We start from the raw sequence: 461373 nt of genomic DNA, 5'->3' as shown, positions 1-461373 counted from the left end.
GGTAATAGCCGGGCAAACCAGGTTCCCGGTGGCGATATTCCTGCATGGCACCGGCGGCACTAAGGATCAGGGCGACATCAGGGCCATATTTATCAAACTGGCCAAATTGGGCATTATGGGTGTAGCTATTGACGCGCGTTACCATGGCCAGCGCATACCCGGCGGCGCTCACGGCAGTAAAGAATATACCGAGGCCGCTTACCAGGCCTTTAAAACCAACAACCAAACACACCATGCCTATCCTTTTTTGTATGATACCTCTTATGATCTGTGGCGATTGGTGGATTACCTGGTGACCCGCCCTGACGTTAAAGCCGACCGTATAGGTATGGGCGGCATATCCATGGGTGGGATGGAGACCTGGATGGCGGCATCGGTAGATGTAAGGATACACGCGGCGGTGCTGGGTATTGCTGTACAAAGCTTTAAATGGAGCCTGGAGAATAACAAATGGCAAGGCCGTGCCGGCACTATTGGCGACGCCCATAAAAAAGCCGCCCATGACCTGGGCGACAGCACCGTTAACCAGGCCAATGTAAAAGCCGTATGGGACAAGATACTGCCCGGCATAACCGGCGAGTTTGATTGCCCTTCAATGATACGGCTTTTCGCGCCGCGGCCTTTACTGATATTAAATAAGGACAAGGACCCTAACAACCCATACCCCGGTGCACAGATCGGTTTCGGTACGGTAACCGACGCCTACAAGGCCAGGAACGCCACCGACAAACTGGATATAGTTGTACAACCCAACCTGGGCCATGTTTTTAACGCGAAGGATGCTGATCTTACAATAGCGTTCTTTGCAAAATATTTGTTGGAATGACAGCACACTAAACGCAAAAATCAATATAACTTTAACCGCCGCAGAAAATGCTGGCACCATATCTTCAGCAATTAAACCAATTCCTAGCTGATGGAATGAATCAATATCAACAATAACAAACCGCTAAATCATCTTAAATATGCTTTAGCTTTTTAATCGCACAACACGTTTTATTAGGGTAAACTAATATAGTTACAAAAATTTTGCGTCTCATGTTAAATTATAAGCGTTACCAGGCTTTTAAAACTTGGCAGCTCTTTTTATATGGAAACTCAGGCCGTGGTATTGTATATTCAGTAATTACTTATAAATTTAATATACGCATTGATATTAAAAGATCGAATGATCCCGCATTGGCTTAAATGTCGCTGTCGAGTATGAAAAAGAAATCAGCCCAATTAGTTTTTATCATCCTTACCATGCTACATTTAGCATGTAAGGCGGCAGTGCCATTAACAGGTACCGCGGCAGCGAAACATTTAAAGGAGGGTTCAAAGCCGGTTCAAAAAAAGGACGGCTCAACGGTACGCTTACCTGCTGATACCACAACACCCGCCAAAAGTTCAGTAAACCGCGATACTACATTTTTAGTTTTATCAGACAGCCAGGTAGATAAGATACTGAAAGCGGTAAAATCAAACGATACTTTAAGCCCCGAAATAAAAACACTGCTGAGTGCCACTATCGGTGCCTTGCTTACCCTGCTTACTCAGGTATTGATAACATCAATGGGCCGGAAAAAGGAGCGGGATAAATCGCGGCTTAAATTGTTAGCCGAAGAAAGGAGGCTCGCGGTTTTGCTTGTTCAGTTCTATAAAGAACTTGCCTGGCTTAAAGTAAGCCGTTCGTTTTGGTTCAGGTATTATGTTTTGGATAATACGTTGAACAATGAGCATTATGCCCAGTTCCTGTTGTTTCGCGACAGGATCCCTGAATGTAACAGGAGGATAAATGAGGTAACAGCCGAATACTCCAAAACGGTTACCCATTTTATGTATCTCACTAAAAAGAATACGCATCTTATTGGTTTGTTAAAAAGCATGAGTACCCTAAAAGCATTGGAAAGCGAATCTTCGGACTTTGATTCAATAACCAATATAAACTTACTGCAGGACGAATCAGAAATTGAATCGGCCCGGCTAAAAGCGGAGTATATGAAAATTGGCGGTATCCTTGACCAAATTTACAGCGAAATGGAAAAGAGTATCCCCAAATAGCGGAGTCTGTTTATTAATACCGGTGTCTGCCTGGTTTTATCAATTATTTTTCAAGCGCCGGCTCATATTCGCCACGGCGGGCCGCGTTATTAATGCTGGCACGTTTGTACAGCAACTGCTGGGCAATGGCCACATTTTCATCTTTACCTTTCCAGTATTCCATTGCCGGTTGCTGAACGGCCCTTGCAAACGAAAATGTAAGCGCCCAGGGTAATTTGTTCTTGTATTTTACATGCATGGCATTTAAGTGGGCGCTCGCGTCCTGCGCCAACTGGCCGCCCGAAAGGAAGGCCACGCCAGGGAGAGCCGCGGGCACGCAGCGCAGCAGGCATTTAATAGTAGCGTCGGCCACCTGTTCGGCATCGGCCTGTGCGCTTGAACCCAGACCGGGTACTACCATGTTAGGTTTTAATATCATTCCCTCCAGGTAAACGCGCTGCTGTATAAGTACTTCAAATACAATATGTAAAACCCGTTGCGTTACCTCAAAGCAGCGCTCAATAGTATGGTCGCCGTCCATCAGCACCTCGGGTTCCACTATGGGAACAAGGCCGGCTTCCTGGCAAAGGGCGGCATAACGGGCCAGTGCATGAGCGTTGGCGTAAATATTACCATCGGTAGGGGTGTTGGCTGTAATAAGAATCACCGCGCGCCATTTGGCAAATTTTAAACCGGCCGCTGCATAGTTTTTCAATCGCTCCCGCAATCCGTCAAGACCTTCCGTTATTTTTTCACCCGGGAACGCAGGCATGTCTTTAGCTCCTTCATCCAGTTTAATACCCGGGATAATGCCTGCATTCACCAGCAGGTCAATAAACGGCGTTCCATCAGCTGTGGCCTGCTTTACGGTTTCGTCAAATAATATAGCTCCGCTTATGCACTCGCCAAGTTTAGGCGTTGTTACTATCAGTTCCCGGTATTTGCGGCGGTATTCTTCGGTTTGTGGTATGCCTGCTTCTGCAAAGCGTTTATTGCAGGTGGCTATGCTCTCGTCCATGGCTAAAAGGCCCTTATCGCCAGCCATCATTTTTTGAGCAATATTTGAAAGAGCTTGCTTGTCCATTTTGTTTAAGGTATGAATAGCAAACACTAAAAAACGCGGCTTTGTTTGTAATTATAGTAAATGATTCTCGTTGGTTTTTGATGGTTTTTTTGATGGTTTAAAGTTTTTTTAAAAAACGTTATAAAACGGATCAAAAAAGTGTTAAATATTAACTTGTCCTATCTGTTTCTCACACTTTTTTCGATGGTTTTTAGCCTTAACATAACGCTCATACTGGCTAATCAGGCTCAGGACCGGGCCGCGGTTTCCAAACTTTTTCAACCTTTTTTGAGATGAAAATACCTGTCGCCTGAAAGGGAGTTAGCGAGCGCTAAATAGCGATATGTAGTGGATTTGAGGGGGTAAAATTGTTCGATAATGATACACTTTAACGATTTTTTTGACGATAAAGAGCTTTATTAATTAAAATTTCCGTTAAAAACCGTCGGGAAACAACGATATTATAATCAATTGAGTATGATTTTAGTATTATTATTTTGTTAATAATAGGATGTTTTTATATGCTTTTGAATAAAAAAAAGATATTTTAATAGGGTTTTATCAAAAGATCGGTCGTTTTTTGATAAAACGATTTATCCAAGCCTTATATTATAAAAAATCCATGAATTTTTGATGAAAAAGTGGTAAAAATTATCGTTTTTGCCATATATTTTAATATAATCTACATTTATTTTAATATTTATAACATTTTTGACTTTATTTTAATGTTTTTTCATTTTTATTTGGTTGGTAATGCCAAAATTGTAAATTTGAGAATTAACTTTTAACTGATTCTTAACAATGAAAAAACTCTTACTCACAAGTTTGTGTCTTGTCGTGCTATTTATTAGCGGGGTATATGCACAAAACAAAACGGTTACCGGCACGGTAACAGCAAAAGACGACGGATTACCACTACCAGGTGTATCTGTACGAATCACAGGCACAACAATTGGTACACAAACAGGGGCAAATGGCCAGTTTGTGCTAAGTGTACCAGCCTCCGCCAAAACGCTGGTATTTAGTTTTATTGGCTACACCACCACTACTGTCCAAATTGGTGCTGGTCCGGTAAATGTTGCTTTAACGACTAATAATAATCAACTAACTGAAGTAATTATTACTGGTGCTTACGGTACCAGGCAGTCGTCACGTTCGGCTTCTTACGCGGCTCAGGTTGTAAAATCAGAAGCTTTAAACACCATCCGTCAGCCAAACATGAACAATGCGTTAGCTGGTAAGGTTGCAGGTATCCAGGTACGAAGCCAATCGGCAGCGGCTTTGGGACGCAACACAACCATCAGGTTGCGCGGGGCCACAGGTTTCGGAGGGGGTAATAACCCGCTGTACGTGGTTGACGGTACAATTTTGCCAAACTCCGACGATTTGAACACCGACGATATTGAAAGCTCAACTGTTTTACAAGGTCCGGCAGCTTCTGCCCAGTTTGGTTCGCAAGGTGCTTATGGCGCTATTGTTATTACCACTAAAAAAGGTAGAAAAGCCAAAGGGGTTGGCATTGAAGTGAATCTGGGTGCCAACTTTGATAAAGTTTATATTTTACCTAATTACCAAAATACCTATGGCGGTGGTGCGTCTGCCGACTTCATAAAATACACATGGAAAGAGGGAGATCCTGTAGGATGGAAAGCCTTAGATGGCAAATACTATCCTGACTATACCGATGATAGCAGCTGGGGACCTAAAATGGTTGGGCAGGAATATATTCCATGGTATGCCTGGGCTGCCGGAACTCCATACTCTTTTAAAACAGCCAAATGGAGCCCACAGCCTGATAATGCCAAAGATTTTTTTCAAACAGGTGTTTCTTTTAACAACAGCGTTGCATTTACCAAGGCTTCGGATGATTATAACATCAGGATGTCTTATGGCAACCAAAACACTAAAGGTATTTTGCCGGGTAGCAACCTTAATAAAAATACGTTCAGCTTAAATGCCAACTACGATCTGAACAAACATTTTACAGTTGGTGCAAGTGTTAACTTTATTGGCCAGCAAGTTAACGGACAAATAAATGATGCTTATGCGAGCTCAACAAGCGGGTCATTCAATTCATGGTTCCACCGCGACCTGGACATGGGTATCATGAAAGAATTAAAAGATCTTACCTCGCCTGATGGTACACTTGTAAGCTGGAACCACCAGAACCCAACTTCATATGACCCAGCAGATCCTGCTTCTTTTTATGGTGCTAACTACTGGTATAATCCATATAAATGGGCAGAATTGTGGACAAAAACGGAACAACGTGACCGTTTATACGGAAACATTTCATTAACCTATAAGCTTAACAACGATTTAAGCATCAGGGGCAGATATACTAAAAATGCAACCAATGGATGGTACGAGCAAAAAACAAGCTCACAGTTACAAGCCAGCGGTACCCAAACAGGTGTTAAGGGCGGCTACGATTCAGGAACCTCTTACGAAAATAGGGAGAATTACGAAACGCTGATCACTTATGATAAAAAAATAGCTGATTTTCATGTAAACGCTAATGTTGGTAGCGACTTTTATAACTCAACCTATAAAAACAATTACGCTCATACCAATAATGGTTTAAGTGTTGATGATCTTTATACCGTAAACAACTCTGTGGATGCCCCCACAATTACTAACACAAGGACTCAGGAGCAATACCGGGCATTATTTGGTAAAGCCTCCATTGGTTATAAAAACTGGTTGTTTGCTGATGTTACTTTGCGTAATGACTGGTTCTCTACGTTGTCAGCAGCCAAGGGGGCAAACTCAGTATTATCAAAGTCATTCGGAGGTGCATTTGTATTTAGCGAACTATTGCCTTCAGTCAAAAGTTGGTTGAGTTTTGGTAAAATCAGGGCTTCATATGGTGAAATTCCTTTGGCACTGGGTACCAACACAGAAAACTTTGGTGCTTACAGAAACAATACTACATATACTATTAATGCAAATAAATGGGATGGTAACCTGCTACAGGTAGGAAACGGTGTTTACATTGATCCTGCGCTTCACGGAACAACCACAAAACAAACAGAGTTTGGTTTGGATCTGGGATTTTTGAATGACAGGATTACTTTTGCCGGTACTTACTATCAGGGAGATGACAAAGGTATCCCGGTTCAATTATCTGTAAATGGAGCCAGCGGCGTTTCCAGTATCTTAACCAATATTGGATTGATCAAAAAAAGAGGTATAGAGCTAACCGCCGGTGGAACACCATTTAAAACACCAGATTTCACCTGGACTGTTAATACCAACTTTGCAAGGGTACTTGAAAATAAAGTTGTTGAAATCAGTAATAAATACGGGGTTGACCGCGTAACGGTTGCCGGTGTATGGGGCTCAGATATGCCTTATCTGATTCAGCAAAAAGGTAAAGAATGGGGGCAAATATATGGCAATGGCATTAAACGTAATGCAAATGGAATTCCTATCCTTACTTCAGATGGTGCATATATAAATGATCCAAACGTATACTTTGGTAGTGTATTGCCGAAGTTTACAGGTGGTTTACAAAATACGTTCACCATATTTAAAAATTTCCTGTTAAGTGCAAATATTGACTACCAGGTTGGCGGTAAATTTGTTTCCCTGTCAAACAGATGGGGTCAGTATAGCGGCCTTACTGCAAACACCGCGGCTCTTAATGATAAGGGCAAGAATGTACGTGACCCTGTTGCTGACGGCGGTGGCGTTAAAGTTACCGGTGTTGATGCTAATAATAGTCCTGTTACTTATTATGTTGAGGCTAAAGCATATTATCAGGGCTTAACAAACAATAAAACTTACGATCCCTACATTTATGATCTAACGTTTGTGAAACTGCGTGAGGTTGCTGTTGGTTATAATATCCCGGTTGCTAAACTTGGATTAAAATCTATTCAATCAGCAAGGTTTGAACTGACAGGCCGTAACTTATTCCTGTTATATGCCAAAACCAAAGATTTTGACCCATCTGAAATAACCGCATCTGAGGGTGAAACGGCTCAGTGGCCAGGCACCAGGGGCTTTGGTTTTAACCTTAAGGTAACATTCTAAGAATTACAAATCATAAGATTTAAGCAAAATGAAAAAGATATATATATATACATTAGCAAGCGCATTTATTTTATCAAGTGCGGGTTGCAGTAAGCTCAAGGACTTTGGCAATGTCAATAATGACCCGGGCAATACTACAAAACCAATTACGGCTGCCCTGTTAACCAATGTGCAGGCAGACCTTGCTGGTTTCGCTTCTACAAAGCAAGAGGCTATAAACGGTGGGCAGTACGCTCAATATTTTACAGAAACGCAATATTCAGGTACATCCTTATATAATTTGCCGCAAAACTCATTTGCCAATGACTATAGCACTAACACGAATGACAAGCAAAATAGTGGTAGTCTGAATAACCTGCAAATTATTATTAATCTAAATGAAAGTAAAAATACAACAGCTGTCGCCAAGATTTTGCAGCAATATCTTTACTGGGTAATTACAGATTCGTGGGGCGATGTTCCTTATAGTGAAGCTTTAAAAGGCAGTGCTGTTGTTACACCAAAGTATGATACCCAGGAAGATATTTATAAAGGTATAATTGCTACGCTGACGTCGGCTTCCGGTGAATTTGATTCTTCATCAACCTTGGCTGGCGATATAATTTATGGTGGCGATGTGGCTTCATGGAAAAGAATGGCCAATTCGCTTAAATTATTAGCTGCCATTCAATTATCAAACAGGGTACCTTCTGCCACAGGCTACGCGGCTACAGCTGTTAAGGAAGCGATAGCTGCCGGCGTTATTACTGATAACAGCCAGAATTTTGTTTTAAACTATCCGGGTGGTGTTTTCAAGAGTGCCTGGTGGAGTCTTTATAACGGTAGAAAGGATTTTGCAGAAGCAAAAACGTTAACAGATGTAACGGCAGCAACAAATGATCCAAGGCAGGCCGCATTTGGCGGGGCAAGTGAGCAACCCGGTAACATAGCTACATCAAATATAGGTGTTCCGTATGGTTTAGTGCGCTTAAGTGTATTGGATTTTACGGATAAAAACCCTACCTGGGCCCGCGTATTACGTGGTGACCTGCGTACCGAAAGCGGTTCTGTCATGCTGATCAGTGCTGCAGAAGTTTGGCTGGCCCGTGCAGAGGCTGCTAACCTGGGTTGGATTCCTGAATCCATTGTTACCGATTATAATACAGGAATAACCGCTTCATTTGCCCAGTGGGGTGCCGGAACTCCTTCAGCAGCATATTTGGCACAATTTCCGGTAACCAATACTCCTAATGCCGATATTACCGGTACTCAAGTGAAAAATATTTCTACTCAAAGGTGGATATCCAGTTACCCTGATGGCCATGCTGCCTGGGCTATCTGGAGAAAAACAGGTTGGCCTAAGCTTACTCCTGCTCCCGATGCAACAAACGCCTCCAAACAAATTGTACGCAGGTTTACATATGCTACATCTGAATACAATACAAACGGAACCAATGTTAAGGCAGCTGTCGCCAGAATAGCCGGTGGTGATACACAGGATGCGCATGTATGGTGGGATACAAGAACAACTAATTAATTTTAAAAATTAAAAAGACATGAAAAAGAATATATTTTTTAAATATTTGTTTCTGGCCTGTGCGTCTGCTCTCGTTTTGGCAGGGTGCAGAAAAGAACCAGCTGCTGATAAAGCAGCAAGTGATACTCAAGCGGGCACATCATATATCGGTTTTCCGGGAGGGCTTAATCAACCTTTATTTTTTGATCCTTTTACGAGTATTAAAACGGTGGACGTGTTTGCTCTTAAAAAAGATGCGGGAACCTCAGCTGATCTCCAAAAAAACAGCACGGTAATTTTAACATCCATTCCAGCCGCAATTACAGCTTACAATGATGCAAATGACACTGAGTTTGAGTTGCTGCCTGCGTCTTTATATACCATAGGCGGGTCTGGTGTATCAGCAAACGCTAATGGTAATTTAACTTTCAGTTTTACTAATGGCGAGTTTCAGAAATTTTTTACCATTAAGCTTAATGGCAGCAAATGGGATTTAACAAAGAAATATGCCGTTGCATATAAAATAACAAATGCTGATGGTTTAACTGTACATGCAGCAAGCAAAGACACCTTACTTGCATTTTTTAGTGTTAAAAACAAGTATGACGGTGAATACCATTCGACAGGTGTATTCCATCATCCGGTTAATGGTGACCGTACTATTGATCGTGATAAAACATTAACTACGGCTGGGCCAACCTCGGTTACTACAGAAATTGGTGACATTGGCGGTTCAATGACGCTTACTATAAATGAAGCCACTAATGATGTAACTGTAAGTGGAAATGTAAGTGCAACGCAGCCTTTAATACCGGTTGCGGGATTAACAAATACGTATGATCCTGCAACTAAAACTTTTCATTTAAATTATCAGTATCAGGGCAGTGGTGGTAATCGGGTGGTTCAAGAGGATATTGCCCATCAATAAATGTATCACCACAAACTTTGATTTGTATCGTTCTTTATAAATAATTTCAGTTAATACTGTTAGGTCGTGCACACAAATTGCACGGCCTTTTTATTTTTATGTATATTTTTCCATTACTCAACTGATCTTTTCGATGAGTACCCTCTGGCGGGCAATCCGCTTGTTTATGTATCCTCCGCATTGGGTTTTTCTATAAAATTGCTTAAAGATTACCCAAACCAGATTAAAAACGGGTAAATTTAATTTTAGTTTTCAAAAGCCCGATTTAGGTTTCAAACTTATTTATCCGGAACCGGTTCTTTGAATAACAAATTCGCCTTAACCTATCATAGCACTAAGTTTTTGATCAATAATTGTTAATTATGGATAACAATCCTATCATCGATAAATTGGCCAGCCAGGAGTATGAGTTTGGTTTTGTAACCGATATTGCCATGGATATTGCTGCCGCAGGGCTCAATGAGGATACAATAAGGCTGATATCTGCAAAAAAGGACGAACCACAATGGCTGTTGGACTGGCGTATGAAAGGTCTGGAGGCTTTCAGGAAACAGGAGATGCCGCACTGGCAAAACTTTAAAATGCCCGAAATCGACTTTCAGAAAATATCTTATTATGCAGCACCCAAGCAACAGGCAAAATACAGCAGCTTGGAAGAAGCAGATCCGGAGCTTCTGAGAACCTTTGAAAAACTGGGCATACCGGTTTCCGAGCAAAAATTACTGGCAGGCGTTGCCGTCGATATGGTTTTTGACAGCGTATCAGTAGCAACTACCTATAAAGAAAAGTTGAACGAGCTGGGCATTATTTTCTGTTCTATCAGCGAAGCGGTGCAAAAACATCCCGAACTGGTTCAAAAATACCTGGGTACAGTGGTACCTCATTCTGATAATGTTTTTGCCGCTTTGAATACGGCTGTATTTTCTGACGGTTCGTTTGCTTATATTCCTAAAGGTGTGCGTTGCCCTATGGAACTGTCTACTTATTTCAGGATCAACGCCGAAAATACCGGGCAGTTTGAACGCACTTTGATAATTGCCGATGAAGGCAGTTATGTAAGTTACCTGGAAGGCTGCACCGCGCCTATGCGCGACGAGAACCAGCTTCATGCTGCTGTGGTAGAGCTTATCGCTTTAAAAGATGCCGAGATCAAATATTCTACGGTACAAAATTGGTACCCGGGCGATAAAGAAGGGAAAGGCGGCATTTATAATTTTGTGACCAAAAGAGGAGCATGCCGTGGCGACCATGCAAAAATATCATGGACACAGGTAGAAACCGGCTCAGCCATAACCTGGAAATATCCGAGTGTATTGTTACAGGGAAATTACTCAACCGGCGAATTTTATTCGGTAGCGGTAACCAATAACCATCAGATTGCAGACACCGGTACCAAGATGATCCACATAGGTGCCAACACCAAAAGCCGGATCATTTCAAAAGGTATTTCTGCCGGGCAAGGTCAAAATAATTATCGGGGATTGGTAGCAATGGGCAGTAAGGCAGATCACGCGCGCAATTTCACGCAATGTGATTCTTTATTGATCGGTAATAATTGCGGGGCGCATACATTTCCTTATATCGATTCCAGAAACAATACAGCTACAATTGAACATGAAGCTACAACATCCAAGATTGGCGAAGATCAGGTTTTTTACCTCAATCAGCGAGGAATTGATACCGAGCAGGCCATCGCTTTGATCATTAATGGCTATGCCAAAGAAGTATTGAACCAACTACCTATGGAGTTTGCGGTAGAGGCTCAGAAATTATTATCTCTTACACTTGAAGGCAGCGTAGGATAAAAAAATAAATTATTCTTAGCGAGCAATAGAACTATAGCATATGTTAATAATAAAAAACCTGCACGCAGGTATTGAAGATAAAAAAATATTAAAAGGAATTAACCTCCAGGTAAATGCCGGGGAGGTGCATGCAATTATGGGGCCTAATGGTTCGGGTAAAAGTTCCCTGGCATCGGTACTTGCCGGTCGTGAAAGTTATAAGGTAACTGAAGGCGAGGTGTGGCTTGATGGTAAAGACCTGTTGGTCATGTCGCCGGAGGATCGCGCACGCGAGGGCTTGTTTATGGCCTTTCAATATCCCGTAGAAATACCCGGTGTTTCCAACATTAATTTTTTAAAAACGGCATTAAGTGAGCTCCGGAAATACCGGAACCAGCCCGAATTATCTGCTAAAGAATTCCTGAATTTAACGAAGGAAAAACAGCAGCTGGTAGAATTTGAGGCCAAGCTGGCTAATCGTTCACTGAACGAGGGGTTTTCGGGAGGGGAAAAAAAGCGGAACGAAATTTTTCAACTCGCCATGCTGGATCCCAAATTAGCACTTTTGGATGAAACCGACTCCGGTTTGGATATTGATGCACTGCGTGTTGTAGCTGGTGGAATCAATAAACTGCGTTCGGAAAATAATGCCTTTGTGCTGATCACCCATTACCAGCGCTTGCTGGAATATATTGTTCCTGATCATGTGCATGTGTTATATGATGGGCGTATTGTGCGTTCGGGGAATAAAGACCTGGCGCTTGAGTTGGAAGAGAAAGGATATGACTGGCTTAAACGGGAATATCAGTTTAGCGAACCATTGGATTAATCAGATTAATCATGATCTATCAGGAAACCACATCGTTATATGATCGGCTGGTTGAAGAGTTTGAAGCACAGCTTGCGAATGATATCGTTCAATCAGAAAATTTAATACAGCTAAAAACGGAAGCGTTTAAGCGTTTCAAAGAAAAAGGCTTCCCAACTGTAAAGGAGGAGGATTGGCGCTTTACCAGCCTTGTTCCTTTTTTAAAGGAAGATTATAACCTTCAAGCTGCCTCTGTCAATAATAAACAGGTACTTCAGCAACTGATAGCTAAGGCTGCTATCCCTGCTCTTGATACCTATCTTTTAGTTACCGTAAATGGCCGGGTTCATCTCGGTCTATCAAATCTGCCCGATGAAGGTATGGTCAATGTTGATTCCATACACGATATTAGCGATACCCCCGATTTTAAAAGGCATTTAAAAAACAGCAACAATCTTAATAACCCATTGATAGCGTTAAATACGGCGTTTTTTAACGACGGCCTTTATCTGGAGGTTAAAAAGAACGTAATACTGGACAAGCCGGTGCATTTGCTGCATTTGTATACTGCTGAAATCAATACTTTTTTTCAACCCAGGCAAATGATCGTTATTAACGAGGGCGCAAAAGCCGTTGTGCTGGAAACGTCGGTCGTAAATAAAACAGACGCAGTTGTATTGGTGAATAACTTTACCGAGACAGAGGTGGGCCGTAACGCGCAACTGGTGCATTATGAGATCCAGAACCCTGATCATGGGGAACGCTGGTTACACCACTATGAAGTAACGCAACAGCGCGACAGCCGTTATGATCATTTTTCATTTAGCTTGCCCGGGGCTGATCTGTTACGCAACAACCTGAACACAACACTGAATGGGACAGGTTCTGAAACTCATTTATATGGCTTATACCTGGTAGCCGGGCAGCAGTTAACGGATAACCATACCTCTATAAGGCATAAGTATCCAGCCTGTCGCAGTAACGAAATTTACAAGGGTGTATTGATGGGTAAGGCCCGGGGAGTATTTAACGGTAAAGTTTTTGTAGAACAGGAAGCGCAAAAAACCAATGCTTTTCAGCAAAATAATAACTTGCTTTTAAGCAGCGATGCGCAGATACATGCCAAACCGCAACTGGAAATATTTGCTGATGATGTAAAATGCAGCCATGGCTGCACGGTTGGGCAATTTAATCCCGAATCTTTATTCTACCTCCGTTCAAGGGGTATTGGAGAAAACGAGGCAAAAAAATTATTGGTAGAGGCCTTTTTATTTGAGGTTACCGAAAAAATAAGTGACGGGGCCATTAAGGCCTATGTACAGGAACTGGTTTACAATAAAATGGAAAATGCTTTGCATTTATTAATTGAAACCTGATATGACCGCAACATTAGATATTGACAAAATAAGAAAGGACTTTCCTTTACTGGAAACAAATGTTTACGGCAGGGGATTGGTTTACCTTGACAATGCCGCGACAACGCAGAAACCTTTGGCTGTTTTAAATGCAATCAATAGCTATTACCGGGAGTATAACAGCAATGTACATCGGGGTGTGCACTTACTGAGTCAACAGGCAACTTCGGCATATGAGGCGGCAAGAGTTAAGGTGGCACAGTTCATTAATGCTGCCCACAGTCATGAAATCGTTTTTACCAAAGGCACTACCGAAGGTATTAATCTTGTTGCCTCAGGCTTTGGAAAAGAATATCTGCAGCCGGGTGATCATATCCTGATCTCGGCTATGGAGCATCATTCTAATATCGTTCCCTGGCAAATGATAGCCGAAGAAAATGCGGCAGCGCTCAAAGTTATCCCTATGGATGACAATGGTGTTTTGCAGTTGGATGCTTTGCCTGCCCTGTTAACCAAAAATGTAAAGCTTGTTGCTGTAAATTACGTTTCAAATTCGCTGGGTACTATTAACCCGGTAAAAGAGATCATCAGGCAGGCGCATTTAAAAGGTATCCCGGTGTTGATTGATGCAGCGCAGGCGGTAGCGCACCTGCCGGTAGACGTACAAGAACTGGATGCTGATTTTATGGCTTTTTCAGGCCATAAACTTTATGGGCCTACAGGTATTGGCATATTGTACGGGAAATCAAACTGGCTTAATAAGTTGCCACCTTACCAGGGAGGGGGAGATATGATAAAAACGGTGACCTTTGAAAAAACCACTTATAACGATCCTCCTTTTAAATTTGAAGCGGGTACGCCTGATATCTCCGGCGCTATTGGGCTGGCGGCCGCGTTGGATTACTTAAATGAACTGGGCCTCGAACAGATCAGGGAAACGGAACATGATTTAATGCAATATGCACTGAAAATGCTGGCCACCATTGATGGCTTGCGGTTTATTGGGCAGGCGCCTGAGCGCGCCGGTGCTATCTCTTTTTTGATAGATGGTTTGCACCCGTTTGATGTGGGTGAATTACTGGATAAGCAGGGTATAGCCGTGCGTACCGGGCATCATTGCACACAACCGGTTATGGATTTTTTTGGTATCCCGGGTACTGTCAGGGCCTCGTTCGCTTTTTACAATACGAAACAGGAAGTTGACTTACTGATAGCGGGTATCAGAAAAGCAATAACCTTATTAAAATAACAATCAAAATGACCATCAAAGAGCAACAGGACGAGTTGGTAGAGGAATTTGAGCTATTTCCCGATTGGATGGAAAAGTATGAACAGATCATTCAAATAGGAAAAGAACTGCCGTTGATTGATGAAAGATATAAAACGGATGAGAACCTGATTAAAGGCTGCCAGTCAAAAGTATGGCTTCATTCTTTCATGAAAGACGGTAAAGTTTGGTTTACGGCTGATAGCGACGCCATTATTACCCGCGGACTGATCAGTATGATGATCAAAGTACTATCAGGGCACAGCCCAAAAGAGATTGCCGAAGCTGATCTGTATTTTATTGATGCAATAGGTTTGAGTAGTCATTTATCGCCTACCCGGTCAAACGGTTTGCTGGCTATGGTAAGGCAAATGAAACAGTATGCCTTTGCTTTTCATTTACAGGAAATAAAAACCAATCAGCATGAAGAATGAACCTTTGCGTAGAGAGCAGATTGAAGACGCGTTGCGTACCGTGTTTGATCCGGAGATACCCGTTAATATTTTTGACCTGGGCCTAGTGTATCAGATCAATATAAATGAAGATCAGGACGTGCAGGTTTATATGACCCTTACCGCTCCGGCCTGTCCCGCCGCAGGGCAAATACTGCAGGATGCGGAAGATAGGATAAAAGCAGTGCCAGGCGTTAATCGGGCAGAGGTACGGCTAACCTTTGATCCCCCCTGGGACAGGAGTATGATGAGCGATGAAGCCCGGCTTGAATTGGGTTTGTTGTAAGAGTGGCTGTATTCATTATCTTAAGAAAACCCCCGAAAGCAAGCGATAAGTAACACTCGCCCATAAGCCTTGCCATATAAATATAGCGCTCTCAATAGCTAAAATCAATAAAAAACAGCCGTGTCCTTTTTCTGAGGATACTGGAAATCCATACCGTCTTTTTCTTAAGGCTGACCCAAAAATGTGTAGTTAATGTGTAGTAAACCGTGAAGGTAATATGCTGGCTGCTGTTCAAAAACTATATATATTTAACATATTGAATTGTGTTATTGTTAACGGTATAGTTGAGTAATTGCGATTTATGCATTAAAACGGATGTTTTATTGAAAATGGAATTGCTCGAAATCATAAACTTCATTCATGCTTTTTAATTCATTAAACTTTGCATTTTTTTTACCGGTAATATTTATATTATATTGGTTAGTAAACAAACAGAGCCTTAGGGTACAAAACATTCTCCTTTTAATTGCCAGCTATTATTTTTATTCATGCTGGGACTACCGGTTTCTTTTTCTTCTTGTTTTTTCAACATTGCTTGATTACTTCACCGGGATAAAAATGTCGGAAGCAAAAAGTATCAAAAGCAAGAAAGGCTGGTTTTGGTTAAGCGTGATTGTTAATCTGGGGTTTTTAGGCGTATTTAAATATTACAATTTCTTTGCGCAATCATTTGTTGATATGTTTGGTCACTTTGGCGTGCACATGCAGCTTTCAACAATTAATGTGATTTTACCTGTTGGTATTTCTTTTTACACCTTTCACGGCTTGTCATATGTAATTGATATATATAAAGACCGCATTAAACCCGAAAGGAATTTTATTGATTATTCACTGTTTGTGAGCTTTTTTCCGCTTTTGGTGGCGGGGCCAATTGAACGGGCAACCCACTTGTTGCCGCAGATAAAGAAAAAGAGGCATTTTGATTATGTTAAAGCGATTGACGGTTTAAGACAAATTTTATGGGGCCTGTTTAAAAAAGTTGTAATTGCTGATAATTGCGCGGAATATGCCAACCTTATATTTAACCATTCTTCAAATTACTCCGGAAGCTCATTAGTTTTGGGAGCCTTATTATTTACGTTCCAAATTTACTGTGATTTTTCGGGCTACTCAGATATAGCCATTGGTACTGCCCGGCTACTGGGCATCGAGTTGCTAAGAAATTTTGCCTTTCCCTATTTTTCAAGGGATATAGCCGAGTTTTGGAGGCGCTGGCACATCTCATTATCAAGCTGGTTTAAAGATTACCTGTACATACCGTTGGGTGGCAGCAAAGGTGGCTTATGGATGAGGGTTAGAAACACATTTATCATATTTCTTGTGAGCGGATTTTGGCACGGCGCCAACTGGACCTTTATTATATGGGGCGGGTTAAATGCACTCTTTATAATGCCATCCATCATTTTTAAAACCAACAGGAGCAACCTTGATATTGTTGCAAAGGGAAGGCTCTTGCCGTCAGCAAGGGAGCTTTTTGATATTGTATTGACTTTCTCTTTAACGGTATTGGCATGGATATTTTTCCGCTCGGCAAGTGTAGGGCAGGCTTTTCAAATTATAGGCAGTATATTTACAAAAGACTTATTTAAGGCCCCTCAAGCCTCACCCAGACCTGTTATTCTTGCAATCATCATTTTATTCATGATCATTGAATGGATTGGAAGAGAAGGAAAATATGCTATTGAAAACATCGGTATGAAATGGACACCTGTTTTAAGGTGGAGCTTTTATTCGTTTATAATAGTTTGTATAGGTATGTATATGGAAACAACCGGTTCTGATTTTATTTATTTTCAATTTTAAGTTATGAAGCGATTTGCATTAAGACTATGCCTGTTTATAGTATTTGCCAGTGTTTTTTATACCATAACGATATTAATATTTGGGATATTCATGCCGGCCTCACTTGCCAAAAATTTCGATGATTTTGGCGGATTGGGTTTTACCCGCAGGCGGATGAATGACGCGGCCAAAATAAAAGGAGTTGATGTAATAATTGTGGGGTCGTCACACGCTTACAGGGGCTATGATCCAAGAATATTCAAAAAAGAAGGTTTGTCGATCTTTAACCTGGGCTCAAGCTCTCAGTCGCCTCTGCAGACAAAGTACCTGGTTGACAAATACGTTAAGAACTTAAAGCCCAAATTTGTTATCATTGATATATACCCTATTTTATTCGGTGTTGATGGCTTGGAATCGCAGATAGATTTAATATCCAGCGGGTTAATGGACAAGGATATCGTAAAAATGTCATTCGAAATGAATAACATCCGGCTTTACAACAGCTTGATATTTGGAGCGTTCAACAACACTTTTCATTTAAAAAAACAAAAGAAAACAGAAATCAAAGGAGATACTTATATTCCAGGGGGGTATGTGCAATCATATGAAAGGTTTAAATTTAAGAAAGTAAGATTTACACAAAAAATTAATATATCTGCTTTGCAATTGGGGGCGTTTAAGAAAACCCTGGCCGAGCTAAAGTCCCAAAACATTAAATATATCATAGTACAGGCGCCGTTTTCAAAGGCTAACTATAATTCTTATACAAATAATGATGAAATTGACAAGATGTTTGCAGGTTTAGGCGAGTATTATAACTTTAACAAGGTGTTGAACTTACCCGACAGTATGTATTATGACGATAGCCATTTAAATCAGTTTGGCGTTAATGTTTACAACGCGAAACTGATAGATACACTTAAAAAAAGTGGTGTACTTAATAACGTTGCGCGCCTTAAACCCGCAGGCAATATGAAAAACTTCCAGGCTTCCAATAATAAATAGTGTTGTAATTGTAGATGAAAATAAAAAGCCCGAAACAGTATTAACTTGCTGTTTCGGGTTTTCTTTTAACTAATTGTTGTTTAATTTTTGCTGTTTAATTTTGTAATATCCGGCTGCTCTCTGAGTGCTGCTGTTTGTTACAATATGAAAAATCCTTGTGGTTTATTTCCTTTTCGGGCAGTGATTTAAAATAATCAAGAGTGATCTTTAGTCCCTCGCTTCTGGAAACTTTTGGCTCCCATCCTAAAATAGATTTGGCTTTGGTAATATCTGGGCGGCGTTGTTTAGGGTCATCAACCGGCAGCGGCAGGCTGATGAGTTTTTGGTTGGTGCCGGTAAGTTTAATGATCTCTTCGCCAAACTGCCTGATGGTGATCTCATCGGGGTTGCCAATGTTCACGGGTTGAGCATAATCACTGTGCAGCAGGCGGTAAATGCCTTCCACCAGGTCGTCCACATAACAAAAAGAGCGGGTTTGTGAACCATCGCCAAACATGGTCAATGGCTCGCCCCTCAAGGCCTGGCCAATAAAAGCGGGGAGTACGCGTCCGTCATTTAGCCGCATGCGCGGTCCATAGGTATTAAAGATCCGAACAATACGGGTTTCCAGCCCGTGAAAGGTATGATAAGCCATGGTGATGGCTTCCTGAAAGCGTTTGGCCTCGTCATAAACGCCGCGTGGCCCCACCGGGTTCACATTGCCCCAGTACTCTTCGGGTTGCGGGTTAACGTTCGGGTCGCCGTAAACTTCGGAGGTGGAGGCGATGAGCATCCGGGCTCCTTTGGAAAGGGCAAGGCCCAACAGGTTATGCGTGCCCAGTGAACCCACCTTTAAGGTTTGTATAGGAATTTTTAAATAATCAATAGGGCTTGCCGGCGAAGCAAAGTGCAGGATATAATGAAGCTGCCCCGGTACATGCACAAAAGTGGATACATCATGGTTGTAAAACTCAAAGTTCTCCAGCTTAAACAGGTGATCAATATTACGCAGATCGCCGGTGATCAGGTTATCCATGCCAATTACATAGTAACCTTCTTTGATGAACCTGTCGCATAAATGCGACCCCAGGAAGCCTGCTGCTCCGGTTATTAATATCCGCTTACGGTTTGCCATTTTTAAATTATTAGGGGTTTAAGTAATAAATTTTAATTAATTGGGAAAAGTTCTGCTGCTGGTTATGCTTCTTGTACTTTTTAAGTCAAGCTCATGCTTTTTCTTATGAACCGCACTGATCTTATCTCCAAAAAAGAGCACGGAGAATACTTTATTTGAACCACACAATAACCTGAGCAATACCGGAAAGCTTATCCCCGCGGTTAGTCCTATCAATATCTGAAGCGGAATATTATGTACCGATAATTTGGCTAATAGTACCCTTGCTGTTACGGCTCCAAAGATATGGAACAGGTAAATGCCGTAAGAAAAATCGCCAAGCCAAATTAGTTTTTTGTTTTGATAACCCAAACTTATCATTAATATGCAAGCGGTTGAGCCAACGCAAAATGTTAAAAGATTAGCAATTCTAACATCTGTATCCACATCAAACAAATACAGCTGATAACTTATTGAAATAACAAATATTAACCCTGCCATTTTAACCAAATTCTTTTTAAATATGGCCTCGTAAAATCTTTTAAGCGATAGGCCCAGGATAAAGAATGTTAGCAAAAAGGGCACTCTGTTTAAGCTAAAGTAATTGAATTTGTAAGGCAATGCTATAAAGATCAGCGCCGCGATTAGCAGGCATATTATTGCAGATTTTAATGTATCAAGTGCTTTGAAGTTTTCGAGCACGGTAATGATCAGGAATACGATCATCATGCCCTGTAAAAACCAAAAGTGCGCATACGGATACACATAAATGCGCCAGATATCATTCAGGTCGTTTTTGGAATTGGTTCCGGGGGTAATGTATTGCAACAGATAAAAAAGCGTTGCCACAACAACTAAAGGGATCAATAAGCGATTGATCTTTCCTACTATAAACTTGGAATTGGATGTAAACCGGGAAACGGGCTTATACGCGTAAACAAAGCCAGAGATGACGGTGAATAATGGCATTCGGATATACTGAAAAGCATAGTAGGAGAACCTCCAAACGGAATCATCAGCCACCTTTAATCCATTATCTGATGCGGAACCTATAACATGACCCAATACCATTAAAATTATAGCAAGGCCTCTGAGCGTTTCTATGCTTAGATTTTTATTAGTCTGGCTTATTTTCATAGTAAAAATATTTTGACACAGAATATCCGGTCACGATAGTTTAAAAAACGGAACAAATTATTAAAAATCGGGAGGAACACATTATCAAATACCTGTTTTGATACTTAATTGTGTACAAGTGAGAAATGTAAGAAGCAGGATATTGAGGCCCAGAGGTGAGCTAATCTATTTATCAGTTAGGTAAATTAATAAATAAATTAAAAAGGCCGAAACCTGGAGAGAGAATAAACTGAACAGGTAATAGTGCCTGTTATGTAAACAGAACTCATTATATAAAGCAGATTAAGCCTGCTTTATATAATGAGTTAAATTGAATTTTATAATGTAAGATTTTTTGAAACAAGTTTTTTTGCCCAGGAAGTATAAGGATCGGTCCATTTTACAATGCCGTAGTTACCTTCTAACATGCTTTTGTCAGGCTCATTGAAAAGCTCATAAATAATGGCAACTTTTACTTTAGGGTTATTTTTGCATTTAGTAATGAAATTTGATATAAATGCATTTTGATCTATTTCGTGAGTGCTTACATCTTTATATCTTAAATTGAATTCAGTAAACCAAATTGGCTTATCAGGAAATAAAGAGCTTAGCTTTTTAGTAATATCCGGAATATAGTAAGGGGCTTTAGGGGCAATCGCTTCCATTTCAGAATACCAGTGATACGCTACCACATCAAAATTAACGCCATACCAATCTAACATTCTGATAAATCCATAATGTAACCAGCCTGCAGATACCATTGTTTTTGCATCAGGGTCTTTTGATTTTATGCCCTCGTCCATTCCTTTTAAATAGGCGGCAACTACATTAAACTTAGTTCGGTCATAATCGGCCTGGCTTTGGCCTGTTGTTTTAGGCAATAGCAATTTAAGTTCAAGATCATTACCAAGATCGTAATAAGTAAAGTACTGTCCGTACTTGGCTGCAAAGTTACTTCCCAAAGTTCTTCCTGCCTTGTAAGAGGCCGACTGACTTGCCGTTAGGTCAAGTGTACGGGTGTACAACATAGGTAACAGTCTTACATTACCGGCTTGCGCGGCCAACCTTAATGGCTCAAATAAGTAGGGTACGCTTATAGTACCATCAGACAGCGTTTGAAAACCTACCCTGTACCATTTCATTCCCATACCTTTGATTAACTGAATTTGTGTAGTAGCCGGGGTTTTAACATAAGGAGCATCGCCCATTGGGTGGCCAACTACGCCTAATTGTAAAGTAGAACCAGCAATCGAAATTTTAGCTGTGCTTGATACAGCAGCTAAAGCTTGTACTTCTGGGGAGGTTTCTGGAATTGTTGTTGCTACGGGTTCTACGCTTTCTTTTCGTGAGCAGGATGCTAAAATTAGACAGGCAAGGCCCGTCAAGCTTGCCATTTTAAGTTGATTTTTTTTTAACATAAGCGGGTTATTTTAATTAATAGTATCAGCTAAACGTTAATTTCGTTAAAAATGTTGCATTAAATGTCATAATAATTAATAATTTAATAAAAATACTTTTCATTGAAACATTTTTTAGTTGTACTATAACACCCGGTTTCCTTTCTTTTTCAGGACTTTACGAAATGCTTAGTGTATTGAGTTTGTTACAAAAAAAATCAAGAAAATTTTTTATAAAGAAGGGGTAATCTTTACTATAAGGCAACAGGAGTTGACCGGAAGAAAGAAAAAATTGATTAAAGAAATTGATATTTAACTATTAGTTAATCAATTAAACACGAGAAAGCGAAGAAATTTAACTGAGATAATGATGGAACCGAGTTCTGAATTGCCATTGTGGGAATTGGCAGCTTATGCCAGGCAAAATCGTGTTCCGAACTTTCGGATAACCAAGCTATTTTGGCGATTCTAAAGTGGATGCAAATGCAGTGTAATCAGAAACCGACGTTTCGTCTGTTTTCTGCAAAAGCATTTCATTATATTTTTCCAATAGCAATAGGTATTTGTTTTTCCAACATTCTTGTTCGGTATAGTCAAAATTTGAACCATACCGCAGCGGTAGTTCTGGTACCTGATAAATAACTTTAAAATCGTCTGATTCAAAAAGTTCAGGAAACTCCTGGGTGAAATCATGCCTGATGATACAACCGATGCGGAATATAACATCCCTTTTTAGTTGTTTTTGATTGAACCAATTATAAATGGATCTTCTGTTTACATTCATGCACCGCCCCAGATCGCTGATACAGTAGCCATTTTTTCTGACTCTGTATTCGACAATTTGACCATAATGTTTATCCATAATCTACTTAGTAAAATGATTTTCAAATAATAAATTTCAGTTTGAAGCTTTATATCAAGACAGATCGGCAAGTATTCAATTATAAAATTAGCACTATAAACTAATTTTTATGCAAGTATAAATACGTAAAAAATTAGGGATAATTACGTAATGTTCAACTTCTAATCAAAAAGCTTTAACAATATACATATATTATTGCAGTTTGTTTTAGAAAATATTAAAAAAATTAAAATTGTTATAATAAAATGGACGGAATTAGGAAGAATGCAGTACTACCATGCCGCTATTGTAGTGATTGTTCATATTAAATTAACCTCCTGTAAATATTGGAGTGGGTTACAGGAACATATGTTTAAAACTAATTGATGTTTTGTACAATTGATTCTATAACTTCTTTGGTTAATGGCTTAATCAGATATGATTTTACGAAAGGGTAGTTGTCAGATCGCTTAATGTCACGGGGATCTATAGAGGAAGTTATTATATATACACGAATAGCTTTCCGTAATTCAGGATAAAGCGATTTTAACCTGTCTAAAAAATGCCAGCCACTTAATTTTGGCATATCAAGGTCAATAAAGATGAGTTCAGGCAAGCTGTTTTTTTTGGATTTATTTACTTCTAAAAATTTAAGGATATTCTTTCCATCAGAGCTATATAAGGTATCCTCAAATACTTTATACTTCATTAACATTTTTTTGATAATGAATAGCTCAATCTGGTTGTCATCCAATACAATTAGTCTACTCACATTTTAATAATTTATAGTTTGATTGAGAGATGGAATGAACACCCTTTTAATGGTTAATTCATTCTTTTATTTGATCTATTGTAAACCCATACCATAATATTTGCTAAAAACAATATTATAATCAATACTTCTATATTGTTTTGACTAAACATTTAGCTTATGGGTTTTAATTTGAAACAAATAATCTTCACTCAAATCTATCGTTTAAAACATTCATTTCTAATAAACAGACTACCCGTTATCAGCACAATTTAGTTCACACAATTTCACGTAACTGAGCATAATTGACCGGGAATTCCATCAAAAATAGTCTAAGAAAGTAGCGGGGTTCTACTGTGTAAAAAATGAGCACATGTCTATTTATTTAGCGCCTTATTGTGATAGATTTTAGCTCATTTCTCAAACCTATACACTTTTTCACATTATGTTATACACTTTCCCTTAAACCGAATTTCTACTATATGGATGCTTTACTTTTACTTTATTAAATGATATGATTATGAAAAATTTTAACAAAAAATTGAGCTGGATTGAACCAGCGTGTATGAGTATGGCACCCTTTTTATCAATGTTGAATAAAGGAAAAAGGGCGGGGGTGATTTTATCAATGTTAATCCTGGTGTTTACATCTGGCTGTAAAAAAATGAAAGATGAGGCTCCCACTGAAAGCTACTACGGTTACGGCAAACTAATCGTTGACTGCGAAAGCAAGTGTCATATCTCATTTGGTACAGCCGATAAAATGAACGTTTATGACATTGACTCAAACAAAGCAACCTATTATTTCAGGTATCAAACAAAATATAACCTTGATATAACTATAACCCCTACAGATAAGGATCAAAGGGTGGGTATGAGTGTATACAGCAGGGAAGAAAAACAGATATTTGAGAATTCGGCTTTAAGAAAAGTTAATGTAGCATGGGAATCTAAAATATTGGTCCCTTAAGTTAGTTTCATAGCCTCAGATAAAATAAGGATTAACTTGATCCCATTTTACTTAATATAATTAGCAGATTTTTCATGCAGTTGCATCATTTTTCAAATCTTAAATAAGTTTATACCAATTTCTGCTATAATACCGGTAAAAATGATTAGTGCTGTTAATACCTTTAGTATTATAGTGGTTTTTTCAAATAAAAAAAGAACCGGATCCTAATTTAGGATCCGGTTTCTTTTTAACTGATAACATAACACTTATTAAATAAAAGCTTCTTTACGTATTGCTTTCAATCCTGTTTATCAACAAGGAATTGTACTTTTCTAATAGTTCAATGTATTTGTCTTTCCACAGCGACGGATTGGGGGCTTCCCAAAATGTAAGGTCATTTAAATTTGCTGAGTTTTGATTTTTAAAATCATCTTTTCTAAATAGCTCAGGAAACTCCACAGAAAAATCATGATTAATGATTATCCCTATCTGATAAATGATTTCCTGTTTTAAGTATTTTTGATTGAACCAATTATAAACAGATCTCCTGTTCATATGTGTTAAGCGCGCCAGTTCACTAATACTGAAGCCGTTTTTTCTGACAATCAACTCAACTATTTGGCCGTAATGCTTATCCATAAGTGATTATTCTATAATTTGAAATCAGCTCAAATGATTAATAAAAAGGGTATTAAAAAATGGTATTGCTTTTAAAATTATATTCATTTAAACTTGTTGTTCCGGGTTGTTAAAATTCATATCACCTTTTATGAAAGGAATAAATTATTTGCATTTGAAAGTTCCCGGTGGTTTATTTTAACAGTAAGGGCACAATTGATATTATCGATAACCATAATAACCGATTTACCCTGTATCTGAGCTATTTCGCCTTTATGATTTAAGAGCGGGCCATTAATAACTTTAACAGCATCGCCAATGTTAATGTCTTCCAGTGATATGGCTTCAATGTCCGTATAGTTTTTTACAATGGTTCTTATACGTTCAATCTCTGCATTATCAAGCGTAGCGGGCTTACCGCAATGGGATATAAAATTTACTACTCCAGAGGTTTGCATTATTCTGGATCGTTCAAGCTGATCGGCCTGTACAAAAAGATATGACCTGAAAAGTGGAACCTCAATTACTTTATTTCTGTCAACCCACTGCCTGCTTGTTTTCACAAGCGGGCAAAAAGAATTAAAGTTCTGATCCTTTAATAATTGATCTACTTTTTTTTCCCATCGCGATCGCGTATAAAGCACCATCCAGTTTTTCTCACTTTTTTTCATAAGTAATAAGTTAAAATCAATATTGTATTTGACTGACTTTTAATGTGATAGATTCCTTTTATTCTGCTTTTAATTGTTAAAAAATCCGTTGTAAATTTTTTATTTTAAAATTAAATTAAAAGGTGGCTTGATTTCAGGCTGGTGTCGGGTTGTGTATCAATTTGTGAAAAGTTGAGAAAAGCAGCGTTTATTTTATACAGTTAAGACGCTTTTATGTTAAATATGCCTTGCAGAAGCCTGTTTTACGCTGGCGCGACGCTCAAAGTCCCTATCTTATTTCTTTTCTCACTAATACACAATTACTGAACAAGTACCATAATAAGACAGCTTTTCAGCCATATAATAATTAAACTTGTTACAACGATAAGCAATAATTTATTTGCCATAAAAACTCGCTGTGTAAGTGAGAGAGCGAAGCTTACTTCAAGATTTAAGCCGTAACACATCCGGATGAGCAGAACCGGTTTATTTATGGTAAATACTTTAAAATGGTGTTATTTTTTAAGGTCATTTATCAAGGTGGTTTCACGCAATTAATTAAATCATAATTGTTATGGCGAAAATTTTGACTCTTAAAATTTTATTATTGGGTTTAAATGTATTAAGCATTTGTAGTATGGCCCATGCCCGTTACTATAAACGTATAGGGTATTTACAATCAGATACTTGTGACCATGTGAGCACGCTGCCTTGTAGTGCAATAAAAGTTAGCTTACCATATAATTTGTCATTTACATCCGGAGTAAGTAATAGTATAGTAGATAAAAACGGGGTAGGTACTGGTTTTAAAACAATAAATAACTATTCGGGTGTCAGGTTAGCAGTCGATGGACAGCCAACCAATCCACAGGTGCCCGGTTATGAGCCATCAAAAATCACGGTAACAGGTGGCCGTCTTCAGCTATTGAGTAACAAAGGAATTGATTTTTTGACCAATAACAACCAGCTGAATGTACTTGGTGTAAAAATTGGAGCGGTTAAAAAACTGCAGCTGGAGGTTAAATTGATAAACCCCTACAATGGTACTCAATCACAGCAAGCCGGTTTGTGGTACGGGCTAAACGATAAAACTTATGTTAAATTAAATATAAGTGGCAATAAGGTTGAGTTAAGAAAAGAACTTAACGATATATCCAGCAATGCGACCGGAAATGCCAATCCAGATCAGCGGATAACCGGAGTTATAAACGGGCTCAATACCAAAACAGTAACGTTACGTTTGGTGATTGATTCTGTAGCTAAAACTGCGGAGGGTTTTTATTCAACCGATGGTTTAAATTTTATAAGCACAGGAGCTACCGGTTATACATTGCCCAGCGTTAATATTACCGGGATGGGTTTAATTGACAGTGTGGCATATGCAGGTATATATGCAAGTTATCGAAACGGAACCACGCCTGTTACTTATAATTTTGATGACTTCTCGATAGCCAATATTCAACCAAGTATTAAGGTACTTACCTTTTCGCAAAGCTCATTGAACTTTACCTTAATAAAAGATGGCCACGTAATACCGCAACCGGTGTACATCAAGGCAAACCAGGGGCACCCGGCATTTACATTATCAAAAACGAATGCCGATTGGCTGAATTTACCTCAAAACCCTACTGATACCATAATATTTAACTCCAGTATTATTGATTCCACCACTGCGGCGGGTAATTATCAGGCTTTAGTTACCTGCGCTGCAGCTGGATATCAATCCGCCACTTTGTTGATCAACCTGCGTATTGTGGATGGGGTACAACAGCGAACTATTAAAGTTAATTTTCAGGACATTGCAACTATACCGCCATTAAATTATATCAGAGATTATGGGCAGCCGTACGGCGTACGAACGGGTTTGTACCAGGCAAGCGGGCTTGAGTTTGGCTGGAAAAAAAGATCGGACGGTACTTTACTCAATTTAACCCCAAACACCCGTAACCGCAACACTCCCGAGGATGTATTACTGGCCACTTTAATACATATGCAGGCCAACACCATTACAGGCACATTTAATGGTGTAAAAACCGAAGGTTATTGGGAGCTAAAAGTGCCTAACGGAACCTATGATGCAACAGTTTCGGTTGGCGATGGTTTAGTTAATTCTGCGCCCGAAAGCCATACTATTAATATTGAAGGGATAAATGCCATAAATCATTTTGTGCCCAGCGGTAAGCAAGGTAGTATAGGCCGCTTTAAATCAGCCACTACAAGATTAACAGTAACAGATGAACAATTAACAATAAATGCCGATGGAGGTACTAATACTAAACTCAATTTTGCGAATATCGTTCCGGTTTCCCTGAACCCTTATTTATACTGGGCTGCAAATAATCAAAATTTACTCATCAAAGCAGGGTCGCCTGCAACCAGCTCATTTACTGTTCCTTTAGGCAGTTCAAACAATTCGGCCACGGCATATAATATTGCGGTAACTTATGCAAGCGGAGCCACAGGGTGGCTAAACTTCAATGCCACGCCAACGGGGGTACAACCCAACATAAGTTTTAATTACACTGCAGCTAAAAATTTACCTTTAGGCATTTATAAAGCCACGGTAAAAGCAACATCGGGCCAATTCACAAGCGCGGTATTTCCCATACAAATAAGTGTTGTTGATAGTTTAAAACCGTATGTTATTTCTTCAACCCCACCAAATGGAGCTGTAAATGTCAGCCTGAACACAGTAAGTATTGCAGCTAATAATTTACATGTACCGGTTGTTGCCGGTTACCCTGGGGGTGTTAATAACAGCACTATTACAAACAACACTGTAAAATTATACAGACAGGAAGATACTTCTTTCACACTTGTACCTGGCGTGGTGCAGGGGACGGGCGGCGGAGATGCTATAAGTTTTTCCCCGTCGTCGAGCTTGCTGCCTAACACTAACTATAAATTTGTTATTACATCAGGTGTAATGTCATATGCTGGTGCCGCTTTTGCACCTTATGAGGCTAATTTTACCACCGAAGCAGCCCAAATTGATTCATCAGCCCTCCTTAACGCCCAATTCACAAAACTTGCTATTCCGGGTACTCAAAACAAAAAATATTGCTCTTTAAAAATCGGGCCCGATGATAAGCTATATGCTTTAAGGCTCGACGGAACCATTGAAAGATACATAATAAATCACGCTGATGGTTCGCTTGTTTTAGATAAAACAATAAAAACCCTTATTAACAAATATGGCGCACGCTCGGCAATTGGCTTAGCTTTTGATCCACGGTCAACCAGCTCCAATTTAATTGTGTGGGTTTCGCATTCATCGGCAGGCCTTACCACTGCACCGGCATTTGACGGTAATATTTCACGTTTGATGGGCGACAGTCTGCAGAATGAGCAATTAATAATAACTAAACTTCCTCGTTCCACCCGTGATCATATGGTTAATGGATTAGCTTTTGGTCCGGATAACGCGCTTTATATTTGCCAGGGAAGCAACAGTTCGGCAGGTTCATATGATAACGATTGGCAAAGGGCCGAAAGTTTGCTTTCGGGCACTATTTTACGCCTTGATACCAGTAAGCTAAGCGCATTTGTTTTACCTCTGAACGTTCAAACAACTACAATTCAAAGTGTTATAAATAGTGCTCCCGCGGTTGCTGCAACCATGAGCGATGGTACTTATAATCCTTATGGCAGCAGTTCGCCTTTAACTATTTACGCTTCAGGTGTTCGTAATGCCTATGATCTGGTTTGGCATACCAACGGCCAGTTATATCTTCCAACCAATGGCTCTGGCGGAGGAGGGAATTCGCCGGCATCTGTAAATGGCACACGCCGGCCCGATGGTACCTTTTATAATGGTCCGGTTATACCGGCAACTACAGGCGTACAGGTTCAGAATGATTGGCTGTTTAGGGTTAACCCTGATAAACCGGTAGGTTATTACGGACATCCTAACCCGCTACGGGGTGAATATGTAATAAACCGCGGATTTGCTGACAATCCTCTGTATTCGCCATCAATTGTGGCCGATATCCGTTATCGTCCAGCATATAGTTTTGGATTAAATAACTCTCCCGACGGGGCATTAGAATATAAAAGCAACACTTTCAACGGCGCATTAAAAGGAAAACTGCTGGTTTGCCGATTTAGCGGCGGGGGCGATATTGTTGTGATGGAACCAGGTTCAATGGTGAAAACTACCTATCAGAACGGTGACGACCATATTTATGATATTGTGAAAGTCACCACAGGTTCTTCAAACAGCGGCCTGGTGGGCATGTCGGGCTTTGCCAATCCGTTGGATATTACGGAGGATGTTACTAACGGCAATTTATATGTAGTTGAATACAATTGGAATGACAACCCAAATCTTATGGCTCAAATTACGCTTTTAAGAGTTTCAGCTTCTTCGGCTGCCGCTCCTGCAATACTCTCTGTAACAGCCGTACCGCAGGTACGTGCCAATGAATACCAGGATAATGAATATGAGGTAACATTAAGCAACAAGGGCGATGGTGTATTAAAAGTAAAAGATATCGGCATTTATGGGTCAGACGCTGCAAAAGCTAAAATAGCCAACATACCGCTGCCCAATAAAAAAGCTCCATTATTAATTAAAAAGAATAGCTCACTAACTTTTAAAGTGCTTTTACCACCGTCATTGAGCGATGGTTTAAACGCAAAGCTAAAGGTGACAAGTATAGAAGATACAGTTAAAGAAGTAGAACTTAGTTCACGGTTAATTGACTCGGCAATAAATGATAACGGTAAAAAGAAGGAGACAAGCGAACCGAAAAATGACGATCATATTTTACTGGCTTATCCCAACCCAAATGGCGGAGGGCCGCTATATGTGAAAGTGAGAAATTGTAAAATACATGAAACCGTTTCCATTTCTATGTACAATATGGATGGTAAAAAACTTAAAACAATAAAAGTAACAGCGAATGAGCAGGGGCAAATAGATACACAATTTGATATTAAGCCGGATAAAAATAAATACTATATCATAAGGATTGTTTATTTAACCGGCTCAAAATATGCAAAGATCATTGTGAATACCCCTTGATTAAAGGCAGTGTTATGCTGCATGTTTAATAAAATTTTAATACAAAATGAGTAAAAGTGTCTTGAAAAATGTTGGTATAAGGGTTTATTTATATGTTGTTCTGTTTTGCGCCCTGGCATTTTTTGTTTGCAATAATTACAAATCAATTATCAAAGCATCTGCCCCTAAACTAACAGAAAGTTCAGCGGCTTTCCTTTGCCTGGCCGAGGCTCCGGTAATAGAACCTGTTAAGATAAATTTTCAAGACGATAAAACAAGTCCGCCACCGGGATGGCGGAAAGATATAGGGGAGCCATTTGGGTTTCGGCCTGATATTTATGAAGGTTCACAACTTCAGTATGGATGGAAAAGAAGGGCCGATAGCAAACCCGTTGACCTGAGGGGGAATGCGCGAGCCAGAACAGAGCCTGAAGATGTATTGCTTTCAACCTTTGTTCATATGCAGGCCAATAATATCAGCTCATTTTTGTATGGTGTATTTCAGGGAGAAAAAACCGAAGCATACTGGGAAATAAAGTTGCTTAATGGTGTATATAAAGTTACCGTTGCCGTAGGCGATGGCGAGGTTGGCAAAGCTTATGAAAATAATTGTATCAATGTTGAAGGGGTTAAAGCAATATCAAACTTTCAGCCATTGGGGAGAATCAGAAGCCCGGGCAGATTCAAAACAGCAACAGTGAATGTAACTGTAAGTGATGGCTTTTTAACACTTGATGCAGATGGTGGTACAAATACAAAAATTTGCTATGTTGAAATAGAGCCGGTTAACTTGGTTCCCTATGTATACTTATCAGCAAACAGCCAAAATTTACTGATCGAGAATACCAATAACGTTGCCAAGGTATGTTCATTACAACTTAAAAACTCATTGAAATCTGATATCGCCTATTCGGTATCAACATCATACACGGGTAATGCCAAAAGCTGGCTGAAGATTTTGCCCCGAAAATCGGCTAATGATACATTATTGTATTTAGATTATTCATCGGCCCGAAAACTACCTGTCGGGAATTATGCAGCAACCGTTAATGTATCGGCTGATGGATTTAGCAGTGCAGCTATTGCCCTTGAATTAAGGGTGGTTGATCACAACCGGCCGTACGTAATTTCATCAAACCCGGTAAATGGCGCCCAGATTGTTAATAACTTATCTATAGCGGCTAACAACCTGTTTGTCCCCGCTGTTAATGGCTTTAAAGGTGGTGTTGATAACGCCACCATAAATAATAAAACGGTAAAATTATTAAAGATCAGCGATGGGGAAATTTCAGCGATACCAGGGACCGTTCAGGGAACAGGTGGGGGAGATGCGATAAGCTTTTCGCCATTACGCCCGCTTGATGCCAACGCTGTGTATAAATTTATTATAACCAGCGGCGTAAAGTCATACAATGGCGCGTCATTTTTGCCATTTGAAACAACTTTTTCTACCGAAACGGCATCTGTAGATTCAAGTAACCTGATAAAAGCCAGCTTCACGAAAATATCTATCCCCGGCACGCAAAATAAAAAATATACCTCGTTAACTTTTGGCCCCGATGGCAGATTTTACGCTTTAAAAATAGATGGCAGTATTGAGCGATTTGATGTTGACCATAACCGCGGGATGCTTAAAAACATGCAGGTTATTAATACACTCGTAAAAAAACATGGCGAAACAACAGCAATCGGTTTAACATTTGATATTAAATCAACTGCTCATGATCTTATTGCGTGGGTGTCATTTTCATCATCAGGTTTGGTATCGGCACCCATGTTTGATGGTAATATCTCCAGGCTAAGCGGGATAAATTTGCAGAATGAGCAGCTGGTTGTAACCAAATTACCCAGATCTACAAGAGATCATATGGTTAACAGCATGGCATTTGGGCCCGACAGCGCTTTATATATTTCAGTTGGAAGTAACAGTTCCGCAGGTGAATATGACAAGGGCTGGCAGCGCGACGAAACATTATTGGCAGGCACCATACTAAGGCTTGATACTAAAAAACTTAAAGGAGTAAAGTTGCCCCTTAATGTAGAGACAACCGCTAATCAAAATTTAATCAATCACGCTTCGGCCACTTCATTAAAACTGCCCGATGGTACATATAATCCGTACAGTATAAATGCCCCGCTTACTATCTATGCATCAGGTATACGCAACGCCTATGATATGGTTTGGCATAGCAACGGACAGTTGTATGTGCCTGCGAACGGCTCAGGTGGCGGGGGGAACTCGCCTGCATCTGTAAAAGGCACACGCAGGCCCGATGGTACCTTTTATAACGGACCAAATGTTATTGCCACAATGAATGTGCCGGTACAGCATGACTGGTTGTTCAGGATAGATCCTGATAAACCGGTGGGCTTTTTCGGGCACCCCAATCCACTCCGGGGCGAATATGTTATAAACAGGGGATATAGCGATAATCCTGTTTATCCGCCAGCCACCAAAGCCGATGCAAATTATCGCGGTGCAGCTTTTGACTTTGGTTTTAATAAATCGCCCAATGGCGTTATTGAATATAAAAACAATGCTTTTAACGGCGCCTTAAAGGGAAAGTTATTGGTTTGCAGATTTAGCGGGGGCGGTGATATCATGGTTTTAGAACCTGGTTCAATGGTTAAAGATAACAACCGCGCCCATTCGCGGGACGGACATCTTTACGATATCATACACGCGGCTACTGGCGCAAGTAATTATGGATTGGAAGGAATGACCGGCTTTGCAAATCCGCTTGATATTGCGGAAGATGTTATAAACGGAAATTTATATATAAGTGAATTTAATTGGAATGACAATCCAAATCTGATATCGCAAATCACACTTTTAAGAGTAAATAAAAAAACGGATGACCAAAGTATTGCCAGGGCATTGGTTTCAAGGCGCAATTAAACGCAAATGGTCATATGAATTTTCTCAAGTGGTTTTCTTTGGAGCTTTGTTTTTCCCGGTTGATAGTTTCCTGATTTAACGCCTCATAAAATCCTTCCCTAACAATTTAAGAATATTGCAATGAAAACACTCAATTATCGACGGTTTCGTTTTGTAAAGCGGTTCAAAACAAATTTGATTCCGGCATTTTTATATCTGATTTGTAACCCTCTTTACGCTCAGGCCGATGGCTGCAGCCCAATAAGTACACTACCATGTACATCGTTGCAGGTAACCTTGCCGTACAGCCTGTCTTTCAACGCCGCGGTAAGTAATACTATAACAGATAAAAATGGGCAAGGTACGGGCTTTACTACAGTTAATAATTATTCGGGCACCAGATTGGCCGTTGATGGCCAGCCCTCCAATGCTCTTGTGCCTGGTTATGAACCATCTAAAATAACACTAACAGGTGGCCAGCTGCAGCTTGTAACCAATAAGGGAATTGATTTTTTGACCAATAATAACCAATTGAACGTACTGGGTGTACAGATACCCACAGATAAAAAGCTGCAGATAGAATTAAAGGTGATCAATCCTATAAATGGTACGCTATCACAACAAGGAGGTATATGGTTTGGTTTAAATGATAAAACATATATCAAATTAAGCATCAGCGGAAACAAAGTAGAGTTAAGAAAAGAACTGAATGATGTTTCCAGCTCAGTAGCCGGGTTATCGAACCCTGATCAGCGTATCACTGCTGTGATAAGCGGACTTAATACCCAAACTGTTAGCTTACGTCTGATCATCGATCCAGCAACTACTACTGCCGAAGGCTTTTATTCAACAGATGGGATAAATTATACCAGTACCGGTGCGGGGTATGCTTCATCGTCGGTTAGTATAACTGGCATGGGTTTAACAGCAGATACAGCCTACGCAGGTTTATACGCTACTCATCGCAATGCTTCAACTGCGGTTACTTATAATTTTGACGATTTTGCTATTACGGCTACTGATATCCCGGTATCGCAAAGTGTAAATATTGATTTTTTACCCAGCGGTTCTGCCGTACCATCCGGTTATACGGGGGATATTGGTTTGCCATTTGATGCAACCCGCAAATATGGGTGGATAGATCCAATTACCAAACAACCTATAGATCTTCAGGCGAATATGCGTATCAGGAGCGGCACCGGCGATGCAAAACTGCGTTCATTGGTACAGATGCAGGCTACTGCCAATAATCAAAAGCCAGGTACGTGGGAATACGCCGTAGCAAACGGAAAATATACGGTAACAGTAAGCGCCGGTGACGACGGATATTATGACAGCGATCACCAGATAAACGTAGAGGGCTTACCAACTATAAGTGATTTTATACCTTCATCGCAACTAAAATATAAATCGGCTACATCCACTGTACAGGTGAGCGACGGAAAATTAACCATTGACGCTACCGGAGGTGTTAATACCAAGATGAACTACTTAACTTTTAGTCCGGCGGTCACAGTTACAGATGCCACGGCGCCTACGGCAAGCGCCAGGTTGTCGGGTACATTAAAATCAGCCGGCGTGTATGACGAGCAGGTACAGGTATTTATTACCGCGAATGATGTTGGCGGCTCTGGTCTTACTTCGCTGCAATATTCTATAAATAACGCGAGCTATGTTAATTATACCGCACCATTTATTATTAATACACCCGGTAATTACACCCTGAAGGTAAAAGCTGTTGATGCCAACAATAATCAAAAGATAACCACCGATTACACTTTTAGTGTAGTAGCATCACAAACAAGCGGAGCATACATGGTTTTAAAGAATCCCGATGCCTTTCCTTCTGACGACCGGCTGGTTTTTTCACTGATCCAAACACCCTGGCGAAGAACAAGCCCTGATACCACTCCTTATAATGCCAATCATGATAAAATAAAACTAAGGATAAACAATAAAGGGACAGGAAAGCTGAACATAAGTAAATTAACCTTGTCAAACCCAGTGGCGTGGAAGATAGTTTCAGTTAATAGTGATACAACCGCGGCCGTGCCGATAAGTATAAGCCCGGCAGCGTTTGTGGACGTAACCATCCAATTCAGGGCTAAAGATGCTGCCACGAGAGTCAAAGTATTTAATGATACCCTAACCATTGCCAGTACGGATAGCATAGCCCCAGTGAAAAAGGTTGTACTTAGCGGAATTTGGCAGATTGCAGGCGAAAGCACGAATGAACCTTATGCGAGTCAAATAATTGCCGCGTTTGGTTTTAGTACAACCACTGGTTACGGGCATGATGACGGTACTATTGACGGTACTACCCGGGTACCTAACTCGAGTGAAGTAAATGCGGCTTATTTTGTAAGGGCCGATCCAAGCAAGCCTGTTACCGTTCACCAAATGGCCGCTTATCATGGATGCTGCTCGGCAGTTGAAATTTTTAAATATTATGCCAAAGGTTCGTCTACGCTTACAACATTGTTTACCCATGAAAATTTAGACGGGCAGTCGGTATTGCCGCGACTTTCAAATACAGCCAGTTCGCCTGCTCAGGGAACGTTTAACCCCACAGGTGCCTTTGGAATGAAAATAGGATCGTCATACTCAGACAGGACAAAAAATTTTAACGGGCTTATCGGTATCAGATTTTTAAAAGTAATGAACGCCGAGGGAAACATTGTACCCAATGCCTATATTATGGATTGTGATTACCTGGGAACCTCCGCAACTAATTATGACTACCAGGATAATATATATTATGTTGACAATATAAAGCCAGATTCTGGTTCTGTTCATTACTCAGACCTGGCAGCAACCCCTACATCAGCTATAAGCTTTAGTCCGGTCCTCACCGGCTCATCTGCGTCCGTCACAATCTCAGTAAAGAATACCGGGATAAGTTACCCTGATGGCACCAATGATTCGCCCATAACGCTAAAGGGTGTAAGCATTACGGGGCCAGATGCCGGTGAATTTAGCGTAAGCGCGTTAAAAACTTCGAGCCTTGCTGTACAAGCTACAACACCGTTAACTGTAAAATTTACTCCGGTTTCGGTAGGAATAAAAAATGCGGCTCTGCTTGTAAATTATAATAGCGCATCGGCTCCGCTTCGTATTCCTCTTTACGGCATTGCCAATAGCAGCACCAGTACGGTTAATATTGTTAAACGGATAAAAGGAGGGGCCGACGCCAATGTCACTATTGGTAATAAATTATATGAAGCAGATAAAAATTATCGTAAAGGATCTATCAAGCTGGATCAACAGCAGGTGATAACCAATGTTGCAGGTACGGATATAGACTCACTATATGTTCCTTATTTATCTGCTGCTGCAGATCTGGCTGAAACCCGATATGAAATTCCGGTTGTAAATGGCGATTATTTGGTTAGAATGCATTATGTCGAAAATTATTGGACGGCACCCGGATCAAGAATTTTCAGTGTATTTATTGAAAATCAGGAAGTGCTGACCAATTTTGATATTTTTAAGGAGGTAGGCTACCGTGCGGCTTTAGTAAAAGATTTTAGCACTACGGTAAATGACGGCGTGCTAACTATAAAATTTGATCCGACCGCCAACAGGGTTGGGATTGCTGGTCTGGAGCTGTTTCAAATTTTAAACACTGCATCCGTTTCACAACTTACCTTGAATGCAAATAAGCTTAATACCTCGGCCAGTAAGAAAATAACCGTTTTCCCAAATCCCAATGCCGGAAATAATTTTTATTTAAATGCTAGCAATTTTGCACGGGGCGAAAATGTAGTTTTATCTATCAGCAACATGTCTGGAAAACTGCTGAAAACTGAACGATTTGTGGTTGATGATTTAGGGTCTGCGAATATATTTATTACACTGCCAAACAAGTTAAGTCAGGGCGTTTACATTATTAATACCACTGCAGCATCAGGAAACTTATCATCAAAACTAATGGTCCAATAATGGGTGGCTGACACAGTTTTCACACCTCTATCACACATTTTTACATTTATGTATCAACACTTAAATTTAGGGTGTATTCATTCATATTTTAGTAATATTTGTTAAAGTTTAGTATTAAAAATGTTGCTAAAAGGCAATAATTTTCAATTGCTGATAATTATAGAAAAAAAATAATTGCCATGTAAGCGAAAGGGCGAAGCTTTATAGCGAGGCCAACAAATGTCGCTGTAAGCCATCATCAAAACGGGCTACACTTTCCAATGCTTACTCCTGATGATTGTCAACATGGTAATGTTTTTAAGGATCGGAATTGATATTAATTATTAAAGCCACATCATAATTCACCTTAATTTATATGAAAAAATCATGTTTTCCGATGGCTCACATACTTGTAGCCATTGTATTGTTCCTGATGTGTTCTTGTGGTAGCACCAAGAAACTCCGGTACTTTCAGGATATGTCTGAAGCAAATACAGCTGCACCGCTTGCCTTGGCCCCCTACACTGAGCCTGTTATTCAACCTGATGATATTTTGGCGATAAATGTAAATACAACTGATCCGGCTGCCACTTTAAGTATCAATAGCAGGAACGGTGTTTATGTAAATAGCAGCAGCCCGCAATCAGGCTCTGCAAATCCTTTATCGGGATACCTGGTTAGCAAAGAGGGTGATGTGGAGATACCGGTGTTGGGAAAAATAAAGTTGGCGGGCTTAACCACGGTACAGGCCAGGAGCGCGGTACGGCAAAGAGCAGTATCATCATTTAATGACCCGGTGGTTGATGTAAGGTTTACCAATTTTAAGGTCACAGTACTTGGCGAAGTGAATCATCCGGCATCTTACATTCTTCCCAATGAGCAGGTAACGTTGTTAGATGCCATAGGATACGCCGGTGACATGACAATTTACGGGCGCCGTACAAACGTGTTACTTATACGCAAAAGCCCTGACGGTAGAAATTTTTCGGTGAAATTAGATATGACCAAAAAGGATTTGCTTAATTCTCCTTACTACTACCTGAAGCAAAACGATGTGGTATATGTTGAACCGCTAAAAACCAAAGTGTTAAATAACGATAATAACCTCATTAAATATCTTTCACTTGCAGCAACAGTGTTTACAGCAGTGATCTTAGCTAAGCGGTATTGGTAGCTCAACTTAAAATAACATTATGTTATGAGCCCTGCCGGCTTAATTTTTAGTAAATACTATATCAAAACCAGTTATCAAAAGGAAAACAATATGAATTTTAAAAGCATTCTGTTACAAATTAAAAGCCACTGGTATTTATTTGTAATAAGCCTTGTGGTATGCATTGGTCTGGCTTACGTTTATAATACCTATGCCACAAAGCAATATCTTATCAGCAGTTCGTTGCTTTTGCAACAGGAACCCAACAACCCTGATGCCTCATCAACTTACGCAAACGGCGGGGTTTCATCTGTGTTAAATGTTAATGAGCTTATAAAAAATGAAGGTGATGTTTTAAAATCCCGTAACCTTATAAAAGAGGTGGTGCAAAATATGCACCTGAATATCAAACTGTTTTTAAATGATGGTTTTTTATCCACAGAAATATATGATGAAGCCCCATTTGAAATTAAAATACTCAATACCAAGGTTGATTCATTAAAAAGACGCGAATACACAATAAATGTAATTAATAACAACACCATTCACATTGTTAATGAAGATGAAAACATTGATCGTAATGTTAAATTTGATCAACAGATAAGTCTTCCTCAGTATAATATCAAGCTGGCCAGGCGGCGGGGTGTGCCAGTTTATCAGCAAGAATACTCTACCCAAATCGTATCTGAAGATGACGCTATATCAGATATAATCAAAAATTACGATGCGGAATTTACAGATAAAGGTACTACTACCATAGCCTTAACCTTATATTATCCTGATTCAAAAAAAGGCGAAGCGATACTTCAAAATTTAATGAACCAGTATTTGAAGGATAATATAGAGCATAAGAAAAGCGTGATAGACAGCACGATCAATTTTATTAACAGCAGGTTAGCGGTAGTTGGTGATGAATTGACAAACGTTGAGAAAAAATATCAGAATTACCGGAGCAATAATAATATTACAGATATTGATGAACAGGCAAAAGTGCTGGTAGGTAATGCCAGTGATTACTCTAACAGGTATCAGCAACAGCAAATTCAGCTTTCTATTATCAATGATCTTAAAAACCGGTTAAATGATCCTCAAAACACACAAACAATACCAAGCTCGCTAAACATCCAAAACGCTTCTTTTGCGGCCAGTTTGAGTCAATATAATGGATTGTTAAATGAAAGAGCCAAACAGCGCCTTTCATATACAGAAACCAATCCTGTAATAGTTAATATTGATCAGCAGCTACAAATAGCAAGACATAATTTACTGCAAAGCATAGATAGCTACAAGAATGAAATGGAGCTGAGCAGCAGTGGAATAAATAAGCAAAACAATGTTTTGAATGGTTATATCAGAAGCGTACCCAGCAAACAGCGTACAATTATGGATTATTCAAGACAGCAGGAGCTTAAACAACAATTATATGTGTACCTGTTGCAAAAAAGGGAAGAAACATCAATGGCGAAAGCCGCCGATATGCCTTATTCCAGGATAATTGACAGTGCCAAGAGCAGCAAGGAACCAGCTAAGCCGATAAAGCCTATTATATACATCATGTCGTTCTTTTTAGGACTGATTATGCCTTTCGGTATAGTAAGTTCCAGGAAAATGATGGAATCAAAAATAAGCTCGGAAGAAGATATTGAAAAGCAAACCGACGTAACCATTATTGGGAAAATTGGTCACCAATCAATTGCTGAGCGATCAAAAGCGGATATTTTTTCAAGATCGCAGGTAACAGAAAGTTTGCGCACATTAAGAACAAAACTCAGAAACATACTTGACGACCGCAAGTCGAACGTGATCATGATCACGTCAAGTATTAATGGGGAGGGCAAAACTTTTTTAACCCGTAATTTAGGAAATACCCTGGCTATGGCCGGCAAAAAAGTAGTGCTGATTGAGCTTGACCTGCGCAAACCTAAGTTATCATACATGCTGGGTGTTAATAATGATAGTTTTGGTTTCTCGAATTATGTTTTAGATGACCTGGAGATTGATAGCCTTATTAAGCCAAGCTTGTTTCATGAAAACTGTTATGTAATCACTTCGGGTCCGGTTGTGGCCAATGCGAGTGAGTTATTACTTAATGATAAGCTTGGTAATTTGATTGATGATCTGCGGACAGAATTTGATTATATCATCATAGATAGTTCGCCGGTAGGCCTGGTTTCTGACGCGTTGATCATTCAGAAGCATGTAGATATGACAATCTATGTTTGCAGGCATAATTACACTGATAAGTCACAGATTGAGATTATCAATGAAATTAAAACAAAGGATAATGTCGATAACCTATACCTGGTTATCAACGATGTTAATTTTTCGAACTCAGGTTACTTTGGGTACGGGTATGGCATTGGATACGGTTTAGAAAAATAAGTTTTTAGCTGAAAATACCATGTGAACTCTAAAGCCTTTAAATAACATTTACCATCTGTTAAGCATGATACATAGCCAGGCGTTATATGCCACTAAGAACGACACAGGGGCATTTGTGAAAAAATACGTCAACATCCTGATGCTATTTTTTCCAATTACGTCATTTGTTCTTGTACCTTCAATACCGGGCACTACAGTTATTACGGTGCTGTCAGGCCTGTTATTTTTTATTATTCCCCTGTCGCCTTTAAAAGAGGAAAAAAGGCAATTCTATTTAGAGCTCACTTACTTTTTTTGCCTGATAATGTTTTTAAGCATGGGGTCACAGTTCATCAACCTGGTAAGCCATGTAAAGCTAACGAGCGATTTGAAACTAATCAATAGAAATGATTTTACAAATACTTTCTATCGACCTTCGCATATAACCCAGTCTCTGTCACTTATAGCAGGCTTTGTGATATATGGCTACGTTAAGTATTTTTCTGATGAAACCGTTATCAAATATATTTACTGGGGATTGCGTTTGTTATGTTTTTACGGTTTGTATGAGTTTTTGCTATACGTGTTAACCGGCATAAACGGCGATTTTATGGTTAACCGCACAGTAGGGTATGGTAATAAATCGGCCTCATTATTTCAAACATTCAATTTAGGCGGAATTGGCTTAATGCGCCTGAAAGGATATACCGGCGAGCCTTCAATGTTTGTTTTTACGGTGTTTCCGTTTTGGGTTTTAACATTTGCATTAAAAAGGCGTTTTGATACGTACCTGCTGCTTTGTTGCCTGTTGCTTACGTTTTCAACCACCGCCTATTTTTTCATATTACTATTCATGGGATATTGGTTCATTTATAAAAGGCATTTTCAAATTTTCTTTTATCTGTGTATCTCTATTATAGTAATATGTTTTGTGCTGCAGTTAGACATGTTTCAGCACTTGCTTAATAATTTATATGATTTCATTTTCGCGGGAAAGATGGAGGGTGATAGTACTTCCTCGCGCGAAAGAGGAAAGAGTTTAATAAACCATATTCAATACTGGGCAAGCCTTAATGGCTTTAGCCAAGCGTTCGGAATTGGATTTGGCTATGTACGTTCAACAGATTTTTTTTCGACCCTGTTACCCAATAACGGGGTTATCGGGTTCCTTATTTTTACCTGGTTTGTGTTAAAGAATATGTGGCTTAAAATATCTGTACCTATACTGTCAACCTGTTACAGCCTGGGTTTGTTAATAGTTTATTTAATAATGATGGCATCTGTCCCCGAATTTGCCTACCCCTCATTATGGATATTCATCGCTTTGGGTTTTGTGCTCAAAAAAGCGACCGACGAGGTGCCTGAATTTAAACAGGCTTTAATAGACTAACAGTCTCCTTTAGCCTCCTTTCCCTTTTGTTTAAATTAATGATAATGTTAAAAGGTTTAAGCGTTACCTGTCTTGTTATTCTGTTAAGTTTCACAAGCACCATTGTAAAGGCCCAAAAGAAAACTAAGCCTTTTGTATGGGGGATAAACGGACATCCGCTAACACAGCGGGATTATAGCAATAACCTGGATGAACAAATAAACGCCATAAATGATCTCGGACTAACCAGCTACAGGTTTGATGTATTATTGGATAAGGACGGATACGCTAAAAAAGAACCATCCTTTATTGAAATTTTAAACCAGTTAAAAAAAAATAATATCTCAGCATTACCCGCCCTTATGCAAAGTGGACTAAAAAGCGAAAGTGTTGACTCAATATATCAAGCGGCTTACGGACAAGGGAAAAACTTTGGCATACGCTACGGTGATTATTTAACGGTAGTTGAAGTTAACAATGAGGGCGATAATAAAATAAGGTTACGTGACAATCCCGGTAAAGCAAAACAAGGAGCGTACGATACAGAAAAGGCAAAAAGGTTCATAGCGGGTATAAAGGGTTTTATTGACGGGTTAAAGTCGGTAAGGGCTGATATAAAAGTCACTTTGTCAGTTAGTTATATACACTACTATTATCTGCAGTTATTAAAAGACAATAATGTTAATTATGACATAATTGGTTGCCACTGGTATTCCAATATGGGTGATATTACCAGGGTTAAGCCAATGAACAGTAATGTATTATCATTTATAAGCCAAAGCTTTAATAAGCCAATTTGGATCACAGAATTTAATCAGTTCAAAGGTACTACAACAGTGAATTTCGCCAGACAGAACGAATATATTAACCAGAGTATACAAAAGATCATAGATCAGGGCATTATTGGCGGGTTTTTCATTTATGAATTGTTCGACCAGCCAAGTTTGAAAAAAAGGTATCCTTTAGAGGCTTGTTATGGGCTTATTTATAAAGATGATCTTGGTCAGTATACTAAAAAAGATGCTTATCAGGGTTATAAGCAAATAGTACAATACAACTCTTCTGCAGTTCATTAATAGTAAAATGGGATTTTATTTATTTGCATTTAATCTGATTGGGCAGAGAAGCTTTTTTAGAAATCCTTTGAATAGCTGTCAATGGTTATACCAGGTAGTTACCCAATACCTGCAAACAACAGGTTCTGGAATAAGCGAACTCGGAAAACGAAGGAGAGTTGGTTCATCGGGCATGTCAGTATCATACATTGCCCCCAGGAACAAAATAGATAATAACCGGATAGAAACAACCGAAAAAAAAGAAGACTTTTTTTTGCTGATAAGCACGATCGATCAGCAGGAGAATTTGAAAATATTGTTAAAAGCATTCTCATCAAAAAAGCTGAAGGCTTATAAATTGATCGTTGTAGCAAAGGAAAAAAGTAAGTCATTTAATTTAAGTGAATGGATAATATCTACCAATGTTACCCTAATCAATAGTTTTGACGAGGAGTTGGTTAATTATCTGTTTAAAAAAGCAAATGTGTTTATTAATTGCTCATTCAGTGATGTTTATAAGTCAGGTATCATTGAAGCCATAAACAATGATTGTTATCTATTGCTTTCGGACATCCCGGTTTTTAAAATGATCGCTAATGAAAAGGTAACATATTTTGATCCGCTTTCTGAAAGCTCAATTATCAATGCCGTTATATCAACATCAAAAAGATAGCATCCATTCATCGCTAACGGATTGTAATCAAAGTTTAAACTAATCTAACCATATATGAAAATAGCAATTGTGCATGATGACCTTGTACGCAAAGGTGGTGCAGAACAAGTAGCGTTAAGTTTTCACAATGCTTTTCCTGATGCACCTATTTATACCCTGGCATACGATGCAAATCACACTTATCCCGAGTTTAAAGACTGTGATATTAGAACAAGCTGGTTTGGCCAATTTATTAAGAGCGAAAAATACATGAAGCTCCTTTTTTATCCTATGGGAGTTTTAGCCATGCAGCAGTTAGATTTAACGGGTTATGATGTAATACTACAATCAACAACCCATTGCGCCAAGTATGTAAAAACGGCGCCCAACGCACTGGTAATAACTTATTGTCATAACCCTTTCCGTTTGGTATGGGACACAGAATCATATGCAAAAGTTAAGGAAGCCGGTAAAATTACCAGGGGTGTTTATGGCAAGGTTATTTCTATATTAAAAGAAATTGACAAAACCTCAGCAAAAAGGACAGATTGGTTTATTACTAATGCCCAGGAGGTGGTTCACCGTATTAAGCAGGCTTACGCTCCGAGTAATGAAATTGCTGTTATTAATCCGCCGGTAAAATGTCAGAATTTTTATGTGTCTAATTCGGTAGGTGATTATTATTTGGTTGTTTCGCGATTTGAATCTTATAAGAAGGTTGATCTGGTTATTGAAGCCTTTAATCAAATGCCCGATAAAAAATTAGTCATTGTTGGAAAAGGTTCCAGGGAAAAAGAAATAAAGGAAAACGCCGGGAATAATATCACCTTTTTAACTGGTTTGGATGCTGGTGACCTGGCAAAACTTTATGCTAACTGCAAAGCTTTTATTTTTCCGCAGCTGGAAGATTACGGAATTACTCCGCTTGAAGCCAACGCGTCGGGAAGGCCTGTTATAGCCTATGGCAAAGGCGGGGTTTTAGATACCATGATCCCCTTTAAAAGTGATTCGTTAAAATCCACCGCTGTATTTTTTGACGAACAAACTGTCCATGCGTTAAAAAACGCCATTGAACAATTTGAAAAATTAGAATTTGACCCCAATTTCCTTCGTGCACATGCCCAATCTTTTGATGAAAGCTGTTTTGTGGAAAAAATAAGATCATATGTATTGAATAAATATATGGCCAGAAAAAAGAGCGAGCCTATTATTATTAACATGGATGGGTCGTATAACAAAATTGCATGAAAATTTTACTTATAAACAGCTTTTATTATCCCTCATTTGTTGGTGGGGCCGAAATATCCGTTCAGCTGCTGGCCGAAGGTTTGGCAAAAGCTGGCAACCGGGTATATGTGCTCACCACTGGTCCTGCTAATAAAGTTTACCGTGTTAACAGGGTTACCGTAATAAGCTTAAAACAAAGAAATATATATTCTACCTATAACGGCGCCAGCAATGTGCCCGGGGTTTTTAAATCGTTATGGCATTTTATTGATAGCTGTAATATGTTTTATCATTTCAGCATTTCATCAATCCTTAAAAAAATAAGTCCTGACCTTGTTCATACCAATACTATACAAGGCCTTTCGCCTTTTATCTGGAAAACTATAAAAGACAATAAGATACCCCTGGTACATACCATGCGCGATTATTACCTGCTTTGTCATAAATGCAGCTTATTCAATAACTGTAAAAATTGTGAAACCTTATGTTTACCCTGTAAGATAACTAATAATATAAAAAGAAATTTTATGCCATATCCTGATCACTTTATTGGGATAAGTCAATATATATTGAACAAGCACAAAGCGTTTTTGCAGATACCAGACCAATTTAGCAATGTGGTATATAATGCAACCAAAAGTTTGGCCGGTGTACAAGGGAAGCCGGTTACTGAAAAAATACATTTCGGATATATAGGCAGAGTAGCAGAAGACAAGGGAGTTTCCTATTTGGTAAACGAATTGGTTAAACTGGATAGTAAACAAAAATCAACAGTGAAAATTCTATTTGCCGGTAAGGGCGATACCAAATTTATATCACAGCTTAGCGAGAAATTACAAGGCATTGAATATGAATTTATAGGTGTATCAAAACCCGCCGATTTTTATAAACAGATTGATATTTTGATAGTTCCGGCTTTATGGAATGAGCCTTTTGGACGAACGGTAATTGAATCGTTATCATATTCGGTGCCGGTTTGCCAATCAGACAGGGGCGGACTCAAAGAAATTTATGATCCTGAAAGCTCGTGGATCTATTCGCCCGACGAAGGGAGGCTTTCAGCACTGATAAGCTACATTTTAAGCAACAGAAGCGAGATAGCCAATAAAAAGAAAAATTGCGTTAAGCACGTCGAAAAATTTTCTGTGGATAGTTATATTAATAACCATCTGCAATTATATCAGCAGGTTACCTCTGTTAAATCAGCGCATCATAAACCGCGAACATATCCTGTTCTGTACAATCAATTGGATTGAATTTTAAAAATCAGCATAAGCCGGAATAAACAACATGATTATTTATCTAAAAACATATTTTAAATCAAATGGGTAGTGTACTTACTGAAACCGGTTCTGGTACGGATAAAAAGTTAGTCGCTTCTGGAATATTTTGGAATTTTATCCAGCTGATTATAAATCAATCCTTTAATTTCATTTTAAAGTTAGTACTGGCTAAGCTGCTGTTCCCAAGCGAATTTGGATTAGTAGGCATGGCAACGGTGTTCACCGGATTTGTACAGATACTTAATGATTTAGGAGTTGGTTCGGCACTTGTTCAGCGAAAGGATGAACACCTGCGTAACGAACATTATCACACGGCTTTCTGGACGGGAGTAGTTTGGTCAGTTTTATTATTCCTGATCATGAGTTTTGGTGTGGGGCCTTTAGCAGCGTTGTTTTATGACAAACCTATTTTAAAGACTATAGTTCCGGTACTCAGTATCGGTATTTTGGTGAGCCCGGTAAATCTTGTGCACAAAGCGCAACTTACCAAGCAAATGAATTTTAAAAAGCTGGCATTTATTGATAATACTTCAAATATAATTGTGGGCATTATAGCGCTTATCATGGCATTGAAAGGCGCTGGAGTATGGGCTTTGGTTTTTAACTCTGTTGGCAATGTGTTTTTAGCGATGCCATTGTTCTTTAAAGCCACAGGCTGGAAGCCGGCTTTTATAATGGACAAACAGGCTTTTAAAGAAGTTTTTGGTTTCGGCGTTTATACAACAGGGTCAAACATATTGAACTACCTCTATAATAACATAGACTATTTGCTGATAGGCAAACTTTTAGGGGCGTCGGCGCTGGGTGTATATACATTGGCATTTGTGCTTACAGATACCTTTAGGAGCAGATTAATGGCTGTTATTAATAATGTAATGTATCCCATATATGGCAAAAACCAAAACGATATAGCTTCGCTTAAACGATATTATCTTAAAGTAGTATTATTTAACTGCCTTTTTGTTTTTCCGGTAATGATTTTTTTTGTTGTAGATGGTAAGTACTTTATCATTAATGTGTTTGGTGCTAAATGGCAAGGAACTATTGCGCCCTTGCAAATATTATCTATTTCGGTAATGTTTCATATTTTGGTTAGCGGTAACACGTCTTTACTAAGAGGATTAGGTCGCCCTGGCCTGGAAATGAAACAGCAAATATTTAAAGCACTTGTATTTGTACCTTCATTAGCCTTAGGTATATATTATTATGGAATCACCGGCGCGGCCTGGGCTGTATTACTCAATAAAATTATAGTTGTTTTGGTAGCGCAGTATACCTTCAGCTACCTCATCCCTATAAAAATATCAATAATCGAATTTTGCATAGCTCTCAAAGCTCCCATCATCGCATCAGTGTGTAGCTTTACCATAACATATCTGTTAAACATTGCCGGCGTAAACTATATTATAAGTGGTATAGTGCTTTGTATCTGTTATTTTATAGTGATTTATTTGATGATGGGTAAGGAACTCAAAACCGTATTGGCAGGCTTGAGAAAAAGATAAGCAAAGACATCTTACCTCATTGTGATAATTAATTTATAAATGATCTCCGTAATTATTCCCTGCTATAATTGTGCGGGTTTTATAAACCGAAGTATTGATAGTGTGTTAAATCAAACCTATCAGGATGTTGAAATTATTTTGGTTAATAATAACTCAACTGATGGCTCTCATCAGATTTTACACAAATACAGATCTGAATTTCCTGATAAAATTTTTGTTTTTGATGAAGCAAAAAAAGGCGCTCCTGCTGCCAGGAATCATGGCCTCAACAAAGCCAGAGGTGAATGGATACAGTTTTTGGATGCTGACGACGAACTGCTTCCAGGCAAATTACAACAACAGTTTGAAATTGCTTCTAATACGGGTGCTGATTTAATTGCAGGCGCTTGTTTGCTTAAGTATAAGTTGAAAAATAAAATCAACGAAATAGTCAGACATGCCGATCCAGATATTTGGAGAGGATTGATCACATCCAATTTGGGTATAACAAGCTCAAATTTATGGCGTAAACGCGTGTTGCTTGATGTGAACGGATGGGATGAAACATTGAGCTCTTCACAGGAATATGATCTGCTTTTTCGCCTTTTAAAAAACAATGCAAAAGTGGCGGTTGATGATGCAGTGAATACAATAATTCATTTTTCTGATAACTCAATCTCCAAAAGCCGTGATAAGGAAAAACTGAAGCGAATATTAGAAAATCGCGTTAATTTAAGATTGAGAATAAAAAATGAACTGCGGGCATCAGGCATATTAACTCATCAGTTAGCACAAGCTGTTGATACTTACATTTATACCGAACTCACAAACAATTACTTTGCTATACCTGAATATGCAGATGATTTCATGAGAAAGCATCGCTTGGACGTTAAATACTCCAGGGTTATAAGCCTTAACACAAAGATGTTTTTAAAACATCTTTACGCGCAAATAGTCGCGTCATAAGCTATTTACCGCCTCAATACAACTGCCTTAAAAAAAACTTTAATTTATTATGAACAATAAAGAAGTGTCCATAATTATTCCCACTTATAAAGATTGGGATAGATTGTCATTATGTCTTAATTCGCTTAAGGAGCAAAGTTATAATCCCGAGCTTTTTGAGATTATAGTAGTAAATAACTATGCGGAAGACAAAATTCCTGCGGGTTACGATATTCCGCAAAACTGTAAAGTAATTACAGAGAAAACCCCGGGATCATATGCCGCCCGAAATACAGGCATTTCGTTGTCTACCGGTTCAATTATAGGTTTTACCGACTCAGACTGCATTGCTGATAAAGACTGGATTACAAATGCAGTGAAATTTTTGGAGAGTAATGACTGCGACAGGATAGCCGGCAGGATCAATCTGTATTATCATTCCAAAAAGCTTACTGAAGCTGAATTGTATGAAAAAATATATGCTTTTAATCAGGACATATATGTAAACCAGGACGGCACCGGTGTTACCGGAAACATGTTCAGTTACAGGCATGTTTTTGATAAAGTAGGATTATTTAGAGAGGACCTTTTATCAGGAGGCGACTATGAATGGTCAATAAGGGCGCGTGATGCCGGGTTTAAAATTGAATATGTAGATAATGCTGTAATTAATCATCCGGCCAGGCATAACTTAAGCGAATTAATAAGCAAAGCGAAACGTGTGGGCGGAGGGCAGGCAGGTTTTGGCAAACCAGAAGGCAAAAACAAGTTCAAATCAATTATAAATCTTATATATGATCTTAGGCCGCCGGTAAAAAGTATCCGGTTAATCCAAAAAAAAGGAAAAGATCTTCGGTTAGCAGAAAAGATCCTTGTGTTTTATATCAGGTATTATTTATCTGTTATTACTGCCCGCGAAAAATTCATGGTTAATCTGGGTAAGACCGCCCAGCGTAATTAAAAATCCACTGTTTATTCACTATAACTTTAAAAAACTATGAAAATCGCCATTATCGGAACTGGCTATGTAGGCCTTGTAACAGGAACATGTTTAGCAGAAACGGGAAACCAGGTAACCTGTGTTGATATTAATGAACAAAAAGTAACCATGATGCAGCAGGGACAGTTACCTATTTACGAACCCGGGCTTGAGTTACTTTTTCACCGTAACATAATCCAGGAACGATTATTTTTTACCAACAACCTTGCAAGCGCGATTGAAAACGCTCAAATCATATTTTTGGCCTTACCAACCCCTCCCGGTGAAAATGGTTCGGCAGACCTGAGTTACGTTTTAGGTGCAGCAAAGGATATCGCCCTACTAATTACCTCTTATAAAGTTATTGTTACTAAATCAACAGTACCTGTAGGCACTGCAGATAAGGTAAGCGCGGTGTTTGAACAATATACAGATGTGGAAGTTGCAGTTGTATCAAACCCCGAATTTTTAAGAGAAGGGGTTGCAGTAGAAGATTTTATGAAGCCTGACCGTATTGTTGTAGGAACAACAGATGAAAGGGCCCGCAGGTTAATGAGTGAGCTTTATGCCCCTTATGTGCGGCAAGGGAATCCGGTTATTTTTATGGATGAACGATCATCGGAATTAACCAAATATGCCGCGAATTCATTTTTGGCCACCAAGATCTCTTTTATGAATGAGATAGCCAATTTATGCGAGTTAGTAGGTGCCAACGTAGATATGGTGAGGCTTGGCATAGGCTCTGACGATCGTATTGGAAAGCGGTTTTTATTTCCGGGTATTGGCTATGGAGGCAGTTGCTTTCCTAAGGATGTACAGGCGCTTGCAAGGTCTGCCGAAGATAATCAGTATGATTTTAAGATACTGAATTCGGTAATGGAGGTAAATGCTATCCAAAGGAAGGTATTTGTGGAAAAGCTAAAAAAATATTATGGCGGCAATATTGAAGGTAAGGTATTTGCTTTGTGGGGACTTGCATTTAAACCCGAAACTGATGACATACGTGAGGCGCCTGCCTTATATGTAATAGACGAATTGCTTAAAGGCGGTGCAAAAATTGTTGCTTATGATCCTGAGGCTATTAATAACGTTAAATATCTTATTGGCGTCAAAATTTCTTATGCAGATGATCATTATGAAGCGCTACAAGGCGCCGACGCTCTGTTAATCCTTACAGAATGGAGCACATTCCGCACGCCCGACTTTGATTTGATGGAAACGCTGTTAAAGCATAAAGTGATTTTTGATGGGCGTAACCTATATGATCTGGACAAAATGATTGACCGTGGATTTTATTACAATAGTATAGGCAGACAGGTGGTCAATCAGTCAGAAAAGAAGACCGCTTAAATCTGGTTATTAAGTTAAACCATAACTGATTGCACAAAAGCAACACACTATTTCTCAGTTTTATACATTATTTACCCATTGATTTAATTCGGCCTGTTTTAAGCGGTGTAAATTGTATTATTGTTAAGTATTTAAGCTAATGATTAATATAATCATAAACGATGGATAGAGATATTATCAGTTTGTGAATTAATAGTATAGTTATACTACTAATAATAAGTCGTTTTTTTTAAATTATTCAAATCATAACATACATTAAATTAAAATCACTATGAAAACACGCTACTTATACCTGATTTATTTAATTATGTCGGTTACTGATCTGCTGGTCGTCAATTTGTCATTCTTGGCAGTCAATAGTTTCTTTAATTTAAAACCGAACAATGATATGAGTGCACTGATAGTTGCTAACTATCTTTGGATACTTGCCACAATGGTTTTTGGACTATATACCAGTAAGTTCAAACATAAGCTGGATGATATATACAGATTAACCATTAAAAGCTTTATGCTGTACACCGTATTGTTTTTTTCATATGTGCTGTTAGCTAAAGATCTTCATATACCAATTAGCATACTGGTGATCTTTTATGGCTTATTGCTTTTGGGCTTACTATCTAACAGGTTTGTAGGTTCGGCTTTTGAAAAAAGCCTGAAAAAGCACTTTAGGATTACCAGGCCTGTTGCAATTATTGGGTTAAACTCAATGGGGTTACGCCTGGCCGGGTTCTTTCAGGACAGTAATAGCCATTTTGCTTTTGAAGGTTTTTTAAATCAGGAAAATAATTCATATCTGGATAATTCAGGCAAAATTTTGCCGGCCATATTAGAGCAGATGAATTCAGCTGCCAAAAGCGGTATAAAAGATATATATGTTTCACTTGCACCTGAAAGGATCAGAGAGTATGATTTTTTACAAAAAGAGGCCGAAAAGCATTGCCTGCGTTTAAAGCTTGTTCCTGATATATCAAATTCAATGACCAATAGACTAAAGCTTAGCTATATGGGTGAGTTTGCTGTGTTAAGCACAAGGAACGAACCTTTAGAGGAGGTAGAGAACAGGTTTAAGAAAAGAGTGTTCGATATCTTGTTCAGCTCATTGGTTATCATATTTATATTAAGCTGGCTGTATCCAATAATTGGCTTAATTATAAAAATACAGAGCCCGGGCCCTGTATTGTTTAAACAATTAAGGAGCGGAAAGGACAATGGTTCATTTTTATGTTATAAGTTCAGGAGCATGAAAATGAATGATCAGGCTGATAAACAGGCTACAAAAGACGATGACAGGATCACTAAAATCGGTCGCTTTTTGCGAAAAACAAGCCTTGATGAATTACCGCAGTTTTTTAATGTGCTACTGGGAGATATGAGTGTTATTGGTCCGCGCCCGCATCCTTTAAATATGACTAAGGAATACAGCGAAATAATAAATCAATACATGGTTCGGCACTTCTTAAAATCAGGAATAACCGGCTGGGCTCAGGTAAATGGTTACAGGGGCGAAACAAAGGATCCAATTTTGATGCAGAAAAGGGTTGAGTTTGATATTTGGTATCTGGAAAACTGGTCGATGTGGCTTGACCTGAAAATAATTTATATGACAGTTGCCAATATTATAAAAGGCGAAGACAACGCATATTAATCTGATTTCTTAACAAAAACTACCTTGTACAAAATGAACACAGATACGCTGAATTATATTCAATTATCAACAAAAAAGCCAACTATTCTTGTTATAGGCGACCTCATGGTAGATCATTACATATGGGGTAATGCCACCAGGCTTTCTCCCGAAGCGCCGGTACCGGTGGTTAACGTAAATAGTGAATCAGTCACATTAGGAGGTGCGGGTAATGTGGTGCAAAACCTGATCTCGCTTGGCGCGCAGGTAACCGTTGGCGGTGTAATTGGCAATGATGCCACAGGTAACCAGCTTATGAGGTTATTGACAGATGAAGGAACTGAGATTGATGCCGTTATCAAAGAAAACAGCAGAACAACAACAGTGAAAACCCGGGTACTGGTAGGGAATCATCAATTGGTGCGGCTGGACAGGGAAATAACGGATGCACTACCTTCAGACATTGAAAATGAATTGATAGATAAGGTAACCGCTTATATAGATACCGCAGATCTGGTAGTTTTATCTGATTATAATAAAGGATTATTCTCGCCTCAATTAACACAACAAATTATAACAACTGCTGTGCGTATGGGTAAGAGGGTTATAATTGACCCCAAAGGGACTAATTTTGAAAAATACAAAGGCGCATATATTATTAAACCCAACCGAAAGGAATTGGCTGAAGCAGTAAAACTGGATCAGATAAATTCAATGGAGAGTTTAAAACATGCTGCCGATATTATTCTGGAACAAACCGGGGCCGAATATCTTGTAGTCACACTGTCGGAGCAAGGTATGGTGATCCTGGGTAAACATAACCAGGTTGCGTTACCTGTAAAAGCGACTGAAGTTTTTGATGTTACCGGCGCCGGCGATACTGTTTTATCAACCATGGCTTATTTCCTGGCTATGGGGCTTAGTCTGGAAGACGCCTGCGAACTGGCTAATCACGCTGCAGCCATTGTAATACGCCATTTAGGCAGTGCTACTACCACAGTAGCCGAAATTATTAAGGATATTGCTGAAAGTGAAGAGCAAAGATTAAAGGCATCTGTCTAAAATTCGCGGCTTGCAATGCCGCAAACACAACATAATCAACCTGAATCTTAATTACTAATATCAGCCCAATGGTTTTAGAAGAACTTAATGAGCATTCCATTACTATAAAGAAAGTTGTAGAAGTACTTATTGCCGATATTGAGGCGGGTAGTGAACTTATTAGCAGCACCATTAAAAATGGAAATAAAGTACTGCTTGCCGGAAACGGTGGCAGCGCCGGCGATGCCCAGCATATTGCTGCTGAATTAACAGGTCGCTTTGTTAAGGAGCGCAAGCCTTTACCGGGTATAGCGTTAACAACCGATACGTCTGCAATTACAGCAATAGCCAATGATTACGGTTATGAGCATGTTTTTTCAAGGCAATTGGAAGCATTTGCGCAGCCGGGCGATCTCTTCATAGGCATTTCTACCAGCGGAAACAGCATGGGAATTATAAATGCCATTCAATCAGCCAAAAATTTAAATTGCAAAACTATCGGATTGACGGGTAAAGATGGTGGTAAGATGAATGGTATGTGCGATGTGAATATTGTTGTTCCGTCAGACACAACAGCACGTATCCAGGAAATGCATATATTAATTGGTCACATATTTTGTAAAGCCGTTGATGCCTTGTTTTAGCCTTTATGAAAATTGACTTTGAACAAATATTGCTGGATAAGATACGGGATGTTAACTCGCTGAAAATTAGGTTGCAAGGTTGGCAGAGCGAAGGCAAAAAGGTTGTTTTTACTAATGGTGTGTTTGATTTGCTGCATATTGGGCACCTTACTTACCTTTCAAAGGCAGCAAGTTTAGGCGATAAACTTATTATTGGGCTCAATGCTGATGCTTCAGTTAAGCGTATTAAGGGCGAAAGCCGGCCTGTTAATGATCAAAACAGTCGGGCGGTATTACTGGCTTCAATGTTTTTTGTGGATGCTGTAACCATATTTAATGAAGATGACCCGCTTAATTTAATAAATGACCTTATGCCCGATATCCTGGTTAAAGGAGCCGATTATTCAATAGATGGTATAGTTGGTGCCAAAGAAGTTATAGCCAATGGGGGCGAGGTAAAAACAATTGATTTTATTAGCGGCTATTCATCCACATCAATAATTGAAAAAATCCGGAATCAAATTCCTAACCAGTCGGTCAAATAAAATGCCAGGCAGCTTGCTCAAGTTTGCCCCTCTGAATCATATTCTGTTGTTTGCCGCCAAGGCAATTCAAAGGAATATTAAATTCAAGCATTTAAAGTAAATTCTTGGTAATCCAATTGAATTTACCGTCCTCTCTTTACTCCCTGCAAAGAATCACAAAAACGAGCTGATTAGGCTTCGATAATCTTTTGTAATTCATCTCCCTTTACAACTTATCCGCCATTTCAGTTCATGGATAAAAAAATATTATAAAAACACCTTACGATGAAAGATATACAATACAGATTTTATCCTAACATGCCTGTGAGGACATTAAAAAGAATTAAGCTTATTGATAAGGTGTTATACTCCGTATGGAAAAGAAAAGATAAAAAACCGGCCGCTCAAAATTTTGATGAGATAACCATTATCCAGCTTGCCCATATCGGTGATATGATACTTATGCTGCCTGCTTTAAAAACACTCAAATCTGTCACCAATTACCATATCAATTTATTGGTGAGCAGCCAGAATTTTACTATTGCGAGCCGTTTAAAATTCATCGATTCGGTAACAGTTGCGGATGCTCCTTATTTCGCAAGAAATAAAAAGGTATCCTACTTAAGTTACATCAGTCAGTTAAATAAAATATCAACCGGTTTAATATATGACGTGCGGGGCGATCTGCGAAATAACTTTTTCATTAGTTTCTTTACCCGCAAAAAATTATTTGCCGGTTATGATGTTGGGGGCGGTGGCGCTTTATTAGATGTGGTTTTACCATTTGAACCAGAAGGACACGTTTCGGGCTTGTTTAACCCTCTTTTTAATTATTTAAAATTAACGCCGAAGAATTTAGCTGACTATTGGAACGAGGAGGATATGCCATATGATACAATAACAGACCATGTTTTTCCCCCGCGTTTTATGGCGGTTCATCTTGGTACAGGGGCTCAGGCCCGGAAATGGCCGGTTGAGTTTTTCATAGAAACAATTGCCGCGCTATCAAAGGAAATACCTGTTTATGTTTTAGGTATAAATCAGGATCTAACCGTTGAGCAGCATAATATAATTTCGGCAATGCCAAATGTGGTTTCGTGTATTGGTAAATATTCCATTCTCCAGTCTATTTATGTGTTAAAAAACTGTAGTTTGTTTTTGGGCCTGGATTCGGGTTTTTCGCATATAGCCGCCTTGCTGAAAAAAAAGGTTATTGTACTGTTTAGCGGTACTGTAAATAAAAGCGTATGGAAACCTTTTAGCTTTTTTGAAGATCAGGTGGTGCTGCTGAATCATGAGGTTGCATGTAATTTGAGCACAGGCTGCGGCAAGCTGGTGTGTGAAGATAATATCTGTATGAAGCAAATTGCGCCGGCTGTGGTTATTAGCAGGCTTAAAATGGCATTAAATGAATTGGGAGCTTACCCGATAATAACTTAAGGGTATATGAAAGGGCTGTTGGGTGTGCAGATGTAATAGCCAGAATACAGCTGATTGATTTATTTACTGTTTAAATTATTGTTCTATTGTGAACTGATCGCATTGATCTGATTTAGCAATGAATCTAAATGGTGATGGTAATCTTTAAAATTTACCTCTGCCTTTTCAATTGCCATAATAAGAGCTTCAAGTTCAATTTTTACAGCCTGGTGCTTGGTGAAGCCATTGATTACGCAGATATCATCTTTAAAATAACTTATAAAGTTAGGGCTGGGTGTGGCCGAAAGCTCGCTTCTCAGATTGTCAATTTTAATTTTTTCCAATCTGATCAAATTTAAGACTTCCACATTCTTATGGCATCTGATAATATTTTGGGCCCGTTTTTTTTGTCTGTTGATCATTCTTTCAAACTATGCTAACAGTAATACAATTAAATGTTGGTCTTGATAAAAAGATCAAACAAAATATAGTTGATTGATATTAATTATTAATTAACATATTACGTAAAAATCCAATGAATAGTTACGTTAATTTCATATAAAATTTATTTTTTTGTCAATATTCTTTAAAAAAAATAAATCCCTGGTATTTTGCCAATCGCGTTCATCCGTATCATAATTATATAGACTATTCAAATGGGTAATAGCTGCTATTATTAACCTTTTTATTACCAGTTTATTACTTGTACAAATGAATTTAACTTTGTCTAAGATGAGGTTCTTTTATGAAGTAATAGTGAATAAATTTCAAACACGGAACCGAAAAAACAATCCTCGTTTCTAAAAATTGCATACCCCTCGCTTTACATACTCAGCAAATTTGTTGGTATAATCCTTCCTTTAAACTCCTGCTTGCCATATCGGTAAACACCTAACAATTCTGATGTCTTTTTAAGAGGATAAATTAAATAATAGTTAATTTTATAACCTCATATTACGTTTATATCCTGGCCTACAAAATTACAACTTATTTGTGTAATCGTTGTTATTCATTCAAGTGTTAAAAGAACCCCCTGCTTGTAAATTTTATTATAAAAAACGCTTAAAACGGTGGTTTTGAATGGCCTACGAATTTTAACTTAGAAAAACTATTGTCAGATCAACATTTAAAAAATAATGAATGGATTAGTGATCTTTTTATTATGAATGTATGTGATCTCGATTACAAAATAGCTCTTGTTACCAATTGCATCCCAAACTCTACTTCAAATTTCACAGATCAATTTAATAAGCCGGTTTAATAGCTATGATAGCTAAATATATGGCCGGCTGGAAAGATCAAATTCCAGGTATCTTGTAATTGCCTTTATAGTTATTTCAAGTGCTTAAGCATAGCATTAAGGGCTATCAAGATTAAGTTTCATAACTTGCTCATTTTATTTAAAAGAAATGAATAATTGGTTGGTTCCTATTAAATAAATATATGTTAAATTTTAATTCGTTGTTTATCAGGGACAACGGATGTATATCAGGTTGTGAAACTTTGTATAAACATTGAACAAATGGTGTTAAAAAGTGTTATAAAACTCATGTCGAATGTTTAGTGAGCCATTCTGCGGGCTTGTAAATAAATGGTATTATATATTGGACAACAAATTATTTCCATAATCTACCCTCAACGGAAATTTGAATGGATTTAATAATATTTTTCGTCTATTTATGTTATTTTAGTAATATGAAAACAATTGGACAAAAGATCAAATATCTACGTTATCAGCGGGGGATGAGCCAGGGTGATGTCGCAAAGCGTATTGATATTTCTATTTTGGCTTTGTCAAAGATTGAAAATGGAATAACTGATATTAACTTATCAAAACTTGAAAGGATCGCAGCATTATTTGAAATGTCTATAATTCAGCTAATTACATTAGAAGATGTTAAACAAGATCCACCACAGCATATGACTGAATTGGAGACGGCCAATAGGCTTTTAATGGATCATGAGGCTGAAATTATTGATCTCCAAAAAAAAATAATTGAGCTGTTTGAAGCACTGCGGCACTCAAAAACGGCGTAGGACGTCTACATATTTAAGAAAAGCTTTTTTCTAAAAGAACCCCAATTGTCAATAAGTCCAACACCATAATTTAGATAAAAAATAAAGGGAGATAGCACCCCTGCTAATCTCCCAACTATTAATTAAAATAACCCCTTAAGGAATTATTATTTTATAGGAACAATATGTGTGCCTAATTTGCATATTAATATAATTATTATAAATATGTTAAAATTTGATAGTTTTTTTGGATATAATTGATATTTATTGAAATATTATAACGCATTTATTCTTATTAGTTGTTTGTTTTTTTGCAGTGTGTTTTCATATCTGTTTTTGTTAGTTCACAATTTAGTACACGTTATAGTACACATTAATGCCATAACAGACACTACCTCCTAAAACAGCGCGCAACACCCCGACTAATTTTGTAACCAATTGTAAAGAGAGAGTGATTAGCTAACCGGCCAGTTGGGTTAAATTCGCTAAATATAGCCACAGCAATATTTATCCCAATATCTGATCATCAGTTTTTTACCAAAGCTTGTAAAATTCATTCCCATTGATGGGGTAGGGGTAAATTCACCAAAAACGCAGCCCTTTGAGGTTGCATATAAATCAATCCGCACAAACATGTCGTAGCTTTTACTTAAAGTTTTTGCTGTTTCAACCATCTCTTTAAAACAAGCAGGCGCTTTCTGGTTAGCGATGGGCGGATAATTGAATTGTACCTTTTTTAATTGATTCCAGTTTTCGTCATAAAAAGTACCATATCCGCTTTTAGGGCTTAATCTGTTTATGGCATACAAACAAGCTATTTCGCCATTAAAACAATAAAATTTATAATCGGTAGGTATCGTATATAGTCCATCTTCAGTTTTTAAAAACTCTTCAATTAAAAACTCGAGGGATTGGTTTTTAGTTATCTCTCTTTTTAAGATAGCTTTTATTTCGTCATGCTGATAGTGCTTTTTATCAAAAAGGTTTTGCCCATTATCCATAACAAAAACCAAATTGCAGGAATGCCCTACAGTAGGGCGAATAACGTAATAGGGAGGGAGTTTCGAAAAATCGATGGTTTCAATATCGGCACCTTTCCAATACAGATCCGGTACCTGGCAACCGTGCATCTTGGCGAATTCCCGGGCGTTATATTTATTGCTTAACCTTCTTTGCCAGTACGGAGCAGCTTTCCATTTTTCAATGCTGTCATTTTGGCTCATTGGAGTATTTCTGATGTGCTCTGCTTCAGAATCAAGCCAAAATGTTTCGTACCTCTTCTTTATTCTTTTTGAAAATTGACCACTATTTCTCAAATGATGAACAAGACGATTTAACATATTTAGGTTTTTAATCAACATAAAATTACCAATGAGCAATTCAGAAAAAGTTTCCTTATACAAAGTACGATGGTAACAATGTTAAAACAGAAGTTTAGTAATAAATGTATACTAAAATGTGAAATATGTGTATTGCGGAAAATGATAAGAAACGCAGTATATCGAGCTGCAAATCCTGGAAGAGGAAACATGACAAAATTCCAGTACGCAAGTTAATTTACCGGGATTTCAAAAAAGAAAACAGAGCCCTTTCCCGGTGTGCTTTCTACCCATAGCTCACCCTGATGACGGTTAACTATCTCTTTGCAAATATATAAGCCAATGCCTAACCCTGATATATGAGAGGCCAGTTCTTCAACCCGGTAAAACCTGGAGAAAATGTGCTCCCATTGATCTTGTGATATGCCAAGGCCAAAATCCTGTACCATAACACGCACCGAGTTATCGTTTAATACCACTTTTACATTTACCTGGTCAGCCTCAGGCGAATATTTTATAGCGTTTGAGATCAGGTTGATCAATACTTGTTCTATACGCTGTTTATCTGCTGAAATTATCAACGGTCCAATTTCCTGCTGCAAAACAATCCTGTGCGATTTGGTTGAATACTGCATTTGTTCAATTACCTCCTGTATCAGGTGGCGGAACTCAAATGAAGAATAGGTGAGCGGTAGTTGACCTGTTTCAATTTTAGAAACATCCAGCAAATCAGAAAGCAGTCCGGATAGTTTGCCAATTTGAAGCAATGCCTTTTCAATAAAAGACTTGTTCTGGTCGTTGTCTGGTAATCTTTTATTGATAATTTGAAGGTATCCGCTTAAACTGGTGATAGGTGTTTTTAATTCATGGCTGGCCAAACCTATAAATTCATCCTTTTTGGCATTTAGTTTTTGTACCTGTTCATATAATTTAGCATTATCAAGTGTAATGCCTGCATGATTGGCTATACCAGCAACCAAACTCTCATGTGCTTTTGTAAACTTTGCAGGCTTCGGATGGCCATAGAACAAGCCGCCTACTATCTTTCCTGATTTGGAAATTACAGGGATGGCCATATAGCTGGCAACAGGCAAATACCCGGCTGCCATGCTGTGAAAAGGCGTATTTGTGTGATATTCCGGATATTTGGTAACATCATCTACCCTTATGATATGCTCCACATTAAAAGCAGAAGGGAACTCGGTTACATTGTTAGGTATAATAAACTGTTTAAGGGTTTCCTTTTGCTGACCCGACAAGACGTAAAGCATAATGGACTCCTCGTTTTCATTCAACTGATTGTAAAAGAAAGCGCCACAGCTTGCGCCGGTAATTTGAGTAGTGGTGTCAATCACTCTCTGCAATATTTCCTGAACATCAAGGCTGCCAGAGATTGCTTTGCCCACGTCATTTAATGCTTCAAGGTTGTCGGCATAGCGTTGCAAGCTTTCCTCCGCTGTTTTTTGACGAACTATATTACGAACGATTTTAGAGGCACCTATGATGCGCCCTTTTGTATTTTTGATGGGAGATATGGTTAAGGATACCGGGATTTCAGCGCCGTTTTTGGTTACCCTTATTGTTTCATAATGCTCTACCCTTTTACCGCTCCTGATCTTTCCGAGAATCACCTGTTCTTCTTGCTGGCGATCGCCGGGAATCAGCAAGGTAACTGATTTTCCCACAATTTCCCGGTCTTCATAACCAAACATTTGCTTTGCAGCATCATTCCAGCTGGTAATTATCCCGTTTAATGTTTTGCTGACAATGGCATCTTCTGAAGATTCAATAATGGCTGCCAGCATTGCCTGTTTAGCTTCGCCAATTCGTTGTTCGGTCACATCAATCAGGGTATTCACCGCGCCGCTTAGGTGGCCTTGTTCATCAAAAAGCGGAACCGGGCAAGGTTGTACATTTACCCTTGTACCATCAGGTCGTTCAATGATGATTTCTTCGCCCTCTATGGCTACTCCCTCCTTTAAGGTACGGGCCATTGGGCAGTCGTCAAGCAGGAGTGGTTCTCCGTCCGGATTAAATATTTTCCAAGAGCCACACCAAAGGTCTTTGCCTATTTCCGGTGATCTTCCCCAAAGTTTTTCTGCTGCTTTATTAAATGAGGTGATGTACCCGAGCCGGTCGCAGGTATAAATAGCAACGGGTAAATTATTATATAGTTGGTCATTCAATTGATTGTGTTCCTGTGTTTGGGGTAACTTTATTTTTTCCGGTAACGGTTGAAGTATTCCGGAGAGATGTTCATGTGCCATAAGGAGGCAACATCAAATTTAATAAATTGTTGTAAATTAATAAATTAAATGTTAATTAAATTAATTAGGGAATTAGCCGTTAACCACTTCGCCTCCGTTTACGTGGATCACCTGCCCGGTTATGAACGACGAATCATCTGAAGCCAGGAAAACATAAGCCGGGCCCAGCTCTGAGGGCTGTCCTGCGCGTTTCATTGCTGTTTCGCTGCCAAAGCTGTTGATCTTTTCTTCATCAAATGTAGCAACGATCAATGGGGTCCAAACCGGGCCCGGCGCTACCGCATTTACCCTGATCTTCTTTTCTGCAAGATTGGTTGCCAGTGACCGCGTAAAAGTTGTAATTGCTCCTTTGGTTGATGAATAGTCAATGAGTGAGGGCGAAGAACGGTAAGCAGTGACCGAGGTGGTATTGATGATGCAATCACCTTCTTTTAAATACTCCAAAGCGGCTTCGGCGAAATAAAAATAGGCAAAGATATTTGTTCTGAAAGTGATTTCCAGTTGCTCGTCGGTAATGTTCTCTACCTCCTTTTGCGGAAACTGCATGCCCGCGTTATTTACCAGGATATTGAGTTTGCCCAATTCGTCAACCGTGGTTTTTACGGCATTCTTACAAAAAGTACTATCCTTCACATCGCCTTTGATCAGCAAGCATTTTCTTCCCGCGGCTTCTATCACATTTTTTGTTTCCTGAGCATCAGCGTCCTCATCCAGGTAAACTATAGCTATATCGGCACCTTCTTTTGCGAAGTGTACACATGCTGCCCGGCCTATGCCGCTGTCGCCACCGGTTACTAAAGCTACCTTACCGGTCAGTTTTCCGGCCGGCTTATAGTTCTCTTTAATATATTCAGGTCTTGGGGCCATCTCCGCCTCAATGCCTGGCTGCCGGTTTTGAGGCTCTGGTTTTTGAGTTACAGTTTCCATAGGTGTAGTTGTTTAATAAATATTGTTATATCCAAATGTATTTTAACTTAAAGGAAAAAACAGCAAAAATGCAATTCGGTTTTATAAAATAATCCACAGCCGTTATTTATCCACATTTGTCTGAAAATAATCCAGGGAAAGTTGTTTTTTTATAAACAAAGCCTCATATGTGCTGTTAATTTAATTAACTGTTAATATAATAAATAGTGTAAACATTAATAGATTGATCTATGGAAACGCAAATTCAAAACCGGGCAGATTCTAAATTAAAGGAGTTCTTTGTTGATCAGCTGGAAGATCTTTTATGGGCCGAAAAAAAACTGGTTAAAACGCTACCCAAAATGGAAGAGGCAGCTACATCTGTTGAGCTGAAGAATGCTTTTGGAAATCATCTGGCACAAACCAAAAACCATGTAAGCAGGCTGGAACAGGTGTTTGGTATTATTGGTGAAGATGTGGATACAACCAAATGCCCGGCAATGGCAGGGATTGTGGATGAAGGCGAGGATATCATTGACGATACCGATGAAGGTACCGCCCAGCGAGATGTGGGTTTGATATTTGCCGGTCAAAAGGCCGAACATTATGAGATTGCCACTTATGGAGGAATGGTTACCCTGGCTAAAACCTTGGGTTACGATGACGCGGCTGCGCTGTTAAGTCAAACCTTAGCGGAGGAAAAAGAGGCTGATAGCCTGCTTACCGAGATTGCAGAAAACAACATTAACTTCCAGGCCAGCACAGAACCCAAAAACGAGGGCTTCTTTTCCTGATCCGTTATTGTTTTTTAATAAATGATATGAGGCTGCCCTAAAGGCAGCCTTTTTACTGAATGCAAGATAAGAAGCAATGGGATTTTCTGATTAACTGTAACGTGTTATTTAGCAGGAGTGATAGTGATGTTCCTGTAATCAATAGGCCCGTGATCTCCCTGGATAAGTATAGGCCCGGGTTCACCTTCTTTGCTGTTAATTGCGCCGCCGGTAATTCCCGGTATAACTTCCCTGCATATAACAGTTGTTCTGTTTGCTACTATGGTAACTATTCTGCCGACTAATGTAATATCATATGATTGCCACTCGCCCGGATTTTTCGCCATCATTTTATTGGGGGGCAAAAAGCCATAAATTGAACTAAACTGGTTATTAATAGGTTCGGGCTCGCCGCTTTTTGTGTCAATTACCTGTACTTCGTATCTGCCCCGCAAATAAATTCCGCTGTTGCTGCCCTGTTTATAACGAAATTCTATATGAAGCTTAAAATCGTTAAAGATTTTATCACTGATTAGATTTGCCCCGGAATGCAGGCTTCTTAAAACGCCCGACTCAACTATCCACTGATTTTTGCCATCGGTATGCCATCCTTTGATATCTTTTCCATTGAATAAATTAATTGCCTTGCCCCAAACAGGTTCTTTAGTCCTGATAAGCAGTGGAGCGCGGACACCGGTAAAATTGTAAGTTTTTCCATCGGTGTATACCATGGTGCCTTTTAACACCTCACCATTAACTTCAAATTCAAAGTCCATATTCCGGCTTCCTTCTTCCCACTGGGGCGGAATAGAAAAACTGTATTTGCCATCATTGGGTCTAACCTCTGAAATTGGGCGTGCGCTTCCAAAGGCGTAGGTGAAACGACCAATAAGCGTATGTGTACCAGATTTTTGTACTTCCAGCCAGGAAGGTAAACTTTTACCTTCTTTATCAATAGTAATGTCCCATCTCCCGATAACCGCCGGATCTTTTGCAATTTTTGTTTGACCAACTGATGCTTTAGCTGCTAAAAAAAGAAATAACAACATCACAATTTGTACCCGAACAAAACGGGCAGGGCGTTTAGATAAAACTGATAAATTTTTCATGTTATTTAGTAAATTCTAAAGCTACAAACTAACATTCACTTTTTTGTACGATATTGCTTTTTAGACTGCAGCAGGCCCTAATTATTAGGCGCTAAAATAAATGATAAGCAACCTCTTGTTTCTGCAGCTTGTTTAAGCTATAGCTGCAAGCCAGGCATGGGCCAATAAACTAATGCCTGCCATATTTGGATGAACTCCATCACGGGTCCAATACGCACCAGGGACCGATTGCATGGCCTTATCTATAACTGATTGAAATGGAACAAATCCCGTATCGTACTCTTCGGCTATCGCACGGGCTGCTGCCTGAAATTCATAGAATTTAGGGTACCATACATCTGTTACCCTATTAACCTTATTTATAGCATAGGGCTCACATATTATCAGTTTTACATCAGGCAGCGCTTGTTTAGTCCGATCGATCAAGTTTTTGTAGTCTGTGCGATAGGTTTCAATTGTGCCTTTATATCCGGCTGTCATGGTATGCCAAAAATCATTTACCCCAACAAAAATGCTTAGCACGTTCGGTTTTATATCCAGGCAGTCACTATCCCAGCGGGCGGCCAGCTGGTAAACCTTATTACCGCTCACGCCCTTGTTATAAATTTGCAGTTTTTTATCCGGATGATTCATCAGCAAATTTGATCCGGCTACTAACGCGTAGCCATTCCCCATACATCCGATATCATTTGGTATGGTTTTGTCCTTATCGCGTCCGGCGTCGGTAATGGAATCTCCCTGAAAAAGCACAATGTCATTAACATCTAAACTAATTGTTTTTCCTTCGGCTTCTGCAAAAGCTGCTGATGCCAGTTCGGGCAATGCCAAGCTGGCTATTGTGCAAATAGCAGCATTTTTGATAAATGAGCGGCGATCGTTTTTCATATTTAAATTATAGTTCGGGTTTAAAAAATGGTTATGATAAAATCTGTTAGCGAAACCAATTTAGATCATAGCGTTTCAAAACAATTTGGTAGTAATGAGGGGTTACTACTTTAATTGGCGGTAAACCATCTCTGGTTTCATATAAAATATAAACCGTACCGTCGTTCTCGATGGTGAGGTCTGAATAACCGGCCGACCCAGGCTCTATCACCTTATTTACCGGCCAGGTTGCCCCTTCATCAAAGCTTACTTTTGCCATTAAATGCCGGCGGCCTTCCCCGGGAATATTTCTGTAATCGGGATTGATAAAGATGATTGGCCCTGCAAGTTTACGCTTACCTGTGCCAGCCCTGATCATGCTGCCCATGCAAACCGGATCAAATAGATCGTCATTAAATACAGGTTTTGTCCAATGAGAAAATCCATCCCGGCTATATGATATTAAACGGCGTTGTTCTTTTGATTCAGTCCTGGTGTTCATCATTACTCTTCCGTCCTTTAACTGGATAAGGGTGCTTTCACTTGGATTTATAATTTGATCTGAGGTATTTGCAACGATATCGCCTCTGTTCCAGGTTTTACCATGGTCATTACTGTAAATTGTTGAAATGCAGGATGGCCTGTGTGCCCTTTTCTTATCATCAGACATCCACACGGAAACTACCAACCTGCCGTTTTTGAGTTGAATGGCATGACCAGGTCCGGTAGCCAACACCTTCCAGTCATATTCCGGAATATATTTTTCAAACGCATATGTGATGTCAACTGGCTCGCTCCATGTAAGCCCTTCGTCTACAGATTTCATATAAAAGCAGCGCCCATAATCTTTAACAAATAAAAAATGTATTGTATGCCCGTCATTATCCATAATTGGAACGCCATTGCCAGCCGGCTTTGATTCCTCTCTTTTTACAATAACCTTTGGCGTATCCCAGGTTTTTCCGCCGTCTTTACTTCGGCGGGCTAAAATATCTATGCCAGACCAATCGCCATATCCTGTTGCCCGTGCCTCGCAAAATGCAACAAGCGTACCTGATTTAGTTATAACTATAGATGGTATCCTTGTTGTATAATAGCCCATACTGGGATTAAACACAACAACTTTACCAGTGTCTGATTGACTAAACGAGCGGACTGAAATCAACAGAAATAATAAGAGCGATAAATAAGAAATTTTATTTCCATTGAGTTTTAATGGCAGGGTTGTAGTTTTATCGTTATTCATTTTTTAATGTTGATCTATTTATCCAACGAAACCGGCGAATTGCTTTCGCGGTATTGTTTAAGCAAGTGAAAAAAATCAATTGTGTCTAAACTTTCCTTTAATAATATAAACTCAGCATCAGTCAGATCAACTAACGGAAGCCGGCAAGGCCCTAAATTATAACCAAGCATTTTCATAATAGCCCTCTGGGCGGGTATCGGTGAAAATTTAAATAAAATTCTGATCATTTCAACAACCTTTGCCTGAAGGGCCCTTGCTTTTAAAATGTCGCCTTTTTTAAATGAACTAATAATATCATGATAGAATGGCGCTGCAAAGTTATAGGTACTTCCAACAGCACCGTTGGCACCTACCGCCAGCGCGCTTAACAGCATTTCATCAAAGCCCGAAAGCATGTCATATTTACCATGATCGTAACCTAAGCATAACTGGAATTCATGTAAAACAGATGAGGTAAATTTTATGCCGGCCAGATTGGGAATTTTTTTATTACAGGCATCTAAAAAGTCAACTATGTCAATGTTTCCAGTAACTGCGGGCACATGATAATAGTAATAGGGTAAATTGGGGGCAGCTGAGGCTATTTCGGCTATACAGGTTACCAGATTTTGCACCGAACTAGGCTTAAAATAAAATGCCGGAACAGACGAAATAGCATCCGCGCCAATAGCGGCGGCGTGTATGGCAAGCTTTTTTGACTCGGCAATAGAACTGTGGCCAACATGCACAAATACAAGAATGCGCTTGTTTGCACTCGATACAAATTTTTCTGAAACCTGCATCCTTTCTTCAATCGTCATATTCAAACCTTCGCCATTTGTGCCGCATACAAAAATTCCTTTTAACCCATCTGCCACCATTTTTTCAACAATTAACGGTATCATATTTAGGTTAGGGGAACCATCGTTATTAAACGGCGTGAAAACGGCGGCTATAAGTCCTTCAATTTTTCTCATAACTAATTAAGTTTATATGTCATACATATATACAAATATCTAATTTAATTTTTATATTTAGCAACAAATTAATTTAGATAATTACAGCTGATATTGTCTATGCTGTTCGATATAAAACAATTTATATGTACAAAACCGGCACAACCGCATCAGCACTATTTTGTTATTATAATTTTTAATCGGAACGGCCTGTTCGCTCTTTTTAGAAAAAGATAATGGTAGATTCGTAACTTTATATCATACACAAATATTATGACAGATTTCGGCAAGTCTAAGTTGAATGTCGCAAAAAAAGAAAGTGAATTTTCTGGTTTGGAGCCCCTGGTCAATATCAATATGACAGATCTGGTCGAAGACAAATTAAGGAACTATTTCATCCAAAAAAAATTTAAAGCCGGTGATACGATACCAAAGGAGGTTGAGCTGGCTGCATCCTTAAACGTTAGCAGATCAATAGTGCGCGAAGCATTAAGCCGGTTAAAGATGTTAGGAATGATCGAATCACGAAAAAGACGCGGGATGATATTAACAGAGCCCGATATCTGGAGCGGATTTACCAAGATCATTGATTCTAAATTATTAAGTGAGCACTCACTGAAAGAGTTGTTGGAACTACGATTGGTAATTGAAATGGGCGTAAGCGAATTATTATTCATCAGGAGGAATGATGCCGATCTGGAAGCGCTGGAAAAGGTGGTAGTTACAGAGGAGAAGAATGCTAAAACGCCAGCTGACCATGCGAGGTATGATGTTGAGTTTCACAAAATTCTGTATCACATGTCGGGCAACGAAACGCTGTATAGGTTTCAAAAAATGCTGGGGTATGTATTTAACTATATTGTAGGCGCTATGAGTACGGTAAATGAAAAAGACCGCGCCGTTTCTGTATCACACAGAGACTTGCTTAATATTCTTAAAAACGGAGATCCCAGGGCGTTTCAGGAAGCAATGCACAAACATTTAGAGCCCTATTACAGGTTTCTTTTATAATTTGATTTTTTTCAAAATATAAACGGCTCATTCCAACGCTCCGGAACGCATAGGTGGATTTATATTTATCAAGGATGTTAAAGATCACCCTGCTGTTCACCAACGGTTTGCAGCAGGCGTTAAAGCTAAATACAGAGCAAGGTAAACAAGCATTCCTGTTGTTACAGTCAGCCTACACAGCAGCGCGGTACAAGGAAAATTTCAATCCTGATGCAGCCGATGTAAAAACAATAGTGGAAAATGCAGAAAATTTATTAGCGGTAGCAGAAGCTATCTACCGGCAGCTTGTTGGAGAACGGGGCTCTAAATCTAAAAATCCTACATAAGGGAGTGACACCCAGCGGGTCCGGCAGACGGCTTCGTTTTACTACGCCGGCAGCCTCCCCGCCGCAGGTCAGGAATGCAGTTCGTTCCTCACGACATACCTGCCCATAGCCTGAGCATTTACCATTACACCGCAGCCACAAAGATAGCAGCACAGGAAAACCGTCAAGGGCCTGTAAATGGGGTTGTGTTATTTGCTTCTTTGCGAACCCCACCCTTGACAGTTTTCCTGCACACGCTGTTTGTTGTTTAAGCGGGTAATGGTTAATTATACATGGTTAAAATTCATTTAATTGGGCTGAAGATCATTAATGAATGTATTTAATGATGATTTGGATAAAAAAGCCTCTCTTGCACTCGCTGCTTAAGAGGCTTACCTAAACCTTATCACAATTGATAAATCATGGTTGATTTATCATAGTAATTGTAATTATACATAAAACACTGGTGGTATCCAAAAACGTTTAGATGCCCTGATGGCTTAAGGTATTTTCTCACGTTCAGTTTTTTTTTCGGCGAGTTTTTTACTGAGTAGCTGCATATCTTCGCTAACCTTCATATCCAGTATTTTGGCATAATGCTACGTTGTTCGTATGTTTTATGGCCCAACATTTTAGAAACGCTTTCAATATGTATAGAAAATCAGAAGGGAAACGCCTATGATTTCTTTTTATACTGCGCCGTAGCGTTTTCATATCTACCTCATACAATGCAGCGGCGGCGAAGTCCAACATAACTTCTTGCCCTATTATATAGTATATATTACTTAGGACAGTTTCATTGGAAACTACCATATTTTTATTTTTCATAACTCAATTCCTTCCCTTTTTTCCTATTTCCTTTTTCACTTCATCGATCAACTGTTGTTCTGACGGCAGATATAATTTATATTCACTGGCAACAATAGTTTTATTATTTTCCGGCAAGGAGAATTTTACAACAGCATTGTTTTTATCCGCACAAAGCAAAATGCCGATAGTCGGCTTTTCAAAGTCTCTCTTTTCTATCCGGTCATAATAATTAACATACATTTGTAATTGCCCGATATCTTGATGGGTGAGGCGGGCGGTTTTTATCTCAACAATGACGAACGCTTGTAAAAGACGATTGTAAAGAACAAGATCAATAAAGAAATCATCGCCTTCAATATGCAGCCGTTTTTGCCTTGCTATAAATGCAAATCCATTACCTAACTCCAAAAGAAAGTCCTGCAAATGGGTTATGATTGCTTGTTCTAAATCCTTTTCATAATAAGAAGCTTCATGGTGCAGTCCTAAAAATTCGAGATACATAGGGTCTTTATAATATCCTTTGCATCAGAAGGCTGCTGCTCATTCCTTGCAACAGCCAATATGCCATTCCTGTCGTTACTCATTAATAAGCGTTCCCAAAAACTACTATGAATTTGGCGCTCCAGTTGGCGGGATGACCAATTGTTTTTTACAGCTTCAGCAATATAAAAATCTCTTTTGTCCTGGTTATCAATGCTTATGAGCATTTTATAATGTGTCCAACCCAATTGCGTCCGCAGTGCGGACGCAATTGGGAAAGTACGATAAAACTGCCGATAACGCTTCAACTGTCTTATAGATAAACCGCTGCCAAATTCGGGCTGCAATTGTGTTGAAATTGTTTTTAGCAGCTGTGCACCATAATCAGCCCGGTCTTTTTCTTGTTGCTCTTCTACAAAAATACGCTGTCCTATACGCCAGTACATCCGTACACGTTCGATATCAACTGCGCGTATCGCAGTATCCCTGGAATTGCGGATAATAGTTTTAATATCTGTTATGATAGATTGATTTCCATGACTTTCTAGGGTTAAATTGGGTAACTTAATTGCAAGCTTTTGCTTTAATGTGCTCATATCCTCGCTAATCTTTTGAGCGACAATCTTTGCGTAGATCTGTGTTGTTTTGACCGATTTGTGACCAAGTAAGGCACTTACCGTTTCTATCGGTACGCCATTGGCCAATGTAACTGTAGTAGCGAAAGTATGCCTGGCGGTATGGGTGGTCAATGTTTTATTAATGCCACAAATGGTTACTACTTCTTTTAAATAGGCGTTGTATTTCTGATTGCTCAATACCGGTAACAACAAGCCCTGGCTTTTGCGGACGTGATGGTTGTTGTATTTCTCGATGATTTCCTTAGCGATAGGTAACAGCGGTACACTTTCCCGGCAAATCGTACTGGTTACTTTATGCCGGTTTTTTACCACCCATTGTTGACCATCAAAAAAGTCAATAATGTGATCGGTAGTCAGCAGGCTCGTATCCTTATAGGCAAACCCGGTGAAACACATAAACAGGTAAGTATCTTTGATTTCCTCTAATCGCTTGATCTCAAAATGTTTGTGATAAAGGATCATGATTTCCTGTTCAGTCAAAATATCCCGTTCTGGATCGATATACCCGCATTTATAGGTTTGTATTGGATTGGTCGGTATCCAGTTTCGCTCAACCCCGGTTTTGATGGCATGTTTAACGTGTTTAAGATATTTCTTTGCTGTATTGGCGTTGATATCCTCGTCCAGCATCAGGTAATCCACGAAATCCTCGGCAAATGCAAAGCGGATTTTATCCAACCGGATATCTTTTGCTTTGTATTGATGCCGGATAAAATTGACTGTCTTTGCACGGATCGTGCGTAACTTTTTTAGTGACGCCACCGAACGGTGTTGTTTTTCCACCTTTTTTTCAAAACGCTCAATAACGAAGTCTATCGCATTGAGTAAGGTTTTAGGCTGCTCCATTTTACCCTGGTAAGCATCCCAGAGCATTTCTACGGTAACTTCCTCGCCTTGCAATTCAAGCGATTGATAAAGACGGCGCACTTTGACTTTACATTGCTCAATCGCATTGTTGAGCAAACGGGCTTCCTGTGTAGAACCCTTCATTTTGCCTGCTTCCTGATCCCAAAGACTTGCAGGGACTTTTTGGCCTAAAGAAATGACGGCCCTTTTGAGATTGACGGTAATACGGATGTCCAGCGATAAGCTTCCGTCTTTGGACTTCCTGGCGCTTTTTGGTAAAACCAGGAGGGAAAGTTTTTCATTGACTTTCATGAAAATTGGATTTTAAGTGAACGATTTGTTTTCGTTCGCTCTCAAAACCCGGTTTCATTGAATCATTGAAAATGGTTTATTACCAATTTCAGCATCGTAAAGACCATATCAAATACGACCCAACAGACTTTAAAAAGATTGATTAAATCTGATAAAGATTTTTTTTAAAAAATCTAATTAAAGCCTGACCTAAAAAGTATACGAAAAGGCTACCACTTTTTAAATGGGAGTGGTAGCCTTTTTGGTAGCCTTTTATACTTGGAATAATTGTTTGAATTTTGCAAACAATTATTTTCAAAAACCCCTTAAAACCGCTGGAAATGCACTTTTACGAAAAAAGACCTTCGATGCGAAGGTCTTTCAGTGGAGCCGGAGGGATTCGAACCCTCGTCCAAACATGGTATAAGGTAAGCTTTCTACATGCTTAGCTTCTGTTTAATTGTAGGGAAGGGGAAGGTCAGTTGCTTACCTGTACCGTCTTCCTTAGGTGCTTTATCTCGCCCGCTATGCACACCTTAAGCAGGCCAGTTCCGTTTTTCGATGCCCCTGTTGCCGGTTCAACAGAACGGAAAACCGGCGGGACAAAAGCTATTTAATTCTAAATTAAGCAGCTAAGGCGTAGTTATTTTCGCCATTTGTAAGTTTGAGCGTTCAGATTTAAGCGCTAATTCACCCAACGCGCTGCATGCTTACTTACTTATCTCCATCCTGTCAATTCCGGTCGACCCCATTTTTTTGTCTTGAGTTCCCAGTATTGTGTATTGAGTTTGACAAGCAATTACAAAGATACTAAAAATAGCTTAATTAGAACTCAAAACTTCAGCTCTTGAGCTTATAACTTTTCCCGGGTAAACCCTTAAAGCCTCTTCCAGGCAGATCATGGCACTTTTCAGGTCTTCGTTGTTCAATACATAAGCCATCCGTACTTCATTATACCCGGCTCCCGGTGTGCTATAAAAACCGGTCGCGGGCGCCATCATAACTGTTTGATTTTCATAGCTAAATGATTCCAGTATCCACTGGCAAAATTTATCAGCATCATCTATCGGTAATTTAGCTACCACATAGAACGCGCCGCCCGGATTAGGGCAGTACACGCCATCCATTTTATTCAGTGCGCTAACAAGGGTATCCCGCCTGCTGGTATATTCTTTATTTACGGCCTCAAAGTATGCGTCGGGTGTGTCAACAGCGGCAGTTCCGGCAATTTGTTCAACCATACCGGGACTAAGCCGGGCCTGCGCAAATTTTAATGCCGTAGTCAAAACCGCTTTATTTTTTGTGATCAGACAGCCAAGCCTTGCTCCGCAGGCGCTATAACGCTTGCTTACGGTATCAAGCACAATAACGTTTTCATCGAGCCCATCCAGGTGCATAGGCGACATGAATTCGCGGTTGTCATAACAAAACTCGCGGTAGGCCTCGTCTGCAAGCAGGTAAAGATCATGCTTTAGTACCAATTCTTTTAATGCTTCAAGTTCTTCCTTTGAATACAGATAACCCGTAGGGTTATTGGGGCTGCAAATAATAATAGCCTTGGTTTTATTAGTTATCAGCTTTTCAAACTCGCTGATGGGGGGCAATGCAAAACCATTATCAATAAATGAAAGTATAGGTTTAACAACAATATCGCTTTGGCTTGCAAAACCATTGTAATTGGCATAAAAAGGCTCGGGGATAATAACTTCGTCACCCGGGTCAAGGCAGGCCATCATGGCTATTGTAATAGCCTCAGATCCGCCCGTTGTTACAATAATGTTTTCGGGAGTGATGCCGTAGCTTAGTTTGTTATAATATTCTGTAAGCTTTTTACGGTAAGTTAAAGTGCCTTCTGATGGTGTATACGCCCAAACTTTAAAATCAATATTTTTAATGGCATTTAACATACCATCAGGGGTTTCAATGTCAGGCTGGCCAATGTTTAAATGATAAACCTTTTTACCATCCAGCTTGGCTTTATCGGCATAAGGAGTTAATTTACGTATAGGTGAAGCGGGCATTCGCTCACCTTTTTGAGATATTTTTGGCATATGCAAAATTAGTAAAAAAGAAAGTATTGTATTTACACGGTCCCTGTAAATGAAAAAAGACCCTGTGTAAGGGTCTTTTAATATTGTTATTAACGCCCCTTGTTTAGCAAGGGGTTATTTAAACCGTGCTTGCCTTGTTTATTTGCTCGACGCGGGTTTAGCTACAACCTCGCCAATAATATTCAAGTATTTTTCGGGTGTTACCGCGTTTGATTTAACTACGATTGTTTTATTAAATGGCTGTGCGGCAGCGGCATTGTAAGTAATTTTAATAGTGCCTTTAGTCCCGCTTTTTACTGGGGTTTTGGTATAGTCGGCAATTGTACAGCCGCAGGTTGGCCTTACTTCGGTTAAAATAAGGGGCTCTTTACCAATGTTTGTAAATTCAAAAACAGTGGTTACAGGTGTACCCTGAGGTATTTTACCAAAGTCATGTTTTTCTTCGTTAAATTTAAACTCAGGTTTCTGGCTATCCTGTGCTGTTGCAGTAAAGGCAAAACCTAAAACTACTGCACAAATCATTAATATCTTTTTCATACGTTTATTTGATTAATACAAATATATAAGGTTTAATGTAATTTAAAAACTATTAGCAAAACTCTATGTTTTATTGTTAGTTTGCCAATTACAGAATAGAATTTTATAATTTTACCGTCTAAACGAAATTATATATGCCCGGAACTACCATTCGTGCAACCAGTAAATTTAATACCGCTGAGTTGAGTTTTGATGATTTCAAAAAAATTGTGATCGATGATTATCGCATTGGTTATGAGAGCAGGCAGGCCAGTTTAATAGGCAGGCGAGAGGTACTAACGGGCAAGGCTAAGTTTGGGATTTTTGGCGACGGTAAGGAAGTTGCACAACTGGCCATGGCCAAAGCATTTCGTGCCGGCGACTGGCGTGCGGGTTACTATCGTGATCAAACCTTTATGTTTGCTACTGGCATGAGCAACCTTAAAGAGTTTTTTGCGCAGCTATACGCCAACCCCGATATTGAAAAGGACCCCGCCTCGGCCGGTCGTCAAATGAACTGTCATTACGCTACCCGATTTGTAAATGCCGATGGCAGCTGGGTAAACCAGGCCGAAACCATGAATTGTTCGTCTGATATTTCAACTACAGGCGGGCACATGCCGCGCTTGCTGGGATTGGCCTATGCATCAAAACTATACCGTCAAAATAAAGAGCTTGAGTATCTTAACCAGTTTTCGGTAAGCGGTAATGAGGTGGCATTTGGCACTATAGGTAATGGCTCAACATCTGAGGGATTGTTTTTTGAAACCTTTAATGCCGCCGGGGTATTGCAGGTGCCTATGGCCATCTCGGTTTGGGACGATGCTTACGCTATTTCGGTACCGGCAAAGCTGCAAACCACTAAAGAGGATATTTCAGAAATATTAAAAGGTTTTCAGCGCGAAAAAGATACCAACGGTTATGAAATATTTAAGGTAAGGGGATGGGATTACATAGCCCTTTGCGAAACTTATGAACGCGCCATATCTATATGCCGCGAACAGCATGTACCGGTATTGATCCATGTTACCGAGATGACCCAGCCGCAGGGGCATTCTACCTCAGGGTCGCACGAGCGTTATAAAACAAAAGAGCGCCTGGGTTGGGAAGATGAGCATGATTGTTTGCTTAAAATGCGCGAGTGGATGATTGCTTCGGCCATTTCAAACGAGGCCGAACTGGATGAACTGGAATCCGAAGCCAAAAAATATGTACGCGAGTGCCAGCGTGAGGCTGCTGCCGAACTGGCCGGCGTAATAAAAACCGAATTAGATGAAGCTGCCAGCCTTATTGACAAGCTGGCATATAATGTTACTATAAAAGATGAATTATTGGAGATATCATCAGCTCTCCGCTCCAGCTATGATGCCGGCCGCAGGGAAGTGATATCAGCGGTGCGTAAGGTTTTAAGGCTTACCACACGCGAAAGCCTTGCAGAGCGCCAGTCATTATTAAACTGGCACAATAAGGAAATTGAAAAGAACAATGAGCGTTTTAATTCAAAATTATTTACAGAAACACCGCAATCTCCTTTAAATGTGCCGGTTATACCAGCCGTTTATAATGATGACGCACGTCTTATTGATGGCCGCGAAGTGTTGAACGCTTGTTTTGACGCCAATTTTGATCGCGATAAAAGTATTGTTGCTTTTGGCGAAGACGTTGGAGCCATTGGTGATGTAAACCAGGGTTTTGCCGGACTGCAAAATAAATATGGCGACCTGCGTATTACCGATACCGGTATACGTGAAACAACTATTATTGGGCAGGGTATGGGGCTTGCTATGCGTGGCTTAAGACCAATAGCCGAGATACAATACCTTGATTACCTCATTTACGCCATGACCGTTTTATGTGACGATTTGGCAAGTTTAAGCTATCGTACACGTGGCGGGCAAAAAGCACCTCTCATTATTCGTACCCGCGGGCACCGGCTCGAAGGGATATGGCACTCAGGCTCGCCAATGGGCTTAATTATAAACTCCATGCGCGGTTTTCATATTTGTGTGCCGCGTAATATGACTCAGGCCGCAGGCATGTATAACACTTTATTAAGGGGAGATGAACCTGCCATTGTTATTGAAAGCCTTAACGGATACCGCTTAAAAGAAAAGCTGCCTGCAAATGTGGGCGAATTTACGGTTCCGCTTGGTAAGGCGGAGATATTAAAAGACGGCAGCGATATTACCGTTGTTTCATACGGCTCAACACTGCGCATTGTGCTAGAGGCCGCCGAAGAGCTCGAAAAAATGGATATTCATATTGAAGTTGTTGATCCGCAAACTTTATATCCTTTTGATACAGAGAATGTTTGCGGCGATTCTTTAAAGAAAACCAGCAAGCTGCTGGTTGTTGATGAGGATGTGCCGGGAGCTGCTTCGGCATATATTACCCAAAAGATCATAGAAAATGAAAATGGATACTATGCGCTTGATGCACAGCCAAGAACACTAACCGCTAAAGAACATCGTCCGCCTTATGGCTCTGATGGTGATTATTTTAGCAAGCCTTCTGTTGACGATATTATCGAAACTGTTTATGCTATTATGAACGAGGCAAACCCGGCCAAATACCCCGCAATTTTTTAATTGGAGGGATATCAATATTTTTCGTCAAATTGATAAAAAATTAGGTCAGTAACTTGTTAAAAATGTCATTATTATGTTCATTTTTTAGCTTGTTTCTTTAAGTTTGCGTCCTTTTGAACCCACATTTTAACATGAATTCTACAACTTTTGCAACCATATCCAATATTATCAAAACCCGCCGCTCTACTAAACCGGCAATGATGAGCGGCCATAAAATTCCAAACGGGCACATAGCTGCGTTACTGGAACTTGCGGATTGGGCGCCAACGCATGGATACACCGAACCCTGGCGCTTTATCGTTTATGAAAACCCGGCTGAATTTTGCTTGCAACATGCTGAAATTTACAAGCAAAGTGTTGATAATGAAAATTTTAACGAGGTAACGTATAGTAACCTGCAACACCAGGGCGACAAAGTATCACATATTGTTCTTGCTGTAATGAAGCGTGGGGACTTGCCAAAAATACCTCCATTTGAAGAGCTTGCTGCGGTTTCAAGCGCTATACAGAATATTTTGCTGGGTGCCACAGCCTTAAATATGGCTTCATTCTGGAGTACTGGTGGCGCCATCCTAAAACCGGGCATGAAGGAGTTTTTACAACTGCGCGAAGAGGACAATATATTGGGCGCACTATACCTGGGATATGCCGATCTACTGCCTGAAGGAAAGAGAAATACGCCGCTCGAAGAAAAAATCAAATGGATTAAATAACTTCACTAACCTTTTATTGTTTCGCTCGTATAAGGGTCTGTAATTGCTTTATTTTAAATTTATTTTCATTTAAGTAAAAAAATACACTTAAATTATTTTGATTTAATATAAAAATTATACATTTGTAATTGATCGGTTTCCTAATCCCGGTCATTTATCAAACTAAAACCTGTTACTGATTTAACTTATTGATTTAAAATTAAACTCAAAACAAGTATGAGGAAACATTTTTGGTATGTTACATTTGCGGTATTTTTTTTATCAGCAACAATTATTAGCTGGAGATCCGCAGGAGCAAACAAATCAGATGGAAAGGTAAATTCAACACTAAATGCAAAGGAATTATTTAATCAATATATAAGTAATTTATACCAGGCTGCAAGTTTGCAGCAAACTGGTTTGGCATTTGATGTATTTGAAAAAGCGGTTACAGGTTATACTAATTTAAAACTTGAACACAAGTTGCCGCAGGGCAGCGCAATACTTACAGTTGTTGATTTCTCAAAGTCCAGCCGCGAAAAACGTATGTGGATCATTGATCTGTTTAGCAAGCAATTATTGTTAAATACCTGGGTGGCACACGGACAGGGGAGCGGCGACGAAATGGCAAACCAGTTTTCGGACAGGAATGACTCACACCAAAGCAGCCTGGGCTTTTACCTGGCCGATGATGTTTATATAGGTAAACATGGCCGTTCGTTACGCCTGGATGGTATGGATCCTGGTTTTAACACCAATGCCCGTATGCGCAGTATTGTAGTGCACGCGGCAAAATATGTTAGCCAGAATACAATTGACCGTACCGGGAAAATAGGCCGCAGCTTTGGTTGCCCCGCGGTATCACCAAAAGTTGCCGACCAGGTAATAAATACCATTATGGGTAAAACAGTCTTTTTTATCAATGGCAATGACGACAGCTATACTTCAAAGTATCTTGATGAAACCGGGCCATTAAATTTTATTGCAGCAGATACTACGGCTTTTGATTTGGCCAAACTTTAACATTATCCCAGTTATAAAAGAAATGCCCGGCTAAAACCGGGCATTTCTTTTTATAAGTTGCTCATCAGCATTTTTAAATGAGCATAAAGCACAATATCCAACCCATAAACGTCTCGCCTGTATTGTAATGAACCGTTATCATCGGCCCAGCAGGTAACATAGGTAATGTATATAGGCGCTTTTTTGGGCAATCCTATATTGGTAGGATCGGGATTGTCTTCATTCATATCTTTTGATATGGTGTCAAAATCTTCGCCTTCACCAAAAAGATTTTTTGCCAGCCCCAGCGGGTCGCCCAGCCGTACACAGCCATGGCTTACGGCTCGCATGGCATGCCCGAAGGCCTCTTTTGCAGGTGTGTCATGCAAATAAACGCTGCTTCTGTTTTTAAAAAGAAATTTTATTTTCCCCAATGAATTATCAGCACCCGGGCGTTGTTTAAAGTCATATTCCAGATTGTCTTTGGTAACTGTTGACCAATCAATTGTTTCCGGATCTTCAATTTTTACACCGTCCTTATAAACATCAATATTTTTATTTGATAGATAATAGGGGTCATTAGCAGCTTCGGTAATAATTTCTTTTGTAGCAATACTGCGTGGTATATTCCACATTGGATTTACCTGCACGCTATGTATCATACTGCTAAGCTGGGGTGTTTCCCGCGGAAACGGCTTATCGTATTTTTCGCTGTCGGCATAGGCTATCAGACTGCTGTGGTAATCCTTATTCCGGCCTTCGCCTACGCACACCTTCATGTTTAAAACAGATTTGCCATTTTCTATCACATCAAGCCTAAAATCAGGGATGTTTACGATAACATATTTATCTTCTGAGGGTTTGTTTTTCCACCGCAGGCGTTCAAGGTTGACCAATAAATAACGCTTGCTTTCTTCCGGCGATAATCCATCTATCACAGCGTTGCTTAAAAAAGCTTTTTGCAATGCTTTGTATTGCGGGTCGGCTGGTTGAATGCTATCCAGATAACTTTTAATGTCATTTGCCTTAAGGGCGTGTTTCATGAATGTAGTATCGGGCCTTTTGGTTGCGGTAAAATACCTGGAATATATTTTTTTAGGGTTGATAACTCCATACTGCAGGGCATTTGCATACTTTATTAAAGAGCTTGTGCTTAACAGCTCAAGTTCAGCAAGGTCATGATAAGCTTCGGCTGTTGTTTTAATGGCGGTTTTGTTATGTAACTTGGCTATCAAGGCCTTTATAGCTTCGGAATGATAAGGCGTCTTGTCAAGGCCATGTTCACTGATCTTGTCATAGTATTCTGGCAAAATGTCAAGGTCGCCGTTAAATAAATGGTTTATTACAAAAATTGGCTGATAATCATTTTCCCGGAAATAAGATTCGATTACTGACGCGTTCGCTATTTTTAATTTTCTTTCAGAGATTTCTTTTTTAAGCGTTTCTGCAAGTGTATCCGGATCAATGTCTTTAAAAACCTCATTTTGAGTTGCTTCAAAGAGACGGTCGGCTATTTCAGAGTGCTTTTTTTTACAACTTTGAAAAACAAGCAGGATAGTAAAAAGAGCACATAACCAAACTAAAACTGTGGTCTTTTTTAAGAAAGCAAATATCATGATGAAAGTATAGTTAATTTTACCTTCCAATAGCAATACCTATACCACAAAGTTCAATAGTGTTAAAAAAAATCAAAAACGGACACTTTATCTTCTTTTAATCTATATAAATGGCAACAAATAATAAGCCCGAGGTTTGGCTTCGTGGACCTTTAGATGAAATACCGGCCCTGCTGCAGCCTGTGGCACACGCTCTTTTACAAGCCCGGGAAGAACTGACCACTTTAATGATCGACTTTCCTGAGAATTTATTATGGCATAAAGTTGCCGGTATGGCATCGCCGGGTTTTCATTTGCAACATTTAACAGGTGTGCTTAACAGGCTTTTTTCTTATGCGAAGGGAGTGGGGCTAACTGAGGATCAGTTGAGTTATTTAGCTGCCGAAGGTAAAGCAGCTGAAAATATAAAAACGGTCCATCTGGTCACGCAGTTTAATATCCAGGTTGATAATGCTATAAATCAATTAGCAGGTACAGACGAGCAGTCTTTAACACAAACAAGGGGAGTAGGCAGAGCCCAATTGCCTTCAACCGTAATTGGTTTGTATGTACATGCGGCAGAGCATACCATGCGGCATCTTGGCCAGCTTTTAGTCACGGTTAAGGTTTTGCAACATCAGAACGGCGGTTAAACAATTTTTTCAACAACCGCTGTTCGCTTAGAAGTATGCGTGAATTTTTTTAAAACGAAATATCCGCTTGATGAAAAAAGGCATACCGCGCCTAATACTCACCATAACAAGTTAAACCCTCCGTACGCAATTATCTGGCTGCCAACTGCCGGGGCAACTATTTGCGCTGCCGACCATGACATGCTGTATAATGCTGCATACTCGCCCCGGTTATTATTTGTTGTACGGCTTATCCAGTATGAATTCATGAAAGGCATGCTTAAAATTTCGCCCAAAGTGATCATAGTTACGATCAATATGGCTACCCACGCGTTGTGTGGCAGTAAGTTTAACAATACAAAGCTTGAACCGGCCACCAAAATGCCCACGCTGATATAAGTTAGCGGGTTTCTTTTTCCTTCTAATCTATGAATAAGCACCATCTCGATCAATACGATCAAAATACCGTTTAAAGCCAACAGGAAGCCAATAAAACGCTCACTAAAATGCCATTGTATTTTATAAAACACCGGCTGCATAATAAAGAACTGAAAAAAACAGGTAGCGAAGAGCGTGCTTAATAAAATAAATATCAGGTATGTGCCATCTTTATAGGCCGATGCAGAAGTTGCCACATCGGTTACTGTTTTAACCGTTTTTTTGATCTTTGAACGCGGCATGAGCTTCAACAGTAAAAGAGCCGCAAAAATATTGGTGCAACCATCAACCCAAAAAAGTAAGTGATAATTGAACGACGCCAAAAAGCCGCCTAAACCGCCGCCAAATGCCCAACCCAGGTTTGTGGCCAGTCTGTTTAAAGAGTATGAACGCGTTTTATTGTCGTTGTCGCTATAGTGGGCTATGGCCGTTGAGTTAGCCGGGCGAAACGATTCATTGCAAATACTTAAAATAAATGTGCCTAAGCTCACGCTTAAAAAAGTATGCTGATAACCTAACAGAAGAAACAATATACCGCCAGTAAGCAAAGCGCCAACCTGAATGTCATAAAAGCCAACCTTATCAGTCAGTTTGCCGCCAATAAACGCTCCGGTTATTGCCCCTATACCAAAAAATGCCATAACCCAGCCGGATTGTACAATAGTAAAATGCAGCTGTTGTATGGTATATATGCTCATGAATGGCACTACCATGGTACCGCTCCGGTTAATGAACATGACCAGGCTTAAATACCAGCTGTTTTTAGATAGTCCGCTATAGGCTTTTTTGTATAATTGGATTACGGAGGTTAGCATTGCTTTACAAAGATAGGCAGGAAGAGGAAGGGGAGAAGATAAAAGGTGAAAGGTTTTTAATTTTTAAAGATGTGTATCTTTTTTGCCTTTCACCTTCAATCTTTTATCTTAATATCGCGTTTCTGTTTCTTAGCCAATGATCGGCTAAAACGAGTGCTGCCATGGCCTCTACTATAACTACAGCACGTGGCACCACACAGGGGTCATGACGGCCCTTGCCTGATATTTCTGCGGCATTTCCCTGACTGTCAATAGTAGCCTGGTTTTTCATGATGGTGGCTACCGGCTTAAAAGCTACCTTAAATTCAATAGGCATACCATTGCTGATACCGCCCTGTATGCCGCCCGAAAAATTGGTAATGGTACTTATATCGCCCAAATGTGATTTTACAAAAATATCGTTATGCTCAGATCCACGCATTTCGCTGCCGGCAAAGCCCGAACCAAATTCAAATCCGTGAACCGCGTTAATGCTTAGCATGGCTTTACCCAAATCGGCATGTAGCTTGTCAAATACCGGTTCGCCAAGGCCAACCGGGCAGTTTTTGATATGACAGCTAATTTTACCGCCTACGGTATCGCCATCTTTACGAACACTATCAATAAAAGCGATCATTTCTTCGGCAGTTGCCGGATCGGCACAGCGTACGATGTTCTTTTCGCGTTCATCAATAAACTCCTGTACATTTTCAATGCTTACATTAGGAGCGTTAATAGTACCTACACTGCTTACGTGAGCAGCTATTTCAATCCCCTGGCTTTTAAGCAATAATTTGGCTAATGCGCCGGCTGCCACGCGGGCGGCTGTTTCGCGGGCTGATGAGCGACCGCCACCACGATGATCACGGATACCATATTTAGTTTGATAGGTATAGTCGGCGTGAGACGGACGAAAAACATCCACATTGTGGCTGTAATCTTTTGAACGCTGATCCTCATTAGGTATTAGCATAGCAATGGGAGTACCTGTGGTTTTACCATCAAACACGCCCGATAATATCTTTACCGTATCACTCTCTTTACGCTGGGTAGTTATTTTTGACTGGCCAGGTTTGCGTTTATCAAGTTCGCCCTGTATGTAGTCCAGATCGACCGTTAACTGTGAAGGGCAGCCATCGATAATTACCCCGATAGCTTCGCCATGTGACTCACCAAAGGTGGTTATCCTGAATATTTGTCCGAATGAATTGCCTGCCATTTTTATTAGATATAAGATGTTAGATATGAGATTTGAGATAACTCATTGCAAATATCAATAATTGGTTTTATTATTTATCTCGGTTGAGTGAACCCTCTCTAAAAGAGAGGGTTTTAAAATGCTTTAAAGCTCCTTTTAACATGTAAATGTTAAACTTAACCTTTTGCCTTCAGCTTTAACCTTTTGCCTTACTTTTCTATTTCCTCAACTCCAAATCCAAGTTTTGCCAGATCGGTCCAGAATGCAGGGTAAGACTTATCAACTACCGGCCCGTTCTCAAATTCCAGTTGTGGGATGATGAGGGCCAGCGGTGCAAATGCCATAGCCATCCGGTGGTCATGATAGGTGTTGATAAACATACGCTCAGGGATAAACTTTTCGCTGCAGTCCAGTTTATATACCTGGCCTTTTTCAATTAGTTTTACGCCCATTTTTGCAAGTTCGGTCTGCAAGGCTAAAATACGGTCGGTCTCTTTTATTTTTAAAGTTTCCAAACCGGTAAAGGTAGCTTCATGATCCAATGCTGCACATACCACAATGATAGTTTGCGCCAGGTCGGGGCATTCCTTCAGATCAAATATTTTACGGTTAATAGGTTTAGCTTCTTTTGTTAAATGCACGCCGCCATCTTTAAATTGCGAAGTGATGCCAAAATTGGCCATGATCTCGGTTATTACGCTATCGCCCTGTAAACTGTACTGGGTTAAACCGGTTAAAAACAGATCAGCCTTATCTGCCAGAGCCGCAATGGCATACCAGTATGATGCCGCGCTCCAATCAGGTTCAACGTGTAATGATGTTGTTGCAAACTCCTGATTTGATATTGTTATGATATTATCCTCCCAGGTATGCTTTATATTTGCCGCTTCCAACATTGCAAGTGTCATTTGAACGTAGGGCCGGGAGGTTAGCTCACCCTCAATATGTAATTCCAAACCAAAAGGCAGTCGGGCAGCGATGAGTAACAAAGCGGTAATGTACTGACTGCTAATGTTACCTTTAATACTGATCTTACTAGTTTGCTGCCCGAAACTGCCTTTTAGTTTTATAGGAGGGAAACCCTCTTTTTCTTCATAGTCAATATGGGCACCCAACTTTCTCAACGCCTCAACCAATATGCCTATTGGCCTTTCCTTCATTCTTTGGCTGCCTGTTAGTATTACTTCATTATCCTGTATGGCAAAATAAGCGGTTAAAAAACGCATAGCGGTACCTGCAGGGCCGATGTCAACGATTTCGGATTTCGAATTTTCGATTTCGGAATTACCTTCTCCCGCAAGAACCTTTTGACTGCCGATGCCATTTTTTCTTAAAATACCAGCCAGCAACACCGCGTCTGCAGCATCTGACACGTTTTCAACTTTTACCTTACCATTGCTTAACGCCTCGATGATCAGGGCACGGTTGCACTCGCTTTTTGACCCGGTGAGGTGAACAGTACCGTTTATCTGTTTATTACTTTTTGTCAGGATGATGTTTTGCACCATAATATGATTACGCGTGGGTTAGTTTTTCTGCTGCCTGTCCGGCTTCGCTTTTATTCATGATCTCGGTTTGTTTACGGATCGATTCGCTGTGCATTAACTCAAGCAATTTTTCGGTAAACTCCGGGCTTAATTTAAGCGCTTTGGCATAATTAGTACGTTTTTGTAAAATTTCGTCCCAGCGGTTAACCTGTAAAATAGTGATGTTATTGTCTTTTTTGTATTGGCCAATTTTTTCAGCTATTTGCATACGCTCAGCTATTTTCTGAATAACCAGGTCATCTATCTTGTCTATCTGGCTGCGTAATTCAGCAAGTTTATCATTAAGTTCTGCATTGCGTATCTCAGGTTTGCGCAGGGCTAAATGATCAATTATATCAGCTAAAGCTGCTGGTGTAACCTGTTGTTTAGCATCGGTCCAGGCAACGCTTGGGTCAATATGCGACTCAATCATTAATCCTTGCATATCAAGATCTAAAGCTTTTTGCGAAATGTAGCCGATCAGGTCGCGGTTGCCCGAAATATGGCTTGGATCATTAATTAAAGGCAATTCGGGTGCTAATGTTTTTAAATTGATCGCGATGTCCCACATCGGTTCGTTGCGGAAAGCTGATTTTTCGTAAGATGAAAAACCGCGGTGTATAGCTGCCAGTTTAGTGATACCTGCATTGTTAATGCGTTCCAAAGCGCCAATCCATAAAGAAAGATCGGGGTTTACGGGATTTTTAACCATTACAGGAATATCAACACCTTTTAAAGCATCGGCAATTTCCTGTACAGTGAATGGGTTAACAGTTGAGCGTGCGCCTACCCACAGAATATCAACGCCGGCTTTTAATGCTTCTTCAACGTGTTTACCTGTAGCAACTTCAACAGTTGTAGGCAGCCCGGTTTCGGCTTTAGCACGCTTTAACCATTCCAGGCCAATGCTGCCAATACCTTCAAATTCACCCGGGCGTGTACGTGGTTTCCAGATACCGGCACGTAAAGCAGATATGCGGCCAGTTTGAGCTAATAAATGGGCTGTAGCCACTAACTGATCTTCGGTTTCGGCACTGCATGGGCCGGCTATTACCAAAGGTTCTTTTCCAGTTTTGATCCATGTATGGAGTGGCTGTATGTTTAAATTTAATTTCATCGTTTTTTTTATTGGGCCGGCAGCTATACCGGTATGTTTGTATGTTTTGTTTAATTATTAATTTTTTTGGGGAAAGGGATAGTTTAAATGTTCCTTCTGATATTGATATATTTTCTTACCCTGTCATTTCTTTGTGGTTTGGAGGTTGGGTCGTCATCATGTCTTTCATATTCGCCAAGTATGTTAAAGTTATGTGTGTACTTCAGTATTTGCCGTATTGAGGTGTCATATTGCTTTTGCTCGTCCCATTCAATGTCAACATAAAAATTATACTCATTACGTTTACCTAAAATGGGCATTGATTGTATTTTGCTCATGTTAACACTTTCTTCGGCAAAAATATTAAGCACTTTGGCTAACGCGCCAACCTTGTTACTCACCTGGAAACAAAGCGAAGCTTTATTGGCGCTTTTTTTCTCTACATTATCATGGTTGGTAAGGATCAAAAAGCGGGTGAAGTTTTTCTTATTTGATTCTATCCGGCGTTCCAGAACATCAAGCCCATAAAGTTTTGCAGCCAGTGTATTTGCTATAGCAACCGTATCGGTTAACTGTTCATCGCGTATACGTTTGGCGCAAGCCGCGGTATCATTGCTTTCAACAATCTTAAGATGCGGGTATTCATCAAAAAAATCAACACACTGGCGTAAAGCGATGGGATGGGAGGTTACAAATTTTGCATCCTCGAACTTTACACCCGGTAAAGCCATTAGGTGTAATTGAATAGGCAGATAAATTTCACCTACCACGGGAAAACCATAATCAAGCAGCAAAGTATAGTTTGGCAATATGCTGCCGGCAATGCTGTTTTCAATAGCCATTACCACATAATCGGCCTCTTTATTTTTTAAAGCCTCAAATGTTTGTTTAAAAGAGTTACACTCAATAGTTTGCGTGTTTTCACCAAAATATCTTAAGGCCGCCTCCTCATGAAAAGAAGCACGTATACCTTGTATTGCAACCCTTGGTTTTTCTGTTTTCATAACCTGTTAAAAAAAAAAGTCCCGGCATTTTGTGCCGGGACTTTTTTAGTTTCTTTATGTGTGTTTAAAGTACATATTAGTCCCGGCTCTCACTGTTAAAGTAAAAGTAGTAACCGAAGTAATATGCGCTTGTGAATTTCATTTGTTCTTTATTACGTTGTAAATGTACGGCTAAAAATGGATTTGTCAATAGAAAATTTTATTTTTTGTAAAATAACTTTGGCTAACCAAATTTTATTTGCTTAAAAGCTGTTTTTTGTACTCACGCTGCATGGTCCGGGCCGTTTGTGTACTTCCGTCATGGCTCCATCCCGGTGGATTAAATAGATACCTGATCTTGTTTTTAACGCCCGGGGCATGCTTAACGTCATGCAATAATGCTTTCCATTCATGAAAGACGATGTTTACCGGCCCCATATCCTCGGGTTGCTTTGTAAGACCATATTTAACCGGTTCCGGCAGATCCTCGTCCCTGAAGGTTCCGAACAACCTGTCCCATATAATGAGTACCATTCCCATGTTTTTATCAAGATAAGGAATGTTTGATGCGTGATGTACACGATGATGCGAAGGGGTTACAAACAGCCATCCATACCACCTGGGTAAGGGAATCTTATATTGAGTATGTACAAGGTTGCCATAAAGCTGGGTGATAAGGTAGGCGTAAAGGATATCCAACGCGGTAAACCCCATCAGAGCCAGAGGCAGGTAAAAGAACACCCGATAAAATGGCTCAAACACAGTTGAACGGAAGCCGGTTGTAAAATTAAAAAGCTCGGATGAATGATGGGTTACATGCATAGCCCAAAAGAATCTGCAATAATGCCCGGTATAGTGCAAAACCCAATATAAAAAATCCTGAATTACAACCAACACAAACCAGTACAGGTATACATTATGAATTTGAAAAAGCCTGAATTGGTATGTGAAACTAAGTATAACAAATGTGCTTAATTTAACAGTAAGGTTAGTAAGTATTGCAAGTGAGGTAAGGTAGATATTATTCAGCGTATCGCGCTTTTCATAGTATTTGCGGTTTTCCCAGTAGCTTAGCCCCATTTCTACCAGGGTTAGCACTACCAATAAACCCATCAGCACAAGTGCCGCCTTGTTCCTGGAATCTAAATTAGGCATCTTACAAATTAATGTAATATATTAAACTTTCACGAAGTTCGGCTTCTGTGCAGATATTGTCAATATTGCATTGACCAATGCGCGTCAGTAACGTGCAATTTATTTGTCCGTCCTGATTTTTTTTATCCTTTTGCATAATAGTGAACAAGGTGTCAAAACTTGATTCAGCTATAGTATATCTTTGATACAGATCACTAAATACACTGGTTATCTCCTTTAGCTCGCCGGCACTTAAGCCTGTTTTTTTATGAGCGAGATAAGATTCGCAAATCATGCCGATGGCTATCGCTTCGCCATGCGACAATGGGTCATGGTCATTTATTAATGAATTGGTTTCAATGGCATGACCAATAGTATGACCAAAGTTTAAGGCCTTCCTGATACCTTTTTCTTTAGGATCCTCAATGGTTATAGTATTCTTTATCTCTACAGACCGGTGAACCAACTGAGCCGAAGGGGTTTTTAAATCGCTTGATTTAAGTTGTTCCCAGTAATTGCTGTCGGCAATGAGGCCATGCTTCAACATTTCGGCTAAGCCCGAAAGAATTTGTCTTGGCGGTAAGGTCTTTAAAAAATCGTACTCAATAAATACAGCCTTTGGCTGGGTAAACGTACCTATGATGTTTTTAATGCTATCAATGTCAATACCTGTTTTGCCACCCACTGATGCGTCAACCTGTGACAGCAGGGTAGTGGGTACATGTACAAAATCAATCCCCCTTTTAAAGGTTGATGCGGCAAAACCACCCAGATCTGTTACAACGCCGCCGCCCAGGTTTATAAGTAAGCTTTTACGGTCGGCACCAAAGTCAATAAGCATTTTCCATACGCCGATGCAAAAATCAATATCTTTGCTTTCTTCTCCTGCATTTATTTCAATAAGGTCATAATCACCCAAACCATCTATTTTACTCTTTACGATAGGTAAACAATGGATGCCGGTATTTTCGTCAGTTAAAATAAAGAATCGTGAATAATTGCCTTTTTTAATAAAGTTAACCAGTTCATCAATGCTATTATTGAAATAAATAGGGTAATTATCGCTTTGAATAGTGTCCATAATTTTAAATCACCATGATTTTGTTGCCCCTAAATTCAACCAGGTCACCGCGTTTTACTTTGAGGCGTTTACGGTAATCGATCTGGCCATTATAGGTCACTTCGCCCTCACTTACAACTATTTGAGCCTCGCCACCGGTTGATACCAGGTTGGTAGCTTTTAACAATTGTATCAGCTGTATATAGTCGCCTGTTAATTTAAATTCTATCATGGAGTGGCAAAAATAAACTATTCATGGAATAATGAAATATCATTTTATAATTTTGCAGATGCTTTCTAACGAAACGAACAATAATTCAAAACACGCTAAGCTCTCTTTTGAAAATACAGAAATCGCTTTTCGTCACTCGTCTAACGCTGATCTTAACCGGGCATACTGGTTATTCAGGATCATAAATATAAACTTTTTAGTAAAGATCGGTCCGCCGGTAACCAACTTTGCCATTAAAATAGGTTTACCAATTAAAAGCTTGATAAAGGCAACCATATTTAAACACTTTTGTGGCGGCGAAACAATTAGCGAGTGCAACAACACTATAAAAAATCTGCAGAGCGGAGGGGTGGGCACTATATTAGATTATTCCATAGAGGGAGAAGATGATGAAGCTGTTTTTGACAGCACCCGTGATGAGATCATCCGGACCATAGTACGAGCAGCGAATGATGACGCTGTTCCCATCACCGTTTTTAAAGTAACAGGCGTTGGCCGTTTTGCATTATTAGAAAAACTCGACGCAAAGCTGCCACTTACCGCTGAGGAAGAAAAAGAATGGCAAAGGGTACAAAACAGGGTATTGGCCATTTGTGATAAGGCTTATAACAGTAATGTGCCAGTAATGATTGATGCTGAAGAAAGCTGGATACAGGAAACCATTGATCTTTTAGCTTTGACCATGATGAGCCGGTATAACACAAAGAGAGCAATTGTATATAATACTTACCAAATGTACAGGCATGATAAATTGGCGTCATTATTAAGCGATCATGAAATAGCGATAAGTGAAGGGTTTATCCTGGGAGCAAAGATTGTACGCGGTGCTTATATGGAAAAGGAACGTAAACGCGCTGAGGAAAACGGTTATCCAACACCGATACAGCCGGATAAAAAGGCCACTGACCTGGATTATGATTCTGCACTTGATTATTGTACTACCCATATTGATAAGATAGCTTTTATTGCAGGTACCCATAATGAAGAAAGCTCCCGTTTATTAGCTGAGCTTTTGGATGCCAAGCAAATAGATCATAAACATCCGCATGTTTATTTTTCACAATTATTGGGGATGAGCGATAACCTAAGCTTTAATCTTGCCGATGCCCGGTACAATGTAGCTAAGTATGTTCCGTATGGCCCTATTAAAGCGGTATTGCCTTATTTATTTAGAAGGGCGCAGGAAAATACAGCTATTGCGGGGCAAATGAGCCGGGAGCTGAGTTTAATTGTAAAAGAAAGAAAGAGAAGGTCGAAACAATCCTTTAATTCCAATTAGTTAACTAAAAGCTATAAACCTGCTATAGCTTTTCTCTTTTAAAAAACTGCTGCAAAGTATCGGGGGCTGTCATTAAAAAGGTTTGTATGCCCAATTTCTGAGCGGTAGCCAAATGCTGCGGACTATCATCGATAAATAGTGTTTGGGCTGGCTCAAGGTTATTCTCATTTAATACCAGTTCAAAAATTTCAGGTTCGGGCTTGCGTTTCCCTACCAGGTGCGAGTAATATGTTTTTTCAAAAATATGGTCATTTCCATTATATGCAAATTCCAATTTTAGGTAAGCCATAATATGATCATAATGAATAGCGTTGATATTACTCAGTAGAAAGGTGCGATACTTACCTTTCAGATTGATAAGTAATTCATGATTGCCCGGTTCAATTCCAAGCAGCATACTGTTCCATGCGGTATCAATTTGGGTATTTGTTAACATCGGATTGCCTGTTTTTTGTCGGATATAGGCACGAAATTCGTCGGCGGTAATTTCTCCACGATCAAATTTGTCAAAAATTTTGTCCTGTTGTTTATGCCCAAAAAACTCAGCGGCATTATTGATACCCAGTTGTTTCCAAGCCTGTTCCGTCTTTAAAAAATCGAGACTGAATATGACATTACCGTAGTCGAATATGATATTTTTGATGTTTTCCATAAAAAGCGTTTTGTAATTTGACGGCAAATATGTAAAATTGCACCCGTTAAACAAACACAAATAACCAGCGCCTATAGCTCAGTTGGTTAGAGTAGAAGACTCATAATCTTTTGGTCCCTGGTTCGAGCCCAGGTGGGCGCACAAAACGGCAATTCTGCCAAAATGATAACCCTGTAATCTGCTGATTTACAGGGTTTTTTATTTTTTAGTGATCCTCTTCAATCCTTCTGAATACACCACTTAAACGAGTAAAACGACCAACGGATTTCGCTTTTTATTTTTGTTCGCTTTTGTGAGCTAATAATTTGTTTTTCAGATACTTAATTCAGTAAATTGTGCACTCAAAAGGACTAAAAAATACTGAAAGTAGCGCATAACCGTTGAGTAAAAATTAGCGAATTCAAACTGTAATTATTCATTTATTCATTTAAAACTGTTAAAAATGAGAACAGCGCAGTCATTTGGTGTACACTTCACCGTCAAAAAGGAAAGGGCAAAGGAAGGAATTGCCAGCATTTATGTGGTTATTACCGTCAATAAAGACAAAACCCTCTTTGCACTCAAGAGACAAGTCCGGGTAGAACATTGGAACAAGGGGCATGGCGGCCTTAAACCAAAGGCCCCTGAAGCTCAGGAAACCAACGCTTATCTGGATGAGGTCAAATTTACGATCACTACCTATTATCAGCAATTGCGGCTGGAGGGCAAGGAAATTACGCCCCTGTTGCTTAAAGCCTGCTTCCTGGGAGAAGATACCGGGGAAACCTATAACCTGAGCGCGTTGATGGATTACCATAACGAAACCGCGTCGGCGGCGCTGACCTGGAGTACCCTCAAACATTATGCGGTAACGCGGCGATATCTGGAAAAATTCCTGGTCGCTAAATACAAGACAACGGACATCCGCGTCAAGGATATCGATTACAAGTTCATTATTGACTTTGAAACTTTTTTGCGGAACTATAAACCTGCAGGTCATTACCAGCCGCTCAATAACAATGGTGTGATGAAACACCTGATCCGCTTACGCAAGATGACCACGCTGGCTTTTAAACTGCAATGGATCAGCCGCGACCCCTTTAATGATAAGGCGTTATCTTATTTAACTGCTGCGCTCAAAGATTTCAGAGCCGAAAATAACCGTAACTGGATAATGCGGGTATTGCTCGAATTAGGAAGAACGTACAAGCAAACAGGCCAGACAGACTTAGCAGTAACGACAACCCTGGAGTTAATAAGGCATGCCGGGCAATCGGGAGCAAGACAATACATCAGGGATGCCAATTATTTACTATACCAGCTATATGATAGCTTAGGGAATAACAAAGATGCTTTTGAAAACCTTAAAAAATATACAACACTTAATAACCAGATAGCTATTGACAATTCTGCCAGGAAACTCGCATTTTATAAAACCGCCCATGAACGCGAACAGGACCAACTCAAGATTGATCTTTTAAACAAACAGCAGCAATTGCAACGGAAGAACTGAAACAAACCTCACAGCAGCGTAAGTTCCTTTTTATCGGCATATTGGCGCTCGGAGTAATCGGGATTGTCGTGGTCAGGAACATTTTGCTAAAAAAGAGCAGTGAGAAACAGCTGCGCGAACTCGCTGAAAATGAACTGCATATTCAGCGGCTGAAAACTAAAAAACAATTGACCGACCTGGAGATGATGGTACTCAGGACCCAGATGAACCCCCATTTTATCTTCAATTCGCTGAATTCCATCAATCGTTTTATTCTTCGAAACAACAAATCCCAGGCTTCCGGATATCTCACCAAGTTTTCCAGGCTCGTGCGAATGATCTTGCAAAATTCGCAAAATAAACTGATCACCCTCGAAGAGGAACTGGAATCACTCGAATTATATCTGAGCCTGGAGGCACTTCGCTTTGACGATCATTTTTCTTACAGGATTGTCATTCAGCAGGAACTTGATGTGGCGCTCTTAAAGGTGCCCCCTCTTATTATACAGCCCTACGCTGAAAATTCCGTATGGCATGGGTTAATGCACAGCGAAGAAAAGGGCCGGTTGGATATCGGAGTGTTCAGGGAAGCCAATTTTTTATATATCAGCATAAATGATAATGGTGTTGGACGGGAAAAGCGAATGCCTTGTCTGCCAAAGCTGATTCAAACCACAAACCGATGGGGCTTGGAATCACATCGCAGCGAATTGCCATGCTTCATGAATCCAATCCCACGGAACAACCGGTCACAATAAATGACCTTGTTGACGGACAGGGAGAGCCCTTCGGAACCGAGAACCGCTGCATAACTAAAAAAACTTTCTACATGATTGCAACTATTGATAATGCCTGAAAATTAATCATCTATTAACAATGGAAAAGTATATTTACCGGCAGACAAATATACTTCCATAGTATTATGCAGCCATTTTTTAACTTCTGCAAGCAAAGCCGCTATATTTTGATTTGCCTGATGTCTATATCAATTTTACAAAGTTCCTGTAAAAAAGACAAGCCTGCCCCTAACTATCCGCCCGGAAGTAATGAGAATGTAAACACCTGGACACTTGATAGCTTGAGACGTTATTACTACTGGAGCGATGGCTTGCCAGCCAATCCTGCCCTTGATCGCGCTCCGCAGGATTTTTTTTCTGCCATGCGAAATGCTAGTGATCGTTTTTCCTATATCCTGTTACCGGGTGATCCGTCTACAGTTAGTATCACCAACAGAAGTCAATACGGGTTTGATTATACCACTATCAAAGAAAAAAATACAGGTTTAGTTTTTGGAGTGGTTAAACTGGTTTTAAATGATTCACCCGCATCCCGGTCGGGGTTAAAACGGGGTGACTATATCAGCAAAATTAATGGCAAAGCCATAACCCAGGAAAATGCCGCGGCTTTACAACAGGAACTACTTTCAGGGACCCAGGTTACCATTACGCTGGCAGAGCTGAGCGGAAATGAATTAAAAGATACTGGCTCTGTGGGGTTAACAGCAGGGTTTACTTTTGAACAACCTGCTGTAAGCAGTATTATTGATAACGGCGGCTCCAAAACAGCCTATCTTTACATATATGATTTCAGTCCGGGGTTGGCCGCATCCCTCTACAATATTTTTATGGGGTTTAAAAATGCCGCTGTAACCGAGCTTATTCTTGACCTCCGCTATAACTCAGGGGGACAGGTTGCTGAAGCCGCGGGAGTTTGCGCCATGATAGCATCCGGAATGACCTACAATACCCCGTTTATTACCTATAAGGGGAATAAAAACGGGGGTACAAGGTCCGAGTCTTTAGGAGACGCAGCCTCTTTTGACCATACCTTAAATTTTAATGCACTCTTACAATCCAACCTGAACTTAAAACGAATATTTATTTTAGCAACAGGCGCGACTGCGTCGGCTTCGGAAGTAATGGTCAACAATTTAAAACCTTATATACAGGTAGTACTGATCGGTGAAAGAACGCGGGGTAAAGATGAAGCGTCCTTTAAAATCGCAGATGCCAGGGTTCCTAAACAAGTGGAATGGGAAATGCATCCAATTGTTTACAAGCTCTTTAACGCAGCTGGAAGTGGGGGCTACAGCGGCGGAATAGATCCCGATATTAAGATTGTAGAATTTGATAATCTTCCTCTGCAATCTTTTGGTACATGGGAAGACCCCCTGGTTAAGGCCGCGCTTGATAAAATTTCCGGTAAGAGTATCGTGCAGACAAGGCAACTGAAACCATCAGGCAAAGGAGGTTTTGCCGCCCAGGCAATACTTGCCGACTCGCGTGCAATACTTGCTTCTGCAAGCACTGTGATCACTCACCGGTGAACCAATAAAGCTTCTCTTATCCTTAACATTAACTTCAAATTACCCCCTTAACTTGCAGTGCTTAACATCCTGCAGTATGAAACATTTGGACAACTTATCTATTAAGGAGCTTTTAGGCCTTACCCAAACCGGGGATACCAATGCTTTCGGTGAAATTTACAAACTATACAGAAGAAAAGTATATAGTTTTGCCTACCGTTTCGTACGTTGTTCTGAGGAAGCCAATGAGCTGACCCAGGATGTATTTGTACGTTTATGGGAAAACCGGATGAAAATTGATCCGGACAAAAATTTTGAGGCATACCTGTTCAGTATGGTCCGCAGTAATTTTTTTGATGCATTAAAAAAACAGACCAGAATGTCTGTTTACCGGACGGCAAATGCCGAAGAACCTGCTTTTAATTCAACGGAAAGTTATATGGATTTTACAGAATGCCGCCAGATAGCCATGAATGCAATTGAAACACTTTCTCCGCAAGCAAAAGTGGCCTATTTATTAAGCAGGGAAGATGGTTGTTCGCATGAGGATATCTCCAGGCAGATGGGACTATCAAAAAATACGGTAAGCAATCACATTAAAAAATCCTTAACTCATATCCGGACCAGGATCAGGTACTTATCTCCGGATACAGTTCTGCCTTTTTTGTTATTGATGCTGATATCTTTTCCCGAAATCGGTTGACCGGTGTGGTTTATTTTCCTGATTACTGCTTGTATTTTGCCCGAAAGGGCAATTGTTGTTTTAAGCATTACAACACATCTCCCATGTTGTGGGTAGTTTGAGGCCCCCGGGTCATACTTACCCATTTTTAGTGTCCTTTGATATTTTACCGGAGGCCAGGAACACACCTTATCATCATAACAAATATGAATATCAGTAAATACATATTGGTTTGCTGTATCACTGTGTTCAATCTTTTAAAAATATAAATTATTGTGCTGATTATAAGATATTTAGCCTCAATTCAAAAATATATTACCTCCTTATATAGCTGTTAAGCCCTCCCCGGTCTTATTATACATATATAAGTTATTAAAATATTGAAAATCATAAAGTGAAACATAAAGAGGAAATCAGAAGATTGTTTAAAATGTACCTGGAGGGTAAAACTAATTCCCGTCAGAACGCCATTTTGTTTCACTACCTAAACAATAATAAAAACGCAGAACAGGAACTGTCCGATCTTATGAGCGAAACCTGGGAGCGGGAACCATTGATAAAGGATAATTCTGTTGAAGCAACTGAAGGATTGGAACAGTTATGGACAAAGATTTACCATAAGAAGCAAAAAACGCTTCGGCGATACCAATTGCTTAAATATGCAGCCTCGTTAATTATGGTGTGCTCGGCCGTGTTTGTATATGAAGCCAGCCGGAAAAAACAACCGGAAATTGAGAAAACGATAGCACTTATCAGTAAAACAACAGCACCCGGTGAAAAAGTGAAAATGCTGCTGCCGGACAGCTCTGTTGTTTACCTGGGCAGCCGGAGCAAGATTTCCTGGCCCGAAGGTTTTGAAAAAGGGAAAGTTCGAAACATCACTCTCGAGGGCGAGGCCTTTTTCGAGGTGAAACATGATGCCAACCGTCCTTTTGTTATCCTGTCAGGAAAGATAGAAACACAGGTTTTGGGCACTTCATTTAATATTTACGCATATCCGGAAGATAAAGTATTCACTGTAACGGTACGAACGGGTAAAGTAGGTGTAGCCGAAATAGCCCCCGGGGTACGCAAAACGCTTTCATTTTTAACACCGGGCATGAAGATAGCTTATAACAAGGGTAATGGCAAGTTCAGGATCAACGCCGGGCAGGTTAACGAGGCGGATAGCTGGACAAACAATCGTTTTGTGTTTCACGATGAAAATTTAGGCTCAATCCTTACAAAGCTTGAACGGTATTACAATGTTCATTTCGAAGTGAAATCCTCTGAACTAAGCGCATGCCGGTTCAATGCCACTTTTTCTGACATTAATATCAACGATGTTATGAAACAAATAAGCATTATGAGCAGTGGTCATATCAAGTACAAAATCAATGAAAACAAAACAAAAATAGTCTTATGGGGGGAGGCTTGTGAATAAAAATTTAACTGCGTGCTAAAACAAAGAAGGACACTGCATACCAAAACTTGCAAAAAAGAAATAGTAATTGATAATAAGAAACCGCCCTGCGCCAACAGAACGGTTTCAAAGAAATAGTTTTTTAACTCGTGAAAATTAAAAATCGAAGTAAACTTATGAATATAAGCTTTTACAAAAAAGTAAATAAGCATTTTTCCAGATTTAGCTGCAGGGCAATCCTGTGCATGTTCTTTTTATTTTGCCATGTTTCCGCCAATACTTTTGGCTCATCCTTTAATCAGGTAAGCGCTCCTGATAACATCAGCCTGAAGTTAATGGCGGTAAGTATCCCTGAAGGGCTTTCTGTATTGGAAAACAAGGCCCGTTGCGTTATAAATTATAACAAATCAATTTTTAATGAAAGCCGCCGCATCAATATCGACGTAAAAGATGTAACCCTTACCCAGGTATTAAAACAGATGCTGAGCGGCACTGGTGTGGGGTTCAGATTTGCAAATCAGCATACCGTGCTCTTGTATAAATTGCCTGCACCTGTAAAAACAGGTAAGATCAGTGGCAAAGTATTCGATGAAAAAGGGGAGACGCTTCCCGGGGCATCTGTCAGAATAATTGAAACCGGAAATGGCACGCAAACAAGTGTAGACGGCGAATATACATTAAGTGTACCCCCGGGTACATACACACTGGAAATCACTTATATTTCCTATCAAATAACACGCATCAGTGGGGTGGCGGTAACGGAGAATAAGAATACCCCATTAAACATTGCTTTAAAACCGGCCAGCTCAGCCCTAAAAGAAGTAGTTGTAACAGCCAGCTACCGCAAGGCGTCAGTTGAAGGACTGCTTATCCGGCAGAAAAATGCCTCTGAGATCAGTAACGGTATCAGTGCCGAACAACTTGCCCGTACACCAGATAAAAATATTGGCGAAAGCTTAAAAAGGATCAGCGGGGTAAGTACAATTGACAATAAGTTTGTATTGGTTAGGGGTATTGGTGAACGTTATAATACTGCCATGATGGATGGAACGATACTGCCAAGCACCGAAGCGCAGAGTCGTAACTTTTCTTTTGATATGATCCCCTCAAGTTTGGTGGATAACGTGGTTGTAAGTAAAACGGTTACCCCAGATATGAATGCCAGTTTTGGTGGCGGCCTCATCCAGGTTAATACTAAAGATATCCCGAATGAAAACTTTATGAGTTTTACAGCCGGCGCAGCATATAATGACCAAAGTACCGGTAAAGATTTTCTGAGCCACAAACGCGGAAAATATGATTACCTGGGTTTTGACGATGGCCGGAGAGATTATCCGGATAACCTGGTACATACCGACAGAACTACGGCTCCTAACATTGCGCTTTCTGATGCGGCATATCAAAAAAAGGTAACAGACCAAAGCCGCAGGTTTACAAATGATAACCTAACAATTTATAAATATAAAACAGCCCCTTCCCAAAACTATCAGTTTACCATTGGCCGTTTACTTACACTGGATACTACCAATAATAACAAGCTGGGGTTTACAGGAGCCATAAGCTATCGCAATACGCAAACCATCAATATTATTCATAACCAGAACAGGAGCGACTGGAACCTTAATGCACCTGATAACCAGGGAGCGGCCTATAATTTTAATACAACATGGGGCGCTTTGTTTAACACAGGACTGCAATTGGGGCAAAACCGCTTTAGTTTCCGTAATACTTACACTCACGTTTACGATAATTCATTGGTTAGGATAAGCGGTTTTACCACTGATGTAAGTACTTTTACTACGCCACCCAACCGGATCCAGGAAACTGATGATCCCACCTTTACTGATCTATTGCAAAATAAAATGAGCGGACAGCACCAGTTGGGAAAGGTAAAAATAGAATGGGATGTTGCCAGAACTTCGATAAAACGTAAAGAAAAGGATCTGGTTATTGCCGAAAGCGGTCCTCAATTAATAGGTAATAATTACGAGTATTTTTACAGGGCAACTATTAACAATACGCCTCAAATTTCACCCACATCCCGTCATAGTTATGAAAATAAGGAAAACCATTACTCCTGGAATCTGTCGGGCACCATGCCTTTTACCGTTGCAGGTATTCGCAGTAGTATAAAAACCGGGTATTTCGGCATTCATAAGAAGGCTGGATTTGACTGGCAGATCGCCGCTTTAACAGTGAGTGCTAAGATTCCTGATAGCTTGAAATACATCCCGGTAGGTCAAATGATTGCCCGGCAAAACATCGCTTATGATAAGTATTATTACGGCATATCTCCGTACTTTCTGGATAATTACGAAGGTAAAAGTCAAACACATGCCGGTTATGTCATGTTCGATAACCGGATTTCTGACAAACTCCGTTTAGTTTGGGGATTACGCGGCGAGTATTATAAATATGCCGAGATCAAAAACGGATCAAACATCAATGCTTCTGAATTTAAATTAAAACCCGACCCACGCTGGCAATGGCTGCCCTCGGCAAACCTTACTTATAGCCCGATACAAAGTTTAAATATACGGGCCGCTGTTTCCAGCAGTGTGGTACGGCCGGAGTTACTTGATAACAGTAGGTTTTTCAGGTACAGCCCTTACCTCGGTGGCCAGTTTGGTAATCAGGGGCTTTTCAGTACCCGTATCAACAGCTATGATCTTAAAACAGAATGGTTTCCCGGCCTGGGCGAAATTATTTCTATAGGAGGTTTTTATAAGCGCTTCGATAAACCTACGGAATTAACTATCGTTTTGGTGAACGGTAATTTAAATTATTATCTCAGAAGCGCTGATTGGGCAAAAGTATACGGGCTGGAATTTGAATTGCGTAAAAATTTTGGCTTTATAGCCGGCGAAGGTATTTTAAAGGACCTGACGGCTTATGGTAATTTAACCTTGCAAAAATCCTCAGTACAAAGTACCTATTCGATAACCAATCCCGAAGCCGGCAAACCAAACCTGGAGATCTCTACTAAACAGAAGCGGCCAATGTATGGGCAGTCTCCTTATCTTTTCAATGCCGGCCTGCAATATACCGGTAATCATCTGGGCTTTAACGCGACATATAACCGGTCTGGTTATAAAACCTACATTGTTAGTGATAGTCCGGTAGATATTGAATACGAAAGGCCCCGGGAGCAGTTGGATATACAGATCAGTTATAAGCTGCTGAAAAATAGGGTAGAGATTAAATTTAATGCAGGAAACATTACTAATAATGAATCTACCTTTTATCGTAACACCGGCAGTTATGAACAAAATCCTGATTATCGGGGTCCTGACCGGAGTATTGCGTTCCGCTTGAAATCTGGGTTTACCAATAAATACGAAAAAGGCGATCAGATCATGTTTCGGCAGAAATTTGGCCGGACCTACAGCACCTCACTTACCTATAATTTTTAATAACAGAATACATCATGAATGTAGCTATATAATGGTTAGACAATTAAAAAATGGAGGAAAAAATAAAATCCTGCTGTGCTATAAAAGTAAAACGAAGGGTGCTCAACAACCCTTCGTTTAAAAACCGACTAAGCTTGCTCGCTATCGGCACAACCAGGATAAACCTGAGAGTAATATAAAAAATCCTGAAGGATGCCTGTTACTAAGCCCAGGGCTTAGCCAGAAGATCGATACAGGTGAATTTTGTTCGTTTGTAAAGATAATAAAAAAAGTAGGTCTGAAAATAGCTTCCATCTAATCTTAAAAAGATGAGATGCTATTATCCTGAGTTACAAATAATTCCAAGTAAACCGAATAACCGGGGGTTAAAAAATATATCGCCTCCCTGAAAAACAAAAAAAACAAAATGAAAAAAATATCTTTAGTTACACTATGCCTGGCTGCAGGAATTTTAGTAACATCTTGTAAAAAAGAAGCCAATAATGACACTGCATTTGATAACCGCAGCACTTCAGCTGCTGATTACAGCGCTTCATCATTGCCGGTAACAACCGTTAGTGGCGACATTACAGCAAATACTACCTGGGATGCCAGCCATGTTTGGGAAATCAGTGGTGTGGTTACCGTAAGAAGCGGCGCTACCCTGACCATCAACGCCGGTACTTTCATCAAATCAACAGTAAATACTGCGGGTGTTCAAAATGGTGTGTTAGTAATTGCCAAAGGTGCTAAAATTAATGCTGTTGGTACAGCCACCAGTCCTATCGTATTTACCAGCCGTTATTTGTTAGATGGTAACGCAAGCACAGTCGGAAAACCTGGCGATTTTGGCGGTGTTATCATTTTAGGGAACGCTAAAATCAACGTAGGCGATAAATTAATTGAAGGTTTAGCTGATGATCCTAAATTTCACTATGGCGGTACAAATGACGCTGACAACAGCGGTACTTTAAAATATGCCCGTATTGAATATGCTGGTTATGTGTTAGCTCCAAATGTTGAAGTGAATTCATTAACCCTTGGCGGTGTAGGTAGCGGCACCGTTATCGATCATATACAGGCATCTCGCGGTCTTGATGACGGATTTGAATTTTTTGGTGGTAAAGTAAGCCCTAAATACCTGATTTCATTTGCAAATGACGACGATCAGTTTGATTTTGACAATGGCTTTACCGGTTCTATCCAATATGCCATCGCGGTAGCAGACGCTTATTCAACCCATAGCAGCAGCAGTGGTAGCAGCGATTCAAACGGTATTGAATCTGACAACAATGCACCGGCTGAAGACGCAACATTTAGCTTATTGCCTAAAACTCACCCAACATTAGCTAATTTCAGCGTAGTAGGTACTTCGGCAGCTACTTTAAGCCCGGCTATTACTGCGCCAGGATTTAAATATGGTTTCCGTAACCGTCGTGGTACTGAGGTTGCAATAAGCAATTCTTTATTTACTGGTTATCCTTCAGGTATCGTATTTGATGCTGACGCAAACGCTACGTTGTCAACATTAACTAATGTTTCTGTTCATGGCTTTACCGCTGCAACTGCAGTATTAGGTACAACCGGTTCATTTACATCTGTAGGTTTATTAACCTCAACCGCAGCTGCTGCTCCTACCTGGGGTATGAGCCAGCCTTTCTTTAACTCTGGTACACTAAACTTCCTGGCCAGCGGAACGAGAGGTGCTTTAACCTCAGGCTCTGGTAACTGGGTTGCCAGCTGGACTAAATTTACGTTCTAATATTTAGAATAGAATTCATTATAACCGGGGCATCATTTGATGTCCCGGTATCTTGATTTAATATTATATCTCAACGAAAATTCATGATAAAATTAAAATACTTATTCCTGATCTTCACGCTGTTTTTTTTGGCGTGTAAAAAAGAACAATTACTCAACCCAGATCAGCGTAAAACAATTAACCTTACGATCAAAGGTTATGTGACAACAACAGATACTTTGGAGTTTCTATTGAATAACAAAGTATTAGGGCAGGGCTTTGATACGAAATTTACATTCAATGGTACCCTTTTTAACGCTGGCGATAAGATCCAGATCCGAAAAAAAGCGGATAATAAAATAATTGGCAATATTGAAGTTGCCACAAGCCCTTTTAACCAGGTCAGAAAGGTATTTTATGATGGCACCACCTTGTCGAGCAATTTAGTGCTCACACCCGTTAAAAATCCGGAGAACATGGGTTTTCGATTAAGGTTTAGCACAACCGCTACGGATTTTTACGGCGGACCGGTGGATATTGAAATTTTTGAGCATACATTTGATTGGGATACATTTGGTGATACCTATGTCTCTGTAAAAAAAGTGAAAAACATAACCGGGGCGTTCGGGGAATTCGTCGAACTAAAACCGCTTGAAAGCACGGAAACCATTACTAAGAGCTATGTATTAAAAGTATATAAAGCCGGGACAAAAGAGTTGCCTTATACCAGCATGGATCATGTTTTTCTCGATGATCCGGATAATAATTACAGTAGTGACATAAGTTTTGATAAAGGAGAAAGCAAATTATTCTCTGTTTCGCCTACCAGCTATGCTGATGCTCCTCCCGGGGATGTATTTAGCGGTTATCAAATTGTGGATATCTCATTTGCTTTTAAATAATAAGTATTTCTGAACGCTTTACTGACTTGATCATTTATATACAAGTAGCAGGCTAAGGCTTGCTGCTTAAAAATTATTTTGTCCCGGGCTGCAGTCAATATCGTTAAATATTAACAAAACGGACTATAGGAAAGGATGCATTATTATATGTTAGCGAAAGACAAATTAAAACAAGAACATTCTTTGAAGGATTTTCCCAAGCATTGTTCATCAAACATTAATCCCTATTTGCTGATAACAGGTAGCCTTGCGGCGCTCGGCGGGTTAATTATATGTTTGCTGATTATTTGGTTGGGCTATATATGTATATAATAACGAGAAGTACCGGACTTCCCTCGCATGCAGGGAATTCCGCCGCTTAACGAAACGGCAAAATATCGATAGTGAGGTTCCGGCAGGATAGAACAAGGTATGTTAATTTAAACTTCGATACTCATTTGGGGTATGCCCAACCCGTTGTTTGAACAGACGGACAAAATGCTGCGGATATTTAAATCCGAGTTCATATGCAATCTCGCTGACAGTTTTGTCTTTGTCAAAGATCCTGTCTTTAGCAAAATCGATCAGAGTTCGGAACACCCGCAGTTGGTTATCTGATTACAAGAATTTTAAGTTAACAAAGTAACTCTATATTATTTTTTTATGGGATACCTGATGCCCGTCCCATTCCGGAAATAGTCAACTGCCTACCTGTCAAAGCATGGAAAATTTCCGGTCATATGTTAAATTGCACATATTTTTTACACTGATATTGTATAACAATATTTATTTATAGGATAGTAAATTTATATGATAATAAAACATAACCAATTTATTATATCAAGACTTTTTTTGCATCCCGTATAAAACCTAAAGAGTTCACACCTGATAAGATTAAAAAAGACCCAGTAAAATGAAAGCTAAATTCGCATCATTAATGCTGATCACTCTACTTATTGAAGGCATCAGCTGTAAAAAAAATGACCTTAACTCCGATGTTGAAACATATTCAAATGCCTCGCTGAAAGCGGCTAGCGCATCAGCTACGCGGTATGTTGTCTCGACAATTGCAGGTTCACCTTATCAAAGTGGACCGACACTCGTTGACGGCACGGGAACGAACGTGCGGTTTCTTTTCCCTAATGGTATTCAACTTTCAGATGATGGGAACATCTATATTGCAGATGGCAATGATGGTGTGATCAGAAAACTATTACCGGGAGGCCAGGTAACAACTATCAGATTACCCAAAGCTCCCGATGGAGAGGAAATGCTGGCCCCAGCTTATGTCGGTGTCGCGAAAGATGGAACAATAAATGTAATCACCGGCAATAATCTTAACAGCGACTATCCGGAGGCTTGGATCTTTGAGCCCGGTAAACCGGCATTTGTACATACAGACTTCTATGCTACCTACCGGACCTTAGCCAAGGATCCATATGAAGACGTTTTTTGGTTTACAGAAGGCTTCAGTGCGCTGAAATTCAAAAAGTCCAGCTCGGGTTTCTTAATAGGAACCGACCAGATTAGTTTTAATATCGACTCGATATTTTCCGACCCTAGCCCGCATTCATCATTTAGCGCAATCGCTATTGGAAATAATAAAGTTAAATACTTATCCGACGGACATTATTTATATAAGTATACACCGGGAGGGAAATCAGAACGGATTTTCGAGGAACTGGGTGTCGAAGGGTTTACTACCATAACCTGTATTGTAAGTAATAAAGACTGCCGGACGCTTTATATTGCTGATGCCGGTTATATCAGGCGAATTGACGACGGCAAATTGACAACTATTGCGGGGCCGAGTTCCGTACACGACAACCGGGACGGAACAGGCCGACAGGCAGATGTGCACGCCCGTTATCTAGCACTTTCGAAAGACGAAGGGAGCCTGTATTTTTCTGATAGTCAAGCCAAAGCTATCCGTAAGATACTTTTAAGATAAATTCGATATTCGTCTAGTTGAATGGAGGTTCCGGAGCCGTAAATCATTGTATTCCGGCCGTGATAATCAATAAACTGATTTGTCAACCTTGAAAAGTTGCCGCTATCTGTTTAGACAATCGGTAAGAGTAGTGGCGATAATCATCGTAAAATTTGTTAAAACGGTAAAGTTTGAAAGTGAGAAAGCGACACAAGCTGCCAAAAATAGCTTAAAACAACGGAAAAGTAAAAAGCATCCTTAAAGAAATAAAAATTCATAAATAAAAACTGCCTATGCAAAATAGGCAGCTTTTAAACACATTAATACAAAGATGAAATGATTTCTTCCAACCTAATAAATGAGTCAAGCACGCCAGAATGTCCATATTCATCTATAGCAGTAAATCATAACGTTGTTCCTTTAAGAGTTTTCCAAAGACCGTGGATGTTTTCTCCTCGGTCAGTTTAAAACCATGCCGCTTGTAAAGGGAAGCGGCCGAAACTAATTCATGCATTGTCCATAAGTAAGAAGACCGATAGCCGCGCTCCTTTAAAAAATTAATGTAAAGCTGCAGGAGTTTTTTCCCCCGGCCATTCCCCTGTATGCCGGCTCAAGGTAGAAGTACCGGAGCTGCGCGGCATCATTTTCACGGTGCATTAATAAAACGAAGCCCACTATTTGTCCATTGTGCTCGCCTATCCAAACCCTATCTTTTTCGGGATCATAGTTACTGTAAAATTCGTGCAAGCCCGACCCCACGTAAGTTTCAAAGGCAACTCCATAACTATATTCTTCGCCATACAGTTTACCATGCCTGTGCATGATATAACCCAAATCGCCGGGTCGAATAGTTGTCCTTATCGAAATATCTTCAATTTTCATGTTTATTTTTTGATGAGTAATTGTTTTACTTTAGCCAGTAATTGAATCAATTCTATTTGTTCACCCTTATCGAGGTGACCAATGATTTCGGCGGCAGCCTCCGAAGAACGCTGATCAAGTTGTAAAAAAGTTTTCTCTCCAGTTTCGGTAAGCGACAAAGAAAAAATCCGATTGTTCTCTTCCGATTTTATCCTGTTTATAATATCCTTCTTCACTAATTTGGCGATCAGCCGGCTTAAATAACCTTCATCCACTTTTAAGATCTCTTTGATCTGCCGGGCTGTAATATTGGGCTGATGATAAATTTCGTACATCGCCCGGACTTCAGTAAGAGAATATTCGCTTTCTAAAATGTCCATGTTTTAACAATGGAGCTGGCGAATGCGGAGCTCTTTAACAGACTTTCCCGGTTATCGGAGGTCATGAACGGCTAACGTTATCTTCATTTAAAAACGTACGCTGCCTGTGCGGTTTTATTACATGTGGAGATATAAGATTTTATATAATTTTTTATTTATCAGCCTGTTATTGATTTGGAATGGCGATTGAGCTAATTGAGCACTTGAATTCACATTCCTTTTATATGGCCTTTTATGATCTGGCATCCCTTGGAACCTTGTTTACCGGGCTGACGCTTGCTTTATTGCTGGCGGCCAAAAGCATTGACCGTAGCAGTAACTTATTCTTAGCCTCGGCGTTAGTTGCGGTCGTATTCAAGACAGGCGGACTTACGCCGGTCCTTTTGCCGGCCCTGGGGCCGCTTTTGTATTTTTATGTGCGGCAGCAAACCTGCTCCGGTCAACGGTTCAAACTAATAGATCTGCTGCATTTCTGCCTCGTGCTGCCGGGGGGGTGGATGCCGGCATGGCTGGTATTAATTTCGGCTATCGGCTACTTCTATTTGTCATATCGTTTGATCGGCGTTTTCTATGACCGGATACAGCCGGTACTGATGGACCGGCCCCGGCATGCTTTCCGTTGGCTGAAACAGTGGCTTTTCCTGCTGGCTGTGCTCTGCCTGCTCTGGTCATTTCACCCCATCTTCGGTTTTACCGTAGCCTTGGTATTGTTCGGGATGGCAGCCGGTGCAATACTGAAAACCCTTGGATCGGTCCAGCCGCAACCGGTAACGCCGGACATACCGGATGCCCGAAGTAAAAGCCGGAAACTTAAAGAAGCGGTAGCCGCCGGCCGGCTTTATGAAGATGCCGGCCTGACCCTGGCTACCCTGGCGGTGAAACTGGCGATGCATCCGCACGACTTGTCCCGTATCATCAACCTGGGGATGAAAAAGAATTTTAATGATTTTATCAATGAATTCCGGGTACGGGAAGTCTTCCGGAAAATGCAGGATAGCCACTATGACCACCTGACCCTGCTCGGCATCGCCTTTGAGTCCGGGTTCAATTCCCAAAGAACCTTCAACCGGGTTTTTAAAGAAATGACCGGAAAGACCCCTGTGGAATACAAAAACAACCTGAAAAAAGAATGGCCATTTGATAAATTGGCCACTTTGCCGCATAGGCGGCCGGTAATATTGCGTTCGGGGAGCCCGCCAAACCGGATCCCCGAAAAATTAAAACGCAATCGTATGTTCCGCAATTATTTTAAAATCGCATTCAGAAACCTCCGTCAGCAAAAGTTGTATTCCATCATCAATATCGCCGGTTTAAGTATTGGGCTGGCCTGCGCCATGCTGATCATGCTGTATGTTCAGGATGAAGTAAGCTACGACCGCTTTCATCAAAACGCCAGCCAGATCTACCGGATCGACAAGCAAACGACCAAAGATGATAACAGTGTCTCCAACGGCAGTTATACCGGTTATTTCCCCGGCCCGCGTTTTGCTGCAAAGATCCCGGAGATACAAAGCTTTGTCCGCTTTCAACCGGCGCAGACAGATATTAAAATCGGCACCGATGTCAATTCGCAGGGTGTATGTTTTGTCGATGCTAACTTTTTTTCGGTGTTTGGTTTTCCCTTACTCAGTGGTGACGCGCATTCCGTATTAACCCAGCCCAATTCCGCGGTAATTACCGAAGAAACGGCGAAAAAGTATTTTGGCCGTTCAAACGCCGTCGGCCAGATCATCTCCATCAAGGACGACAGTGTGTTCAGGCCCTGCATAATTACGGGAGTCGCTAAGAATTGTCCGCAAAATTCATCTATCAAATTCCAGGTGCTGCGACCGCTGCATATTTCCGCTGCGGCCGAAAATAATAATGCTAATTGGTTTAACTCTTTTCTCAGCACTTTTGTCGTGCTATCTCCCGGCGCGGATATTAAAGCTGTTCAGGATAAAATGAACCAGGTGTTTGTAGCGGATGCCGGTAAAGCCATTGGGGAAATAAAAAATAAATACCACGTAAAAAATATCGGTATATCCTATATACTGGAGCCGCTTACCGCTATCCATCTGGGCAAGATGGTGCCGGACGAAAACGAAATACTCCGCGATAAAAGTAACCCTGAATTTGCTTATATCCTTTCGGCTATTGCCTTTTTTGTGCTGCTGATCGCCTGCATCAATTTTGTTAACCTGACCATAGCGCGTTCGGTAAAACGGGCAAAGGAGATCGGCATCCGTAAAGTGATAGGCGGCACCGGGCAGCAATTACGGCTGCAATTTCTAAGTGAGTCTTTTCTGCTCTGTCTGATCGCTTTCACCGTCGCGATAGGGATCGTTATAACGATATTGCCGGTATTTGGCGGGTTAGCCAATAAAGTGCTGTCGCTTACTTATTTGCTTAATGCAAAACTGGTAAGCTGTTATATCGCGCTTTTTGTGCTGACCGGTTTACTTGCCGGGTTTTATCCCGCTATCATTTTGTCCGGTTACCAGCCGGTCAAAACGTTGTACAGTCGTTTTAACCCGGCCGGGAAAAGTTATTTACAAAAGGTCTTGGTCGTCTTTCAGTTCGCGCTGGCCTCTTTTTTAATCATCAGCGCGATCACCATTTTTTTACAGTTCAATTATCTGACCACACAAAGCCTGGGCTATGATGATCGTAATTTGATTACGGTTGACCAATTCCCTTTGACCCGAAGTGAAGCGGGTTTGATCAAAAGGAAATTGATGGAGAACCCCAATATTGTGGAAGTTGCTCCCAAAAATGGCGGTTATAATAACAATACGGTAAAAATAAATGGTGACCAGCAGGTTAACATCGCCGTTGAAACGATAGATGCTGATTATTTACCGCTCCTTCGTGTACCCGTCATTGCCGGCAGAAATTTTTCCGCTGCCTATCCGTCAGATCAGGTAAGATCAGCTTTGGTCAATGAGGCGTTTGTCAAAGAAGCCGGCTGGAAGCACCCCGTTGGGCAGCAAATCAATACCTTTGGTAACGAGACGTACACCGTTGTAGGCGTGGTTAAGGACTACCATTATCAGCCTTTGACTGAAAAAATAGGCCCGCAGTTTTTCATCATGAATCCGGCGAACAGCTTCGGTATGATGTACATTAAAATCAAGCCAGGTACGGAGACCGCGAGTATCCGGTTCATCGGCCGGGTATTTAAAGAATTGTTCCCGCTCAGTCCTTTCGTTTACAACTTTAAGCAGGACCAGAATAAGCAAAGTTATGCAGCTGAAGCCAGGTGGAAATCGATTATTTTATTCAGTGCCGTACTAACTATCTTTATTTCCTGTATCGGCTTGTTCGGCTTATCCGTACTGGCCGTTGAGAAACGGGTCAAGGAGATTGGCATACGCAAAGTGCTCGGAGCTTCAGCAGGCAGTGTGGTGACTATCCTGTCGGCGGATTTCTTAAAGCTGATCCTTATCGCACTCGCCATATCCGTTCCGTTTGCCTGGATCGTGGCCAGTCAGTGGCTGCAACATTACCCTTACCGAATTATGCTGAACTGGTGGCTGTTTGTATCCGGTAGTGTGTTGGTTATACTGATCGCTCTGATCACCATCAGTTTCCAATCCGTAAGGGCAGCGATTGCCAACCCGGCCAAAAGTCTGCGAACGGAGTAAGCTATTTCACTCTATCCCATTTTACTTGCCTGCTAAATACCCCGAAGAATTGAACTAAAGCAGCTTAATGATGAAGAAAATGATGTTCCTGATTTTGTTGGTCCCGGTGCTTTGCCGGGCACAGCATGTCTCTCAAACAGACTGGAAGAATTTTTGGATCATGCGGGATAGCGTATCAGTCATTCCTGATACGGCCCGACAACTTGCCGCGGTTAACCGCCTGTATATCGGCAGCGCCAGTGAAGGCCTGAAGGCGTTCATGCGAAATAAAGACGGCCTGGACCGTAAATGGCTGGCGTTGCTTAAGAGCAATCCCGGCTTTTGGGACACCCTGCAAAGAAAGCAATCGCTGATCAATGCTGCCGTACGCAAACTGGAAAGACAGATCGCCCGCTTTCAAAAGCTATATCCCGAACTGAAGCCCGCACAGTCGTATTTTATCGTTGGTTTACGGCAGCAGGGCGGCACGGTCCGCGGCAATCTGTCGCTCATCGGGGTGGAAGTCGTGCTAAACGATCCTGAGATGACGGGCGATCAGTTGGTAAGAATGGGGATTCACGAGTATACCCATACGCAGCAAAAGCGTCCGGATTTTCAGCGTATCAATGTACTGACTTCGGCTATCCGGGAGGGGGCCTGCGATTTTGTGGCCAAACGGGTAACCGGCATCCCAATGAAAACACCTTATATGGCCTACGGTCCCCTGCATGAAAAGGAAGTGTGGCGCTCTTTCCAACGGGAAATGTATATGCAAAACAATGATAACTGGGTGAGCACCGGCCAAAACCCGGCACTGCCCGCGCCCGACCTGGGCTACTTTATCGGTTACCGGATATGCCTGGCGTATTATGACCAGGCAAAAGATAAAAAAGCGGCACTAAAGGAAATCATCGAATTAGATTACGCGGATCCGGTCGCAGTGGACGATTTTTTCAAACGTTCGGGTTACCAGGGCGGCCGGTCAGGTAAATGAACCAGGATTTAAACCAGACCGTAACAACGGAGATAACCAAAATAGCTTTGATACCGACAAACCGGCTAATTTCAGCGAGGTTTTACTATAATCCCGGTTTTTTAAGCGCTGAGCTTAAATGCCAGCTCTATTGTATCAGATAAAAAACAGCAGCATACCTGGAGACGGTACCGGAATCCTTTACGGCTTCCTCATTGCCGATCATCACTTTTTCTACCTCATATTTTCCTTGATTGAGTTGTAAACGTAATTCCCGGACTTCCTTTTCTCCCAGCTTCAGATAGATAACATCGGCAGGTGTTTTTTGCAGAAAAGTAAGATTACCAAGGAATAAGGAATTGAAATTGAACTTCTCATTGCCATAAGAAAACCCTGGTCGTATCGCAAAGTCCATTGGGATGACATTGCTATTTCCATCTTTCCGGTATACAGCGATCCTGTCTTTTGTATATGATCCTGTTGTCTTATCATTTAAAAGATCGTCTCCGTTAGTGTTTTTTATGACTAAATTAACTTCGGGCCTACGTACCGGGGAGCATGCACAAAGTCCGCCGCCACCAACATTTTCTTTCTTACAGCCGACACTTACGATAAATAACAGGGTAGAGATGATCAGGAATTTTTTCATAGTAATTCAGGTTATGAGTATAAGATGTTACGCAGGAAAATCGTTGAACGATACAATTTTATGGTAAAATTGATCACATGCAAACAGATTGCTAGTTTGGATTATTTCTTTTTTCGCCGGATTTCCTGTGCGATCCTGAGCAAATCTCCATGATAGGAGGCCGAAGTATTGTCAACGCGCCTTATCAGAGCCTGGAAACGGCAATGGTACAAAATGTGGTTGTCTCATCAACGTAAACCGAAAATTCTTTTTTATTTTTTTGACAAACCCCGGCGAATTTAGCATCAACTAATTCTTACGCTGGTTGCGCCCTTTAGCTAATGATTATTTGAAGCGTATATGCTTCGAAATAAGTTTTGTGAACTCTGGACAGATCGAACTCTTCAATATCGCTAAGCTTTCGTAGCGTGCAATGTCCATTCTACAACTTTGGATGGCTGGCAGGGTTTTTCCTTCGTTGAAAAAAGCAAGAGTTGTTTACAATAACTTAAAGATTCCTTATCGCTGGCTCAAAATGCGGTTTAATAATTTTGCCCGTATCCAACAGTGGGTGTATATGACCGGTAATCGCAATTCGATTTTTAACGAGCAGGAAATCCTGGACAGATTGAAAGGTCAGGACCAACGTGCTTTCACGATCATCTATAATACTTACTCCCCTAAAATTTACCGTTACGCCGTCCGCTTCGTAAAATCAAATGACATAGCCGAAGATACCGTACACGATATTTTTGTAAAACTCTGGAACAACGCAGCTGATATCGAAATCCAGGTTTCCATTCAATCTTATTTGTACAAACTGGCGCATAATCATTTACTTAACCTGATCAGGCGCGAAGCTGTAGAAGGCCGTTATATTGATGAAATGATGAATATCGCGGCAGATTTTAGTCAGAATACTGAAGAAACTATTCAATACCGCGAAACCCTTGCCAAAACCCGGCAGGCTATAGACAATTTGCCGCCACAAAGAAAACTGATATTTGAGATGAGGCGTAGCGAAGGCATGAGCCATAAACAAATAGCCCGCGAACTGAATATTGCCGATAGTACCGTTAACAACCAGATAGTAAAAGCGCTGAAATCTATTAAAGAGCACCTGTTGGCTACTGGTGCGATAGGGGCACTGGCGGCTTTTATCCTCCTTTTAAAAAAATAAAAATATTTTTTCATTCGCGATAGTTATGCCGCTTAACCTGGGTGTCTTTATCTAAGTAGGACATGAATATGGACCAGGAAATCATTTTATTATTGCGTAAATACGCCGCTAACAACTGCAGCGCGCATGAACTGGAGCAGGTAAGGCAGATCATCGCCTCCGGAAAATACTATGCCGAGTGGGAAGCTGTATTGCTTGAAGAAAGTTTAACTGAAGACACCGGGCCTTCGGATGCATCAGATTTTAAGCAGGCCGAGGTTTTGAACCGTATCAACCGTAGCATTAAACCGGTTAAGAGGTTAATATTCCCACGCTGGAGCCTTGGTGCAGCCGCCGCGATATTGATTATGCTATCTGCGGGCTACCTGTTTTTCAGCAATCGTAATCCTGTGTTAAATAACCGGACGCTGCTAAGTGTATCTTCATCCGATGGGCAGCAAAAAAAGATCACCCTGGCTGACGGTACTGAGGTTACCCTGAATAGCCTGAGCACAATTCATTATAAAGACATATTTAATGGGGGCAAACGAGAGGTTTATTTAGAGGGGGAAGCGTTTTTTAATGTAGTTCACGATGCTCAGCACCCCTTTATAGTGCACACCCAAAAGTTAAACGTTCATGTATTAGGAACTTCATTTAATGTAAGCGCATACATTCATGACAAGAAAACTACAGTGAGTGTGGCTACCGGAAAAGTGGGGGTTAATGTTTCCAATTCAGCTTATGCAAATATGCTTTTGCCAGGTGATAGGTTAAGCTACAACGGCAACATTCAAACAAGTCATATTAATCCCGATGATATATTGGGCTGGCAAAAAGGTATCCTCATTTTTCATCAGGAAAGCATCCGCGATATCGCACCTGTATTGGAGCGTTATTACGGTGTTCACATTTACTTCGGCAAAAACAATGATCCGGGCAAGCAGATAACTGCCGCCTTTAAGCAGAAAACATTACAACAGGTGATGATGATCTTATCGCAAACCGCCGGATTTACCTACAAATTGACTAATAACGAAATACATATTGATTAAACTCATTAAACAAGGAGGTACCCTAAAAAGATACTTTACAAAAAAGTATGCGCCCCGTTGGAGCAGGGCGCAGAATATCAACTGAATTTGGAGATTCAATTAACAAAAAAAAGCGGGTTTTCGACCACCTGCGATAATCAACACTAAAATAATGAAAAAAATAGTTAGGTATCAATTTTTGATGCTTGTTTTTACGCTGTGCGCCATTGCGCCGCGCGCAGAAGCGCAACATACTGAGCGCTCCGTTACATTTAGCAGGAGCCAGGTAACCCTGCAGCAATTTATAAAACAGGTGAAAGACCAACAGGGTATTGAGTTTACATTCGATCAGGATGTGAATTCCCTGATATCAAAAAAAATCACTATCAGGAAAAAGAAAACAACCGTTGCCGATGCACTAAAATGGCTTACTGCAGATTTGCCGGTTAAATACAAAGCCATAGATAACTACATCATTCTCAGCCTGGCCAATGCCGGCAAAAGCACGAACAGTAACGGCAAAGGCCATATTTCGGGAAAGATAGCCGATGAATCTGGCGAACCTCTGCCCGGCGCTACTGTAAGTGTGGTAGAGGCGGGTGTATCTGCCACTGCCGATAAAGATGGTTTGTTTAACATCCCGGTACCCGCCGGTGCTTACACACTTGAGGTTACATTCATTTCTTTTCAGAAAGAAGTTTTGAAAAATGTTTTGGTGGGAGATGACCGGTCGGCCTCTGTTTCAGTTATCATGAAAGCCCGGCCTAATTCACTTAACGAGGTTGTGGTTACTGCGTTAGGTATCAAAAAACGCGAGCGTTCACTGGGTTACGCCAGCGCGCAGTTAAGCGCAAAGGATATAAGCACCGTTCCGCAGCCTAACGTTTTAAATTCATTATCGGCCCGTGTTGCCGGTGTTAACGTACGTTCCACTGGTTCTGATCCTGGTTCAAGTGTTATGGTTACCATCCGTGGCCAATCGTCACTAACCAAAGATAATCAGCCTTTATATGTAATCGATGGCATCCCGGTAGCACCGGCACTTCAAAACCCTACAGCCGGTATCGACGGAAAACAAACTATTGATTACGGCAGCCCTTTAGGCGATTTAAGTGCAGACGATATTGCCAGCGTTACCGTATTGAAAGGTGCAAGCGCCGCGGCATTATACGGCAGCAGGGCAGGCTATGGCGTTATCCTGATCACCACAAAATCGGGTGCCGAAAAAAAAGGACTGGGGATCAGCTTTAACTCAACTACCATTTTTGATAAAGCCTATCTGTTCCCGCACTTTCAAAATGAATTTGGTTCGGGCGATTCGCCGGTTTCTGATAACACCATCAGTACCAGCGCCTGGGGCCAGCGCCTTGATGCCGGAACCAAACTTGTTCAATGGAACAGCCCGGTAGGCAGCGACGGTAAACAGATAGCTGCCGACTGGGTTTCTTATCCGAACAGGGTAAAAGACTTTTTTAAAACCGGTCATACCGTTACCAATAACCTTGCTGTATCCAAATCGGGCGAGGCTGGTGATTTCAGGCTCTCTTATGCCAACATGCAAAACAAAGGCATTGTACCCAATACCGATATCAAACGTAATAGCCTCAATTTTGCGGGCAACTACAATCTCAAAAAATACATACGGTTGAGCACCAATATCGCTTATACCAATAACCAGAGTGATAACCGTCCCTCTGCTTATAGCGAAAGCGTAACATCTGAAGTGTATAAACTTACGCCCAACATCAATATCGATGATCTGCGTAACTACTGGGTACCGGGTGAAGAAGGGGTAAAGCAATACAATCCATTATCAAGCGATGATAACCCTTTTTTAATAGCTTACGAAGAAACTAACGGTTTTAACCGTAATCGTTTAACCGGCCACGTCCAGCTGGCTATAGATCTGATGCCTAATCTTACACTTACAGCGCGCACGGGGCTTGATTATTACTCGACTGACTTGAACGAGAAACGTCCCTTCAGTGCCAAGCGTAACCCTACAGGTGCCTACCTTATCGAAAATGATTATTTTAAAGAGCAAAACAGTGATTTCCTGTTGACCTATAAATCAAAAATAGGACAAGATTGGAATTACTCCATTTCGGCAGGTGGTAACCAGATGGATCAAAAGGTGCGTACGGTACGCAACTATACCGGTACGCTTACGCTGCCGGGCATCTACAATTTATCTAACGCTGCTGCCGGTTCCATGATCTATGCCGAATCTGCTTCGCAAAAGCGCATTAACAGCGTTTATGGCTTAAGTGAGATCAGCTATAAACAATGGGCGTTTTTAAACCTGACTGCCCGTAACGACTGGAGCAGTACTTTACCCGAAGCCAACAACTCTTATTTCTATCCATCAGCTTCGTTAAGCCTTATCGCTTCTGATCTGCTGGGTATTAAGTGGGATAAACTATCCTACCTGAAACTGCGCGGTAATATTTCACAAGTAGGTTCTGATACCGATCCGTACCAGCTTTATAACGTAATTCCTTTTGACACCGACTGGGGCTCCGTAAAAAGGGCAACGCTTTCATTCGATCAGAAAAACAGCCGGCTAAAGCCTGAAATAGCGACTTCGTACGAAACCGGCGCCGATATCAGCTTTTTTAACGACAGGCTGGGCGCAAGTTTTACCTGGTATAAAACCAACAATAAAAACCAGATTATCCAGGTACCAACTACTATTGCTTCGGGTGCAAGCACCAAGCTGATCAACGCAGGCAATATCCAAAACTCAGGTATCGAGTTGTCTTTAAACGCCGTGCCTTTTAAAGGCAGGTTTACCTGGCGCACCGATCTGAACTTAACGCGTAACCGCAATAAGGTTGTTTCATTAACTCCTGATATAACCAATTATTTGTTGGGTAGTACCGATGGCAGCAACGTTGAATACCTGATTAGTGAAGGCACACAAATGGGCGATTTTTATTCCCACAGCTGGAAAAAAGTACCAGGCGGGCCTTATGCCGGTCAGCCGCTTTTAAACAGTAGCGGCCTATTGCAGCAATCAACCGATTTTGAAAAGATAGGTAACTATAATCCCGATTTTATTTTAGGCATCAATAACAGCTTTACTTATGGTCTGGTTATCATGAATGTGCTTGTAGACTGGCGTAAAGGCGGCAGCTATTATTCATACGTAGCCAAAAGCCTTATTGACGATGGTTTCCTGGAAACCACGTTACCCGGTCGTGATGCTGCCCATGGCGGTTTAGCCTGGACTGATGGTGACGGTGTAAAAAGGAACGACGGTATGATCATGCCGGGCTACGTGGCTAACGCCGATGGATCTTACAGCCCTAACACCACCATTATTGCCGCAAGCGATTATTACGACAGCAAGTATTGGAAATATTACCAGAACGACACTTTTAGCGCCACCTACGTGAAACTAAAGGAGGTGTCATTAACCTACACGTTTGATAAAAAGATCATGCGTCATATCCCGTTCATGAGCAATTTGTCGATATCGGCAGTAGGCTATAACCTTTACACCTGGACAGCCGCCAAAATGGGCTTCGACCCTGAAACAACCATGAGCCTTTCGGGGCTGCGTTACCAGGGCGTCGGGCACTGGACATTGCCAGGTACCCGCTCTTATGGTTTTAAACTGAGTGCCAATTTTTAACAACCAACACATGAAAGCTTATTCCCTTTTATATTTAGCAATTGGTGCAATGTCTTTTACATCGTGCACCAAAGATTTTCAAAAGATCAATACCAATAATAACAGCCCGGCATCAACCCGGCCTGAATATCATTTTACAGAGGCCATTACCCAAACCGCCTATGCGTACCAGGAAAACGCGTTCGACCGCCGCCCGGCAGCGTTGGGCAGGTATATAACCCTGGTGCGTAACAACGATTATGAAACGTTCAGATGGACGGCGGTAGATTGGAACGATATCTACCAGCGGGCCATGATCATCAAAACCATGCAGGATGAAGCGACTACTACCGCACAGCCTGTTTACGTAGCTGCCGGTAATATTTTGATGGCTTTTAATATCTCATATCTTACAGACCTTTATGGTGACGTGCCCTACTCACAGGCGCTCCAGTCGGTGAGTACCGGTAATATAAAGCCTGCTTATGATAAGCAGCAGGATATTTATATGAATTTGCTGAAACTACTGAAAGATGCCAACGAACAGCTACGTACAGCCGGCACTGGCATTGATGCCAGCGCCGATGCTTTATATGGCGGCAAAGCGCTTCAATGGCGGAAACTGGCTAACTCCCTGCGTTTGAGACTATTGCTGCGCTGCTCAAAAGTTTACCCAAATGCTTTTACAGAGATGCAGGAGATCCTTAACAACAGTGATCAGTATCCAATATTCACGGCCAATACCGATAATGCCGAGGTGATTTACCAGGGTGTTAAAAAGGACGATAGCTGGCCAGGCGGCGCTAAAAACATGATCGATGCTGATTTTGCCAAAACCAAAGTCAGTAAAGAACTCGTTGATGCCCTGATGACCCGTAACGATCCTCGTTTGGCGGTATGGGTAGCGCCGGTTGCCTCTACTACAGGTTCAACCGTTGATCACAACCAATATGTGGGCGTACCTCATGCACTCGCTAACCCGGCAGATTATAATGGCGGAGAAACCCACCAATCAGTATTGTCGTCATTTTTCAGGCAGGATAAGGCTGCAGGTTTAAAGGCTAGCTTAATGATTTATCCCGAAGTATGTTTCATTTTGGCCGAAGCTGCACAAACCGGCAAGGTAACGGTTCCTTCTAAAACTGCTGCGTCTTTATATCACGACGGTATTGAAGCATCAATGGATTATTATGGCGTAAAAGCACAGGCGGCAAGCCTGGCGTATTATGATTCACCATTGGTGAGATATGATGGTACCCAAAAGCAGCTGATCATTCAAAAATGGCTGGCCATGCTGTTCCGAGGTTCTGAAGGCTGGTTTGATTTCCGTCGTACAGGTTTCCCGGAATTTGTTGCCGGACCGATGGCATTCCAACCACAGTTCCCGGTTAGGTATTGCTGGCCAACAAGCGAGCCCAACGTAAATAACGATAGTTACCGCGCTGCTACAGCCGTTTTTGGTGCCGATGATATCAACACCAAAATGTGGTACCTGAAATAAGAATTTTTCTACTACCTACACAATAATCAACAAGAATAAGGACAGCAGGGTTATTTGCCTTGCTGTTCTATGTCCTTTTATCAAATTTTATGAACAAAATAGCAAGACGGAGTTTTATTGGCCGCTCCTTAAAAATGGGCGCGCTGCTGCCGGTTATAGGTTCGCCGGTGAAATTGTTAAGTGGGGAGGCAGAAACTGTAAATTACACAGCAACTGAAATTCCCGACCGTATTTTACTAACTGTAACCGAAAATCCTGCCGTTAGTATTACCATCAACTGGCGTACTGCGCTAACATCCGAAGTAAATTCGGTTGAATATACCATTGCCGATGCACACCCGGAATTTGTGTCGAAGGCAAAAATCGTAAATGCTGCTTCCAAACCGTTTAGTTTTGAGGAGATCCGGTTTATTAATCACCGCACGACGCTGACTGATCTTCAGCCCGATACGTTGTATGCTTATCGGGTTGGATACGGCGAGAGCAGGAGCGAATGGTTCCAGTTCCGTACCGCTAAGGCCAATATTGATAAAGCCAAGCTAAGCTTCATTTATTTAGGCGATGCGCAGGTAGGTATCAAGCCTTTATGGAGCAGGGTTATCAGAAAAGCATATGCCACAGCGCCCGACGCGCAACTGATGATCCATGCAGGCGACCTGGTAAACAGGGCTAATAAAGATGATGAATGGGGCGACTGGTTTGCTGCCGGTAATTATATTCACGCCGGAATGCCTGCCCTGATGATCCCCGGCAACCACGAGTACACCCATGATGACGGCAGGCCCCATCTATCTGTTTATTGGAACGAGCAATTTAGCCTGCCCAACAACGGCCCTGATGATGAATTATTAAAAGGAAGCTGCTACTACACAGATATCCAGGGCGTAAGGTTCATCGCGCTCAACACCCAGATGATTGAGGAGGCACCATCTGATGATTGCATAAAGCGACAAGTAGACTGGCTGCATAAGGTATTAAAACAAAATCACCAGCAATGGACATGCGTGGTGATGCACCATCCGCTTTATTCAACCAAAAAAGGACGCGATAATAAAAAGGCACGGGAGCACCTGAAACCGGTATTTGATCAGTACGGTGTAGATATCGTATTACAGGGGCACGATCATGCTTATGCCCGTGGTATGAGTAAAATAGACCCTGCAAATGGTGATCCGCAAGCTACTTTCCGCACTGTTTATGTGGTATCAGTAAGCGGATCAAAAATGTACGAAACCGAGCCGATGGATTGGGCCGATATCATCATTAACCATACCCAGGTTTATCAAACCATCAACATCGACGGAGGCTCTTTGCAGTTTAAAGCATACCTGGCCACAGGTGAAATAGCCGATGCGTTTGACCTGGTTAAAAGAAAAGGCAAAGCCAATCAACTCATCAGCAAAAAATAATAAGGAGATATGAAAAGAAGAGATTTTGTTAAAGGCACAGCGTTAACAGCCTTAGGCGCGTCAATCATTGCCCCGCTCGAAACATTGGCCGGAAGCAGGGAAACACACCTGGAGAGTGATGACCTGTCGGGCGCGGTTATTGCCGATGAAAATTATCCTTTAAATTTTGTTGCCATTGGCGATTGGGGCCGTAACGGCGAATACCGTCAGAAAGAAGTAGCCGACCAGATGGGAAAATGGGCGGCCACGCATGCCAATAAATTCATTGTTTCGGTGGGCGATAATTTTTACCCTAAGGGCGTGGTAAGCGAAAATGATCCTCTTTGGCATTACTCTTTCGAAAATGTTTATACGGCGCATTCCCTTCAATATGACTGGTACCCGGTTTTGGGCAATCATGATTACGGCTCCGATCCGGAAGCCCAGGTACGCTACAGTAAAATAAGCCGTCGCTGGAATATGCCTTCGCTTTATTATAGCAAAGAGGTGGATATTGATAAGCAAAGCGGTAAGGTGCTGCTGGTATTTATTGATACCCAGCCAATAGTTTATGATTTTGAAGAGCGTCAGCCTAAAAAGCAATTACAGTGGCTCGATGATACGCTCACCAAGGCTTCGGCAAATGTAAAGTGGAAGATTGTGATCGGGCATCACCCTTGTTATACCGCTGGTCCGCGTATAAAAAATTATGATACGCTTTCGATAAGAAAATCGCTATCCGGCATTTTTGAAAAACATAAGGTTGATGTTTATCTGTCCGGACACGAGCACTCCTTACAGCATTTAAAAGCTGACGGATATACGCACCAGTTTATATCGGGCGCCGGGTCAGAACTTACGGAGGTTACTGCAGGTGTACCCTACAGTCGTTTCCAGGCCTCTGAGCATGGGTTTATGTATTTTTCCATCAATGCCCATGAGCTGCGGGTAAACGCCATTAATGATAGGGGAAGAGTGCTTTACGAAACCAGCTTAAGCAAATAATTGGCACCCGGGTATTTATTCAGTTTGTTGTACACAAATACGATGATAACTTAATGTTATATTAATATTATGGTTGCCAGCCCTGGTTATTTTTGCCCCGGTTTGTTTGGTTAAGCATGACTAAGGTAATTGAGGATTTATCGGATCGTTTATTATGGGATAAATATCAGGGCGGCAATACGGGTGCTTACGATATTTTATTCAAACGCTATCATGACCCCATTTTTAATTACGCCCTCAAAAATGTGCCCGACAGGGAAATAGCCGAAGAACTTACATTGGATGTAATGCTCAGGCTTTGGCAAAAGAAAAGCGGCCTGATCATAGAGACCGATCTTCGCCCATACCTTTTCCGTTCCATCAAAAATGCTATCTATAATTACTACCGTAAAAAAATTCTGAGTACTATTCCCATCGATCTGTTAACGCTTCAGGATACACCCGTAGGCGGCGCGACTGATGACAAGTTGAAGTATGTTGAGTTAGAAAAGATCTACCAGCAAAAACTAAACGAACTCAGTCCTCAACGCCAGAAAATTTTCAGGATGAGCAGGGAAAGAAACATGACTTATGTGCAAATAGCAGAGGAAACCGGTCTTTCTGTTAATACGATCGAAAATTACATGGTGGTTACCCTACGCATATTACGCAGGGAGTTAAGTGAACATGCCGATGTCGCCGTGATGTTGATTGGCCTCGCATCTTTTTTTTGATTTTTTTTTCAAAAGCATAGGTGGTATGCTCGTAAAATAGTGTTTTCCTATTTGAGAGCCAATTTAAATGCATTCAGAAGAAAAAATAAAATCATTGATCAGGAAATATATTTCCGGCCAATATACCGCTCAGGAACTGGAAGAGATCCGGGATGTTATTGCAAAGCCGGATGTACAGCAGCTTTTTGACGAGGTGCTGGAAGAACAGGGAACAGATCTTATTCCCGATAAGGATATGGATCAACCGCATCTGGATGATAAACTGAAACTTTTCTATCAAAAGCTGGATCAGCAATCGTTGAATGAAGAAGCTGCGCCGGTTTCAACTCCTCAGATTGTGCCTATGTTCAAAAGGCGTTATCTCCGTCATGTTGCCATCTGGACGGTGTTTGTACTTGGCGCTGCCGTATATGGCATAACACGTTTGCGCAAGGCTTCTGTAAAGGAGCAAATCGTCTATCATGAACAAATAAATCCTTTAGGTCGCAGATCAAAAATTGTTCTGCCCGATAGTTCGGAGGTTTATCTTGGGGCAGGAAGCCGTTTATACTATCCTGATACGTTTGCGAGCGACACCCGCGAAATTTCATTAGAAGGGGAAGCTTTTTTCCAGGTAACTAAAAATCCCCGTAAGCCATTTATCATTCATACAGGCACTGTTCAAACCCGTGTGCTGGGTACATCATTCAAAATAGATGCCTTTAAAAATGAGCCAGTGTCCGTTGCTGTGGCCACGGGTAAGGTTAGGGTAGACGATGTCAGGGGTGGTAAAATCAGATCGCTGGCCGTGCTGATGCCCGGCAATATGGTTACCTACACCAATGAACGTGCAGCTACATCTGCAGTATTAGCTACTGAAGTAAGCGGCTGGAAGGATGCCCTACTTTCTTTTCATAACCGTACCCTCCGGGACATCACCTCGGTGCTTGAACGCTCGTACAATGTAAAGGTGCTGTACAGCAAGCCTGCAATCGCTAATAAAAAAATATCTGTTGCACTGCAGGCCGATATGCCATTGAATAAAATTATGAAGGTGCTGGCGGCAACTGCCCATTTTGATTTTATCATATCCGGCCAGCAAGTGAATATCAATTAACTATGACGAAGATATGCTAACGAAAGGATTGGATATGTAACCGTTTGTACAAACAAAAAACGTTCCCGGCCGCAGGCTGGGAACGTGTAATGCTATAAACCGTGTGATTTCGACGTCCCCGCGGTTTAATAAATAACCCGTACCCTGAACAGGTACGGCCATTTAACAGATCATCGCCTCGCGGCGAATAACCCCATTATGTCCAAAAATATGCAAAAAGGATTAAAAGAATATCCTTCAATCCGATTTTTTATGAAATGCTCTTTTGTGCTCATTGTTGTCAGGCTTACATTTATAAGTATGCTGATGGCCAGCAATGTGAAAAGCCAGGACCTTAGCCGGCAGATCAGCTTACAACTGAAAAATGCCACCGTAACTGAGGGTCTGGCAGTTATCGGACAACAAAGCAATATCAGGTTCTCCTTTCAGGAGCAATCGGTAAACGCTGTAAAAAAGAATGTGACGTTGATTGCCGAACATATTTCGGTGAAAGAGGCACTTAATAGCGTGTTAGCGCATACTGGTTTGGAATATAAGCTTGTAGAGGGGTATGTCGTGGTAGACAATAAGCCGGTACCGTTAACCATAACCGGTACTATAAAGGACGAAAAGACCGGCGAACTACTGATAGGCGTTGCGGTTAGGGTTAAAGCTACCGGTGCCGCGGTTGCTACAGATGTAAACGGGAGGTTTAAAATAACTGTACCGGATGGAGGAGCAACCCTGGTAATGAGCTACATCGGTTATCAAACCCGCGAAATAAAGGTTGGCCCACAGGATCGTGAGCTCATGATCACCCTAAAAGCCTCATCAACCCAATTAGGTGAAGTAACCGTACAGGCCAGAAGAAGAACGAATACCGAAATTTCTGTACTTGCGGAAAGGAAAAAGGCTGCCGTTGTGCAGGATGCTATCTCGGCCGCGCAAATTGAACGTACTGCCAGTATCACTACTACGCAGGCCCTGCAAAGGGTATCGGGCGTAACGGTTACCGACGATAAGTATGTAGCTATCCGCGGCTTGGGCGATAGGAGCGTGATCGGTCAGCTGAACGGCATCCGTTTGGCCTCGTCAGATCCTGACCGCAGCGCCATTCCGCTCGATCTGGTACCTGCTTCGCTCTTGGATAACATTACCATTTTTAAAACTGTAACCCCGGATAAACCGGCCGATGCCGCCGCGGGTATTGTGGAGCTGAAAACCAAATCTGTACCTGATAGCATGGTGCTGGAGGTTGTAGCACAAACAGGTTTCAATTCAAATATTGGTATTGGAGGCCAGCATAACAGTTTTTATAACAGCGATATGGGCTTTTTGGGCCAGAAGATCAACAAAAAAGATCTTTCGAAAGATTTCCTTGATCTAAGCACTAAATATAAAGGCGGTCTGCCGCAAATTCAAAAAATGATAGCTAACAGCGGCTACAGCCCAGAGGTACGTCAGGAGGTAAACCGCATTAACGGCATTATGCAGGGTTTTGATCCTGTTTTAACCACCCGTTATAAGCAGTCGCCATTAAACCAGTTGTACTCGGCATCGTTTGGTAACAGCTATACCCTGTTTAAAAAACATAAGCTTGGTGTGGTTGCCGGGGTAAATTATTATAGCCGTACTACTGACATATCGGGCGGTGATGTGCAGCAATATAGTATATACCAGGGTGTAATTACCGGTAACCCGCAGGTTTACAGCCCGCGTAATATTCCCAACTATATCACGCCCAATAACCTTTACATGGGCCGGTATCAAACGTATAAAGAAAATACAGGCACCCAAACCCTTAACTATGGCGGTTTATTGGGATTAACCTATCGCTTTAGCCCAATGCATGAAATCAGCATGCAATATCTTGGCAGTTGGGGAGGTGAAACCCAGGCTTCTAATTTAAACGGTAAATATGATTACACCGCTTTACCGGGCGATGTGAAAAGTACCGTTTATTCGCTAAAACAATCGTACCGCAAACTAAACACGTTTAACTTACAGGGCGAGCATAAGTTTTTAAAAGGAAACTATTCCCCGCGTTTAAGTTATAACGTAGCTACATCAAAAGCCGGCCAAAATGACCCGGATTACCGTTTTGTAAACCTTGCCGATTATACACCAGGGGGAGGGGCTTACATTTCAAATCCAACGGTCGGGTCTGTAAACACATCACCCGGATCGGTATATACCGATCATTTATACGCGCTTTCATCTGGCTATGTAAATGGTTTTGGTGCTTACGGTATTATCCAGGCTGAGCCAAACGGACGCCGTTACCGCAACCTCAGTGAAACAAATTATAACTACAAGGCCGATTTAACTCTTCCGTTTAAACTTTTTGGTAAACGGCAGGAGTTTAAAACTGGTGTAAACTACCTCAACCGAGATCGGGTATTTACAGAGAATGTGCTGTTTTTACCGGGTTCCAATTTCTCATCACTTGGCGCATTGCCATTGTATAAAGTGTCGGGTAACCTCGACCGTTTGGTAAGCTCAGAAATAATTGGCATCCACCCAACAGCCTCCGGAACAGGAGAGGGTGCCGCGCCTGTCGGTGGCTTTTTATACAACAGCCAAAAATCGCCCAATAATTATAAAGGTTTTTTTGAAACTAAGGCAGGCTACGCCATGCTTGATCTGAAGCTTACCGAAGATTTGAGGGTTACAGGCGGTGTAAGGTTCGAATCAACTAATATCCAGTCGGCGGTTGATACCTCTGGCGTTTTTCTTGACCCGGCGTTAACCACAACCAGGCCTGACGGCTCGCACATCCCGCTTTCGTTAACCAATCCAAACTCGGTTTACAAAACAGGTTATAAACCATACTATTCGGCAAATATGACCTATAGCTACAAAGAGAACATGAACTTTAGGTTGGGTTTCAATACCACACTGGCCCGCCCCGAATTAAGGGAGATCACCAACGTATTTGAGTTCGATGCTTTTCAGGGTGGTTTGGTTGTTGGTAACCCTAACCTCATCAATCAATCCACGCAAAATCTTGATTTCAGGTGGGAGTATTTCACAGCCTCAGGTGAAGTATTCTCTTTTTCATTGTTCGGCAAAAGGATAAAAAATCAGTTGTATAAAGTATTTAGCCTGCAAACCAGCGGCTTGGCCGCAACCTATCCCGAGTACCCGACCATCAGGTTTGAGAACGACCCTAACATAGGTAAGGTTTGGGGATTAGAGGTTGAAATTGTGAAGGATCTGGGTAAGTTATGGAGCCCGTTAAACAATTTCCTCATAGGTTCCAACCTGATGCTGGCACAAAGCGATATTAAAAAATCGCCGCAACGTTTGGAAGCCAACCGCTCTATTGATCGTCACTCGCCGGATAATAGCCCGCTGTTTGAACAGGCGCCTTATTCGGTTAACGGCTGGTTAAACTATACCAACAAGCGTTGGGGAACCACATTTACCGGCACTTTCAACATGGTAGGCGAGCGACTTGTTCAAATAAACCTCACCGGCGAACCTGATCTATACACCCGCCCGGTGCCGGTGCTTGACTTTGTGTTCAGCCAGCGTGTAAACCGTAAAATCCTGTTTAAAGGTTACATCAAAAACACGCTTAACCCGGCAGTCAAAACCGTGTACGCCAACCCCGGTACAGGCGGTAAATGGTATGGCGGCGAATACATTAACCGCAGCTACCAGCGTGGCAGCGAAATTATGCTTGGCTTCACCTATAACTTATTGTAACCATGAAAAAACATTATAAATATCTAAACAGTCCGGCAATTGCGGCTTGTTTGGCTTTGGCGCTGATATCCGGTGCATGTAAAAAAGCCAAGCTTGATCCTAATGTGGATAACAGGGCTGTAACCGATGCACGCAAAAACTCAACCCTGCGTGTTGTTAACCTTGGTGGTTACAACCAGGTGCAGGTTAACGGTGATACTTTAACCAACTATGTGGTGAGGGAAAAGGACAGCCCTTTATCCGATAGCTATCCGGCTACAAAATATTTCCCTGATAACGGGAGGCTGGGCACCACCTGGAGCATTCCGCAGGAGTTTTTAACCAACGGGGCCGCAAAATTTTTAGCGGAAACAAGCGGCTTTCAGGAAGTGCCAACCAAAATTGAATTTAACGTACAGGAAGATGCGCAGCAACCGGTTGATTATTACCTGTTGCCAACCAAGGCGTACATGCAGGTTACCGGATTGCCGGTGTATGTAAAAGTACCCCGCTCCATTGCTCCCGCTGCTGATGCCTCGCATTTCAAGATCAGGCTGCTTAATCTTACAGGTACCATTACCGATGATCCGCGTATGGAAAACCTGGTTGGCCCGCTTACGTTGGCCTGGGCCGATGGTACTCCGGTAAGCACCCAAACCAGTAATGTAGCTTCGGGTAAATATTCAGATTATATTGATTTGCCTTATACCACGGCGCAGTTAAAGGTTCTAACCCCAAATGGCACACAGGTGCCCGGTTATGAATCATTGCTGGTGCTAAACCCGGCAAGCTCAACTATCGACGGCACCCCCGGACTTAGCTACGCACCCATAAAAACCTATGCACCGGGCGGTGTTTACACCATGGTAGTTACGCCAAGGCAATATAACGTTCCGTCGCCAGGCACAACTACCGGCGAAACTGTCAAAGCGCATCAAAACAGCATCAGGCTCATAAGCGATATCACTGAGCCTGTAAACGTTACCTATTTCCGGATGCAGGCCGTAAATACCCTGCCGGGCATAAACGGAGTTAAAATATTGGTAAACGGTAAACCCTTGGGCACTGCAATTGACTATACCGCACATTCCGATTATGATACGTTCATTATAGGGCAATACGATGTGCAGGCTGTAAATGCTTCCGGTACCGTTTTGGCAAGCACTAAAGTTAAAGCCGAGGCTAACAGCAATTACACCCTTTGGCTAAACCCAGGTGTTGACGGAAAGCCTGTTATCGCCGCCGTAGCTAACGATTTGAGCGGAACGTTGGTGAAAGATGCTACCGATGATGCTACCTATGCCCGTTATTTCAACGAATTTTCGTTCAGCATCCGCTTTTTAAACTTTTGTGCCGATATGCCTTATCTAACGCTTACAACGGATAACGCCCAGGACTTTAACAGTATGTACGGCTTTAACAGCGCCGCGGTAACCAACCTGCGCCCATGCGTAATCCCGGTTGAGTTTCCTTACATCAGGGCTGCCTATGATGCTAAACCATACCAGATTATGGCATTCCGTTCAACGCCTGCGGTAACACCCGGCACCTGGGCCAGCGATATCCCCGTGCTTAGCGGAAAAGATTTGATTGCCCGGCCTGCATTGTATGTAAAAGGGGTTTTGCCAAACCACGAGGCTGGTTTTTATTCTATAGCCCTCGTTGGTAAAGCCGGCGCGCAAACATCCGCGGCATATAAAGCTAAAATGATCATTGTAAAACACAGCAAATAAAAAATTATGCTACGACCAAGATTACGATATATAATGCTGAGTGCTATTGCCCTGGTGCTTTTAGCGTCGGGCTGTAGTAAGGTAGATTATAAAAAGATAGATAGCCCAGCCTATTTACGTGTATTTAATAACCTGAACTATACCATATCACTGGCCAATAAAGACGAGCCGGTTCCTTTCCTTACCATGCTGATCGATCCGCAAACGGATAAGGATGGCATACCGGTAAGTGCCGCTATTAAAGGTGATTTCCTGGATCAGCGCGATCCTTATGCGCCGCCGTATCCATCGCACGCAGGCACAAGCACCTCCTACAAAAATCCGGAGTATCCCGGCAAGGAAAACGTATTGGTAGGCCCTGTTTTAAATGGTTTTGACCTGAGCAGTTGGGCGCAGATCCCATCGGGCAGGCACCGTGTGTTATTCTTGTTCAGGCCGGTTAACAATACGCCTTTTTTTGATCTTGAGCCCCGGTTAAAGCACAATATACTTATAGATACCACACTTACGCTGGATACAAAGGAAGTTTATACCCTGCACATATTGCAGAAGGATTTTGCTACCAAGAAGAATGGCATTTATCTGCGTAAAGAAAACTTTCATAAACTGCCACTGTCCGATTCAATGGTGTATGTTAACTTTTATAACATGAGCGCCAAGGGTTTTCAGCAAGCCGATAACAGCCTTAAAACAGGCTATAAGAAATCAGGCGCGTTGCAAAACGGAATAAAAGATAACATGAACATCTTTTATACACTGTTTAAAAATGAGCCTTCGGCCATAGCCCCTTTACCTGGTTACACACAAAAGTTTTTAGGCACTATCACCCGAAACTCAGAAGTACTTGAAGTCACCCAATATTACAGCTTCCCGCTGTTTGCTGATGGGGCATCGGATGGCATCCACACCACCATATGGCAGCACCTGGATTTTTTGCAGCCCGGCATGGACCCTGCCAATAATCCTTACTATCCTTTTGAATCCAATACAGACGGTAACTGGGCTCCGGTTGAATGTTTACTGAACGGTAAAACAGCCATAAAGGGGCATGACAACAGCGCCCTGCTGCCTAACATGATCGTGAATATCCCGTCCGGTATTTATAATCCGCGCTCGTTTGCTACGGTAAATACCATTGAAATTGTGAACGGTAATATTTATCTCACAACGGTACAGCGTAAATACGCACCACCAATTTATTAACCAAGGCAATCAGCTATCAAATAAAAATTCTAAATGAAAAATAGAAAACCGATAAGAAACTCATTGCTGATCATTCCTGCGTTGCTGATGCTGTTATTTGGCGCCTGCAAGCACGATGACCTGGAAATTGCCAAGCCGAACGAAAACTTCAGGCTGGCTGCCGATTTTATAAAAAATAATTATGACCTCACCCTGTTTTCCGCCGCGGTAGAAAAATCGGGCATGGCCGAAACGTTAAGGGGCAAGGGGCCGTTTACGCTGCTGGCACCCAGTAACACAGCTTTTAATGAGATAGGCATCAGCAAGGCGTCTGATTTTGATAAAATGAACCCGGATAGCCTTAAGGCACTGGTTCGGTGCCATATACTAAATCAGCAATTGTTGTTTAGCCAGGTACCCGTAAACGGGGTAGATATCCGTTACCGCACCCTGGCCGAAACCCAGGTTTATGCCACATTGGCAAGCTATGCGCCCAATAACAGCGCGTACCCGGCAAATAATCTGTATTTTAATGGCTCATCAGTAACGCGTAAGGATGTTACCATAGCCAACGGTATTATTCATGTACTGAATAAAGTGATGAAGGTTACGCCAAACAGCACCGTGCGGGATTGGCTGGCGAAACGTCCACAGTATAGCATTTTTGTAAGCGGCTTAAAAAAGTTTGGCTTTTGGGAAAGGCTTTCCGGCGCAGGACCGTTTACTGTTTTCGCGCCGCAGAACAGCGTATTCGAAGCTCAAAATATTACTGAAGCATCAATAGCGGCCCTTGATCCGGCCACCCACTCGGGCGAGCGGTTATTTGGTAGCTATATTCTGCATAATAAGCACTTTTTCATCTCTGATTATAATGTGTTTTACATCATTAACAACGAGTCTGCTTACAACGGGCAACTGGATAATGATAGCTGGTATTTTATCATCAGCACCGAAAGGAATTTCTTCACTGCAGCGGTAACATATTCAGCGCATTTACAAACGGCGCTCGATTATCCTTATGATACTTACCCGGCCGCTGGCAGCACTACACCAGCTCTGACCGATAATTTGACCGATAACGGACTTGTTCATGATATGCAGGGCCTGCTGCTTTTGCCCGAACAAGCTTTAAAACACTAACAAAGATTTACAGCTATGAAACTGATAAAAATAATAGCCTTTTGTTTGCTCACGTTAGCTATAGCATCGTGCCGGAAGGCTGAGTTTATGCCCGTGCCCGAGGGAACTGCAATTCCTCATACGGATATTAACATCACGCTAAAAGAAGCATTGACTGCATCGCCCTATACCTTATTCAAAGCCGCCTGGGAACGCAGCGACATGAACAGCATAATAAAAGCCAAAGGGAATAAAGCCCCCTTTACCTTACTTGTGCCTACAGATGCAGCGTTTATTGCCGATGGTTTAACGCTTGATGTGATCAACAAAACCACCCCGGCCTTGCTGGATAGCATCCTGTTATACCATACCATTTCATCGGGTTTAAGTTTGGATGATCTTAAATTAAGGAAGGATAGCTTTAAAGGACTATCCTTATTGCAAAACCCTTACCTGAAAGTTGCGCCCGCCGCCGGCATCAGTGGCCCCAACACATTCGATATCTATTCATACCTGCAATACATTAAGGTTGAAAACGGAACGCTGTTTGTAAACGGAAAGGCCTGCGGTAAGCTAACGCCAACCGAGGCAAAGGATGGCCTGCTATGGCCAATTGACCACATTTTACACAAACCAACCAAAACGTTAATGGAAGCCTTACAGGACGACGGTCGCTTTGGTATGTACATCGAAATGAGTTTGCGTAATGATGCATTATACCTTGAGTTAACTTATGGTATAGTACCACATGATTTTACCTCGGGTTTGGTATTGCTGCCTTACTATGCTAACTATAACGTTACTTTTTCATCAATATATGCTATTCCCGACGAGGTCTTCCATGCGGCAGGATATCAAACGGTTGATGACGTAATGAAATTAAATGACCGCAACCCGCTTCCTACGCTTGATTTGGACACTTACGCGGTAATTGGCGGTTTGGCTACAGATACTTTGGTGGGCTACCATCGCTGGGGTACCATGTTTTCTTATTATGATGTAAACAGAGGGGGAGGACAGGTAAATGCCCTGAATTTTTATTCGCCCGACTTAACCAACGCTGTCCTTGGTGATTACACTGTGGTAAACTCCGGCTCATATGGAGACTATCCCGTTTACCCCATGCCGCTTGATTTCGGTACAAAAGATGGAGCCGTTACCGTAAACGTTAAAGGTTCAAACCACCCGGCAGCAAAGATCACCGAGCCGGATATCAACACGCTCATGGGGCCAATACACGTGGTTGATCATTTTATAGTGCCAAAAGACTTTAAGTTGTAACGCAGGTAATAAACATCTAAACAAGAAATTAATGAAAGCTTATAAATATATGCTATTGCTTTTGCTTGCTCTTAGTATGGGCAACTGCAAAAAGGACAAGCAGGTAAAAGCGAACCAGGACAGTAACAAACTGAGCGATATTATTGCCGATAACTTTAACCTTTCGCTTTTTAACACCGGCTTGACCGCGGTTAGCCTTCGCGAAAAATTAACAGGCACGGGGCCTTTTACTGTTCTCACCCCATCCGACGATGCTTTTGCACAGGGCGGTTACGGAAGTTCGGAAGCTGTTTTAAGTGAAGCCCCGGCAAGGATTGCTTCTATACTCAACTATCATATTCTAAACGGGAAATATGAACTGAACAAGCTGCCCTTTTTGTTTAACCAGGAGTTGCGTTCGTCAAACGGAGGTAAGCTTTTTGTAACACATTGGGTAAACGGTGCCGATACGGTACTCACTATAAACGGTGCCAGGGTACTATCGCAAAATATAACAGCAAGCAATGGGCTTATCCAGGTGATTGACCGTATGCTGGAGCCGTATAAGTATGAACAAATTACCGATGCCATCGCATCCGATAAAAACCTGAGTTTGTTTTACCAGGCGCTTCAGCGTGCCGGGCTGGTTGGTTCATTACAGAGTGGAGGCCCTTATACCATCTTCGCGCCGGGTAACGCGGCCATGATAGCGTATGGTTATCCAACGCTGGCGGCCATCAATCAGGCAGATCCTGCTACGCTGAAAACATTTCTCCGTTATCACATCCTGAACGACCGGCGGTTTATTTACGATTATGTTTTGAGTGCCGGTGCATCCAGTAAAACTGAGCAGACTATGCAGGATGGAAATTCGGTATCGATAAACATAACCTCTATCGCCGGACAGGGGGGCACTATTTACAGTATCAGTTTGAAGGGGAGCGGAAATACATCAACAGTACAACCAACCAAGCAGGATATATTAACCGGGAACGGGGTTTTACACACCATTAATGGTGCGCTTAAAATTACCCAATAAGTATTACTCAAAAAAAGACATTATAGAGATGACGATATATAAAATACTCAAAAGGATAATATTATTCCTGTTGTTACTATCGCCCTTTGTGGCAGGCGCGCAGGAAACAAGCGGCACCATAAGCGGTACAGTTGTTGATGCCGCCGGGCTGCCCCTACCCGGCGCCACAATTACGGCAATTCACCAACCGTCGGGTACCCGTTACGCTTCGGCTGCTAATAAGGATGGTCGGTTTTATCTTACCAACCTGCGTATAGGCGGGCCCTACAGCGTTGAGGCGACCATGATAAGTATGGCTCCTCAAAAAAAAGAAGATATTACCATTAGGTTAGGCGCTGCTTTCGATGTTAATTTTTCGTTGTCCGATGCCTCAAAACAACTTGGCGAGGTTGTAATTAAATCAACCAAAAAAAGTGCGCAGGCCAGTACGTATGGGTCGGGTAAAAATATCAGTGCAACGCAGGTGCGTAATACGCCTACGGTGTCGCGCAGTATTACCGATATAACGAGGCTGGTACCGCAAGGCAGTAAGGATAACAGTTTTGGCGGCAGTAACTTCCGTTACAATAACGTAACTATTGATGGTGCTATCAATAACGATGCTATCGGTTTTAGTCCGTCATTGGGTGGGCAGTCGGGTACTTCGGGTATGGCCGGAAGCTCAACCCGTACAAACCCAATATCGTTGGATGCCATTGAGGATATGCAGGTTTATTTGGCTCCATTTGATGTGAAGATAGGCAATTTTACAGGGGGATCTGTAAATGCTGTAACCCGCAGTGGTACCAATACCATAAGTGGTTCGGTATATGGTTTTGGTCGTAATGCCGCGCTAACCGGTAAGGATAGGGTAGGTACCCTTGGCAAAATGAACAGCGATTTTTATGATTACCAAACAGGTTTCAGGTTTGGTTTTCCTATCATCAAAAACAAATTATTCTTTTTTACCAACGAGGAGGTAGCCCGCAGGCAGGATCCTGCCCAGTTACTGGCAGGTCAGGCCGAAACAAGCCAGATCCTGAGTGTTACCGATGCCAAAGCTATTGCCGATGCCACGCCGTTTAACGCGGGTACTGCGGGTAACTTTAATATCTATGCGCGGTCGACCAAGTTTTTTAACAGGTTGGATTGGAACATCGATGATAAAAATCAATTGGTTGTCCGCAATAATACCATCCTGTCAAAAGCTACTATAATGGACCGTGATCAGCAGGATTTCAGGTTCAGCAGCATGACTTATCTGCAAAAAAATAACCAAAGCTCAACAGTTGCCGAATTGAAGAGCAGGTTGAGCAATACCTTATCGGCTAACGTGTTGGTAGGTTATACCATGGTAAATGATTCAAGGGATCCGACAAGTGATCCGAGCTTGCCGCAGGTACAGATTATGGGGCGCACACCGGGTACCACCATATATCTGGGTACCGACCGCGAAGCCAGCATATTTGATATGAAGCAGCGCACGCTTGAACTTACCGCCAATCTTAACTGGACTGTTGGTAACCACCGCTTTACCGTAGGCACCCATAACGAGTTATACAAAATTACCTACGGATTTGTGAACGCCTGGAACGGTCGTGTGGATTACAACAGCATTGAAGATTACCTGAACAATCACCCTTACCGCGTGCGCGGCTCATACAATTACACGAATAACAGCCGCGATTATATCCTGAATAATCCGGGTGCCAAATTTGATGTGAACATGTACAGCGCCTACGTTCAGGATGAGATTACAGTATCTGATAAATTAAAGGTAATCCCCGGTTTACGTGCAGATATGACCTATTTGCCCGAGATGCCGTTTTTGAGTGATAAAACGCGCACCGCTTTGGATGATCCGGGCTTCGGCACCACTTACACCTATACTCCGCTAAAGAAAATCACCAATAACTTTCTAAATAAAGTACAGGTATCGCCGCGTATCGGTTTTAGGTACGATTGGTTTGGTGATCAAAGCCTGATTTTACGTGGCGGCGCTGGTTTGTTTACGGGCCGCATCCCTATGGCCTGGTTGGCTTATGCTTATTATAATACTGGCAACAGCTACGGTGCGTTTGACCAAAAGGCCGATCAAAAACCTTTTGTAGCAGGCAGTAACCCATTAAAAGGCGGGGCAAATGGCATTGCCGATTTTATCCAGGCCAACGGCGTCGTGATCAATAACCCAAACAGCGGCAAAACACAGGTTGATTTGGTCGACAATAATTTTGTGATGCCGCAGGTATTGCGTACCAGCATAGCCGTCGATTATACAACTGCCGATCAATGGAAGTTTACGGTAGAGGCTATCTACACAAAAAACATTAAGGATGTACTGTTTCAGCAACTGAACGTATTGGATAACCCGACTTATTATCCTTACGATAAAAATCGACAGCAACCTATCTACAGCGGTACTGTTGATCAGCGCTTTTCAAATACTTATTTGCTGAGCAATACAAGCAAAGGTTCCCGTTACAGCTTAAGCGGAACGGTAAGCAAAACAATTGTCAACCAGTTGCAGGCTTCAGTATCATACACGTTTGGTCAATCTAAAGATCTTTCAAACGGTGTGCGTAATTCCATGGAATCAAACTGGCAGCTCAACCAGTCGTTGGTTCCCAATAATCCAACACTTGCCAATAGCAACTTTGATATCAGGCACAGGATAGTAGCCAGTATCAGTTACAATAAAAACTGGGTTAAGGCCGGTCGCACCAATATTTCGTTGTTTTTCAGCGCGCAATCGGGCAGTCCGTTCAGTTACGGTGTAGTTAATAACAGCGTACAGGGTTTACCGCAGCAGGTTAGTTTGGCCTATATCCCAACCAGGGATGAAGCCATCCGCTTTTTCCAGGACAGCCCAACCGCCGGAACCGCAGTGGAGCAGGCATCAGCGTTTAACGCCTATATTGATAAAGACAGCTACCTGAGCAGTAGGAGAGGTGATTTTACCGAGCGTAATAAAGGCCGCACGCCATGGAATGTTCAGGCCGATCTGCACATCGCCCATGATATCTACCTGAATGGCGACAACAAACAGTTTTTTACCATTACGGCAGATGTAATGAACCTCACTAACCTGATCAACAAAAGCTGGGGTGTTCAATACTTTTCACCAAATACGTTCAACTCAACGGCCAGCGTAGGCTTAACCCCGGTTTTATTCCCTCCGCAGCAAAACGCGGGCGGGTACCCGTTATACCAGTTCACTACGCCGGGTAAGCCGTATAGCATAGACTATTACGGTTCAAGAACGCAGATGCAATTAGGCGCACGATATACTTTCTAACTAAACCAGGGATTTAAAAAATAAAAACATGAAAAAACACAGTATCAGGTTTTACAGCATCGTGTGTTGCCTTATGGTGATAATGCTGAGTGCCTGTAAAAAAGATCATGATAAAGGCGCAACGCCACAACCAAAGGTTACCGAGTACTACCCTAACAGTGGCGGCGAAGGTACCTTGGTTACCGTTGCAGGCAGTGGTTTCAGCGGCAGCGTATCCGCTACATTTGCCGGTACAACTGCCGATGTGGTGAGTGTTACATCAACGGCAATGGTATTACGGGCACCTAAAGGCGGCAGCAGTGGAAATATCAGCCTGAAATTGGATAATGCCTCACTTACAGTTGGTAAATACACCTATCAGGATCTGAGCATAAGCAAAATAAGCCCGGCTAATGGGACTGCCGGCGCGCATATCCGGGTATCGGGTTCGGGTTTTAGCAGTACCAGCGGACCGGCTGTAGTTACCATCAACGGAAAAACAACCCAGATAGTGAGCGCTTCAGATACGCTTTTGGTGGTTGAAGTGCCTGCCAACGTGGGTACCGGTCAGGTAAAAGTTAGCGTTAACGGTAAAGATGTTACAGGGCAAAACTTTAAGTATCAGATAATTAATGCTATAAAGCCACTCACGGGTGGTAAAGGCACCATCGTAAGGGTCGACGGCGATGGCTTTGAAAATACCATTGCCGGTAACACCATCGATTTTAACGGTAAACAAGCTGTAGTGAAAGAAGCTGCTGTTGATCATATTATAGTGGTTGCGCCTGATGCCGTTCAAACGGGGCCGTTATCGGTAACTATTAACGGGCAAAAAATAGTTGGTCCGGTATTTACAGTTGTGCCGCTTCCCGTCATTCAAACGGTTACACCATTAAGCGGACCTGCTGGCACCATTATGACTATTGTAGGTACAACATTCAGCAACATAGTTGCCGAAAACAAGGTAACCATTAATGGCGTAGCGATACCTGTTACCTCGGCTACGGCAACCAAACTTACCTTAACTATTCCAGGGGGTACGGGTAACGGCAAAGTGGTCGTAAGTGTAAACGAACAGGCGGTACAAGGCCCTGATTTTAAAGACCAATCATTAGGTGTAACTGCTTTAACCCCGGCAAGCGGCCTGGCGGGTACACACGTAATTATCAGCGGTTTGGGTTTCAATACCGCGGCTGGTCAGAATAAGGTGACGTTTAACGGCGTTGCAGCTATAGTGGTAAGCGCCACGGTTTCCAGCCTTGAAGTAATAGCGCCCCAAGGCTTAACAACGGGGCCTGTAAAAGTGACCAGCAACGGTGTTGATGCTTTTGCGCCATCTGATTTTCAACGTGCCGGTGTAATAACGCTCGCAGGTGGACCGGGTAATAGCTCGTTGGAGTTGGTTTCTTACCGTTCAGGTAGTTTGGCGGTAGACGGTAAAGGCAATGTTTACGTGATTGAGGTTGAGAAGAACCGGATCAAAAAGATCGCTACCAACGGCACAGTAACATTATTTGCCGGTAGCCCTACAGGAGAAAGAGGCTATGCAGAGGGTCAGGGTGATAAAGCTTTGTTTAACTTAGGGGCTAACCCAGGTATGGATATTGATGAACACGATAACCTTTATGTAAGCGATGGTACAAAAGTCCGTAAAATAACGCCGCAGGGCATGGTGAGTACTTTTGTGAGCAACCTTGGTACTATTAATAAAATGGCGTTTGATGAAACCGGAATCCTATACGTTATGGGCAGTTTTAACGGCGCATGGCGCATAGATAAAGAGGGTAACCGCTCGGCTGTGAGTATTCTGGCCTCACAGGACGATTCGCGCCCTGCACCTTACAACGGCTTTATTTATAAGGTTGGTAACGAAGGGTATTATATTGATGCCTTTAATTTAGCTACTTCCGCAATGACTTACCGTTGGGTTGGCGGTAATTTCGGATCTTCTGACGGAATTGGTTCAGGCGCTTCCCTAGGGAGCTTAAATGGTCTTGTTTCAGACCGGGCAGGTACCATTTATATTTCCGAAGCTTATAACAGGGCGATCCGTAAAATAAATATAGCTACCAGGGAGGTTACAACCATAGTACAGTTTGCGCAGGGAGCCAATGTTGACGGTGCCTTTAACCAGGTAAAATCAGGCTCATTGGGAGACATCACGATGGACAGGCAGGGCAATATTTATTTTATAGATATGACCAATAATGCTGTAAGGAAGATTTTCCTAAAGTAGAAAATATACTATAATACATCATATACAGGGCGGCCAAGCCGCCCTGTATTATCATTAACGTACACCTACCGCCTAAGGCGGTAGGTTAGGTGTGAAAGTTACGCCGAAAATCACCATCTTAGTATTTGTGACGAGATACAGGAAATTATCTCATAGCTTTTACCATTATTTTGAGGAATATCCCCTTCCAGGGGTAAGGTAAAGCCCCAACCTAAGGCAGGGGTTGCTTAATAGAGCTGTTTTATGCCATTATATGGCATAGAAGAACTGATCATAAGGTTACAAGTTTTCAATCTGGAAATTGGTATGCTCCAATCATACACAACGTTGTATGAACAGATGACTTATCAAAACAACCCGTGGCATAATCACCGTGCCACTGGATTTGCTTAATTGCCAGTTAAAGATGCCATCAGTAATTACTATTGATGAAATCGAGAATTTGCCCGGGCAGTTATCAAGGCCGGGAGACGGGCTTTAGCAGGAATGGAAAATAGCTTTGTCAATAAACTGTGGCAAAGTCCATTTTTCGCCAGATGCTTATAAGTAACATGGTCTATCAAAATCATATACTTAATTATGGTTGATACCCTGTTTTAATTGAATTCACCTTATAAATTATAATTTCCGTGCGACATTTTGATAACGAAAAATATACTTGTTATAACCCTGATTTGCTTGTGTTAGGAATTATAGCTGCATTCGGCGGCCTTGGAGTTTATGCGATGATAATTTGGCTGACAATCGTCTTGTTTCATTAAACGATGTTTTTTATATAAGTGCTTGCTGGTCAATGCATTGTTATTATGGTAATTGAGCTGAAAAATCCAGAGCATACAGATTTGGTTCATGCCGGTGGCTGCGAACTTATTTACTGGGAATTGCTTTCAGCAGGCCCCTGATCAACCAGGCTTTGGTAAGCTTCGCGTATCTCCGGCCGGAACAGCGCATTCTCCAGATATTTTTCGGGTTTATAGGTGTCCAATTCGGTAGGCATCACATTGTACAATGTCGGGAAAGATATATTTTCACAGAAGAGGATATATCACACCTGTGAAAATAAATTAACCGGTATAAATCGCACAATAATTCATATTGTGCCTATTTTTATTTGGATTTATTCTAAATAATGGCTTATTTCGCTGCTATCAACTTAGCCGTCATGAAAACGAATATTCCCTAAGCGATTATTAAAAAAAGACCCGACGCTCCGTCGCCAAACATCACACCGGGTATTGTCAACAGATCCTTCAACCTATTAATTATTAACAAAACTATGAATTCTTTATTACTATGCGGTAATATCTTTACATCCTGCTCTTTCAAACATGTCTTCAAAGGCGCCTTTACCTTAATTTTTATCTTTTGCTGTCAATTCAGTTTTGCCCAGTCACCAACAGCGACTATCCAGGGAACGATTAAAACGCAGGCGGGCTTACCGGCTACTTCAGCAACTGTCTCTTTAAATGCAACCGGTAAAGGTGCAAGCGCATCTGAAAGCGGCACTTACCGCATCAACAACATCCCGCCCGGTAAATATATGATCGTGGCAAAACTGGTAGGCTACGTCATCTCGTCAAGACAAATCGAACTTCATGCAGGTGAAACTTTGACGGTCGACTTCATCCTTGCCGACGATAAGCGGGAATTAAATGAAGTTACCGTAACCTCCGGCTATAATAAATTCGCTAAAAAAGAAACGCAGTCCGTTGCCAAAATGCCGCTTAAAAACCTGGAGAACCCGCAGGTATACCATGTCGTGCCCAGGGAACTCCTTCAGGACCAGGTGATCGTCAGCTATAACGACGTACTGAAGAACGTAACAGGTGTCAGTCAGTCCCTCGTCAACGGCTCCAATTCTTTTAACCTGAGAGGATTCAGTACTTCCAGTTATCTTCGTAACGGCCTTCAGGACACCAAGCCAAACAGCATCGAAGTCGCTAATATCGAACGTATAGAAGTGCTGAAGGGCCCTTCCGCAACCTTATTTGGCAACGCTTTAACCTCTTTTGGCGGATTACTGAACCGGGTAACCAAAAAACCTTTCGAAACTTTTGATGGTGAGCTTACTTATACCGTTGGCGGTTTCGGGCTGAGCAGGGTGACAGGAGACTTCAATACACCGCTTAACAAAGAAAAAGGTTTATACCTGCGCACCAATGTTGCCTATGACAATGAGGGCAGTTTTCAGGATGCTGGCTTTACCAAACGTTTCTTTCTCGCGCCTTCTTTGTTATACCAGGTCAATGACCGGCTATCCCTTTCCTTTGATGCCGAGGTATATAACCAGAAAGCCAATGATTTTAACCGACTGTTTCCGCAGGCATCTTTTACAAAGACCAATCCCACCACGCTGGGCATCGACTGGACAAAGTCCTACAGCAGCAATGAGTTGTATCAAAACACGCCCTCGGTAAGTATTTATGGTCAGGCCGTATATAAGATTTCCGGTCACTGGAAGTCGCAAACTTCGTTCTCACAAACCAATTCGAGCGTGGAAGGGTACTGGAGCTACAACAACATTTTAGGAGACACTGTGGTATCCCGCAATCCGGCATATCGGAATACGGATTATAATTACACTGAATTTCAGCAAAACCTCAACGGCGACTTTAGTATCGGCGGACTGCGTAACCGCTTAGTGGCCGGACTTGATTATTTCACCAATACGATTAAAAACTCGGGTGTACAGATCTTTGGATTTGATCAGGTTAAGATCAGCGGAAATGATCCGCACTATAACCAACTGACTCCCGCTGCGCTTGATAAAGCATTTGCAACTATTCCTTATACCAAAACGCAAGGCTCGCAAAGCATTTACAGTGCCTATGTCTCCGATGTTTTAAACCTTACTGATCAGCTTTTAGCGATGGCCAGTTTGCGTGTTGATCATTTTGTGAATGCCGGCACCAGGAATATTAATGCCGGGACAACTACAGGCAAATACAATCAAACTGCGCTGTCACCAAAATTAGGCCTGGTTTACCAGCTCATCCCGGAACAGGTTTCGCTCTTCGGCAACTACATGAATGGCTTCAGCAACAACGCCCCGGTAAGCCAGCCGGACGGCTCGCTTTCCGCTTTCAAACCCAGCCAGGCCAACCAATGGGAAAGCGGTGTAAAGCTGGACTTGTTCGATGGCAAATTAAACAGCACGGTAAGCTATTACCATATCAAAGTAAGTGACGTGATTCACAGTGATTTTACGCCCGGGCGTTCTGCCTACCAGGTCCAGGATGGCGGGCAGTTGAGCAAAGGTTACGAAGCCGAGGTGATCGCCAATCCTTTCATGGGCTTTAACCTGATCGCCGGTTATGCGCATAACGATATTTACACGATTAACACTAATCCCAATGTAGACGGTTTGCGCCAATGGACTGGGCCGTCAGAAACGGCAAACCTTTGGTTAAGCTATCATTTTCTCAAAAGTAAGTTTAAAGGCCTGGGTCTGGGTATTGGCGGTAACTATAACGGCAAAGCTTATATCATGCAATCCAGGTCCGCAGGAGAGTTCTACCTACCTGCTTATACTGTATTGAATGCCGCAATCAGCTACGATCAGCCGGTTTACCGGGTAAGTTTAAAGATGGATAACCTGACCGATAAAGTGTATTGGGGCAGTTACGTGAGCCAGATGATGCCACGCAGGTTCAGTGCAACGATCGCTTTTAAATTAAAATAATGAGCGCTTTAAAAAATATCAAAAGATGGTTTTGGGTCCACCGCTGGACCAGCCTGATCTGTACCTTATTCCTGCTGCTGCTATGTCTGACGGGGCTGCCGCTGATATTTCATGAGGAGATAGAACAGCTTTTAAGTACGGATGCGCCGTACGAAGTGTTGCCCAAAAATACGCCAATGGCTGATCTGGATCAAATGGTTAACACTGCGCAGCGGCGCTATCCAAAAGAAGTATTAAGTTTCGCTTTTATAGATGATGATGAGCCGCAGGTTGTCGTTTATATGATGCCGGACCTTAAGGGCAAGCCCGGCACCCGGCATGCCATGCAGTTCGACGCCCGTACGGGAAAATTGTTGAAGGATGAGCCTCCCGCATCCCGGCAGCCGCAAACCTTCCTGGGGCTGATGTTATCCCTCCACACCGATCTGTTCGCAGGCTTGCCGGGCGAATTATTTTTGTGTCTGATGGGGTTGCTTTTTGTATTTTCCATTATTTCGGGGATCGTATTATACGGTCCCTTCATGAAAAAGCTGGACTTTGGTACCGTTCGAAAAGGGCGCTCCGCCCGCCTAAAATGGCTCGACCTGCATAACCTGATCGGGATCGCGACCGCTGTCTGGCTGCTTGTTGTCGGCGTAACTGGCGTGATCAATGAGCTTTCCAAACCACTTTTCGGACTGTGGCAAATGACGGACGTTAAAAAGATGCTGATGCAGTACCAGAACCGGCCGCTGCCGGAGTCTGGTCGTTTGAGTTCGGTACAGGCCGCCTACAACACGGCTAAAAAAGCGTTACCCGGTATGACGATAACCAGTGTCATTTATCCGGGAAATGTATTTGGGACGCCTTATCATTTTTTACTTTATACCAAAGGAAGTTCCAACTTAACTTCCCGGCTATTTACACCGGTACTGATCGATGCCCGAACAGGCAAATTGGATGCGATCGTCAATATGCCGGGATATTTGAAGGGGCTGGAAATTTCGCGTCCGCTTCATTTCGGTGACTATGGCGGTTTGCCCTTGAAGGTTATCTGGGCTTTATTTGATTTACTCGCTATTGTAGTTTTAATCAGCGGAATTTACTTATGGATCGTCCGGCGAAAATTCTATGCCGACTATTTTTTAAATCTTTCAAAAGAGAAGACAAATGAACTATCTCAAATTTAAAAGAGTATGGGGGATGCCGCTGCTGCTGGCCGTCCTGACTTTGTTTGGCCTGCTTGCCGCGTTATTAGGTATCGGGTATTGGAATCTCATCGCCTGGGTTACCATCTCGGTTCCTTTACTCGTGATAGTCCAAAAGATATGGCTGAAGCGAAAGGCTTAATGCAAATTTGGTTACCTCACCCAAATAATCAATTTACATAATGCACAACTATTCGCAGCGATACAAAACAAAAAGGGCCGGAAAACTCCAGCCCTTTCTATTATGATATGTCGTATCGTTTTATCGTTATCTCTTTTTGCTTCCTGGTAATACGAGTTTACTTACCGCGATCTTTGCCCCTTCGTTCTTTTTAAGAACAAAAGGATCATTAGCGTGACTTTGTACATTGCTACTTACAATAGCTCCGGCACCATATCTGATATTACTATCTGCTTTCTTAATTGCTGGCATATTACTCCTTTCTTTTCTACTATCAAGATACAAGTTTACTTCCGCTTCACCAAGAACGCCTCGTAGTTTACATCCTTCTCAAAAGGATATACTTCATCTCCAATAATTCCATATACATCAAACTGCGTGCTAATGTCATCTAATATGCCATTTATTCCCATTTGATAAAGTCTTGTTCTTACAGGTATACTTCCTTTGGCATATATATAGTGATCACCATAATGATCACAAGGCGTGTTTTAATTGTTTTCAGCCGTGGCGAGAAAAAGATGCAAAGATTTAATCCTGCCGTCTTTTATGAATGCAATGTCCATTCCTGACGCAGCAGGCGCTTGATATGCCAAGGGGACCGGAACCGGCCGACCTCACTGTTTTTACTATGCCAGCAAACTTGAGGTGATTGTTTTGTCCGGGGATAATAAACTCCGGAAATATTGCGAATCCCGGGATCTTAAAGTTTTTGGTATCATATGGCTATTCGATCAACTTGTAGAAACGAAATTAATCGATAAACCTTTGGCAACGGCTAAACTTAAAAAGCTCATGGGGTTTGCACATAAGCGACATCATAAAGCGCGTTAATGAGGCGTTTCGGTGGATGTACTTTTGTCCAATAGGCTCCTTTGTCACTAAAGTGCAAATGCAGGCAGTTCAAGAGATCAAGGGTGTAACCAATGTAAGCTTATCATTACTCCCAGCGTATTGATTTTAAAAGAAGGTTAAAGTGGCCATATAGGTGTCGGCTTTTAACTCCTCCAAATTTTTAATAAATTCGATATTGGTCTTTTGGATCCGTCTGATGAATAACAAAGTAATATTGACTAAAGCACAGGTACGAAAGATCGTACTATATGCTGCGGGACTTGCGCGAAAAGCGCAGTTTGGTACGGGGATCGACGCTGTTTATAGTGTAATCGATCATTTGGGTTTTGTGCAACTGGATACGAATTTCGTCGTGGAGCGGGCTCATCACCAGGTCATGTTCGCGCGTATTCCTGATTATGAAACGCAATGGCTGGCAGAACTGGTTGAAGAAGGACTGGTCTTCGAGTATTTCACCTCTGATGGAGGCTATCTCCCCATGCATGATTTTAGATATTCTTTGCCGGTCAAAGAAAGTTTTGCAAATAATGGAAAGCCCCTAACCCCGGCGGAGTCCCGTTTGATGAGGAGCGTGCTGGACCGGGTGGAACGAGAGGGTTCGCTGACCGTGGGCGATTTTGATAATGACCGTGTTGAAGTGAGTACCGGCTGGTGGGACTGGCGCCCGGCTAAGGTAGCGCTCGAAAGACTTTATTTTGAAGGTAAGCTTATGGTTGTGCGCGGCAAGAACTTTAAAAAAAAGTATGACCTGCCGCTAAACCTGGTTCCTGCAGAAACGGATCAGACCGTGCCCTCTGCTGAAGAATTTGCCCGGTATATCATCCGCCGTACACTGGGAGGACTTGGCGTGGCTTATGCGAAAGAGATCGCCTGGCGGGCGCGTCGCGTAAAGGGCAACGTGGTTAAAAAGGTATTGGAGGAAATGGTGGTGACCGGCGAGTTAAGAAACGTCATTGTAGATGGACTGAAGACCGCTCCCCTGTATATGTTGAGCGACCAGCCTACTGACATAGAAATAGCAGGCGATGTTTTCATTCTTTCTCCCTTCGATATTCTGAATGTCTTTCGTCATCGTTTAAAGGACTTTTTTGATTTTGATTACCAGATTGAATGTTTCGTTCCTGCGCCTAAACGCAAATATGGTTATTTCTCCTTACCGGTACTGGCCGGTGACACTTTTATTGCCCGGATGGATGCCAAAGCCGACCGGAAACAAAAAATACTGATCGTTCATAACCTGCATTTTGAAGACGTGAGTCTGAATGACGAGCTCATCGGCAAGTTTGTGGAGGCATTGAAAGCTTTTGTCCTGTTCAACCAGTGCCGGGATATCAGATTCGTTAGAACGAACAACCACGCATGCATGGATGTTATCAGGCAAATGCTTTCGGAATAATGTTTATCCAATGGTGTTTATTCATATGATAGCCTGGAGTGATCCCTTCGTATTCTTGTTGAAGACGTTTTGATTCCATTGGATCGCATTTGAGATCACAAAAATCAAATTCTTCGATATTAACAAAGCAAAACCATTTATCCATTACGCTGAAAGTCAATATGTTTTTATCGCTGCTATCATCGGAAGTTGCTTAGTTAAAGGGCATTTTATCGTGAGCCCCTTTAAGTGACAAAAAGTATGTTCTAAATTCTTCGATATTCATTGTGGTATATTTTCCTTTGAAATTTGTCATAGTTCGACAAAAATGTTTCAATGGCGTTCAATATAAAATTATGTAAAAGTTCCTCCTTCCTTTAAACATAAATAAGGATTAAAGCAGCACTTTTCCGGACAATTGAAGCTGTATCGCTTCGTCAAGAGTTAAGAATTATTTCTAAATGCTTTTGGTGTCATACCGGTATGTTTGCGGAACATACGGACGAAATAAGACGGAGTTTCTATATGTAGTCTATCACTGATTTCGGCAATAGATAAACTGGTGTAGTTGAGTAAATTTTTAGATTCCCGTATTGTTTTATTTAATATGTATTTTTTGGCTGTCGATCCCAGAACCTCTTTTGCTGTTTTATTCAGGTAGTTGGTTGTGATAAATAACTTATCAGCGTAAAATGAAAGATCACGTCTTGTCATAAAATTAGCATCCACCAAACTGGTAAACGATTCAATATACCGGTTTATGATGATGACTTGCTTTTGTTCTGAATTCTTCAGGGCTTTCAATTCGCAATTTTGCAACAGACTTAAAATAAGGTATAACAAGGCCCTTAAAATATCTGTATTGCAGTCAGCCCGTTTTAATATTTCGGATCTCAGGGAATTTAAGTGTTGTAGAAGGATCTCAAATTGATCTTCTTTTGCAGTTAATAATGGCGATGGACGGTGAACTTGCAGATAACTAAGATTTCTCAAAAAATACCTATCCATGAAAAAGGAAAGGAGAAAGTCCTCTTCAAAGACTAATGCATAACCCTCAAGTTTAGTATTTTCTTGCCAACGCCACACTTGCCCCGGAATTGAGCATATTATATCGCCCCGCTTTACTATCATTTTGGAATCGTTAATAACCAATTCCTCATTGCCTTCTACAATAAATGTTAAGTCAAAATAAGATAGGCGGTGGGTTCTGTTTTTTTCAATATACTTCTTAAAATCCTTGATTGCAACCACATCAATAGATAAATCGATACCATATTTTTTTCGATAGAAATTATATTGATGTATTGATTTCACTTGGATTAATTTATATCGTAAAAGTAATGTTATTACTGCAATTGTCCCGAAAAGTGACATTTCTTTCCCTTTAATTCCATAGATCATCGTTGGTTAGGGGGTATTTTTGTTGATCTTAAAGATTGCTGATTATGACAGAAAATGAAATGAAAATATGGCATTATAGTAATGAAGGCGAAAAAAATACGGCCGAGTATATCATAGGACGGGAACTATCTGCTCTTGAAAAGTGGTTTAAGGGAGATGTGTCTGGATATGCTCAACTTTGGTCAAAACGTAGCTTCACGTATTTTGATGCCGTAGAGGCAAAACGTATTGAGCAATTTGCAGATATGGTCCCGCTGTTAAATCGGGTTGAAGGACGTTTAAGCGCCGATAACTTTGAGGTACGTGATCCAAGGGTCCAGCTTGGACAAGATATGGCAGTATTGACTTATCAGCTTTTTGCCAAAACAAACCTTATTGATATAGATTATAATTGTATTGAGGTATTTCAAATAGAGGAAGACGGTGAATGGTATGCCATACATTCTACCTGGTCAGTTTTACGTCCAATGGATGTAGATTTTAGTGTTTTCAAAGAAAGTGGCTTGAGGTAAGCCCTCTTACTGAATTACTTTTTGTAAGATGTTTTTTGTTCATATCATGAACGTAGAAGATTTCAGAGATTTTTGTCTGTCCTTTCAAGGTACACACGAAGGAATGCCCTTTGAAGGTTTTTTTCATAATTCCCGGTCAATACTTGTGATGTATGTTAAAGAGAAGATGTTCTGTTTTTTCGATTTGGATAAATTCGATAGTTGTACTATAAAATGTGATTCAGAAAAGATAGACAGTTTAAAAAATGAATATAGTTCCATAGAAAAACCATTCAATCTAAGCCCCAAATATTGGATCAACGTTGAATTTAATGGTGATGTACCCGATAAGATGCTTAAGTCTCTTGTTGCAGATTCATATCAATTGGTCGTTGAGGGTCTTTCTAAAAAAGAACAAAAAGAATTAGAAAAAAAATAATGTCTGTCATTTGGAACCTGTGGCACGGTTGTATAAAAATCAGTGAAGGCTGCAAAAATTGTTATGTTTTTCGCAGGGACGCACTTTATGGGATAGATAGTAGAAATGTCTATAAAACAAAAAGCTATGACCTGCCCATTATGAAAAAGAGGGATGGAAGTTTTCAGGTGCCTTCAGGGGAGCATCTGTGGACTTGCTTTTCGTCAGATTTTTTTATTGAAAACGCCGATGAATGGAGAGATAACGCGTGGGCAATGATGAGAATAAGAAAAGATCTTTCTTTTTCCATTGCTACCAAGAGGGTTGAACGAATAGAGAAGTGCCTGCCCGAGGATTGGGGATCTGGCTATGAGAATGTTTCCTTGCTTTGTTCAATAGAAAATCAAAAACAGGCTGATTTACGGTTACCTCTATTCAGGAATGCCCTCATTAAAAACAAATCACTTATATGCGAACCCCTGTTAGGGCCTATTGATCTCACAGAATCCCTTGCCGGGGGCTGGATAGATCAAGTTATTGTTGGCGGAGAGTCAGGAGATAAAGCAAGGGTATGCAATTTCGAATGGGTAGAAGGCATTCGGCAAGCCTGCATTAAAAATAATGTGACTTTCATTTTCAAACAGACAGGAGCTCATTTTATGAAAGATGGGAAAAGCTATAATATAGCCCGAAAACTACAGTCGGCGCAAGCCAGAAAGGCAAATCTTAATTTTACTCCACATAAAGATTAACAACAACTTCTCAACAAATGGTATAAACTCTAAATGTTATGAATAGCGAAAAAACAACCACTATCCCGGCGATCCGTTCATGGCTGGGCATCCCGTACGCTACCGCAAAACGTTTCCATAAGCCCGTTTTACTGCCTTTCAACCCGGATCTTCCTTATGACCAAAAAGGGCCTGCACCCCTTCAAGCAGGTGACACCAGTTGGCTTGAGGCCGACAATGGCTTTAGCGAGGACTGCCTGAATCTCAACGTTTGGGCACCTGAGCACGCCGGAGGCCAACCGCTTCCTGTTATCGTCTACATTTTTGGCGGTGGCTTCGAGCTCGGATCAAACACACAAACTACCTCAAATCTTTCCGGGCTTGCTGCTTCCGGCCGCTGCATTGGGGTATCGCTGAATTATAGGCTCGGCCCCTTCGGGTGGCTTTCGCTCTCCCAGTACGGGGGCGAGTTGGCGGAGGCCAGCAACCTCGGACTGCAGGACATCATCACCGCCCTCAGATGGGTTCAGCAGAACATCGCCCGCTTTGGCGGAGACCCTCAGAATGTCACTGTCACCGGCCATAGCGCTGGAGCGTACTGCACAACCGCACTCATCGCCGCTCGGGCGGCAGATGGCCTGTACCACCGCCTTGCCGCATTCTCCGGTGGCGCATCCCGCATCGTTCCGGCCTGGTGGGCCGAAGAACTCGCGATCACATTTTTGACCGAACTAGGCATCGCGGACGACCCCAAACAACTATTCACCTTGGATGCAAAGCTCCTGGCAGAGACACTAATCAGGGTCAGTCCGCGAGATATCGGCGACCGACACGGCATCGATAACACTACTATTGGCATTGTGAACGACCACGCTCAGATTGGGGCTGTTATTGAAGACACGCCGCTGCACATCCTCGAATCCGGACATCGTCACAACGTCGACATTCTCTTTAGCACCGCGACAAATGAGGCGGACTGGTGGGTCATCAATGCGATTGAGAAGTTCGACCCCGGGAGCATTGGCAACCTCGTTGACGAATTGGTAAAGAAGTCGCGGATCCCCCGAAGTCATGCTCAGCGTATCGTCGCCGCCTACGATGTAAACGGACGCACTCCGGTTGAGGTCCGTGGAGCGCTCTTCACCGATTATTTTTTTACCCTACCTGCAGCCCGTGCAGCGCTCGCCCATGCCGCAGCAGGCGGCAATGCTTACCTGCTCAGTGTTGGCCCAGCCGAGGGTGCACAAGCGGTACACGGTACCGAGATGTACGGTATCGTCGGGCAGGTACGCCCCGGACAAAGTAATGAGCAAGCCACCCGTGATACCTTCGTCCGTGATACTCTCCTCGACTTTGCCACGGGTAACTACGACCGGCTTTGGAACGCCGTAACGACGAAACCCATCTCACATGGCATTGGCAACTCACCATACGAACCCACCGCCCACGCAGTCGAGGTATTGCGTACTTTCGAGGGCATTGAACGCACCTGAGAGCAGGTAAGCGTAATATGTTGACTTAATTCCCTCAAGCTACGTGGAAGCGGTTAACACACTCGGCGTAGAATTGAAGTGCACCCAATGGTAATGTTGTGAAAGAATGTTACAAACTTGTTTCAGTAGGTATTTTGAAGAAAAATAAATAATATGATATTTTTATAGCTAATGTTAATTGGAAATTTACGGTCTGGATGTCTAAAGCAGAGTTTAACTATCTTCGGGGGCAGTAAATAAATAGTTAGACAAATTATGAATTACATCAAAAATATCGCTTTAGCTGCAACTCTTTGTTTATCGGCTTTTTTAGCCCAGGCGCAAAAGCCTGGCCAAAACAAAACAAAGGGCAATGCTTATTTTGTCAACCCTATTTTCGCGGGCGACTACCCCGACCCAAGCATTATGCGCGAGGGAGACAATTACTACATTGTACATTCATCTTTTGAGTTTTATCCCGGCCTGTTAATCTGGCAATCAAAAGACCTGGTCAACTGGACTCCGGTTACACATGCACTGAACAAATATGTGGGATCGGTATGGGCGCCAAACCTGGTTAAGTATAAAAACAAGTATTACATCTACTTCCCTGCAAATAACAGCAATTTTGTTGTTACCGCCGATTCTATCAATGGTCCCTGGACTGAGCCCGTTGAACTGAAGGCTAATTTTATTGATCCCGGGCATTTTACCGATAAGGACGGTAAGCGGTATCTTTATTTCAACAACGGCGCTATTTGCCGTTGTCGGATGATGGCTTATCTATAACCGGAGAGTTAAAACCGGCTTATAGCGGCTGGAAGATTCCGCGTGAATGGTCAATAGAATGTTTTTGTTTGGAAGGACCTACAATAGCCAAACGGGGCGATTATTATTACCTAACCGTAGCTCAGGGCGGTACAGCCGGTCCTGCAACAAGCCACATGGTGATCTCGGCACGTTCTAAAACACCATTCGGCCCATGGGAAAATTCGCCTTATGATCCAATAATCCGTACAAAAGACAACTCGGAAAAATGGTGGTCCAAAGGTCACGGCAGTTTAGTGGAAGGCCCGAATGGTAAATGGTGGATGGTGTATCATGCTTACGAAAAAGGCTATTATAATATGGGCCGCCAAACCTTGCTTTCACCTGTGGAATGGACAAAGGACGGTTGGTTCAAAGTACCCGGCAACGTTAAGAGTGATGCGCCGATACTAAAACCCAAACAAAGCGCTTTAACAAGTTCATTTACGCTAAGCGACGATTTCAGCGGTCAAAGCCTAAATCCACAGTGGCAATTTTTGGGGGAATACGACACCACAAGATTCCACCTGAATGATAACGGTTTAACAATAAAGGGCAAGGGCAAATCTGTAGCTGATTGCGCTCCTTTAACTTGTATTCCTTCAACCCACTCTTATACGGCACAGGTGGAATTGTTTATAGAGGGAAATGCTACCGGAGGATTGACACTTTTTTACGATAACAAGTATTATTCGGGAATATTGGCCGATAAGCAAAACATTTTGGCTAACCTTAGGGGATGGCAGTTCCCAACCGAAAAAAATGAGATCAATAAACATGTGTTTCTGAAAATCAGGAACATAAAAAGTACTGTTGATATGTATTACAGCATTGATGGACGAAATTGGATTAAAATAGAAAACTCTGTTGAGGTATCCGGTTACAATCATAATGTACTGGGTGGTTTCCTCAGTTTACGATTAGGATTGTGTGCTGTAGGTGACGGTACAGTTAAATTCAAAAATTTCGTTTATCAATCAATAAATTAACATCAATGATTATTTTAGACAGTATGCGTTCGAAAACCCCATTTTTATTTGCTCAATTAAAAGATTGTTTAAATTTTAATGGCGTTGTAAGCGTTTTCTTTTTGAATAGTTTGCTGAAAGATTGCGGGTATTCAAAACCCAAGTGGTAGGCAATTTCATTTACGGACAAGTTGGTGGTAGTAAGCAGTTCTTTTGCCTGCTCAATCAAATAATTATGCAGGTGTTGCTGTGTAGTCTGCCCTGTGAGGTGTTTGAGCATATCGTTCAGGTAATTGGCAGAAACAAAAAGCTGATCAGCAAAATATTGAACCGTTGGCAGTCCTGATGTTCCGGTTTTTTCTTCTGTGAAATATTCTTTTAAAATAGTTTCGAATTTCAGGAGCATATCACTGGATACTTTTTTTCGGGTAAGAAACTGGCGGGTATAAAACCGGTTACAATAGCTCAATAAAAGATCTATATGTCCAATTAAAACATCTTGAGTATGACTATCGATCCTTTCTACAATTTCCTTTTGCAGATTTTCCATCAAGCCGGCAATAATACTGTCTTCTGCTTCTGAAAGATGTAAAGCTTCATGAGTAGCATAATCAAAGAAACCATACTCTTTTATTTTTTTTGCAAGTGGATACCCGTATAGAAAATCGGGATGGATAACCAGCATCCAGCCATCAACCTTGGCCGGCTGGACGCCTTCTAAATTCACTAACTGTTTGGGGGCATAAAATGACATCGTACCATTATCAAAGTCATAATATTTTTGACCATACTTAACCCGGCCTTCAAAATTTCTTTTCAAAAAAATGGTGTGGAAATTAAACACGATTTGCTCCAAACCCAAGCTGGCTTCCGGCTTTATATCTTCCAATCTCACGACACTTACCAATGGATGCGTTGGTTTTTTAAGCTTCATCACAGCGTGAAAGTCGGATACAGAATTGAAAATATATTGAGCCATTTTTGTCATTATATAAAGTAAAGAAATCGCCGGCGTATAACTGCAGGCGATCGAAGTATTACAAATTTACAGCTTTCATGTTTTCAGCATCGTACCTGGCGCCTGTGTCTTTGCCTAAAGGAATGATCTTCTCGAGACGATCCATATCTTCGTCCGTAAGGGCAACACTTGTAGCAGCAATATTTTGCTCCAGGTATTTTACACGTTTGGTGCCCGGAATGGGTAAAATAAATGTAAATATTTAATTTGCTTTGGAGATTAAACAATTAATAATTAGGTTTATAGCACCTAACTATAAACCCCTTACTTGAAAAAGGCTTTTTCAATAATAATGCTTATTGTGCTCGTGTTTAACATGGGTGGGTATATGTTATTGTTTCAATATTTTATAAACCAATCTGACCAGATTGCCAACAAACAAATAAGTAAGGGTTACTATAAAGCCAGTGAACTGGTAGAGATCAAAATACCCGTATGCATGCCTTATATTCAAGAGCAACGCCAATACAAAAACATATCTGGCCAGATACAGTTAAAGGGAAATTGTTATAATTATGTTGCGCTTAAAATGACAAGGGATACCATGTATGTAAAGTGTATACCTAACTACAATAAGACAAAACTGATAAATGAAAACGTTATTACTGCAAAGGAGATAAGCGACACTCCGCTCTCCAAAAAGAATCATTCGCCTTTAGTAAAAAAAACAGGTCTTGATAACGATTACAATTACACTATTGCTTTATTTGACCTTGCATCCTGTACAAAGGCTATAAATTCACAGCTTGTTTATACAACTCCTAAAATACTGCTTACTTACTTATCATTACCTGCAGAACCACCAGAAGTTCGCGCATAATCCAATTATCATAGTTCACGGGAATGCATAATGTTACGGCTATAAGCTTGTAACTTCTTATATGTGTTTTTTATTGGCTTATTGCCATAGTATAAATTGCTGTATAGGTATTCCCATATCTTTTACTATTTATTAATGTTTTATGCCTTATATAGCACTTGAAGATCATTTGCCTGGCATTACCGGTTTGCTGGAATATAGCAAAGGTACTGCACAGCCTATCCGCAATTTAACACAATTTTTATTACGTGGTCCATCCACGCTTACCGAGGCGGAGCGCGAACTTATTGCTACCGTTGTATCCTACGGCAATGAATGTACTTTTTGCACCACCGCGCATACCGCCGCCGCCGATTTATTAGCTGGTGAAACCCAAACCGCCGAAAAAGTTAAGCAAAATATTGAAACTGCCCCGGTTAGCGAAAAAATGAAAGCACTTTTAACAATAGCAAGATTAACCGGAGAAAGCGGTAAAAATGTAACCACCCATGTTGTAGAACGTGCAAAAGCAGCTGGTGCAACTGATATTGAGATACATGATACCGTTTTGATCGCAGCTCTGTTTTGCCTGTATAATAGATATGTAGATGGCTTGGGTACTGCCTTACCCATCGATCCTGCTTATTACGATGTATTGGCCGACAGGCTTGTAAACCATGGCTACACCCGTTTACCACAGGGCTATGATCACCTTAAAAAAGCATAAAAACCTAAGCAATTTAAACCAACTTACATGAAGAAACTTTTATTTATAATCATGTTACTGTCCTCCTGGCATGTATTTGCTCAGGATGTTAAAATATCAGGCACAGTGAACGATGCGGCCGGCAATCCTGTTGTAAATGCAGGTATTAAGGTTAAAAACAAAACCGTTGGCACAACTACCAATTCACAGGGACATTTTACATTGAACCCAAACGGCATTAAATTGCCTTTTACGGTTGTCGTATCGGCTATTGGGTATGATCAGCTGGAAGTACAAATAACATCCGCAGCGCAAATGATGAGCGTCTCGTTGACTGCAAAAAATATTATGCTTAACGAGGTGGTTACCTCGGCTACCCGTGTAAGTCAAAGCAGCTTGCAGTCGCCGGTGAGTGTTGAGAAAATGGGGCAGAGGGCTATTAAAGAAAACCCGTCGTTTACCTTTTACGATGGACTTCAAAGCCTTAAAGGGATGGAAGCAGTTACCAGTAGTTTAACTTACAAACAGGTAAATACACGTGGGTTCAACAGCACAGGTAATTCCCGCTTTTTGCAATTGGTTGATGGCGTTGATAATCAGACTCCGGGGTTAAATTTTGCCGTAGGTAATCTTTTTGGTGCGTCTGACTTGGATATCGAATCGGCCGAGGTTATTCCCGGGGCAGCATCTGCGCTTTACGGGCCTGTTGCATTTAACGGTTTGTTATCTATTAAAACAAAAGACCCATTTAAATACGAAGGATTGGCCGTACAATTGAAAACCGGCCTGAACCATCTTGGCGAAACCGGGTCGGGCGCCAAGAGTATCAGTGATTTTGCTTTACGTTATGCAAAATCGTTTAATAACCGTTTTGCATTTAAGCTGAATGCATCTTATTTAACCGGTACAGATTGGTATGCTAATGATTATACTGATATAAGTGCAACTACACCGGTTGGCCAGCGCGGCCCTAACAATCCTAATCGCGACGCCTTAAATATTTATGGTGACGAGGTGTCTCAAAACGTACCTGGCGCCGGTGTTGTATCACGTACAGGTTACGAAGAAAAAGACCTGATGAATTATAATGTTTATAGTCTGAAGCTGAATGGTGCGCTCCATTACAAAATAAGCAATGATATTGAAGCTATTTACCAATACAACTATGGCCGGGGCACCGCCAGCTATACAGGCAGCAGCCGTTTTGACCTGAACAACTTTGTATTACAAACCCATCGCATAGAGTTAAAAAGCAGCAACTTTTTTATACGCAGTTATGTAGTTGGCGAAAACTCGCATGACTCATACAACACCCGTTCGCTGGCGCAATTCATAAACCGCGATTGGGTGAAAGACCTGAACGGCAATGTGGTAACTCCTGATAAGGCAGATGCAACCTGGTTTAACCGTTATGGTGCGGCATTTAATGGTACGGTGCCGGGTATTACTGCAAACAACCAGGCAACTGCCCGCGCTTTTGCAGACCAGGGCAGGTTTTTACCGGGCACACCTGAGTTTGCCGCGGCCAAAGATGCATCTATCCATAACTATGGCTTAAGTGGCGCAGGTGTTTTTAGTAATAGCAAATTTTACCACACTGATGCGCAATATGATTTTTCAAAAGCGATAAAAGTATTTGAATTATTGGCCGGTGGCAGTTTTCGTAAATACTCGATGTTCACCAACGGTAGCTTGTTTGATGATAAAACCAACAAAATAAAAATCGATGAATACGGGTCGTTCCTGCAGGCGGGTAAAAAGTTGTTTAATGACGACCTTAAATTGACAGCATCGATACGGTATGATAAAAATGAGAACTTTAAAGGCAGCTTTACGCCGCGTTTTTCGGCAGTTTACACTGTAGCTAAAACCCACAACTTCAGGGCATCGTACCAAACGGGTTTCCGTAACCCAACCCCGGTCGATCAGTTTATCCATCTGAATGTTGGCCCCATTACTATTTTAGGAGGTGCGCCAGGCAATAGCGCGGGCTTAAATGTTTATCAAAATTCATTTACGGCTGCTTCTGTAAACGCATTTGGTGCTGCGGTTGGCGCAGCTATAGGTGGTGGTGCTTCTCCGCAACAAGCAGTAGCACAAAACAAAGATCTGCTTGTAAAATCAAATGTTGCCTACATCAAACCCGAACAGCAAAAAGCCTTTGAAGTTGGCTATAAAAGTTTGATAAACGATAAGCTGCTGGTTGATGTAAACTATTACCATAGCACTTACACCAACTTTATTTTAAACACAGTGGTACTACGGCCAACTGCCCCGGTACTTGGTACTGATGGCAAGGTTAACCCCGCCGCCGCCGGCGAAGTTGCTAACCGCTCGGTAAGCGCATTCCAGCTTTATACCAATGCTTCTGATAAAGTATCAGCTCAAGGCGCAAGTTTAGGCCTTACTTATCTCATTGATAAAGGATACATAGCTGGTGGTAACGCAACGCTATCGTCATTTAACTTAGGTACGGCAAACATCAACAATATTGCGCAGTACAATACCCCAAGGTGGAGCACCAACGTAACCTTCGGTAACTCCAATGTTTCAAAAGGTTTTGGTTTTAACCTGGCCTGGCATTACCAAAGTGCATTTGATTGGTATGGTACCTTCAACGGTGTAAGACCGGGCCGTATCAACGCTTATTCAATGGTTGATGCGCAGATCAATAAAAAGTTACCGCACGCCTATACTACCATTAAACTGGGCGGCAGCAACATATTTAACAAATATATATCACAAGCATACGGTTCGCCTGCAGTTGGGGCTATTTACTACGTAGCGCTTGTATTTGACAGTCCTTTAAAATAACAGAAACCATGAGTACGATTCTAATTGACGAGCCGATGGTTACGGCACAACCCAAAACAAGTTCAACATACCTTGCACTACTGTTTATGCTTTGCTTTGTAAGCAGTGTATTTGGCGGAGCGGTTTCAACACTGATGTCGGTGTACCTGCCGGTAGTGGTAAAAGACCTGCAAGGCGATCTTAGTGCCGACCAGGTTAACTATTTAAGCGGATACATCAATGCCCTGTTCATATTCGGCTGGGCAATTGGTGGTTTTACCTGGGGATATGTAAGCGACAAAATAGGTCGTAAAAAAGCCTTGATATATTCTATTGCGTGTTATGGCATCTTTACCGTTTTAACTGGGGTAATGCGGCAGTGGCCTGGCGTTATGTTATGCCGATTTATGAGCGGCTTTGGTGTAGGCGGTGAGCTGGTAATAGCCTTTACCCTCATCAGCGAAGTTTGGCCGGCAAAAAGCAAAGCCATCGTTACAGGCATCCTTTCTATAGCCTTTCCCGTCGGAATCTTTTCGGCTGGTGCCATCAATTATATCGTGTCGTCATGGCGTGAAGGTTTTTTTGTGGGCGTAATACCTTTAACAATGGTTATAATAGGAATGTTCGTCATTAAAGAATCTGGCGTATGGATCAATCATCGCCAGAATAAAATGGCCGACAAGTCTGACACCTTATTTTCATCCCATAACCGACGTGAGCTTATTGTTGGCTCATTAATGTTTGGCACCATGTTGATAGGCCTTTGGGCAATATTTTCATGGATGCCCACCTGGATCCAAAGCCTTATAGCCATCGATGCCCCAAAACAGCGTGGCTTAAGTATGATGTTTTTGGGTATGGGCGGATTAACAGGCGGCTTTTTTTCGGGCTGGCTGGTAAACCTGATGGGTTTAAGGAAGTCCATGCTGTTATGCTTTGCCGTTTGTACTGTAATGTCGTTCGTGCTTTTTAAAACAAACACCGTGTTTTCTCCGGTTATTTATGTTGAAATAGCCATAATGGCCTTATTCTTTGGTGCAAGCCAGGGCGTATTATCAGCTTATATACCACAGCTTTTCCATACCGGTATCCGGGCTACTGCAACAGGCTTCTGCTTTAACGTGGGCAGATTGTTCACGGCAACAGCGGTGCTGTTCATAGGTTTGCTGGTATCAACATTAGGTGGCTACGGCAATGCCATATTCATTTTCTCGCTGGTGTTTGTAGTGGGATTGATAGTGGTTTTGGTTACAGGCGATAAAAAAGGAAAAGCTGAGGTGAGTGAGGTTAATATATTATCAGATAACAATTAAAAAATAAAAAAATGGCACATATAAACGTTCCCAAAGGCGTACCTGGCATCCGGTCGCTGGTCATGTTCAGACCCGAAACAGGTAAGCATCTTTACGAGCTTGCTGAGGTATTATTACGGGGCGAATCGCCCTTATCACAAGCCAACCGCGAACTGATAGCAGCTTATGTATCCTCGCGTAATAATTGCATGTTTTGCATGAGCAGCCACGCTGCTGCCGCACGCTGTTTGTATGGCGAGGGTGATACTACCGTTGATGATGTATTGAAAGATATGCAGCAAGCAAATATCAGCCCAAAAATGAAAGCGCTGTTAAATATTGCCGGTAAAGTGCAAATATCAGGTAAGGAAGTGAAAACGCAGGATATTGAAGCTGCCCGTGCCGAAGGTGCTACAGATAAGGAACTGCACGATACAGTATTGATAGCGGCATCATTCAGCATGTTCAATCGGTATGTAGATGGGTTGGCCAGCTTTACCCCAACAGATCCGGAGGCTTATAAAGAAATGGGTAAACGCATGGCGCAAGGTTACGTTTTACCACAAACACAATAATAATATGGCACACATCGAACTAAATAACGATTTACCGGGCATACGCGGCCTAATGGCTTACCGACCGGAAACAGAAAAAGCGCTGAACGCATTGGCCGAAGTGCTTTTGCGTAATGACGATAACACCCTTACCCGTGGCGAGCGTGAGTTGATAGGCGCTTATGTATCCTATCTTAACGATTGCTTTTTTTGCCAGAATGTGCACGGCGCTTTAGCCGGTTATTATTTAAACTGTAATATCGACGAGATAGATGCTATCAAAAAAGATTTTTACTCGGCCGATCTTTCGCCTAAAATGAAGGGCTTGCTGGCCATTGCGGCAAGTGTACAAAAAGGTGGTAAAAATGTAACGACCGGGCAAATAGAGGCAGCCAGGAATGCGGGCGCCACGGATAAAGAGATACATGATGCTGTTTTGATAGCCGCCGCTTTTTGCATGTTTAACCGTTATGTGGATGGCCTGGCAACCTGGGCGCCGGAAGACAGGCAGTTTTATGTGAACCGTGCGCCACAACGCGCGCAGGAAGGCTATCAATCAAGCGTGTATAAATAGATCCTCTACTTTATCAAAATCAACATTATTATGAAACTTAAGATCATAGCTGCGCTTATAGTATTTGTGGTGTTGGGGTTTACACTGGTTATAAGTAAACATTCATCGTCTAATAACGACATGGTTGAATTGCTGGAATTTATTAACCGGAAAAACACCAATATCTTAAATCCGTTTAACGCCGAACCTAAAATAGCATATCTTGACTCGTTTGTTAAAGCTAACCCTTCGGCGGCAAACAGAGAACTGCTCTCAATAAAAGGTTCGCTGTTATTGGAGGTAGGTAAAGAACAGGAAGCTGTAAAGCAATACGAGATGATTATGAACCATCTTGATTTTATGACTACTGACGAAGTTTTAAATAATGCCGGCATTGCTTACATGCGCTTAGGCGAACGCAGTAATTGCATGTTAAATCATACCGGTTCATCATGTATTTTTCCAATAAAGGATGATGGTGTTCATGTGATTAAAACCGGTTCAACTAAAGCTATTGAAATTTACAAAACCCTCTTAAAGATCAATCCAAATGATCTGGAATCGAGATGGCTGATCAACATCGCTTACATGACCTTGGGTCAATATCCCCATGACGTACCCGCAGACGTTCTGATACCCGGACTTAATAATACCAGAGCAACAGATATAAAGCCATTTAGAGACGTAGCTAAAAGTTTGGGCCTTAATGTGAATGGCAGGGCTGGCGGCGTAGTTGTTGACGATTTTAATAATGACGGATACCTGGACATTATAACCTCGGCATGGGATCTGGGTGATCCGATGCATTACTTTGAAAACAACAAAAACGGCACATTTAGTGATGTTACTGCGCATGCTAATTTAACGGGGATAACAGGTGGCCTGAATATACAGCAAACAGATTATAATAATGATGGTAATATTGACCTGTTTATATTGCGTGGCGCCTGGCTTGATAAAGGTTTTGGTGATCAGCCGAGTTCTTTGCTGCGTAATAATGGCGACGGGACATTTACGGATGTTACCAAACAAAGTGGCCTTTTGTATTTTCACCCTACACAGGCGGCCACATGGGCTGATTTTAACAACGATGGCTGGCTGGACGTTTTTATAGGAACAGAAAGTTCAAATAATAATAATATCAATACCTCCCGGTCTTTTTGCATGCTGTATATTAATAATCATGATGGTACCTTTACTAACGTTGCAAAGGCTTCGCATTGCGATATAAGCGCTTTTGTAAAAGGTGTTACCTCTGCCGATTATAATAACGATGGCTGGACGGATATATTTATTTCTACCATGAATGGTAAAAAGTATCTCCTTAAAAACAAGGGCAGAGTAAGTGGTGCTATTGATTTTGAAGATGTAACCGCTGCGGCCGGTATAGCTAATAATACCGAAAGAACCTTCACTACCTGGTTTTATGATTACAATAATGATGGTTGGCAGGATATTATTGTATGCGATTATAAATTTGAACACGCGCTATCATATTATACGGCCGCAGAAGCCCTGGGATCCCCTGTACCTAATGCAGGGAATGTGTTTTTATACCGTAACAATCATGATGGTAAATTTACCGATGTGACAAAAGAGGCTGGTCTTGATAAAGTAGTATACAGCATGGGTGCAAATTTTGGTGATATTGATAATGACGGTTACCCCGATATGTATTTTGGAACAGGTAATCCTGATTTCCGATCATTAATACCTAACAAATTCTTTAAGAATATTAACGGTAAAAAATTTGATGATATCACTACAGCATCGCACATGGGTAACCTGCAAAAGGGGCACGGCGTTGCTTTTGCCGACCTGAGGAATAATGGCAGACAAGATGTATTTGCCGAAATGGGTGGGGCGTACATTGGAGATTCATACTCCAGTTCATTGTATTTAAACCCGAACGACAACAATAACAATTGGATAAGCCTGAAGCTGGAGGGTGTAAAAGCAAATAAAGCGGCAATTGGCAGCCATATAAAATTAACATTTACCGAGAACGGGATAAAGAGATCTGTTTATAAAGACGTTAATTCGGGTGGGAGCTTTGGTTCATCGCCTTTAAAACAGGAAATGGGTATTGGTAAAGCAACAGTTATTGACGAAGTTGAAATAAAATGGGCGGGAAGCGGTGCTATACAGCGCTTCAAAAATGTGTTGCCAAACCAGTTCCTGCAAATAACAGAGGGAAATAACCAGTATAAAGTTAACAAATTGGCTAAATTAACTTTCATAGATAAGCAAAGTCCGCTTTGTATGCCAATAAATGCAAAACTTAAATAAAATAAGTATATTTAAATATCTAACAATCAAATAACTAAAACATGAAAAAACTAATGATGTTATGCGGTCTTATCATGGGCCTTGCAACAGCGGTGGGCGCCCAAACAGCAGGCGTTAACTCTTCAGAAAAAGCAAAAGAACTGCAGAAACAATTAAAACTCACCGATAAACAAACAACCAAAATATCGGCAATCTACGAGGAATCATCACAAAAATTTGAGAAGATAAAAAAAGAAGAGCATGGTGATAACGTTAAAATGATGGTAGCAATAAAACCATTGCGTACCGAAACTATTAAAAAAATAAGAGCAGAATTGACCCCTGTACAAAAAGCTAAATACGACAAGCTCTTAACAAATAAAGCTAAACCGGGTGGCCTTGCATGGGGCGAGGGTTGGAGTTCACCTGCATCAGAATAAGTTAAAAATTTTTAACCAGTTTCAGATGTAACATCATAGGATAAACCCAAACATACCGCTTATTATGATCTCTAATTTACTGCATTTGCCAATCTTGCAGTAAATTTTAACTATTTAACCTATATTATGATCTCAATACGTAATGAACCTGCGTTAGCGATAAAAGACCTTCATGTAAAAAATACCGTTACTAAAAGCCTTGCAAAACCCTATCTTTTCTGGATAGGGATTGCATTTTTATTGTTGCCTGGTTTGATTCATGCCTATCTGCTGATGCCTTTTCCGGGAAGCCAGAATTTAAATGCCATCACCATTTCCTATTACCTTGAAAAAGTTGTTACACCTTTGCGCATCTTAGGTGGATTGGTAATTATATGGTATGCAGTTGTTAATTTTAGTTCCAATTCCCGCGGTGGCAAAATAGTAAAGGCCTCTGTTTTGGCACTCGGTCTTATCAGTTTTTATTTTACCGATTTCAAATTTCAGGCGGAGAGGATGTTTGAGGAACCGCAAACTGTTAAATTTGCTAATTTTATTAATAACAACGTACCCGAAAGTACGGTGATCATTGGCGTGGTTAACAACGGGGTTGCCAAAGCCTATCCTTTGAATTATTTAGGCTATCATCATAAAATACAAGATAATGTAGGCAACCAGCCGGTGTTGGTTACCTATTGTACAATGTGCCGTAGCGGCAGAGTTTACAGCCCTATTGTAAACGGTAAAAGGCAAAACTTCAGGTTAGTAGGAGCAAGGCATTACAATGCAATAATTGAGGACGAAACAACAAAAACCTGGTGGTACCAGGCTACCGGTAAGGCGGCTGTGGGCCAGCTAAAAGGTAGTCAATTACAAGAACTTCCATATGAGCAGTCTACTTTGGCTGCATGGATCAGTAAACATCCCGGTTCGTTGATATTACAGCCCGATCACCATTATCTGAATGGTTATAATGAGCTTAGGAATTATGACAGGTTACAAGCAGTAGACAAAGATAGTACGCTAAAAAACAAAGATTCCCTTGTGCGAAAAAGCTGGGTGGTTGGCCTTGTTATAAATGGTCATGCTAAAGCGTATGATTGGAGACAATTATTTAAGAGGCGGTTTGTAAATGATAGTTTTAACCAAATTAACCTGTTGCTTACTTTAGAGAAGGATAGCCTTACGTATCATAGTTTTAACAGATCTGTAAATGGGAAAGTGTTACATTTTAATCTGGACAAATCCGGACAGCTTACCGATCTGGAGACCGCTTCATTATGGGATTGGGACGGCTTGTCAACCTCCGGAATCCTAAAAGGTAGTAGGCTAAGTAAGGTTCAGTCATACCAGGAATATTGGCATTCGTGGAAGTATTTCCACCCGAATACATTGTATTGGAAAGACCTTTGATGGAGCGAGCTGCTATATTTTCGAGATAGATCAGTAACCTGATAATCTTCTACTCGAATTTTTAGGTACCCCCTTCGGTGATTAGAAATGAATACTAAATATTTTCTATTTGGTTCGAAATTAACACCATAAATGTCTTCAAAGCAGGCTATTTTTTTCAAGTCAGCTATGAACTGGTTCGAAATTAGTCCCATGACGACCCATTTCTAAAAAGCCTTTTTACAGCAATAAAAAGGGCTTTTTTATGCCTCAGGGCGGTTTTTTCGACAAAGACACAACGGGTCAGCGGAGCTTTTATGAAAGCTCAGGTTCTCATACCAACAGAAGTAATTTCAAACCATCAATACCTAACAAAAAAACCTCTAACACCTCATTTAAAACAGAGGCATTAGAGATTTTGGCAATTTATGAAATAGCCTAATTGATTTCTTTTATTTTACTTATATTTTAACAAATCCCCATTGCTGATTTTTGCCCCCGAAGTAATCAAGTTGGTCGACTGCGCTACCATTTCTGAATGGAACTGCCGCATCATTCCCTAAATTAACTTCCAGGGCTTTTCCGCTATTTACGTTGATGATTTTATAGAATCCATCGTAGGTTGGCTGAATTAACCAATTTTGATTAGCTCCGCCTGTACCTGTATAATCCCACATATCCACAGCACCGCCGTTAGCGCCAGACCACCCCCATACCTCTAAACACTTCCCGTTAACATGCATAGGCGTTAACAGGTAGCTGCCATTTGCCGCAGCTTGCACTTTAAATTGCTGATTTGGCCCCGCCAGATAATCCCATTGATCTGCCAGCGACCCATTAGCAGTTGCCCAGCCACCGATCTCCAAAGGCTTAAAACTATACCTATTGATAATCTGGTACACGCCACCAACCTGAAATGCAGGGGATGCCCCGGTTTGTGCCCCTTGTACAAGCGCCGCCAAATCCCGTTGATCCTTTACGGTGTAAGTCGATCTATTAATGAGAGACCCGGTGTCCCAAAGAAATGGCAGTATACCGTTCCCCAAAGCCTGGTGCACACAGTAATTATACCAATAAGCCCTGGAAGCAAGGTTGAAGTTTAAAGAGTCTCCCGTAAGGTTTCGGTCCATTACCGCAAATTCTCCCATTATTACCGGGATCCCATGGTCAACAAATTTTGTCTTCATCATTTGAAAATTTTCGCTAATGGTCGATTCCTCGCCCCAGGTCGGATTGTTCGCAACATCGAAGGTGGTGTGATATCCCGAGCCCCAATAAAAAAACCTGTTACCATATGACTGGTCGGCGTCCAACAAACAGAAGTTCCAGGGAGTGTAGTTATGGATTTCCACCATCAAACGATTGGATGCCGGATCTGTTGGCATGGTGTTCATCAGATTGTTCGTGTAAACAATATCACCTCCTTTGGGCCCCTGGATTACCAGCGTCCTGTAACTGTTGTGCCCGCCGGTTGACCTCACCGCGTTGATAAAAGTTTGATGATAAGAAAGCAGAACTCTCATTTCTGTGCTATCCGTTGCGTTAGGTTCATTTGCGCTGGCAAAAAGCAGGTGTTGATCAAAACCACGCATTTGTGTTGCAATTTGTTCCCAAAGTGCTTTTTGTTTGGCGTTAACAGCCGCCTGCGCGGTGGTTGTGCAATTGAGCTCCAACCATCCGTGGTCCCAATGTATATTTAATATCGCATACATCCCGTCGTTAACGCAGTATTGTACAACCTGCTGCACACGGGCAAGCCAGGCCGGGTCTATTTTTGCAGTTGTTGAATCTGGTACATGTGACCAATTCCAATTACAGGGAATCCTTATGGCGTTAAACCCCCTTTGTTTATAGCTGTCAATGAGTGCCTGGGTAATATTGGGGTTTCCCCACCCGTTTTCGTTGTATTGGGCTTCCATAGTGTTGCCAATATTAATACCTAATGTCATATTTGCAGCTATTTGAGTTGCCGTACTCGTCATCCCTGTTTGATCAGGCGGAAGTGGTGAAACGTTGTAACTCGGATAACTGACTGCGGCGAGCACCTTAGTGCTGGTTTTAGCAAGCGGTTTGACATCCGGAGAAGCGATTTGTTGCTTCTTGCACCTTGTCAATGCCGGGATTGCAAGAATGCATAAAAAATAACTTAAAGTTTTCTTCATAAAAAAATGGTTAAACTGGCGGCATTTAAATTTGCCTTTATTAATAAATTGGTTAATTGCGTGTGAAAGTGTTAGGCAACCAGGTAAAGCGAGGATATATTTATTGTTAGCTTTAGGCTTATATAGGTATTGGTGCAGGCAGTTATGTTGATAACTGCCTTAGCCAACGAGGTATTAAAAAGATCAATAATAAGGCAGTTGCCGTTCCGCATAAGGCGGAGTTTAACATTAGTACCATTTTTCGATAGGATAAAACGGGCTTGAATCGCTTTATTTATTTAATTGGTTAAATCTTGTTTTTCGAAGTAGAAGGACAATTAATAAAAGCAATGCAATTAAAGTGAACATACAGCCGTTGGAAACAACCGACATGTTTTAGTTAGCAATAGTTGTATTGGTATCAGGTTTATTAATTGAGTAGTAAAACTACAGAAGAAATAATTTAATGATGGGAGATAAAAGTTAGAAAATAGGGCGGTAAATGTTAACCTTTTTAAAAAAAGCAAGGCACTTGTAAGGATTTGGTATAAACAGTTGTCTTGTCGGAATTAGAATTTATAAATGGCTCAGAGAATCTGTGTTAACTATTTACAAACGTAACGCTTGTCACCGAACATTGCGAAGGCGGCGATATCAACCCTACCAATGTTACCGACGATGAAAAGCAAACTTATATAACATGGGGAGTGCAAGAATTACGGCACGTAAAGTTGAACAAGGATATGATCTCTTATGATCCGGGCATCGGGATCGCGCGGGTCCCGGCTGAAAAAAGAAATTGGTTCGCTGCTGAGATCAGGAACACGGTCAACGGCACGGAAAAACGGTCCACCACTTATGAAGAGGGCCCATTGGTATATAAACGCAAAACCTTTATTACCTGTTTTATCCTGCGGATGGAGTGCCCGAGCATCTCGCCTATTCGACCAGTAAAAACTTACAGGTTCCCCATTGGACGTACGGCGATACGGCTATGTCGGTGATCAGACAAGGAGGGGCTTTCATGAATCATCCTGGGGTCATAGATTATAAGAGCAAAACTTATCTCTTTTATCATAACGGTGCATTGCCGGGCGGAGGGGGCTTTGACAGATCTGTTTGTGTGGACGAATTAAACTTAGATGCGAATGGTGGCGTTTCTCGGGTAACGCTAACGCCGGGATTGTCGCAAGGAGTGGGGACATTAAATCCGTTCGATCATATCCAGGCAGGAAACCATTGCATGGGAGCAGTGCGTACACCTCCAGTCGTTTGTGCCCGTTATGCCGTTGTTTTACATATTTTCGAAGCTGAGTACTTTTTCGTCCTTTCCATCAACCAGTAACCAAAGGCCCGCCCATCCGCCGGTAACATTTTCGGTCTTTATACTCCCGATCAAAGTTAATTTTTTCCCATGAAAAGACTTCTTTATAGGAAAATCGATCGCGCTAAAACTAATTTTACTATTACTCGGAGTAATCGAAATAGCGTATTTTCCTTGTCTTTTACTACGCTGTCCACCTTAATTTCGTAGGTATTTTGGCCGTTAAAAGTAAGGCCCCAGCCAGTGGGATTACCGTTAGCATCAAGGGGTTCGAAATTTCCGTTAAATTTTATTTGTACTTCAACAGCCGTGTATGAAATTACTGATAACGATAGTAAAAACAGTTTAAACATAAGATCAAAAGATAAGCAATTTCCTTTTCCGTATTAACAGAACGTTTTAACTCAGCCCAAGTTAAACATCCTCGGAATACGCCTTAAAACTTTAACATATCTTAACAAAAATGAAAGTGGTTACATAAATTCAAAGGTTTTCATTCCCAACAAACCATTTTTGATCATAGTTTATGAAACTCATGTTAGATTGTAAGTATAAATTTCAGTGAAATATCATAAGGAAAAATATCCCAAGACTGGATATAATTCGAACTCTGAAGGATTATTAAATCATGTTATTCGGTTCTCAGACTTTTAATGGGGCTAACAATGGCTGCTTTGAGTGATTCATAACTAACCGTTATCCAGGCAATCAACAGGGCCGCTACAGATGCTACCAGGAAAACAACCCAGCCTGCATCAATGTGATAAGCGAACCCACTCAACCAACTGTTAACAGCATACCATGAAAGCGGCACGGCAATAACTATGGCTATTACTATTAACCTGGTGATACCTGCCGATAATAAATAAACAAGGTTAAATATCGAGGCCCCTAATACCTTGCGTACACCAATCTCTTTGGTGCGCTGTTCGGCCATAAAGGCCGACAGGCCATATAAGCCAAGGCATGAAATAAAGATGGCCAGGCATGCAAATAAATTAAAGATACTGCCCATTTGCTGCTCTCCTTTGTAAAGATTAGCCAGATCCTGATCAAGAAAATCATATTTAAACGGATAGGCTGGATTGAGTTGCTTACTTATTTTCTCTAATGCCGTAATGGTTTGCTCGGTATTTCCCGGATTTGTGCGTACTATTACAATTCCGCCATATTTGTTAAAGCGTAAAACCAGTGGTTCAATAGATTGCTGTATTGGTTTAAAGTTAAAATCTTTGACCACACCAATTATAGTGCCCTTGTTACCCTGAAATTCCAAAGCCTTTCCTACGGCTGCATTGGCATCCATTCCCATAACGGCAAGCATCTTTTCATTAATCACAAAGTTATTTGAATCTGCTGTGAACAAAGTTGAAAACCCACGTCCTTTCAATACCTTTATTTTAAAAACCTTGATAAAATCTTCATTCACATCTATAGACGGTATCACCACCTGCGAACGCGGATCCTTCCCCTTCCAGTTTATATTTATGGTTCCGCTGATAAGGTTAGTGGGCAGGTCAGAAATAATTGCAAAATTACTGGTAAGAGGGTTTGCTTTCAGTTCGGTTTTCAGGGCTTGCTGTTTACTCCACATATCGCCTGTCATGGGCATATACAGCAGGTTGTCCTTTACAAAACCGGGGTTTCTGTTTTTTATAAACTTAAGCTGGTTGTAAATGGTAACTGTACCAACAAGTAACAGTATGGAAACAATAAATTGCGTAACCACCAGCCCGTTACGGAAAATTAAATTACCACCCATTGATTTCATATTACCCTTAAGCACCTTAACCGGGTTAAAACCCGATAGAAATAATGCTGGATAACTGCCTGAGATGAGACCAGTTAACAATGCAATGCCCAGCAGGCTTAACCAAAGCCTGCCATCTGAAAAGTCGATTGCAAGTTTTTTATTGGCCAGGTCATTAAACAATGGCAAACACAACCACACTACCGCCAACGCCAGCAGTAAAGCGAAAAATGAGATAAGTAACGATTCGCCCAAAAATTGGATAATCAGCTGCCCGCGTATAGCGCCTGCCACCTTACGCAGGCCAATTTCCCTGGCCCTCCGCGCAGAACGTGCGGTAGCCAGGTTCATAAAGTTGATACAGGCTACTATCAATATTAAAACAGCCACTATAAAAAATATGGTAACATACTGCGAATTTCCGTGCCCGGGCAGGTCAACCTGCAAAACAGGATCAAGGTGAATTTTGGTTAACGGCTGCAGTTGAAAAGCTATTTTAAAATCAGGTTGGTGTGGTTTGTATATGTTGTCAATCCGCCGGCCAAGCTTTGACAAGGCGGCCGGGGTTGATATAAAGTTCTTATCTAACAGCAAGTAACTATAAAAGTTAAAATTACCCCAGGCATTTGTCTTTAAATCGCTATTTGTTTTTGCCAGGGCGGCCATCGGTAAAATAAAATCAAACTGAAGGTGGGAGTTTGATGGTATATTGGCCATAACGCCGGTAACCACAACATTGTCGCCATTATCTTTACGCAGCACCTTACCAATCGCATTCTCATCGCCGAAATATTTTTTTGCCATATCCTGCGTAATCAGAATGCCGTCAACACGGTTTAACGCTGTAGAACGGTCGCCACTAATCAGTGGAAACGAGAATACCTGGAGAAATGAGGAATCGGCATAAAACACATTTTTTTCCTCGAATTTCCGGATACCCGCCTCAAGTAAAACGGTAGATTGATGGCTCAGTCTCACTGTGTTTTTTACTTCGGGCATTAATTGCTTTAGAGCGGCAGGCATAGCCGCGGTGTTCACCGCAGCTTTAAAACCACTTGCATCAGCCGTGATACGATAAATCTGACCGGCATTTTTATGAAACTTATCATAACTTAATTCATTCTGCACCCAAAGTAGTATCAGTATGCTGGCAGCCATGCCTATTGCTAAACCCGATATATTAATGATGGAATAAGCCTTATGCTTTATTAAATTCCTGTACGCTATTTTAAAGTAGGTTTTTAACATGCCTTTATAGTTTAATGTTGCCTGATTAAATGAATTAAAGGTATTTAATACTACAACAGCCAAGAAAATGCCACATATTTAAACAATTAAAAATCAAATGCTTATAAACAAATAACCCCAATTAATTGTTCGGTTCCGATACAGGGGATGTTCGTTTTCGGTTTAATGCATGAGTTGCGAATTACAAAAAATATCACCGGAAATTAAGCAGTCCTGAAGAAATGTGTAAATTGTATTCAAAACCAAAAAACTTACCTATGAATTCACGTCGCGACTTTTTACAGAAAATAGGTGTGTCGGCCTTAGCCCTTCACCTGGCACCACTTGTAGGGTGGGCAAACAACACAACCAACAACGAAAAAACTTATGATGGCAAAGTATTGCGCGTAGCTATTATGGGCCTTGGGAGCTACGGAACCCGTGTTGCAGAAGCCATGCAATCATGTACAAAAGCAAAGCTGGTTGGTGTAATAAGCGGTACACCGTCAAAGGTTAAAGCCTGGCAAAGCAAATATGGTATCCCCGAGAAGAACTGCTACAATTATGAAAACTTTGATAACATTAAAAACAACCCTGATATTGACGCGGTATATGTGATAACCCCTAATGGCCTGCATCATGACCAGGTAATACGCATAGCCAAAGCCGGCAAACACGCCATCAGCGAAAAACCAATGTCGGTAAATGCTCAACAGGGGCAGGAAATGGTTGATGCTTGTAAAAAGGCAGGTGTAAAACTGCTGGTTGGCTACCGCATGCACTTTGAACCCAAAACGCTAGAGGTTATCCGGATGAGGCAAGCCGGCGAGTTTGGCAAGATCATGTTTTTTCAGGGGCAATGCGGCTTTACTATTGGCGACCCAACCCAATGGCGGCTAAACAAGCAACTGGCGGGCGGCGGCGCCATAATGGATATTGGCATTTATGCCATAAACGGTTCGCGTTATATGACAGGCGAGGAGCCTATATGGGTTACCGCGCAGGAAACTAAAACCGATCATGAGAAATTTAAAGAAGGCGTTGATGAAACCATTCAGTTCCAGTTTGGTTTCCCGAGTGGCGCGGTGGCATCATGCCTGTCAACCTATAACATGAACAATCTCGACCGTTTTTTCCTTGACGGTGGCAAAGGCTTTGCGGAATTACAGCCTTCTACAGGCTATGGCCCTATACAAGGTCGCACACATAAAGGTGAACTGACCCAACCTATTACTACCCACCAAACTGTACAAATGGACGAGATGGCGGGCATTATTTTTGAAAATAAGAAACCCATTGTACCGGTTGACGGTGAAGAGGCTGTAAAAGATCTGAAGATTATTGACGCGATATACCTTGCAGTTAAAACCGGGAAAAAAGTGGATATCAAACTTTCTTAAAATATTATTACCCTTTTACTCGCTCCTGAGGCTTTTTACCGGGTTTATTAAAGCTGTTTTTATACTCTGATAACTTAATGTAAGCAATGTGATAATGATAGCGCCATGACACGTATTGAAAATAAGACCTATGGCATTTGCCGCTCGACCAGTAAGCTGACACCAAAAGAACGCCTGGGCGCCGTACCGCACACTACCCGGAGCATGGAAGCTAAACTCAAACAGGCATGAGCTCCGCCTTTGTCAAAGAAGGAAAGGTAGGGCATCTTAGGGATGTGGCGCCTAATATTGGTGCATTATTATTTTTCCTGCGTATAGAGAACAATGGAACTGTCATCCGTGACGAGAAAAATTACTTTAGCGAAAAACACGGTCGCGATGTGTATGAAATGAGCGATGGCCTGAGCTATGCGCTGGATGATGAAAACCATTGGTATATTATTCTGGATTAATGAAGAGTGACTTCTATATGGGTACCAGCGGCCTGCAGATCAATCAGCCCAAACGTGGTTTTCCGCCGGAGTACAGCCACTTGTCCCTCTTGAGTTATTACGCGCTTCAGGGAAAATAGCATTGAGATCAACAGTTCATTCTATAAAATCCCGCAAGCAAAGACGGTGTCCCGATGGGCCATGGAAGTGCCTCCTAGCTTTAGATTTACGTTCAAATTATGGAGGCAGATCACACACCAGAAAAACCTGCTATTTCGTACTGAAGATATACTTCGGTTTATGGAAGCTGTTCATTTGTCCGAGGCTCGGCAAGGTTGCATCCTTGTTCAGTTTCCGCCCGGCTTGCAAGCAGGTGCGCTTCCGCAATTAAAGGAACTGCTTGCTATACTTCAAACGTATACATGAGCCGTCGCTGTAGAATTTCGTCATTCTTCATGGTATAATTATTATAAATCTAATGTAGACGTATGTTTTGGCGTCAACATTAATAGGGATGAAATCATGTAGTATATAGTATTGGATGGCTAGACAAGTTGAATTTGAATAAATTATCATACATTACTCGCTCCGCAAACTTTTTACTGGGTTTGCCAATGCGGCTTTGATTGACTGGAAGCTAACGGTTATCAAGGCGATCAAAATAGCGACGAGACCCGCCAGGACGAACATCCACCAACTGATGGCAACCCTATAAGCAAAACTCCGCAGCCATTTGTGCATGGCCCACCAGGCAAAAGGCGACGCTATTAAAATTGCCACTGCAACCAACTTAACAAAATCCAGCGATAACAACGTAGTTATTCCCCGCACACTGGCGCCTAACACCTTACGGATGCCAATTTCTTTGCTGCGCTGCTCAGCCAGAAAAGCCGAAAGAGCAAATAAGCCGAGGCAGGCAATAATAATAGCCAGAACAGCAAAGCTGGTAAATATTTTACCCGTACGGGTCACGTCAGCATACATGTTTGCAAAGTCCTCATCCAGGAAGGTATAACGTATAGGTTGATCGGGCGAATATTTTTTCCATAACGCAGACACGTTTGCAATCGCATTTTGTATGCTGCTGCCGCGAAGCTTTACGGTCATCATGGAGCTGCTCAAGCCATAGTGAAGCGCCACCGCGCCAATCTGGTCACGCATCGACTCATAATTAAAATCTTGCATGACACCAATCACGGTAAATATACCGTTGTCGCTGATACGAGCTCCAACCGGATGTTTCAAGCCAAGCGCTTTGGCCATGCTTTGATTAATTATCATACTCTTTCCCGCCGTATCATCAGCCATCTCAATAGAGAAATCTCTCCCTTCAACCAACTTAATACCTAAGGTCCTGAGGTAAGTATCGTCCACCTGCCAGATCTGGCCCAAAACGGCGGGATCAATTTTTTCACGACCTTCTTTAAAAAAAGCATTTCCGTTACGCGCGGTGCCGTTAATTGGCAGGTAATCGCTGATGGACGCGCTTTTAACATCGGCCAGTTTTGTCAATTCGGTTTTAAAGCTTTTAATAGTCTGGTCCCCCAGCGTATTAGTGCCTTGTAATACCAGCACCTGCTCTTTATCAAAACCAACCTTACGGCTCAGTATAAAATGCATCTGGTTGTAAATAACTATCGTACTGATGATCAAAATAATGGAAGCTGCGAACTGGAACACGACTAAACCGTTGCGTAGCATAGCGCTTTTGCTGCCGGTACTGAGCGTCCCTTTTAATACCTGCCCCGGCTTGAAGCCCGAAAGATAAAAAGCAGGATATAAACCCGCCAGCGTGCCAACAACGAGGGTAGAAAGCAGGATAACCGGAACAAACCACCATTCCAGCCACGGCATGGCCAGCGACCTTGCAGCCATCGTATTGAAATAAGGCAAAAGCAGCCAGGCTACCATAATACCTAGAATGAACGAGATAAAGCTGTAGATGAGGGATTCGGTCAAAAACTGCGCGATCAAACTGCTTCTGTGCGACCCTACCACTTTGCGTAACCCGACCTCTTTAGCACGGTTAGCCGATTTGGCAGTTGAAAGATTGATAAAATTGATACAGGCAATAATAAGGATAAATAGCGCGATCGCACCAAACAGCCAGACAAACCGTATATCGCCGTTGGTCAATCCATCCGGAAAATTGGTTGAGTAGAGGTTAATATCGGGCACAGGCTGCAGGTAAACATGGAACTTCTCCGCTTCTTTTTTAGGGTCTTGCGCGCCTCCTTTGCCAGCTTCAGGCATCCAATAATTTTTTCGCAGGCCGGTATTGAGTTTTTCTTCAAACGCTGCTACATTGGTGCCGGCCTTCAGTTTAATGTATTGGACATAGTTGAACCAGCGCCAGCTGTTTTGTTCACCGGCCCCAAATTCCATACCGGAGAGGGTAATAAAAAAGTGGAACGGGTGTAAATGGGAATTTGCGGGAATATCGGACATCACACCGCCGATGCGATAAGGATGCGACCGGTCATTGTCCAGATACATGACCCGGCCAAGCGGGTTCCGGCCGCGATAATACTTGTCAGCAATAGCTTTACTAATCACCATAGTTCGCGGCTCCTTCAACGCGGTAGCGCCATCCCCGTACACCATGGGCAGCTTAAATGCGCTAAAAAAGGACTGATCAATGTAAATAATACCTTGCTCGTAAGTGTTCTGCAACTCTTCTTCAGGCCGCAATTCGGCATGGCCAAGGTAGGAGTTAACCAGCCGCATGCGGCCGGCATATTCAACTTCTGGAAAGTCTTGTTGTATCGCTTTTGACATGGGTGCAGGCCATGCCAGTCCACGGCTCATTTCGCCGTCGCCTACTACCCGGAAAATCCGGTCGGCACCCGGGTAAAACCGGTCAAAAGTCATTTCGTTATGAATATACAACCCGATGAGAAAACAAGCGGCGATCCCCAGGGCAAGGCCCCCGATCTTTACGGTTGCATACATTTTTTGCCTGAGTAGCTGGCGGTAAGCGATCTTCAAATAATTCCTGAGCATAAATTTGCGTTTTGGTATTTTTTGACGCAATATTGCAGCTTGTGAAGCCGGATGAAGTGCCAACTTATGAATTGGTACGTCTTTTTTATATTCCAAAGGTGTCTTGCCGGTGAGCTCCCTGAAAACACGGTTAAAAGTTGTTTTAGAATTAAAGCCTGATTCATAGGCGATGCCTAATAAGTTAAGGTGATCATAAGCCGGGTCACGCATTTTACCTATGACTTCGCGAACTCGGAACTCATTGATAAAATCACTGAAGTTCTTCTTCAATCCCAAATTCATGATCTTCGAAAGCTCGTGCGGGTGAATCGCCAGTTTCACAGCAAGCGTAGCCAGTGTGAGATCGGGATTGGTATAAAAGCGGCCTGCCGCAACCGCTTCCTTTAACCGTCGCCCTTTTTCCTTGGCATTGATGCTTTCATTGTTTGCACTAATCAGCTGCACATCATGATCCGGTTGAATCAACCGTTCAGACGCCTGCATCATTAATAGAAAAGCGATTGCAAAAAGGAGGCTGTTAATGAAGCAGGATAACAGGCAAAGCAAACCAAGCAACAGCAAAGTGCGGTTAAGCCGCCGAAAGGCAAAACGCGACCTGTCCATCAACACGGGCTGAAGCTTGTCATAAAAGTTCTGAATTAGCCGATGCGCCAGGTATAGATAAATGATGACCGAAATCAAGATTACCCAGACCGGCATCCAGTATGATACCAGTAAGGGGCAAAGAAATAACATATCGTTCAGAACGAACCGGTGTTCTGGCCGGGTAACCTGCCGTACATAGAAAAATAATAACGGGCCCAGTGCTGGTAATAGAAATGAGGTCATACCGGCGGTATGCGATGCCGTTACCACCAGGGCCAAACTCAAATATAAGTTGGCCTTTTTTGCAGGCCTTTCAGCCAACCCTAACAGCAGCGCAACCGCCATACCTGCGAACAGTGTTCCCAATGAGGTCAGGTCATATAAGCTGATATGAAATAGTTGCGTGTTCAACAGGAAACGTTTATCAATGATTGTTCCAATTTAGCATTTATCTGGTAATCAAACTACTGGAAAAGGTAAAGGCCGTCCTTGTAATGAAAGCGGACGGCGCACTGTTCGCTTACAGGCTTCAAAGATGGGTGCCAATTAATAAGTTGGGACTACGTTTACTTCGCTGTGATATAGTTTTGACATCATAAGCGCTGAGTAGCAAACATCTCACTATGAATTGAATTATCATGATCAAGAATTATTTTGTCACCGCCTTCCGGAACCTTTGGCGCAATAAGACCTACAGTATAATCAACATTGCCGGCCTGAGCGTCGGTTTAGCCTCTTGTATGCTGATCTTCCTATTCAACATGGACGAGGTCAGTTATGACAGATTTAACGTACATGCTGCTGAAATTTATCGCCTGACAATAGACGCTAAGAGTCCGGATGGCCAAATCCACAAATTTTCTGGCACAGGCGATGTCCAGGGACCGGCATTCAAAAGCCAGTTACCCGAAGTGCAGGCGTTTATCCGTATCTATGGGACTGATTTTACCGTCAAACGGAATAATGAGGTATTTGACCAGCCGGCACTTTATGTTGACAGCAATTTTTTCTCTGTATTTACTTTTCCTTTAAAATATGGCAAGCAACAATATGCATTGAGTGATCCGCACGCTGTAGTCCTTTCGGAAGAAACGGCAGAAAAATACTTCGGGCCCGGAGATCCGGTGGGAAAGATACTTGAGCTAAAGCTACACAACGTATTTCAGCCATTCACGGTAACTGCCGTGGCAAAAAAATCGCCGCAAAATTCTTCCGTCAAAATCCAGATGCTATTGCCGCAGGCATCCAGGACTGTGAGGGATGGCTGGCTTAACTTTTTTCAAAATACCATCCTGGTCATAAAACCGGGCACGGACATTTACCGGTTAAACGAGAAAATAAACCGGTTGTACCTGAGTGATGCGGAAAGCGAGCTCAGGACAACGGCGAATAAGGATAAGATGACCTACGGCCTGCAACCGTTTTTGAGCTTGCATACCAGCACAGATTATCCGGCCGATAACGGTCTTGCAGGTGCCAGTAATCCGACGTATTCCTTTATTCTGACAGCGATCGCCTTATTTATTCTTGCGATCGCCTGCATTAACTTTGTTAATCTCACGGTTGCACATTCCCTCAGGCGGGCGAAAGAGATTGGCGTCCGCAAGGTATTCGGGGGGCGGCGTATGCATTTGATCATACAGTTTCTTGGCGAATCTTTCGTTCTGAGCTTTATAGCCTTCTTGGTGGCCGTACTTTTGGCTCAACTTGCATTGCCGTTTTTTAATACACTGATCAATAAGGAGCTTGCACTTTCCTACCTGTTTAGCTGGAAACTGGTGGTCGATTATATAAGTATATTTTTCCTGACTGGATTCCTGGCCGGTTTTTACCCTGCATTGGTGTTGTCAGGCTTTAACCCCGTGCAAACACTGTATAACCGGACAGCCTACGCTGGTAAAAGCTATTTATCGAAAGGACTGGTGATCTTCCAATTCACGCTGGCTACCTTCCTGATCATCGCCACATTTACCATTTATGCACAGTTCAATTACCTGATGCATTTCGACTTGGGCTATAATCCCCAAAATGTGATATCTATACGCGTCTTTAATATCAGCAAGGACAAATTTACTTTGTTCAAAACTGAATTGGCAGAAGTCTTCAATGTTCAGGGTGTTACTGCTGATCAGGGCGGGCGTTGGGGAACGGAAGGGTATATCAACGGCTCGCGGGTATTTGGTTTTGATGTGCAAAAGATCGATGAAGATTATTTACCACTTTTCCAGGTGCCGATTATAAAAGGCCGTAATTTTTCGAAAGCGATGCCTGCTGACAGTGCGCATTCGGTGCTGGTCAGCGAGGAATTTGTCAAACAAGCGGGCTGGAAGGATCCGATAGGACAAACGGTCGACTTTTTTCACGATCAAAGAAAGTATACGGTAATCGGCGTGGTCAGGGACTATCATTACTTGTCACTTACGGAAAAACTATCACCGGTTTTGTACAGTATGAAGCCTGATTATCCCTGGGGTAACATATTTGTACGAATTGCACCTCAACATAAGGCTGAGGTATTAGAGCGTATACAAAAAGAATTCAAAGCAGATTTTCCCTTAATTCCTTATCAGTATAAATTCAAAGACGCTGAACTTACCGAACAGTACGACAAAGAAGCAAAATGGAAGCATATCATTGCATTTGCTGCTGCACTCACCATATTTATATCTTGTATAGGCCTCTTTGGGTTGGCGACCTTGTCCACAGAGCGGCGAAAAAAGGAAATCGGTATTCGCAAGGTTTTAGGCGCCAGTGTTGAAGATATAGTACGAAAGCTCGCCGCCGACTTTGCGATTTTGACGTTAGCATCGGCCGCTATAGCGATGCCGGCAGGCTGGTGGGCAACAACGACATGGCTGCAAGGCTATCCCTACCGGATCTCGATCAGCTTCTTTTTATTCTTGCTGCCAACTATAGCAGTGCTTCTTATAGCCCTGGCTACTGTAAGTTTTCGGGCCATCAAAGCGGCAGTAGTAAATCCAGTTGACAGTTTACGAAGTGAATAGGATAGCTTTTATAACCGACAAGCTATTGCTGTAGAAGCGGCATACTCAATACCTCTATACGAGTAGCGCAGATATTAGAGTGTGCCATGCATGAGCAAGGCAAATTGATATGTTAATCCAGTAAAATATTATGAAAAACCTTACCCTGCTATTATTGCTAAGTATAGTCTTTACAGCCCATGCACAAACAGCACGCCGCCTACCACCTGTTGCATAAGAAAGACCCTAAGCAGCATAATCCTTATGCGTTTGCGGATAGTGCAAAAAGCCGGTAAAAAACGAACTAAACTGATTACCAAGCCACCCGAACAGGCGGCTTTTTTTATTTGGCCCAAGGGAAAATTTTTCCGTCAAATAGAAGAACAAACAAGTGCTTATACTAAGGGTTGGGAGCAAGTGCCAGCGAGGGTGGCTTGTATTATGCATTAAATGGAGATGGTGGAAGTCCGCATTAAACTGGAAAGGGCTGGGCAGCTTTTTGACCCGCCTCACGACTGAATTATTTGAAGATCATACAAGATGGTAACACCTACAGCCTGAAAGGCAAATTGGTTGGCGTTAAATGAATATCATTCCAACATCGATAAGTTCAGCCAGGATATAATCATTGCGAACCTGGAAATACTGCTGAACTACGCCGAGCTGGTTTTACCAGCGCCAGTTCATTACCCGTAAAATAACCAATCATAAGATACTGAAAAGGTTGAAGATCATATTGAGCGAATACCTAACAAGGAAACTTTACTTTCCAAAAGCGCGCCGACCGTACAATACCTGGCTGAGACGCTGAATATTTCCTCAAAATATCTGCGCACCTTATTGAAACAATTAACCGGGCAGACAACCAACAGATCATTCACGAAAAACTGATAGAGAAGGCCAAGGAGAAATTGTCGACGACAACGTTATCTGTGAGTGAGATCGCCTACAGTTTAGGGTTTGAGCATTCCCAATCGTTCAGCAAGTTATTTAAAAGCAAAACGAAGCGGTCGCCACTGGAATTCAGGGCTTCATTTAATTGAAAGATGGTCTGTGATTTCTCAAACTCTTCAACTACCTGAACTTTTTTTTAGCACAGGTGTACGACCTTTGAGGGATGGAAGACATCAAATTTCCCGATATCAAAACAGGTCAGGGACCTGTGCTGATGCTGAACCTGGTTAGGTTCAAAGACAAGAAAGTTTATTTTGACGAGTATATACCTGCATTCGGTCAAGTGGTCAAACAGTTGGGCATCGAAGGCGTAAATGTTAAGTTCGTTAGCGAAGTAGTGGCAAACATCATTGCTAATGAGAACGACCAATGGGACGAGGTTGTTTTGGTAGAATATCCCAGTGCAGAAGCGTTCATGACCATTGCACAAAGTGAGATATATCAAACGATCGCCAACCCGCTCCGCATCGCAGGTACGGCGGAACTAAAACTGATCATGACCCGGCAAATTGACTTTTAAAGGTTATACTTGTGCTATGTCTCAACTGATCCTGCGCAATTTCGCTTTGCATGTGGTACTTGCTCCTGACGAAGAGGAGCAGGTACTTGCTTTAATGCAGCGGAAAAATGTTACGAAACGGACCGTGCTTGTACGACCCGGGGAAACGGAACGACACATTTACTTTGTTGACCAGGGTTGTCTGCGTATGTACCATACTGATATGGACAGCAACGAACATAACCTCTGTTTTTATCCGGAGAACTGGTGGGCATGCGATATCGTCAGTTTTTTCAAGGCCAAACCTGCTACACATACCATACAGGCGTTAGAGGATTCGGAACTGCTTTATTTCACTTTACCAGACCTGGAAAACCTCTTTACGCGTATACCAAAGCTTGAACGATTTTTTCGCATACTTACGCAGAACGGGTTCGATATGTTCCAGCGCAGAGTGACATCTAATCTTTCTTTAACGGCTGAACAACGTTATCTGGAATTTCGACGGCATTATCCAGGACTTGAACAGCGTATAAATCAAAAACACATTGCCAGCTACCTTGGTATTACTGCCGTTTTTCTTAGCATGATGCGTAAAGAAAAAAATCTGTAATATGGCCCGATAATTTCAATTCTCACGTAATTGATAGCGCCGGTACTACACCGGTGAGGCCGTGGTGCGTTGCTTGAAAAGTTTATTGGACGATTGCGGATGCACAAGCCTGTTGATCAAGTTTCGAGTATTTCAGTTGCCCGCAAAAATGTATATCAAGGCTGCGCATCTGGTTGATACCCTGAGGGCGGTCACTGGATTTCCGGTGACTTATTATATTCAACAGGAACTGATGCGGCGAGCCCGGCCCTTGCTCTATCAGCGTGACCTTTCTGTAAACGAAATAGTAGCAGCTTTAGGATTTGAAGATGCCCAATAGTTCAATCGCTTATTTAGCAAGGTTGTCGGTGTTGCTCTGAGGATACTCAGAAAAAAACCTCATTTACTTTTCCGGCTGGCGACGATGCGCTGCCGATGATTGATGCCCCAAACCTTCAACTCATGCAATACTTGTTGTAAAGAGCGGCTGTAATCCGTTACCTCATAGGTGACCGTAGGCGGAACTGTCGGGAACACACTCCGCACCACAAATTCATTCAGCTCCAGTTCCTTTAATTCCTTCGACAAGATCTTCGGTGTGATGTCGCCCAGGGCGCGCTGGATATCCTTAAAGCGTGCCGGCCCCTGGGTCAGCGCGAATAATAAGGGCAGTTTCCATTTGCCATTGAGTACATATAAAGCGTCTCTGATCCCGTTGACACCCTCCGTACAGGCATTCGAGGCACAGGGATGGTCTTCCCCAAGCCCATTCGTCAAGTCTTTTTCCATAAAGCCAAAGGTAAGGAGTATCCCAAAGGATACCGGTATCCTTTGGGATAGTACTATCTTTTTGAAAGCCAGTGTATTTACGTTTGTCCGGACTAAAAATACCAGACATGAAAAAGATATTGCACATCATTTCGAGCCCAAAGGGCGAAAACTCCTTCAGCATCAAACTCGGTAACGCAGTCGTTGAGCAGGTTCAAGCTGCGAACCCGGGCAGCACGGTTGAGGTCAGGGACCTGACCAAAAAACCTTTTCCGCATTTGGAAGAAGCGACATTGGCCGCATTTTATACCCCACCGGCAGCGCAAACCCCGGCGACCAAAGCCGCCTTACAACATTCCGACGAAGCCATTGCCGAATTGCTGGCCGCGGACGTGATCGTGATCGGCGCGCCTTTGTGGAACTTTGGTATCCCTTCGGTATTAAAAGCCTGGGTGGACCATATCTCCCGCGCCGGGATAACTTTTAAATATAGTGAAGCCGGAGCCGAAGGACTGGTCAAGGATAAGACCGTTTATGTCGCCATGGCTTCGGGCGGCATTTATTCCAGCGGGCCCTACCAGGCCATGGATTTTGTTTCGACCTACCTGAAAGGTTTACTGGGTTTTTTGGGCATGACCAACCTCCGCGTCTTCCGGGTCGAAGGTTCTGCCTATCCCGGCCAGGCGGAGGCCGCTTTGCAAAAAGGGCTGGAGAGTATCGCGTTATAGCTGCAGAATGGAGAACGGATCATCATATCCGTTCTCTATTCCCCTAAAGCCATCCGAATTCGTCTTTACATTTTCCGGAATTTACTATTTTAGCAGCCTAATCTCTGCCAAGTGTTTGAAATCTTTAAGGCCTATGTCCTGCGTCATGCCGCCGTCAGCGATGATGAGTTCGCCGTGCTGGGATCGGCTGCGCGTGTCAAAAAGCTCCGCAAGCACCAATACCTGCTGCAGGAAGGTGACGTTTGCAAAGACCATTGCTTTATCACCAAGGGATTGATGCGCACCTATTCGGTCGATGATAAAGGCAACGAACATATCATCCGCTTCGCCCGCGAGGAATGGTGGATCAGCGACCGGGAAAGCCTGCTCACCGGTACGCCGAGTAAATTCAACATCGACGCCATTGAAGATTCGGAAGTATTGCTCTGGAGCAAGGCCGATATGGACAGGCTGATGGAAAAGCTGCCGGCCTTCAGCAAAATGATTAACGATATCCTCAACAAGAGTTTTATTACTTCTCAGAACCGCATTCACGAAGCCATCAGCAGTACCGCCGAGGAAAAATACCACAACTTCGTACAACGTTACCCCGACTTCGCCCTGCGCGCGCCGCAATCCATGATCGCCTCTTACCTGGGCATCAAACCTGAAACCCTGAGCCGCCTGCGTAACAAGCGCTGATTACTTGACATTTGTCAATTAATTTCTTGACAAACCTCATCGTCAGGGGGCTGCTTCTCTGCGCAATTTTGTTTCAACAAAAACGAAATATCATGTCACAGAAATTAGCCAATAAAGTCGCCGTGATCACCGGCGCAACCAGCGGCATGGCCTTAGCCACCGCCAAACTATTTGTAGCCGAAGGCGCTTATGTCTACATCACCGGCCGCCGCCAGGAGCAACTCGATGCCGCAGTCAAAGAGATCGGCCATAGCGTAACCGGCGTGCAGGGCGATTCCGGTAACCTGGAAGATTTGGACCGCCTGTTCGAAACCGTAAAAAAAGAAAAAGGCCATATCGATATATTGTACGCCAGCGCCGGCATCGGTCATTGGGGTATCGGCATTGACACTATTACCCCGGAGGAGTACACCCGCGTGTTCGATGTGAATGTGAAGGGCACGATTTTTACCGTGCAGAAAGCCCTGCCTTTATTAAGTGATGGCGCCTCGGTGATCATGACCGGTTCCATTGCTTCAGTTAAAGGCCTGCCAGGGATGGGTATCTATAGCGCCAGTAAAGCCGCTATCCGTTCTTTCGCCCGTACCTGGACGCTGGAACTGCAGCCCCGCAAGATCCGTGTGAACGTGATCAGCCCGGGTTCTATCGACACCGCAACCTTTGACGGCGTACCGCAGGAAACCCGCGACATCTTCATTGAGAAGATTCCGATGGGACGCTTCGGTACCTCCGAAGAGATCGCTTCCACCGCGCTGTTCCTGGCTTCCAGCGATTCCACCTACATTACCGGTGTCGAGTTATTCGTAGACGGCGGGCTGGCCCAGATCTAAGCGTGAAAGCCAAAAAAGAGATCCATATCATCATTACACTGTTCGGCTACCACCCGCTGGGAGATTGGGCCGGACAGCTCTTTGCCGACCGGCAGGTTTTCAGCGAACCCGGTACACGTGTGCTGAAAGCCGCTCCCGGGGTAATGCTGCAATTATGCGGTTGTGGTGCGCAGGCACCCACTTACCTGGCCAGTACCAAACAGCCGATAATCGCTTTTAAGGTCGCTGACCTGGAGCAGGCGATTAAACTGGCCGAAGCCCAGGGGGCAAAAATGATCGAGCGGACCACCGATCCCTGCACGGGTTTTTCCTTTTGTTACCTCCAACTGGCCGATGGCAGCATTACCGGCTGTTTCGCCTCCGTTTAAACCAAACCCAAATTGGAGTGTTATTCCTAAAAAAGGAGGAACGATGCCCTGGTACAACGGCGATTACCCGCCATCCTATAAGAACCAACCCAAATACCTGCGCGACAAGGCGGTCGAGATCGCGAACGAGGTTTTAAAATCGACCGGTAATGAAGGCGAAGCCATCGCCACCGGATTGTCGCACGCGCGTAAACATTTCGAAGAACACCCGGACGAGGTGCCAAAGGACGAAAAGGAATGAGTGACCTGAACCGTTTTCTCCATGCCCAGCAGGGCGATTATGAGATCGCGTTGACCGAGATCAAGGCCGGCCGCAAACGCAGTCACTGGATGTGGTATATTTTCCCGCAGATTGCCGGGCTGGGTTATAGCGATATGGCTAAATGTTATGCCATCAAAGATCTCGCAGAAGCGGCTGATTACCTGGCCCATCCTATACTGGGCAAGCGCCTGAAAGAAATTACCGCCGCACTATTGGACTTGGATACTAACAATGCTACGCAGCTCATGGGCAGCCCCGACGACCTCAAATTACGTTCGAGTATGACCTTGTTTGCCTTGGTTGAAGGTAACGAGTCAGTATTCGATGCCGTATTGAAAAAGTTTTTTGACGGTCATAAAGACCCGGCCACGCTGCAACTGGTGCGTTAGGGTTGCGAAGTTCCTCCTGCCGCGGCAAGCTGAAATAAAAGGTCGAACCTTTTCCCGGCTCACTTTCTGTCCAGGTGTGGGCCATTATGGAGATGGATGATCTCGGCATTCAGGTATAAGCCAATCCCGAAGCCGGAAACTTAACAAATTGTTTCAGCGCATTTGCTCAAGACCGCTGTTTTTAACTGAAGATTGTAAAGAGCGCCCTACCTGGCGGTGCATTTATTGACATTTGTCACACTGCTTTATAGATAAATGTCCTCTTTCTCTTTACCGGGACAAGCCAACTTTGCGTCATATTTAATATAACATGAAGTTAAAAAGCAAAGTGGCCGTGGTTACCGGGGGTAACAGCGGAATAGGCTTCGGCGTCGCCGAAGCATTGAAGAATGAAGGTGCCCAGGGTGCGATCACCGGAAGAAATCAAGTGACGCTTGACAGCGCGGTCAAAGAACTGGGGAAAAATTTCATCGGTATCAAAGGCGACGTAACCAATCTCAGCGACCTGGAAAACATCTACCGGGTAACTGCCGAACGGTTCGGGAAAATTGATACGCTGGTCGTGAATGCCGGCGGCATTGTTGACGGTCAGCCGATGGCGGGCATCGATGAGGTGACCGAAGAAAACTACGACTTGTATATGGACCTGAACCTGAAAAGCGCCTACTTCTCTGTAAAGAAAGCGTTGCCTTACCTGAATGATGGCGCGTCGATCATCCTGATCGGCTCTACCGCTGCACACCGTGCGGCACCTGGCATGACTATTTATGCCGCTGCTAAAGCCGCCGTGATCTCGCTGGCTAAAGGCCTGTCGCTCGACCTGCTGTCAAGAAGGATCAGGGTGAACACGCTCTCACCCGGTTCCATAGATACCCCTGTATTCGGCAAGATCGTACCGGAAGAACGCCTCGCTGGAGTTAAACAAATGTGGGTCGATATCATACCGGTAGGCCGGATGGGATCACCGGTGGATATGGGCAAAGCTGCCGCTTTCCTGGCCTCGGATGATTCCGCATTCATTGTCGGCACGGAACTGATCTCCGATGGTGGTATGACGAACATCAGCCTGATGAAATGATCGGGTTACGGGCGGCAGTCAACAATGCCGCCGCCTGTACTTATTGAAAGCGTTACGGAAATGAAATGATGTCATTTTAACACCATATCCGGTTCCCGGTAGCCTAATCTGACGCCTTTTGAATAGCTTTGTTAAAAAAAGCCGTTCGAATGCTGGAAGCGCTCATAGACTATCTTCATGAAAAAGGACAACTGACGCCGGAAGACCTGGAATTGGTTGCCCAGGCCGCCGTACCGAAAAGGGTCCGGAAACAGCAATACTTACTCGAAGAGGGCGAGGTCAGCGATTTCCTCGGATTCGTTGTTAAAGGCAGTTTCCGTTTATTCCGGATCGGCGCGGACCAGGAGGAACACATCATGCGGTTTGCGATAGAGAACTGGTGGATATCCGACTTTATCAGCTTTATGTCCGGCCAGCCCTCCAATTGCTATATAGAAGCGCTGGAGGACAGCGAACTGATCCGCTTTTCCAAAGAAAAATGGAATGAGCTGCTCGCTGCGTCGCCCAACTTTAAGCAGATCATTGATGCGCTCACCGCCAGGAATTTTGAGGCGCATCAGGACAGGATCTTCAGCAACATCAGCGAGCCGGCGGAAGTCCGGTATGAGAAATTCGTACAACAGTACCCGACCCTTTACAACCGCATTCCTTTATATATGATCGCCTCTTTCCTGGGGCTGACGCGGGAAACCCTGAGCCGCGTCCGCAAACAGGCGGGTAAGAGAAGTCTAAGCAAATAATGGTCATCGCTGCCGTTTCTGAAGGATATCCGGCGGATACAATACCTGCCCATGCGCTTGCGCAATTTCCTGGATTCTTTTCAGCGCCCCGGCATCCATTGACGGAGGCGGTAAAAATTCGCCGGCAGCAACCGGTTCGCCAATCTCTTCGAAAAAGTCTTCCAAACCGGCAGGTACCACCGTACAAAGTAACTGCGCCATTTGATCGCCGACGTTTTTAAAGTAATGTACTACGCCACCTTTTGGGATCAGCACACAGGCGCCTTTTTTGGCTCTATAAGTGCCTGCTTCCGAATGAACTTCCACCTCGCCATCGACAATATAAAACGATTCGAAAAAGTTGGCATGCGAGTGAGGTCCCGGCCCGTTTTGCGGGGGCACCAGCATTTCTATCGTGGCGAAAGCGCCACCGGTTTGCCGGCCGGAAACCAGCACGCGGTAATTTCCACCCATGACGGAGAGTATTTTGCCGCCATCGGGATTTACGGTGGTGGGCATAGGTTTGATGTTTTCCATGTTTGATGTTTTATTAAGCTAAATTACTAAGATTGTCTCTTAAAAATCGGGGCCCGTAATTAATTAAAATTAAACATGTTAACGCGACCAGCAGCAGGATCTCCTGCAGTTCGATCACTTTATCCCAGCACTACTGTAACTCCCTGATATTACCGATCAGCCTGCCGAATTTTACCCCTTCGATCATGATATTAGTCCCTCAATTTTGCTTTAAATAAAAAGATAGTAGTGATCATCATATAAACCGCTGTGCTCCCGTGGATCAAAAGTGCGTTACATCCTGTGCGCCATTGACAGCCAGGACGGTCAGGCCATCAGATACCGGAATAATGATGGCGCCGCCAAAGGCAAAAGCGGTAGCACGCGCATTCCGGGAAATGATTAAAACAAGCACGACGATACCCGCAAAGATATCCCTGATCCCTTTGATCCAGCCGTAGGCCAGCGCTGCTTTGGCAGGCGCCAGCGGGATACCGAACCCTTCAGCGCCTGTAGCAGGTGAGATCATAAGCCTTGCGCCCAGAAAAATAATACCTGCCGCTACCAATGCGGTAAGCCAGTAAGAGGCCGATTGTGGTCCCCAGAAATTGATTTGTTGGTTGATGTATCGTTTATATGCTACTTCCATTCGCTGAGGATAGTGCTGCAGTCGAAACACAATTTTTTCGAGCAAATACCGCTGACTCTCCATATCAGGTAACCAAAGCGGTCATAATTGGTATAAGTAAATTTAAAGAAATCGGCGAAGTGGCGGGCTTTGTCTTGAACCAGGATATCGTCGTTTGTCAGCTGATTATTGAAAATGAAAGCCATAGTGATTTGATCACGCAATGAGCATAAAAACAATAAGAAACGTTGTAAAAGAAAGTGACAGAGACGCAACCTATCTGCGTAGTTGACAGCATTTTTAAAAAAGATCTAAATCTTTTGGATTTTTATGTAAATGTTTAATTGACAATATGATATATATTAATTGAATACTTAAATTGCATTGTTTTTTAACTTAAACCACCATTTGCCATGTCGACCGAAAACACCAAACCAAACCTTGAACTTCGTGAACTGGAGCTGAAAGTACGCGAATTGGAATTGAATGTTAAAGATCTGGAAAAACCTTCCTATAAAAAACTGTCGCACTGGACCTCTATTGTGACTGTAGTTATTGCTGTTTTCGGCTTCGGTCTGCAGAGTTATCTCTCCAACATCAAGAATGCCAGAGCCGATCTTGATATAAAAATAGCAGAAGCCAAAAAGGATACGCTCGATAGGCAAATTCGACTGAATAACGACAGCCTTGTCATGCTGACTCAAAAAAAAGACTCGTTATTAAAAGCATATTCTAAAGTATCCCAGGCATATATCGATGTGAGTAGCACAATCGCGTTTTCGCCTGACAGCCTTAGCCTAAAATCCCAAACCAAGATATTTAATGCCAACGAAAATGTATCCGGCGTCTTATTGAAAAACAATCTCGGAACACTTTTGAAAGCAGCCACAGTCAGAATTTACTGTTTGCCTGCCTTAAAAGAAAAGGCAGAAAGGATAAACCAAATGTTATTAAATAACGGTGTGCGATCTACCATCGACACAGCACCCTATGATATATCGCATTCTTATAATCAAATTGTGTATTATAATGATCCGCAACGAGACTATTGCAGTGCGGTACGTTCGCTTTTGATTAAAAATGGTTGGGCCAACTTCGAAATACGCAAAAGCAGTAAAGCCAATCTCGCTACACAATTTTTTAAGATTTACCTTACAAGTTAGCTCCCAGTTTAAAATTTGCGCTTCGGTAATGATAGAGTTCTTCATTGTTTGACTGATTAAAATTAAGACTTTTCGTCCTTTAAGCAGTCTGATTTTTAGGAGGGGTTACAGCTGATATGAGTAGTATATTTAGTACATCCGCTTGGTTGGGCTCGAACCAAGGACCGTGTTTTTTTGACGTTGGTAAATACCTCATTCTTAACTATTTTTGTATAGTCGGAGAGGTGAAACCCCAAAACCGCCACCAGGCCTTTTTGTGAACCTCGTAAACGATTGAAACTCAGTTCGAAATAGAGATAGGAGTGTAGCCCGGGTGGGCGCACAAAGTGGATAAGTTCTACAATTGAAAACCCTCTAAATAGCTTATTTAGGGGGGGCATTAATTATTTCCTCAACAACCCTTAAGAAAGCCAAACCTTTGGGCACCTCTTTTAAGTTTTTAACTTAGGTGCTCAGTTTTGAGTTAGCGTATTGTAAATCAGTTGATTATAGATATTTTTTTTAGATTTATAGGCCACTTTGCATGCACAAATTATATAGTCTATTGCATCAATTTGAACATCAAAAAGGAGGAAAATAATAAAAACGACACAATCATTCAGAGTTCACTTTGTAATTAGAGCCTACAAAGCGAAAAATGGTAAGGCATCCAGCCATTCGTATTCAATGTGCGATAGAAAATTACCCCTTTGTGTAATATGCGTAAGCTGTACAATTTTTGCTTATTGAGCCTGCTTTTGTTTGATACAATGTTGAGGTAGGTATGGTAATCAACCATGATCTCGTTATAATTTATTTCGATTTTCCAGCAGCCGGTATCTTTTGATAAATGGCAATGACCTATTTTGTCGAGCAGCGATTTGATCAGGAAAATGCAGGGCCAGTTCAGGCAATTTAGGAACGCCTTTGATATTGTTTTATCCGCGCGCTATATTTTTCAAGGACGCTGATCAATGTTGGCAGGTTGATCGGTTTAGATAAATAGTCATCCATCCCCGCACTTACACAGGCTTCCCTGTCTTCGCTCAATACGTTAGCCGTCATAGCGATCACAAAGGGATTGTCGCCATAATATTTCCGCACAAGACGGGTAGTTTCAAGCCCATCGACTTGAGGCATTTGCACATCCATCAATATAAGATCGTAATTATCTTTTTCTAGCATATTCATAACTTCTATGCCATTATTAGCCAGGGCGGGCTGATAGCCAAGTTTATGAAGTGTCCGGACGATTAGCTTTTGGTTTATTAAGTTATCCTCGGCAACCAGCACATTTAGCGGATTATCCGCTGCAAACTGTACCGATAACACCGGCTTCCTTCTTTCGTGTTGACGAGCCTGCTCGTTGCTTAGAGCCATTTTTACCGTCTCGAACAAATGAACTTGCTTGACCGGCTTGACGAGTATTGCCTGAAATAAAAAAGCGTGCTGCTTCACACTTTCGTTACCGACTGAACTAAGCAGAATAATAGGCAAAGAAGGATGATCCTGCTTTATGACTTTACTTAAGGTAACGCCGTCGATGTCCGGCAACTGCATATCTGTAACTACCAGATCAATGTCACCGCTGTTTCGAAAAGCCTGAATGGCAGTATGACCTGTATCTGCAGCTATAACCCTCATTGAGTATTTCTCCATCTGTAACTTCAAAATTCGCAAATTGGTTGCATTATGGTCACAAACCAATACGGTTTTACCCGCGCAGGCAACAGATGTGATGGAAGTTTCGCTGTTTGTTTTTTGGATACCTTTGGTATAAAGAATATCAAAACGGAAGGTACTCCCTTTATTGGGTACACTTATTACCGTGATGTTACCTCCCATCAATTTTACTAAACGCTCGCTGATAACCAGGCCAAGGCCAGTACCACCATATTTGCGTGTTATCGTTGAATCTAATTGGTTAAAAGCCTTAAAAAGATTATCAAACTGTTCTGGAAATATACCAATACCGGTATCATGAACTTCAAAATTAAGATATGCATTCTCATCCCTGATACAAGAATTAACTTTCACGAATACCTCTCCCTGCTGGGTGAATTTAACAGCATTGCCCACCAGGTTGATCAAGATCTGTTTAAGCCTCGAATTATCTGCGTGAATGTAATCGGATACATCATCCGCTATATGATATACAAGATTAATTCCTGATTTGGCTGCTTTTGCAGCGAATAGGTCAAATACATCTTCGATGCATTTCCGCAATTCAAAGTCCTGTGGGTCCAGCTCTAATTTACCTGATTCGATCTTCGAGAAATCCAGAATGTCATTGATCACGGTAAGCAGTGACTCTCCACTTCTTAAAATAGCATCAGTGTACTCCTGCTGTTCGGCAGTCAGGTTGGTATCTGCAAGTAAAGAGGCCATCCCGAGTACGCCATTCATGGGAGTACGGATCTCATGGCTCATCGTTGCAAGAAATGTACTTTTAGCTTTGTTGGCTTCATCCGCTGCTACTTTTGCCTCCTCCGCCTCAAGACGTGCGGCTTCCTCCTGAGCTTTCTGTACCAATAATTGATCAGATTGCGCCTGTAATTCTTCTGACAATGCCTGGAATTCTTCCGCTTGTTGCTGCAGATCGACAGTTTGATTTTGCAGCTGTTCTGTCCTTTCTTTCACCTGTAATTCCAGATAGCTTCTCTGCTGTTTAATATAGCTAAACCGAAACTGGAAAGTGCCATATAGGGCACTGACTGCGAGTACAAATAACAGCGTGCGAAACCACCAGGTCATCCAGTAAGGCGGCGTAATAATGATACTTATTCGCGCCCCGTTTTTATTCCAAACCCCATCGTTATTAGCAGCCTTTACGATAAAAGTATAACGACCAGGAGCAAGATTGGTATAGGTCACGCTTCGTTTATTTCCATTATGCTGCCACTCGGCATCGAAGCCGATAAGCTTATACATATATTCATTTTCCTGTGGAACGGTGAAATCCAATGCGGAAAATTCAATTGAAAAAACAGATTGCCTGTGATTTAATATTATCTGTTTTGTGCTTGATATATTTTGTTTTAAAGGTGAATTGGACGAATGGACATCGATAGCGCGGTTGAATAAGCTAAAGCCGGTGAAAACCACCCGCGGCGGATTTGCATTAAACCGCAGTTTATCGGGATCTATAATAGTATAGCCGTTAATGCTTCCGAAAGCTATTTTTCCATCATGAAGCTTTGTCCCGCTGCCATAATTGTACTCGGCTGTTTTCAACCCGTTGACCTCGTTAAAATCGCGGCTGGCGTCGGTTCGGGGGTCAAAACGGGTAATGCCTTTTAAAGTACTCAGCCATAAAAAGCCGTGATCATCTCCCGTAATGTAGTTGATCGTATTATTCACAAAACCGTTTTCTTCCGTATATGCCCGGATCTTTCCGGTTCGCTTGTCATAGCAATTTAATCCTCCTTCCATAGTTCCAATCCACATATGGCCGGTTTTGTCTTCATAAAAACAACTAATAATATCACTGTTTAAGCCACTATTTCGGGTATTGATATAGGAAAATCTTTTGGTGCCGGGGTGATAAATACTGATGCCGTCGGAATATCCTCCCAACCAAATATTTCCGTGTTCGTCCTCATAAATAGCCTCAATAGAATTATCACTAATGCTGCTGCCTGGTTCACGGCCTTTTTTATATTTGAGGAATTGTCCGGTACGCGGGTCGAAAATGTTTACGCCACCTTTATCGGTGCCTATCCATATATTGCCATTGCGGTCCTCTATCAATGCATAAATGGAATAGCTGCTGATGCTTTCCGATTTGATGCTTGGAAGGAAGTGTTTGAACACGCCTTTCTTTATATCATATCTGTCCAGCCCGCCACTGAACGTGCCAATCCAAACAAAAGCATCTGCTTTATCGGTTAGCACTACTGATGTATAGTCAGAAATAATACTTCGTCTATTGATGGCGGAATGCTGATAACGGGTAAGAGAATTTACTTTCCGGTCATGGAATACCATACCTGCATCGGTGCCCACATATAGATTATCTCTGCTGTCCGCCGAGATCCCCCGAATGATATGTTTTGCAGACGGATGACCGTTAATTGAATATATATAAGTTGGAAAGGTATTTAGGTTTTGGTCGTATTTAAGCAAACCCTGGCTTGACGTTCCTATCCATAGTGTTTTTTGCGCATCATAGAATAAGGAATAAATACCATCATTGGACAAATCGCTGTTTTCTGATGACTTTATGGGCAAAAAAACTTCATGTTTAATATCAAATAATTCTAAATTTTTATTGGTTCCCAGCCAAAGCTTACCCTTTTTATCTGTGGCAATAGCATATACAGGGACATTCTCTCTTATATAATTCTTTTTGCTGTAAGGCTTTGAAAAATCACCTTTCACGGGGTTGAACCGAACAACACCGAAATGTGTTGCCAACCACAGATGCTGCTTATTATCTTCGGCTATCGCACTGACGGGCAGTTTGTCCATGCCTTTTTCACCTGTATTGTAATGTATAAACTTATCAGTTTCATGATTGTAAAGATCAAGCCCTTTAGGCGTGCCGATCCAAATCCGGTGAGACGCATCCTCAAAAATTGTGTTTATAACTGAGCTATTGATGCTTTGTGTGTCTTTCGGATCATTAAAATAGTGTTTAAACCGATGCGTTTTCTTGTTGTAAAAGTTCAGACCATCCTCCGTGGCAACCCAAATGTTATCCATCCTGTCAACCAGGATAAATGTTATATTGTTGTTACTGATAGAGCCAGGTCTTTTTGGATCGTGTGAATAGTTGATAAAACGGTCGTTGACCGGCTCGTACCTGCTCAATCCGCCGATTCTGGTCCCTACCCATATATCACCCTGTTTATCTTCGCTGATGGCCAGAATATTATTTGCCGGCAGGCTATGGGGATCTTTATACTTGTGTTTATAATAGGTGTACTGAATGCCATCGTATTTGTTCAAACCATCTTGTGTGCCAAACCACATAAGCCCCTGTGAACTTTTTAAAATGCACTGCACCGAATTTTGGGACAGGCTGTTTAAACTATATACTTTTGAAATTTCCGTATCTATGTTCTGCGAAACACCCCTGACAGTGGAAAAACAAGCAATGAATATTGACAAAAGGGATATCTTGAAAAAAAACATAAAATAAGATCAACTGATGTTTACGTAATAGATTAAAAATTGTTAAAGATTAGTTAAAATACTTTGCAGCCACGCTGATTTGCAAGGAACCAATAACGCTGGAGAAATGCGGTAATAATAAGCACCAGATTTACAGGCTGGGGAGAACAAAACTTTATGCCGATTTCCCTTAGTCGCAATCCTTGACAGGTTCCACTCACGGCGTTTTATTTGTCCGGTTCTTGCTGCCCATTTACAGCTCACCAAATGACGATAACGGCTATGACGTGAGCAATTACAGTACTATTATGAAAGATTTTGGTAGCATGGCGTATTTTGACGCCCTGCTCAAAGACATGCATGAGCACGGAATTAAGCTGGTGATGGACCTGGTTGTGAATCACAGTAGTGATGAGCCGCCATACCACTACAGCTTATTTGATGTAAACCATGATGTATGGCGATATGACTCATTAACCAATGCTTATTACCTGCATTATTTTTCGCGTAAGCAACGCGATCTAAATTGGTTGACGCGAATAGAAAATGAACTAAATATGCCCTACGCATTTGAGGGGGTAGGATATCACCAAACGTGGAGGATATATCTGCTGCATTTTAAAAATGTGTTCAGCAATGGGGGGCTTTGCCGTAAATTTTTAAGGTTTATAGGAGACTAAATAAAGAAATGCTGAATTTCGGCTTGCTTTATCGTGTCACTGCAATCTGCAGTCGGCAGTTTGAAAAAGATCTTTAGTGGCGTCTTACTATAAACGGCTTATTGCATAAACCAAGTAAATAGCATTTATAACGATGCGAGAGGTTTTATGTGGTTCGGCACTGGGCCCGGCAGGTATGAAGGGCATGCGTTTAAAGTATACAAAAAAATCAAATAAATAATAAACCGGATGCCTGAGCTGCCATCATGTGCGGATAAAAGACTGCCTTATGAGGATTTAGTTTTAAATATTCAATTGTGAATATTTTATTATTATTCGTAGAATATTACATATGTTTTTGATTTTTGATCGTTTTATTAATAATATAAGCACTCATGATATATTTAAATAATTAATTCGCAATTCTAAAAAACGGCTTGTGTAAACAGTACACTATAATTAATTTAGTTCCAAACCAAAGTTCAGTTACACCATTGTTTTTATGATTTATCTGATACTGTTATGACCAATATTAAAGCTATACAATAAGTTAAATTACAACCGTACTTTAAAATAGGCAGTGTTTACAAATATTTATTTACCGGGTTGCCGCCACAAGGCTTATCTCACATTCAATCAGGTATTTTAAAGTAAATAATGCTTTATATAAAGCTTGCTTAACAAACAAGCGTAACATGTTTTCCCGGTTATTGCCGCAAGGCTTATCTCACAATTAATCAGGAACAACATGAACTGATAAGCTGTTATTGCCTACACAATAACAAGTAACACATTTATTTTGACTATTTGTCTGGGCTGTTGACCTACACAATCAGCCCGATGAGCAAACGTGGTAGCATTTAATGCGTACCTGTTAAAGCTATGTCTCTACCATTGCTTCATGTCAAAAATTAATCAATCGGCTGCAATGCCTCTACCATTGCTATTATTTAATAATTGAAATTGACGAATTGAAATTCTAAAACCAATATATTAATTAATAATTAAAACTATGCTTAAAAGTTTACTTCTCCAAGGGAGATTTATGGGGATAATACTGTGTTTCCTCGCTTCCTCATTAGTAGTTACGGCTCAAACCAAGTATAAGGGTAGGGTGATCGGAAGCGACGACAAACAACCTGTAATCGGTGCATCTGTACGAGTCAAGGGAACTACCACAGGTGCGGTAACCGATGTAAATGGTAATTTTACGCTTAGCCTTAAGGCGGGCGACGTTATTTCCATTTCCTATATCGGTTACATAACCACCGACATCACTGTTGGGTCTGATACTAACCTCAATATCAGCCTTAAGGCCGGCAATAACTCGTTAAACGAGGTTGTGGTGACAGGCTACGGCTCGCAGCGTAAAAAAGATCTGGTAGGCGCGGTTGCCGTTGTAAATGTTGCTGCACTGAACAGGCAGCCCACCGGGTCGGTAGAAAATCAGTTACAAGGTCAGGCGGCTGGTGTAACAGTAGTTGCATCAGGCCAGCCTGGTGAGGCTCCGGCGGTAAAAATACGCGGTGCTAACACCTTTGGCAACAACCAGCCACTGTACGTGGTTGACGGTGTGCCTACTACCAACGTAAATGACTTTAACCCCAATGATATTGAAAGCATGCAGGTTTTAAAGGATGCGAGCTCTGCATCAATTTATGGTGCACGTGCTTCAAATGGTGTAATCATAGTTACCACCAAAAAGGGTAAGGGCAAAACCAATATTTCATATGATGCTTATTATGGTACTCAGCAGCCCAAGGGCGGTAATGTATATGATTTACTGAATCCTACCGAAATGATGAGCCTGAGAACGCTTGCTATACAAAACACTGCCCGGCTCAAAGGCACCTCAGCAGACCTCGGCAGTAACTTGTATGGCCCTAATGGCAACGTATTGCCGGATTATATTAACGCGGGTTTTGATCCGGAAACCAAGGCCCCTAACGGTCCATTTGGTATCCATGACGGCGACCCGGCTGTTGATCCGGCTAAGTATAACGTTAATCCGTTTTATACCTCGGGAGACCCGTCTGGCTTTTACCGTATTACAAGGGCTAACAAAGCCGGTACCGACTGGTATCATCAAATATTCAGTTCGGCGCCAATACAAAGCCATAACCTTAATGTTAACGGTTCTACCGATAAGGCGAGCTACCTGTTCTCCGTGAACTACTTTAACCAACAGGGCACCCTGCTGAACACCTATCTTAAGCGTTATACCGTAAGGGCAAACACCAGCTATAACCTTACTGATCATATCCGCGTAGGAGAAAATATTTCATACGCAGTGTCGGAGAACCCTCAGATCAATCAAAATGATGAGGGTTCATCTATCGGTATGTCATTCCGTGAGCAGCCTATTATCCCGGTGCGTGATATTATGGGCAATTTTGCGGGTTCAAATACTGCCAACTTAGGTAATGCCCGTAACCCGAGGGCCATTGCCGAACGTACAAAAAACAACTACGGTATCACTAACCGCTTGTTCGGTAATGTATTTGCTGAGGTTGATTTCCTGAAATACTTCACTATCCGTACCCAATTTGGCGGTGAATATTATTCAAACTATAACCACTCTTTTACTTATCCTGAGTATGAAAACTCTGAAAATAACGTGACCAACTCTTATTCAGAAAATTCTTACAACGGCTATAGCTATACCTGGACCAATACCTTAACTTATCACCAGGTTATAGGTAAACATGATATTAAAGTATTGGTAGGTAACGAGGCTGTTAAAAACCGTTACCAGGCCCTGGGGGCAACCAATACCGGGTATTTTATATTTGATCCTAACTATACTTCCATATCAAGTGGCACCGGTACACCAACAGCTTACAGCTTTTTACAAAGAGACAGGTTATACTCTCCTTTGATTGCCCGGTTGGATTATACCCTTAATGATAAATACCTGTTAAATGCTACTATCCGGCGCGACGGATCAACGCGCTTTTTGAACGAGGTTTATGGCTGGTTCCCGGCTGTAAGCGCGGGCTGGCGGATATCACAGGAAGGTTTCTTTAAAAATATCAGCTGGATCAATGACTTAAAGATAAGGGCAGGTTATGGTGTTATGGGTAATCAAAATAACGTTGATCCGCCTAACGCCTTTACTACCTTTGCTGGTAACAGAACCAATTCTTATTATGATATTGGCGGTACTTCAAGCAGCACTGTTGCGGGTTTCGCTCAAAACAGGATAGGTAATCCGGATGCCAAATGGGAATCAGACAAAAACTTTAACATTGGTTTTGACGGAACTTTCTTTAATCAAAAATTAGAGATCTCTGCCGATTATTATAAGAAAAGCATTACCGATCTGTTATACAATCCAAATTTGCCAGGTACCCAGGGTACAGCCCGTGTGCCATACTCCAACGTGGGCGCCATGGATAACACTGGTGTAGATGTGGCCATTACTACACATCAAAATCTATCTTCAGAGTTAAAGATGAACGCCACTTTAACCTTTACCACTTACCATAACGTAATAAAAAAGGTTACCCTTGGTCAGCCTTATTTTGAAGTGAACAGCGGCCGTTTCAACGGCAGTTACATTATAAGGAATCAGGTAGGTGGTCCGGTAGGTGGTTTTTTCGGTTATAAAACAGATGGTTTCTGGAACTCACAGGCCGACATAGACGCAGCTAACCAAAAAGCCGGTGGTACTTACCAGGCCGATGCTGCTGTTGGCCGTTTCAAATATGCGGATGTTAATGGAGATGGGAAAGTTGATGCCGGCGACCGTACTTTACTGGGTAATCCAAACCCTAAATTTACCGGAGGCCTAAATCTCGACTTTTCATACAAACGCTTTGACCTTAACATGTTCTGGTATGGCTCATACGGGAACAAGATATGGAACGATACCAAATGGTGGACAGATTTTTACACCAACTTCCTGGGGGCAAAAAGCAAAACAGCACTGTATGATTCATGGACTCCCACACACATGGATGCCAAAGCGCCAATACAGGAGATCGACGGCTCATTCAGTACCAGCACCGTACCTAACTCTTATTATGTAGAGAACGGCTCATACCTTCGTTTACGTAACGTGCAAATAGGATATACATTTGATCCTCAGATATTAAAGAGCATAGGTGTTCAAAAGTTAAGGGTTTACCTATCTGGCGCAAACCTGCTTACCATCACCAAATACAGCGGGGTTGATCCTGAAATTGTGGGCAGTGGTTCAGGTAACCAGGCTGTTGATGTTAATGCCGGTGTTATAAATAATTCGGCAACTAACAGCAGTACTAACTTTGGTGTAGATCGTGGTAACTATTCACCAGTACGTACATACCTATTGGGTTTACAGGTTAAGTTTTAATTATTTAAGATAAAAGATGATGAAAAATATTCAACGCTTATCGGTATGTGCATTGGTTGCTGCCGGTATTATACAAGGTTCATGTAAAAAAGCATATTTACAGCAGCCGGTTTTGGGTGCGTTGCCGTCTGCGGCTATTAATACCGCTGCCGGTGTGGATGGACTGCTGATTGGCGCATATTCCGCATTGGACGGACAGCAGGGTACCAACACCGCCTTTGGCGGCGGCGGTCCGTGGGAGGCGGCGGCTGATAACTGGGTTTATGGTTCTGTAGCTGGCGGCGATGCGCACAAAGGCAGCTCCGGTACCGACCAGCCAGCTATTAACTCTATCGCCCGTTTTTCGGTTGACGCCAGCAACGGCTTTTTAAATAGCAAATGGAAGGCTGATTATGAGGGTATTACCCGCTGCAATAACGTGATTAAGGCATCTGCCGCGGCAAAGGATATGACCGATGTAGCTAAAACACAGGCGGTAGCACAGGCCAGGTTTTTACGCGGACACTATTATTTTGATCTGAAAAAGATGTTTAATAACGTGCCATACGTTGACGAGACCACAACCAACTTTGTACAGTCTAATACTACCGATATATGGCCAAAAATTGAGGATGACTTTAAGTTTGCCTACGCCAACCTGCCTGAAATACAAGCGCAAATTGGCCGGGTAAATAAATGGGCTGCAGCTGCTTACCTGGCTAAATCATATCTGTATGAAAAGAAGTATACAGAAGCCGATGCTTTATTTACCACGGTGATAACAACCGGCAAAAACTCTGCAGGCGTAGCGTATGACCTAACGGCCAATTATTTTGATAACTTTAATGCGGCTACCAAAAATAATAAGGAAACCGTATTTGCAGTACAGCAGGCAGCCAATGATGGTACCAATACCATCAGCGAAGCCAATAATGGTGATATGCTGAACTATCCTTACAACAGCCCATTCGGCTGCTGCGGTTTCTTCCAACCTACATTGGATCTGGCCAATTCTTTCCGTACAGACGCTACGGGCTTACCTTACCTGGATGATTATAACTCACATCCGGTTGCCAATGATCAGGGTATAGCCTCAACCTCGCCGTTTACACTGGATGCCGGTAATCTTGACCCTCGTTTAGATTGGACCGTTGGCCGTCGTGGCATTCCGTTCCTGGATTGGGGTAATCATCCCGGTCAGGGCTGGATCCGTGAGCAAAGCTCAGCCGGTCCGTACTCTGCTAAAAAGAATGTTTACTTCCAGGCCACTAAAGGTACTTATGGCGATAGTCATTCCTGGGCACCGGGTAATGCTAACCAGATCAACATCATCCGCTTTGCTGATGTGCTATTGATGGCCGCTGAAGTTAAGGCCCAATTGGGTACAGGTGATCTGGGATTAGCTTATGTTAACCGTGTACGCGCAAGGGCTGCAAACCCCGCCGGTTTTGTGTATACTTATAAGAACGCGGCAAATCCAACTGGAGGATATACCACAACACCTGCTGCCAAATATGTTGTAAGTCAGTACCCCGGCGGTTATTTTTCGGGTAAAGCGTTGGCTTTAAGGGCTATTTACTTTGAGCGTAAACTGGAGCTGGCGATGGAAGGACATCGTTTCTTTGATATTTCGCGTTGGGGTATCGCACAACAATCGCTGGCTACTTACTTTAATGTTGATGGCAAGGTGATAACCGATGTTAAAGGTGCAAGTTTTACACCAAATAAAAACGAATATTACCCGATCCCTCAGGCTCAGATAGACCTGGAGTCAGATGGAAAAACTTCTGCTTTAAAACAAAATCCGGGTTATTGATAAATGCCTTATCATTATAAATAGCAATGGTAAAAGAGCCGGTAATTCCGGCTCTTTTTACTATCTGCAAAAATCTACCTTATAAGTTCATAGACAAATAGCTGCAATGCCATTTAGAAGAAGCCATATTTTTATCCTGTTGATTATTTTACCGGCGACGGGTATCTGTTTTCTATCGATCAGTTGCAATAATGACCACCCTGCAACTGCGGCACAATTGGATGGCAAGGCATTATCTGAAAAATATTGTAAAAGTTGCCACCAATATCCTCAAGCGGGTCTGCTTGATCAGGAAACATGGGGCAAACATGTATTGCCCGCCATGGCGCGCCGTTTAGGCATAGCAGTTTATGCCGAGGATCAATATGCAAATGTTCCTTCTGCAAAATCTGCCCTGGGGTATGAAGATTGGTTAAAGATTGTCAATTATTATAAAACCACTGCGCCAAAAGTGCTGAAACCGGCTAAGGTTCCGCTGCGCCCGGTTACGGACATGGGCGTTTTTTCTTTATTAAAAGCTCCGAAGGGCCAAACTCCGGCAACCACTACCCTTATTGCTTATGACAGTATTAGCCACCGTATTTTTACCAGCGACGGGATGAGCCACAGTGTTAACCAATGGTCTGCCAGATTAAAATTACTATCTTCTCAAAAATACAGTTCGCCCGCTGTTGATGTGGTATTTAATAAAGACGAAACGGGAGTTGAGCATGGTATGTTCACTTTTATAGGTTCTATGGATGCTATTGATATAGCAAATGGCATGGTGATCAATATACCCATTAATACAAAACAAGGCAGTGATCATAAACCCCTGGCCGATGGCTTACCCCGTCCGGTAAAATCGCGGCGGGCCGATATGGATAAAGACGGATTGCAGGACTTGGTTATATGCGGTTTTGGCCATAACGGTGGGGGTTTGTACTGGTATAAACAGCTGGCCGGCAAACAATTTCAAAGACATATAATTAGTACCATGCCCGGAGCTGAACAGATAGAGGTGAGTGACTACAACCACGACGGGTGGCCAGATGTCATGTGTATGTTTGCGCAGGCCGAAGAAGGGATATGGATGTTTTTAAATAACCATAAAGGCGGATTTACAACCACCAATTTATTGAGGTTTCCGCCTGTTTACGGTTCCAGTAGTTTCCAGCTGGTTGATTTTAATTTTGACGGCAAACCCGATATTTTGTATACCGGCGGTGATAACAGCGATTATTCTAAAATATTAAAACCTTACCATGGAGTTTATATTTATATGAACCAAGGTAATTTTAAATTTAAACAAACCTATTTTTACCCGGTTAATGGGGCCACCAAAGCCGTTGCCGCTGATTTTAACGGAGACGGCAAGCTGGACCTGGCGCTGATTGCTTTTTTTCCTGACCTGAAGAATAATCCCCGGGAAGGTTTTACTTATTTTGAGCAAGATAAGTATATGCACTTCGTCCCTCATAACTTACCCATTGACAGGTATGGGCGATGGATATGTATGGATGTAACAGATTATAACGGAGACGGGAAACCGGACATTATTTTGGGCAACTACTCTTTCGGGTTTATCAACCAGGAGGGTTTAATACCAGCATGGGATGCTTATACACCATTTGTCATACTGAAAAACATCGGACATCTGCAAAGTAACAAGTGATAGATAATAATAAGCACCATGTTTAAATTTGATGGATAAATATGTAGAAAAATAATGCAAATAATTTTGATTTACTTGTTCATGCTGTTAAAATAACCTATATTTACTATCATAAACTGAGCGTGCCAATTTACCTTTTGAAAAAACTTGCAGCCATATTATTGTTGAGCATCCATCTTTATAGTTTGGGTGGTTATTTGATATTACATCAGTATATGTCATACCGGGCTGATAAGTTTTATGAGGAACAGGCGGCTAAAGGACTTTATAATACGAGCGACCTGGAAGATGTTGAAGTACCTGTAAACATGCCTGGTATTACAGATTGGAAAGGATATGAGAATATCAGCGGTCAGATCCGTTTCGGAGATTGTTCCTATAACTATGTTCAGATGAAAGTTACACGGCATACTTTATATCTTAAATGTGTGCCCAATTATAAATCAACCCTTCTTAATACGCATAATATAATTCACGCCGGCTCTGTTAAGGATATCCCAGTTCCGCATAAGGATCATGTGCCGTTTATTAGTGTACAGCATGTGGACCTGTTGTCGTCTTTTATATTTGAAAATGCTTCTTTTGAACCGCCGGTGATCATGCTTGCACCGGCTGCCACCCGTTATTTTGAACCCAAAACATGGTATCATATAGTGACGCCAAAACAGCCTCCCAGGGCTATCTGCTAAAGTGGGTTTGCTATGATTTTTTTCTTGTGATCTGATGGTGGCGTGTGGTCGTTAATCCTGCATTACAGAACTGTTAAGCGATTTTATTCCTGCCAAACGAGTGACCTATTGATTTATTTTTGTGTTTTATTGCCATTATGGAATCATAATATGATTTCAGGTTAGATATATGTTAATATCTTTCGATAGTAAAAAATAACGAATTAGGTTTAAAAGCTGCTTTATTCGAATTTATGGACCATTGAATGATATATGAAAATATGGAAAGTTGTAAAAAAACTGTTACCGCGGCCATAAAATCAACCCCGAACTGGGATTAGAATAATGATTTTATGAAATTGCCAAAGACCTTAGATTGTAGAGATCTGAGTTTAGTTGATCGGTGTTTGTAGGAACATTGAGTGGCGCTCCGGGGTGAGATACGGAGCGCTTTTTTATGACCAAAAAAGTATATGGGAGGATGTTTCAGGGCATGTAGTAAAACAGAAGATTCTTTGCGATAGCAATGACCATCATAATTCTATTCGCAGTATTCATATCCAGCTGCAAAAAAGAACAAGACCCCGTTAATCTTTATTATTGTGAAAATGACAATTAAAATAAATTGTAAGAATGATGAAAAACTGCTCCAGTTTAGTTTTATTGTATTTTAGAAATGCTTTTTAGTGGGATGGCTTTTTATTGCTGGCAAAACAATCTAGCATTATGTACAGTTGCATAAAAAAATATTTTAATTGTTTTTTGAACAATTAAAATAAAATATTATATCTTAGATTTTAATTAAGGTGATAGCCACGCTTTAATTTACGCCATACCAATTATTAATTTGAACCATACAGAAATCGTTTTGCCATTTCTGAAAAGTAAATACAACCGATAAAGGAGATGTTGGACACCGAGATTAGGTACTTGCTTAATGATATTGCTCTAAACAGCAGCAGGGCTTCCTTTAAAAGGCTCTACCTGGCTTATTATGGTAAATTATTTAGCCTGGCAAAATCATTGTTAAAACAGGATGAACTGGCCGAGGAAATCACCGATGATGTTTTCATGAACCTTTGGGGACGCCGGGCTTCCATTGCGGAGATCAATAACTTTACTTATTATTGCTATACATCGGTTAAAAATAAATCGCTTACCAGTCTTGCCAAAAATCAGCTCAAAAGCATAAATATTGATGATATAAAGGTAGACGTTGCCGATTCGGGTGTAACGGGTGAAGATAAACTGGTTTATGAAGATCTTACCAAACTCATCAATACTACCTTAAACAAACTTTCCGAACAATGCCGTCTGGTTTTTAAGCTGATAAAAGAGGATGGTTTGAAATATCGCGAAGTAGCCGACCTGCTCGATATCTCTATAAAAACGGTTGAATACCATATGGGCAACGCGTTGAAAACTCTTACGCAAGGGTTAAAAGACAACGAAAAAACGGCGATGCCTGCCAGCCCCGAAAAAGTTTCAAAAAGTATTTGATCTCCCCACTGGGGTATCCCGATTATTTACAGTCTTTATATATAGAGCCGTAAATAATGATCAACAACATCTGGATACTTATTGGTAAAAAGTTAAATGGTGAAGCTTCGTCCGAAGAGCTACTTGAACTTGAACAGCTGTTGCGGCAACAGGAAGCATCCGGTATGTACCCAATGGATGGGCTGGAAGCGATCTGGAAAAATGATCTGCAAACAAGCCAGGATGAAAAGCTGTTAAGCAAATGGGATGCTTTTGAAACCGAACTTGATGTCATTGAAGAAAAGGAAGCTGAAGAAGCCGCTCAAATCATCTCAATCCAAAGCAAAAGGAAAAAAGCCAGGATCATTAAACTGGGATCCTTATTAGCTGCCGCATGTTTGATGCTGGGCATATTTTGGTTTACCCGCAAAGAAACTATTACCACCGGGAAACCCAATGAAATAACCGCCCCTAAAAACGGAATTAGCAAAATTCAACTACCCGATGGCAGCCGCGTTTGGCTTAACATGGGCAGCAAGCTCACTTACAGTAATGATTTTGGTACCGATCAAAGAAGAGTAAACCTTGTTGGCGAGGCTTTTTTTGATGTGGTTAAAGATCCGCAACATCCTTTTGTGGTTACTACGCCAACAATCAGCGTGAGGGTATTGGGTACCAAATTCAATGTGCGTTCATACAACAATGATAAAACATCCGAAGCGGCGCTGGTACGCGGAAAAATTGAACTCACTATTTTAAAAAATCCCGAAAAAAAGATCATTCTCAACCCTTCGGAAAAACTTACAATAATTAATAACCAGGAGCAGCAAATTAAAAGCAATATTCCTACAGATAAGGTGGCCGAGGAAACACCGCTTATAGCATTGAGCCGCATTCATCAGGCCAAAAAGGACACTTTGCCATCCGAAGCTTTATGGCTTGAAAATAAACTGGCCTTTGATGCCGAAGATTTTGAAAGTATAGCTCAAAAAATGGAACGCCGCTATAATGTAACTATTGCGTTTGAAAATGAAGATGTGAAAAAACTGCGCTTTACCGGTAAGTTTGAAAAAGAACCAATTAACAAAGCTTTATTGTACCTGCAAAGGACGGCGGAGTTTCATTATAAAATAGACACTAACCAAATTGTAATTTATTAATTAATAAACCTTTATGAGATAAGCCTATGCATAGAAAAGTATAAAACCTCAGGCCATAAAAAATGGGAAGATGTTCCAGCATCCCCCCATTATAATGTGGTACAAATTAACTACCAGTCCTTCTATAAACCCAATAGTTAAATAACCTTAATGCTAAATTATGAAAAAAAATGCACACCGCATTAACCCATTGCGGCTGAACCAATTTTTGAAAGTACTTCTTATGTTTAAATTTATCTGTATCCTGGTGCTCGTCTCCTCATTGCAGGCGTTTTCAAAGGGATATGGTCAGACTAAGATCAACGTAAATTTCCAAAATGTGTCACTGAAGAAGGCACTTAAGGAGATCGAAAAGAAGTCTGATTATCGCTTTTTGTATAACGACGATATGTTGTTGAAGAACGATATGCCCGCCAGTTTAAATACAAAAGATGCATCGCTTGAAGAAGTGATGAAAATTGTACTTAGTAATACTAACCTGAGTTACTCTGTAAGTGATAATAACCTCGTTATCCTTACCGAAAAGGGCAAGGCAATGGCCCCCGGCACTATTAACGGTAAAGTGACCGACGAGTCTGAGCAGCCCATGCCCGGTGTTACCGTAAGGGTAAAGGGTACCAATGTTAGCGCCCAAACCGATTTACAGGGGCGTTACACATTAAATATTCCCGACAGCAATACTGGTAATGTAGTGCTTGTGTTTTCGTTTGTTGGTTATGCCTCGCAGGAAATAACGGTTAACGGCAGCTCGTTGATCAACGTACAGTTAAAAGCAGCATCCAACTCGTTAAACGAAGTAATCGTGGTTGGGTACGGTACACAGAAAAAAGAGAACCTTACAGGTTCGGTTGCTGTGGTAAATCTTAAAGATGCCAATAAACGTGTAACACCTGATGTTGCCAGGGCTTTGCAAGGCCAGGTTGCAGGTGTGCAGGTAAATGGTTCGGGTGTACCGGGCGAAGGTGTCTCGATCCGGATCCGGGGTGTAAGCTCACTCGCCAGTAATAATCCGCTGTTTGTAATTGATGGTGTGCCCACATTCGAACCTTTTGACTTCCCAAATACAGATATTGAAAGTTTGCAGGTTATTAAAGATGCTTCGGCTGGCGCAATTTATGGGTTCCGTGGTGCTAATGGCGTAGTGATAATCACCACCAAGAAAGGTAAAAACGGTCCTATGAAAATCAACTATAACGGTTACGCGGGCTTTCAAAAAAATCCTAAAACATTATCCGTAACTGATAGGGTAGGTTACCAGCAAATTGCCAATGCTGCTGAAACTAATGCCGGTTTATCGTTAGCCCCCGGCAATGATCCATCCTCAGGTAAATTCATTAGCAATGTAAACACCGACTGGCAAAAATCGGGTTTCAGAACAGGCTATACCCAAAGCCATGATCTTGGGTTATCAGGTGGTAACGATAATATGAGCTACAACGTTGCTTTTGATTATTTTAATCAAACCGGTACAACGGTATCCGGGCCTTCATATACCCGTTATAACCTGAGCGGCAATATCCAGGGCAAAAAAGGAATCGTATCATTCGGTACTAAATTTGCTTATACCGAAGGCGATTATAATAACCTGGCATATCCGCACCTGCATGGTACAGGGAACCAGATAGTCGACTTGGTTACTGCAATTCCCACGATGCCTATTTATGATTCTAACCGGGTTGGCGGCTATGGGGGCGTTGATCAAAATACGCAAAGGGCCATTTCGCTCAATATTATAGGTGTAAACAATTTATTGAACAGCACAGGCCAGCGTAACCGCATGATGGCATCGGCCTGGATGGAGGTAGATATACTTAAGAACCTAAAATACCGCATCAGCGGAAGTTACGACCGCAACGATTTTAAAAACACCTATTTTGACCCTATTTATGATTTGGGTTGGTTTTATCCTAATACAACTGCCTACTACAGTGATGCCAGGGGCAACTATTATACCCAATTGATAGAAAACACGCTGAGCTATAAACTGAATGTTAAAAAGCATAATTTTGAGATCCTTGCCGGTACCGCGTATCAGAAAAATGCTAACAGTAATTTAACTGGTGTAGCTTTAAATTTGCCACAGCCTTATTTATTCTCACTTGACAACGTAAGTAACCCGGCTAATAAAACTGCTTACAGCAACAGCAGCATTACTAAATTTTACTCGCCGATATTTGCACGTATCAATTACAATTATGATGACAGGTACCTGTTAACCTTCAACTATAGGCGCGACGGCAGTTCGCAACTTACGCAACAGCACCGTTATGGGAATTTTCCAGGAGCATCAATCGGTTGGAATATCAATAAAGAAAAATTTATACACTTACCAGAGGCTATTACGCAGTTAAAACTTAAAGCCGGGTACGGAATACTGGGTAACATCAATGCGTTAGCAAATCCTTATCCTTACCAAACCATTGTAAACGGAAATGCAAGCTATGTGTTTGGTAATACACTTGCTACAGGAACAACCCAAACCCAGGTGTTTGACCAAACCAATAAATGGGAGGGTAAAAAAACAACCAACATTGGCTTTGATTTAAGTTTGTTTCATGACCAGCTTGCATTTTCATCAGAGTATTATATCAATAAAATTACCGGTGTATTGTTAGGGGTGCCTATTCCGCCTTCGGTAGGGGCAATTAATACGCCGCTTGTTAATGCGGCATCATTCACCAATAAAGGCATCGAATTTACTGTAACATATCGCAGTAAAGATACCGGTCCGTTCAATTACACCATCAGTGCAAACGCTTCTACTGTTAAAAACAAGGTAACATCATTAGGTAATGGCGGTAACCCAATATACGGCGCGTACAGCAAAACAGCAGTAGGCGGAGAAGTAGGTCAACTATACGCCTTTAAAACTGAAGGCATTTTTAAAGATGCAGCCGATGTAGCCGCTCACGCCACCCAAACCGGTGCGGCTCCCGGTGATGTTAAATTTGTTGATACCAATAAAGATGGCATCATCAATGATGCAGATCGTGTTTACTTAGGTTCGGCTATTCCTAAATTGTACTATGGCTTTAACTTAAGCGCTAATTATAAAAACTTTGATGCATCAGTATTTATACAGGGTAACTACGGCAGCAAAATTGCCAATGGTGTATACCAGTCTTTAATGACTGGCCAGTATACCAATGCCAGCACCGATGAGCTGAAGTATTGGACACCAAGCAATACCAATACCAACGTGCCGCGTCCAATAATCGGCGATCCTAATGCCAATAACCGCAATTCTGACAGGTTTATTCAAAGCGGCTCATATGCCCGTTTACAAACCGCGCAATTGGGTTATACTTTGCCGGTATCAGCATTAAACCGCACACACGTGTTCCGGAGCATAAGGATTTATTTGTCGGGCCAAAATCTTTATACCATAACCAAATACAAAGGTTACGATCCCGATTTTATTAATGATGGTACCATTAACCGCGGTTTTGACTACGGTTCGTTCCCTAACCCCCGCACTTTATTGGTTGGTTTACAGGTAGGCTTATAATTATTGATAAACATTAAACATTGGTATAATGAAAAATATATTTAAAAAGACCATAGTTACAGTTTTAGTACTATCGGTTTTTGTAATGGGTTGCAAAAAAGGTGATTTAAATACTATAAATCCCAATGCACAAACTACTCAAACATTTTGGAAAACTGCCGACGATGCAGTTAAAGGCATCAATGCCGTATACGGCAGCTTAATTATTGATGGCTCATACATGCGCTTTTCGCCGATAGTGGAAAATACCAGGGGAGATGATGCTACAAGCTTCAGTCCCTGGGACCAGATCTATAACATGGGCAAGTTTAACATGCAGAGTACCGGCGATGGCGTACTGTTTTCATGGACTGCTTACTACCAGGGTGTTTTACGGGCCAATGAGGTGCTGAAATATGTCCCTGATATGAACATGAATGCAGAACTGAAGAAACGTGTGTTGGGCCAGGCCTATTTTCTGCGCGGCCTGTACTATTTCCACCTGGCCGATTTTTATAAAAACGTGCCGATGCCGTTGCTTCCAGCTGCATCAAGCGCCGATTATTTCCAAAAACAAGAACCTCAGGATGTAGTTTGGGCACAGGTAATCAGCGATTTTAAAGCGGCTGAAAGTATGCTGCCAACAACTTACAGCGGCTTATCACCCGATGGACAGATCGGTCGCGCTACAAAAGGAGCTGCTGCTGCTTATTTGGGTAAAACATACCTGTTCACAAAAAAATATGCTCAAGCCGCTGCCGAGTTCAAATCGGTAATTGATATGGGGCTTTACAGCCTTGTGCCTAATTATTACGATAACTTTTTTGCGAACAATGAAAACAACACCGAATCAATTTTTGAGGTTCAGTTTTCGCGGGATGCTGGTGGTACCGATCTGGGCTGGGGTGGTGAACCGTCATCTGGATGGGGACGTACATCGGCCCGGGCTGTCACTTTTGGTGCGGCAAGTTTCGGTTTTACCGATGTGCAGCCAACGCCTGCGTTATATAATGAATATCTGCAGGAAAAAACAACCAGCGGGGGCGTTGACCCTCGTTTGGATGTAACGATGTACTACAATAGACCCGGCGAAAAATTATACAATCATGATTTTGCTACCCGCTATGCCGGCAGCTCGTCATTAAACGCCCTGTTTTGCCATAAATATGAAAACGGTGATAGCGGTCAGGTCGATGAATACGACTGGAGATCGGGCATTAACGAAAGACTGATGCGGTATGCTGATGTACTGCTGATGTACGCAGAATGTTTGAACGAATTGGGCCAGACAAATGACGCTTATCAATATATCCAGAAAGTGCGCAGCCGTGTAGGTTTACCAAACCTGGCCACCGTTAAACCGGGTATGAGCCAGGCCGAAATGCGCGAGCAGATAGGTCACGAGCGTTTCCTTGAGTTTTCGCTTGAAGGGCACAGGTTTGACGATATCCGCCGCTGGGGCTGGCTGCAGGATGCCACCAAACTGGCCTGGTTAAAAGCCCGCGACCCTGAATTTAATACGTACACACCAGGTAAGGAATATTTGCCAATACCACTTACCGAGGTACAAACCAATGTTGGTTTGGTGCAGAATACCGGGTATTAATAGTATTTAGCCTTCATTCATCAGCTGTTGTCATTTCGGAAGAGCAAGGGCGGGAATGAACGAAGGGAGCGAAAGAGAAATCTTGTACGACATACAAGGCAGTATGAAGAGTGCGCTAAGCATGTTGTATAAGATTTCTCACTATCGTTCGAAATGACATGTGTTTAGAAAAGAAAGAGATGACTAAAGCAAAAGATCTATACTTAATAGCAGCGTTGGCAACAGCCATGTTTTCCTGCTCCAAAAAGGAAACACCAACGCCAACAACCACAAAAACCGATACTACCACCACTATACCGGTAACAACCACGTTTGATATCAATAGTATCAGTGATACGTATGCCGATATCGCTGCATTTACCTATTACCCTAAATGGACGGTGTATAACGTGCATGACCCATCTATTAAAAAGTTTGGTGATTATTACTATTGCTACAGCACGGATGTGGCTTTTGGCACTGATGTACGGTCGGGATTGCAAATTCGCCGGTCAAAGGATTTGGTGCAATGGGAGTACGTGGGCTGGGTATTTTCGTCGTTGCCGGCGCAGGGCTCTGCTTATATAACAGGAAAGGGCGGTACACCTTACAATGCTTTGTGGGCACCTTATGTAATGAAAGTAGGATCAGAATATAGGTTGTATTATTCGCTTTCATCACCTGTTGCCCGTTTAAGTGTTATAGGTATGGCAACAGCTTCAGCTCCTGATGGCCCCTGGACGGAGAAAGGCCTGGTGGTAACATCAGCAAATGATGCCAGTATCCAAACCAACGCTATCGACCCTACAGTAATCACTACAACTACCGGTGAACAGTATATGTACTATGGCTCGGCCTGGGATGGAATTTATATCCTGAAACTTGACCCTTCAACCGGACTCGCAGTTTCGCCAGGCGATAAAGGTAAACGCATTGCCAACCGTGGTTTCACTGGCGGAAAATACAACGGCAATATCGAAGGGGCTGAAGTGATTTACAATCCCGATCTGAAAAAGTATTTTTTGTTCATCAGTTATGATTGGCTGCAAACCAAATATAACGTGCGTGTAGGACGGGCCGATAGCCCGACGGGACCGTTTTACGATTATAACGGCCATGACGTTAATACTGATGAGGATCATGGGCCAATGATCCTTGCCCCATACCAGTTTACCAATCAAAGCGGCTGGCAGGGTACCGGCCATTGCGCGGTGTTTGATAATGGCAGCGGACAATATTATATGGCACATCAGGGAAGGCCGGGCATCAACTCGTACTTTATGGACCTGCACGTTCGTAAAATATCATGGACACCCGATGGCTGGCCAATAGTATCGCCCGAAAGATATGCCAATATCGCCCAAACAACCATAGCCTCAACTGATGTGGCAGGAACGTATGAAAAGATCACACTTAACTATCACATTGTACCTGGATATGGTACCGAGCAAACTAATCCGGATTTCCAGGTTTCAACAACCTTTAAACTGGATGCTGCAGGCAGTATCAATGGAAATGCTGCGGATAAATGGACGTTCGCCGCTCCGTGGCTCGAACTTAAATACAGCAGCGGCGACACTTATAAGCTGAAAGTTGAACGTGAGCGCGACTGGGAAAATAAAATAACATCAACCCTGATATTTACCGGGTTAGATAACCATGGCACCGCCATTTGGGGAAAGAAAAAACAATAGGTATGTTTTTATATAGGTTGGTAGCCCTTCGGTTGATATGAAAGATTCCTATCGGCATGCTTTATTTGATAAGTTTCGTAAGCGCATGAAGTCGCAAAAGGCGATCGTCGCTGTTGCAAGGAGATTGCTCAAGGTAGGTGTTTTAAGGTTTCGTTTTTTTGGCCGGTATTCAGGCTTTGATCTTTTAACTGCGCTTATGTTTTGAAGATGGCCGTATAAACGTTGTTGTCGCTTTCGGAAACTAAATGGGTATTACGGAGCCTTCAGCTTGCCGCTACGCGCATTTCTCAACTTGTATACAATTAAGTATCAAAACAAGTATTCAATAGCCACAGCCCTGAGATGATCGAGTCCTAAGAGCTTATATTTGTCAGAAATTTCTGATGTTGGGATGGGGGAGGGCATCTAATTTTTTTTGTCAATTTAAATAAAATTGGTCTTGGCAAAGACTCGATTACAACCTATGCTCAATTAAAAGTTAAATAGCTTTGACCTGGACATCATCTGACCTTAGATGAATAGAGTCTGTGCTTACTAGGCTCGATCCGCTACTTTCACATTTCAGGTGGCCTAAGTATCGTGAGTTGAGTTGACCACATTGAATATCCTCTGAAACGGTGGTAGTTGAATCTCTTGTGATAAAAGTACAGCAGTCTATATATTGTATGGCGAACATCATTGTAACCGTTTTATAGCTATGATATGTAAGAAGTATTTACACTAATGATAGCTACCGAGGCACCGCCTGGAAGTTCTTTCGCCGATCACATGCAGTGGACTAGTATTGATCCTACTTTAGTAGGTAATTACTTATTTAATTTTTTTAAAACTTTATTCACAAAAACTTTTTTAATTAGAAAAAGCATCGCAGGTCTTGTCGATGACGATACCGTTATTTCTTACTAAATCAAATTTAATGAAGACGATTGTACGTTACACGCTCTTAATGTTACTGTTTATCAATACGGCTTGGGGACAGTCCAACACACTGAATGGCGTATATGCGGGTATAGAAATCACCCCATCCACCGTGATGGGCGGTGGGATGGGCAGGGATGATATCTCTTTTTTGTTTCGTCCGGACGGTTCTTTTTGCGATGAACTGCATAAGCCCGACTGGACGACCCGCGTTAGTGGCCATTATACGGTTACAGGAAAGACCATCAATCTGAAATATAACACCGGTACCCGTACGCTCCACTACAAACTTGAAAATGATGGTAATATCGACGCAGGAGGTTATTACCTGCTTCACCAGCCAGCCGATTCCAGCATACCACCCGGATACTACCAATTCAGCAAGATCAACGGTTCTGGTGGCGGAAACAGCGGGATGACATATGTAGGCGTTGGATCAGACAACAGTTTAAACTTTGATGGTAAAGGAAACTTCAGCAACAGTAGGGCCTCTGCCACTGCGGTCATCGGGGAAGGGGTTGGCGGCGGCAACAGCCGAAAGAGCAGTGGAAAAGGCACTTACAAAATTAACAAAGGTACACTGACGCTTAATTTTGACGATGGCAGAACTGAGTTGCATTCTTTTTTTTGCCGGCCCGGTGATAAACCCATCATGGCGGTTATTGACGGCAACATTTTTTTTATGGAAGATAAACAGGAGCAAAAGGGACAAAGTACCTCGGGTAACGCAGAACGCAGTTCTTCCACGTCGATGGGGGCGAACAGCTCCACCGGCACAACAGAAAATGCTACGATTTCTGACGCGAAAACCATGCTGTTGAAGGCAAACGCGGTACAAGGCGGCACTGCATTGGATAACCTCAAAGTTCTCAGCTTCACGGCCACCATGCAGGGCTTGCAGGTCAGCAGCCATATCGATCTGCCAGGGAAACGCGTAAGGCTTGAGATATGGAAAAATGGTAAACTTATACAAGTTGAACAATTGGAAGGCGAAACAGGATGGATATGGCAAAATGGTAAAGTTACACCGTTGCCGCCTATCCGTTCCAGTGAAATGGGTTCAGTGTTCCACTCCGGCCTGCTTGGTTTAAGGAGGACCGAAATTGATGCGCTTACCATAAAAAACGTAAAACAAACCAGTTCAGGAAACGTCATTACAGCAGTAAAGAACGGCAAACAATTTATTTTTATGCTGAATGATCAATCACAGCTTGTTGCAGCTGCAGATAACACCGGCCGGGTACCATCAACCTCGGTTTATTCAAATTTGCGTGTAATAGATGGAGTACTGTTGCCTTTTCAGGAAATAGCCACATCGGGCCAGCAGAGAAATCTCATCAGGTACCAAAAATTTGAAGTTAACCCAAGTTTGCCGGAGATTACCTGGAATAAGCCATAATCCGAATTTCAGAATACGAAAAACTGAGCGCGATTAATGCAAATCGCGTTCAATTGATGTCAGTTTCCGCAAATCATCCACAAAGTGGTTTGTTAAGCACCCAGTTGGACTTACAGACATTTACTTAAAATGCTGTAAATAAATATTTACTGCTTTTTTAATCTCCGTTTAATGCTCAAAAGACATTTTTTAGTTCAATCATATGCGGTTAACAAACAAGTCTTTTTTATTGTCAATATTTAGAGAGACAGGGGTGGCGATGGTAGCCTGAGGAAATAATTGCATAATCTTCATAGAATTTTTCAAATTGCCGAAGTGGAAATTGCCTAAATGTCACTAACATCAATTAGTGCCTTAAATTAGCGCTCCGGCAATCGAAGTAGCCAAATAAGGCAAACACAAATTCTGACCGGCTACCTGTTTCTCTTATCAGAATGGTGGGGACTAGTCTTTTTAATAAGTTATTGAAATCAAGATTTTGCCAATGATTATGTATGGCAAAATTGAGGTACAAATGCGTAATCAGGATATAAAGAAGCACATCCGAAATAAATAAAACAAGCCCTAAGTACAGCTTAAAACCGTATAGTCCGTCATTGACCTTTCATGACGCAGATTGTAAAAAAAACTTTGTTAAGTTCCCAATTGCTGTAAAAAAATGTTCAGATCTTCTTCCTTGTCCAACCCTAACTTTTGTTTTATTCTGTAACGACTCATTCTTACACTTTTAGCTTCAATGTGCATGAGCTGGGAAATTTGCCTGGTATCCATTTTAAGATACAGGTATGCGCAAAGTTTTAGGTCGAGCAGGGTGAGTTTTTTTTTTGCCTTATCATTAAGAAGATGAAAAAAATCGGGATGCACATGTTGTATCTGCAATGTTGCATGTTCAAAGTCATTATCCAGCATCATTTCTTCTTTTAGTATTCGCTGCATATTTACTGGGTCGCCTTCGGATAGCTTCTCTTTTATATTGTGTAGCATCCGGTTCTTATGTTCCAGTTGAAGGGTATTGGCCATCACTTCTAATTTTAGTTGCTGCTGTTGTGTTTCCAGTAATTGCTGTTCTGCCCTAAGCCTGGCTTGTTCTTCTTTTTCCAACTTTACCTGCAATTCTGACTCCTGGTTTTCCAATTGCAATTGTTTTTCCCGTTGCAGGGAGTACCGTAATTTAAAATGATAGGACCGGAACATAAATAACAAGCCAAGGAGAGAGGCGAGCGCGATATAACCATACAGATAATTTTGCAGCCTGCGACTTTTCTCTTGCTCTTTTAATACCTGCATTTCACTGTTTTTTTTTTCAGTCTCGTATTGTATTTCCAGCTTTTGAGCATTAAGGGCTTGTTGCTGGTTAAAGTTTTTCGCGGTGTATCCCGTTACCTCTTTTTGAAAACTCAACGCTTGCTGATAGTCACCCTTTTTTTCATAAAAATCTGATAAAGCCTGCACCACATTGATCATAGTATAGTAATAGGGGGGCTGTTCTGTTTTCATGACGCGGTAAGCTTCCTGCAAATAATTTTCCTGCTGGAGGCTGTTACCATCGCGGCGGGCATATTCGCTTAGTATGCCCAAACTGCTGGCCACAATTTCCTGGCTATTGCCTGCATTTTTTAATACAGACCGGGCACTGCCGGCATAACGGATAGCCAGGTTCCGGGCATTTTTATCTGTTTCGGGAAAATATTTCAGATAAGCATCGGCAATATTAATACAGGCTATAGCATAAGTATTGTCAGCCACCTGACCGGGATATTGCCGGTAAAGCATTTCTGATCGGTTTAGGTAAAATAAGGTACTGTCGAGCTCGGTTTTGTTTTTTGATTTATTGTAGTTGTATTCATGGGCTATCGATAATGCGGTATAACAATTACTGAGCAGGTTGTAATCTTTGGCCTGCAGGGCGTTTTCAGTGGCTTTACGGGCATAAAAATTCACTTTGGACTCATTGTTCCAGTCGGAGTTTACTACGTAAAGCCGGTAATATATCTTGGAGGCTATAAAAGGATCGGCCTTTTTTTCCAGTTCCTTTAAACCCAGCTGGCAGTATTTCACCACATTTTCCGCATCGCCCAGCGTTTTATATAGCCATACCCGCGAATAATAGGCATAAGCCATAGCGATAGGGTCATTAGCTTGCTGTGCCATGGTTAGTGCGGTATCGCATGTTTGTTTTAAGCTGGCAAACTGTTGTGTGGTTGCTTTAATATTGGCCAGCAGTGTATACGCTTTTACCGCTTCGGTAAAGTTTTTATGTTTCAAAGCCAAAGCGATGCATTGTTTGGCATTGGCTATAGCAGCTTCGTAGTTTCTATTGATTCTATTTGCTTCTGCCAGTTGGTTAAGCAATGCTGGCTTTTCAGTTTCGTTTAATGATATGTTGTCAATAGCAGTCCGCAAGCTGTCTGATATAGTAGTTTGCGCGAAGACACCGAATGATAACCCGATAATACAGGCGCTTATAAATAGTTTATATCGCAAAAACGTCATACAGCCAAATTACTATAAATAGCTGATTATTATTATAAAAACGTACGGATTTATCGATGTATTAAATTTATAAGAATCACATAATCAATCACTTAATAAATATGTAGATATTTTGTAGACGTGTTTTCACAAATAGTAGACGCTTTGTAGAATGTTCAAGTTAGGTATCCAGTTATTCTTCTCCGCAAATTTGTTGTGGTAATATCACCAGCCGGCAAACAGTAAGTTAGCCTGTTTCATAAGTAGTACTTAACCGCCCAAACTATATGCAGCAACAGCAAAACATAGTAGATGTAGAATATTTGCAATCAATTTATAAGGAAGGCAATTATCCCGAATGCCTTGAAGCTGTAAATCTTTTCCTGCTCTTTAATCCTCAAAATTTGGAGGGCTTGGTACTTAAGGCCAAGTGTGAGTATCAGTTATCTTATGGAAATGAAAACGCGGATGATCTGTTAGCTATTGCCGTTGGCAGCTTTAAAGAAGTGCTAAAGTTAGCGCCTGCTCATGAAGAAGCCATGCTGTATCTGGCTTATATCAATATTTCTATAACAGATACAAATTTACCTGAAGCCATAAACTATTGTGATCTGTTAACTGCATCAATCCATCTTGATACCAGGATTAAGGCTATCACTTACCGGCAGGAAGCCTATTATCAAACAGGTGATATAGACAATGCTTTGAAGGATTTGGATCTGTTAATAAAACTACACAAGGCACACACCGTTGAAAACCGCAGTTTGGCAGACCATGAGCAAGGCCAGTTGTATGCTAAAAAAGCAAACCTTTATCTGGAATATAAAAACAACCCTGCTAAAGCCCTGGAAACCTTTAAAGAAGGATTAGTTCACCGGTATAAAAACGTGAACATTTATTCCCTGATCGCTAATCTTGCGCTCGACAGTGAGGACTATGAATTGGGCGGAGACATAGCCCAGATAGCTTTGTTTTCGGGCAGCGCCGATGCAGATATTGATGAAGAGCTAATAACCTTGTATTACCGGTTGAATGAATTGAGCAGGCAAGGTATCGTTAATCAATCCATCATATACGCGATGTTTATCGCACTTAAAATATATCAGGAGCGTTTAGAATATGATACTGTTGAATTGTTGAATTTCGCGCAGCACTATATCAACATATATCCAGACTGGCTTATTCCTTACCATTATGCTGGAGCTGTATTATACGAGACGAAAAGCTATAGTGAGGCACTCCCTTACTTGCAAAAGAGTATAGAATTAGGCGGACTTGCCCTTGGTTTACAACGCTTCATTGAAGTATGGTATAGGATAAATGGGCAACTGCCGCCAGTAGCAAAATGGCCGGAAGATTCTGCTGTTATGTATTATAATGCCGGGGTAAGCTTTTTCTACGAATCAGAAAGTTATATCAGCAATGCGGCTATTGCCCGGGAGCTGCTGCAGATGAGAACAAACTTTTATAAAATTTCTTATGATGGCTTTTATGATTATTTCTACAACGATAAGGGAGATGGAGCAGCCAACGAACCCCATATCTTCGCGATGTGCTGCAATAATTATGGTATAGCCTTAAGCGAACTGGGAAAATATGAAAGCGCAGTTGAAGTGCATAAACGGGGTTATTCTTTATCACCTTTCTGGGAACAATTATACAGTTTAAGTACCGCGTTGCTCGCGCTTCAAAGATATGAAGAAGCCATTGAGGTACTGGAACAGGCTGTTTCCTATAGCAGCGATTACTTAAGTTTTGAAGATTATATCGATTTAAAAGGCAAACAACTGTTAGCTATTTATAAACTGGACAAAAAGGACGAAACCAGGGAACTTTTAGCCGGGATTGAAGAGGAATATAACAATTTTATTAAAACTTGTGGGAGCGAACTAACAGAACAAGAGTTGTTTACATTAAGCGAAAAGTACATTGTTGTTCAAAATGTTCGTCAGGACTTATTGGATGGGGTTAGCCTGGAAGATGCTACCCAAGCCTGGAAGGATCAGCTGGATAAAAATCCTGACGATAATTCGTCATGGTATATGCTGATGCAAAACTATTATCAACTGAAGGATTATGACCAGTGCATTGCCTGTGCCGATAATTATCAGTCGGTAAAAGGTGACGCGATCACAATTGACTCTCTGCAAAAAGTACATTTTATGCGGGGCATGTCATACCTAAACCTGGGAAATTATACCAATGCCAAAGAAAACTTAAATATCCTGCTCGGTACCTGTCAATCTGGAAATGAAAACGAGGAAAGTATAATCTGCGATACCAATATTAGTTTGGCGCAATGCGGTTTTGCCCTGGAACAATGGGACCAATGCATTGATTTTTCACTGGCGGCTATAGCCTGTTATGACAGGAATGGTTGGAAATGGGATGAAAGCTGGCTAAAAGCGGCACTACTATACGCAGATGCCTGTAAAGCTACAGATGAGATTGACGCAGCGATGGAAACTGTGAAAAATATTTTGAAAATAGCACCCCAAAATGAAGAAGCGCTGAAAAGAAAACGGGAATGGAAGGCTGGTGGTTTGTTTTCCTTTCTTAACAGAAGATAAAAAAAGTAAACCAATCGTGCTTTATTTAGTTATCGTTTTATTACAAAAAATAAAGTTTCTTAAATATGACACTACCTTTTATTGAGATCATTGAATCTGTAACACCCGACCCTAATTTGCTGATGTGGAAGTTTGCAGATGCAGATAAAGAAATTAAGAATGGCGCCGCGTTAATTGTGCGCGAAAGCCAATTGGTACTCTTTTTAAACGAAGGTAAGCTCGCAGATACATTCGGTGCTGGCAAATACGCATTAAAAACAGAGAACATCCCAATATTAACAAGACTTAAAGGCTGGAAATATGGTTTTGAGAGCCCCTTTAAGGCAGATATTTATTTCTTTAATACACATCAATTCGTTAATCTTAAATGGGGTACCCCAGCACCCGTCTTGATGCGGGACCCTACTTTTGGGCAAGTACGCATACGGGCTTTCGGCACTTACAATATTCGCATCGCCGATATAAAGCAATTCTTCAGGGAGTATGCGGGCACTTATCCAAGGCTAAACATAGTTGAGTTGGAATTGCAGCTGCGCGATTTTATTGCACCCAAATTTGCTGAGGTGCTCGCACAGGCAAATATACCAGTAGTGGATGCTGCCGGGAATATTTCTGAATTAAATAAAAAAATACAGCCACTGGTTGAACAGTATTTTACTGATCTGGGCCTGGAGGTAACTCAATTTACTATTACCAGCGTTACTTTGCCTGAAGAGGTACTTAAACATTATGATAATGTTACCGGCATGAATATGGTAACTGACATGAATAAATTCTCTCAATTTAGTGTAGCCAGCGCTATGGATAAAGAAAACTCTGCCATGGGCGATGCGGCCCGGCAGGCCGTAGCCGTCGGAATGATCATGAAACAGACAAACCCGGTAACCCCTGTTCCGGCAGAGGACATACCTGCTAGACTCAAAAAACTAAAGGAACTTTTTGAAGCACAATTGATCACAGAAGCCGAATACACCGCAAAAAAAGAAGAATTGTTAAAATTACTGTAAGAACCATGGGCGACAATGAGGAAAAAAGGACGCTGACCTATCTGCAACGGCTAAAACAGAAGGCTATAAACCAGGAGCATTACGGCGGCCAAATAAAACAGGAAGAAGCGAAAATGGAAGTTCGTGATTGCCCTGAGTGCGGTGCCGGTCGCGCTTTTAGGCAGGGGCTTACTGCTTGTGCCTATTGCGGTTTTAAGTTCATGAACTCCAGGCTCACTGATGGAGTGCATATTAAGAAAGAGAATAATTCATAGCTGATGTTTGGTCTGTCTGATGAACAATATTATAATCCCGAATTGCTTGAAACAATCAGGCAAACGCGGGAGAGATGGTTCTATTTTCTGGATAAACTGGAAACCCGCATGCATGAAATGTGTACAGCTGCGGTGCCTGAAATCCAGGAGGTTTTTAACCAGGACACCGATCCTTATAAACGTGCACATAGTCATATGCTGATGGGTTTACACGGACAAATTAATCAGATGCGGCAGAAAGCCAATAAGGTAATGGAAGAAAATATCTTTCACTTTATTGATTGTGTTGCAGCCGAACTTCCGGATTTTATTTCCTTAGCAGGCCGCGACTACCACGCCAAACTCAATACTTTCAGAATTGATTGTATAAACAGGCACAATATTTTTGAAGAAAAAATAGCCCATAATACCTCCGTTTTGAATAATGCAGCTGGTAAGCAGGACCTGGAAACCACCTACGGGGAGCAACTGGCCGCGTTTGAAAGTATCAAGGATAAATTTGTTTGCAGGCAGTGTGGGGGTAATATCACTATTCCTCAAATATTTTTCATTGCTACCTACATTACCTGCCCATTTTGTCAAACGCAGAATACCTTTACACCATCTACCGGTGCACAAATGGTACTGCATCAGGCGCGAAGCCTGGCCGAACAACGTACAGTACACCTGCTTAGGCTTTATGAGGAGAGCAAGCCAAAGGATCCGCATTTGTACAAGCAATATTTACGTTCCATGTTTGATGAGTGGAATAAGATAGTACCGGACATGGCTGCCGAAAATGAGAAGTTTTACCTGCGCATGTTGCATGATCATTCAAATTCAATTAATCATTATTAAATAATAATCTCATGTCTGAAAATTCATTATTAGAGCCCATTCACGGTATTACTTTAGAAGATTACAGTGCGGCCTGCGCAAAATTAGGGAATGGTTTAAGCGAAACTGATATCGCAAGAGCTTTGGGAGTAGAATTACCAGTGTGGCAGGAAGCCAATTTGCTATGGCCCGAACGCATGAAGCAGGACCCTACTTTCCACATTGTAACACTTTTTGGCCAGTATTTCGGCGCAGCAGACCAACACCCCAAGTTCGGCAGCTTAAGGCCTACGGTTTCAGCAGCGGGATCAGATCATATTGATAGGATTAAAACTGACAAAGACTTTTACCAGGAGTTGGAAGTTGCAAGGCAGGTAGCCTATGAATACGGATTGGATGGCGCGCAATGGATAGTAGATAAATACGGCATTCCGATAGGAGATTTTCAGATCGCAGCTTCCATATGGAACGATCAGATCCATAAAGATATTCATGCCAATTATGAAGGGTATAATCAAAGCCAGAACGCATACCGAACAAAATATCAACAATTATTTGCCGATGCTCAAGGCGGCAATGTAGCCGATGATATTGAATTCTAAGTCCATTCCTGCATGTGACCTCGTTCATGGTGACCCGGTTTAAAGTTGTAATGATCCTCAATTTGTTTTTAGCACACGAAGTCTAACCTTACCATTTTGGTAGGGTTTTTATGTTTAGCGGTAAAGCGAAGCGTTGTTTAGCATTGGCTAACGTGCGGATTTGCAAGGCGAATATTTATAACTTGCAAATAATCAACACCTTAAATGATATTGTAGATATATTGTAGATGCATGGCAACAGATGAGTAGACGCTTTGTAGAATACCTGAATTAGGTATCCGGTAGTGTTTCTTCCCAAATTTGTTGTGGCAATATCGCCGGACGAAAATCTAAATTATCATGAATAACAAAACATTATCCATCGTGTCATACATCACTCTTATCGGGTGGCTGATCGCTTATTTTTCAGGAAAAGATAAAGCGGATGCTTTGCTTCGATACCATTTAAAACAATCATTGGGCCTGGCTATCGTGAGCATTGCCCTTAATGTCATTTTAAATTTTATCGTGTCACTGTTACCCGCACTGGCTTTTCTTGGCCTGGTTGGCTGGGTAATCATTGTATTCTGGATTTTGGGCATGATCAACGCTGGTAACAACGCTCAAAAACCTGTTCCGGTTTTTGGTAAGGCATTTGAGAATAGTTTCGCTTTTATTGGTTAATTATTCAAAAATATACACCAATGCAATCACTCAAATATTTTGAACAAGAAGGGAATACTTACCATATGAAAGTACAAAAGGGGATGTACTATTTCCTGTCGCTGTTGGCATTTGCAGGTGCGGTTGCCGCTTTGATATACGGAAGCAGCAGAGGGGCTTATGTATTTGCAGGCAGCCTTTTGATACTGGGTGTAATAGGTATTGCACGCAGTACCGCCAAAATGCGCTTTAATACATCGGCGAGGAGCATAGCTATAAAAACGTTTTTCTTTAGCCGGGAAAGGGAATATAGCTTCGATGATTTTGATCATTTCCTGATCTCCAAAATGACCAATATCGGCATCACTCTTAATGTATCAGCTACCATGATCTTTAATAAGAATGGCAAAGAAAAGCGGATACTGGTACGACAAAGCTTTTTTGTTACCAAGCCCCTTCAAAACTTTACAGATGAACTGAGCGATATTATGGGCCTACCTAAATGGGGTCAGGTATATAACTGGCTTTAAATTAAAATTAATTGTCAATGAAACGCGGTTTTTCCATATTCTGGATGCTTTACATGTTGTTTTTTGCTATCCCGTTTCCAATGCTCCTGTATTATAACATCAAGAGCGAAGAACCGCTTGATATTGAAGGATCGAACCCTTGGCTTTCATTGGGTTTGGTGGCTTTGTCGATGGTGTTTTGGATCATCTTACTGGCAGGATATTATCGTAAATGGGTTTTGCAGGTGTTTTCGGCCAAACGTAATATGGAGCGCCTTAAAAAAAATGGGGTGCGCCGCGAAGCCAGGATACTGGAATCAGTCAATCTAACAAAGCCCAATGCCGCGTACAATACTTATGAGCTTAGCCTGAGCTTTAAAAATCTGGCTAATACCGAGATCATCCAGAAGGCCGGAATAAATGATATGAAGCCCTATGAGCGCCGTTTTGAAGTGGGTAAAAGGGTAGGATTGCTAATTGACAAGGAAATGAAACATATCCCGTACTTTATTTTTGAAAATAGTGAGGGCAGTATCCGTAAAGGAGTAATTGCGCTGATAAACCTGGGCTGGCTGACGCTTTTGACCGTTGTGGTTGGCTATTACATATATTCTTATCAAACTGAAAGCGAGGGGATGGGTTGGCGTTTTATGAGCTTTGGGCATCCTTTGATAATTTGCCCGGCTGTGCTGTTGTTTTATCGTGTCCTACTTGGTTTTATCAATAGTAAGTTAAGCGGTGTTCCTGATAATGCTCCCTTAATTAAATTTAAGGGGATCAGAACAACGGCTAAACAGATCGCGGCAAACCTTACAGGTACGTACATTAATGCGCAACCGATGGTAAATTTCGAACTGGAATTTGTGGATCATCAAAATCATACGCACAGGGCCAGCATCAAAAAAATTGTGAGCCTGCTTGATCTGGATAGCATTAAGCAAACAACAGCTGATATCTTTTATCTACAGGAAGATCCCAGAAAAATAGCTTTTGCCGCCGATTTAAACCACATAAGTTAAACTGATGAAAACGTTAAGCTCCTTTATGATCACTATGGCCTGCAGCTTTACTTTTATGGGATGCAAGCAGATCACCAGGAGTGTTGAAGATACTTTTATACCTAAACCAGACCCACAAAGGGTAAGCAAACCTGCACCGGTGCAGCAGGCGATTGACAGTATCACCGGCAGAGCAATAATGCAGATGCAGGATCAGTTAACAACAGCCTTGTCAAAGGTTCATGTTACTGCGCATCGCAGTAAGGCTGTAAAGCGTAAGGATTTTTTAATAAACACCAGGGCGCTGAAAAAAGCGGAGGCATCTTTACGAAATCTTCCGCAATACCGGGGCAAAGAGATTTTTATTTACCAGTCGGTGCATTTTTACGATAACGGGAGCATCAGTATTATGCTCCGCCATCCCGAAAACCCTGATTATGTAGATAGCTATGAGTACCAGAATGGCATTTGGTCAGCACCGAAACCTGAACAGCTGTCTGTAAATGCTGATATTGACAACAGGTCAGTTTCCCTGGACGAGGTAGACTTTACCAGTATAGCCAACATTACCCGCCTATACAACCAAAAGGCGGCGCAGATTGAAGGCGCTAAGCCAACAACCAGCGCCTACATGGTGGTTTGGGATAAAGTGGTGCGTTGGTACCCAACCACGATCAATGGTACCCGTGAGCGATACTCTATACAATTCAACACCGATGGTACTTTAAAGGATTTTAGACGGGATTAAAAACGCAATACGAACGACGAGCTTATAATTTTGGAACAACCTTAGCATAAACCGTAATTTAGCATGGAAATATTCCAGGAATAAGAATTGCAATGGTTTGTATAATGGTTAATAAGTAGGAAAATAAGTTTAATACCCTTTATTATGCCACAACCCCGCTGAATATCGGTGGCGCTACGCTGCCTTTGGGTGCAGTGAACCTGTAGGTTACCGGGAATGCTTTACTTGGTGGGACAAATACGAGCCCGGGTACCGGCTACAATACATCTTTTTTGGCAAATACCAAATTAATGTTGATTAGCTGGAGTCGCTCAGGCGGGGCAGGCGAAACAGATTTTATGGCGAATCAAGGCGCAGGTGCTACTGGTGGTTTTAATTTTTATAACCACGATAACAGTAACAATGCGACCATGCTGATGAACATATTGGGGAACGGAACTAACCAACGGGCCGCTTATGCGAAACCATAGAAGCGTTTTGAGGTTCACGAACAGCAGGCTGTTTATGTTGTCCAGTGTGTTGATCGGTCACGCGCCACTTGATTGTTTATAAGAAAAGTTCACATTTGGTGAACTTTTCTTATTGGTGCAGCCTTTCAAAAATCCGGTAACGGTTAAAGAAAATCCCTCACCTTATCCCTGTCACACTAATTTATTTTTGTGCTGTCAGTTTTATTTCTCCATATCTTCCGGCGTAAAAATCCCGGTAAGCAGTTGCTATTTCCGCTTGCGAATTCATTACAAACGGGCCTTCTGCTACCACAGGCTCTGTATATTCTTCACCGCCAAATAACAGGACATCGATGGTTGTCAATGAAGGGTTGTTTATCTCTATTTCTCCGGCCCCTCTGTCAAACTCAATAAACTCACCAGCCTGAAATTCCGTGTCGTTCAGGATTACATTTTGCGCGGGCAGAAAGGCCGCAACTTCTGTTTCGCTTTCCATTGTTAGGGAAAACCGTGTGCCTGCTTTCAATTGTATATGATACAAAAACTGCTTAGAATAATTGGGGATCTCCGAACTCAGGTCTTCATAGCTGCCAACAACTACTTTTAACCACCCGTTTTCATTTGGAAAGGTTTTTTTGGGGATTTCGGCGGCTTGAATGGCCATGTGAGCCGGCTTTTCGGCTTTGTTGCCAGCGGGGAGATTTATCCAGAATTGAAAACCCTGGATAAATTTACTTTCTGTCAAGGAGTCGTAGTTTAAATTTTCATCGTGGATTATTCCATTACCTGCTTTCATCCACTGTGCGCCTCCTGAACGAATTGTTGCCTCATTTCCTGCACTGTCAAAATGCTCTACCTTGCCCTGAAGAATATAAGTTAATGTTGCAATGCCCCGGTGCGGATGTGCTCCCATACCATTTTTGGTTATGACTTCTTTAACAACGGGTCGAACATAATCGAGAAATACAAAGGGGCCTACTTTTGCAGCGTATTGATTGGGCAACATTCGCTGGATAGATAAAGAGCCCACCGCAGCACTATGGCCTTTTGTTGAGAAAGTCGTTTCCTTTTTCATTTTCTTAGTTGTTTTTACTCAGCCATTCCTGTAGGGTCACGAATTCACCGGTGGCAAATTCTTTTGCCAACTCAATCCGTGCTTTCGAACCAGGGCCCATGTAAGTATGCTTTTCAAAATAACCGAACATCTCTGCTAACTCATTTGCTCCCTCAAAAAAAGTTGAAAATATTTCAGCCGGCACTTGGGAAAAGCTGTACTCTTTGCCATTGACTTTATAGGCTTCTATGATGTCATTAAAACTGTATAACCCGGTTGCCAGGGCAAGGTAATCACCGTTTCCAACTTTCTCAGGTTGCAAAAACGCACCTGCGACAACTTTTCCGAGGTCATTAATATCCGACATGTGAATCGATTTTTTTTCGGGGTCGATCGGTAGTGTCCAACCGGTTGTGCCATCTTGTTTTGGCTGTGGACTCAGCATCGCAAGAAGGTTCTGATAATAAAATGGCGGCTGAACAAATGTCACATATTTGAACCCTGCACTTTTCACCAGATCGTCTACCTTGGCTTTACCGCTAAAGTGGGGTACGTTAAATCCTGCTTCACTGATGATCTCAACATCCGGAAGTGTCGACCAAATAACGTGCTGCACTCCGGTTGCTTTTGCCGCTTCAATGGCATTCTTACCCTGAGCTATTTCGTCGGCACCTTCCCAAAAGTTAGTTACCACAAATACACCATAAGCATTTGTAAAAGCATCTTTTAACGATTGCAGATCTTTTAGGTCTGCATAAACTGCTTCATTTGCCTTGCCTGTATATTCTTCCGGGTTACGGGTTATTGCTTTCACATTAAATGTGCCTTCATTTATAAGGGCATTTACAATACCCTTGCCTTGTGAGCCTGTTGCTCCAACTACTACGATTGTTTGCTTTTTCATCTGTTTGTTTTATGATGTAAAATTGCAGCAACAGCATGGCCCGGAACGATGAGAAATGATAAAAAAAAGCGTTGATATTTATCAACGCATTTGTAAGATCGGAATTAAAAAAGCGTTTATTTAATTGCTTGTTTTCTAATTCTGCTTAAAGTTTCTTTTGTTATGCCCAAAAAAGAAGCAATGAGATGCTGGGGGAATCGTTGAATGAATTGAGGGTGGTTATCGGCAAATTCTTCATAGCGTTTTTCCGCTGTATTACTAATGGCAGAATTCAATCTTCGCTGAGAAACGATGAAACTTCTTTGATCCATTAATCTTGTCATTTGTCCAAATGAAGGTACTTTCTCTATCAGGTCCAGCATGTCAGCTACCGTAGCAACAAGCAATTCGGTATCTTCCCAGGCATCAATATTATATTTCGATGGAGTAAGCATGACTGCGCTTTCACGATCGCTTGCCCAATAATCTTCAATATACAATTGTACAATATGCTCCACACCTTTGTCATCCACGCTGTATTGCCTCATAGCACCTTTTGCAATAAAACCAACGTATTTACACACATTCCCTTCTTCCAGAAAGTATTGTTTTTTTCTGAGTTTTTTTGGTCGAAAGCTTGCTCTAATCAATGCTTCTTCGTCACTTGTAAGTGGTAAAGTGGTGTGCCGCCTGATGTAGTCTAAAAGCTTGCTGTGCATTGATTTTGGTAATAACTTAGATCAATACAAAGATATAAAGAATGTAATGCAATAAACTGCTAAAAAATATTGTCTGATGAAACTGGCTTTTCTGAGGATCATGCATGTTCAACCTTAAAAATGATATCTTTATGAATATCCTAGCGTCCTGGCTGGTGACAATTCATGTACTTGACGAAGTACTTATTGGTTTTGTAAATTCGTAGTTGTTTATGAAAATAAGTAAGAGACCAAGCGCAAACTGATTACGGCGGTAGCCCATATTTTTCGGACGGAGGGTTATCACGGTCTCTGTGTGAATAAGGTGGCCAACTTGCCGGTGTAAGCAGAAAGCTGACCTACCGTTATTTTGGCAGCTTTGAATGCCTTGTTGAAGCCTATGTGATGGAAAACCGATTACTGGATGCAGTTTTCCAGTGAATCCTAACTGATAATTACCTGGCCACCAAGGCTAATTGGAACGACTTTTTTGATTTTTTTTTGATTAATTTCGGTTCATGCAAAAGATCCCCATCCGGCAATTGAACCAGGCGCAGGAAGTCCATCCGATCGCTGAACAGTTTAAAATTCGCCGCTTGGAGGACATAATCGCGGATAAAGATTTACAACACCCTTTACACCGTCATAGTTTCTTCTTTATACTCGCACTTTCAAAGGGAAGTGGCAGCCATGAAATTGATTTCATGGCACATGAACTACAGGATTACTCTGTTTTCTTTCTGCGTCCGGGGCAGGTACACCAACTTTTTTTAAAAGTGGGTTGTAATGGCTACCTGTTGGAATTCAACGATGAATTTTATCATCCTAAAGATTACTCTTCACAGCAACGGTTACGAAAAGCCAGCAACAGGAATTTTTGCCGGCTTGATGCTGAAAGTTTTGAGAAACTTCAGACGGCGCTGGCTTATATTTTTCGGGAATATACCAACCGGGAGGAGGGTTATCAGAACATGATCAGGTCGAACCTGGACATTTTTTGCACGGAATATGTCAGGCAAAGCAGAAATACCGATGGCAATACTTTACAAGGCCGGACTTATGTGCAGGAACGTTTTGAAGATTTTTTAGAACTGATCGATAAAAATATCGCAACCCTGAAGCAAGTAGTGGGTTATACGGATCTGCTGCATCTTTCGCCGTACCAGTTGAATGAAATCACTAAATCTGCCGTGGGTAAAACTGCCTCTGACCTTATCAATGAACATATCATTCTTGAAGCTAAACGTTATTTGCTGGCTACCTCAAACCAAATAAAAGAAATCGCAGAGCTGCTGGGCTACGAGGATGTTTCTTACTTTATTCGCTTTTTTAAAAAACATGCCGGCTCTTCGCCGGATGCTTTTCGCCAACAGTTTAAGGCCTAAACTCCTTAAAAACCAGATATACGCCCGGATGCTTGACATAACGCCACGGCAATATAATTCGCTGGCTGAGGCAATATTGCTCAATCCGTAAGCATAGCGAACATCCAATTAGATGCGCCTTTGTTTGAAGTAGAGTTTCTTTGGTTTAATCCTATGAAATTGGAGACTTGTCCTACCTGTCCGGTACGTCCCGATGGTAGTTTTGCTTGCATTAACAATTCACAAAATCCGATGAAAATAAAAATGAAACTTGTCGCCGCCCTGAAGATCTGGGTGGTGATTTACCCATCGATACTACTGTTCAACGTATTGTTCGGAGCCGCGTTAACGGGGTTGCCCGGCTATCAACGTATGCTTATTTTAACGCTTGCTTTAGTACCTTGGATGGTATTTGTGGCGATTCCGGGCCTGGAACGACTCTTAAGGAAAATCAAAGCGGATTAACAAAAAAGGGCTGTTCCAATCGAGCAGCCCTTTTTTATTACCTGACTCACCAGGTTTTGATGATTTGCCCCGTGTGCGCGCCAAACAAACTTTTACGAAAAGCGAATTCCAGCTCGCGCATCGTGGTGGGTATTTCTCCCGGAAAATAAGGAAAGTACTGCGGAGAATCTTCAATAACAGTCGGGCTTACCGCATTGATCCGGATGCCATTTTCCAGTTCTATAGCAGCGGCACGCACAAAACCCTCCACCGCACCGTTAGCTGCCGAAGCATTGGCAAAGTTGCGTTGCGGTTCTTCGGCTAAGGCGCCGGTTACAAGCGTAAAGGAGCCCTTCGGATTGATATACCGCTGGCCGATCAATACCAGGTTAATCTGGCCCATCATTTTTCCTTCGACACCCTTACGGAATTCCGTATCATCCAGTTTACTCCAGGGGCCGACATAGGTCGGGCCCGCGGTCGAAATGAGCGCATCAAAACTACCTGCCATTTTAAACATATTTTCTATTGAGATGGTAGAAGTAATATCTGCCGCGATATCTCCGCCCTTGGAAGCGACGCGTATCACTTCATGTTCTTTTTCCAGGGCAATGCTTAAATATTGCCCCATGGTGCCTGTAGCACCTACGATGATGATTTTCATATTTGATTAATTAATTTATTAATGTTTAAGGTTGGGCTTCTGACCAACATACCTGATCACCGCGCCCGTTCCGTCATGGTATATACCTTCCTGCAGCCTGATATCAGGCTCGTCTAAAAATATTACCTCGTAGTCCGGGAAACCTGTAAAAAGCTCCTCAGGCGAATAAAGCATGCCTAATTCCCTGGGTCCGCCCACGTTTGGATTGGCTGTATTAAACTCCAGATGAGTTTTGCGAAAAGCTTCCAGGATAATGATTCCGCCTGGTTTGAGCCAGGAATGGAGTTGCTGATGTATAGCTGCCTTCCGACTCGCAGCGAAGTGCGCGTAAATAAGGGCTATTGTATCAAAAGAGCCGGGTTCAAAATTTAAGATTTCGATATCACCGACCCGGTAGTCCAGGCTAACCCGATTAGCGTTGGCTAATGCCAGCGCTTTTGCCTTTCCAGCCTCGCTCAAATCTGCGCAGGTAACTTCCCATCCCAATTTGGCCGCATAAACGCCGTTACGGCCTTCGCCGTCTCCCGGCATTAAGATCGATCCTGGTTTTAATCCGGGTAATTGTGTTTCCAGAAATTTATTTGGCGCAGTCCCGTAGGCGTACGCCGGCTGACTATAGCGCTCGTTCCAAAATTCTTTCATTTCCTTGTTTTAAAATCGTTCGGTAATCAATTGACGGCTGATAGCCATGCCGGCTGTGGTCCCAGACGAGACCGCGTTGGCAACAGTTCTTGTTTTGGTGGTATTATCGCCGCAGGCAAAAACGCCGGGAATACTGGTTGCCTGAGCGCTGTCCACCTGAATATAGCCTTCGTGGTTTAAGGCACAGCCCAAAAGCTCCGGAAGCGGGCAGGTCTGCCGGAACGGACTGCGGATATAAGCGGCAGACAGCGGAACTTCACTGCCGTCTACAAATTGTATGTGGTGCAGGTAGCCATTATGATGCTGCAGCCGAATTAATGGTTTTTCTAAAATACCGATATGATGCGCGTAAAGCTTTGCGGTTTGTTCAGGGCTTAACGTTGCCGGGCCGTTTGTAAAGATGGTAAGCTTGCTGGTCCAGTTAGAAATTAAGCTGGTTAATTCATAAGCGTCATTACCGTTCCCGATAATGCCGGTTTTTTGATTACGCACTTCATAACCATGGCAAAATGGACAATGGAGCGCTGATATTCCCCAGCAATCAGCCAGGCCGTCGATATTTAGCAACATGTCGCGGATCCCGGTAGCGAAGAGCAGCTTGACGGCGACAAAAACCTCACCGGAAGATGCCTCCACTTCGAAGCCTTCGTCTGTCCTGACAGCTTTGATGGCTGTCCCGTTTAAAAAACTTACGCTGCTATATTGTTCCAGCTGTTTGCGGCCCTGTGCCGCAATTGCGGCGGGTGTCTCGCCATCGCGGGTCAGAAAATTATGCGAATGAGGGGTCTGCGCGTTACAGGGTTTACCGTTATCGATGATGAGGACTTTGCGTAAGGCCCGACCCAAGGCCAAGCCGGCGGCCAGCCCGGAGTAACTTCCACCGATAATTATCACGTCAAAGTGTGTTTGCGTTTTCATGCTGTCTTTTTGATACAAAGGTATTCCCGGACATTGATGGGGAATAGGACGATGAATGAGTTAAGTGGGACTTAACTCAAAATGTTATTTAAACAGCATTCTAACACCGTTGAGCATTAACGTGTTGTATTTTTAAAGTGGCGTGTTTGTCCTCGACAATGTGGTGGAACAGATAGCAAGATTTTTCAATAAAAAGATCTGATCGTCTAAATCAAAAAACAAATAATAAAACGATGGAAAAAACACGCATGGTATTGTTGATCTTTTTTGCGGCGATCAATGCGTTCGTCCATGAGAGATTCGTCAATCCAACGGCTGTACGTAAAAATAAACCATCAGAAATTTTTCAGGATCTTGACACCAAACGAAAGCACAGAAGGTTTATCCCCGGTCTTCACCTCACCGGTTAGTCGCTCCGGTTTCAGGGTCGTTGATGCGGAGTTGAGTGATAATACCCTGACCTCGGGTACGATGCTTAGCTTGCCGGTTTCAATACCTAAAGTGCCTACTGACAGATAGAGCGTATTGATATTTTCATTCCAGCCGCCTTTGTAATTGAAATCATTGAGTAAGGGACTGGGTTCAGAACCGTTGCCATTATTATGGATATGCATCCATTGTGCACCAATTGCCGTTGAAAACACGGTGAGGCGTAGTTTGGATGAAAGGATAAACACCCAGTTCATTCTGATATAAGCGGATGCACCAGCAGAAATCCCGCCTGAAGAAATCTCATTGTTACCGTCGTCCAGCCATTCCGCATAAGTCTTCCCGGAGGGACTGACCATTACATCGGCGCCAAAGTCAAAATCTACAAAATTGTACGCGGGAGTGAATTCGCTGCCGGTATAGTTGCCATGATAATCATAATGGCTTACAAATATACCATCACGGAGGCCGGGTGTTCCGAATATGGATTTTCTTTCGATGCCGATCGCCAGCAAGGTTCGGCTGACATCATGGCCAAACCCCTGCGATGCATCAAAGAAAGGGACACCGACGGCAGGAGGGGTTTGGTTGTATTGCCAGTAAGTTTTTTGATCGGCATAGTAAACGCCAATTCCTCCGTACCAGCCTTTGCGGTCTTTAATGCTTTGCAGGGCTTGTTCGTGGGTTTGAGCCAGGACTGATAGGGGCAAGGCGGTTAATAACAGAAAAAATTTGAGATGTTTCATATGCAGCTAATTTTGATGAATGATATCTCAAAGTTAGCTTGCTACTACTGGCTGCTCAATAGAACAAAAGTTACATTCGTCAGCTTAACCACGCTTGCCAAAAACTCTGTTGATGGCTTCCGTGCGGTTCTGTACATGCAGTTTTTCATAAATGTGATGAATATGCTGCCTGATAGTGCCCGTGCTTACAAACAACTGCGCCGCTATTTCTTTATACAAAAATCCTTTTGCCAGTAAGTTTAATACTTCTGCTTCACGTGCCGAAAGTTTGTTTTGTTCATCAGACGCCCGGAAAGAATTGACTACTTTGCGGGCAATGGATGCGCTCATGGGCGAGCCGCCGTCATACAGATCTTTCAGCGCCTCAGTTATTTTCTCAGGGGTAGCGTTCTTTAGCAAATAACCGTTTGCTCCAGCTGCCAGTGCCTCAAAAACCTGATCGCTATCCTCATAAATGGTAAACACCATAAAAAGTATGGCGCTGCCTGCGGCTCTCAGTTTACGGATACAGTCCAGGCCGGTGCCATCCGGCAGAGAGATATCCATAATAGCCAGTTGCGGTGGGTTATTAAGTAAACCCTTATAGGCATCTCCTGCATTATCATAAATATCCCGGCAGCTAAAGTCGCGAGTTTGGTTGATCATAAACCGGAGCCCCTCGCGGATCTCGGGTATATCCTCCACTATACTCACCAGAATTTTTTCCATATGTAAAGTTCAAAAGTTTTGCGCAAACTTGCTGTATAACAAAAGTTATATGGGTAGGGGGGCCACAAAACGAACGCGTGTACCCTGTTCGTTCGAAACTTCCATTTCGCCACCTAATTGCTTTATTCGTGAGTGCATATTTTTCAATCCGTTCCCTGCGCGGGGTTTTGCTTCATTCCCAATGCCCTTGCCGTCATCCTGAACTATTATCTCAAGTTTGCCATTATAAATAACTAATAGCTGGAGGCTTGAAGCCGCCGCATGTTTGATCACATTATGCACCGCTTCCTTTACAGCCAGGTAAATATTACGGCGAAATTCTCTGTCCAGGGGAATACTGGCGATGGATTCATTGATCTCGAAGGTATAGTTTAACCCTGCATTCTCCAGCATCTCGGCAACGCTTGACCTTATATATGCAATCAGGCTGTCGAGCGTGTCTTCTTCATCGTTCATAGTCCAGATGACCTCATTCATTTTTTTTATCAGGTCTTCGGCTGCCGCGCCTATCTTTCCGGCCGTTTCATTTTGATCAGGCATCGCCCGGCTCAGGTAAAGGAGGCGGGTAAGGCCGGCGCCCATATCATCATGCATTTCCTGGCTTATTCTGTGGCGTTCCTTCTGTTCGCCTTCCAAAATAGCTTTCAGACGACCACTTTCCTGCTCAGCTTTCAGCACCTGTAATGCTTTGCGATCCAGAAGTTGCTTTTGACGATAATAACGATAGCCGAATACAACAAACAGCGCCAAAATTACAATACCTCCTGCCGCTGCCATAAGCCAGCTACGCTGACGCTGGGCTTCGCGATCCTTTTGTGTTAATAACAGGTCTTTTGCCAGTAACTCTCTTTGTTTCTTTTCCAGGCCATATTTAGTTTCCAGTTCCTGAATATTTTTCAATAAAGGCGCATTTAATAGAATATTGCTAACTGAATCATACCGGCTTCGGTAGATTGTTGAGTTCTCCGGTTTACCCATGGCTATCTGCACATCAGACATGAGTAGCAGCATCTTACCCAATACCTCTTTCTGGTCATGCAACGTTGTAAAGCGGATACCGTTCAGGAGCTGCTTTTCCGCCTCCTGATAATCTCTTTGCCAAAACATGCCCAGGCCTATGCCATAAAGGGCATAAGCCTTACCAGACACATCTCCGATGGCTTCTGATAACGGTAAAGCTTTTCGAAAAAAAGGGATGTAACGTTGAGGTTGCTTCAACTGCAGGTAAGCGTCAGCGATGTCGATCAGTGCCGTTTCCTGATAATTCTCATCGTTGATTTGCAATCCGATGTGATGTGCCCGCTCAAGATACCGGATGGCCTCTGCAATTTTATTTGCGTCCTTCAGAGCGTTACCGATATTGATACAGGCAGCAGCAGTGGCATAAAGATCGTTGCCTTTTTCGGCATATGTCAACGCCAGACGGGCATAATACAAAGCTTTTTCCGGCTGCTGGAGGTTACGGTACAGAACGCAAAGATTACCGTAAGCCAACGATAGATTTTGCGCGCTGCCCGCCACTTCAAGTAGTGGTAAGGCTTGCAAATAATAATTAGCGGCCCTGGTGTAATTTCCTTTGTACTGGTAAACGGCCCCGGTATTCATCAGTGATTTGACCAGATATTGTTTCAAACCGCTTTTTTTGCTTATATCGATTGCTTCGAGATTCAGTTTTAAAGACTCGTCAAATTTCCCCTGTACGTTTAAGACCGCTGTGTAGTTATTGATATAGCGCACAATTCCTGCAGGATAATGTAATCGCTGGCTAAGCTGACCTGAAAGTTTGTAATAAAAGACGGCCGAATCTGGCTTGTTGCTTTCATACTGCTGACCAAGGGTAATCAGCGTTTTTACCTTTAGCGTATCATCGGTCATCTTGCTTAAAATATGCTTAAGGCTGTCCTTGTTAAGGCCCACCTCCATTTGTGCCTCAGCCATTGCCGATACAAGCAGCAGAAAGAGGAGAAGCAACCAACATGTTTTTCTGAAAGGCATGGCCTAATTTACACAAAATGTAACTTTTGTTCTATTGGTCAATGAATTAACAGCCGATAATTTTGTGTTTTCGTTCACCAAAAATAATCACAACATGAAAAAAAGACTGTACATCATCGCCCTGGCTGCCGTGTGCCTGCTGGGCGCCTGTAAAAAAGATAGTAACGGAACGAATGGCGGCCAAGCCGCTATTACAGATGAAGCGGGTGCGAAAGCCCTCTTTTCAAAAATGAACAGTTTATGGACAGTTTCCCTGAGACCGGCATTGTCCAAAACTACCCAAACATATACCAACACCGTACTGAACGGCAACTCCGGGACGGCCACTGTTACCGGCAGTTACTCCACTACCCACGCATCGTCATCCTTCTCCAGCACGAATACTTCCACGATCGACGTGACGATTATCTTCAAAGATTACGAATCGAATGGCATGCGTTTGAACGGTACGGTACGTTTTTTTGACTACAGCAATGTCCGGAGCGCCTGTTCCGGTTCCGGATGCGTGACCTCCGCCCACAGCAGTATCGATTACGATTCTAAAGATGGTGCAGGCAACAGTTATGGTCCTGCTAAGGTTCAATTCGAATATAGTGGAAAAAGTTACCAGGATGCCGTTCTGATGGATATTGGCAAATCCGACAATGCTCATTGGAGCATCAAAGTGATCAACGGCAGCAATCAAACCATCATTACTACTTACTGATTCCATAAACTTTTAAAATGGAGACTGATGATGCCAATAGATCATATAACGTGTATCATGAAAATTGTAAAATGGAATTAGTTGCGGGATTAAATTTGTTCGAAAGGTTCAGTATGAGGCGAAGGGTTTATCACTGGAAAAGTCCGGAATAATGTATTTTGCGGAATTGTTTTTTTATAAATTTAATGGTGTGATTAATTTTAATTAATTTTAAAATTAATTAAGTTTCACATTGTCAATTCGCCCCCTTTATAATGAAAATGAAATCCTGAACAAAGTAGCTTCTGGAGATGTGCGGGCGTTTGCTTACCTTTTCGATTCCTATTACAAACATCTTGGTCAATATGTTTACCGGCTTACAGAATCTGTTGAGACTGCAGAAGAAATTGTGCAGGATGTTTTTGTTAAAATCTGGTCGAGGCGGCAGGATCTTCCGGAGGTCAGCAGTTTTACTAATTACCTTTTTGTTATAACCCGTAATCGCACTTACAGATTTTTAAAAGAGAAAGCAAGTAGCCACATCAGACAGCAGGAATGGGAAAAGCAATATCAGCAAGAGTTTTATCTGCCGGGTGATATCACCCCGGAAGACGATTTTTGTTCGATGATAGATAGACTAATTGAAAAACTACCCGCGCAGCAACGAAAGGTCTATGAGTTGAGCCGGATAGAGCATTTAAAATATGCTGAAATTGCAAATATGCTTTGCATCTCGCCAGAAACGGTAAAAAAGCACATTGTTTCGGCTAATAAATTCATAAAAAACAACATTATTGCGAATAATAATCTTCTTTTTTTCTTCTTTTTCAAAACCTGCCTTCATTTTTTTAAATAAATAATTTTTTTTTAATACGGACTACCCCTTTTTGATTTTTTTTGACTCTTTAGTGGTAAGAGAGTGAAGAAAAATGTCTGAAAGATTCCGCTATTTGTTCCGCCGGTACTTTGATAAAACTGAAACGCCAGAAGAGCGCGATGAGTTGATGCGGCTTATTAACCGGCCCGAATCGGAAGTGATGGTTCATAGTATGATGGAAGAGATGTACAACTCCCGCCATCTTGAAGATGACCCTTTCCCGGCAGGTGCCCGTGAAAAAATGTTGAAAGCTGCTTTGGAAGAGTATTCTCCAGAGCATTGGGACACTACCGTTGTTCCTGTAAGAAAATCGCTTAACTGGCTGAGATTTGCCGCAGCCGCGGTATTGATTTTAGCGCTGTCAATTGGTATATATCTATATAGGTCTGTAAACGTTAATGAAAACCTTGCTACAAACAAGGTGCGTCATGACGTGCAGCCAGGTGGTAATAAGGCAGTACTTACCCTATCGAATGGTGAAAAGATACAGCTTAATGGTGTCCGAAATGGTAAGTTGGTTCAGCAGGGCAGTACGGCGGTAGTAAAGCTTGCCAACGGAAGCCTGGCTTATGTACCAGATGCTTCTTCCAGTGGCGCACCGCTGATAAATACCATGTCAACACCGAAGGGTGGGCTATACAGGTTACAATTGCCGGACGGAACGGTTGCCATGCTTAACACAGAATCCTCCATTTCCTACCCAACGGCCTTTACCGGAGGCAATAGAAAGGTTACCATAACCGGCGAAGTTTATTTTGAGGTGGCTAAAAACAAGAAGATGCCCTTCATCGTAACTTTCGGGGATCAGAAAGTGGAAGTGCTCGGAACGCATTTCAATATCCGCGCTTATCATAATCAGCTCTATAAAACTACGCTTTTAGAGGGCTCTGTTAAAATCTCTACTGGTAACAAAAAGCAATTACTGTTGCCGGGGCAACAGGCTGTTTATAACGTCGGCGCGAAAAAGTTTAATGTCAATGTGGTTGATACTGATGATATTATGGCATGGAAAAATGGTTTGTTTCTTTTTGATAATACTGAACTTGACCAGGTTATGCTGGAATTATCGAGGTGGTATAACATTGATGTGGTCTATAGCGGAGCTAAACCCTCTTTGAATTTTACCGGGCTGATTAAAAGGGATATTACACTGTCGAGGGTATTAAAAAAACTTGAAGCTACCGGCGGTATAAAATTTACGATTATTGATAACAAAGTTATCGTTGAAAAAAATAACAATTAACCGAATATTTACTTAATCCGAAAGTATGGAAAAATAAAAACTGAACCACTTTAGCGGTTATTCAAAAAAAAAGCCCTCCCGGATTCCGGCCGGAAAGGCTATATGCCTGGATTAACCCAAATTTCAAATTCGACTCTGATTTAAACTTAACCCAAACATTCAAATGTATGAAACTACTCTTGCATTCTAAAATCCCTGTGCCGGTTCGGCGCGGAGAATGTAATTACGAACAAAGCGGCAATTATTTAAAACTGGTATTAAGAACCATGAAAATCACGGGCTTATTAATCTTTCTGCTGGCAATGCAGCTAAGCGCCCGAACCCTTGCCCAAAAAGTAAGCATTACCAAGGAAAACAGCGAGTTAAAATCCGTTTTAAAGGAGCTCCATAAACAAACCGGCTACCTCTTCATATTCAATAATGCGGTAATACGAAGGGCAAAGCCAGTAAACATTAATGTAGTGAATACGGAACTTAGCCAGGTGCTCAATGAGATATTTAAAAACCAGTCTCTGACCTACGAACTTGATGACAATACGATTATCATTAAAGAACGTGTAGCTCAAAAAACGCAGGACAAAGAGGAAGTGATGTCTGTTACACCCAAAAAGATAATCGGGAAGGTGACGGATAGTAAGGGAACCCCGATTCCAGGTGTAACTGTTCAAATCAAAGGGAGCCCGCAAGCGGTATCTACTGTTGCCGACGGTTCTTACACCATTAACGCCAATAAGGGTGATATTTTGCAGTTTCGTTTCCTGGGATTCGAAACCAAAGAAATAATTGTGGAAGATCAGACATCATTGAATGTCACTCTTATTGAATCAGCTAAAGGCTTGAACGAGGTTGTGGTGATCGGTTATGGCAGTGCAACCAGGGCAACGTTGAGCAGTGCTGTTTCTACGGTGAATAATAAAGACCTGAATAAAGGTGCCATTACAGACGTTGGTCAGTTGCTTCAGGGTAAGGTTCCCGGTTTAAACATTACGGCGAGCGGCGATCCAAACAAACCGGCAGCGGTAGTGCTGCGTGGTGCATCTACGATTAATAGTTCGCAAGGACCTTTTTATGTGGTAGATGGCGTTCCGGGTGTTGACATCGCAACTATAGCTCCTGATGATATCGCAACGATCGATGTATTAAAGGATGCGGCGGCCACTGCCATTTATGGAAACAGGGCAGCTAACGGTGTGATCATGGTCACCACAAAAAAAGGTAAAAAAGGGCAGCTTTCTATAGCATATAATGGCTACGTGGGGACCGAAAAGGTAGCCAATCAGCTTGACATGATGGATGCTACAACGTTGAGGAGTTTCCTTAAAACAAATAATCAGGCGCTTTCATCTGCCGATGATAAAGGTGCAAATACCGACTGGCAAAAAGCAATTGAACGGACCACTGCGGTGTCCCATAATCATAACCTTTCTTTTAGCGGCGGAACAGACCATAGCAGTTATTATGCCAGCGTTAACTATGTAAAAAAAGAAGGTATCATCGCAAATACAGGTCTGGAACGTGTTATCGGTCGCTTAGCATTGACACAAAGCGCGTTTGACGACAAATTGAAATTCAGTTTATCGGTAACCAATTCCAATAGCAATGCACAGGATGTTCCATACCGAAACGTGATCCTTTTGCAATCTGCACTTTTCCTGCCGGTATCCCCAGTTAAGAATGCGGATGGAAGTTATTTTGAAAATCCAACAACGCAAAACTACTATAACCCTGTTGCCATGTTGAACAACAGCGTGAGTGATACAAAATACAATAACCTGGTAGCCGGTTTTAACACACAACTAAAACTTCCTTTTGGGTTAACTTATAATCTAAATTTATCTTATTTAAATACAACTACTTTACACGGCGAATTTTATACATCATATTTTACTTCGCATTACAACAGCTTGTATGACAATCCCGAACCTGGTTTAGGATATCACACTCAGCAAACCTTTGGCGCAAACGGGCAGGCTACGAGAAGCTCCCTGCAAACAGTGAATAAGATATTAGAAACCTTTATTAACTGGGACAAAAAGATAGGAAATCATTCCATTAACGCGGTATTAGGTTATTCATGGCAAAATAATACAATAGGGGATGGCTTCCAGGTTACAACCTCCAATTTCCCTGTTGATAATGTTGGCTATAATAACCTGGCACTGAGTAATCCCTATGCGGTATCAGGTTTCCAGGTAAATTTTGGAGCAGATGGCGTATTTCAGGAAACAAGGCTGATATCAGACTTTGCCAGATTGAACTACAACTATAATGAAAAATACCTGTTGCAGGCATCTATCAGAAAAGACGGCAGCTCGGTATTTGGAAAGGATCACCAGTGGGGGTATTTCCCTTCTGTCGGTGCTGCGTGGAGGATTAGTCAGGAAGGTTTTCTGAAAGATAATAATACCATAAATGATCTGAAACTACGTGCCAGCTATGGTATAACCGGTAATTCGTCGGGCTTTAACGCTTACACTGCGCAAGCCATTTCGGGTAGTTTGGGTACTTTTTACAGTAACGGGAATTATATAGGCGCCCTGGGGCCAACTCAGGCTGCAAACGTAAACCTGCAGTGGGAAAAGACTTCGACAGCCAACCTTGGACTTGATTTTGAACTGTTTAAAGGAAAAGTGACCGGCGCCCTTGAGGTATACAACAAAAAAACAACCGGTATGATCTTTTCCTATGCGGTTGATCCGATCCTGGTGCCAACCGGTACCATCGTTGCCAACGGTGGCAGCATGACGAATAAAGGTATTGAGTTGATCATTAATACAACTCCGGTTAAAACTGCTAATTTCAGGTGGTCAACAACGTTGAACCTTGCACACAACAAAAATGTTATAAATAGTTTATCTAATCCGCTATTTTCAGGCGGCGACTCTGTATTGTATTCTTTCCCGGAAGGTGCAGGACAATCAAGCCATTCTTTGCAGATCCTTAAATCGGGTAAGCCATTAGGGCAATTCTTTTCGCTTCAATATGCTGGTAAAGATGCCAATGGCGTTTCGCAGTTCCTTGATGCCAATGGCAAACTGACCACGGCTCCGACTATAGGTACCGATTACCATTATCTTGGAGACGCCCAGCCTAAGTTGCTCGTGGGCTGGTCAAACGATTTTCATTACAAAAATTTCGACCTGAACATTTTCTTCAGGGGCGTTTTTGGCAACAAGATATTTGATGCTACCCGTGCAGATCTTTTTAGACCTAATACGGCGCAGTACACTAATATTTTGAAAGATGCGAGCGGCGAATCAGCATCGGATTATAACGCTTACCTGTATTCATCGCGGTTTGTGGAGAGCGGAAGCTATATCCGTTTAGACAATGCTACGCTGGCTTACAATTTCAAACTTAATAGCAAATACATCAAGGTTTTCAGACTTTATACTTCCGCTAATAATGTTTTCATCATTACGAAGTACAAAGGGGTAGACCCTGAAATTAATCAGGGTGGTATTTCGCCTGGGGTAGATTACAATAACTTTTACCCGAAAACCAGGACGATCTTGATAGGGGCTAATGTGACTTTTTAGGTTTAACCAGTTAAAAAAATTATCATGAACAAAATATTTAGAAGCATTAGTTTTAATGCGATTATACTCATGCTATGTTTTGCATCCTGCCAAAAAGTGTCGGTGCCGGTCAAAACAGAATTAACACCAGATGTTTTTCCTCAAAATACCGCCCAATATGCACAAGCCGCCGGGCCGGTATATGTAGCATTGCGCGGCAATATCTCAGTTGAGCATTTTTTTATGCAATCGGCCAGTACCGACGAAGTTATTTTCCCGGCTTATGGAGGCAACTGGTATAATGGTGGGGAGTTTCAGCAACTGCATTATCACACCTGGACCAAAGATCATCCCGGAGTTTCTGGAGAATGGTATTGGACATCTACAATTATTGGCCTGGCCAACCAAGCTTTGGCAACCCTGCAATCCGCAGAACCCGATGGCGCGGCAAAACAACAGGATCTGGCAGAATTAAGAATGGTTCGGGCTTTAGCTTATTTTTACCAGATGGATAGTTTCGGAAACGTGCCGATAGTTACGGTAGCCGGAGACTATTCAGCCCATCCAAACAAGGCGCGCAAGGAAGTTTTCAATTTCATCGAAACAGAAATCAAAGCAGCATTGCCTTCTTTAAGCAGTACAATCGGCCAAACCACATATGGCAGGCCAACTAAATACATGGCTTATGCTCTGCTTGCAAAAATGTATCTGAATGCCGAATATTACACAGGAACCAAGCGTTATGATGATTGTATAGCTGCCTGCGACAATGTGATCAGTTCAGGTGTTTTCCACCTTGAACCAAGAAGTACTTACTTGAAAATGTTTTATCCGGACAACGGACCGCAAACTGCCGAATTTATCTTTGCTATACCATTTGATCCGTCGGCTGCAAACTCTCTTCCTTTCAGAAGTCAGAACCTGCATCAGCGTTATGATCTGCCAAGGCGTCTTGTATCAAAATACAAGGTTAATTTTACGCCTGATGGTGCAATAAGTACCCTGCCGTCTTATTATGCAAATTTTAACGATCCGAATGATGTCCGGAATAAGCAATGGCTGACCGGCCCGCAGTATGAAAACGACGGTAAGACTCCGGCAACCTACACCACTACCAATCAAAGCTATGATCAATTCTACAAAGGCAGTAATCCTAATGGTTCTATTACCTACCAGGTTACGCTGACTCCTAATATTGTTTTGAGGCAGGACGTAAATACGTTTGATGTAGGTAATGATGAGATCGGTTGGAATATGGGTTATCATAATATAAAGTTTCACCCCGATTCTACATCATTGAACAGGAACATGAAAAATGATATACCAATCTTCAGGTATTCAGACATCCTGCTGATGAAAGCCGAAGCGATTTTAAGAGGAGGTTCAACCACCCTCGGCCAATCTGCGCTTGCTTTGGTCAATATGCTGCGTGTTGAGCGTACCTCATCAGCAGCATGGAGCACCGTTACGCTTGAAGATATTTATGCAGAACGCTGCCGGGAATTTGCATGGGAATCATGGCACCGGAATGATATGATCAGGTTTGGGAAATATGAGACTTCGTGGGGATTTAAAACCGATGCTAATCCGAATCACCGCATCTTCCCGATCCCGACAGCAGCGATGCAGTTGAACAAAGCTCTTGTCCAGAACCCTGGTTATTAATTGTTATGTTTGATTTAAAAGGCGGCGGATTTGTTCCGTCGCCTTATTTTTCGCTTCTTTAAACTCAGAGGGATGTTAAAACAATTAAAAACGAATGAATAATAAAGCAAGAGTTTTCATTTATTTACTGTTATGTGGAATGTGTGGGGGGATGGCGCGCGCGCAGGCGCAGTTGAATGTACCATCTTCTTACGCTTTAATTAAACGGGTGATACCCGGTCATGCACAAAAATTTGTTGTTCAACCGCTCCCGCAGAGCGAAGCCAAAGATGTATTTGAGGTAGAAGGTGTTAAAGGCAAAATTCTATTGAGGGGCAATAACGGTATCGCGGTAGCATCGGCATTATATTATTATTTAACCGAATATGCACATTGTCAGGTTACCTGGAATGGTACAAACCTGAACTTACCCGCAAGTTTGCCTGTGCCCGCCAAAAAAGTTCATAAAACTACACCTTATCAATACAGGTACTACCTCAATTACTGCACCTATAGCTACAGCATGAGCTGGTGGGACTGGAAACGATGGGAAAAAGAAATCGACTGGATGGCCCTCCACGGGATCAATATGCCGTTGGCTATAACCGGGCAGGAGTACGTATGGGATAGGGTTTATAAAAGCATGGGTTTTAGTGACAGGGATATGCAGGACTTTTTTACCGGACCTGCATATTTTGGCTGGTTTTATATGGGGAATATTGATAAATGGGATGGACCGCTATCAGCAAGCTGGATAACAGGTCATCGCGATCTTCAGCTTAAAATACTGAAAAGAGAACGTGAACTGGGTATAAAACCAGTGCTTCCGGCGTTTACAGGTCATGTACCGGCATCATTTAAAACGCGTTTCCCCAATGCAAAACTCAAACAAACCAACTGGAACAACGGCTTTGCAGATACATATATTCTTGATTCACAGGATCCCTTATTTGCCGAAATCGGCAAAAAGTTTATACAGGAACAAACCAAAGTTTATGGTACTGATCATTTGTACTCTGCTGATACCTTTAATGAGAATGAGCCCCCGTCAAACGATCCTGAATTCCTTGCAGGACTAAGCGCGAGGGTTTATGACGGTATGAAACGTGCCGATCCGAAAGCTGTTTGGGTAATGCAGGGCTGGTTATTTTTCAGCGACCGTAAGTTCTGGCAAAACGAACAGATCAAAGCATTACTAAACGCGGTACCTGATGATCACATGATCGTGCTTGACCTCAATACCGACTATGAACCCATATGGAAGCGAACTGAGGCATTTTACGGCAAACCGTGGATCTGGAACATGTTGCATAACTATGGCGGTAACAATAGTTTGTTTGGCAGGATAGAGGCTGTAGCAACACAACCGGCACAGGCGCTCGGCCACGCAAAGTCGGGGCGCATGGTGGGCATTGGCCTAACCATGGAAGCCATTGAACAAACCCCGGTGCTTTATGAGTTAATGACACAAAATGTCTGGCAAAACAAACCAATTGATCTTGATCAGTGGCTCCCTGCGTACATATTTAACCGTTATGGGGTAAAAAGTAAGGAGGCGCTGGATGCCTGGCAAACGCTCAGGACTACCGTTTTTAATGGCAAGGATATCCGGGATGGGGCCGAATCGATCATCACGGGCAGGCCAACCCTTGATTCGGCTGCTATATGGACACGTACTCATTTAAACTATAACCGTAAAGACCTGCTGCCCGCCTGGGATAAAATGATAGCCGCTATACCAGCCTGCAAACAGAGCAGTGGGTTTAATTATGACCTGGTTGATATAACGCGGCAGGTACTGGCTAACTATGGCAGGCCACTCCAGCTAAAGTGGATCAAAGCATATCATAACAAAGACGATAGGGCTTTTGACAAGTGTACTGCCGAATACCTTAACCTGATAACCGATATGGATAGGTTGCTGGCTACCCGCAAAGATTTTATGCTGGGCCCCTGGATAGCCGATGCCCGCAGCTGGGGTACAAATGCCGATGAAAAGGCACTTTACGAAAAAAATGCCCGCAACCTCATAACACTTTGGGGAGGTGCCGATAGTCCGCTGCATGAATACTCCTGCAGGCAATGGAGCGGTTTGCTCAATGACTTTTATAAGGTGCGCTGGCAAAAGTTTTTTGAACTACTGAAGGGATCGCTTGAAACAGGCAAAGAGCCGGATTTTAAACTATTTGACAAATCAATAAGCAACTGGGAATGGCAATGGGTTAATTCGTCCAAAACCTATCCTGTTGCTCCCACCGGCAGCAGTACAGTTGTTGCGCAACAATTATATAATAAATACAGAACAATGATGGGGAACGATCTTAAATAATGAAAATGAATAGTATTCATACACCCGTAGCTAAATCCGCAACTATGGTTGCAAAGCCGGCAAGGTTATTATCGTTAGATGCGCTTCGCGGTTTTGATATGTTTTGGATCATGAGTGGGGAAGGGGTGGTGCATGCCCTGGCTAAAGCCACCGGCTGGCCGCTCCTGCTATGGATGTCGGGACAGCTGCATCATACGGAGTGGAACGGCATCACATTTTATGATATGATCTTTCCCTTGTTTTTGTTTATTGCAGGTGTTTCTATGCCTTATTCTATAGGTGGCAAAGCCAGTAAGCATGGGGTAGCTCACCCATATCTGTTACCGTCTGCCTCCAGGGGCGAAATTTATCGTTCTATGATCAGGCGTACCATTATCCTGCTTTTTTTAGGAGTGGTTGTTAACGGCTTATTTAAGTTCAACGGGTTGGAGAATACACGGTTTGCAAGTGTATTGGGCCGTATTGGCCTTGCCTGGTTCTTTGCCGGTGTTATTTATTTGAACTTTAGCACACGTGGACAAGTTTTATGGTTTGGCATTTTGTTGCTGGGTTATTGGGCGGCAATGGAATTGATCCCGGTGCCTGGTTATGGGGCGGGTGTTTTAACTATGAACGGCAGTCTGGAATCATATATTGACCGTTTGCTGCTCCCCGGCCGCCTGCATGACAAAGTGCATGACCCGGAAGGCATATTATCAACCATACCGGCTATTGGTACTGCTATGCTGGGGATTTTTACGGGCCAGTTTTTGAAATTTGAATCGATAAAATGGCCGATGTGGAAAAAAGGCGCCTGTTTATTAGCCGCAGGCATATTACTTATCGGGTTAGGGATGTTGTGGAATATTGCTTTCCCCATTAATAAGCGCTTATGGACAAGCTCTTTTGTTTTATTTGTTGGTGGGTGGAGCCTGGTATTCCTTTCGGTATTTTACCTGGTAATAGATGTTGCTGGGTACCGGAAATGGGCTTTCCCGTTTATGCTTATCGGGGTAAACTCTATACTGATCTACCTCGCAGCTGAAGGGATGGTCGATTTTCAGCATACAGCGAATTTTTTCTTCGGAGGGATCATTAGTCATCTCGCCCAAAACTGGCAACCGGTATGGGCGGCTATATCCGTTGTAATTGTACAACTGGCCTTATTATACTTTTTATATCGAAATAAGATCTTTCTGAAAATATAATATCTGGAATATGAATCGTTAGTTCAATAAACTACAGGCTGACAGACACAGCCTCCGTCCAACCCATCAACCAAGTGTCAGGATTTCGCGAATGGGATCATACGTCTAAATAGGATGCTTACATTTGGATGTTAACTTATTAAGCTATTTTATGAAGAAAATAGGTTTTTTATCATTTGGGCATTGGTCTGATCATCCCGCCTATAAAACCCGTACGGCAGGCGACACTCTGCTTCAATCTATTGATCTGGCTGTGGCTGCGGAGGAACTGGGTTTGGATGGCGCCTATTTCCGGGTGCATCATTTTGCCCGCCAGTTGGGGTCGCCGTTTCCCTTGTTATCCGCGATCGGTGCGAAGACAAGCAAAATAGAGATCGGGACGGGGGTGATCGATATGCGCTATGAGAATCCCCTATATATGGTGGAAGATGCGGGGGCTGCTGATCTGATCTCCGGGGGCCGTTTACAATTGGGCATCAGCCGGGGTTCGCCGGAGCAGGTGATCGACGGCTGGCGGTATTTTGGTTATGAACCTGCTGAGGGAGAAACCGACGCAGAAATGGGACGCCGTAAAGCTTTGGAATTTCTGGATAAACTGAAAGGTGCCGGGTTTGCACAGCCAAACCCTTATCCGATGTTTCCGAACCCGCCGGGCTTATTACGTCTGGAACCGCACTCGGAAGGGCTGCGTGAGAGGATCTGGTGGGGAGCGGGTTCTAATGCAACGGCAGTATGGGCGGCTGAAAATGGCATGTACTTACAAAGTTCTACGCTGAAGTTTGACGAAAGTGGAGAGCCATTTCATATCCAGCAGGCTAAGCAAATCAGGCTCTATAAAGAGGCCTGGAAAAAAGCGGGGCATAAAAAGGAGCCGAGGGTTTCCGTGAGCCGTTCTATTTTCGCGCTGGTAACGGAGGAGGACCGGTATTACTTCGGGCAACAGGCCAAAGGGGCTGATAGTTTCGGTTATATTGAAGCGGATAAACGGGCGGTCTTCGGCAAAAGTTATGCCGCGGAGCCGGATCAGCTGATCAGCGAACTGGCCCGGGATGAGGCCATTCAGGAAGCGGATACTTTATTATTGACCATCCCCAATACTTTGGGCGTTGATTACAATGTCCATGTGCTGTCTGCTATATTGGAACATGTTGCTCCCGCGCTGGGTTGGCGATAGCCAGGATTAACCTGGATTGGGCTAGCGTAAGTGAATTGATACTGGTTAGTTGTCCGTGCCACTAACTTTATTTGCAGGCAGTGGTATCGGACACGAAACCACTGCCTGCATCGATCATCATATTTTTTATGATACGGTTTCGTTTGATGTGTTACTTATCCAGCGGCAGTAAAAAGCGCAGCGGTGTGATCGGCCCCAGCTCGATAAAGTCGAAGGCCATCATGCCGGCTATGCCCAGGGGTAGTTTTTCGAGCAGTTGATGCGCCGCATCTGCGCTGGTTACGTTCATGATGAAGACTACACCGCTGATATCCGGCTTCACATACCATTGCTCAATGGCGCCGGTCAGGTAGAGTTTAACGGTAGCGGGCACTTCTTCCACCATCAAGGGGAAGCGGGCGGCTTTATCCCGGCCTTTTTCAGTCCAGCTGCCGATGGCCAGCATTTTGGTTACGGGTGCGGTCAGGTCGAACGGACCTGCCATGTGTTGATTGGTTTCCATGATATTTATTTGTTTAAAATGAGTTTACGAAGGGTAATCAAGTGAGCCAGCAGTACCGCAGGCACAATAAAGCCCGGCAGCCAGCTATAAGGGAAGTAGAGCAGCGCGATGTTCGGCTGTTCAAAGCCAAAGCGCTGAAAGGCAAAAGGCGCTGACAAGATAGCCCTGCCGACGATATTGAAAAGCAGCAGTAAGCAGAGGATATTCCAGGCGATCAGACCGGTACGGCCGATTGCTTTACGTTTGAAGCCAAAATACCAGATTAGTGGTGCGCTTAAGCCGGAAAATATATCGAGGTTGCCACCCTCAAAGGTCATCAGGCGGGGGACTGCATGGTACAGGTACAAACCAAATAACAGCAGTTCAACCGGTATCCGAACGCTATGGATCAGCGTCAGCCGGCTGGTGTCGAATGTATCCACAAACCGCTGTCCGGGTTTGGAGAACAGCAACACCAAAATCATTGCAACCGGCGGCAAAAGCAGCAAAGTGAAGTGCGGCGGCGTGTCGGTAGTTTGCAAATAAAACCCAGCGATGGTGAGCGCGGCTTGTAAAATCAGCCAGCCTGTAATGACCAGTAAGAGCCGGCGGTTAAAGCGGGCGGCCCGGTAAAGCAGCAGCAGGGTTAGCAGGGTCGTCAGGATAAATGCAGCGGGGATCATAAGCGGTAAATATTCCATGTCTTTGTGTTTTGATGAAACAAAGTACCGGAAAGAAAACCAGCCAAAACTTGTCAAATGACAAGAAGATACCGATCGGTCTATTTTTTATAAAGACTGGCGCGGATGCGGCTGAGCGAGGTATCAGTAACGCCGAGATAGGAGGCGATGTGCTTGAGTGAAGCCTGCTGGAACAATTCGGGATGCGCGGCCAGCAGAGCACGATAACGTTCTTCAGTTGTCTCGGTGATGGTGGACAGCATACGAACTTTGAGCTCAGAGAATCCCCTGGCCAGCATGGACCGGCCAAATTCCCGGAACTCCGGCAGGGCATGGAACAACTCATTGAGCTGTGCATAGGAAATATACCAACCGCTGATCAGCGCCTGGACGTTTTCGCGGGAGCGCGAGCGGCCGAAGAAAGAGGCTACTTCGAAGACCATTTGTCCCGGACCGTAAAATGCTGTGGTCACGTCGTTGCCGGATACGTCCTCGGCGAAGGCGCGCAAATAACCGGTTTCCAAAAACAAATAAGTATCTGCGATCTGCCCGGCTTTCAACAAGTATTCGTTTTTGGTTAGGCTTTTTTCCGCAAAACGCTGCGCGATCAGTTCCGCTGTCGTCCTGGACACCAGGTTGGTGCTGTAAATGAATTGAATAAGTGACGTTGGAACCATACGCTAAAATACATCAAAACGTTGGAACGGGGTCTGTGTATTATTTGTTTACAGGAAATAGTCATGTCTTTAAGGTTTGTGTTTGTTGCGAAATTCGATCATTGCTTTATCTGCTCTGACCCTACGAGTATCTTCCTTAGTCACTTCTTTAGTGCCAAGGGCATGGGCATCTCCACGGCGCGGTTTACATTCGAGGCCTGTTCAGTTTTCGGATCGTTTTCCATTAACTGTAATCTGCATATATATTTCCTTTTCCTCATTCGTCTGGCCGTTCGTACAAGGGCAGAGAGAAGTAAAACGTAGATCCTTCGCTTTCCGCTGAGGTAAATCCGATCTCGCCACCCTGGAGTTTGACGATTTCTGCTGCCAAGTGCAGCCCCAGTCCGGTTCCCGGAATCCTTTTTTGTTTGACCAAATCGGTACGACCAAAGCGCTGAAAGAGCTTGGCCTGTTCGTGCACGGGAATACCGATCCCAAAATCCTGCACGCTTACTTTTGCGCGGTGATCGGCGGTTGCTTCAATGTTGATGTTTACATCGTGGCTATTGGGCGAATATTTAACCGCGTTGGATAGGAGGTTAGTGATCACCGAACCGGTGCGTACCTTATCCGCATAAACCATCAGGTCGGCTTCCTTTGGCAGATGTACCTGATGCGAGGTTTGGGTAAGGTTAAAACTCTCCACCTGTTCTGCAATTAAACTGCATAAGTTAAATACTTCCGGTTCCAATATGAGCTTACCGGTAGTGATCTTTGACGTATCTAATAAAGCAGTGATCAGCGAACTCATAAAATTGATCTGTTCGTTAATTTTCAGCACTGCCCGTTTAACAATAGGCTTGGCGTTATTCAGTTCCCTTTCCAATATCTGCCCATAAGCTTTAATTACAGAAAGCGGTGTACGAATCTCATGGCTGGCTATAGATATAAAAATATCCTTTTCCTCCATCACAGCCTTGTTATCCGTCAAGTCTTCAAACTCCAGGCTAAACAATAAGTTAGGTGGCTGGTAAATACGGCGCGGTTTAACCAATACACTACGGGTGCCTCTTTGTGGATGTTCATAATCAACTTCAAAGCTGGTATAGTAATTATTGGTTTTTAGTACCGGCTCGAGCCTGGTCCGGAGTTGGGGCATATTAATGCTTCCATTTGTAATTTGGTAAAAGTTTTTACCGATGAAGGTTTGTTTGTTCAAACTGAAAAGTTGAGCGAAGGATGGAGTAGCATTCATCACGGTCAATTTCGAGTTCAAGATAACTATCGGTTCAGAATAAGTGGAAATCAACAGCTCCGCCAGCGCTTTTTCCTCGCGTAAATTGGTTTCGGCCTGCTCTGCATCAGATGTGTTTCTCATGATTTTGGTGAAGCCGATGTGCTGCCCCTGCTTATCATACAATGGGAAGACTATCCCGCTGCCCCAAAAACGGCTCCGGTCTTTTTTTACATGAAATCGCTCGTTAATCGCTTTTCCGTCGGCAAGCGAATCCTTCATTTCGCGGGAAGGCACCATTGCTGCAATATCTTCAGGTGTGTACAAGATATCGCCGTTTCTGCCAACGATCTCATCAGACTTGTACAAGAATATTCCTTCGGCACCTGAGTTCCAGGTAGTCACCAGGCTGTCTTTATCAATCGTGAAAACTGCATACTCTTTTAAGCTTTCAACAATTAATTGATAGCGTTCAGTTTGATCAGTTCCGCTTGCTCGTTTTTGATCCATTAATAATAACTAATTACAACTACAACAAGTGTATTTTGTTATTGTTGTAGTTAAATTATTTTCTTTAAAATCATTATGCAACTGGTTTGTTTTATAATTAACAGCATTGTACCCGGTCATGGTTATTCGAAATGCCCTTCACCAGAAAAATTCACTGGCCTTTTCCTTTTATATTTTCTTTCAATTTCTATAATAAATCCAAATTGCAAAAATATTGTTACAAAATTAAAGTTAGCGCATTATTTGTATTGGAACGTGTGGTATAACTGGTAAGTTAATAAAGAAAATGGTTTTTGATTACTATATTTGCAACGGAAGATGTTGAAAAAATATTTAAATATTCTCCTCTCTGTATGGCTAATCAATGCCATCGTTTGTTTCCACGCAACAAGTCCCGTGGAAAATATTTGCGATCAGTTTCAATTATCAAATGAATATTGTTACTCTGGAAATACCGTATTTGATCTGGTATATCTGGGCTTAAACAACGCTTCTTCACATCAGGATTCAAAACATCATCACCATATAAAGGATCAGAAAAGGTTCTTAACAAGCCGGGTAGTTGATTTTACTATTCAGGTGCCTGCCAAACAGGAATTTATTTCAAATGATCTTCCCCGTCATTTGTTTTCTTTTCCAGGAAAACAATGGCTAAGCAAAGTGTTTTTACCTGTTCACCATCATTTCCTCTTTCGGCTTACGCCATTCTGATCCGGTTTCCTTACCCCATAGCGGCAGTTATGCTGCCTTACTGAATTTATGGATTTATGCATCATATCTCCCGGTGTGATGTAACATTAACTAAAGGAAACAATATCATGTTAAAACATAAAATTTCTTTTTATGCTTTGGTGGTTGCGGCAGGTCTGTCTGTGTCTGGCTGCGTCTCCAAAGCCCGGAATAACAGTGCTCAGGAAGAACCTTTGCAATTACCAGTGGTAACACTTAATACCCGTGATACCGTTGTAAGCACGGCATATGTGGCTGACATACAAGCAATAAAGAATATAGAAATAAGAACCCGTGTAAGGGGATTCCTGGAAAAAATATATGTAGATGAAGGCCAGCCGGTTAAAAAAGGACAGCTCCTTTTTAAACTGAATGACGAGGAATTTAAGATCATGCTTTCAAAAGCCCGGGCTGCATTAAGCAATGCCATGGCCGATACTAAAGCTACTGCGTTGGAGGTAGATCGTGTAAAGTTATTGGTTAATAAAAATGTAATATCTTCATCAGAATTGGAGGTAGCCCAGGCCAAGTTACATGCAGATAAGGCCACCATTGAGGAGGCAAGATCGGCTGTAGAAAGTGCACAAACACATATAGCTTATACCTCTATCCGTGCTCCTTTTGATGGAATTATAAACCGCATTCCGCTTAAGGCAGGCAGTTTAATTGACGAGGGCATGCTGCTAACACAATTATCAGATATCAGTTCTATGTATGCTTATTTCAGTTTTCCGGAAAATGAATATCTGAAATATGAGCGCACAAAAAATGCAGTAGCTGATAAAGACAGCGATAAAGTAAAACTTGTACTTGCTGATGGAAGTAATTACCCTTATGCCGGTAACATTGAAACGGTAGAAGGCCAAATTGAACAAAGCACAGGTTCAATAGATTTCAGGGCGCGTTTTCCTAACCCCAAAAAACTGTTAAGACATGGTGCTACCGGTAAAATATTCCTTGCAAACCGGGCTGATGATGTAGTGCTTGTACCGCAGCAAGCTGTTTTTGACATTCAGGATAAAAGTTATGTGTACGTGGTTGATAGTCAAAACAAACTCCACATGAAAGCTTTTACACCGCTTTTAAGACTTTCACATAGCTATATCGTGAAGGAAGGCTTGAAATCGGGCGACGAGATCCTGTATGAGGGTATTCAAAACGTTCACGACGGCATGGTTATCAAGCCCAAACATATAGCAGAGAAGCCTTTGTTTGCCATGAAAAAATAAGTTTTAGCGGTACAAGGCACGCCATAAAAGGTTGTGCGTTGCTATTATCCATCTTTCAAATTCGTATTTTATGTTTAACCTGTTTATAAAGCGGCCGGTATTGTCGCTGGTTATTTCTTTGATTATAACCCTGCTTGGCGTATTGGCTTTAATTACTTTACCAATTACCCAGTTCCCTGATATTGTTCCGCCTTCTGTAACTGTTACTGCAACCTACACCGGTGCCAATGCCGAAGTTTGTGCAAAAGCAGTTGCTACCCCCCTGGAGCGCGCTATTAATGGTGTGCCGGGTATGACCTATATGTCTACCGTATGTACCAATGATGGCATTACCGTTATTTCCATCAATTTTAAAGTAGGTGTTGATCCCGATCAGGCCGCGGTAAGCGTACAAAACCGTGTTTCTACCATAATTGATGAGCTCCCTGAAGAAGTAATTAAGGCTGGCGTAACTACCGAAAAGGAAGTTAACAGTATGCTCATGTACCTGAACATCATGAGCCGGGACAGTACACTTGACGAAAAATTCATTTACAACTTTACCGATATTAATGTATTGCAGGAGCTTAAACGAATAGAGGGTGTTGGCCGGGCCGAGATTATGGGTGCCAAAGAATATTCTATGCGTGTTTGGCTTAAACCCGACAGGATGATGGCCTATCATGTCTCTACAGATGAAGTAATCCAGGCCATACGAAACCAGAACGTAGAGGCGGCCCCGGGCAAAACCGGGCAGAGTTCTGATAAGTCTCCGCAGCTGCTGCAGTATGTTTTACGGTATCCCGGCAAGTTCTTTGAACCCGAACAGTATAAGAACCTGGTGATACGGGCAGATGATGACGGCTCTGTTTTAAAGCTTAAGGAGGTCGCGGACATTGAATTTGGCTCTTTAACCTACAGTATGGTATCTAAAACCGATGGCCGGCCTTCGGCATCAATACTTATTAAACAAAGGCCGGGTTCAAATGCGAGAGAAGTAATTACCAATATTAAAGAGCGCATGGCCGAGTTGCAAAAAAACTCGTTCCCGGCGGGCATGAGCTACAATGTAAATTATGATGTTTCGCGTTTCCTGGATGCATCGGTACATGAGGTAATGCGTACATTGTTAGAAGCCTTTATCCTGGTTTTTATAGTAGTTTACCTGTTCCTTCAGGATTTCCGGTCGACACTGATACCTGCGCTGGCTGTTCCGGTGGCATTGATCGGTACATTGTTCTTTATGCAGCTGCTTGGTTTTTCTATTAACCTGCTTACGCTTTTTGCGCTGGTATTGGCTATTGGCATTGTGGTGGATAATGCTATTGTAGTTGTGGAGGCTGTCCACGTAAAAATGAACGAAGAACACTTGCCCCCAATGGAGGCTACTATGAGTGCTATGAAAGATATAAGCGGTGCCATTGTAGCCATTACCCTGGTGATGTCGGCAGTGTTTGTACCGGTGGCTTTTATGTCGGGGCCGGTAGGTGTGTTTTACCGGCAATTCTCTTTAACCCTGGCTTTCTCTATCGTAATTTCAGGTATTAACGCGTTAACACTTACACCTGCACTATGTGCTATCATGCTGAAGCATGAACAGGCAGCCATTGGCAGGCAGGGATTTGTAAAACGGTTTTTTAACGGTTTTAACAATCAGTACAACGGTCTGTCTAACCGATATTCTTCACTTGTGGGTCGTATTGCTGGTCGCAGGGTGGTCACCGTTGTTTTGCTCGTGTTTTTCTTTGCGGCCACCTGGGGACTGAGCTTTATCCTTCCCTCGGGATTTATACCTACCGAAGATCAGGGTATGATCTACGCAAGTGTTACTACTCCACCTGGTGCCACTGTGGAGCGTACAGAACAGGTGATCCATGGTATACAGGAGGAGAGCAAAAGTATAGGCGCCATTGAATCTGTGTCCACACTTTCCGGTTACAGCCTTATTAACGAAATAGCCGGCGCATCCTACGGTATGGTCATGATCAATCTGAAACCCTGGGATGAAAGAAAGGAATCAATTTATGAAATTATTCATTTGCTCGAGCAAAAAACAAGAACCATAGCTGATGCTTCTATTCAGTACTTTCCGCCGCCCACGGTTCCGGGTTTTGGTAATTCAAGTGGTTTCGAGATCAGGGTGCTTGACCATAGTGGTACAGGCGATTTACAAAAAACGGCATCCGTTACTAACGAGTTTATCCGCGCATTAAATGAATCTCCCGAAATTTCAGGCGCGTTTAGCAGTTTCGATCCTAATTTCCCGCAATACATGATCTCTGTTGACCAGCCGGTAGCAGCGCAAAAGGGTATCACTATTGATAAGGCGATGTCGACCCTGCAAACCTTAATGGGAAGTTACTACGCATCAAATTTTATCCGTTTCGGGCAAATGTATAAAGTAATGGTCCAGGCTTCGCCTGAATTCAGGTCAAAGCCGGAGGATGTGCTGAAACTGCAGGTAAAAAACGAGAAAGGCGAAATGGTTCCTTTTTCAACATTTATAAAAATGGACCGGGTGTACGGGCCAGAGCAAATTACCCGGTACAATATGTACACTTCTGCCATGATAACGGGCGACGCTGAACCAGGCTTTAGCAGTGGCGACGCTATTAAGGCTATTGAACGTATAGCGAAAGAGAAATTACCCAAAGGCTTTACTTTCGCGTGGTCTGGCATGACCAGGGAAGAAATAGAATCCGGCAACCAGGCCATTTATATATTTATTATCTGCTTAATATTTGTTTACCTGCTGCTTGCCGCCCAATATGAGAGCCTTTTGCTGCCGCTTCCTGTAATACTCTCATTACCGACAGGTATTTTCGGGGCATTTTTCTTTTTAAAACTGCTGGGACTTGAAAATAATATTTATGCGCAGGTCGCCCTCGTGATGCTAATTGGATTGCTTGGTAAAAATGCCATTCTGATTATTGAGTTTGCCATACAGCGCCAAAAAGCTGGAGCTACGGTGATTAATGCAGCTATTGAAGGGGCGGTGTCAAGGCTTCGTCCAATATTAATGACCTCTTTGGCTTTTATAGCCGGGCTTATCCCTTTGTGCGTAGCCAATGGTGCAGGAGCCATGGGTAACCGGTCTATAGGTACCGCCGCCGCCGGGGGGATGCTCTTTGGCACCGTGTTCGGCCTCATTCTCATACCCGGACTTTATGTGCTTTTTGCCAAAATATCCACTAAAGACAAAAAAAAGCCAAAGATAGCGGTTGAAGTTGACCTAATAGATAATTATCAATAAAGAAAAGTGACCATGCGAACGAATAAATCTATTCATTACTATATATTAATAACCGGTATACTGCTTGGTATTACAACCGGATGTAAAAATTATAAAGCTACTGTATTACAAGCTAATACTAATGTACCTGAGACATTTACGGGTGATGCTGATACAGTCACCATTGCCAATTTGCAGCTCAAACAATTTTTCAATGATAGTTGTCTGTTGCAGTTAATAGATACCGCTGTGACGGCTAATTTCGATATTCAATCGGCCCTGCAGAGAGTAGAGATAGCAGGTACCGATCTGCGATACAGCCGGTCATGGCTTATGCCCTCTGTTGAATTTAACGCAACCGCCGGGCTGGAAAAATATGGTGATTATACGATGAATGGCGTAGGGAATTATGATACCAATTTATCGCCTAATATTAACGGAAAACAACACATCCCCAATCCAACACCCGATTATTTTGTAGGGTTCCGGAGCTCATGGGAGATTGATCTTTGGGGGAAACTACGTAATCACAAAAAAGCAGCCTTCAGCCGTTTCCTGGCCAGCAGAAGTGCCTATAAACTGGCGGTTACCTCGCTTACTGCTCAAATAGCAACCCTTTACTATCAGTTGCTGGCTCTGGATAATGAACAGCAGGTCATTGAAAAGAATATCACTTTGCAGAATAACGCGCTCGAGATCATTAAGATCCAGAAACTCGGCGGTCGTGCAACTGAGCTGGCAGTGCAACAATTTCAAGCACAACTGGCCCGCACCCAAAGTTTGCGTTATAGCACCGCCCAGCAAATTACTGAAACCGAAAACCAGCTCAAATTTTTAACCGGTAAATTTACAGGTACGGTAAAGCGGGACAGTTCTATATCTGCGCTTAAGGTTCCGGGGTTACTCAATGCGGGTATTCCGGCCCAGCTATTGCTTAACCGGCCCGATATTAGACAGGCCGAACTTGAATTGACTGCAATGAACGCAGATATTAATGCGGCGCGCAAGGCTTTTTTACCGTCTCTTACCGTATCTCCCTATGTGGGTTATAATGCATTTAAAAGTGCGTTGTTATTTAATCAGGGCTCTTTGGGTTATGGATTACTGGGCGGGATAACCGCGCCGATATTTAACCGCAAGAGGATTAAAGCCGACTATGCAAGAACCATAGCAGAAGGAAAGCAGGCGCTTTACAATTATCAAAAAGTTATTCTTAACGGTTTCATGGAGGTGTCAAACAGTCTGAAAGGGATTGAAAACTATAATAACTACTATCAGCTAAAAAAAGAAGAAGTAAAATCTCTTAAAAACGCGGTAGATGTAGCTAATGATCTTTTTTTGGTTGGTAGAGCTAATTACCTGGAAATTATAACCGCTCAGAGAAATGTACTCGATGCGGAATTAGAACTGGCTAATACCAAGAAAAATATATTCCTGAATGCCATAAACCTATATCGCGCCACCGGTGGTGGCTGGAAGTAATCACCTGCTTTCAGCTTGTAATGGCGGCGAGCAGGAATTAAAACAATAGCTGATGTTAGAAAACTGAAACGTTCGCAAGTGTTTATTGCGAACGTTTTTGATTTCCCCTGCCATTAAGATTGATGCCATTTGCACAAAAAAAGATGTGCATGAGTTTGGGTGGTTTAAAACGCTGAATGATCAGTTTGGTAGTTAGGAACGTAATGATAAAGCCTGCCAAATATTGAGTATATAGCAAAATGCAGCACCGGGATGCTGCATTTTACTATATTAAGTCTATTTACTTCTTTTAAATTGTTCCACCTCGGCTTTAAGGTTCTCAATTTGTACTTGTTGCTGCTGAATGGCACCAACCAGCAGTGGTACCAGTTTTTCCATGTCGACCTCAGGTATAGTTATCGCGCGCTGATTGCCTTTGCCTGTTGCGTACCAATAATGACGATTACTGACAGCCGAAGGAACTGAAAGCCTTACATCATTACCAATGAAACCAAAATGTTTACCTGCGGGCAGGTTTAGCTGCTTGTATTCACCAAGGTTATACTCGTAACTAATAGGTTGTAGTTTGGTAATGTAATCTAGAGAATTAAGGAGGGGCGCGGTGTTTTTTTTAATACCGCTAACATTTATTTCCTGTGCAAAAGAAATAGTGCCAAATACCATAAATAGCAGCACAGTGGATATGAATTGAATTGAAAATTTCATAGTTTATTGATTTAATTTAATAATACGAGCCTCCCTACTTAGGTAAGGCGTTCAACAATAAATTAAACCGTATAATTTGGCGGGGGAGTAGGAACAGGCGAAATCCAGGCTAAGTGGTTACCGCTTTTTTCATTTGCATAATGAATCACCGTGCCGGATAGGTACAGCTGCGGAAGCAGATGCTCCTGTTGAACTGCGTAAAACTCCTTTAGTTTAGTTTCTTTGTTTTCATTCCGTTCAGGAGCGCTTTCATCATCGTTAACTACAGAACAATCGTTTTGGCAAATGTTTGTTTTCTTTAAGAGCGAAATAACGGACACTCCGGTATTTTCCAGTATAGAAAATATACATACAAAAACGAGCAAATATCTTAGCCAAAAGATTTTCATACTTAATATTACTATGCAAACATAGTAAATTTTAAGTTTAGAAAGTGTAGTTGTAACTGGAGTATTGATGTGCTTATCTATAGCATGTTTCAAAACTTAGCTTTCATATTTATATCTGTTTTTAATGTTATGATAAATCTATGTAAAACATTAAAAGACAATAACCAGAGCAGTCATAGTCGGCGACGCCGTGGGCAAAAAATTTGGCATTTTTATTATCTTAAGCCCATGAAACTTTTGCTCACCTCCAGCGGCATATCCAATCCAAGCATTCAAAACGCGCTTATAAGTCTTTTAGGTAAACCCATCGAAGAAAGCAATGCCCTTTTCGTTCCTACCGGTATGTATCCGTTTCCCGGCGGCTCGCAATTCGTATGGAAAGCTATGAACGGTGAACTTGGTTCGGCCATGTGCAAGTTAGGGTGGAAATCATTAGGCTTGCTGGAGTTGACTACGTTACCAGCCATACAAAAAGAGGTTTGGATAAAAGCGATAACGGAGACGGATGCGCTTTTAGTTTGGGGTGGTGACCCGCTATTCCTGAGCTACTGGCTGAAAGAATCTGGCCTGGCCGAAGTTATTAGTTCGCTGGAAAATTTGGTTTATGTTGGAGTTAGTGCCGGTAGTATAGCTACCAGCAAACTGTTTGGCGAATCTTATAGCAACCTGCCAAATACCATCGCCCGTCCGAAGACTTTACAAACCCTGCAATTCGACACATTTGAAAACACCTTCGTTACCGCCGAAGGTGCCGGTTTTGTAGACTTCGCGATCATCCCGCACTACAACAATCAAAACCATCGTGATGCGTGCAATGGCAATGCCGCCACCTGGGCATCTATGCTGCCCGGTATGGTTTACGCGATAGACGAACATACCGCTATCAAGGTAGCAGATCAAAAGATCGAAGTAATTTCAGAGGGTAAGTGGGAGGTTTTCGATCAAACCCTATAGTGTTTACAGGCCCTATGCCAAAAACAATAGTCGCGGTTACCGGTGGAATAAACTTTAGGTATATCAGGCTCAGTTTTTGTTTAATGGGGTAGGCTTTATACGTCGATTTTATTTTATTCCCTTTTCCAGTTTAGCATTTTGACCTGCAAGTATCTTCCAGGTGTCGCCACGCTTTACCAGTACAATCATCCTGCGAAACTCAAACGTTTGACCCGGATAACGCTCATCGCCGTCTAATCCTGTACGTACGTGTGATATAGCAAGGTTAGGATGCGGGTAGGTAATATCTTCTACTGCACGGGTGTAATAATGAGTGGCTTTGAAATAGGTAGTATGCACCTGTTGATAATGAAATTGAATATCGTCGCGCCCTTTATAGTACGCGCCAAACCAATTTACCCAGGTGGCATCAATGGTGTAATTATCGGCCAGGCCTTTAGGGTCGTGCCGGTTCCAGGCGTCTTCATAATTTTTAATGAGTTGCCGTATCGCCGGGTTTTCTTTGGCGGTGTCTGTTTGCTGGCTGTAGGCTTTAAAGCCATACAACCCGCACAGACTAACTACTACTATTAACTTAAAACTATATATTTTCATGACCGGTTAATTAATTGGGGAGGGGATTTTGGGCTTAAAATGCTTTTAGTATATCAATTGGCGGCCCAACCCGTTCAAAGCCATGTTGTTTCCTGAACTCGTCCTGCTCAACCTCAGGTTTGCCTTTCATTTGCCCTTCGCTTATCGCTATAAAACATTCTTCCATCTTGCCGGCCGGTTGAAACGTGGTCAGCATCCGGCCAACACCTTCTCCTACCTTTGAAAATGCATGCGGTATGCCCCGCGGACCAAACACACTATCGCCGGGCTTAACGTGATGCATTTTATCGCCCACTTTAATCAAAAACTCCCCCTCTAAAATATACCACCACTCGTCCTGATTAGGATGGACGTGCAAATTTGGTCCGCCTTTTTTTATGCGCGACGATTCATACACGTACAGATCGCCGTCGGTATCTTTGCTGGATACTTTGGTATAAAAAGTATCGCCGTCAAACAGGTTGATAGGTTTTTGAAAGCGATCTGCCCCCGCATCGGTTTTATAACCGGTTTTTTCCCGGAGCAATTTATAACTCTTCGCAATTACACTGATCGGACTTACTAAGACGGCTCCGCTTACGGATAAGATCCGGAGGAAGGTATCACGTTTCATGATGATCATTTATATAATTATGGTTTTTGTTTATTTCCAGGCAAAATTCAGTACAATTTCAAAATTCTCGATCTGGATTAATCTATCTATTTGCAGTTGTAAGTAAAAGAATTTATGTCCGAGCCGTTAACTGATACGGTAACCGGGAAATTTTTCTCATTATATTGATAGCCAAGGTTCATATTTATGTCAATGGTTTTTTCACTAAAGTTTGGTTTTAACTTTCCTGTAATTTTAACCGGGTTATTCTTGCTTAGGAATGTGCAGGAATTTGCCCAAAAACGACCCAGGTCCAGACTATTGAACTTCGCACCAAGAAAATCGGCGCCTATAAATTTCCAATATTTGGAGATAGTCGTATAGGCTGATGGCTTATCGTCATAAGTTATATTCAGTTCCTCACCAGAAAGTTGCATGTAATCGATCCGGGTCTGGCCAGTTTGGGGAACTTTGATCTCTTCCTGATAATCTTCTACAATTTTTACTTGCGTTACGTTGTCATTGGCATCATAGGTAAAATGGAGTTCGGCCCTGAAAAGCAAGAAAAAAGTGTTCTGCCAATAACCATTGGCCGGCATCGGTATTAAAACCGAAACCAGTCGTTTCTTCGCATCATATTTAAATTGATACACCGAATCCTTTACTGATGGTTCGTGTATAAATTCAGGATTACCATCATAAATATTTCCGCTGCCGCCACTATAAGTATAGGAAGCGTTATAATTAGGAAAAACGTCAGTAACTTTAGCAGGTGTAATAGTCCGCACGAAGGCTCGGTAATAATAATTGGGCGCTGTCACTTTTATAAGAAGGCCCTTATCATCATACTCAAAATTACGAAGTCCGAGCGTCTGGTCAACATCGCTTGCAATACTACAGGCTGTGATGTTTACTACGGGGGGCGGAGTAGGATTATCGGAAGGTTTACCGCAACCATAAAAAGTAATTAATATGCTGCACAGGAGTAAGGCGGCTGGCGCGGAGTTTTTCCCGGACCTTCTCCTGGAGGGGATTTGCATCCTGTTGCATGTAAGTTGACTTCGAATTGTTTTCATTTCTGGCAGATTTTAAAGATTCTTGATCGTAATTTCAAAAAGATCATTTACAAATAAACACTGCCTGCTCCAATCAAACTTGCGCGCATGTTGCAAATGCTTTCGAGTTTGTTACATTTTTTTATCGGGAAGGAATGGTTTTGCTTGGAAACTATAAGTGATAGTTAAGGCCTATGCTTCAACCACCTTACTTGGAGCAAAGCCGAAATGGCGCGAGAAACTGGCCGAAAAGCTGGCCGGGCTGCCAAAGCCAACCATATAAGCCACCTCAGATACCGTTGCAACACGACGTTCTAAAAGGTCATAGGCATATTGCAGCCGAACAATACGGATCAACTCGCCGGGTGCATGGCCAATAAGACCCTTGAGTTTACGGTGCAACTGTGTACGACTAAGCCCCATATCTGCAGCAAGTTGATCGGCGCTGTAACCTTCCTCGTTCATGTGGCTTTCAACAGCCTGGCGTATCCGCGCTATAAAAGCCTGCTCAATAGATGGCAGGGCAATGGTATCTTTAAGCCATATATCGTGGTTGCTGTAATGCAGGCGCAATTGCTCGCGTACGTTGATGAGATTTTCTATATGGGCGAGCAATTCCCGCTGATCAAACGGCTTAGCCAAATAGGCATCGGCCCCGGTTTCAATCCCTTGTACGCGGCTATCCAGATCGGCTTTTGCGGTTAGGATAATAACGGGAATATGGCTGGTTTTTTCGTCCTTTTTAAGCGTTTCGCTCACTTCGTATCCGCTCACCTTTGGCATCATCAGGTCGGTAATAACCAGGTTGGGGATGTGTTGCAGACCAAGGGTTATCCCTTCTTCGCCATCGGCCGCGGTAATTAGCCGGTACCTGCCGGCCAGCGACTGCCGGATAAACTCCCTCAGTTCATAATGGTCTTCAATTAATAGGATCAGCGGGCCGCTTTCATCAGCAACCAATACTTCGCCAGCATCGACCGCCGGCGTAAATGCCATATCGGGTAACGTTTCCGCCGCCTGTACTGCAATAGCTTCGGTAGCCTGATACGGCATATCTATCCGGATCTGTGTATATAAGCCTTCAGAGCTTTCGGCCCATATCTGCCCGCCCATCAGTTCTACCAGTTCTTTGGTAAGCGCCAACCCGATACCCGTACCCTCCGCCGACCTTGTATTTGATGGATCGACCTGGTAAAAACGGGTGAAAATGTAGGGCAGTTTGGTGGCCGGGATACCTTTTCCTGTATCCCGTACCGTAAGGGTGAAGGCGCTGTTAGGTGCTTCCGCATTTTGGCGTAATACAATTTCCACCTTTCCTTCATTGGTGAATTTTAACGCGTTGGAAAGGATATTTAAGACCACCTTATCCATTTTATCCCGGTCGGCCAGTATCCAAAGGGCATCCCGGTCGGCGGTAAAATGCAGGGTGATCCCTTTTTGTAAAGCCAGAGATTCATAGGAGAGGGTGTGTTGTTTCACAAGCGCCACCAGATTTACCGCTGCCAGGTTTACTTCCATCATGCCGCTTTCTACCTTGCTTAAATCCAATAACTGGTTAATCAGCTGTAGCAAACGTTCGGCATTGTTGATGATCAGCTTAAGGTTTTTATAAGTATTTCCGTTGGGCGTATACAACAACTCCTTAGCCGGATTCATGATCAGCGTAAGTGGTGTTTTAAACTCATGGGTTATATTGGTAAAAAAGCGCGATTTTACGGCGTCCAATTCCAGCAGCTTATCGGCTTGTTCTTTCAGTTCGGCGGTACGCAGTTGTACAATTTGTTCCAACCGGCGGGCTTCGGTTGTTATCAGTTCCCTTTTTTCGGCCTCCTGGGCAAGAGCGCGGGCCGATAGGTTTGCTATCTCCTGCAATTTTACGGTAAGGTTCTGGTTGGTACGGGCAAAATCAAGCGCCAGGTAAAGTGATAGGCAAAGCGGCAGCACTAATGATCCCGCGCCCATTACAAACAAGCGCAATGAGTTGCGTTGATAAGGCCAAATGTGAAACATATCTGACCAGGCAAATACATAAACCAATATAATAGTACTTACTCCAATGCCAATAAGCCAGGCATCCTTTTGCCCTCTTTTAATAACCTGGGCCGCCGACCATAAGCCATCCGCCATACAAATAAAGTAGGCTATCCAAAAATAATCATCCCCATACTCCACCTTAAAAACCCAAAACTTTAAAATGTACTCTGTAAGATAAAATAACGTAATGCCGGTTAAGGCCATCATGCGCCACCCGGGCACCCGGCGATAATTGAGTACGTAAAGCAATAACACGGCCGACCACATGATCAATACCCTGCAGGCACTGGTTGTAAAATCTGCAAGATATTGAACCGAAGGATACGGCGTTAGGTAAAACTGATAAACCTCAATGCCATTAATGCCTACCAGCAGTACAAACAAAGCGTAATACGCGTTGAGCTTTTGCCTGGGGTAAAAAAGAAAAAACAGGAAATGCAGCAGGCCCAGTATCATTTGCGCGGCAGCGAACATAGGCAAATAATCAAACAGCTGTTTGCTTGTTCTTATTTTTTCGGCACGGTTTACAAAATCACCTATCGAAAGCTGAAACCCCAAAAAATCGGGATAAACGCCAAAGAAATTTGAATAACGGATAGTAAGCAGGTGGGGGCGGGTATCGGCAAACCAAAGCGGAATCAGCTCCCTTGGCGCGCGGATAGCCTCCATTTGTTGCGCTGAATGGCCAACCTTGCCATAGCCCCCCATGGGTTTACCATCCATAAATATTTCAGAAGCTCCATCATGATTGATGCTGATGAACAGTTTTCTGTTTACCAGCCCTGTGTCGGCTTTTACCCATATGCCAAACCAGCCCATACCCCACCAATGCCGGGGCGCATTGGTTTTGCCAAAAGTGGTATTACGCAGGGTATCCCAGCCGGCTGTAGTGATTACAGCCTGTTTACCGGCGGCAAAATCGCCAGGGTGAAAAAACCAAAGCGAATCATCAAGGAAGATCTGGTTATATTTACCAAAATCGTTGCCATGTATTGTAGTTACTCGCTGCCCGTATGCCCGGTTTACCGGGCACAATAATGCCAGGCACACCAAAAATGTGCAACACCTTATGTATTTATATGAAAAAATATGCCTCTTATACATACAAAATACCCCGTAACTGCTTGTTTCTCAAAAATAATACTTTAATTGGGGCAGGCAATGGTAAATGATAATATAGATAGAATCGCAAAACTAAAACAACCACTTGTTTATCTATTTAAAGACCCGTTGTAAAGCTGTCCGTTGCAGAACATGGCTCTTATTTTGATCTGGCGGCCAGGATGTGCAAGCTGATAAGCACATCAAGGGTAACATAAGCTGATGCTAAACAGTGCAGATGGTGCGGGCACGACTGGCATTAGACCAAAGAGAGACTCGAACTCTCAAGAGGCAAAAGCATGTAGAAAAAATATTTACAGAAATTTCTTGGTTTGTAAAATAAATGTGTATTATTGCATCATGAAAACAACAACAATACAATGCTTTATACCCCAACTGATTTATCAGAGAGGATAGGCTATGTATTGACTTAAAATATAACAAGATACTTAATCCTCTTAGATAAATCTAAGGGGATTTTTTGTTTTAGGGAGATTTTTCAGGGTAGTATATCAATTGGCCAGATTACCACATTTGGGATGTGGAGGCTCCCGGTTCGAGTCCGGGTTACCCTACTAGAGTGTTATGGAAATATAGCTCAATGGTTAGAGCAACACCCTTATACGGTGCCGGTTAAAGGTTCAAGTCCTTTTATTTCCACAAATTAAAGGGCCGGTTGCCCGAGAGGTTTAAGGGAATCCTCTGCAAAAGGATTAGTCGCAAGTTCGAATCTTGTACCGGCCTCCAAATTTTCCTGTGGTGCAACGGCAGGCACGTCAGATTCTGACTCTGAAGATCGTGGTTCGAATCCATGCGGGAAAACCTGGTTTTGAAGTAATACCTTGTTTATTTGATCTGGCTTCGGCCGGGTAAGGGAGTGTTATGTTATAATAAAGAAAATTCTTTATTTAGCTCGTTCTTTGAAAGTGCTTATATAGGCCATTAGCTGCCGCTAACATTTTACCAGCAAACTGCTTTGAAATATAGTTACCCGCACATTTAGTGATAATACTAATGTACTTTTTTCCCTCAATTTCTCCGACCCCTTGTGATCCGTATGAAAAACGGATTCGCCCTGCCCATCGGAGATTGCTTCGTTCCTCGCAATGACGCGTGGCTAAAAAAAAACTAATTATCTAATCCTCCGACTTTCCCTTAGCATCCGCCATCCTCACAATCTCAGGTTCAAACAGTATTTTGTTCTACGGTTAAAAATTTAAATATCTGATTTTCAGGTGTTCATGACTGTTCACGGTGTTCATGCAGTCGTGAACGTGAACAACATAGGCTAAGCTCAATATTCCGGCTTCTCCCTCGCATCCGCTATCCTAACTATCCCCGGGCCCAAATTTGGCCAACACTTCAACCAAATCTTTTCGGGCGGCTATCACGGTGATGCGTTTCTCAATCAATCATTGCCGACTACGCCCAATAGTATAACGCTTGGTCCTTAATTTACTCCGACCAGGGCGAATGCAAAATTAAATCGCAATAATCTTTTCTTTGAAATCCAGGTATCATGCATGCGCAAATGTCTGCATTGATGCTACCGTAGGTTGTATGAGGTTTATGTTTAAAACCATCAAAAAAAGTGTTTATCATGTTTTTCTTTAGCTCATTACGAGGAAAATGTTTAATAATTTCTTCGCGATTGGCGTTTGATAATTGATCATAGCCTTTGCCTATCACATCCAACGCAGCTCCATAATTGAGTAAGGCCACTTCGGGTTCTTTGTATTCCGCAATACCCGGTGAGGTGTGAAGCGCGATGGTATCCCAAACCAATTGCAGCGATTGAGGAGAAACTCCATAACCACGCAGAAAATCGCGGGCCGCATTTGCACCATCCACTTCAAATCGCTTATCGTCGCTGCGGTAGTGCACCGTCAGGCCCAGGTCATGAAACATGGTACTAACATACAGGAGTTCCGGATCGTACCGGAGGTTGTTTTGTTGGCCATTGAGAGAGGCGAACAGAAAGACCCGCAAGGTATGATTGTATAAAAGTTCACTGCCATGTTCGCGTAATAATTCTGTTGCCTGGCTTGCCATTGCGCTGTCGGGTATTTTTATGCCGGCTATAGTTTTACCTGAAATTGTCATTTGATTAATTTTTATGGATTTTTTTCATACTTGTTCATTTTCATCTTAGGTATAGTTATTCGCTCCAGGGTGAATGCAGGATGCAATCGCAAAAGTTTTTGCGATGAAAATTGGGGGTCATAAAGGCGCATACATCAGCTTTAATATTACCGAAAGTAGTTTCAGTTTTATGTTCAAACCCGCCAAAAAAGGTTGGAATAATATTCTTCTTGAAATCGTTGCGCGGAAAAGCATGAATAATCTCCTCGCGGTGTTCGGCGCTCAGGTTTTCGTAACCGTCTCCCATCACATCGAGGCCTACACCTGAATACATCAGGGCTACTTCGTTTTCTTTATGTTCAGCTACACCTATGGTAGTATGCAGTGCAATGGTGTCCCAAACCAACTGTAAGGATTCCTTAGGTAACCCATGGCTTTTCAGGAAATCACGGGCGGCATTAGCCCCATCCACCTCAAATCGCAGATCAGGGCTGCTGTAATGTTTGGTTAAACCCAGATCATGAAATACGGATGCTACGTAAAGTAATTCGGCATCATACTGCAGGTTGTTACGTTTGCCGTTAAGCGAAGAAAATAGAAAAACCCTAAGGGAATGGTTATAAATAAATTCTGTTCCGTGCGTTAATAAAAGCTCGGTGGCCTGGGTGGCGATGGTACTATCCGGAATCACTATTCCCGCTAATGATTTTATTTTATTGACTGGCATAATCTTTTGTTTTTTATACAAAAGTAGCCAGGTTAAAGCAGGCCGAAAATGTCAAAATCCGTCAAACACATGCCAATAATTACATGCCCATATTTACAAAAAGTGCACGATAATCCTGCGGAGATAAACGGGCATTCTTCTTAAAAAAATGGCTAAACTGATCGGGAGTTGAAAAATTGAGCTGAAAAGCTATTTCTTTAACAGGCGCGGAGGAAAACTGCAGGGATCGTTTCGCTTCGGCAATCAATTGCCCGTTAATGAGGTCCTTAGCACCCTTGCCGCTACATCTTTTGGTAAGGTCAGTCAATTTTCGGGCAGATATTCCTAATAGGCTGGCATAATCGGCCACTTCATGAGTGCTTTGATACTGCTTGCTGATGAGTTCTAAAAACTCGCGGTAAACCTTGTTCTCATAACTGTCGAATCCTTTGGCCAGGGTCGCATGTATATTGGCTATTTTTATCATGATAATTTTCAGATAGGCGGCCATGGCGTCCAATTTGTTGATATACTCTTCTTTTGAAAATTCTCTGTATAACGGCTGAAATAAATAACTTAACTCCTCGTAATCTTCATCCCCTAAAGGCAGGTTTTGATTAGCTGATGCGTTGTTAAATAATACTGCCTTACAGTTGCTGGCGCTGGGAGGGGTCTTTTCCCAAAAACAGTCGCCAAAACTGAGATCATAACCCTGAAAGCCCGATCCCGGCTGGAAGCGTAATACTTGTCCCTTAGCAATCAAAAACAACTCATTTGAGCCAATAGAAAAAGCGCTGTCATCTATTTGTATTTCACCATTACCTGCTTTAATCAAAAGGATACGGTTATAGGTAAGCCGGTAAGCTGTTGTTTGATCATAGCACTGGTTATCGCAATATTTTATTGAAAAAGAATCTTTCAATTCCTTTTCAACTAAAGCACTGGAGATGGGGAGCATATTTTAAAAATAATTTCAAAGTTAGGCCTTCTTAGTATAGAAAAAACACATTTCATCAAAAATTATATTCGAACATCCAAGTGAAAAATCCTATGGATTTTTTTATATGAAGTTTTATTGGAAGATTATATTTATCGATATTTAAAAAATAGTATACCAATCTTTTAAAACGATTATAAACATTAGAATAAGACATATCCGCAAATGTCATTAAAATGATAACATCCCTTGTTAAAGAAGACTGTGATATTAATCGGTAATGCAAGGACGGTGTAAGTATAGTTTTTAATGCCGGATGGCGCGTGCCAATTGTTGCCAATACCGAAGAGGAGGATGTTTCAGATAATACAAATAAATCAAATGAATAAGTCAATAATGAATAGGATTTGCTTTGTTTTTACATTTTTACTTTGGTTAGGCAGCATGCATAGTTATGCCGCAAAGGTGGATACGCTTGAGGTTTCAAGTCAGGCTATGCAAAAAATGATTAAGGCCGCTGTGGTGTTACCGGCGTCTTACCAGGGTTCAAGCCAGAACTACCCGGTCATATACCTGCTGCATGGCGGACAAGGCAATTACCGCGACTGGCTCTCGAAAACCAGTGATAAACTCATTTTGCACCAGCTTGCTGATCAGTATAACTTTATTGTTGTTACCCCCGATGCGGGGCTCTCAAGCTATTATTTTGACAGCCCACTTGATAAAAGCAGTCAGTATGAAACTTTTGTGGCTAAAGAACTGATAGAGAAAATAGACGGTACCTACCGCACAATAAAGGATAGAAAGGGGCGGGTGATAGCCGGCCTGTCTATGGGAGGGCATGGTGCTATGTATATTTCTGCGCGCCATCCCGAATTGTATTGTGCCGCAGGGAGCATGAGTGGAGTGATGAATATCAATACGGCTACCTGGAACGTCCCACCCGACTTTGCCAAGTCACGTGACAATAACTTTGTACGCCTGCTTGGCCCGCCAAAAGATCCGGCAAATCCTTATCGGGAATATTCCGTTGTCGGCATGATTGACAAAATGAAGGTTAATGACGTGAAGCTCATTTTCGATTGCGGGACTGATGATATCATGATCAGACCGAACCGTGAATTACATCAGTTATTGTTAGATAACGGAACGCCGCATGATTATATAGAGCGGCCTGGTAAACATGAGTGGCCATATTGGAGCAACGCGATATCCTACCAGTTCCTTTTCTTTCAAAAGGTGTTTTTAGCTAACGGTACCCTACATTAAGAATATGTTATCCATACTGGGATTTTTAACCATTATCGTTTTTTTATCACTGATTCTGACGAGGCGGCTTTCAGTCCTGCTTTCACTCATCATTGTACCGGTCGTTTTTGCGCTTATCGGCGGGTTCGGTCCTAAGGAAATAGGCGAAATGATATTGACTGGGATTAGACAGGTTGCGCCTACTGGCATATTGCTTGTATTTGCGGTATTATACTTTGCAATTATGATCGATACGGGTTTGTTTGATCCTATCATTAAAGGAATTATTAATCTGGCAAAAGGCGATCCGCTTAAGATTACATTGGGTACCGCCATATTGACAATGCTGGTTCATTTGGATGGAGATGGAACAGCCACTTTTATGATCACCATAACAGCCTTGTTGCCGATATATAAAAGATTGGGGATGAATAAACTCATTCTGCCTTGTATAGTAGCCTTAAGCGCCGGTGTCATGCACCTGGTTCCCTGGTCTGGTACGTTGGCAAGGGCGCTTAATGTGATGAAAACCGATCCCGCTCACCTGCTAATTCCTGTTCTCCCGGCCATGGCATTCGGTATACTATGGGTATTGGGTGTCGCTTACTGGTTGGGCCGGCAGGAGCGTGGTCGTTTGGGGATTGTACATCTGGATTATGATCATCAGCGCGAGCTTTCTGAAAATCAGAGGCAAATACGACGTCCGCAATTATTTTGGTTCAATGCTATATTCACCCTATTGTTGATCGCGACCCTCATCTTGGGCTTGGTTCCTCCCGCTGCTCTTTTTATTATGGGTTTTGCGATTGCCTTATTGGTCAACTATCCATCTCAGGCAGAGCAACGAAAAAGATTGCAGGATCATGCCGCAAATGTATTTTCCGTTTCGGTCATTATTTTCGCAGCAGGAGTATTCTCTGGTATCCTTTTAGGTACAAAAATGATTGATGCCATGGCGCTGTCTATGGTTGCTGTTATTCCTAAAGAACATGCAGGCTATTTGCCTGCACTGGTGGGTGTAACCGGGATGCCGCTAAGTTTGGTATTTACACCAGATGCGTATTATTTCGGTGTTATTCCTGTTTTGAAAACGGCGGCCACGCATTATGGATTAAATAGCATTGAAATAGGTAGGGCAGCTATATTAGGCCAGATGACAACTGGCTTTCCCTTAAGCCCTTTAACGGCTTCTACCTTTGTCCTGGTCGGCTTGTCCGAAGTGGAATTGGCAGATCATCAGAAGTTCACTTTTAAATGGGCCTTGGGAACAACACTTATTATGACGTTTATCGCAATATTAACCGGGGCTATTCATATATAAAACTATGCAAAAAAATAAAATCAGGATAGGCTGCGGCGCCGGATTTTCAGGAGACAGGATTGAACCCGCCGTGATTTTAGCAGAACAGGGGGCGCTTGATTATCTGGTATTGGAATGCCTTGCTGAACGTACCATCGCACTGGCTCAAAAAAGAAGGGCGGCTGATCCTGCGCAGGGATACGATCCTCTTTTGGAGCGTCGGATTGAGTTGCTATTGCCCGTTCTTAAAAAGAATAAGGTACGCCTGATCACAAATATGGGCGCTGCAAATCCTGTTGCGGCTGCCGATAAAATTATTGGGATAGCCAAAAAACTGGGCATTTCTATAAAGGTAGCAGCGATTACGGGTGATGATGTTCTGGAACATTTTACCGGCGACGAGATCGCTATGGAAACCGGGAAACCCATTTCCTCCTCCGGCCGGCTTTTGTCCGCAAACGCTTATCTTGGAGCGGATGCTTTGTTGCCGGCTTTACAGTCTGATGCTGAAATTATTATCACCGGACGCGTTGCCGATCCTTCTTTATTTGTTGCCCCGCTGGTGCATGAGTTTGGCTGGTCTTTAGAAGATTCGCAGATTATAGGCAAGGCAACAGTGACAGGGCATTTACTGGAATGCGCGGGACAAATTACCGGAGGATATTTTGCCGACCCGATTAAAAAGCCGGTGGATAATATGAGTACCCTGGGTCATCCATTTGCCGATGTTTACGCTGATGGAAGCTGCATCATCAGCAAGGTTGAAGGTACCGGTGGAAGTATTACCCTGGCGACAGCCAAGGAACAATTACTATATGAGGTTATCGACCCGCATGCCTATTTTACACCGGACGTTATAGCAGATTTTACTACTGTAAGTTTACGGCAAACAGCCGTAAATTTAATAGAAGTGAATGGCGGCGGCGGTCATATAAAGCCACAGTTATTAAAAGTAAGCATTGGATATAAAGCGGGTTTTATAGGCGAAGGAGAGATAACCTATGCGGGTGCCCATGCACTGGAACGTGCGCAGCTGGCCGCAGATATCATCAAACAAAGATTAAAGGATAGATTTCCAACGCTCAGGGTTGACTATATAGGGCATACTTCGGTTCATCCTGCTTATTTGGGTAAAGACAATAAACCCTACGAGATCAGGCTTCGGGTGGCTGGGAAAGGACTTCATGAACGAGAAGCTGCGATTATTGGCGAGGAAGTAGAGGCACTTTATACCAATGGCCCCGCTGGAGGCGGCGGTGTACGAAAGTACACCAATGAAGTGATTGGGATTGTATCCGCATTGATTGACAGGAATAAAATACATACAACAGTAATCTTAAAAGAATATGAGCACAAGGCTTTATGATATAGCGCATAGTCGAGCCGGAGACAAAGGTAATACGCTTATTTTGTCACTGATTCCGTATGACGAAAAGGATTATGATTTATTATGTGAACGAGTAACAGCCGAAAAAGTGCGTCATCATTTCAAAGATATCGTGAAAGGGGAGGTGGTTCGTTACGAAATGCCCAATATTCATGCGTTGCAGTTTGTATGTAACCAGGCATTGTCAGGAGGCGTTACCACATCTTTGGTGATGGATACCCATGGTAAGACATTAAGCTATGCTTTATTGGAAATGGAGATATGATCAGTTCTTTCATCCTCTTTAATTCCCCACAGCCAGCGCCTCATATTTTTATGCCATAAAATAGAATGGTTAAATTCTCAAAAACTGCGCCCTGTCGTTGTTGTATTATAAAGAACGGAAGAATTTGTTAACTACCTGCCATTTCAAATCAAAATGCCCGCAACGCTCGGGTTTTTAGCCTGTGGCCGGTGTTACATTGCACCATTCCTTATCCAAAACTTTTATCGTCTGCCGATGGGCCGTAGATAGATGGCACGTCGATATCATTCAGGCGCATGTAAACGGTGAGTTGCCCGCGGTGGTGTACCCAATGGTTTAAGGTAGAGCCCAGCGTATCGTGTTTAGTAGAGGTGAATAGGATTTGTCCGTTGGCTTTCAGGTAAAAAGGTTTGTCCATGTCGCCTTCTACTATGGCTTGCAGGGCTTGCTTGGCTTGTGCAAGGTTTTGGTGAAAGTGATCAAGCACTTCCTGCGTAGTTTTGGCCTCGATGTGTTTAAACGTGGCAAAGTCTATTTCAGGGTCACGGGCTACAACGGCTATCCACAAGGGGATCTCGGCCACCAGCAGGGTCAAATATCCCAGATCCATTGATTTTTCGTGCGGTTTCCAGCCAAATAGGTCTGTAGGGATGCGCTCTAAACATTTCAAAGTAGAGGGCACCTCGGCCTCCAGCTCTTTGATATACTCCTGGGCTAAAAATACATCGTTCATGGCATTGCGGTTTTTTTGGTTATTAACATGTGCGGGCGAAAATGGTTTCTGGGAAATAATAAAAAGAAGGGGAGACCGGCTGTGATTTTCAAAAAAAAGCGATCAACTTTTTATCGTTCAATTATTTCATTCCTAATCGTATACGCAAAGCTTCACGATAGGTACTTCCAATCGGTATCTTTTCACCATTAATAATAAGCTGGTGCACTTCAATCATTGAAATATGCCTCACCGCTACAATATATGATTTGTGTACCCGTACGAACCCGGCAGCCGGAACGAGGTCGAAAATATCGCCCATATTTTCACGGATCAATATCTGCTTGTTTCTAAGGTAAACTGTAATATAGTTGCCATCCTTTTCTAAGTACAAAATATCAACCACCCTAACCTGGTAAGTTTGCGAGCCGCTTTTGATAAACACCGTTGCTGCATCATCATCACCGACAGGGGTACTTTTTTTGGCAGCGAGCAGATTTGTTGCCTTATTAATTGCTGCTAGAAACCGTTCGAAAGTGATGGGCTTCAATAAATAATCAATAGCATTGAGGTTATAACTTTCAACCGCGTAACTGCTATAGGCCGTAGTGAATATGATCAACGGTTTTGAAGCGAGTGTTTGTACCAATTGCATACCATCAATATCAGGCATGTTAATATCGAGGAAGATCAGGTCAACCTTTTCACGATTCAAATACTCAATGGCTTTTAAAGGCTCACGAAAGATGGCTTTTAGGTCGACCAGGCTGCTTTTTTGGCAATACCGTTCTATTACCTCCAGCGCTTTGGGTTCATCGTCAATGGCTATGCAGGTTATCATACTAAATCAATTTCGAGCTTAACATTAAATTTTCCATCCTCCTCATCAATCATCAGCTTGTGCTTTTGGGGGTAAACCAATTCCAATCTCCGCTTTACATTTTCAAGACCGATACCGCTTTTATCAGCTTTCATTTTTTTGATAAAGCTATAATTGGTATTCTGGCAGGTAAACATCAGTTGCCTATCCGTTAGCGAAATGGAAATATCAATTTGCGAAGATTGCCCAATATATACACCGTGCTTAAAGGCATTCTCCACAAAGGGAATAAAAAGCATTGGGGCTACGAAAATGTTCCCGGTTTCGGCGGGGTAACTGAATCTAACTATTGCTTCATCATCCGCATAACGCAGCTTATTGAGCAGGATACTATCCTCTGCATAGGCGATCTCGTTCTTCAAAGGCACCTGCTCTGCATTGCTCTCGTAAATCATATACCGCATCATATCTGATAGCTTCGAGATGCCATCGGCAACATCATCATTGCCTTTTTTTTGCGCCATAGAGAATAGGTTATTGAGCGTATTAAACAAAAAGTGCGGGTTCACCTGCGACTTAAGGAATTTGACCTCGGTGTTGAGCTGTACCGCCTCCAGCTGAGTGCGGATCTTTTCGGCCCGGGCCCATTCTTTCAGAAAAAAGTAAGCTACCGAGAGACCGAATATCCCAATAAAAATAAGCAATACCGTATTCGATAAGCTGTTATCAGCAAACACCATAGTTTTGGTTTGCATCACAGTATCTTTCGGTATAACAATAGGTGGTGGGTTAGCCCTATCGATCGGAAATGCCCGGATAGCCGGCCGGTCATTATTTTTAGCCATAAGCAAAATATTTACCAGGTAATAATTGGCGAGAAAGGTAATCAGGAACCAGCCCGCGCTGACAACCACCCGGCCCCATACATTTTTAAAACGCAATGCCTTTTTAAATACCCAGAAGATATTGCCATAGAATAACAATGCGAGGAAGCCGAGCGTAAGGAACATATTGGGCGACAAAACCTGTCGCACATCTTTTTGCATAACCGACCCATTATGATCTACACGCACCTTGAAGTGTGAAACGGTAAGCGACGAAAGGGTATAGAAAACTCCCACCCAAAAAGCAATGTGAAGTACAATCTCAATCCAGTCTTTTTTCTTTGGCATAAACATATATCAAATATAAAATACCGTAAACAGGGTGAAAAAATAATGTTACTAAATGAGCACAGAAAGGGACAAACATTCAATTTTTGAAATCCCGAATAACAAATATCACTTTTTCATATATACTTAAATGCTGTTCATACCAAAGTTTTTAGGGATTGATGTATAGGAAATACTATTGCCTAAAAATAAAATGTCATGAAAAAATATTTTGCAGTAAGTGTAATCCTTGCGGGAATAACCCAGGCAGCCATTGCCCAAAAAACCGACACCGCCCAGATACTGGTGCACTACAAATTCACCCATGTACGCGACACCACCAACCGCGCTAATGCATACAGCGAGAATATGGTGCTGTTTGTAGGGGCGAATGCCAGTAGTTATAAGAGTTATGATCGCCAATTGCAAAATGCGTTGTTTAAAAAACAAATACAGGAGCAGTTGGCCAATTCGCCAGACGGCCGGGTTAAAATACAACAGAAGAACACCGGTTCGGGCACTGATTATTACCAATTTCCGGGAGATAAGAAACTGGTGCGCAAAGAGCCCATTCTGATGAATACTTACTTAATAGATGATGAATTACCAGCGATAAACTGGCATATAGGCCGCGATACTGTAAGCTTTGGCGAATTGCATTGTCAAAAGGCAACCTGTCATTTTAAAGGACGTGACTATACTGCCTGGTTTTGTCCCGATTTACCTGTTCATGTAGGGCCATGGAAGTTAAATGGCTTGCCCGGTGTTATCATTGAAGCGTATGATGCCAAGAAGGAAGTCGTTTTTAAGTTTGACAGAGTGGAAAAAGCTGTTTTGGCTGCTCCTGCAGTCCGGCAGCCCGCCGACGTTCACCCCGGTTTAACGGTGGTAACAATGGGTGGAGATGATGCTGATATGGATCCAAACATCATCCAGTTGCCAACCAAAGGCATCAAAACCAGCGATAAAGAGTATGAAAAGCTGAGGGATGCCATGCGTAAAGACCCTAATGCTTTTGTACAATCGATGCTGGCCAGCATGCCGGTTAATGGCGGGCCAAAAGCCAATATCAATATTAAAGTGCTGCCCCAGCCGCCGATCAATAATCCAATTGAACTGCCGGAAAAATAATGATACGATATAGAAAAACTATTGCTTAAAAATCAAAAGTGATGAAAATATTTTTAGTAATATGTGCACTGCTGGCAGGGACGTTCCAGGCAGCTATTGCCCAAAAGCCCGACACCGCTCAGATACTGGTGCATTACAAATTCACCCATGTGCGTGACACTAACAACCGGGCCAATGCGTACACCGAGAATGTGGTGTTGTTTGTAGGCAAAGCTACAGGCAGCTACAAAAGTTATGACCGCCAGTTACAAAACGAATTATTTAGAAAGCAACTACAGGAACAACTTACAAATTCCCAGGGTAATTTCAGGTTAGATCGCAGGATCACTGGTTCAGGCACCGAGTATTACCAGTTTATTAAGCACCGAAAGCTGGTACGCAAGGAAGTTATAGGGAATAATCCATACATCTTAAACGAGGTGTTGCCTGTTATAAACTGGCACATCAGCGGTGATAAGACGAATTTTGGCGAATTGCACTGCCAGAAAGCAACCTGCCATTTTAAAGGGCGAGATTATACCGCCTGGTTTTGCCCAGACTTGCCTGTGCCCGTTGGCCCCTGGAAGCTAAATGGATTGCCCGGCGTTATTATTGAGGCTTACGATGCAAAAAAGGAAGTGGTTTTTAAGTTTGACAAGGTTGAAAAAGCCGTATTGGGTGCCAGAAAACCAATAAAAGACCGCACCGGCAGAACCTTGCCACCATTAGGCGATGATGATGACGACATCGACCCCAATATAATCCAGGTACCAACCAGGGGTATTAAGACCACAGATAAAGAATTTGAAAAAGTGCAGAACGCTATTCGCAGAGATCCGAATGCTATGGTTCAATCTATGATGGCTAATACGCCAGACAATGGCGGCCTCAAGCCCAGTGTAAGCGTAAAAATGCTACCGTTATCCCCCAATAATAATCCTATCGAGCTGCCGGAAAAACAATGATGCAATATATGCGATATTTTGTAATGCTGTTGTGCAGCCTGATGCTTTCTGCTTTCTGTTTTGCCCAAGGCAATATTCACGGTGCAGTTAAGGACAGTACGGGTAAAGCTGTGCCGTTCGCTACCGTTAGCCTAAAAAAGAAAGTGAATAATGCTATTGTGGCCTACACCGTAACTGATGACAACGGCGCGTTCAATATCACTGTTCCTCAGAATGAAAACGCAGATAGCCTGCTGATGGAAGTACGGAGCATAGGGTATAAAAGCCAGGTAAAAAACATTATTACCGCGGCACCTGTAAACTTTACTTTGCGGGCTTCGGTGAATCAATTGCAAGCGGTGGTGGTTAAAAGCAACCGACCGGTACTGAAGATCAACGGCGATACATCGAGCTATAAAGTCTCTGATTTTAGCAGTCCGCAGGACCGCGTGATAGGTGATGTGATCAAAAAACTGCCGGGTATCTCGGTAGCTGCAGACGGAACAATCAGTTATAACAACAAGCGTATCTCGGCTTTATACATCGGTGGCGACAATTTGCTCGACGATAAATACAATATCGCTACAAATACTATTCCGCATGGTGCCGTTGATCAGGTACAGGTAATTCAAAATGATCAACCCATCAAAGTTCTGCAGGATAAGGTGATGAGCGAAGATGTGGCCCTGAACCTAAAAATAAAAAAGGGGGCTAAGCTGCAACTGGTGGGCCAGGAAAGTATAGGCGGCGGACTGCCAGGGAACTACGATGTAAATATGAACGCCATGATGTTCAAGGACAAGTACAAGGCCATCAATTACCTTCAGGGTGACAATACCGGCTATGATTTACAGCAGGATCTGGTATCACATAATTTGTCTGATTATTTGCAGCGGATAGATAATGCCGTACCCTCAACGGTGTTGTCATTGGGTGCAGTGAATGACCCGGCACTATCGCGGTACAGGTATTTGTTCAATCGTTCAGGTATCCTGAATCTTAATAACCTTATCAATCTTAAAAAAAATGTACAACTAAGGGCTAATGTCTATTACCTGCATGATACACAGCGGCAAAATTACAGCCAGCAAACAGCCATCTTTTTACCTGGCGATACGATAAAATACAACGAAACACAGAACAACAGGTCAATTCCTGATATTCTGCACACCCAATTTACGCTGAATATTAACCGGGATAAATATTACCTCAACAACGCCCTGTTGACGGACTATAATCGCACAACCAGTTATTCGGATTTAAACACCAACGGAACTGTGGTTAACCAGGTGTTTAAGGATAATGCAATTAATTTTTCGAACGAATTTAACCTGATCAAATCTTTGAAGTCGAACCATGTCATCCAGGTTTATTCATATATCGGTCACTCTGCCGAACCAGAAAACAGAGTAATCGGTCCGGGATATAACGCGGCCATATTCAATAATAATGTACCCTATTTAAAATTGCAGCAAAACGTAAATATTCCAGCCTGGTATACCAATAATTATCTATCGTTCAAAATACCGTCTGACTGGATTACCCAAAGTTTCAGGGCAGGTTTTAGCATACAGTCGCAAAGGCTCAACTCTGATTTAAAGGTCGTACAAAATAATAACAGCGTCAACCTGGGATCGGATAGTGCACTTAATCAGGTAAACTGGACGAGGAAAAAGCTCTATGCCGAAGCAACTTATGATTTGCCAGGAACAATACTCAAAGTAAATTTAACCTTGCCGGTCACACTCCAGCAAATCAATTATTCCGATGATTTATATGCCCTTGCCAGGCGTTTGAACCGCCTCTACTTTAACCCGCAGCTACGGGTTAAATATCAAACCAGTGCGGAGAACTATTTGAGCCTGATGTACAATTACCGCAATGAGAACGGTAATATACAGGATATCTACCAGGGATATATTCTGAAAGATTACCGCACCCTTTATGCCAACAATGCAGACCTAACCATGCGGCAAAACCATCAGGCGGCGGCAGGCTTTAACTACCGTAAAGGGCTCACTCTTTTTTTCTGGAGCATCAATGCGCTTTATAACCACATTGAAGCCAACAATATCGCATCAAGTGTTATCACCAATAGCATACAGCAACGTGTTGTGCTGCCCTATGCAAATAGTACTGATTCTTGGACGCTGAACGGATCGGTCAGCAAATATTCATTCATATTGCGAACCACTTTTAGTGGTGCAGTACAATGGCAAAGCAACCGCTCGGTGCAGATACAGAACAACGCCCTGTTACCGTTCAATACCATATCCGAAATCTTTAATGTGAGTACCGATACCAAAGTAACCGATCAGGTAAACTTTAGCTACAAGGCAACATTAACTCAAACCGATAGCCATTCTGCACGGGGAAAATCGGCCTTTCATATATACCAAATGCAGCAGCAGGCATCGGTTAATTATAATCCTGTTGAAAATGTGCAATTCAGATTATCCGGAGAGCATTACTTCACACGACAGAAGGGAAACCCCGATCTCAAGTATTTTTTTGCAGATGCCTCAGCCAAATTCAAGATAAATAAATGGAAAACTGACTTTGAACTAAGCGCGGTTAATTTTCTGAACGTGAAAACCTACAACGCGCTTTACCTCTCGGCTAATACGCTTACAGCCAGTTCGTATGCCCTCCCCGGAAAGATTATACTCATTAAGGCCTTTTTTAATATTTGATCAATTAGAGGAAATTAATTATGGTCAGTTTGGTTGGGTTAATAAAGCGTTAGCCCTAAATGCAATTTATCCGGCCAATTATTTATTCAGGGAAAAATAACCATATGGTTGTATTTTTTATTTAAAATATACCATTAAGTTGTAGTTTTATGAAATTCATTTATTATGATCTCTTTTAAACAACGGATAGATATGATAGCGCCTTGGGTTATCGCCATTGTAATGATTTCACTTTTTTGCTGGTTATCTGAGGGATGGTCACTTATAGTAACCTTTGTTCCGGCGGTTCCCGTTGCTGTATGGCTTTATTTCAAAACGTGTTATTATACTAAGCCGGAACCGGCCGCAGTACTAACCCTTTACCTGGTCGGGGTGGGTTTTCAACTGCTTCATTTTGCGGAAGAACATGCATTCGGCTTTGAGAAACAATTTGGTGTGTTATTCGGCGGTCAACCTTATAACCATAATTTATTCGTCACTTTCAATATGGCTGCTTACTTTATGTTTATCCTGGGAGCCATAGGATTTTACAAAGGAATACGGCCTTTCATGTTTTTTGGGCTTTTTTTCATCGTATATGGCATGATTGGTAACGCCGTTGGCCACATTGGTTTCTGTTTTGCGGTTGGCGGGTATTTTCCGGGCATATACACCTGCTTTTTTAATCTTTTCGTCGGTATTGTTCTTATCAGAAAGTTGTTTAAGTATCGGCCGGCCTTGGATACATAGCTTATAGCTCTTCCGTATTTTCCCTGTAAATTTCGTCAAAAGATTTACTCTTTTGTTTTTGATACAATCCTGAAAAGCGTTTATCTATTGGACCAAGCAATTGCATACATAGCTGTTTGTCTTCATCACTCAAATCCTGCACTATCATTTTCGCAACTTTTAACACCTGGTCTTTGGCCAGGTTTAATACCTTTTCTCCCTTTTTTGTCACCTTCAACCGTTTTACCCGTTTATCCTCCGTGTCATTGTACTCCGTGACCAGGCCCTTCTTTTTCATCCTGATCAGCATATTAGTACCGCTGGACAACTCTATGATATTATTATAAATTGCCTCTGATTTAATTGGGTTCCCCATGTTATGTATGGTAACCAATATACCGAATTCTTCAATTTGGTCAAGTTCGGTACCTTCCAGTGCTTTATTGGAATAAGAAATATGGAACTTCCCGATCCTGCGCAGCAGGATTACGAGACGACCGTTTATATCCGGCAGAAGTTTTCCGTCGGCAGTTGGTATCTTTTCTGCTTTAACCGCTGTCGCCGCCTGATAGCTAAAAAACTCCTTTAATGAAGCTTCCGGATATTGTTGCTGGAATTGCCCCCAGAGTGTTATCAACTCGACCGTTTGATTTATGAATTCTGCCATTTGGTAGCAAATCTAAATATAAAATAAATTAATTTGTAAGCATCAACCATTTGGTGACAATTACAATGTACTATGAATACAAAGAGGCGATATGCTTGAGCGAAACCTGTTGAAACAATTTGGATGTGCCAGCAAAGCACGATAACGTTTTTCTATTGTCTTGGTGATGGTGGGCAGCATGCGAACTTGGCGTCGGTCAGCGCCTGGACGTTTCGCGGGAGTGCAGGCGGTCGGAGAAAGAGGCTACTTCGAAGGCGCCTGGAGAGTTGATATGCAAGAGCGCCAGAGCCCCGATATATCGGGAGTGTTTTTCTGAACGTTTTATTGATAGGTTAACTCTAAAAACAAAAAATACGCAAACTGCAGTATATTGCAACATCATTTTTATTAAGCGAATGTTTGTTGATTAACAAAAAAGGAGGTGTATTATGAAAGCAATTGTTGTAACAGATAAGGATGCGGGATTAGCCGGAATGAAACTGGTGGAGTTGCCGGAGCCGGAGCCGGGCATAAACGATGTCATTGTTCAGGTTTATGCGGCCAGTATTACCGGGGACGAGCTGTCATGGCCGTCGACCTGGATCGATCGTACTGGTCGTGACCGGATGCCTTCGATCCCGGGGCACGAACTGGCGGGGGTGGTAACAGCGCTTGGCTATGGCACAACGGGATTGTCAGTAGGACAACGGGTGTTCGGCCTTCAGGATTGGTATCGCAATGGTTCGTTGGCAGAATACATGGCCATTGAGGCGCGCAACCTTGCACCATTACCAGACGATGTTGACTTCAATGATGGCAATGCGCTCGTGATGTCTGGCTTAACTGCATGGCAGGCGCTTTTTGATCACGGCCAACTTCAGGCAGGGCAAAGAGTCCTGGTGCATGGAGCGGCTGGCATAGTTGGATCGATGACTGTCCAGCTCGCACGTGAGGCCGCTGCGTATGTTATTGGCACGGGGCGTGCTACTCACCGTGAAGCGGCACTCAACTACGGCTCCAATGAATTCGTTGACCTAGATAATGATACGTTAGAAGACATTGGCCAGGTAGATCTGGTTATTGATGTCCTCGGCGGCGATATCGCGAAGCGTTCTTTGGGCATAATTCGCGCCGGAGGAAAATTGATAACCATTACGGAACCGGTTGAAGAAAAGGCTAACGGAGTTAAGAATATTAACTTCGTGGTAGAAGCAGACCGATCGCAATTGCTTGAGATCGCAAAGAGATTTCGTGAGGGGCGTTTAAAAACGAACACCGGGAGTATCGTTACGCTCGACGATGCCGTCGCAACATATAACTCGACTGATCGGGTTAAAGGCAAAACAATTATTCGCGTTCGTAAATAAAGAGCCAGGAGAGCCGATTTGGTCTCCTATAGAATCGTCGCTCGCAGTTGTCCAGTAAGCAAATGTTTAAAACAATCTGCCTGCAAAAAATGCGGCAGATTGTTTTTTGAAATAAAGTCTTCTAACTTACAGCATTACTGAGTTATGGTAACAGTACCCATATCTTTTACAGCGCCATTAGTTACCACAATACCGTCAATGCTCTTAACGGCATAAGGGCTTACCGGCACAAAGTTTATCCGGTAGGTGCCAGCAGGCAAACCAGGAAAATAGAACTTGCCATTGACGTCGGCTATGGTGCCCACAGTATCTGTACCCATAATGGCATATACTTTTGGATAAGAACCAATCGGAGAAACGCTTCCGGTTAGTGCACCAGAAACCGCTTGTGGAATAGCACGGATAACGGGCTTCAGGTTATACTTACCATTGCCGGTGACAACGATAGATTGCGCCGCATCGAAATCCAACAATAAGGTGTATTCCACGCCGCCAGTCAGGTTATCCTGCACTTTTAACTTCACACCTGATGTTTGACCGCTTGGCGTATTCAGATCATAGGATATGCCGTTGATCACAACGCGGTTGCCGGTGTTATTCAACACGAGGCGTACTTCCTGTAAACGACCTGCGGGTACATCGACGCCGGCAAGAACGGTATCACGACCCTGGCGGAAACGAAGGATATCTATCGGACCACTATTCACATCAACCGTTTTATCCCCGCCGGAAGAAAGGATCACTACTTGTTTTATGTTGAGGATAACGGCATCATAAGCACCTGGGGCGTCTGTTAACTTTACAGTAACATGTGCTTGTGAGGAACTTTTATTGCTGTCCTTTTTACACGAGGTAAAAGCTAAAGCAATAGCTGCAACAGAAAATAAAATTATCTTTTTCATACTGTATATTTTGGTAACGCTATAAACGCAAACTACAGTCATTTGTTTTACTTCAGCTGTGGAGCAGTAAAATATCTGCGTTTCCATTCTGGTATCCGCCGGAGGCAGCTTTTCGGGGTTGTTGGTTCCAAGCCTTACTATGCAATAGAGAAATGTTGTTGTCGGCATTAGGCAAGTTGCCACTACATCCGCGGCAGCGCTTACATTAATCTTATGATGAATGTATACATCATCTAAAAAAGATCAATAAAGACAAAAGCATTATTGAAACTTGTTTGAAACAAGTTCTGAGATGTTTTAATGCCATCGTTATCTGGTTTTCGACAGTTCTTTTGGATATGCCCAAACGGTCGGCGATTTCCTGGTTGCTAAGATGGTCCATTCGGCTCATATAGAATATTTCCTGGCAACGTTTGGGTAATTTTCCTAAATGTTCATCCAGTTCCAATAACAATTCCTGGTTTTTAATGCGATAATCGCTCTGATTATGATCGGGCAAATAATCCATTTCCAGGTCATTGAGCGTTAAAGTCAACGGGGGCTTTGCCGCTCGCATACGGTTATAAACCTGGTAGCGGATGGCAGTAAGCAGAAAGTTGGGGATAGAGTCTATTTCCAGTTGATGCCTGCGATTCCAAATACTTAGAAAGACATCATGTACAGCTTCTTCACTATTTTCACTGTCTTTCAGGTATCGGAATGACGTTTTATACAATCTCATCCAGTACCGGTCAAATAGCATAGCGAATGCGTGCTCATCGTTATTACGTACGGAGAGCCACAATTCCGAATCACTAGCAAGGGGATTGTGCATATAATTGGTTTTCTAAATTAGAAATAATTCCACATTTAAGTTTATGATGTTAAAAAAAACTAAAAATGCATGTGTGTGCCTGTATGAAATTTACACTAACACCATATAAACCTGCAATTGTAAGCCAATGATGACCAAAGACGAGTTTCTGGCTCTGTATGAAAAATACATGAGCGGACAATGTACTGATGCCGAAAAAAAGCAATTGGAAACATACCGCGATGAAATGCTATTGGCCGACGACGGTTGGGATGACGAAGACGCCAGCGAAGCTGAGGTACGCGTCAGAATTTGGCAACGCCTAAATCAAAGTCGTAAGGTAGTATCTATAAAAAAGTATAAAATATATAAAAGCAGGTGGCTGCAAGTGGCCGCAGTATTACTATTGACTTCATTAATTGGGGTAATTTTTATTCCTGCTAAAAAGAAACAGGGTACCGACAATGAAAACCTTACTGGTGTCATCCACCCAAAACCTATTGTTCCTGGCACTAACAAAGCCTACCTCACATTAGCCAACGGGACAAATATTGTGCTCGATGATGCAAAAAATGGCGCACTCGCAAATCAATCTGATGTTAAGGTAACTAAAACCGGTAATGGGGTAGTGGTATATGAATTCAATAAGCAGACCAGAGACCAAAATGAAAATACCTTACCTGACATTAACACAATTACTACCCCGCGCGGCGGCCAGTATCAGGTTGTATTAGGAGACGGCAGCCATGTTTGGCTTAATGCGGCGTCGTCCATACGTTTTCCGCAAGCTTTTAATGGCCCGCAAAGGCTTGTTGAGATAAGCGGCGAGGCATATTTTGAAGTAGCGAAAGATAAAAGCCATCCTTTTATAGTACAGGCCAATGGTACTAAAGTGCGGGTTTATGGTACGCATTTTAACATAAACGCTTATCCTAATGATAATAATGTAACTACCACCTTGCTTGAAGGTTCTGTTCAAGTAAGTAATAACGGCCAGCAGGTAATGCTGGTCCCGGGCGAACAAGGTGTTTCAATAAAATCAGGCGGTGCTATAAAAGTCAGCAAAGCAGATTTACAACAGGCTATCGCATGGAAAAATGGCTATTTCATATTCCATGATCTCAGTATAGTAGAGGTAATGAAACAGGTGAGCAGATGGTATGATGTAGATATTGAATATCAGGATGAAAATGTAAAAAACAATGAGTTCGGTGGAGCTATATCCCGATACAAAAGCATAACAGAATTACTGGATAATATGCAGTTAACCCGATCAATTCACTATAAAATAGAAGGAAGGAGGGTTATCATTATGAAGTAAGTTTTCCAAACTAAACCATAATGTTACCATTTATAACCAGGAGCGTTCGCGGCGCCCCTGGTATAAAGCTCTGATAGCTGTCAGGTAACTATAGTGATCATATTTCTCATAACCAATTATTTAACCTAACATTCAAATGTATAAAAAATCTACTGCAATAAGATGCAGGCAACTGCCCTGCGCCCCATTTAAATTGTTCCTGATTATGAAGTTGTCTTTCTTTTTGTGTTTGGTTTCCATGATGCAGGTAGCTGCAGCACCTTCCTTCGGACAAAAGATCAGCCTTGACAAAAGCAATGCGTCCCTCATCGAAACGTTGAAGGACATTCGTCAACAGAGCGGTTTCAGCGTTTTTTACAACGCCAAAATGTTAAAAAAAGCAGTGCCTGTAAATGTACACCTGGAAAATACCGAACTAAGTGACGTGCTGAAAGAGTGTTTTAAGGATCAACCATTTAGCTATGTTATTAACAACAATACCATTGTTGTTATTCCTAAGCCGGTTGTTGTCACATCTGTAAAGGATATTGTTATCACTGGCCACGTAAGGGATGAAAAAGGTGCTCCTTTACCCGGGGTAACCATTAAAATAAAGGGTACTAATGTAGGCGCCCAAACTGGGGCAGATGGAAGCTACAAAGTAACAGCAGCCGATAACAGTGCGGTACTAGTGTTCAGTTTTATAGGCTTTGTTACCCGGGAAATTCCGGTAGGCAACCAAACCCAAATAGACGTAGTACTCAAAGAACAAACCTCCGCGCTTAACGAGATCGTGGTTGTAGGTTACGGTACGCAAAAAAAAGTAAACCTCACCGGCGCTGTATCCACTGTTTCGGGCGAGACACTGAACAAGCGTCCAGTTGTTAATCCTGCTTCTATGCTGGAGGGCCTTGCCCCGGGCGTACAGGTCAATACGGGTTCCGGTGAGCCGGGAAATGAAAGTGTATCTATCCGTATCCGCGGAAACAGCACTTTTAGTAATGCGGGCTCAGATCCATTGGTATTGATTGATGGTGTTCCTGGTAACTTCAGTGATCTTAACCCCACCGATGTCGAAAATGTGTCTGTTCTGAAAGACGCCGCTTCAGCAGCTATATATGGTTCAAGGGCAGCCAATGGCGTGGTGCTGATAACAACCAAACAAGGTAAAGCCGGACAGATGGCGGTTACTTACAATGGCAATTTAGGCTATGCCAGCCCTACTAAAATGTTTAAACTGGTAACCAACTCGGCCCAATATATGGAGATGTTTAACCAGGCACGTATTAACAGCGGAACAACGGATCCAAACGCTCTTTATCCGCAGGACCAGATCGATTTGTATCGCAATAGCACAGACCGGCTTCATTATCCTAATACCGATTGGCTTAGCTTGATATTCAGAACTGCTCCTACCCAAAACCATAACCTGGTATTTACCGGCGGTAATGAAAAAACCACTTATAATGTCTCATTAGGTTATGTTAACCAGCAGGGTATTGAAAGGGGCTTTGATTATAAAAGATATAATGCCCGTGTCAATTTAACTTCGAAGGTTAATGATCATATCAAATTTGGAACTAACGTATTGCTAAAATCAGGCACCAGGGGTGCTGTAGCCGGTAATCCATCATCGCCAAGCCAATGGGACGGGTCTTCTATGGATCTTTTCCTTTCGGCTATGTCACAGGCGCCTACTTATAGCCCTTACTTAAGTGATGGCAGCGGCCACTATACCTACAAAGCTTACGATTTTGAATATAACAATAAAAACCCTATCGCGGTATTGGACCAAAATTTTCGGAGGATTACCGACGATTATGCCGTAAATGCCCAGGGATGGTTTGAAGTTCAATTTAATAAAGACATTTCCTGGTATACCAAAGGTGCGGTGAACTTTAATATGGACAAATACAAGGATTTTAAAGCTACCCTTGACGAGTACAATTTTAAGACTAATCAACTGGCAACATCGCTTGACCTTGGTAAAGGTTTAACCGACCAGGATGAACAAACCGTTTATAGCAATTTATACAGCTACTTAAACTATGCACATGATTTTCACGGGCATAACCTTAAGGCGCAATTTGGTTACAGTATTGAACGGAGCAAATACCAATACCTGCAGGGATATCGTAAAAATTTTCCCGTCCTTGATTTACAAGAACTGAACGCGGGCGGCTCCGACATACAAAATGCATACGGCACTTCTAATCAATGGGCTTTGATGTCTTATTTTGGCCGTTTGAACTATGATTATAAAGGTCGCTATTTGTTAGAAGCCAATGTTCGCGACGACGGAAGTTCAAAATTTGACGGCGCCAATAAATGGGGCGTATTTCCATCATTTTCGGCCGGCTGGCGTGTCACCGAAGAGCCATTTGTAAAGGCGATGAACCTAACATGGTTGAATAACTTTAAATTAAGAGGGTCATGGGGACAGTTAGGTAACCAAAATGTAGGTAGTAACTATCCTTATCAGGCCCTTTTGAATCTGACTGGAAGTTATTCCTTTGATAATTCAGGGTTAACAACCGGCGTAGCGCAGCAGGCATTAAATAACCCGGTTATTAAATGGGAAACGACCACCATGACTGACGTTGGTCTGGATTTTACGATTTTCAGAAACTTTAATCTGACCGCCGATTGGTATAATAAAACCACCTCTGATATTTTAAGACTGGCTCAGGTTACCGGTGTTGTTGGCCTAAGCGCTCCTTATATTAATGATGGTGTAGTAAATAACAGAGGCGTTGAGCTTGGTTTATCCTATAATAATGTTATACGAGACGGCGCCTTAGGCGGTCTGGCCTTTAACGTTGGAGTTAACGTTGATCACAACCGGAATAAGCTGGTGAAATTTGGTCAGCCAGAAATCGGAGATTACACCCTTAACCAAAATGGGCTTCCGTGGAATTCATTTTATATGCTGCAGGTTGTCGGTATATTCCAGTCGGCTCAAGAGGTGGCCAATTCTCCTAAACAGTTTTCTGACTCTACCTTGCCGGGTGACCTGAAATATAAAGATGCAAATGGCGATGGTAAAATTGATCAAAATGACCGTACCGTTATCAATGGTGCATATCCTAAATTAAATTACTCATTTAATTTATCGGCCAGCTTTAAAGGTTTTGATCTTTCGGCCATGATGCAGGGCGTTTACGGGGTAAAATCATATGTTTCGGGATGGGGTACCATACCTTTTGTGCAGGGAGCTTCACCAACTACGGATTGGTTAAATGCCTGGACACCCGAACATCCATCAACCACTATGCCGCGACTTTACTTTGGGCAGAGCGCGCCGGATAAGATCGGTCGCCGGTCTACTTTCTTCCTCCAGGACGCATCTTATTTAAGACTTAAAAACCTGGTGTTTGGTTATACCATCCCATCGCAGGTTACCCAGAAGATAGGTATCAACCGGTTACGGGTCTATTTCGCCGGTGACAACATGTTCACCATAACCAAATATAAAGGTCTTGACCCTGAACGTTATGGCAACGGCGACCTGCAGTATCCGCAAAATAAAATATACTCTTTTGGTCTGAACGTAACTTTTTAATTAGCCCACATGAAAAATCGAATTATAATAACCACCATATTAATTACATCGCTGTTTTTAGGCGCATGTAAAAAGACCCTTGATCTGAACCCCGCGGATCAGATCGCAACCGCAACCTTTTATAAATCAAAGGCGGATTTTGACGAAGCTTTGGCAGCAGTTTATGCTTCCCTTCAGCCTGAAGAATTTGCTGTAGGCATTGGCTTTAGGGACGGCTTTACTGATAATGGCTATAACCAGTTTAATGCAGGCAGTGCAAAGGACTTTGTTCAGGGTAACTTTAACCCTACTACCGGAGGTTATGAAACGGCTATTTATAACGATAGCTATACCGGTATTGCAAGGGTAAACATGTTTTTGAAAAACCTGAATAATTACAAAGGTTCAGATATTTCTGATAGCCAGCGTAAAGTATACGAAGGTGAAGTGAGGTTTATCCGGGCCTTCTTCTACTTTCAATTATACAGCATTTATGGTGATGTGCCGCTGGTATTAGAGCCGCTCAACCTAAGCAATCAAAAGCAGGCCAAAGTACCCGCAGCGCAAGTGCTTACCCAAATAACAACCGACCTTGATTACAGCATTGCGAATTTGAACAGTGCGCCGTATTATTCCAACGGTGGCCATGCAGCGGCATCTTCTGCCAAAGCGTTAAAGGCAAGAGTGTTGTTATTTGCAGCATATGGCAACACTGGTACACCGGATCTTGCCATGTTAAGCAAGGTAAGAGACCTTTGTCTTGATCTCATGGGACAATATAAGCTAAGTGCTAATTTTGAGGATATTTTTAGGGATGCTACCCAAAAGAATAACACCGAAAATATTTTCTCTATTAATTTCCTGGCGCCAAATAACGCTACTCCGTGGGATATGTATTATGGCGACTGGGACGCCTGCGCTCCCCTGCAAAATATGGTAGATGCCTTTGAATGTACCGATGGGCAACCTTACGGCGTTTCACCATTAACTGACACCAAAAACCAGTTCAACAACCGCGACCCAAGGCTGGCTAAAACAGTGTACAGGGATTCCGTTTATTTTGGTCCGGGCAAAGTTCACCATCCCTCAAATCTCAGGCCTACAGGGTACGGAGTTATCAAGTTCCTGGAGCCTAATAACATTCCATATGGTTTTTCAACGCTTAGCCAACAGGATGCTGTTATTCTGCGGTTGAGTGAAGTTATGCTAATGTACGCAGAAGCCCAGAACGAGGTTGCAGGTCCTGATGCAACTGTTTATAAAGCCATGGCCGATTTGCGTGCGCGTGTAAATATGCCGCCGTACCCTGCCGGCTACACCAAAGATCAAATGCGTGAACGAATTAGGCACGAGCGACGCGTTGAGCTGGCTTTTGAAGGCTTACGCCACTACGATCTGCTAAGATGGCATGTTGCCGGTCCGGTACTCAACGCGGTAAAAACAAGTCTGATCAATTATCACTTTGAGGATAAATTTTACCATTGGCCGCTACCACAAACAGAAATTGATAAGAGTGGGGGCGTACTCATACAAAATCCGGATTATAAATAAATAAATTTGGTTGATATTCCACCGGGGCTGTGACTCACTCCGGTGGTTTTTACTTTAACATTATGCGCTACTATTTTCGGAATCGCCTTTTTATAACCGTAATTATATTATTAACCTGGCACGTGCTCATAAATGCCCAGGTTAAGGATCATCCGAAAGCAAGCCTAAATAATTTGCCGTTGTCTGGTTTTTATGAGGTACGGCAAGGACTTTCTCATTTTTATCAGAAACTTTATAAGCAAAAGAAAGTAACCGTCGCATTTCTCGGAGGATCGATAACTTACAATCCCGGCTGGCGGCCAATGGTTTGCGATTACCTCAGGGAACAGTTCCCCGATGTGCAATTTCATTTTATTGCTGCAGGAATTCCCTCACTCGGAAGCTTACCCCATGCTTTCCGGCTACAGCACGATGTGCTTGATTCCGGAAAGGTTGATCTCCTATTTTTAGAAGCTGCTGTTAATGACCGCGTCAACCGGACAGACAGCCTGACGCAGATACGCGACCTGGAGGGTATTGTTAGACATGTAAGAAAAAGCGACCCCACTACAGATATTGTCGTGATGGAATTTGCAGACCCTTATAAGAACAAAGATTATGACGAAGAAAAAGAGCCGGTTGAAGTGAAAAATCATGAACTGGTAGCTGCTCATTATCAAATTCCATCTATCAATTTGGCAAAAGAAGTGCATGACAAAATTGCCAACCAGGAATTCAGTTGGGAGAAGGATTTTAAAGATTTGCATCCGGCGGCATTTGGACAACAACTGTATTTCGAAAATATTAAAAGTTTATTCAATGATTGTCGTAAAGACTATTTATCAGCACATAAAAAATCAATTACACATTTAGCTTCACCCGTTGATGATCATAGTTTCGACAATGGAATTTACGTTGATGTAAATAAAGCACTGTATACTTCAGGTTGGCAATTGGTTGCCGATTGGATCCCCCTTGATTCAGCCGGCACACGCATGGGCTTTGTTCATGTTCCTGTGCTGATGAATACCGCGGCAGACCAGGAGCTGACGCTACCTTTTAATGGTAATGCGATTGGAATAGCGGTGATTTCGGGCCCGGATGCAGGTATTATTTCCTGGCGGGTTGACGAAAATCCGGAAAATACAATCGATCTTTTTACAGAATGGAGTTCCGGTTTGCATTTGCCGTGGTATTTGTTGCTGGCAAGTGCATTACCCCCTGGCGATCACGTACTTCATATTAAGGTATTGAAAGATCATAACGGTAAAAGCAAGGGCAGTATTTGCCGCGTAGTTCATTTCCTCATCAATAAATAATCCTATCTCATTTTTCATGAAAACATATTTTCTGTTAATTGCTATTTTTTTATTAGTTGCCAATCAACAGGTGCAAGCCCAACCTGGCAATACTTTGCTATGGTATAACAAGCCTGCTAAAGTTTGGGAGGAAACGCTGCCCCTTGGTAATGGACGCCTAGGTATGATGCCTGATGGCGGTATCAACCAGGAAAAGATCGTTTTAAACGATATTACGCTATGGTCTGGCTCAAAGCAGGATGCAAATAATTATGATGCCTACAAATCTTTGCCCCAAATACGAAGATTGCTTGCTGAAGGTAAAAATGACGAAGCGCAAAAAATCGTAGATGCCAATTATATATGCAAAGGGCCGGGGTCTGGTAGCGGCAATGGTGCTAATGTTCAGTTCGGCTGTTACCAGGTTTTGGGCAATCTCAGCCTGCAGTTTTTTTACAAGGGAAAACCTGCGGATAGCGCCGATGTAAAATATTATAAAAGAAGTTTATCCATAGCAGATGCAATTGTAACCTGTTCATATGTTGTAAATGGCGTGACCTATAAGCGTGAATATTTTACCAGTTTTAACCATGACGTCAGCATCATCACTTTAACTGCCGACAAGCCAGGGCAACTTAATTTTAACATTTCATTGTCCCGCCCCGAACGTTCGACAGTTACCGCAAAAAATAAGATGTTGACTATGGTCGGACAATTAAACAGTGGTTCCGATGCAAACGGCATGAGTTACTTGGTACAGGTAAAGCCCATTGTAACCGGTGGTACAATAAAAGCAAAAGGCGATCAACTTGTGGTGGAAAATGCAACGTCTGTCACACTCTATATTTCAGCGGGAACGAATTTTAAAGATGCTCATTTCCAAACAACCGTAGCTGAAAATCTGATCAAAGCTATCAATTGCAGTTATCAGGAAGAATTAAAAAAGCACTTTGCTAATTATCACCGGTTGTTCAACCGGGTTCAACTGGCTTTAGGTATCGGCAATGTTCCCGCGGTTCCAACAAATGAACGGCTCGCTAATTATTACCGCGATCCGGCAAAGGATGCTTCCTTCCCGGTGCTGTTTTACCAGTTTGGCCGGTACCTTTCTATTTGCAGTACACGGGTTGGCTTGTTGCCGCCAAACCTTCAGGGACTATGGGCTGACCAGGTTCAAACACCATGGAATGGCGACTATCACTTAGACATTAATGTGCAAATGAATCATTGGCCGGTAGAGGTTAGTAATTTGCCGGAGCTTGATTTACCGCTTGCCGACCTGGTAGCGGGCATGGTAAAAAATGGAGAAAACACGGCTAAGGCTTATTATCAGGCCGATGGCTGGATAGCACATGTGATTACCAATGTATGGGGTTATACAGAACCGGGAGAAAGTGCATCGTGGGGTATTACAAAAGCGGGCTCAGGCTGGTTATGCAACAATCTTTGGGAGCATTACGCTTTTACGCTGGACCAAAAGTATCTTGGAAAAATATATCCCATTTTAAAAGGATCGGCCCAATTTTATAACAGCACATTGGTTCCTTACGCCGCCAAAGGATGGCTGGTTACCTCGCCGTCCTCATCGCCAGAAAATAGCTTTTATTTGCCCGATGGCAAAACTGCAAGTATTTGTGAAGGCCCTACAATTGACAATCAGATTCTGCGTGAGCTATTTACAAATGTGATTAACGCCTCTAAAATCCTTGGTAAGGACGAAGGCTTCAGAAATATGCTTTCGGAGCGGCTAAAACAACTTCCACCTGCTGGTCAGATTGCAGGCGATGGCCGCTTAATGGAATGGCTGCAAGATTATAAGGAAACCGACGCACATCACAGGCATATATCGCATTTATATGGACTTTATCCTGCACATTTGATCACCCCTGAAGAGACCCCGGCACTGGCCGAAGCTTGCAGAAAAACGCTGGACGCCCGCGGAGATGATGGTCCGGGATGGTCAATCGCTTATAAACAAATTTTTTGGGCAAGACTAAAAGATGGTAATCGTGCTTTTAAATTATTCACGCAACTAATGCGCCCTACCGTTAAAACAAATATTAACTATGGAGGAGGGGGCGGCGTTTATCCTAATTTGCTGTCCGCAGGTCCGCCATTTCAGATCGATGCCAACTTTGGCGCCGAGGCAGGGATCGCAGAAATGCTGATTCAAAGTCACGCAGGCTACATTGAATTATTACCAGCCCTGCCTGATGCCTGGAAAAAAGAAGGAAAAGTAATAGGGATGAAGGCGCGCGGCAATTTCACGGTCAGTTTTTCCTGGAAAAACGGCCGTATCGTTACTTATCATATTGTATCGCCAACAAACAAAAAAGTAAGGCTTAAGTTTAATGGCCAATCGAAAGAAATCAAAATCACTGCCGTCTGACCAATAGTCACATAAAGAAATTATGTAAATTGGTTCAAATTGGATGATGAGAAAATGACAGACTCGTTTAAATGTTGCAGAGAAGTTAAATCGTAGATACTTAACTATTAAACTGATGGAAAATATTAAAAGAGCGTTATTGCTCGTCATATCCGCTATCTGTTTTTCTTCGGATATGCCGGTCCTGGCTCAAAATAAAAATGCAATAGAAGCCGATGTTTGTATTTATGGCGGCACCTGCGCAGGTGTAATTGCAGCTTATACAGCAAAAAGAATGGGAAAAACAGTGATATTGATTGAGCCGGGGAAACATTTAGGCGGAATGACCACAGGTGGACTGGGGTTTACGGACATTGGTAATAAATATGTGGTAACCGGGCTTGCAAGAGATTTTTATCGACGTGTAGGTGAGCATTACGGGAAATTTGAACAATGGATATTTGAACCCAAGGTGGCTGAAGAAATATTTAACGACTATGTAAAAAGAGCCGGTTTTGCTGTTTTATTTGAGAACCGGATAATAAAAACAAATAAAAAAGGAAACGAGATAAAAGAAGTTATAGTTGAAAATTCATTTAAGCCTATTGCTGCTATCAATAAAATTATTCGTGCAAAAGTATTTATAGATTGCTCTTATGAAGGTGATTTAATGGCACGGGCTGGCGTTTCCTATACTGTTGGGCGGGAAGCCAACAGCCAATATAATGAAACTATAAATGGTGTCGAACTGATGGACGGACATCAATTTCCCGACGGAGTAAGCCCCTTTAAGGTGCCAGATGATCCGAAAAGCGGTTTATTGTGGGGCATAGCCGATACTGAATTACAGGCAAAAGGTACCGGCGACAAAAAGGTTCAGGCCTATAATTTTCGCATTACGCTTACCAATGTGCCGGAAAACCGCATTGCTATAACCAGGCCTGCGAATTACAACCCTCAGCAATACGAATTGTTGCTTCGCTTAAAGGAGAAATCACCCTGGAAATCCCTTAACGATGTAATGATCATGAGTATGATGCCCAATAGAAAAACGGATATTAATAACAGGGGTGGCTTTTCAACAGATATGATCGGAATGAATTGGGAATATCCTGAGGCTGATTATAACAGAAGAGCAGCGATTTGGAAAGCGCATGAAGACTATACCAAAGGTTTTCTTTATTTTCTCGGTAATGATTCCCGGATCCCGGCAAATATCAGGGATGAGATGTCGCAATGGGGGTATCCGAAAGATGAATATACGGATAACGGGGGCTGGAGCCCTCAACTATATATTCGCGAAGCCAGGCGAATGATTGGAGAGTTAGTGATGACACAGCATCATTGCCAGGGCAAAGAGATTGCAAACGATGGTATTGGAATGGCTGCTTATACCATGGATTCGCACAATTGTGACCGTCATGTAGTTAATGGCATGGTAAAAAATGAAGGCAATGTTGAAGTTGGAGGTTTTGGTCCGTATCCTGTTTCTTACCGGGCTATAATTCCAAAGCGAAAAGATGCCTCAAATCTATTTGTTCCGGTATGCTTATCGGCTACTCATATTGCTTATGGTTCCATACGCATGGAGCCTGTATTTATGGTATTAGGTCAGTCTGCGGCGGTTGCTGCCTGCCAGGCTATTGATAAAAAGATACCGGTTCAGGAGGTTAATGTAAAAGAGGTACAGAACTTGCTAAAAAGCAACCCGCTTGCAGATGGCAGTACACCAGAAGTGCTGGTTGATAATGATGATACTGATCATACCCAAAAAACAGGAAGCTGGGAAACCATAAAAAATGGCGGTTATGGTCCCACTTATTTTACGGATGATTCCAAAATTGGGGTCACTAAAGCTGTTCGGTTCACTCCGGATATCATTAAAGGTGGTAATTATCAAATTTATACTTACTTGCCTAAAGTAAAGAATGCTTCCACCCAAATCTATATCACTATTGATGATGGGAAAAGTGCAGTGGAAAAAATAGTCAACCAATCAGACCTTAAGATCGAAGGACAGACCTCGGGTGAATGGGTTTCTTTAGGGTCCTATGATCTTTTAAAAGGGAATAAGGCCTATGTGCAAATATCCAATAAAAATGCCGATGGGGTAACTACAGCTGATGCTGTACTTTTTGTGCCTTTGAAGTAAATGCCCAAATTATGTTTGAATAATGACATTTTCACTGAAACTGCCCAATAATTTGCATTTTTCGGATCTGATTCAATTTAGATAATAGTGTGTGGGATGCTTGTAGAAATATCTGACAACTCTTCCCTGGTATAATTAACTTGACTTTAGATAATTAGCGTATAGTTGACGCCCATTTGCTGTAGTTATACCATTTATAAATAAATTAAGAGCTACAAATATGTCAGCATAGTTTCGTGAATTGTTAAACACTAAAAAGTCTGTTACGGATAAATAGATATTGACTGTACTTGGTACATCAAGGTTATGATGATAAAGGCCTTTTTCCACACCGTGTTTTAAATTTGTTTCAATAAACGCCTTCATATAATCGGTCTTAAATTCTTGAAATGCTTTAAATGCCCTGGGGTACCTTTTTAATATAAAGTCGCTAAAAATATACCTTAAAGCAATTAAATGGTTAAAAAGATCCTGTTGAAGAGATAACTCCTGAACAGGATCATTTGCCGTATCAACGTTTAACCTGATTATATTTTCGCCCTGTTTAATCAACAGGTCAACAACAGCTTCAACCAGGATACCTTTGTTGGCAAAATATTGATAAACCGTTTTCTTGGACATACCGGAAGCCCTCGCTACTTCATCCATGGTTACGCTTATGATGCCATGTTTGATAAAAAGCCCGATAGCGCTGTTGACCAACTGATTTCTTTTATTCTCCATTCCGGTAGTTGATATCGGTACTGTTTCCCTGGGTTTTAAGGTGTGCCTTCTAAAAAGAGCCGGCTATCCGGGGCTGGCTCTCCGTTTTTGCAGTGACGTAATTATATACAGCCGACCGTACATAAAAATCAGCAAAGGCTGTAACAACTGTACTTGAGGCCTGCTGATAAGCAGTTTGTGCATCCAGCACTTCAGAAATGGTAGCCAAACCGGCTTTATAGTTATCCTGGTTAACCTTCAGATTTTCAGTAGCCTGTTCAAGGTTGTCTTTCGCATAACTGATCTGTGTAAGCTGGTCTTGCATATCATACCAATAACGCACAATGCCTACTTTCAACTGGTTTTGCCCGTCACTGAAATCATTACGCGCTATTTGCTCATTAATTCGGCGTTGTTTGATCTTTTGTTTGCCGCGGCCCCATAAACCGTTTGAAATTGGGATACTGAGCGTAACAAAACTGGCTGGTGCAAAACTGCTTCCAATCCCGCTGTTGATTGATCCGGTTTGTGATGCACTCAGGCCAACAGCCAGGCTGGGCAGGTTATCGCCATTCGCCAACCTGGTCTGCAGTTTTTCGCTTTCTATGCGCTTGGAGAGTAATTGATAATTGGCATTACCACTTAAATTTGTATCGGGTTGCAGGGCAGGTAGCACAGGCAGGCTTTTTTTATTAAGTGTGTCCTGCATCACCATAAGCGAATCAAAGGGAACGCCTGTATACATAGAAAAATCCAACTGTGCTACGTGGCGCCCATTTTGAAGCTTGCTTTTATTAACCAACAGCTGACTCAGCTGAACCTTCACTTTCAGCAGGTCATTCCGGGCTATTAAACCTGATGCCAGCATATCTTTTTGCATTTTGAGAACAGCATTCAGCAGTGCCTCGTTGATTAATATGGTTTTTTGTTGTTCCTGTATGTTCACCAGGTTCCAATATTTCTGTTCGGTAAGCAATACCACAGAATCTGCCGATTGTTTTTTCCTGATCTGGCTCACCTGGAGCTGCAATGTGGCCAATTGGTTGCCGGTTTTAATTTTACCGCCAGCATAAAGCGACTCGGTACCGGTTACACCAAACAGGTAAAAATTGTTAATACCTTTTTCTAATAGTGGCGGCATGGCCGATACAAAATCCTTAAACCCTAATAAACCCACCCCGGTTGCACTAACCGAGGGAAGGTAATCAGACTTGGCGGCAACTACTTCGGCCTTTGCAGAGCTGATCTTCAACTCGCCATTTTTTAAAGCATAACTATAAGCCAGGGCTGCCTGCTTGCTTTCTTGAAGGGATATCACATGCTGCTGGGCACCAGCCTGCAGGCACGTAAAAATGAATATGGAAAAAATGAATGTTTTCATGATAATGAGCTTATACAGTTGCAATTTCGGGTGTTATGCTAACCGGTTTAGTTTGATCCTCTTTGCGGAAGAAAAGCCAGTACAGGGTAGGTAATACAAATAGCGTGAGCAGCATGGATACCAACAGGCCAAAGCAGATCACTGTACCAAGCGGACCCCAAAGCGATGACCTGCTGATTACCATTGGTATTACACCAACAGCTGCTGCAGATGAGGTGAGGAAAATTGGGCGCATCCGGCGTTCTGCAGATAGTTTGGCCGCTTCAAATACAGATTTTCCTTCATGCAACCTCAATTCTTCGGCAAAGTCTATCAGGATAATACCGTTACGAACCACAATTCCGCAAAGGGCAAGCAACCCCAAAAATGAAGTGAACCCAAAAGGATAACCCGCCACAAGCAGACCAAAAGATGCACCAAGCAAACTTAATGGCATAGTAGTTATGCTTAAAAGTGCATGTTTAAGATGCTTAAAATGCCAAAGCAGGATCAGGAATATCAGCACAATACTTACGCCCAGAGCGATACCCATCGGTCCCTGGTTTTCGCCTTGTAACTCAAATTCTCCTCCGTAATTAATCTCAACGCCCTGTGGCAGCTTGATTTTTTCAATTGCTGGTTGCAGGTCCGTTAAAACGCCATTAGCTACAGCATCCTGGGTTACATCCATTCTAACGGTTAGCGTACGCACACTGTTACGGCGCGTAATCTGTCCGTCGTTCCAGTCCTGTTCCACATCGGCCACCTGCCTTAGCGGGATAACCGATTTGGTTTGAGGGGATACGATATTCAGGTCCATTAAATTTGCAAGGTTGCTCCGGGCAGATTTGGGCGATTTGATCTTTACATCTACCGCATATGTATTTTCCCAGAGTTGGGTGGCGGTTATACCTTCCGAATGCATAGATATCGCGTTGGCAATGTCGCTTTTACCTAATCCAAGCCGTGCTGCCTCTGCTGTTTTTACTTCAATTTTGAGTGATGGCTGCATCTCATTGTAATCGGTCCTGGGCCAGGTTACCTGTTTATGTGTTTTGCCGATGGCCAAAACCTTATCAGCAACCTGTTTTAAGGCCGCTATATCGTTTCCGCTTATCCTTACCTCAATTGGCGCAAGCGCGTTGATCATGTTCAGTTGTTTCATACGGACATAGGCAGACGGAAACAGGTTGCTATATTTTTTCTGGTAATCGATGATCACTTTTTCGGTAGCATCCTCAGATTCTGTTTTAACCAATATCTGCGCATAGTTTTTTGCCGGAAGATTTGGAGCATATACCGAATGGAAACGCGGAGAACTGCTGCCAATGAAACTTGTATAAGTAACTATACGCTTATCCTGTTTCAATATGCGTTCCATACCTTTTACCACGCTATCTGTTTGTGAAAGGTTATAACCACTGGGCAGGTAAATCTCCATCGCGAATTGATTCCGCTCCACTTTAGGGAATAGTTGCTGAGGTAATAACCCCATCATGGCTATACCAAGCACAACCGCCATAATTCCAAAGAATACGGTTAGCTTGTAATGTTTCATGGAATTGCCAATGTGGCTGTTAAAGAAATTCTGCAGCCTGTCCAGAAATGACCTTTTTTCGTCGTTCTTACCGTGCAATAACCCTTTTTTGATAAAGAGGGTGTTAAAAAAGGGTACCAGCAACATAGAAATAAGCAATGACAAAGTCAACGCGATCATGATCGTTACCGGAAATAGCCTAATGAAATCTTTGGATACGCCTGTCATGAAAAAAGCGAGCGGAACAAAAGTGGCCGATATAGCCAATGTGGCTGTAAAAACCGAAGGGAACAGTTCCTGCGCGCTGCTTTTGGCAGCATCCCATACAGACATGCCATGATCCAGCTTTTCAACATGATTATCAATTACTACTATCGGGTCATCTACAACGATGCCCAGTACCACAATTAAAGCGGCCAGCGTTACGGTGTCGAGCTCTATACCAACCATATACATAATGGCCAGTGTGGCCGCGATGGTGATAGGAATAGTCGCCGCTGCAACGGTAGCCACCCTCAAGGGCAATAAAAGCAGCGCAACAAACACAACCCCCACAAGAGCAAAGGCAAACTCTTTCATAAAGTGACTGATCGAATCATCCACCACTTCGGGCTGATCTGCCAGTTTAACCAATTTAATGTCGGCTGGTAAATGCTTGCTTACTTTGTCTATACGTTCTTCCAGTTCTTTACCAAATTGCACAATGTTTTTACCGGTTATCATCTCCAGCGAAATCACGATAGATTTGGTGCCGTTTGAGGTTACATAACTATCGGGCTCATCATATTCGCGTTTAAGGGTAGCTACATCGCGCAGTCGAACCGAATTGCCGTTGGCATCCTGCCTGATGATCTGGTCTGCAAGCTCTGCTTCGGTTTTATAGAATGTATTAAGATGGATAGGCTCATCTACTACTTCGCCTTCTTCCTTACCGGCCGCATTTATGGCACCCTCGTTTTGCAGTATTTGCATAATATTGCTCACCGATACGCCTTTTTGCAATAGCTTGTTGTTGTCTACATAAACCGTTACCTGTTCATTAAGGTTGCCGGTATGAGATATTTTGGCAACATCCTGCACCTGCCTAAGCTCTGCCTCAATGTCTTCCACATTGCGCAGCAGCTCTTTATAAGGTCTGGTTTTCGACTCCACAGCCATTAGCATTGCCGATGTATTGCCAAATTCGCTATCGATATAAAAACCCTTAACTTCTTTGGGTAGCTGGCTCTGTAAAATGAGCATGCCATTTTTGATCTTGTTCCAAAATGCTTTGGTTTGAATGGCATTTAAATTGTCGGCAACTTCAACAAAAACATACATAACCCCATCGCGCGAATAGGAATACGTTTTTTTCTTATTGATCTCGTTATTGCTGAATAAGTATTCTTCTACCTTTTTTGTCAGTTGTTCTTCTACCTGTTTGGATGAGGCGCCAGGGTATTGGCCAACGATCAACCCCTGCCTTATGGTAAAGTCGGGGAACTCATTTCGTGGCATATTGAAAAGCGCCGCAATACCGAGTATAAAAAATATAGCAGAGAGGGAAAGCGGGAATACATGGTACTCCATAGCCCATTCAATTAAATTACCTTTCTTTTTCATGATCTGCTATTTGTTATTGACAATTACAGGGGTTTGATCGGCAAGTTTCTGGTAACCAGAGGTTATCACCTGCTCATTGCCGGTAAGGCCCGACCGGATAGCAATGCCTTTGCTATAAAGCTGACCTGTAGTTACTTCCTTCCTGGCTGCCTTATGGTCTGCGGCTGCGATATATACAAAGCTGTTTCCTTTTTCATCTACCTGTATGGCCTGCACTGGAACTATAACCTCTTTAGCATTGCCGGCCGCATCTGCGGCACTGGCTGCTTTTTCAAACACAACTTTACACAGCATGCCGGGTCTTAATCGCATATCATTATTAGCCAGGGTAATTTTAACGTTGTAATTTGCGCTGCCATTGAGCGCTAAAACGCCTACTTCGGCAACCTGGCCTTTCAAAGGCACATCGCCCAAAGCGTCAATTTTTACTGTAGCCTGCGTTCCTGCTTTATATCTGTTGATTTCACTTTCGGGGACTGCCACCATTACTTTAACCGAGCGGGTATCCAACAGCTGCAAAACCGGTTGACCTGGATTGGCAACAGCCCCGGCTTCGGCTTTCTTTTCGCCAACAAAGCCGCTAACAGGAGCATAAAGGTGGGTGTGGGCAATATTTTGATAGGTTGCTCTCGCTGCTGATGTTGCCTGCTCAAAATTGGACCTGGCCTCCAGCATTTTTATTTCGGCAACGCTGCCTTTTTTAAATACCTCATTAATACGGGTGTAATTTTCTCTGGCAAGTTTTACTTGTGCCAGTTGGGCATTATACTGGCTGCGATAGGTAGTTTCATCTACCGAACCCACCAGTTGTCCTTTTTTTACGTAATCTCCTGTATGTACGGGGAAGGACAAAATAATTCCTGAAACCTGAAAACTTAAATCAATTGTCTTATCAGCTTCAAGGGTTCCGTCATAAACGGTATGATCGCCGGCTGATATGGATGTAGAGCCCAGGTTAAATACATTGACGGCTAAAGTGTCGGGGCCTTTCTTTTGCTCTTTTCCGCCTGAGCAGCCGGAAATCCATAGAGCAGTCAATACTGCTGCGGTAAGTGTAGTTTTGGTTTTCATTTAATTTAATTGAACATTATTTGTATTTTTGTCGATATCTATTCTGATTTTATTATTAAGCAGAATAGATTATTTAGCTAATAAATAGCAGTGTTTTGTCTTGTTGTATTTAATTTCTAAATATAATTTCGACAAATATACATTATTTGTATCATTGATATTTTTAATATTAGTGTCATTTTAGAATTTCAATAGGATTACGATTAAACCGGTTAATTGTATACCAGTCACAAACAAAAAATGTATTTTTGTCGAGCCATGAAAATAGATGAAAACGATAAAGTAAGAGAAGAGATCATTAAAGCGTCGGGCGCGGTATTTGAGCGTTACGGTTATTTAAGAGTATCTATGCAGGACATTTCAAACGAATGTAAAAAAGGGCGCAGCACACTATATCATTATTTTAAAAATAAAGAGGAAGTGCTGGATGCGGTATGTTACAAGCTTTTTTCACACTGTCTGGAGGAAAGTGTAGCCGCGATAAGTAAAAGACGCTCTTTTTCGGCTAATATAGAATCCTTTAATAGCATGAAGATTAAACACCTACGTGAGGTAGTTTTAAAGTACAAACTTGTTATTGACGATTTGAAGCAGGACCCGGCAATGCTCATGTTAAAATCACGTACTTTTGCTGAAGATGAGATAGCGGCTGTAAAGCAAATGATAAGATGGGGGATAGAAAATAAGGATATCGCCGAAATATCTGACGAAGATACGCAGTTCCTGGCCGAAACGCTGAGCGCCGCATTTAAAAGCTTCGAACAAGAAATCATGATTTTCGGCAGGTTTCCACAATTTGAAAGTAAAATAGCGTGGCTGGCACAAATGGTGCATAAGGGGTTGATGTAACTTTTAGCTTAACTAAACTGTAGATATAAAATCATGATTGGGTAGCTTGTAAAAGCAATTTGAATGGTGGTTTTTACTCTGAGCTATCACGATTTCCTTCATTCAATTTGACTCAACCCTTCCTATGTGGCGAGTTTTACCGCTGGGAGGATCTGAACGCGTCATTGTCAATGCTCCTGATTTCGCATGTGCACTGCGCGCTATCGAAGCCGCCAATAACAAAAAACTGTATATTGCGAAAACCTTTTACTGAAGTATGAACGCTAATCAGCCTGGCCGCGGGCATAGATCAAATTCGGTCTCATCGTTCGATGTTATACATAATCATTGCTTAGAGGCAGGGAAGTCATCGTAAAAGGAAAGATTTTTAATACAGAGTCATGAAAAAGATTTTGTTGGGAGTCGTCGGGTTTTTATTGCTCTTGTTATGCGCCTTTGGGCGGCAGCAACATTTCCGGCGCTTTGAGCTTAACGGTTATGCACAAGGTACTACTTACAGTATTATATACTATGCGCCCGACAGTCTGGTCAGTTTAGGGCAAACCGACAGCCTGCTGCAGCAGTTTGACAGATCGGTGTCATTGTACCGGCCTAATTCGCTGATCAGCCGGTTTAACCACTCTGCAAAAGGCATAAGGACAGATGAACCCCTTAGGTTGTTGGTCTCTCGCTCCTTGCAAATCAGTCGGGAAACCGGCGGATTGGTTGATCCTACCGTAAAACCATTGGTTGATGCATGGGGATTTGGCGTTGTAAAACCTTCACATAACCCGACCGATGAAGAGGTGAAAAATATGCTGCGCTATATTGGTGCGAACAAGATCAGTTTGAAGGGAGATTTTTTGTTTAAAAAATATCCGGAAATACAATTGGATTTGAATGGCATCGCTCAGGGCTATTCAGTAGATTTGCTTGCCTCGCTTTTGGAGCGCCACCACATCGATAATTATCTGGTGGAGTTGGGCGGTGAATTGCGTATTAAAGGGCGAAAACCCGGAAATAAACCTTTTGCGGTGGGGATAGAAGGTATCAGTGGGGATGACTTTGCTCCTGAGCCTATGCGCAGGATAGTTGAGCCTGGCGATGGTGCTATTACTACATCGGGCAATTACCGGAAACATCACGAAGCAGGGGGTAGGGAGGTGTCGCACCTGATGAACCCGCTGACGGGCTACCCCGTGAAGAACGAGATGATCAGCATAACGGTGTATGCCCGAGATGCTATTACCGCAGACGGGTATGATAATGGTTTTATGGCGATGGGATTAAAGCGTACGCTGCACTTTTTGACAAAACGGACAGATATGGGCGCTTATATTGTTTACCGCAAGCCGGATGGTTCTGTTGCGGATACTGTTACAGGTTTATTTAAAGGTATAAAAGGTTTTTGATTTTATGGAAAGACGAACGTTTTTAAAAAATACCGGATTACTTACGGGCGGCGTGTTGATCAGCAATAGTTTAATTGCCAGTCCGCCTGCAGCGGGGCCGGTAAAAATAGCAGTGATTGGCTGTGGTGACCGTGGCACAGGCATTATGCATATTTTGGATAGCATGCCAGACCTGTTCCAAATCACCGCAATTTGCGATGTGCTTGATTTTAGGTTGGCAGCTGCTCAAAAAATTAATAAAACCGGGACTTATAAATCTTATAATGATTACCGTAAACTGCTGGATGATAAAGAAGTGGAAGCTGTAATAGTGGCTGTACCACTTCATATGCATTTTCCCATAGCTGTAGACGTAATCAATTCGGGTCGGCACCTGTACCTCGAAAAGACCATGACCTATAATATAGAGCAGGCGCTCGACCTGGTGAAGCTGATGAGTGGACGTAGTAACCAGATTTTGCAGGTAGGACATCAATACCGCTATTCTCCGCTTTATTACCGGGTGAGGGAAATGATTGACAAAGGTTACCTGGGCAAAATAACCCAGATTGATTGCCGCTGGGACCGTAACGGCAACTGGCGCAGGCCCGTACCTGATCCCTCGCTGGAGCGTGCGATTAACTGGCGCATGTACAAAGCATATTCAGGCGGTTTGGTGGCCGAGTTGCTTTCTCACCAGATTGATTTTATTAACTGGGCGTTTGACACGCATCCACAGGAATTTTTTGCCACCGGTGGCATTGATGTTTTTAAAGATGGACGCGAGACATATGATAATGTGCAGGTGATGTTGCGCTATCCGGAACAAGGTATGATATGTAATTTTGGCGCGATGTGCGGCAATGCGCATGATGGTTATCTTTTTAAGATCAAAGGAACATTGGGCATGGTATCGCTATTAACAGACCAGGGCATGTTTTACCCTGAAAAGAAGCTGCTGAATGAAAAGGGAACTGTGGACGGTGTAACCGGCGCAACCCGTATTGTATGGAATAAAGAGGGCGGTACGCCCATTTTACCCGAACCCACTAAAGACGGCACCTGGTATGCCTTTAAAGATTTTTATAAAAAGATACAAAACAAAGAGCTCCCGGATAGTAATGTGTTTACCGGCGCACGAACAGCTATTAGCGTGCATTTGGCTAACCAGGCCTTGTATAGCAAAAAGATCAGTAATTGGGACAATAATTACATACTAAAATGACATTGTCTTAATTATTAAAAATGTCATTTCAGAAATAAACTATTTATGACATCTAAATTATTAAGTAATATACTTTTTAGTATATTTTTGTATCGTCAATTTAAATAAAATGCTTACGAAGGCTGAAAGAACAAAACAATTTATTCTGGAAACAGCGGCGCCCATTTTTAATCAGAAAGGAATATCCGGCGCTAATATAGACGACGTGCTTGCTGCTGCGAAACTTACCAAAGGATGCCTTTATGGTCATTTTGAAGGTAAGGAAGACCTGGCCTTACAGGTGGTTGAGCACATGTTGAATACGAATGGCGAAAAAATGTTGCTAACCATTAGCAAGGGTAAAACAGCGAAGGCTAAGGTATTTGCTTTTCTCGATTTTTATAAAGATCCTTTGAATACTTATCTTAAAGGCGGATGCCCTATATTTAATATTGCTGTGGAATCTGATGATAATTTCCCGGTGATCAAGGAAAAGATAGCGGGTGTCATTCGCCAGGGACAGGAATTGTTTGTTAGTGTTTTAACTCTGGGCATTAAGAACGGTGAGTTTTCTGACAAGCTTGATCCGGTCGTTTATGCATTCAAAGCAGTGGCAGCTGTTGAAGGTGCCGTTGTTATGTGCCGGGCGATGAATACAGCAAAACCGATGGCTGGTCTGATCAAGAGCCTGAAGGCAGAATTAGAGAGCTATGTAATATGATTTTTTTTAAATAAAATATACTAAAAAGTATTTTTATACTTCGGAGACTGTTTCCGCAATCAAATATTTTAACCACTCCGTTCGGAAATTATTAAGTAAAGAATATAAATTATCAAGACGAACTAAAATATACTAAAAAGTATAAAATAATTAAGTATCAACATAAATAACAAAGTCGGTTTACCATATCTAACACTAAAAAAAATGAACGATCAAATAATTTTCGAACCTTTCAATTTAAAAGGCCTTTCGCTGAGCAACCGCATGGTGATGGCTCCCCTAACCCGTAACCGTTCGGCCAACCCCGGCAATGTGGCCACAGAACTAACGGCGCTTTATTATCAACAGCGTGCTTCGGCCGGTTTGATCATTACAGAGGGCACTTACGTTAGTCGTGAAGCTATAGGTTACATCAATGTACCCGGAATTTATACCACCGAACAGGTTGAAGGCTGGAAACTGGTCACAGATGCGGTACATCAGCAGGGCGGAAAAATTTTCGCTCAATTATGGCACGTGGGCCGGTTATCGCACCCGGATCTGCTTAACGGAGAACTTCCGATGGCTCCTTCAGCACTAAATCCCCTGGCCCAAACATTCACACCTGAAGGTTTTAAGGACACAGTAGATGCAAGAGCGATGACATTGGAACAAATTCAAAAGACCATTAATGATTTTAAACAGGCTGCCGTAAACGCGGTGGAAGCGGGCTTTGACGGTGTTGAACTTCATGCGGCTAATGGCTACCTGTTACACCAGTTCTTCAACCTTTATTCCAATAAACGCCAGGACCAGTATGGAGGCACCATAAAAAAACGTGCACGCATATTATTTGATATACTGGACGAGTTACACACGGTGATCGATATCAGAAAGGTTGGTGTAAGATTAAACCCATCACTTCACGGTATACAGGGTATGATGCTTGATGAGGAAACAATAGCTGTGCACGATTACATAGTTGCCAAATTAAATGAATACGACCTGGCTTATCTGCACCTGACCGAGCCTTTTACTGATGTATCAGGTAACCCGTGGGCTATTCAGCAAGTTGCGAAACATTACCGTCCGCTCTATGACGGCACCATCATCATTAACCGTGGATTTAACAAGGCAACTGCAAACCAAGTATTGAGCGATGGTGATGCCGACCTGGTATCATTTGGGGTTCCCTTTATTGCCAATCCTGATCTTGTTGAGCGTTTTAAAAAGGATGCACCGCTCAATCAGCCCGATCCCTCAACCTTTTATACACCAGGAGAAAAAGGGTATACTGATTATCCAGTACTGGCTTAATGACAGTCAACAAAACAATGAAAATGAAACAAACGATTTTAGTTACAGGTGCCTCATCGGGCATCGGACTGCTTGTTAACGCTTCAAAATAGAATTAATATAAGAAATTAAAACAATGCAATTAAAAGGAAAAACGATATTGATCACAGGAGGTGCATCAGGTATCGGGCTGGAAGCAGCAAAACAATTTTTAGCCAATGGCGCCAGAGTGATCATCACCGGCAGAAGCCAGGGCAAATTAGATGAAGCGAAGAAAATGTACCCTGCAATTACGGCAGTTAAAAGTGATGTATCAGATGCCGGTGATGCGCAAAGGCTTTTCAACCAGATGCAACAACTGGGTGGTATAGATATTTTATACAATAACGCAGGAGTGTTAACTGATCCCATCAACCTCGGAATAGCAAATGGTCAGCATTTTGAAGATGCGGCCTATGAAATGAACGTCAACTACCTGGCGGTGATTCGTTTGAACAATCTTTTCATTGATATGTTGAAATCGAAAAAAGAAAGCGCAATTATAAATACCACTTCATTGCTCAGCTATGTTCCCTCATTGCTTGAAGCCACTTACGCAGCATCCAAAGTAGCATTGCAGTTTTACACCAAAGCGCTTAGAAAGCACCTGCAAATTTTAAACAGCAGCGTAAAGGTTTTTGAACTTTTACCTCCGCTTGTTGCCACAGAAATGACAACCGGCATGAACGGCAAAAAAATGACCACGGCCGATATGGTGAAAGCATTTATTACAGGTTTAAAGAAGGATCAGCTTAATATACGTATAGGTGATACTAAAGCAGTTTATATACTCAACCGGCTTTTTCCGAAATTGACTTTTAATTTAGCTAATCCTAAGAAAAGTTACAAAGTAATAGCTTCCTAAAACCGTTATAACCATAGAAAAATGAAAGCTTTCATTGTAAACAAGTATAAAAGCAAGGACGGCGGGAGCATTGAGCAGATACCCGTTCCTGTACCACAGCCGGATGAGGTATTGATAGAAGTATATGCCACTGCAATCAACCTGCTGGACTCCAAAATCAGAAACGGGGAGTTTAAACTTATTCTTCCGTATAAAACACCATTTGTTTTAGGCCATGACGTGGCAGGCATTATAACTAAGGTTGGAGCTGATGTGCAACAATTTAAAGTTGGAGATGAGGTTTATGCACGCCCGGCAGATCATCGGATAGGGACGTTTGCAGAATTTATAGCCGTTAATGAAGCTGATGTAGCGATTAAGCCAAAAAAACTGAGCATGGAAGAAGCCGCGTCTATCCCACTGGTTGGGTTAACCGCCTTGCAGGCGTTAATCGAAAAAGGGAACCTGAAGAAAGGACAAAAAGTATTTATCCAGGCCGGCTCGGGAGGTGTAGGTACATTTGCCATTCAACTGGCGAAATATCTGGGTGCTACTGTAGCTACAACTACAAGCGCAGCCAACGTAGAGTTAGTGAAAAGCCTCGGTGCAAATATTGTCATTGACTACAGAAAAGATGACTTTGAAAAAGTTCTGCATGGTTATGATCTGGTTTTGAACAGTCAGGACGGAAAGACACTTGAAAAATCACTTCGCGTATTAAAACCGGGTGGAAAAGCCATCTCGATCTCAGGCCCGCCTGATCCGGACTTTGCGGAAGAAATCGGGGCGCCATGGTATATAAAATTAATCATGCGTCTTTTGAGCCTCGGAGTAAGAAAAAAAGCAAAACGGCTTAACGTGAGCTTTTCATTTCTTTTTATGAAAGCAAACGGAGATCAGCTAAAAGAGATTACTTCGCTTATAAATTCCGGTATCATTACACCCGTTATCGACAAAGTTTTTCCGTTTGAGTCTATCAAAGAAGCGATGACCTATGTTGAAAGCGGGCGCGCTAAAGGAAAAGTAGTTGTTAAGCTGAAGTAAAAGGCTTTGGCAGAATACGGCACTTCGGCAAACCAACCCCTCTTAACTACAAAAGCCGCTAGCTTGTATGATTAGCGGCTTTTGACATTTTGACTGGTATGCAGAGAAATATGCGAATTCGCAAAACCTTAGTGTGAAATACTATACTTCAGTTTCATAAGTACTCCATTGGGCAACTCCTTTTGGTTCGGCGCTTTTTACTTCAGTACTTTTTAATTCGCCCATTTGCTGGTTTAACTTTTCTGTTTTTGCCAGTTCTTTATCAAGGACAGTATCCTGAACCGACATTCCTTTTGTTTCTCTTACGTAGCTGACAGGTTCTTCCACATATTCCCATTCTTGTCCCATATCTGGCATTTCGCCTTCGTTCCATGGGCCACGTACGGTCTTGCCGTCTGACATATTGAAGGCCTGACGGGTGAAACGAGGGTCGGCCGCCAAGGTACCCGGAGGAAAATTGGGTGTAATAGTTTGCAGCGCAGCCTCAAACATTTTATAATGCGCAACCTCCCGGGTCATCAAAAATGAAAGCGTATCTTTAACATAAGGATCGTCGGTGAATTGCATCAGATATTCGTAAACTATTTTGGCACGTGATTCCGAGGCTAGGTTACTCCTTAAATCTACCGTAAGGTCGCCATTAGAGTGAATATAGGAAGAACACCAGGGGATGCCCTGGCTGTTAGTAAGGCGCGGCCCACCTGCGCTCAAAACCAAAAATTGCGGATTAGCCAGTGCTTCATGGATAATGTTTTCTTTTGCCGCCTTACCGTTCATTACCTGCATGATCTCAGATTTGTCGGCGGCAGCTTTTAGTTCGCCGTTTACGCCCTTGAGCAACATCTGAATAGTAGCACCTACTATTTCCAGATGACTAAATTCCTCGGTGGCTACGTCCATTAACATATCGTATTTATCAGGATACGGCATTTTTGCCGCATAAGCCTGGGTAAAATACTGCATAGCCGCGGCAAGTTCGCCGTTTTCGCCGCCAAATTGTTCTAATAATAGGTTGGCAAAACGCGGGTCCGGATGAGATACCCGTGCGTTAAATTGAAGGTCTTTTACATGGTGAAACATAATGGTAGATTTATTTATGGTGATGAAAAGGATAGCTAAAAGCATATCCATGGAATTACAAAAGATAAAGGCCCGGCTTATTATTGTAAGCCGGTATTGATCATGGCGATTATTTCAGATGTATTTGGCTTAAACGGAAACAATTTAGCGGTATGTAGAATATTGTTTTTCATAGAATTTTATTTATGATACAAGTATGTGCCAGTTTTAATTATATAAATATTTGGTTCTATAATATGACATCTTTTAATCTCATTTGTTTGAATTATTTCTAATTAATTTATTTTTATTCATTAAAAGAAATAAATTCATCGCCATCTGAAAAATAAGCGTTGCCTGCCAGTGTAATAATGTTTAAAACGGGAACACTAAAACAGGGATATGGATAGGAGGAGGTAATGATTGTGTAATATATCTTCCCAGTATTCCCATAAAATGATACTGGTGATTGACCAAAGCCAAGATGTCGGTGTTCATCCCATTTATAATTACATCAAGGGCTTTTAATAGGTTGCGTTCTTTAATATTGTTATAAAACAACTTATCGTAATCGATATAAGAACTAATTTGTTCATTGAATATCTCCCACGCATATTGCTGATCAAGATCGGGCAATCCACTTGCCGGCAAGTGTGTTATTAATGCGTTAGCATTAAATGGCTTGGCTAACTCTGCCTGGTATTTAACAACAGACAACCTGCAATATCTTAAATCGGCCATGTATGCTATTCTTTCAAATTTCTTTAACTGAGCATGTTCCGGAACCAGTAGGGCTGGGCAATGCACCCTGTTAAGTACGGATTGGATATTAAAAAGAGGACGATTTAATTCGTTACTGCCAAATGCCTGCATGCCCTTTACTACCATCCATACATTATTCTTGTTTATGTATTTTACCAGGCCGTCTTCGGTTAGCTTCGAATTGTCGAGACAATCTATATTAGGAGTAAAGCCACCATCGAGCTGAACCGCTAATTTTAGATCCTCCATTAAACCCGCGGATTGCCAATCATTTGTAGGGTACTTATTGTCGGCAGTGGTCAAAGCTTTTTCCCGGTGAATATTCACATGTATGTTATTCACGTTTGCCAGTAATAAATTCGCCTCTACTTTTTGAGCGATCAATAGTGCTATTTTAGCTGCGTGCTTAGCCTGTGGACTTTCATCATTTACCACAATTATGCTCTTCATAAGGCCTCCGGGTGTTATTAGTTAGTGTTTTAAACATTTAATTACGTTGTGATTTATATGTCAATTAATAGCTGATACTAAAGGGCAGGTTTTTTTAGATAATAGATGGTTGCAATATCTACCGTAGATTAAACCGCTGTTTTAATCTTTTAAAAGTTAATGATGCAAATCCAATATTGACGGGTATTAAAGGTGTGCTACGGTAACTCGTTATTGGCGATAACGTCATTATTCAAGTAAGAAATTATACTCTTTTGATTAATTTATATTCATGGTAGTTATTTTATTGTCTAATTAATAAAAACAAGATCCGTAAAGGATAGTTTTAAGTCAAATACCTGTTTTAAATAAGTTAAATACGTGTTTTCACGTTATTGGTAACATCAAATAATTGGGGGCTACATGAACGCGGATTAATCTCTTCTCACTGTGAACCAGCTATTCACATCATCGGTTATACTGCCGCACTAAGAGCTTTAATGTTTTGATTACCTTTTCTGTAAGCAGTTTCTTGTCGAACCGCCATAGCCAGTTTCCCTCTTTAGACGCGGGCATATTTAAACGTGAGTGATGATCCAGCCGTAAAATATCCTGCATAGGTAAAATAGCGAGCGAGGCCACAGATGAATAACACAACTCATTCATTAACCTGTTTACATTTTGACGATTCACCTTTATTTTAAAATATGCTGATAAATGCAGATGCTCAATCGGTGTACAATTCTGGTTGAACCAGCCCAGTGTGGTATTATTATCATGCGTTCCGGTATAGGTAATGCTATTAATAACATGATTGTGCGGAGCATGGACCGAAACCGGCATATCCTCACCAAACGCATATTGCAGCACATTCATGCCGGGCAAGCCCGCCCTGTCACGAAGCTTATAAACGCCTTCATTGATATCGCCCAGGTCTTCGGCAACAAAGGGCAACTTGCCCAGTTCTTTTTTAAGTATCTCGAAGATTTCTATACCGGGGCTAGGCCGCCATTCCCCGTTCACAGCATTGCTTTCCTCTGCTGATACTCTCCAAAAATCATGAAACGCTCGGAAATGATCCAGCCGGATAACGTCAAAGAATTCGGCGTTTCTTTTCATTCTGTTTATCCACCAGGAATAACCGGTAGTTTTGTGGGCCTCCCATTGATAAACAGGCATGCTCCAAAGCTGACCGTTGCTATTGAAATAATCTGGCGGAACACCGGCCACGCCAGCAATATTTTTGTCTGCATCAAGATCAAACAGTTGAGGATTTGCCCAAACGTCGACTGAGTCATAACCCACATAAAATGGCAGATCGCCCATAAAAGTGATGCCTGATTTGTTGATATTAGCTTTTAACTCGGTCCACTGCCTGAAGAAAATGAATTGCAGCCACCTGGCCTTATCCAATTCCCTGGAATGTTGACGACTGAAATCTGCCAACGCCTTTCTTTCACGATGTTTAAAGTTTGAGGGCCACTTATACCACGGCAATCCGTTATGGTGTCTTTTTAGCACATCGTATAAGGCAAAGTCGTCCAGCCAATGGCGTTCATTTTGAACAAATAGGTCGTAGTCGGGCTTAAATAATTCAGAATCAGCAAAATGTCGAAAAGCTGTTTCGAAAAGGTCGCTTTTTAGTGCCCATGTTTCCTGGTAGCAAACCGTATTAGTGGCCGGCATTTGATATTTCGCTACTTCTCTGTAATTTAAAAACCCGTCACGCACCAGGTCATCAGGACTGATGAGCATAATGTTACCGGCCATTGCAGAAAAAGCACTATAAGGAGAATAACTTGCTGCCGCCTCTGTTGGGTTAACCGGTAATACCTGCCAATAACGCTGGTGCGCTTTACTTAAGAATGAGGCAAACAGGCGCGCCTCCGGCCCGAGGTCGCCAATCCCATACGGCGAAGGAAGGGATGTAATGTGCATAATAACTCCGGCACTCCGTTTATTGGAAGGCTCTTTTGAGCGCAATACGCCGAAAGGGAAATCCTCAAAAATGCCAGCTACAGGAAACTGTTGGTTAAGAATGCTTTTTTTATTTGTTAGCACCGAATACCATTCCAAAGGGGCATCATCGGGAAGAACTATGAATGTATCCTCCCAATTTAACGCATTAATGTCATCGTTATCTATTACTGCTGCCAGGTGTAAAGGAGCTATGACAATTAACCATTGTCTTTGATATTGCCGCGCAAAGGCTATCAGGTTTTCGCGGTATTTTCCTTTGACCTGCAGCGGGATATACTCACCCAGTGCGAAAAGTTTAGTGAAACTTTTCCGCAGCTCAAGTAATTTGTTTGTTAGCCACAATTTACAGGCTCCGTTGTGCCGGTGTTCCCATAACTGGCGCAGACCTGCCAACATAACCTCTTTTAAGAGCCGCGATCTCAACCGGTAATCAACCGGACGCCGATTATCGGGGTCTACCAGACTAAAATCCCACAGCTCACAGCCCTGGTAAATATCCGGAACGCCCGGACAGGTAAGTTTAAGCAGTACCTGCATTAGGGCATTCATTGTAAAGGGTGCCGAAATCCTTTCTTCCAGCGCTTGTAATGACTTCTGAAAAGAACCGTTATTGAGCAATTTCTGAGCAAATTCTAATGTGCCTTTTTCATAAGTTTCATCGGGATTGGCCCATTGTGTATGTCTTTTGGCTTCACGAAGTGCCTTAGTCAGGTAAGCATCCAGTCGCTCCTGTAAATTATCGTCTGCTTGTGCGGGTAGCTGAGATACTCCCGCAATGGTTTGATATATCAAATATTCGTCGTTAAAATCAGGCGCATGTGCTTTTTTAAACTTGGCATACTTTTGCTGCCAGTCACGAATAAGGTCAAACCATTCCTGAGGGATGTCAGTAAGCACATTAAGTTTTGCGCGAACATCCTCGCCACGTTTAGTGTCATGCGTAGATGTTCCGTTAATAGATAATGGCCAGTTTTTCTGCCGCGCTTGCATACGGGTATGAAACTGGCTGATCTTTATACCAAATGCGTCCGGCGAATCACCCACCTCATTGTGACCTATAAACCGTCCATAAGTATACATTAAAGTGTCTTCTACACCTTTGGCCATTAACGGCCCAGTGAATTGCATGCAGCGGCGATAAAATTTGATGACTCCTGGTTTATCCGCTTCGGATACCTTTCCGGTAAATAATTTGTTGAGCGATTGTGCAATAGTTTTGAGGCCAGGCTTTGCCGTTGCTATATTCCGGAATATGGCGGTCACATCCCGGGCCTCGCCGGGATTAAGGGGAAGTTGATTGCCATAGTAACGATATACGGGGCACTGGATCAGAAATTCAGCTATTGCATCCTTCAATTTCCCGGGCGCGGCTTTGGCTAACTGTTTATTGCCACCAAAGTTTATGCTTTCAAATAATTGCAGCAAACTGTCCAACTCACCGCCCATATGGTGGTAAAGAATAGCGGCTTTTTTTTCAAAAATGGACCGGCCAACCTGCTGCTTGTCATCTGCCAGTTCCCGGTAAAAGTCGGTGAACAACTTTTTATTATTGACAGAAGTAAAAAGGTTATTGACCATTCCCAAAAAATCATAGCCCGTATTCCCCTGTACAGGCCAATCAAGTGGGAACTGTTCATCGTCCTCCAGTATTTTTTCAACAACGATATAGGTTTCCTCGCCGGCAAGTGCACGTAATCTTTCCAGGTAACTCTTTGGATCCGACAGGCCATCAATATGGTCAATCCGCAAACCCTGAAACAAACCCTGATCTAACAGCTCTTTTATAAAACGGTGATATTCCGTAAAAACTTCCTCATCCTGAATATTTAAACAGATCAACCCGTTAACTGTGAAAAATCTGCGGTAATTGATCTGACGATCGCTATCCTGCCAATAACTCAGCTGATAATATTGTTCATCCGCTATCTGTTGTAGTAGGCGATTATTCTGATTAATAATATCAAGCACTTGGTCAATAAATTTTTTAACCGCCGGCCAACCAGATTTTAGGATCGCTATAACCTCTGCCGATAAGCCTGGACGATCTTTAACATACTTCGCGTTAGCAAGTAATTGCTGTACAACAGCCGGTTGACCCTTGTTAACCGACCCCAGGATGCGGATTACAGAATCCAGATTTATAGGATACTGTTGGTCGGCATAGCAAAGCCAAAATTTCCCCTCTTTGAAAGCGATACTAAGCTCATTATTTCTGATAACGTCAGGCAGTGTATTACCTAAAAAAGGCACCATTAATCGGCCGTTAAATGCCGGTGCTTCCCAGTTGATATCAAAAAACGATGAAAATTTTGAAGCACGGCCATTTTCTAACACATCCATCAACCAGCTATTACCACAATGAAACGCCATATGATTCGGAACAATGTCCTGCAGCCAGTTCATTTGCAAACCCTTCAATTTCTCGCTGATCTCCTGCAGTTCCTCCAATGTGCCGATCTCGGGATTAATCCTAAGCGGATTAATTACGTCATAACCATGATTACTACCTGGTGCAGCTTCAAATATGGGTGATGCGTAAACTGTATTTACACCCAGCTTATGCAAGTATGGAATAATGTCGCTAAAGTTTTTAAATGTAAAATCTTTATGAAACTGTATACGATAGGTAGAGATTGGATTAAACATGTTCTTCAAGAATTAGAATGCTTTCCGGCTGGAGTATTAACGAAGAACCTGTTTCGATGTCTTCTGTCGAAGAGCCAGGACCGTTCCACTGGTCGCTTGCCGAATTAAAGAGGGGTCGGAAACGGCCCTTTACAGGAACCGAAACGCTTTGTTGTTCTGCTGAAAAATTTAACATGCAATAAACAGATTTGTTGTCATGCTGTCTGATAATGGTCATCGTTTTTTTGTTATCATCAAAATCAACTTTTAAGGCTTTTCTGTCAGTTGATCCAAGCGCAGGATGGGTCTTCCGCAATGATATCAATGCCTGATAGTAGCTGAACATGGTTTGATAAGGTTCCTGTTCCAGCTTATTCCACTGAAGCTTTGATTGATGAAAAGTTTGTTCAGCTTGAGGATCCCGTGCATCTTCGCCGTGATGAAAAGCGGCAAATTCTGCCTTTCGGCCTTTTCTTACAGCTTCCACAAGATCGGGGTCTGTATGACTGACAAAATACAGGAATGGATTAGACTCGCTATATTCTTCGCCCATAAAAAGCATAGGCAAAAAGGGACTTATTATTACTGTTGCTGCCATCAGCTTCTGCATTTCAAAGCTGAATAGCTGGCTGGAGCGTTCGCCAAGCATGCGATTTCCAACCTGATCATGATTCTGCGAAAACACAACGAATTGTCTGCCCAAATTTTCTGCTGGGTCGGTGCCAAAGGTTTTTTCGCGCTGAGCAGAGTATTGCCCATGATATACATACGCATGTTCAAACGATTCCTTAAGCGAACTTATAGGGTCGAAATCCGTGTAATAGCCTTCCTTTTTTTCTCCGGCGGTAACCCGCAGCGCATGGTGAAATTCATCATTCCATTGCGCGTCCATACCCAACCCTTGTGCGTTCAGCGGATCAATATACCTGTGATCATTCAAATCGCATTCAATGATCAGATAATGCGTTTGGCCGGTTGCCTGCATGAGTAGGTTTACCTGTTCCTTTAATTCTTTTAAGATATGTTTTGGGCTAAAATCTTTGATTGCGTGTACGGCATCCAGCCTTAAGGCGTCGATATGAAAATCACGTAGCCACATCAGCGCATTTTCTATAAAAAAACGCCTCACCTCGTCACAACCCGCATCATCAAAATTGATTGCATCTCCCCATGGAGTTTTATATTTATCAGTAAAATATGGCCCGTATTGGCTTAAATAGTTCCCCTCCGGGCCAACGTGGTTATAAACTACATCAAGCACCACAGCCAGGCCTTTATGGTGGCAACTGTTTACCAGTTGTTGTAATGCCGCCGCGCCGCCGTAGCTTTCCTGCACTGCAAATGGAAAAACCCCGTCATAGCCCCAGTTACGCGTTCCCGGGAACTGCGCCACCGGCATTAATTCAATTGCTGTTATGCCAAGTGCCTTTAAATGATCAAGTCTTTGTTCAATACCAGCAAAAGTGCCCTCAGCAGTGTATGTGCCAGTATGTAATTCATAGAGTAGATATTCTTCGAGAGGCAAGTTGTTCCAGTGTTCATCTGTCCAGCGGTGGTCATTCAGCTTTATGGTCATGGAAGCGCCGTGCACACCTGAAGGCTGGCTTAAAGAGTAAATATCAGGGAAAGACTGTCCATCAATTACTACCCGGTACAACATGCCAGGTTGTAATTGATCTGTAACTGTGTGCCAGTAACCACGAGCTTTCTTTGAAAGTGGTATGTCTTCCCCGCGTTCAATCCTGATAGCTACATTCCCGGCCTTTGGTACCCATAAAAAAATTTCTGCGTGGCCCGATGCGTTAAAATTTACGCCCAAAGTCCTTTTTGCAATCGTTGAATTAATCATTGGAATTAGTTTCATTTTGCAATAGCACTACAGATCTTCCTTCCACATGTACGCTTTCGCCCGGCTGGTATATCTTTTCTTCATTACCACTTGTAGCTGTATCAATAACGGTTTTCCATTTGCGGCCGTAATTTTCAGGTGGCAGGCAGTAATCCAGCCCCTGGTCATGCGCGTTGAATACCAGGTAGAAATTATCATCTATAACAGGGTTTCCGTCTGAATCCACGCTGTGGATGCCTTGCCCGCTCAGGTATATAGCTACTGATTTTGCAAAATTCTCGCTCCAATGTGTTTCCTCCATCTGGGTGCCATCGGGCAGGAACCAGGCTATGTCCTCTATCTTAGTATCTTTTGCAGCTACACCTTTAAACCAGTTTTTACGTGAAAAAACAGAATGTTCTCTTCTAAGTTTGATCAATTTACGTGTAAAGGTTAATAATTCCTGGTCGGCCGAAGGCCAGTTGAGCCAGGAGATCTCATTGTCCTGGCAATAGGCGTTATTATTCCCCAGCTGTGTTCGTCCAATCTCGTCGCCGGCAACCAGCATTGGCACACCCTGTGAAAGAAACAGCGTAGCCAAAAAATTTCGCTTTTGCCTCGCCCGCAACATGTTAATATCATGATCATCAGTCGGTCCTTCAACTCCGCAGTTCCATGACCGATTGTGGTTTTCACCGTCATTGTTGCCTTCTCCATTCGCTTCGTTATGTTTTTCATTATAAGAAACAAGGTCATTCAATGTGAAACCATCATGAGCAGTAATTAGGTTGATGCTGGCGGTTGGCCGGCGGTAATCCTTATAAAGGTCTGCGCTGCCGGTAATCCGATCGGCAAACTCAGCCAATGTATTTTCAGAACCGCTCCAGTAATCACGTATACAGTCGCGGAATTTTCCGTTCCATTCGGCCCAACCCAGCGGAAATTTACCAACCTGGTATCCGCCTTCGCCAACGTCCCAGGGCTCGGCGATTAGCTTGACCTGAGAAATAACCGGATCCTGGTGAATGATATCAAAAAACGCGCTTAACCGGTTAACTTCATGAAGTTCCCGTGCCAGTGTTGAAGCAAGGTCAAAACGAAAACCATCAACATGCATTTCGGTAATCCAATAACGCAGGCTGTCCATCATCAGCCGGAGAACATTAGGCAGGTTCGCATTCAGAGTGTTTCCTGTGCCGGTGTAATCATTATAATACCGTTTATCGTCTGTAAGCCGGTAATAGGATACATTGTCAATACCTTTAAAAGAAAGGGTAGGTCCCAAATGGTTTCCCTCTGCGGTATGATTATACACCACATCCAGGATCACTTGCATACCTGCTTTATGCAGTTCTTTCACCATATGTTTAAATTCATTTACCTGTTCTCCTTTCACACCGCCCGATGAATATCGGGCGTCAGGAGCGAAAAAGCCGATGGTGTTATATCCCCAGTAATTGCTAAGCCCTCGTTCTTTCAGGTAACGATCGGAAATAAAATGATGAACCGGCATTAGCTCAACCGCGGTTACACCCAGCTCTTTCAGGTATTTGATGCTCGCTGGGTGGGCAATTCCAGCATAGGTTCCGCGTAGCGCTTCAGGGATCTGGGGATGCAACTGAGTGAAACCTTTAACATGCATCTCATAAATCGTTGTATTATAATAGGCCAATGAAGGACTGGAATCATTTTCCCAGTTAAAATTTGGGTCAATGACCACTGACTTTGGTATAAAAGGCGCGCTGTCAGCATCGCTAAAGCTCAAATCCTCGTCAGGATGTCCAACTTCATAGCCGAACAGGGCATCATCCCATTCTATCGCTCCTGCTATTGCTTTGGCATAAGGGTCAAGCAATAATTTGTTATGGTTAAACCGGTGCCCGTTCTCTGGTTCATAAGGGCCATGAACACGAAAGCCATACAGTTGGCCGGGCATTATTTTTTTTATATAGATGTGCCATATAAAGTCTGTTTTTTCAGTTAGTTTTATGGTAGCAGTCTCTTTGCTCTTCTCAGCGTCAAATAAGCAAAGCTCAACCATCTCAGCGTTCTCTGAATAAAGCGTAAAATTAACGCCTTCTCCATCCCAGGTGGATCCGAGGGGAAAAGGTTTTCCGGGTAAAATATTAGTACTCATTAAAATTAAATAAACAAAAAGATAAATATTGTGATATAAGGTATCGGCAAATAGCTTTTATATAAACCCGATTAGATTAAATTGTTTTAATATAATAAAAATTATCTTTCTAATTAATTTAAACTCGCTGGCTATCATGCCGATAATACTTCGGGCGAAAATCTGGAGGTGCCTGGCCAAAAAAACTGCGGTTGACAGTCACTCAAACAAATCTCAAATTTTTCACAGTTGCTTTAACACAATTTAAGTGAGCACAAGCTTATTTTTTAGCTTACGCGTTATAAGATGGAAATAGTGGGCTTCATGTAGCTGTGGTACAAATTTATTGTATCAATACCGGACACATGGTGTTACACTTACGAACAGTTTCTGTTCTTGTGACTATTTAAGTTATTGATAATAAGTTTATTGTGTTTTTGGTATATGTTTTAAACGAGTATTAAAAATACTGCACGATATGCTAAAAAATTACTTCAAAATAGCCTGGCGCAACATTACTCGTCATAAAGGCTATTCTGCAATAAACATTGCCGGGTTAACTGTGGGCATTGCGTCCTGTTTGCTCATTTTCGTGATCATTCAGTATGAGCTGAGTTTTGATACCTTCAATCCTAACTATAAAAATATATACCGTATTGTAACTCAGGAAAAGCATGAGTCGGAAACTACAACCAATCCGGGTATTGCCGTACCTGCTACTGAAGCATTACGTCTTGATATTCCGCAAGCAAAAGTAGCAGCGCTCAACAGCAGCTACGGCAGCCAGATTACCGTACCCGAAGGTGCCGGAAGCCGCACAGGCGATAAAAAGTTTACTGAAAATATTGGAGTACTATTCATTCAGCCCCAGTTCTTTGATATCTTCAATTATAAATGGCTGGCGGGCAACGCTTCGGTATTGGCTGATCCCAATATGGTGGTGATAGACAAAAGCTCGGCAATTAAATACTTTGGCGACTGGAAGGATGCCGTGGGTAAAACCCTTAAAATGGATAATGTTTTAACCCTGAAAGTTGCTGGTGTCATAGAAGACGCGCCGGTTAACAGCGATTTTCCGTTTAAAGTAATGGTATCATTTGACACCTGGAAACAACACCCCAAAGATTATGATTATAGCGCCGAATGGGGATCAACCAGTAGCAGCCACGAGGTATTTATGCTGTTCCCGGCCAGCATGTCAAAAGCAAATATTGGGGCACAGTTAAAAAGATTTTCGGATAAGCATTTTAAAAAGCTAAACTCTAAAACTACGCTTCTTGCTCAACCGCTGGCCGATATGCATTTTGATACACAGATAGGTAACCCGCTTGGCGACCATAGCACCAGCATGGCTACTTTACGCACTTTGTCATTTATTGCTTTGCTGATCATTATAATGGCCTCAATTAACTTCATTAACCTATCAACCGCACAATCGGTTGGCAGGTCAAAAGAGGTTGGGATCCGTAAGGTATTGGGCAGCACCCGTCCCCAACTTGTTTTTCAGGTTATTGGCGAAACCACCATCATTGTTATCATATCTGCATTAATTGCTATAGCTATTGCAAAGCTGGCTATGCCGCAATTAAAAAATATAGCCAATGTGCCCGATAGTATTAGTTTGTTTACTATAGGCAGTGTACTGTTTTTAGTAGCAAGTACCATAACCATTATTTTACTGTCGGGTATTTATCCGGCGCTGGTGGTATCGGGCTTTAAGCCTGTGCTGGCGCTTAAAAATAAAATTACGGCGGCCTCAATAGGAGGTATTCCGTTGCGCCGGGCTTTGGTTATTGCGCAGTTTTCGATATCACAACTGCTCATTATCGGCACAATAGTAGCAGTAAATCAAATGGACTTTGTAAACAATGCCGATCTGGGTTTCAATAAAAGTGCGCTGCTAATTATTCCTGGTTATACGGATAGCGTGAGCCTGGGTAAAATGGAATCATTTAAATACCAGGTGATGCAGAATCCGAATGTAAAAGCTGTTAGCTTTTCTTCGGACGTACCGTCGTCAGAAAACAACTGGGGTACTAATTTCTACTTTAATCATTCAAACAAAGAAATAGGTCATCATACCTATTTAAAATTTAGCGATGCCGATTACTTCAAAACCTATGGCTTGCGTTTTGCAGCAGGCAAAGGATATGAAGCCGGAGATACATCTAAACAGTACGTAGTAAACGAAACTTTTATACATAAGCTCGGCATTCAAAATGCAGAAAACGCTATTGGAAAAACAATCCGTTTAGGCGGCTCTGCATGGAAACCCATTGTGGGGGTAATAAAAGATTTCAAGACCAATTCTCTTCGTGAAGCGGTAAAACCAATAGTTATCGCGCCCTCCAAAAAATTGGAAGGACAAATCGGCATCAAAATCCAAACTGCCAATTTAAGCAAAACCGTGTCAGAGTTGCAGAGAATATGGGAGAATACCTATCCCGAATATGCCTACAACGGTTATTTCCTTGATGAAAACATTGCAAAATTTTATGAACAGGAAAACAAAATGGCGCTCGTATATAAAGTATTTGCCGGGATAGCCATCTTCATATCTTGCCTGGGCTTGTATGGCTTGGTGTCGTTTATGGCTGTTCAGCGTACCAAAGAAGTTGGCATTCGCAAGGTATTGGGCGCTTCTGTAAGCAGTATTGTATTCCTGTTCTCAAAAGAATTTATGTTGCTTGTCGGTATCTCTTTTGTAATAGCTATGCCAGCGGCGTGGTACATTATGAACGGCTGGCTGCAAAACTTTGTCTACCGGATATCGATAAGCGGATGGATCTTTTTATTAGCCATTACATCGTCAATGGTGATAGCCTGGGTAACCGTAGGATACAAGGCGATAAGAGCCGCGGTGGCTAACCCTGTTAAGAGTTTGAGGAGCGAATAAGATAATTGTCACCTTGCGGTAGTCGGTTTGCAATTTTGGGATCGTTTGATAAACAATTGAACTAATGATAAATGAACCAATTAAAGTTTAAATCATGATAAGAAATTATTTTAAAACCACCGTGCGGGGCCTGATGAAAAACCGGACTTACAGCTTTTTAAATATTGCAGGTCTGGCGATTGGGGTGGCTTGTGCGTCCATAATATTTCTTTGGGTGCAGGATGAGCTTGCCTTTAATCACAATTTTGCAAAACGGAACAATCTCTACACGGTTTTTGAAAACCAAACCTATGAAGGAAAGGTATCAACTTTTAGAGCTACGCCCGGCCCAATGGCTAAAGCGTTAAAAACTGATATCCCCGGCATTAAAAATGCCGCCCGCACGGCCGGTGCCGACAATATTGTATTTTCCCTTGGCGACAAAGCTATTAATGAAGATGGTAGCTATGCCGATGCCGAGATATTTTCCATATTAAAACTACCCTTTGTTAAGGGTGATGAAACCAATGTGTTTCATGACATACATTCAGTGGTGATTAGCACTACTATGGCTAAAAAATTCTTTGGTGATGCCGATCCGATGGGTAAAACGTTAAAAATGAATAATGAGCAGGATTTTACAGTTACAGGAGTGTTTACCGATCTTCCTAAAAACTCAACTTTCGTGTTTCAATGGCTTGTACCACTACAAAATATTGAACACTTGAAACCATGGATGCAGGACTGGGGCGCCAACTGGGCACGTACCTATGTTGAGCTTGAGCCATCGGCAGATGTTAATGCGATTAACAAAAAACTTGCTAATTATATCGGCACAAAGAAAAGTGGGAATACTACATTCTCCTTTCTGTTTAACATGAACGACTGGAATCTTCGCGATAAATTTACTGATGGTAAAATGGATGGCGGCCGCATCGAGTACGTTCGTTTGTTTGCAGCTATCGCCTTTATTATCCTTATCATAGCCTGTATCAATTTCATGAACTTATCAACTGCCCGATCCGAAAAACGCGCGAAGGAAGTGGGTGTACGTAAGGTGATGGGCGCCGGAAAAGGCAAGCTTATAGCTCAATTTATAGGGGAAGCGGTGATCATGGCTTTTATTGCTGTAGTTGTAGCCGTAGGTATGATATACATCGCCTTGCCGTGGTTCAATAATTTAGTTCAAAAAGAGCTTACTATTGATCTGTTACAACCGCTGCATCTTATTTACTTATTGTCTATAGGTTTGGTTACCGGTTTGCTGGCAGGCAGTTATCCGGCGTTTTATCTGTCGTCGTTTAATCCTGTGTCCGTATTAAAGAATATCAAATTGCCGTCTGCGGCCGGTGCCGGATTCATCAGACAGAGCTTGGTAGTGATCCAGTTTTCTGTATCCATAGTACTGATCATTGGTACCGTAATTATTTACCAGCAAATTCAACATGTAAAAAACAGGGACTTAGGTTATAATAAAAATAACCTCATCTATATTGACACGAAAGGTAAACTATCTGACCATTTCGCGGCGGTAAATAACGAATTGAAACAAAGTGGGGTTGTGGCCGATGCCTCATTAAGCGAATATCCTGTCCTGCAGATCTGGAGTAACTCGGATAACTATTCGTGGGAAGGAAAAGATGCAGCCAAGAACCTGCTGATCACTTTTGAAAACGTAAGTCCGCAATTCGTTTCAACCATGAACATGAAGCTAATCGCCGGTCGCGATTTTTATTCAAATACCACTATTGATAGTAATAATGTGATCATTAACGAAGCCTTTGCCAAACAAATGGGTAAGGAAGGCCATGTAGGCGCCACTATCAGGGAAGGCGGTGCTAAAATGCTGAGGGTAACGGGTATTATTAAGGATTTCCTGTACAATGATATGTATATTAAAGGAGCGCCGCTTTTATTATACAATCATCCGCAAGGCACCAATTTTTTAACTATCCGCTTTAAACAAGGTGTTAGCTTGCAGGATGCCTTAGCTAAAACAGAAAAGATATATAAGCGTAATAATCCTGGTTATCCATTTGAATACAAATTTGTTGATACCGATTTTGATCAGCTTTTCAAAACAGAAACACTTACTGGGAAGCTGGCAGGTGTATTTGCTTCGCTGGCCATTGTGATATCATGCCTTGGTTTATTTGGGCTGGCAGCTTATACTGCAGAGAGGAGAATAAAAGAGATAGGCATCCGCAAGGTGCTTGGTGCTTCGGTAGCAGGTTTAACAAGTTTGTTATCCCGTGATTTTTTAAAGCTGGTGGGTATTTCATGTCTTATTGCGTTTCCGGTGGCCTGGTATGCAACCAATAATTGGCTGCAAAATTATCAGTATAGGATAAATGTGCAATGGTGGGTATTTGCCATAGCCGGCGGAATGGCTATTCTGATTGCATTAACAACCGTAAGTTTCCAGGCTGTAAAAGCTGCTCTGAGCAACCCGGTTAAAAGTTTGAGAAGCGAATAGATCCGATTGATAGCAGCATTTTAAAGTGTCCCATTGTACAAATGAATTAATGAACAAACTATGATAAAGAACTACATCAAAACCGCGTGGCGTAATATCTGGAAAAGCAAGGTGTTTTCGGCTATTAATATTTTTGGTTTGGCTGTGGGTATGGCGGCTTGTATTGTTATTGTGCTCTTTGTTTATTACGAAAAGAGTTTTGATAGCATGCATACCAAAAATATCTATCGGGTAAACGAGGTGCAGAAATTTGAAGGCATGGCGGCTTCACAAAAAGTGGCTTTATCTATGTTTCCGATGGGACCTACCCTGAAAGCCGAATTTCCGCAGATCAAAAATTTTACCCGTATACGGTGGCAGCAAAAGTTCCCGGTTAACTTAGGTTTAAAAAAGGTTTACATGCCCCAGGTTTTCTTTGTGGATTCAACCTTCCTTAAAATGTTTGACTTTAAGCTGTTGCGCGGCGACAGGGAAACAGCCTTGTTGAAGCCGCATAGCGTAGTACTTACAGAAGATGCTGCAAAGAAGATATTTGGAAGCCAGGATCCCATTGGTAAAACAATCACCAATTACGGGCGGGATACCGTTACCTATGCTGTTACCGGTATATTAGCCAATGTACCCAAAAACTCGCAATTGCAGTTTGATTGCTTATTCTCGTTCAGCAGTATTTTTAAACCTAATATGTTCACCAACTGGGGCGGTAATTGGTTAAATACCTACCTTGAGCTAACCCCCGGAACCGATATAAAAGCCCTTGAAAAGAAGTTCCCGGCCTACCTTGAAAAATATAAAGGGAAAGATGGCCCTAAAGGTTATGAATTGTTCCTGCTATCATTAAAAGACGTACACGCTAATTCGGCTGATATAGGACTGGACTATATCAACTATCAAAAGTTTGACAAACATATCACTAACCTGTTCTCTGTTATTGGCATCATAGTACTGGTGATTGCTTGTATCAATTTTATCAATCTTTCAACAGCTCGCTCTGCCGAAAGAGCTAAGGAGGTAGGAGTGCGTAAGTCAATTGGTGCAGGCCGGCTTCAGCTGGCCATGCAGTTTTTGGGCGAAACAGTTTTATTATCGTTTATCGCTTTGGTACTCGCCGCTGTTTTGGTGGCGTTGGTATTGCCTTATATCAACAACCTAAGCCAGCGCGACATTAGTTTGCCACTGCAAAATAATATGGCCCTTATAGTGGTGATTATTGCAAGTACAATTATGGTTGGCATTATATCAGGTATTTACCCGGCAATGTTTTTGTCTTCGTTCCAGCCGGTTAAGGTTTTAAAAGGTGTGGCAGTTTCAGGAACTAACAGTCGCTTTTCCTTACGTAATATCCTGGTGGTGGGCCAGTTTACCAGCGCCATAATATTAATGATAGCTACCGTGCTCGTAATAAGACAGTTAAAATTTATGCAGCATAAAGATCCGGGTTTTAGCCGTGAACAGGTCGTAAATATTCCGCTTAATCAAACTGCTTCTTCTAAATATAACCTGTTGAAACAGGAGTTGACAAGTAGCACGCTGATACAGGGTGTCACCGCGTCGCAAGATATACTGGGCAGCCATCTCGACCAAACCGGGATTTCATTTAAGCTGGGCGATTCACCTCTGCGCCAGCTTACTTCAACCTTATTGGTGGTTGATAATAACTACCTTGACCTGTACAAGATCAAGCTGGCTATGGGCAAGAATTTTTCTTCAGATACCTCAACCTTATGGCGCGAGTACATCATCAATGAAGCTTTAGCTAAGGAACTTATGAAGGATCATAAAGGTAAACCTATTTCTGCGCTAATTGGGCAGCGCTTTGGTTTTGATTCATTAGGTGTAATTAAAGGCATAGTGAAGGATTTTAATTTTAACTCCCTGCATTATAAAATCGAAACCATGTTTTTGGTAAACGGAAACGGCTTTGGCCAAATGTCGGTTAAGGTAAATGGCAGTAGGGCGAAAGAGGCTATCGCGTTCATTCAATCAACCTGGATGAAACAATTCCCGGATGTGCCTTTCGAGTATCAGTTTTTGGATGATCATTTTAACGAAGTTTATCGTGTAGATAACCAGGTAAGCACGGTAGTGAGCATTTTAGCCGGACTTATCATCATTGTTTCCTGCCTTGGACTGTTTGGACTTGCTTCCTATTCAGCTGAAAAACGGGTTAAAGAGATAGGAGTGCGAAAGGTGCTTGGAGCATCGGTTCAGAATATAGTATTGCTATTATCAGGTAACTTTGTAAAGCTGGTGCTGATAGCTAATGTTATAGCCTGGCCCATAGCCTTATATATAATGAATAAATGGCTGCAGGATTTTGCATACCGTGTTGATATTGATTGGTGGATGTTTGCACTGGCCGGATTAACATCTATTGTGATAGCATTTGCAACGGTGAGTTTCCAGGCCATAAAGGCGGCGGTAGCAAACCCGGTTAAGAGCCTGAGAAGCGAATAGGCAATAGCAGGTTGTTTTTATACCTAACTTTCATAACAAACTACATCAAGCCGGCGGTATCAGGTACTGCCGGTAATTGATCTTCACCTCAAATCTTCCAAATGCCGAATTCAGATTATTTGGATAAGAAGATTCTGAACCAGCTTGATCTGGTAATTATTTCTACCCCTTTGTTTGACCCAATACCCCCTTCTGAAATCATTTGCTTCCGCATAGTTTAGTATGCTAAATGAAAAAGAAAACTACCATAATAGATATTGCCCGCGATCTTGGTATTTCAAAAACTACAATATCGTTTGTTTTAAACGGCAAGGCCCGTGAAAAAGGGATCAGCCAGAACCAGGAAATAAAAATACTAACCTATATTGAAAAAATAGGTTATAAGCCAAATGTGTTTGCACAGAGTTTGCGTACCGGTAAAACAAAGACGATAGGTATGATGGTGGAAGATATTTCAGACCCGTTTTTTTCTTCCATTGCCCGGTCTATGGAAGAAATCGCTTATAAAAGAGGATACAAAATTCTTTATAGCAGCACCGAAAACGACACGCAGAAGGCGAAAGACCTGATACAATTATACCGCAACAGACAGGTAGATGGGTATATCATAGCTCCACCACCCGGCATTGAACATGATATCAAGGTGCTTCTCGAAGATAAATTTGCGGTTGTTGTATTTGACAGGACCTTACCGGGAATAGAGGTTGACAATGTGCTTGTAAATAATTATCAGAGTAGTTATCAGGCGACAAAGCATTTGATAGAAAACGGTTACCTGAATATAGCTATGGTAACCTTAGATTCGGATCAGAGTCAGATGATGGACCGCCAGCTTGGATATGAAAAAGCACTGGATGAGTGTGACCGGCCAGGCAGGGTAATGAAAATAATTTATCGTGACAATGACGTCGATAATATCAAAGAAATTCAGGAGTTTCTGAATTCAAACACGGAAATTGACGCCGTTTTTTTTGCTACAAATTATATTGCCGATAATGGTCTTGAAGCGATCAGGAATTTAAAACTTGGTATTCCGCAGAATATTGGCGTTGTTGTTTTTGATGATGATAGGCTTTTTAGACTGTTTTCGCCATCTATTACTGCTATTGTTCAGCCCATCAAGGAAATAGCTGAGCAGGTTATTAAATTGATGTTAATACTGCTGTCAAATCCTGCATCGAAAAAGCCGGTGCGATCAATTCTTCTCCCAACCGTTTTAAAAGTGCGCGAATCTACCCTGAGAAATCAGGAAAAGGAAACCAGGCACACGCTAAAATAAAGCGAGCTCTGACCATCATGAGTAAATAGGAATCCGAGGTACGCAATCACTTCCACAATTAATGCAAGGCCTGTATTTATTTGAAACCATCGATAGGTGGAGATAATGCCTGATAATTAACCCATCAATATGTAAAAAAACAGACGGCTATTTGTCGGAATTGTTTGGGTTAAAAAAAATAAATTGAAATAAGTGTTAAACAGAATAAGAAATGGTTTTACGGTAATTTATACCCCCGCTATTTGACCTGTTATCCCCCTCTTAAATCCTGTCATCCCTCTACTTTTGAACAAATTATAACCACGGGATGGGTACGGCAAAGTTGTGTTTATCCTTATAAACCGTTTTAGTAACCTTTTTAATTTATTCAATTATGAGAATTTCTACTCTTTTATCAAAAGGAAAGTACGGGGTACTGACCCTGTTTTTCTGGTGCCTGTTTTCCGTCGTCGCTCTTGCACAAAGCAAGCTGATTAACGGCCGGGTCATTGACGCCAAAACTAACGAAAGCATTATCGGAGCAACCGTAAAAGCTAAAGACGGACGGGGCGGCGCAATAACCGATGTAACCGGCCGATTTAAACTCGAGGTTGCGCCGAATACAGTTTTACAGATCAGTTATATCGGTTATCTTACCAGGGAAGTAATAGCTGATCCGGACAAACCGATGGTAATTAGCTTGACCGCCAACAGCAGTGACCTAAGCGAAGTGGTTGTAGTTGGCTATGGTACTCAAAGAAAGGCTACTCTTACAGGGGCCGTAGCAACCGTATCATCAAAAGTTTTTGAAGACAGGGGGCCAATCAATAACCCATTATCATCTTTGCAGGGGCAGGTGCCAGGGGTTATTGTAACGCGTAGTTCTGCACAGCCGGGAAGAGAAAATTGGAATTTTCAGATCAGGGGAGCAACCTCAACCAAAACACAAGATCCATTGATCATCTTAGATGGAGTAGCTTTGTCAAGTAATGCGGAGTTGAATTCCATTAATCCGAATGATATCGATAATATTTCCTTTTTGAAAGATGCCTCTGCTGCTATTTACGGCGCAAGGGCTGCCTGGGGCGTGGTGCTTATTACAACTAAAAAAGCCAAAGGTGGTAAAATGGTTATTCAATATGACGGCTCTGTTTCAAAGAAAATACTTGGTTTACAGCCAACCCTTATTAATGACAAGCAATGGGGCGAAGGATTAATGCAGGCTTTAACAAATGATAATTATGGCATAGCGCCAACCGGTTATCTATGGTATCAGTTAGCGGCATTGGCTACCAATCCTCCAGCATCCGGTTATATTGATATTACAAAGCTACCAGGTTACACCGGTTCGGCTAACGGTGTGTTATACAACGGAGTACCACTTCCATCTTTTGGAGATGTTAAGGATTTTACCTTTTTTGATACCAATCAACAAAAAATATTGTGGCGAAATGCTACTTCTACTCAACATAATTTAAGCTTTTCTGGCAGGACCGAGAAAGAAGGATACCGGGTATCACTGGGTTATTTAAACGATGGAAGCCAGTTACGATGGGGGACCAATGGAAACCAGCGTTATAATTTGAGGTTTAATAATGATTATACCTTCAGCGACAGATTTAAGCTGGAAACCAATATATCATTAGAAAGAAATAGCATACAGCAACCGTCCCTTTATAGTTATAATGGCTATAGCTCGCTTAGTGAGTATGCCCAGCCGGGACTGCCGCCCTTTACTTCACAAGGTCAACCCTATGCATGGGGGACCGTTTTTAGCGCCGCGGCGGCAGACCGGGATGGCGGCTCAAATTTAGAAGTTAATACCAGGGCGCTGCTTAATGCAACGGCCACCTACAATTTTGCTAAACACTTAACTTTTACCGGCGTAGCTGGCTACAATACCTGGTTTCAGGATAGCCGCATACAACAAAAACAAGTTCAGTATTATAATTACGCCGGTAACATATTGGTGCAAACATTACCATCTGCCGGCGGAAATAATGAGGTTAATAATACCTGGTATCAAAGGGCAAATACTACAGAACCCTATTACAACCTGATTGGCAGGGTAGCTTATAACAATACCTTCAATAAGATACATGATGTAGGTGTGATGATCGGTGGTTCTTATGAGCGGGATGAATTTAACTCATTTGTTACCCGGACATATAACCTTAGCAATGATAATATTCCGTCATTAGGACTTGGTTTAAGTAATGGAACCGCTGGTTATGTAACCAATGGGGAAACCCAGAACCATTATGCGTTAGGTTCTTATTTTGGCAGGACAACTTACGCCTTCAAAGGAAAATATTTACTGGAAGCCATTGGACGATATGATGGATCTTCCAAATTTATTGCGGACAGCAGGTGGAAGTTTTTCGGAGGATTGCAAGCTGCATGGCGTATTATTGACGAAGGGTTCATGAAAAAACAAAAAATTGTTGATGAACTTAAGTTAAGGGTCTCTTATGGAACCACCGGTAACCAGGGCGGAATAGGGTTATATGACTATATTCAGTCATTAGCTGTAAATTCAGGAGGTGCACTGCTTGGATCTGGTACAGCAACCACGATAACAACCGCAGGAAATCTGGTATCCCTAAACAGAACATGGGAGACGGTAAAAAACAAAAATATAGGTATTGATTTTGGTTTTCTGAATAATCACTTGACAGGTAGTTTTGATGTTTACAGAAAGGACAATAGTAATATGTTGCTTAGTCAAAGCTTCCCGGGAGTTTTGGGTGCAACTGCTCCCGATGCCAATATCGGGGAGCTTAAATCATGGGGTTATGAAGGCAGCCTTACCTGGAAATCAAAAATTGGTAGTGTTTCGTACAGTATTACCGGAACTATAACAGATAACCAAAATAAGCTAATTCATTATGGAGGGGCCAATGTACTTGGCGCGGGCTTTAATCCAACCGTTGAGGGGTATCCCTTGAATTCTTATTTCGGTCTTAAATATGATGGACGTCTGCAAACTCAGGCCCAGGTGGATGCTTATAATGCTAAATATGCACCTGCAGGCAGCACCAATAATATTAATTTACCTGTTCCTACTCCGTTGCTTAATCCGGCAGGTCAGGTGTCAGGCATTCGCCCCGGTGATAACACTTTCAAAGACGTAAATGGGGATGGTAAATTAAGTATAGGAACAAGTACTACCAATCCTGGCGACCTGGTATATCTGGGTAGCAATGACCCCAGATATAGCTTTGGCTTAAATTTAGGACTGCAATGGAAAGGGTTTGACTTTTATGCCATTTTTCAGGGAGTTGCTAAAAGAACCATCTTTAGATCAGGTAATATGCGGATTCCCTACAAATCTATTTACCAGGGGCAAAGTGATGAATATGTGGGTAATACTTGGTCACCAAGTACCCCGGATGCTTATTACCCCAATTTGCATTCAGCGCAGAACAATGGCATCAACACCTATAATTTCCAGATCTCGTCCTGGTCTGTTGAAAATGGCGCATACATTCGTTTGAAGAACCTGGTGGTAGGATACACACTTCCCAAACAATGGCTTGAAAAAAGCAGGGCGATTAGAGGACTTCGCATTTATTTTTCAGGAAGCGATTTATGGGAGTTGACAAAAATTCATGATGGATGGGACCCCGAAGTAACAAGAACAGTCGCAGGAAATGAAAGATTTCCTTTTTACCGATATGTAACACTTGGAGCTAATGTTACCTTCTAACTTTAATTATTAACGAAAATGAAAAAGAATAGCAAAAAATATATATTAGTATTGATATCGATACTATTTACCGTAACACAATATAGTTGTAACAAGTCACTGAACTTAAAGCCGCTTGACCAGCTTAACGATCCTGCGTTTTTCAAAACACCAGCTGATTTTAAAACCTTCGCCAATCAGTATTATGGATACCTAAAAAACTTTACAACGCTGCTGGGGGTTACTGATGCACCGCATTCCGATGGCCGGTCTGATTTAACAGGCGGTGGGGGAAGTTTCGGCGCGGGCACAAACAGCGTGCCTACCACCGAACCCGGACAGGGGAACGCGGGGAACTGGACAACAGATTATACCAGAATCCGGGCAACTAACTATCTGCTTACAAAAGCCACATCATATGCAGATCAGGCTGGTATCGCGCAGTTTGTGGCCGAGGCCAAGTTTTTCAGGGCCTATGTTTATTTTGATCTGTTACAACAATACGGGGGAGTTCCAATTGTAACAACGCTACTTGAGCCCACATCGCCTGAATTATATGGAGCAAGGGCAACAAGGGATGCGGTGGCCGATTTAATTATTAGCGATCTTCAGTCTGCTATACCTAATTTGCCAGCGTCTATTGCTGCAAATTCTGCCGATTTTGGTAGGGTTACGCAAATGGCCGCACAGTCCTTTTTATCAAGGGTGTGTCTTTATGAAGGTACCTGGCAAAAGTTCAGAAATGGGGACGCATCAAGATATAATGGTTTACTTGATAAAGCTATCACTGCATCAAACGCCGTTATTACCAGCAACCAATATGCGCTGTTTGGAACACCTGCGTCTAACGCACTGGGAGGTAACAGCACCATATTAGGTGATTCTGCCCAGAAATATATGTTTATTCTGGAGAATCCGAGGTCTAACCCGGCGGGTGTTACAAAAGCAGCCAATCATGAATATATCCTGGCAAGCCGGTATGATGATGTAATTAAAGTGGCCGGTGTAAATATCAGCCGCTCGGCGCATAACGGCACGGGCGTAAACAGGAAATTTGCGAACATGTTCTTATGTACCGATGGCCTGCCTGTAGAAAAATCGCCAATATTCCAGGGATATCAAACTTATAACTCAGAATATCAGAACAGGGATAGCCGGATGCGCTATACATTGAGAGTTCCTTATCAATATTACTGGTTTGGGTTGCTTAATGGCAGAGTTAACTGGACAAATGATGCGGCCGACCGTGCAACTGCAGAACAGGTGGTAAGACCTGGTGGCTATGGAGGGCAAAAATGGGTTTCGGAACGTCCGGTAGCTGATAAATTTGAGTCGGAAGATTATCCGGTGATCAGATACGCGGAGGTGTTATTAAATTATGCAGAAGCGGTTTATGAACGCAATAATTTCATAAGTGATGCCGATCTGAATAAATCATTGAATCTGGTGCGTTTGCGTGTAAACAACGCTATGCCGCCTTTAACTAATAGCTTTGCAGGAACCAACGGTTTGGATATGAGAACAGAGATTAGAAGGGAACGTGCTGTTGAGTTGTTTGACGAGGATTTCAGGTTAGATGATATTAAACGCTGGCATAGTGCTGCTGTTGACCTGGTGAGCAATATAGGCGGCACAGCCTATGGGAATCAGGCCGAGTTTGTTAGCCCATGGCCTCTGGGTACTAAATATACAGGTACACAGGCACAAGTTGGGCCAGATCCTATAAATCCGCCGCCTACTAATCCAAAAGATGCCAATGGCTGCCTGATCACGGATCAAACGGCGAGACAGTTCAGTGAGAAGAATTACCTTTATCCTATTCCGGCACAACAACTTTCTTTAAATCCTAAGCTTGTTCAAAACCCAGGCTGGTAACTGTAGATAAAGCCATAGCAACCAACGCAATAGGAGGTTGCTATGGCTTTTACTTCATTGGTATTTGCATCATCAAATTTGTCGATGCCGGTTTACGGATATCAACATGTTTCTGATCATCAGAAACATGTTTTATTTCGCCGGATAACAAAGGAGGTAAAACCAGTTTAAACTTTATTTATGCTGGGGTTTATTTGTTAAATTTGGAGTGATCTGTAACCAATTATACTTAAATTTAAAGTTAAGCAGAATATCTAAGTTTTCTTTCTGCTTGTATATCGTGTTAGCAAAATGAAATATCCCCTATATTTGCTGCTATTTATATTTCTTACTGGGCAGGCCGCAACTGCTCAAATCATGTCATATATAGGTATAGAGCAGGGGCTGTCAAATAATACCGTTACTACCATTCATAAGGACAAATTAGGGCTGATGTGGTTTGGTACAATTGATGGCTTAAACCGATTTGATGGTTATTCATTTAAAGTTTTCAGAAACAAGTATGGCGACTCTACATCACTGCCACATGATATTGTTACTTGTATCTATTCTGATCCAACAGCCAATATCTGGACTGGCACGCAAAAAGGAATTGGTATTTTAGATAATAAAACACTTAAGTTTTCGCCGGTCTATTATCGCAATAACTTGAATAAAAGGAGTGTCTGTGATAAATGGGTCAATGATATTAAAGGCGATAACCACGGAAATACCTATGTTGGTTGTACTGATATAGGTTTGTTAACTTATCCGGCCGGGCAAAAAGAAGGCGTCAGGATTCCGTTAAAAGACAATTTAAAGCGCACCTCTTCTTATTCTGTCAATGCAATCGCTATCCTTAACTCCGGAAGTATTTGGCTTATGATAGAGCGCATCGGTTTATGTGCCTATGATCCTAAAGCAAAAATCATTTATCCTGTAGCAACCGGCGACATGGCTACTGCGTCTTCGATCAGTTATGACAATAACGGGAAATTATGGATAGGTACACACCATGGCCTTTATAATTATGATATTAAATCCCATCTGCTTCAAAAATATCTGTTCAAAGAAAATACTTTAAATGAAGGCTGGGTAACGGATGTATTATTTGACAAAGCCAATTGTTTATGGCTCACAACCAATGGAGAAGGCGTTATTAAAATAAAAGGAGATGACCGAAAAAGCTATCAATTAATAAAGCAGGGAAAAACCGGATCGTTAACCAGTAATGCTGTTTATGCCATTTACGAAGATGAGTTATCAAGGAAATGGATAGGTACGCTTCGCGGTGGTATCAATGTGATTGATAATAAAAAAAATCAATTTAAAACCTATGTTCACGAAGCTGGTAATAATAGTTTGGCCTATAATTTTACCTTTTCTTTTTGTGAAGATAGAGATAAAAATGTATGGATCGGGACCGATGGCGGTGGGATAAGCATATGGAATAGCCGGCAAAACACGTTCGTTAATGATCTTTATAATGTGCCAAACAGTAAACAATTGGCCAATGCACATATTGCCAGTATGGTTAAGGGTGCGGAGCCCTATATATGGATAGCATCTTTCGGACAGGGGGTTTACCGGTTTAATGAACAGCTTAAGAGATTAGATGCAGTGCTGTTTAAAAGCGCTACTCACGCAACAGCTACCTGGAAACTCTATAATGATGAAAATAATGACATCTGGGCAACTTGTTTACGCGGGGACAATCCGATAAGCGCAACAAACCGGTTGTTTATATACAACAATAAAGAAGAAAGATTTGTTCCTGCCCCTTTCCGTGTAAGTAGTGATATTCTATCCGTTATAGATGACGATCGGCAGAATTTATGGATGGGCAGCTTTACAAGCCTGATTCACGCTAATAAAAAAACAGGAATTGATAAGGTAATAGATTTGAAAACAGCTGTAAGAGCGTTGTATAAAAGTAAATCGGGCAGGTTATGGATCGGCACCTATGGAAGGGGACTAATGAGTTATGACACGCGTACAAACCGTTTTGCTGAATACACAGAGGATAATGGATTATGCAATAACAAGGTATTAAACATTGAAGGTGATAATAGCGGGAATATTTGGGTAAGTACTTATAATGGTTTATCTAAACTCAATCCAACAAATGGCAAGATCGAGAACTTTTACAGTGTCGATGGGCTTCAATCTAATCAATTTTATTACAATGCATCAGCGCATCTCAGTAGTGGTCAGCTCGTTTTTGGTGGAATCAAGGGTTTTAACGTATTTTATCCGGACAGTATCCGCCAGTTTCATGATTTTCCAAACCTGCTGATCTCAGGGCTGCGTATTGACAACGCCGCGGTAAATGCGGCCAGTGAATTTGTTCCTGCGGCCAAAAATATTTATGCAATCGATCATATCACATTGCCTTATGACAAGGCCATCCTTTCTGTGGATTTTGTTGCGCTGGAATATTCACTTCCTGAGAAAATTCAATATGCTTATTTCCTCAAAGGAAGAGACAAAGCCTGGAATTATGTCGGCAATCTTCGCAGTATCAATTATTCGCGTTTGAGTGAAGGTCATTATACACTAAAGATCAAATGTACCAATGCTTCGGGTATATGGAGCCAGAAGGAGAGAGTGATTTATATTACCGTACTTCCTCCCTGGTACCGCACCTGGTGGGCTTATTGTTTATATTTGGGTGGAATTGTTACTGCCGTTTATCTTTACCTGCTTTATCACAAAAAGCAAACCGCCCTTGAGTATGAAGTAAAGCTTGTTACAGAGGTAAATGAAAAAAAACTCGCTTTTTTTACTAATATTTCGCATGAATTAAGAACCCCGCTCACCTTAATTGTTAATCCGATCAAAGATTTACTTCAAAGTAATGGGGCCAACCTTGATCTGATCGATATCAGCTCGGTATACAGGAACTCCAGACGATTGCTAAGTTTGGTTGATCAGCTGTTGTTATTCAGAACGTCTGAAAGTGAAATAACCGAACTACAGCCGTCATGGCTTAACATGAAGGATATATGTTATGAGGTGTTTTTGTGTTTTAACAACCAGGTTAAAGCCAAACATTTATTTTACGAGTTCAGATGTGGAGACCCGGAGATAATAGGGTATGCAGATAGGGAAAAGTTGGAGATTGTTCTGTTTAATTTGTTATCAAATGCCATAAAATATACGCCCGAGCAGGGTAGCGTAATTCTTGAGTTAAAGAAAACTGATCAATTTATCGAGATCCTGATTAAAGATACCGGCCCTGGTATTCCAAATGATATTGGCGAAAAGTTATTTGAGAAATTTTACCGGTTACCACAGGAACATGACCAGGTAACGCAAAGCGGGTTTGGAATTGGACTTTTTCTTGCCAAAAAGTACTGTGATATTCACAACGGCATTTTGTCTTATTCCAGTATATTGGGAGAGGGTACTACCTTCAAACTGCTCCTGCCGTTAACGGAGAAAATCCCAACAACTAATTCCAATTATATGGAAAGTGGTAAAAATAGTGTATCACCGTTATTACAGGAAGTTATCGCTGACGTTGATGATGTAACTGAAAAAGTTGGCAAGAATCAACACGTAGAAGAAATTCTATCCGGTATGGTTAATGAAAAGGCGGTTATTTTATTAATTGATGATGACAGGGAAATAAGGGCTTATATTAAACAGCTATTACAATCTACATATACGGTATACGAGGCTGATAATACGGATGCAGGGTTTGATATTGTATTGGAGAACGAACCGGATATTATTGTTTGTGATGTGATCATGAAAGGCACGAGTGGTGTGGAATTTTGCTCCAGGATGAAGGAGTCTCCCTCATTCAGTCATATCCCCATTATACTGCTTACCGGCACATCGTCACCTGAAATAAAACTTAAAGGAATTGAATGCGGCGCGGATGACTATATTACAAAACCATTTGAGAGCGAACTTTTGATTGCACGCATAAAGAGCATGCTCAAAGGAAGAGGTGCACTAAAAGATTACTTTTTTAACGAAATTACGCTCAAAAACAACAGCTTAAAAATTCCAACGGAATACAGCGATTTCCTTTCCAAGTGTATTAGGATTGTTGAAGACCATTTGGAGGATGAGGATTTTTCCCTCAAAGTTTTTTCGGAAGAAATGGGGATGAGCCGCTCAAAGCTTTTCAGAAAGATCAAGTCCATCTCCGGCCTTTCCAATACGGAATTCATCCGATATATCAGATTAAGAAAAGCCGCTGAGTTAATGATCCAGACGGATCTGCAAATAAAAGAAATAGCTTTCCAGATTGGGTTTCAGGATATAAAATATTTCAGGGAACAATTTTCTAAATTATTTGAAATGAAACCGTCTGACTTTGTTCGTAAATACAGGACTACATTTATAAAAAACTGGAACCTGAACACAAGTATCCCTAATTGGAAAAATAAATACTGAGCAATTCTGTTATTTGCACTTTTACTCTTATTGGAGGAATAAACATCAGAGGCAAATTATCAATGCAATTGCAATTGGTTTAACTCCAGATTACAATTGCATCATAATTTATCACCAATAACTGGTAAAAATTTGTTGTTTCCCGCTTTGTAAAAAATATCCCCCTTATTTGACCCGGTAGCCACCTTTTGCTATGACCTTTTCAAACGAATTTTACCCTTCCACGGGGGGATTATATGTTGACGGTCTGCGGAATATCCAGAGTTTTTAATTGCCAAAGATATCGTTTGTTCAATAGTTTCCTGAATTGGGGACCCATATTGCCGGTTATTTAAATTATTGTACTACTTATCTAAATATCAAATGCAAAAAAAAATTGTCCTGTTTATCTTTTTATTTTTAAACCTATACCATTATGCACAAGCCCAGCTAATTGCCTATAAGGCGCCAAAAGGAAGTTCTTTAAATAATAGCTTTTTTACTGTAAAGGTTAGGCAGGGGGGGCATCAATGGCAATCATTGCCCACCTATCTTGCTACTGTGGCTAACGTTGTAAATACAAAAAGTACGTTTCATGCAACGTCTTTTTCTTATTTTGATTTTTCAGGGACGGTTGAGGTATCGGTTACTTATAATAAAGGTGCAATTAAAAGCACGCGGATACGTCCTTTAGCATTTGGCATTAATCCAAAAGTAAGGGGGAATACCCTAATATTTTCGTTAAACCGGCCAAGGAATCTATCGATAGAAGTTAACGGCGATATCTTTAACAATCTGCAATTGTTTGCCAACGCTTTGGAAACTTACAAGCCAGCAGTGTCTGACAGTAACGTTATTTATTATGGGCCAGGCATCCATCAGGTTGGGTTTTTGAAGGTGCCTTCTAACAAAACGATATACATTGCAGGTGGAGCTATTGTACAAGGGAGATTGTTGATCAGTAACGCTGAGAACGTTCGTGTTTTAGGGCATGGGATATTAACCCAACTGCCTTTGCCAAATTATGCTGATAAAACCGCATCAATTCCCTCAAATTCCTCCCGTAACGATCAGTTAACGGTTGAGTTTTCAAAAAATGTTGAAATTAACGGGCTGATTGTGCTGCCTCATAAATACAGTGTACTTATCGGTCAATCGGCCGGCCTAAGCATCAATGATTTAAAATCTTTCAGTTATGAAGGTAATGCCGACGGTATTGATGTTTTCTGCAGTACAAATGTCGCGATCAACAATATTTTTATGCGTAATTCAGATGATTGTATTGCCATTTATGGCCATCGGTGGGCTTATTATGGCAATTGCAGTAATATCTCGGTGTCCAATGCGATACTTTGGGCGGATATTGCTCATCCCATACTCATCGGAACTCATGGAGATACCCAGCATCCGGATACACTTGCCAACATGAAATTCAAAAATATAGATGTCTTAGATCAGCATGAGCATCAGATTGACTATCAGGGCTGCCTGGCTCTAAACGCCGGGGATAGCAATTTATTAAATAAGCTGCAGTTTGAAGATGTCAGGGTTGATGATATCAGAGAAGGTCAACTGATAAACATACGCGTGATGTTTAACGGGAAATATAATACTTCTGCCGGTAGGGGCATTAACAATGTTTATTTTAAAAATATTTTTTATAACGGTGGCCGGGCAAATCCGTCAGTTATACTCGGTTACGATGAAACCAGGACCATTAAAAACGTGGTTTTTGAAAATCTTCAAATAAATGGAAAAGTGATCACTGATGATATGCCCGGGAAACCCAGTTATTATAAAACAGGTGATATGGCTAATATGTTAATCGGCGAGCATACTCAAGATATCAGGTTTGTTCCGTCTAAATAAAGTTTAACGGATGTAAGCATCGTGGGAAATTTCATTTGTATAGGGTTGACTCAAGTTGTTGAAAGTCAATAATTTTAATTGGGAAATATTATCAAAATATTTATATTTGATATACATCCTCCGCCCAATTTTTAACCTATAACCTGCAATGAAACATAGCCATTTGTTTGCTATCCTATGCATTTTGGCAATGGTAATACCATCAGTCAATGCGCAACAACGTACCTTAACTATTACCGGCGATACTTGTGAGGGGAAAAGCTTAAAAGCAATCCTTAGTAGCGGCATGGTCAAACAATTTAGATGGTTTAAAGATACAGTTCTTTTACAGGCACGGGGGGCATGGCAGCGTTATGGCACGGTTGTGGCCGGTGGCAATGGTGCTGGCTCCGCAGCCAACCAGCTTTATGATCCGCATGGAGTATTTGTAGACAAGGACAACAATATTTATATAGTTGACAATCTCAGAGTTCAAAAGTGGGCTCCCGGAGCCCAAAGCGGCGTTACTGTAGCTGGTGGAACAAACAAGGGTACAGGTTTAAACGAGTTTTATGCCCCGGTGGATGTGTTTGTCGATAATAATAAAAATGTGTATGTATCCGATTATTTGACCAACCGCGTGGTAAAATGGGCGCCAGGTGCAACAAGTGGAATTATAGTGGCCGGGGGCAACGGAGCGGGTGCACAGGCAAATCAACTTAATGGGCCGCAATCCATTTGTATGGATAAATCAGGTAATCTTTACATCGCCGACCGGTGGAATGATCGCGTGGTGAAGTGGGCTCCCAGCGCAAAAACAGGGGTCATAGTGGCCGGGGGTAACGGCAGAGGCGCGGGTGCCAATCAACTTCGTGAGCCATACGGGGTAGGTGTGGATAATGCCGGGAACATATATGTATCTGACCCTTACAATTATAGGGTTCAAAAATGGGCGCCAAACGCTAAAACAGGTATCACTGTTGCTGGTGGTAATGGCCAGGGAATAAATGCCAGCCAGTTAAATTTTCCAAGTGATATAAGTGTAGATTCTGTAGGTACTGTTTGTATTATGGATGTTGGTCGGGTTCAAAGGTGGGTACCCAAAGCAACTTATGGCGTTACTATAGCAGGGGGATATGGTTACCCTGCCAGCGTTGCCGAACTTGACAAAATACCAACCGCCTGGGGACTGTACGTTGACCCCCACGCCACAGCGTTTATTTGCGACCTTACTTATGCACGTGTTGTTCGGTTTAAAACTGCAACTACCACAGATGGTGAACTGTTAAATGTAAAAGCTGGTGTCTATAATGTGCAGGCAACTCCTGCAGTTGGAACAGTAATAACGAGTTCTTCATTTAAAGTGAACGCAATACCTCCTGTCCCTGTTATAAACGGGCTTGCGAGTATTGAAGTAAACACCATTTCCGGCTTTAACGTAACCAATCCGGCTGCAGGAGCTATTTATACATGGACCGTACCTTCAGATGCTGTTATAATATCAGGACAGGGGAAAACTTCGATGACCGTAAAATGGGGTGTTACAAGTGGAAAACTATCGGTAACAGCATCAAACGGTTGCGGTATTTCCAAGCCCCAAACTAAAAACATAAGTGCAATTAAAGGAATTGCGTTCATTTACGGAGATTCATGTGCCGTTACAACATTACACGCAGGCGTATCTTTAGGCACGGTAAAGGAATATGATTGGTTTAAGGATACAGTATTTATACAAGCGAGGGGTCAATGGAATACACAGGGTATCATTGTAGCTGGTGGAAATGGAGCCGGTTCAGCCCCTAACCAGCTTAATCAGCCGCAAGGTATCTTTATCGATGATCACAATGCAATGTATATAGTGGATGGTACTAATTATCGCGTTCAAAAATGGAACGAAGGCGCCACTGCTGGAATAACTGTGGCGGGTGGTAACGGAAAAGGTACTGGTTTAAATCAGTTTTTTGCTCCGGTGGATGTAGTGGCTGACGAGAAATCAAACGTTTATATAGTAGATTACTTGACCAACAGCGTAATTAAATGGGCTCCGAATGCAACCAGCGGAATAATAGTTGCCGGTGGAAACGGCACTGGCAGCGCTGCTAATCAGCTAAACGGGCCGCTATCAGTTTGCATAGACAGGTTGGGCAACCTGTACATTGCAGACAGATGGAACAATCGGGTACAAAAATGGGCTCCCGGCGCAGCCGCAGGTATTACTGTGGCCGGTGATAATGGCAAAGGAACAGCAGCAAATCAGTTGTATGAACCTACCGGCGTTGGAATTGATTATGCAGGAAATGTTTATGTATCTGACTCATATAACTATAGAGTGCAAAAATGGGCACTTGGTGCAGCAAGTGGTATCACAGTAGCCGGAGGTAATGGGAAAGGATTGACGCCCAGCCAACTTGACAATCCGCGGGAAATTAGTGTGGATTCAGCTGGTAACGTTTATGTTCTTGATGGTACACGGGTTCAAAGATGGTCTGTGGGAGCTACATATGGCGTTGTTGTTGCGGGTGGCTATGCAATGTCTACCGATACAGCCTTAAATAGAATAAATACATCGTTTGGGCTTTTTGTAGACAAGGGCTCCTCCGTATATGTCTCAGATTTATTTGATGCCCGTGTCAGAAAATTCGTTACAGTAGAATCTTCGGCTAATGGAGATCTGCCCAATGCAACACCTGGAATTTATGTCGTTCAGGCTATAACAACAGAGAACAAAATTTATGTCAGTACTCTATTTAAGGTAACGGATATTCCGTGGCAACCGGCCTTAATATCGGGTCCTACAGTTGTAAATGCAAATTCGATTGTAAAATATAAGGTTTCCAATCCTTTTTCAGGAGCGACTTATACATGGACACTGCCGCCCGATGCTCTCATTCAATCCGGATATGGCACCAGCGCAATAACGGTGAAATGGGGTGTCAGTAGCGGACTGATAGGCGTGTTTGGATCAAATGCATGTGGCGCTTCAAAAGTGCGGATGAAAAATGTAACCGTTAATCAACCTGTGGCGTCGACTGCCACGATCTCAATGTATCCTAACCCTACATCCAATATAGCTTCCGTGACCTTTGAATCTGATGGTGGATTTGCATACCAGGTGGCTATTACCAATATGATGGGAAAACCACTATTAATTCAAAAAGGGTATACAAAAAGAGGATCAAATAAAGTTGAATTAAATGTTCAGCATCTCGAAAAGGCGGTTTACCTTGTTAACGTTAAATTTGATAATAAAGCAAATGTATTAAAGTTGAGCAAACAATAAGTTTGTGATGGTTTGCTCCTGGCAACCCGTCATAAACTTTCGGCATTTAATTTAAAACAGGATACTTGTTTCCCATACAAATCTTGCAAACACTTTTTGCTTAAAGCGTGTTAAGCCTTTAATCATCAAGCTAATCGATATGCCACGAGAAATTGGTCAACAAGATTTTGAACAACGATTCCTGGAATGTAATGAGAAGTTTAATACAATATTCAGACTTACCAGTACTGCAAGTAAAATTATTTCCTCGGATCTTACCATTCTGAAAGTTAACGACGCTTTGGCAAGTATGTTAGGTTATACCGCTGAAGAAATTGAAGGTACCCAAATAATGGACCATGCCTGCGCCGAATATAAAGCCCATTGGCACGAGTTACAAGAAGCGCTTTGGGCAGGTAAGGTGCCTTTTTTTAAACTTCAGGCTTGTCTTCACAGGAAAGACAGAACACTTGTATGGGTCAATGTCACAACTGTTTTATTTGAAGATATGGGTCAGACCTATGGTTTTACCGTTCTTGACGATATAACCGGATTAAAGCATTTTGAAGAAAGCGAAAAACGTTTGAATATCGCGCTTCGCTATTCTAAAATGGCAGTATGCGAATTTGATCTGAATGAAAATGCTGTTTACCGGTCCGAAGGCCATGACGAGATATTTGGATATGAAAACCAACAAGAGAGTTGGACTATAGAACGTTATTATCCGCATATATGGGAGGATGACCTGCCTAAATTCAAAATGGCAGTGGATTCGCTCTCTGAAGGTGGTTTTATGGATCAGCAGGTAAGGTTAGTAACCCAGGACGGGTCAGTTAAGTGGGTGCATTTTCAGGGTAAAACGGAAGCAGGTAAAGATGGAAAGCCGATAAAACTGCTGGGAACTATCATTGACATTACCAGCGAGAAATTGGTAGAGCGGCATAAAGACGATTTTATAAGTATTGCCAGCCATGAACTGAAAACACCAATTACAAGTTTAAAAATCTCTTTACAACTGCTTGATAGAATGAAAGAGGAATTATCAGGCACGCTAAGGGGGCTCGTTTTGCAGGCCAACAGAAGTATTAATAAGATTGTTTTGCTTGTAGACGACTTGCTAAATGCGAGTAAAACTTACAAGGATCAGTTAGATTTAAAAAAAACACCGTTTAACTTGTATAAAGTTATCGAGGAATGCATCAATCAACTGCGAATTGAGCGATTACATGAAATCATCATCAACGGGCCGCGGGCTCTTGAAATAAATGCCGATGCGGAACGTATAGAACGTGTTATTGTGAATCTGTTGAGTAATGCTATAAAATATGCACCGTCTTCAAAGAAAATTACTATCCAAATTGAACAGATGAACGCGATAGCTAAAGTATCGGTGATCGATCAGGGAAACGGTATAGCGCCTGAAAAACTGCCGTTGCTATTTGATAGGTATTACCAGGGTAGTAGCGAACGTGAACATTATTCAGGCTTGGGTTTAGGTTTGTTTATCAGTGCCGAGATCATCAAAAAACACGGCGGTGAAATTGGTGTAGTAAGCGAAGAAGGGAAAGGCAGCACCTTTTGGTTTACTGTTCCGGTATAAATGAATCATCACGGACGGAAAGAGAGGAGATAGTCAAAGATCCTGTTAATTCCGTTTATGCTGATTTTTGTATTTCGCCGGAGAAATTCCCATTAGTTTTTTAAATAGGCGCGAAAAATAATAGGGATCCTCAAACCCTAATTCAGCGCATATTTCTTTAATATTCCGATCAGTGAAATAAAGGTATTGACAGGATTTTTGAACTTTGAGCTGATTGAAATACTGACACGGCGAACAACCGGTTTTTGATCTGAATAATCGTGAATAATGTGAAACCGAAAGGTGTTGTTGTGCCGCAAGGTCATTTACCGATAAGAGGATATTTATATTGTTTTTCATGAAAATAATAGAGTGTGTAACAACATCATCATCTTCATGTACCGGATTGATCTCTTTATGATAAATAAAAGCGGATATAAATTCCAATAACTTAATATTGATAATTTCTAAATCTCTAATTTTAAAGCTATTATCTAATAAGTTGAAAATGTTTTCAAAGTTTTGGATTCTTAACTCGTCATAGGGGATAGATAATAAATCCGTTTTCTTCTCCATATAGGCGCTATATAAATAATCAGCATATTCACCCACAAAATGCACCCAATAAATTGTCCAGGGGTCTTGCGGGGAGCTTTTATAATGATGAGCGACGTTTTTAGGAATAATAAAAAAAGTATTTGGTTCAACCTCAATGTTTTTACCCTGCAAATAGATATTACCCCGGCCCTCGGTACAATAAAGCAGAATGTATTGATTGCTTCCCAGTTTCCGCTCCCGGTCATGAAATATGGCATGAGGATAGTAGCCAATAGCCGTTAAATAAAACCTTTTTATTAAATTGTTTTTTGCCACCTGCTTTTTCACGTTAGGTGGTAAAACGATCATCTTTTGGCCGAGAAACCCTTCTTTGATTTTCTTAAGATTTTCAGTTTGTGTCAGCATCTTTAAAACAATTCAAATACCAATAGTAGTGGCAATATAATCCATTAAAACGATAAATAAACAATCTGTGCATTGGTTCTTTCTATGAAAATTGCAATTATTTAAATATAATCGCTTTTGCGTTGATAAGATTATCCATGATTTTGAAGTATTTGTCCATTCAATAACACCACCTTAACATCTATGTTTATATTGTCCGCTAACTAATCATAACTTATGCTAACCATTTTTATCAGGCGCAAAGCCAGCAGCTTTTTTTTATTACTTGTTTGTTTTATTTCGCATGGAGCGTTAGCCCAAAAAACGGCAGTTAAACCAGGCGTAAACCGGCTTGACCTGGCAGGGATTTGGCAATTTGAGGTAGATTCGCTCGACCGTGGTGTTAACGATAAGTGGTTTGCGCGCAAACTTTCCGATCAGATTCGGCTCCCCGGTTCAATGACTACAAATTTTAAAGGCAATGATATTGATGTGCACACACCCTGGACCGGGAGTATTGTCGACTCCAGTTGGTATAATAACCCCAGTTATGCTCGTTACCGTGTAAATGGGAATATAAAAGTTCCTTTCTGGTTGCAGCCGGTGAAATATTATAAAGGCCCGGCCTGGTATCAAAAAGAAATTGAAATACCCGCAGGCTGGAAGGGCAGTGATATAAATTTGTTTATAGAAAGAAGTCATTGGGAAACCTCTGTTTGGGTAGATGATAAGTTTGCCGGCATGGCCAACAGCCTCGCCGCACCCGACGTTTTTGAGTTAGGGCAGTTTTTATCTCCGGGTAAACATAGATTGACCGTGCGTATTGATAATCAGGTGGGTGATATTGATCCGGGCGAGAATTCACATAGCATCACCGATCATACCCAGGGCAATTGGAACGGCATGGTTGGTAAAATTTTCATTGAAAAGAGGAGTAAATTGTGTTTTGCCGATGTTCAGGTGTTTCCTGATATCGATCGTAAACAGATTACTGTAAAGATCCAACTCAAAAATACTGCCCGGACCTCGCTTCTTCCACATATTTTGGCCTCGGTTAGTGACAACGCTGGCCACGCATTATCTTCCAAAACCCAGACTGTTCATATTGATACTGCTAACCAGCGTATATCCATAACCTATCCGATGGGACTAAAACCACACTTATGGGACGAGTTCAATCCTAATCTGTACAAACTTAAGCTACAATTACAAGGTGACGGTAAGGTGCTGGATTCAAAGGAAATTAGTTTTGGGATGCGGAAATTTTCCAGCCGCGGCACGCAGTTCGCTATCAACGGACGATTGACATTTTTACGCGGCACGCTTGATTGTGCGGCGTTTCCACTCACAGGATACCCTCCAACTGACGTACAGTCGTGGACGGACATTTTTAGAAAGTGTAAATCTTATGGCTTGAACCACATTCGTTTTCACTCCTGGTGCCCGCCCGAAGCAGCCTTTACTGCGGCCGACCAGGTTGGACTTTATCTGCAGATTGAGTGCTCCTCCTGGGCCAACCAGGGGGCGACAATCGGCGATGGAAAACCTATTGATCAGTTTATTTACGACGAAAGTAACCGAATTGTAAGCGCTTACGGCAACCATCCGTCATTTTGCATGCTATTGTATGGAAACGAACCGGCCGGCGATCAAATGAAGAAATATTTAACAGGTTTTGTGAAATATTGGAAGCCGAGGGACAACAGGAGGCTTTACACAACGGGTGCAGGATGGCCGATCATTGATGAAAGTAACTATAACAGTACACCTGACCCGAGAATACAACTTTGGGGAGCAGGTTTAAAAAGCGTGATCAACGCCGAAAGCCCCAAAACAAATTTTGACTGGCGCAACGTGATCGCCAAATGGCAACATCCTACCGTAAGCCATGAAATAGGGCAGTGGTGTGTTTACCCCGATTTTTCCGAGATCAGTAAATATACAGGTATTCTCAAGGCAAAAAACTTCGAGATATTCAGAGATCAACTTAAGGAAAATGGTTTAGCCGACTATGCCAGTGATTTTCTTAATGCGTCAGGAAATTTGCAGGTATTGTGCTATAAAGCCGATATTGAGGCTGCGTTGCGCACACCCGGCTTTGGTGGCTTTCAGCTTCTTGGTTTGTATGATTTTCCTGGACAGGGTACAGCGTTAGTGGGCGTATTAAATGCGTTCTGGCATGAAAAAGGCTATGTGAGCCAAAAAGAGTATAGCCGCTTTTGCAATGCGGTCGTGCCGTTGGCAAGGTTCCCCAAAATGGTTTATTACAATGATGAAACGCTGCGAGTACCAATGGAAATAGCCCAGTTTGGCCCCGCGCCAATTAAAGATCCGCAGATTAAATGGTCGGTCAGCTCAGTTGATGGTAAAGTTTGGTATCGCGGGGCATTTAAAAAGTCAATTATACCAAACGGTAATAATATCTTTCTTGGCGATATTAACCAACCGCTGGCCGGTATTACCAGTCCGCAACGCATGATTGTTAGCTTAAGCGTAAATAATTATACAAACAGTTGGGATATTTTTGTTTATCCGAGAGAGCACGTGAAGCCGAAAGAAAACATACTTGTGACATCTGTACTTGATGATAAAGCTATAGCCCTGCTTAAAAACGGAGGCAAGGTGTTATGGACATTAAAACAACATACCCTGAATAAAGATATGGGAGGGGATATAGCCATAGGTTTTTCAACCATATTTTGGAACACAGCCTGGACCCACAGTCAGCCGCCTACCACTATGGGAATACTTTGTGACCCTAAACATCCGGCGCTTGCCAACTTTCCCACTCAGTCGTTCAGCAACTGGCAATGGTGGGATGCAATGTCTCATTCGTCGGCTATGGAACTGGATAAGATCAAACCCGGTTTAAAGCCAATTGTCAGGGTGATAGATGACTGGGTTACGGCACGCTCACTCGGGCTTATCTTTGAGTGCAATGTAGGAAAAGGAAAACTCATTGTTTCATCGGTAGATCTTAGCGCTGACATCCAAAGCAGGCCCGAGGCAAAGCAGTTAACATCAAGCCTGCTAACTTATATGGGCAGTAATGATTTTAAGCCTGCAGAAAATGTAGAACTGCAGAAGCTGCAGGCAATTACAGGAGGGGAGTAAGCTAATTAAATAAAAACTTTATTTATCATTTATTGAGTATAAGAACGGAGTTATTGCGTCTTCTGTATTAGACGAACATGTTTAATTACAGCTGTAACAATTAAATTTATCACAGAAGAATGAAATTAATTCCTTATACCCTTATAAACCTATGCTCAATATAATGAAAAACGATCTGCAAATAATTAAGTGGAATTTAATTGCACTGTTTATATTACTCATTAATTGTGAACTAAAAGCGCAAAACAAAATAGAAAAAGTGGCGGCCGGAGTAGATAAAATAACGGCCGGCGTCACCGATAAATTCACCCCATATAGTGTTTGCGAAGAAAAACCATTGTTAAACGCTTTAACAGCTTTGCCGCAGGGAACGTTGCCATTTAATTTAAATGAAGTAAAGATAAAACAAACAGACCGCGGGATTATTGTTGAAATTCCGCTTGCAAATGATGAACACATTTATGGCTTTGGTCTTCAAATGAATTCTTTCGATCAGAAAGGGCTTCGTAAAAAGCCGGTGGTAAACGCTTACCCGGTTAATAATGTTGGCTATTCGCATGCACCAATGCCTTACTATGTATCAACAAAAGGCTATGCCATATTGATAAATACAGCCAGGTATCCCACTTTTTATATTGGTGTACATCAAAAACTGGATAAATCGGCAGCAGCAGCCGCAAAGCGGAAAAGTGAGCGGAATATGGAGTCTACCGAAAGCCTATATGCTCCGCTCGAAGAAAGTTCAGCTACTGTTACTGTTGATATACCCGGAGCAAAAGGTATTGATGTTTTTGTATTTGAAGGACCAAGTATGAAAAATGCCATACAGCGGTACAATTTATTTTCTGGTGGTGGCGCTCTGCCTGCCCTATGGGGTTTGGGTGTTAAATACAGGGTTAAATCTGACTTTGATAATAACGGTGTTTATAAAATGGCCCGTTATTTTAGGGAAAAACATATTCCATGTGATGTTTTTGGATTAGAACCTAAATGGCAGACTGAATCTTACTCATCGTCATTTGTTTGGAACAAAAAAAACTTTCCCAACCCTAAGGCCTTTATTGACAGTATGAAGGGCTACAACCTGCGATTGAATCTTTGGGAACATGCCTATATTGCACCAAGTTCGCCTTTATACGAATCCATGCTAAATAAAAGCGGCGACTATCCGGTTTGGAAAGGCCTGGTTCCTGATTTTGCCGATAAGGACGCGAGGAAAATATTTGCCGGTTATCATGAAAAAACATTTGTGGATCCGGGTATCTCGGGATTTAAAATGGACGAGTGTGATAATGCAGAATATTCAAGAGCTGATATTAATTGGGGTTTCCCGGAAATGAGTGAGTTTCCTTCGGGTATCAACGGCGAGCAAATGCACCAGTTATACGGCGTTCTATATGGTCATACTTTATATGACATCTTCAAAGCACACAATCAAAGGTCATTCTTTGATATCCGCTCGCTAAACGCTTTCTCGTCTGCATTCCCTGCATCTGTTTACAGCGACACTTATAATCAAACCGAATATATCCGCCTTATTTGTAATTCGGGCTTTTCGGGGTTACTTTGGTCGCCCGAAATAAGAGAATCTTCATCCGAAAATGAATTGATCCGCCGGGCACAAACAGCAGTACTTTCGGCTCAAACCCTCTTCAACTCCTGGTACTTAAAAAATCCGCCATGGCTACAGTATGACAGGAAAAAGAATAATGCCGATCAGTTTCTGGACAGTACTCAAAGCAGGGAGGACCATATCCGGAAATTATTGAATTTCAGGATGAGCCTTATTCCTTATTTGTATGGGGCTTTTGCTAAGTATAAGCAAGAGGGTATACCACCTTTCAGGGCGCTGGTTACTGATTACCCTGAAGATGAGAACGTTTATAAAATCATTGATGAATATATGATAGGCAATGACATACTGGCCGCCCCTTTACTGGCAGAAACCAACTCCCGCAAGATATATTTACCTGAAGGTAACTGGTATGATTTTAATACCAACAAAAAATATGCAGGGAAGCAAACTTATACCATTGATTTTAATTTAGATCAGATACCTGTTTTTATAAAAGAAGGGGCCATTATACCGTTGGCCCGCCCTGTTGAGTTTATTGCACCGGAAACCGTGTTTGATGTTACCTGTAATGTTTATGGTACACAAGGGAGTACTTCATTGTTTGAGGATGATGGGATAACATTTAATTATGAAAAAGGTGCATATAATACCTTGATTTTAAATTATAAAAACGGTAAGGGCACCGTTAAGCGTAATGGTGGCTTCAAAAAGCAACTTTATCATATTAACGGCTGGAAGGCAATAAAAGATGAGAAATAGCCATTTTTTAATGTCCTTGATATTTTTGCTGGTTGCGGTACTTCAGGTTAATTTGTTGTATGGGCAAAATAAATATCAAGATCCTGAAAACAGCATTTATCAATATTCAGTACCTGTTGAAAGCCGCACCGCTTATCTGTGGATACCCCCTAAATGTAAACAAGTTCGTGGTGTAATTATTTCACTGGCTAACTTATTGGAGCGGCAATGGCTTGAAGACCCCATCATCCGAAAAGAAGCGGCCGATGATGGTTTGGGCATCATTTGGGTTGGGCCGGCCGTTAGAGGTGTTAAAAAAGATATGGTATTTACGGCGGATATGAAAAACGGTGCCGGAGAGCTATTGGAAAAAATGCTGAAGAATTTTGCTGATATGTCCGGCTATAGCGAAATTGAATTTGCCCCGATCATATCCATGGGGCATTCGGCAAACGGACAATTTGCATGGGAGGTGCCAAATTGGAAACCCGAACGAACTATAGCAGCAATTCCGGTTAAAACGATGCCTCTGCCTGCAAAACTAAATTTTAAAGGTGTGCCCTTGTGTTATGTTGTTGGGGAAACTACAGAATGGCCGCAATACAGAGTGTTCGACCCGGCAACAAAGCCAGGCGATCGTGATTTTTTTTGGCCGGTAGTTATATCAAGTGCCGTTGAATTACGAAAGCTTAACGAGGCAAACCTGATAAGTGTGGTTGTTGACCCGGGTGGGGGGCATTTTGACTGGTCAGAACATCTTGCAAAATATATCAGTCTTTTTATTCATAAGGCATGTAAATATCGTCTTCCGGAAAATCAATCCAAAAATGGTACTGTAGCATTAAACAAAATCGATGTGAGGTCGGGCTGGTTAACTGATACAGCCGGAATGAAGCCTGATAGATACGTTCCAACTGTTTATACTAAATACAAAGGTGATCCCAAACAGGCATTTTGGTTTTTTGACAAGGAAACAGCGATAGCTACGGCCGCGTTTTCAGGGGATCGGAAAGTGCGCAACAAGCAAATGCTGACATTTGTACAGGATGACAAATTATTACCTGTAGCAAAACTTGGCTTTGCGCCTTTAAAGTTTGAACCAGAGGCCAATGGAATTACTTTTAAAGTAAAAGGAGCTTTTTTAACAGAAGTTCCACCAGAGTTGATTGGTTCTGGGACGAAGCTGGGACATGCGCCGGGGCCAATAAACTTTAAAGTGATAAGCGGCCCAGCTATCCAAACTGGTCCTGATCAATTCCAGATCCGGTTTAATAGGGGAGGCGATGACGGAGCCGTGTGGCTGCAGGAGGAACATCCCGGAAATGATAAATACAGGCACGCGGTTCAGCCGGGCCGAATACAAATTCCGGTAAAGTTACAAACAGGAGAGTCACAGCAAATAACATTTCCCGAAATTCCGGCTCAGCATGTACCGGCAAAAGGAATAAGTTTAAAAGCTTATTCAACATCAAAACTACCCGTTGATTATTATGTTGCTGCAGGGCCGGCAATTATTGAGGGTGATTTACTTAAAATAAAACAAGTGCCTGTAAATAGTAAATATCCTATAATTATAACGGTGGTAGCCAACCAATGGGGAAGATCTTTGTCGCCGCAGTATCAAAGTGCGCAGCCCGTTACCCGAAGCTTTTTATTGCATAAATAGTTAATACTTTTAACTAAAACCATTGCCACGCTTTTCTATCAGGAGTTACGAAATCGTTGTCGTAAATATTTATTTTAATTTATTTCTAAAACGTTTTAGATTAATTTAAGTTTGATATGCCAATTAAGCCATTTTAGCATTTTAGTTTATCTATGTAAAACGAATTGAAATGGTAGCAGGTTTTGATGAGTATAAAACACAGGCTATGTTGTCTATCGAATATGAAGAAAGCAAAACCTCCAAAAGCTCCGTTGGACAAAGATCTGCCATTTTCATTCTCAAGAAAAGATGTTGATGATGAAAAGATAAATGCACACTGGGAAAAAATCAAAGGGCGAATTGAACGAGCGTTACCTGTGAAAACAGATAAAGAAACAAGGAATAATTGATGATCACCTTTTATAGATAATTTTACTTGAATCAATCAATCCATCTATCAGATTTGTGGTCGCAGGTCGTTGCAGACAATCAGCACGCTTACGCATTATTGCACAAAGATCTTTATCCAGGGCTCTACAATTATCTTTTGCAAATGGTAAAAGATGAAGAGATTGCAAATGATCTTTTACAGGAACTTTTTGTTAAGCTATGGCATAAACGTAAACAAATTAAGGTTATTAATAATGTGAAGGCCTATTTTTTTACCGCGTGCCGGTCAATGGCAATCAATCATTTTCGCAAAATCAAATCACAAATATCCAAGCTTGAACACCTGGCTCAGACTGAGTTTACTTTTTCTCCGGAAGATATTTTGGTTGCAGCTGAAGAGGATACACATCTTAAAAATACAATGGCCATTGCGCTAAACGCTTTGCCGGCACGGCAGCGCGAAATTATTTATTTGAAATATTACCAGGAGATGGAATATTCCAAAATAGCCGAGATAACAGGGATACGCTATCAATCAGTAACCAATCACGTATTTCGGGCGTTGGAAACGTTACGGGCAAAATTCGGCCAATTTAAAAGTGAAGAAGTATTTGCCAGTTTCTTTTAAAGGGGGGATAAGCCAATCAATTAATAATTATGCGAGTAATAGTAACAATAGCCATTCTTTTGGTCTTCCGGTCGGCAATTGCTCAGCCTACAACTTCGGGGGGATATGAATCTCAGGTATTAAGTGCAGGCCAATCTTTTATGCATCCGGGAATCCTTCATAGTAAAGGAGATCTTGAGCGTTTAAAAATGGCTGTCGCCAATAAGGAAAATCCTATTTATTCAGGTTACGAGATTTTTATACAAAACCCTGCGTCGCAGTTTACCTATAAAATGCAGGGACCAATGAAAATGGTGGGGCGAAACCCAACTGTTGGGCAAAGTGCTTACGATAGCGATGCTAACGCGGCACACCAAAATGCCATTATGTGGGCTATTACGGGCGATAGAAGGTACGCCGATAAAGCCATTGAAATTATAAATACGTGGTCGTCAACATTAAAATCAGTAACCGGAAAAGATGCGGTACTGATGGCCGGTCTTGGTCCATTTAAAATGATCAATGCCGCGGAAATATTGCGCTATACCAATGCGGGATGGCAAGAAGGTGATATTGAAAAGACTGAAAAACATTTTAAGACAGTTTTATACCCAGTTTTAAAGAATTTCGCTCCATTTGCCAATGGTAATTGGGACGCGGCTGCTATTAAAACAGTAATGGCTATTGCTGTATTTTGCAATGACAGATCAATGTTTGAAAACGCTTTGCGTTATTACATAAATGGCACTGGTAATGGAAGTTTAATGCATTACATTATTAATGAAGAGGGGCAGATACAGGAGAGCGGAAGAGACCAGGCACATACACAGTTGGGAATTGGTTTGCTGGCGGAATGTTGCGCCATTGCCTGGAACCAGGGATTGAATTTATATGCTTATGATAACAATCGCTTATTAAAAGGATTTGAATATGTGGCAAAATTTAATTTAGGAAATGAAGTCCCTTTTACAGAATGGTTAGACAGAACGGGCAAATACCATCATTTAAAAATCTCTCAGGAAAGCAGAGGGAATTTGCGGGCAGTGTATGAACAAGTTTATAATCATTATGTAAATCAAATGGGCGTATCTGCTCCCTATACGCAACAGGCTGCAGAAAAGCTCCGGCCGGAAGGGCCGGGCAAGCCGGGGGCTGATCATCCGGGTTATGGGACGCTTTATTTTTCAAACTCAAAACGCAATGTCGCTATTCCATCCTGTCCTGCACAACCGGCTGGTGTTATAGCCACATCTGCTGGTAAAGCGATAAAATTGCAATGGATTGAGTCTATTGGCGCATCTGATTACACAATTAAAAGATCAATACATATGGAAGGTTCATATAAAATAATTGCCAGGAATATTCAGAGCCCTGTTTATGTGGATGGCCACGTACAGCCCGGGACCAATTATTTTTATATTATAACTGCATCGAATACGAAAGGCGAAAGCGAAAATTCATATGAAACGGCCATTTGCGCGGGCTTACCTGTCCGTTGGAAACAACAGGACATTGGCAATCTACATTTAAAGGGAAAGACATCATTTGATGGTAAGGTATTTACCATTGAAGATGCAGGTTTAGCGATTGATAGTAATTCTGATAGGGGTCATTTTACTTACCAGCCAATAACAGGAGATGCAGAGATCATTGCCCGGTTTGTACCACAGACAAGCTCTCAATTTTCACGAATGGGATTAATGATGAGAGAAGGGTTAGATGATAATTCGGCCTTTGTTTCAATATTGATCTATCCCGGAAAAACATCACAAATTGAAACACCTGATTGGCGTGTAAAACTGGTGACGGAAAATGACCAGGAAATGAAAAGAGATACGAGTCCTGTTTTTCTATCTCTTCATGAGCCTTCAGTGACATTTGGTCGCCTGACCGGTTATGTTTGGCTTCGATTACAACGTAAGGGAAACAATTTTAAAGGTTCAATATCAGATAATGGAAAAGCTTGGACGTTTTTACCGGATTTAGCAATGCCTTTAAAGAAAGCATTATTTACGGGGCTGTCTGTTTGTTCGGGCATGCCCAAACCTACCAGTATTTGTTTTGATAATGTTTCGATAAATAAGAAGTTTTGACGGCTTCTTGCTGTGCACCTATAAATTAAAATCTCCCAACTACTTTCGAGTGCGAGAAAGTTCCATTTAACGGAACTGAGGCAGAAATATTTTCCCTCTTCTTCTTTAATTATAAATAAACTCTATATTTGTGTGCGCACACGCATTTCTTTTCATTATATTTTAGTTCACAATCATGTTAAAAAAACTGCTATTTTTAATTTGTATAAGCCTGGCAAGTACGGTTAAAGCTCAAACGGTATTTCTTTCGGGGGTTAATCCGGGCAGGGCGGTAGCGTCTTCTGGTAGGGGAGTGTTAATTTTAAGAAATAGTTGTTTGGCTGTAAAATGGCTTTCTGGCAAAAATGCAATCGCAGTAAATGAATTCAACGCTCAGGGTGATAACAGGATCTCTTTAAAAGGCTCGCCATTGTTTGAGCTGGAATTGAAGGGCGGAACTATAATTAACTCTGCAGATTTTCAATTGATTAACGCCCCTGAAATTATACAGCTAAAAGGAAATCATGAAGCGGTTAAGCTTTCTGAAAAAGAAAATGGCGTTGAAATTTTAGCAGAGTTCTTGAACCCCAAATATGGTATCCGGGTAAAGTGGGAGGCCATTTTGAAAGATAATTCCAACTATGTAAGGCAGGTTTTTAGCTTTCACGGGGAGAAGGACTCTTTAAGGATCCAAAAATTAAAACTGATCAAGTTTCCTGCCGCGACAGGTATCAAGCCTATGGGCGTTGTTGACGGATCGCCAATGGTGTCAAAGAACCTTTTTTTCGCGTGTGAAAGCCCTGTTAGTAAATATGATGCAGGGAATGGTTGGATCAGTAGTTTTATGGAACGGCAGGAACCAATCGCCGATCTAACAGTGTCCACAGTGTGGGGCGTTGCCCCGGAAAGTCAGCTGCGCAGGGGATTTATCTACTATTTAGAGCGTGAAAGAGCTGTGCCATACAGGCAAATGCTTCATTATAATTCATGGTATGATCTGTCATGGGCCGACCGCAAGTTAACCGAAGAGGGGTGCCTTGACCGTATTAAAACCTTTGGGGATAGCCTTACTGTAAAACGCCATGTTAACCTGAACGCGTTTTTGTTTGATGACGGCTGGGACGATAATCAAACCCTATGGCAGATCAGTAAAACGGGTTTTCCGACTGGTTTTGACCATATGAAAGAACTGGCCGGCAAGTATAACGCGTCGTTAGGAGTGTGGATGTCGCCCTGGGGCGGTTACGAACAGGCAAAGGAGCAACGGCTGCAATATGGGCGAAAACAAGACCCTCCTTTTGAAACTAATTCACACGGGTTTTCCCTTTCGGGGCCGGTTTATTCTGCCAGGTTTAAGGACGCGGCGGCCAATTTTGTTACTAAATATGGCGTCTCCATGTTTAAATTTGATGGTGTTGGGGCTGGCGACCAATCAACAGGCGCTACTCCTGAATATCAGACTGATATGGAATCTTTGCTCAGTCTGGTATCAAATCTCCGTACGGTAAAGCCCGATCTTTACTTTAGCCTTACCATAGGTACCTGGCCTTCGCCTTTCTGGCTCAGGTATGGTGACGTAATTTGGAGGAACGGCTGGGATACAAGTACTGGCGGCCAGGGGAATAGCCGGCAGCAGTGGCTTAATTACCGCGATGGTGAAGCCTATAAGAATATTGTTCAGCGGGCTCCTCTTTATCCTTTAAGCTCTCTGATGTATCATGGCGTTTGTATTGCGGATAATGGCCCGCCCGCCAAATTTGAGATGAATGATAAAGACATTGCTGACGAAATATGGTCGTTCTTTGGATCAGGGACCAGTTTGCAGGAATTATATATCAATCCGCATAAACTCAATAAAGTTAACTGGGACTGCCTTGCCAGCGCCATAAAATGGTCGCGGCAAAATGCAGATATTATGCCCGATGTTCATTGGGTAGGTGGTGATCCGCGTAAAGGCGAAGTTTATGGTTTTGCGGCCTGGTCGCCAAAAAAGGCGGTTCTTACCCTAAGAAACCCTTCAGATAAAATAAAGACTTTTCGAATTGATACCCGTAAAGTTTTTGAATTGCCTTTAAATGCGCCATATAGTTATGTTTTTTATAATGCCCGGCCCGGCGCTAAGGAAGGGGAGGTTTACTCATTTAAAGGAAGCGCCAATGTTGTTACGCTTAAGCCTTTTGAAGTAATGGTGCTTAATGCTAAACCGGCTCGTTAATGGCTTAATTGCAGGTGTTATTTTCAGATTGATTAAGCTGGAAAAACTTGATAAATGTGTGCGCAAACGCATAGTTTATATGTCATTTTGAGAGCAAAAAACTCAATAAAAAGATCACAAATGAAACGAATAACCATACTATTAATATCAATTTTTTGCTTTTTTAACACAGTTTTCTCTCAAAATGCACCAATGTACAATTGGTTCGATCCGGGCAAGACTGATTTCCCGATTATAGAGGGGCAGGCCTGGTCAAAAGAAGTTGCAAACACTTATGACAGGTTTCCGGCGCGTGCCGAAAAGAGCCTCAATCCAAACGTGTGGAACATCTCGCACAGTAGTGCCGGTTTGTATATTAAGTTTAAAACAGATGCCCGCAACCTGGTTATCCGGTATAAGGTTAAAGGCGATATTGCCATGGCGCACATGCCGGCAACGGGCGTAAGCGGTTTAGACTTGTATGCGCTTGACCCTAACGGAAAATGGTGCCTGGCCCCAGGCAGTTTTTCCTTTAAGGATACCATTACCTACAGGTTTTCAAATATCAAGGTAAGCGCGGATTTTCCGGGAAAAAGTTATGAATACAGGCTTTTTTTGCCCCTGTACAATTCGGTATCCTGGCTTCAGATAGGTATCCCGTCTGGTGCCCAGTTTAATTTTATGCCGTTGAGTAAAGAACAACCAGTGCTTGTTTACGGAACATCCATCGCGCAGGGAGGTTGCGCCTCAAGGCCGGGTTTGGCATGGACCGCCATTTTGCAGCGTATGCTTGACCGTCCGCTGGTAAATCTTGGTTTTTCGGGGAGCGGGTTGCTTGAAAAGTCTGTTATTGACCTGATGGCAGAGGTCGACGCAAAAATATATGTGCTTGATTGTATGCCCAATTTGGTAAATTTTACTGATCAGCAAATTGAAGAACGTTTATCTGCATCAATACAAATTTTAAAAGAAAAGCGCCCGGCCGTACCCATACTGCTTGTTGAGCATAGCGCGGGCAACGTAACCGGGCTGTTGGATAGCGGTAAAAATGCCGGGTTTATGCGGGTTAATAAAGTACTTGATCAAACCTATTCAAAGCTCATTGCCGCAGGAACTAAAGGCGTTTATTTATTAACAAGCAAAGAAATTGGTTTTGATATCAATTCTACGGTTGATGGTTTGCACCCCAATGATGTAGGTATGGAAAAATATGCCAGTGCTTATGAAAACGCCATACGTACAATTATCAATGAACCAATTGGCAGGTATTCAACCACCGTGCCGGTTGTGCAAAGCAGGGATGGTTATTACGATTGGCGAAGCCGGCATAATGAGATACTTATGCTTGATAAAACTGATGCGCCAAAAATTGTATTCCTTGGTAACTCCATTCTCAATTATTGGGGTGGCGAGCCAAAAGCGCCACTGGCGAGGGGAGCAGGCTCATGGGATAAATACCTGGCGCCACTCGGCGTAAAAAACTTTGGTTTTGGGTGGGACCAGGTGGAAAACGTGTTATGGCGTGTATATCACGGAGAAATAGATGGCTTTAAGGCGCGTAAGGTGATGATCATGATAGGTACCAACAACCTGCATATTAATAATGATGAGGAAATAATAGCCGGATTAAAAATGCTTGTACAGGCAGTTAAAGCACGCCAGCCCGAAACGGAGATCCTTTTATCGGGACTGTTACCCAGAAGGGCGCAGGAAAAACGGATAGCAGCGCTTAATAAAGGCATATTTAAGTTGGCGGCGCAAAGCCGCGTCCGTTTTATTGATCCGGGGAAATTATTGCTTGATCATTCGGGGACCATCAATGAATCCCTTTTTGGAGATGGTTTGCATCCCAATGAGGCAGGGTACCAAAAGCTGGCGGTTGCTTTGGTTCCGTATTTAAAATAAAACAAATACAACCTACAGCACATAAGTTGTACGCCTTGCTACCAATGCGGGGATAGATCTGCATTTATGAAGGCTTTATTTAAGGCGTTTTTACCGCATGTCGCCGCTTAATTAAAGCAATATAATGTGATAAAATTATAATAAATTACATTTGCTATCTTTTCTACAGGAGCGTTTAATATATGAAAAATAAAATTGTTCGCATTAAAGATATTGCCGAAAAAGCGAAGGTTTCCACCGGTACGGTCGACAGGGTATTACATAAGCGGGGTCGCGTGTCAAAAAAAGTAGAAGAGAAGGTGCTCAAGATCATCGAAGAGATGGATTATGAGCCCAACCTTATGGCCAGGGCACTGGGCTCCAATAAAATATATCAGATAGCCGCCTTAATACCCGACCATAAAAACGATTCCTACTGGCTTGCTCCCAAAGCCGGAATTGAAAAAGCCGAGAAAGACCTGAAGCAATACGGTATTACTGTACAACAATATGTATTTGATCCCTACAATGTAGAGTCATTTATAGCAAATGCCAATCAGCTAACCAAAGACAATCCGGACGGCATTATTTTATCGCCGATATTTTACAGGGAAACCATGCCGTTTTTTGAGAAATGGAAATCAGCCGAAATTCCGTTTGTATTGTTCAATACCCAAATTGCCGAATGTGAACCGCTGAGTTATATCGGCCAAGATTCATACCAAAGCGGTTTTTTGGCCGGCAAACTTATTCATTACGGTCAGCCTGACTCCTGTTCGGTTTTAATAGCACATATTGATGAAGAGACCAGTAACGCTGCCCACCTGTTAAAAAAAGAGCAGGGGTTCCGTAATTATTTTTCGCAGAATAACCTGGAGCATCAGTATAACATTTTAAGGATCGAACTAAACAGATCAAACGCTGCTGCTTTTATAACCCAGTTAGATGCTGTTATTGATAGTACACCAGATATGGGCAGTATTTTTGTAACAACATCCAAAGCATATGAAATTGTAAAGTACCTGGAGCAGCGCCATATCAAACACATCAAAATAATTGGATATGATTTACTGCCTCAAAATTTATATTGTCTTAATAAAGGCACAATCAGTTTTTTGATCAACCAAAACCCAAAAGGGCAGGGGTACTGGGGTATTTACCAGTTAACTGATCATCTGGTGTTCAAAAAAGAAGTTCCGCTTATCAAATACCTTCCGTTGGATATAGTTACCAAAGAAAATATGAACTATTACGTAGACAATGAAGATGCTGTTTATGTGGATATTTGAAGATGAATGCACCCGCCGCGCCATTTATGCCTGGAAAAGCTATCTTAAAAATAAAATCTCCCATCCCTTTCTGAGCAGTTTTTTATAGTCAGCTGTTGCTTCGTTGCTTCTCCGCACGGTTGGCATCATCCCGCTCGCACCTTTCATTGTGTTGTCAATTTTCTTCAATAATAAAACACCCGTAAATCTTAACACTGTTTTTGCCGCCGATAATCACCGGCAAAAAAAATATTTTACAAAAAATAAATTAAATGTGTGCGAACACACAAAATAAATTATATTTGTAATTAGGCACTTACGCTATATAAATGTGTTCGTATACATTTTACGCTTTAAAATGAATTATAGAAATAAAAATGTCATATAACGTCTCTGAAATAGTATCAAATTTTTGCATTGAGGGAAATATCGCGGCTATTGTACCGTATGGTTCGGGCCATATAAATGATACATTTCATGTGAAAAACGCAAATCCTGAATTGCCCGGTTATTTGCTTCAGCGCATCAATCACCATGTGTTTGAAAATGTTCCGGCACTAATGCGGAATGTACAACTGGTAACCGGGCACCTTAAACAAAAGCTGGCTCAAATTCCTGGTTCAAACCCAGATAAAGAAGTGCTTACCATAGTTTTGACCACCAATGGGCAATGTTTTCATGCCGATACAGATGGTAATTACTGGAGGATGTACTGGTTTTTAACAAATACCAGGAATTATGATCTGGTACTAACCGAACAGCAGGCTTACGAAGGGGGCAAGGCATTTGGTAAATTTCAGTTTTTGTTATCAGATCTTGATGCCGGTTTACTTTCTGAAACCATACCTGATTTTCATAATATAGCCGCGCGGCTCGATCGTCTGAATAAAGTGGTATCGGCTGATCAGAAAAACCGGGTAAAGGACGTGTTGCCCGAATTGGCGTTTGTAATTAAGCGTGCCGATTCCATGGTTGCTGTGATGGATTTAGGAAAGGAAGAAAAACTACCACTGCGTATTATACATAACGATACCAAGTTCAATAACATATTGCTTGATATGAATGACCACGAGCAGTGTGTGATAGACCTGGATACGGTGATGCCCGGTTATGTAGCTTATGATTTTGGCGACGCTATACGCACTATTATCAATACCGCACCTGAGGATGAGGAAGACCTTGCAAAAATTGACCTGAGCATCCCCTTATTTAAAGCTTATTCAGAGGGCTACTTTAAAAATGCCGCGGGCTTTTTATCAGATACCGAAATTAAATCGCTTTCAATGGGGGTATTGTTAATAGCTTTTATGCAGGGCGTGCGCTTTCTTACCGATTATATAGACGGCGATATTTATTACAAGATCCGTTTTCCGGAACATAATTTACAAAGGACCAGGGCACAGTTTCAATTGCTGAAAAAGCTTGAAGAAAAATATGATTTGTTAGATGAGATAATTCAAAACGCCGCAAAAACAAACAGTCAAATTACAACCGAAATTAAATGATGGAACTTACAGTGCCGTTTTTAGAGAATGCAGATAAAAGCAGTGCGATAGAGCACTTGTCTTTTTTGTTAGATGTACAGGAGAAACACCCTATTGCAATTACGCCGTGGCCCACTTATGGGTACAAGCCCGATGTTTGTTTTGCAATAGCCTACAGTAATGACAGTTTCTTTTTAAAATACTATGTAAAAGAGAGAATTATAAAAGCCACATATACCAGGCCCAATGAGCCGGTTTATCAGGATAGCTGTGTGGAGTTTTTTTTAGGATTTGGGAACGAACTGGGTTATTACAATTTTGAGTTTAACTGCATAGGTACCTGTTTGCTCGGTTTTGGAAGAGGCCGGGAGAACCGCGAATTATTGCCGGAGGCACTTATACAAAAAATAAAGTCGCAGGCCAGGCTAACGCGCGAAGACGATCACGGACATGGCAATGTGAGCTGGGAGCTTACGCTGATGATACCATTAGAGGTGTTTTGCCACCATTCATTTGCCTCATTAAAAGGGCAGCAATGCCACGCTAATTTTTATAAATGCGGTGACGAACTGCCGGAGCCCCATTTTTTAACATGGAACAATATTGAAAGCACCGATCCGGACTTTCACAGGCCCGAGTTTTTCGGGGAAATAAAGCTTGGAAATTAATACGGTTATCGCAGGGCGACTTATAATGCGAAAAACATAAACGAAATAAATGAAAGTAAAATTTACACTACTACTGCTGTTGTTTTATAGCACGGTTGCCTTGGCACAGTCAAACGTTGGTGGACCCTATCAGGAGCTTGCCGATCCAAAACCTGTTGAGTTGGCCGGCTGGAACGCGTTGAAACCCGGGGTTTACGTAAGTTTTGCTTCAACAGATATCCGTTACGGTAAACATAATGCGCCTGCAATAGCTCCTTTACAATCCAGGTGGCAAGCCAAAGCCTGGAAAGGCGAAAAAGTGCATACCCAATTCCTGGTATGGGCCACCCGTAACCTGGAACCGTTAAGTTTTGAATGGAGTAAGCTCCAAGACGATAAAGGGCATACCATTCCTGCAAAAAGCATCAGCGCAAATTTTGTACGTTATGTAATGGCCGATGGGCTCAATAGTGAAGGTGGCGGATGCGGTATCCGGCCCGGACTCGATTCTTCCCTGGTAGAGGATGTTATTGACCGCGTGAGATCGCTCCCGGTAAATAAAAACACAACACAGCCCGTTTGGTTAAGCATCAAGGTTCCCGCTAACACGGTTGAAGGTACTTACCGCGGTTATGTAAAGATCAGCGAAGGAAAAAATAAATACTTCTCAACCTTATATTATTCTGTACAAGTACTTAATCATACATTGCCGGAGCCGGCGCAATGGAAATTTCATTTGGATCTGTGGCAAAACCCGTATTCAGTTTCCAGGGTACACGGCGTGGAGGCGTGGTCAAAAGTACATTTTGATGTGATGCGGCCTTACATGCAGATGCTGGCCAATGCAGGTCAGAAAGCGATCACTACTACGCTTATTTACGACCCGTGGAACAGCCAAACGTATGACATTTATGGATCAATGGTGAAATGGACCAGGAACACGGACGGTTCTTGGAGCTATGATTATTCGGCTTTTGATAAATGGGTGTCTTTTATGATGTCGACAGGGATCAATAAAATGATCAACTGCTACAGTATGATCCCCTGGAATTTGAAGTTTTACTATTATGACAAAGCCCTTGGGAAAGATACCATGATCATTGCCAAGCCGGGATCACCGGCCTATGAAGCGCACTGGCGGCCCATGCTGGTTAACTTTGCCAGTCACCTTAAAGCAAAAGGATGGTTTAACAAAACCACTATCGCTATGGACGAACGGTCAATGGAAGATATGCAAAAAGCCATAGCGGTGATAAAAAGCGCGGATAAAGATTTTAAGATTTCACTGGCGGGCAACTATCATCCCGAAATTGAGAAAGACCTGTTTGATTACAGCGTGGCCTCTAATCAGGAAATAGACCAGGCTACCATGCTTTCACGCAGGAACTCCGGATTGAATACAACCTATTATACCTGCTGTACAGAAGGGCATCCCAACACATTTACCTTTTCGGCACCGGCGGAGTCGGTTTGGCTGGCGTGGCATGCCGCTTATAAGGGATATGACGGTTACCTGAGATGGGCCTACAACTGCTGGACAAAAGACCCGCTGCGTGATACACGCTTTGGTTCATGGTCATCAGGAGACGCCTACCTGGTTTATCCGGGCCTGCGGTCTTCTATCCGCTTTGAGCGGTTGATTGAAGGTATCCAGGATTTTGAAAAAATTAATGCGCTGAAAGATGGTTTTATAAAAAGTGATCAGCAGGATAAATTACTCCAGCTGAAAAGTATACTGGAAGGTTTTGATATCAGGGAGTTAAAGAACAAAAACGCGGCCGAGGTTCTTGAAACTTCCCGCGACAGGCTGAGCAGTTTATAGCGATTCAGGATCTTTCACTTTTCTGAATTTAATCTTTGTTGGCTTTCAGTTCAGCGTTTTTTGGGACTTTATTTACTATTAACCGGCGTTGTAGCCGAACGAATATAAGGATACAAATCTTGTGGTGTGTTTGGCAAAAATGCTTTCGTTAAAGCTGCCAATAAAATTTTGTAATGCGGAATGAATAGCCCTGAAGTTCAGTTATTGTCAGATGAGAAACTTATAGCATTGATTCGGGAGAACGATCTTGAGGCATTTGAGCGCATTTATAATAAGTATTGGTCAAAACTCTATCTTTCGGCCTACAATATCCTCCGTGACCGCCAGGTATCTGAAGATATTACCCAGGAAGTATTGGTTAACCTTTGGATGAAACGGGCAAACCTTAGGCTCACCTCTTTAAATGCTTATTTATATACATCGGTACGTTACCAGGTATTTAATATTATTCGCTCGGGTAAAGTACGGGCCGGGCTTTTTAACCGCCTCGAAGAACTTTTTAGCAACAACGGCGGTGAAGATATCCTGTCAGAAAAAGAAATTAACCGTTTGTTGGAGCAAGGTATCGCTGAATTGCCCGAGAAATGCCGGCAGATATTTATTATGAGCCGTAAAGAGTATTTATCAACCAAAGATATTGCCGGGCGGTTGGGTATAGCACCAAAAACAGTTGAAAATCAATTAACCGTAGCCTTAAACCGCTTGCGTAAAACTCTGGGCGATTTTGTTTGCCTGGCTGCAGGTATTATATTATGCGGACGTTGGTTCTGATGCTTTTTCCCCTGTAGTTACTCCATTTTTCCTCATCTTTTTTGCTCATTCTTTTTTTCTGACGACCAAAAATTTAATGATTTATTAATAATGTAGAAATATTTCAAATTTCTTTGGGGGTATAGCGGGTGCTGCGGTACTTACATACAATAACAACCCTATGGAAAAAGAAATACTTTTAACCTTAATAAACAAATACTTATCAAACCAGGCTACGCCCGAGGAGGAAAAGCGTTTATTAAGCTATTATGACACGCTTCAAAAAAACAAGTTGCAATGGGACGAGCTTTTAATGGGCGATGAAGATGCAACAAAAGTTGAACTTTACAACAAAATTTTACTGGAGATAAAAGCCCGGGAATCCGCACCTAAAAGGATCATTTTTCTGAGGAGGTGGTTCGTGGCGGCATCGGTAACCCTGTTGATAGCAACATCTTCAGCGGTTTTTTTCTTTAAGTATAATGGCTCTTATTTTTTAGCTAAAAACACTACCCATTCATTAAACAAGGGCGGCATTGCGCCGGGCGGAAACAAGGCATTGTTAACGTTGGCCGATGGTTCAAAAATTACCTTAGACGATGCCGTAACCGGCCAATTGGCTAAACAATCAGGTGCCCGCGTATCTAAAGCTGCCAAAGGCCAGTTGGTTTATACTGCTGACAATACTTTGCCCAATTCCAATGCTTTGGCCCAACCGGCATTTAATACCATTGAAACCCCGAAAGGCGGCCAGTACCAGGTTACTTTGCCTGATGGTTCAAGGGTTTGGTTAAATGCGGCTTCTTCGCTCCGGTACCCAACAAGTTTTAATGATAAGGTGCGCAGGGTTGAATTAACAGGTGAGGCCTATTTTGAAGTTGCTAAAAATGCGCATAGACCATTTAAGGTAGTGAGCAACAACCAGGTAGTTGAGGTTTTGGGAACACACTTTAACATCAGCTCATATAGCGACGAAAACTCGGTTAAAACTACCTTATTAGAAGGCTCTGTTAAGGTATTGTCAATCAAAGCTAACCAATCAAAATTGCTGAAGCCCGGCGAACAATCCAATATCAGTTATTCAAACAACTCATTTTCTGTACAAACGGTTAACACAGAAGGGGTGATTGCCTGGAAGAACGGTTATTTCCTTTTTGCTGATGAAGACTTGAAAGGCATTATGAACAAGTTTGCCCGCTGGTATAACATTGATGTGCAATACCAGGGCAATGTAGATAATTTAAGATTTGGAGGGATGGTGTCACGTTCAAAAGACCTGGAACAAGCGCTGAAAGTAATAGAACAAACAGGAAGCGTGAAAATTAAGATAGAAGGAAGGAGGGTTACCATTATGCAATGATAATTACCCGCATTACGGTAACCTTAAAAGCAAGCCGGAAGTGGTGGAACACTTCCGACTGAAAAGTTAGGGCCAACCAATGAAATTAAATTCGTAGTCCAATTACACCTTAAACCCAAACAAGTTCAAATGTATGAAATGTTATGAAATAAGTTTATATACAATCCCCCGTATAAAAAATAAAGCGCTGTTGATCATGAAATTATCGATCATCTTGTTGGTAGCAACGATACTCCAGGTAAGTGCTAAAGGCTATGCACAAAAAATTACGTTGTCAGAAAAAAGCGCTCCGTTAGAAAAGGTTCTTAAAGAAATAAGGGAACAAAGCGGATATGATTTTTTCTATAGTTCAACGCTGATAAAAGAGGCTAACCCGGTGAGTATCAATGTTAGGAATACCGAATTAGAAGAAGTTTTAAAACTGGCATTTTATGGTCAGCCGTTTATTTATAGCATAAACGAAAAAACAATTATTATAAAACCTAAACCTAATCCCATACCGGTTAAACCAGCCGTGCAGGCCGCACCCGTTATAAAGGTTTCGGGTATTGTTACCGATTCAAAAGGCCTTCCTTTGCCTGGCGCAAGTGTACACATTAAAGGTACCAACAGAGGTATTGCAACCGATAACGATGGTCGGTTTACACTGAATGCTGAGGTTAATAATATCCTGGTTATATCCTTTAGCGGTTTTGTTAGCCAGGAAATTATCGTTACCAATAACATGTCTTTCCAAACCATTCAATTGAAAGATGATACCAAGGGTATGAATGAGGTAGTAGTGGTGGGCTATGGTAAGCAAAAAAAGCTAACTATAACAGGAGCGGTTACTACTGTAAACGTAGGCGATATAACAACTCCCAACCGTTCTTTATCAAACGCGCTGGCCGGTAAAGTGGCGGGTGTTATTTCCATGCAAAGAAGCGGCGAACCGGGTTATGACAATGCCTCATTTACCATTCGCGGCATTGGTACTTTTACAGGTAATTCAAACCCGCTTATCATTATTGACGGAGTACAGCGCGATGATGTAAACAGTACTTATGGAGGCGCCTACAATAATATCGACCCCGAAGACATTCAAAGCATTTCGCTGTTAAAGGATGCTTCGTCAACCGCGGTTTATGGCGCCAAAGGGGCCAACGGCGTTTTGATCATTACTACTAAAAAGGGCGTTGCGGGCAAGCCAAAAATTTCCTTTAAAACTGAAACTTCCATGTCTGGGCTTACTAAAACACCTAAGATGCTGGACGCGGTTTCATGGATGCGGTTACACAATGAAGCAACAACCAATGATGGTAGTCCGTCTGCATATTCTGAGGAAACTATACAAAAAACAGCCAGCGGTTTAGATCCGTACCTGTACCCCAACGTTAACTGGATAAAATCTGTTTATAAAGATTGGGCACCGGGCTACAACACCAACCTGAATGTTAGCGGTGGCGCTTCAACAGTAAGGTATTACGTTTCGGCTTCTTTTTATGACCAGGATGGCAGCTATAAAGTAAGCAAGCAAAATGGTTATAATCCCAATCTTAACTTTAAAAGGTACGATTTCAGATCAAACCTGGATATTGATTTAAGTAAAACTACTTTATTGACCATGAACCTGGACGCGATGCTGGTGAGCAGCCGTTATCCGGGCCTGTCTGCTGGAAGTATCTGGTACGAATCATACTTAACTCCGCCTAACGCGTTCCCCATAAGATACCCCGACGGTAAGTGGGCCGGTCCGTATAATAACGGTGGTTCCAACCCGGTAAATGATATTCAAAACTCTGGTTACAACAGTGAGTTTCGTCCTACTATTCAGTCTGTTTTTTCTATCAATCAAAAACTGGATGCAATCATAAGCGGGTTAAGCGCTATGGGCCGCTTTTCATTTGACTCCTATAGCGAAAATGATAATGGCAGGACTGGTACAAATGATCTTTTTTTAGCAACCTCAAGAGACCCGCTTGGTAACCTGGTTTTTGGCCAGTCAAGGTACGGAAGCCAGTTTTTGGGTTATTCCCAGTCTGCCTCTGCTGAAAAAACCATGTATCTTGAAGCCAATATCAATTATGACCAATCTTTTGGCAAACACCATATTGGCGCACTGTTTTTATATAACATGCGGTCAAGGGTGCAAAGTTCGGCCGGGAGCGTTATTGGTTCTATTCCATACAATAACCAGAGTTTGGCGGGCAGGGCCACTTATACTTACGCCGACAGGTATTTGTTAGAGTTTGATGCCGGTTATACCGGGTCAGAGAACTTTGAGGCTGGTAAAAAATTCGGCTTTTTTCCTGCCGCTTCCGCGGGCTGGGTCATTTCAAAGGAGCCATTTTTTCAAGGCCTAACAAAAACATTTAATCTGCTTAAGATCCGAGGATCTCACGGCCTTGTGGGTAATGACCAGATTGGTTCAGCCTATGGTATCACCCGTTTTCCATATATCAACCAATATGGCACCGGCGGATCTGTAGGTTTAGGGCTTAACGGAACGGTATATGGCGGAACCACCGAAAGTGTAATTGGGGTAGAGAACCTTACATGGGAAAAAGCCACCAAAGACAACATAGGGTTAGAGATCGGGCTATTCAATAAATTGAATATCACTATTGAAGCTTATAAAGAAAGACGAACCAATATTTTGGTTCAGCGCAGTTCCTTATCAGGTATATTGGGTGTAAGCGGTGCTGTATTTGCCAACCTGGGCGAAATGAATAATCATGGTATTGAGGGTAACGTTGAATTTAATGATAACATAGGCAATGTATCGCTGCGCCTTTACGGCAACCTCACTTACAATAATAATAAAATTGTTCAGCGCGATGAACCTAAACAGTTGTATGCCTACCAACAGGCAACCGGTCATAAATATGGCGATAACTTAATGTACGTTGCCCAGGGGTTATTTACATCACAGGACGATGTTGATAAAAGCCCTACACAGTTCGGCGCCGTATTAAAGCCCGGCGATATCAAGTACAAAGATGTAAACGGTGATGGCGTAATTAACAGTTATGACCGGGTATATACCGGTAAATCTGACGTGCCTACTATACTTTATGGTGCAGGGTTTACAGTTGGTTACAAAAAATTCGATCTGTCTCTTTTCTTCCAGGGCACCGGCGGTGTAATTATTATGGCAAATGGTTCTTCCATAACCGGTGCAGGAGCAGGCGGCGCCGGCATTGTACCATTTACAGGAATGGGTACATACCCCTCAGGTATGCTTGCCAACCTGGAAAGCAGGTGGACCGTTGAAAATCCAACTCAGAATGCAGACTATCCGCGCCTGGGCATTTCCAATCAAAACAGCAATAATTATCAGGCGAGCACCTGGTGGTCAAAAGATGCAAGTTTTGTTCGTTTAAAGCAGGCAACATTAGGCTATACTTATAAACCATCGTTCCTTACAAACGCCGGAATTAGCTCGGTATACTTTTACCTCACGGGCCAAAACCTGTTAACATTCTCCAAATTCAAACTTTGGGATCCTGAACTCGGCTCAAACGGCGCAGGTTATCCACCTGTAAGAATAATGGCTTTAGGGTTAAGGGCCGCGTTTTAGAAATAGTGGATTTAAATCAATTTTAAAAGAATTTTAAAGTGTTCGAGATGAAAAAAAACATACTAATTATGGCTGTTGGGATATGGTTCCTGAGTGCCGGTTTATCTTCCTGTAATTATCTCAATAAAAAGCCCGATAACCTGTTAACATCTGATTTGATTTGGAGTACCAGGGCCAACGCCGAATCTTACCTGTATAATATATATGGTTATATTATACAAACCGACGGAGGAGACTATAGTGCAATGGGGGCAAGTGATGAATCGTCTGTATCAATTCCGAGCACGGATGTGAGGCAAATGGTTGTAGGCAACTGGAGCCCTGTAAACGCTTATTTTGATCACTGGGGTAACTACTACAACGGAATCAGGTCGTCGTTTATTTTTGAGGCCAATATTGATAAAGTTCCGGCCACCCAGTTAAGCGTAAGTTTAAAAAATCAATATAAGGCAGAGGCCCGGTTTTTACGCGGATGGTTTTACTGGCAATTGATGAAGCAGTTTGGCCCGGTTGTAAAAGTAACCGATGCATTAAGCTTAAATGACGACTTTAATAAATACCCACGGTCGTCTTTTGATGATTGTAAAGACTATATTAACCAGTTAATGGATCAGGCGGCATCAGGTTTGCCGACCCAATGGGCATCATCAAGCAATTATGGCCGTCCAACAAAAGGTGCATGCCTGGCTGTAAAAGCACAGCTTGCTTTGCTGGCTGCAAGTCCGCTATGGAACGGCAACCCCGCGTTTGCCTCTTTTAAAAATCAGGACGGTACACAGCTGGCGCCAACAGCATACGATGCCGGCAAGTGGAAAATAGCGGCCGATGCCGCCAAGGCAGTAATTGATCTGGGTTCATACAAGTTGTTTACAAATATTGATAACGGCGGAACTCAGTTTGATCCTTACCTGTCTGTAAGAGATCTTTTCTTAACAAACTGGAACAGCGAAATCATATTTTCAAGAAACTATTGGAAATACTGGGGGTACGTCAAATGCGTATCGCCAGGTGCGGGCGGATACAGTATGTACAATGCCACCCAAAACATTGTAGATGCATTTTACATGAACAATGGCAGAACCATTGACGATCCTTTGTCTGGCTACACGGCAACGAATTTTGCGCAAAGCAATGGTGCAAAGTACTGGGAGCACAGTAAAGGGCAATGGAACATGTACGCCAATCGCGAACCGCGGTTTTATGCCTATATACAGTACAACGGCCGGCCGGTATTGCCAGCACCTACCGTTGATGATAAAAACTATTATTCATCGGCCGGTAATGTTGACGGAACAGGCAGGGTTGAGTTTTACTATAATGGCAAGGCGGGAGCAAAAGCAAGCGGCGCCAGCAACAATATTACAGGGTATGATGTGTTGAAAAATGTAAGCCCGGCTGATAATATAAGGCAGGATGCTGTCAATTACCGACCTTTTATACTCATCAGGTATGCCGAAATATTGCTTGATTATGTAGAGGCTTTGAATGAATATGACCCCTCCAATTCAAACATTGTTTTGTACCTCGATCAAATACGCACCAGGGCAGGCTTGCCGGGTATAGAAATTACGTATCCCAATGCTGTTGGTAACAAGGACTTAATGCGCAAATACATTTTAAAAGAGCGGCAGGTAGAGCTATGTTTTGAAAGTGACCGGTATTTTACCCTGGTTAGAAGATTGTTGTTAGGTAACGTTGAAAATCAAACTATTTATGGTCTTAATGTAAACACAGATGACCAGGGGCAGGGATTTGGCTTTACCGGACTTTACAATAAAACACTTTTTCAGAAAAGGGTATGGAACAATAAGATGTACCTGTTCCCTATATCTCAATACCAATTGGACAGGGACAGGGCACTGGTACAAAACCCGGGTTGGTAACACGTGTTTTATTGGCCGCTAATGCGGTAAAAGATCTGAAAACAAATAATTAAAGAATAATTATTCAAATGAAAACATTCATAAACATAATGGCAAAAAGCACCAACCGGTATTTGCTTGCCAGCTGTCTTTTTATAATAGTTGCTTTTATAAGTTGTAAAAAAGATAAAACTCCGGTACATGATTCAGCCTCGCCAATAAGTATTAATACAATTATTCCGGCGCAGGGCGGCGGCGGCACCGAAATATTGATCACCGGCACTAATTTTTCAGCTGACACTTCACAAATTGCCGTCACCCTGAACGGGGCAAAACTCAAGATCATAGGTGCCAACACTACACAAATGATTGTAGTAGTGCCCAAAAAAGCGGGGTCGGGCCATATAATTGTAACAATTGGCAAAGGCACAGCAACAAGTACAGATGTATTCAATTATCAATATACCCGAACTGTTACTACGCTGGCAGGATCAGGCAAGGCGGGTTTTGCCAACGGGCAGGGAACTGATGCCATGTTTAATTTTAGCGGCGAGATCTGGTACCGCAGCTGCGGTATAACTGTTGATGACAACCTGAACGTTTATGTTGCTGATCCGGGGAATCATTGCATCAGGAAAATTGATACGACAGGCACAGTAACCACATTTGCCGGCAATCCGCTCGCTTCGGGTTATGCGGACGGGAAAGGTAACGCGGCAAAATTTTCGCTGCCCTATGATATTGCCTTTGATGCGCAGGGAAATTTATTTTCAGTTGATCCTGGAAATTACGATATCCGCAAAATAGCTCCTGATGGTACTGCTACTACCTGGGCATGGGGAAACAAGGCACCCTGGAGCGTCGCCATTGATAAAACAACCGGCTACCTTTATTATTCAAGCAACGCCAGTTCCGGAAATGTTTACCAGGTATCAGCGCAGTGGACCACCAAAGAGGTCATATCCGGTCTCAGTTATCCAGCGGGAATCAAATTTGATAAAACCGGTAATTTATATGTGTCGGTTAGCGGCGACCATGTCATCAAAAAATTTGCTAAAGGTGATTGGAAGAGCAGCCTGATAGCCGGGCAACCAGGTGCTGCAGGTTATGTAAACGGAGCGGCTACAGTGGCAAAGTTTTCTAATCCCTGGGGTATTGCTTTAGACAATGACAATAATATTTATGTTGCTGGTAACGGAACATGGGATGGCGGAAGCTATAACCCCGACCAAAGTATACGCTATATAGACGGCAAAACCTTTGATGTAAGCACATTTGCCGGAGGCGGCACGGTAGGTTATGCCGATGCAATAGGTGGATTTGCACTCTTCAATGCGCCAACAGGCGTTGCCGTTGATAAAAACGGAACCGTGTATGTGCTGGATAAAATGAATAATCGCGTAAGAAAAATAGTTTCTGAATAATAGTGACCAGCAGCAGAATCCTGCTTGCAGTTATACGGTTAGGTATCTGATTGTGTGCAGTACCCGTAGCAGAAATAAGTTGCTGCTACGGGTTATTGCCACATGCAGTTAGCCGTCAATAAATCAGGCAGGCGGGTGACTGTAAGTGTTTCAATTTTTAAAAAGAACTCAATGAAATTTTATATAAACATTTTTTTGATGGTTGTTTTTACCGTTCAGGCCATGGCTTGCAGTAAAAAAACGGTTAACCATGATATAATACCCGCAGCCGCTAACACTCATGTTTATTATGTATCAGTGAATGGAGCCGACGCTAATTCAGGCAAAATCAATTCTCCTTTACAAAACATCAATACCGCTTTGGGCCGTGCCACGCCCGGAGATACCGTTATAGTACGGGGCGGCACTTATTATGAAAAAGTAATATTCCCCAAATCGGGTGTAAAGGATAAGTTGATTACGGTAAAGGCATATCCCGGAGAAAAGCCTGTAATTGATGGGAGCAAAATTATTGTTTCGGGTTGGGTGCCGTTGGTCACACTCAGTAATGTGAGGTATATTTCGCTGGAGGGTTTTGATATCTGTAACCTTACGAGTGCGGGTTTTAATACCGATCCTGAGGGTATTGCCATCAATGGCGATTCGCACGATATAACTATTAAGAACTGTAATATTTATAATATAAAAAACAACGCGTCATTAGCTGATTGGCGGAGCGGGCACGCTATACTGGCAATTGGTAATGGAACTGCCGCTATTACAAACCTGGTTATTACAGGCTGCACAGTACATGATACACAAACCGGTACAAGCGAAAATGTAACGCTGGCAGGCAATATTGATGGCTTTGTTTTTAGCCACAACAAGGTATATGATACCGAAAACATAGGGATAATTGTGGCCGGTGGCGATAACCTTAATAAGAAAGGGGCCGTTGCCACTAACTATGCCCGGAACGGCGTGATAAGCGATAATGTTTTTCACGATAATACCATGACCCGCACCCCCGAGATTTGGGGGCCCGACAGGTATGGTGCTATATCTATTTACGTTTGTGGTGGCGCTAACACTATTATCGAACGAAACATAGTATATAACAGCGACAGGGGTATCGGGCTGGTTAGTGAAAGTAATATATACCCAACCAAAACCACCATTGTAAGGAACAACTTTGTATATAACTGCTATCGTACAGGTATTTACATGGGCGACTATTTAAACTATACATCGGGCGGAACTAAAAACTGCCATGTGGTGAATAATACCTTATACCAGAATAACCGTGTAGTTGGCGCCTTTGGCGAGATAGAAGGAGAAATAAGACTTACAGAACATTGCGACGATAACGTGATACAAAACAATATTGTGTACGCAAGGCCGGTTGATGTGTTTATTCATAAATATACCTCAACAGGCAGCAACAACATTATTGATAACAATTTATACTATACCACAGGTACACCCAAATGGATATGGAACAGCACCAATGGTGCGCCATATACTGATTTGAATGCCTGGAAAACAGCCAGCGGCACTGATGGTAACTCATCAAATGGCATCGATCCTCTTTTGATCAGCACTTCAGTTCCTGATCTTCATATACAACCGGCCTCTCCCGCAAAAAACACCGGACACGTAATTTCAACTGCCATCAATGGTACAACAGATATTAATGGGAATGCGCGCATTGTAAACAATAAAATAAGCAAAGGTGCCCATCAGTAAGTGATATCTACTAAAAAAGAAACGGTAATGAAATATAATATTTGCATTTTTTTAATTCTCGGCTTTGTGGCACAGCTATTTGCCTGCAGCAAAAAAAACACCGGCGATGTTATAACGCCATCCGGTGATGTTCATGTTTATTATGTAGCCAATAACGGACTGGAGTCAAATAAAGGAACCATAGAAGCGCCCTTTCAAACCATCAACATTGCGCTAACTCACACCGTGCCCGGCGATACTGTTATAGTAAGGGGAGGCACATACAGTGAAAAGGTGGTGTTTCCAAAGTCGGGGGTAATGGATAAGTATATTACCTTAAAAGCGTATCATGGCGAAACCCCGATAATTGATGGCAGTGCTTTTAGTGTTAACGGCAGGGAAGCCCTGGTAACTATTGATAAGGCGAAGTTTATAGTTGTGGATGGCTTTGAAATACGCAATCTTAAAACTTCAACCGGCGACCCCAAAGCTATTATGGTTGAAGGCGGGTCTGATTATATTACCATAAAAAATAATACCATATATGGCATTGACTATACCCAGCTTCCGCTTAACGGAGGCGGTAACGCTATATTAATTATCGGCAATACTTCTGATCCGGTAACTAATATTACGGTTACTGGTAATACCATTCATGATTGTAAAACCGGATACGGCGAAAATTTAACCATCAACGGCTATGTTGATGGCTTTACCATTACCAATAATACCATTTATAACGCCCAGAATATTGGCATTGATGCAGCGGGGGGCTATGCGGCCAATGCCGATGCCGCACTTAACTATGCGCGGAATGGAATTATCAGTGGTAATACCTGTTATAATATTGAAAGTAAAAGAGGCCCTCTTGGGGGCCATGGCGCTATAGGGATTTATGTTGATGGCGGCCGGAATGTTATTGTTGAAAAAAACAGGGTTTCTGTTACCGACAGGGGAATAGGCGCGGTAAGCGAAACCAACGGGTTCCCTACTGATCATGTTACAATAAGGAACAACCTTGTGTACAACTGCTGGTGCTCGGGCATTTATATGGGAGGGTATTTAAATTATACAGGTGGCGGTACAAGCAATTCGGCCATTGTGAACAATACTTTGTATAACAATAATCGGGCATTAGGTGCTTTTGGTGAGATAGAAGGCGAAATAAGCATCAGGGAAGATTGCAGTAATAACGTTATAAAAAATAATATAATTTATGGCGGGGCATCAGACATGTTTATTCATAAATACACCGTCAAAGGATCTGGTAATATTATTGATCATAACATGTATTATACAACAGGCCCTGCTCAGTGGACCTGGAACGGAACTTCTTACACTGATTATAATTTGTGGAAAGCGGCTTGCGGCGGAGATGCCAATTCAACAAATAACGTTGATCCCTTATTTATAAATACATCCGCTCCTGATTTGCATTTACAATCATCTTCCGCAGCAAAAAACAGCGGACAAGTAATATCTGAGGCGATTAATGGCAATACCGATTTTGATGGTAACGCCCGTATTGTAAATAAACAAATAAGTAAAGGGGCTTATCAATAACCGCCGCGCTGTAAAGGGCGGGAAATGTTGTTTTTTTTGACTGAACAGGTAAATACCCAATCGTTTTTAATCTGACTACAAAATGGAAAAAATTCCTACAATTAAAGAGATCGCTAAACGCTTAAAAATAAGTGCTTCAACGGTATCACGTGCGTTACACGGCCATCCCAGTATTGGCCTGGTAACCACCATGCGGGTAAAGAAGGTGGCAAACGAGTTGAATTATGAACCCAACCAAACCGCCATATTTTTTAAACGGCGTAAAACATTAACCATTGGCGTAATTCTTCCTGATCTTTCCGACGCGTTCTTTTCTTCTGCCCTTAGCGGGATAGAGGAGTACGCCAGCAAAAAGAATTACAATGTGTTTGTGGGACAATCAATGGAGAACGCCGACAAGGAAAAGCGCATCCTTGAAACCATGAAAAATCACCGGGTAGATGGCATTATCATATCCATAAGTAAAAACACCACAGATTATGAAGTTTTTAAACAGCTGAAAAGATATAACATCCCCATCGTATTTTTTGATCGCAGGCCCGATATGGAAGATATACACTATTCGGCCTGTAATCTTCAATTGGGGATGCTGCAGGCCATTGACCATTTAATACAAAAAGGGCATCGTAACATAGGGTTCATTAACGGGCCCTCGCAGCTGCTTGCCAGCAAAGAGCGTTTGGATGCTTATAAGGAAGGGCTTAACAAACATCAAATAAGTATAAATACAGACCTAATGGTTTCGTCAGACCTGTCTGCAGAACAAAATGGCTATGCCATGCGGAAGCTGTTATCTTTAACACAAAAACCAACAGCCATTATTACTTTTAATGATTACGTGGCGCGTGATGCAATTAAGCTGGTAAAAACATTTAATATGGTTGTTAACAGCGATATAAGCTTTGTTAGTTTTGCCAATGCGCCTATCTGGAGTTTTATGGACACAGCACCATTGGCATCCATTGAACAATTTCCGCAAAAGCAGGGCATAAAAGCATCTGAAATACTTTTTAAACTATTTGATGACAGTATTGAAGGCATGCCATTGGACCCGGTTTTTCATCAGGTTGTATTTGATTCCAGCATGGTATCGCATGTGGCGTAATACCCTGAGATAAGATGCCTGTTCATTAATATTCCAATACAAAAGTGCCGCTGTATTTCAGTTTGGCGCTTTTTTGTAAAGTGCCGGGTATTTGAATGTTCAATAACCCATTGCTATAGCGCCACTTTAATTTTTGAGCACTACCCAGCAAACTTACTTTTTTAAGTTGTTTAATGTTATTTACCCCGAAGCTTACGGTTGGTGGCAGGGCTACGGTATCTTTTTCAGATAGCCAAAAGGCATACAGGGCCCTTTTAGCTTTTGATCTGGTAAAATAAATATTCCCGGCAGAATAAGGCGCAACCGGTTCTGAACCATAAATGCCCTGGCCATTAATTTTCATCCAGTCAGCAATATCCTGTAATCGCTGATAGGCTATTGGGTTCCAGTCGCCATTGGGCCCGGGGGCTATATTAAGCAAGAGGTTACCACCCCTTGAAACTATTTTTATCAGTGTTTGCACCAATTGAATGCTGGGTTTAAATTCATCATCCGGTACATAACTCCAGTACTTGCCAATGGTCATGCAGGTTTCCCAGGGGTAGGACAAGGGCTTATCTGGTACTTCCTGTTCCGGCGTGGTATAGTTTTCAAACTCGCCGGTAACGGTGCGGTCAACCATAATTAAGCCAGGCTGGTGGCCGCGGCTCATTTTCGCTATCCTGGCCATATCAATATCCTGGTTATAATGTTGAGGATCATTATCTTTTGCTTGCGATGGTCTTACCCAACCTCCGTCGAGCCATAAAATATCTATTTTACCGTAGCCAGTCATTAATTCTTCAATCTGGTTGTAAGTAAAATCCTTAAATTTTTGCCAGCGTTCGGGGTAGCGTTGCGGATCATAGTTAACATTGTGGTCCTTAGGCGGATAGTAGGGCCACCAGTAATTTTCATTGTGCCAGTCGGGCTTGGAAAAATATGCGCCGATCATGAAATTATCTTTACGGAAGGCATTAAATATTTCCTTAGTAATATCGGCTCTCGGATTTTTAGAGAAAGGCGTTTTGGGGTCGGTAATTTTATAATCCGTTTGTTTGGTATCAAACATGCTAAACCCATCGTGGTGTTTAGTGGTGAATACCACGTAGTTCATGCCGGCAGCCTTAGCCGCCCTAACCCATTTTTCAGGATTGAAATTTACCGGGTTAAAGGTGGTTTGCAGGTTTTCATAAGCCTTTTTATAGGTAAAATAATCACTGCTATACGGGCCGGTACGTGTAACCCAGTCGTCAGGGCAAATAGTCCAGCTTTCTGCAACACCCCATTGGCTGTATGTTCCCCAATGCATAAATAAACCAAACTTTTGGTCCTGCCAGCGTGCAAGCTTTTGTCTTACCAGCGAATCTTTAGGAATCTGGTACGTGTCCGACATTTTATGTTCATTTTGCGCCAATGCCACCTGGCCATACACCAAAAAACAAAGGCTAAGCATGTATTTTTGAATCATAATAATAGGGTTAATGAGATTTTTTTGCTTCTCACAGACAGATGAACAAACGTTAATTCAATACCAGTTCAATTACCGGTATTTCAATATCAGGTTTAGTTTCAGGAAGGCTTAATACCAGGTCGTTTTCGCCGGCTTTTGATTTGCTATCCTGTTGTATCTCTGATGCATCATGCAAGAACTGAACATATTTTACTTTATTCTTATAGCCCGGTAAAGTGATCGTTTTGCCCGGATAGGTTAACAAATGCACATACAAACGTTTAGTATTGGCATTATAAGTAAGCATGGTGTGCTCCGGGGCTTTAAATGTTTCCAGTGCTTCGGTACACCCGTAAATTGAGCGGCTGTTGTATTTCATCCAGGCTGCTATCCCGTCCAGTCGTTCATTGGCGCGTTTATCAAACAAGCCGCGGGCAGTAGGGCCCACATTCAGCAACAGGTTACCGCGTTTGCTTACAGCCTCTATGAGCATTGTAATTAACTGCGTGGTGCTTTTCCAGCTGTTTTCATCACGAAAATATCCCCAGGAACCCGAAAACGTTTGACAGGTTTCCCAATAAGTCTTGTAATCGTTCTTTTTGGTCCATTCAGATAAGTTTACCTGCTCAGGTGTCAGGTAGTCCCATCCGTCCTGATAGTCATTTAAATCAAGGCGGTTGTCAATTATAATATTGGGCTGCAGCTTTCTTATTTCTTTAACTAATTCAACAGAGCCCCAGTCTTTGCTGCCCTTACCATGCTTGCCATTGTCGGGGTACGAAAAATCAAGCCACAGCATGTCAATTTTGCCATAGTTGGTAAGCAGTTCTTTGATCTGGTTGTGCATGTAGGCGCGGTACCTGGCCATGTCGCGGCCTTTGTTTAATTTATCGTAATCTTCATCTTTTTCGCTTGCCGGTTGTAAGGGGTGCAAAACATCAACCGTAAAATCGGGATGGTGCCAGTCAAGCAACGAATAGTAAAAACCTATTTTGATGCCCTCGGCCCTGAAGGCATTTACAAACTCGCGAACAAGGTCTCTTTTGGCTGCAGTGTTGGTTGCTTTATAATCCGTGTATTTTGAATCAAACAGGCAAAACCCTTCGTGATGTTTGGTGGTGAGTACCGCGTATTTCATTCCGGCAGCTTTAGCTTTTTTTGCCCATTCCTTAGGGTTAAACAAATCGGGGTTGAACTCATCAAAATAGGGCTGGTATTGCTTATCCGTCATACGTTCCCATCTTTTTACCCATTCATGTCTTGCGGCTTGCGAATAAAGCCCCCAATGGATAAACATGCCAAAACGGTCATTTGTCCACCAGGCCATGCGTTTTGTTTTTTGCTCAGGTGTTTCTGTACCTATTTTCTGCTGCGCGTATAAGGGAGAAAATGTAAGGAACAGCAATAAAATACTCAATGCGGTTTTTTTTATTTGACGCATGCTTACCGTTAGTTAAAATAAATGGATGTTTTTAAGAGCAAATGATGGTTTACATCGATAGAATTTCATCAACCACTTCCTGTAAAGGCCGTGTTGGTTTTTCGGGGTTTAGTTTTTGATTTTCATCTACCCATTTACGCTCCCAGGAAAAGTAATCAGGCTCATGAACGGCTTTGCCCTGCAGGTTGCCACGCAGGTGATCAAAATAAATTTCCCAGCGGGGCAGATAATAACTATCCATGAGGCCGGCCCATTCCTTGTAGGCATATTCATGCAAATTATCTTCCGTACGCACGTTTTCTCCCCAGTAAGTGATCTGCATTAACTCGTTTTTTAAGTTATTCGCTTTCTCCTCTGCCGTATTCCCGGCATCAATTGATTGTTTAAGATAGGTGTTGAGCCTGTAGTATTTGTCGGTGTTCAAAAGATCATCGGTTAACTTTATCATGTGCAAAAACCTCCCGCTCGCGCTGTTAAACGCTTGCAGATCCTTATGGTCATAGGCGGTTACCAGTTCATTAAAAACAAGCGTCCCTTTATTAGACAGTACCTGCCTAACCATATTGATAAGGTCTATTTTATATGTTGCCGACTTTATAAGCGCAGGGGCGGCTTTAGCAAACTCTTTTACCGCGTTTTCAAACTTAACTGTATCATAATTGCGCGTAAGTGTGCCCCAGCTTGAGATCGATTTAACTTTAAGCGCTGGCCTTGCGCAAAAAATAGATTCGCCGGCCCCTTCCTGGTAACCGGGGAGGCTTTGATAAATTGTTTGCAGAAACCCCTGCCAGGCATTATCGGCGTATATGTTACTCGTTCCATAACGGTACCTGGCATATTCACTGATCCATTTCCGGGTATCTACCTGCTCCTTACGCCAGCCCAGCTCAAGCATCAGGTCATAATCAGGCGGGTTATTGTTAATACCCTCGGGCATTATCCCCACGCCTTTAAGATAATTGCTGTAAGTGCTTTTGCGAGCCCGGTATACTTCGTCGGCAAAGCGCTGTAATTTTCCGTATACGCCTGGCCGTTCGCCAAAATTGTTAACACTGCACCATATAAACGGCGTATTATCATACGCTTTACGTTTTTCCCAGTTATTTGTAAATTCACCAAAAAGCTCCTGCACCAATACTTTTGATTTATCAAGACCATCAAGCATTGCCTGTTTGGGGTTGTCCTGCCAGCCTTGCAATACCCATACAGAACCTGGATAATATTTTTGCATTGATGCCTGTATAGCGGCGCCCGCTTTCTTCAGGTCAACGCCATCAGTTTTGCCACCTTCATGAAAAGGATCGCCGGCAAAAAAGTGAATGTTTTTGCCATACATTTTTTGCATTTCGCTGTAATATATACCCGCAATGCGGCTAAATTCAGGATCTGTGGGATCCAGTATATCCGGTCTTTTAAAAGCTCCCCAGGTACCCTGGTCAATGATATGCGCTTTGCTTTTGGATTTTAGCGAGCTTGGCACCATTCCGTAAAAACCCTGTAACACCGGTTCAATGCCTAACTCCTTCATCCGCTTCATCATTTTCTGCTGTATCAGCTTTCGGCTGTCGATCTGACTTTGAGGCATGGGGCCTCCCCAGCCTTCAATATTGCCCATCAGCCACCATGCGGTATAGGCAGGCCCAACTATAAAATTATTAATTTCGTTTTCGGTATATCCTGTTTTTCGCAGGGTATTTTGCCATACTGCCTCCATACCCTCAACAGTAAGCATGGTATTAACACCATTTAAGGCCATCCAGTCAAGTTCCCGCTCCCAGTCGGGCCAGCTGTAAAAGCTCATGGTATAATTATAAGTACAGTAATTTAACGCGTAACGGTACTTAGCTTCAGCTTGTACGATCGCTTTTTTATTAACAGCAGGGATGGGGAATACAGGCGACAGGTTATCACCCATATGCGACATGGACCGGTGACAATAATATTTTAAATACCAGTTTACGCCAACGGCAGCCGCGTTAGTTCCCGAAGCGCGGATAATCAGCTTATTTTTTATGGTTTGCAGCTCTGCTAATTCGCCGCTGTTGTTTTTTAAAGGCGCGAAAACGATATGATCACCTAACCAGGGCGCACGCCTTTTAACCAATGCTTTTACGGGATCAAATTGCTGGGCAAAAAGCTGTAATGGTAATAATAAAAGAAGCAGGAGGGCTGGTTTTCGCATAATAATGAATTATTTTTTTTGGTAATATGCCCGAAACTAATTAAAATTTAACGGGAAAATAATTCGTTACGCCGTCCGCCGCATGCCATAAAGATTACACAAACGTTTGATATGCTCAGCACAAACGTTTGCGTAATTTTTCTTGTTTTTTAGCTTGTTGTAATTATATAGATGTTATAGCTGCTTAGGGCTTGGGAAACACCATATGGGTAACTGCCCAGTTATGCCACAGGCTGTCGAGCATATGAACCTTAGCGGGATATTGTTGTGCAACATCGTTAGTTTCCGTTTTATCAGTTGCCAGGTTAAACAGGTGCCAGGTACTGTCAGTGCTTAAAGATACCAGCTTCCAGTTGCCCCTGCGCGCATACCGGGCGCCAAAGTGTTCATTGAATAATTGTTCATGGCCGGGTGTGATTTTGCCGTGGAAACTTGGCACAAGGCTCACGCCTGTGGTAGGCGGCACCTGGTGCCCTTTATAAACGGCAGGGTATTTAGCTCCCGCCAGTTCTGTAAAGGTTTTCATAAAATCCATAACATGCCCCACCTGCTTACTGAAACCACCCTTTTTAGCGGTAATACCTTTTGGCCAAAAAGCGATCATTGGTGTATGGATACCCCCTTCAAAAGACTCGGCCTTGGCATACTGGTAAGGTGTATTGGCAACATTGGCCCATCTTGGCCCAATTGACGAGTAGGTAGTTTCAGGGCCTGGCAACGCTTGTTTTTTTGTTGCATATATGATTTTTCCTCCATCCCGCGTTTCGCTCGGGCGGTCAAATCCTGCCCCGTAGGCAGCACAGTTTTCGGGACTGGCACCATTATCTGAAAGAAACACGATCAGTGTATTGTCAAGTTGCCCGGTTTGCCGCAGTGTATTGATGATGCGGCCGATACCGCGGTCCATGCGGTCAATCATGGCGGCGTGAACAGCCATAGCCAGGGCATCCCAGTCTTTATCTTTGTTGTTATCCCATTTCAGGTCATCTTTCCATCGTTTGCTTAGTTTTGTTTTTGCCGGATCGATAAGGCCGAGATCAATCATTTTACGGTAGCGCACCTCTCTTATAGCATCCCAGCCACCTTTATAAGTATTCTTGTACCTGGCAATGTCCTCGGGAGGAGCCATAAGCGGCCAGTGCGGTGCATTCTCAGCTACATAAAGAAAGAACGGTTTTGACGATTTAGCATAAGTTTTGATATATGACACAGCCGTATCATTGATGGCATCGGTATGATAATAGTTGGCCGGTACCGATTTAATTGGCGTAGTGCCGCTAACAAGGCTAAACGGATCATAAAAATCAACAACTCCCCAAATTGTACCAAAGAACTTTTCAAAACCGCGGCTGGTGGGATATTGACTGATAGGAGAGAACAGGGTGTGTTCCTCATGGTGATTAAGCCAGTTTAATTGTGCCTCGCCGGTTGGTTGGCTGTTAGTATTGGATACGTGCCATTTTCCCGACATCGCCGTATGATAGCCCGCCGATTTGAGCACCTCGGCCAAAGTAACCGCATTTTCGGTAATATGCCCCAGGTACCCGGGCTCATCTTCGGCATCAGTCATTTTACCTATACCAGCCTGCTGATTGTATAAGCCGGTAAGCAGCGATGCCCTTGTAGGGCAACATCTGGAGGTATTGTAAAACTCCGTATAGCGGATGCCGTTTTTTGCGAGGTAATCAATATTAGGAGTGTTTATTTCTCCGCCATAACAACCCACGTCTGAAAAGCCCATGTCATCAGCCAGGATCACAATAATATTAGGTCTTTTTGTTTGCGGCTGTTTGGCCGGTTTTGAATCCGGCTCATACTTCCAGCTAAGTAAGCCGGTTAGCATAACCCCCGAAATTGCAATGGTGATAAAAAGTTGATGTTTTTTAACAGAGAGCATATAAGGTTTTGTTTATAATTTGAAAACAGGCACTGGGGCGTCCTTAACGACACCTTCATCCGGGTGACCAAAAATAAATTGTTCCGGCATAAATCAGCAATAAAAAACATATATAATGATATTAAGCGCAATCGCTTTTGTACGTTCGTTAACTTCAATTGCTTTAAGCAGGTATGTGCAACACTGTGCTCGGGCAACTCTTTTTTTGTTTTTTTTTAAAAAAAAACAGCGATGATGTCCAGTTCCGGTTTTTCCATCCGTCATTGGTATATAAAACATCTAAAAATTAAAATCAAAACAAAATGGAACAACGAATCAATTTTTTTGAAAAAGGCCAGGGCGCTATAAAATCAATGTATGGTTTAGGATCATATCTTTCTAAATCACCTTTAAAAAAATCACTTTTAAATTTAATTTACTTCAGAGTATCGCAAATTAATGGCTGTGCCTTTTGCCTTGATATGCACTCAAAAGACTTGCGCGCAGAGGGTGAAACTGAACAACGCCTGTACATGCTTGATGCCTGGCACGACGCCCCCATATATACCGATCAGGAACGTGCAGCACTTGCCTGGGCCGAAGCGGTTACAAAAGTTAATGAAGGCCGCGTATCTGATGAAGTTTATGAGATAGCAAAACAACAATTTTCTGAGGAAGAATTGATAGACCTGACCATGGCTGTAATAACTATTAATAGTTACAACCGTATCAATGTTGCCTTTCGCACAAAGGCCGGTAATTACCAGCCCGGAGCATTCGCTGTAAAAGAAGCGTAATATTTAAACTAAACCTTGTCAAAAAAAATCCTGCCGCATGGCGGGATTTTTTGTTAAACCCCATTACCCATTAATTAAAATAAGGGCGATAGTTAACAGAGCAGGTACCGCTTGTATATAAAATATCTTTTTGGTTACCGTAAATGACCCGTAAAGACCGGCAATGGCCACGCATGTTAAAAAGAATAAGGCAACATTATTATGCCAGTGGGTATCGCTTATAAAAAATGTCCAGAATAAACCGGCGGCCAAAAAGCCATTATATAAGCCTTGGTTTGCCGCCAATGTTTTGCTTTTTTCCAGTTCCTGGAGCGATTTGTTAAATGCTTTGGGCCCGCGGGTTGTCCACGCAAACATTTCCAGCCATAGTATATAACAATGTATAAGGGCTACAAAGCCAATAAGTATTTGAATGACAAGGTTCATTATTTGGCAATTAAGGTTTAAATATAACAAAATATGAAAGTAAACTACGGCGATTTAGTTTAAACAACAAGCCCTGGCGGTACCTACAGGGCTTGTTGTTTAAATAGATAAATATCCGTACCTCGTCATCCGGATCTGTATTTACTCAAGCGAAGGCGCCACTGGAACTCTCTGACCTGTAAACCTGCTTATGATATTAAAGAATGGCTTTTAACTTTATTCCTGAACATATTGGCAACAATGTTAATAATGGTTCGGCGTGGAAGGAAACGGGAAGACAGTGATTGTATGTAATTACCAAAGCCGCCTGTTACCACATAGTTTTTCTTTTTTAAAAATGCCGCGATACCTTCACGGGCTACCTGCAGTGGCGTTGCGGAAGCGGCACCCTGTGTTTGTGCATGAGCAATCTCCGAGAAGGCGGTTTCTGTATTTCCCGGGCACACCGCCGTTATAGTGATGCCCTTATCCGTATATTCGCCAAATAAAGCTTCCGAAAAACTCAATACAAATGCTTTGGTAGCGCAATACACTGCAATATAAGGGGTAGGCTGAAATGATCCTGTTGAACCTATATTAATAATGCCGCCGTCTTTGTTCTGCAACATATAAGGCAGAAACAAGTGCGACAATTGTACCATGGCATCCATATTCAGTTGCATCATTTGGCTGTATGTTTGCGGGTCTTCGTCCAGGAAATGAGCCCATTTCCCGAATCCGGCGTTGTTTACCAAAATATCAACATGTAGATTGTTCTCCCATATTTCCCGGGCAAGTTCTGCAGGCGCAGATGGTACGGAAAGATCGGCGGTAATTACTTTTACATTAACGGAATGTTCTTTTCTAAGTTCATCAGCAATCCTTGCCAGTTTATCGCCCGAACGGGCTGTTAAAATAAGATCAAGGCCCATTTGGCTAAATTGCCTCGCAAACGCTTCGCCAATTCCTGATGAAGCGCCTGTTATCAATACTGTTTTATTTTTTAATGATTTCATATTAGCTATTTTATAGCTGCAATGATATATCATTACCCCAAGCGTGCGCTTGACCTATGTTAGGAAATCAAAAAAGTTAAATGTTATATAGCCAGGCTTGCCACATTTTTGCGGATACGGCTAAGTGATTCGGGTTTTACACCAATAAAAGATGCTATATACTGCAGGGGAACATTGTGAATATAATCGGGATGGCACTTCAAGAGTTGTAAATATCTTTCTTCGGCTGTCTTACTCACCAGATCCTGAGTGCGCCGGGCGTTATAAAGCACGATATGTTCATTAATGATCCTGTCTGCTTTGGCCCATTGCGGGTTATGACGGAATAGCGACTCGAGTTTTTCTTTTCTTATCCTTAGTAAATGACAATCTGTTATACATTCCAGGTACTCGTGTGAGGGGTTGCCCGAAGTATAGCTGCCAAATGCGGTCATGAAACCCAGGGGGCAATTAATTTGATCCGTAACTTCCAGTCCGTCTTTAAAATAATAGGTTCTGAGGTATCCCGAATTTATAAAATACATGTACCGGGCAATACTGTGTTCCTTTACCAGAAGCGTACGCTTGGGATAACTTACCGGTTCAAAATTTTGTACAATAATATCCTTATTAAAATCGTCAATACTGACCATTGCAGCAAGTAAGCTGATCAATTTTTGATGATGGGGAAAATCCATGCTATAAATTTATAACAATTTGCCTTTATATCCCTGCCTTAATTATCAAACTATAGTAACATTAATGCCCCTGTCTTCTAATATTTTTACCAGGGCAGGGGCTATGCCTTTATCAGTTATAATATGTTGGATCTGATCGAGCGCGCAAATTTTGCCTAAGCCGCGCTTTCCAAATTTTGAACTATCGGCCAAAACAATGGTTATCTGCGCGGCGTCGATCATTTTTTGATTTAAACGCGCTTCCATCAGGCTGGTGGTGGTAAGGCCCATTTCCAGGTCGATGCCGTCCACGCCCAAAAATAAAATACTGCATGATACATCCTGTAAAATTTGCTCGGCATAAGGGCCCATTACTGAGGATGAATTTTGGCGCAGTTGTCCACCCAGTTGTAAAACATCAACATTTTGATGAGTGGACAGTTCCATGGCCACATTTAACGCCGAAGTAATAACGGTTAAGTGTTTTTGCGGGTTAATTGACCGGGCAAGGGCAACCATCGTAGTTCCCGAAGCTATGATGATTGAATCATTATTGCCTATCATGGCTGCGGCAACTTTGGCTATCATGGTTTTTTCTTCGGCGTTAAGCTTCTCTTTTTCTGATACAGGCTTGTCGCTAGTGTACGGATTGGTTTTTGATGCACCGCCATGTGTCCTGAAAAGCAGGCCTTTGTCCTCAAGAAGTTTCAGGTCCTTTCGGATGGTTACTTCCGATACTTTTAACTGAGTGCTGAGTTGCTGCACATTAACATGTCCGGTATCCTGAAGTTTGTTCAAAATTAGCCGGTGTCGTTCTGTTATGCTCTTCATTTATTATATTAATGTGGTTTTCAAAAATAGCAATAAGCTTAAAGGTTTCCTACAGGTTTTATACGGTACAATTTTATGTTTTGTACAGGTGTTTCGTTTTATTTCGGATATGGCACTTTAAAGCCAATAAATTATCCACTATAATATTTTTTACGGCTGATATGGAATGTTTTTCATAAAAATACAATTTTAAATGTTTTGTTTTGTTTCGGATTGTTATTATTTCTAAATTTGATTCTGAAATCGAAACGTACTACGGTATATAATATAAAGATCATGGTTGGAACCGATAGGAGCGATATGGTAAAAGCTGTATCTGATCCTGAAAAAATTTGGGATATAATTATTGTTGGTGGCGGGGCCACCGGTTTGGGCGCTGCGCTTGATGCCGCTGCCCGGGGATACAAAACCGTACTATTGGAACAAGCCGATTTTGCAAAGGGTACATCCAGCCGCAGCACCAAACTTGTGCATGGTGGCGTGCGTTACCTTGCCCAGGGGGATATAGGCCTGGTACGCGAGGCCTTGCATGAGCGTGGCTTGTTGCTAAAAAATGCGCCGCACCTGGTAAAAAATGAATCGTTCATTATCCCGAACTATGAGTGGTGGGGAGGGGCTTTTTATACCATTGGGTTAACCCTGTATGATCTTTTAGCCGGCAAACTTGGTTTTGGACGGGCAAAACATATTTCAAAAAAAGAAGTGATCAGTAAACTGCCTAACATTAACCAAAACGGGTTATACGGTGGCGTGGTATATCACGATGGCCAGTTTGACGATTCAAGGCTGGCGGTTAACCTTGCGCAAACAGCTCTTGAGCAGGGTGCAACTATACTTAATTATTTTCGTGTGGTTAGTTTACTTAAAAACGACCAGCAAAAAATTTCGGGCGTGGTCACTACAGATGTGGAAACCGGCGAAACCTATGAGTTAAAAGGAAAAGCTGTAATTAATGCAACCGGTGTATTTGTTGATGATCTGCTGCAAATGGATAAGCCCGGCAAAAAACCTATGGTAAAGCCAAGTCAGGGGGTGCATATTGTGCTCGACAGGTCATTTATGCCCGGCGAAGACGCGCTTATGATCCCCAAAACAGAGGATGGCAGGGTACTTTTTGCGGTTCCCTGGCATGATAAGCTGGTGGTGGGCACCACCGATACGCCCATTGATGAACACAGCCTGGAGCCGCGCGCCCTGGAAGAGGAGGTAAGCTTTATCATTCGCACCGCTACCAAATATCTTTCTAAAGCGCCAACCCGTAAGGACGTGCTGAGTGTGTTTGCAGGTTTGAGGCCTTTGGCAGCCCCTGAAAGCGGATCGTCAAAAACGAAGGAAATATCCAGGAGCCATAAACTGCTCGTTTCAGAATCGGGCCTGGTCACTATAACCGGCGGCAAGTGGACAACCTATCGCAAGATGGGGCAGGACACCATTGATAAAGTTATTGAGGTTGGTAAATTAACCCCACGGCCAGGCGTTACTGATAACCTGCCCATACATGGCAGTAAATTAAATGTAAACCGCAATGATCATTTGTATGTTTATGGCAGTGATGAGGATAAATTGCTTGCACTGATCAATGAACACGCCGGATGGGGCGAAAAACTGCACCCGGATATGCCTTATATACAGGCCGAAGTGATATGGGGTGTAAGGCATGAAATGGCCCGCACTGTTGAGGATGTTTTAGCGCGCAGGGTGCGTGCCCTTTTCCTGAATGCACGTGCGGCAATTGATATGGCGCCTGTGGTTGCAAGCCTGATAGCCAGCGAGCTTAATAAAGATGATACCTGGCAAAAAGCGCAGGTTGAAACTTTTACAGATTTGGCTAATGGGTACCTGCTTGAACCGTACAGGCCGCAAACTAACTAATACCAGATATAACCAATTATAACATCCAAAACCAGCTAACATAAATTATGGAAGACTACATTTTAGCTTTAGACCAGGGAACCACCAGTTCAAGGGCCATCGTATTTGATCACCAGGGACAAATTAAGTCGGTAGCACAAAAGGAATTTACGCAGATATTTCCAAAACCAGGCTGGGTGGAGCATGATCCGAACGAAATATGGTCGACACAGGCCAGTGTAGCTGCCGAGGCAACCGTTAAAATGGGTATAAACGGAACCAACCTGAAAGCAATTGGAATCACTAATCAGCGCGAAACAACCATTGTTTGGGACCGCACGACAGGCGAACCCATTTATAATGCCATTGTGTGGCAGGACCGTCGCACTGCCGCTTTTTGTGATAAACTGAAACAGGACGGGCTTACCGATCTGATCCGCTCGAAAACCGGCCTTGTGATCGATGCCTACTTTTCGGCATCAAAGATCAGGTGGATGCTGGATAATGTAGAAGGCGCCCGCGAAAAAGCGGATAAAGGTGAACTGGCTTTCGGCACAGTAGATAGCTGGCTAGTATGGAAATTTACCCGCGGCCGTGTGCATATTACTGATGTTACCAACGCGGGCCGCACCATGCTTTTTAATATCCGGACACAACAATGGGACGATGAACTGATAGCGATCTTTGACATCCCCAAAAGCATGTTGCCCGAAGTGAAACAATCAAGCGAGATCTACGGCGAAACAGCTACTACCATCTTCGCGTCAAAAGTTCCTATAGCCGGTATAGCAGGCGATCAGCATGCCGCGCTTTTTGGCCAGATGTGCATTGAAAAAGCCATGGTAAAAAACACTTACGGTACCGGTTGTTTTATGCTGATGAATATTGGCGATGAGTTTATTGAGTCAAAAAACAACCTGCTTACCACTGTTGCCTGGAAAATTAACGGAAAGATACAATATGCCTTTGAAGGTAGCATATTTATTGGCGGCGCGGTGGTGCAATGGCTGCGTGATGGATTGGGTATTATCCGTTCGTCGGCCGAGGTAGAGAAGCTTGCTTTAGCCGTTAACGACACCCAGGGCGTATACTTTGTGCCTGCCTTTGCCGGCTTGGGCGCGCCTTACTGGAAACCCGATGTGCGGGGCACTATTGTTGGGTTAAGCCGCGGAACTACCGCGTCGCATATTGCCAGGGCCGCGCTTGAATCAATAGCCTATCAAACCATGGACGTGCTCAAAGCTATGCAGGCCGACAGCGGGATGGAGATAAAGGAACTGCGGGTTGATGGCGGCGCAACAAAAAATGACCTGTTAATGCAGTTTCAGGCCAATTTGCTCAATTGCAAGGTGATAAGACCCAATGTGGTTGAAACAACAGCCCTGGGCGCTGCTTACCTGGCGGGCCTTGCTGTAGGGTACTGGAAAAATGTGGAAGAGATACAGCAGCTGTGGAAATCTGAGAAAGAGTTTGTACCGGGCGGCGATCAGCAGGAAATAAAAAAAGCGGTACATGGCTGGCGGAAAGCAATCCGCACGGCGCAGGTATCTGCCGAAGAAATTCCGGATTCTGAATTATTGTAGTTATTTTAACCAGCCAATTATTTACCATTAATAAATACAGATATGTCTCCATTTATGGCCGAATTTATAGGCACCATGCTGCTTATACTTTTAGGCGATGGCGTAGTTGCCAACGTTGTTTTAAATGATACCAAAGGAAATAACAGCGGGTGGATGGTAATCACCACCGCCTGGGGGCTGGCCGTTTTTGTGGGTGTTATTGTAGCCGGCCCGTACAGCGGCGCGCATTTAAACCCTGCAGTTACCATAGGCCTGGCCATTGCCGGTAAGTTTGCCTGGGCCAGTGTGCCATCTTATATCGCGGCTCAAATGCTGGGCGCGGCAGCGGGCGCTTTCCTGGTGTGGCTAATGTATTTTGATCACTTTCAACGTACCAACAACCCAGGCTCTGTTTTAGCGGTTTATTGCACCGGCCCTGCGGTGCGTAACTACGTATCCAATATCGCGAGCGAGATCATTGGCACATTCGTGCTGATATTTACCATATTTTATATATCAGGCGTTGAGATCACGCCGTCAAAAACACCCATCGGTATGGGTTCATTGGGCGCGCTTCCTGTGGCTTTGCTGGTTTGGGTCATCGGGCTGTCGCTTGGCGGTACAACGGGGTATGCTATTAACCCCGCCCGCGACCTCGGTCCACGCGTTATGCATGCCATTTTACCTATGAAAAGCAAAGGCAGCAGCGACTGGACTTACGCCTGGATACCAATTCTGGGGCCAATCCTGGGCGCTTCCATTGCGGCGCTGATTTATATGCAGTTGCGTTAACGAATCCTTTGTGATGACGATCTGGCTATCAGTTCGATCTCAACCTGTTCGGTAATAAAATCTTCAACAGGCCATTTGCTTTCAATGGTTTTGATAAGCAATTCAGTAGCTATCTGGCCTATTTGAAAAGCCGGCTGGCGTACCACGGTGAGCGGCGGGTCAAACAGTTCGGCTACGTCCGAATTGGTAAAACCTGCAATCGCAATATCATCGGGTACTTTTATATCCAGCTTTTTTAATATATGCATACTGTTTATAGTAAGGCGGTCGCTGCCTATAAAAATGGCATCAGGGCGCTCGTCCATATCCAACAGTTCTTTAATCGCAAACTCCACCTCGTCCTGTATCATGCCGCCATGATTGCAGTGTTTTAAATATCCGGGATTAAAATCAAGGCCATATTTGTCAAGGGCTGCTTTAAAGCCGTCAAACCGTTCCCTGCTGATCAGCAGATTGATTGAATTGGTTAAATGCGCTATTTTTTTAAACCCCGCTTTTATTAAAAGCTCTGTTGCTTCAAATGATCCCTTAAAGTTATTGGCAATTACTTTGTGGGTGTTAACATCGGTTGCAACGCGGTCAAAAAACACAATAGGGAACCCTTTTTCGTGCAGGTATTTATATGGAGTGGTATCTGTTGTTTCGGCAGATAAAGAAACCAGCAGGCCATCTACATGCCTTGACAATAAATGCTGTACGTTGGCGCTTTCCCTATCAAATGACTCATGCGTTTGGGTTATAATAACGTGATAACCACGGTTATACGCAATTGATTCAATACCATTAATGGCCTGCGAAAAGTAATCGTTGGCCACCTCGCAAACCACCACGCCTATCGAATGGCTCTTTTGCTCTTTCAAACTCAGCGCTATGGGATTGGGGCGATAATTTACCTTCTCGGCATACTCCAGCACCAGCCTTTTTGTTTCAGCGCCAATTTCATAGCTCCCGTTCAACGCTCTTGACACCGTTGAGGTTGACAAACCCAGCGCCTTTGCTATATCCTTTATAGTGTAAGATTCAAACATAGTTTAATTGGCCCACCTTGTAAGTACTGTTAAGATCAAACAGTTTATAATTATAAGGAATATTTATTGCGTGGCTAAATTAGTGTAAAAAATGAATTTCACACGAGTATATAAGGGTTCATTTTAAACAGTTAACCGTGAAAAAAGCTGCAATCGTTTCCGGGAACGATTGCACAGTTTTAGTTGGGCATAATTTTTTTTTATTAATCAAGAGTAATTAATCTTGTTTAGAGGTTTGATGTTTTCAGGCTTCTAAAGCACCGTAAAATGTTCATCCCACACCAATTATAAGGCTAACTATTATTGTATAAAACATGTCTGCTATAAAAATATCATTGGGTATTGTACCCCTGTTTATTGCCGGTTTCTTAACCGCGTCGGCCCAGGTTAAGCCATACTCCTGGCAGCATTTGCCGCAGGTAAACCAGCCGGTATTTAAAAGGGATACTTTCAATATTTTAAATTACGGAGCAAAGGCTGATGGACATACGTTAAATACCGGCAGCATTAATAAAGCTATCGAGACATGCAGCGCAAAAGGGGGTGGTGTGGTGCTTATTCCGCAGGGTTTGTGGCTTACCGGGCCGGTTGTAATGAAAAGCAATGTGAACCTGCATGTAAGCCGTGCAGCATTGCTGCAGTTTACCGACGATAAAGACCAGTATAAATTAATTGAGGGCAATTACGAAGGGCATGCGGCAGTGCGTAACGAATCGCCAATTTCGGGTACCGATCTTGAAAATATTGCCCTAACCGGCGAAGGGATCATTGACGGCCATGGCGAAGTATGGCGCGCCATGGGTAAAGACCGGCTTACCGACAATGAATGGCAAAAATTAGTAGCCTCGGGCGGTGTGGTAAGCGCGAACGGAAAAACATGGTACCCGTCAATAGGTTTTATGAACGGTGCCAAAACACCCGGGGCGGGCATGCTTGGCCCGGGCAAAAGCATTAAGGACAGCGCGCCGTTAAAAGACTTTTTTAGGCCAAATATGCTGGTGCTTACCAATTGCAAAAAAGTATTGCTACAGGGCGTAACCCTTCAAAACTCACCGGCATGGGATATTCACACTTTATTATGTGAGGACCTTACGGTACAAAATGTACGGGTAAGGAATAACTGGAACGCGCAGAATGGCGATGGAATTGACGTAGAGTCATGCAAAAATGTGCTGATAGAAGGCAGTACTTTTGATGCCGGCGACGATGGCATCTGTATCAAATCAGGCCGTGATGAAGAAGGGCGCAGGCGCGGCAAGCCAACCGAAAATGTTATTGTACGCAATAACGTGGTTTATCGTGCGCATGGTGGTTTTGTTATAGGCAGTGAGATGTCTGGCGGTGCCAGGAATATTTTCGTGTCTGATTGTACATTTATCGGTACCGACATTGGTTTACGGTTTAAAACTACACGGGGCCGGGGCGGTGTTGTGGAGGATATATATATTAAAAACATCAGCATGAGGGCCATTTTACATGAGGCTATCCTTTTTGATATGTATTATGGAGGCAAGTCGCCCGGCGAATCTGACGAAGTTAAAAACGAGGCGGCTATCCCTGTAACCGAAGCTACCCCGGCTTTCAGGAATTTTTATGTTGACAATGTAGTATGCAATGGCGCCCAAAAAGCGCTGATGATCAGGGGGCTGCCCGAAATGAGCATTAAAGGCATCCACATTGAAAACAGCACATTTGTAACCGATAAGGGAGCCGATATTATTGAAGGCCAAAACGTTAGTTTGAAAAACGTGTACCTGGACAGCAAGGATACCAGCCCGCTTATCAATATCCAAAACAGCAACAGCATTACACTTAACCATGTAACTTACAACAATGCGCAGCTGCTGTTGAAAATAAGCGGTAAAAGATCAACGCGGATACAGTTATTGGATACAGATACCTCCAAAGCAAAAAACAGGGTTGAGTTTGCATCAGGAGCAGCAAACAGCGCATTATCAATAGGAAAATGAAAAAAATATTATCGTTTATACTGATCCTGTGCGCACCGCTTATCACGTTGGCTCAGGCTGTTAGCTATCCAAGCCATTTTACGGTTGCACAGGATGGGAGCGGTGATTATAAAACCATTCAGGAGGCGGTAAATGCTGTGCGCGATCTGTCGCAGCAACAGGTATCTATCTATATCAAAAAGGGTATTTATCACGAAAAGCTGGTTATCCCCTCATGGAAAGCCCGTATCTCATTGATAGGGGACGATAAAGAAAATACCATCATTACCAATAGCGATTTTTCGGGTAAGGCAAATCCGCAGGGTAAAGATGCCTTTGGGAAAGACAAATTCACCACCTATACTTCGTACACCGTTTTGGTGCAGGGCAATGATGTTATTATAAAAAACCTGACCATCACCAATGCCTCAGGCCCTGTTGGGCAGGCAGTGGCCCTGCATGTTGAAGGCGACAGGTGCGCCATAATAAATTGCCGCTTGCTGGGTAACCAGGATACGGTTTATGCAGGTACGGAGGGCAGCCGCCAGTTTTACAAAGACTGTTATATTGAAGGCACTACCGATTTTATTTTTGGCGAGGCCACGGCAGTATTTCAGCAGTGCGAGATCAGGAGCCTTAAAAACTCGTTCATCACTGCGCCGGCAACAACCCTACGGCAGCAATTTGGCTTTGTGTTTATTAATTGCAAACTTATCGCTGCTGATAGTGTAAAAAAGATATTCCTGGGCAGGCCATGGCGCCCTTACGCTAAAGCGGTATTTATTGGTACAGATATGCAAAGCCCTGTAGTTACAGCAGGCTGGGATAACTGGCGTAACCCTGATAATGAAAAAACGGTTTTTTTTGCTGAGTATAAAAGCACGGGGAAAGGGGCGGTTTCTGGCGGTCGCGTAGCATGGTCGCACCAGTTAACCGATTCAGAGGCAAAAAAATATACCATAAAAAACATCCTGGGCGGTAACGACAACTGGGATATATCATCTATAAAATGATCCATATAATGAAGAAAACATTGTTACTATGCGCCCTTTTATTTCCGGGATTGCTATTACGGGCACAAACGGAAAAGCCGTGGTCGCAGCGAATGGCTGCTACTGCAATGCATTTGTGGGCAGATTCATTGCCTGGCCATAACTGGTCTTATGATCAGGGCATAGTTTTGCAGGGGCTGCAAAGCGTTTGGCTGCAAACAGCCAATAACGATTATTTTAAATACATACAGCGTGCTATGGACCGGTATGTAAGCGCCGATGGTTCTATCCGCACGTACAAAGCTGAGGATTACACCCTGGATAATATTTTGCCGGGGCGAAGCCTGATGATGCTTTACAACGTATTAAATACCGAAAAATACTACAAAGCGGCTACGCTGCTGCGTAAGCAGCTTAACCAGCATCCGCGTGTGCCCCAGAGTGGTTTCTGGCACAAAAAACGGTACCCCAACCAAATGTGGCTGGATGGTTTGTACATGGCCGAACCTTTTTATGGTGAGTACGCCACAGCATTTCATGAGGAAACGGATTTTGATGATATAGCCAGCCAGTTTATCCTGATGGAAAAATATGCCCGTGACTCCAAAACAGGTTTATTATATCATGGCTGGGATCAAAGTAAAAAAGAAAAGTGGGCTAATCCGCAAACGGGTCTTTCGCCCGTCTTTTGGGGCAGGGCCGACGGCTGGTACGTAATGGGACTTGTTGACGTGCTGGATCATTTTCCGGCCAATCATCCTAAAAGAGCAGCATTGCTGGCTATTTTAAACCGTTTTGCCGCAGCTATTGTAAAATATCAGGATAAAAGCACCGGCGTTTGGTACCAGGTATTGGATAAAGCAGGCAGCAAAGATAATTATCTGGAATCGTCGGCATCGTGCATGTTTGTATACGCCCTTGCCAAAGGTGTACGCGAGGGGTATCTGCCTCAAAAATACCAGGCCGCAGCACAAAAAGCATACGCCGGCATTATTAAACAGTTTATTGAAACCGACGTGAACGGACAGGTTAACATTAAAGGTGTTTGCGGAGCAGTTGGTTTAGGCGGCAATCCTTACCGCGATGGCAGCTACCAATATTATACCAGCGAAAGGCCCGTAGTTAACGAAACTAAAGGCGTAGGCGCTTTTATGCTGGCCAGTGTAGAGATGGAGCGTTTGGCGCATTTGAACCAAGGTAAAAGTAAAATAGCCTTGCTTGACAGCTATTTTAATAACGAACATAAGCATGATATTACCGGGAAAGCCATTTCTTTTCACTACAAATGGGAAGAATGGGATAACAATGGCTTTTCTCTTTTCGGGCGTGTTTTTAACAACTATGGCCTCCGCACCGAAACGCTTAATCAAGCCCCTGATGCCGCCAACTTAAAAAAAGCAGCTGTTTATATTATTACAGATCCTGATATCCCCAAAGAAAATCCCGATGCTAAATTTATTGAGGAACCACATATTAAAGCGATAGCTGAATGGGTGAAGAATGGCGGCGTATTGCTGGTATTAAACAATGATACCGGTAATGCCGAGTTTACACACCTGAATAAACTAATGGCAAAATTTGGCATCCGTTTTAATGAAAATAGTGTAAATAGAGTGGTTGGCCGTCAGTTTGAGCAGGGGGCTATTGATATACCAAATGGCAACACCATATTTAAAACCACGAAAAAAGCATATATCAAAGAGCTGAGCACCATCCAGGTAACCGCTCCCGCCATGCCCCGTCTTACCAAGGGGAATGACGTTATTGTGGCCACAGCCAGATATGGCAAGGGCACAGTATTAGCCGTGGGCGATCCCTGGTTTTATAATGAATATACCGATGGCCGTAAACTGCCGTTTGATTATGAAAACTTTAATGCCGCCAATGACGTGGTTAAGTGGTTGGCTCAACAAATATCAACAAACCATAAGTAATTATTACCATATCAATTCATACGCACAATGATCTTATCGAAATATAACCTCAAAAAAATAAACGCCCCGGCGCTGGAATTGCCCGGAGAGCAAATATTTGACCTGCCTGAAAAGGTGCTGCAATTTGGCACTGGCGTACTTTTACGCGGCCTGCCCGATTATTTTATTGACAAAGCCAACCGTAACAAAATTTTTAACGGCAGGGTAGTGGTTGTGAAGTCGACCGATACCGGGTCTGTAACCGATTTTGATAAACAGGATGGCTTGTACACCATATATTCAAAAGGCATTGAAAATGGTACCGAGGTAAATGAGCAGGTTATATGCTCGGCCATCAGCAGGGTATTATCAGCCTCAACCGAGTGGGCCGCTATCCTGGAAGTTGCACGCGACCCTAACTTGCAGGTAGTTATTTCAAACACCACCGAGGTTGGCATTAAACTGGTAAAGGAAGATGTACGCAAGCATCCCCCGGTATCATTTCCCGGCAAGCTGCTGGCTGTTTTATATGAGCGTTATAAAGCTTTTAATGGCAGCGCTGATACCGGCCTGGTGATCATCCCAACAGAACTTATTGTTGATAACGGCAAAAAGCTGGAAGCTATAGTACTGGAGCTGGCGCACCTGAACAAGCTGGAACCCGAGTTTCTGGACTGGCTGGAAAGCAGCAACAGCTTCTGCAACTCGCTTGTCGACAGGATAGTGCCCGGAAGGCCTGATAAGACGTTAAGTGACGAGCTTGAAGCTAAAAACGGTTATACCGATAACCTGAGCATCATGGCCGAAACGTACAGTTTATGGGCCATTGAAGGCGATGAAAAGATAGCATCGGTATTGTCATTTGCCCAGGCGGATAAAGGTGTTGTTATAACCCCGGACATTGAACTGTTCAGAGAATTAAAGCTGCGTTTATTGAACGGTACACATACCTTAAGCTGCGCGGTTGCTTACCTGTCGGGGTTTAAAACGGTAAAGGATGCTATGGATGATGAACAGTTTACCAAATTTATTACCCGCCTGATGCTTGACGAGATCATGCCTGCAATTCCATATCAAATTGATGAAGCCGTAGCAACTGATTTTGCCAATAAGGTTTTGGACAGGTTCCGCAATCCGAACATCAGGCACGAGTGGCTGAGCATTTCCATGCAATACAGTACTAAAATTAAAATGCGGGTTATTCCTTTATTGTTAAACCATTATAAGCAAAGTAATTCGGTGCCGGAATGTATGGCACTTGGTTTCGCGGCTTTTATGAGGTTTATGCAGATTAAAGGCGGCACCCAGGGGCAATATACCGGAACGGCTAATAACGTGGTATACAAAGTTACCGACACCCAGGCCGAATATTTTTCAAGGGTTTGGGAAAACGCGGATATCAATATGGTGATACAAAACGTATTAAAGAATAAGGACCTGTGGGATGCTGACCTGAGTGTTTTACCGGGATTTAAAGATGCCGTAATTGAACAATTTAACCGCATTAACGCAAACGGACAGCTGGAGCTTAACGCTATTTGAATTTTACTACAATGAAACAAAGAATAATAAAAGTACACCCGGCAGATAATGTGCTGGTAGCACTGGCCGATCTGCAGGCTGGTGAGGAAGTGACCTATAACAATAACCGTTATAAGATACTTGAATTTGTACCGGCCAAACATAAGTTTGCCATTGCAGATATCCCCCAGGGGGGCGAAATTATCATGTATGGTGTCTTGGTTGGAAAGGCCCAAAGCCATATCCCGGTTGGGGGCTTATTATCAACCGGCAACGTAGTGCACGCGGCCAATAGTTTTTTAACGGGCAGCAGCCATACCGACTGGCACAAACCGGATGTAAGTAAATGGCAAAATCAAACATTTAACGGCTACCACCGCGAGGACGGCAGTGTGGGCACTGCCAATTACTGGCTGGTAATACCCATGGTATTTTGCGAGAACCGCAACATTGAGGTATTACAGGAAGCACTGGTAAAGCCCCTGGGCTACGGTCGCAAAAAAACTTATGAGATCAAGGCACAACAACTGATCAGTAAAATAAAAGCGGGCGGACAAATTGAAGAGGTACTTTATACCGAGATCAATGGCGATACTACTCGGGCTTCGGGAGATAAATTGTTTCCGAACGTTGATGGGATCAAATTTCTATCACATACCGGCGGTTGTGGCGGTACAAGGCAGGATGCTACTACTTTGTGCGGCTTGCTGGCAGGGTATATTACGCATCCAAATGTGGCTGGTGCTACCGTGCTAAGCCTGGGTTGTCAGAACGCCGAGGTGAGGATATTACAGGAAGAGATAAACAAACGCTCACCGCAATTCAATAAGCCTTTATATATACTTGATCAGCAAAAAACCGGTAAAGAGGCCGACCTGCTGGAACTGGCCATACGCCAAACACTCGCCGGTTTAATGCAGGCTAACGCCAATACGCGCAAGCCCGCGCCTTTAAGCAAACTGGTTATCGGGCTGGAGTGTGGTGGCTCTGATGGTTTTTCGGGTATTTCGGCAAACCCGGCTATTGGTTATACATCTGATTTGCTGGTTGCCCTTGGCGGTTCGGTTATCCTTGCGGAATTTCCTGAACTATGCGGCGTTGAACAAAACCTGATAGACCGTTGCCTGGATAAAAACAATGCCGAGCGCTTTGCCAGCCTGGTGCGCAGCTACAGTCAGCGTGCTGAGGAAGCGGGCTCGGGTTTTTACATGAACCCGTCGCCGGGAAATATAAAGGACGGACTGATAACTGACGCGATCAAATCGGCAGGGGCTGCAAAAAAGGGCGGTACATCGCCGGTGGCCGACGTGCTTGATTATCCCGAAAAGGTTACCAAACCTGGTCTGAATTTATTATGTACACCCGGTAACGATGTAGAATCAACCACCGCCGAAGTAGGTTCAGGAGCCAATATTGTTTTATTTACTACGGGATTGGGCACACCAACAGGTAACCCGGTTACACCGGTGATAAAGATAGCCACCAATACTACCTTGTTTAACCGGATGAGCGATATCATTGATATAAATACAGGTACCATTGTAGAGGGTGACGAAACTATTGAACAGGCCGGCGAGCGGATACTTGATTATGTAGTTAAAGTGGCAAGCGGCGAAATTGAGGTAAGCGCCGTAAGGCATGGCCAGGACGACTTTATTCCATGGAAAAGAGGCGTTTCTTTATAAATTGATATATCTAATGAAAGTATTAACCTGTATAACCCCCGGGAAACTGGAATACGGCACCGCCGATGCCCCGCAAGTAAAGCCGGGCAACGCTTTGCTCAAAATAAAACGCATTGGTATATGCGGAACAGATCTGCACGCGTTTGAGGGTACGCAGCCATTTTTTAGTTATCCGCGGGTATTGGGACATGAGCTTGCCGCCGAATTGGTGGATGCCGGCGATGCCCCGGGTTTTGAAAAAGGCGAGTCTGTAACTTTTATCCCTTACTTTAATTGCGGGCATTGTATAGCCTGCCGTTCGGGCAAGCCCAATTGCTGCGTAAATATTCAGGTTTGCGGGGTGCATACTGATGGCGGCATGGCCGAATACCTGCAGGTGCCATCGCATTTATTGGTGCACGGCGAGGGGTTAAGCTTTGATGAGCTGGCCCTTGTGGAGCCTTTGGCCATCGGTGCGCACGGTGTACGACGGGCAAACGTACAGCCTGGAGAGTTTGTATTGGTGATTGGCGCCGGGCCTATTGGCCTGGGCATTATGGAGTTTGCCCGTATAGCGGGCGCCACCGTTATTGCCGCCGATGTTAACCCGCAGCGCCTGGCCTTTTGCAAAAACAATTTAAAGGTCGCGCATACCATAAACGTAAAAGATAGCAACGTGGCCGGGGAACTGGCTGCCATTACCAATGGCGATATGCCCACTGTGGTGATTGACGCCACCGGGAACCAAAAGGCTATTAACGGCGCGTTTCAATACCTGGCCCATGGGGGCAGATATGTATTGGTTGGCCTGCAGCGCGACGAGATCATAGTGAGCCACCCGGAGTTTCATAAGCGCGAGGCTACCCTGATGAGCAGCCGTAACGCTACCCGCGAGGATTTTGAGCACGTGATCCGGTCGATGAAAAACGGGTTGGTTGACCCGCAAACCTATATTACCCACCGCGTAACATTTGACCAGGTAAAAGACCAGTTTGAAAGCTGGCTAAGCCCGGCCAATGGCGTTATCAAGGCCATGGTTGAAGTATAAATTATGAAAAGAAAGCTGAAAGTATGGTGTTTGATAACAGGCTTTTTCGCCTTAGTGGCAGGCAATGCCTGTGCACAGCAAAAGCATTTGTTAAGCTTTAATAAGCTGAAAAGTTATGTTGGTTATTTTAATTCAATTGACACCGAAACGGTAAAGAATTATGTGACCAATGACCATGCTTATGACTGGCTGGCCAAAAACGTCCCGCTGTTTGAATGCCCGGACTCAGCTATCCAAAAAATATATTATTACCGCTGGTGGACATTCAGGAAGCACCTGAAACAAACCCCGGACGGATTTATTTTTACAGAATTTATTACGCCGGTAAGTTTTACCGGCGTTTATAACAGCTCCAGCAGCGCGCTTGGTCACCAGGTTTATGAAGGGCGCTGGCTACATGATCAGCAGTATATCAATCAATACATTAATTTCTGGCTGTATGCTGATCCCAAACAAAAAAAGCCGCATCTGCACGCCTTTAGCAGCTGGATAGACGATGCCGTTTACAATTATTACCTGGTTAACCTCAACAGATCATTTGTTGGGCAGGCGCTGCTCCCGCTAAATTCAGATTACAACAAGTGGGAAACCGAAAAACAATTGCCCTCCAAACTCTTCTGGCAGTTTGATGTGCGCGACGCGATGGAAGAATCCATCAGCGGGGGCAGAAAGATAAAGAACATCCGGCCGACCATTAATAGCTATATGTATGGCAATGCCGTGGCTTTATCAAAAATGGCCGCGCTGCTGGGTAACGATACTTTAAAAAGCAAGTATGCCCAAAAAGCTATCGAACTAAAAAAGCTGGTTCAGGACAGTTTATGGAACAGCAGCGCCTCGTTTTTTGAAGTGCGCAAACCAGATGGCCATTTTGCGGATGCGCGCGAAGAGTTGGGCTTTATCCCCTGGTACTTTAACCTGCCCGATGACAAGCCGGCTTATGCCAAACAATGGGAACAACTGACAGATGCCACGGGCTTTAGCGCCCCCTGGGGTATCACCACTGCCGAAAGAAGGCACCCTTTGTTCCGTACACATGGTACGGGGCATGGCTGCGAATGGGATGGGGCGGTATGGCCGTTTGCTACCACCCAAACATTAAAGGGACTGGCCAATTTGCTTACTAATTATCAAAATAAAGACGGTATGAGCCCGGCTGTTTTTTATAACAACCTGCACAGATATGCCTTATCGCACATTAAGCGGGGCGTGCCTTACCTGGGTGAGTACCAGGACGAAAAAACCGGCTACTGGCTCAAAGGCGATAACCCGCGCAGCAGTTACTATAACCATTCGGGTTTTTGTGATCTGGTGATCAGCAACCTGGTGGGCCTTAAACCACGGGCCGACAATGTGCTGGAGATCTTCCCGCTTATACCGCAAAACCAGTGGAAATGGTTTGCTTTGGACAATGTGCTGTATCACGGGCACTATATCAGCATATTGTGGGATAAAACCGGCACCAGATACCGCAAGGGCAAAGGTTTCATAATTTATGCCGATGGTAAAGTAATTAAGCGCAGCACACAGCTCAAACATATACTGGTAAAGCTTCCTGTTTAATCATAACCTGCTTTCTTGTTAATACTCTTTTCAAGGATGGTAATATCGTATAGTACCTGGGAAAAATATAGCATGAAATTACCAGGCTATACCAATATTTTTGAATGTTATACAACCAATTAAGTTCAAATCTTAATACCATCTTAACATACTGCCATACCAGTTCTTAGTACCCCAAAAGGGCCTTGTGGCAAATGACGATAAACATGAAAATAAAAATATCATATAGCTGCGTGTTGCTGATACTGTTGCTCAGTTGCCCTTACTCATCGTTAAAAGCCAAAGAACCGGTAAAAAAAATAACCATTATACTGCCGGCAAAGCATCATGAACGACTGGATTACGGTGCTCAAAAATTAAGGTCGGCATTGCAGGCGGTGGGATATACGGTTGTAACGCAGCAGGCAGCCAAAGCCGCTGTTGGGCAGTCGATTGTTATAGGTCTTTTGCAGGATGCTCTTATTAAAACGGCATTTTTAAAGCAACACACGGCCATTGGCAAAACACCCGGAAAAGAAGGTTTTATTATCAATGGCATAAACAAGAGCGTTATTGTAGCAGGGGCTGATAATTCAGGTGCTTTGTATGGCTGCCTTGAACTGGCCGAAAGGATCAGAAATAACAAAGGCTTACCCTCAAAATTAGCAATTACCGATGAGCCCGAAATGGTGTTGCGTGGTGCCTGCGTGGGTGTGCAAAAGCCCGCTTTATTGCCGGGGCGTGGTGTTTATGAATATCCGTACACCCCCCAAAACTTCCCGTGGTTTTATGATAAAGCGTTGTGGTTAAGATACCTTGATTCCCTTGCCGAAAATCGCATGAACTCCCTGTACTTGTGGAACGGTCATCCGTTTGCATCGCTGGTAAAAGTAAAGGAATATCCTTATGCCGTTGAGGTTGATGACGCTACCTTTAAAAGGAATGAGGATATATACCATTTTTTAGCCAGCGAGGCCGATAAACGCGGTATCTGGCTTATCCAGGGCTTTTACAATATCATCGTATCCAAACCATTTGCCGAAAAGAACAACCTGAAAACACAGGACCGCAATCGCCATATCGTACCCATTATTGCCGATTATACCCGCAAGTCAATCGCCGCTTTTGTGCAAAAATACCCCAATGTAGGGTTGCTTATCACTCTGGGCGAAGCCATGGAAGGCGTAGGGCAGGATGATACCGAATGGTTCACCAAAACCATTATTCCGGGCGTGCAGGACGGTTTAAAAGCACTGGGCCGTACCGATGAACCGCCAATTGTATTGCGTGCGCATGATTCTGATGCGCCTACTGTAATGAAATATGCCCAGCCGCTATATAAAAACCTGTACACCATGGCCAAATACAATGGCGAGGCGCTTACTACTTATGAGCCGCATGGCCCATGGGCCGATCTGCACCGCACACTGAGCCGTATTGGCACCGTACAGATTGAAAATGTGCACATCCTGGCCAACCTGGAGCCCTTTCGCTATGGCTCGGCCGATTTTATACAGAAATGCGTGCTGGCCATGCACAATGCTTATGGCGCAAATGGCTTGCACATTTATCCGCAGGCATCCTATTGGGACTGGCCATATACCGCCGATAATAGCGGCAACAGCCGTTTATTGCAAATTGACCGCGATTGGATCTGGTACAAAGAATGGGCGCGTTATGCCTGGAACTGCCACCGCGACAGGAAAGAGGAAATAAACTATTGGGCAAATCAGCTGGCTGCCAAATATGGCAGCGACGCGGCACACGGCCGGGATATTTTAAAGGCTTATGAACGCTCTGGCGAGATAGCCCCTGAACTGCTAAGGCGCTTTGGTATTACCGACGGCAACCGCCAAACCATGACCCTGGGTATGCTCATGAGCCAGCTGGTTAATCCCGAAAAGTTTGGTTTGTTCACCTTGCTTTATAATTCTGAAGGTCCGGTAGGTGAAATGATGAGCGAGTATGCCGAAAAGGAATGGAAACACCTGCCGCATATTGGCGAAACACCGGTTAAAGTGATTGATAGTGTAATAGCGCAGGGCAGGGCGGCTATTGAGGCTGCAAACAAGGCTTCGGCGGGGGTAACCAAAGATAAAGTCGAATTTAATCGGTTTAAAAACGATATGTATTGCTACAATGCACTGGCTAATAATTATGCTTATAAAGCCAAAGCGGCACTGTGGGTACTGAGGTATAAATATTCTGATAACGTTGCCGACCTGGAAAAGGCCCTGCCCGAACTGCAAACCAGTCTGAAATATTTCAAGGAACTGGTTGATCTCACTAAAAATACCTACCTGTATGCCAATAGTATGCAAACCAAACAGCGTAAAATTCCTGTTGGCGGTAACGATGCCAAAATGAAGACATGGGTAGAGCTGTTGCCAGTTTACCAAAAGGAGCTGGACAATTTTAAACGCAATATCGATTCATTGAGGTCACCCCAGGCTACATCGAAAAAAACAGAAAAGGTTGTTTTAACCGATGCTGCTGTAAACATCCCATCGGCAGGCTACTATAAACTTACCGCGGGTGAGCAGGTGTTTGCAGATACTACTGTGGCCATAAAAAATGTGGCGCCGGAACTGGCCGGACTTAAAGCCATCAAACTAAACAAGGCAAATCAGCTTAAAAACGGAACAGAACTTAGCTTTACCAGCAGCAAACCGGTAAAAGTGCTTGTTGGCTTTTTCAGCACTAAAGATGCAGGTTACTCGCCCGAACCACAGTTGGAAACCGATGCCAGCGCTAATGATTACGGACAGGCCGATACTAAAATTGCCAATGCCATCCAGATAGAAGGTATGCCCCCGGTTAATGTACACGCCTACACCTTTAAAGCCGGCAGCAATACACTTACTTTGGGTAAAGGAGCTTGTTTAATTCTTGGTATTGTTGATGATAAAGCCTACATCCCGGTTTATGATGCCGGTTTAAGCAATTCGGGAAATATTAAGGATTTACGCTGGCTGTTTAACTAATTTAGGGGATATGAAAAACAAAAGGCACCTGGCCCTTAAACACATAGTAACAGCCATTTTATTAGTAATGGTTGCTGATGCGGCCCGCTCGCAAACCGATTTGAAATTATGGTATAAACAACCGGCCCAAAAATGGACGGATGCCTTACCCATAGGCAACGGCCGTTTAGGGGCCATGATATTTGGGGGCGCAGAAGAAGACCGCGTTCAGTTTAATGAACAAACTTTGTGGACGGGCAGTCCGCGGCCTTATGAGCGCAAAGGGGCGGTAAAATACCTGCCGCAGATCCGCCAGTTACTATTTGATGGCAAGCAACCCGAAGCCGAAGCCCTGGCCCAGCAACACTTCATGGGCATGAAAAGCAATGAGGCCAATTATGCTCCCGATTCTACTAAATGGTTAAAAAAAGTAAGCGCTGTTGTTGCTCCGGCGGCCCCGGGGTTTAACGACAGTAAATGGAAAACTATTAACCTGCCCGCTGCCAATGGCTGGGAAATAACTCCCGGTTTTGAGGGTTTGGACGGTGCCGTTTGGTTGCGTACAACGTTTGATATGCCAGCAAACATGACCGGCAAAAACATGGTACTGAGCATTGGCCGTGTGCGGGATATAGATCATACCTATGTTAATGGTAAGCTGATAGGTTCGGCCGCAAATACAGCAAATCGTAAATACACCATACCCGCCGGTTTGCTGCACCAGGGCAAAAATACTATCGCTGTTCAGGTTATTAACTTTTTTGATAAGGGCGGATTAACCACCGTCAAAGAAAAATTTGCTGTATATCCCGAAGGGGAAAATCCGGAGAACGGCGTACTGTTAAAATCTCAATGGAAATACTGGATTCAAGATGACAATCCACCGTCGTACCCGCGCTACAATGCCGATTACCAGCCGTTTGCTGATGTGTACCTGCAATTCCCTAAACAGGCGGTAACTGATTATATGCGCGATCTGGACATTAGTAATGCTACCGCCCATGTGAGCTATAAGGCCAATGGTGTTACCTACACCCGCGAATACCTGAGCAGCGCGCCCGATCAGGTTATAGCTATTCACCTTACCGCCAGCAAGCCCGGCAGCATCAGCCTGAAAGCATTGCTGAAAAGCCTGCACAAAAATTTTGTTACCCGCAAGGTTGACGATCATACGCTGGCTTTATCGTTAAAGATCCGCGACGGCGTTTTAAAAGGCGTAAGTTACCTGCATATACAAACCAAAGGCGGCAAGGTGCTGGTAACTGCAAACAATATTGCCGTTACCGGTGCCAATGAAGCCACGTTTTATTTAAGCGCGGCAACAAACTTCAAAAATTATCATGATGTATCAGGCAATCCCGAGGCTATCTGTAAAAAACAAATAACCGTTATTGAGCATAAAAGTTATGCAGCCATTAAAGCTGCCCATATAAAAGATTACCAAAAGTATTTTAATACATTCTCTATTGACCTGGGCAAAGGGGTTAATGCCGATCTTCCAACCGATGAACGCATCCTGAAATTCAGGGAAACACCCGATCCTTCGTTCATCACACTTTATACGCAATATGGCAGGTATTTGCTCATTTCATCATCGCGACCAGGCAACGGTCCCGCCAATTTACAGGGTTTATGGAATGACCTGCTTACACCGCCATGGGGGAGTAAATATACCACCAACATTAATCTGCAAATGAACTACTGGCCCGCCGAGGTGCTCAACCTGTCGGCATGCAGCGAACCGTTTTTTGGTATTGTTGATGACCTGGCGCAAACCGGCAAAGCAACAGCCAGTGAACATTACGGCGCGCCGGGCTGGGTGCTGCACCACAATACCGACCAATGGCGCGGTACCGCGCCTGTAAATGCCTCCAACCACGGCATTTGGGTAAGCGGCGGGGCATGGCTTTGCCATCAGTTGTGGGAGCATTATCTGTATACAAAGGACGAGGTATTTTTAAGGGATCGCGCTTATCCCGAAATGAAGGGTGCGGCCGAATTTTTTGTTCACTTTTTAGTGAAAGACCCTAAAACTGGCTACCTGATAAGCACACCGTCCAATTCGCCGGAGCACGGCGGGCTGGTAGCCGGGCCAACTATGGATCATCAGATCATTCGCGATCTGTTTAAGAACTGCATAGCCGCGTCAGAACTTTTAGGGATTGACAAAGCCTTTGCCGATACGCTGCGGCTTAAATATAACCAGATTGTTCCAAACAAGATAGGTAAATACGGACAGCTGCAGGAATGGATGGAGGACAAGGACGACACTACAGATACCCACCGGCATGTATCGCACATGTGGGGGGTATTTCCCGGTACTGATATTACCTGGAAAACCCCGGAACTGATGAAGGCCGCCGAAAGATCAATGCACTACCGAGGCGACGAAGGTACAGGCTGGAGCATTGCCTGGAAAGTGAACATATGGGCCCGGATGAAAGAAGGCGACCATGCTTACCTTATGTTCACCAAATTGCTGTCGCCCGCCGATGTAAGCTCCGGTAAAGAAAAAGGCGGCGTTTACCATAACCTGTTTGACGCGCACCCGCCTTTCCAGATAGACGGCAATTTTGGCGGCGCGGCCGGATTGTCAGAAATGCTGCTGCAAAGCCAGGGCGATGATATTGAACTGCTGCCCGCCCTGCCATCAGCCTTAACCGAAGGGGCTATAAAAGGTATTTGCGCCCGCGGCGGTTTTGATCTGAACTTTAGCTGGCAAAGAGGAAAGCTGCAAACTTTGGAGGTGCTGTCAAAAAATGGCGGTACCTGCCACCTGCGCTACCAGGATAAAACCATCAGCGTTGAAACACAAAAGGGCAAAACATACCGCTTTGATGCCGGTTTAAAACAACTGTAAATAATGGGCAGGGGCATAGGTTATATTAAAGGGCAAATACTAAATCACCGATTGGTTATGATGCTTTTGATAAGTCTGCTGCCCGTTTTTGCCCCTGATGCCGCATTTGCACAGCAAAATACCCGGCAGGATATCGCATTGAATACCAACTGGCGTACCATTGCCGGTGATGACAATATCAAGGCCCATCCCGGTTTTGAACAGGCCGGCTTTGCCGATAAAAACTGGGAAATGGTTAACGTGCCCCATAACTGGGATACTTATGAAGGCTATCGCCGCCTTAAGCACGGTAACAGGCATGGAAGTGCCTGGTATAGGAAGGAATTCCCCCTGGCGGCCAAACAGGTAGGTAAACGTTATTTTTTATGGTTCGAAGGCGTGGGTTCTTACGCAACGGTGTGGCTTAATGGCAGGCAAGTAGGTTACCATGCCGGCGGCCGCACCTCTTTTACACTTGATGTTACGGATGCCATAAAAGCGGGCAGGCAAAACCTGCTTTGCGTTCGTGCCGATCATCCGGCTTACATTAAAAACCTGCCATGGGTATGCGGTGGTTGTTCTGATGATCCGGGTTTTTCGGAAGGATCGCAACCTATGGGGATCTTTAGGCCGGTACACCTCATGGTTACCAATGAGATAAGGGTTGAGCCTTTTGGCGTACACATCTGGAATGACACCACGGTATCAGAAAAGTCGGCCACCCTCAACCTTGAAACCGAAATTAAAAATTACGGCAGCCGGGCTTCATCCATAAAAATCACCAGCACCCTGGTTGACCAATCCGACCGGTCAGTAGCAAAAACCAGTTCCACAGGCAATATAAAGGCCGGTGATAAAATGGTGATCAAAAACGCATTGAAAAGTGTTAAAAATGTGCATTTATGGTCATTAAATGAGCCGTATTTGTACAATTTGATCACTCAAATATGGGAAAATGGTGCTCTAAAAGACCAAACAACAACACCCTATGGTATCCGGTGGATCAGTTGGCCCATCGGCCGCAACAACGGCGATAACCGGTTTTATCTGAACGGGAAACCTGTATTTATAAACGGCGTTGCCGAGTATGAACATTTGATGGGTAAAAGCCATGCGTTTACCCATGCCGGCATAAAAGCAAGGGTAATGCAGGTAAAAGCGGCCGGTTTTAACGCTTTCAGGGATGCCCACCAACCACATAATTTAGCCTATCAGCAGTATTGGGACAAGCTGGGTATACTTTGGTGGCCGCAATATTCGGCACATATATGGTTTGATACACAGGAGTTTAGGGATAGTTACAAAGCCTTGCTGGTCGACTGGATAAGGGAGCGGCGTAATAGCCCGTCGGTTATTCTCTGGGGCTTGCAGAATGAAAGCAAGCTGCCAGCTGATTTTGCCAAAGAGTGCAGCGACCTGATCCGCAAACTTGATCCTACCGCCTCATCGCAACGCAAAATAACTACCTGCAACGGCGGCAGCGGCACAGATTGGGATGTGCCCCAAAACTGGACAGGCACCTATGGCGGCAATCCCTTAACCTATGGTGAGGATTTGAAAAAGCAAATACTGGTAGGCGAGTATGGCGCCTGGCGCAGCCTGAGCCTGCATACCGAAGGGCCATTTGATCAGAACGGCCCGCTGAGCGAAGATCGCCTTAACCAGTTGATGGAGACCAAAATACGTTTGGCCGAATCGGTAAAAGATAAGGCTGCCGGGCATTTTCAATGGTTATTGTATTCGCATGAAAATCCAGGCCGTACGCAGGGCGGAGAGGGCCAGCGGGAGCTTGACCGGGTTGGGCCCGTAAACTACAAAGGTTTATTTACATCCTGGGGGCAGCCTACTGACGCGTTTTATATCTACCGGGCCAATTACGCGCCAAAGGACAAAGAACCAATGGTTTATATTGTATCACATACCTGGCTTAACCGCTGGCTAACTGCTGGTAAAAAGGATAGCATAACCGTTTATTCCAATTGCGATGAGGTGGAGCTTTTTAATGATGTTGGGCATACATCATTTGGTAGGAAGAAAAGAAATGGCATCGGCACTCATTTTCAATGGGATGGCGCTGATATTCAATATAATGTTTTGTATGCGACAGGCTATGTGAACGGAAAGCCGGTTGCCCACGACCAAATTGTACTTGATCATTTACCTGTCGCTCTGCATTTAAATAGCGGCAAAACAAACCCGGGACTACTTAAACCCGCGGCCGGTTACAATTACCTGTATCGTATAAATTGCGGCGGCCCGGATTATAGAGATAGCTACGCTAATTTGTGGATGGCAGATAAGCATCAGGATGATAAAAAACAACCCGGCTCCACATCGTGGACCGATAGCTTCGTTGGTATGCCGGCATTTTTTGCAAGCCAGCAGCGTACGTTTGACCATATAAGCGGAACAAACGATTCGGCTTTGTTCCAAACCTTTAGGTATGGTATGGATAAGTTGCATTTTAACTTTCCCGTTCCTGATGGCGATTACCGGATTGAACTCTATTTTACCGAGCCCTGGTATGGTGCAGGCGGCGGTATGGACTGTACCGGGTGGCGTTTATTTGATGTTGCTATTAACGGTAAAACCAGGATCCGGAACCTTGATATTTTTAAAGCGTCCGGGTATGCTCAAGCGCTGAAAAAAACCATCACAGCCCATGTGACCGCAGGGATGCTTACGGTTTCATTCCCCCATGCGGATGCCGGAGAAGCTATTATATCGGCTATAGCTATCAGTACTTTAAATCAACAGGCAACAGCGGTGAAAGCTAACAGCGGGATAATTAAACTATTAAAAGCAAATAAAGACTGGTCGGTTCAAAGCTGGTTAGACATCGGTCAAAAACAATATGCCGACGCCGGTATAACCTTTAGCAATTTACCGCCCGCACTTTACGGCGCCGATTGGTTACGTACTGGTAATTCTGCCGTTTCGGATAACCCCGTGTTCACAATAAATGCCGATGCTGATGTTTTTGTAGCTATGGATATCGCACCGGAACAAAAACCGGCATGGCTAAACGACTATGAAATAACCGGGCAATCAATAGAAACCGATGCCAATGGCGGGCATAAATTACCGCTTTACCGTAAACGTTTTAAAAACGGAGATACCATCTTGCTGGGTGCCAATAAAGGTAAATATATGTATACGGTAGCTGTGTTGCCCGTTACCGCCCTTGAGCCGGCAACTGACCTGCGCAAAACCATAAGTTATAAAGCCGAAACGGCCCAACTGCATGAAGGTGTAGTAAAAGACACCCTGAACGGAAAAAGTGTGATCAGCTTTAAGGCAGAAAATGGCAGTGTGTCATTTCCGGTTACGCCCGGTGTAGCAGATCTGTATGCTTTGCGCATTAAATATTATAATCCTGCAAATGAGACTTTTACAGCCGGTATAAAGCTATTAGCGGCTGATGGAACAGTAATGAAAGAGGAGCATATCAGCTTTAAGCCTGTGCCCAAAAATAAATCAGGTACGGTAGCTACAACTACAGGTACAAGTATCAATGCCGGGAATTATAAGCTGGTAATTACCGGTATACAGGCCGCTGGTTTATATATATCAGGAATTGAAATGCAGTGACGATAATAAAATGATGATAAAAAGAATTTATATACTGCTGTTATTATTACCCGTGCAAACCTTTGCACAGGGGTTAAAAGTGGTCAACTTGCAATGTGAATATAAGCAGGACCCGCAAGGTGTTGAAGCAGCGGCACCCCGGCTAAACTGGCAGTTGCAGAGTAACAGGCGTAACATATTGCAAACCGCTTACCGGATATTGGTAACTGACGACGAGGATAAACTAAAGACCAATTTGGGCAATGTTTGGGATTCAAAAAAAACTAATTCCTCAGCTTCATTGCAGGTAGTTTACAGAGGTATCAAACTCCAGGCGGCAAAAACTTACTATTGGAAGGTAATGGTTTGGGATAATCACGGACAGGTTTCGGCCTGGAGCAGCGTGGCCAGCTGGCAAATGGGATTGTTAACCAAAGCCGACTGGAATGGTGCCGATTGGATAGCCTATGATAAACTGCCCGATACATCGGCTATTGTGCCGTTTTATCATGGCAAAGGGCCAAAAAAGTTGGGCCAGGCAAATGATATACTGCCGTTGATGCGTAAAACCTTCAGCGTAGGCGATCAACTGAAAAAGGCTACGCTTTACGTTTGTGGTTTAGGTCATTTTAACCTGAGTTTAAATGGTAAAAAAGTAGGCGATCATTTTCTCGACCCCGGCTGGACAAAATATGACAAGCAAGCCTTGTACGTACCATTTGATATTACCCATGATTTAAAAGCAGGCAAAAACACCATCGGCGTAATGCTTGGCAACGGCTTTTATTACATCCCGCGGGATAAACGTTACCGCAAGCTTACCGGCGCTTTTGGCTACCCCAAAATGATATGCCGCCTGGTGGTTGAATATAGGAATGGAAAAACTGAGAACCTGGTAAGTGATGCTTCATGGAAAACAGCGCCGGGTCCCATTACTTTTACCAGTATTTACGGCGGCGAAGACTATAACGCCCACTTGGAGCAGGTTGGCTGGGATATTAATGGTTTTAACGACGCCAATTGGCGTAAAGTGATCATTATTGATGGCCCGCCGTTGCTAAACGCCCAAATGGCCGATCCGTTGAAAATAATGCAGGAATTTACGCCTCAAAACAAAACCAAGTTGGCTACAGGAGCATGGATATATGATATGGGGCAAAACTTCTCCGGCGTCCCGCAGATCACTGTTCAGGGCAAAAAGGGCGATACCGTAAAGATCATCCCGGCAGAATTGGTTAATGCGGATGGAAGCGCTAATCAGAAGGGATCAGGCGGGCCGCATTACTACAATTACATTTTAAAAGGCGATGGCATCGAAACCTGGCAGCCTCAGTTTACTTATTATGGCTTCCGTTATTTACAGGTAGAAGGTGCCATTCCGCAAAATGAAATCAACGCCAAACAATACCCGGTGCTCTACAGCATAAAAGGTTTGCATACCCGCAATGGCGCCGCCACCATGGGCAAGTTCACATGCTCCAATGAGCTGTTTAACCGTACTTTTAAGCTCATTGACTGGGCCATGAAAAGCAATATGGCCAGCGTATTTACTGATTGCCCGCACCGCGAAAAGTTGGGATGGCTTGAAGAAGCGCACCTGGTTGGCAGCTCGCTGCATTACAATTATGATATTGCCGGCCTGGCGCGTAAGTGCATCAATGATATGCGCATAGCGCAAACGGAAGATGGACTGATCCCCGAGATAGCACCTGAGTTTGTAAAGTTTGAAGAACCGTTTCGCGACTCGCCAGAGTGGGGCAGCAATGCCGTTATTTTGCCCTGGTATGTATATCAATGGTATGGCGGTAAGGCGGTGCTCATCGAAAACTACGATATGATAAAGCGCTATTTAACTTACCTTGATAAAAAGGCGGATGATCACCTGCTTTACCAGGGTTTGGGCGATTGGTATGATCTGGGACCAAAGCCACCGGGTGTTTCACAATTAACCCCCAGGGGCATCACGGCTACAGCTTTGTATTATTATGATCTGAATATTGCCGGTAAAATAGCCATGCTGCTGGGTAAACCTGCCGATGCGGCGGCGTACAAAAAGTTGGCCGCGATGGTTAAGCAATCCTACAATAAAAAATTCTTTAATGCCGATACCAAACAATACGGCACCGGGAGTCAGGCTGCAAATGCCATGTCGGTATATGCAGGCCTGGTTGAACCGCAATTTAAAACCGCGGTAATAAATAATATAGTAAAAGATATCCGCGACCGGGGCAATAGTCTTACCGCCGGTGATATTGGTTACCGGTATCTACTGCGGGTGCTTGACGATGCGGGGCGGTCAGATGTGATCTACGATATGAACAGCCGTGATGACAAGCCTGGTTATGGCTATCAGCTGGCCCACGGTGCCACGGCCCTTACAGAATCATGGGCGGCTTTGTCGGCTGTATCAAACAATCATTTTATGCTGGGGCATTTAATGGAATGGTTTTATAGCGGACTGGCGGGCATTCGCCCATCTAATGACGCTATCGCATTCAACAAGATCGAGATCAGACCGCAAACGGTTGGCGATATAACCAGTGCCGCCGCCAGCTACCAGTCGCCCTATGGTACTATCTCCAGCAGCTGGAAAAAGGATGCGGGCAAATTTGAGCTGGCAGTAAGCGTCCCTGCCAATACAACTGCAGTTATCAGCTTGCCGGTAAGTAAAAGCGCCTTAATTACAACTGACGGGCAAAGCATCAGGAATAAAAAAGATATGAAATTTATAGGCTATCAGGATGGTAAAGCATTGATAAGCGTAGGCTCGGGCAATTATACATTTATAGCCCGGTAACAGGATTTTATTTATGAAAAATACATTTAAACAAGTTGTACTATTTATTTGCCTCCTGGCAACAGCCCGGTTATGCGCGCAAACCCAGCCCAAAACGGTGTCTGACAAAGTGATGCAGGATATTTACCAGCAGGTAAAAACGCCCTATAAATATGGTTTGGTAATAGTGCCCGACAGCAATTCAAAAAAAGCGGATTGCCCCAGCGTTTTCAGAAAAGGGAATAAATGGTACATGACCTATGTGATATTCAACGGCCGGGGTTATGAAACCTGGCTGGCTGATAGCAAAGACCTGCTGCACTGGAACAGCCGCGGGCGTATCCTGTCGTTTTCAGACACCACGGAATGGGACAATAACCAGAAAGCCGGGTATATAGCTTTGCAGGATTATAAATGGGGCGGCTCATACGGGCTTCAAAAATATCAGAACAAGCACTGGATGTCGTACTTTGGCGGGCATAGCAGAGGGTATGAAAAGGGTTTACTCTCCATCAGCATAGCCTATACCCATCAAGATCCAACCACGGTGCATGAATGGCAGCGGCTTGGTCATCCTGTGTTATCAAGTATTGATAAAGATGTAAGCTGGTGGGACAACCATACGCAATATAAGCAAACCGTTATATGGGACAAAAACAAGCTCACGGGGCATCCTTTTGTAATGTATTACAACGCTAATGGCGATAGTGTTAATAAAAAGCGCGGTGCCGAGCGTATTGGTATGGCTGTTTCTGATGATATGCTGCATTGGCAGCGCTTTGGTAAAAACCCAGTGCTTGATCATGGCGATGGTATTACCGGCGATCCGTACATTCAGAAAATAGGGGATGTTTATGTGATGTTCTACTTCGGCGCGTTCTGGAAAACCGGTACTTCGGGTGTGTTTAACCGTTTTGCCGCCTCTTATGACCTGGTGCACTGGACCGACTGGACCGGCGACAAGTTGATCGAATCATCAGAACCTTATGACAATATGTTTGCCCATAAATCATTTGTTGTGAAATACAAAGGTGTGGTATATCATTTTTACTGCGCGGTAAATAAAGCCGACCAGCGGGGTATAGCGGTAGCTACATCAAAAGATCTGGGTAAAAGTGAGTTGAATTTTGTTACGCCGCCGGTAAAAAAGAAAAAATAAGATATGAGATGTTGTTATTTTTTACTGGTTGGTCTATTATGCTGCATTTTTGAGGCAAATGCCCAAAGCGGGCGTAAGACAGAGAATTTTAACACCAACTGGAAATTTTTTTTAGGCGATAACCCGCAAGCGAAAAACACAGAATTTAATGATGGTACCTGGCGCAGTTTAAATTTGCCGCATGATTGGAGCATTGAAGGCACCTTTGACCCTAAAAACCCTACCACACAAGCCGAAGGCGGCCTGCCCGCCGGTATTGGCTGGTACCGCAAGCGTTTTACCATACCGGCATCATCAACAAATAAAAGCGTATTTATTGATTTTGACGGAGTATACCGTAACAGCGAAGTTTGGATAAACGGACATTACCTGGGCAAACGGCCAAACGGGTACATCTCTTTCAGGTATGATCTGACGCCTTATTTAAAATTCGGCGGCCAAAATGTAATAGCTGTCCGGGTAGATAACGCTGATCAGCCAAATTCCAGGTGGTACACCGGCTCGGGCATATACCGTAATGTGAGGCTGGTTACTACCGCAAAAACGTATCTCGTTAATTGGGGAACATTCATAACTACTCCGCACGTTGATGATAAGTCTGCCAAAATAGCTTTAAATATATCGGTATATCAACCTGCAGCCAAGGGGAGAATAACCTTGGAAACCATTATTTACGATGCGGCCGGAAAGGTTGTGGCACAAAGAACATCGCCGGTAAAAAACAGTAAAGATACAGTTGTAATGGTAAGCCAAAATTTGCAGGTAAACAATCCCAGGCTGTGGTCTGTAACCGACCCTTATTTGTATAAAGTAACGGTTAAAGTATTTGAAGATGGCAGGCTTGCGGATGATTATACCATGCACACCGGCATCCGCTACTTTAATTTTGATGCAGATAAAGGCTTTAGTTTGAATGGTAAACCCCTGAAAATATGGGGCGTTTGTATGCATCATGACCAGGGAGCATTAGGTGCCGCGGTAAACACAAGGGCAATTGAACGCCAGTTGCAAATACTGAAAGCCATGGGCTGCAACGCCATCCGCACATCACATAATCCGCCTGCACCTGAATTGCTCGACTTGTGCGACAGAATGGGTTTTTTGGTAATGGACGAAGCTTTTGATATGTGGAAGAAAAAGAAAAGCAAGTTTGATTACCATCTCGACTGGGAAAAATGGCACGTAAAAGATCTGCAGGACCAGGTACTGCGCGACCGCAATCACCCTTCCATATTTGCATGGAGCATAGGCAACGAGATCAGGGAGCAGTTTGACAGTACAGGCATCAGCATTGGTCGCGAGCTTGTTAATATAGTGAAGCAATTGGATAAAACCAGACCTGTTACTTCGGCTTTAAGCGAAGCTGACCCGAAAAAGAACTTCATATATCAATCCGGCGCGCTTGACCTGGTAGGGTTAAATTATCATCAGGAGGTATATGCCGATTTTCAAAAGAACTATCCTGGTCAAAAGTTTATCGGTACCGAAAATATGTCGGCGCTGGCTACCAGGGGGCACTATGATATGCCGTCAGACAGTATCAGGCGCTGGCCAAAGGATGGTAAAACACCATTGAAAGATGGCAACCCTGATTTTACAGTATCTGCCTATGATAATGTTTCGGCCTACTGGGGATCAACGCATGAGGAAACCTGGAAGATCATCAAAAAGTATGATTTCCTGTCGGGCCTTTTTGTATGGACGGGTTTTGATTACATCGGCGAGCCAACACCATATTTATGGCCCGCGCGCAGTTCCTACTTTGGTATAGTTGACCTGGCCGGTTTTCCTAAAGATGTTTATTACATGTACCAGAGTGAATGGACAAATAAACCAGTACTTCACCTGCTGCCGCACTGGAACTGGAAACCCGGCCAAACCATTGATGTTTGGGCTTATTACAATAATGCAGACGAGGTAGAACTATATTTAAACGGCAGATCATTAGGAACAAGGAAAAAGAATGGCGACGACCTACATGTAATGTGGCGGGTTAAATATGAGCCTGGCGCGTTAAAAGCAATCTCACGTAAAAATGGGAGGGTTGTTTTAACAACACAGGTAAATACAGCCGGCCAGCCATACCGGATACAGCTTAAGGCAGATAGAGGACATATAAAAGCCGATGGTAATGATCTTTCATTTGTTACCGTTTCTGTTTTAGATAAGAACAATAACCTGGTGCCCAATGCTGGTCATCTTATTAAATTTAAAGTAGAGGGATCGGGAATATTAAAAGCGCTTGATGATGGTTCGCAAACAAACCTTGAACCTTTTACCGGCAATGAACACCATGTATTTAACGGATTTGGCCTGGCTGTTATACAATCAAAAGTAAAACCGGGTGCAATTACGTTGAGTGCTACAGCAGATGGTTTACAAGCGGCAAGGGTTACTATTGAAAGTAACTGACAATTAAAAATGCCAAATGCTAATATCATACAATAGCCTGAAAAAATGTTACAGGAAACAGTAATGGCACAATGTTAAATTTGTTTTACAATTTTAAACCGCAGTATAAAATACAGATGAAAACCCAGTTTAACGCATGAAAGCGCTGCCTGTGCTTGATTTTGCCATTATAGGTATTTACCTGATCGGGATGATACTGGTAGGCTTTTATTTTTCACGTAAAAATAAAAGTGCCGAGCAGTTTACCGTGGCTTCGGGTTTAATACCGGGCTGGGCCATCGGCCTTTCCATATATGCCACATTTTTAAGCAGTAATACTTTTTTGGGTGTACCGGGCAAGGCATATGGAGGCAATTGGAATGCATTTGTATTTAGTCTTTCCATGCCGGTTGCGGCGTGGGTTGCTGTAAAATATTTTGTACCATTTTACCGTAAAACCGGCGAGGTATCTGCCTATACTCATTTCGAAAAACGCTTTGGGCCCTGGGCGCGCACTTACGCGGTTATTTGCTTTTTGCTTACCCAGCTGGCCCGCATGGGTTCGGTGTTTTTTGGTATCGCGTTAAGCCTGCAGGCGCTTACCGGAGTATCTATGAAGATGATCATGCTCATTATGGGCATATCCATTATCTTGTATACTGTATCAGGCGGTATAAAAGCGGTTATCTGGACGGAGGTGGTACAGGGCATCATTAAAACGCTGGGTGCTGTACTTATTATTTACCTGGTGGTTACCAGCATTCCCGGAGGTTTTACAAAGATCATGGAAATTGGCAGGGCTGATAATAAATTCAGCCTCGGCAGCTTATCTTTTGATTTCACGGGGCCAACGTTCTGGGTAGTGCTGTTTTATGGTTTTTTTATCAACCTCAACAATTTTGGGATGGATCAAAACTATATTCAGCGTTATCATGCGGCAAAATCAACTAAGGAAGCGGCAAAATCGGTGTGGCTGTGTGTAGGTATATATGTACCCGCATCGTTCCTGTTTTTTGTGATAGGTTCCTGTTTATATGCTTATTACAGTCAGCATCCTGATCTTATTCTGAACATCAAACACCAGGTGGCTATGGAGCGCTTGCCATCAGCTTCGCCGGGCGAGATCACTAACCTGATGGCTAAACTAACCCCCGCCGACTATGGTGATAAAATAATGCCCCATTTTATGGTGACTAAAATTCCGGCCGGGTTGGTGGGCATTATTGTGGCTGCCATATTATCAGCAGCTATGAGCACTATAAGTTCGGGTATGAACGCCTCGGCCACCGTTTTTACGGTTGATATTTATAAAAGGTACTTTAAACCTGGACTTAACGAAAAACAAACCCTGAATATATTACATATCGGGACCGTACTGTTTGGGCTTGCCGGCATGGGAGCGGGGATAGCCATGATCGGGGTTAAAAGTATTCTGGATATCTGGTGGCAGCTTTCGGGCATATTTGCCGCTGGCATGCTGGGCCTTTTCCTGCTCGGAATTATCAGCAAACAAACCCGTAACCATGAAGCCATCATCGCCACATTAATAGGTTTGGTAGTTATTTTATGGCTTACCTTCCCAACAATTATCCCCGATGAATATGCCGCACTCCGCAGTACTTTAAATACAAATATGATCATTGTAGCCGGCACGCTTACCATATTTCTGACAGGCGTATTTTTAACAAAAACAAGGCAGCTTTCGGTATAAAATATGTTAATTTCTGCATGAAAAGCTTCAAAAAACACTAAAATGGAACAAAAAAATAAAGGTTTTATACCTGTAATGCTAACTCCTTTTAAAAACAATGGCGACATTGATTATGATATATTAACACAACTTACAGAAATGTATTTGCAGGCTGGCGCATCGGGTTTATTTGCCAATTGCCTTTCCAGCGAAATGTTTGAACTACAGGATGAAGAGCGCCTGCAGGTGATAAAACATGTTATAAAAGTAGTTAACGGGGCGGTGCCTGTTGTAGCCACCGGTACCTTTGGCGGGCCAATTGCCGCTCAGGCTGATTTTGTAAAAAAAGTACATGACACAGGTACCGCCGCTGTAATTGCCATAACCAGCTTACTGGCAGACCAAAACGAAGCGGATGCTGTATTTAATGACCATATTTTTGAATTGATCAACCAAACCCCGGGCATTCCATTGGGCTTTTACGAGTGTCCCGTTCCATACAAAAGATTATTATCCCCACAGCAGCTGATTGACCTGGTGGGCACGGGCCGGGTGATATATCATAAAGATACTTGCCTGGATATTAACCAGATACGATTAAAACTTGAGGCGGGTAAAGCTAATCCGGCTTTTGGCTTGTATGATGCTTATATGGTTCATGCGGTTGAATCATTAAAAGCGGGTTCGGCGGGGCTTTCCTGTATACAGGGTAACTTTTTCCCTGAAATGGTAGTTTGGCTTTGCAATAGCTACAATAATGAAAGTTTGGGACAGGAAATAGCTATGGTTCAGCAATTTTTGACCGATAATATGGAGGTAATGCACAATGTATACCCGGTAGTTGCTAAATATTGCTTAACCAAACGCGGGCTAAAAATATCAACCACTACCAGGCGAAACGTGGGCCATTTTTCATCGGCTGTACGCAGCCAGATTGAGCATTTGTATACTGATTATACTCATTTGCAAAATAGAGTAGGAATATAAAAAATTTATTATCAGGTAGTTGGCTGGCCTTTAAGGTATTTTCTTTTGTATTCAAGCGGGGTCATTTTAGTAACTCTTTTAAAATGACGGTAAAAGTTAGAAATATTGTTATATCCGCATTCAAAGCAAAGCACTTCAGTAGGTAATTTATCCTCTATCAAAAAGCGGCAGGCATGGCTGATCCTGATCTCCGTTAAAAAATCAAAATAGGTTTTTTTGGTCATTAGTTTAAAATACCTGCAAAACGAGGTAACACTCAGATTGCCAATAGCTGCAATTTTTTCCAGGCTGATCTCAGCTTTGTAATTGGCAAGGGTATAAGAGCAAACCTTATTAAGACGAATGGTATCCGATTCATTGGATTGATGAAACTCATTTGGCGACAAAATTATCGGTTCAAACTCTTCATTTTCAGCCAGTGTTTTCAATATGGATAGTAATATGATTATGCGGTCGAGGTTGGTGGCGTTTACGGCCTGGCGCATAAGTTTTGCTAACTGGTCCTTTGCCGGGCCGCCAATAACCATCCCGCTTTTTGCCTTTTCAAACAACTTGGGCAATAAGTAAGCTTCGGGCAAATTCAACAAATATTTACCCAAACAGTCGGGCAAAAAGTGAATAACTATCACTTCAACATTCAAACCCGAATCAGGCAAAAAATATTCGTCTTTGCAGCGCCAGCAGTGCGGCAGGGCCTCACCAAGCAAAGTAATTTCGCCGGGCGAAAAATTGCTGATATTATCACCAATAAAACGCACGCCTTCGCCCTTAATCACATAGTGTAATTCAAGTTCGGGATGATAATGCCATATCCCCCTGAAGGTGGGCAAAATATCATGTCTGATGCTAAACGAGTTTTGAGGTTTTACAGCAACCTTAAGAAAATGGGGCTTCATTTAAAAAAATCACTAACTGGTAAACAAATAAACAGGTTATATACTGTTTGTTGAACGGTTTATAATTTTTAAAAGTATAAATTTTCGGGGAAACATAATTTATAAAAAAGTAACATTCTTTTGACGTTGGCCATATGGGCCCTAAAAAATGGCTTATGGTAAGATTGTACAATAAATTGATAAATACAGGTAGAAATAACAATGCCTAATATTTGATATTTGTTAAAGCAACCTGTTTTACAGGGGCGACTACCTCAAGACATATAAACCAATATAATTAAGCATAAGTTAAATTTTATTTAAGTATTTATAAAATATATGCATTTGATTAATTGTGATAAGCACAATTAAATACAGCAGGAATTGTAAAAAAACGCCGGCTTAAATTTAATAGTCCGACCGTATTGATATCAATTCATAATAAGATTAAAGCAGAGTTACGTACCTGTTGAAGTTTAGTTTTTAACCCATTGACGACAGATGATTATGAAAAAATATACGATAGTGCTGATGATTTTTTTAGGCGGGGTTATGAATACCTTTGCCCAGACGCCGCAGCCAACCGCCAGGCAGGACAATTATACGCAGGTGATTACACAACGGTCAAACAAAATTGTTACGGCGTTGAATATCAGCGATTCGGTTAAGTTTAAAAGAGTACGTGATATTATTGTTGATCAGTACCGAAACCTTAATGATATATATAACGACCGCAACGCCAAAAGCAAGCAAATAAAAGAACAGGCAGGTAATGACAAAGCTGCTGCTAACACTCAGATTGCTGTTATTGACAGTAATGTGAGCAAGCGGCTAAAAGCATTGCACGTAATTTACCTTACCAAATTGAATAAGGAGTTGGATAATAACCAGATAGATAAGGTTAAGGACGGCATGACCTATAACGTGTATCCTATCACTTATGCTGCCTATCAGGATGAACTCCCTAACCTTACCGAAGCACAAAAAGCAAAGATAAATGGGTGGCTATTGGAAGCCCGTGAAAATGCGATAGATGCCGAATCGTCAGAAAAAAAACACGCATGGTTTGGCAAGTTTAAAGGACGTATCAATAATTACCTGTCTGCACAGGGTTATGATATGAAAAAGGCGGGTGAGGAATGGCAAAAACGTATAAAGGAAAGAAATGTAAAAAAGTAAACTACTAAAAGACAAGGTACTTGCTGCAATTAATAATTGAGAAGTATTGATTGCGATGCCTTATTACAAATAACCAATTAATTAACCCGATTATATGAAACCCAAATTCAGTTTTTATGAGAAAAATTTTCCTCTTGTTTGCAGTATTGCTTTTAATATGTAATACACTCATGGCGCAGGACCGTACCATAACGGGAACGGTTGTGAGCAGCGACAAAAATGAACCGCTAATAGGCGTTGCCGTGCAGATAAAAGGCAGCAACAGTGGCACAACAACCGATGTGAACGGGCGCTTTTCACTTAAAGCCACCAATTTACAAAGCATAGTGGTAGGTGTAAGGTACATAGGTTACGCTTATCAGGAAAAGACCTTGAAAATAGGTGAAATGAATGCCGATTTTAAATTGGTAGCCACTTCAAGCAACCTGGAAGAGGTAGTAGTGGTTGGTTACGGTACACAGAAAAAAGCTCACCTTACCGGCGCTATTGCAGCTTTTGAGATGAAAAATATTCAGGATATACCTACAACTAATCTCGCTGCGGCATTGAGGGGACAGCTGCCTAACGTTAGTATAATCGGCGGGGTGGCAAGGCCCGGTGAAAATGCCACTATAAAGATCCGTAACCCGGTCTTCTACGCAAAGGACGGTAAAACAGATCCGTTGTTCATTATTGATGATAATCAAAGAACATTGGCGGATTTTAACTTGCTCGATGCCAGTGAGGTTGAAAGCATCTCGGTGTTGAAAGATGCCGCCGCCGCCATTTATGGTATCCTTGGCGCTAATGGTGTTGTTGTTGTTAAAACAAGAAGGGGACAGGTTGGCGCGCCAAAAATAACTTACAGTGGCTCCTACGGTATATCTGACGCGGTTGAACTGCCTAAAATGATGACCGGTTTGCAGCAGGCAACTTATCTTAATGATTACGAACAAACAAAATATAACTATACGTTATCTTCAACAGGTGTAATAGGTACTGGCACAACAAAAGATAATGCATATTACAGTCCTGACGAATTAGATTATTTCGATAAAAATAGTTCAGATCATTTAAGGCAGGCATGGCAGTCATCCTATATCATGCGCCATGCCCTATCAGTTAGCGGCGGTAATGATAAAGCAACTTACTTTGCCGGCGGTACCTACACCCAGCAAAATTCAAACTTTGATGGGGCCAGCACCAATAAGCTTACATTTAGGGCCAGCACCGATGCTAAAGTAGCCAGCGGCTTAAAGGTAGGACTCTCTGTTAGCGGGGCCACGTATTATAGTAAACGCTACTACTTTAAACAAGGCTCTGAAAGCCTGGACAACGATTTTAAATCGTTGTTAGCAATCCCTCAGTTTCAGCCAATGTATTATAACGGCCTTCCTGTATTGCAGGCTTCAAACACAGGTTCATATCAGGGCGCCAATTTTTTTGAGGTACAAAAGCTAAACAATTACACTTCGCAAAATACCACAACACTAAATGTTTTGGCTAATGCCGAGTATGAAGTTCCGTTTTTGAAAGGGTTAAAAGCTGCTTTAAGCTATAACAGAAATATCAACAATGATTTTAGTAAACAATACGGTACAAGATATAACCTGTACTCTTTTACCAACCTCGGCGAAAATAAACATATTGTTGGTGGTGATGTACAAAGCGTTATCTCAGCAAAAAACGGTGATATTATCAGGTTTACACCAGGCTTAACCAATGTATACCAGTTTAATGGGAATATTAACTATGCGAACAGGTTTGGTAAGCATGACATATCAGCCATAGCTTTATTTGAGCAATGGCACAGCAATGCCGAAAGTTTGGCGGCCTCACGTGAGAATACGTTAATAGGCGGCTTGGATAACATGCAATTTGCTACTGGCGTGCAGGCAACAGATCAGGCTAATGGCCGTGTGGTTAAGTTTGGTCGTTTGGCTTATGCAGGTCGTGTTAATTACGCTTATGACAATAAATATCTGGTTGAGCTTTCTGTTCGTGCCGATGCTAATAATAACTTCGCTCCCGGGCATCAATGGGGCTTTTTCCCATCAGGATCATTAGGCTGGGTAATTTCAAAGGAAAATTTCTTTAGCAACGTTAAGTTCGTTGATTTCCTGAAAGTAAGGGGTTCAGTAGGTTTGTTGGGTAATGATAGTTCAAAACCATTCCTGTACCAGGAAAACTATAAGCTGGAAACCGGCAAAGGCGCCGTATTTGGCGGAAATAATGACCGGGGCAATACTTATGCACCAAATATTGTAATTGCCAATGCCAATACTACCTGGGACAGCAACCTGAGCACCAACTTTGGTATCGATGCACAATTCCTAAACAACCGTTTGTCTTTAACTGCCGATGGTTATTTTTCGCATCGTTATAATATGTTGTCAGCGTTAACATCATCAGTATCAGTATTAATTGGTGCAGCGCCGCCAACAGAAAACTTTGCATCGATTAACACTTTTGGTTACGAAATATCATTAGGCTGGAAAGACAGGATCGGGAAAGATTTTACTTACAACTTCAGTCCGTTCTTATCGTGGTATGATGATAAACAATTAAGAATTGATCAGCCGCTGGGCAATATCGGTACTTATCTGGATAATACCGGTCATTCAAGTGACAGGGGAGTATTGGGTTACCACTACCTGGGAATGATCAGAACACAGGAGCAGGCCGATGCTGTGAAAAACGCAATGGCGGCAGCAGCGGGTGTTCAGCCGGGTGATGTGCGTATCAACGGATTAGTACCGGCTCCTGGTATGTTATATTATCAGGATGTACGCGGTCCCAAAGGACCGGACGGGCAATATACCGCACCCGATGGCAAAATTGGCGAAGAAGACCAGGATTACCTCACCAATAAATCAAGCAATCATTACAACCTGGGGCTTAATTTTGGTGCAGGTTACAAAGGCATAAACCTTACAGTAACCATGGGTATGTCATTTGGTGGCCAGGATATGGTTGAAGGCGATGCCCGCGCACTTGCAAAAGCTACAGATAACCGTCCGGAATTTTGGTCTGACCACTGGACACCAACTAATATCAATGCCAAATATCCTGCGCCATATTATGCTGACTCATATACCTTGCAGTCTGCCTTTTGGTACAAGAGCTCTTATACATTCAGGGTTGGCAATGTTAATTTATCATATACGTTTCCAACATCCCTTGTCAAAAAAATGGGTGTAGGCAGTATAAAGGCATATGTGGTAGCAACCAATCCGTTTAATTTTTATAATCCATACTCTTACAGGGATAATGCAACGCCTTATAATGTCTATCCTACCCTTAAAACAGTATCGTTTGGTTTAAATGTTGGTTTTTAATTATTAAAAGAAAATGAAAATACATAAAATATTAATACCGGCTTTATGTTTAGCCACGGTGTTTGCAAGCTGTAAAAAAACGCTTAATAATGTAGATCAAGGTAATGCGGTAGCCAATCAGATATTTAATGATTCTACATTGGCAGTATTGAATTTAAATTACATATACAACTCAAACATGCCCGATTGGGGCGGTGTTACCGGTGGGGCTATAGGTAACCCCAACTCGTTATCAGAAGAGTCATATGCTGATACCAAGTTTTTCAGGGGAACAGTAACCAACAATGATATCGGGGATATTGGTACAAAGGTTGACGTTAATAGTAACTATGGTAAAATCCGTTACATCAATACATTTATTAGGGATGTAAATGCCGGAACACTACCAGCAGGTACCAAGAACAGGTTAATTGCCCAGGCTTTATTTTTGCGGGCGTTCCGTTACTTTGATCTGGTGAGGTTATATGGTGGTGTACCATTAGTGTTAACTCCATTGCAAGCCGTTGGTCAGGAGGCTAAGGATGCTGCTCTGTTGCCCCGTAATAAAACCTCTGATTGTATAAAACAGATAAGTGCCGATTTGGACAGCTGTATAAAATACCTGCCAAAAAAATGGGCGGCAAGTTCAGATTGGGGACGCATCACTGCGGGGGCTGCTGCAGCATTTAAAGGCCGTGTGCTATTAACCTGGGCAAGTCCGCAGTTTGTAACCGCTGGCGCCAGTGACCCAAACAATCCTGCTACAAAGCCCGAAAGATGGGAAGCCGCTTACGCAGCAAATGTCCAGGCATTAAGTTTATTGCAAGCCGGCGGGTTCGGTTTAAATCCGTCATATGATAATATGTGGTTTAGCGAAGTAAATAACCCTGAAGCTGTTTTGGTAACAGGCTATAATAATTTAAACACGGAAACCAAAAAGAATAACGGTTATGATAACGCGACAAGGCCATCGTATTTGGGTACAGGCGGTGGCAGTAATCAGCCAACCTGGGAAATGGTAAAAGCGTATCCTATGAAGGATGGAAAACTACCCGCCGACTCAAAATATTCATACAGCGATCAAACATACTATCAAAACCGCGATCCGCGCTTTGATAAAACAATTGCATACAATGGTTGCACCTGGAATATCATCGGTAACCAAAATTACAGGTTGTGGACTTACTACAATATTCCCGATCCTAAAAAGCCAAATTCTTATACTACGGTTGAGCCAAAAGCATCAACAACAGGTTTTTATTGCCGTAAAGCTATTGATCCGTCATCATTACAAAGCAATGTACAATATGCCGGCACCGATTGGATGGAAATACGCTATTCGGAAGTACTATTAAACCTTGCTGAGTGCGCCGCAGCTACAAATCGTATACAGGAAGCTTATGATAACGTGATAAAAATACGTCAGCGGGCCGGTATTGAAGCTGGCGCCGATAATTTATACGGCCTTAAAGCAAACATGAGCCAGGTTGAAATGATAAACGCCATTATGTTTGAGCGCGAAATTGAATTTGCATTTGAAGGGAAGCGTTTTTGGGACCTGCGCAGAAGAAAACTGTTTGCAAACACTTTAAACGGTAAAGTACGTACCGGCATACAATGGAATATAATTGCAGCTACAGCACCTGAAAGCTTAAGCACTTCGCCTTTTGCAAACAGGGACGGCTTAACGGCCGACCAAGCATATCAATATTTTACGCTGAATAGCAAACCGCTTGACAGTGGATATACCATTAGCTGGAAAGACGAATACTATTTCTTTGGTATTCCCACCTCATCAATTGCCAATAATCCTAAAATTGAGCAGAATGTTGGGTGGGGTGGTACATTTGATCCGTTGCAATAAAAATGGGGGCGGAAACCTTGTTTTCGCCCTATAATAAAAGAATATGATTAATTTAAATATGAAAAAACACACAGCCTTTTTTATAGTGACGGCGGCGTTGGGTTTTGCTAAACCAGCTTTTGCACAATATCCTGAAATACCACAAAAGGTTAAAGCGGAGAGTGAAGCATTGATGAAAGAGGCCATGCGCCGTTCTGACTCGGCATGGCAGGCGGCATTACCCATTATACAAGCCGACCAAAGAAAAGGAAAAGTGTATGTACCCTGGGCAGCGAGGCCAACTGATTTGCCGCAAGCTAAAATACCCGCTTTTCCGGGCGCCGAGGGCGGTGGTAAATATACTTTTGGTGGCCGTGGAGGCAAAGTTTATGTAGTGACCAGCCTTGCCGACAGTGGCCCCGGAACTCTGCGCGATGCCTGCGAAAAAGGAGGTGCACGTATCATTGTATTTAATGTAGCAGGTATTATCCGTATCAAAACGCCAATCATCGTACGGGCGCCTTATATTACCATTGAGGGTCAAACTGCTCCTGGCGATGGCATCTGTGTGGCCGGCGAATCGTTTTGGGTAAATACACATGATGTTATTATTCGTTACATGCGTTTCCGTCGCGGCGAAACCAATGTGGGGCGCCGGGATGACGCTTTAGGAGGCAACCCAATAGGAAATATTATTGCCGATCATGTATCTGCAAGCTGGGGTTTGGATGAAAACTTTTCTATGTACAGGCACATGTTTGATCCGGGTGATGGTTCAAAGGAACAAAAGCTGGGAACGGTTAATATCACCATACAAAATTGCATCTATTCGGAGTCGCTTGACTATTGGAACCATGCATTTGGCAGCACAACCGGCGGCGAGAACAGTACACTAATACGCAACCTTTGGGCTGATAATACCGGTCGTAACCCCTCAGTGGGATGGAACGGGGTTTATAATTTTATAAATAACGTAGTATTTAACTGGCATCACCGGTCAATGGATGGCGGTGACTATACAACCAATTATAATATCATTAACAATTATTTTAAACCTGGTCCGGTTACACCAAAAGATGAACCAGTTGGGCACCGCATCTTAAAGCCCGAATCCGGTCGCAGTAAACTCAAAGAAAAGGTATTTGGAAGGGTGTATGCAGTTGGCAATATTATGGAAGGATATCCTGAAGTAACCAAAGACCCATGGAAAGGCGGTATACAGGTGGAAGGCCCCGGAGGTAAAGAAATGCCTGATGCCGGCGAATACAAAGATTATATGAAGTCGGATGTGCCTTTCCCTATGGCCCCGGTAACTATCTTGTCGGCTAAAGATGCGCTTAAGTTCGTTATTGCCAACGCTGGTGCAACCTTGCCAAAACGCGATCCGGTTGATGTACGCATTACAGAACAGGTTCGTACCGGAAAGATCACTTATAAAGAGATGAAAACCGATACCGCATATCAGTTTAAAGTTCGTAAATTACCTAAAGACTCTTATAAACTGGGTATCATCACCGCCCCATGGCAGGTTGGTGGCTACCCTGAATACAAAGGAACGCCATACAAAGATGCCGATAATGATGGCTTGCCTGATGATTGGGAAATAAAACATGGCTTAAACCCCAAAAATCATGACGATTCGGCACAGCTTGCAAAAAGCGGAAGCGGATACAGCAATATTGAGGTTTATTTGAATACCATAGCTGCTAAAGGCGAAAAGAAATTGGCTGACCTAAAATAAGTATATACAAACAGTGATGTTAAAAGCTAAGCTTAATAAAAATCTTTATGTTCTGATTTGGTTAATGTTAGGGTGTGTGCAATTGCATGCACCCTTGTTTGCTCAAAACAAAAAGAAAATAGTTAAGCCGCAATCACCGGTTACAGCGGACAAAAGCGGGAAATTGGTTTATACTGTAGCTGCCAACGGTGATCGCATACCCGACTATTCGTATTGCGGATATATGGCTTCTGAAAAAAATATACCGGAAGCCCCGGTGCGTATAGTTGTTCCGTTGAAACCGGACGATGCTACAATAAGAATACAGGCCGCATTGGATTATGTGGCTTCTTTACCTGCCAGCGGGGATGGCATCCGTGGTGCTGTATTGCTCAATAAGGGCATTTACCAGGTTAGCGGAAGTCTTAAAATAAACGCATCGGGTGTTATATTGCGTGGCAGCGGTATGGGCACGAATGGAACGATATTATTTGCCGCCGGAAAAGATAGAGAGACTTTTATACATGTAAGCGGGAAAAATGACCGGCAAACTCAAAAAGAAATTAAAATAACAGATGCTTATGTACCTGTAAATGCCTGTATCGCGCACATTACTCCGGGTGCTGATATTAAAGCTGGGGATATGGTCATGGTGCACAGGCCAAGTACACAATCCTGGATCGATACTATAAAAACAGATCATTTTGGTGGGGGCCTTACCGCGCTGTCGTGGAAACCCGGCGAACGTGATATTTACTGGGATCGTAAGATAACTGCTGTAAATGGGGACGCCATCACGCTTGATGCGCCGATCACAACTGCGTTAGATACCGCTTTTGGCGGCGGTTTTATTGCTGCTTATCAGTGGCCAGGCCGTATTTCGCAAATCGGTATTGAAAATTTGAGACTCCAATCGGCTTATGACACCACAAACCCTAAGGATGAGTCACATCGCTGGATGGCCATTACCATGGAAAATGTTTCTGATGCCTGGGTTCGGCAGGTTATATTCGAACATTTTGCAGGCTCGGCTGTGTTTGTGGCTCCAACAGGGAATCGTATTACTGTTGAAGATTGTAAATCACTTGCTCCAATATCCGAAATAGGAGGACAGCGCCGGAATACGTTTCTTACCATGGGCGGGCAAACACTTTTTCAGCGTTTATACTCAGAGTATGGTTTTCATGATTTTGCTACCGGATATTGTGCTCCGGGCCCAAATGCGTTTGTACAGTGTATGTCATGGCAATCCAACAGTTTTAGCGGGAGTATAGATAGCTGGGCATCCGGTGTTTTGTTTGATATAGGAAATATAGATGGCCAGGCTTTAAGTTATATGAACCGCGGTCAGGATGGACAAGGAGCTGGCTGGAACGCCGCGAATAGTTTATTCTGGAACTGCACAGCGGCCCGTGTTGATTGCTACAGGCCACCAACCGCCCAGAATTGGGCCTTCGGCACCTGGGCGCAATTTGCAGGCGACGGTTACTGGGAAGAATCGAACAGTAGTATCAATCCCCGTAGTTTTTATTATGCGCAGTTAGTTAATCGCTTAAACAAGGATGTAAGTAAACAGGCTAACATTTTATACCCGGGCACAGAGCCGTCAAGCAGTCCAACTGTTGAACAAGCTGTTGAATTAATGGCAGCCGCCAAAAAACCTGCAGTAACTATTAGCGATTGGATTGACAGAGCCGTTGACAGAACACCCATAAATACATCGGCAGCGGGGGCTAAAACTATTGATCAGCTTGGTTACAAACCGACAGCCATTGCGGCTAAAGCTCCGGCAATGACCATTGAAAACGGTTGGCTGGTACGTGGAAATACGGTACTCGCGGGCAGGCATTTTGAAACCCCTTGGTGGAGTGGTACTGTTCATCCTGATTATACATCAACAACGGCCAAGCCTGCTATTACACGTTGGGTTCCGGGCCAAACCGGAACGGGATTGACTGATGACCTTAACGAAGTAAGTAACTGGATGCTTAAGAATAATATTGTAGTTTTTGAGCATAACTATGGTTTATGGTATGATCGCCGCCGTGATGACCATGAACGCATCCGCCGTATGGATGGTGATGTGTGGGCGCCATTTTATGAACTACCTTTTGCCCGCAGCGGTAAGGAATTGGCCTATGACGGATTAAGTAAATACGACCTTACCAAATACAACACCTGGTACTGGGACCGCCTGAAGAAATTTGCTGATCTGGCCGACCAGAAAGGACTGGTGCTGATACATCAGAATTATTTTCAACATAATATTATTGAAGCAGGAGCTCACTATACTGATTTTCCATGGCGCACTGCCAATAATATCAATGGCAGCGGCTTTCCTGAACCCGTGCCTTATGCCGGCGATAAGCGCCAGTTTATGGCGGAGCAGTTTTATGATGAAACCAATCCGGCACGGCGTAAGCTGCACCAGGCTTATATTAATAAATGCCTTGATAACTTTGCGGGCAACAACGGTGTAATTCAGTTGATTGGGGCAGAATTTACCGGCCCGCTCCATTTTATGCAATTTTGGGTTGAAACCATAAAACAATGGGAAACCGCCCGCAATAAAAAAGAAGTGATTGGCCTAAGTGCTACCAAAGATGTACAGGACGCCATCCTGGCCGATCCATCAAAAGCCCAGGTTATCAATGTGATCGATATCAGGTATTGGTATTACCAGGCCAATGGTGCAGCTTATGCGCCAATTGGCGGTCAAAGTCTTGCGCCGCGCCAGCAGGCCCGTATCTTTAAACCCAAAGCAACTTCGTTTGATCAGGTTTATCGTGCGGTGCATGAATACCGTGTTAAATATCCCGATAAGGCCGTATTATATTCTGCTGACGGTTATGACCATTTTGGATGGGCCGTATTTATAGCAGGCGGATCATTGCCGGTATTACCCGCAGGTACAGACAGCAAGTTTTTAACCGCTGCAAGCTTCATGAAACCTGTTGAATTGCCAGGTGCCCCCAAAGACCAATGGGCTTTAGGTGGCGCTAAGGGATATATCGTTTATAATAATGCTGATAACGGCATCCATTTAAATCTGCCTGCAAACTTCAGCTACAGATCACACTGGGTCGATCCGCAAAGCGGCCAGATATCGTCTGATGGTCAGCAGATAAAAGGCGGGGATAATATCGAAATAAAAAGTTCCAAAGCAGGACCATCTATTCTGTGGCTCACCCGTAACTAAATAAATATGCTTAAAAAGATCATTTTAATAGGTATTATCTCTTGTTTGCTTTTTTCGTTCAAGATCAGCGATGGGGTAATGCCTCATATAAAAGTATCTGCAAATCATCGGTATTTTATGGCTGATGGTAAACCTTTTTTCTGGCTGGGTGATACCGGCTGGCTCCTGTTCTCGAAAATGAAACGTGAAGAGGCTGAAAAATATTTGGATATCAGAAGTAAACAGGGTTTTAACGTGATACAGGTTATGGTGGTGCACAGTATCGGCGAAACGAATGCCTATGGCGATTCGGCCTTAATCCATAAAAATATTGCTACCCCAAATGTAACGCCTGGCAATACGTTTGGCAAAGGTAATGAATATGATTATTGGGACCATATAGACTGGATCATTAGCAAAGCAGCTCAAAAAGGAATATATATAGCGTTAGTGCCGGTATGGGGCGCGGTAGTAAAAGGAAATCATATTGGTGCTGCCAAAGCAAAAATATACGCTGATTTTTTAGCTAAAAGATACCGTGACAGGCCAAACATCATTTGGATGAATGGCGGCGATATTTCGGGAACAGATTCTCTGAAAACCTGGAACGCTATCGGCAACACACTGCTTAGGCTCGACACCAGTCATCTGATTACTTTCCATCCCCGCGGACGTACACAGTCATCTACATGGTTTCATGACCAGGCCTGGTTAAGTTTTAACTGTTTTCAATCCGGCCACCGTACCTATGCTCAGGACACTTCTAAAAAGGATTTGAACTACGGAGAGGATAACTGGAAATACGTACAGGCTGATTATGCCAAAACACCTGTTAAGCCAACGCTTGACGCAGAACCATCATACGAAAGAATTCCTCACGGGCTGCATAACTTCAAGCTTCCGCGGTGGACGGCTGCCGATGTAAGGCGTTACGGTTATTGGTCGGTATTCGCGGGTGCCTGTGGTTATACCTATGGCAACAATGACGTGATGCAAATGCATAAACCGGGCGAAAAAAAAACCGCCTACGGATCAAAAGGATACTGGTTTAATTCTGTTAATGATCCTGGCGCCAAACAAATGATCTACCTGAAAAAATTGATGTTGTCCCGGCCGTATTTTGAGCGGGTGCCCGATCAGTCATTAATTGCCGGCAATCAAGGCCAAAAATACGACAGGTTAATTGCTACCCGCGGCAGTAATTACGCATTTGTATATACTTATACCGGCAGGGACATCAATATTAATACAGAAAAGCTGACCGGAACCAAAATAAAAGCATCATGGTATAATCCGCGTAACGGACAAATTACAGCTATTGGAACGGTTAACAAGGCAAAAACGCTTAAATTTAATCCCCCGGGGCAAAAAACAAATGGCAATGATTGGGTACTGATCATTGACGCGATATAAATCAAAAATAAAGTACGCATGAATCGGTCTGTAAAATACATACTATTAGCATTTGCCTCCGTTTTAATTCTGTCATGCAAAACGGGTAAAAACGTATATATATTTACTTCGTTTCATGAACCCGCAGATGGTGGGCTTAGGCTTTTATACAGTTATGATGCCTACCACTGGACTGATCTTAACCATGTATTTATAAAACCTGAAGCCGGTAACGCAAAGATCCTGCGGGATCCTTCTATAGCCCAGGGCCCCGATGGGGTTTATCATTTGGTATGGACCACCGGTTGGAAAGACGACCAGGGCTTTGGTTATGCAAGCTCAAAGGACCTGGTACACTGGTCGGCGCAGCAGCATATTAATGTAATGGGTTATGAACCTACCGCGGTCAATGCCTGGGCGCCTGAGTTGTTTTATGATGACGAAGCGGCCCGGTTCATTATTGTTTGGGCGTCAACCATTCCTAATCGTTTTCCTAAAGGGCAGGAGCCGGAGGATAATAATCATCGCCTATATTATACAACCACCAAAGATTTTAAAACCTTTGCACCAACAAAATTATTTCTTGACCCTGGTTTCAGTGTAATTGATGCCGAAATTGTAAAACGAAGCCGGCATGACTATATACTTGTGATGAAGGATAATACCCGGCCAAATCGTAATATACTGCTCGCGTTTAGTAATAACCCGCTTGGGCCCTACACCAATTACACCAAACGCTTTACCGAAATGTACAGTGAAGGACCATCAATGACCAAAGCAGGGAGCAACTGGTTGATATACTATGATTCATACCGGTTAAAAAGATACGGTGCTATGCGCACAACCGATTTTAAAACTTTTACTGATATATCAGATAGTGTAAAAGTGCCCGAAGGACACAAACACGGCACTATATTTAAAGTAACCAAAAAGCAACTAAACCTATTGCTAAAGGAAACACAGCTGAAAACTGACCAACGCTAAACATGAATAAGATAGTCTACATATTACTGCTTACATTAATTACTTATGGCTCCCGGGCGCAGGATACCGTGCGTTATACAGGCAATACAATAGTTAATGTTGATTACCACCATGGGCAGTTGAGCCCGGTGGTAGGCGTGCACAGTCAGCAAATATTCCGGGCCAACCGCGAACATCCCGAATTAGCTGATGGTTTTGGCTTTACTTATAACCATGCCCCTATGCTGGCATATTGGAACAACACCTTTTATGTAGAATATCTGAGCGATAAGGTGGGTGAGAGCATCCCCCCCGGGCAAACACTGGTTATCACCTCTCAAGACGGCCTCAACTGGTCAAAACCTGCTGTGGTGTTTCCGCAATATAAAATACCCGATGGCACGACCAAAACCGGACACCTCGGTGTTGCAAAAGACCTCTATTCGGTGATGCACCAGCGTATGGGGTTTTATACCGCTAAATCAAAACGTTTGCTGGTATTGGGCTTTTATGGTATTTGTCTTGACGGGCATGACGATCCGAATGATGGTTTGGGGATAGGACGTGTAGTACGCGAAGTACTGCCCAATGGCAAGTATGGCCCGATCTATTTTATCCATTACAATCCAAAATGGAATGAAAAAAATACGAGTTATCCTTTTTATAAAACCAGTAAAGACAGGGACTTTGTACAAGCATGTGACGAACTGATGGCTAACCCATTAATGATGATGCAATGGGCAGAAGAAACAGACAGAAAGGATCCTTTAATACCATTACATAAGGAATATAAAGCCTTTAATTTTTATCACCTGCCTGATGGTCGTGTGGTTGGTTTATGGAAAAATGCCCTTACCGCCATCAGTGCCGATAATGGTAAAACCTGGCCGGCTAACGCTTCACGCGCGCCCCGCTTTGTAAACAGCAATGCTAAAATATGGGGACAGCGTACATCTGATGGTAAATACGCTACGGTTTATAATCCGTCGGAGTTTCGGTGGCCGCTGGCTATTTCGGTAAGTGAGGACGGATTGAACTATAGTAACCTATTATTGGTGAATGGTGAAATATCCGTTATGCGTTATGGTGGTGCTTACAAATCTTATGGCCCTCAATATGTGCGCGGGATTGAAGAAGGCAATGGTACGCCGCCTGATGGCAAGTTATGGGTTACCTACAGCATGAATAAAGAGGATATTTGGGTGTCATCAATCCCTGTTCCGGTAACAGCGATAGCTGATGCACATGCCGGTGAGGTATTTAATAATATACCTCCGGGGAAAGAACTCGATAAATGGAATACTTACAGCCCCCAGTGGGCCCCGGTGGCTATAGAGAAAGCACCCGACGGCGAACGCTGCCTTACTTTGAAAGACAGCGATCCTTTTGATTATGCTAAGGCCGAACGGATAGTGCCTGCATCTAAGAAGTTGCTGGCTGATTTTACCGTCATCCCCGGGCAAAATAATACGGGTAAGCTCAGTATTGAATTTCAGGATGAAAAAGGTAGTGCCGCTATCAGGCTCACACTTGATTCGGCCGGCCGGTTTTATACCAAAGCTGGTTACCGGGATAAAAATATCATGAATTATGAAGCCGGTAAGCCTTACCACGTCATCCTAAAATTACATACAGATACCCGTTTTTATACTGTGAATGTGAATGGTAAGGATGTATTGTCAAGTTTGTTTTTTGCACCTGTGCTCAATATTAACCGGGTAGTTTTCAAAACCGGCGATGTAAGGCGGTTCCCAAATGCAGATACACCAACAGACCAGGATTACGATTTGCCTAAAGCAGGTGAAAGTGCTAAGCCAGCGGTTTTTTATATCAAATCATTTAAAACAAGCAATTATTAAGAGATGGGTAGCTGCAGGATATTTTGTTGGATTGCGATTTGTTTGTTCTGTTTTACAAATGGCAGCGCACAAATTGTTTTGCCTAAAATATTAGGCAACGGCATGGTACTGCAGCGCAATCAGCCCGTTCCTGTTTGGGGTACTGCCACGGCCGGCGAAAAGATAACAGTAAAATTTAATGGGCAAACCAAAACAACGGTAACTAAAACTGATGGCAAATGGTTAGTCACATTAAACCCAATGCCTGCTTTGGCCAAACCGGAAACATTAACCATTTGGGGTAAAGACACTATAAAGCTCAATAATATTCTGGTAGGCGAGGTATGGCTGTGTTCGGGGCAGTCAAATATGCAATACGAGATGCGTAAGAACAGCAAGGTGAAAAAGCCCGATTCCAGCACTGTAAATTCACCGATTGACGAATTGCAGCGGGCACATAACCCACAGATCAGGATATTTTTAGTGACCCAAAAGAACTTGCAAAAGCCCGATTCTACTCATTCAGGATGGAGTGTTGCCGAGGACTCTGCTCTACGGGCGTTTTCAGCGGCAGGGTATTTTTTCGCCAAAAACCTTCATCATGATCTGGGCGTACCGGTAGGTATTATCTCATCGGCAGTAAGTGGTAGTCACATTGAGCCGTGGGCGCCACAAGAGGCTTATGATGCTATCCCGTATTTCAAAGCCCACAATGTTAAAATTGAAAACGACCCGGGTAAGTTCTATGTTAAAATGATAGAACCACTTGCGCCATTCGCCATTAAAGGGTGTTTGTGGTACCAGGGCGAAACCAGTTGCTATTTAGCCGAAACCATTACCTATACCTATAAAATGGAGGCGCTCATTAACAATTGGCGCAAGCTTTGGAATAATAAAGAAATGCCATTTTATTATGTGCAGATAGCGCCGTTCTATTATTCAAAAAGCAAAGGGCAAGTACCCTATACCGAATTTACAGAACCTGAACTGCGTGAGGCTCAAACCTTGGTTTTGAAAATACCCCATACAGGCATGATCGTTACTACCGACTTGAATGACGATCTGAAAAATATACATCCGCCATTTAAATGGGAGGTCGGCCGCCGTTTGGAACTTCAGGCATTAGCCAATACATACGGGAAAAAGCATATAGTCTTTTCCGGGCCGATGTACAAAAGCATGAAGATCAGTGGAAACAAGATCATACTTAATTTTAGTTATGTGGGCGACGGATTGGTTAGCCACGATGGTAAACCGCTTACAGATTTTACCATAGCCGGGCGCGACGGCAAATTTGTACCTGCTGAGGCTTTGATCAAAAACAATACGATAGAAGTCTCCGCACCATCGGTAACAACCCCAATAGCAACTCGTTTTGCCTGGTCAGAGTCGGCCCAGCCTAATTTTTATAATAAAAACGGATTACCGGCGGTGCCATTCCGTACAGATAACCCATTAAAATTTACCTTAACCGCAAACTAATAAACCTATGAGATCTGCCTGTTTTAAAATATGTATATGCGTGCTGTTAATAATATCGGGTTTAACAACCCGGGCGCAGGAAACACAAAAAATGTACCTGTCAGGCACAGGCAGCGATCATACGGTTAACTGGCAGTTTTTCTGCACGGAGGGGCGTAACTCTGGTAAATGGACCACCATTCCGGTACCTTCAAACTGGGAATTTCAGGGTTTTGGCAAATACAATTACGGCCTGGCTAAAGACAGTTTAAGAGGTAAAGAAAAAGGACTGTACAAATATGAATTTACAGTGCCGGCTGCATGGCAAGGTAAAGCCATCAACATTGTTTTTGATGGGTCTATGACTGATACAGAGGTAAAGTTGAACGGAAAATCAGCCGGACCCATTCACCAGGGTTCTTTTTATCGTTTCAAATATGAGGTGGGCAATTTGCTTAATTATGGCAGATCAAACCTGCTGGAGGTAACTGTCTCCAAACATTCAGCTAATGCTTCGGTAAATGCGGCCGAAAGAAAAGGCGACTTTTGGATATTCGGTGGTATCTTCCGCCCGGTTTTCTTCGAGGTATCGCCGCAAACACATATCAATTATTATGCTATTGATGCCAAAGCCAATGGCAATTTGAAAGCCGCTTTAAAACTTTCATCAGTAAAAAACGGTAGCATTACAGGGCAGGTTTACTCTTTAAACGGTCAAAAGGTTGGCCCCGCTTTTAGTGTTAAAGTAAATTCCGGCGACACGCTTGTTAACATTGGTACACACATCGTATCACCTAAATTATGGACACCAGAGTTTCCAAACCTGTATAATGTTGTATTTACCCTTAACCAAAATGGTAAAGCGGTGCATACCGTAAAACAAAGGTTCGGCTTTCGCACCGTGGAGCTTCGCGAACACGACGGTATTTATGTAAATAACGTAAAGATCAAATTTAAGGGAGTTAACCGGCATTCCTTCTGGCCAACAACCGGCCGGGCGCTTAATAAAGAAATAAGTGTAGGAGACGTAAAAATGCTGAAGGATATGAACATGAACGCTGTACGAATGTCGCATTACCCGCCCGATGATCATTTTCTTGATGCCTGCGATTCATTAGGGTTATTTGTATTGGATGAACTAACAGGGTGGCATCAGCATTACGATACGCAGGTAGGCTCTAAACTTGTAAAAGAACTGATTGAAAAAGATATTAATCACCCCTCAATAGTAGTGTGGGACAATGGCAATGAAGGCGGCTTTAATTTTGATCTTGACCATTGGTTTGATGAACTTGATATTCAAAAGCGCCCGCTGATACATCCCTGGGGTATTTTCAGAGGAACAAATACCCAGCATTATATTAATTATGATTATGGCACAGGCACAGCAATGCATGGGCATGATATATTTTTCCCCACCGAATTTTTACACGGCCTTTATGATGGCGGCGCTGGCGCGGGCTTAGATGATTTCTGGGATCAGATGTGGCATACGCCATTGTCTGCAGGCGGCTTTATCTGGGATTTTGCAGACGAGGCCGTAGTGCGTTCTGATAAAAACGGTGCGCTTGATACGGATCTCGATCACGGCCCTGATGGTATTGTGGGCCCATATCATGAAAAAGAAGGAAGTTATTATACTATTAAGGAAGTTTGGAGCCCTGTATACCTGGAACCACGTGAAATAACGCCGGCTTTTAACGGAAAGCTCAGATTAGAGAACCGTTATTTTTATACTAATTTAAAACAATGCAGCTTTAGCTATAAGCTGGCAAAATTTGATGGCCCTTATCAAAAAGCGGGCATAGCGCCAAAAACGGGCGTTATTGCTTCACCTGACGTCGCCCCCGGACAATATGGTAACCTCCAATTACAATTGCCTGTTGACTGGAATAGTTTTGATGTACTGTATGTAACTGCTTATGACGTTACTAAACATGAATTATATACCTGGAGTTTCCCTGTTAGCAGTCATGATAAAATTACCAGTAGAGTGATCAGCAAAACCGGTGGCGGCAAGCCTGTGATCGAAGAAACTGATTCTTTATATAAGGTTAAAACAAGTAACGGCATTGAACTTGAAATTAATCGTAACTCGGGCATATTAACAAAGGTTAAAAATGCCAAAGGCAAAATCCCTTTTAACAATGGGCCCATATTGATAGAGGGCCAGGACCAGGCTGGTTTTCAGAAGCTCACACAGCATTATGAAGGAAATAACCTCGTAATCGAGGCCCAATTCCCATCAAAAAAAACCGAGCCGATGCTTAAATGGGTCATTTACCCATCGGGTTGGGTACAACTGGATGTAAGGTATTGGCCAATCGGCGAGGAAGCCGCATTGTTGGGGGTAAATTTCTCGTTCTCTGAAAAGGACATAAAAGGGGTGACCTATTTAGGCGATGGTCCGTACAGGGTGTGGAAAAACAGAATGAAGGGTACATCGCTTGGTGTTTGGAATAAAACCTATAATAACACCATAACCGGACAAGGTACTGTGGTATATCCCGAATTCAAAGGCTATTACTCAAACCTATACTGGATGAGGCTGGAGACAACCGGTCAGCCAATTACCATCATGTGCAATAACCAGGATGTGTTTATGCGCTTGTTCACGCCAGCCAATCCTGCAAAAACCTATAATGTTGCACCTGCTTTTCCATCGGGCGATATCTCTTTTATGCACGGTATAACACCAATAGGTACTAAATCGCAGAAACCTGAGTATTTGGGCGCAAGCGGGCAAAAGAATAAGTATTTCAATTACGACAAAAATATAGAGGATGCGCTGCCGCTTACTTTATACTTTGATTTTTCGGGTAAATAATGAAAATAGTATCGGCATATATTATTGTGGCTTTAGCCAGTTTTTTAAGCACATGCTTAAACGGTTATGCCTATGCTGATGTTAAGCTGCAAAACCTTAGGTGCGAGATGCTGGAAAATCCTTTAGGTATTGGCACAGTTCGTCCGCGTTTAAGCTGGCAGATCACCAGCGATGCGCGGAATACCAACCAGATAGCTTACCGTATAATTGTTGCTTCAACCCCTGCAAAGCTTGCAGCCGGTGAGGGTGATCTGTGGGATTCGCGTAAGGTATACACGGATCGATCCATCATGGTTACTTATACAGGTAAACCATTGCTAAGCCGCACCGCTTGTTACTGGAAGGTTAAAGTGTGGACCAATAAGGGTGAAACCAAATGGAGCCTACCGGCTCAATGGACCCTAGGTTTGCTGAATGCTACCGATTGGAAAGCCCGTTGGGTAGGATATGACCATGGTTTCCCCTGGGATAGTGTATCTAAATTTTCCCGACTTTCAGCCCGCTATTATCGTAAACAATTTGATGTAAGCTCTGGTATCAAAAAAGCGACGGCTTATATAGTTGGTCTCGGGCATTATGAGCTGTATATAAATGGAAAGATGATTGGGGACCAGGTATTGGCAGAACCCCCAACCGACTATACCCAATCTGTAAAGTATAGCACGTTTGATGTTACCGAAAATGTTAAACAAGGTAAAAACGCCGTAGCTACGGTATTGGGTAACGGGCGTTTTTTTACGATGCGCCCAAAGTACAAGCCCAAAAAGATAAAAGAGTTTGGCTTTCCAAAAATGTTGCTGCAGCTGGAGGTGGAATACATCAACGGCACCAAACAATTAATTGTAAGCGATGATAACTGGAAATTTACTGCCGATGGGCCAATTCGTACCAATAATGAATACGATGGCGAAGAATATGATGCCACCAAAGAATTTCGCGGATGGAATAATATCGGCTTTGATGATAGTAAGTGGTCAAAAGCTCAGTTGGTTGACCCGCCGGGCGGCAGGGTAGAAGCGCAGATGAATGAACCTATCAAAGTGATGGATACCATAAAGCCTGTTAGTATTACTCAGCTAAAAAACGGTATTTGGATTATGGACATGGGGCAGAATATGGCGGGTTGGCTGCAAATGCGAGTAAAAGGTAATAGGGAAGATAAAGTAACCCTGCGCTATGCCGAAACTCTTCAGCCTAATGGTGAACTGTACCTGGCTAACCTGCGCGATGCCAGGGTAACCGATGTTTATACACTAAGAGGCGGGGAACCGGAAACATGGCACCCTGTGTTTGTATATCATGGTTTTCGTTATGTAGAGATCAGCGGCTATCCGGGAAAACCCGAATTGGCTGATTTCGAAGGACAGGTAGTATATGATGCCATGGCTACTATCGGGCATTTTGAAACCTCAAATACTCTTGTAAATCAAATTTATCATAACGCTTACTGGGGTATATTAAGTAATTATAAGGGGATGCCGGTTGATTGTCCGCAACGTAATGAACGTATGCCCTGGCTGGGTGACCGGGCTGTTGGCTCACTTGGCGAAAGTTTTTTATTTGCCAACGGAAACCTTTATGCCAAGTGGCTGGATGATATTGCGGATTCGCAAAAACCGGATGGCGCCATACCTGATGTGGCCCCGGCTTACTGGAATTATTATAGTGATAACATGACCTGGCCGGGCACCTATATCCTGGTGGCCGATATGTTGTACCGTCAGTTTGCTGATAAAGCGCCTATAGAAAAGCATTATGCCTCCATGAAAAAATGGATGGACTATATGCGACTAAAATACATGAAGGATTATATGGTGACAAAAGACAAATATGGCGACTGGTGTGTACCGCCGGAGTCTCCTGAATTGATCCACTCTAAAGACCCGGCCCGCAATACCGATGGCCAGCTTATCGCCACTGCATATTATTATCACTTGGCAGGTTTGATGCGCAAGTTTGCTAAGCTCACAAACAGATCTGGCGATGCGCAGTTTTTTAGTGTTTTACAATCAAATATTGGTAATGCTTTTAACCAGAAGTATCTTAACAGAGATAATTTTAAATATGATAATAATACCATTACAGCTAACCTGCTCCCGCTTTATTTTGGCATCACCCCGGCTGTAAACCGGTCGGCGGTGTTTAAAAATATAGTCGACAAAATTCAGAACGAAGCCAATGGTCATATCAGTACCGGAGTTATTGGTACACAATGGCTTATGCGCGGGCTTACTGAATTTGGCCGTCCGGATATTGCTTATCGTATAGCTTCCAACAGTGATTACCCAAGCTGGGGTTATATGATTAAGCAAGGCGCCACCACTATCTGGGAGCTTTGGAATGGGGATACCGCGAACCCGGCCATGAATTCACGCAACCATATTATGCTGCTGGGCGATCTGATAGCTTGGTTTTACCAGGACCTGGCCGGTATTAAACCGGTTAGCCCAGGTTATAAGGAATTGGTAATGACCCCCCCGGTTATTAAAGACCTCGATAAAGTTGACGCATCATACCAAACCCCTTATGGGTTAGTAAAAAGCAGTTGGACCTGCCATAAAGATCATTTCAGCTGGCACATTACCATACCTCCAAACAGTAAGGCTTTAGTTTATATACCTATAAATAAAGTAGATGCGGGTATTACCGAAAGTGGTCAAAACGCTGCTGCGGTAAAGGATATTAAACTGATAAAAATGGAAAATGGGAGAGCTGTTTTCCAGATCGCGTCAGGGAGTTATGATTTTGAAGTAAAAAGTTAAACTATTTGATGAAATACTAATGATGAAAAGATTAAATATTGCGGGTATGGCATTAGCATTATTGCTCATGCAGGCCACTATAAGCAAAGCGCAGGATCAAACTGCATCAAAGCCAGCGCCATCGCCCGAAGCACAGGCTAAAGCAGATGCCGAAATTGAAAAAAAAGCCACTGATTGGATCAGTTCGCTAAGCCTCAATGATGCAGCAAAAGCAGCAAGGGTAAAAGAGGTGGTAACCACCCATCTGAAAGCTGTGCGCGACTGGAACAACAGCCATTCTTATGAATCTGTTCCGGCAGGTATTGATCCGGCTACCGGCAAAGTGCTGAGTGTTATGGATCGCCAGATCATTGTGAATTCATCATTACCAAAATCTGTACATGAAAACCTGATGGCTGGTTTACGGAAAGATTTAACCGAAGAACAGGTTGAGGCTGTGCTTGACAAATACACCATTGGTAAGGTAGCTTTTACATTAGCAGGCTATAAAGCTATTGTTCCCGATCTTACGTCAACTGAGGAAGCTACCATACTTGCAAACTTAAAGCAAGCCCGTGAACAGGCTGTTGATTTTAAGAATATTAAACAAGTATCGGCCATATTTGAGATCTATAAAACCAAAAACGAACAGTACCTCAATAGCAATGGCCGCAACTGGCACCAGTTGTTTAAAGCTTATGTTGATGCCGTTAAAACAAAGAAAGCCGCAGATGCCGCGGCAAAGAAACCCGCACAATAAATGATAGTTATGTATAAAAGAATCTTGTTGATCATATTAAGTACTTGTGTAATTGCAGGTGAAACTGTTGCCCAAACCAATCCCTGGCGCAAAGGAATATTAAAGGATGAATTTATTTATGAGAAAGCACCTTACCCACAGTGCCATGCATCAACCATTGCCGAAACCCCAAAGGGGCTGGTGGCCTCATGGTTTGGTGGTACAAAAGAGCGCAATCCAGATGTGTGTATTTGGGTAAGCCGGCTGGTTAATGGTAAATGGACGGAGGCTATCAATGTAGCCAACGGTGTACAGAATGATACTTTGCGTTATCCGTGCTGGAACCCGGTTCTTTACCAGGTTCCGGGTGGCGATCTGTTGTTGTTTTACAAAATAGGTCCAAGTCCCGCAAAATGGAAAGGGTATATTAAAACCTCTGCTGATGGCGGCATCACCTGGTCGGCACAAAGGGCTTTGCCTGATAATATTCTTGGCCCCATCAAAAACAAACCGGTATTGCTGAAGGACGGTACTTTATTAAGCCCAACCAGTACCGAAGGCAAGGGCTGGCAGGTGCACTTTGAAGCAAGTAAGGATTTTGGAAAAACATGGACACTGATAGGCCCTATTAACGATGGTACCGAGATGAAGGCCATACAGCCCAGCATTTTATTTCATAAGGATGGCAGTTTACAGATACTGTGCCGCAGCCAGAACAGGGCGATATTAACATCATGGTCAAAAGATAATGGAAAAACCTGGACACCGCTCCAAAAAACCAGCTTGCCAAACAATAACTCAGGCACAGATGCTGTAACGCTTAAAGACGGTCGGCAGCTGTTGGTATATAACCATGTATTGCCGCCGGGTACAGCAGCAAAAGGAGCGCGCACACCTTTAAATGTTTCTGTTTCTAAAGATGGGGTTAAATGGTACGCGGCGCTGATATTGGAAGATTCGCCCATTAGTCAGTATTCATATCCATCAGTTATACAATCATCGGATGGCCTGGTACATATTGTTTATACCTGGCGCAGACAGCGGATCAAGCACGTGGTGGTTGATCCTAAAAAACTGGACCTGAAAGAGATAAAAAATGGCGAATGGCCAAAAGTAAAGGGGTACACCTTACCTGTAATTAAAGGTGAAGTGGATGAATTAAAATAGTATAAGCTATGATCAGGGGAAAACTATTCGCTTTGTTACTGTGCTTGTTATTGTGTGGGTTTGATGTTTATGCCCAGCAAACCACTGATAGCAATTACAAAAAGCCATTGAAAGAAGTATTGGATGAGATACAGGAAAAATACAAGGTAAAGATCAAGTACAATCCGGACATGGTGAAAGATAAGTGGGTAAATTATGCCGAGTGGCGATTGCGGCCGGATGTGGATACAACCCTGAGTAATGTATTGACCTCGCTTGATCTGAAAGTGAATAAAGAGGGCCCCGGCAGGTATAAGTTAAAAGAATATGAATATTTCCGCTGGTCGGTGAGTGATGGCTGGAAAGAACTGGACCGTATCGCATCGGAATATCATGACAAGGAGAGTTGGGAGGTGCGCAAAGCTATGTTAAGGCCACAGCTATATAAAGCCTTAGAACTATCTCCATTGCCGGCCAAACCCGCATCAAAGCCAATTATCACCCCTAAAAGGATATTTGACGGCTACACTGTTGAAAATATTGCCATTGAGATATTACCCGGCCTGTACATCAATGGGTCATTATACAAGCCTTTGAAAATAAAGGGAAAGATCCCGGTAGTATTAAGTCCTGACGGGCATTGGGAGCACCAGCGCTACCGTGCTGATTGCCAGATACGCTGCGCCACGCTGGCCCGCATGGGAGCTATGGCCTACAGCTATGATCTTTTTGCCTGGGGCGAATCGTTACTGCAATTTAAAGAAGCGGATCATCGCCGTAGCCTGGCACAAACTATTCAGGCATTGGGCGCCATAAGGATATTGGATTATGTACTGTCATTAAAAGAAACCGACCCTTTGAGGGTAGGCATCAGCGGCGGATCAGGCGGTGGCAGTCATACCGAATTAATGACGGCGTTAGATGACCGGATAAAGTTAAGCGCGCCTGTGGTATCTGTATCCTCCTACTTTTATGGCGGCTGCCCATGTGAGAGTGGCATGCCCATACACCAATGCGGTGGCGGAACGGATAACGTTGAAATTGCCGCTATGGCAGCCCCCCGTCCACAATTATTGATATCTGATGGACAGGATTGGACAGCTCATATGCCCGAGCACGATTTTCCTTACCTCAAAAAAATGTACGGCTATTATGGCGCCGCAGATATGGTGGAGAATGTGCACCTGCCGGCTGAAGGTCACGATTTTGGGCCGTCCAAGCGCCATCCGCTGTATGCTTTCGTCGCCAAAAATTTTCATCTGAATATCAATACCATAAAAGACAAGCGCGGAAACATCGATGAGTCAAAGGTGACTATTGAGAAGGAGCCAGCGATGTATGTATTTGGCGATAAAGGAGAAAAACTACCCTCTGACGCGATAAAAGGATTTGACCAGCTGCAGAAAGTGTTTGCAGCAGCTACAAGAGAATAATGATATGAAAGTTAGATCGGTATTGATTTTAAATATAGTGTTCTTAGCGGCTTTGCCATTAAAGCAGGTTTTTGCGCAAAAAATAGCAGCTAACCAAAGATATAAAATAGCTGTAGTTGACCTCATGATACTGAAAAGACAAAAGTTGGGTGCATTTCAGCTCGCTAAGGATATTGGGGCCGATGGAGTTGAGGTTGATATGGGAGGTTTGGGCGATCGTGAAACTTTTGATAACCGGTTAGCGAATGATTCGGTACGCGCGCAGTTTTTAAACAAAGCAAAACAACTGGATCTGCAAATTCCATCAATGGGGATGACAGGCTTCTTTGCCCAGTCGTTTGCTGAGCGGCCAACGGCGGTAAAAGCAGTTACTGACTGTATTAACACTATGAAAAAGATGAACGTTAAGGTTGGTTTTTTGCCTATGGGAATAAAAGGCGATCTGGTTAAATACCCAAATCTGCGCCCTGCCATTGTAGCCAGACTAAAAGAGGTAGGTGAAATTGCCAGGAAAGCGGGAGTGATCATTGGTATTGAAACATCCCTGGATGCCAGGAACGAACTGCAGTTATTGAAAGACATCGGCTCGCCGGCTATAAAGAGTTATTTCAATTTTCAGAACGCGCTTGACAATGGGCGCGATCTGCAGAAGGAACTGCAGATACTGGGAAAGAAAAATATAGTCATGATCCATTGTACCGATACCGATGGGCAATGGTTGCAGAATGACCCTAAGATTGACATGGACAAAGTAAAAAATACGCTTGACAAAATGGGCTGGAGTGGCTGGCTCGTAATTGAACGGTCAAGGGATATTAAAGATGTGCATAATGTTAAATGGAACTATAGCGCAAACACGGCTTATTTAAAATCAGTTTTCCAGGTGCCTAACGAATAAATTTATATGAATACTCTCCGCATATTTATTTTCATGTTGCTGTTAAACGTTGCTTTAACTGACAGCGTTTTTGCGGCCGAGATTTATGTCGCCCCAAACGGATCAGACAAAAATGCTGGTACAAAACAGCAACCTATGGCAACGGTGGCTGCTGCTTTAAGAAAAGCACGCGAACTGCGCCGCTTAAACGATCCGCAGATAAAAGGTGGAATCAGCATCAGGGTTGAAAAAGGGCTCTATCAACTAACCGAGCCGTTATTTATTCGTCCGGAAGATTCTGGTACGGCGGATAGTCCCACCACTATTGAAGGTGCCCCGGATGGACAATCTATACTAAGCGGAGGGATCAATATAGGTGGATGGCAAAAAGTCACAGATGACATACTCGGTTTGCCCCCTGAAGCCAGGGGCAAGGTTTGGGTAGCTGATGCACCACTAACAGCAAGTGAAGGTTTATTATTCAGACAGTTATGGGTTGATAACCATAAAGCCACCCGTGCGCGGGAAAACGACGCACCAACAATGAGCCGAATTTTATCGTGGGACCATCAAACCCAAACCTGTTGGATTCCAGTGGCCAAATCGACAGACCTTAGCCATGTAAAAGGTATGGAAATGTTTATCCACCAGTGGTGGGCCATAGCCATTTTGCGTATAAAATCTGTTGAAGTGCAGGGCGATAGTGCAAAACTTTCCTTTTATCAGCCGGAAAGCCGTATCCAGTCAGAACATCCCTGGCCGGCACCATGGATCTCAAAAAAAACGGGTAATTCTGCCTTTTACCTGAGCAATGCTATCCAATTTCTGAACCAGCCGGGAGAATGGTATCTCGACGCAGAACATCGCAAGGTCTACTATATACCACGTCCATCTGAGGATATGCATAAAGCGGTGATCACAGTTCCTTGCCTTGAAAATATAGTGAAAATGCAGGGAACGGTAGATAGTCCGGTAAGTTATATCGGGTTTAAAAATATTTCGTTTCAACACAGCAGTTGGTTACGTCCTTCAAAGAATGGCCTGGTGCCTCACCAGGATGGCATGTTTATGCTGGACGCTTATAAGCTGAAAATCCCGGGTACTCCTGATAAAAAAGGTTTGGAGAACCTGGCATGGGTTGGCAGGCCGGCCGCGGCAGTTGAAGTAGCTTATGCGGCACATACTGTTTTTGAAGGATGCAGCTTTGAGCACATGGCTTCAACGGGCCTGGATTATCAACGTGGTACTCATGATAATGAAATAAAAGGCAACCTGTTTAAAGACATTGGTGGAACGGCTATACTCGACGGCGTTTTCTCTGATGAGGCACAGGAAGTTCACCTGCCTTATAACCCAGCCGATAAGCGCGAAATATGCACTGCCGACCATATTGAAAACAACCTTATAACCGACGCTACCAATGAAGATTGGGGTTGTGTGGGTATTGGTGCCGGATACGTAAAAAACATTACCATAGCACATAATGAGATTTGCGATGTAAACTATACCGGCATCAACATAGGTTGGGGGTGGACAAAGACCGCCAATGCCATGAGCAATAACCATATTATTGCCAATAAGATACACCATTACGCACGCAATATGTATGATGTGGCGGGCATCTATACGCTGTCGGCACAACCAGGAACCATCATCAGCAATAATTTGGTGGATAGTATTTATAAGGCCCCTTATGCTCATGATCCTGTGCATTGGTTTTACCTGTATTGTGATGAAGGCTCCTCATATATCACTGTGAAAGACAACTGGTGCCCTGCTGATAAATTTTTGAAAAACGCCAATGGGCCCGGCGATGTATGGGAAAATAACGGTCCTCAGGTGGCTGCTGAAATTAAAAATGCCGCCGGACTGGAAAAACAGTATCAATACCTGCTAAAATACAAATCAATTAACCTTGACAACCAACCCATTAACCATAAGGAATAAATGACGGCCGGTAGAATTAACAATAGCATATTTACGAAGCTGGCATGCTTAATCATGGCACTTTCTTTTACAGCGTGTAAACAAGCTGCCAAAAAAGAAAGTGAAACACCGGGCTCAGCACGGGTTACAAAACCTGAATTGATCAAAAAGCCTGTTATCGTTGAGCTCATTATTCCAAAAGATTCGGTATTTAACCCGCATAGCCTTTATGATCTGGCAAAAGGTTTTGCCTTGAACTTAAATGATATTAATAGATGGAAAAACTATGTTACCCTTTACGCCAACATAGAAAATCCTGAAAAATTGGTTAACAGCATTAAAATGGCATACCCGTATGCAGTAGTCAAATATTTTGACAAACCATTTTACCATTTTAACCGCAAGATGTGTGCAGATACCACCAATTCAAAGGAATGGGACAATATATTCCTAACCGCCAACCTGGTAAAAGACACTAAGCTACAACAAGCATACCTTGATCACCATGCTACGCAATTTGAGAAATGGCCGGAGGTTTCACAGGGATTCTGTAATGCTCGTTTTCAACAGTTGCTGGTTTTTAAAAATGAGCGCCAGCTCATGTTGGTGATCAGTATCCCTAAAGGCGAAAGTCTGGATAAATTGAATCTATTGACAACAAAGAACAATCCACGGGTTAACGACTGGAACAAACTAATGGCTAAATATCAGGAAGGTATTCCGGGTACAAAGCCCGGAGAAGTATGGGTGTTTTTGAAACCTCTGGATCATCCTCATCAGAACAAATAATTAACAAATAAATAGATCAAATCACTAAATCAACAATTCAGCATTATAAAATGAAGATAGGAATATTAGGGTTAGGCGAAGGTCGAAGCACCATGTCGGCAGCGTTACAAAGCGATAAACTGGAACTGAAGATGGTGTGCGACATGAATATAGAGATGTGTAAACGCCGGGCCGAGGAGTTTAACTTTCATCATTATACCACCAGTTATCAGGATATGCTTAATGATGCGGAAATTGACATTATAGCCATTTATACGCCCGATCATTTACATGCAGAACATGTTAAGCAAGCCTTGCTGCATGGTAAACATGTAGTTTGCACCAAACCTTTTATTGACGACCTGAGCAAGGCAGCTGAATTATTGGAGTTGGTTGAAAAAAGCGGGAAGAAAGTATTTGTTGGTCAAAGCTCCCGTTTTTTTGAACCGATGAAAAAGCAGCGTAAAGACTATGAAGAAGGTTTGATAGGTGAGTTGATCACGATAGAAGCCTATTATCACGCAGACCACCGCTGGTTTTTGGAAAAACCATGGTCATTACAACAGGCGTTTAAATGGCTATACGGGGGCTTAAGTCACCCCACAGATTTTATACGCTGGTATTTGCCCAATATTGAAGAAGTAATGGGGTACGGTATGCTTAGCTCCAATGGTGCAAAGGGCGGTTTAAAAAACCCCGATACCATGCACTTTATTTTTAAAGCTGCTGACGGGCGCATTGCCCGGGTAAGCGGCTGCTATACAGGCCCGGTGCAGCCCGTAACCCGCGACAGTGAAATGAGTTGCGTTTTAAGAGGTACAGAAGGATGCAGTCAGGGTGATTATATGGACCTGCGTTATGCCATAACCGATAAAACAGGTGAGGAAAGAATGCTCACCTGGGAACATAAACTGAAGCATTACTTCCGCTTTGAGGGTAAGAGTCATCATGCCGGTGAGTATCAAAACTATTTAGAATACTTTGCCGCAAGTATAACCGAAGGCTATACTGCTTATCCTGATATTAAAGAAGGCATTGGTACCATAGCGCTGCTGCAGGCTATGGACCGTTCCCTGCAAACCGGGAAACCGGTAAAAGTTGACGATATACTGGCCGAATATCATTTAACCTCAAACCAGTTAAGCGCATGACCATCGCCATGAGCAATATCGTGTCGCGTTTAACCATGTTGGATTATTCGGTGGTAGCCGTTTACCTGGTTATTCTTATGGTAATAGGTTACCGCGCCAGTTTTGGAAGTAAAAAACAACCAGACGAAACACTTTTCCTGGCCAATAAATCATTAGGCTGGTCAAGTATCGGGTTTAACATGTGGGGTACAAACGTAGGCCCATCCATGTTACTGGCCTTTGCCAGTATTGGCTACACCACAGGTATAGTGGCCGTAAATTTTGATTGGTATGCCTTTGTATTTCTGATGCTGCTGGCGCTGGTTTTCGCGCCAAAATACATTGCCGCCAAGGTATCAACCATGCCCGAGTTTATGGGCAACCGTTATGGCGATTCCACCCGTAATATACTCGCCTGGTACGCGCTTATTAAAATGCTTATCTCCTGGCTGTCATTAGGGTTATTTGCCGGAGGGTTTCTGGTGAGGCAGATATTAGGTATCCCCATGTGGCAATCGGTTATTGTATTGGTATCATTCGCAGGCCTGTTTGCATTTACCGGCGGATTAAAGGCCATTGCCAAAGTAAACGTATTCCAGATGCTGCTGCTCATTGGTGTGTCTTTAACGTTAACAGTTTTGGGTGTAAATAAAGCAGGAGGGCTTTCGGCCGTCTTTCATAAAGTACCGGGTAATTATTGGAATTTGATCCACCCGGCCAGCGATATTAAATATCCGTGGTATGCTATTTTATTGGGTTATCCGGTATCGGCGGTGGCTTTTTTCTGTACTGATCAGGCTATGGTACAATCAGTGCTGGGCGCCAAAAGCCTAGAACAAGGGCAACTGGGTGTAAATTTTATCGGCTGGCTTAAGATCCTGTCACTACCCTTGTTTATTCTTACGGGTATCTTGTGTTTTATCCTGTATCCGCACCTGAGTGATCCGGCCCTGGCCTATATGACCATGGTCACCAATCTTTTCCCGCCGGGGATGAATGGCCTGGTGATCGTGGTGCTGATAGCTGTTTTGGTGGGTACCATAGGTTCATCACTAAACTCATTGAGCACGGTGTTCACTATGGATGTATATGCCGAAAAGATTAACCCGAATGCTACCAATAAAGATCTGGTAAGGGTGGGCAGGATGACGGTAGTGGCGGGTTGCTTATTTGCTATAGGTATGGCGCTGGCTATTGACAGTATTAAAGGATTAAACCTGTTTGATGTATTTCAATCTGTGCTTGGTTTTATTGCCCCGCCGCTGGCAGTTGTTTTTTTACTGACAGTTTATTGGAAACGTACCACGCGCAAAGCGGTGAATACCATTCTTTCTGCCGGTTCTGCTTTTAGTTTGGGTACCGGCGTAATGTACCTATGGGTATTCCCGTCTGATCGGTATCACTTTTGGCCGCATTACCTGTTGCTGTCGTTTTATATTTTTGTTTTCCTCACTGTTACGGCTGTTATCATTTCGTTGCTGGATGCCTCACCAGAGATATATCAACCCGATGCTCAGGAAATCAGCCGGATTACTAAACCTACTAAACGTGTAAAACTGGCCTGGGCACTGCTTACAGTAGTGATGATCATTTTATACTTCACTTTTAACGGACATTAAATGATGAATACCATTTGTACCTGTAAAAAATTAAAGAATTGGCCGGTTGTTATCCTGTGCCTGGTTTTTATATTGTTTGCCGACATGGCCAAAGCCCAAAAGGCAACCTGGATTTGGTATCCGGGTGATTATGAAGTGTGGCTGAGCAATAAAATGCAAAATAGGCGTACCGAGCGCGGGGCCTTTTTTCCGCCATTCTGGAAACTCGACAGCCATTATGCCCTGATTGATTTTCATAAGGATTTTGTGCTGGCAAATCCCGAAAAGGTTGACCTTACTGTGGAAGGGCAGTACAATGTTAAGCTTGATGGTAAAGCGCTTTCGGGTTATCCCAAAGCTATCAATATTCCGGCGGGGAAGCACAGGCTAAGCTTAAAGGTGTACAATCAGGGTAGTGTGCCTGCCATATATGTAAAAGGTGCACACCTGGCATCTGATACCTCATGGCTGG

328 protein-coding genes, 5 tRNA genes, 1 other RNA gene and 4 pseudogenes (2 of these 338 running past the window's edge) are annotated in these 461373 nt (G+C 42.5%); 239 read left to right on the top strand and 99 right to left on the bottom strand.

All coding sequences use genetic code 11. The annotated features are described in order from the left end of the window. Both J2W55_RS20400 and J2W55_RS20395 read left to right on the top strand, forming a co-directional pair. Positions 1-826, top strand: the 3' portion of a protein-coding gene (locus J2W55_RS20400) for an alpha/beta hydrolase family protein (RefSeq protein ID WP_310100156.1). The gene continues 257 nt to the left of window position 1, outside the view; 826 of the gene's 1083 nt are visible here — the last part of the coding sequence; its start codon lies beyond the left edge, outside the window; its stop codon occupies positions 824-826. Positions 827-1203: 377 nt separating this feature from the next. Continuing rightward, complete coding sequence (locus J2W55_RS20395; RefSeq protein WP_310100153.1) at positions 1204-2043, top strand: hypothetical protein; 840 nt, start codon at positions 1204-1206, stop codon at positions 2041-2043. A 43-nt stretch (positions 2044-2086) separates the two neighbouring features. On the opposite strand, the gene J2W55_RS20390 is transcribed toward J2W55_RS20395, so the two are convergent. Then, positions 2087-3106 (bottom strand): class I fructose-bisphosphate aldolase, encoded by a 1020-nt coding sequence (locus J2W55_RS20390; protein ID WP_310100151.1) that lies wholly within the window; start codon positions 3104-3106, stop codon positions 2087-2089. 780 nt (positions 3107-3886) lie between these two features. On the opposite strand from J2W55_RS20390, the gene J2W55_RS20385 reads away from it, so the two are divergent. The 11 genes from J2W55_RS20385 to J2W55_RS20335 all read left to right on the top strand — a co-directional run bounded on the left by J2W55_RS20385 (position 3887) and on the right by J2W55_RS20335 (position 18285). Further along, positions 3887-7123, top strand: coding sequence for a SusC/RagA family TonB-linked outer membrane protein (locus J2W55_RS20385; RefSeq protein WP_310100148.1), 3237 nt, complete (start codon positions 3887-3889; stop codon positions 7121-7123). A 28-nt stretch (positions 7124-7151) separates the two neighbouring features. Next, the gene (locus tag J2W55_RS20380) at positions 7152-8639 is read left to right on the top strand and encodes a SusD/RagB family nutrient-binding outer membrane lipoprotein (RefSeq protein ID WP_310100145.1); all 1488 of its coding nucleotides are present in this window, start codon (positions 7152-7154) and stop codon (positions 8637-8639) included. Between the two features lie 19 nt (positions 8640-8658). Continuing rightward, positions 8659-9546, top strand: coding sequence for a BT_3044 domain-containing protein (locus J2W55_RS20375; protein WP_310100142.1), 888 nt, complete (start codon positions 8659-8661; stop codon positions 9544-9546). A gap of 362 nt (positions 9547-9908) precedes the next feature. Further along, positions 9909-11351, top strand: a complete 1443-nt coding sequence (gene sufB / locus J2W55_RS20370) for a Fe-S cluster assembly protein SufB (protein WP_310100140.1) — start codon at positions 9909-9911, stop codon at positions 11349-11351. Between the two features lie 40 nt (positions 11352-11391). Then, positions 11392-12159: a Fe-S cluster assembly ATPase SufC gene (sufC, locus tag J2W55_RS20365; protein WP_310100137.1), complete on the top strand. Its 768-nt coding sequence runs from the start codon at positions 11392-11394 to the stop codon at positions 12157-12159. A gap of 11 nt (positions 12160-12170) precedes the next feature. Further along, positions 12171-13514 (top strand): Fe-S cluster assembly protein SufD, encoded by a 1344-nt coding sequence (gene sufD / locus J2W55_RS20360; RefSeq protein ID WP_310100134.1) that lies wholly within the window; start codon positions 12171-12173, stop codon positions 13512-13514. Between the two features lies 1 nt (position 13515). Continuing rightward, a complete protein-coding gene (locus J2W55_RS20355) occupies positions 13516-14742 on the top strand; it encodes an aminotransferase class V-fold PLP-dependent enzyme (protein ID WP_310100131.1) in 1227 nt (408 codons plus the stop codon). Positions 14743-14750: 8 nt separating this feature from the next. After that, the gene (locus J2W55_RS20350; protein ID WP_310100128.1) at positions 14751-15194 is read left to right on the top strand and encodes a SufE family protein; all 444 of its coding nucleotides are present in this window, start codon (positions 14751-14753) and stop codon (positions 15192-15194) included. Then, positions 15184-15498 (top strand): DUF59 domain-containing protein, encoded by a 315-nt coding sequence (locus J2W55_RS20345; RefSeq protein ID WP_310100125.1) that lies wholly within the window; start codon positions 15184-15186, stop codon positions 15496-15498. The genes J2W55_RS20350 and J2W55_RS20345 overlap by 11 nt, the downstream gene beginning before the upstream one ends. Before the next feature lie 558 nt (positions 15499-16056). After that, the gene (locus J2W55_RS20340; RefSeq protein ID WP_310100122.1) at positions 16057-17301 is read left to right on the top strand and encodes an MBOAT family O-acyltransferase; all 1245 of its coding nucleotides are present in this window, start codon (positions 16057-16059) and stop codon (positions 17299-17301) included. A gap of 3 nt (positions 17302-17304) precedes the next feature. Continuing rightward, positions 17305-18285, top strand: a complete 981-nt coding sequence (locus J2W55_RS20335; protein ID WP_310100116.1) for a hypothetical protein — start codon at positions 17305-17307, stop codon at positions 18283-18285. Between the two features lie 94 nt (positions 18286-18379). On the opposite strand, the gene J2W55_RS20330 is transcribed toward J2W55_RS20335, so the two are convergent. The 5 genes from J2W55_RS20330 to J2W55_RS20310 all read right to left on the bottom strand — a co-directional run bounded on the left by J2W55_RS20330 (position 18380) and on the right by J2W55_RS20310 (position 23504). After that, positions 18380-19399 (bottom strand): UDP-glucuronic acid decarboxylase family protein, encoded by a 1020-nt coding sequence (locus tag J2W55_RS20330; RefSeq protein WP_310100114.1) that lies wholly within the window; start codon positions 19397-19399, stop codon positions 18380-18382. Positions 19400-19435: 36 nt separating this feature from the next. Then, positions 19436-20515, bottom strand: coding sequence for an acyltransferase family protein (locus tag J2W55_RS20325; RefSeq protein WP_310100112.1), 1080 nt, complete (start codon positions 20513-20515; stop codon positions 19436-19438). A 317-nt stretch (positions 20516-20832) separates the two neighbouring features. Beyond that, complete coding sequence (locus tag J2W55_RS20320; protein WP_310100110.1) at positions 20833-21912, bottom strand: glycosyl hydrolase; 1080 nt, start codon at positions 21910-21912, stop codon at positions 20833-20835. Between the two features lie 433 nt (positions 21913-22345). Next, positions 22346-22753, bottom strand: coding sequence for a hypothetical protein (locus J2W55_RS20315; protein WP_310100107.1), 408 nt, complete (start codon positions 22751-22753; stop codon positions 22346-22348). Positions 22754-23111: 358 nt separating this feature from the next. Continuing rightward, entirely contained in the window at positions 23112-23504 is a 393-nt protein-coding gene (locus J2W55_RS20310; protein ID WP_310100105.1) for a response regulator, read from the bottom strand. Between the two features lie 499 nt (positions 23505-24003). Here J2W55_RS20310 and J2W55_RS20305 point away from each other — a divergent pair, with 499 nt between their 5' ends. Then, on the top strand, positions 24004-24453 hold the full coding sequence (locus J2W55_RS20305; protein WP_310100103.1) for a hypothetical protein: 450 nt from the start codon (positions 24004-24006) through the stop codon (positions 24451-24453). Between the two features lie 267 nt (positions 24454-24720). Here the strand turns inward: J2W55_RS20305 and J2W55_RS20300 are convergent, their stop codons facing one another. Together J2W55_RS20300 and J2W55_RS20295 are read right to left on the bottom strand one after the other, a co-directional pair. Then, positions 24721-25074, bottom strand: a complete 354-nt coding sequence (locus tag J2W55_RS20300; protein ID WP_310100101.1) for a helix-turn-helix domain-containing protein — start codon at positions 25072-25074, stop codon at positions 24721-24723. Positions 25075-25202: 128 nt separating this feature from the next. Continuing rightward, positions 25203-25724, bottom strand: a complete 522-nt coding sequence (locus J2W55_RS20295) for a UpxY family transcription antiterminator (RefSeq protein WP_310100099.1) — start codon at positions 25722-25724, stop codon at positions 25203-25205. Between the two features lie 553 nt (positions 25725-26277). On the opposite strand from J2W55_RS20295, the gene J2W55_RS20290 reads away from it, so the two are divergent. From J2W55_RS20290 to J2W55_RS20200, 19 genes are all read left to right on the top strand, one after another. After that, complete coding sequence (locus J2W55_RS20290; RefSeq protein WP_310100098.1) at positions 26278-30729, top strand: Ig-like domain-containing protein; 4452 nt, start codon at positions 26278-26280, stop codon at positions 30727-30729. 46 nt (positions 30730-30775) lie between these two features. Continuing rightward, positions 30776-33607: a PQQ-dependent sugar dehydrogenase gene (locus J2W55_RS20285; protein ID WP_310100097.1), complete on the top strand. Its 2832-nt coding sequence runs from the start codon at positions 30776-30778 to the stop codon at positions 33605-33607. Between the two features lie 120 nt (positions 33608-33727). Beyond that, positions 33728-37528: a malectin domain-containing carbohydrate-binding protein gene (locus J2W55_RS20280; protein ID WP_310100095.1), complete on the top strand. Its 3801-nt coding sequence runs from the start codon at positions 33728-33730 to the stop codon at positions 37526-37528. 355 nt (positions 37529-37883) lie between these two features. Beyond that, positions 37884-38681, top strand: coding sequence for a polysaccharide biosynthesis/export family protein (locus J2W55_RS20275; protein WP_310100093.1), 798 nt, complete (start codon positions 37884-37886; stop codon positions 38679-38681). Positions 38682-38771: 90 nt separating this feature from the next. Further along, positions 38772-41042: a GumC family protein gene (locus J2W55_RS20270; protein WP_310100092.1), complete on the top strand. Its 2271-nt coding sequence runs from the start codon at positions 38772-38774 to the stop codon at positions 41040-41042. 64 nt (positions 41043-41106) lie between these two features. Continuing rightward, entirely contained in the window at positions 41107-42411 is a 1305-nt protein-coding gene (locus J2W55_RS20265; protein WP_310100090.1) for a hypothetical protein, read from the top strand. A 44-nt stretch (positions 42412-42455) separates the two neighbouring features. Next, positions 42456-43466, top strand: coding sequence for a glycosyl hydrolase (locus J2W55_RS20260; RefSeq protein ID WP_310100088.1), 1011 nt, complete (start codon positions 42456-42458; stop codon positions 43464-43466). 67 nt (positions 43467-43533) lie between these two features. Then, positions 43534-44118 (top strand): glycosyltransferase, encoded by a 585-nt coding sequence (locus J2W55_RS20255; protein WP_310100087.1) that lies wholly within the window; start codon positions 43534-43536, stop codon positions 44116-44118. Positions 44119-44172: 54 nt separating this feature from the next. After that, a complete protein-coding gene (locus J2W55_RS20250; RefSeq protein WP_310100086.1) occupies positions 44173-45345 on the top strand; it encodes a glycosyltransferase in 1173 nt (390 codons plus the stop codon). Further along, entirely contained in the window at positions 45342-46580 is a 1239-nt protein-coding gene (locus tag J2W55_RS20245) for a glycosyltransferase family 4 protein (protein WP_310100085.1), read from the top strand. The genes J2W55_RS20250 and J2W55_RS20245 overlap by 4 nt, the downstream gene beginning before the upstream one ends. A 68-nt stretch (positions 46581-46648) precedes the next feature. Further along, complete coding sequence (locus J2W55_RS20240; protein WP_310100082.1) at positions 46649-48112, top strand: lipopolysaccharide biosynthesis protein; 1464 nt, start codon at positions 46649-46651, stop codon at positions 48110-48112. 39 nt (positions 48113-48151) lie between these two features. Continuing rightward, positions 48152-49057, top strand: a complete 906-nt coding sequence (locus tag J2W55_RS20235) for a glycosyltransferase family 2 protein (protein ID WP_310100079.1) — start codon at positions 48152-48154, stop codon at positions 49055-49057. Positions 49058-49106: 49 nt separating this feature from the next. Then, complete coding sequence (locus J2W55_RS20230; RefSeq protein WP_310100078.1) at positions 49107-49997, top strand: glycosyltransferase family 2 protein; 891 nt, start codon at positions 49107-49109, stop codon at positions 49995-49997. A gap of 36 nt (positions 49998-50033) precedes the next feature. Further along, the gene (locus J2W55_RS20225; RefSeq protein WP_310100076.1) at positions 50034-51365 is read left to right on the top strand and encodes a UDP-glucose dehydrogenase family protein; all 1332 of its coding nucleotides are present in this window, start codon (positions 50034-50036) and stop codon (positions 51363-51365) included. A 271-nt stretch (positions 51366-51636) separates the two neighbouring features. After that, entirely contained in the window at positions 51637-53010 is a 1374-nt protein-coding gene (locus J2W55_RS20220) for an undecaprenyl-phosphate glucose phosphotransferase (RefSeq protein ID WP_310100064.1), read from the top strand. A 33-nt stretch (positions 53011-53043) separates the two neighbouring features. Beyond that, positions 53044-54051 (top strand): D-glycero-beta-D-manno-heptose-7-phosphate kinase, encoded by a 1008-nt coding sequence (rfaE1, locus tag J2W55_RS20215; protein ID WP_310100062.1) that lies wholly within the window; start codon positions 53044-53046, stop codon positions 54049-54051. Positions 54052-54119: 68 nt separating this feature from the next. Next, on the top strand, positions 54120-54674 hold the full coding sequence (gene gmhA, locus J2W55_RS20210) for a D-sedoheptulose 7-phosphate isomerase (protein ID WP_310100060.1): 555 nt from the start codon (positions 54120-54122) through the stop codon (positions 54672-54674). 5 nt (positions 54675-54679) lie between these two features. Continuing rightward, positions 54680-55198: a D-glycero-beta-D-manno-heptose 1-phosphate adenylyltransferase gene (gene rfaE2, locus J2W55_RS20205; RefSeq protein ID WP_310100057.1), complete on the top strand. Its 519-nt coding sequence runs from the start codon at positions 54680-54682 to the stop codon at positions 55196-55198. A gap of 264 nt (positions 55199-55462) precedes the next feature. Beyond that, positions 55463-56617, top strand: coding sequence for a glycosyltransferase family 9 protein (locus tag J2W55_RS20200; RefSeq protein ID WP_310100055.1), 1155 nt, complete (start codon positions 55463-55465; stop codon positions 56615-56617). An 83-nt stretch (positions 56618-56700) separates the two neighbouring features. On the opposite strand, the gene J2W55_RS20195 is transcribed toward J2W55_RS20200, so the two are convergent. After that, positions 56701-56940: a hypothetical protein gene (locus J2W55_RS20195; protein ID WP_310100052.1), complete on the bottom strand. Its 240-nt coding sequence runs from the start codon at positions 56938-56940 to the stop codon at positions 56701-56703. A 1351-nt stretch (positions 56941-58291) separates the two neighbouring features. Between J2W55_RS20195 and J2W55_RS20190 the strand changes: the two genes are divergently transcribed. Beyond that, the gene (locus tag J2W55_RS20190; RefSeq protein ID WP_310100049.1) at positions 58292-58633 is read left to right on the top strand and encodes a helix-turn-helix domain-containing protein; all 342 of its coding nucleotides are present in this window, start codon (positions 58292-58294) and stop codon (positions 58631-58633) included. Positions 58634-59097: 464 nt separating this feature from the next. Here the strand turns inward: J2W55_RS20190 and J2W55_RS20185 are convergent, their stop codons facing one another. From J2W55_RS20185 to J2W55_RS20175, 3 genes are all read right to left on the bottom strand, one after another. Beyond that, the gene (locus tag J2W55_RS20185) at positions 59098-59952 is read right to left on the bottom strand and encodes an ATP-grasp fold amidoligase family protein (protein ID WP_310100046.1); all 855 of its coding nucleotides are present in this window, start codon (positions 59950-59952) and stop codon (positions 59098-59100) included. A gap of 212 nt (positions 59953-60164) precedes the next feature. Continuing rightward, positions 60165-62198 (bottom strand): PAS domain S-box protein, encoded by a 2034-nt coding sequence (locus tag J2W55_RS20180; protein ID WP_310100042.1) that lies wholly within the window; start codon positions 62196-62198, stop codon positions 60165-60167. A 72-nt stretch (positions 62199-62270) separates the two neighbouring features. Beyond that, positions 62271-63125, bottom strand: coding sequence for an SDR family oxidoreductase (locus J2W55_RS20175; protein WP_310100039.1), 855 nt, complete (start codon positions 63123-63125; stop codon positions 62271-62273). Positions 63126-63355: 230 nt separating this feature from the next. Here J2W55_RS20175 and J2W55_RS20170 point away from each other — a divergent pair, with 230 nt between their 5' ends. Then, positions 63356-63898 (top strand): YciE/YciF ferroxidase family protein, encoded by a 543-nt coding sequence (locus J2W55_RS20170; RefSeq protein ID WP_310100037.1) that lies wholly within the window; start codon positions 63356-63358, stop codon positions 63896-63898. Between the two features lie 104 nt (positions 63899-64002). Here the strand turns inward: J2W55_RS20170 and J2W55_RS20165 are convergent, their stop codons facing one another. From J2W55_RS20165 to J2W55_RS20150, 4 genes are all read right to left on the bottom strand, one after another. Further along, positions 64003-64986: a 3-keto-disaccharide hydrolase gene (locus J2W55_RS20165; protein WP_310100034.1), complete on the bottom strand. Its 984-nt coding sequence runs from the start codon at positions 64984-64986 to the stop codon at positions 64003-64005. A gap of 132 nt (positions 64987-65118) precedes the next feature. Beyond that, entirely contained in the window at positions 65119-65871 is a 753-nt protein-coding gene (locus J2W55_RS20160) for an SGNH/GDSL hydrolase family protein (RefSeq protein WP_310100032.1), read from the bottom strand. Between the two features lie 46 nt (positions 65872-65917). Next, positions 65918-67096 (bottom strand): sialidase family protein, encoded by a 1179-nt coding sequence (locus J2W55_RS20155; RefSeq protein WP_310100029.1) that lies wholly within the window; start codon positions 67094-67096, stop codon positions 65918-65920. 14 nt (positions 67097-67110) lie between these two features. Further along, positions 67111-68052, bottom strand: a complete 942-nt coding sequence (locus J2W55_RS20150) for a dihydrodipicolinate synthase family protein (protein ID WP_310100026.1) — start codon at positions 68050-68052, stop codon at positions 67111-67113. Positions 68053-68388: 336 nt separating this feature from the next. Between J2W55_RS20150 and J2W55_RS20145 the strand changes: the two genes are divergently transcribed. Both J2W55_RS20145 and J2W55_RS20140 read left to right on the top strand, forming a co-directional pair. Beyond that, positions 68389-69042 (top strand): FadR/GntR family transcriptional regulator, encoded by a 654-nt coding sequence (locus tag J2W55_RS20145; RefSeq protein ID WP_310100023.1) that lies wholly within the window; start codon positions 68389-68391, stop codon positions 69040-69042. Between the two features lie 74 nt (positions 69043-69116). Then, positions 69117-69368, top strand: a complete 252-nt coding sequence (locus J2W55_RS20140) for a hypothetical protein (RefSeq protein WP_310100020.1) — start codon at positions 69117-69119, stop codon at positions 69366-69368. A gap of 546 nt (positions 69369-69914) precedes the next feature. Here J2W55_RS20140 and J2W55_RS25830 read toward each other — a convergent pair. From J2W55_RS25830 to J2W55_RS20115, 6 genes are all read right to left on the bottom strand, one after another. Next, the gene (locus J2W55_RS25830; protein ID WP_374726382.1) at positions 69915-70100 is read right to left on the bottom strand and encodes an ORF6N domain-containing protein; all 186 of its coding nucleotides are present in this window, start codon (positions 70098-70100) and stop codon (positions 69915-69917) included. A gap of 78 nt (positions 70101-70178) precedes the next feature. Beyond that, positions 70179-70658, bottom strand: a complete 480-nt coding sequence (locus J2W55_RS20135) for a PDDEXK nuclease domain-containing protein (RefSeq protein WP_310100017.1) — start codon at positions 70656-70658, stop codon at positions 70179-70181. Continuing rightward, on the bottom strand, positions 70640-72433 hold the full coding sequence (locus J2W55_RS20130; RefSeq protein ID WP_310100014.1) for a DUF1016 N-terminal domain-containing protein: 1794 nt from the start codon (positions 72431-72433) through the stop codon (positions 70640-70642). The genes J2W55_RS20135 and J2W55_RS20130 overlap by 19 nt, the downstream gene beginning before the upstream one ends. A gap of 361 nt (positions 72434-72794) precedes the next feature. Next, positions 72795-73162: a transfer-messenger RNA gene (ssrA, locus tag J2W55_RS20125) on the bottom strand. Positions 73163-73233: 71 nt separating this feature from the next. Continuing rightward, positions 73234-74463 (bottom strand): pyridoxal phosphate-dependent aminotransferase, encoded by a 1230-nt coding sequence (locus tag J2W55_RS20120; protein ID WP_310100010.1) that lies wholly within the window; start codon positions 74461-74463, stop codon positions 73234-73236. A 138-nt stretch (positions 74464-74601) separates the two neighbouring features. Then, positions 74602-75000, bottom strand: coding sequence for a DUF1573 domain-containing protein (locus J2W55_RS20115; protein ID WP_310100007.1), 399 nt, complete (start codon positions 74998-75000; stop codon positions 74602-74604). A gap of 134 nt (positions 75001-75134) precedes the next feature. Here J2W55_RS20115 and J2W55_RS20110 point away from each other — a divergent pair, with 134 nt between their 5' ends. The 3 genes from J2W55_RS20110 to J2W55_RS20100 all read left to right on the top strand — a co-directional run bounded on the left by J2W55_RS20110 (position 75135) and on the right by J2W55_RS20100 (position 79282). Beyond that, a complete protein-coding gene (locus tag J2W55_RS20110) occupies positions 75135-77567 on the top strand; it encodes an alpha-ketoacid dehydrogenase subunit alpha/beta (RefSeq protein ID WP_310100004.1) in 2433 nt (810 codons plus the stop codon). Between the two features lie 131 nt (positions 77568-77698). Next, the gene (locus J2W55_RS20105) at positions 77699-78280 is read left to right on the top strand and encodes a nitroreductase family protein (RefSeq protein WP_310100001.1); all 582 of its coding nucleotides are present in this window, start codon (positions 77699-77701) and stop codon (positions 78278-78280) included. A 216-nt stretch (positions 78281-78496) separates the two neighbouring features. Beyond that, complete coding sequence (locus J2W55_RS20100; protein ID WP_310099998.1) at positions 78497-79282, top strand: murein L,D-transpeptidase catalytic domain family protein; 786 nt, start codon at positions 78497-78499, stop codon at positions 79280-79282. A gap of 50 nt (positions 79283-79332) precedes the next feature. On the opposite strand, the gene J2W55_RS20095 is transcribed toward J2W55_RS20100, so the two are convergent. Then, complete coding sequence (locus J2W55_RS20095; protein ID WP_310099995.1) at positions 79333-80877, bottom strand: L,D-transpeptidase scaffold domain-containing protein; 1545 nt, start codon at positions 80875-80877, stop codon at positions 79333-79335. Between the two features lie 110 nt (positions 80878-80987). On the opposite strand from J2W55_RS20095, the gene J2W55_RS20090 reads away from it, so the two are divergent. Beyond that, entirely contained in the window at positions 80988-81509 is a 522-nt protein-coding gene (locus J2W55_RS20090; RefSeq protein WP_310099992.1) for a DinB family protein, read from the top strand. A 98-nt stretch (positions 81510-81607) separates the two neighbouring features. On the opposite strand, the gene J2W55_RS20085 is transcribed toward J2W55_RS20090, so the two are convergent. From J2W55_RS20085 to J2W55_RS20050, 8 genes are all read right to left on the bottom strand, one after another. Further along, the gene (locus tag J2W55_RS20085) at positions 81608-82741 is read right to left on the bottom strand and encodes an MFS transporter (protein ID WP_310099990.1); all 1134 of its coding nucleotides are present in this window, start codon (positions 82739-82741) and stop codon (positions 81608-81610) included. A 103-nt stretch (positions 82742-82844) separates the two neighbouring features. Further along, on the bottom strand, positions 82845-83939 hold the full coding sequence (gene aroC, locus J2W55_RS20080; RefSeq protein WP_310099987.1) for a chorismate synthase: 1095 nt from the start codon (positions 83937-83939) through the stop codon (positions 82845-82847). A 188-nt stretch (positions 83940-84127) separates the two neighbouring features. Then, positions 84128-85426: a 3-phosphoshikimate 1-carboxyvinyltransferase gene (aroA, locus tag J2W55_RS20075; RefSeq protein WP_310099984.1), complete on the bottom strand. Its 1299-nt coding sequence runs from the start codon at positions 85424-85426 to the stop codon at positions 84128-84130. Positions 85427-85433: 7 nt separating this feature from the next. Further along, a complete protein-coding gene (locus J2W55_RS20070) occupies positions 85434-86561 on the bottom strand; it encodes a chorismate mutase (protein ID WP_310099981.1) in 1128 nt (375 codons plus the stop codon). Between the two features lie 83 nt (positions 86562-86644). Continuing rightward, positions 86645-87544, bottom strand: a complete 900-nt coding sequence (locus tag J2W55_RS20065; RefSeq protein ID WP_310099979.1) for a prephenate dehydratase — start codon at positions 87542-87544, stop codon at positions 86645-86647. A gap of 234 nt (positions 87545-87778) precedes the next feature. Next, complete coding sequence (locus tag J2W55_RS20060; RefSeq protein WP_310099977.1) at positions 87779-88678, bottom strand: sterol desaturase family protein; 900 nt, start codon at positions 88676-88678, stop codon at positions 87779-87781. A gap of 1 nt (position 88679) precedes the next feature. Next, entirely contained in the window at positions 88680-89738 is a 1059-nt protein-coding gene (aroB, locus tag J2W55_RS20055; RefSeq protein WP_310099974.1) for a 3-dehydroquinate synthase, read from the bottom strand. A 4-nt stretch (positions 89739-89742) separates the two neighbouring features. Further along, positions 89743-89949 (bottom strand): RNA-binding S4 domain-containing protein, encoded by a 207-nt coding sequence (locus J2W55_RS20050; RefSeq protein WP_310099972.1) that lies wholly within the window; start codon positions 89947-89949, stop codon positions 89743-89745. A gap of 58 nt (positions 89950-90007) precedes the next feature. Between J2W55_RS20050 and J2W55_RS20045 the strand changes: the two genes are divergently transcribed. After that, a complete protein-coding gene (locus tag J2W55_RS20045) occupies positions 90008-91228 on the top strand; it encodes a proline dehydrogenase family protein (protein WP_310099969.1) in 1221 nt (406 codons plus the stop codon). Between the two features lie 22 nt (positions 91229-91250). On the opposite strand, the gene J2W55_RS20040 is transcribed toward J2W55_RS20045, so the two are convergent. Continuing rightward, the gene (locus tag J2W55_RS20040; RefSeq protein ID WP_310099966.1) at positions 91251-91880 is read right to left on the bottom strand and encodes an HAD family hydrolase; all 630 of its coding nucleotides are present in this window, start codon (positions 91878-91880) and stop codon (positions 91251-91253) included. A gap of 67 nt (positions 91881-91947) precedes the next feature. On the opposite strand from J2W55_RS20040, the gene J2W55_RS20035 reads away from it, so the two are divergent. From J2W55_RS20035 to J2W55_RS19995, 9 genes are all read left to right on the top strand, one after another. Continuing rightward, a tRNA-Ile gene (locus J2W55_RS20035) sits at positions 91948-92021 on the top strand. A 301-nt stretch (positions 92022-92322) separates the two neighbouring features. Then, positions 92323-93372: a phage integrase SAM-like domain-containing protein gene (locus J2W55_RS20030; RefSeq protein ID WP_310099963.1), complete on the top strand. Its 1050-nt coding sequence runs from the start codon at positions 92323-92325 to the stop codon at positions 93370-93372. A gap of 41 nt (positions 93373-93413) precedes the next feature. Further along, positions 93414-94109, top strand: coding sequence for a sensor histidine kinase (locus J2W55_RS20025; RefSeq protein ID WP_310099960.1), 696 nt, complete (start codon positions 93414-93416; stop codon positions 94107-94109). 218 nt (positions 94110-94327) lie between these two features. Then, a complete protein-coding gene (locus J2W55_RS20020; RefSeq protein WP_310099957.1) occupies positions 94328-95677 on the top strand; it encodes a S41 family peptidase in 1350 nt (449 codons plus the stop codon). A 76-nt stretch (positions 95678-95753) separates the two neighbouring features. After that, on the top strand, positions 95754-96359 hold the full coding sequence (locus J2W55_RS20015; protein ID WP_310099954.1) for an RNA polymerase sigma-70 factor: 606 nt from the start codon (positions 95754-95756) through the stop codon (positions 96357-96359). 373 nt (positions 96360-96732) lie between these two features. Beyond that, positions 96733-97761 (top strand): FecR family protein, encoded by a 1029-nt coding sequence (locus J2W55_RS20010; RefSeq protein ID WP_310099951.1) that lies wholly within the window; start codon positions 96733-96735, stop codon positions 97759-97761. A gap of 155 nt (positions 97762-97916) precedes the next feature. Then, positions 97917-101153 carry a TonB-dependent receptor domain-containing protein gene (locus J2W55_RS20005; RefSeq protein ID WP_310099948.1) on the top strand — a complete coding sequence of 1079 codons (3237 nt, stop codon included), beginning with the start codon at positions 97917-97919 and terminating at the stop codon, positions 101151-101153. A gap of 406 nt (positions 101154-101559) precedes the next feature. Next, positions 101560-102894 carry a beta-helix domain-containing protein gene (locus J2W55_RS20000; RefSeq protein WP_310099945.1) on the top strand — a complete coding sequence of 445 codons (1335 nt, stop codon included), beginning with the start codon at positions 101560-101562 and terminating at the stop codon, positions 102892-102894. 83 nt (positions 102895-102977) lie between these two features. Further along, positions 102978-103775: a hypothetical protein gene (locus tag J2W55_RS19995; RefSeq protein WP_310099942.1), complete on the top strand. Its 798-nt coding sequence runs from the start codon at positions 102978-102980 to the stop codon at positions 103773-103775. A gap of 414 nt (positions 103776-104189) precedes the next feature. Here the strand turns inward: J2W55_RS19995 and J2W55_RS19990 are convergent, their stop codons facing one another. Next, the gene (locus tag J2W55_RS19990; protein WP_310099939.1) at positions 104190-104354 is read right to left on the bottom strand and encodes a helix-turn-helix domain-containing protein; all 165 of its coding nucleotides are present in this window, start codon (positions 104352-104354) and stop codon (positions 104190-104192) included. 313 nt (positions 104355-104667) lie between these two features. Between J2W55_RS19990 and J2W55_RS19985 the strand changes: the two genes are divergently transcribed. Further along, the gene (locus J2W55_RS19985; protein WP_310099936.1) at positions 104668-105705 is read left to right on the top strand and encodes a hypothetical protein; all 1038 of its coding nucleotides are present in this window, start codon (positions 104668-104670) and stop codon (positions 105703-105705) included. Positions 105706-106075: 370 nt separating this feature from the next. On the opposite strand, the pseudogene J2W55_RS25825 reads toward J2W55_RS19985, so the two are convergent. Continuing rightward, positions 106076-106506 (bottom strand): annotated as a pseudogene (locus J2W55_RS25825) (GNAT family N-acetyltransferase). Positions 106507-106568: 62 nt separating this feature from the next. Beyond that, on the bottom strand, positions 106569-106925 hold the full coding sequence (locus J2W55_RS19975; protein ID WP_310099931.1) for a MarR family winged helix-turn-helix transcriptional regulator: 357 nt from the start codon (positions 106923-106925) through the stop codon (positions 106569-106571). 224 nt (positions 106926-107149) lie between these two features. Between J2W55_RS19975 and J2W55_RS19970 the strand changes: the two genes are divergently transcribed. Together J2W55_RS19970 and J2W55_RS19965 are read left to right on the top strand one after the other, a co-directional pair. Then, a complete protein-coding gene (locus tag J2W55_RS19970; protein WP_310099928.1) occupies positions 107150-110551 on the top strand; it encodes an ABC transporter permease in 3402 nt (1133 codons plus the stop codon). Between the two features lie 67 nt (positions 110552-110618). Continuing rightward, entirely contained in the window at positions 110619-111524 is a 906-nt protein-coding gene (locus J2W55_RS19965) for a DUF2268 domain-containing putative Zn-dependent protease (RefSeq protein ID WP_310099926.1), read from the top strand. Positions 111525-111651: 127 nt separating this feature from the next. Here J2W55_RS19965 and J2W55_RS19960 read toward each other — a convergent pair whose 3' ends face one another. Continuing rightward, positions 111652-112152 carry a hypothetical protein gene (locus J2W55_RS19960; protein ID WP_310099924.1) on the bottom strand — a complete coding sequence of 167 codons (501 nt, stop codon included), beginning with the start codon at positions 112150-112152 and terminating at the stop codon, positions 111652-111654. Positions 112153-112564: 412 nt separating this feature from the next. On the opposite strand from J2W55_RS19960, the gene J2W55_RS19955 reads away from it, so the two are divergent. The 16 genes from J2W55_RS19955 to J2W55_RS19880 all read left to right on the top strand — a co-directional run bounded on the left by J2W55_RS19955 (position 112565) and on the right by J2W55_RS19880 (position 139134). Then, a complete protein-coding gene (locus tag J2W55_RS19955; protein WP_310099921.1) occupies positions 112565-113311 on the top strand; it encodes an RNA polymerase sigma-70 factor in 747 nt (248 codons plus the stop codon). A 62-nt stretch (positions 113312-113373) separates the two neighbouring features. Continuing rightward, positions 113374-114345, top strand: coding sequence for a FecR family protein (locus J2W55_RS19950; protein WP_310099918.1), 972 nt, complete (start codon positions 113374-113376; stop codon positions 114343-114345). Positions 114346-114496: 151 nt separating this feature from the next. Beyond that, on the top strand, positions 114497-117961 hold the full coding sequence (locus J2W55_RS19945; protein ID WP_310099915.1) for a SusC/RagA family TonB-linked outer membrane protein: 3465 nt from the start codon (positions 114497-114499) through the stop codon (positions 117959-117961). A gap of 10 nt (positions 117962-117971) precedes the next feature. Further along, positions 117972-119441 carry a SusD/RagB family nutrient-binding outer membrane lipoprotein gene (locus J2W55_RS19940; RefSeq protein ID WP_310099912.1) on the top strand — a complete coding sequence of 490 codons (1470 nt, stop codon included), beginning with the start codon at positions 117972-117974 and terminating at the stop codon, positions 119439-119441. Positions 119442-119530: 89 nt separating this feature from the next. Next, positions 119531-120850 carry a purple acid phosphatase family protein gene (locus tag J2W55_RS19935; RefSeq protein WP_310099910.1) on the top strand — a complete coding sequence of 440 codons (1320 nt, stop codon included), beginning with the start codon at positions 119531-119533 and terminating at the stop codon, positions 120848-120850. A 9-nt stretch (positions 120851-120859) separates the two neighbouring features. Next, entirely contained in the window at positions 120860-121834 is a 975-nt protein-coding gene (locus J2W55_RS19930) for a purple acid phosphatase family protein (protein ID WP_310099908.1), read from the top strand. Between the two features lie 116 nt (positions 121835-121950). Continuing rightward, positions 121951-122547, top strand: a complete 597-nt coding sequence (locus J2W55_RS19925) for an RNA polymerase sigma-70 factor (RefSeq protein WP_310099905.1) — start codon at positions 121951-121953, stop codon at positions 122545-122547. Between the two features lie 67 nt (positions 122548-122614). After that, positions 122615-123643, top strand: coding sequence for a FecR family protein (locus J2W55_RS19920; RefSeq protein WP_310099902.1), 1029 nt, complete (start codon positions 122615-122617; stop codon positions 123641-123643). Between the two features lie 252 nt (positions 123644-123895). Then, positions 123896-127333, top strand: a complete 3438-nt coding sequence (locus tag J2W55_RS19915) for a TonB-dependent receptor (protein WP_310099899.1) — start codon at positions 123896-123898, stop codon at positions 127331-127333. A 2-nt stretch (positions 127334-127335) separates the two neighbouring features. Then, positions 127336-129045, top strand: a complete 1710-nt coding sequence (locus J2W55_RS19910) for a DUF4397 domain-containing protein (RefSeq protein WP_310099896.1) — start codon at positions 127336-127338, stop codon at positions 129043-129045. 6 nt (positions 129046-129051) lie between these two features. Continuing rightward, complete coding sequence (locus J2W55_RS19905; RefSeq protein ID WP_310099894.1) at positions 129052-130248, top strand: hypothetical protein; 1197 nt, start codon at positions 129052-129054, stop codon at positions 130246-130248. A 33-nt stretch (positions 130249-130281) separates the two neighbouring features. Beyond that, the gene (locus J2W55_RS19900) at positions 130282-131367 is read left to right on the top strand and encodes a fasciclin domain-containing protein (RefSeq protein WP_310099891.1); all 1086 of its coding nucleotides are present in this window, start codon (positions 130282-130284) and stop codon (positions 131365-131367) included. Between the two features lie 15 nt (positions 131368-131382). Then, positions 131383-132627 carry a fasciclin domain-containing protein gene (locus J2W55_RS19895; RefSeq protein WP_310099889.1) on the top strand — a complete coding sequence of 415 codons (1245 nt, stop codon included), beginning with the start codon at positions 131383-131385 and terminating at the stop codon, positions 132625-132627. Between the two features lie 31 nt (positions 132628-132658). Continuing rightward, the gene (locus J2W55_RS19890) at positions 132659-133645 is read left to right on the top strand and encodes a fasciclin domain-containing protein (RefSeq protein WP_310099886.1); all 987 of its coding nucleotides are present in this window, start codon (positions 132659-132661) and stop codon (positions 133643-133645) included. 28 nt (positions 133646-133673) lie between these two features. Continuing rightward, the gene (locus J2W55_RS19885) at positions 133674-136919 is read left to right on the top strand and encodes a TonB-dependent receptor (RefSeq protein WP_310099883.1); all 3246 of its coding nucleotides are present in this window, start codon (positions 133674-133676) and stop codon (positions 136917-136919) included. Between the two features lie 28 nt (positions 136920-136947). Beyond that, positions 136948-139134 carry an IPT/TIG domain-containing protein gene (locus J2W55_RS19880; protein WP_310099880.1) on the top strand — a complete coding sequence of 729 codons (2187 nt, stop codon included), beginning with the start codon at positions 136948-136950 and terminating at the stop codon, positions 139132-139134. 871 nt (positions 139135-140005) lie between these two features. Here J2W55_RS19880 and J2W55_RS19875 read toward each other — a convergent pair. Further along, positions 140006-140131: a hypothetical protein gene (locus tag J2W55_RS19875; protein ID WP_310099876.1), complete on the bottom strand. Its 126-nt coding sequence runs from the start codon at positions 140129-140131 to the stop codon at positions 140006-140008. 279 nt (positions 140132-140410) lie between these two features. On the opposite strand from J2W55_RS19875, the gene J2W55_RS19870 reads away from it, so the two are divergent. From J2W55_RS19870 to J2W55_RS19860, 3 genes are read left to right on the top strand one after another with little or no spacing between them, the layout of a single operon-like run. Continuing rightward, positions 140411-142816 (top strand): TonB-dependent siderophore receptor, encoded by a 2406-nt coding sequence (locus J2W55_RS19870; RefSeq protein WP_310099873.1) that lies wholly within the window; start codon positions 140411-140413, stop codon positions 142814-142816. After that, positions 142816-143985: a PepSY-associated TM helix domain-containing protein gene (locus J2W55_RS19865; RefSeq protein WP_310099870.1), complete on the top strand. Its 1170-nt coding sequence runs from the start codon at positions 142816-142818 to the stop codon at positions 143983-143985. The genes J2W55_RS19870 and J2W55_RS19865 overlap by 1 nt, the downstream gene beginning before the upstream one ends. Next, entirely contained in the window at positions 143966-144145 is a 180-nt protein-coding gene (locus J2W55_RS19860) for a hypothetical protein (protein ID WP_310099867.1), read from the top strand. The genes J2W55_RS19865 and J2W55_RS19860 overlap by 20 nt, the downstream gene beginning before the upstream one ends. A 126-nt stretch (positions 144146-144271) precedes the next feature. On the opposite strand, the gene J2W55_RS19855 is transcribed toward J2W55_RS19860, so the two are convergent. Together J2W55_RS19855 and J2W55_RS25820 are read right to left on the bottom strand one after the other, a co-directional pair. Next, positions 144272-144436 (bottom strand): hypothetical protein, encoded by a 165-nt coding sequence (locus tag J2W55_RS19855; RefSeq protein WP_310099864.1) that lies wholly within the window; start codon positions 144434-144436, stop codon positions 144272-144274. A 35-nt stretch (positions 144437-144471) separates the two neighbouring features. Beyond that, a pseudogene (locus J2W55_RS25820) lies at positions 144472-144654 on the bottom strand (DUF6934 family protein); the annotation flags it as partial. Between the two features lie 581 nt (positions 144655-145235). On the opposite strand from J2W55_RS25820, the gene J2W55_RS19850 reads away from it, so the two are divergent. Then, complete coding sequence (locus J2W55_RS19850) at positions 145236-146435, top strand: winged helix-turn-helix domain-containing protein (RefSeq protein WP_310099861.1); 1200 nt, start codon at positions 145236-145238, stop codon at positions 146433-146435. Here the strand turns inward: J2W55_RS19850 and J2W55_RS25815 are convergent. Then, a complete protein-coding gene (locus tag J2W55_RS25815) occupies positions 146413-146580 on the bottom strand; it encodes an MmcQ/YjbR family DNA-binding protein (protein ID WP_374726377.1) in 168 nt (55 codons plus the stop codon). The two genes, J2W55_RS19850 and J2W55_RS25815, sit on opposite strands and share 23 nt — an antisense overlap. A gap of 278 nt (positions 146581-146858) precedes the next feature. Beyond that, positions 146859-147815 carry a helix-turn-helix domain-containing protein gene (locus tag J2W55_RS19845; protein ID WP_310099859.1) on the bottom strand — a complete coding sequence of 319 codons (957 nt, stop codon included), beginning with the start codon at positions 147813-147815 and terminating at the stop codon, positions 146859-146861. Between the two features lie 44 nt (positions 147816-147859). Here J2W55_RS19845 and J2W55_RS19840 point away from each other — a divergent pair, with 44 nt between their 5' ends. The 6 genes from J2W55_RS19840 (at position 147860) to J2W55_RS19815 (ending at position 152723) form a co-directional block, all read left to right on the top strand. After that, positions 147860-148327 carry a hypothetical protein gene (locus J2W55_RS19840; protein ID WP_310099855.1) on the top strand — a complete coding sequence of 156 codons (468 nt, stop codon included), beginning with the start codon at positions 147860-147862 and terminating at the stop codon, positions 148325-148327. Between the two features lie 46 nt (positions 148328-148373). After that, positions 148374-148745: an MmcQ/YjbR family DNA-binding protein gene (locus tag J2W55_RS19835; protein ID WP_310099852.1), complete on the top strand. Its 372-nt coding sequence runs from the start codon at positions 148374-148376 to the stop codon at positions 148743-148745. Beyond that, positions 148745-149476 carry a DUF5131 family protein gene (locus J2W55_RS19830; protein ID WP_310099849.1) on the top strand — a complete coding sequence of 244 codons (732 nt, stop codon included), beginning with the start codon at positions 148745-148747 and terminating at the stop codon, positions 149474-149476. The genes J2W55_RS19835 and J2W55_RS19830 overlap by 1 nt, the downstream gene beginning before the upstream one ends. Positions 149477-149514: 38 nt before the next feature. After that, entirely contained in the window at positions 149515-150948 is a 1434-nt protein-coding gene (locus tag J2W55_RS19825; protein ID WP_310099846.1) for a carboxylesterase family protein, read from the top strand. Between the two features lie 255 nt (positions 150949-151203). Continuing rightward, positions 151204-151716, top strand: coding sequence for a family 43 glycosylhydrolase (locus tag J2W55_RS19820; RefSeq protein WP_310099843.1), 513 nt, complete (start codon positions 151204-151206; stop codon positions 151714-151716). Further along, the gene (locus J2W55_RS19815; RefSeq protein ID WP_310099840.1) at positions 151686-152723 is read left to right on the top strand and encodes a family 43 glycosylhydrolase; all 1038 of its coding nucleotides are present in this window, start codon (positions 151686-151688) and stop codon (positions 152721-152723) included. Before J2W55_RS19820 ends, J2W55_RS19815 begins: the two co-directional genes overlap by 31 nt. 52 nt (positions 152724-152775) lie before the next feature. Here the strand turns inward: J2W55_RS19815 and J2W55_RS19810 are convergent, their stop codons facing one another. Continuing rightward, positions 152776-153681, bottom strand: coding sequence for a helix-turn-helix domain-containing protein (locus J2W55_RS19810; RefSeq protein WP_310099835.1), 906 nt, complete (start codon positions 153679-153681; stop codon positions 152776-152778). Positions 153682-154048: 367 nt separating this feature from the next. On the opposite strand from J2W55_RS19810, the gene J2W55_RS19805 reads away from it, so the two are divergent. The 9 genes from J2W55_RS19805 (at position 154049) to J2W55_RS19765 (ending at position 164517) form a co-directional block, all read left to right on the top strand. Next, on the top strand, positions 154049-154540 hold the full coding sequence (locus J2W55_RS19805; RefSeq protein ID WP_310099831.1) for a hypothetical protein: 492 nt from the start codon (positions 154049-154051) through the stop codon (positions 154538-154540). 142 nt (positions 154541-154682) lie between these two features. Continuing rightward, the gene (locus tag J2W55_RS19800; RefSeq protein WP_310099828.1) at positions 154683-155246 is read left to right on the top strand and encodes a carboxymuconolactone decarboxylase family protein; all 564 of its coding nucleotides are present in this window, start codon (positions 154683-154685) and stop codon (positions 155244-155246) included. A 27-nt stretch (positions 155247-155273) separates the two neighbouring features. Further along, positions 155274-158039, top strand: a complete 2766-nt coding sequence (locus tag J2W55_RS19795) for a TonB-dependent receptor (protein WP_310099827.1) — start codon at positions 155274-155276, stop codon at positions 158037-158039. Between the two features lie 8 nt (positions 158040-158047). Further along, complete coding sequence (locus J2W55_RS19790; RefSeq protein WP_310099824.1) at positions 158048-159331, top strand: MFS transporter; 1284 nt, start codon at positions 158048-158050, stop codon at positions 159329-159331. A gap of 11 nt (positions 159332-159342) precedes the next feature. Next, positions 159343-159885: a carboxymuconolactone decarboxylase family protein gene (locus J2W55_RS19785; protein WP_310099821.1), complete on the top strand. Its 543-nt coding sequence runs from the start codon at positions 159343-159345 to the stop codon at positions 159883-159885. A 4-nt stretch (positions 159886-159889) separates the two neighbouring features. Then, on the top strand, positions 159890-160438 hold the full coding sequence (locus J2W55_RS19780; RefSeq protein ID WP_310099818.1) for a carboxymuconolactone decarboxylase family protein: 549 nt from the start codon (positions 159890-159892) through the stop codon (positions 160436-160438). Positions 160439-160468: 30 nt separating this feature from the next. Beyond that, entirely contained in the window at positions 160469-162706 is a 2238-nt protein-coding gene (locus J2W55_RS19775) for an FG-GAP-like repeat-containing protein (RefSeq protein ID WP_310099815.1), read from the top strand. A 41-nt stretch (positions 162707-162747) separates the two neighbouring features. Continuing rightward, the gene (locus J2W55_RS19770; protein ID WP_310099812.1) at positions 162748-163125 is read left to right on the top strand and encodes a hypothetical protein; all 378 of its coding nucleotides are present in this window, start codon (positions 162748-162750) and stop codon (positions 163123-163125) included. A gap of 126 nt (positions 163126-163251) precedes the next feature. Continuing rightward, positions 163252-164517 (top strand): DUF3179 domain-containing (seleno)protein, encoded by a 1266-nt coding sequence (locus tag J2W55_RS19765; protein WP_310099809.1) that lies wholly within the window; start codon positions 163252-163254, stop codon positions 164515-164517. Between the two features lie 440 nt (positions 164518-164957). Here the strand turns inward: J2W55_RS19765 and J2W55_RS19760 are convergent, their stop codons facing one another. After that, positions 164958-166658: a cellulase family glycosylhydrolase gene (locus J2W55_RS19760; RefSeq protein ID WP_310099806.1), complete on the bottom strand. Its 1701-nt coding sequence runs from the start codon at positions 166656-166658 to the stop codon at positions 164958-164960. A gap of 901 nt (positions 166659-167559) precedes the next feature. On the opposite strand from J2W55_RS19760, the gene J2W55_RS19755 reads away from it, so the two are divergent. Beyond that, on the top strand, positions 167560-167982 hold the full coding sequence (locus J2W55_RS19755; protein WP_310099804.1) for a glycoside hydrolase family protein: 423 nt from the start codon (positions 167560-167562) through the stop codon (positions 167980-167982). A gap of 610 nt (positions 167983-168592) precedes the next feature. Here the strand turns inward: J2W55_RS19755 and J2W55_RS19750 are convergent. Beyond that, positions 168593-170959, bottom strand: a complete 2367-nt coding sequence (locus tag J2W55_RS19750; RefSeq protein ID WP_310099801.1) for an ABC transporter permease — start codon at positions 170957-170959, stop codon at positions 168593-168595. A 257-nt stretch (positions 170960-171216) separates the two neighbouring features. On the opposite strand from J2W55_RS19750, the gene J2W55_RS19745 reads away from it, so the two are divergent. The 4 genes and pseudogenes from J2W55_RS19745 to J2W55_RS25810 all read left to right on the top strand — a co-directional run bounded on the left by J2W55_RS19745 (position 171217) and on the right by J2W55_RS25810 (position 173195). Then, positions 171217-172338, top strand: coding sequence for a Gfo/Idh/MocA family protein (locus J2W55_RS19745; protein ID WP_310099799.1), 1122 nt, complete (start codon positions 171217-171219; stop codon positions 172336-172338). A gap of 96 nt (positions 172339-172434) precedes the next feature. Continuing rightward, a pseudogene (locus tag J2W55_RS19740) lies at positions 172435-172569 on the top strand (TraR/DksA family transcriptional regulator); the annotation flags it as partial. Next, complete coding sequence (locus tag J2W55_RS19735) at positions 172566-172790, top strand: hypothetical protein (protein ID WP_310099796.1); 225 nt, start codon at positions 172566-172568, stop codon at positions 172788-172790. The pseudogene J2W55_RS19740 and the gene J2W55_RS19735, both read left to right, overlap by 4 nt. 165 nt (positions 172791-172955) lie before the next feature. Then, positions 172956-173195: a DUF72 domain-containing protein gene (locus J2W55_RS25810; protein WP_374726376.1), complete on the top strand. Its 240-nt coding sequence runs from the start codon at positions 172956-172958 to the stop codon at positions 173193-173195. A gap of 153 nt (positions 173196-173348) precedes the next feature. On the opposite strand, the gene J2W55_RS19730 is transcribed toward J2W55_RS25810, so the two are convergent. Further along, positions 173349-176768 carry an ABC transporter permease gene (locus J2W55_RS19730; RefSeq protein ID WP_310099794.1) on the bottom strand — a complete coding sequence of 1140 codons (3420 nt, stop codon included), beginning with the start codon at positions 176766-176768 and terminating at the stop codon, positions 173349-173351. Positions 176769-176995: 227 nt separating this feature from the next. Here J2W55_RS19730 and J2W55_RS19725 point away from each other — a divergent pair, with 227 nt between their 5' ends. The 5 genes and pseudogenes from J2W55_RS19725 to J2W55_RS25805 all read left to right on the top strand — a co-directional run bounded on the left by J2W55_RS19725 (position 176996) and on the right by J2W55_RS25805 (position 181726). After that, positions 176996-179362 (top strand): ABC transporter permease, encoded by a 2367-nt coding sequence (locus tag J2W55_RS19725; RefSeq protein WP_310099792.1) that lies wholly within the window; start codon positions 176996-176998, stop codon positions 179360-179362. Between the two features lie 564 nt (positions 179363-179926). After that, positions 179927-180384 (top strand): annotated as a pseudogene (locus tag J2W55_RS19720) (helix-turn-helix domain-containing protein); the annotation flags it as partial. A gap of 74 nt (positions 180385-180458) precedes the next feature. Next, positions 180459-180815, top strand: a complete 357-nt coding sequence (locus J2W55_RS19715; RefSeq protein ID WP_310099789.1) for a DUF1330 domain-containing protein — start codon at positions 180459-180461, stop codon at positions 180813-180815. A 16-nt stretch (positions 180816-180831) separates the two neighbouring features. Next, positions 180832-181407 (top strand): Crp/Fnr family transcriptional regulator, encoded by a 576-nt coding sequence (locus J2W55_RS19710; protein ID WP_310099787.1) that lies wholly within the window; start codon positions 180832-180834, stop codon positions 181405-181407. Between the two features lie 148 nt (positions 181408-181555). After that, entirely contained in the window at positions 181556-181726 is a 171-nt protein-coding gene (locus J2W55_RS25805; RefSeq protein ID WP_374726381.1) for a helix-turn-helix domain-containing protein, read from the top strand. A 59-nt stretch (positions 181727-181785) separates the two neighbouring features. On the opposite strand, the gene J2W55_RS19705 is transcribed toward J2W55_RS25805, so the two are convergent. Further along, a complete protein-coding gene (locus tag J2W55_RS19705; protein ID WP_310099784.1) occupies positions 181786-182175 on the bottom strand; it encodes a winged helix-turn-helix transcriptional regulator in 390 nt (129 codons plus the stop codon). Positions 182176-182282: 107 nt separating this feature from the next. Between J2W55_RS19705 and J2W55_RS19700 the strand changes: the two genes are divergently transcribed. The 8 genes from J2W55_RS19700 to J2W55_RS19665 all read left to right on the top strand — a co-directional run bounded on the left by J2W55_RS19700 (position 182283) and on the right by J2W55_RS19665 (position 187230). Next, the gene (locus tag J2W55_RS19700; RefSeq protein WP_310099781.1) at positions 182283-182882 is read left to right on the top strand and encodes an FMN-dependent NADH-azoreductase; all 600 of its coding nucleotides are present in this window, start codon (positions 182283-182285) and stop codon (positions 182880-182882) included. Positions 182883-182993: 111 nt separating this feature from the next. Next, positions 182994-183563 carry a Crp/Fnr family transcriptional regulator gene (locus J2W55_RS19695; RefSeq protein WP_310099778.1) on the top strand — a complete coding sequence of 190 codons (570 nt, stop codon included), beginning with the start codon at positions 182994-182996 and terminating at the stop codon, positions 183561-183563. Between the two features lie 92 nt (positions 183564-183655). Then, positions 183656-184393, top strand: a complete 738-nt coding sequence (locus J2W55_RS19690; protein ID WP_310099776.1) for an SDR family NAD(P)-dependent oxidoreductase — start codon at positions 183656-183658, stop codon at positions 184391-184393. A 2-nt stretch (positions 184394-184395) separates the two neighbouring features. Next, complete coding sequence (locus tag J2W55_RS19685) at positions 184396-184761, top strand: hypothetical protein (protein ID WP_310099774.1); 366 nt, start codon at positions 184396-184398, stop codon at positions 184759-184761. Further along, a complete protein-coding gene (locus tag J2W55_RS19680) occupies positions 184727-185002 on the top strand; it encodes a DUF2188 domain-containing protein (protein WP_310099772.1) in 276 nt (91 codons plus the stop codon). The genes J2W55_RS19685 and J2W55_RS19680 overlap by 35 nt, the downstream gene beginning before the upstream one ends. Beyond that, on the top strand, positions 184999-185412 hold the full coding sequence (locus tag J2W55_RS19675; RefSeq protein WP_310099770.1) for a DUF1810 domain-containing protein: 414 nt from the start codon (positions 184999-185001) through the stop codon (positions 185410-185412). Before J2W55_RS19680 ends, J2W55_RS19675 begins: the two co-directional genes overlap by 4 nt. A 310-nt stretch (positions 185413-185722) precedes the next feature. Next, complete coding sequence (locus J2W55_RS19670; RefSeq protein WP_310099768.1) at positions 185723-186490, top strand: SDR family oxidoreductase; 768 nt, start codon at positions 185723-185725, stop codon at positions 186488-186490. A 149-nt stretch (positions 186491-186639) separates the two neighbouring features. After that, the gene (locus J2W55_RS19665; protein WP_310099764.1) at positions 186640-187230 is read left to right on the top strand and encodes a Crp/Fnr family transcriptional regulator; all 591 of its coding nucleotides are present in this window, start codon (positions 186640-186642) and stop codon (positions 187228-187230) included. Between the two features lie 3 nt (positions 187231-187233). Here the strand turns inward: J2W55_RS19665 and J2W55_RS19660 are convergent, their stop codons facing one another. Both J2W55_RS19660 and J2W55_RS19655 read right to left on the bottom strand, forming a co-directional pair. Continuing rightward, entirely contained in the window at positions 187234-187746 is a 513-nt protein-coding gene (locus J2W55_RS19660; RefSeq protein WP_310099761.1) for a cupin domain-containing protein, read from the bottom strand. Positions 187747-188008: 262 nt separating this feature from the next. After that, positions 188009-188374 (bottom strand): DUF4267 domain-containing protein, encoded by a 366-nt coding sequence (locus J2W55_RS19655; RefSeq protein ID WP_310099758.1) that lies wholly within the window; start codon positions 188372-188374, stop codon positions 188009-188011. A 392-nt stretch (positions 188375-188766) separates the two neighbouring features. On the opposite strand from J2W55_RS19655, the gene J2W55_RS19650 reads away from it, so the two are divergent. Next, complete coding sequence (locus J2W55_RS19650; protein WP_310099755.1) at positions 188767-189516, top strand: hypothetical protein; 750 nt, start codon at positions 188767-188769, stop codon at positions 189514-189516. An 894-nt stretch (positions 189517-190410) separates the two neighbouring features. Here the strand turns inward: J2W55_RS19650 and J2W55_RS19645 are convergent. Then, the gene (locus J2W55_RS19645) at positions 190411-194631 is read right to left on the bottom strand and encodes a hybrid sensor histidine kinase/response regulator (protein WP_310099753.1); all 4221 of its coding nucleotides are present in this window, start codon (positions 194629-194631) and stop codon (positions 190411-190413) included. Between the two features lie 221 nt (positions 194632-194852). Between J2W55_RS19645 and J2W55_RS19640 the strand changes: the two genes are divergently transcribed. From J2W55_RS19640 to J2W55_RS19590, 12 genes are all read left to right on the top strand, one after another. After that, entirely contained in the window at positions 194853-195290 is a 438-nt protein-coding gene (locus J2W55_RS19640) for an alpha-amylase family glycosyl hydrolase (RefSeq protein ID WP_310099749.1), read from the top strand. A gap of 105 nt (positions 195291-195395) precedes the next feature. Next, positions 195396-195506, top strand: coding sequence for a two-component regulator propeller domain-containing protein (locus J2W55_RS25800; protein WP_374726380.1), 111 nt, complete (start codon positions 195396-195398; stop codon positions 195504-195506). Between the two features lie 775 nt (positions 195507-196281). Next, entirely contained in the window at positions 196282-199605 is a 3324-nt protein-coding gene (locus J2W55_RS19635) for a SusC/RagA family TonB-linked outer membrane protein (RefSeq protein ID WP_310099746.1), read from the top strand. Positions 199606-199621: 16 nt separating this feature from the next. Next, on the top strand, positions 199622-201400 hold the full coding sequence (locus J2W55_RS19630; RefSeq protein ID WP_310099743.1) for a RagB/SusD family nutrient uptake outer membrane protein: 1779 nt from the start codon (positions 199622-199624) through the stop codon (positions 201398-201400). Positions 201401-201506: 106 nt separating this feature from the next. After that, positions 201507-203054, top strand: a complete 1548-nt coding sequence (locus tag J2W55_RS19625; protein ID WP_310099740.1) for an FG-GAP repeat domain-containing protein — start codon at positions 201507-201509, stop codon at positions 203052-203054. Between the two features lie 137 nt (positions 203055-203191). Continuing rightward, positions 203192-203743, top strand: a complete 552-nt coding sequence (locus J2W55_RS19620; RefSeq protein WP_310099735.1) for a hypothetical protein — start codon at positions 203192-203194, stop codon at positions 203741-203743. 885 nt (positions 203744-204628) lie between these two features. Beyond that, positions 204629-205222 (top strand): RNA polymerase sigma-70 factor, encoded by a 594-nt coding sequence (locus J2W55_RS19615; protein ID WP_310099732.1) that lies wholly within the window; start codon positions 204629-204631, stop codon positions 205220-205222. A 56-nt stretch (positions 205223-205278) separates the two neighbouring features. Beyond that, a complete protein-coding gene (locus J2W55_RS19610) occupies positions 205279-206361 on the top strand; it encodes a FecR family protein (protein WP_310099729.1) in 1083 nt (360 codons plus the stop codon). A gap of 223 nt (positions 206362-206584) precedes the next feature. Then, positions 206585-209869 carry a TonB-dependent receptor gene (locus J2W55_RS19605; RefSeq protein ID WP_310099726.1) on the top strand — a complete coding sequence of 1095 codons (3285 nt, stop codon included), beginning with the start codon at positions 206585-206587 and terminating at the stop codon, positions 209867-209869. Between the two features lie 28 nt (positions 209870-209897). Beyond that, positions 209898-211454 carry a RagB/SusD family nutrient uptake outer membrane protein gene (locus J2W55_RS19600; protein WP_310099724.1) on the top strand — a complete coding sequence of 519 codons (1557 nt, stop codon included), beginning with the start codon at positions 209898-209900 and terminating at the stop codon, positions 211452-211454. Between the two features lie 179 nt (positions 211455-211633). Next, complete coding sequence (locus J2W55_RS19595; RefSeq protein WP_310099721.1) at positions 211634-213127, top strand: arabinan endo-1,5-alpha-L-arabinosidase; 1494 nt, start codon at positions 211634-211636, stop codon at positions 213125-213127. A 916-nt stretch (positions 213128-214043) separates the two neighbouring features. Continuing rightward, a complete protein-coding gene (locus J2W55_RS19590; RefSeq protein WP_310099715.1) occupies positions 214044-215444 on the top strand; it encodes a hypothetical protein in 1401 nt (466 codons plus the stop codon). A gap of 633 nt (positions 215445-216077) precedes the next feature. Here J2W55_RS19590 and J2W55_RS19585 read toward each other — a convergent pair. Continuing rightward, on the bottom strand, positions 216078-217937 hold the full coding sequence (locus J2W55_RS19585) for a hypothetical protein (RefSeq protein ID WP_310099712.1): 1860 nt from the start codon (positions 217935-217937) through the stop codon (positions 216078-216080). Between the two features lie 266 nt (positions 217938-218203). On the opposite strand from J2W55_RS19585, the gene J2W55_RS19580 reads away from it, so the two are divergent. The 10 genes from J2W55_RS19580 (at position 218204) to J2W55_RS19535 (ending at position 226532) form a co-directional block, all read left to right on the top strand. After that, positions 218204-220486 carry a tetratricopeptide repeat protein gene (locus J2W55_RS19580; protein ID WP_310099709.1) on the top strand — a complete coding sequence of 761 codons (2283 nt, stop codon included), beginning with the start codon at positions 218204-218206 and terminating at the stop codon, positions 220484-220486. 65 nt (positions 220487-220551) lie between these two features. Next, positions 220552-221493 carry an SPFH domain-containing protein gene (locus J2W55_RS19575; RefSeq protein WP_310099706.1) on the top strand — a complete coding sequence of 314 codons (942 nt, stop codon included), beginning with the start codon at positions 220552-220554 and terminating at the stop codon, positions 221491-221493. 5 nt (positions 221494-221498) lie between these two features. Further along, a complete protein-coding gene (locus J2W55_RS19570) occupies positions 221499-221747 on the top strand; it encodes a hypothetical protein (protein ID WP_310099703.1) in 249 nt (82 codons plus the stop codon). Between the two features lie 3 nt (positions 221748-221750). Further along, positions 221751-222584, top strand: coding sequence for a hypothetical protein (locus J2W55_RS19565; protein ID WP_310099700.1), 834 nt, complete (start codon positions 221751-221753; stop codon positions 222582-222584). An 11-nt stretch (positions 222585-222595) separates the two neighbouring features. Then, a complete protein-coding gene (locus tag J2W55_RS19560; RefSeq protein WP_310099698.1) occupies positions 222596-223165 on the top strand; it encodes a DUF6620 family protein in 570 nt (189 codons plus the stop codon). Between the two features lie 339 nt (positions 223166-223504). Further along, complete coding sequence (locus J2W55_RS19555) at positions 223505-223828, top strand: magnetosome magnetite crystal formation protein family (RefSeq protein ID WP_310099695.1); 324 nt, start codon at positions 223505-223507, stop codon at positions 223826-223828. A gap of 20 nt (positions 223829-223848) precedes the next feature. After that, positions 223849-224337, top strand: coding sequence for a hypothetical protein (locus J2W55_RS19550; protein WP_310099692.1), 489 nt, complete (start codon positions 223849-223851; stop codon positions 224335-224337). A gap of 17 nt (positions 224338-224354) precedes the next feature. Continuing rightward, complete coding sequence (locus J2W55_RS19545; RefSeq protein ID WP_310099689.1) at positions 224355-225335, top strand: hypothetical protein; 981 nt, start codon at positions 224355-224357, stop codon at positions 225333-225335. Positions 225336-225339: 4 nt separating this feature from the next. Then, complete coding sequence (locus J2W55_RS19540; protein WP_310099686.1) at positions 225340-226062, top strand: hypothetical protein; 723 nt, start codon at positions 225340-225342, stop codon at positions 226060-226062. Between the two features lie 290 nt (positions 226063-226352). Then, positions 226353-226532, top strand: a complete 180-nt coding sequence (locus J2W55_RS19535; protein WP_310099683.1) for a hypothetical protein — start codon at positions 226353-226355, stop codon at positions 226530-226532. A gap of 181 nt (positions 226533-226713) precedes the next feature. Here J2W55_RS19535 and J2W55_RS19530 read toward each other — a convergent pair whose 3' ends face one another. From J2W55_RS19530 to J2W55_RS19520, 3 genes are all read right to left on the bottom strand, one after another. Further along, a complete protein-coding gene (locus J2W55_RS19530; RefSeq protein WP_310099678.1) occupies positions 226714-227586 on the bottom strand; it encodes a pirin family protein in 873 nt (290 codons plus the stop codon). A 4-nt stretch (positions 227587-227590) separates the two neighbouring features. Then, the gene (locus tag J2W55_RS19525) at positions 227591-228469 is read right to left on the bottom strand and encodes an NmrA/HSCARG family protein (protein ID WP_310099675.1); all 879 of its coding nucleotides are present in this window, start codon (positions 228467-228469) and stop codon (positions 227591-227593) included. Between the two features lie 116 nt (positions 228470-228585). Continuing rightward, the gene (locus J2W55_RS19520; protein WP_310099670.1) at positions 228586-229167 is read right to left on the bottom strand and encodes a Crp/Fnr family transcriptional regulator; all 582 of its coding nucleotides are present in this window, start codon (positions 229165-229167) and stop codon (positions 228586-228588) included. Between the two features lie 497 nt (positions 229168-229664). Between J2W55_RS19520 and J2W55_RS19515 the strand changes: the two genes are divergently transcribed. Together J2W55_RS19515 and J2W55_RS19510 are read left to right on the top strand one after the other, a co-directional pair. After that, positions 229665-230531 (top strand): AraC family transcriptional regulator, encoded by an 867-nt coding sequence (locus J2W55_RS19515; RefSeq protein ID WP_310099667.1) that lies wholly within the window; start codon positions 229665-229667, stop codon positions 230529-230531. A 153-nt stretch (positions 230532-230684) separates the two neighbouring features. Then, entirely contained in the window at positions 230685-230975 is a 291-nt protein-coding gene (locus J2W55_RS19510; protein ID WP_310099664.1) for a putative antibiotic biosynthesis monooxygenase, read from the top strand. A 46-nt stretch (positions 230976-231021) separates the two neighbouring features. On the opposite strand, the gene J2W55_RS19505 is transcribed toward J2W55_RS19510, so the two are convergent. The 6 genes from J2W55_RS19505 to J2W55_RS19480 form a co-directional block, all read right to left on the bottom strand. Beyond that, positions 231022-231618 (bottom strand): short chain dehydrogenase, encoded by a 597-nt coding sequence (locus J2W55_RS19505; RefSeq protein WP_310099662.1) that lies wholly within the window; start codon positions 231616-231618, stop codon positions 231022-231024. An 18-nt stretch (positions 231619-231636) separates the two neighbouring features. Continuing rightward, positions 231637-232260, bottom strand: coding sequence for a class I SAM-dependent methyltransferase (locus J2W55_RS19500; protein WP_310099659.1), 624 nt, complete (start codon positions 232258-232260; stop codon positions 231637-231639). A gap of 9 nt (positions 232261-232269) precedes the next feature. After that, positions 232270-233178 carry an NAD(P)/FAD-dependent oxidoreductase gene (locus J2W55_RS19495; protein WP_310099656.1) on the bottom strand — a complete coding sequence of 303 codons (909 nt, stop codon included), beginning with the start codon at positions 233176-233178 and terminating at the stop codon, positions 232270-232272. 335 nt (positions 233179-233513) lie between these two features. Then, a complete protein-coding gene (locus J2W55_RS19490; RefSeq protein ID WP_310099653.1) occupies positions 233514-234353 on the bottom strand; it encodes a hypothetical protein in 840 nt (279 codons plus the stop codon). Positions 234354-234437: 84 nt separating this feature from the next. Then, entirely contained in the window at positions 234438-235061 is a 624-nt protein-coding gene (locus J2W55_RS19485; RefSeq protein WP_310099648.1) for a response regulator, read from the bottom strand. 45 nt (positions 235062-235106) lie between these two features. Further along, positions 235107-237032: a tetratricopeptide repeat-containing sensor histidine kinase gene (locus J2W55_RS19480; protein ID WP_310099645.1), complete on the bottom strand. Its 1926-nt coding sequence runs from the start codon at positions 237030-237032 to the stop codon at positions 235107-235109. Positions 237033-237150: 118 nt separating this feature from the next. Between J2W55_RS19480 and J2W55_RS19475 the strand changes: the two genes are divergently transcribed. From J2W55_RS19475 to J2W55_RS19440, 8 genes are all read left to right on the top strand, one after another. Continuing rightward, positions 237151-237762: a hypothetical protein gene (locus tag J2W55_RS19475; protein ID WP_310099642.1), complete on the top strand. Its 612-nt coding sequence runs from the start codon at positions 237151-237153 to the stop codon at positions 237760-237762. A gap of 232 nt (positions 237763-237994) precedes the next feature. Then, a complete protein-coding gene (locus J2W55_RS19470) occupies positions 237995-238597 on the top strand; it encodes an RNA polymerase sigma factor (RefSeq protein ID WP_310099640.1) in 603 nt (200 codons plus the stop codon). Positions 238598-238670: 73 nt separating this feature from the next. Beyond that, a complete protein-coding gene (locus J2W55_RS19465; protein ID WP_310099637.1) occupies positions 238671-239861 on the top strand; it encodes a FecR family protein in 1191 nt (396 codons plus the stop codon). A gap of 167 nt (positions 239862-240028) precedes the next feature. Beyond that, positions 240029-243400 carry a TonB-dependent receptor gene (locus tag J2W55_RS19460; RefSeq protein ID WP_310099634.1) on the top strand — a complete coding sequence of 1124 codons (3372 nt, stop codon included), beginning with the start codon at positions 240029-240031 and terminating at the stop codon, positions 243398-243400. Positions 243401-243424: 24 nt separating this feature from the next. Next, positions 243425-245044 carry a RagB/SusD family nutrient uptake outer membrane protein gene (locus tag J2W55_RS19455; protein ID WP_310099631.1) on the top strand — a complete coding sequence of 540 codons (1620 nt, stop codon included), beginning with the start codon at positions 243425-243427 and terminating at the stop codon, positions 245042-245044. Positions 245045-245138: 94 nt separating this feature from the next. Continuing rightward, positions 245139-247352 (top strand): alpha-N-acetylglucosaminidase, encoded by a 2214-nt coding sequence (locus tag J2W55_RS19450; RefSeq protein WP_310099629.1) that lies wholly within the window; start codon positions 245139-245141, stop codon positions 247350-247352. 5 nt (positions 247353-247357) lie between these two features. Beyond that, entirely contained in the window at positions 247358-248539 is a 1182-nt protein-coding gene (locus tag J2W55_RS19445; RefSeq protein WP_310099627.1) for an acyltransferase family protein, read from the top strand. Positions 248540-248690: 151 nt separating this feature from the next. After that, entirely contained in the window at positions 248691-249713 is a 1023-nt protein-coding gene (locus tag J2W55_RS19440) for an LLM class flavin-dependent oxidoreductase (protein ID WP_310099626.1), read from the top strand. 151 nt (positions 249714-249864) lie between these two features. Here J2W55_RS19440 and J2W55_RS19435 read toward each other — a convergent pair whose 3' ends face one another. The 4 genes from J2W55_RS19435 to J2W55_RS19420 form a co-directional block, all read right to left on the bottom strand. After that, the gene (locus J2W55_RS19435) at positions 249865-250215 is read right to left on the bottom strand and encodes a hypothetical protein (RefSeq protein WP_310099623.1); all 351 of its coding nucleotides are present in this window, start codon (positions 250213-250215) and stop codon (positions 249865-249867) included. Positions 250216-250220: 5 nt separating this feature from the next. Then, complete coding sequence (locus J2W55_RS19430) at positions 250221-250895, bottom strand: DUF8737 domain-containing protein (RefSeq protein WP_310099620.1); 675 nt, start codon at positions 250893-250895, stop codon at positions 250221-250223. Between the two features lie 80 nt (positions 250896-250975). Then, on the bottom strand, positions 250976-251551 hold the full coding sequence (locus tag J2W55_RS19425) for a Crp/Fnr family transcriptional regulator (protein ID WP_310099617.1): 576 nt from the start codon (positions 251549-251551) through the stop codon (positions 250976-250978). A 256-nt stretch (positions 251552-251807) separates the two neighbouring features. Continuing rightward, positions 251808-253274, bottom strand: a complete 1467-nt coding sequence (locus J2W55_RS19420; protein WP_310099610.1) for a PAS domain-containing sensor histidine kinase — start codon at positions 253272-253274, stop codon at positions 251808-251810. 318 nt (positions 253275-253592) lie between these two features. On the opposite strand from J2W55_RS19420, the gene J2W55_RS19415 reads away from it, so the two are divergent. The 4 genes from J2W55_RS19415 to J2W55_RS19400 all read left to right on the top strand — a co-directional run bounded on the left by J2W55_RS19415 (position 253593) and on the right by J2W55_RS19400 (position 259925). Beyond that, positions 253593-253985 (top strand): hypothetical protein, encoded by a 393-nt coding sequence (locus tag J2W55_RS19415; protein WP_310099607.1) that lies wholly within the window; start codon positions 253593-253595, stop codon positions 253983-253985. 107 nt (positions 253986-254092) lie between these two features. Then, on the top strand, positions 254093-255232 hold the full coding sequence (locus J2W55_RS19410; protein ID WP_310099603.1) for an efflux RND transporter periplasmic adaptor subunit: 1140 nt from the start codon (positions 254093-254095) through the stop codon (positions 255230-255232). Positions 255233-255302: 70 nt separating this feature from the next. Further along, positions 255303-258464 (top strand): efflux RND transporter permease subunit, encoded by a 3162-nt coding sequence (locus tag J2W55_RS19405; protein ID WP_310099600.1) that lies wholly within the window; start codon positions 255303-255305, stop codon positions 258462-258464. A 12-nt stretch (positions 258465-258476) separates the two neighbouring features. Then, positions 258477-259925: a TolC family protein gene (locus J2W55_RS19400; protein WP_310099597.1), complete on the top strand. Its 1449-nt coding sequence runs from the start codon at positions 258477-258479 to the stop codon at positions 259923-259925. 276 nt (positions 259926-260201) lie between these two features. Here J2W55_RS19400 and J2W55_RS19395 read toward each other — a convergent pair whose 3' ends face one another. Continuing rightward, entirely contained in the window at positions 260202-260630 is a 429-nt protein-coding gene (locus tag J2W55_RS19395) for a tail fiber domain-containing protein (RefSeq protein WP_310099594.1), read from the bottom strand. A gap of 62 nt (positions 260631-260692) precedes the next feature. Further along, positions 260693-261019, bottom strand: a complete 327-nt coding sequence (locus tag J2W55_RS19390) for a hypothetical protein (protein WP_310099591.1) — start codon at positions 261017-261019, stop codon at positions 260693-260695. Positions 261020-261247: 228 nt separating this feature from the next. On the opposite strand from J2W55_RS19390, the gene J2W55_RS19385 reads away from it, so the two are divergent. After that, on the top strand, positions 261248-261973 hold the full coding sequence (locus J2W55_RS19385; protein ID WP_310099589.1) for a Type 1 glutamine amidotransferase-like domain-containing protein: 726 nt from the start codon (positions 261248-261250) through the stop codon (positions 261971-261973). Between the two features lie 108 nt (positions 261974-262081). On the opposite strand, the gene J2W55_RS19380 is transcribed toward J2W55_RS19385, so the two are convergent. The 4 genes from J2W55_RS19380 to J2W55_RS19365 form a co-directional block, all read right to left on the bottom strand. Further along, positions 262082-262567 (bottom strand): YybH family protein, encoded by a 486-nt coding sequence (locus J2W55_RS19380; protein ID WP_310099586.1) that lies wholly within the window; start codon positions 262565-262567, stop codon positions 262082-262084. A 34-nt stretch (positions 262568-262601) separates the two neighbouring features. Continuing rightward, a complete protein-coding gene (locus J2W55_RS19375; protein ID WP_310099584.1) occupies positions 262602-263180 on the bottom strand; it encodes a cupin domain-containing protein in 579 nt (192 codons plus the stop codon). A gap of 86 nt (positions 263181-263266) precedes the next feature. Next, positions 263267-264235, bottom strand: a complete 969-nt coding sequence (locus J2W55_RS19370) for a hypothetical protein (protein WP_310099581.1) — start codon at positions 264233-264235, stop codon at positions 263267-263269. Between the two features lie 171 nt (positions 264236-264406). Beyond that, positions 264407-267298: an ATP-binding protein gene (locus J2W55_RS19365; RefSeq protein WP_310101836.1), complete on the bottom strand. Its 2892-nt coding sequence runs from the start codon at positions 267296-267298 to the stop codon at positions 264407-264409. Between the two features lie 552 nt (positions 267299-267850). Here J2W55_RS19365 and J2W55_RS19360 point away from each other — a divergent pair. From J2W55_RS19360 to J2W55_RS19345, 4 genes are all read left to right on the top strand, one after another. Then, positions 267851-267924: transfer RNA gene (locus J2W55_RS19360), tRNA-Pro, on the top strand. 12 nt (positions 267925-267936) lie between these two features. Next, positions 267937-268009, top strand: a tRNA-Ile gene (locus J2W55_RS19355). 10 nt (positions 268010-268019) lie between these two features. Further along, positions 268020-268096, top strand: a tRNA-Cys gene (locus tag J2W55_RS19350). 3 nt (positions 268097-268099) lie between these two features. After that, positions 268100-268171, top strand: a tRNA-Gln gene (locus J2W55_RS19345). 633 nt (positions 268172-268804) lie between these two features. Here J2W55_RS19345 and J2W55_RS19340 read toward each other — a convergent pair. From J2W55_RS19340 to J2W55_RS19330, 3 genes are all read right to left on the bottom strand, one after another. Continuing rightward, positions 268805-269452 (bottom strand): HD domain-containing protein, encoded by a 648-nt coding sequence (locus tag J2W55_RS19340; RefSeq protein WP_310099578.1) that lies wholly within the window; start codon positions 269450-269452, stop codon positions 268805-268807. A gap of 55 nt (positions 269453-269507) precedes the next feature. Then, entirely contained in the window at positions 269508-270158 is a 651-nt protein-coding gene (locus J2W55_RS19335; RefSeq protein ID WP_310099577.1) for an HD domain-containing protein, read from the bottom strand. Between the two features lie 79 nt (positions 270159-270237). Continuing rightward, entirely contained in the window at positions 270238-271095 is an 858-nt protein-coding gene (locus J2W55_RS19330; RefSeq protein ID WP_310099574.1) for a helix-turn-helix domain-containing protein, read from the bottom strand. Positions 271096-271455: 360 nt separating this feature from the next. Between J2W55_RS19330 and J2W55_RS19325 the strand changes: the two genes are divergently transcribed. From J2W55_RS19325 to J2W55_RS19310, 4 genes are read left to right on the top strand one after another with little or no spacing between them, the layout of a single operon-like run. Next, positions 271456-272343: an alpha/beta hydrolase gene (locus tag J2W55_RS19325; RefSeq protein ID WP_310099571.1), complete on the top strand. Its 888-nt coding sequence runs from the start codon at positions 271456-271458 to the stop codon at positions 272341-272343. 4 nt (positions 272344-272347) lie between these two features. Beyond that, entirely contained in the window at positions 272348-273643 is a 1296-nt protein-coding gene (locus tag J2W55_RS19320; protein ID WP_310099568.1) for a CitMHS family transporter, read from the top strand. A gap of 4 nt (positions 273644-273647) precedes the next feature. Beyond that, positions 273648-274988, top strand: coding sequence for an acyclic terpene utilization AtuA family protein (locus J2W55_RS19315; protein ID WP_310099565.1), 1341 nt, complete (start codon positions 273648-273650; stop codon positions 274986-274988). Next, on the top strand, positions 274969-275274 hold the full coding sequence (locus J2W55_RS19310; protein ID WP_310099562.1) for an AtuA-related protein: 306 nt from the start codon (positions 274969-274971) through the stop codon (positions 275272-275274). The genes J2W55_RS19315 and J2W55_RS19310 overlap by 20 nt, the downstream gene beginning before the upstream one ends. A gap of 208 nt (positions 275275-275482) precedes the next feature. On the opposite strand, the gene J2W55_RS19305 is transcribed toward J2W55_RS19310, so the two are convergent. From J2W55_RS19305 to J2W55_RS19295, 3 genes are all read right to left on the bottom strand, one after another. Continuing rightward, positions 275483-275986: a DinB family protein gene (locus J2W55_RS19305; protein ID WP_310099559.1), complete on the bottom strand. Its 504-nt coding sequence runs from the start codon at positions 275984-275986 to the stop codon at positions 275483-275485. A 121-nt stretch (positions 275987-276107) separates the two neighbouring features. Next, on the bottom strand, positions 276108-276806 hold the full coding sequence (locus J2W55_RS19300; protein ID WP_310099557.1) for a LytR/AlgR family response regulator transcription factor: 699 nt from the start codon (positions 276804-276806) through the stop codon (positions 276108-276110). Then, complete coding sequence (locus tag J2W55_RS19295; protein WP_310099554.1) at positions 276803-277957, bottom strand: sensor histidine kinase; 1155 nt, start codon at positions 277955-277957, stop codon at positions 276803-276805. Before J2W55_RS19295 ends, J2W55_RS19300 begins: the two co-directional genes overlap by 4 nt. Positions 277958-278155: 198 nt before the next feature. On the opposite strand from J2W55_RS19295, the gene J2W55_RS19290 reads away from it, so the two are divergent. The 3 genes from J2W55_RS19290 to J2W55_RS19280 are packed head-to-tail and all read left to right on the top strand — an operon-like array spanning position 278156 to position 282683. Continuing rightward, positions 278156-279067 carry a GLPGLI family protein gene (locus J2W55_RS19290; protein ID WP_310099551.1) on the top strand — a complete coding sequence of 304 codons (912 nt, stop codon included), beginning with the start codon at positions 278156-278158 and terminating at the stop codon, positions 279065-279067. A 41-nt stretch (positions 279068-279108) separates the two neighbouring features. Next, positions 279109-280011, top strand: coding sequence for a GLPGLI family protein (locus J2W55_RS19285; RefSeq protein WP_310099549.1), 903 nt, complete (start codon positions 279109-279111; stop codon positions 280009-280011). Between the two features lie 8 nt (positions 280012-280019). Continuing rightward, on the top strand, positions 280020-282683 hold the full coding sequence (locus tag J2W55_RS19280; RefSeq protein ID WP_310099546.1) for a carboxypeptidase regulatory-like domain-containing protein: 2664 nt from the start codon (positions 280020-280022) through the stop codon (positions 282681-282683). Between the two features lie 468 nt (positions 282684-283151). On the opposite strand, the gene J2W55_RS25860 is transcribed toward J2W55_RS19280, so the two are convergent. Next, entirely contained in the window at positions 283152-283451 is a 300-nt protein-coding gene (locus J2W55_RS25860) for a hypothetical protein (RefSeq protein WP_310099544.1), read from the bottom strand. Continuing rightward, a complete protein-coding gene (locus J2W55_RS19270) occupies positions 283414-284058 on the bottom strand; it encodes a MarR family winged helix-turn-helix transcriptional regulator (RefSeq protein WP_310099541.1) in 645 nt (214 codons plus the stop codon). The genes J2W55_RS25860 and J2W55_RS19270 overlap by 38 nt, the downstream gene beginning before the upstream one ends. A gap of 428 nt (positions 284059-284486) precedes the next feature. On the opposite strand from J2W55_RS19270, the gene J2W55_RS19265 reads away from it, so the two are divergent. Next, entirely contained in the window at positions 284487-285404 is a 918-nt protein-coding gene (locus tag J2W55_RS19265) for an NADP-dependent oxidoreductase (protein WP_310099536.1), read from the top strand. Between the two features lie 134 nt (positions 285405-285538). Here J2W55_RS19265 and J2W55_RS19260 read toward each other — a convergent pair whose 3' ends face one another. Both J2W55_RS19260 and J2W55_RS19255 read right to left on the bottom strand, forming a co-directional pair. After that, positions 285539-286306: a DUF4382 domain-containing protein gene (locus J2W55_RS19260; RefSeq protein ID WP_310099533.1), complete on the bottom strand. Its 768-nt coding sequence runs from the start codon at positions 286304-286306 to the stop codon at positions 285539-285541. 229 nt (positions 286307-286535) lie between these two features. Next, positions 286536-287120 carry an RNA polymerase sigma factor gene (locus J2W55_RS19255; protein WP_310099531.1) on the bottom strand — a complete coding sequence of 195 codons (585 nt, stop codon included), beginning with the start codon at positions 287118-287120 and terminating at the stop codon, positions 286536-286538. A 127-nt stretch (positions 287121-287247) separates the two neighbouring features. Between J2W55_RS19255 and J2W55_RS19250 the strand changes: the two genes are divergently transcribed. From J2W55_RS19250 to J2W55_RS19225, 6 genes are all read left to right on the top strand, one after another. Continuing rightward, positions 287248-288420: a FecR family protein gene (locus J2W55_RS19250; protein ID WP_310099528.1), complete on the top strand. Its 1173-nt coding sequence runs from the start codon at positions 287248-287250 to the stop codon at positions 288418-288420. A 205-nt stretch (positions 288421-288625) separates the two neighbouring features. Next, entirely contained in the window at positions 288626-291961 is a 3336-nt protein-coding gene (locus tag J2W55_RS19245) for a TonB-dependent receptor (protein ID WP_310099526.1), read from the top strand. Positions 291962-291970: 9 nt separating this feature from the next. Further along, positions 291971-293491 (top strand): RagB/SusD family nutrient uptake outer membrane protein, encoded by a 1521-nt coding sequence (locus J2W55_RS19240; protein WP_310099523.1) that lies wholly within the window; start codon positions 291971-291973, stop codon positions 293489-293491. 62 nt (positions 293492-293553) lie between these two features. Further along, positions 293554-294789 carry an SGNH/GDSL hydrolase family protein gene (locus J2W55_RS19235; protein WP_310099520.1) on the top strand — a complete coding sequence of 412 codons (1236 nt, stop codon included), beginning with the start codon at positions 293554-293556 and terminating at the stop codon, positions 294787-294789. A 16-nt stretch (positions 294790-294805) separates the two neighbouring features. Continuing rightward, positions 294806-297157 carry a glycoside hydrolase family 95 protein gene (locus tag J2W55_RS19230; protein WP_310099517.1) on the top strand — a complete coding sequence of 784 codons (2352 nt, stop codon included), beginning with the start codon at positions 294806-294808 and terminating at the stop codon, positions 297155-297157. A 115-nt stretch (positions 297158-297272) separates the two neighbouring features. Continuing rightward, entirely contained in the window at positions 297273-299288 is a 2016-nt protein-coding gene (locus J2W55_RS19225) for an FAD-dependent oxidoreductase (protein ID WP_310099514.1), read from the top strand. Between the two features lie 135 nt (positions 299289-299423). Here the strand turns inward: J2W55_RS19225 and J2W55_RS19220 are convergent, their stop codons facing one another. The 4 genes from J2W55_RS19220 to J2W55_RS19205 are packed head-to-tail and all read right to left on the bottom strand — an operon-like array spanning position 299424 to position 305560. Further along, positions 299424-300011, bottom strand: a complete 588-nt coding sequence (locus tag J2W55_RS19220; RefSeq protein WP_310099511.1) for a TetR/AcrR family transcriptional regulator — start codon at positions 300009-300011, stop codon at positions 299424-299426. A gap of 49 nt (positions 300012-300060) precedes the next feature. After that, positions 300061-301371: a TolC family protein gene (locus tag J2W55_RS19215; protein WP_310099508.1), complete on the bottom strand. Its 1311-nt coding sequence runs from the start codon at positions 301369-301371 to the stop codon at positions 300061-300063. 10 nt (positions 301372-301381) lie between these two features. Then, the gene (locus J2W55_RS19210) at positions 301382-304489 is read right to left on the bottom strand and encodes an efflux RND transporter permease subunit (RefSeq protein ID WP_310099505.1); all 3108 of its coding nucleotides are present in this window, start codon (positions 304487-304489) and stop codon (positions 301382-301384) included. A 6-nt stretch (positions 304490-304495) separates the two neighbouring features. Continuing rightward, complete coding sequence (locus J2W55_RS19205) at positions 304496-305560, bottom strand: efflux RND transporter periplasmic adaptor subunit (protein ID WP_310099502.1); 1065 nt, start codon at positions 305558-305560, stop codon at positions 304496-304498. Between the two features lie 258 nt (positions 305561-305818). On the opposite strand from J2W55_RS19205, the gene J2W55_RS19200 reads away from it, so the two are divergent. From J2W55_RS19200 to J2W55_RS19170, 7 genes are all read left to right on the top strand, one after another. Beyond that, the gene (locus J2W55_RS19200) at positions 305819-306409 is read left to right on the top strand and encodes a TetR/AcrR family transcriptional regulator (protein ID WP_310099499.1); all 591 of its coding nucleotides are present in this window, start codon (positions 305819-305821) and stop codon (positions 306407-306409) included. Between the two features lie 380 nt (positions 306410-306789). Further along, positions 306790-307800, top strand: a complete 1011-nt coding sequence (locus J2W55_RS19195) for an FAD:protein FMN transferase (protein ID WP_310099496.1) — start codon at positions 306790-306792, stop codon at positions 307798-307800. Between the two features lie 4 nt (positions 307801-307804). Next, the gene (locus J2W55_RS19190) at positions 307805-309004 is read left to right on the top strand and encodes a Gfo/Idh/MocA family protein (RefSeq protein WP_310099493.1); all 1200 of its coding nucleotides are present in this window, start codon (positions 307805-307807) and stop codon (positions 309002-309004) included. Positions 309005-309113: 109 nt separating this feature from the next. Further along, positions 309114-309704, top strand: coding sequence for a TetR/AcrR family transcriptional regulator (locus J2W55_RS19185; RefSeq protein ID WP_310099490.1), 591 nt, complete (start codon positions 309114-309116; stop codon positions 309702-309704). 204 nt (positions 309705-309908) lie between these two features. Beyond that, positions 309909-311000 carry an alkene reductase gene (locus J2W55_RS19180; RefSeq protein WP_310099487.1) on the top strand — a complete coding sequence of 364 codons (1092 nt, stop codon included), beginning with the start codon at positions 309909-309911 and terminating at the stop codon, positions 310998-311000. 115 nt (positions 311001-311115) lie between these two features. After that, positions 311116-311883, top strand: coding sequence for an SDR family oxidoreductase (locus J2W55_RS19175; RefSeq protein ID WP_310099484.1), 768 nt, complete (start codon positions 311116-311118; stop codon positions 311881-311883). Positions 311884-311904: 21 nt separating this feature from the next. Continuing rightward, positions 311905-312906 (top strand): NADP-dependent oxidoreductase, encoded by a 1002-nt coding sequence (locus J2W55_RS19170; RefSeq protein WP_310099481.1) that lies wholly within the window; start codon positions 311905-311907, stop codon positions 312904-312906. Between the two features lie 141 nt (positions 312907-313047). On the opposite strand, the gene J2W55_RS19165 is transcribed toward J2W55_RS19170, so the two are convergent. From J2W55_RS19165 to glgX, 5 genes are all read right to left on the bottom strand, one after another. Next, a complete protein-coding gene (locus J2W55_RS19165) occupies positions 313048-314037 on the bottom strand; it encodes a manganese catalase family protein (protein ID WP_310099478.1) in 990 nt (329 codons plus the stop codon). A gap of 303 nt (positions 314038-314340) precedes the next feature. Next, positions 314341-315177, bottom strand: coding sequence for an adenine nucleotide alpha hydrolase family protein (locus J2W55_RS19160; protein ID WP_310099475.1), 837 nt, complete (start codon positions 315175-315177; stop codon positions 314341-314343). Positions 315178-315624: 447 nt separating this feature from the next. Beyond that, complete coding sequence (gene treY / locus J2W55_RS19155) at positions 315625-319782, bottom strand: malto-oligosyltrehalose synthase (RefSeq protein WP_310099473.1); 4158 nt, start codon at positions 319780-319782, stop codon at positions 315625-315627. After that, the gene (treZ, locus tag J2W55_RS19150; protein WP_310099470.1) at positions 319775-321610 is read right to left on the bottom strand and encodes a malto-oligosyltrehalose trehalohydrolase; all 1836 of its coding nucleotides are present in this window, start codon (positions 321608-321610) and stop codon (positions 319775-319777) included. Before treZ ends, treY begins: the two co-directional genes overlap by 8 nt. After that, positions 321603-323726 carry a glycogen debranching protein GlgX gene (glgX, locus tag J2W55_RS19145; protein WP_310099467.1) on the bottom strand — a complete coding sequence of 708 codons (2124 nt, stop codon included), beginning with the start codon at positions 323724-323726 and terminating at the stop codon, positions 321603-321605. Before glgX ends, treZ begins: the two co-directional genes overlap by 8 nt. 457 nt (positions 323727-324183) lie before the next feature. Between glgX and J2W55_RS19140 the strand changes: the two genes are divergently transcribed. From J2W55_RS19140 to J2W55_RS19095, 10 genes are all read left to right on the top strand, one after another. Continuing rightward, positions 324184-326601: an ABC transporter permease gene (locus J2W55_RS19140; protein WP_310099464.1), complete on the top strand. Its 2418-nt coding sequence runs from the start codon at positions 324184-324186 to the stop codon at positions 326599-326601. Between the two features lie 94 nt (positions 326602-326695). Continuing rightward, a complete protein-coding gene (locus J2W55_RS19135) occupies positions 326696-329056 on the top strand; it encodes an ABC transporter permease (RefSeq protein WP_310099461.1) in 2361 nt (786 codons plus the stop codon). 60 nt (positions 329057-329116) lie between these two features. Then, complete coding sequence (locus tag J2W55_RS19130; RefSeq protein ID WP_310099458.1) at positions 329117-331513, top strand: ABC transporter permease; 2397 nt, start codon at positions 329117-329119, stop codon at positions 331511-331513. Positions 331514-331742: 229 nt separating this feature from the next. Beyond that, positions 331743-332792 carry a LacI family DNA-binding transcriptional regulator gene (locus J2W55_RS19125; protein ID WP_310099455.1) on the top strand — a complete coding sequence of 350 codons (1050 nt, stop codon included), beginning with the start codon at positions 331743-331745 and terminating at the stop codon, positions 332790-332792. A gap of 373 nt (positions 332793-333165) precedes the next feature. Further along, a complete protein-coding gene (locus tag J2W55_RS19120; protein ID WP_310099451.1) occupies positions 333166-336480 on the top strand; it encodes a SusC/RagA family TonB-linked outer membrane protein in 3315 nt (1104 codons plus the stop codon). An 18-nt stretch (positions 336481-336498) separates the two neighbouring features. Beyond that, a complete protein-coding gene (locus J2W55_RS19115; RefSeq protein ID WP_310099449.1) occupies positions 336499-338334 on the top strand; it encodes a RagB/SusD family nutrient uptake outer membrane protein in 1836 nt (611 codons plus the stop codon). A gap of 291 nt (positions 338335-338625) precedes the next feature. Then, positions 338626-342723, top strand: a complete 4098-nt coding sequence (locus J2W55_RS19110) for a two-component regulator propeller domain-containing protein (RefSeq protein ID WP_310099446.1) — start codon at positions 338626-338628, stop codon at positions 342721-342723. Between the two features lie 363 nt (positions 342724-343086). Further along, complete coding sequence (locus J2W55_RS19105) at positions 343087-344571, top strand: glycosyl hydrolase family 28 protein (RefSeq protein ID WP_310099443.1); 1485 nt, start codon at positions 343087-343089, stop codon at positions 344569-344571. A gap of 148 nt (positions 344572-344719) precedes the next feature. Continuing rightward, positions 344720-347830, top strand: a complete 3111-nt coding sequence (locus tag J2W55_RS19100; RefSeq protein WP_310099440.1) for a PKD-like domain-containing protein — start codon at positions 344720-344722, stop codon at positions 347828-347830. Positions 347831-347969: 139 nt separating this feature from the next. Then, positions 347970-349409 (top strand): sensor histidine kinase, encoded by a 1440-nt coding sequence (locus J2W55_RS19095; protein WP_310099437.1) that lies wholly within the window; start codon positions 347970-347972, stop codon positions 349407-349409. 45 nt (positions 349410-349454) lie between these two features. Here J2W55_RS19095 and J2W55_RS19090 read toward each other — a convergent pair whose 3' ends face one another. Next, positions 349455-350351, bottom strand: coding sequence for an AraC family transcriptional regulator (locus J2W55_RS19090; protein WP_310099434.1), 897 nt, complete (start codon positions 350349-350351; stop codon positions 349455-349457). Between the two features lie 216 nt (positions 350352-350567). Between J2W55_RS19090 and J2W55_RS19085 the strand changes: the two genes are divergently transcribed. The 20 genes from J2W55_RS19085 to J2W55_RS18990 all read left to right on the top strand — a co-directional run bounded on the left by J2W55_RS19085 (position 350568) and on the right by J2W55_RS18990 (position 383098). Then, complete coding sequence (locus J2W55_RS19085; RefSeq protein ID WP_310099431.1) at positions 350568-353444, top strand: DUF8487 domain-containing protein; 2877 nt, start codon at positions 350568-350570, stop codon at positions 353442-353444. Between the two features lie 163 nt (positions 353445-353607). After that, positions 353608-355779 (top strand): glycoside hydrolase family 31 protein, encoded by a 2172-nt coding sequence (locus J2W55_RS19080; protein WP_310099429.1) that lies wholly within the window; start codon positions 353608-353610, stop codon positions 355777-355779. Between the two features lie 10 nt (positions 355780-355789). Beyond that, a complete protein-coding gene (locus tag J2W55_RS19075) occupies positions 355790-357424 on the top strand; it encodes a hypothetical protein (protein WP_310099426.1) in 1635 nt (544 codons plus the stop codon). 221 nt (positions 357425-357645) lie between these two features. Further along, the gene (locus J2W55_RS19070; RefSeq protein WP_310099425.1) at positions 357646-357813 is read left to right on the top strand and encodes a hypothetical protein; all 168 of its coding nucleotides are present in this window, start codon (positions 357646-357648) and stop codon (positions 357811-357813) included. A 26-nt stretch (positions 357814-357839) separates the two neighbouring features. Next, on the top strand, positions 357840-358421 hold the full coding sequence (locus J2W55_RS19065) for an RNA polymerase sigma factor (RefSeq protein ID WP_310099423.1): 582 nt from the start codon (positions 357840-357842) through the stop codon (positions 358419-358421). Positions 358422-358450: 29 nt separating this feature from the next. Then, entirely contained in the window at positions 358451-360493 is a 2043-nt protein-coding gene (locus tag J2W55_RS19060; protein ID WP_310099421.1) for an alginate lyase family protein, read from the top strand. A 175-nt stretch (positions 360494-360668) separates the two neighbouring features. Next, positions 360669-362687: a hypothetical protein gene (locus tag J2W55_RS19055; protein WP_310099419.1), complete on the top strand. Its 2019-nt coding sequence runs from the start codon at positions 360669-360671 to the stop codon at positions 362685-362687. 120 nt (positions 362688-362807) lie between these two features. Further along, positions 362808-364571 carry an SGNH/GDSL hydrolase family protein gene (locus J2W55_RS19050; protein WP_310099416.1) on the top strand — a complete coding sequence of 588 codons (1764 nt, stop codon included), beginning with the start codon at positions 362808-362810 and terminating at the stop codon, positions 364569-364571. Between the two features lie 182 nt (positions 364572-364753). Beyond that, on the top strand, positions 364754-365839 hold the full coding sequence (locus J2W55_RS19045) for a substrate-binding domain-containing protein (protein ID WP_310099410.1): 1086 nt from the start codon (positions 364754-364756) through the stop codon (positions 365837-365839). A gap of 356 nt (positions 365840-366195) precedes the next feature. Then, positions 366196-367323 carry a phosphotransferase enzyme family protein gene (locus J2W55_RS19040; protein ID WP_310099407.1) on the top strand — a complete coding sequence of 376 codons (1128 nt, stop codon included), beginning with the start codon at positions 366196-366198 and terminating at the stop codon, positions 367321-367323. Continuing rightward, positions 367320-367970 carry a carbohydrate-binding family 9-like protein gene (locus J2W55_RS19035; RefSeq protein ID WP_310099404.1) on the top strand — a complete coding sequence of 217 codons (651 nt, stop codon included), beginning with the start codon at positions 367320-367322 and terminating at the stop codon, positions 367968-367970. The genes J2W55_RS19040 and J2W55_RS19035 overlap by 4 nt, the downstream gene beginning before the upstream one ends. A gap of 49 nt (positions 367971-368019) precedes the next feature. Then, positions 368020-369771 (top strand): DUF4091 domain-containing protein, encoded by a 1752-nt coding sequence (locus tag J2W55_RS19030; protein WP_310099402.1) that lies wholly within the window; start codon positions 368020-368022, stop codon positions 369769-369771. Between the two features lie 180 nt (positions 369772-369951). After that, positions 369952-370542 carry an RNA polymerase sigma-70 factor gene (locus J2W55_RS19025; protein WP_310099399.1) on the top strand — a complete coding sequence of 197 codons (591 nt, stop codon included), beginning with the start codon at positions 369952-369954 and terminating at the stop codon, positions 370540-370542. Positions 370543-370702: 160 nt separating this feature from the next. After that, on the top strand, positions 370703-371881 hold the full coding sequence (locus J2W55_RS19020; protein ID WP_310099396.1) for a FecR family protein: 1179 nt from the start codon (positions 370703-370705) through the stop codon (positions 371879-371881). A 196-nt stretch (positions 371882-372077) separates the two neighbouring features. Further along, positions 372078-375440 (top strand): TonB-dependent receptor, encoded by a 3363-nt coding sequence (locus J2W55_RS19015; RefSeq protein WP_310099391.1) that lies wholly within the window; start codon positions 372078-372080, stop codon positions 375438-375440. A gap of 47 nt (positions 375441-375487) precedes the next feature. Beyond that, positions 375488-377323: a RagB/SusD family nutrient uptake outer membrane protein gene (locus J2W55_RS19010; protein WP_310099388.1), complete on the top strand. Its 1836-nt coding sequence runs from the start codon at positions 375488-375490 to the stop codon at positions 377321-377323. A 68-nt stretch (positions 377324-377391) separates the two neighbouring features. Then, positions 377392-378726: an IPT/TIG domain-containing protein gene (locus tag J2W55_RS19005; protein WP_310099385.1), complete on the top strand. Its 1335-nt coding sequence runs from the start codon at positions 377392-377394 to the stop codon at positions 378724-378726. 171 nt (positions 378727-378897) lie between these two features. Continuing rightward, complete coding sequence (locus J2W55_RS19000; protein ID WP_310099382.1) at positions 378898-380451, top strand: right-handed parallel beta-helix repeat-containing protein; 1554 nt, start codon at positions 378898-378900, stop codon at positions 380449-380451. A 27-nt stretch (positions 380452-380478) separates the two neighbouring features. After that, the gene (locus J2W55_RS18995) at positions 380479-381993 is read left to right on the top strand and encodes a right-handed parallel beta-helix repeat-containing protein (RefSeq protein ID WP_310099379.1); all 1515 of its coding nucleotides are present in this window, start codon (positions 380479-380481) and stop codon (positions 381991-381993) included. An 82-nt stretch (positions 381994-382075) separates the two neighbouring features. After that, entirely contained in the window at positions 382076-383098 is a 1023-nt protein-coding gene (locus J2W55_RS18990) for a LacI family DNA-binding transcriptional regulator (RefSeq protein WP_310099376.1), read from the top strand. Positions 383099-383123: 25 nt separating this feature from the next. Here J2W55_RS18990 and J2W55_RS18985 read toward each other — a convergent pair whose 3' ends face one another. From J2W55_RS18985 to J2W55_RS18970, 4 genes are all read right to left on the bottom strand, one after another. Then, the gene (locus J2W55_RS18985) at positions 383124-384548 is read right to left on the bottom strand and encodes an alpha-L-fucosidase (RefSeq protein ID WP_310099372.1); all 1425 of its coding nucleotides are present in this window, start codon (positions 384546-384548) and stop codon (positions 383124-383126) included. Between the two features lie 52 nt (positions 384549-384600). Further along, positions 384601-385971: an alpha-L-fucosidase gene (locus tag J2W55_RS18980; RefSeq protein WP_310099370.1), complete on the bottom strand. Its 1371-nt coding sequence runs from the start codon at positions 385969-385971 to the stop codon at positions 384601-384603. A 49-nt stretch (positions 385972-386020) separates the two neighbouring features. Next, positions 386021-388153, bottom strand: coding sequence for an alpha-N-acetylglucosaminidase (locus tag J2W55_RS18975; RefSeq protein ID WP_310099366.1), 2133 nt, complete (start codon positions 388151-388153; stop codon positions 386021-386023). Between the two features lie 184 nt (positions 388154-388337). After that, entirely contained in the window at positions 388338-390050 is a 1713-nt protein-coding gene (locus J2W55_RS18970; RefSeq protein WP_310099362.1) for an arylsulfatase, read from the bottom strand. 302 nt (positions 390051-390352) lie between these two features. Here J2W55_RS18970 and J2W55_RS18965 point away from each other — a divergent pair, with 302 nt between their 5' ends. After that, positions 390353-390826, top strand: a complete 474-nt coding sequence (locus tag J2W55_RS18965) for a carboxymuconolactone decarboxylase family protein (protein WP_310099358.1) — start codon at positions 390353-390355, stop codon at positions 390824-390826. 63 nt (positions 390827-390889) lie between these two features. On the opposite strand, the gene J2W55_RS18960 is transcribed toward J2W55_RS18965, so the two are convergent. The 4 genes from J2W55_RS18960 to J2W55_RS18945 all read right to left on the bottom strand — a co-directional run bounded on the left by J2W55_RS18960 (position 390890) and on the right by J2W55_RS18945 (position 393734). Next, entirely contained in the window at positions 390890-391252 is a 363-nt protein-coding gene (locus tag J2W55_RS18960) for a DUF1304 domain-containing protein (protein WP_310099355.1), read from the bottom strand. Positions 391253-391440: 188 nt separating this feature from the next. Continuing rightward, positions 391441-392247, bottom strand: a complete 807-nt coding sequence (locus J2W55_RS18955; RefSeq protein WP_310099352.1) for an SDR family NAD(P)-dependent oxidoreductase — start codon at positions 392245-392247, stop codon at positions 391441-391443. Positions 392248-392330: 83 nt separating this feature from the next. Then, positions 392331-392924, bottom strand: a complete 594-nt coding sequence (locus J2W55_RS18950) for a Crp/Fnr family transcriptional regulator (RefSeq protein ID WP_310099349.1) — start codon at positions 392922-392924, stop codon at positions 392331-392333. A 45-nt stretch (positions 392925-392969) separates the two neighbouring features. Continuing rightward, positions 392970-393734, bottom strand: a complete 765-nt coding sequence (locus J2W55_RS18945; RefSeq protein WP_310099348.1) for a DeoR/GlpR family DNA-binding transcription regulator — start codon at positions 393732-393734, stop codon at positions 392970-392972. A 276-nt stretch (positions 393735-394010) separates the two neighbouring features. Here J2W55_RS18945 and J2W55_RS18940 point away from each other — a divergent pair, with 276 nt between their 5' ends. From J2W55_RS18940 to J2W55_RS18930, 3 genes are read left to right on the top strand one after another with little or no spacing between them, the layout of a single operon-like run. Beyond that, positions 394011-395606, top strand: a complete 1596-nt coding sequence (locus J2W55_RS18940) for a glycerol-3-phosphate dehydrogenase/oxidase (protein WP_310099346.1) — start codon at positions 394011-394013, stop codon at positions 395604-395606. A 47-nt stretch (positions 395607-395653) separates the two neighbouring features. Then, a complete protein-coding gene (gene glpK / locus J2W55_RS18935; RefSeq protein ID WP_310099342.1) occupies positions 395654-397168 on the top strand; it encodes a glycerol kinase GlpK in 1515 nt (504 codons plus the stop codon). A gap of 42 nt (positions 397169-397210) precedes the next feature. Beyond that, positions 397211-397939, top strand: a complete 729-nt coding sequence (locus J2W55_RS18930) for an MIP/aquaporin family protein (RefSeq protein WP_310099339.1) — start codon at positions 397211-397213, stop codon at positions 397937-397939. Here the strand turns inward: J2W55_RS18930 and J2W55_RS18925 are convergent. Then, a complete protein-coding gene (locus J2W55_RS18925) occupies positions 397936-398967 on the bottom strand; it encodes a LacI family DNA-binding transcriptional regulator (RefSeq protein WP_310099336.1) in 1032 nt (343 codons plus the stop codon). The two genes, J2W55_RS18930 and J2W55_RS18925, sit on opposite strands and share 4 nt — an antisense overlap. 314 nt (positions 398968-399281) lie before the next feature. Between J2W55_RS18925 and J2W55_RS18920 the strand changes: the two genes are divergently transcribed. The 15 genes from J2W55_RS18920 to J2W55_RS18850 all read left to right on the top strand — a co-directional run bounded on the left by J2W55_RS18920 (position 399282) and on the right by J2W55_RS18850 (position 427971). Continuing rightward, on the top strand, positions 399282-400937 hold the full coding sequence (locus J2W55_RS18920; RefSeq protein WP_310099332.1) for a glycoside hydrolase family 28 protein: 1656 nt from the start codon (positions 399282-399284) through the stop codon (positions 400935-400937). Beyond that, positions 400934-401929, top strand: a complete 996-nt coding sequence (locus J2W55_RS18915) for a pectinesterase family protein (RefSeq protein WP_310099330.1) — start codon at positions 400934-400936, stop codon at positions 401927-401929. Before J2W55_RS18920 ends, J2W55_RS18915 begins: the two co-directional genes overlap by 4 nt. Before the next feature lie 8 nt (positions 401930-401937). After that, positions 401938-403842: a glycoside hydrolase family 88 protein gene (locus J2W55_RS18910; RefSeq protein ID WP_310099327.1), complete on the top strand. Its 1905-nt coding sequence runs from the start codon at positions 401938-401940 to the stop codon at positions 403840-403842. Positions 403843-403869: 27 nt separating this feature from the next. Further along, complete coding sequence (locus tag J2W55_RS18905; protein ID WP_310099322.1) at positions 403870-405363, top strand: tagaturonate reductase; 1494 nt, start codon at positions 403870-403872, stop codon at positions 405361-405363. A gap of 11 nt (positions 405364-405374) precedes the next feature. Continuing rightward, positions 405375-407027, top strand: a complete 1653-nt coding sequence (locus J2W55_RS18900; protein WP_310099319.1) for a UxaA family hydrolase — start codon at positions 405375-405377, stop codon at positions 407025-407027. A gap of 13 nt (positions 407028-407040) precedes the next feature. Further along, the gene (locus J2W55_RS18895; RefSeq protein WP_310099315.1) at positions 407041-408054 is read left to right on the top strand and encodes a zinc-binding alcohol dehydrogenase family protein; all 1014 of its coding nucleotides are present in this window, start codon (positions 407041-407043) and stop codon (positions 408052-408054) included. A 3-nt stretch (positions 408055-408057) separates the two neighbouring features. Further along, entirely contained in the window at positions 408058-409617 is a 1560-nt protein-coding gene (locus J2W55_RS18890; RefSeq protein WP_310099311.1) for an MGH1-like glycoside hydrolase domain-containing protein, read from the top strand. A gap of 206 nt (positions 409618-409823) precedes the next feature. Continuing rightward, positions 409824-412580 (top strand): alpha-d-galacturonidase, encoded by a 2757-nt coding sequence (locus tag J2W55_RS18885; RefSeq protein ID WP_310099308.1) that lies wholly within the window; start codon positions 409824-409826, stop codon positions 412578-412580. Between the two features lie 10 nt (positions 412581-412590). Further along, the gene (locus J2W55_RS18880) at positions 412591-415419 is read left to right on the top strand and encodes a glycoside hydrolase family 95 protein (RefSeq protein WP_310099305.1); all 2829 of its coding nucleotides are present in this window, start codon (positions 412591-412593) and stop codon (positions 415417-415419) included. A gap of 57 nt (positions 415420-415476) precedes the next feature. Then, on the top strand, positions 415477-418989 hold the full coding sequence (locus J2W55_RS18875; protein ID WP_310099302.1) for a malectin domain-containing carbohydrate-binding protein: 3513 nt from the start codon (positions 415477-415479) through the stop codon (positions 418987-418989). 10 nt (positions 418990-418999) lie between these two features. After that, positions 419000-421765 (top strand): family 78 glycoside hydrolase catalytic domain, encoded by a 2766-nt coding sequence (locus J2W55_RS18870; RefSeq protein ID WP_310099299.1) that lies wholly within the window; start codon positions 419000-419002, stop codon positions 421763-421765. A gap of 13 nt (positions 421766-421778) precedes the next feature. Beyond that, positions 421779-422903, top strand: coding sequence for a glycoside hydrolase family protein (locus tag J2W55_RS18865; protein WP_310099297.1), 1125 nt, complete (start codon positions 421779-421781; stop codon positions 422901-422903). A gap of 3 nt (positions 422904-422906) precedes the next feature. Beyond that, on the top strand, positions 422907-425315 hold the full coding sequence (gene galB, locus J2W55_RS18860) for a beta-galactosidase GalB (RefSeq protein ID WP_310099294.1): 2409 nt from the start codon (positions 422907-422909) through the stop codon (positions 425313-425315). Between the two features lie 136 nt (positions 425316-425451). Beyond that, on the top strand, positions 425452-427005 hold the full coding sequence (locus J2W55_RS18855) for a sodium:solute symporter family protein (protein WP_310099290.1): 1554 nt from the start codon (positions 425452-425454) through the stop codon (positions 427003-427005). 42 nt (positions 427006-427047) lie between these two features. Then, positions 427048-427971, top strand: a complete 924-nt coding sequence (locus J2W55_RS18850) for a dihydrodipicolinate synthase family protein (RefSeq protein WP_310099288.1) — start codon at positions 427048-427050, stop codon at positions 427969-427971. Between the two features lie 11 nt (positions 427972-427982). Here J2W55_RS18850 and J2W55_RS18845 read toward each other — a convergent pair whose 3' ends face one another. Beyond that, on the bottom strand, positions 427983-428867 hold the full coding sequence (locus J2W55_RS18845; RefSeq protein WP_310099284.1) for an AraC family transcriptional regulator: 885 nt from the start codon (positions 428865-428867) through the stop codon (positions 427983-427985). 486 nt (positions 428868-429353) lie between these two features. On the opposite strand from J2W55_RS18845, the gene J2W55_RS18840 reads away from it, so the two are divergent. The 20 genes from J2W55_RS18840 to J2W55_RS18745 form a co-directional block, all read left to right on the top strand. Continuing rightward, positions 429354-430025: a DUF3826 domain-containing protein gene (locus J2W55_RS18840; protein ID WP_310099281.1), complete on the top strand. Its 672-nt coding sequence runs from the start codon at positions 429354-429356 to the stop codon at positions 430023-430025. Positions 430026-430141: 116 nt separating this feature from the next. Then, positions 430142-433342 (top strand): SusC/RagA family TonB-linked outer membrane protein, encoded by a 3201-nt coding sequence (locus J2W55_RS18835; protein WP_310099276.1) that lies wholly within the window; start codon positions 430142-430144, stop codon positions 433340-433342. 13 nt (positions 433343-433355) lie between these two features. Then, positions 433356-435185 (top strand): RagB/SusD family nutrient uptake outer membrane protein, encoded by a 1830-nt coding sequence (locus J2W55_RS18830; RefSeq protein WP_310099274.1) that lies wholly within the window; start codon positions 433356-433358, stop codon positions 435183-435185. Positions 435186-435243: 58 nt separating this feature from the next. Further along, positions 435244-436905 (top strand): pectate lyase family protein, encoded by a 1662-nt coding sequence (locus J2W55_RS18825; RefSeq protein WP_310099271.1) that lies wholly within the window; start codon positions 435244-435246, stop codon positions 436903-436905. 76 nt (positions 436906-436981) lie between these two features. Then, complete coding sequence (locus J2W55_RS18820; protein ID WP_310099268.1) at positions 436982-440083, top strand: DUF6298 domain-containing protein; 3102 nt, start codon at positions 436982-436984, stop codon at positions 440081-440083. 6 nt (positions 440084-440089) lie between these two features. Beyond that, positions 440090-441475: a glycoside hydrolase family 140 protein gene (locus tag J2W55_RS18815; RefSeq protein WP_310099264.1), complete on the top strand. Its 1386-nt coding sequence runs from the start codon at positions 440090-440092 to the stop codon at positions 441473-441475. An 18-nt stretch (positions 441476-441493) separates the two neighbouring features. Continuing rightward, positions 441494-442438, top strand: coding sequence for a glycoside hydrolase family 43 protein (locus J2W55_RS18810; protein ID WP_310099261.1), 945 nt, complete (start codon positions 441494-441496; stop codon positions 442436-442438). A gap of 2 nt (positions 442439-442440) precedes the next feature. Continuing rightward, the gene (locus J2W55_RS18805; protein WP_310099258.1) at positions 442441-444276 is read left to right on the top strand and encodes a sialidase family protein; all 1836 of its coding nucleotides are present in this window, start codon (positions 442441-442443) and stop codon (positions 444274-444276) included. 78 nt (positions 444277-444354) lie between these two features. After that, positions 444355-445737: a sialate O-acetylesterase gene (locus J2W55_RS18800; RefSeq protein ID WP_310099255.1), complete on the top strand. Its 1383-nt coding sequence runs from the start codon at positions 444355-444357 to the stop codon at positions 445735-445737. A gap of 40 nt (positions 445738-445777) precedes the next feature. Continuing rightward, on the top strand, positions 445778-448543 hold the full coding sequence (locus tag J2W55_RS18795; protein ID WP_310099252.1) for a glycoside hydrolase family 2 protein: 2766 nt from the start codon (positions 445778-445780) through the stop codon (positions 448541-448543). Beyond that, positions 448543-451305: an alpha-L-rhamnosidase gene (locus tag J2W55_RS18790; protein ID WP_310099250.1), complete on the top strand. Its 2763-nt coding sequence runs from the start codon at positions 448543-448545 to the stop codon at positions 451303-451305. Before J2W55_RS18795 ends, J2W55_RS18790 begins: the two co-directional genes overlap by 1 nt. A 46-nt stretch (positions 451306-451351) precedes the next feature. After that, a complete protein-coding gene (locus J2W55_RS18785) occupies positions 451352-452044 on the top strand; it encodes a DUF3826 domain-containing protein (RefSeq protein WP_310099248.1) in 693 nt (230 codons plus the stop codon). A gap of 9 nt (positions 452045-452053) precedes the next feature. Next, complete coding sequence (locus J2W55_RS18780; protein WP_310099245.1) at positions 452054-453190, top strand: sialidase family protein; 1137 nt, start codon at positions 452054-452056, stop codon at positions 453188-453190. 8 nt (positions 453191-453198) lie between these two features. Next, on the top strand, positions 453199-454602 hold the full coding sequence (locus tag J2W55_RS18775; protein ID WP_310099242.1) for an acetylxylan esterase: 1404 nt from the start codon (positions 453199-453201) through the stop codon (positions 454600-454602). A gap of 4 nt (positions 454603-454606) precedes the next feature. Further along, positions 454607-455500, top strand: coding sequence for a sugar phosphate isomerase/epimerase family protein (locus J2W55_RS18770; RefSeq protein WP_310099239.1), 894 nt, complete (start codon positions 454607-454609; stop codon positions 455498-455500). 6 nt (positions 455501-455506) lie between these two features. After that, positions 455507-457426, top strand: a complete 1920-nt coding sequence (locus tag J2W55_RS18765; RefSeq protein WP_310099236.1) for a right-handed parallel beta-helix repeat-containing protein — start codon at positions 455507-455509, stop codon at positions 457424-457426. A gap of 54 nt (positions 457427-457480) precedes the next feature. Then, positions 457481-458194 carry an L-rhamnose mutarotase gene (locus J2W55_RS18760; protein ID WP_310099234.1) on the top strand — a complete coding sequence of 238 codons (714 nt, stop codon included), beginning with the start codon at positions 457481-457483 and terminating at the stop codon, positions 458192-458194. 50 nt (positions 458195-458244) lie between these two features. After that, a complete protein-coding gene (locus J2W55_RS18755; RefSeq protein ID WP_310099229.1) occupies positions 458245-459324 on the top strand; it encodes a Gfo/Idh/MocA family protein in 1080 nt (359 codons plus the stop codon). After that, complete coding sequence (locus tag J2W55_RS18750) at positions 459321-460922, top strand: sodium:solute symporter family transporter (RefSeq protein ID WP_310099227.1); 1602 nt, start codon at positions 459321-459323, stop codon at positions 460920-460922. The genes J2W55_RS18755 and J2W55_RS18750 overlap by 4 nt, the downstream gene beginning before the upstream one ends. Then, a protein-coding gene (locus J2W55_RS18745) for an alpha-L-rhamnosidase-related protein (protein WP_310099225.1) crosses the window boundary here: on the top strand, positions 460923-461373 show its 5' end (the start). The gene runs 1748 nt beyond the window's last position; 451 of the gene's 2199 nt are visible here — the first part of the coding sequence; it begins with the start codon at positions 460923-460925; the stop codon falls past the right edge of the window.

It is taken from the genome of Mucilaginibacter pocheonensis, from assembly GCF_031456535.1.
In the GTDB taxonomy this organism is placed as follows: Bacteria; Bacteroidota; Bacteroidia; order Sphingobacteriales; family Sphingobacteriaceae; genus Mucilaginibacter; species Mucilaginibacter pocheonensis.
The sequence above is the reverse complement of the archived record's forward strand: the minus strand, read 5'-3'. Positions and strand labels throughout refer to the sequence as shown.

What these genes read in the sequence shown, in the direction of transcription:
- J2W55_RS20130 (WP_310100014.1), bottom strand. Translation starts at nt 72,433, where the DNA reads ATGAAAGTCAATGAAAAACTTTCCCTCCTGGTTTTACCAAAAAGCGCC.
- J2W55_RS18790 (WP_310099250.1), top strand. Translation starts at nt 448,543, where the DNA reads ATGAAAATAGTATCGGCATATATTATTGTGGCTTTAGCCAGTTTTTTA.
- J2W55_RS18765 (WP_310099236.1), top strand. Translation starts at nt 455,507, where the DNA reads ATGAATACTCTCCGCATATTTATTTTCATGTTGCTGTTAAACGTTGCT.
- J2W55_RS18855 (WP_310099290.1), top strand. Translation starts at nt 425,452, where the DNA reads ATGAAAGCGCTGCCTGTGCTTGATTTTGCCATTATAGGTATTTACCTG.
- J2W55_RS20185 (WP_310100046.1), bottom strand. Translation starts at nt 59,952, where the DNA reads ATGTTAAATCGTCTTGTTCATCATTTGAGAAATAGTGGTCAATTTTCA.
- J2W55_RS19935 (WP_310099910.1), top strand. Translation starts at nt 119,531, where the DNA reads ATGAACAAAATAGCAAGACGGAGTTTTATTGGCCGCTCCTTAAAAATG.
- J2W55_RS19130 (WP_310099458.1), top strand. Translation starts at nt 329,117, where the DNA reads ATGATAAAGAACTACATCAAAACCGCGTGGCGTAATATCTGGAAAAGC.
- J2W55_RS19890 (WP_310099886.1), top strand. Translation starts at nt 132,659, where the DNA reads ATGAAAGCTTATAAATATATGCTATTGCTTTTGCTTGCTCTTAGTATG.
- J2W55_RS19555 (WP_310099695.1), top strand. Translation starts at nt 223,505, where the DNA reads ATGAATAACAAAACATTATCCATCGTGTCATACATCACTCTTATCGGG.
- J2W55_RS19785 (WP_310099821.1), top strand. Translation starts at nt 159,343, where the DNA reads ATGGCACATATAAACGTTCCCAAAGGCGTACCTGGCATCCGGTCGCTG.
- J2W55_RS20155 (WP_310100029.1), bottom strand. Translation starts at nt 67,096, where the DNA reads ATGAATAACGATAAAACTACAACCCTGCCATTAAAACTCAATGGAAAT.
- J2W55_RS19185 (WP_310099490.1), top strand. Translation starts at nt 309,114, where the DNA reads ATGCTTACGAAGGCTGAAAGAACAAAACAATTTATTCTGGAAACAGCG.
- J2W55_RS19115 (WP_310099449.1), top strand. Translation starts at nt 336,499, where the DNA reads ATGAAAAAGAATAGCAAAAAATATATATTAGTATTGATATCGATACTA.
- J2W55_RS20355 (WP_310100131.1), top strand. Translation starts at nt 13,516, where the DNA reads ATGACCGCAACATTAGATATTGACAAAATAAGAAAGGACTTTCCTTTA.
- J2W55_RS19400 (WP_310099597.1), top strand. Translation starts at nt 258,477, where the DNA reads ATGCGAACGAATAAATCTATTCATTACTATATATTAATAACCGGTATA.
- J2W55_RS19195 (WP_310099496.1), top strand. Translation starts at nt 306,790, where the DNA reads ATGAAAAAGATTTTGTTGGGAGTCGTCGGGTTTTTATTGCTCTTGTTA.
- J2W55_RS19545 (WP_310099689.1), top strand. Translation starts at nt 224,355, where the DNA reads ATGAAACGCGGTTTTTCCATATTCTGGATGCTTTACATGTTGTTTTTT.
- J2W55_RS19015 (WP_310099391.1), top strand. Translation starts at nt 372,078, where the DNA reads ATGAAATTATCGATCATCTTGTTGGTAGCAACGATACTCCAGGTAAGT.
- J2W55_RS19090 (WP_310099434.1), bottom strand. Translation starts at nt 350,351, where the DNA reads ATGCTGACACAAACTGAAAATCTTAAGAAAATCAAAGAAGGGTTTCTC.
- sufB (WP_310100140.1), top strand. Translation starts at nt 9,909, where the DNA reads ATGGATAACAATCCTATCATCGATAAATTGGCCAGCCAGGAGTATGAG.
- J2W55_RS19485 (WP_310099648.1), bottom strand. Translation starts at nt 235,061, where the DNA reads ATGGAAAAAATTCTGGTGAGTATAGTGGAGGATATACCCGAGATCCGC.
- J2W55_RS20015 (WP_310099954.1), top strand. Translation starts at nt 95,754, where the DNA reads ATGAAACATTTGGACAACTTATCTATTAAGGAGCTTTTAGGCCTTACC.
- aroB (WP_310099974.1), bottom strand. Translation starts at nt 89,738, where the DNA reads ATGGACACTATTCAAAGCGATAATTACCCTATTTATTTCAATAATAGC.
- J2W55_RS19265 (WP_310099536.1), top strand. Translation starts at nt 284,487, where the DNA reads ATGAAAGCAATTGTTGTAACAGATAAGGATGCGGGATTAGCCGGAATG.
- J2W55_RS20330 (WP_310100114.1), bottom strand. Translation starts at nt 19,399, where the DNA reads ATGGCAAACCGTAAGCGGATATTAATAACCGGAGCAGCAGGCTTCCTG.
- J2W55_RS19385 (WP_310099589.1), top strand. Translation starts at nt 261,248, where the DNA reads ATGAAACTTTTGCTCACCTCCAGCGGCATATCCAATCCAAGCATTCAA.
- J2W55_RS19665 (WP_310099764.1), top strand. Translation starts at nt 186,640, where the DNA reads ATGCTGGAAGCGCTCATAGACTATCTTCATGAAAAAGGACAACTGACG.
- J2W55_RS20005 (WP_310099948.1), top strand. Translation starts at nt 97,917, where the DNA reads ATGAATATAAGCTTTTACAAAAAAGTAAATAAGCATTTTTCCAGATTT.
- J2W55_RS19520 (WP_310099670.1), bottom strand. Translation starts at nt 229,167, where the DNA reads ATGCACAGCAAGCTTTTAGACTACATCAGGCGGCACACCACTTTACCA.
- J2W55_RS19870 (WP_310099873.1), top strand. Translation starts at nt 140,411, where the DNA reads ATGAATTCTTTATTACTATGCGGTAATATCTTTACATCCTGCTCTTTC.
- J2W55_RS19765 (WP_310099809.1), top strand. Translation starts at nt 163,252, where the DNA reads ATGATCTCAATACGTAATGAACCTGCGTTAGCGATAAAAGACCTTCAT.
- J2W55_RS20120 (WP_310100010.1), bottom strand. Translation starts at nt 74,463, where the DNA reads ATGCCAAAAATATCTCAAAAAGGTGAGCGAATGCCCGCTTCACCTATA.
- J2W55_RS19320 (WP_310099568.1), top strand. Translation starts at nt 272,348, where the DNA reads ATGTTATCCATACTGGGATTTTTAACCATTATCGTTTTTTTATCACTG.
- J2W55_RS19375 (WP_310099584.1), bottom strand. Translation starts at nt 263,180, where the DNA reads ATGAAACGTGATACCTTCCTCCGGATCTTATCCGTAAGCGGAGCCGTC.
- J2W55_RS19945 (WP_310099915.1), top strand. Translation starts at nt 114,497, where the DNA reads ATGAAAAAAATAGTTAGGTATCAATTTTTGATGCTTGTTTTTACGCTG.
- J2W55_RS19450 (WP_310099629.1), top strand. Translation starts at nt 245,139, where the DNA reads ATGAATAATAAAGCAAGAGTTTTCATTTATTTACTGTTATGTGGAATG.
- J2W55_RS19675 (WP_310099770.1), top strand. Translation starts at nt 184,999, where the DNA reads ATGAGTGACCTGAACCGTTTTCTCCATGCCCAGCAGGGCGATTATGAG.
- J2W55_RS19725 (WP_310099792.1), top strand. Translation starts at nt 176,996, where the DNA reads ATGATCAAGAATTATTTTGTCACCGCCTTCCGGAACCTTTGGCGCAAT.
- J2W55_RS19515 (WP_310099667.1), top strand. Translation starts at nt 229,665, where the DNA reads ATGCAAAAGATCCCCATCCGGCAATTGAACCAGGCGCAGGAAGTCCAT.
- J2W55_RS20200 (WP_310100055.1), top strand. Translation starts at nt 55,463, where the DNA reads ATGAAAGATATACAATACAGATTTTATCCTAACATGCCTGTGAGGACA.
- J2W55_RS20280 (WP_310100095.1), top strand. Translation starts at nt 33,728, where the DNA reads ATGAAAACACTCAATTATCGACGGTTTCGTTTTGTAAAGCGGTTCAAA.
- J2W55_RS19000 (WP_310099382.1), top strand. Translation starts at nt 378,898, where the DNA reads ATGAAATTTTATATAAACATTTTTTTGATGGTTGTTTTTACCGTTCAG.
- J2W55_RS18890 (WP_310099311.1), top strand. Translation starts at nt 408,058, where the DNA reads ATGAAAAGAAAGCTGAAAGTATGGTGTTTGATAACAGGCTTTTTCGCC.
- J2W55_RS18980 (WP_310099370.1), bottom strand. Translation starts at nt 385,971, where the DNA reads ATGCGTCAAATAAAAAAAACCGCATTGAGTATTTTATTGCTGTTCCTT.
- J2W55_RS19020 (WP_310099396.1), top strand. Translation starts at nt 370,703, where the DNA reads ATGGAAAAAGAAATACTTTTAACCTTAATAAACAAATACTTATCAAAC.
- J2W55_RS25830 (WP_374726382.1), bottom strand. Translation starts at nt 70,100, where the DNA reads ATGTTGGACTTCGCCGCCGCTGCATTGTATGAGGTAGATATGAAAACG.
- J2W55_RS19415 (WP_310099607.1), top strand. Translation starts at nt 253,593, where the DNA reads ATGTTGAAAAAATATTTAAATATTCTCCTCTCTGTATGGCTAATCAAT.
- J2W55_RS20095 (WP_310099995.1), bottom strand. Translation starts at nt 80,877, where the DNA reads ATGATATTTGCTTTCTTAAAAAAGACCACAGTTTTAGTTTGGTTATGT.
- J2W55_RS20220 (WP_310100064.1), top strand. Translation starts at nt 51,637, where the DNA reads ATGAAAACACGCTACTTATACCTGATTTATTTAATTATGTCGGTTACT.
- J2W55_RS19880 (WP_310099880.1), top strand. Translation starts at nt 136,948, where the DNA reads ATGAAAAAACACAGTATCAGGTTTTACAGCATCGTGTGTTGCCTTATG.
- J2W55_RS18845 (WP_310099284.1), bottom strand. Translation starts at nt 428,867, where the DNA reads ATGAAGCCCCATTTTCTTAAGGTTGCTGTAAAACCTCAAAACTCGTTT.
- J2W55_RS18865 (WP_310099297.1), top strand. Translation starts at nt 421,779, where the DNA reads ATGAAAAATACATTTAAACAAGTTGTACTATTTATTTGCCTCCTGGCA.
- J2W55_RS19845 (WP_310099859.1), bottom strand. Translation starts at nt 147,815, where the DNA reads ATGATCTATGGAATTAAAGGGAAAGAAATGTCACTTTTCGGGACAATT.
- J2W55_RS18815 (WP_310099264.1), top strand. Translation starts at nt 440,090, where the DNA reads ATGCTTAAAAAGATCATTTTAATAGGTATTATCTCTTGTTTGCTTTTT.
- J2W55_RS19805 (WP_310099831.1), top strand. Translation starts at nt 154,049, where the DNA reads ATGTTATTGTTTCAATATTTTATAAACCAATCTGACCAGATTGCCAAC.
- J2W55_RS19055 (WP_310099419.1), top strand. Translation starts at nt 360,669, where the DNA reads ATGTTAAAAAAACTGCTATTTTTAATTTGTATAAGCCTGGCAAGTACG.
- J2W55_RS19225 (WP_310099514.1), top strand. Translation starts at nt 297,273, where the DNA reads ATGGAAAATATTAAAAGAGCGTTATTGCTCGTCATATCCGCTATCTGT.
- J2W55_RS18880 (WP_310099305.1), top strand. Translation starts at nt 412,591, where the DNA reads ATGAAAAACAAAAGGCACCTGGCCCTTAAACACATAGTAACAGCCATT.
- J2W55_RS19120 (WP_310099451.1), top strand. Translation starts at nt 333,166, where the DNA reads ATGAGAATTTCTACTCTTTTATCAAAAGGAAAGTACGGGGTACTGACC.
- J2W55_RS19645 (WP_310099753.1), bottom strand. Translation starts at nt 194,631, where the DNA reads ATGTTTTTTTTCAAGATATCCCTTTTGTCAATATTCATTGCTTGTTTT.
- J2W55_RS20170 (WP_310100037.1), top strand. Translation starts at nt 63,356, where the DNA reads ATGGAAACGCAAATTCAAAACCGGGCAGATTCTAAATTAAAGGAGTTC.
- J2W55_RS19045 (WP_310099410.1), top strand. Translation starts at nt 364,754, where the DNA reads ATGAAAAATAAAATTGTTCGCATTAAAGATATTGCCGAAAAAGCGAAG.
- J2W55_RS19700 (WP_310099781.1), top strand. Translation starts at nt 182,283, where the DNA reads ATGAAAAAGATATTGCACATCATTTCGAGCCCAAAGGGCGAAAACTCC.
- J2W55_RS19290 (WP_310099551.1), top strand. Translation starts at nt 278,156, where the DNA reads ATGAAAAAATATTTTGCAGTAAGTGTAATCCTTGCGGGAATAACCCAG.
- J2W55_RS25815 (WP_374726377.1), bottom strand. Translation starts at nt 146,580, where the DNA reads ATGGATAAATGGTTTTGCTTTGTTAATATCGAAGAATTTGATTTTTGT.
- J2W55_RS19460 (WP_310099634.1), top strand. Translation starts at nt 240,029, where the DNA reads ATGAAACTACTCTTGCATTCTAAAATCCCTGTGCCGGTTCGGCGCGGA.
- J2W55_RS19790 (WP_310099824.1), top strand. Translation starts at nt 158,048, where the DNA reads ATGAGTACGATTCTAATTGACGAGCCGATGGTTACGGCACAACCCAAA.
- treY (WP_310099473.1), bottom strand. Translation starts at nt 319,782, where the DNA reads ATGTTTAATCCAATCTCTACCTATCGTATACAGTTTCATAAAGATTTT.
- J2W55_RS19960 (WP_310099924.1), bottom strand. Translation starts at nt 112,152, where the DNA reads ATGAAAAAATTCCTGATCATCTCTACCCTGTTATTTATCGTAAGTGTC.
- galB (WP_310099294.1), top strand. Translation starts at nt 422,907, where the DNA reads ATGAGATGTTGTTATTTTTTACTGGTTGGTCTATTATGCTGCATTTTT.
- J2W55_RS19380 (WP_310099586.1), bottom strand. Translation starts at nt 262,567, where the DNA reads ATGAAAATATATAGTTTTAAGTTAATAGTAGTAGTTAGTCTGTGCGGG.
- J2W55_RS19445 (WP_310099627.1), top strand. Translation starts at nt 247,358, where the DNA reads ATGAATAGTATTCATACACCCGTAGCTAAATCCGCAACTATGGTTGCA.
- J2W55_RS19340 (WP_310099578.1), bottom strand. Translation starts at nt 269,452, where the DNA reads ATGACAATTTCAGGTAAAACTATAGCCGGCATAAAAATACCCGACAGC.
- J2W55_RS19865 (WP_310099870.1), top strand. Translation starts at nt 142,816, where the DNA reads ATGAGCGCTTTAAAAAATATCAAAAGATGGTTTTGGGTCCACCGCTGG.
- J2W55_RS19325 (WP_310099571.1), top strand. Translation starts at nt 271,456, where the DNA reads ATGAATAAGTCAATAATGAATAGGATTTGCTTTGTTTTTACATTTTTA.
- J2W55_RS19860 (WP_310099867.1), top strand. Translation starts at nt 143,966, where the DNA reads ATGAACTATCTCAAATTTAAAAGAGTATGGGGGATGCCGCTGCTGCTG.
- J2W55_RS19680 (WP_310099772.1), top strand. Translation starts at nt 184,727, where the DNA reads ATGGCAGCATTACCGGCTGTTTCGCCTCCGTTTAAACCAAACCCAAAT.
- J2W55_RS19220 (WP_310099511.1), bottom strand. Translation starts at nt 300,011, where the DNA reads ATGGAGAATAAAAGAAATCAGTTGGTCAACAGCGCTATCGGGCTTTTT.
- J2W55_RS20325 (WP_310100112.1), bottom strand. Translation starts at nt 20,515, where the DNA reads ATGAAAATAAGCCAGACTAATAAAAATCTAAGCATAGAAACGCTCAGA.
- J2W55_RS19655 (WP_310099758.1), bottom strand. Translation starts at nt 188,374, where the DNA reads ATGGAAGTAGCATATAAACGATACATCAACCAACAAATCAATTTCTGG.
- J2W55_RS18905 (WP_310099322.1), top strand. Translation starts at nt 403,870, where the DNA reads ATGATCTTATCGAAATATAACCTCAAAAAAATAAACGCCCCGGCGCTG.
- J2W55_RS19630 (WP_310099743.1), top strand. Translation starts at nt 199,622, where the DNA reads ATGATGAAAAATATTCAACGCTTATCGGTATGTGCATTGGTTGCTGCC.
- J2W55_RS19085 (WP_310099431.1), top strand. Translation starts at nt 350,568, where the DNA reads ATGCTAACCATTTTTATCAGGCGCAAAGCCAGCAGCTTTTTTTTATTA.
- J2W55_RS18950 (WP_310099349.1), bottom strand. Translation starts at nt 392,924, where the DNA reads ATGGATTTTCCCCATCATCAAAAATTGATCAGCTTACTTGCTGCAATG.
- J2W55_RS20050 (WP_310099972.1), bottom strand. Translation starts at nt 89,949, where the DNA reads ATGATAGAATTTAAATTAACAGGCGACTATATACAGCTGATACAATTG.
- J2W55_RS20110 (WP_310100004.1), top strand. Translation starts at nt 75,135, where the DNA reads ATGCCCGGAACTACCATTCGTGCAACCAGTAAATTTAATACCGCTGAG.
- J2W55_RS18990 (WP_310099376.1), top strand. Translation starts at nt 382,076, where the DNA reads ATGGAAAAAATTCCTACAATTAAAGAGATCGCTAAACGCTTAAAAATA.
- J2W55_RS19405 (WP_310099600.1), top strand. Translation starts at nt 255,303, where the DNA reads ATGTTTAACCTGTTTATAAAGCGGCCGGTATTGTCGCTGGTTATTTCT.
- J2W55_RS19500 (WP_310099659.1), bottom strand. Translation starts at nt 232,260, where the DNA reads ATGAAAGAATTTTGGAACGAGCGCTATAGTCAGCCGGCGTACGCCTAC.
- J2W55_RS20275 (WP_310100093.1), top strand. Translation starts at nt 37,884, where the DNA reads ATGAAAAAATCATGTTTTCCGATGGCTCACATACTTGTAGCCATTGTA.
- J2W55_RS19585 (WP_310099712.1), bottom strand. Translation starts at nt 217,937, where the DNA reads ATGACGTTTTTGCGATATAAACTATTTATAAGCGCCTGTATTATCGGG.
- J2W55_RS20270 (WP_310100092.1), top strand. Translation starts at nt 38,772, where the DNA reads ATGAATTTTAAAAGCATTCTGTTACAAATTAAAAGCCACTGGTATTTA.
- J2W55_RS18830 (WP_310099274.1), top strand. Translation starts at nt 433,356, where the DNA reads ATGAAAATACATAAAATATTAATACCGGCTTTATGTTTAGCCACGGTG.
- J2W55_RS20160 (WP_310100032.1), bottom strand. Translation starts at nt 65,871, where the DNA reads ATGAAAAACGATCGCCGCTCATTTATCAAAAATGCTGCTATTTGCACA.
- J2W55_RS19125 (WP_310099455.1), top strand. Translation starts at nt 331,743, where the DNA reads ATGAAAAAGAAAACTACCATAATAGATATTGCCCGCGATCTTGGTATT.
- J2W55_RS19565 (WP_310099700.1), top strand. Translation starts at nt 221,751, where the DNA reads ATGTTTGGTCTGTCTGATGAACAATATTATAATCCCGAATTGCTTGAA.
- J2W55_RS19795 (WP_310099827.1), top strand. Translation starts at nt 155,274, where the DNA reads ATGAAGAAACTTTTATTTATAATCATGTTACTGTCCTCCTGGCATGTA.
- J2W55_RS20225 (WP_310100076.1), top strand. Translation starts at nt 50,034, where the DNA reads ATGAAAATCGCCATTATCGGAACTGGCTATGTAGGCCTTGTAACAGGA.
- J2W55_RS18750 (WP_310099227.1), top strand. Translation starts at nt 459,321, where the DNA reads ATGACCATCGCCATGAGCAATATCGTGTCGCGTTTAACCATGTTGGAT.
- J2W55_RS20390 (WP_310100151.1), bottom strand. Translation starts at nt 3,106, where the DNA reads ATGGACAAGCAAGCTCTTTCAAATATTGCTCAAAAAATGATGGCTGGC.
- J2W55_RS19390 (WP_310099591.1), bottom strand. Translation starts at nt 261,019, where the DNA reads ATGAAAATCTTTTGGCTAAGATATTTGCTCGTTTTTGTATGTATATTT.
- J2W55_RS20190 (WP_310100049.1), top strand. Translation starts at nt 58,292, where the DNA reads ATGAAAACAATTGGACAAAAGATCAAATATCTACGTTATCAGCGGGGG.
- J2W55_RS20340 (WP_310100122.1), top strand. Translation starts at nt 16,057, where the DNA reads ATGTCGGAAGCAAAAAGTATCAAAAGCAAGAAAGGCTGGTTTTGGTTA.
- J2W55_RS20295 (WP_310100099.1), bottom strand. Translation starts at nt 25,724, where the DNA reads ATGAAAAAAAGTGAGAAAAACTGGATGGTGCTTTATACGCGATCGCGA.
- J2W55_RS20180 (WP_310100042.1), bottom strand. Translation starts at nt 62,198, where the DNA reads ATGGCACATGAACATCTCTCCGGAATACTTCAACCGTTACCGGAAAAA.
- J2W55_RS18835 (WP_310099276.1), top strand. Translation starts at nt 430,142, where the DNA reads ATGAGAAAAATTTTCCTCTTGTTTGCAGTATTGCTTTTAATATGTAAT.
- J2W55_RS18770 (WP_310099239.1), top strand. Translation starts at nt 454,607, where the DNA reads ATGAAAGTTAGATCGGTATTGATTTTAAATATAGTGTTCTTAGCGGCT.
- J2W55_RS20395 (WP_310100153.1), top strand. Translation starts at nt 1,204, where the DNA reads ATGAAAAAGAAATCAGCCCAATTAGTTTTTATCATCCTTACCATGCTA.
- J2W55_RS20165 (WP_310100034.1), bottom strand. Translation starts at nt 64,986, where the DNA reads ATGAAAAATTTATCAGTTTTATCTAAACGCCCTGCCCGTTTTGTTCGG.
- J2W55_RS19495 (WP_310099656.1), bottom strand. Translation starts at nt 233,178, where the DNA reads ATGAAAACGCAAACACACTTTGACGTGATAATTATCGGTGGAAGTTAC.
- J2W55_RS19280 (WP_310099546.1), top strand. Translation starts at nt 280,020, where the DNA reads ATGCGATATTTTGTAATGCTGTTGTGCAGCCTGATGCTTTCTGCTTTC.
- J2W55_RS19905 (WP_310099894.1), top strand. Translation starts at nt 129,052, where the DNA reads ATGCTACGACCAAGATTACGATATATAATGCTGAGTGCTATTGCCCTG.
- J2W55_RS18915 (WP_310099330.1), top strand. Translation starts at nt 400,934, where the DNA reads ATGAAAAAAATATTATCGTTTATACTGATCCTGTGCGCACCGCTTATC.
- J2W55_RS19100 (WP_310099440.1), top strand. Translation starts at nt 344,720, where the DNA reads ATGAAACATAGCCATTTGTTTGCTATCCTATGCATTTTGGCAATGGTA.
- J2W55_RS19250 (WP_310099528.1), top strand. Translation starts at nt 287,248, where the DNA reads ATGATGACCAAAGACGAGTTTCTGGCTCTGTATGAAAAATACATGAGC.
- J2W55_RS19210 (WP_310099505.1), bottom strand. Translation starts at nt 304,489, where the DNA reads ATGAAAAAGAAAGGTAATTTAATTGAATGGGCTATGGAGTACCATGTA.
- J2W55_RS19245 (WP_310099526.1), top strand. Translation starts at nt 288,626, where the DNA reads ATGAAGTTGTCTTTCTTTTTGTGTTTGGTTTCCATGATGCAGGTAGCT.
- J2W55_RS20100 (WP_310099998.1), top strand. Translation starts at nt 78,497, where the DNA reads ATGAGGAAACATTTTTGGTATGTTACATTTGCGGTATTTTTTTTATCA.
- J2W55_RS19745 (WP_310099799.1), top strand. Translation starts at nt 171,217, where the DNA reads ATGAATTCACGTCGCGACTTTTTACAGAAAATAGGTGTGTCGGCCTTA.
- J2W55_RS19560 (WP_310099698.1), top strand. Translation starts at nt 222,596, where the DNA reads ATGTCTGAAAATTCATTATTAGAGCCCATTCACGGTATTACTTTAGAA.
- J2W55_RS20250 (WP_310100086.1), top strand. Translation starts at nt 44,173, where the DNA reads ATGAAAATAGCAATTGTGCATGATGACCTTGTACGCAAAGGTGGTGCA.
- J2W55_RS18760 (WP_310099234.1), top strand. Translation starts at nt 457,481, where the DNA reads ATGGCACTTTCTTTTACAGCGTGTAAACAAGCTGCCAAAAAAGAAAGT.
- J2W55_RS19940 (WP_310099912.1), top strand. Translation starts at nt 117,972, where the DNA reads ATGAAAGCTTATTCCCTTTTATATTTAGCAATTGGTGCAATGTCTTTT.
- J2W55_RS19200 (WP_310099499.1), top strand. Translation starts at nt 305,819, where the DNA reads ATGAAAATAGATGAAAACGATAAAGTAAGAGAAGAGATCATTAAAGCG.
- J2W55_RS20020 (WP_310099957.1), top strand. Translation starts at nt 94,328, where the DNA reads ATGTCTATATCAATTTTACAAAGTTCCTGTAAAAAAGACAAGCCTGCC.
- J2W55_RS19315 (WP_310099565.1), top strand. Translation starts at nt 273,648, where the DNA reads ATGCAAAAAAATAAAATCAGGATAGGCTGCGGCGCCGGATTTTCAGGA.
- J2W55_RS18850 (WP_310099288.1), top strand. Translation starts at nt 427,048, where the DNA reads ATGGAACAAAAAAATAAAGGTTTTATACCTGTAATGCTAACTCCTTTT.
- J2W55_RS18825 (WP_310099271.1), top strand. Translation starts at nt 435,244, where the DNA reads ATGAAAAAACACACAGCCTTTTTTATAGTGACGGCGGCGTTGGGTTTT.
- J2W55_RS19965 (WP_310099926.1), top strand. Translation starts at nt 110,619, where the DNA reads ATGATGAAGAAAATGATGTTCCTGATTTTGTTGGTCCCGGTGCTTTGC.
- J2W55_RS20265 (WP_310100090.1), top strand. Translation starts at nt 41,107, where the DNA reads ATGATACATAGCCAGGCGTTATATGCCACTAAGAACGACACAGGGGCA.
- J2W55_RS19295 (WP_310099554.1), bottom strand. Translation starts at nt 277,957, where the DNA reads ATGCCAAAGAAAAAAGACTGGATTGAGATTGTACTTCACATTGCTTTT.
- J2W55_RS18780 (WP_310099245.1), top strand. Translation starts at nt 452,054, where the DNA reads ATGTATAAAAGAATCTTGTTGATCATATTAAGTACTTGTGTAATTGCA.
- J2W55_RS19510 (WP_310099664.1), top strand. Translation starts at nt 230,685, where the DNA reads ATGAAATTGGAGACTTGTCCTACCTGTCCGGTACGTCCCGATGGTAGT.
- J2W55_RS19005 (WP_310099385.1), top strand. Translation starts at nt 377,392, where the DNA reads ATGAAAACATTCATAAACATAATGGCAAAAAGCACCAACCGGTATTTG.
- gmhA (WP_310100060.1), top strand. Translation starts at nt 54,120, where the DNA reads ATGGTTTTAGAAGAACTTAATGAGCATTCCATTACTATAAAGAAAGTT.
- J2W55_RS19235 (WP_310099520.1), top strand. Translation starts at nt 293,554, where the DNA reads ATGCGCTACTATTTTCGGAATCGCCTTTTTATAACCGTAATTATATTA.
- J2W55_RS19985 (WP_310099936.1), top strand. Translation starts at nt 104,668, where the DNA reads ATGAAAGCTAAATTCGCATCATTAATGCTGATCACTCTACTTATTGAA.
- J2W55_RS20045 (WP_310099969.1), top strand. Translation starts at nt 90,008, where the DNA reads ATGCTTTCTAACGAAACGAACAATAATTCAAAACACGCTAAGCTCTCT.
- J2W55_RS19175 (WP_310099484.1), top strand. Translation starts at nt 311,116, where the DNA reads ATGCAATTAAAAGGAAAAACGATATTGATCACAGGAGGTGCATCAGGT.
- J2W55_RS19230 (WP_310099517.1), top strand. Translation starts at nt 294,806, where the DNA reads ATGAAAACATATTTTCTGTTAATTGCTATTTTTTTATTAGTTGCCAAT.
- J2W55_RS20000 (WP_310099945.1), top strand. Translation starts at nt 101,560, where the DNA reads ATGAAAAAAATATCTTTAGTTACACTATGCCTGGCTGCAGGAATTTTA.
- J2W55_RS19715 (WP_310099789.1), top strand. Translation starts at nt 180,459, where the DNA reads ATGGAAGACATCAAATTTCCCGATATCAAAACAGGTCAGGGACCTGTG.
- J2W55_RS18785 (WP_310099248.1), top strand. Translation starts at nt 451,352, where the DNA reads ATGGCATTAGCATTATTGCTCATGCAGGCCACTATAAGCAAAGCGCAG.
- J2W55_RS19535 (WP_310099683.1), top strand. Translation starts at nt 226,353, where the DNA reads ATGTTGATTAGCTGGAGTCGCTCAGGCGGGGCAGGCGAAACAGATTTT.
- J2W55_RS20140 (WP_310100020.1), top strand. Translation starts at nt 69,117, where the DNA reads ATGTTAAAGATCACCCTGCTGTTCACCAACGGTTTGCAGCAGGCGTTA.
- J2W55_RS20060 (WP_310099977.1), bottom strand. Translation starts at nt 88,678, where the DNA reads ATGCCTAATTTAGATTCCAGGAACAAGGCGGCACTTGTGCTGATGGGT.
- J2W55_RS19550 (WP_310099692.1), top strand. Translation starts at nt 223,849, where the DNA reads ATGCAATCACTCAAATATTTTGAACAAGAAGGGAATACTTACCATATG.
- J2W55_RS20150 (WP_310100026.1), bottom strand. Translation starts at nt 68,052, where the DNA reads ATGAGAAAAATTGAAGGACTTATAGCCGCCGTTTTCACGCCGTTTAAT.
- J2W55_RS20135 (WP_310100017.1), bottom strand. Translation starts at nt 70,658, where the DNA reads ATGTATCTCGAATTTTTAGGACTGCACCATGAAGCTTCTTATTATGAA.
- aroA (WP_310099984.1), bottom strand. Translation starts at nt 85,426, where the DNA reads ATGGTGCAAAACATCATCCTGACAAAAAGTAATAAACAGATAAACGGT.
- J2W55_RS19975 (WP_310099931.1), bottom strand. Translation starts at nt 106,925, where the DNA reads ATGGACATTTTAGAAAGCGAATATTCTCTTACTGAAGTCCGGGCGATG.
- J2W55_RS19430 (WP_310099620.1), bottom strand. Translation starts at nt 250,895, where the DNA reads ATGGAATATTTACCGCTTATGATCCCCGCTGCATTTATCCTGACGACC.
- J2W55_RS20230 (WP_310100078.1), top strand. Translation starts at nt 49,107, where the DNA reads ATGAACAATAAAGAAGTGTCCATAATTATTCCCACTTATAAAGATTGG.
- J2W55_RS19335 (WP_310099577.1), bottom strand. Translation starts at nt 270,158, where the DNA reads ATGCCAGTCAATAAAATAAAATCATTAGCGGGAATAGTGATTCCGGAT.
- J2W55_RS19105 (WP_310099443.1), top strand. Translation starts at nt 343,087, where the DNA reads ATGCAAAAAAAAATTGTCCTGTTTATCTTTTTATTTTTAAACCTATAC.
- J2W55_RS19165 (WP_310099478.1), bottom strand. Translation starts at nt 314,037, where the DNA reads ATGGATATGCTTTTAGCTATCCTTTTCATCACCATAAATAAATCTACC.
- J2W55_RS19820 (WP_310099843.1), top strand. Translation starts at nt 151,204, where the DNA reads ATGAATTACATCAAAAATATCGCTTTAGCTGCAACTCTTTGTTTATCG.
- J2W55_RS19040 (WP_310099407.1), top strand. Translation starts at nt 366,196, where the DNA reads ATGTCATATAACGTCTCTGAAATAGTATCAAATTTTTGCATTGAGGGA.
- J2W55_RS19635 (WP_310099746.1), top strand. Translation starts at nt 196,282, where the DNA reads ATGCTTAAAAGTTTACTTCTCCAAGGGAGATTTATGGGGATAATACTG.
- sufC (WP_310100137.1), top strand. Translation starts at nt 11,392, where the DNA reads ATGTTAATAATAAAAAACCTGCACGCAGGTATTGAAGATAAAAAAATA.
- J2W55_RS19080 (WP_310099429.1), top strand. Translation starts at nt 353,608, where the DNA reads ATGAAAAACGATCTGCAAATAATTAAGTGGAATTTAATTGCACTGTTT.
- J2W55_RS19160 (WP_310099475.1), bottom strand. Translation starts at nt 315,177, where the DNA reads ATGAAGAGCATAATTGTGGTAAATGATGAAAGTCCACAGGCTAAGCAC.
- J2W55_RS19885 (WP_310099883.1), top strand. Translation starts at nt 133,674, where the DNA reads ATGACGATATATAAAATACTCAAAAGGATAATATTATTCCTGTTGTTA.
- J2W55_RS19950 (WP_310099918.1), top strand. Translation starts at nt 113,374, where the DNA reads ATGAATATGGACCAGGAAATCATTTTATTATTGCGTAAATACGCCGCT.
- J2W55_RS19660 (WP_310099761.1), bottom strand. Translation starts at nt 187,746, where the DNA reads ATGGAAAACATCAAACCTATGCCCACCACCGTAAATCCCGATGGCGGC.
- J2W55_RS19205 (WP_310099502.1), bottom strand. Translation starts at nt 305,560, where the DNA reads ATGAAAACCAAAACTACACTTACCGCAGCAGTATTGACTGCTCTATGG.
- J2W55_RS19170 (WP_310099481.1), top strand. Translation starts at nt 311,905, where the DNA reads ATGAAAGCTTTCATTGTAAACAAGTATAAAAGCAAGGACGGCGGGAGC.
- J2W55_RS19825 (WP_310099846.1), top strand. Translation starts at nt 149,515, where the DNA reads ATGAATAGCGAAAAAACAACCACTATCCCGGCGATCCGTTCATGGCTG.
- J2W55_RS19050 (WP_310099416.1), top strand. Translation starts at nt 362,808, where the DNA reads ATGAAACGAATAACCATACTATTAATATCAATTTTTTGCTTTTTTAAC.
- J2W55_RS19595 (WP_310099721.1), top strand. Translation starts at nt 211,634, where the DNA reads ATGACTAAAGCAAAAGATCTATACTTAATAGCAGCGTTGGCAACAGCC.
- rfaE1 (WP_310100062.1), top strand. Translation starts at nt 53,044, where the DNA reads ATGAACACAGATACGCTGAATTATATTCAATTATCAACAAAAAAGCCA.
- J2W55_RS19110 (WP_310099446.1), top strand. Translation starts at nt 338,626, where the DNA reads ATGAAATATCCCCTATATTTGCTGCTATTTATATTTCTTACTGGGCAG.
- J2W55_RS19310 (WP_310099562.1), top strand. Translation starts at nt 274,969, where the DNA reads ATGAGCACAAGGCTTTATGATATAGCGCATAGTCGAGCCGGAGACAAA.
- J2W55_RS20315 (WP_310100107.1), bottom strand. Translation starts at nt 22,753, where the DNA reads ATGGATAAACATTATGGTCAAATTGTCGAATACAGAGTCAGAAAAAAT.
- sufD (WP_310100134.1), top strand. Translation starts at nt 12,171, where the DNA reads ATGATCTATCAGGAAACCACATCGTTATATGATCGGCTGGTTGAAGAG.
- J2W55_RS18995 (WP_310099379.1), top strand. Translation starts at nt 380,479, where the DNA reads ATGAAATATAATATTTGCATTTTTTTAATTCTCGGCTTTGTGGCACAG.
- J2W55_RS18885 (WP_310099308.1), top strand. Translation starts at nt 409,824, where the DNA reads ATGAAAATAAAAATATCATATAGCTGCGTGTTGCTGATACTGTTGCTC.
- J2W55_RS25805 (WP_374726381.1), top strand. Translation starts at nt 181,556, where the DNA reads ATGTATATCAAGGCTGCGCATCTGGTTGATACCCTGAGGGCGGTCACT.
- J2W55_RS18900 (WP_310099319.1), top strand. Translation starts at nt 405,375, where the DNA reads ATGAAACAAAGAATAATAAAAGTACACCCGGCAGATAATGTGCTGGTA.
- J2W55_RS20350 (WP_310100128.1), top strand. Translation starts at nt 14,751, where the DNA reads ATGACCATCAAAGAGCAACAGGACGAGTTGGTAGAGGAATTTGAGCTA.
- J2W55_RS19425 (WP_310099617.1), bottom strand. Translation starts at nt 251,551, where the DNA reads ATGGTTCCAACGTCACTTATTCAATTCATTTACAGCACCAACCTGGTG.
- J2W55_RS19455 (WP_310099631.1), top strand. Translation starts at nt 243,425, where the DNA reads ATGAACAAAATATTTAGAAGCATTAGTTTTAATGCGATTATACTCATG.
- glgX (WP_310099467.1), bottom strand. Translation starts at nt 323,726, where the DNA reads ATGAGTACTAATATTTTACCCGGAAAACCTTTTCCCCTCGGATCCACC.
- J2W55_RS18925 (WP_310099336.1), bottom strand. Translation starts at nt 398,967, where the DNA reads ATGTTTGAATCTTACACTATAAAGGATATAGCAAAGGCGCTGGGTTTG.
- J2W55_RS19925 (WP_310099905.1), top strand. Translation starts at nt 121,951, where the DNA reads ATGACTAAGGTAATTGAGGATTTATCGGATCGTTTATTATGGGATAAA.
- J2W55_RS19625 (WP_310099740.1), top strand. Translation starts at nt 201,507, where the DNA reads ATGCCATTTAGAAGAAGCCATATTTTTATCCTGTTGATTATTTTACCG.
- J2W55_RS19735 (WP_310099796.1), top strand. Translation starts at nt 172,566, where the DNA reads ATGAGCTCCGCCTTTGTCAAAGAAGGAAAGGTAGGGCATCTTAGGGAT.
- J2W55_RS19710 (WP_310099787.1), top strand. Translation starts at nt 180,832, where the DNA reads ATGTCTCAACTGATCCTGCGCAATTTCGCTTTGCATGTGGTACTTGCT.
- J2W55_RS18940 (WP_310099346.1), top strand. Translation starts at nt 394,011, where the DNA reads ATGGTTGGAACCGATAGGAGCGATATGGTAAAAGCTGTATCTGATCCT.
- J2W55_RS19600 (WP_310099724.1), top strand. Translation starts at nt 209,898, where the DNA reads ATGAAAAATATATTTAAAAAGACCATAGTTACAGTTTTAGTACTATCG.
- J2W55_RS19410 (WP_310099603.1), top strand. Translation starts at nt 254,093, where the DNA reads ATGTTAAAACATAAAATTTCTTTTTATGCTTTGGTGGTTGCGGCAGGT.
- J2W55_RS19035 (WP_310099404.1), top strand. Translation starts at nt 367,320, where the DNA reads ATGATGGAACTTACAGTGCCGTTTTTAGAGAATGCAGATAAAAGCAGT.
- J2W55_RS19060 (WP_310099421.1), top strand. Translation starts at nt 358,451, where the DNA reads ATGCGAGTAATAGTAACAATAGCCATTCTTTTGGTCTTCCGGTCGGCA.
- J2W55_RS19095 (WP_310099437.1), top strand. Translation starts at nt 347,970, where the DNA reads ATGCCACGAGAAATTGGTCAACAAGATTTTGAACAACGATTCCTGGAA.
- J2W55_RS19920 (WP_310099902.1), top strand. Translation starts at nt 122,615, where the DNA reads ATGCATTCAGAAGAAAAAATAAAATCATTGATCAGGAAATATATTTCC.
- J2W55_RS20375 (WP_310100142.1), top strand. Translation starts at nt 8,659, where the DNA reads ATGAAAAAGAATATATTTTTTAAATATTTGTTTCTGGCCTGTGCGTCT.
- J2W55_RS20115 (WP_310100007.1), bottom strand. Translation starts at nt 75,000, where the DNA reads ATGAAAAAGATATTAATGATTTGTGCAGTAGTTTTAGGTTTTGCCTTT.
- J2W55_RS19490 (WP_310099653.1), bottom strand. Translation starts at nt 234,353, where the DNA reads ATGAAACATCTCAAATTTTTTCTGTTATTAACCGCCTTGCCCCTATCA.
- J2W55_RS20260 (WP_310100088.1), top strand. Translation starts at nt 42,456, where the DNA reads ATGTTAAAAGGTTTAAGCGTTACCTGTCTTGTTATTCTGTTAAGTTTC.
- J2W55_RS19300 (WP_310099557.1), bottom strand. Translation starts at nt 276,806, where the DNA reads ATGATAACCTGCATAGCCATTGACGATGAACCCAAAGCGCTGGAGGTA.
- J2W55_RS20300 (WP_310100101.1), bottom strand. Translation starts at nt 25,074, where the DNA reads ATGGATAAGCATTACGGCCAAATAGTTGAGTTGATTGTCAGAAAAAAC.
- J2W55_RS19270 (WP_310099541.1), bottom strand. Translation starts at nt 284,058, where the DNA reads ATGGCAGAATTCATAAATCAAACGGTCGAGTTGATAACACTCTGGGGG.
- J2W55_RS19030 (WP_310099402.1), top strand. Translation starts at nt 368,020, where the DNA reads ATGAAAGTAAAATTTACACTACTACTGCTGTTGTTTTATAGCACGGTT.
- J2W55_RS19800 (WP_310099828.1), top strand. Translation starts at nt 154,683, where the DNA reads ATGCCTTATATAGCACTTGAAGATCATTTGCCTGGCATTACCGGTTTG.
- J2W55_RS18840 (WP_310099281.1), top strand. Translation starts at nt 429,354, where the DNA reads ATGAAAAAATATACGATAGTGCTGATGATTTTTTTAGGCGGGGTTATG.
- J2W55_RS19850 (WP_310099861.1), top strand. Translation starts at nt 145,236, where the DNA reads ATGAATAACAAAGTAATATTGACTAAAGCACAGGTACGAAAGATCGTA.
- J2W55_RS19810 (WP_310099835.1), bottom strand. Translation starts at nt 153,681, where the DNA reads ATGGCTCAATATATTTTCAATTCTGTATCCGACTTTCACGCTGTGATG.
- J2W55_RS20090 (WP_310099992.1), top strand. Translation starts at nt 80,988, where the DNA reads ATGGCAACAAATAATAAGCCCGAGGTTTGGCTTCGTGGACCTTTAGAT.
- J2W55_RS20290 (WP_310100098.1), top strand. Translation starts at nt 26,278, where the DNA reads ATGGCGAAAATTTTGACTCTTAAAATTTTATTATTGGGTTTAAATGTA.
- J2W55_RS19970 (WP_310099928.1), top strand. Translation starts at nt 107,150, where the DNA reads ATGGCCTTTTATGATCTGGCATCCCTTGGAACCTTGTTTACCGGGCTG.
- J2W55_RS19570 (WP_310099703.1), top strand. Translation starts at nt 221,499, where the DNA reads ATGGGCGACAATGAGGAAAAAAGGACGCTGACCTATCTGCAACGGCTA.
- J2W55_RS19575 (WP_310099706.1), top strand. Translation starts at nt 220,552, where the DNA reads ATGACACTACCTTTTATTGAGATCATTGAATCTGTAACACCCGACCCT.
- J2W55_RS19505 (WP_310099662.1), bottom strand. Translation starts at nt 231,618, where the DNA reads ATGAAAATCATCATCGTAGGTGCTACAGGCACCATGGGGCAATATTTA.
- J2W55_RS19590 (WP_310099715.1), top strand. Translation starts at nt 214,044, where the DNA reads ATGAAGACGATTGTACGTTACACGCTCTTAATGTTACTGTTTATCAAT.
- J2W55_RS19875 (WP_310099876.1), bottom strand. Translation starts at nt 140,131, where the DNA reads ATGCCTACCGAATTGGACACCTATAAACCCGAAAAATATCTGGAGAAT.
- J2W55_RS20285 (WP_310100097.1), top strand. Translation starts at nt 30,776, where the DNA reads ATGAGTAAAAGTGTCTTGAAAAATGTTGGTATAAGGGTTTATTTATAT.
- J2W55_RS19995 (WP_310099942.1), top strand. Translation starts at nt 102,978, where the DNA reads ATGATAAAATTAAAATACTTATTCCTGATCTTCACGCTGTTTTTTTTG.
- J2W55_RS19420 (WP_310099610.1), bottom strand. Translation starts at nt 253,274, where the DNA reads ATGGATCAAAAACGAGCAAGCGGAACTGATCAAACTGAACGCTATCAA.
- J2W55_RS20105 (WP_310100001.1), top strand. Translation starts at nt 77,699, where the DNA reads ATGAATTCTACAACTTTTGCAACCATATCCAATATTATCAAAACCCGC.
- J2W55_RS19010 (WP_310099388.1), top strand. Translation starts at nt 375,488, where the DNA reads ATGAAAAAAAACATACTAATTATGGCTGTTGGGATATGGTTCCTGAGT.
- J2W55_RS20175 (WP_310100039.1), bottom strand. Translation starts at nt 63,125, where the DNA reads ATGGAAACTGTAACTCAAAAACCAGAGCCTCAAAACCGGCAGCCAGGC.
- J2W55_RS18965 (WP_310099358.1), top strand. Translation starts at nt 390,353, where the DNA reads ATGGAACAACGAATCAATTTTTTTGAAAAAGGCCAGGGCGCTATAAAA.
- J2W55_RS20305 (WP_310100103.1), top strand. Translation starts at nt 24,004, where the DNA reads ATGAAAAATTTTAACAAAAAATTGAGCTGGATTGAACCAGCGTGTATG.
- J2W55_RS19465 (WP_310099637.1), top strand. Translation starts at nt 238,671, where the DNA reads ATGTCTGAAAGATTCCGCTATTTGTTCCGCCGGTACTTTGATAAAACT.
- J2W55_RS19835 (WP_310099852.1), top strand. Translation starts at nt 148,374, where the DNA reads ATGAACGTAGAAGATTTCAGAGATTTTTGTCTGTCCTTTCAAGGTACA.
- J2W55_RS18755 (WP_310099229.1), top strand. Translation starts at nt 458,245, where the DNA reads ATGAAGATAGGAATATTAGGGTTAGGCGAAGGTCGAAGCACCATGTCG.
- J2W55_RS18870 (WP_310099299.1), top strand. Translation starts at nt 419,000, where the DNA reads ATGATGATAAAAAGAATTTATATACTGCTGTTATTATTACCCGTGCAA.
- J2W55_RS19215 (WP_310099508.1), bottom strand. Translation starts at nt 301,371, where the DNA reads ATGAAAACATTCATTTTTTCCATATTCATTTTTACGTGCCTGCAGGCT.
- rfaE2 (WP_310100057.1), top strand. Translation starts at nt 54,680, where the DNA reads ATGAAAATTGACTTTGAACAAATATTGCTGGATAAGATACGGGATGTT.
- J2W55_RS18805 (WP_310099258.1), top strand. Translation starts at nt 442,441, where the DNA reads ATGAATAAGATAGTCTACATATTACTGCTTACATTAATTACTTATGGC.
- J2W55_RS19305 (WP_310099559.1), bottom strand. Translation starts at nt 275,986, where the DNA reads ATGAACGATGTATTTTTAGCCCAGGAGTATATCAAAGAGCTGGAGGCC.
- J2W55_RS20245 (WP_310100085.1), top strand. Translation starts at nt 45,342, where the DNA reads ATGAAAATTTTACTTATAAACAGCTTTTATTATCCCTCATTTGTTGGT.
- J2W55_RS19240 (WP_310099523.1), top strand. Translation starts at nt 291,971, where the DNA reads ATGAAAAATCGAATTATAATAACCACCATATTAATTACATCGCTGTTT.
- J2W55_RS19190 (WP_310099493.1), top strand. Translation starts at nt 307,805, where the DNA reads ATGGAAAGACGAACGTTTTTAAAAAATACCGGATTACTTACGGGCGGC.
- J2W55_RS19260 (WP_310099533.1), bottom strand. Translation starts at nt 286,306, where the DNA reads ATGAAAAAGATAATTTTATTTTCTGTTGCAGCTATTGCTTTAGCTTTT.
- J2W55_RS19780 (WP_310099818.1), top strand. Translation starts at nt 159,890, where the DNA reads ATGGCACACATCGAACTAAATAACGATTTACCGGGCATACGCGGCCTA.
- J2W55_RS18970 (WP_310099362.1), bottom strand. Translation starts at nt 390,050, where the DNA reads ATGCTCTCTGTTAAAAAACATCAACTTTTTATCACCATTGCAATTTCG.
- J2W55_RS20145 (WP_310100023.1), top strand. Translation starts at nt 68,389, where the DNA reads ATGACAGATCTGGTCGAAGACAAATTAAGGAACTATTTCATCCAAAAA.
- J2W55_RS20385 (WP_310100148.1), top strand. Translation starts at nt 3,887, where the DNA reads ATGAAAAAACTCTTACTCACAAGTTTGTGTCTTGTCGTGCTATTTATT.
- J2W55_RS19135 (WP_310099461.1), top strand. Translation starts at nt 326,696, where the DNA reads ATGATAAGAAATTATTTTAAAACCACCGTGCGGGGCCTGATGAAAAAC.
- J2W55_RS19285 (WP_310099549.1), top strand. Translation starts at nt 279,109, where the DNA reads ATGAAAATATTTTTAGTAATATGTGCACTGCTGGCAGGGACGTTCCAG.
- J2W55_RS20235 (WP_310100079.1), top strand. Translation starts at nt 48,152, where the DNA reads ATGATCTCCGTAATTATTCCCTGCTATAATTGTGCGGGTTTTATAAAC.
- J2W55_RS18955 (WP_310099352.1), bottom strand. Translation starts at nt 392,247, where the DNA reads ATGAAATCATTAAAAAATAAAACAGTATTGATAACAGGCGCTTCATCA.
- J2W55_RS20030 (WP_310099963.1), top strand. Translation starts at nt 92,323, where the DNA reads ATGAGAACAGCGCAGTCATTTGGTGTACACTTCACCGTCAAAAAGGAA.
- treZ (WP_310099470.1), bottom strand. Translation starts at nt 321,610, where the DNA reads ATGATTAATTCAACGATTGCAAAAAGGACTTTGGGCGTAAATTTTAAC.
- J2W55_RS19895 (WP_310099889.1), top strand. Translation starts at nt 131,383, where the DNA reads ATGAAACTGATAAAAATAATAGCCTTTTGTTTGCTCACGTTAGCTATA.
- J2W55_RS18930 (WP_310099339.1), top strand. Translation starts at nt 397,211, where the DNA reads ATGTCTCCATTTATGGCCGAATTTATAGGCACCATGCTGCTTATACTT.
- J2W55_RS18775 (WP_310099242.1), top strand. Translation starts at nt 453,199, where the DNA reads ATGATCAGGGGAAAACTATTCGCTTTGTTACTGTGCTTGTTATTGTGT.
- J2W55_RS19840 (WP_310099855.1), top strand. Translation starts at nt 147,860, where the DNA reads ATGACAGAAAATGAAATGAAAATATGGCATTATAGTAATGAAGGCGAA.
- J2W55_RS20085 (WP_310099990.1), bottom strand. Translation starts at nt 82,741, where the DNA reads ATGCTAACCTCCGTAATCCAATTATACAAAAAAGCCTATAGCGGACTA.
- glpK (WP_310099342.1), top strand. Translation starts at nt 395,654, where the DNA reads ATGGAAGACTACATTTTAGCTTTAGACCAGGGAACCACCAGTTCAAGG.
- J2W55_RS20065 (WP_310099979.1), bottom strand. Translation starts at nt 87,544, where the DNA reads ATGAAAACAGAAAAACCAAGGGTTGCAATACAAGGTATACGTGCTTCT.
- J2W55_RS20070 (WP_310099981.1), bottom strand. Translation starts at nt 86,561, where the DNA reads ATGAAATTAAATTTAAACATACAGCCACTCCATACATGGATCAAAACT.
- J2W55_RS19025 (WP_310099399.1), top strand. Translation starts at nt 369,952, where the DNA reads ATGAATAGCCCTGAAGTTCAGTTATTGTCAGATGAGAAACTTATAGCA.
- J2W55_RS18985 (WP_310099372.1), bottom strand. Translation starts at nt 384,548, where the DNA reads ATGATTCAAAAATACATGCTTAGCCTTTGTTTTTTGGTGTATGGCCAG.
- J2W55_RS20380 (WP_310100145.1), top strand. Translation starts at nt 7,152, where the DNA reads ATGAAAAAGATATATATATATACATTAGCAAGCGCATTTATTTTATCA.
- J2W55_RS19610 (WP_310099729.1), top strand. Translation starts at nt 205,279, where the DNA reads ATGATCAACAACATCTGGATACTTATTGGTAAAAAGTTAAATGGTGAA.
- J2W55_RS19140 (WP_310099464.1), top strand. Translation starts at nt 324,184, where the DNA reads ATGCTAAAAAATTACTTCAAAATAGCCTGGCGCAACATTACTCGTCAT.
- J2W55_RS19900 (WP_310099891.1), top strand. Translation starts at nt 130,282, where the DNA reads ATGAAAAATAGAAAACCGATAAGAAACTCATTGCTGATCATTCCTGCG.
- J2W55_RS18810 (WP_310099261.1), top strand. Translation starts at nt 441,494, where the DNA reads ATGAATCGGTCTGTAAAATACATACTATTAGCATTTGCCTCCGTTTTA.
- J2W55_RS19070 (WP_310099425.1), top strand. Translation starts at nt 357,646, where the DNA reads ATGAAGAAAGCAAAACCTCCAAAAGCTCCGTTGGACAAAGATCTGCCA.
- J2W55_RS19910 (WP_310099896.1), top strand. Translation starts at nt 127,336, where the DNA reads ATGAAAAAACATTATAAATATCTAAACAGTCCGGCAATTGCGGCTTGT.
- J2W55_RS18960 (WP_310099355.1), bottom strand. Translation starts at nt 391,252, where the DNA reads ATGAACCTTGTCATTCAAATACTTATTGGCTTTGTAGCCCTTATACAT.
- J2W55_RS19580 (WP_310099709.1), top strand. Translation starts at nt 218,204, where the DNA reads ATGCAGCAACAGCAAAACATAGTAGATGTAGAATATTTGCAATCAATT.
- J2W55_RS20320 (WP_310100110.1), bottom strand. Translation starts at nt 21,912, where the DNA reads ATGTTAAAAAAAAATCAACTTAAAATGGCAAGCTTGACGGGCCTTGCC.
- J2W55_RS19330 (WP_310099574.1), bottom strand. Translation starts at nt 271,095, where the DNA reads ATGCTCCCCATCTCCAGTGCTTTAGTTGAAAAGGAATTGAAAGATTCT.
- J2W55_RS20040 (WP_310099966.1), bottom strand. Translation starts at nt 91,880, where the DNA reads ATGGAAAACATCAAAAATATCATATTCGACTACGGTAATGTCATATTC.
- J2W55_RS18875 (WP_310099302.1), top strand. Translation starts at nt 415,477, where the DNA reads ATGATGCTTTTGATAAGTCTGCTGCCCGTTTTTGCCCCTGATGCCGCA.
- J2W55_RS19255 (WP_310099531.1), bottom strand. Translation starts at nt 287,120, where the DNA reads ATGCACAATCCCCTTGCTAGTGATTCGGAATTGTGGCTCTCCGTACGT.
- J2W55_RS19075 (WP_310099426.1), top strand. Translation starts at nt 355,790, where the DNA reads ATGTCCTTGATATTTTTGCTGGTTGCGGTACTTCAGGTTAATTTGTTG.
- J2W55_RS19770 (WP_310099812.1), top strand. Translation starts at nt 162,748, where the DNA reads ATGAAAAAACTAATGATGTTATGCGGTCTTATCATGGGCCTTGCAACA.
- J2W55_RS19650 (WP_310099755.1), top strand. Translation starts at nt 188,767, where the DNA reads ATGTCGACCGAAAACACCAAACCAAACCTTGAACTTCGTGAACTGGAG.
- J2W55_RS19750 (WP_310099801.1), bottom strand. Translation starts at nt 170,959, where the DNA reads ATGTTAAAAACCTACTTTAAAATAGCGTACAGGAATTTAATAAAGCAT.
- J2W55_RS19915 (WP_310099899.1), top strand. Translation starts at nt 123,896, where the DNA reads ATGAAATGCTCTTTTGTGCTCATTGTTGTCAGGCTTACATTTATAAGT.
- J2W55_RS19435 (WP_310099623.1), bottom strand. Translation starts at nt 250,215, where the DNA reads ATGGAAACCAATCAACACATGGCAGGTCCGTTCGACCTGACCGCACCC.
- J2W55_RS18895 (WP_310099315.1), top strand. Translation starts at nt 407,041, where the DNA reads ATGAAAGTATTAACCTGTATAACCCCCGGGAAACTGGAATACGGCACC.
- J2W55_RS19775 (WP_310099815.1), top strand. Translation starts at nt 160,469, where the DNA reads ATGAAACTTAAGATCATAGCTGCGCTTATAGTATTTGTGGTGTTGGGG.
- aroC (WP_310099987.1), bottom strand. Translation starts at nt 83,939, where the DNA reads ATGGCAGGCAATTCATTCGGACAAATATTCAGGATAACCACCTTTGGT.
- J2W55_RS19395 (WP_310099594.1), bottom strand. Translation starts at nt 260,630, where the DNA reads ATGAAATTTTCAATTCAATTCATATCCACTGTGCTGCTATTTATGGTA.
- J2W55_RS18920 (WP_310099332.1), top strand. Translation starts at nt 399,282, where the DNA reads ATGTCTGCTATAAAAATATCATTGGGTATTGTACCCCTGTTTATTGCC.
- J2W55_RS19530 (WP_310099678.1), bottom strand. Translation starts at nt 227,586, where the DNA reads ATGAAAAAGGAAACGACTTTCTCAACAAAAGGCCATAGTGCTGCGGTG.
- J2W55_RS19955 (WP_310099921.1), top strand. Translation starts at nt 112,565, where the DNA reads ATGTCCATTCTACAACTTTGGATGGCTGGCAGGGTTTTTCCTTCGTTG.
- J2W55_RS19370 (WP_310099581.1), bottom strand. Translation starts at nt 264,235, where the DNA reads ATGAAAACAATTCGAAGTCAACTTACATGCAACAGGATGCAAATCCCC.
- J2W55_RS19525 (WP_310099675.1), bottom strand. Translation starts at nt 228,469, where the DNA reads ATGAAAAAGCAAACAATCGTAGTAGTTGGAGCAACAGGCTCACAAGGC.
- J2W55_RS19855 (WP_310099864.1), bottom strand. Translation starts at nt 144,436, where the DNA reads ATGCCAGCAATTAAGAAAGCAGATAGTAATATCAGATATGGTGCCGGA.
- J2W55_RS18945 (WP_310099348.1), bottom strand. Translation starts at nt 393,734, where the DNA reads ATGAAGAGCATAACAGAACGACACCGGCTAATTTTGAACAAACTTCAG.
- J2W55_RS19605 (WP_310099726.1), top strand. Translation starts at nt 206,585, where the DNA reads ATGTTTAAATTTATCTGTATCCTGGTGCTCGTCTCCTCATTGCAGGCG.
- J2W55_RS19705 (WP_310099784.1), bottom strand. Translation starts at nt 182,175, where the DNA reads ATGGAAAAAGACTTGACGAATGGGCTTGGGGAAGACCATCCCTGTGCC.
- J2W55_RS19440 (WP_310099626.1), top strand. Translation starts at nt 248,691, where the DNA reads ATGAAGAAAATAGGTTTTTTATCATTTGGGCATTGGTCTGATCATCCC.
- J2W55_RS19830 (WP_310099849.1), top strand. Translation starts at nt 148,745, where the DNA reads ATGTCTGTCATTTGGAACCTGTGGCACGGTTGTATAAAAATCAGTGAA.
- J2W55_RS20345 (WP_310100125.1), top strand. Translation starts at nt 15,184, where the DNA reads ATGAAGAATGAACCTTTGCGTAGAGAGCAGATTGAAGACGCGTTGCGT.
- J2W55_RS20240 (WP_310100082.1), top strand. Translation starts at nt 46,649, where the DNA reads ATGGGTAGTGTACTTACTGAAACCGGTTCTGGTACGGATAAAAAGTTA.
- J2W55_RS19540 (WP_310099686.1), top strand. Translation starts at nt 225,340, where the DNA reads ATGAAAACGTTAAGCTCCTTTATGATCACTATGGCCTGCAGCTTTACT.
- J2W55_RS19690 (WP_310099776.1), top strand. Translation starts at nt 183,656, where the DNA reads ATGTCACAGAAATTAGCCAATAAAGTCGCCGTGATCACCGGCGCAACC.
- J2W55_RS19180 (WP_310099487.1), top strand. Translation starts at nt 309,909, where the DNA reads ATGAACGATCAAATAATTTTCGAACCTTTCAATTTAAAAGGCCTTTCG.
- J2W55_RS20335 (WP_310100116.1), top strand. Translation starts at nt 17,305, where the DNA reads ATGAAGCGATTTGCATTAAGACTATGCCTGTTTATAGTATTTGCCAGT.
- J2W55_RS19475 (WP_310099642.1), top strand. Translation starts at nt 237,151, where the DNA reads ATGAAAAAAAGACTGTACATCATCGCCCTGGCTGCCGTGTGCCTGCTG.
- J2W55_RS19615 (WP_310099732.1), top strand. Translation starts at nt 204,629, where the DNA reads ATGTTGGACACCGAGATTAGGTACTTGCTTAATGATATTGCTCTAAAC.
- J2W55_RS19930 (WP_310099908.1), top strand. Translation starts at nt 120,860, where the DNA reads ATGAAAAGAAGAGATTTTGTTAAAGGCACAGCGTTAACAGCCTTAGGC.
- J2W55_RS19760 (WP_310099806.1), bottom strand. Translation starts at nt 166,658, where the DNA reads ATGAAGAAAACTTTAAGTTATTTTTTATGCATTCTTGCAATCCCGGCA.
- J2W55_RS19670 (WP_310099768.1), top strand. Translation starts at nt 185,723, where the DNA reads ATGAAGTTAAAAAGCAAAGTGGCCGTGGTTACCGGGGGTAACAGCGGA.
- J2W55_RS18975 (WP_310099366.1), bottom strand. Translation starts at nt 388,153, where the DNA reads ATGCGAAAACCAGCCCTCCTGCTTCTTTTATTATTACCATTACAGCTT.
- J2W55_RS18910 (WP_310099327.1), top strand. Translation starts at nt 401,938, where the DNA reads ATGAAGAAAACATTGTTACTATGCGCCCTTTTATTTCCGGGATTGCTA.